The 395,658-nt window shown below is 72.8% G+C and carries 385 protein-coding genes, 2 tRNA genes and 1 pseudogene; 233 read left to right on the forward strand and 155 right to left on the reverse strand.

Annotated elements, in window-relative coordinates; translation table 11 throughout:
• The first annotated feature begins 109 nt into the window (after positions 1-109).
• From HOQ23_RS03160 to HOQ23_RS03170, 3 genes are all read left to right on the forward strand, one after another.
• A complete protein-coding gene (locus HOQ23_RS03160) occupies positions 110-883 on the forward strand; it encodes an isoprenyl transferase (protein ID WP_172211791.1) in 774 nt (257 codons plus the stop codon).
• A 274-nt stretch (positions 884-1,157) separates the two neighbouring features.
• On the forward strand, positions 1,158-2,501 hold the full coding sequence (locus tag HOQ23_RS03165; protein WP_172211793.1) for a PhoH family protein: 1,344 nt from the start codon (positions 1,158-1,160) through the stop codon (positions 2,499-2,501).
• A 264-nt stretch (positions 2,502-2,765) separates the two neighbouring features.
• Positions 2,766-3,503 (forward strand): lytic transglycosylase domain-containing protein, encoded by a 738-nt coding sequence (locus tag HOQ23_RS03170; protein ID WP_172211795.1) that lies wholly within the window; start codon positions 2,766-2,768, stop codon positions 3,501-3,503.
• A gap of 40 nt (positions 3,504-3,543) precedes the next feature.
• Here the strand turns inward: HOQ23_RS03170 and HOQ23_RS03175 are convergent, their stop codons facing one another.
• Positions 3,544-4,959 carry a class II fumarate hydratase gene (locus HOQ23_RS03175; protein WP_172211797.1) on the reverse strand — a complete coding sequence of 472 codons (1,416 nt, stop codon included), beginning with the start codon at positions 4,957-4,959 and terminating at the stop codon, positions 3,544-3,546.
• On the reverse strand, positions 4,956-5,639 hold the full coding sequence (locus tag HOQ23_RS20705) for a hypothetical protein (RefSeq protein ID WP_172211799.1): 684 nt from the start codon (positions 5,637-5,639) through the stop codon (positions 4,956-4,958). Before HOQ23_RS20705 ends, HOQ23_RS03175 begins: the two co-directional genes overlap by 4 nt.
• Before the next feature lie 80 nt (positions 5,640-5,719).
• Between HOQ23_RS20705 and HOQ23_RS20710 the strand changes: the two genes are divergently transcribed.
• Genes HOQ23_RS20710 through HOQ23_RS03200 form a run of 4 tightly spaced genes read left to right on the forward strand, consistent with a single transcriptional unit; the run spans position 5,720 to position 7,701 of the window.
• Positions 5,720-6,433, forward strand: a complete 714-nt coding sequence (locus HOQ23_RS20710) for a hypothetical protein (RefSeq protein ID WP_172211801.1) — start codon at positions 5,720-5,722, stop codon at positions 6,431-6,433.
• On the forward strand, positions 6,430-6,909 hold the full coding sequence (locus tag HOQ23_RS21430; protein ID WP_367650350.1) for a phage holin family protein: 480 nt from the start codon (positions 6,430-6,432) through the stop codon (positions 6,907-6,909). Before HOQ23_RS20710 ends, HOQ23_RS21430 begins: the two co-directional genes overlap by 4 nt.
• Positions 6,885-7,451, forward strand: a complete 567-nt coding sequence (locus tag HOQ23_RS03195; RefSeq protein WP_172211803.1) for a DUF3618 domain-containing protein — start codon at positions 6,885-6,887, stop codon at positions 7,449-7,451. Before HOQ23_RS21430 ends, HOQ23_RS03195 begins: the two co-directional genes overlap by 25 nt.
• A gap of 46 nt (positions 7,452-7,497) precedes the next feature.
• Entirely contained in the window at positions 7,498-7,701 is a 204-nt protein-coding gene (locus HOQ23_RS03200; RefSeq protein ID WP_172211805.1) for a hypothetical protein, read from the forward strand.
• Between the two features lie 88 nt (positions 7,702-7,789).
• On the opposite strand, the gene HOQ23_RS03205 is transcribed toward HOQ23_RS03200, so the two are convergent.
• On the reverse strand, positions 7,790-9,004 hold the full coding sequence (locus HOQ23_RS03205; protein ID WP_172211807.1) for an MFS transporter: 1,215 nt from the start codon (positions 9,002-9,004) through the stop codon (positions 7,790-7,792).
• A 90-nt stretch (positions 9,005-9,094) separates the two neighbouring features.
• Positions 9,095-10,780: a fumarate hydratase gene (locus HOQ23_RS03210; protein WP_172211809.1), complete on the reverse strand. Its 1,686-nt coding sequence runs from the start codon at positions 10,778-10,780 to the stop codon at positions 9,095-9,097.
• A gap of 143 nt (positions 10,781-10,923) precedes the next feature.
• Here HOQ23_RS03210 and HOQ23_RS03215 point away from each other — a divergent pair, with 143 nt between their 5' ends.
• From HOQ23_RS03215 to HOQ23_RS03235, 5 genes are read left to right on the forward strand one after another with little or no spacing between them, the layout of a single operon-like run.
• Positions 10,924-12,048: an extracellular solute-binding protein gene (locus HOQ23_RS03215; RefSeq protein ID WP_216653564.1), complete on the forward strand. Its 1,125-nt coding sequence runs from the start codon at positions 10,924-10,926 to the stop codon at positions 12,046-12,048.
• Between the two features lies 1 nt (position 12,049).
• A complete protein-coding gene (locus HOQ23_RS21130; protein WP_216653565.1) occupies positions 12,050-12,958 on the forward strand; it encodes an ABC transporter permease subunit in 909 nt (302 codons plus the stop codon).
• Positions 12,955-13,755: an ABC transporter permease gene (locus tag HOQ23_RS03225; protein ID WP_172211811.1), complete on the forward strand. Its 801-nt coding sequence runs from the start codon at positions 12,955-12,957 to the stop codon at positions 13,753-13,755. The genes HOQ23_RS21130 and HOQ23_RS03225 overlap by 4 nt, the downstream gene beginning before the upstream one ends.
• 2 nt (positions 13,756-13,757) lie before the next feature.
• Entirely contained in the window at positions 13,758-14,837 is a 1,080-nt protein-coding gene (locus tag HOQ23_RS03230) for an ABC transporter ATP-binding protein (protein WP_172211813.1), read from the forward strand.
• A gap of 26 nt (positions 14,838-14,863) precedes the next feature.
• The gene (locus tag HOQ23_RS03235) at positions 14,864-15,541 is read left to right on the forward strand and encodes a DUF1707 domain-containing protein (RefSeq protein WP_172211815.1); all 678 of its coding nucleotides are present in this window, start codon (positions 14,864-14,866) and stop codon (positions 15,539-15,541) included.
• A gap of 12 nt (positions 15,542-15,553) precedes the next feature.
• Here the strand turns inward: HOQ23_RS03235 and HOQ23_RS03240 are convergent, their stop codons facing one another.
• From HOQ23_RS03240 to HOQ23_RS03260, 5 genes are all read right to left on the reverse strand, one after another.
• Positions 15,554-16,762, reverse strand: a complete 1,209-nt coding sequence (locus tag HOQ23_RS03240; RefSeq protein ID WP_172211817.1) for an ABC transporter ATP-binding protein — start codon at positions 16,760-16,762, stop codon at positions 15,554-15,556.
• Between the two features lie 4 nt (positions 16,763-16,766).
• On the reverse strand, positions 16,767-17,597 hold the full coding sequence (locus HOQ23_RS03245; RefSeq protein WP_172211819.1) for a carbohydrate ABC transporter permease: 831 nt from the start codon (positions 17,595-17,597) through the stop codon (positions 16,767-16,769).
• Between the two features lies 1 nt (position 17,598).
• Positions 17,599-18,540, reverse strand: a complete 942-nt coding sequence (locus HOQ23_RS03250) for a carbohydrate ABC transporter permease (RefSeq protein WP_367650351.1) — start codon at positions 18,538-18,540, stop codon at positions 17,599-17,601.
• Positions 18,537-19,772 (reverse strand): extracellular solute-binding protein, encoded by a 1,236-nt coding sequence (locus tag HOQ23_RS03255; RefSeq protein WP_172211821.1) that lies wholly within the window; start codon positions 19,770-19,772, stop codon positions 18,537-18,539. Before HOQ23_RS03255 ends, HOQ23_RS03250 begins: the two co-directional genes overlap by 4 nt.
• 256 nt (positions 19,773-20,028) lie before the next feature.
• Positions 20,029-20,955: an alpha/beta fold hydrolase gene (locus HOQ23_RS03260; protein WP_172211823.1), complete on the reverse strand. Its 927-nt coding sequence runs from the start codon at positions 20,953-20,955 to the stop codon at positions 20,029-20,031.
• A gap of 92 nt (positions 20,956-21,047) precedes the next feature.
• Here HOQ23_RS03260 and HOQ23_RS21435 point away from each other — a divergent pair, with 92 nt between their 5' ends.
• Positions 21,048-21,908, forward strand: a complete 861-nt coding sequence (locus HOQ23_RS21435) for an alpha/beta fold hydrolase (protein WP_172211825.1) — start codon at positions 21,048-21,050, stop codon at positions 21,906-21,908.
• Here the strand turns inward: HOQ23_RS21435 and glpX are convergent.
• The 5 genes from glpX to HOQ23_RS03290 are packed head-to-tail and all read right to left on the reverse strand — an operon-like array spanning position 21,873 to position 25,945.
• Positions 21,873-22,895 (reverse strand): class II fructose-bisphosphatase, encoded by a 1,023-nt coding sequence (gene glpX / locus HOQ23_RS03270; protein WP_172211827.1) that lies wholly within the window; start codon positions 22,893-22,895, stop codon positions 21,873-21,875. The genes HOQ23_RS21435 and glpX overlap by 36 nt on opposite strands.
• A 16-nt stretch (positions 22,896-22,911) precedes the next feature.
• A complete protein-coding gene (locus HOQ23_RS03275; protein WP_172211829.1) occupies positions 22,912-23,994 on the reverse strand; it encodes a sulfate/molybdate ABC transporter ATP-binding protein in 1,083 nt (360 codons plus the stop codon).
• Positions 23,991-24,779: an ABC transporter permease gene (locus HOQ23_RS03280; protein WP_253945131.1), complete on the reverse strand. Its 789-nt coding sequence runs from the start codon at positions 24,777-24,779 to the stop codon at positions 23,991-23,993. Before HOQ23_RS03280 ends, HOQ23_RS03275 begins: the two co-directional genes overlap by 4 nt.
• A gap of 9 nt (positions 24,780-24,788) precedes the next feature.
• Positions 24,789-25,550: a molybdate ABC transporter substrate-binding protein gene (gene modA / locus HOQ23_RS03285; RefSeq protein WP_172211831.1), complete on the reverse strand. Its 762-nt coding sequence runs from the start codon at positions 25,548-25,550 to the stop codon at positions 24,789-24,791.
• Positions 25,550-25,945 (reverse strand): TOBE domain-containing protein, encoded by a 396-nt coding sequence (locus tag HOQ23_RS03290; RefSeq protein WP_172211833.1) that lies wholly within the window; start codon positions 25,943-25,945, stop codon positions 25,550-25,552. The genes modA and HOQ23_RS03290 overlap by 1 nt, the downstream gene beginning before the upstream one ends.
• A 124-nt stretch (positions 25,946-26,069) precedes the next feature.
• Here HOQ23_RS03290 and HOQ23_RS03295 point away from each other — a divergent pair, with 124 nt between their 5' ends.
• Entirely contained in the window at positions 26,070-26,714 is a 645-nt protein-coding gene (locus tag HOQ23_RS03295) for a DUF4245 domain-containing protein (protein WP_172211835.1), read from the forward strand.
• Positions 26,715-26,760: 46 nt separating this feature from the next.
• On the opposite strand, the gene HOQ23_RS03300 is transcribed toward HOQ23_RS03295, so the two are convergent.
• Positions 26,761-26,988: an exodeoxyribonuclease VII small subunit gene (locus HOQ23_RS03300; protein WP_172211837.1), complete on the reverse strand. Its 228-nt coding sequence runs from the start codon at positions 26,986-26,988 to the stop codon at positions 26,761-26,763.
• Positions 26,972-28,225, reverse strand: a complete 1,254-nt coding sequence (gene xseA, locus HOQ23_RS03305; protein WP_172211839.1) for an exodeoxyribonuclease VII large subunit — start codon at positions 28,223-28,225, stop codon at positions 26,972-26,974. Before xseA ends, HOQ23_RS03300 begins: the two co-directional genes overlap by 17 nt.
• 45 nt (positions 28,226-28,270) lie before the next feature.
• Between xseA and HOQ23_RS03310 the strand changes: the two genes are divergently transcribed.
• On the forward strand, positions 28,271-29,278 hold the full coding sequence (locus tag HOQ23_RS03310) for a 4-hydroxy-3-methylbut-2-enyl diphosphate reductase (RefSeq protein WP_172211841.1): 1,008 nt from the start codon (positions 28,271-28,273) through the stop codon (positions 29,276-29,278).
• Between the two features lie 7 nt (positions 29,279-29,285).
• Entirely contained in the window at positions 29,286-29,912 is a 627-nt protein-coding gene (locus HOQ23_RS03315) for an L-threonylcarbamoyladenylate synthase (RefSeq protein ID WP_172211843.1), read from the forward strand.
• Here HOQ23_RS03315 and HOQ23_RS03320 read toward each other — a convergent pair.
• The 3 genes from HOQ23_RS03320 to HOQ23_RS03330 form a co-directional block, all read right to left on the reverse strand.
• Complete coding sequence (locus HOQ23_RS03320) at positions 29,869-30,321, reverse strand: DUF6542 domain-containing protein (RefSeq protein WP_216653567.1); 453 nt, start codon at positions 30,319-30,321, stop codon at positions 29,869-29,871. The two genes, HOQ23_RS03315 and HOQ23_RS03320, sit on opposite strands and share 44 nt — an antisense overlap.
• 28 nt (positions 30,322-30,349) lie before the next feature.
• Positions 30,350-31,426, reverse strand: a complete 1,077-nt coding sequence (locus HOQ23_RS03325) for a DNA recombination protein RmuC (RefSeq protein ID WP_172211845.1) — start codon at positions 31,424-31,426, stop codon at positions 30,350-30,352.
• A 110-nt stretch (positions 31,427-31,536) separates the two neighbouring features.
• Positions 31,537-32,313: an exodeoxyribonuclease III gene (locus HOQ23_RS03330; protein ID WP_172211847.1), complete on the reverse strand. Its 777-nt coding sequence runs from the start codon at positions 32,311-32,313 to the stop codon at positions 31,537-31,539.
• A gap of 75 nt (positions 32,314-32,388) precedes the next feature.
• Here HOQ23_RS03330 and HOQ23_RS03335 point away from each other — a divergent pair, with 75 nt between their 5' ends.
• From HOQ23_RS03335 to HOQ23_RS03370, 8 genes are all read left to right on the forward strand, one after another.
• Positions 32,389-33,219 (forward strand): SDR family NAD(P)-dependent oxidoreductase, encoded by an 831-nt coding sequence (locus HOQ23_RS03335; RefSeq protein ID WP_172211849.1) that lies wholly within the window; start codon positions 32,389-32,391, stop codon positions 33,217-33,219.
• A 6-nt stretch (positions 33,220-33,225) separates the two neighbouring features.
• The gene (locus HOQ23_RS03340) at positions 33,226-33,984 is read left to right on the forward strand and encodes a phosphatidylcholine/phosphatidylserine synthase (RefSeq protein WP_367650352.1); all 759 of its coding nucleotides are present in this window, start codon (positions 33,226-33,228) and stop codon (positions 33,982-33,984) included.
• A gap of 11 nt (positions 33,985-33,995) precedes the next feature.
• Entirely contained in the window at positions 33,996-35,069 is a 1,074-nt protein-coding gene (gene ychF / locus HOQ23_RS03345; RefSeq protein ID WP_172211851.1) for a redox-regulated ATPase YchF, read from the forward strand.
• A 110-nt stretch (positions 35,070-35,179) separates the two neighbouring features.
• A complete protein-coding gene (locus HOQ23_RS03350) occupies positions 35,180-35,440 on the forward strand; it encodes a hypothetical protein (RefSeq protein ID WP_172211853.1) in 261 nt (86 codons plus the stop codon).
• Positions 35,441-35,676: 236 nt separating this feature from the next.
• Positions 35,677-36,909: a PP2C family protein-serine/threonine phosphatase gene (locus HOQ23_RS21135; RefSeq protein WP_216653568.1), complete on the forward strand. Its 1,233-nt coding sequence runs from the start codon at positions 35,677-35,679 to the stop codon at positions 36,907-36,909.
• A 193-nt stretch (positions 36,910-37,102) separates the two neighbouring features.
• Positions 37,103-37,816: a DUF4259 domain-containing protein gene (locus HOQ23_RS03360; RefSeq protein WP_172211857.1), complete on the forward strand. Its 714-nt coding sequence runs from the start codon at positions 37,103-37,105 to the stop codon at positions 37,814-37,816.
• Between the two features lie 109 nt (positions 37,817-37,925).
• Positions 37,926-39,017: a formylglycine-generating enzyme family protein gene (locus tag HOQ23_RS03365; protein ID WP_172211859.1), complete on the forward strand. Its 1,092-nt coding sequence runs from the start codon at positions 37,926-37,928 to the stop codon at positions 39,015-39,017.
• Positions 39,018-39,075: 58 nt separating this feature from the next.
• Complete coding sequence (locus tag HOQ23_RS03370) at positions 39,076-39,618, forward strand: TOPRIM nucleotidyl transferase/hydrolase domain-containing protein (protein ID WP_172211861.1); 543 nt, start codon at positions 39,076-39,078, stop codon at positions 39,616-39,618.
• Between the two features lie 10 nt (positions 39,619-39,628).
• On the opposite strand, the gene HOQ23_RS03375 is transcribed toward HOQ23_RS03370, so the two are convergent.
• The 18 genes from HOQ23_RS03375 to HOQ23_RS03460 form a co-directional block, all read right to left on the reverse strand.
• On the reverse strand, positions 39,629-40,687 hold the full coding sequence (locus HOQ23_RS03375; protein WP_172211863.1) for an isopenicillin N synthase family oxygenase: 1,059 nt from the start codon (positions 40,685-40,687) through the stop codon (positions 39,629-39,631).
• A gap of 82 nt (positions 40,688-40,769) precedes the next feature.
• Positions 40,770-41,627, reverse strand: coding sequence for an ABC transporter permease subunit (locus HOQ23_RS21440; RefSeq protein ID WP_216653570.1), 858 nt, complete (start codon positions 41,625-41,627; stop codon positions 40,770-40,772).
• Positions 41,624-42,412, reverse strand: a complete 789-nt coding sequence (locus tag HOQ23_RS03385) for an ABC transporter permease (protein ID WP_172211865.1) — start codon at positions 42,410-42,412, stop codon at positions 41,624-41,626. Before HOQ23_RS03385 ends, HOQ23_RS21440 begins: the two co-directional genes overlap by 4 nt.
• Position 42,413: 1 nt before the next feature.
• Positions 42,414-43,232 (reverse strand): ABC transporter ATP-binding protein, encoded by an 819-nt coding sequence (locus HOQ23_RS03390; protein WP_172211867.1) that lies wholly within the window; start codon positions 43,230-43,232, stop codon positions 42,414-42,416.
• An 11-nt stretch (positions 43,233-43,243) separates the two neighbouring features.
• Positions 43,244-44,302 (reverse strand): ABC transporter substrate-binding protein, encoded by a 1,059-nt coding sequence (locus tag HOQ23_RS03395; RefSeq protein WP_172211870.1) that lies wholly within the window; start codon positions 44,300-44,302, stop codon positions 43,244-43,246.
• A 160-nt stretch (positions 44,303-44,462) separates the two neighbouring features.
• Positions 44,463-44,930, reverse strand: a complete 468-nt coding sequence (locus tag HOQ23_RS03400) for a nucleoside deaminase (protein WP_172211872.1) — start codon at positions 44,928-44,930, stop codon at positions 44,463-44,465.
• Positions 44,927-47,656 carry a molybdopterin cofactor-binding domain-containing protein gene (locus HOQ23_RS03405; protein ID WP_172211874.1) on the reverse strand — a complete coding sequence of 910 codons (2,730 nt, stop codon included), beginning with the start codon at positions 47,654-47,656 and terminating at the stop codon, positions 44,927-44,929. Before HOQ23_RS03405 ends, HOQ23_RS03400 begins: the two co-directional genes overlap by 4 nt.
• On the reverse strand, positions 47,653-48,420 hold the full coding sequence (locus tag HOQ23_RS03410; RefSeq protein WP_172211876.1) for a xanthine dehydrogenase family protein subunit M: 768 nt from the start codon (positions 48,418-48,420) through the stop codon (positions 47,653-47,655). Before HOQ23_RS03410 ends, HOQ23_RS03405 begins: the two co-directional genes overlap by 4 nt.
• A gap of 1 nt (position 48,421) precedes the next feature.
• Positions 48,422-49,231: a MurR/RpiR family transcriptional regulator gene (locus HOQ23_RS03415; protein ID WP_172211878.1), complete on the reverse strand. Its 810-nt coding sequence runs from the start codon at positions 49,229-49,231 to the stop codon at positions 48,422-48,424.
• Positions 49,228-50,475 (reverse strand): allantoate amidohydrolase, encoded by a 1,248-nt coding sequence (locus tag HOQ23_RS03420; RefSeq protein ID WP_172211879.1) that lies wholly within the window; start codon positions 50,473-50,475, stop codon positions 49,228-49,230. The genes HOQ23_RS03415 and HOQ23_RS03420 overlap by 4 nt, the downstream gene beginning before the upstream one ends.
• Positions 50,472-51,692 carry an alanine--glyoxylate aminotransferase family protein gene (locus HOQ23_RS03425; RefSeq protein WP_253945132.1) on the reverse strand — a complete coding sequence of 407 codons (1,221 nt, stop codon included), beginning with the start codon at positions 51,690-51,692 and terminating at the stop codon, positions 50,472-50,474. Before HOQ23_RS03425 ends, HOQ23_RS03420 begins: the two co-directional genes overlap by 4 nt.
• Complete coding sequence (gene allB / locus HOQ23_RS03430) at positions 51,689-53,053, reverse strand: allantoinase AllB (protein WP_172211880.1); 1,365 nt, start codon at positions 53,051-53,053, stop codon at positions 51,689-51,691. The genes HOQ23_RS03425 and allB overlap by 4 nt, the downstream gene beginning before the upstream one ends.
• Entirely contained in the window at positions 53,050-53,982 is a 933-nt protein-coding gene (gene pucL, locus HOQ23_RS03435) for a factor-independent urate hydroxylase (RefSeq protein ID WP_172211881.1), read from the reverse strand. The genes allB and pucL overlap by 4 nt, the downstream gene beginning before the upstream one ends.
• Positions 53,982-54,278 (reverse strand): hydroxyisourate hydrolase, encoded by a 297-nt coding sequence (locus HOQ23_RS03440; protein WP_172211882.1) that lies wholly within the window; start codon positions 54,276-54,278, stop codon positions 53,982-53,984. The genes pucL and HOQ23_RS03440 overlap by 1 nt, the downstream gene beginning before the upstream one ends.
• Positions 54,275-54,766: a 2-oxo-4-hydroxy-4-carboxy-5-ureidoimidazoline decarboxylase gene (uraD, locus tag HOQ23_RS03445; RefSeq protein WP_172211883.1), complete on the reverse strand. Its 492-nt coding sequence runs from the start codon at positions 54,764-54,766 to the stop codon at positions 54,275-54,277. The genes HOQ23_RS03440 and uraD overlap by 4 nt, the downstream gene beginning before the upstream one ends.
• 138 nt (positions 54,767-54,904) lie before the next feature.
• Positions 54,905-56,455: an amidase gene (locus tag HOQ23_RS03450; protein WP_172211884.1), complete on the reverse strand. Its 1,551-nt coding sequence runs from the start codon at positions 56,453-56,455 to the stop codon at positions 54,905-54,907.
• A gap of 5 nt (positions 56,456-56,460) precedes the next feature.
• The gene (locus tag HOQ23_RS03455; RefSeq protein ID WP_172211885.1) at positions 56,461-57,519 is read right to left on the reverse strand and encodes an acetamidase/formamidase family protein; all 1,059 of its coding nucleotides are present in this window, start codon (positions 57,517-57,519) and stop codon (positions 56,461-56,463) included.
• Between the two features lie 64 nt (positions 57,520-57,583).
• The gene (locus HOQ23_RS03460) at positions 57,584-57,958 is read right to left on the reverse strand and encodes an HNH endonuclease (protein WP_367650353.1); all 375 of its coding nucleotides are present in this window, start codon (positions 57,956-57,958) and stop codon (positions 57,584-57,586) included.
• A gap of 170 nt (positions 57,959-58,128) precedes the next feature.
• On the opposite strand from HOQ23_RS03460, the gene HOQ23_RS03465 reads away from it, so the two are divergent.
• A complete protein-coding gene (locus tag HOQ23_RS03465) occupies positions 58,129-58,920 on the forward strand; it encodes a GNAT family N-acetyltransferase (RefSeq protein ID WP_172212421.1) in 792 nt (263 codons plus the stop codon).
• A gap of 6 nt (positions 58,921-58,926) precedes the next feature.
• Here HOQ23_RS03465 and HOQ23_RS03470 read toward each other — a convergent pair whose 3' ends face one another.
• The gene (locus tag HOQ23_RS03470) at positions 58,927-59,454 is read right to left on the reverse strand and encodes a GNAT family N-acetyltransferase (RefSeq protein ID WP_172211886.1); all 528 of its coding nucleotides are present in this window, start codon (positions 59,452-59,454) and stop codon (positions 58,927-58,929) included.
• Positions 59,455-59,587: 133 nt separating this feature from the next.
• On the opposite strand from HOQ23_RS03470, the gene HOQ23_RS03475 reads away from it, so the two are divergent.
• The 4 genes from HOQ23_RS03475 to HOQ23_RS03490 all read left to right on the forward strand — a co-directional run bounded on the left by HOQ23_RS03475 (position 59,588) and on the right by HOQ23_RS03490 (position 65,104).
• Positions 59,588-60,757 (forward strand): ATP-binding protein, encoded by a 1,170-nt coding sequence (locus HOQ23_RS03475; RefSeq protein ID WP_172211888.1) that lies wholly within the window; start codon positions 59,588-59,590, stop codon positions 60,755-60,757.
• A 40-nt stretch (positions 60,758-60,797) separates the two neighbouring features.
• Positions 60,798-62,486, forward strand: a complete 1,689-nt coding sequence (locus tag HOQ23_RS03480; protein ID WP_367650354.1) for an FAD-binding dehydrogenase — start codon at positions 60,798-60,800, stop codon at positions 62,484-62,486.
• A 159-nt stretch (positions 62,487-62,645) separates the two neighbouring features.
• The gene (locus tag HOQ23_RS03485) at positions 62,646-64,184 is read left to right on the forward strand and encodes a malate:quinone oxidoreductase (protein WP_172211890.1); all 1,539 of its coding nucleotides are present in this window, start codon (positions 62,646-62,648) and stop codon (positions 64,182-64,184) included.
• 98 nt (positions 64,185-64,282) lie between these two features.
• Positions 64,283-65,104 (forward strand): thioesterase family protein, encoded by an 822-nt coding sequence (locus HOQ23_RS03490; protein WP_172211892.1) that lies wholly within the window; start codon positions 64,283-64,285, stop codon positions 65,102-65,104.
• A gap of 21 nt (positions 65,105-65,125) precedes the next feature.
• Here HOQ23_RS03490 and HOQ23_RS03495 read toward each other — a convergent pair whose 3' ends face one another.
• Positions 65,126-66,619, reverse strand: coding sequence for a hypothetical protein (locus tag HOQ23_RS03495; RefSeq protein ID WP_172211894.1), 1,494 nt, complete (start codon positions 66,617-66,619; stop codon positions 65,126-65,128).
• A 414-nt stretch (positions 66,620-67,033) separates the two neighbouring features.
• On the opposite strand from HOQ23_RS03495, the gene HOQ23_RS03500 reads away from it, so the two are divergent.
• Positions 67,034-70,246: an Ig-like domain-containing protein gene (locus HOQ23_RS03500; RefSeq protein ID WP_172211896.1), complete on the forward strand. Its 3,213-nt coding sequence runs from the start codon at positions 67,034-67,036 to the stop codon at positions 70,244-70,246.
• A gap of 256 nt (positions 70,247-70,502) precedes the next feature.
• Here HOQ23_RS03500 and HOQ23_RS03505 read toward each other — a convergent pair whose 3' ends face one another.
• On the reverse strand, positions 70,503-71,558 hold the full coding sequence (locus HOQ23_RS03505) for a hypothetical protein (RefSeq protein WP_172211898.1): 1,056 nt from the start codon (positions 71,556-71,558) through the stop codon (positions 70,503-70,505).
• A 57-nt stretch (positions 71,559-71,615) separates the two neighbouring features.
• Between HOQ23_RS03505 and HOQ23_RS20740 the strand changes: the two genes are divergently transcribed.
• From HOQ23_RS20740 to HOQ23_RS03525, 4 genes are read left to right on the forward strand one after another with little or no spacing between them, the layout of a single operon-like run.
• Entirely contained in the window at positions 71,616-72,338 is a 723-nt protein-coding gene (locus tag HOQ23_RS20740) for an NUDIX domain-containing protein (RefSeq protein WP_172211900.1), read from the forward strand.
• A gap of 25 nt (positions 72,339-72,363) precedes the next feature.
• The gene (gene mshB / locus HOQ23_RS03515) at positions 72,364-73,290 is read left to right on the forward strand and encodes an N-acetyl-1-D-myo-inositol-2-amino-2-deoxy-alpha-D-glucopyranoside deacetylase (RefSeq protein ID WP_172211902.1); all 927 of its coding nucleotides are present in this window, start codon (positions 72,364-72,366) and stop codon (positions 73,288-73,290) included.
• A 2-nt stretch (positions 73,291-73,292) separates the two neighbouring features.
• Positions 73,293-73,649, forward strand: a complete 357-nt coding sequence (locus HOQ23_RS03520; RefSeq protein WP_172211905.1) for a hypothetical protein — start codon at positions 73,293-73,295, stop codon at positions 73,647-73,649.
• Positions 73,650-73,659: 10 nt separating this feature from the next.
• Positions 73,660-75,381: a VanW family protein gene (locus HOQ23_RS03525; RefSeq protein WP_172211907.1), complete on the forward strand. Its 1,722-nt coding sequence runs from the start codon at positions 73,660-73,662 to the stop codon at positions 75,379-75,381.
• An 81-nt stretch (positions 75,382-75,462) separates the two neighbouring features.
• Here the strand turns inward: HOQ23_RS03525 and HOQ23_RS03530 are convergent, their stop codons facing one another.
• Positions 75,463-75,819 carry a hypothetical protein gene (locus HOQ23_RS03530; protein ID WP_172211909.1) on the reverse strand — a complete coding sequence of 119 codons (357 nt, stop codon included), beginning with the start codon at positions 75,817-75,819 and terminating at the stop codon, positions 75,463-75,465.
• Positions 75,820-75,928: 109 nt separating this feature from the next.
• Complete coding sequence (locus HOQ23_RS03535; protein WP_172211910.1) at positions 75,929-76,876, reverse strand: N-acetyltransferase; 948 nt, start codon at positions 76,874-76,876, stop codon at positions 75,929-75,931.
• A 123-nt stretch (positions 76,877-76,999) separates the two neighbouring features.
• On the opposite strand from HOQ23_RS03535, the gene fdxA (HOQ23_RS03540) reads away from it, so the two are divergent.
• On the forward strand, positions 77,000-77,326 hold the full coding sequence (gene fdxA / locus HOQ23_RS03540; RefSeq protein WP_172211911.1) for a ferredoxin: 327 nt from the start codon (positions 77,000-77,002) through the stop codon (positions 77,324-77,326).
• Between the two features lie 32 nt (positions 77,327-77,358).
• Entirely contained in the window at positions 77,359-78,468 is a 1,110-nt protein-coding gene (dapC, locus tag HOQ23_RS03545; protein ID WP_216653576.1) for a succinyldiaminopimelate transaminase, read from the forward strand.
• Between the two features lie 78 nt (positions 78,469-78,546).
• Here the strand turns inward: dapC and HOQ23_RS03550 are convergent, their stop codons facing one another.
• The 3 genes from HOQ23_RS03550 to dapD form a co-directional block, all read right to left on the reverse strand.
• A complete protein-coding gene (locus HOQ23_RS03550; RefSeq protein ID WP_172211912.1) occupies positions 78,547-79,551 on the reverse strand; it encodes a hypothetical protein in 1,005 nt (334 codons plus the stop codon).
• A 232-nt stretch (positions 79,552-79,783) separates the two neighbouring features.
• A complete protein-coding gene (locus HOQ23_RS03555) occupies positions 79,784-80,782 on the reverse strand; it encodes a hypothetical protein (protein ID WP_172211913.1) in 999 nt (332 codons plus the stop codon).
• A gap of 4 nt (positions 80,783-80,786) precedes the next feature.
• Positions 80,787-81,746 (reverse strand): 2,3,4,5-tetrahydropyridine-2,6-dicarboxylate N-succinyltransferase, encoded by a 960-nt coding sequence (gene dapD / locus HOQ23_RS03560; RefSeq protein ID WP_172211914.1) that lies wholly within the window; start codon positions 81,744-81,746, stop codon positions 80,787-80,789.
• 58 nt (positions 81,747-81,804) lie between these two features.
• On the opposite strand from dapD, the gene HOQ23_RS03565 reads away from it, so the two are divergent.
• Both HOQ23_RS03565 and HOQ23_RS03570 read left to right on the forward strand, forming a co-directional pair.
• Positions 81,805-82,776 (forward strand): patatin-like phospholipase family protein, encoded by a 972-nt coding sequence (locus HOQ23_RS03565; RefSeq protein ID WP_172211915.1) that lies wholly within the window; start codon positions 81,805-81,807, stop codon positions 82,774-82,776.
• A 275-nt stretch (positions 82,777-83,051) separates the two neighbouring features.
• Positions 83,052-83,474, forward strand: a complete 423-nt coding sequence (locus HOQ23_RS03570) for an FAD-dependent oxidoreductase (RefSeq protein ID WP_367650355.1) — start codon at positions 83,052-83,054, stop codon at positions 83,472-83,474.
• A gap of 67 nt (positions 83,475-83,541) precedes the next feature.
• On the opposite strand, the gene HOQ23_RS03575 is transcribed toward HOQ23_RS03570, so the two are convergent.
• Positions 83,542-84,072: a DUF664 domain-containing protein gene (locus tag HOQ23_RS03575; protein ID WP_172212427.1), complete on the reverse strand. Its 531-nt coding sequence runs from the start codon at positions 84,070-84,072 to the stop codon at positions 83,542-83,544.
• A gap of 95 nt (positions 84,073-84,167) precedes the next feature.
• Between HOQ23_RS03575 and HOQ23_RS03580 the strand changes: the two genes are divergently transcribed.
• Together HOQ23_RS03580 and ileS are read left to right on the forward strand one after the other, a co-directional pair.
• Entirely contained in the window at positions 84,168-85,037 is an 870-nt protein-coding gene (locus tag HOQ23_RS03580) for a type IV toxin-antitoxin system AbiEi family antitoxin domain-containing protein (RefSeq protein WP_172211916.1), read from the forward strand.
• Between the two features lie 303 nt (positions 85,038-85,340).
• Positions 85,341-88,643, forward strand: coding sequence for an isoleucine--tRNA ligase (gene ileS / locus HOQ23_RS03585; RefSeq protein WP_172211917.1), 3,303 nt, complete (start codon positions 85,341-85,343; stop codon positions 88,641-88,643).
• Between the two features lie 167 nt (positions 88,644-88,810).
• Here ileS and HOQ23_RS03590 read toward each other — a convergent pair whose 3' ends face one another.
• Positions 88,811-89,653 carry an LLM class F420-dependent oxidoreductase gene (locus HOQ23_RS03590; protein ID WP_172211918.1) on the reverse strand — a complete coding sequence of 281 codons (843 nt, stop codon included), beginning with the start codon at positions 89,651-89,653 and terminating at the stop codon, positions 88,811-88,813.
• A 102-nt stretch (positions 89,654-89,755) separates the two neighbouring features.
• Here HOQ23_RS03590 and dapE point away from each other — a divergent pair, with 102 nt between their 5' ends.
• Genes dapE through HOQ23_RS03610 form a run of 4 tightly spaced genes read left to right on the forward strand, consistent with a single transcriptional unit; the run spans position 89,756 to position 92,423 of the window.
• Entirely contained in the window at positions 89,756-90,868 is a 1,113-nt protein-coding gene (dapE, locus tag HOQ23_RS03595) for a succinyl-diaminopimelate desuccinylase (protein WP_172211920.1), read from the forward strand.
• Positions 90,865-91,593, forward strand: a complete 729-nt coding sequence (locus HOQ23_RS03600) for a TIGR00730 family Rossman fold protein (RefSeq protein WP_172211922.1) — start codon at positions 90,865-90,867, stop codon at positions 91,591-91,593. The genes dapE and HOQ23_RS03600 overlap by 4 nt, the downstream gene beginning before the upstream one ends.
• Positions 91,593-91,988 (forward strand): DivIVA domain-containing protein, encoded by a 396-nt coding sequence (locus HOQ23_RS03605; RefSeq protein ID WP_172211924.1) that lies wholly within the window; start codon positions 91,593-91,595, stop codon positions 91,986-91,988. The genes HOQ23_RS03600 and HOQ23_RS03605 overlap by 1 nt, the downstream gene beginning before the upstream one ends.
• Positions 91,989-92,003: 15 nt before the next feature.
• Entirely contained in the window at positions 92,004-92,423 is a 420-nt protein-coding gene (locus HOQ23_RS03610) for a hypothetical protein (protein WP_172211926.1), read from the forward strand.
• A 45-nt stretch (positions 92,424-92,468) separates the two neighbouring features.
• On the opposite strand, the gene HOQ23_RS03615 is transcribed toward HOQ23_RS03610, so the two are convergent.
• Positions 92,469-93,263, reverse strand: coding sequence for an enoyl-CoA hydratase/isomerase family protein (locus HOQ23_RS03615; RefSeq protein WP_172211928.1), 795 nt, complete (start codon positions 93,261-93,263; stop codon positions 92,469-92,471).
• Positions 93,264-93,450: 187 nt separating this feature from the next.
• Here HOQ23_RS03615 and HOQ23_RS03620 point away from each other — a divergent pair, with 187 nt between their 5' ends.
• From HOQ23_RS03620 to HOQ23_RS03630, 3 genes are read left to right on the forward strand one after another with little or no spacing between them, the layout of a single operon-like run.
• A complete protein-coding gene (locus tag HOQ23_RS03620; protein WP_081795029.1) occupies positions 93,451-93,618 on the forward strand; it encodes a DUF3117 domain-containing protein in 168 nt (55 codons plus the stop codon).
• Positions 93,619-93,623: 5 nt separating this feature from the next.
• Positions 93,624-95,192: a M17 family metallopeptidase gene (locus HOQ23_RS03625; protein ID WP_172211930.1), complete on the forward strand. Its 1,569-nt coding sequence runs from the start codon at positions 93,624-93,626 to the stop codon at positions 95,190-95,192.
• Positions 95,189-95,527: a hypothetical protein gene (locus HOQ23_RS03630; protein WP_172211932.1), complete on the forward strand. Its 339-nt coding sequence runs from the start codon at positions 95,189-95,191 to the stop codon at positions 95,525-95,527. Before HOQ23_RS03625 ends, HOQ23_RS03630 begins: the two co-directional genes overlap by 4 nt.
• Here the strand turns inward: HOQ23_RS03630 and HOQ23_RS03635 are convergent.
• Complete coding sequence (locus HOQ23_RS03635) at positions 95,513-95,971, reverse strand: MarR family winged helix-turn-helix transcriptional regulator (protein ID WP_172211934.1); 459 nt, start codon at positions 95,969-95,971, stop codon at positions 95,513-95,515. The two genes, HOQ23_RS03630 and HOQ23_RS03635, sit on opposite strands and share 15 nt — an antisense overlap.
• 59 nt (positions 95,972-96,030) lie before the next feature.
• Between HOQ23_RS03635 and HOQ23_RS03640 the strand changes: the two genes are divergently transcribed.
• Positions 96,031-98,154: an MMPL family transporter gene (locus HOQ23_RS03640; protein ID WP_172211936.1), complete on the forward strand. Its 2,124-nt coding sequence runs from the start codon at positions 96,031-96,033 to the stop codon at positions 98,152-98,154.
• Between the two features lie 123 nt (positions 98,155-98,277).
• Here the strand turns inward: HOQ23_RS03640 and HOQ23_RS03645 are convergent, their stop codons facing one another.
• Complete coding sequence (locus HOQ23_RS03645; RefSeq protein ID WP_367650356.1) at positions 98,278-98,883, reverse strand: O-methyltransferase; 606 nt, start codon at positions 98,881-98,883, stop codon at positions 98,278-98,280.
• 347 nt (positions 98,884-99,230) lie between these two features.
• On the opposite strand from HOQ23_RS03645, the gene sigE reads away from it, so the two are divergent.
• The 3 genes from sigE (at position 99,231) to HOQ23_RS03660 (ending at position 101,686) form a co-directional block, all read left to right on the forward strand.
• Complete coding sequence (gene sigE / locus HOQ23_RS03650; RefSeq protein WP_172211938.1) at positions 99,231-99,866, forward strand: RNA polymerase sigma factor SigE; 636 nt, start codon at positions 99,231-99,233, stop codon at positions 99,864-99,866.
• Complete coding sequence (locus HOQ23_RS03655) at positions 99,863-100,324, forward strand: anti-sigma factor (RefSeq protein ID WP_172211940.1); 462 nt, start codon at positions 99,863-99,865, stop codon at positions 100,322-100,324. The genes sigE and HOQ23_RS03655 overlap by 4 nt, the downstream gene beginning before the upstream one ends.
• A gap of 69 nt (positions 100,325-100,393) precedes the next feature.
• The gene (locus tag HOQ23_RS03660; protein ID WP_172211942.1) at positions 100,394-101,686 is read left to right on the forward strand and encodes a trypsin-like peptidase domain-containing protein; all 1,293 of its coding nucleotides are present in this window, start codon (positions 100,394-100,396) and stop codon (positions 101,684-101,686) included.
• 42 nt (positions 101,687-101,728) lie between these two features.
• Here HOQ23_RS03660 and HOQ23_RS03665 read toward each other — a convergent pair whose 3' ends face one another.
• Positions 101,729-101,977: a helix-turn-helix domain-containing protein gene (locus HOQ23_RS03665; RefSeq protein WP_172211945.1), complete on the reverse strand. Its 249-nt coding sequence runs from the start codon at positions 101,975-101,977 to the stop codon at positions 101,729-101,731.
• Between the two features lie 99 nt (positions 101,978-102,076).
• Between HOQ23_RS03665 and HOQ23_RS03670 the strand changes: the two genes are divergently transcribed.
• Both HOQ23_RS03670 and HOQ23_RS03675 read left to right on the forward strand, forming a co-directional pair.
• Positions 102,077-102,739 carry a hypothetical protein gene (locus HOQ23_RS03670; protein WP_172211947.1) on the forward strand — a complete coding sequence of 221 codons (663 nt, stop codon included), beginning with the start codon at positions 102,077-102,079 and terminating at the stop codon, positions 102,737-102,739.
• Positions 102,736-104,019, forward strand: a complete 1,284-nt coding sequence (locus HOQ23_RS03675; protein WP_172211949.1) for a hypothetical protein — start codon at positions 102,736-102,738, stop codon at positions 104,017-104,019. Before HOQ23_RS03670 ends, HOQ23_RS03675 begins: the two co-directional genes overlap by 4 nt.
• On the opposite strand, the gene HOQ23_RS03680 is transcribed toward HOQ23_RS03675, so the two are convergent.
• Both HOQ23_RS03680 and HOQ23_RS03685 read right to left on the reverse strand, forming a co-directional pair.
• Positions 103,982-105,355, reverse strand: coding sequence for a hypothetical protein (locus tag HOQ23_RS03680; RefSeq protein ID WP_172211951.1), 1,374 nt, complete (start codon positions 105,353-105,355; stop codon positions 103,982-103,984). The two genes, HOQ23_RS03675 and HOQ23_RS03680, sit on opposite strands and share 38 nt — an antisense overlap.
• Before the next feature lies 1 nt (position 105,356).
• On the reverse strand, positions 105,357-105,722 hold the full coding sequence (locus HOQ23_RS03685; RefSeq protein ID WP_172211953.1) for a hypothetical protein: 366 nt from the start codon (positions 105,720-105,722) through the stop codon (positions 105,357-105,359).
• 158 nt (positions 105,723-105,880) lie between these two features.
• On the opposite strand from HOQ23_RS03685, the gene HOQ23_RS03690 reads away from it, so the two are divergent.
• From HOQ23_RS03690 to pruA, 3 genes are all read left to right on the forward strand, one after another.
• On the forward strand, positions 105,881-107,326 hold the full coding sequence (locus HOQ23_RS03690; protein WP_172211955.1) for a wax ester/triacylglycerol synthase family O-acyltransferase: 1,446 nt from the start codon (positions 105,881-105,883) through the stop codon (positions 107,324-107,326).
• Positions 107,323-107,661 carry a hypothetical protein gene (locus HOQ23_RS03695; RefSeq protein WP_172211957.1) on the forward strand — a complete coding sequence of 113 codons (339 nt, stop codon included), beginning with the start codon at positions 107,323-107,325 and terminating at the stop codon, positions 107,659-107,661. Before HOQ23_RS03690 ends, HOQ23_RS03695 begins: the two co-directional genes overlap by 4 nt.
• A 74-nt stretch (positions 107,662-107,735) precedes the next feature.
• On the forward strand, positions 107,736-109,370 hold the full coding sequence (pruA, locus tag HOQ23_RS03700) for an L-glutamate gamma-semialdehyde dehydrogenase (protein ID WP_172211959.1): 1,635 nt from the start codon (positions 107,736-107,738) through the stop codon (positions 109,368-109,370).
• A gap of 18 nt (positions 109,371-109,388) precedes the next feature.
• On the opposite strand, the gene HOQ23_RS03705 is transcribed toward pruA, so the two are convergent.
• A complete protein-coding gene (locus HOQ23_RS03705) occupies positions 109,389-109,877 on the reverse strand; it encodes a DUF2505 domain-containing protein (RefSeq protein ID WP_172211961.1) in 489 nt (162 codons plus the stop codon).
• A gap of 127 nt (positions 109,878-110,004) precedes the next feature.
• On the opposite strand from HOQ23_RS03705, the gene HOQ23_RS03710 reads away from it, so the two are divergent.
• The 3 genes from HOQ23_RS03710 to HOQ23_RS03720 are packed head-to-tail and all read left to right on the forward strand — an operon-like array spanning position 110,005 to position 116,541.
• On the forward strand, positions 110,005-110,796 hold the full coding sequence (locus tag HOQ23_RS03710; protein WP_172211963.1) for a tryptophan 2,3-dioxygenase: 792 nt from the start codon (positions 110,005-110,007) through the stop codon (positions 110,794-110,796).
• A 60-nt stretch (positions 110,797-110,856) separates the two neighbouring features.
• The gene (locus HOQ23_RS03715) at positions 110,857-115,743 is read left to right on the forward strand and encodes an NAD-glutamate dehydrogenase (RefSeq protein ID WP_172212432.1); all 4,887 of its coding nucleotides are present in this window, start codon (positions 110,857-110,859) and stop codon (positions 115,741-115,743) included.
• A gap of 51 nt (positions 115,744-115,794) precedes the next feature.
• Positions 115,795-116,541, forward strand: coding sequence for a dienelactone hydrolase family protein (locus HOQ23_RS03720; protein WP_172211965.1), 747 nt, complete (start codon positions 115,795-115,797; stop codon positions 116,539-116,541).
• Between the two features lie 34 nt (positions 116,542-116,575).
• On the opposite strand, the gene HOQ23_RS03725 is transcribed toward HOQ23_RS03720, so the two are convergent.
• Positions 116,576-116,851, reverse strand: a complete 276-nt coding sequence (locus HOQ23_RS03725; RefSeq protein WP_172211967.1) for a hypothetical protein — start codon at positions 116,849-116,851, stop codon at positions 116,576-116,578.
• A gap of 169 nt (positions 116,852-117,020) precedes the next feature.
• Here HOQ23_RS03725 and dps point away from each other — a divergent pair, with 169 nt between their 5' ends.
• On the forward strand, positions 117,021-117,581 hold the full coding sequence (gene dps / locus HOQ23_RS03730; RefSeq protein WP_172211969.1) for a DNA starvation/stationary phase protection protein Dps: 561 nt from the start codon (positions 117,021-117,023) through the stop codon (positions 117,579-117,581).
• A 92-nt stretch (positions 117,582-117,673) separates the two neighbouring features.
• Here dps and HOQ23_RS03735 read toward each other — a convergent pair whose 3' ends face one another.
• Positions 117,674-118,702 carry a hypothetical protein gene (locus HOQ23_RS03735; RefSeq protein ID WP_216653579.1) on the reverse strand — a complete coding sequence of 343 codons (1,029 nt, stop codon included), beginning with the start codon at positions 118,700-118,702 and terminating at the stop codon, positions 117,674-117,676.
• 122 nt (positions 118,703-118,824) lie between these two features.
• Between HOQ23_RS03735 and HOQ23_RS03740 the strand changes: the two genes are divergently transcribed.
• Positions 118,825-119,397: a TetR/AcrR family transcriptional regulator gene (locus HOQ23_RS03740; RefSeq protein WP_172211971.1), complete on the forward strand. Its 573-nt coding sequence runs from the start codon at positions 118,825-118,827 to the stop codon at positions 119,395-119,397.
• Positions 119,398-119,441: 44 nt separating this feature from the next.
• Positions 119,442-120,659, forward strand: coding sequence for a cysteine desulfurase family protein (locus HOQ23_RS03745; protein WP_172211973.1), 1,218 nt, complete (start codon positions 119,442-119,444; stop codon positions 120,657-120,659).
• Here HOQ23_RS03745 and HOQ23_RS03750 read toward each other — a convergent pair.
• Entirely contained in the window at positions 120,588-121,865 is a 1,278-nt protein-coding gene (locus HOQ23_RS03750; protein ID WP_172211975.1) for a bifunctional glycosyltransferase family 2/GtrA family protein, read from the reverse strand. The two genes, HOQ23_RS03745 and HOQ23_RS03750, sit on opposite strands and share 72 nt — an antisense overlap.
• Complete coding sequence (locus HOQ23_RS21140; RefSeq protein WP_172211977.1) at positions 121,862-123,952, reverse strand: glycosyltransferase family 39 protein; 2,091 nt, start codon at positions 123,950-123,952, stop codon at positions 121,862-121,864. The genes HOQ23_RS03750 and HOQ23_RS21140 overlap by 4 nt, the downstream gene beginning before the upstream one ends.
• Positions 123,953-124,100: 148 nt before the next feature.
• Here HOQ23_RS21140 and HOQ23_RS03760 point away from each other — a divergent pair, with 148 nt between their 5' ends.
• The 3 genes from HOQ23_RS03760 (at position 124,101) to HOQ23_RS03770 (ending at position 125,807) form a co-directional block, all read left to right on the forward strand.
• Complete coding sequence (locus HOQ23_RS03760; RefSeq protein WP_172211979.1) at positions 124,101-124,427, forward strand: plasmid stabilization protein; 327 nt, start codon at positions 124,101-124,103, stop codon at positions 124,425-124,427.
• Positions 124,428-124,525: 98 nt separating this feature from the next.
• A complete protein-coding gene (locus HOQ23_RS03765) occupies positions 124,526-125,272 on the forward strand; it encodes a pyrimidine reductase family protein (protein ID WP_172211981.1) in 747 nt (248 codons plus the stop codon).
• The gene (locus HOQ23_RS03770; RefSeq protein ID WP_172211983.1) at positions 125,265-125,807 is read left to right on the forward strand and encodes a flavin reductase family protein; all 543 of its coding nucleotides are present in this window, start codon (positions 125,265-125,267) and stop codon (positions 125,805-125,807) included. The genes HOQ23_RS03765 and HOQ23_RS03770 overlap by 8 nt, the downstream gene beginning before the upstream one ends.
• Before the next feature lie 75 nt (positions 125,808-125,882).
• On the opposite strand, the gene HOQ23_RS03775 is transcribed toward HOQ23_RS03770, so the two are convergent.
• Together HOQ23_RS03775 and HOQ23_RS03780 are read right to left on the reverse strand one after the other, a co-directional pair.
• A complete protein-coding gene (locus tag HOQ23_RS03775) occupies positions 125,883-126,776 on the reverse strand; it encodes a crotonase/enoyl-CoA hydratase family protein (protein WP_253945134.1) in 894 nt (297 codons plus the stop codon).
• Positions 126,773-128,023, reverse strand: coding sequence for an LCP family protein (locus tag HOQ23_RS03780; protein WP_172211985.1), 1,251 nt, complete (start codon positions 128,021-128,023; stop codon positions 126,773-126,775). Before HOQ23_RS03780 ends, HOQ23_RS03775 begins: the two co-directional genes overlap by 4 nt.
• Positions 128,024-128,046: 23 nt before the next feature.
• Here HOQ23_RS03780 and HOQ23_RS03785 point away from each other — a divergent pair, with 23 nt between their 5' ends.
• From HOQ23_RS03785 to HOQ23_RS03815, 7 genes are all read left to right on the forward strand, one after another.
• Positions 128,047-128,568, forward strand: a complete 522-nt coding sequence (locus HOQ23_RS03785) for an acyl-CoA thioesterase (RefSeq protein ID WP_172211987.1) — start codon at positions 128,047-128,049, stop codon at positions 128,566-128,568.
• 268 nt (positions 128,569-128,836) lie between these two features.
• Positions 128,837-130,255: an LCP family protein gene (locus HOQ23_RS03790; RefSeq protein WP_367650357.1), complete on the forward strand. Its 1,419-nt coding sequence runs from the start codon at positions 128,837-128,839 to the stop codon at positions 130,253-130,255.
• A 24-nt stretch (positions 130,256-130,279) separates the two neighbouring features.
• Positions 130,280-131,245, forward strand: coding sequence for a glycosyltransferase (locus HOQ23_RS20750; RefSeq protein ID WP_172211991.1), 966 nt, complete (start codon positions 130,280-130,282; stop codon positions 131,243-131,245).
• Entirely contained in the window at positions 131,242-132,147 is a 906-nt protein-coding gene (locus HOQ23_RS03800) for a glycosyltransferase family 2 protein (protein WP_172211993.1), read from the forward strand. Before HOQ23_RS20750 ends, HOQ23_RS03800 begins: the two co-directional genes overlap by 4 nt.
• Before the next feature lie 50 nt (positions 132,148-132,197).
• Positions 132,198-133,376, forward strand: a complete 1,179-nt coding sequence (gene glf, locus HOQ23_RS03805; protein ID WP_172211995.1) for a UDP-galactopyranose mutase — start codon at positions 132,198-132,200, stop codon at positions 133,374-133,376.
• Positions 133,369-134,310: an ABC transporter permease gene (locus tag HOQ23_RS03810; protein WP_172211997.1), complete on the forward strand. Its 942-nt coding sequence runs from the start codon at positions 133,369-133,371 to the stop codon at positions 134,308-134,310. The genes glf and HOQ23_RS03810 overlap by 8 nt, the downstream gene beginning before the upstream one ends.
• Entirely contained in the window at positions 134,310-135,092 is a 783-nt protein-coding gene (locus HOQ23_RS03815; RefSeq protein WP_172212000.1) for an ABC transporter ATP-binding protein, read from the forward strand. Before HOQ23_RS03810 ends, HOQ23_RS03815 begins: the two co-directional genes overlap by 1 nt.
• A 232-nt stretch (positions 135,093-135,324) precedes the next feature.
• Here HOQ23_RS03815 and HOQ23_RS03820 read toward each other — a convergent pair whose 3' ends face one another.
• From HOQ23_RS03820 to HOQ23_RS03845, 6 genes are all read right to left on the reverse strand, one after another.
• Positions 135,325-136,683, reverse strand: a complete 1,359-nt coding sequence (locus HOQ23_RS03820; protein WP_172212001.1) for a phospholipase D-like domain-containing protein — start codon at positions 136,681-136,683, stop codon at positions 135,325-135,327.
• Between the two features lie 177 nt (positions 136,684-136,860).
• Positions 136,861-138,042 carry a hypothetical protein gene (locus HOQ23_RS03825; RefSeq protein ID WP_172212002.1) on the reverse strand — a complete coding sequence of 394 codons (1,182 nt, stop codon included), beginning with the start codon at positions 138,040-138,042 and terminating at the stop codon, positions 136,861-136,863.
• Entirely contained in the window at positions 138,039-139,718 is a 1,680-nt protein-coding gene (locus HOQ23_RS03830) for a class I SAM-dependent methyltransferase (RefSeq protein WP_172212003.1), read from the reverse strand. The genes HOQ23_RS03825 and HOQ23_RS03830 overlap by 4 nt, the downstream gene beginning before the upstream one ends.
• The gene (locus HOQ23_RS03835) at positions 139,715-140,920 is read right to left on the reverse strand and encodes a hypothetical protein (RefSeq protein WP_172212004.1); all 1,206 of its coding nucleotides are present in this window, start codon (positions 140,918-140,920) and stop codon (positions 139,715-139,717) included. Before HOQ23_RS03835 ends, HOQ23_RS03830 begins: the two co-directional genes overlap by 4 nt.
• Positions 140,921-141,018: 98 nt before the next feature.
• The gene (locus tag HOQ23_RS03840; RefSeq protein ID WP_172212005.1) at positions 141,019-142,116 is read right to left on the reverse strand and encodes a hypothetical protein; all 1,098 of its coding nucleotides are present in this window, start codon (positions 142,114-142,116) and stop codon (positions 141,019-141,021) included.
• A gap of 53 nt (positions 142,117-142,169) precedes the next feature.
• Complete coding sequence (locus HOQ23_RS03845; RefSeq protein WP_253945135.1) at positions 142,170-142,436, reverse strand: DUF6752 domain-containing protein; 267 nt, start codon at positions 142,434-142,436, stop codon at positions 142,170-142,172.
• Between the two features lie 140 nt (positions 142,437-142,576).
• Here HOQ23_RS03845 and HOQ23_RS03850 point away from each other — a divergent pair, with 140 nt between their 5' ends.
• Entirely contained in the window at positions 142,577-143,311 is a 735-nt protein-coding gene (locus HOQ23_RS03850; protein ID WP_172212006.1) for a sugar phosphate nucleotidyltransferase, read from the forward strand.
• Complete coding sequence (locus HOQ23_RS03855; protein ID WP_172212007.1) at positions 143,299-144,354, forward strand: iron-containing alcohol dehydrogenase family protein; 1,056 nt, start codon at positions 143,299-143,301, stop codon at positions 144,352-144,354. The genes HOQ23_RS03850 and HOQ23_RS03855 overlap by 13 nt, the downstream gene beginning before the upstream one ends.
• A 4-nt stretch (positions 144,355-144,358) precedes the next feature.
• Here HOQ23_RS03855 and HOQ23_RS03860 read toward each other — a convergent pair whose 3' ends face one another.
• Positions 144,359-145,672 carry a hypothetical protein gene (locus tag HOQ23_RS03860; protein ID WP_172212008.1) on the reverse strand — a complete coding sequence of 438 codons (1,314 nt, stop codon included), beginning with the start codon at positions 145,670-145,672 and terminating at the stop codon, positions 144,359-144,361.
• A gap of 208 nt (positions 145,673-145,880) precedes the next feature.
• On the opposite strand from HOQ23_RS03860, the gene HOQ23_RS03865 reads away from it, so the two are divergent.
• Positions 145,881-147,905 carry a glycosyltransferase gene (locus tag HOQ23_RS03865; protein ID WP_367650358.1) on the forward strand — a complete coding sequence of 675 codons (2,025 nt, stop codon included), beginning with the start codon at positions 145,881-145,883 and terminating at the stop codon, positions 147,903-147,905.
• Between the two features lie 240 nt (positions 147,906-148,145).
• On the forward strand, positions 148,146-150,941 hold the full coding sequence (locus HOQ23_RS03870) for an FG-GAP-like repeat-containing protein (protein ID WP_172212010.1): 2,796 nt from the start codon (positions 148,146-148,148) through the stop codon (positions 150,939-150,941).
• A gap of 17 nt (positions 150,942-150,958) precedes the next feature.
• Here the strand turns inward: HOQ23_RS03870 and HOQ23_RS03875 are convergent, their stop codons facing one another.
• A complete protein-coding gene (locus HOQ23_RS03875) occupies positions 150,959-151,699 on the reverse strand; it encodes a TIGR03089 family protein (protein ID WP_172212012.1) in 741 nt (246 codons plus the stop codon).
• A gap of 50 nt (positions 151,700-151,749) precedes the next feature.
• Between HOQ23_RS03875 and HOQ23_RS03880 the strand changes: the two genes are divergently transcribed.
• A complete protein-coding gene (locus HOQ23_RS03880) occupies positions 151,750-152,841 on the forward strand; it encodes a mannose-1-phosphate guanylyltransferase (RefSeq protein ID WP_172212014.1) in 1,092 nt (363 codons plus the stop codon).
• Positions 152,842-152,946: 105 nt separating this feature from the next.
• Here HOQ23_RS03880 and HOQ23_RS21445 read toward each other — a convergent pair whose 3' ends face one another.
• Genes HOQ23_RS21445 through cofD form a run of 3 tightly spaced genes read right to left on the reverse strand, consistent with a single transcriptional unit; the run spans position 152,947 to position 155,750 of the window.
• Positions 152,947-153,711 (reverse strand): DUF3105 domain-containing protein, encoded by a 765-nt coding sequence (locus HOQ23_RS21445; RefSeq protein WP_172212016.1) that lies wholly within the window; start codon positions 153,709-153,711, stop codon positions 152,947-152,949.
• A gap of 57 nt (positions 153,712-153,768) precedes the next feature.
• Positions 153,769-154,758: a coenzyme F420-0:L-glutamate ligase gene (locus tag HOQ23_RS03890; protein ID WP_367650359.1), complete on the reverse strand. Its 990-nt coding sequence runs from the start codon at positions 154,756-154,758 to the stop codon at positions 153,769-153,771.
• On the reverse strand, positions 154,755-155,750 hold the full coding sequence (gene cofD, locus HOQ23_RS03895) for a 2-phospho-L-lactate transferase (protein WP_172212018.1): 996 nt from the start codon (positions 155,748-155,750) through the stop codon (positions 154,755-154,757). The genes HOQ23_RS03890 and cofD overlap by 4 nt, the downstream gene beginning before the upstream one ends.
• A 150-nt stretch (positions 155,751-155,900) precedes the next feature.
• Here cofD and HOQ23_RS03900 point away from each other — a divergent pair, with 150 nt between their 5' ends.
• The 3 genes from HOQ23_RS03900 to HOQ23_RS03910 all read left to right on the forward strand — a co-directional run bounded on the left by HOQ23_RS03900 (position 155,901) and on the right by HOQ23_RS03910 (position 160,561).
• Positions 155,901-156,155 (forward strand): WhiB family transcriptional regulator, encoded by a 255-nt coding sequence (locus HOQ23_RS03900; protein WP_166133234.1) that lies wholly within the window; start codon positions 155,901-155,903, stop codon positions 156,153-156,155.
• A 102-nt stretch (positions 156,156-156,257) separates the two neighbouring features.
• Positions 156,258-159,152, forward strand: a complete 2,895-nt coding sequence (locus tag HOQ23_RS03905) for a glycosyltransferase family 2 protein (RefSeq protein WP_172212020.1) — start codon at positions 156,258-156,260, stop codon at positions 159,150-159,152.
• On the forward strand, positions 159,149-160,561 hold the full coding sequence (locus HOQ23_RS03910; RefSeq protein ID WP_172212022.1) for a DUF5719 family protein: 1,413 nt from the start codon (positions 159,149-159,151) through the stop codon (positions 160,559-160,561). The genes HOQ23_RS03905 and HOQ23_RS03910 overlap by 4 nt, the downstream gene beginning before the upstream one ends.
• On the opposite strand, the gene HOQ23_RS03915 is transcribed toward HOQ23_RS03910, so the two are convergent.
• On the reverse strand, positions 160,543-160,914 hold the full coding sequence (locus tag HOQ23_RS03915) for a metallopeptidase family protein (RefSeq protein ID WP_367650360.1): 372 nt from the start codon (positions 160,912-160,914) through the stop codon (positions 160,543-160,545). The genes HOQ23_RS03910 and HOQ23_RS03915 overlap by 19 nt on opposite strands.
• Positions 160,915-161,044: 130 nt before the next feature.
• On the opposite strand from HOQ23_RS03915, the gene HOQ23_RS03920 reads away from it, so the two are divergent.
• The 9 genes from HOQ23_RS03920 (at position 161,045) to HOQ23_RS03960 (ending at position 167,565) form a co-directional block, all read left to right on the forward strand.
• Complete coding sequence (locus HOQ23_RS03920) at positions 161,045-161,404, forward strand: DUF3499 domain-containing protein (RefSeq protein WP_172212024.1); 360 nt, start codon at positions 161,045-161,047, stop codon at positions 161,402-161,404.
• An 18-nt stretch (positions 161,405-161,422) separates the two neighbouring features.
• On the forward strand, positions 161,423-162,796 hold the full coding sequence (locus HOQ23_RS03925; protein ID WP_172212026.1) for a phosphomannomutase/phosphoglucomutase: 1,374 nt from the start codon (positions 161,423-161,425) through the stop codon (positions 162,794-162,796).
• Positions 162,796-162,981 (forward strand): Trm112 family protein, encoded by a 186-nt coding sequence (locus HOQ23_RS03930; protein WP_172212028.1) that lies wholly within the window; start codon positions 162,796-162,798, stop codon positions 162,979-162,981. Before HOQ23_RS03925 ends, HOQ23_RS03930 begins: the two co-directional genes overlap by 1 nt.
• 8 nt (positions 162,982-162,989) lie before the next feature.
• The gene (locus tag HOQ23_RS03935; RefSeq protein ID WP_172212030.1) at positions 162,990-164,021 is read left to right on the forward strand and encodes an SIS domain-containing protein; all 1,032 of its coding nucleotides are present in this window, start codon (positions 162,990-162,992) and stop codon (positions 164,019-164,021) included.
• Between the two features lie 39 nt (positions 164,022-164,060).
• Complete coding sequence (locus HOQ23_RS03940; RefSeq protein ID WP_172212032.1) at positions 164,061-165,233, forward strand: acyltransferase family protein; 1,173 nt, start codon at positions 164,061-164,063, stop codon at positions 165,231-165,233.
• A complete protein-coding gene (locus HOQ23_RS03945; RefSeq protein WP_172212034.1) occupies positions 165,230-166,171 on the forward strand; it encodes a DUF808 domain-containing protein in 942 nt (313 codons plus the stop codon). The genes HOQ23_RS03940 and HOQ23_RS03945 overlap by 4 nt, the downstream gene beginning before the upstream one ends.
• A 29-nt stretch (positions 166,172-166,200) precedes the next feature.
• Complete coding sequence (locus HOQ23_RS03950; protein WP_172212036.1) at positions 166,201-166,803, forward strand: hypothetical protein; 603 nt, start codon at positions 166,201-166,203, stop codon at positions 166,801-166,803.
• A gap of 62 nt (positions 166,804-166,865) precedes the next feature.
• Positions 166,866-167,228 carry a hypothetical protein gene (locus HOQ23_RS03955; protein WP_172212038.1) on the forward strand — a complete coding sequence of 121 codons (363 nt, stop codon included), beginning with the start codon at positions 166,866-166,868 and terminating at the stop codon, positions 167,226-167,228.
• A gap of 70 nt (positions 167,229-167,298) precedes the next feature.
• Positions 167,299-167,565 (forward strand): hypothetical protein, encoded by a 267-nt coding sequence (locus HOQ23_RS03960; RefSeq protein ID WP_172212040.1) that lies wholly within the window; start codon positions 167,299-167,301, stop codon positions 167,563-167,565.
• Positions 167,566-168,294: 729 nt separating this feature from the next.
• On the opposite strand, the gene HOQ23_RS03965 is transcribed toward HOQ23_RS03960, so the two are convergent.
• Entirely contained in the window at positions 168,295-169,605 is a 1,311-nt protein-coding gene (locus tag HOQ23_RS03965) for an HNH endonuclease signature motif containing protein (RefSeq protein ID WP_172212042.1), read from the reverse strand.
• A 20-nt stretch (positions 169,606-169,625) separates the two neighbouring features.
• Between HOQ23_RS03965 and HOQ23_RS03970 the strand changes: the two genes are divergently transcribed.
• The 10 genes from HOQ23_RS03970 to secA all read left to right on the forward strand — a co-directional run bounded on the left by HOQ23_RS03970 (position 169,626) and on the right by secA (position 182,816).
• The gene (locus tag HOQ23_RS03970; RefSeq protein WP_172212044.1) at positions 169,626-170,102 is read left to right on the forward strand and encodes a hypothetical protein; all 477 of its coding nucleotides are present in this window, start codon (positions 169,626-169,628) and stop codon (positions 170,100-170,102) included.
• A 183-nt stretch (positions 170,103-170,285) separates the two neighbouring features.
• Positions 170,286-171,737 (forward strand): adenosylhomocysteinase, encoded by a 1,452-nt coding sequence (gene ahcY, locus HOQ23_RS03975; RefSeq protein WP_172212046.1) that lies wholly within the window; start codon positions 170,286-170,288, stop codon positions 171,735-171,737.
• Positions 171,738-171,784: 47 nt separating this feature from the next.
• Positions 171,785-172,510 carry an MtrAB system response regulator MtrA gene (gene mtrA / locus HOQ23_RS03980; protein WP_172212048.1) on the forward strand — a complete coding sequence of 242 codons (726 nt, stop codon included), beginning with the start codon at positions 171,785-171,787 and terminating at the stop codon, positions 172,508-172,510.
• A 10-nt stretch (positions 172,511-172,520) separates the two neighbouring features.
• Complete coding sequence (gene mtrB / locus HOQ23_RS03985) at positions 172,521-174,161, forward strand: MtrAB system histidine kinase MtrB (RefSeq protein WP_172212050.1); 1,641 nt, start codon at positions 172,521-172,523, stop codon at positions 174,159-174,161.
• A complete protein-coding gene (locus HOQ23_RS03990) occupies positions 174,158-175,966 on the forward strand; it encodes an LpqB family beta-propeller domain-containing protein (RefSeq protein ID WP_172212052.1) in 1,809 nt (602 codons plus the stop codon). Before mtrB ends, HOQ23_RS03990 begins: the two co-directional genes overlap by 4 nt.
• A 75-nt stretch (positions 175,967-176,041) precedes the next feature.
• Positions 176,042-176,755: a phosphoribosyltransferase family protein gene (locus tag HOQ23_RS03995; RefSeq protein ID WP_172212054.1), complete on the forward strand. Its 714-nt coding sequence runs from the start codon at positions 176,042-176,044 to the stop codon at positions 176,753-176,755.
• A gap of 442 nt (positions 176,756-177,197) precedes the next feature.
• Positions 177,198-177,821 carry a ribosome-associated translation inhibitor RaiA gene (gene raiA / locus HOQ23_RS04000; protein ID WP_172212056.1) on the forward strand — a complete coding sequence of 208 codons (624 nt, stop codon included), beginning with the start codon at positions 177,198-177,200 and terminating at the stop codon, positions 177,819-177,821.
• Between the two features lie 116 nt (positions 177,822-177,937).
• Positions 177,938-178,627: a response regulator transcription factor gene (locus HOQ23_RS04005; protein WP_172212058.1), complete on the forward strand. Its 690-nt coding sequence runs from the start codon at positions 177,938-177,940 to the stop codon at positions 178,625-178,627.
• 57 nt (positions 178,628-178,684) lie between these two features.
• Complete coding sequence (locus HOQ23_RS04010; protein ID WP_172212060.1) at positions 178,685-179,932, forward strand: winged helix-turn-helix domain-containing protein; 1,248 nt, start codon at positions 178,685-178,687, stop codon at positions 179,930-179,932.
• Between the two features lie 67 nt (positions 179,933-179,999).
• Positions 180,000-182,816: a preprotein translocase subunit SecA gene (secA, locus tag HOQ23_RS04015; protein ID WP_172212061.1), complete on the forward strand. Its 2,817-nt coding sequence runs from the start codon at positions 180,000-180,002 to the stop codon at positions 182,814-182,816.
• Between the two features lie 105 nt (positions 182,817-182,921).
• Here secA and HOQ23_RS04020 read toward each other — a convergent pair whose 3' ends face one another.
• Both HOQ23_RS04020 and HOQ23_RS04025 read right to left on the reverse strand, forming a co-directional pair.
• Complete coding sequence (locus HOQ23_RS04020) at positions 182,922-183,527, reverse strand: Rv3235 family protein (RefSeq protein ID WP_172212062.1); 606 nt, start codon at positions 183,525-183,527, stop codon at positions 182,922-182,924.
• A gap of 41 nt (positions 183,528-183,568) precedes the next feature.
• Complete coding sequence (locus HOQ23_RS04025) at positions 183,569-184,240, reverse strand: LysM peptidoglycan-binding domain-containing protein (RefSeq protein ID WP_172212063.1); 672 nt, start codon at positions 184,238-184,240, stop codon at positions 183,569-183,571.
• A 264-nt stretch (positions 184,241-184,504) separates the two neighbouring features.
• On the opposite strand from HOQ23_RS04025, the gene HOQ23_RS04030 reads away from it, so the two are divergent.
• The 5 genes from HOQ23_RS04030 to HOQ23_RS04050 are packed head-to-tail and all read left to right on the forward strand — an operon-like array spanning position 184,505 to position 190,172.
• Positions 184,505-185,317: an N-acyl homoserine lactonase family protein gene (locus HOQ23_RS04030; RefSeq protein WP_216653583.1), complete on the forward strand. Its 813-nt coding sequence runs from the start codon at positions 184,505-184,507 to the stop codon at positions 185,315-185,317.
• The gene (locus HOQ23_RS04035) at positions 185,314-186,636 is read left to right on the forward strand and encodes a hydroxyacid-oxoacid transhydrogenase (RefSeq protein ID WP_367650361.1); all 1,323 of its coding nucleotides are present in this window, start codon (positions 185,314-185,316) and stop codon (positions 186,634-186,636) included. Before HOQ23_RS04030 ends, HOQ23_RS04035 begins: the two co-directional genes overlap by 4 nt.
• 7 nt (positions 186,637-186,643) lie before the next feature.
• A complete protein-coding gene (locus HOQ23_RS04040; RefSeq protein WP_172212065.1) occupies positions 186,644-187,030 on the forward strand; it encodes a zinc ribbon domain-containing protein in 387 nt (128 codons plus the stop codon).
• A 2-nt stretch (positions 187,031-187,032) separates the two neighbouring features.
• The gene (locus tag HOQ23_RS04045) at positions 187,033-188,511 is read left to right on the forward strand and encodes an aldehyde dehydrogenase family protein (protein WP_216653584.1); all 1,479 of its coding nucleotides are present in this window, start codon (positions 187,033-187,035) and stop codon (positions 188,509-188,511) included.
• The gene (locus HOQ23_RS04050) at positions 188,508-190,172 is read left to right on the forward strand and encodes a class I adenylate-forming enzyme family protein (RefSeq protein WP_172212066.1); all 1,665 of its coding nucleotides are present in this window, start codon (positions 188,508-188,510) and stop codon (positions 190,170-190,172) included. The genes HOQ23_RS04045 and HOQ23_RS04050 overlap by 4 nt, the downstream gene beginning before the upstream one ends.
• 45 nt (positions 190,173-190,217) lie before the next feature.
• Here the strand turns inward: HOQ23_RS04050 and HOQ23_RS21145 are convergent, their stop codons facing one another.
• Positions 190,218-190,346, reverse strand: coding sequence for a hypothetical protein (locus tag HOQ23_RS21145; RefSeq protein ID WP_301539685.1), 129 nt, complete (start codon positions 190,344-190,346; stop codon positions 190,218-190,220).
• A gap of 160 nt (positions 190,347-190,506) precedes the next feature.
• Between HOQ23_RS21145 and HOQ23_RS04055 the strand changes: the two genes are divergently transcribed.
• Complete coding sequence (locus tag HOQ23_RS04055) at positions 190,507-191,049, forward strand: hypothetical protein (RefSeq protein WP_172212067.1); 543 nt, start codon at positions 190,507-190,509, stop codon at positions 191,047-191,049.
• A 19-nt stretch (positions 191,050-191,068) separates the two neighbouring features.
• Here HOQ23_RS04055 and HOQ23_RS04060 read toward each other — a convergent pair whose 3' ends face one another.
• Genes HOQ23_RS04060 through HOQ23_RS04075 form a run of 4 tightly spaced genes read right to left on the reverse strand, consistent with a single transcriptional unit; the run spans position 191,069 to position 194,396 of the window.
• Entirely contained in the window at positions 191,069-191,398 is a 330-nt protein-coding gene (locus HOQ23_RS04060) for a sec-independent translocase (RefSeq protein WP_172212068.1), read from the reverse strand.
• A 4-nt stretch (positions 191,399-191,402) separates the two neighbouring features.
• Positions 191,403-192,566, reverse strand: coding sequence for an Mrp/NBP35 family ATP-binding protein (locus tag HOQ23_RS04065; protein WP_172212070.1), 1,164 nt, complete (start codon positions 192,564-192,566; stop codon positions 191,403-191,405).
• An 11-nt stretch (positions 192,567-192,577) separates the two neighbouring features.
• Positions 192,578-193,156 (reverse strand): DUF1003 domain-containing protein, encoded by a 579-nt coding sequence (locus HOQ23_RS04070; protein ID WP_172212072.1) that lies wholly within the window; start codon positions 193,154-193,156, stop codon positions 192,578-192,580.
• Positions 193,149-194,396, reverse strand: a complete 1,248-nt coding sequence (locus HOQ23_RS04075; protein WP_172212074.1) for a CBS domain-containing protein — start codon at positions 194,394-194,396, stop codon at positions 193,149-193,151. Before HOQ23_RS04075 ends, HOQ23_RS04070 begins: the two co-directional genes overlap by 8 nt.
• Positions 194,397-194,592: 196 nt before the next feature.
• Between HOQ23_RS04075 and HOQ23_RS04080 the strand changes: the two genes are divergently transcribed.
• Positions 194,593-195,645: a hypothetical protein gene (locus tag HOQ23_RS04080; RefSeq protein ID WP_172212076.1), complete on the forward strand. Its 1,053-nt coding sequence runs from the start codon at positions 194,593-194,595 to the stop codon at positions 195,643-195,645.
• 160 nt (positions 195,646-195,805) lie between these two features.
• Here the strand turns inward: HOQ23_RS04080 and HOQ23_RS04085 are convergent, their stop codons facing one another.
• Positions 195,806-197,674 carry an alkaline phosphatase family protein gene (locus HOQ23_RS04085; RefSeq protein WP_172212078.1) on the reverse strand — a complete coding sequence of 623 codons (1,869 nt, stop codon included), beginning with the start codon at positions 197,672-197,674 and terminating at the stop codon, positions 195,806-195,808.
• A 280-nt stretch (positions 197,675-197,954) separates the two neighbouring features.
• On the opposite strand from HOQ23_RS04085, the gene HOQ23_RS04090 reads away from it, so the two are divergent.
• The 3 genes from HOQ23_RS04090 (at position 197,955) to HOQ23_RS04100 (ending at position 200,115) form a co-directional block, all read left to right on the forward strand.
• A complete protein-coding gene (locus HOQ23_RS04090; protein WP_172212080.1) occupies positions 197,955-199,151 on the forward strand; it encodes an acyl-CoA dehydrogenase family protein in 1,197 nt (398 codons plus the stop codon).
• A 128-nt stretch (positions 199,152-199,279) separates the two neighbouring features.
• Positions 199,280-199,456, forward strand: coding sequence for a DUF5302 domain-containing protein (locus tag HOQ23_RS04095; protein WP_172212082.1), 177 nt, complete (start codon positions 199,280-199,282; stop codon positions 199,454-199,456).
• 125 nt (positions 199,457-199,581) lie between these two features.
• Positions 199,582-200,115, forward strand: coding sequence for a MaoC family dehydratase (locus HOQ23_RS04100; RefSeq protein WP_153324602.1), 534 nt, complete (start codon positions 199,582-199,584; stop codon positions 200,113-200,115).
• 56 nt (positions 200,116-200,171) lie between these two features.
• Here HOQ23_RS04100 and HOQ23_RS04105 read toward each other — a convergent pair whose 3' ends face one another.
• Together HOQ23_RS04105 and cobT are read right to left on the reverse strand one after the other, a co-directional pair.
• Positions 200,172-200,915 (reverse strand): adenosylcobinamide-GDP ribazoletransferase, encoded by a 744-nt coding sequence (locus HOQ23_RS04105; protein WP_367650362.1) that lies wholly within the window; start codon positions 200,913-200,915, stop codon positions 200,172-200,174.
• Between the two features lie 44 nt (positions 200,916-200,959).
• Positions 200,960-201,988, reverse strand: coding sequence for a nicotinate-nucleotide--dimethylbenzimidazole phosphoribosyltransferase (gene cobT / locus HOQ23_RS04110; protein WP_172212084.1), 1,029 nt, complete (start codon positions 201,986-201,988; stop codon positions 200,960-200,962).
• 118 nt (positions 201,989-202,106) lie between these two features.
• Here cobT and HOQ23_RS04115 point away from each other — a divergent pair, with 118 nt between their 5' ends.
• The 3 genes from HOQ23_RS04115 to HOQ23_RS04125 all read left to right on the forward strand — a co-directional run bounded on the left by HOQ23_RS04115 (position 202,107) and on the right by HOQ23_RS04125 (position 204,300).
• Entirely contained in the window at positions 202,107-202,739 is a 633-nt protein-coding gene (locus HOQ23_RS04115; protein ID WP_172212086.1) for a DUF6758 family protein, read from the forward strand.
• A gap of 71 nt (positions 202,740-202,810) precedes the next feature.
• Positions 202,811-203,689, forward strand: coding sequence for a PHP domain-containing protein (locus HOQ23_RS04120; protein ID WP_172212088.1), 879 nt, complete (start codon positions 202,811-202,813; stop codon positions 203,687-203,689).
• Positions 203,686-204,300, forward strand: a complete 615-nt coding sequence (locus HOQ23_RS04125) for a MarC family protein (RefSeq protein ID WP_172212090.1) — start codon at positions 203,686-203,688, stop codon at positions 204,298-204,300. The genes HOQ23_RS04120 and HOQ23_RS04125 overlap by 4 nt, the downstream gene beginning before the upstream one ends.
• A gap of 46 nt (positions 204,301-204,346) precedes the next feature.
• On the opposite strand, the gene HOQ23_RS04130 is transcribed toward HOQ23_RS04125, so the two are convergent.
• On the reverse strand, positions 204,347-205,168 hold the full coding sequence (locus HOQ23_RS04130; RefSeq protein ID WP_172212092.1) for an SDR family oxidoreductase: 822 nt from the start codon (positions 205,166-205,168) through the stop codon (positions 204,347-204,349).
• Between the two features lie 60 nt (positions 205,169-205,228).
• On the opposite strand from HOQ23_RS04130, the gene HOQ23_RS04135 reads away from it, so the two are divergent.
• Entirely contained in the window at positions 205,229-206,086 is an 858-nt protein-coding gene (locus HOQ23_RS04135) for a ParA family protein (RefSeq protein WP_172212094.1), read from the forward strand.
• A 1-nt stretch (position 206,087) separates the two neighbouring features.
• Entirely contained in the window at positions 206,088-206,855 is a 768-nt protein-coding gene (locus HOQ23_RS21450) for a L,D-transpeptidase (RefSeq protein WP_172212096.1), read from the forward strand.
• Positions 206,856-206,970: 115 nt separating this feature from the next.
• Here the strand turns inward: HOQ23_RS21450 and HOQ23_RS04145 are convergent, their stop codons facing one another.
• Complete coding sequence (locus tag HOQ23_RS04145; protein ID WP_172212448.1) at positions 206,971-208,515, reverse strand: DEAD/DEAH box helicase; 1,545 nt, start codon at positions 208,513-208,515, stop codon at positions 206,971-206,973.
• Positions 208,516-208,691: 176 nt separating this feature from the next.
• Between HOQ23_RS04145 and HOQ23_RS04150 the strand changes: the two genes are divergently transcribed.
• Positions 208,692-209,396 (forward strand): ferritin-like fold-containing protein, encoded by a 705-nt coding sequence (locus HOQ23_RS04150; protein WP_172212098.1) that lies wholly within the window; start codon positions 208,692-208,694, stop codon positions 209,394-209,396.
• A 46-nt stretch (positions 209,397-209,442) separates the two neighbouring features.
• Here the strand turns inward: HOQ23_RS04150 and HOQ23_RS04155 are convergent, their stop codons facing one another.
• The 3 genes from HOQ23_RS04155 to HOQ23_RS04165 form a co-directional block, all read right to left on the reverse strand.
• Positions 209,443-209,748 (reverse strand): hypothetical protein, encoded by a 306-nt coding sequence (locus HOQ23_RS04155; protein ID WP_172212100.1) that lies wholly within the window; start codon positions 209,746-209,748, stop codon positions 209,443-209,445.
• Positions 209,749-209,767: 19 nt separating this feature from the next.
• Positions 209,768-209,989 carry a DUF3107 domain-containing protein gene (locus tag HOQ23_RS04160; protein WP_172212102.1) on the reverse strand — a complete coding sequence of 74 codons (222 nt, stop codon included), beginning with the start codon at positions 209,987-209,989 and terminating at the stop codon, positions 209,768-209,770.
• Between the two features lie 108 nt (positions 209,990-210,097).
• Entirely contained in the window at positions 210,098-210,679 is a 582-nt protein-coding gene (locus HOQ23_RS04165) for a TetR/AcrR family transcriptional regulator (RefSeq protein ID WP_172212449.1), read from the reverse strand.
• A 257-nt stretch (positions 210,680-210,936) separates the two neighbouring features.
• On the opposite strand from HOQ23_RS04165, the gene moeZ reads away from it, so the two are divergent.
• The 4 genes from moeZ (at position 210,937) to HOQ23_RS04185 (ending at position 214,371) form a co-directional block, all read left to right on the forward strand.
• On the forward strand, positions 210,937-212,154 hold the full coding sequence (gene moeZ, locus HOQ23_RS04170; protein ID WP_172212104.1) for an adenylyltransferase/sulfurtransferase MoeZ: 1,218 nt from the start codon (positions 210,937-210,939) through the stop codon (positions 212,152-212,154).
• A 186-nt stretch (positions 212,155-212,340) separates the two neighbouring features.
• On the forward strand, positions 212,341-213,252 hold the full coding sequence (locus HOQ23_RS04175; RefSeq protein ID WP_172212106.1) for a hypothetical protein: 912 nt from the start codon (positions 212,341-212,343) through the stop codon (positions 213,250-213,252).
• Positions 213,253-213,362: 110 nt separating this feature from the next.
• On the forward strand, positions 213,363-213,680 hold the full coding sequence (locus HOQ23_RS20765) for an MGMT family protein (RefSeq protein ID WP_172212108.1): 318 nt from the start codon (positions 213,363-213,365) through the stop codon (positions 213,678-213,680).
• 103 nt (positions 213,681-213,783) lie between these two features.
• The gene (locus HOQ23_RS04185; RefSeq protein ID WP_172212110.1) at positions 213,784-214,371 is read left to right on the forward strand and encodes a DoxX family protein; all 588 of its coding nucleotides are present in this window, start codon (positions 213,784-213,786) and stop codon (positions 214,369-214,371) included.
• Between the two features lie 109 nt (positions 214,372-214,480).
• Here the strand turns inward: HOQ23_RS04185 and HOQ23_RS21455 are convergent, their stop codons facing one another.
• Entirely contained in the window at positions 214,481-215,551 is a 1,071-nt protein-coding gene (locus HOQ23_RS21455) for an SCO7613 C-terminal domain-containing membrane protein (protein ID WP_367650377.1), read from the reverse strand.
• Between HOQ23_RS21455 and HOQ23_RS04195 the strand changes: the two genes are divergently transcribed.
• Positions 215,432-216,100 carry a lysophospholipid acyltransferase family protein gene (locus HOQ23_RS04195; RefSeq protein WP_172212114.1) on the forward strand — a complete coding sequence of 223 codons (669 nt, stop codon included), beginning with the start codon at positions 215,432-215,434 and terminating at the stop codon, positions 216,098-216,100. The genes HOQ23_RS21455 and HOQ23_RS04195 overlap by 120 nt on opposite strands.
• A 223-nt stretch (positions 216,101-216,323) precedes the next feature.
• Complete coding sequence (locus HOQ23_RS04200) at positions 216,324-217,421, forward strand: HNH endonuclease signature motif containing protein (RefSeq protein WP_301539698.1); 1,098 nt, start codon at positions 216,324-216,326, stop codon at positions 217,419-217,421.
• Between the two features lie 126 nt (positions 217,422-217,547).
• Here HOQ23_RS04200 and HOQ23_RS04205 read toward each other — a convergent pair whose 3' ends face one another.
• From HOQ23_RS04205 to HOQ23_RS21460, 4 genes are all read right to left on the reverse strand, one after another.
• Positions 217,548-217,946 (reverse strand): hypothetical protein, encoded by a 399-nt coding sequence (locus tag HOQ23_RS04205; protein WP_172212118.1) that lies wholly within the window; start codon positions 217,944-217,946, stop codon positions 217,548-217,550.
• Positions 217,947-218,051: 105 nt separating this feature from the next.
• Entirely contained in the window at positions 218,052-219,494 is a 1,443-nt protein-coding gene (locus tag HOQ23_RS04210; RefSeq protein WP_172212120.1) for a DUF1116 domain-containing protein, read from the reverse strand.
• Positions 219,491-220,957, reverse strand: a complete 1,467-nt coding sequence (locus HOQ23_RS04215) for an FdrA family protein (protein ID WP_172212122.1) — start codon at positions 220,955-220,957, stop codon at positions 219,491-219,493. The genes HOQ23_RS04210 and HOQ23_RS04215 overlap by 4 nt, the downstream gene beginning before the upstream one ends.
• Entirely contained in the window at positions 220,954-221,685 is a 732-nt protein-coding gene (locus HOQ23_RS21460; protein ID WP_172212124.1) for a DUF2877 domain-containing protein, read from the reverse strand. The genes HOQ23_RS04215 and HOQ23_RS21460 overlap by 4 nt, the downstream gene beginning before the upstream one ends.
• Positions 221,686-221,753: 68 nt before the next feature.
• On the opposite strand from HOQ23_RS21460, the gene HOQ23_RS04225 reads away from it, so the two are divergent.
• The 12 genes from HOQ23_RS04225 to HOQ23_RS04280 all read left to right on the forward strand — a co-directional run bounded on the left by HOQ23_RS04225 (position 221,754) and on the right by HOQ23_RS04280 (position 237,815).
• A complete protein-coding gene (locus tag HOQ23_RS04225) occupies positions 221,754-223,043 on the forward strand; it encodes a helix-turn-helix domain-containing protein (RefSeq protein WP_172212126.1) in 1,290 nt (429 codons plus the stop codon).
• Positions 223,044-223,250: 207 nt separating this feature from the next.
• Positions 223,251-224,696 (forward strand): uracil-xanthine permease family protein, encoded by a 1,446-nt coding sequence (locus tag HOQ23_RS04230; RefSeq protein WP_172212128.1) that lies wholly within the window; start codon positions 223,251-223,253, stop codon positions 224,694-224,696.
• The gene (locus HOQ23_RS04235; RefSeq protein ID WP_172212129.1) at positions 224,693-225,508 is read left to right on the forward strand and encodes a xanthine dehydrogenase family protein subunit M; all 816 of its coding nucleotides are present in this window, start codon (positions 224,693-224,695) and stop codon (positions 225,506-225,508) included. The genes HOQ23_RS04230 and HOQ23_RS04235 overlap by 4 nt, the downstream gene beginning before the upstream one ends.
• A complete protein-coding gene (locus tag HOQ23_RS04240; protein ID WP_172212130.1) occupies positions 225,505-226,029 on the forward strand; it encodes a (2Fe-2S)-binding protein in 525 nt (174 codons plus the stop codon). The genes HOQ23_RS04235 and HOQ23_RS04240 overlap by 4 nt, the downstream gene beginning before the upstream one ends.
• On the forward strand, positions 226,026-228,416 hold the full coding sequence (gene cutA / locus HOQ23_RS04245) for an aerobic carbon-monoxide dehydrogenase large subunit (RefSeq protein WP_172212131.1): 2,391 nt from the start codon (positions 226,026-226,028) through the stop codon (positions 228,414-228,416). The genes HOQ23_RS04240 and cutA overlap by 4 nt, the downstream gene beginning before the upstream one ends.
• Positions 228,413-229,084, forward strand: coding sequence for a carbon monoxide dehydrogenase subunit G (locus tag HOQ23_RS04250; RefSeq protein WP_172212132.1), 672 nt, complete (start codon positions 228,413-228,415; stop codon positions 229,082-229,084). The genes cutA and HOQ23_RS04250 overlap by 4 nt, the downstream gene beginning before the upstream one ends.
• Positions 229,081-230,472: an amidase gene (locus HOQ23_RS04255; protein WP_172212133.1), complete on the forward strand. Its 1,392-nt coding sequence runs from the start codon at positions 229,081-229,083 to the stop codon at positions 230,470-230,472. Before HOQ23_RS04250 ends, HOQ23_RS04255 begins: the two co-directional genes overlap by 4 nt.
• Before the next feature lie 188 nt (positions 230,473-230,660).
• On the forward strand, positions 230,661-232,769 hold the full coding sequence (locus HOQ23_RS04260; RefSeq protein ID WP_172212134.1) for a hydantoinase/oxoprolinase family protein: 2,109 nt from the start codon (positions 230,661-230,663) through the stop codon (positions 232,767-232,769).
• Positions 232,769-234,760, forward strand: a complete 1,992-nt coding sequence (locus HOQ23_RS04265; protein ID WP_253945137.1) for a hydantoinase B/oxoprolinase family protein — start codon at positions 232,769-232,771, stop codon at positions 234,758-234,760. Before HOQ23_RS04260 ends, HOQ23_RS04265 begins: the two co-directional genes overlap by 1 nt.
• A 14-nt stretch (positions 234,761-234,774) precedes the next feature.
• Positions 234,775-235,515, forward strand: coding sequence for an SDR family oxidoreductase (locus tag HOQ23_RS04270; RefSeq protein WP_172212135.1), 741 nt, complete (start codon positions 234,775-234,777; stop codon positions 235,513-235,515).
• Positions 235,516-235,522: 7 nt separating this feature from the next.
• Positions 235,523-236,272, forward strand: a complete 750-nt coding sequence (locus HOQ23_RS04275) for an SDR family oxidoreductase (RefSeq protein ID WP_172212137.1) — start codon at positions 235,523-235,525, stop codon at positions 236,270-236,272.
• 40 nt (positions 236,273-236,312) lie between these two features.
• Positions 236,313-237,815, forward strand: a complete 1,503-nt coding sequence (locus HOQ23_RS04280; RefSeq protein WP_172212139.1) for a protein adenylyltransferase SelO family protein — start codon at positions 236,313-236,315, stop codon at positions 237,813-237,815.
• Between the two features lie 13 nt (positions 237,816-237,828).
• Here the strand turns inward: HOQ23_RS04280 and HOQ23_RS04285 are convergent, their stop codons facing one another.
• Positions 237,829-238,473, reverse strand: coding sequence for a response regulator transcription factor (locus tag HOQ23_RS04285; RefSeq protein WP_172212141.1), 645 nt, complete (start codon positions 238,471-238,473; stop codon positions 237,829-237,831).
• On the reverse strand, positions 238,470-239,465 hold the full coding sequence (locus HOQ23_RS04290; RefSeq protein ID WP_367650363.1) for a sensor histidine kinase: 996 nt from the start codon (positions 239,463-239,465) through the stop codon (positions 238,470-238,472). Before HOQ23_RS04290 ends, HOQ23_RS04285 begins: the two co-directional genes overlap by 4 nt.
• Before the next feature lie 410 nt (positions 239,466-239,875).
• Here HOQ23_RS04290 and HOQ23_RS04295 point away from each other — a divergent pair, with 410 nt between their 5' ends.
• From HOQ23_RS04295 to HOQ23_RS20485, 6 genes and pseudogenes are all read left to right on the forward strand, one after another.
• Positions 239,876-243,148 (forward strand): M14 family zinc carboxypeptidase, encoded by a 3,273-nt coding sequence (locus tag HOQ23_RS04295; protein ID WP_172212143.1) that lies wholly within the window; start codon positions 239,876-239,878, stop codon positions 243,146-243,148.
• 239 nt (positions 243,149-243,387) lie between these two features.
• A complete protein-coding gene (locus HOQ23_RS04300; protein ID WP_172212145.1) occupies positions 243,388-244,908 on the forward strand; it encodes a potassium/proton antiporter in 1,521 nt (506 codons plus the stop codon).
• A gap of 106 nt (positions 244,909-245,014) precedes the next feature.
• The gene (locus tag HOQ23_RS04305; RefSeq protein WP_172212147.1) at positions 245,015-245,953 is read left to right on the forward strand and encodes a carbamate kinase; all 939 of its coding nucleotides are present in this window, start codon (positions 245,015-245,017) and stop codon (positions 245,951-245,953) included.
• Between the two features lie 50 nt (positions 245,954-246,003).
• Entirely contained in the window at positions 246,004-247,110 is a 1,107-nt protein-coding gene (locus HOQ23_RS04310; protein ID WP_172212149.1) for a ring-opening amidohydrolase, read from the forward strand.
• Between the two features lie 260 nt (positions 247,111-247,370).
• Positions 247,371-247,508 (forward strand): annotated as a pseudogene (locus HOQ23_RS21465) (SAP domain-containing protein); the annotation flags it as partial.
• A gap of 157 nt (positions 247,509-247,665) precedes the next feature.
• The gene (locus HOQ23_RS20485) at positions 247,666-247,893 is read left to right on the forward strand and encodes a hypothetical protein (RefSeq protein WP_216653591.1); all 228 of its coding nucleotides are present in this window, start codon (positions 247,666-247,668) and stop codon (positions 247,891-247,893) included.
• Positions 247,894-247,936: 43 nt separating this feature from the next.
• Here the strand turns inward: HOQ23_RS20485 and HOQ23_RS04320 are convergent, their stop codons facing one another.
• Together HOQ23_RS04320 and HOQ23_RS04325 are read right to left on the reverse strand one after the other, a co-directional pair.
• Positions 247,937-248,530, reverse strand: a complete 594-nt coding sequence (locus HOQ23_RS04320) for a DJ-1/PfpI family protein (RefSeq protein ID WP_367650364.1) — start codon at positions 248,528-248,530, stop codon at positions 247,937-247,939.
• Positions 248,531-248,564: 34 nt separating this feature from the next.
• On the reverse strand, positions 248,565-249,722 hold the full coding sequence (locus HOQ23_RS04325; protein ID WP_172212151.1) for a CaiB/BaiF CoA-transferase family protein: 1,158 nt from the start codon (positions 249,720-249,722) through the stop codon (positions 248,565-248,567).
• Between the two features lie 82 nt (positions 249,723-249,804).
• Here HOQ23_RS04325 and HOQ23_RS04330 point away from each other — a divergent pair, with 82 nt between their 5' ends.
• Entirely contained in the window at positions 249,805-253,209 is a 3,405-nt protein-coding gene (locus HOQ23_RS04330; protein WP_172212153.1) for an ATP-dependent DNA helicase, read from the forward strand.
• On the forward strand, positions 253,206-256,538 hold the full coding sequence (locus HOQ23_RS04335) for a UvrD-helicase domain-containing protein (protein WP_367650365.1): 3,333 nt from the start codon (positions 253,206-253,208) through the stop codon (positions 256,536-256,538). Before HOQ23_RS04330 ends, HOQ23_RS04335 begins: the two co-directional genes overlap by 4 nt.
• Here the strand turns inward: HOQ23_RS04335 and HOQ23_RS04340 are convergent.
• Complete coding sequence (locus HOQ23_RS04340; protein ID WP_172212155.1) at positions 256,528-257,619, reverse strand: NAD(P)-binding domain-containing protein; 1,092 nt, start codon at positions 257,617-257,619, stop codon at positions 256,528-256,530. The two genes, HOQ23_RS04335 and HOQ23_RS04340, sit on opposite strands and share 11 nt — an antisense overlap.
• Before the next feature lie 70 nt (positions 257,620-257,689).
• Here HOQ23_RS04340 and HOQ23_RS04345 point away from each other — a divergent pair, with 70 nt between their 5' ends.
• Positions 257,690-257,878 (forward strand): hypothetical protein, encoded by a 189-nt coding sequence (locus HOQ23_RS04345; protein WP_153324565.1) that lies wholly within the window; start codon positions 257,690-257,692, stop codon positions 257,876-257,878.
• 139 nt (positions 257,879-258,017) lie between these two features.
• Here HOQ23_RS04345 and aztD read toward each other — a convergent pair whose 3' ends face one another.
• Positions 258,018-259,298: a zinc metallochaperone AztD gene (aztD, locus tag HOQ23_RS04350; protein ID WP_367650378.1), complete on the reverse strand. Its 1,281-nt coding sequence runs from the start codon at positions 259,296-259,298 to the stop codon at positions 258,018-258,020.
• A gap of 91 nt (positions 259,299-259,389) precedes the next feature.
• Between aztD and nudC the strand changes: the two genes are divergently transcribed.
• Positions 259,390-260,310, forward strand: a complete 921-nt coding sequence (nudC, locus tag HOQ23_RS04355) for an NAD(+) diphosphatase (RefSeq protein ID WP_172212157.1) — start codon at positions 259,390-259,392, stop codon at positions 260,308-260,310.
• Positions 260,311-260,337: 27 nt separating this feature from the next.
• On the opposite strand, the gene HOQ23_RS04360 is transcribed toward nudC, so the two are convergent.
• Positions 260,338-260,583: a mycoredoxin gene (locus HOQ23_RS04360; RefSeq protein ID WP_172212159.1), complete on the reverse strand. Its 246-nt coding sequence runs from the start codon at positions 260,581-260,583 to the stop codon at positions 260,338-260,340.
• A gap of 79 nt (positions 260,584-260,662) precedes the next feature.
• On the opposite strand from HOQ23_RS04360, the gene HOQ23_RS04365 reads away from it, so the two are divergent.
• The 6 genes from HOQ23_RS04365 (at position 260,663) to HOQ23_RS04390 (ending at position 264,471) form a co-directional block, all read left to right on the forward strand.
• Positions 260,663-262,693 (forward strand): ATP-dependent DNA helicase UvrD2, encoded by a 2,031-nt coding sequence (locus tag HOQ23_RS04365; RefSeq protein WP_216653595.1) that lies wholly within the window; start codon positions 260,663-260,665, stop codon positions 262,691-262,693.
• Between the two features lie 183 nt (positions 262,694-262,876).
• Positions 262,877-263,149 (forward strand): hypothetical protein, encoded by a 273-nt coding sequence (locus HOQ23_RS04370; RefSeq protein ID WP_172212163.1) that lies wholly within the window; start codon positions 262,877-262,879, stop codon positions 263,147-263,149.
• Positions 263,150-263,276: 127 nt separating this feature from the next.
• The gene (locus HOQ23_RS04375; RefSeq protein ID WP_172212165.1) at positions 263,277-263,603 is read left to right on the forward strand and encodes a WhiB family transcriptional regulator; all 327 of its coding nucleotides are present in this window, start codon (positions 263,277-263,279) and stop codon (positions 263,601-263,603) included.
• 84 nt (positions 263,604-263,687) lie between these two features.
• The gene (locus HOQ23_RS04380) at positions 263,688-263,852 is read left to right on the forward strand and encodes a hypothetical protein (protein WP_172212167.1); all 165 of its coding nucleotides are present in this window, start codon (positions 263,688-263,690) and stop codon (positions 263,850-263,852) included.
• A 31-nt stretch (positions 263,853-263,883) separates the two neighbouring features.
• Complete coding sequence (locus tag HOQ23_RS04385) at positions 263,884-264,147, forward strand: hypothetical protein (protein WP_172211618.1); 264 nt, start codon at positions 263,884-263,886, stop codon at positions 264,145-264,147.
• Positions 264,148-264,300: 153 nt separating this feature from the next.
• Positions 264,301-264,471: a hypothetical protein gene (locus HOQ23_RS04390; RefSeq protein ID WP_172212169.1), complete on the forward strand. Its 171-nt coding sequence runs from the start codon at positions 264,301-264,303 to the stop codon at positions 264,469-264,471.
• Positions 264,472-264,478: 7 nt separating this feature from the next.
• Here HOQ23_RS04390 and HOQ23_RS04395 read toward each other — a convergent pair whose 3' ends face one another.
• Together HOQ23_RS04395 and HOQ23_RS04400 are read right to left on the reverse strand one after the other, a co-directional pair.
• The gene (locus HOQ23_RS04395; protein ID WP_172212171.1) at positions 264,479-265,315 is read right to left on the reverse strand and encodes a hypothetical protein; all 837 of its coding nucleotides are present in this window, start codon (positions 265,313-265,315) and stop codon (positions 264,479-264,481) included.
• A gap of 130 nt (positions 265,316-265,445) precedes the next feature.
• Entirely contained in the window at positions 265,446-265,604 is a 159-nt protein-coding gene (locus HOQ23_RS04400; RefSeq protein WP_166133072.1) for a DUF5679 domain-containing protein, read from the reverse strand.
• Between the two features lie 157 nt (positions 265,605-265,761).
• Here HOQ23_RS04400 and HOQ23_RS04405 point away from each other — a divergent pair, with 157 nt between their 5' ends.
• The 3 genes from HOQ23_RS04405 (at position 265,762) to HOQ23_RS04415 (ending at position 268,272) form a co-directional block, all read left to right on the forward strand.
• A complete protein-coding gene (locus tag HOQ23_RS04405; RefSeq protein WP_172212174.1) occupies positions 265,762-266,556 on the forward strand; it encodes an enoyl-CoA hydratase/isomerase family protein in 795 nt (264 codons plus the stop codon).
• A 138-nt stretch (positions 266,557-266,694) separates the two neighbouring features.
• The gene (locus HOQ23_RS04410) at positions 266,695-267,744 is read left to right on the forward strand and encodes a PHP domain-containing protein (protein WP_172212176.1); all 1,050 of its coding nucleotides are present in this window, start codon (positions 266,695-266,697) and stop codon (positions 267,742-267,744) included.
• Between the two features lie 9 nt (positions 267,745-267,753).
• Positions 267,754-268,272, forward strand: a complete 519-nt coding sequence (locus HOQ23_RS04415) for a M48 family metallopeptidase (protein ID WP_172212178.1) — start codon at positions 267,754-267,756, stop codon at positions 268,270-268,272.
• Here the strand turns inward: HOQ23_RS04415 and HOQ23_RS04420 are convergent.
• Both HOQ23_RS04420 and HOQ23_RS04425 read right to left on the reverse strand, forming a co-directional pair.
• A complete protein-coding gene (locus HOQ23_RS04420) occupies positions 268,218-268,826 on the reverse strand; it encodes an NUDIX hydrolase (RefSeq protein ID WP_172212180.1) in 609 nt (202 codons plus the stop codon). The two genes, HOQ23_RS04415 and HOQ23_RS04420, sit on opposite strands and share 55 nt — an antisense overlap.
• Positions 268,823-270,241 carry a zinc-dependent metalloprotease gene (locus HOQ23_RS04425; RefSeq protein ID WP_172212182.1) on the reverse strand — a complete coding sequence of 473 codons (1,419 nt, stop codon included), beginning with the start codon at positions 270,239-270,241 and terminating at the stop codon, positions 268,823-268,825. Before HOQ23_RS04425 ends, HOQ23_RS04420 begins: the two co-directional genes overlap by 4 nt.
• A gap of 44 nt (positions 270,242-270,285) precedes the next feature.
• Here HOQ23_RS04425 and HOQ23_RS04430 point away from each other — a divergent pair, with 44 nt between their 5' ends.
• The 8 genes from HOQ23_RS04430 to HOQ23_RS04465 all read left to right on the forward strand — a co-directional run bounded on the left by HOQ23_RS04430 (position 270,286) and on the right by HOQ23_RS04465 (position 276,828).
• Positions 270,286-270,726, forward strand: a complete 441-nt coding sequence (locus tag HOQ23_RS04430; protein ID WP_172212184.1) for a molybdenum cofactor biosynthesis protein MoaE — start codon at positions 270,286-270,288, stop codon at positions 270,724-270,726.
• Between the two features lie 46 nt (positions 270,727-270,772).
• Positions 270,773-271,030: a hypothetical protein gene (locus tag HOQ23_RS04435; RefSeq protein ID WP_172212187.1), complete on the forward strand. Its 258-nt coding sequence runs from the start codon at positions 270,773-270,775 to the stop codon at positions 271,028-271,030.
• A gap of 72 nt (positions 271,031-271,102) precedes the next feature.
• Entirely contained in the window at positions 271,103-272,146 is a 1,044-nt protein-coding gene (locus tag HOQ23_RS04440) for a PDZ domain-containing protein (RefSeq protein WP_172212189.1), read from the forward strand.
• A 13-nt stretch (positions 272,147-272,159) separates the two neighbouring features.
• On the forward strand, positions 272,160-272,792 hold the full coding sequence (locus HOQ23_RS04445) for a PPA1309 family protein (protein ID WP_253945138.1): 633 nt from the start codon (positions 272,160-272,162) through the stop codon (positions 272,790-272,792).
• A 76-nt stretch (positions 272,793-272,868) separates the two neighbouring features.
• Positions 272,869-275,919: a UPF0182 family protein gene (locus tag HOQ23_RS04450; RefSeq protein WP_172212191.1), complete on the forward strand. Its 3,051-nt coding sequence runs from the start codon at positions 272,869-272,871 to the stop codon at positions 275,917-275,919.
• Positions 275,920-275,967: 48 nt separating this feature from the next.
• A tRNA-Met gene (locus HOQ23_RS04455) sits at positions 275,968-276,041 on the forward strand.
• 263 nt (positions 276,042-276,304) lie between these two features.
• Positions 276,305-276,565 carry a type II toxin-antitoxin system Phd/YefM family antitoxin gene (locus tag HOQ23_RS04460; protein WP_216653596.1) on the forward strand — a complete coding sequence of 87 codons (261 nt, stop codon included), beginning with the start codon at positions 276,305-276,307 and terminating at the stop codon, positions 276,563-276,565.
• Between the two features lie 2 nt (positions 276,566-276,567).
• A complete protein-coding gene (locus HOQ23_RS04465; protein WP_172212193.1) occupies positions 276,568-276,828 on the forward strand; it encodes a Txe/YoeB family addiction module toxin in 261 nt (86 codons plus the stop codon).
• Positions 276,829-277,319: 491 nt separating this feature from the next.
• Here the strand turns inward: HOQ23_RS04465 and HOQ23_RS04470 are convergent, their stop codons facing one another.
• The 5 genes from HOQ23_RS04470 to HOQ23_RS04490 all read right to left on the reverse strand — a co-directional run bounded on the left by HOQ23_RS04470 (position 277,320) and on the right by HOQ23_RS04490 (position 280,608).
• On the reverse strand, positions 277,320-277,823 hold the full coding sequence (locus tag HOQ23_RS04470) for a hypothetical protein (RefSeq protein WP_162794332.1): 504 nt from the start codon (positions 277,821-277,823) through the stop codon (positions 277,320-277,322).
• A gap of 304 nt (positions 277,824-278,127) precedes the next feature.
• A complete protein-coding gene (locus HOQ23_RS04475; protein WP_172212195.1) occupies positions 278,128-278,571 on the reverse strand; it encodes a low molecular weight phosphatase family protein in 444 nt (147 codons plus the stop codon).
• A gap of 20 nt (positions 278,572-278,591) precedes the next feature.
• Positions 278,592-279,074, reverse strand: coding sequence for a low molecular weight phosphatase family protein (locus HOQ23_RS04480; protein WP_172212197.1), 483 nt, complete (start codon positions 279,072-279,074; stop codon positions 278,592-278,594).
• Positions 279,071-280,210, reverse strand: a complete 1,140-nt coding sequence (gene arsB / locus HOQ23_RS04485; protein WP_172212199.1) for an ACR3 family arsenite efflux transporter — start codon at positions 280,208-280,210, stop codon at positions 279,071-279,073. Before arsB ends, HOQ23_RS04480 begins: the two co-directional genes overlap by 4 nt.
• The gene (locus tag HOQ23_RS04490; protein ID WP_172212201.1) at positions 280,207-280,608 is read right to left on the reverse strand and encodes a metalloregulator ArsR/SmtB family transcription factor; all 402 of its coding nucleotides are present in this window, start codon (positions 280,606-280,608) and stop codon (positions 280,207-280,209) included. Before HOQ23_RS04490 ends, arsB begins: the two co-directional genes overlap by 4 nt.
• A gap of 112 nt (positions 280,609-280,720) precedes the next feature.
• Between HOQ23_RS04490 and HOQ23_RS04495 the strand changes: the two genes are divergently transcribed.
• Complete coding sequence (locus HOQ23_RS04495; RefSeq protein ID WP_172212204.1) at positions 280,721-281,368, forward strand: low molecular weight phosphatase family protein; 648 nt, start codon at positions 280,721-280,723, stop codon at positions 281,366-281,368.
• On the opposite strand, the gene HOQ23_RS04500 is transcribed toward HOQ23_RS04495, so the two are convergent.
• Positions 281,354-282,643, reverse strand: coding sequence for an MFS transporter (locus HOQ23_RS04500; protein ID WP_216653597.1), 1,290 nt, complete (start codon positions 282,641-282,643; stop codon positions 281,354-281,356). The two genes, HOQ23_RS04495 and HOQ23_RS04500, sit on opposite strands and share 15 nt — an antisense overlap.
• Positions 282,640-284,046, reverse strand: a complete 1,407-nt coding sequence (locus HOQ23_RS04505; RefSeq protein WP_253945139.1) for an FAD-dependent oxidoreductase — start codon at positions 284,044-284,046, stop codon at positions 282,640-282,642. The genes HOQ23_RS04500 and HOQ23_RS04505 overlap by 4 nt, the downstream gene beginning before the upstream one ends.
• 103 nt (positions 284,047-284,149) lie before the next feature.
• On the opposite strand from HOQ23_RS04505, the gene HOQ23_RS04510 reads away from it, so the two are divergent.
• Together HOQ23_RS04510 and HOQ23_RS04515 are read left to right on the forward strand one after the other, a co-directional pair.
• Entirely contained in the window at positions 284,150-285,091 is a 942-nt protein-coding gene (locus tag HOQ23_RS04510) for a metalloregulator ArsR/SmtB family transcription factor (RefSeq protein WP_172212208.1), read from the forward strand.
• 8 nt (positions 285,092-285,099) lie between these two features.
• Positions 285,100-286,260, forward strand: a complete 1,161-nt coding sequence (locus HOQ23_RS04515; RefSeq protein WP_172212210.1) for an ArsO family NAD(P)H-dependent flavin-containing monooxygenase — start codon at positions 285,100-285,102, stop codon at positions 286,258-286,260.
• A 228-nt stretch (positions 286,261-286,488) separates the two neighbouring features.
• Here the strand turns inward: HOQ23_RS04515 and HOQ23_RS04520 are convergent, their stop codons facing one another.
• A complete protein-coding gene (locus HOQ23_RS04520) occupies positions 286,489-286,860 on the reverse strand; it encodes a MerR family transcriptional regulator (RefSeq protein ID WP_172212212.1) in 372 nt (123 codons plus the stop codon).
• A 252-nt stretch (positions 286,861-287,112) separates the two neighbouring features.
• On the opposite strand from HOQ23_RS04520, the gene HOQ23_RS04525 reads away from it, so the two are divergent.
• Positions 287,113-288,627 carry a SulP family inorganic anion transporter gene (locus HOQ23_RS04525; RefSeq protein WP_172212214.1) on the forward strand — a complete coding sequence of 505 codons (1,515 nt, stop codon included), beginning with the start codon at positions 287,113-287,115 and terminating at the stop codon, positions 288,625-288,627.
• Between the two features lie 427 nt (positions 288,628-289,054).
• Here the strand turns inward: HOQ23_RS04525 and fdxA (HOQ23_RS04530) are convergent, their stop codons facing one another.
• Genes fdxA (HOQ23_RS04530) through HOQ23_RS04540 form a run of 3 tightly spaced genes read right to left on the reverse strand, consistent with a single transcriptional unit; the run spans position 289,055 to position 292,406 of the window.
• On the reverse strand, positions 289,055-289,378 hold the full coding sequence (gene fdxA, locus HOQ23_RS04530; protein WP_172212216.1) for a ferredoxin: 324 nt from the start codon (positions 289,376-289,378) through the stop codon (positions 289,055-289,057).
• Positions 289,375-290,478, reverse strand: a complete 1,104-nt coding sequence (locus HOQ23_RS04535; RefSeq protein ID WP_172212218.1) for a 2-oxoacid:ferredoxin oxidoreductase subunit beta — start codon at positions 290,476-290,478, stop codon at positions 289,375-289,377. The genes fdxA (HOQ23_RS04530) and HOQ23_RS04535 overlap by 4 nt, the downstream gene beginning before the upstream one ends.
• Positions 290,475-292,406, reverse strand: coding sequence for a 2-oxoacid:acceptor oxidoreductase subunit alpha (locus tag HOQ23_RS04540; RefSeq protein ID WP_172212220.1), 1,932 nt, complete (start codon positions 292,404-292,406; stop codon positions 290,475-290,477). Before HOQ23_RS04540 ends, HOQ23_RS04535 begins: the two co-directional genes overlap by 4 nt.
• A gap of 202 nt (positions 292,407-292,608) precedes the next feature.
• Here HOQ23_RS04540 and HOQ23_RS04545 point away from each other — a divergent pair, with 202 nt between their 5' ends.
• The 6 genes from HOQ23_RS04545 (at position 292,609) to HOQ23_RS04570 (ending at position 298,795) form a co-directional block, all read left to right on the forward strand.
• Complete coding sequence (locus tag HOQ23_RS04545) at positions 292,609-294,108, forward strand: aldehyde dehydrogenase family protein (RefSeq protein ID WP_172212222.1); 1,500 nt, start codon at positions 292,609-292,611, stop codon at positions 294,106-294,108.
• Between the two features lie 38 nt (positions 294,109-294,146).
• On the forward strand, positions 294,147-294,974 hold the full coding sequence (locus HOQ23_RS04550; RefSeq protein WP_172212224.1) for an SDR family oxidoreductase: 828 nt from the start codon (positions 294,147-294,149) through the stop codon (positions 294,972-294,974).
• Between the two features lie 129 nt (positions 294,975-295,103).
• On the forward strand, positions 295,104-296,147 hold the full coding sequence (locus HOQ23_RS04555; RefSeq protein WP_172212226.1) for an LLM class flavin-dependent oxidoreductase: 1,044 nt from the start codon (positions 295,104-295,106) through the stop codon (positions 296,145-296,147).
• A 350-nt stretch (positions 296,148-296,497) separates the two neighbouring features.
• A complete protein-coding gene (locus tag HOQ23_RS04560; protein ID WP_172212228.1) occupies positions 296,498-297,619 on the forward strand; it encodes a hypothetical protein in 1,122 nt (373 codons plus the stop codon).
• A 22-nt stretch (positions 297,620-297,641) separates the two neighbouring features.
• Positions 297,642-298,202 (forward strand): UGSC family (seleno)protein, encoded by a 561-nt coding sequence (locus tag HOQ23_RS04565; RefSeq protein ID WP_172212230.1) that lies wholly within the window; start codon positions 297,642-297,644, stop codon positions 298,200-298,202.
• On the forward strand, positions 298,199-298,795 hold the full coding sequence (locus tag HOQ23_RS04570; protein WP_172212231.1) for a TetR/AcrR family transcriptional regulator: 597 nt from the start codon (positions 298,199-298,201) through the stop codon (positions 298,793-298,795). The genes HOQ23_RS04565 and HOQ23_RS04570 overlap by 4 nt, the downstream gene beginning before the upstream one ends.
• Positions 298,796-298,806: 11 nt before the next feature.
• Here HOQ23_RS04570 and HOQ23_RS04575 read toward each other — a convergent pair whose 3' ends face one another.
• The 4 genes from HOQ23_RS04575 to HOQ23_RS04590 are packed head-to-tail and all read right to left on the reverse strand — an operon-like array spanning position 298,807 to position 303,032.
• Positions 298,807-299,268: a MaoC family dehydratase gene (locus HOQ23_RS04575; protein ID WP_172212233.1), complete on the reverse strand. Its 462-nt coding sequence runs from the start codon at positions 299,266-299,268 to the stop codon at positions 298,807-298,809.
• A 49-nt stretch (positions 299,269-299,317) separates the two neighbouring features.
• Positions 299,318-300,583: a CynX/NimT family MFS transporter gene (locus HOQ23_RS04580; protein WP_172212235.1), complete on the reverse strand. Its 1,266-nt coding sequence runs from the start codon at positions 300,581-300,583 to the stop codon at positions 299,318-299,320.
• Positions 300,584-300,591: 8 nt separating this feature from the next.
• Positions 300,592-301,761 (reverse strand): FAD-dependent oxidoreductase, encoded by a 1,170-nt coding sequence (locus HOQ23_RS04585; protein ID WP_172212237.1) that lies wholly within the window; start codon positions 301,759-301,761, stop codon positions 300,592-300,594.
• Complete coding sequence (locus HOQ23_RS04590; RefSeq protein ID WP_172212239.1) at positions 301,758-303,032, reverse strand: cytochrome P450; 1,275 nt, start codon at positions 303,030-303,032, stop codon at positions 301,758-301,760. Before HOQ23_RS04590 ends, HOQ23_RS04585 begins: the two co-directional genes overlap by 4 nt.
• A gap of 164 nt (positions 303,033-303,196) precedes the next feature.
• Here HOQ23_RS04590 and HOQ23_RS04595 point away from each other — a divergent pair, with 164 nt between their 5' ends.
• Together HOQ23_RS04595 and HOQ23_RS04600 are read left to right on the forward strand one after the other, a co-directional pair.
• On the forward strand, positions 303,197-303,394 hold the full coding sequence (locus tag HOQ23_RS04595) for a ferredoxin (RefSeq protein WP_166133032.1): 198 nt from the start codon (positions 303,197-303,199) through the stop codon (positions 303,392-303,394).
• A complete protein-coding gene (locus HOQ23_RS04600; RefSeq protein ID WP_172212241.1) occupies positions 303,391-304,659 on the forward strand; it encodes an MFS transporter in 1,269 nt (422 codons plus the stop codon). The genes HOQ23_RS04595 and HOQ23_RS04600 overlap by 4 nt, the downstream gene beginning before the upstream one ends.
• On the opposite strand, the gene HOQ23_RS04605 is transcribed toward HOQ23_RS04600, so the two are convergent.
• Positions 304,649-305,500, reverse strand: a complete 852-nt coding sequence (locus HOQ23_RS04605) for a mycofactocin-coupled SDR family oxidoreductase (protein WP_367650366.1) — start codon at positions 305,498-305,500, stop codon at positions 304,649-304,651. The two genes, HOQ23_RS04600 and HOQ23_RS04605, sit on opposite strands and share 11 nt — an antisense overlap.
• Positions 305,501-305,655: 155 nt before the next feature.
• On the opposite strand from HOQ23_RS04605, the gene HOQ23_RS04610 reads away from it, so the two are divergent.
• From HOQ23_RS04610 to HOQ23_RS04735, 26 genes are all read left to right on the forward strand, one after another.
• Positions 305,656-306,921 carry a cytochrome P450 gene (locus tag HOQ23_RS04610; protein ID WP_172212245.1) on the forward strand — a complete coding sequence of 422 codons (1,266 nt, stop codon included), beginning with the start codon at positions 305,656-305,658 and terminating at the stop codon, positions 306,919-306,921.
• Positions 306,922-307,027: 106 nt separating this feature from the next.
• On the forward strand, positions 307,028-308,188 hold the full coding sequence (locus tag HOQ23_RS04615) for an acyl-CoA dehydrogenase family protein (RefSeq protein WP_172212247.1): 1,161 nt from the start codon (positions 307,028-307,030) through the stop codon (positions 308,186-308,188).
• Between the two features lie 9 nt (positions 308,189-308,197).
• A complete protein-coding gene (locus tag HOQ23_RS04620) occupies positions 308,198-308,671 on the forward strand; it encodes a nuclear transport factor 2 family protein (protein WP_172212249.1) in 474 nt (157 codons plus the stop codon).
• Positions 308,672-308,715: 44 nt separating this feature from the next.
• Positions 308,716-309,297 (forward strand): nuclear transport factor 2 family protein, encoded by a 582-nt coding sequence (locus HOQ23_RS04625; protein ID WP_216653598.1) that lies wholly within the window; start codon positions 308,716-308,718, stop codon positions 309,295-309,297.
• Positions 309,294-310,928, forward strand: coding sequence for an FAD-dependent oxidoreductase (locus HOQ23_RS04630; protein WP_172212253.1), 1,635 nt, complete (start codon positions 309,294-309,296; stop codon positions 310,926-310,928). The genes HOQ23_RS04625 and HOQ23_RS04630 overlap by 4 nt, the downstream gene beginning before the upstream one ends.
• 153 nt (positions 310,929-311,081) lie before the next feature.
• Entirely contained in the window at positions 311,082-312,842 is a 1,761-nt protein-coding gene (locus HOQ23_RS04635; RefSeq protein WP_216653599.1) for an NAD(P)/FAD-dependent oxidoreductase, read from the forward strand.
• On the forward strand, positions 312,839-313,726 hold the full coding sequence (locus tag HOQ23_RS04640) for a mycofactocin-coupled SDR family oxidoreductase (protein ID WP_172212257.1): 888 nt from the start codon (positions 312,839-312,841) through the stop codon (positions 313,724-313,726). Before HOQ23_RS04635 ends, HOQ23_RS04640 begins: the two co-directional genes overlap by 4 nt.
• Before the next feature lie 157 nt (positions 313,727-313,883).
• Positions 313,884-314,288: a nuclear transport factor 2 family protein gene (locus HOQ23_RS04645; protein ID WP_172212259.1), complete on the forward strand. Its 405-nt coding sequence runs from the start codon at positions 313,884-313,886 to the stop codon at positions 314,286-314,288.
• A gap of 37 nt (positions 314,289-314,325) precedes the next feature.
• On the forward strand, positions 314,326-315,879 hold the full coding sequence (locus HOQ23_RS04650) for an AMP-binding protein (protein WP_172212261.1): 1,554 nt from the start codon (positions 314,326-314,328) through the stop codon (positions 315,877-315,879).
• The gene (locus HOQ23_RS04655) at positions 315,872-316,315 is read left to right on the forward strand and encodes a hypothetical protein (RefSeq protein ID WP_172212263.1); all 444 of its coding nucleotides are present in this window, start codon (positions 315,872-315,874) and stop codon (positions 316,313-316,315) included. The genes HOQ23_RS04650 and HOQ23_RS04655 overlap by 8 nt, the downstream gene beginning before the upstream one ends.
• Complete coding sequence (locus HOQ23_RS04660; protein WP_172212265.1) at positions 316,312-316,737, forward strand: MaoC family dehydratase; 426 nt, start codon at positions 316,312-316,314, stop codon at positions 316,735-316,737. The genes HOQ23_RS04655 and HOQ23_RS04660 overlap by 4 nt, the downstream gene beginning before the upstream one ends.
• Positions 316,734-317,180 (forward strand): thioesterase family protein, encoded by a 447-nt coding sequence (locus tag HOQ23_RS04665; protein ID WP_172212267.1) that lies wholly within the window; start codon positions 316,734-316,736, stop codon positions 317,178-317,180. The genes HOQ23_RS04660 and HOQ23_RS04665 overlap by 4 nt, the downstream gene beginning before the upstream one ends.
• Positions 317,177-317,710 (forward strand): nuclear transport factor 2 family protein, encoded by a 534-nt coding sequence (locus HOQ23_RS04670; RefSeq protein WP_172212269.1) that lies wholly within the window; start codon positions 317,177-317,179, stop codon positions 317,708-317,710. The genes HOQ23_RS04665 and HOQ23_RS04670 overlap by 4 nt, the downstream gene beginning before the upstream one ends.
• A 74-nt stretch (positions 317,711-317,784) precedes the next feature.
• Positions 317,785-319,482 carry an FAD-dependent oxidoreductase gene (locus HOQ23_RS04675; RefSeq protein WP_172212271.1) on the forward strand — a complete coding sequence of 566 codons (1,698 nt, stop codon included), beginning with the start codon at positions 317,785-317,787 and terminating at the stop codon, positions 319,480-319,482.
• A 115-nt stretch (positions 319,483-319,597) separates the two neighbouring features.
• On the forward strand, positions 319,598-320,707 hold the full coding sequence (locus tag HOQ23_RS04680; protein WP_216653601.1) for an ABC transporter substrate-binding protein: 1,110 nt from the start codon (positions 319,598-319,600) through the stop codon (positions 320,705-320,707).
• A 95-nt stretch (positions 320,708-320,802) separates the two neighbouring features.
• Positions 320,803-321,687, forward strand: coding sequence for a branched-chain amino acid ABC transporter permease (locus HOQ23_RS04685; RefSeq protein ID WP_172212275.1), 885 nt, complete (start codon positions 320,803-320,805; stop codon positions 321,685-321,687).
• Positions 321,684-322,571 (forward strand): branched-chain amino acid ABC transporter permease, encoded by an 888-nt coding sequence (locus HOQ23_RS04690; RefSeq protein WP_172212277.1) that lies wholly within the window; start codon positions 321,684-321,686, stop codon positions 322,569-322,571. Before HOQ23_RS04685 ends, HOQ23_RS04690 begins: the two co-directional genes overlap by 4 nt.
• Positions 322,572-322,576: 5 nt before the next feature.
• Positions 322,577-323,338, forward strand: coding sequence for an ABC transporter ATP-binding protein (locus HOQ23_RS04695; RefSeq protein ID WP_172212279.1), 762 nt, complete (start codon positions 322,577-322,579; stop codon positions 323,336-323,338).
• A complete protein-coding gene (locus HOQ23_RS04700; protein WP_172212281.1) occupies positions 323,331-324,050 on the forward strand; it encodes an ABC transporter ATP-binding protein in 720 nt (239 codons plus the stop codon). Before HOQ23_RS04695 ends, HOQ23_RS04700 begins: the two co-directional genes overlap by 8 nt.
• Positions 324,040-324,570 carry a pyridoxamine 5'-phosphate oxidase family protein gene (locus HOQ23_RS04705; RefSeq protein ID WP_172212283.1) on the forward strand — a complete coding sequence of 177 codons (531 nt, stop codon included), beginning with the start codon at positions 324,040-324,042 and terminating at the stop codon, positions 324,568-324,570. The genes HOQ23_RS04700 and HOQ23_RS04705 overlap by 11 nt, the downstream gene beginning before the upstream one ends.
• Positions 324,567-326,165 (forward strand): AMP-binding protein, encoded by a 1,599-nt coding sequence (locus tag HOQ23_RS04710; protein WP_172212285.1) that lies wholly within the window; start codon positions 324,567-324,569, stop codon positions 326,163-326,165. Before HOQ23_RS04705 ends, HOQ23_RS04710 begins: the two co-directional genes overlap by 4 nt.
• On the forward strand, positions 326,162-326,971 hold the full coding sequence (locus HOQ23_RS04715) for an enoyl-CoA hydratase/isomerase family protein (protein WP_172212287.1): 810 nt from the start codon (positions 326,162-326,164) through the stop codon (positions 326,969-326,971). The genes HOQ23_RS04710 and HOQ23_RS04715 overlap by 4 nt, the downstream gene beginning before the upstream one ends.
• Before the next feature lie 100 nt (positions 326,972-327,071).
• Positions 327,072-327,851, forward strand: a complete 780-nt coding sequence (locus tag HOQ23_RS04720) for an enoyl-CoA hydratase/isomerase family protein (RefSeq protein WP_216653603.1) — start codon at positions 327,072-327,074, stop codon at positions 327,849-327,851.
• A gap of 14 nt (positions 327,852-327,865) precedes the next feature.
• Entirely contained in the window at positions 327,866-329,521 is a 1,656-nt protein-coding gene (locus tag HOQ23_RS04725; RefSeq protein WP_172212289.1) for an AMP-binding protein, read from the forward strand.
• Positions 329,522-329,541: 20 nt separating this feature from the next.
• Entirely contained in the window at positions 329,542-330,426 is an 885-nt protein-coding gene (locus tag HOQ23_RS04730; RefSeq protein ID WP_172212291.1) for a CoA ester lyase, read from the forward strand.
• Positions 330,427-330,487: 61 nt separating this feature from the next.
• Entirely contained in the window at positions 330,488-330,940 is a 453-nt protein-coding gene (locus HOQ23_RS04735) for a GNAT family N-acetyltransferase (RefSeq protein WP_216653604.1), read from the forward strand.
• A gap of 3 nt (positions 330,941-330,943) precedes the next feature.
• Here the strand turns inward: HOQ23_RS04735 and HOQ23_RS20490 are convergent, their stop codons facing one another.
• The 7 genes from HOQ23_RS20490 to mftR form a co-directional block, all read right to left on the reverse strand.
• Positions 330,944-331,087, reverse strand: coding sequence for a hypothetical protein (locus tag HOQ23_RS20490; RefSeq protein WP_216653605.1), 144 nt, complete (start codon positions 331,085-331,087; stop codon positions 330,944-330,946).
• Positions 331,088-331,230: 143 nt separating this feature from the next.
• Positions 331,231-332,181 (reverse strand): class II glutamine amidotransferase, encoded by a 951-nt coding sequence (locus HOQ23_RS04745; protein WP_172212295.1) that lies wholly within the window; start codon positions 332,179-332,181, stop codon positions 331,231-331,233.
• A gap of 190 nt (positions 332,182-332,371) precedes the next feature.
• Positions 332,372-333,817 carry an aldehyde dehydrogenase gene (locus HOQ23_RS04750; protein WP_172212297.1) on the reverse strand — a complete coding sequence of 482 codons (1,446 nt, stop codon included), beginning with the start codon at positions 333,815-333,817 and terminating at the stop codon, positions 332,372-332,374.
• Entirely contained in the window at positions 333,814-334,269 is a 456-nt protein-coding gene (locus HOQ23_RS04755; RefSeq protein ID WP_172212299.1) for a nuclear transport factor 2 family protein, read from the reverse strand. The genes HOQ23_RS04750 and HOQ23_RS04755 overlap by 4 nt, the downstream gene beginning before the upstream one ends.
• Entirely contained in the window at positions 334,266-334,688 is a 423-nt protein-coding gene (locus HOQ23_RS04760; RefSeq protein WP_172212301.1) for a nuclear transport factor 2 family protein, read from the reverse strand. Before HOQ23_RS04760 ends, HOQ23_RS04755 begins: the two co-directional genes overlap by 4 nt.
• A 7-nt stretch (positions 334,689-334,695) precedes the next feature.
• Positions 334,696-335,817 (reverse strand): NDMA-dependent alcohol dehydrogenase, encoded by a 1,122-nt coding sequence (locus HOQ23_RS04765; protein ID WP_172212303.1) that lies wholly within the window; start codon positions 335,815-335,817, stop codon positions 334,696-334,698.
• 132 nt (positions 335,818-335,949) lie between these two features.
• Positions 335,950-336,519, reverse strand: coding sequence for a mycofactocin system transcriptional regulator (gene mftR / locus HOQ23_RS04770; RefSeq protein ID WP_172212305.1), 570 nt, complete (start codon positions 336,517-336,519; stop codon positions 335,950-335,952).
• A gap of 103 nt (positions 336,520-336,622) precedes the next feature.
• Between mftR and mftA the strand changes: the two genes are divergently transcribed.
• The 7 genes from mftA to mftF are packed head-to-tail and all read left to right on the forward strand — an operon-like array spanning position 336,623 to position 342,456.
• Positions 336,623-336,751, forward strand: coding sequence for a mycofactocin precursor MftA (mftA, locus tag HOQ23_RS04775; protein WP_172212307.1), 129 nt, complete (start codon positions 336,623-336,625; stop codon positions 336,749-336,751).
• Entirely contained in the window at positions 336,751-337,023 is a 273-nt protein-coding gene (mftB, locus tag HOQ23_RS04780; protein WP_172212309.1) for a mycofactocin biosynthesis chaperone MftB, read from the forward strand. Before mftA ends, mftB begins: the two co-directional genes overlap by 1 nt.
• A complete protein-coding gene (gene mftC / locus HOQ23_RS04785; protein WP_172212311.1) occupies positions 337,020-338,267 on the forward strand; it encodes a mycofactocin radical SAM maturase in 1,248 nt (415 codons plus the stop codon). The genes mftB and mftC overlap by 4 nt, the downstream gene beginning before the upstream one ends.
• Positions 338,268-338,279: 12 nt before the next feature.
• The gene (gene mftD, locus HOQ23_RS04790) at positions 338,280-339,554 is read left to right on the forward strand and encodes a pre-mycofactocin synthase MftD (RefSeq protein ID WP_172212313.1); all 1,275 of its coding nucleotides are present in this window, start codon (positions 338,280-338,282) and stop codon (positions 339,552-339,554) included.
• Positions 339,555-339,566: 12 nt separating this feature from the next.
• Positions 339,567-340,253, forward strand: coding sequence for a mycofactocin biosynthesis peptidyl-dipeptidase MftE (gene mftE / locus HOQ23_RS04795; protein ID WP_367650367.1), 687 nt, complete (start codon positions 339,567-339,569; stop codon positions 340,251-340,253).
• Positions 340,250-341,014 (forward strand): mycofactocin-coupled SDR family oxidoreductase, encoded by a 765-nt coding sequence (locus HOQ23_RS04800; protein WP_172212315.1) that lies wholly within the window; start codon positions 340,250-340,252, stop codon positions 341,012-341,014. The genes mftE and HOQ23_RS04800 overlap by 4 nt, the downstream gene beginning before the upstream one ends.
• Positions 341,011-342,456: a mycofactocin biosynthesis glycosyltransferase MftF gene (mftF, locus tag HOQ23_RS04805; RefSeq protein WP_172212317.1), complete on the forward strand. Its 1,446-nt coding sequence runs from the start codon at positions 341,011-341,013 to the stop codon at positions 342,454-342,456. Before HOQ23_RS04800 ends, mftF begins: the two co-directional genes overlap by 4 nt.
• Positions 342,457-342,459: 3 nt before the next feature.
• On the opposite strand, the gene HOQ23_RS04810 is transcribed toward mftF, so the two are convergent.
• Entirely contained in the window at positions 342,460-343,389 is a 930-nt protein-coding gene (locus HOQ23_RS04810) for an alpha/beta hydrolase (RefSeq protein ID WP_172212319.1), read from the reverse strand.
• Between the two features lie 212 nt (positions 343,390-343,601).
• Here HOQ23_RS04810 and HOQ23_RS04815 point away from each other — a divergent pair, with 212 nt between their 5' ends.
• Both HOQ23_RS04815 and HOQ23_RS04820 read left to right on the forward strand, forming a co-directional pair.
• Complete coding sequence (locus HOQ23_RS04815) at positions 343,602-345,176, forward strand: flavin-containing monooxygenase (RefSeq protein ID WP_367650368.1); 1,575 nt, start codon at positions 343,602-343,604, stop codon at positions 345,174-345,176.
• A 38-nt stretch (positions 345,177-345,214) separates the two neighbouring features.
• Positions 345,215-345,514 (forward strand): EthD family reductase, encoded by a 300-nt coding sequence (locus HOQ23_RS04820; RefSeq protein ID WP_172212323.1) that lies wholly within the window; start codon positions 345,215-345,217, stop codon positions 345,512-345,514.
• A gap of 16 nt (positions 345,515-345,530) precedes the next feature.
• On the opposite strand, the gene HOQ23_RS04825 is transcribed toward HOQ23_RS04820, so the two are convergent.
• From HOQ23_RS04825 to HOQ23_RS04835, 3 genes are read right to left on the reverse strand one after another with little or no spacing between them, the layout of a single operon-like run.
• Positions 345,531-346,322, reverse strand: a complete 792-nt coding sequence (locus HOQ23_RS04825) for a crotonase/enoyl-CoA hydratase family protein (protein ID WP_172212325.1) — start codon at positions 346,320-346,322, stop codon at positions 345,531-345,533.
• The gene (locus tag HOQ23_RS04830) at positions 346,319-347,077 is read right to left on the reverse strand and encodes an SDR family NAD(P)-dependent oxidoreductase (protein ID WP_172212327.1); all 759 of its coding nucleotides are present in this window, start codon (positions 347,075-347,077) and stop codon (positions 346,319-346,321) included. Before HOQ23_RS04830 ends, HOQ23_RS04825 begins: the two co-directional genes overlap by 4 nt.
• A gap of 52 nt (positions 347,078-347,129) precedes the next feature.
• Positions 347,130-348,335 carry a thiolase family protein gene (locus HOQ23_RS04835; RefSeq protein WP_172212329.1) on the reverse strand — a complete coding sequence of 402 codons (1,206 nt, stop codon included), beginning with the start codon at positions 348,333-348,335 and terminating at the stop codon, positions 347,130-347,132.
• 136 nt (positions 348,336-348,471) lie between these two features.
• On the opposite strand from HOQ23_RS04835, the gene HOQ23_RS21160 reads away from it, so the two are divergent.
• Genes HOQ23_RS21160 through HOQ23_RS04855 form a run of 4 tightly spaced genes read left to right on the forward strand, consistent with a single transcriptional unit; the run spans position 348,472 to position 352,386 of the window.
• Positions 348,472-349,623, forward strand: a complete 1,152-nt coding sequence (locus HOQ23_RS21160; protein ID WP_216653606.1) for an acyl-CoA dehydrogenase family protein — start codon at positions 348,472-348,474, stop codon at positions 349,621-349,623.
• 42 nt (positions 349,624-349,665) lie between these two features.
• Positions 349,666-350,808 (forward strand): acyl-CoA dehydrogenase family protein, encoded by a 1,143-nt coding sequence (locus HOQ23_RS04845; RefSeq protein WP_216653607.1) that lies wholly within the window; start codon positions 349,666-349,668, stop codon positions 350,806-350,808.
• The gene (locus tag HOQ23_RS04850) at positions 350,808-351,557 is read left to right on the forward strand and encodes an SDR family NAD(P)-dependent oxidoreductase (RefSeq protein WP_172212331.1); all 750 of its coding nucleotides are present in this window, start codon (positions 350,808-350,810) and stop codon (positions 351,555-351,557) included. Before HOQ23_RS04845 ends, HOQ23_RS04850 begins: the two co-directional genes overlap by 1 nt.
• 31 nt (positions 351,558-351,588) lie before the next feature.
• Positions 351,589-352,386, forward strand: coding sequence for an amidohydrolase family protein (locus HOQ23_RS04855; RefSeq protein ID WP_172212333.1), 798 nt, complete (start codon positions 351,589-351,591; stop codon positions 352,384-352,386).
• Positions 352,387-352,479: 93 nt separating this feature from the next.
• On the opposite strand, the gene HOQ23_RS04860 is transcribed toward HOQ23_RS04855, so the two are convergent.
• Both HOQ23_RS04860 and HOQ23_RS04865 read right to left on the reverse strand, forming a co-directional pair.
• Complete coding sequence (locus HOQ23_RS04860; protein ID WP_216653608.1) at positions 352,480-353,217, reverse strand: FadR/GntR family transcriptional regulator; 738 nt, start codon at positions 353,215-353,217, stop codon at positions 352,480-352,482.
• A 102-nt stretch (positions 353,218-353,319) separates the two neighbouring features.
• Entirely contained in the window at positions 353,320-354,558 is a 1,239-nt protein-coding gene (locus tag HOQ23_RS04865; RefSeq protein WP_172212335.1) for a CaiB/BaiF CoA-transferase family protein, read from the reverse strand.
• A gap of 253 nt (positions 354,559-354,811) precedes the next feature.
• On the opposite strand from HOQ23_RS04865, the gene HOQ23_RS04870 reads away from it, so the two are divergent.
• Both HOQ23_RS04870 and HOQ23_RS04875 read left to right on the forward strand, forming a co-directional pair.
• A tRNA-Met gene (locus HOQ23_RS04870) sits at positions 354,812-354,885 on the forward strand.
• Positions 354,886-355,092: 207 nt separating this feature from the next.
• The gene (locus tag HOQ23_RS04875; protein ID WP_172212337.1) at positions 355,093-355,797 is read left to right on the forward strand and encodes a hemerythrin domain-containing protein; all 705 of its coding nucleotides are present in this window, start codon (positions 355,093-355,095) and stop codon (positions 355,795-355,797) included.
• Positions 355,798-355,813: 16 nt separating this feature from the next.
• On the opposite strand, the gene HOQ23_RS04880 is transcribed toward HOQ23_RS04875, so the two are convergent.
• Together HOQ23_RS04880 and HOQ23_RS04885 are read right to left on the reverse strand one after the other, a co-directional pair.
• Complete coding sequence (locus HOQ23_RS04880) at positions 355,814-356,533, reverse strand: B3/4 domain-containing protein (protein WP_172212339.1); 720 nt, start codon at positions 356,531-356,533, stop codon at positions 355,814-355,816.
• A 59-nt stretch (positions 356,534-356,592) separates the two neighbouring features.
• A complete protein-coding gene (locus HOQ23_RS04885; protein WP_172212341.1) occupies positions 356,593-358,179 on the reverse strand; it encodes a sulfatase in 1,587 nt (528 codons plus the stop codon).
• A 228-nt stretch (positions 358,180-358,407) separates the two neighbouring features.
• Between HOQ23_RS04885 and HOQ23_RS04890 the strand changes: the two genes are divergently transcribed.
• Positions 358,408-361,245 carry a crotonase/enoyl-CoA hydratase family protein gene (locus HOQ23_RS04890; RefSeq protein WP_253945141.1) on the forward strand — a complete coding sequence of 946 codons (2,838 nt, stop codon included), beginning with the start codon at positions 358,408-358,410 and terminating at the stop codon, positions 361,243-361,245.
• Positions 361,246-361,333: 88 nt separating this feature from the next.
• Positions 361,334-361,624: a chorismate mutase gene (locus HOQ23_RS04895; protein WP_172212473.1), complete on the forward strand. Its 291-nt coding sequence runs from the start codon at positions 361,334-361,336 to the stop codon at positions 361,622-361,624.
• 57 nt (positions 361,625-361,681) lie between these two features.
• Here HOQ23_RS04895 and HOQ23_RS04900 read toward each other — a convergent pair whose 3' ends face one another.
• Positions 361,682-363,277, reverse strand: a complete 1,596-nt coding sequence (locus HOQ23_RS04900; RefSeq protein ID WP_172212343.1) for an MXAN_6640 family putative metalloprotease — start codon at positions 363,275-363,277, stop codon at positions 361,682-361,684.
• 116 nt (positions 363,278-363,393) lie between these two features.
• Here HOQ23_RS04900 and HOQ23_RS04905 point away from each other — a divergent pair, with 116 nt between their 5' ends.
• Positions 363,394-364,659, forward strand: a complete 1,266-nt coding sequence (locus HOQ23_RS04905; protein ID WP_367650369.1) for a DUF445 domain-containing protein — start codon at positions 363,394-363,396, stop codon at positions 364,657-364,659.
• Between the two features lie 46 nt (positions 364,660-364,705).
• Entirely contained in the window at positions 364,706-364,954 is a 249-nt protein-coding gene (locus HOQ23_RS04910) for an RNA-binding S4 domain-containing protein (RefSeq protein ID WP_172212345.1), read from the forward strand.
• 49 nt (positions 364,955-365,003) lie between these two features.
• Here the strand turns inward: HOQ23_RS04910 and HOQ23_RS04915 are convergent, their stop codons facing one another.
• Positions 365,004-365,372: an FKBP-type peptidyl-prolyl cis-trans isomerase gene (locus HOQ23_RS04915; protein WP_172212347.1), complete on the reverse strand. Its 369-nt coding sequence runs from the start codon at positions 365,370-365,372 to the stop codon at positions 365,004-365,006.
• 86 nt (positions 365,373-365,458) lie between these two features.
• Here HOQ23_RS04915 and lepB point away from each other — a divergent pair, with 86 nt between their 5' ends.
• Positions 365,459-366,229: a signal peptidase I gene (gene lepB, locus HOQ23_RS04920; protein WP_367650370.1), complete on the forward strand. Its 771-nt coding sequence runs from the start codon at positions 365,459-365,461 to the stop codon at positions 366,227-366,229.
• Between the two features lie 23 nt (positions 366,230-366,252).
• Here lepB and HOQ23_RS04925 read toward each other — a convergent pair whose 3' ends face one another.
• Together HOQ23_RS04925 and HOQ23_RS04930 are read right to left on the reverse strand one after the other, a co-directional pair.
• On the reverse strand, positions 366,253-366,684 hold the full coding sequence (locus HOQ23_RS04925) for a CBS domain-containing protein (RefSeq protein WP_172212349.1): 432 nt from the start codon (positions 366,682-366,684) through the stop codon (positions 366,253-366,255).
• 137 nt (positions 366,685-366,821) lie between these two features.
• Positions 366,822-367,715, reverse strand: a complete 894-nt coding sequence (locus HOQ23_RS04930) for an inositol monophosphatase family protein (RefSeq protein WP_367650371.1) — start codon at positions 367,713-367,715, stop codon at positions 366,822-366,824.
• Between the two features lie 35 nt (positions 367,716-367,750).
• On the opposite strand from HOQ23_RS04930, the gene HOQ23_RS04935 reads away from it, so the two are divergent.
• A complete protein-coding gene (locus tag HOQ23_RS04935; RefSeq protein WP_172212353.1) occupies positions 367,751-368,188 on the forward strand; it encodes a DUF2231 domain-containing protein in 438 nt (145 codons plus the stop codon).
• 4 nt (positions 368,189-368,192) lie between these two features.
• Here HOQ23_RS04935 and rsgA read toward each other — a convergent pair whose 3' ends face one another.
• Genes rsgA through HOQ23_RS04950 form a run of 3 tightly spaced genes read right to left on the reverse strand, consistent with a single transcriptional unit; the run spans position 368,193 to position 371,028 of the window.
• Positions 368,193-369,185 carry a ribosome small subunit-dependent GTPase A gene (rsgA, locus tag HOQ23_RS04940; protein ID WP_172212355.1) on the reverse strand — a complete coding sequence of 331 codons (993 nt, stop codon included), beginning with the start codon at positions 369,183-369,185 and terminating at the stop codon, positions 368,193-368,195.
• Positions 369,186-369,193: 8 nt separating this feature from the next.
• Positions 369,194-370,468, reverse strand: coding sequence for a 3-phosphoshikimate 1-carboxyvinyltransferase (gene aroA / locus HOQ23_RS04945; RefSeq protein ID WP_367650372.1), 1,275 nt, complete (start codon positions 370,466-370,468; stop codon positions 369,194-369,196).
• Between the two features lie 35 nt (positions 370,469-370,503).
• A complete protein-coding gene (locus HOQ23_RS04950) occupies positions 370,504-371,028 on the reverse strand; it encodes a DoxX family protein (RefSeq protein WP_172212357.1) in 525 nt (174 codons plus the stop codon).
• 64 nt (positions 371,029-371,092) lie between these two features.
• On the opposite strand from HOQ23_RS04950, the gene HOQ23_RS04955 reads away from it, so the two are divergent.
• The gene (locus tag HOQ23_RS04955) at positions 371,093-371,857 is read left to right on the forward strand and encodes an SOS response-associated peptidase (protein ID WP_172212359.1); all 765 of its coding nucleotides are present in this window, start codon (positions 371,093-371,095) and stop codon (positions 371,855-371,857) included.
• Positions 371,854-372,525: an alpha/beta family hydrolase gene (locus tag HOQ23_RS04960; protein WP_172212361.1), complete on the forward strand. Its 672-nt coding sequence runs from the start codon at positions 371,854-371,856 to the stop codon at positions 372,523-372,525. The genes HOQ23_RS04955 and HOQ23_RS04960 overlap by 4 nt, the downstream gene beginning before the upstream one ends.
• Positions 372,526-372,785: 260 nt before the next feature.
• Here the strand turns inward: HOQ23_RS04960 and HOQ23_RS04965 are convergent, their stop codons facing one another.
• Entirely contained in the window at positions 372,786-374,084 is a 1,299-nt protein-coding gene (locus HOQ23_RS04965; RefSeq protein WP_172212363.1) for an HNH endonuclease signature motif containing protein, read from the reverse strand.
• Positions 374,085-374,304: 220 nt separating this feature from the next.
• A complete protein-coding gene (locus HOQ23_RS20785; protein ID WP_367650373.1) occupies positions 374,305-374,454 on the reverse strand; it encodes a GrpB family protein in 150 nt (49 codons plus the stop codon).
• Between the two features lie 139 nt (positions 374,455-374,593).
• Here HOQ23_RS20785 and HOQ23_RS04975 point away from each other — a divergent pair, with 139 nt between their 5' ends.
• The gene (locus HOQ23_RS04975) at positions 374,594-375,259 is read left to right on the forward strand and encodes a sigma-70 family RNA polymerase sigma factor (RefSeq protein ID WP_253945142.1); all 666 of its coding nucleotides are present in this window, start codon (positions 374,594-374,596) and stop codon (positions 375,257-375,259) included.
• Positions 375,259-375,537 carry a mycothiol system anti-sigma-R factor gene (gene rsrA / locus HOQ23_RS04980; RefSeq protein ID WP_172212365.1) on the forward strand — a complete coding sequence of 93 codons (279 nt, stop codon included), beginning with the start codon at positions 375,259-375,261 and terminating at the stop codon, positions 375,535-375,537. Before HOQ23_RS04975 ends, rsrA begins: the two co-directional genes overlap by 1 nt.
• Before the next feature lie 388 nt (positions 375,538-375,925).
• Here rsrA and HOQ23_RS04985 read toward each other — a convergent pair whose 3' ends face one another.
• Genes HOQ23_RS04985 through HOQ23_RS04995 form a run of 3 tightly spaced genes read right to left on the reverse strand, consistent with a single transcriptional unit; the run spans position 375,926 to position 377,728 of the window.
• Positions 375,926-376,312, reverse strand: coding sequence for a hotdog domain-containing protein (locus tag HOQ23_RS04985; protein WP_172212367.1), 387 nt, complete (start codon positions 376,310-376,312; stop codon positions 375,926-375,928).
• Positions 376,309-376,836: a GNAT family N-acetyltransferase gene (locus HOQ23_RS04990; RefSeq protein WP_172212369.1), complete on the reverse strand. Its 528-nt coding sequence runs from the start codon at positions 376,834-376,836 to the stop codon at positions 376,309-376,311. The genes HOQ23_RS04985 and HOQ23_RS04990 overlap by 4 nt, the downstream gene beginning before the upstream one ends.
• A 4-nt stretch (positions 376,837-376,840) precedes the next feature.
• Positions 376,841-377,728: a DUF2785 domain-containing protein gene (locus tag HOQ23_RS04995; RefSeq protein WP_172212371.1), complete on the reverse strand. Its 888-nt coding sequence runs from the start codon at positions 377,726-377,728 to the stop codon at positions 376,841-376,843.
• An 80-nt stretch (positions 377,729-377,808) separates the two neighbouring features.
• Between HOQ23_RS04995 and HOQ23_RS05000 the strand changes: the two genes are divergently transcribed.
• Positions 377,809-379,293, forward strand: coding sequence for a PAS domain-containing sensor histidine kinase (locus HOQ23_RS05000; RefSeq protein WP_172212373.1), 1,485 nt, complete (start codon positions 377,809-377,811; stop codon positions 379,291-379,293).
• Between the two features lie 179 nt (positions 379,294-379,472).
• On the opposite strand, the gene HOQ23_RS05005 is transcribed toward HOQ23_RS05000, so the two are convergent.
• Complete coding sequence (locus HOQ23_RS05005; RefSeq protein WP_011755173.1) at positions 379,473-379,724, reverse strand: WhiB family transcriptional regulator; 252 nt, start codon at positions 379,722-379,724, stop codon at positions 379,473-379,475.
• Between the two features lie 248 nt (positions 379,725-379,972).
• Here HOQ23_RS05005 and HOQ23_RS05010 point away from each other — a divergent pair, with 248 nt between their 5' ends.
• Complete coding sequence (locus HOQ23_RS05010) at positions 379,973-380,374, forward strand: hypothetical protein (RefSeq protein ID WP_172212375.1); 402 nt, start codon at positions 379,973-379,975, stop codon at positions 380,372-380,374.
• Between the two features lie 47 nt (positions 380,375-380,421).
• Here the strand turns inward: HOQ23_RS05010 and HOQ23_RS05015 are convergent, their stop codons facing one another.
• From HOQ23_RS05015 to sodN, 3 genes are all read right to left on the reverse strand, one after another.
• Complete coding sequence (locus HOQ23_RS05015) at positions 380,422-381,231, reverse strand: RNA polymerase sigma factor SigF (protein WP_172212377.1); 810 nt, start codon at positions 381,229-381,231, stop codon at positions 380,422-380,424.
• Positions 381,231-381,671: an anti-sigma factor gene (locus tag HOQ23_RS20500; RefSeq protein WP_216653609.1), complete on the reverse strand. Its 441-nt coding sequence runs from the start codon at positions 381,669-381,671 to the stop codon at positions 381,231-381,233. Before HOQ23_RS20500 ends, HOQ23_RS05015 begins: the two co-directional genes overlap by 1 nt.
• Before the next feature lie 190 nt (positions 381,672-381,861).
• Positions 381,862-382,263, reverse strand: coding sequence for a superoxide dismutase, Ni (sodN, locus tag HOQ23_RS05025; RefSeq protein WP_172212379.1), 402 nt, complete (start codon positions 382,261-382,263; stop codon positions 381,862-381,864).
• A gap of 132 nt (positions 382,264-382,395) precedes the next feature.
• On the opposite strand from sodN, the gene HOQ23_RS05030 reads away from it, so the two are divergent.
• The 4 genes from HOQ23_RS05030 to HOQ23_RS05045 all read left to right on the forward strand — a co-directional run bounded on the left by HOQ23_RS05030 (position 382,396) and on the right by HOQ23_RS05045 (position 385,914).
• On the forward strand, positions 382,396-382,704 hold the full coding sequence (locus HOQ23_RS05030; protein ID WP_367650374.1) for a S24/S26 family peptidase: 309 nt from the start codon (positions 382,396-382,398) through the stop codon (positions 382,702-382,704).
• Positions 382,705-382,985: 281 nt separating this feature from the next.
• Positions 382,986-384,176: an NADP-dependent malic enzyme gene (locus HOQ23_RS05035; RefSeq protein ID WP_172212381.1), complete on the forward strand. Its 1,191-nt coding sequence runs from the start codon at positions 382,986-382,988 to the stop codon at positions 384,174-384,176.
• 89 nt (positions 384,177-384,265) lie between these two features.
• On the forward strand, positions 384,266-385,234 hold the full coding sequence (locus HOQ23_RS05040; RefSeq protein WP_172212382.1) for a zinc-binding dehydrogenase: 969 nt from the start codon (positions 384,266-384,268) through the stop codon (positions 385,232-385,234).
• Positions 385,231-385,914: an SDR family oxidoreductase gene (locus HOQ23_RS05045; protein WP_172212383.1), complete on the forward strand. Its 684-nt coding sequence runs from the start codon at positions 385,231-385,233 to the stop codon at positions 385,912-385,914. The genes HOQ23_RS05040 and HOQ23_RS05045 overlap by 4 nt, the downstream gene beginning before the upstream one ends.
• 52 nt (positions 385,915-385,966) lie before the next feature.
• On the opposite strand, the gene HOQ23_RS05050 is transcribed toward HOQ23_RS05045, so the two are convergent.
• Positions 385,967-386,593 carry a TetR family transcriptional regulator gene (locus HOQ23_RS05050; protein WP_172212384.1) on the reverse strand — a complete coding sequence of 209 codons (627 nt, stop codon included), beginning with the start codon at positions 386,591-386,593 and terminating at the stop codon, positions 385,967-385,969.
• A 151-nt stretch (positions 386,594-386,744) separates the two neighbouring features.
• Here HOQ23_RS05050 and HOQ23_RS05055 point away from each other — a divergent pair, with 151 nt between their 5' ends.
• Positions 386,745-387,866: a flavin reductase family protein gene (locus HOQ23_RS05055; RefSeq protein ID WP_172212385.1), complete on the forward strand. Its 1,122-nt coding sequence runs from the start codon at positions 386,745-386,747 to the stop codon at positions 387,864-387,866.
• 13 nt (positions 387,867-387,879) lie between these two features.
• Positions 387,880-388,986, forward strand: a complete 1,107-nt coding sequence (locus HOQ23_RS05060; protein WP_172212386.1) for an acyl-CoA desaturase — start codon at positions 387,880-387,882, stop codon at positions 388,984-388,986.
• A gap of 21 nt (positions 388,987-389,007) precedes the next feature.
• Here HOQ23_RS05060 and HOQ23_RS05065 read toward each other — a convergent pair whose 3' ends face one another.
• The 3 genes from HOQ23_RS05065 to HOQ23_RS05075 form a co-directional block, all read right to left on the reverse strand.
• Positions 389,008-389,616 carry an acetoacetate decarboxylase family protein gene (locus tag HOQ23_RS05065; protein WP_172212387.1) on the reverse strand — a complete coding sequence of 203 codons (609 nt, stop codon included), beginning with the start codon at positions 389,614-389,616 and terminating at the stop codon, positions 389,008-389,010.
• 54 nt (positions 389,617-389,670) lie between these two features.
• Positions 389,671-389,847, reverse strand: a complete 177-nt coding sequence (locus HOQ23_RS05070; protein WP_011755196.1) for a DUF6104 family protein — start codon at positions 389,845-389,847, stop codon at positions 389,671-389,673.
• Positions 389,848-389,935: 88 nt separating this feature from the next.
• Positions 389,936-393,667 carry a multifunctional oxoglutarate decarboxylase/oxoglutarate dehydrogenase thiamine pyrophosphate-binding subunit/dihydrolipoyllysine-residue succinyltransferase subunit gene (locus HOQ23_RS05075; RefSeq protein ID WP_172212388.1) on the reverse strand — a complete coding sequence of 1,244 codons (3,732 nt, stop codon included), beginning with the start codon at positions 393,665-393,667 and terminating at the stop codon, positions 389,936-389,938.
• Positions 393,668-393,939: 272 nt separating this feature from the next.
• Between HOQ23_RS05075 and HOQ23_RS05080 the strand changes: the two genes are divergently transcribed.
• A complete protein-coding gene (locus HOQ23_RS05080) occupies positions 393,940-394,563 on the forward strand; it encodes a hypothetical protein (RefSeq protein ID WP_172212389.1) in 624 nt (207 codons plus the stop codon).
• 8 nt (positions 394,564-394,571) lie between these two features.
• The gene (locus HOQ23_RS05085) at positions 394,572-395,480 is read left to right on the forward strand and encodes an LCP family protein (RefSeq protein WP_367650375.1); all 909 of its coding nucleotides are present in this window, start codon (positions 394,572-394,574) and stop codon (positions 395,478-395,480) included.
• The last annotated feature ends 178 nt before the right edge of the window (positions 395,481-395,658 follow it).

Genomic DNA, 395,658 nt, shown 5'->3' on the forward strand with positions numbered 1-395,658 from the left:
TACCCACCTGAGGGCCGGCGCGGACGAAAGGGCGGCGAACGTCACCTGACCCGAACCGATGGGCACGCCGTCATGGGGGTGACGGGCATCTCCCACTACGCTGAACGGCGTGGCTGACTGGAAACGGGGGCTGCGTCGGGTGCTCTACCCGGCCTACGAGGCCCGGTTGCTGCGGCGCATGCCGGACAACCTCCCCAAGCACGTCGGCGTCATGCTCGACGGCAACCGGCGCTGGGCGCGCTCGCTGGGGCACGACTCCGCCCACGGGCACCGCGTCGGCGCCGCGAACATCGAGCCGCTGCTCGGGTGGTGCGACGAGGTGGGCATCGAGGTGGTGACCTTGTGGCTGCTCTCGACCGACAACCTGAACCGCCCCGAGGACGAGCTCCGCCCGCTGCTGGGCATCATCGAGGACGTCGTGGACTCCCTGGCCGCCCAGCGCCGCTGGCGGGTGAACCCGGTGGGCGCGCTCGACCTGCTCCCGGCGGCGACCGCCGCCCGGCTCAAGGCCGCCGCGGACGCCACCCGCGACGTCGACGGCCTGCTGGTCAACATCGCGGTCGGGTACGGCGGGCGCCGCGAGATCGCCGACGCCGTGCGCTCCCTGCTGCTCGAGCACGCCGAGCGCGGCACCGACATGGCAGAGCTGGCGCAGGGCCTGACCGTGGAGGACATCGCCGCCCACCTCTACACCAAGGGCCAGCCGGACCCGGACCTGGTGATCCGCACCTCCGGGGAGCAGCGGATGAGCGGCTTCCTGCTGTGGCAGAGCGCCCGCTCGGAGTTCTACTTCTGCGAGGCCTACTGGCCCGACTTCCGCCGCGTCGACTTCCTGCGCGCCATCCGGGCCTACGCCCAGCGCGAGCGCCGCTTCGGCTCCTGAGGCCGCGCGCGCAGGTCCTCCTCCCCAGGCTCGGCACCGATTCCGGCGTGTCGCCACATCCGACCGCCCCGGCGGCGTACTTTTCGAGGCATCGGCGCGTGGGGAAGCGCGCCGTACCAGGAGGCCCGATCGTGACCAGTCACGACTGCATCGCACGGCGGTCGCCCCGCCCTGCGGACGGAGGCGGGCACTCCTGTCTTCGGGCACCCCGGTCCATCCGCGTGAGCTAGGACCGGGACGCCGAGTGCGTCGTGCCGGGCCGTGAGGGGGAACCGTGCCGACCCAGGCCCACCACCCGCAGCGCCCCGCTGAGACCGCCGCTGCCCGCACCACCTACGTCCTCGACACCAGCGTCCTGCTGGCCGACCCGGGGGCGATCCGCCGCTTCGCCGAGCACGAGGTGGTGCTCCCCGTCGTCGTGGTCACCGAGCTCGAGGGCAAGCGCCACCATCCCGAGCTGGGCTTCTTCGCCCGCGCCGCGCTGCGGATGCTCGACGAGCTGCGGGTCACCCACCGCCGCCTCGACCAGCCGATCCCGGTCGGGGACAGCGGCGGCACGCTGCGCGTCGAGCTCAACCACACCGACCCCGGGGCGCTCCCGTCCGGGTTCCGGCTCGGCGACAACGACACCCGGATCCTCGCGGTGGCGCGCAACCTCGCCGACGAGGGTCGTGAGGTGACCCTGGTGTCCAAGGACCTCCCGCTGCGGATCAAGGCCGCCGCGGTCGGCCTGGAGGCCCAGGAGTACCGCAGCGAGGCGATCAGCGAGTCCGACACCGGCTACACCGGCATGGCGGAGGTCGAGATCGACCCCGCCGCGCTCGACGAGCTGTACGACGACGGCACGCTCGAGCTCGCCGAGGCCCGCGACATGCCGTGCCACCAGGGCCTGGTGCTGGTCTCCGAGCGCGGTACGGCGCTGGGGCGCGTCGGCCCCGACAAGGCCGTGCACCTGGTGCGCGGGGACCGCGAGGCGTTCGGCGTCCACGGCCGCTCGGCCGAGCAGCGGATCGCGCTGGAGATGCTGCTGGACCCCGAGGTCGGCATCGTGTCCCTCGGGGGCCGGGCCGGCACCGGGAAGTCCGCGATGGCGCTGTGCGCCGGGCTGGAGGCGGTCCTCGAGCGCGGTCAGCACCAGAAGGTCGTCGTCTTCCGCCCGCTGTTCGCGGTCGGTGGGCAGGAGCTCGGCTACCTGCCGGGCTCGGAGAACGAGAAGATGTCGCCGTGGGGCCAGGCGGTCTTCGACACCCTGGGCGCGATCACCTCCAAGGAGGTGATCGAGGAGGTCCTGGCGCGGGGCATGCTCGAGGTGCTGCCGCTGACCCACATCCGCGGCCGCTCGCTGCACGACTCGTTCGTGATCGTCGACGAGGCGCAGTCGCTGGAGCGCAACGTGCTGCTCACCGTGCTCTCGCGGGTCGGCGCCAACTCCAAGGTGGTCCTCACCCACGACGTCGCCCAGCGCGACAACCTGCGGGTCGGGCGCCACGACGGCGTGGTGGCGGTCATCGACAAGCTCAAGGGCCACCCGCTCTTCGCCCACGTCACCCTCACCCGCTCCGAGCGCTCGCCGATCGCGGCGCTCGTCACGGAGATGCTGGAGGACGTCACGCTGTGAGGGCCGCCGTGAGTCGGTTGAGTCCGGCCTGAGATCCGGGCGCCGGGCCGGCAGTGGCCTGGACCGGCGCCCGGATCCACAGGTGTGACCTTTCCGGATCGTGGCACGCGCTGTGGTGCGTGGGACCGGTGTGGCTGAGGTGGCGAGCGGACTGTCTTTCACGCCACTTTGTCCCACCGATTGGGCCCGGCGGTTTGCCTGACGCACGTCAACGAAGCAAGGTGGGCCGCTGGCCACCGCTGTCTACCCGGAGCCGAAAACCCTGTGACTGAGCCCGTCAAGTCCGCCCCCAAGCACCGCGCCGCCCCCGCCCGACCGAGCACCGAGGTCCCCCGTCGGGCCCTGCGCGCGACGCTCCTCTACTCCACCCTCGCGGTCGCCGCCACCGGCGCGACCGTGGTCGGCGGCGTCCTGTCCAGCAATGGCGGCTCGAGCGCCGGGGGCAAGCTCGCCGCCACGTCCTTCAGCCAGGCCCTCGAGCCCGGCGTCGGGACCGATCCCGACACCGACACCCCGGCGGCCGCCGAGGCTCCCGAGACCGAGGCCGGCACCCCGACCGAGGCGGAGAGCGCTCCCGAGGCGCCCACCCGTCGTCCCGAGGTCTCCCGCTCCGACCGCCGCGAGGCGGCCGACCCGGCCAAGGAGGCCGTGCTGTCGGCGTCCGGCGGCGAGGCGATGACCCGCACCGAGGACCTCTCGGCGCAGGACCCGCGCACCATCGGTCGCTCCCTGCTCGGCGAGGCCGGCTTCTCCTCCGACCAGTGGGGCTGCCTGGACTCGCTGTGGACCCGCGAGTCGAACTGGACCGTCAACGCCGACAACCCGACCTCGTCGGCGTACGGCATCCCGCAGGCGCTGCCCGGCTCGAAGATGGCCAGCGCCGGCGCCGACTGGGCCACCAACCCGGTCACCCAGATCCGCTGGGGCCTGGGCTACATCGCGGACCGCTACGGCAGCCCCTGCGGCGCCTGGGCGCACAGCGAGTCCTACGGCTGGTACTGAGCCGCGGCACGCCCCGGCGCCGAGGCGCCGAGGGCCCGCCTCAGGGGTGGGTCATCGACTCCACGTCGAGCGCCTCGTCGAGCTGCGCCTCGGTGAGCTCCTCGCGTTCGAGGTGGCCCAGCGCGATCACGGTCTCGCGGATCGTGGCACCGTCGGCGAGCGCCTTCTTGGCGACCTTGGCGGCCGCCTCGTAGCCGATGTGCTTGTTCAGCGGGGTGACCACCGAGGGTGAGGACTCCGCGTAGGCGCGCATCCGCTCGGCGTTGGCGGTGATCCCCTCGACGGTGCGCTCGGCCAGCATCCGCGAGCAGGCGGCCAGCAGCCGCACGGACTCCAGCAGGTTGCGGGCGATGACCGGCATCGCGACATTGAGCTCGAAGCTCCCGCTCGCGCCGGCCACCGTCACCGTCGTGTCGTTGCCGATCACCTGGGCGCAGACCATCAGCGTGGCCTCGGGGAGCACCGGGTTGACCTTGCCCGGCATGATGCTCGACCCCGGCTGGAGGTCGGGGAGGTGGATCTCCGCGAGCCCGGTGGTGGGGCCGGACGCCATCCAGCGCAGGTCGTTGCAGATCTTGGTCAGCCCGACCGCGTAGGTCTTCAGCGCACCGCTGAGCTCGACCAGGGAGTCGCGCGTGCCCTGGGCCTCGAAGTGGTTGCGCGCCTCGGTGAACGGCTGGCCGGTGCGCTCCGCGAGGACCGCGATCACCCGCTCGGCGAAGCCGGCGGGGGTGTTGATGCCGGTGCCGACCGCCGTGCCGCCGAGTGGCAGCTCGCGGACGCGGGGGAGCACCGACTCCAGGCGCTCCGCGGCGTAGCGCACGGTGGCGGCGTACCCGCCGAACTCCTGGCCGAGCATCACCGGGGTGGCGTCCATGAGGTGCGTGCGCCCGGACTTCACCAGCCCGGCGAACTCCACGGCCTTGCGCTCCAGGGAGGAGCTGAGCGCGTCGAGCGCGGGGAACAGGTCCTCGATGACCGCCAGCGTCGCCGCCACGTGGATCGCGGTGGGGAAGGTGTCGTTGGAGGACTGGCTGGCGTTGACGTGGTCGTTGGGGTGCACCTCGGTGCCGGCGCGCGCGGCGAGGCTGGCGATCACCTCGTTGGCGTTCATGTTCGAGCTGGTGCCCGAGCCGGTCTGGAACACGTCGATGGGGAACGCGTCGTCGTGCTCGCCGGCGGCCACCGCGGTGGCGGCCTCGCCGATCGCGCGGGCGACGTCGGCGTCGAGCACGCCGAGCTCGGCGTTCGTGGTGGCGGCGGCGGCCTTGACCAGCCCGATCGCGCGGATCAGGCGCGGTTCGAGCGGGGTGCCGCTGATCGGGAAGTTCTCCACCGCCCGCTGGGTCTGTGCGCGCCACAGCGCGTCGCGGGGGACGAGGACGTCGCCCATGGAGTCGTGCTCGGTGCGGAACTCCTGCTGGTCCGCCTGGCTGCTGCCCCGTTCGCTGGTCACGCCTGGGACGGTACCCGGGCGACGTAGAGCCAATAGTGCTCCGCGCGGTCCTGCAGGACGACGTCCAGCGGCTGCGGGTCGACCGCGCCGAAGACCGCCCGCATGGCCTCCTCGAGCGCGGGCTCCTCGGAGGCCGACCAGATCGCCGCGGCCCCGCCCGGGCGCAGCAGCGTGCGCAGGCGGGTCAGGAACGGCGTCTCGTAGAGCCCGGCGTTGGCGTCGTGCACCAGGTAGCCCGGGCCGTTGTCGACGTCGAGCAGCACCAGGTCGTACGACGCGGGGCGCGCCTCCGCCAGGGCGACGGCGACGTCGGCGACCACCACCTGGAGGCGCTCGTCGGCGAGCACCGCGGGGCCGTGGGGGACGGTGCCGTCGCGCATCCAGTCGACGAGCGCCTGCTCGATCTCGACGACCACGCAGCGCCGGACCCGGCGGTCGGCCAGCACCCGGTGCGCGGTGAAGCCGAGCCCCAGGCCCCCGACGAGGACCTGCGCGGGCTCCTCCACGAGCGCCAGGCAGGCCGTCGCCAGCGCCTCCTCGGTGCTGGTCTCCTCGGTGTCCATGACGAAGACGCCGTTCGCGCGCAGCTCCCAGACGACCGGGCCGTTCTCCTCGCGCCGCTCGCGCAGCACCAGCTCGCCGCGCTCGGACTCGGCGCGGGCCTTCTCGACGTACTCCACAGGTCCATCCTCGGGGATGAGGATGACGGGCGCGGTCCTGGATACCCCACAGCGTTCCCGAAACCCTTTGTGGAGGTCCGATGAACGACAGTCCCAGCACCAAGGAGCGAGCCCAGGCTGCCGCCGGTACGGCGGTCGACGACGGCAAGCAGGTGGCCGGCACCGCCGCCGAGGAGGCACGTGCGGTGGCCTCGGAGGCCGCCGGTCAGGCGCGCCGGGTCCTCGACGACGCGGTCTCCCAGGCCAGCGAGCAGTCGAAGACCCAGCAGGCCCGCCTCGCCGAGACCCTGCGCGGACTGGCCGACGACCTGGGGAAGATGGCGGACGGCGGCGAGCCGGGTCTGGCCACGAGCGTCGCCAAGGAGGTCGCCGACCGCGCACGCAGCGCCGGCTCCTACCTGGAGGACCACGAGCCGAGCGAGCTGCTCGACGAGGCCCGCCGTTTCGCACGGCGCCGCCCGGGCGTGTTCCTGCTCGGGTCGCTCGCCGCCGGCGTCGTCGCCGGGCGGCTGCTGCGCGGTGCCGCCGACGGCATCGCCGCTGCCGAGGGCACCGGCGCGCCGGTGCCGCTCGAGGGCGGCGCGGCGGGCGAGGTGGGCTCGGCACCGACCGGGCGGCCCTACGTCGCGGGCGACCCGATGCTCGACGACGTCTCCGCGACCGACGACCCGCTGGTGCCCGGAGGTCCGGCGCAGTCGGGCGCGCCGCGGACCACCGCGATGGGCTCCGGCCCGGAGATGGGCTACGGCGAGCGCGGACCCGGTGAGCCGTCCGGCGAGCGGGGCGTGCAGTGAGCGGGCCCGTCCAACCGTCGGTCCCGCCGCCGGAGCACCCGCCCGGGTTCGCAGACCCGCTGGCGTCCGGCTCGGCCCCGGTCGACGCCGCACCACGGGGGGAGCGCAGCCTCGGTGACATCGTCAGCGACGTCACCAGCGACATCTCCACCCTGGTCAAGCAGGAGCTCGAGCTGGCCAAGACCGAGCTCAAGCAGGAGATGGCCCAGGCGGGGAAGGGCGCCGGCCTGCTCGGGGGCGCCGGCGTGGCCGGTCACCTGCTGCTGATCTGGGTGTCGGTCACCCTGACCGTCGTCCTGGACTCCTGGATGCCGCTGTGGGTCGCGGCGCTGATCGTGACCGTCCTGTGGGCGGTGGTCGCCGCCGTGCTCGCCGTGGTCGGTCGCAAGGCCCTGAAGGAGAGCAACCCCCAGCTGCCCACGACGCAGCGCACACTGAAGGAGGACGCCCAATGGGCAACCGCACAGAAGAGCTGAGCACCGACATCGCCGGCACCCGCCAGACGCTGGCCCAGGACCTCGACGAGCTCCAGGACCGGGTCAGCCCGTCGGCCGTCGTCGCGCGCCGCAAGGCAGCGGCACGCAACCGGGTCCTCGGCGTGCGGGACCGCGTCATGGGCACGGCGTCCCAGGCCCGCGAGAGCACCGGCGGCGCCGCCAGCGGCGCGAAGGACACCGTGCGTGACACGGCGTCCTCGGCCGCGGGCGCCGCGCAGGACCGCTACGAGGGCAGCCCGCTGGGCGCCGGGCTGGTCGCGTTCGGCCTCGGCATGGTGATCGCGGGGATGATCCCGGCCAGCCGGGCCGAGGCGAGCGCCGCGTCGTCCGCCCTCGACCAGGGCCGCCCGCTGCTCGATCAGGCCAAGTCGGTCGGTCAGGACGTTGCCTCGGGTGTGCAGGAGACCGCCACGGAGGCCGCACAGCAGGTGAAGGAGTCCGCGATGGGCTCCGCCGGCAGGGTCCAGGAGGAGGGCCGCTCGGCGGTCGGCGACGTCCAGTCGTCGGCCAAGAGCGAATGACGGGTACTGGCTACCGGTCAGCACGCGTACACGAGAAGGAGGCCCGATGACGGGCAAGGACGACACGAACGAGCAGAGCGAGGGACAGGTCTCCGAGGTCGCCTCGATGGACCCGGCGGAGGCGGACACCCCGATCTCCGACGACCAGGGCGTCGCCGGGAACCCGGAGGCCGAAGGGGCCATCGAGGATGGTCAGGACGCCGGTCCCAACGGCAAGCCGGGCGGGAACGTGGAGTCCAACCGCACCTGATCCGCACCGCGGATCACCGTGGGGGCACGCCTCTTCCAGAGGGGAGGCGTGCCCCCCGGCCGTTGTCGTGCAGACGGCGGTGGAGGGCTCAGGTCCGGTCGCTGAGCTGCGGGTCCCCAGCGCTCTGCGGACGGGGCCTGGCGGCGGGCGCCAGGAAGGCCGCCAGGAGCACCACGACCATGGGCGCCAGCAACGCGTTCCGGAGCCCGACGGCGTCTCCCAGCAGTCCGAGCGCGGGAGGGCCGACCAGGAAGGCCAGGTAGCCGACGCTGGACACCAGCGAGACGCGGGCCGCGGCGTTCGGGCCCGAGTCCGCGGCGGCCGAGAGTGCCAGCGGAAAGCCGAGAGAGGCGCCCAGGCCCCAGAAGACCACCGCCAGTCCGGCGACGAGCTGGTGGTCGACCACGGAGACCAGCAGCAGCCCGACAGCGGCACATGCCGCGCTCGCGGCCAGCACGCGGCTGCGGCCGAAGGCCTGGACCACACGGGCACCGCTGAACCGCCCGGCCATCATCGAGGCGGCGAAGACGGCGTAGACGACCGACCCGAGCGCCGCGTCGAAGCCGTGGCCGTCCACCATGATGAGCGGCAGCCAGTCGTTCGCGGTCCCCTCCGCCAAGGCGAGGGCCAGGACGAGGGCACCGATCAGGAGCAGGCGGGAGTCCTTCCACAGCGTGGGCCCGGCGGACGCGCCCGTGACCGCCTGGGCGGGCTGCCCGGCACCGCGTGGCGACTGCCCGGTCCGGGGCTCCAGCTCGCGGATGCTCGCCGCGAAGGCCAGCAGGGTCGCGGCTCCGATGATCAGCAGGTGCGCGACCACGGAGAAGTCCAGGGCGGTGAAGGCGATGCCGGCGACCGCCCCCACCAGCGTGCCGAGGCTGAAGAACCCGTGGAACAGAGGCAGGAACGGCTTCCCGACGATCCGCTCCACCTCGGCGCCCTCCACGTTCAGCGCCACCTCGCTGGACCCCATGCCCAACCCGAAGAACCCGAGCCCGGTCGCGACCAGGAGCGGTGACGCGGACCAGGCGCCCAGGCCGATCAGCGGCATGCTCACCACGACGCTGGCGGTGCCGGCGGCAACGACCCGCCGAGCTCCGAGACGCAGCACCAGCGGGCCGCTGGACAAGATGCCGATCATCGACCCCGCCGACAGGCCGAAGAGCACCCAGCCCATCTCTGCGGTCGAGGCGTCGAGCAGGTCCCGGATCGCCGGGGTGCGGGTCACCCAGGACGCGATCCCCAGTCCGGGGATGAAGAACAGGGCGTAGAGCGCGAACCTGCGCCGACGGACGCTGGACATGTGTCAGCCCTTCACGAGCGTACGAACGTGCGTGGGCACCGCCGTGGGTGTCGGCGACGCGATGGCGATGCCCACGGCTCGGCGCGTGCGCTACTGCGCGGAGCGCACCCGGATCCCCGAGATCGGCACCGTGGTGGTGCCGGCGGGGTCGGTGAAGAAGTCGTTGCCCTTGTCGTCGACGACGATGAAGGCCGGGAAGTCCTCGACCTCGATCTTCCAGACCGCCTCCATGCCGAGCTCGGGGTACTCGATGACCTCCTGGCTCTTGATGCAGTCCTGGGCCAGGCGCGCGGCCGGGCCGCCGATCGAGCCGAGGTAGAAGCCGCCGTGGGTGCCGCAGGCGTCGGTGACCTGCTTGGAACGGTTGCCCTTCGCCAGCATCACCATCGAGCCGCCGGCCGCCTGGAACTGCTCGACGTAGGAGTCCATCCGCCCGGCGGTGGTCGGGCCGAAGGAGCCGGAGGCCATGCCCTCGGGGGTCTTCGCGGGACCGGCGTAGTAGATCGGGTGGTTCTTGAGGTACTCCGGCATCTCCTCGCCGGCGTCCAGGCGCTCCTTGATCTTGGCGTGCGCGATGTCGCGGGCCACGACCAGCGGGCCGGTCAGCGACAGGCGGGTCTTGACCGGGTACTGCGAGAGCTGGGCGAGGATCTCGCTCATCGGGCGGTTCAGGTCGACCTGGACGACCTCGCCGCCGGCGATCTCCTCGGCCATGCCGGCGTCGGGCATGTACTGCGCCGGGTCGGTCTCGAGCTGCTCGAGGAAGACGCCGTCGGGGGTGATCTTGCCCAGCGCCTGGCGGTCCGCGGAGCAGGAGACCGCGATCGCGACCGGCAGCGAGGCGCCGTGGCGCGGCAGGCGGACGACGCGCACGTCGTGGCAGAAGTACTTGCCGCCGAACTGCGCGCCGATCCCGAAGGACTGGGTGAGCTTGAAGACCTGCTCCTCCAGCTCGAGGTCGCGGAAGCCGTGGGCGCTCATCGAGCCCTCGGTCGGCAGGTTGTCCAGGTAGTGCGCGGAGGCGTACTTGGCGGTCTTGAGCGCGAACTCCGCCGAGGTGCCGCCGATGACCACGGCGAGGTGGTACGGCGGGCAGGCCGCGGTCCCGAGCGAGCGGATCTTCTCGTCGAGGAACTTCAGCAGCCGATCCGGGTTGAGGATCGCCTTGGTCTCCTGGAACAGGAAGGACTTGTTGGCCGAGCCGCCGCCCTTGGCCATGAAGAGGAACTTGTACTCCGGCTTCCCCGAGGTCTGCGGGGTGGAGTAGATCTCGACCTGGGCCGGGAGGTTGGACCCGGTGTTCTTCTCCTCGTACGTCGTGAGCGGCGCGAGCTGGGAGTAGCGCAGGTTGAGCTTGGTGTAGGCGTCGTACACGCCGCGGCTGATCGCCTCGCCGTCGTCGGTGCCGGTGAGCACGCCCTCGGACTTCTTGCCCATCACGATCGCGGTGCCGGTGTCCTGGCACATCGGCAGCACGCCGCCGGCGGAGATGTTGACGTTCTTGAGCAGGTCGAGGGCGACGAAGCGGTCGTTGCCCGACGCCTCAGGGTCGTCGATGATCCGGCGCAGCTGCCGCAGGTGCGCGGGGCGCAGGTAGTGGCTGATGTCGTGCATCGCCTCGGTGGTGAGGCGCTGGATCGCCTCGGGGGAGACGCGCAGGAACGTCTCGCCGTCCGCCTCGAAGGTGCTGACCCCCTCGGTGGTGATCAGCCGGTAGGGCGTGTCGTCCTTGCCGGCGGGGAGGAGGTCGGAGTAGAGGAACTCAGGGCTGGCCACGAGCAGGGAGGATACCGCTTCGCGGGCCACGGCCCGGGCCGGGCGACGCACCCGGCCCGAGCGCGAGTAGCCTGCGTGACAGGCATCACTGCGAGGTGAGGCCGGGTCCGCATGCGCGGACCGACTCTCAAGGAGGTCCCACCGTGAAGTTCCGACCGGTCGTCGCGTCGCTCGCGACCTTGGCCACGATGACGGCGCTGGCTGCGTGCGCGCCGCCGTCCGACGACGACGACAACAAGGACGACGGTGGGTCCAGCGCCGCGACCGCCACCTCCGCGGAGGACCTCGGCGGGATGGAGGCGCTCGTCGAGGCCGCCCAGGAGGAGGGCGAGCTCAACGTCATCGCCGTGCCCCCGACGTGGGCCAACTACGGCGAGATCATCTCGACGTTCGAGAAGAAGTACGACATCAAGGTCAACTCCGCGCAGCCGGATGGCGACAGTCAGGACGAGATCAACGCCGCCGTGCAGCTCGCGGGCACCGACCGCGCGCCCGACGTCTTCGACCTCGCGCAGTCGGTGGCGCTGGCCAACACCGAGATGTTCGCCGAGTACCGGGTCGACACCTGGGACACCGTCCCCGAGGAGTTCAAGGCCGGCGACGGTACCTGGGTCAACGACTACGGCGGCTTCATGTCGATCGGGTACGACGCGAGCAAGGTGCCCGCCATCACCTCCTTGGACGACCTCCTCGAGCCGGAGTTCAAGGGCAAGGTCGCACTCAACGGAGACCCGACCGAGGCGGGCGCCGCGTTCAGCGGCGTGCTCATGGCCTCGGTCGCCAACGGCGGCTCCGCCGACGACATCGCGCCCGGCGTGGAGTTCTTCGCCGCGCTCAAGAAGGCCGGTAACTTCCTCCCGGTCGACCCCACACCGGCCACGATCGCCTCGGGCCAGACCCCTGTCGTCATCGACTGGGACTACCTCAACGCCGTCGAGTCGCAGAACCTCGACGACTGGGAGGTGTTCGTGCCCGAGGAGGCGCCGGTCGCCGGCTACTACTTCCAGGCGATCAACGCCGACGCCCCGCACCCCGCGGCGGCGCGCCTGTGGCAGGAGTTCCTCTACAGCGACGAGGGCCAGAACCTCTGGCTGGCCGGCGGCGCCCGGCCGGTGCGCGCCGAGGCGATGGCCGAGGCGGGCACGATCGACGCCGAGCTGTACGACGCACTGCCGCCCGTCACCGGTGACCCCGTGATCGCCACCAACGAGCAGACCGAGGAGATGGCGGCCTACCTCTCCGAGAACTGGGCGAAGGCCATCGGCTGAGGTGAGCGCTCTCGCGCCCACGGCGGCACCCGGGACGGCGAAGTCGTCGCGCCGGCCGGGCCCGCGCCTGCGCGTGGGCCCGGCCATCGGGCTGGTGCCGTTCCTGGCCTTCATCGGCGTCTTCCTGCTGGTGCCCACCGTGACCGTGGCGGTGGGCGCCTTCCAGGACGAGTCCGGTGCCTTCTCGACCGAGAAGGTGTCCGCGCTCTTCGAGGAGACCGCGCTTCGCGCGCTGCGTCAGAGCCTCCTGCTCTCGACGTTCTCGGCCGCGCTGGGCGCGGTGCTCGGCGCAGTGTTGGCCTACCTCATCCTGGCCGCGCCCCCGTCCAGCCTGGTACGCCGCCTGGCGACGGCCGTCTGCGGTGTCCTCGCCCAGTTCGGCGGGGTCACGCTCGCCTTCGCATGGATCGCCACGCTGGGCTTCGGTGGCCTGCTGACCGACCTGCTCGCCGACCTCTTCGGCCTCGACGCCACCGGCTCGGGCTGGCTCTACGAGCTGCCCGGCCTGGTGCTCGTCTACACCTACTTCCAGATCCCGCTGATGGTGATCGTCTTCCTCCCCGCGCTCGAGGGGCTGCGCCCGCAGTGGCGCGAGGCGGCGGTCGGGCTGGGGGCGAACACCTGGCAGTACTGGACCAAGGTCGCCGTACCGCTGCTGCGCCCGGCGTTCCTCGGCTCCGCGCTGCTGCTGTTCGCCAACGCGTTCGCCGCCTACGCCACAGCCGCCGCGCTGGTCAGCCAGGGCGCCCCGATCACTCCGCTGCTGATCCGCTCGGCGCTGAGCAGCGAGATCATCCTCGGGCAGGCCAACTTCGCCTACGCGCTCGCGCTGCAGATGGTCGTGGTCGTGGCGGTCGTGATGGGGCTGTACGCCTGGCTGCTGCGCCGTACCTCGCGGTGGCTGGGATGAGCGGCGCGCTGCCGGGCACCGGCACGGGGCGGCGGGTCTGGAACGTGACGCGGGGCCTGCTGCTGCTCTGCTTCGGTGTCTTCTTCGCCCTGCCGATGCTGGCCCTGCTGGACTTCAGCACGAAGGTCCCGGGCACCGAGGAGCGCACCGGAGAGGCCTGGTCGCAGCTGTTGCGCGACCCCGCGATGACCGACGCGATCACCACCTCGCTGCTGCTCGCCGGGCTGACGGTCGTCGGCATGCTCGTGCTGCTGGTGCCGACGATGGTGTGGGTGCGCCTGCGGGTGCCACGTGCCTCCCGGCTGGTGGAGTTCCTCTGCCTGCTGCCGCTGACCATCCCCGCCCTGGTCATCGTCGTGGGCATCAAGAACGTCTACGCCTGGGTGAACTACCTGATCGGCGACTCCGCGCTCACCTTGACCTTCCTCTACGTCGTGCTGGTGCTTCCCTATGCCTACCGGGCGCTGGACTCGGCGCTGTCCTCCATCGACACCACCACCCTGGCCGAGGCGGCGCGCTCGCTCGGCGCGAGCTGGTTCACGGTGATCGTGCGGGTGGTGCTGCCGAACATCTGGCCGGGCGTGGTCAACGCGGCGTTCATCTCCGTCGCCCTGGTGCTGGGCGAGTTCACCGTCGCCTCACTGCTGAACTACGACACCCTGCCGGTCGTCATCGTGCTCCTCGGCAAGAGCGACGCGCCGCTGTCGATGGCGGCGGCGCTCGGCTCCATCATTTTCGCAGCGCTCCTGCTGCTCGTCATGTCGGTGCTCGACCGCCGACGCTCCACCCGGAGGTGAGCATGACCCAACTGACCAGCCGTGCGCCGCAGCGCAGCCAGGACGGGCTCGCCGTCGAGCTGTCCGGGCTCCAGCGTCACTACGGCGAGGTGCGGGCCCTCGACGGGCTCGACCTGCGCATCGAGCCCGGGGAGCTGGTCGCGTTGCTGGGGCCGTCCGGGTGCGGCAAGACGACCGCGCTGCGGATCCTCGCGGGCCTCGAGGCCCAGGACGCGGGGACGGTGCTCGTCGGTGGCCGTGACATCTCGCGAGTGCCGGCCAGCAAGCGGGACATGGGGATGGTCTTCCAGGCCTACAGCCTCTTCCCGCACCTCACCGTCGCGCAGAACGTCGACTTCGGGCTCAAGCTGCGCGGCCGCTCGCGTCGCGACCGTCGCACTCGCGCCGGCGAGATGCTCGAGCTGGTGGGCCTCAGCGAGCACCACGACCGCTACGCCCACCAGCTCTCGGGCGGGCAGCAACAACGCGTCGCCCTGGCCCGGGCACTCGCCATCGAGCCTGCGGTCCTGCTGCTCGACGAGCCGCTGTCGGCATTGGACGCCAAGGTGCGGGTGCAGCTGCGCGAGGAGATCCGGCGGGTCCAGCTCGACGTCGGCACGACGACGCTCTTCGTGACCCACGACCAGGAGGAGGCGCTGGCGATCGCCGACCGGGTCGGCGTGATGAACGCCGGCCGGCTGGAGCAGATCGCCGCGCCGCCGCAGCTCTACGACGCCCCGGCGACGGCGTTCGTCGGCCAGTTCGTCGGCCTGTCCAATCGGCTGCCGGCCCAGGTCGAGGACGGTGTGGCGCGGGTGCTCGGCGCCGCGCTGCCGCTGCTCCCGGGCTCGACCGCCGGCGCCGGCGACGCGCTGGTCCGCCCCGAGTCGGTGCACGTCGAGGCCGCCGCGGACGGCGCCGACGGCGACGCGCACGTCGTGGCGATCTCGTTCCTCGGTGCCCTGTCCCGGGTCACCGTCACGACGCCCGACGGCACCACGCTCGTCGCGCAGCTGGCCAGCAGCCTGGCGGAGGGGCTCGTGCCCGGCCAGCGGGTCTCGCTGCGCCTGGCGCCGACGCCCGTCCTCGTGGTCAGCGGCTGAGCGCGCGCCTCGATAGGGTGAGCGCCATGGACGGAGACCCCCAGCAGCCGCGCCCGCCCGAGCTGCGGATATCCGACGCCGACCGGCATCGCCTGGCCGAGTTCCTCCGCGAGGCAGCGGGGGAGGGACGCCTGGAGGTCGACGAGCTCGAGGAGCGTCTCGAGGCCACCTACGCCGCGAAGGTCTACGCCGACCTGGTCCCGCTGGTCATCGACCTGCCCGGCGCCTCCTCTGTGGTGCCCACGACGTCGGGGCTCGCGGCGCCGGCCCCGGCCGGCCCCGGGACACCGTCCCCCGCGTCGTACGCCGGCCTGCCGCAGCCCTCGAGCAGCACCGCCGTGCTGGCCTCGCAGGAGCGCAAGGGCGCGTGGGTGCTCGGTCCCACGCACACGGCGTTCTCGGTGATGGGCGCCGTGGTGCTGGACCTGCGCGAGACCGTGTTCACGGTGCGCGAGGTCATCATCAACGCCAACACCGTCATGGGCTCGGTCGACATCTACGTCAACGCCCACACCCAGGTGGTGGTCGAGGGCTCCGGCGTGATGGGCGCCTTCGAGCAGGGCCGCGACAAGGTGGTCCCCGAGTTCGGGCCGTACTCGCCGATCGTGCGGGTGCGCGGCTTCGCGCTGATGGGCGCCGTGACGGTCACCCGCAAGCCGATGCCCGGCCAGAAACGCGGGTTCCTGGGCCGGGCATCGTCCTGACACTTCTCGGGGTCAGCCGTCCGTGGCGGTGTGCTCCAAGGTCGCCTGCTCGTTGTCCTCGACCTTGCGGTCGAGGGTGAGGTTCTCCCCGGTCTCGGGGTCGAACAGGTGCATCTGGTCGGTCTCGATCCAGAGCTCGGCCTCGTCGCCCTCCCGGATCCGGGAGGCGCCGTCGAGGGAGACGACCAGCTGGGTGCGCATCGCCTCGCCGTCCAGGTCCCGCTCGAGCTGGTCGAGCTGGGCCTGCACCTCCGGGGGAGCCTCGAAGGGGATGTAGGCGTAGGACTCGTTGCCGAGCCACTCCACGACGTCGACCTTCGCGCGGAACGTCGAGCCGTCGCCGGGCTTGCCCACCACGTCGGCGTCCTCGAAGTGCTCGGGACGGACACCGGCGATGAGCAGGCCGCGGCCCTGGACCCGCTCGGCCTTGGCCTGCGGGATGCGGACCTTGCCGAAGGGCAGGCTGACCTGGTCGCCCTCCACGGTCGCGGGCAGGAAGTTCATCGGCGGGGAGCCGATGAAGCCGGCGACGAAGAGGTTGTTGGGCTGGGTGTAGAGCTCCCGCGGCGTGGCCAGCTGCTGGAGCACGCCGCGCTTGAGCACCGCCACCCGGTCGCCCAGGGTCATCGCCTCGGTCTGGTCGTGGGTGACGTAGACGGTGGTGATCCCCAGGCGGCGCTGGAGGCGCGCGATCTCGGTGCGCATCTGCCCGCGCAGCTTGGCGTCGAGGTTGGACAGCGGCTCGTCGAAGAGGAACGCGTCGGCGTCCCGGACGATCGCGCGGCCCATCGCGACGCGCTGGCGCTGGCCTCCGGACAGGTTGCCCGGCTTGCGGTCGAGGTGCTCGTCGAGCTCCAGGGTGGCGGACGCGTCACGGACCTTGCGGTCCACCTCGTCGTCCTTCTCGCCGGCCAGGCGCAGCGGGAAGGCGATGTTCTCGTAGACGGTCAGGTGCGGGTAGAGCGCGTAGTTCTGGAAGACCATCGCAAGGTTGCGGTCGCGGGGAGCCAGGTCGTTGACCACGCGGTCGCCGATCCTCATCTCCCCGGAGGTGATGTCCTCCAGGCCGACGATCATCCGCAGCAGCGTCGACTTCCCGCAGCCCGACGGCCCGACGAGGATGATGAACTCGCCGTCCGCGACGTCGATCGAGACGTCGTTCACGGCGGGGAAACCGTCGCCGTACTTCTTGACGATGTTCTTCATGGAGATGGCGGCCATGGTGTTACCCCTTCACTGCGCCGGAGGTGAGGCCGGCCACGATCTTGCGCTGGAACAGCAGGACGATGATCACGATCGGGATGGTCGCGATGACGGCGGCGGCCGCGAGCAGCCCCGCCGGTCGCTGGAACGGGTCCGGCCCGACGAAGAAGGACAGCGCGGCCGGGATCGGTCGCGCGGCCTCGGTCGAGGTCAGCGTGATGCCGAAGACGAAGTCGTTCCAGGCGAAGAAGAAGGTCAGGATCGCCGCGGTGAACACGCCGGGCGCGGCCAGCGGCACGATGACCTTGCGGAACGCCTGCCACGACGTGGCGCCGTCCACCTGGGCCGCCTGCTCCATCTCCCACGGGATCTCGCGGAAGAAGGCCGAGAGCGTCCAGATCGCCAGCGGCAGCGTGAACGACATGTACGGGATGATCAGGCCGGGCCAGGTGTCGTAGAGCCCGAACTGGCGCCACAGGTCGAACAGCGGGCTGACCAGCGAGACCACCGGGAACATCGCGATCGCCAGTGCGGTGGAGAGCACGAAGCGCTTGCCCCGGAACTCCAGGCGGGCGATGGCGTACGCCGCGAGCGTGGCCAGCGCCACCGAGAGGATCGTGGCGATCAGGCTGATGCCGATCGAGTTGATGATCGAGCGCCGGAACTGCTCGTCCTCCCACACGGTCTGGTAGTTCTCCCAGCCGGTGAAGGAGTCGAGCGGGAGGAACCCGGGGTCGGTGCCGTTGGAGACCGCCTCCTGGCTCTTGAAGGACAGCGAGACGATCCAGGCGATCGGCAGCAGGCACCACACCATCACCAGCAGGACGCCGAGAGGCAGAGCGAGCTTGCGCATGTCAGGACTCCCCTCGGGCCTGGGCCAGGTCGACCCGGAACAGCTTGACGATGATGAAGGCGACCAGGAGCACCGAGAGGAACAGCAGCACGGCCAGGGCGGAGCCCATGCCGAGCTGGAACTGCTCGATGCTCTGGCGGTAGGTCAGGAACGAGATCGACTCGGTGCCTTGGGCGCCGGCGGTCATCACGAAGATGTTGTCGAAGATCCGGTAGGCGTCGAGGGCCCGGAAGAGCACCGCGACCATGATCGCGGCTCGCATGTTCGGGAGGATGACCTTGAACAGCCGCTGCCACCAGGTGGCCCCGTCGACCTTGGCGGCCTCGATCATGTCCTCGGAGACCTGCGCCAGTCCGGCGAGGAGCAGCAGCGACATGAACGGCGTGGTCTTCCAGATCTCCGAGACCATGATCGCGATCACCGCTGGGACCGTGTCCCCGAACCAGTTGAAGTCGGCGCTCACGAACGGCAACCAGCCGTTGATGAAGCCGTTCTGGTAGGTGAAGGCGAACTGCCAGGCGAAGCCCGAGACGACCGTGATGATGCCGTAGGGGATCAGGATCGAGGTGCGGATGATGCCGCGGGCGAAGATCACCCGGTGCATGATCATCGCGAACGCGAAGCCGATGACCAGCTCGAAGGCCACGGTCACCAGCATGTAGATGACCGTCATCCCGATGTCGCGCCAGAAGAGGCTGTCGGTCAGGGCGGTGACGTAGTTGTCGATCCCGATGAACTGGCGGTCCTCGGGAGCGGTGAGGGAGTAGTTGTAGAAGGAGAGCCACAGCGCTCGCAGGATCGGGAACGCCGTGACCACGAGCATCACGACCAGGGCGGGGGCGACCAGCTTCATGCCCAGCCGGTTCTCGGCACGGGTGCGGTCGCTCACCTCCTGGGGTTGGCGACCGGCCTGGGTGGCCGGGGTGGCGACGGTGGTGGTCACAACAGCGCCTTCCCTTCAAGGACGTTCTTGAGGAACTCGGCGGACTCCTTGGGCGTGGAGTCGCTGACCGACTCCGGGGAGTGCCACACGCTCTGCAACGCGCTGGAGATCGTGGCGTAGAAGGCGCTCTTGGGACGCGGACCGCCCTGGTCGACGCTCTCGCGGAAGAGCGTGAGCAGGTCCTTGGGATAGGCCTCGGCCAGCTCCGGCGCGTCGTACGCCGAGTTGGTCGCCGGCATCAGCCCGGCCTCGACGGCGAGCGCCACCTGGGCGTCGGTGTTCGTGACGCAGCGCGCGGCCTCGAGGGCGAAGTCGGGGTGCTTGGAGTAGGCGCCGACGGCGACGTCGATGCCGCCGACCGGGGGCTTCGAGGGCTCGTCGGGGAGGGTGCGCGGGTAGCGGGCCCAGCCGAGGTCCTTGTACTGCTCCTCGGTGATGCCGTTCTCGGGGCTCGGGGCGTAGTTCTTGTAGACGAACGTCCAGTTGACCATGAACTCGCCGGGCCCGGAGAACATCGCCGGCAGGCTGGTGCCCTCGTTGGAGACCGACAGGTCCGACTGGGCCGCGGAGGAGCTCGCGAGCTTCTCGATGACCGCGGCCGCCTCGCGCCCCGGCTCGGAGTCGATCTCGACCTTGGCGTCGATGCCGGCCTCGGTGTCGGAGACGATCACCCCGCCGGCACCCTGGATCAGCGCGTTGATCCACACGACGTAGGCCTCGTACTTGTTGCCCTGGACCCCGACCGTCGCGCCCGGGACCGAGGCGGCGGCGTCGATGATCTGGTCCCAGGTGACCGGCTTGCTCATGTCGAGCCCGGTCTCCTCGGCGAGCGACTTGCGGTACCAGAGCAGCTGGGTGTTGGCCCACATCGGCGAGGCGTAGACCTTGTCCTCCCAGCGCGCCGTCTCGGCGATGCCCTGGAGGGTGTCCTCGGTGATGGTGTCGTCGGGCATCTCGGCGAGCCACCCGGCGTTGGCGAACTCCGGGACGAAGACCGGGTCGAGGTTCATCAGGTCGGTCGTGTCGTCCTCCGCCGCGAGCCGGCGGGCCAGCTGCACCCGCTGGTCGGTCGCACCGGTCGGGAGGAGCTCGGTCTCGATGTCGTAGTCCTCGGTGCTGCACTGATCCGCGATGGCGTTCAGCGTGTCGACACCATCGGGGTTGAGGTACCAGGTCAGCACCGGCTTGCCGTCGTCGCTGGAGCACGAGGCGAGCAGCGTCGTGGCCAGCACGGCGGCGGCGGCCGCGGCGATGCCGCGCCGGACCCGCGAGCGAGCAGGGCCCGCCCGCCCTCGCCGTGTGCGGGATCGTGCTGAGGAATGCGTCATTGCCCCTCCCGGTCTGCGTGATCAGTGTCACACGTCTAGTCCCCAATGGCCCGTTTGTCCATAACCCCATCCGGGGTTGCAGGAAACCTGTGAGGGCGGGAGGACTGGGCCGGTCTGCCGTGTCGCGTGGGGCGGGACGGGCCGGTGGGGCCGGGTCGGGTCAGGCCGTGGCGCGGTCCGCGGTGCGCCGGATGGCGTCGGCGAGGGTCCGGTGCAGCTGGTGCGGCATGTCGTGGCCCATGCCGTCGATGAGCAGCAGCTCGGCGCCCGGGATCGCGGCGGCGGTGGCCCGCCCGCCGGAGACGTGGACCATCTTGTCCGCGAGGCCGTGGATCACCGTTGTCGGGACACGCAGGCCTCGCAGCCGGGATCCGCGGTTGGGCTGGGTGAGGACCGCGAGCATCTGGCGCAGCACGCCGGCGGGGTTCAGGCCGCGGTCCCAGGTCTCCTCCGCGCGGGCGCGCAGCGCCTCCTCGGACTCGGGGTACGCCGGGGAGCCGATCAGTCGCGCCATCCGCGCGCTGATCGCGACGTACTGGGCCTTGGTGGTGCCGCGCTTGGCGATCAGGCGGGGCAGTAGGCTGGGGTGCTGCCAGCCGACCGTCCGCTTGCCGGTCGTCGACATGATGCTGGTCATCGAGGCGACCCGCTCGGGTGCCTCCAGGGCGAGCGTCTGCACGATCATCCCGCCCATCGACACCCCGACCACGTGGGCACGCTCGATCCCGAGGTGCTCCAGCAATCCGGCGGCGTCGGCCGCGAGGTCGGACATCGAGTACGGCGCCCGCACCGGCGCGCCGCCGAAGGCGCGCACGATGGCGGCGCGCCCGACCTTGCCCGGCACGCGCGTCGAGCGGCCGGTGTCGCGGTTGTCGTAGCGCACGACGTAGAACCCGCGCTCGGCGAGCATCCGGCACAGCGGGGCCGGCCACCACCCCATCGGTCCGCCGAGGCCCATCACCAGCAGGAGCGGGTCCCCGTCGGGGTCGCCGAAGGTCTGGTAGCACAGCTCGATGCCGCGCCCGACGGGCGCGAAGAGCTCCTCGGACTCCGGGACGGGACGTTCGGTCGGCGTGGCGCTGCTCATGGTCGGTAGTCTCGCGCACCACTGGTGGGGCTGGTCCACACCTCCTGGCCGGACCGCCGGTGCGCCGGGACGCGGCGGGGTACCTTCCGCGTGTGACGACGACCACACTCGGCGCGTTCCTGCTGCCGGAGGGCTTTGCCCGCCTCGCCCCGCACGCGGTGCTGCGCGAGGGGAGCCTGCTGCTCGAGGCCACCCGCTACGCCCACAGCCGGGCAGGGGAGCGGCGCGCCCGCCGCGCCACGCCGTACGTCTCCCGGGTGGTGCCGCGCGACGCCGACCCGGTGGTCCTGGTGCCGGGCTTCCTCTGCGGCGACCTCTCGCTGCGTCCGCTGGGACGGGTGCTGCGCGAGCAGGGGCTGCGGACCTACCGCTCCCAGATCCGCGCCAACGTCGGCTGCACCCTCGACGCGGCGGCCGAGCTCGAGACGCGCCTGGAGTCGATCGCGCTGCGCCGCGGCAGCCGGGTGCAGCTCGTGGGCCACAGTCTCGGCGGCATGCTGGCGCGCGGGATCGCCGTACGCCGCCCGGACCTGGTGTCCAACATCGTCACGATGGGCAGCCCGATGCTCGCGCCGGCCGCCCACCACCCGTCGCTGACCGCGGCGGCCGAGGCCCTGGTGCGGCTCAGCCGGGCCGGGCTGGGCGGGGTGATGGCCGAGGAGTGCCTGGCGGGGGCGTGCGCGCGGCGCAGCTTCGAGGAGAGCCGGGAGCCGGTCCCCGCCGGGACCGGCTTCACCGCGATCTACAGCCGGCGCGACGGCGTCGTGGACTGGCGCGCCTGCGTGGACCCGCTGGCCCAGGCCGTCGAGGTGAGCGCGTCCCACCTGGGGATGGTGCTCGACCCGCGGGTCATCGCGCACGTCGTGGCGGCGGTCCGCCCGCGGGCCGTGCCCGCGGGACGGATCCCCGCCGACGTCTCAGTGCTCGAAGTCGATCGCGGAGAAAGCGCGTAGCTTCTCCAGGCGGTGCTCGGAGGTGATGGTGCGGATCGTGCCGCTGCGCGAGCGCATCACCAGCGACTGGGTGGTCGCCCCGCCGGCGCGGTAGCGCACGCCGCGCAGCAGCTCGCCGTCGGTGATGCCGGTGGCCACGAAGAAGCAGTCGTCGCCGGTCACCAGGTCGTCGGTGCCGAGCACGAAGTCGGGGTCCAGGTTGTGCCCGGCGTCGAGGGCGCGCTGGCGCTCCGCGTCGTCCTGGGGCCACAGGCGGGCCTGGATGACGCCGCCCATGCTCTTCATCGCGCAGGCGGCGATGATGCCCTCGGGGGTGCCGCCGATGCCGAGCAGCAGGTCGATGCCGGTCTCGGGGCGCGCGGCCATGATCGCGCCGGCGACGTCGCCGTCGGAGATGAACTTGATGCGGGCGCCGGCCTGGCGGATCTCCTCGGCCAGCTGGGCGTGGCGGGGGCGGTCGAGCAGGACGACGGTGATGTCCTCGGGCTGCGAGCCCTTCGCCTTGGCGACCCGGCGGATGTTCTCGGCCGCGGGCAGGCGGATGTCGACGACGTCGGCGGCCTCGGGGCCGGCGACGAGCTTCTCCATGTAGAAGACCGCCGAGGGGTCGTACATCGTGCCGCGCGGGGCCACGGCGAGCACGGCGACCGCGTTGCTCATGCCCTTCGCGGTCAGGGTGGTGCCGTCGATCGGGTCGACCGCGACGTCGCACTCGGGGCCGGTGCCGTCGCCGACGACCTCGCCGTTGTAGAGCATCGGGGCGTTGTCCTTCTCGCCCTCGCCGATCACCACGGTGCCGTTCATGCCGATCGTGGAGATCATCACGCGCATCGCGTTGACGGCCACTCCGTCGGCGCCGTTCTTGTCACCCCTTCCGACCCACCGGCCTGCGGCCATCGCGGCCGCCTCGGTGACGCGTACCAGCTCCAGGGCGAGGTTGCGGTCAGGGGACTGGGGGTCGACGCTCAGGCTGTCCGGCTCCGTCATGCCCGAACCCTATCGGTTAGGTCGGGTTCGCCGACGCGAGGTAGACCGACACCTCCGTCGCCTTCACCGTGAAGGTCGCGCGCGAGCCCGGGACCAGGTCGAGATCGGGCACCGCCCGGGTGGTCACGTCGGCAGCGAGCGCCCCGGCGCGCACGCGTACGACGCCGCCCGCGGGCTCCAGCTCGGTGATCGTCACCTCGAACACGTTGCGCGGGCTGCCGCCGGGGGCGTGGTCGAAGACCGAGACGGCCTCGGGGCGGAACACCGCGACCATCTCCTGGCCCGGCTCGGGCTGCGGGCCGACGACGCTGCCGTGGACGAGGCGGCCCTCGGGGGTGCGTACGCCGTCCTCCCAGCGCCCGGCGAGCAGGTTGAGGCCCGCGACCCGAGCCGCGAAGGCGCTGCGCGGGCGGGTGAGGACGTCGCCGGTGGGGCCGTCCTCGACCACCCGCCCCGCCTCGAGCACGACCACCCGGTCGGCGAGCAGCAGCGCGTCGAGGACGTCGTGGGTGACCAGCACGGTGCTGCGCCCGGCGAGCACGCGGCGCAGCACCTGGCGCAGCGCCGGTGCCACTGACACGTCGAGGGCGGCCATCGGCTCGTCGAGCAGCAGCAGGTCGGGGTCGGCGGCGAGCGCGCGCGCCACCGCCACCCGCTGGGCCTGCCCTCCGGACAGCGAGCCCGGCCGCCGGCCGGCCAGGTCCTCGACGCCGACCTCGGTGAGCCAGCGGCGTGCGGTCTCGCGGGCCTCGCGGCGACCGGCGCCCGCGCTGCGCGGGCCGAAGGCGACGTTGTCGAGGACATCGAGGTGGGGGAAGAGCAGCGGCTCCTGCGACAGCAGCGCGACCCGGCGCCGGTGCGGTGCCAGCCAGGCGTGCGGCCCGGAGACCTCGCGCCCGCCGAGGGTGACGGTGCCCCGGTCGGGTCGCAGCAGCCCGGCGATCGTGGCGAGCAGCGTCGACTTGCCGGCGCCGTTGGGCCCGAGCACGGCCAGGGTCTCGCCGGGGGCGAGGCGCAGGGCGAGCTCGACGTCGCGGTCCTCGAGGCGGACGTCGACCTCCAGCCCGTGGCGCGGGACCGGGGCGGGGGAGGTGCTCATCGCGGCGCCCGTCCCTGTCGCGTGGCGCCGATGACGACGACGGCCACCACGACCAGCAGCAGCGACAGCGCCACCGCGCCGTCCGGGTCGCTCTCGCGCAGCAGGTAGACCTCGAGCGGCAGGGTGCGGGTGACGCCCTCAAGGCTGCCGGCGAAGGTGATCGTCGCGCCGAACTCCCCGAGGGCGCGGGCGAACGCGAGTACCGCGCCGGAGACCAGGCCGGGCAGGGTCAGCGGGATCGTGACCCGGCGGAAGACCGTCGAGGGGGACGCGCCCAGCGAGGCGGCCACCACGTCGTACCGCTCACCGGCGGTGCGCAGCGAGCCCTCGAGGCTGAGCACCAGGAACGGCAGGGCCACGAAGGTCTGGGCCAGGACGACGGCGGCGGTGGAGAAGGCGACCCGGATGCCGAGCAGCTCCAGGCTCTCGCCGAGCAGGCCCTGGCGGCCGAAGGTGTAGAGCAGTGCGATGCCGCCGACGACGGGCGGCAGGACCAGAGGCACCAGCACCAGGGAGCGCAGCACCGACTGCCCGCGGAACGAGGTGCGGGCCAGGACCATCGCCATCGGTACGCCGAGCAGCACGCACAGCACGGTGCTGAGCGCGGACGTGCGCAGGCTGAGCCACAGCGCCTCCTGCGCCGACTCGCCGCTCACGAGCGCGGGGAAGTCGGTCCACGGCACCCGCAGCACCATCGCGACCAGCGGCAGCAGCACCAGGGTGACGCCCAGGGCGGCGGGGACGAGGAGCCAGCGGGGGAGGCCGACGGCGCGGACGCGGGTCAACGCCGGGCCTCAGCGCGGCGGGCCGAAGCCGGCCCGCTCCAGGATCCGTCGGCCGGTGTCGCCGAGCAGCAGGGCGACGAAGTCGGCGGCGAGCCGGTCCTGCGGGGCGTCCGCGACGACGGCGACCGGGTAGTCGTTGACGACCCGGTCGGCCTCGGGGACCTCGACCCCCTCGACCCGGTCGCCCGCCGCGAGGACGTCGGTGCGGTAGACCAACCCCGCGTCGGCCTCGCCCGAGGTGACCTTGCCCAGGACGTCGGTGACCGACTGCTCCTCGCTGTCCGGCGCGAGCCGGACGCCCGCGAGGTCGGCGAGCCGCTGGGCGGCCGCCCCGCAGGGCACCTGCGGCGCGCAGACCACGACCGTGAGGTCGTCGCGGGCGAGGTCGGCGAGCCCGGTGACGCCGGCGGGGTTGCCCGGCGGGACGGCGAGGCTCAGTGTGTTGGTCGCGAGGACGGCCGGTACGCCGTCGGTGAGGTCCTCGGCCACCAGTCGGTCCATCGTGACGGTGTCGGCGGTGGCGAGGACGTCGGCGCGTGCCCCCTGGGAGATCTGGGCCACGAGGTCGGAGGACCCGGCGTAGCTCACGGTGACGTGGACGTCGTCGTGGCCGGCCTCGAAGTCGCGGACGAGCTCGTCGAGGGGCGCCTGGAGCGACGCCGCGGCGTACACCGTGAGGGTGCGGGAGTCGTCCGCGCCGCACCCGGGGACGCCGGCGAGGAGCGCGAGGGCGGCGACCAGGCCTGCGATGCGGCGGGCGCGGGCGGGCATCACGGGCGTTCCACGACGACGTTGGTGGACTTCACCGACGCGATCGCGCGGGCGCCGGGGACCAGGCCCAGCTCCTCGGCGGCCTCGGTGCTCATCAGCGACACCAGCCGGTAGCGCCCGCAGATCATCTCCACCTGGGCCATCACGGTGTCCTTGACGACCCGGGTGACGATGCCGTCGAGCCGGTTGCGGGCGCTCACCGAGGAGGCCCGGGTGCGGTCGCGGTCGGGGTGGTCGGCCAGCGACTCGGCGAGGGCGGCGAGGTCGGGGCCGGCGACCACCGTGCGTCCCGACACCACGCTGGTGGGGACGCGGCCGGCCTCCGCCCAGCGGCGCATGGTGTCGTCGCTCACGCCCAGGAGGTCGGCGGCCTCCGCGATCCGGTAGCTGGTCACCGCGCCATGATGCCGCAGGTGCGGCGGTTTGTCGCTCGTTTATGCCGCAGATGCGGAAATGGGCGGTGGTGTCGGCGCTGGGGTGGCGCCGGAGCGCGTCCGGGCACCTGTGAGGATGGGCCCCGTGAGCGAGCAGGGCGGAACAGGGCAGGGCGGGACCGGGCGGGCCGGAGGCACCCGGCGCTACCAGACATCGATGGCCGGCATGGTCGGCGCGATGCTGGTGCTGCTGGTCGCGATCGGCGGCTTCATGCTGCTGCGCGGCGTCACCAGCGACGCCCCCGAGGTCGAGGTCGAGGCGGTCGACTACCTCGGTGCGGTCCGCGACCAGCAGCGCATCGACCGCCGGGTGGTCTACCCCCGGACCCTGCCGGACGGCTGGAAGGCCACCTCCATCGACTACGTGCCGGGTCGACGCCCCGCCTGGGGCATCGGCATGCTCACCGACGAGGGGACCTTCGCCGGCGTGCGCCAGCAGGACGAGGCCGTCGACGTGCTGCTCGACCAGTTCGTCGACGAGGAGACCACCACCCGCGAGTCGCTGACCGCGCCCGGCGCGATCGCCCGCGAGTGGGAGGGGTACGCCGACGAGGGCGGCGACACCGCGTTCGCCGCGGAGGTCGGCGGCGAGACCGTCCTGGTGTTCGGCTCCGCCGACGCGGAGGACCTGGCGACCCTGGTGGACCTGCTCACCTTCGCGCCCGTGGACGTCACCGACCCCGGCGCCGCGACCTGGAGCCCCGACGCGCCAAGCCCCTCGCCGCGCTGAGATCGACCTCGCACTGAGCCCCGCCGCCCGTCCGGGTGTGCGGGGCTCAGGCGTCCTCGGAGGCGAGGGCGGCGTCGAGGCGCTCGCGGGCGCCGTCGAGCCACTCCTGGCACCAGCGGGCCAGCTGCTCGCCGCGCTCCCACAGCGCCAGCGACTCCTCCAGCGTCGAGCCGCCCTGCTCGAGGCGGCGGACCACGTCGATCAGCTCCTCGCGGGCCTGCTCGTAGGAGGGGCGCTGCTCCGCGGCCCCGGTCTTGTCAGTCGTCGCGGCCATCGGGGTCCTCCGGGAGGTCGTCGGGGCGGGTGTCGGTGGTGGTGACGTGGATGCGGCCGTCGGCGACCCGCACGCTGAGGGCGTCGCCGGCGGAGACGCCGGCGACCGAGGTGACGACGTGGCCGTCGGCGTCCTGCAGGACGGCGTAGCCGCGGCGCAGGGTCTCCAGCGGGGACAGGGCCCGGGCCCGGGCCCGCTGGTGGCCGATGTCGTCGCTGGCCCGGTCGAGCAGGTGGGACAGGGTGCGGCGGGCGCGCTCGCGCAGCGCGACCACCTCGTCGCGGCGGGCGTCGAGGAGCGAGCGCGGGTCGGCCAGCGCCGGGCGCGAGCGCAGGGCGTCGAGGCCGGCCTGCTCGCGGGCGACCAGCGCCTGGACGCCGGCCCGCAGTCGGTCGCGGGCCCGCTCGATCGAGCGCAGCTCCTCCACGACGTCGGGGACCACCATCTTGGCCGCGTCGGTGGGGGTGGAGGCGCGGACGTCGGCGACGAGGTCGAGCAGCGGGGTGTCCGGCTCGTGGCCGATCGCGGACACCACCGGGGTGCGGACCTTGGCGACCGCGCGGATCAGCCCTTCGTCGGAGAACGGCAGCAGGTCCTCCACGGAGCCGCCGCCGCGGGCGATCACGATGACGTCGACGGCCGCGTCGCGGTCGAGGCGCTCGAGACCCTCGATCACCTCGGTGGTCGCGCGGGGGCCCTGCATCGCGGCGTACGCGACCTCGAAGCGGACCGCGGGCCAGCGGCGCCGGGCGTTCTCGAGCACGTCGCGCTCGGCGGCGCTGTTGGGCGCGGTCACGAGACCGACGCACCCGGGGAGGAACGGCAGGGGGCGCTTGAGCTCGGCGGCGAAGAGACCCTCGGCGGCCAGCAGCTGGCGGCGCCGCTCGAGGCGGGCCAGCAGCTCGCCGAGCCCGACCATCCGGATCTTGCGCGCCTGCAGCGACAGCGTGCCGCGGTTGGCGTAGTACGACGGCTTGGCGTGGATGACCACGCTGGCGCCCTCGACGAGCGGTGGGTTGAGGCCGTCGACGTAGGTGCGGGAGGCGGTCACGGTGATCGAGATGTCGGCGACCGTGTCGCGCAGGGTGAGGAAGACCGTGGCCATCCCGGGGCGCCGGTTGAGCTGGGCGACCTGGCCCTCGACCCAGACCGCACCGAGCCGGTCGACCCAGCCGGCGATCGCGTTGGCGATCTGCCGCACGGGCGCCGGGGACTCCAGCGAGGTTTCCAGGGCCATGGGCGCGAGATTAGGGGATGGCACCGACGTCCCTAGACTGACCTCATGACTACCCACGTGGGCATGCCGCCGGTCCTGAGCGCCGAGGAGGCCGACAAGGCCGTTCTCCTGGCGGCGCCGCGGGGCTACTGCGCCGGTGTGGACCGCGCGGTGGTCACCGTCGAGGAGGCCCTGGGGCTGTACGGCGCGCCGGTGTACGTGCGCAAGCAGATCGTCCACAACAAGCACGTCGTGTCCGACCTGGAGTCGCGCGGCGCGATCTTCGTGGAGGAGCTCGACGAGGTGCCGGCCGGCGCCACCGTGGTGTTCTCCGCCCACGGCGTCTCGCCGGCGGTGCACGCCCAGGCCTCGGAGCGCGGGCTCAAGACCATCGACGCGACCTGCCCGCTGGTGACGAAGGTCCACCACGAGGCCAAGCGGTTCGCCGCCGACGACTACGACATCCTGCTGATCGGCCACGCCGGTCACGAGGAGGTCGAGGGCACCGCCGGTGAGGCGCCCGAGCACATCCAGCTGGTCGAGGGCCCGCAGGACGTCGCAGGGATCACCGTGCGCGACCCGAAGCGGGTGGCGTGGCTGTCGCAGACGACGCTCTCGGTCGACGAGACCCTCGAGACCGTGGCCGCGATCCGCGAGCGCTTCCCCGACCTGCTCGACCCGCCCAGCGACGACATCTGCTACGCCACCCAGAACCGCCAGCTGGCGGTGAAGGAGATCGCGCCGCAGTCGGACCTGCTGATCGTGGTCGGCTCCGGCAACTCCTCCAACTCGGTGCGCCTGGTCGAGGTCGCCCTCGAGGCGGGTGCGCGGGCGTCGTACCGCGTGGACGACGCCTCGGAGATCGATGAGGCATGGCTCGAGGGCGTGCGCTCGGTCAGCGTGACCAGCGGCGCGAGCGTCCCCGAGGAGCTCGTGCAGGGCGTGCTGTCGTTCCTCGCCGAGCGCGGCTACCCCGAGGCGCGTGCGGTGCACAGCGCGGAGGAGTCGCTGATCTTCTCGCTCCCCAAGGAGCTGCGCCGCGACCTCAAGGCCGCCGCAGCAGCGAAGGGCTGATCCCTCGATGGCGCGCTACGTCGACCTGCACCCGGACAACCCGCAGAGCCGGCTGATCACCAAGATCGCCGACGCGATGCGCGACGACGACGCGCTGGTGGCCTACCCGACCGACTCCGGCTACGCGCTGGGCTGCCGGGTCGGCAACCGCGAGGGTCGTGACCGGATCCTGCGCATCCGCGGGCTCGACGAGCGCCACCACTTCACGCTCATGTGCAGCGACTTCTCCCAGCTCGGTCAGCTGGTGAAGATCGACAACTCGGCGTTCCGGGCGATCCGCGCGGCCACGCCGGGGCCCTACACGTTCATCCTGCCGGGCATGCCCGAGGTGCCGCGGCGCCTGCTGCACCCGAAGAAGAAGACCGTGGGCGTGCGGATCCCCGACCACGTGGTCGTGCAGGCGCTGCTGGCGGAGCTCGGCGAGCCGATCCTGTCCAGCACGCTGATCCTGCCCGGCGAGACCGAGCCGCGCACGATGGGCTGGGAGGTCAAGGAGGACCTCGACCACGACGTCGACATCGTCATCGAGGCGGGGGAGACCCCGGCTGAGCCGACGACCGTCGTGGACTTCTCCGACGGCCCGCCCGAGGTCATCCGCCGTGGGGCGGGCGACCCGTCGCGCTTCGAGGGCTGATCAGCGGCTTGCCCTGCACCTGGACCCGGTGCCGGATCGCGAGTACGCCGAGGGCGAGCGCGTAGCCCACGACCAGGGCGATGCTGTGCCCGGAGAGCCCGGCGACGACCGCCTGCACGAACCCGTCCTCGGGGTGCGCGATGGTCTCGCGGGTGGTGGTCGCCAGCATCGCGAAGACGCCGACCAGCAGCAGCGGCGGCAGCACGCCGACGGTGAAGAAGTCGCTCATCCGCACCAGCAGGGCGGCTGCGATGCAGGCGGAGATGAACACGACGTCGGTGAACCAGGCGATGCTCCCGCCGATGCGCAGGTCGAGGACGACGGCGCTGAGGGTGATCGCGACGGCGAGGGCGGCGACCTGCAGCCCGGGGTCGTTGCCCTGCTCCCACAGGGTTCGGGGTCGGCTCATGCGCACCTCCTCGATGCTGGCCTCGCGGCTACAGCGCCACCGTAGGGTCCTCGGCGTCGGAGTCGCCCGCGGCGCGCCGGGGGACGGCGCGCAGCTCCACGGTGCGCGGGCCCGGCAGCTCGTCGTCGGTGACCGAGAGGTCGGAGAAGCGCCGGGCCGCGACCAGCACCCGTGACTCCATCGAGGCGACGGTGGAGTTGTAGTGCCCGACCGCGGCGTTGAGCGAGCGCCCGACCGCGTCGAGGTGGCCGCTCATGGTGCCGAGGCGGGCGTGCAGCTCGCGGCCGAGCTGGTGGATCTCGCGGGCCTGCTCGGCGATCGCCTCGTGGGTCCAGCCCTGCGCGACCGTGCGCAGCAGCGCGATCAGCGTGGTCGGTGTCGCCAGCACGATCTGGCGGGCCGCGGCGTGCTCGAGCAGGGAGTTGTCGGTCTCGAGCGCGGCGGCGAGGAAGGACTCCGCCGGCACGAACAGCACCACGAACTCCGGGGTCTGGGGCAGCGAGCGCCAGTAGGCCTTGGCCGAGAGCGCGTCGACGTGGGTGCGCAGCTGGCGGGCGTGGCGCTGCAGGTGGGCCGTGCGCTCGTCGTCGTCACTGGCGCCGGTGGCGTCGAGGTAGGCGTCGAGGGGGACCTTGGCGTCGACCACGACTTGGCGCCCGCCGACGAGCTGGACGACGAGGTCGGGGCGCAGCGCGCCGTCCTCGAGGCGCACCTGCTCGGAGAAGTCGCACCGGTCGACCAGGCCGGCCAGCTCGACGGCGCGACGCAGGTGCATCTCGCCCCAGCGGCCCCGGACCTGGGGCTTGCGCAGCGCCGTGGACAGCGAGCGGGTCTCCTGGCGCAGGGTGTCGGTGGTGTGGCGCATGTCGTCGACCTGCTGGGCGAACTGCCCCTGCCACACCGCCCGGGCGTGCTCGAGGGCCTGCATCTGGTCGCTCAGCCGGTCCAGGCCCTGCATCACCTCGGCCTGGTCGACCATGCCCTGGCCCAGCGCCTCCATGTGGGCCGGGCGCGAGCGCGCCCACAGCACCCCGAGGAGCACGCCGAGACCCAGCCCGAGGACCAGCGCCACGGCCAGGGCGAGGGTGAACGTCAGCGTCTGCATGGCCCCAGCATGTCCGCCACCACCGACAATCCCGCGAGTCGGGGCCAATGGTCGCGCGAGTCGGCCCCAATGGTGCGCCGAGTCGGCGCCAATGGCGGCGTACGGCGGGCTCAGACGAGGTCGACGACGACCGGGGCGTGGTCGGAGGCGCCGGTCCCGGCCCGCTCCTCGCGGTCGATGAAGGCGTGGGTCACCCGCTTCGCCAGCGAGGGGGAGCCGAGCACGAAGTCGATGCGCAGGCCGCGGTTGCGCTCGAAGCGCTGGCGGAAGTAGTCCCAGTAGGTGTAGACCTCCGGGCCGGGCGTGTGCGGTCGTACGACGTCGACGTAGCCGTCGTCGATGAAGCGCTGGAACGCCGCGCGCTCGGGCGGGGTGACGTGCGTCGACCGCGCGAACTGCTTGATGTCGAAGACGTCCTCGTCCAGCGGGGCGATGTTCCAGTCGCCGACCAGCGCGGTGTCACCGTCGCGCCACTCCAGGGCCGCCTCGCGCAGCCGCGCCAGCCAGTCCAGCTTGTAGACGTAGTGCGGGTCGTCGGGCTTGCGGCCGTTGGGGACGTACAGGCTCCACACGCGTACGCCGCCGCACGTCGCGCCGATCGCGCGCGCCTCGGGCGCCACCGGGTCGCCGTACCCGGGCATCCCCTCGAAGCCGACCTGGACGTCCTCGAGCCCGACCCGGCTGATGATCGCCACGCCGTTCCACTGGCTGGTGCCGGCGGCGGCGACCTCGTAGCCGCGTGCCTGCAGGCCCATCAGGGGCAGCTGGTCGACCTTGGCCTTGGTCTCCTGCAGCGCCAGGACGTCGACGTCGTGGCGCTCGAGGAAGGCCTCGACGCGGTCGATGCGGGAGCGGAGGGAGTTGACGTTCCAGGTCGCGAGGCGCACTCGAGAAGCCTAAGCCGCTAGCCTTACGCCCCTGTCCTCGGACCACACGCACCACGACTCCAGGAGGTCCCGGGAATGGACGCACCGCTCAACGGCCAGGTCGCCGTCGTCACCGGCGGGAGCCGTGGGCTCGGCCGCGCCATCGCCCAGATGCTCGGGGAGGCCGGGGCGAGTATCGTCGTCGGGGCGCTCCCCGGCGACGGGGTCGAGCAGGCCGTCGCCGAGCTGCGCGCGCTCGGGATCCGGGCGGAGGGCCGCGACACCGACGTCGCCGACCTCGCCCAGGTCGAGGCGCTGCGCGACGCGGCGATCATGCTCGGCGGGCTGGACATCTGGGTCAACAACGCCGGCACCGGCAGCCCCTACGGTCCCACCCACCTCCTGGACCCCACCGACTTCGAGCGCGTCCTCGACGCCAACGTGCGCGGCGTCTTCCACGGCACCCGCACCGCGGTGCGCACGATGCTCGCGCAGGGCAGCGGCCAGGTCGTCAACGTGTGGGGCAAGGGTGCGACCAAGCCGGTGCCGCTGCAGAACGCGTACGCCGCGTCGAAGGCGTGGAACCGGATGTTCACCCGCGCCGTGCGCCAGGAGGTGGCCGGCACCGGCGTGCAGGTGCACGGCTTCGACCCCGGCCTGGTCCGCACCGAGATGCTGGGCCACGTGAGCGTCATGCCGGGCATGGAGAAGCGGGTGCGGGCGCTGCCGGTGGTCGTCGGCCTGTGGGGCCAGTCCCCGGAGGTGGCCGCCCGGCCGGTGCTGGAGCTGGTGACGGGGGAGCGGCGCGGCGACTACGCCGACCTCACCCCCCGCCGCGTCGTCGGGCGCGGAGTGCGCTCGCTGCTGCGCGGCGACGTACGCCGCAGCCGTCGGATGCCGTTGAACATCACCGTGCGTGGGGACTGAGTCACCGTGAACACACTTGCCGCCTGGGCGGTCCACGCCTACACCGCCACCGGGGTCGTCCTGGCCCTGCTGATGGTGCACCTGTCCTACGAGGGCGAGGTCACCGCGGTCCTGTGGCTCTTCCTCGTCGCGATGGTCATCGACGGCACCGACGGTTTCCTGGCCCGCCGCTTCCGGGTCAAGGAGGTGGTGCCCCAGCTCGACGGGGCGCTGCTGGACAACATCGTCGACTACCTCACCTACGCCTTCGCGCCGATGGCGCTGCTGTGGTCGACCGGCCGGCTCCCCGACGGGGTGGGCGGCGCCGTGGTGGCGGTCATCCCGCTCGTGGCGGCGAGCTATCAGTTCTGCCGCAGCGACGCCAAGACCGACGACCACTTCTTCCTCGGCTTCCCGTCGTACTGGAACATCGTGGCCTTCTACGTGCTGGTGCTCGACCTCGACGTCGCCACGACCTCCCTGCTCCTGATGGTGCTGGCGGTCCTGAGCTTCGTGCCGGTGAAGTACGTCTACCCCTCGCGCACCGCGACGCTGTGGGGGCTGAACATGACGCTGGCGACCGCGTGGCTCGTTGTGTTCGCACTGATCACCTGGCAGATGCCCGACCCGCCGGTCTCGCTGGTGCTGGTGTCGCTCATCTACCCGGCGGTCTACCTCGCGGAGAGCCTGTGGCTGACCGCGCGCCACGCCCGAGGCAGTGGCGGCGACGACGTGGCGGGTCTCGAGGACCTGCACGATTCGGACGGGGTCGGCGCACGCCCGTAGACTCGCGGCCCGTGGCTCTCACCATCGGAATCGTCGGTCTCCCCAACGCGGGCAAGTCCACCCTCTTCAACGCGCTCACCAAGAACGACGTCCTCGCGGCGAACTACCCGTTCGCGACGATCGAGCCCAACGTCGGCGTGGTGGGGGTGCCCGACGCGCGGCTGGCCAAGCTCGCCGAGATCTTCGGCTCCGAGAAGATCCTCCCGGCGACGGTGGAGTTCGTCGACATCGCCGGCATCGTGCGCGGCGCCTCGCAGGGCGAGGGCCTGGGCAACAAGTTCCTGGCCCACATCCGCGAGTCCTCGGCGATCTGCCAGGTCACCCGCGTCTTCCGCGACGACGACGTCACCCACGTCGACGGCGAGGTCAACCCGGGCAACGACATCTCCACGATCCAGACCGAGCTGATCCTGGCCGACCTGGAGACGGTCGAGAAGTCGATCACCCGCCTGGAGAAGGAGTCGCGCAAGGTCAAGGACCTGGTCGCGAACCTCGAGGCCGCCAAGGAGGCCAAGGAGGCGCTCGAGGCCGGTACGCCGATCATCGCCACCTCGATCGACCGCGAGCTGCTGCGCGAGCTGTCCCTGCTCACCGCCAAGCCCTTCATCTACGTCTTCAACTGCGACGCCGACGAGCTCGCTGATGAGGACCTCAAGGCGAAGATGCGCGAGCTCGTCGCGCCCGCCGAGGCGATCTTCCTGGACGCGAAGTTCGAGTCCGAGCTGATCGAGCTCGACGACGAGGAGGCCACCGAGTTCCTCGCCGAGGCCGGCGTCACCGAGCCCGGCCTGGAGGTGCTGGCCCGCGTCGGCTTCGACACCCTCGGCCTGCAGACCTACCTGACCGCCGGGCCCAAGGAGACGCGCGCCTGGACGATCAAGAAGGGCGCCACCGCGCCCGAGGCGGCGGGTGTCATCCACACCGACTTCCAGAAGGGCTTCATCAAGGCCGAGATCGTCTCCTTCGACGACCTCATCGCCGCGGGCACCATGGCCAAGGCCAAGGAGGCCGGCAAGGTCCGCATGGAGGGCAAGGACTACGTCATGGCCGACGGCGACGTGGTGGAGTTCCGCTTCAACGTCTAAGACCCAGGGCGGAGGCCTTCATGGCCGTACCCGCCGGAGGCGTAGACGTGCCGCAGGTGGTGCAGGCGGACCCTCGCGCGCCCGGGCCCGTGCAGGGTGCTGCGCCACCGGTGACCCGACAGCGATCGTGGAACCTGCTGGTGCAGGAGAAGGTGCCCGAGGAGATGCTGTCGCGGATCATGGCGATCGGCGGGTTCTTCTCCTTCGCGGCCACGCCCATCGGCCAGGTCGCCGTCGGCCCGCTCGCGGTCGCCTTCGGCGCCGGGAGCGTCCAGTGGGGGCGGTCCCGCGCCGCCGAGCTTGAGGCCGATCCGTCGATCGGTCTGACCTGGGGCCAGCTCAAGGCGCGGTTCGCCGTACGCCGGGCCTGACCCGACGCCCTGTCGTCCTCCACCCTGCGGTGGAGGATGAGGTCGCTTCGGACGCCCAGCGGTCGAGCCCCGCTCGTACGGCGTCGGGCGGGTGCGCCGTCGGCAGCGACCCTGCCGGAGCCGCCGCGGCGCGCCGTCGATACGCTCGCACAATGGTGCGTCGGCGCAGACTCGCAGACGTCAGACGGTTCATCGCGGCGGCGGAGGCAGCCTCGCCGGTCGAGGCTGTGGACCAGGTGGCGCGCGAGCTCGGCCTCGCGTTCGACGCTGCCGCGGTGTCGTTCCTCATCGCCGACCTGTCGGGGCGGGCGCTGGTGCGCCTGGCGCACGTGCCGCTCGCGCCGGGTCAGGGGGCCGGGCACGATCCCGCGCTGCTGCGCGAGCGCCGCGACGACGAGGAGTCCGCGACGGTGCTCCCGTTCGACGGGGGACCCGGGGAGCAGGCGGTGCGCACCCAGACGGTCCAGGTGCTCGAGCCCGGTGATGCGGGGGCAGACGGCGAGCTGGCGCACCTGTGGCGCGTGCTGGCCCCGGTGACCGAGCGCGGCGAGGCGATCGGGCTGCTCGAGATGCTCTTGCCGGATGAGCCGGATCGCGAGGTCGTCGCCGAGCTCGCCGAGCTGGCGCACCTCCTGGCGTTCGTGGTGATCGCCAACCGCCGGCACACGGACCTGTTCGACTGGGCGGAGCGCAGCCAGCAGTTCAGCCTCTCCGCAGAGATCCAGCAGCGGCTGCTTCCGGAGGCTCGCACGTGCGAGGCCGCCGCGTTCACCCTCGCCGGCTGGCTGGAGCCGGCCGCCGACATCGGGGGAGACACCTTCGACTACAGCCTGGCGCGGGACTGGCTGCACCTGTCGTTGACCGATGCCATGGGCCACGGCGTCGACGCTGCGCTGACGGCCAGCATGTGCCTCGGTGGACTGCGGGGTGCGCGCCGCCGGGGCATGTCGCTGATCGAGCAGGTGACGCTCACCAACAGCGCCTTGGCCGACCACGCCGCCAGTCGCGCCGGCGAGGACTTCGTCACCGGCCTGATCGGGCGCGTCGAGCTGCAGACCGGCCGCCTCGACCTCGTCAACGCTGGCCACGTGCCGCCGTACCTCCTGCGCGCGGGGGAGCTGACCCTGCTGGACTGCGACACCGACCTCCCGCTCGGGATGTTCGCGGAGAGCGGCTACGCCAGCACGCGGGTGAGCCTGGAGCCCGGGGACCGGATCGTCTTCGTGACCGACGGGATGCTCGAGCGCAACGCCGCAGACGTCGACCTCCCCGGCGCGATCCTGGGGACCGAGGACCTGCACCCGCGCGAGGTCGTCCGGGCGCTGGCCGACACCGCCCTCGCGGCCGCCGGGCACGCCCTGCAGGACGACGCCACCGTGCTCGTCCTGGACTGGCACGGCAGGCACGAGGGATCCAGGACGGCCGCCTCGGGCGCGGACCCGTCCCAGGCGAGCGACCCGCTTCCGTAGCCCAGCCCGGCGATTGAGGTGCTCCTCGCCGACCGGACCCCCGACCGGACCATTGCACCGTCAGGACCTTGCGCACCGCGGCGATGACCCGGCGTCTGGGACCGGGGCACGCGTGTGGTGTCGAGCCTCATCCGTTCTGGCAGGGTCTCGCGTGGGCCCCCGCCCGTCGCCCAGTGCGTGATGGAATCCCCGTGTGGGTGCTTGGGGGCCGGCCATCTTCTCTGACGACACGGCGTGCGACATCAGGTCCGACTACCGCGAGCTGCTCGAGGACGGTGTGGATGACGCCGAGGCCACACGGCGGGTCATCGCCGAGTACGAGTACCTGGACGTGGACCAGGCGCACGTCCTCTGGCTCGCTCTCGCTGCCGCGCAGTCGGCGCTCGGTCGTCTTGACGACGCGGTGAAGGCCCAGGCCCTCCGGGTCATTGACGACAACGTCGGGCTGGAGCTCTGGGCCGAGGTCGGGGAGCTGGCGGGCAGGAAGGCCGCTCTGGGCAAGCTCCGAGCGACCCTCACCGGCCCGCAGAAGCCTCCGACGAGGGTTCGTCGACCCTGGTCACACGTGACCGACCTCAGCCCGGGCGACGTCCTCGCCTACACCTTGCCGGACGGCAAACGCGCTCTCTTCCGGGTCGCCAGGCTCGACGCCCAACGCATCGGCACCGCGCCGATCCTGCGGCGACTGGACTGGCACAAGACGTCCCTGCCCGGCGGCCGGAAGCTGGCCCGGCTGAAGCCGCTCCCCGATGCGCGAGTGCTGGAAGGAAAGACTCGGACCTCCTTCCGGGTGGCCCGGCACCGCAAGAAGGACGAGGACTGGCCGGACGTGGGGTTCACGCTGGTCGGCCGGGTGGCGTCGCCACCCGAGGATGCGCGGTTCGAGACGCGCACGCACACGACCTGACGGGCGCTGCGGACCAGGCTGGACGGCGGCGCACGAGCGTGACGGGCCGCCGCGCGTGGTGCGCTGGCCACGCCCCGGGAAGTCGATGAGCTCCCTCTACCATCGGCGCATGCCGAGCGACCCCGTCCTGCCCGCTGCCGGGCAGCAGCTGCTGCCCCTGCTGAGCGGCGAGCCCGAGCCGGCGGAGGGTACTTCCTCCTCCTGCTGCGCCCCCACAGGGCGCGGGGGCGCAGCAGGAGGAGGGGCGGCGCACGAGCACCCCGAGGGCAGGCACCCGGCCGACGCGGTGCCGCTCGGCCCGCGCAGCGCACGGGGGCAGGTCCGCGTCCCCGCGGGCACCTTCGCGATGGGCGACGCGCACGGCGACGGCTACCCGGCCGACGGGGAGACGCCGGTGCACCGGGTCGAGCTCTCGGCGTACCTCATCGACGCCAAGGCGGTCACCAACGCGCAGTACGCCGCGTTCGTGAAGGCGACCGGCTACGTCACCGACGCCGAGCGTGACGGGGTGTCGGCGGTCTTCCACCTCGCGGTCGAGGCGGCGCGGGGCGACGTCCTCGGCCCCGCGGCCGGCACGCCGTGGTGGCTGGCGGTCCGCGGCGCCGACTGGCGCCACCCGGGCGGGCCGCGGTCGAGCGCCGCCGACCTGCCGAACCACCCGGTCGTGCACGTGAGCTGGCGCGACGCCCAGGCGTACTGCCGCTGGGCGGGCAAGCGGTTGCCCACCGAGGCGGAGTGGGAGCGCGCCGCCCGCGGCGGGCTCGACGGGGCACGCTACCCGTGGGGCGACGAGCTGCGGCCCAAGGGCCGGTGGCGCTGCAACATCTGGCAGGGCCGCTTCCCCGAGGTCAACACCCTCGAGGACGGCCACCTCACGACCGCGCCGGTCACGGCGTACCTCCCCAACGGCCTCGGCCTGCACAACACCGTCGGCAACGTGTGGGAGTGGTGCCAGGACGTCTTCCGCCCCACCGAGTACGCCGATCGCGTCGCCGCCGGCGGGCCGGTGCGCGACCCGCTGGCCGCCGAGGCGGTCGTCGATCCCGGCCAGGAGGGCGGCGTGCCGCGGGTGATGCGGGGCGGCTCCTACCTGTGCCACGACAGCTACTGCAACCGCTACCGGGTCGCCGCGCGCTCCGCCAACACCGCGGAGTCCTCGTCGGGCAACATCGGGTTCCGCTGCGCCAACGACATCGCCTGACGGGGTGGGTCCGCAGCCCCGGCGGCGTCCGGGGCGGCGCGGAGGAGAGAATGTCGCCGTGCCCCGCCCCATCACGCTGCTGGTCGAAGGTGCCTCCGACCAGGCCGCCGTCCTCGCCCTCGCCCCTCGCTTCGGTGTCGACCTCGACGCCGAGCAGATCACCGTCACCGTGATCGGCGGTGCCGGCAACTTCGGCCGCGCGATCGCCGAGGCGGCCGCGCTCGGCCACCGCGTCGGCGGGCTGTACGACGAGAGGGAGGAGCGGTTCGTCGCCGGGGCCCTCAACCGGCAGGAGGGCGAGGACCTCACCCGGCAGGGCTTCTTCGCCTGCCGTCCCGACCTCGAGCTCGAGCTCGTGCGTGCCGTCGGCGCGGCGGAGATGACCCCGCTGCTCGAGTCCGGTGGCGACCTCAAGACCTTCCGCAACTTCCAGGACCAGCCCGCCTACCGCGACCTCGAGGTCGTCGAGCAGCTGCGCCGCTACATCGCCGCGTCCGGGGCGAGGAAGGCCAAGTACGCCGCCCTCATGGCCGAGACGGTGTCCTTCGAGTCGGTGCCCGAGCCGCTCGAGGGACTGCTGGGCTGGATCTGGAGCGCCTGAGCCGAAGCGCTCAGGCGCCGGCGGCGGCGCGCACCCGGGCTGCCTCGCGCGCGGCCTCGGGGTTCGCCACGCCGGCCCGCGAGCCGGCCAGCTTGGCCCGGATGTGCTCGCCGACGGTGATGGGCGGGTACGCCGGCCCGGAGGATCCGTTCAGGCAGGTCGGCAGGGTCTCGATGACCGCGTCGATGTTGCCGTCGTGGAAGAACGCCGCGCTGCGCCGCCGCTCCACCCGGCCCTCGACGATGGGCGGCTTGACCCGGTGCAGCGTCGACATCCACCGGTCGTTGGTCCAGCGCGCCATCAGGTCGCCGAGGTTGATCAGCAGCGCCCCGTCGGCCGGCATCACGTCGTGCCAGCCGCCGTCGCGCCCGAGCACCTGCAGCCCGGCGACCTGGTCGGCCCACAGCACCGTGACGATGCCGTAGTCGGTGTGCTCGCCCATCCCCGTCAGGTCGCCGTCGAGCTCGACCTCGCCCGGCTCGAGGGCGTAGTTGTTCATCCGCAGCACGTCGAGGCTGTGGTCGGTGTGGCCGGCGAAGAACCCGACCGGCAGGCCGAGGGCGTCGGCGAAGAGCGTGGTGAGGGTGCGGGCGACCCGCCGGGCCTCGGCGAAGTACGCCGTCACCGCGTCGCGGAAGTGCGTCGCCTCGACCGGCCAGACGTTCTCCGGGTAGTCGGCCTCCGGCAGGTCCAGGCCCGGGTGGTCGGAGACCGCCGCCCCGACGTTGAAGGCCTCGAAGAAGTCGTGCATCCGGTTCGCCGGTGCGAGCCCGAGGCTGAGGCTGAGCGACTCGGTCCTGGGCGGCGCGTAGCCGCGGTTGACCTCCGGCGGGGTGCGGTAGCGGGCCTTCACCTCGGCGGGGAGGGCGAAGAACTCGTCCAGCGCGGCGGCGAAGGCGTCGGTCACCGCCGTCGGGACCCCGTGGCCGACGACCTGGACGAAGCCGACGCTGCGCGCCGCGTCGTCGAAGGCCGCCGCGGCCGCCGCGCGGTCCGTGGCGGGGCCGGCATGGACGTAGGGGGAGATGTCGACGGTGGGGACGTGGAACGGGACGCGCTCGGGGCTCATGGGCCGGACTCCTCGGGTGCGGGGCGGGGGGAGGGAGCGGGTGGGTTCGTGGGCCGGTGGGCCGGCGCCGGCCGTCACCGGCTCACCCGGCCGTCGCCGTCCGGCCGAAGCGGCTCAGCACCGCGGCCTCGATGAGCTGGGCCAGCAGGTAGAGCAGCAGTGCGGTGAGGGTGACGACCACGACGAGCGACCAGACCCGGGCGTTCTGCGAGCGCCCGGCCGCCGAGACCACGGCGTACCCGATGCCCTGGCCGGTGGCCAGCCACTCCGCCAGCAGGGCGCCGGTGAGCGACCCCGGCACGGCGATGCGGACCGAGGCGAACAGCGCCGGCAGTGCGGAGGGGAAGCCGACGCGCAGCAGGACGGTGGAGGGGGAGCCGCCGTAGACCAGCACCAGGTCCCGCATCTGCGGGGTGACGGAGCGCAGCCCGACGACGATGTTCACCAGGGCCGGGAAGAGCACGACGATCGCGCTCATGATGGCGACGATGGCGTAGCCGCGACCAACCATCAGGATCAGGATCGGGGCGAGCGCGATCAGCGGCACGGTCTGCAGCACCAGAGCCACGGGCATCACCGCCCCCTCGAGCATCCGGAAGCGCACGATCAGCGCGGCCAGCACGATCGCGGCCAGCATGCCTGCGGTGAAACCGATGCCGGCGTCGAGGAGGGTCTGCTGGAGCAGCGCCCAGATGTCCCCGCGCAGCTCGGCGGAGTCCTCCTCCCCGAAGAGGGTGGACCAGACCTCCGCGGGCGTCTTGCCGACGTACGGCGACACGTCCCAGATCCGCAGCGCGGCGACCCACAGCAGCACCACGATCGCCAGGACCAGGACCATCGTGGCGACCTGGCGCACCACCGAGCGCAACAGCGACCCGGCGCGACCGGACGCGGCCGACCCGGCGGCGGACAGGGCGCCTGGGTGCAGCGGGGCGCTCACGACGCGACTCCCTGGGACCAGGGCGTGAGCACCCGGCCGAGCAGCCCGAACAGCAGGTAGAAGCCCCCGGCGAGCAGGGCGCAGCCGATGCCGACCGCCCAGGCCTGCTCGACGTCGACGTTCTGCTGGGCGATCTTGAGGATCAGGGCGACGCCGTGCTGCACGCCGCCGACGTACTCGCCGAGGATCGCGCCGAGGAACGCCGCGGGGGCGCCGATCCGCAGGGCCGCGAGGACCGACGGCAGGGCGGCGACGAGCTGGACGGTGCGCAGCTGGCGCACCCGGCCGCCGCCGTAGACGCGGACCACGTCCAGGCTGGCGCGGTCCGCGGAGCGCAGGCCGAGGACGGTGCCCACGACGGTCGTGAAGAAGACCGACAGGGCCGCGAGCGCGGTGGCGGTGCCGGAGCGCTGTCCCTCGTCGGGGTTGCCGATGACGATGAAGAGCACCGGGGCGATCGCGACCAGCGGGATGCAGTAGCTGATCACCGCGACCTGCATCAGCACCGGCTCCGCGAACGGCACCAGCAGCACCAGCGAGGCGACGACCAGGCCGGCGAGGGTGCCGTAGGCGAAGCCGACCCCCGCCTCCTGCAGGGTCATCGCGAAGTGCAGGGAGTAGAACCCCCACCCGTCGTCGATCGCGGTGCGGAGCACGCCGTCGGGCGTGGGGACGCGGGCGTCGGCGAGGACGGTGAGCGCGGCCAGCCACCACAGCGCCACCAGCACCGCGATGCCGAGCGTGCCGGTGCCCAGGGAGCGCAGCAGACCGGAGGACGTCGCCATCTCACTCCTCCCCGAAGAGCAGCTCGGAGGCACGGTCGTGCAGTGCGTGGAACTCCGGCGTGCGCATCAGGTCCGGCGTGCGGGGCCGGGGCAGGTCGACGTCGATGACCTCCTTGACCCGGCCGGGCCGCGCGCTCATCACCGCGACCTTGTCGGAGAGGAAGATCGCCTCGGAGATGCCATGGGTGACCATCAGCGTGGTCGCCGGCTTCTCGGTCCAGATCCGCAGCAGCTCGACGTTCAGCCGCTGACGGGTCATGTCGTCGAGCGCCCCGAACGGCTCGTCGAGCAGCAGCACCGACGGCTTGACCACCAGGGCGCGGGCGATCGAGACCCGCTGGCGCATCCCGCCGGACAGCTGCGCCGGCTTCGCCTTCTCGAAGCCCTCCAGGCCGACCAGGCGGATCAGCTCGGCCACGAGCTCCTCGTCCGGTCGCCGGCCGGAGACCTCGAAGGGCAGCCGGATGTTGGAGATCACCGAGCGCCAGGGGAGCAGCGCGGAGTCCTGGAAGGCGATGCCGAGCCGGTGGTCGCGGCGAAGCTCCAAGGGGGTGCGGCCCTCGACGAGCGCCGAGCCGGAGGTCGGCTGCTCCAGGCCGGCGAGGATCCGCAGGATCGTGGACTTGCCGCACCCCGACGGCCCGAGCAACGTCAAGAAGCTGCCCTTGTCGGTCCACAGCGTGGCCTCCGACAGCGCGGCCACCTGGCGGCGACCGACGGTGAAGCTCTTGCTCAGCTGGTCGATCCGCAGCCCGGTGCCGGCGGAGGTCGCTGCCTCGCCGGCACCGGGGTGGGTCGACGTCACGGAGACGTCGGACATGGCGGGTCCTCTCAGGAGGGAAGCTCGGTCAGCTCGGGCTGCTCCTCGAGCAGCTCCTCGAGCAGCGAGAGGTCGAAGAGCTCCTCGGCCTCGATGGAGATGCCGGCGGCGTCGAGGGTCACGAGGACCTGCTCGATGAGCTCGTCGGAGATCGTGAACAGGCCGTTCTCCTCGACGTCGGGGGTGACGATCAGCTCGGTCTGCACCCGGGACTGCTCGAGCTCCTTGTCCATGTCGAGCTTGAGGTCCTTGCCGTACTCCTCGACCGCCAGCCGGGCACCCTCGGCGGGGTCTGCCAGCGCGTCCTGCCAGCCGCGGATCTCCGCCTCGAGGAACGCCTTCACCTTCTCGGGCTCCTCGGCGATCATCTGCTCGGTGGTGATCACCGACTCGGCGACGAACGGCAGGCCGTTGTCGGCGAAGGGGAGGTTGGTGACCTCCAGGCCCTGGGCCTGCACGGTGATCGACTCGTTGGTGATGTAGGCCAGGAAGCCGTCGATCTCACCGTCGACGAGGGGCGCAGGGTCGTACTCGACCGGGACCTTCTCCACGTCCTCGGGATCGATGCCGTTGACCTCCAGCAGGGCGTCGAAGAGGGTCTCGTTGCCGCCGGCCTGGACGCCGATCTTCTTGCCGACCAGGTCCTGCGGCGTCGCGATGTCGCCGCCGTCGGCGAGCGAGAGGATCGTGAAGGGGTTCTTCTGGAACTTCGTGCCGACGATCTTCAGCGGCGCGTCCTCCGCCGCGATGACCTGGGCGGCGGAGACGGCGTTGCTGAGCCCGAAGTCGGCGTCGCCGGTGGCGACCAGCGTCTCGATCGCCCCGGGGCCGGGGTCCATCGTGACCTTCGTGAAGCCGGCGTCCTCGTAGTGCCCCGCGGAGTCGGCGAAGAACTCGCCGGCGAACTCGGCGTTCTTGATCCAGGACAGCTGCAGGGTGATCGCGCCGTGCTCACCGCCGTCGCCGGACGGGGTGTCGGCCTCGCTGTCGTCGGACCCGCAGGCGGAGAGGGTGAGGGCCGCCGCGGCCAGGAGGGCTCCGGCGCGGGTGGCGCGCGATCGTGGGGTCATGAGGTGCTCCGTCTGTGAGGGCTCGAGCGACGCTCGAGCGGGTGCAGGTGGATGCCGTCCCGGCACGGCCGTTTCGTGTTGTCCCGGAACGTAGGAGCGGGGGGTTTCGGGGCCGGGCGGCGCAGGTTTCGGACTGGTTAAAACGCGCGTCGGTGCCGGCTCAGTACGGCGTCCGGGCGTCGTTGCCCAGCCAGGCCTCGAACGGCGCGAATCGCTCGCCGAGCGGCACCGCGGCGACCGTCATCGGCCAGGTGGCCCGGTCGGCGCCCAGCAGGTCGTAGATCGCCCGGTCGTCGAAGCCGCCGCGGGCGGCATCGTCGCGGTCGGCGGCGTACACGACCGCGTCCAGGCGGGACCACAGCGACGCCGAGACGCACATCGGGCAGGGCTCGCAGGAGGAGTAGAGCGTGCAGCCCTCGAGGGAGAAGTCGCCCAGCGCGGCGCACGCGCGGCGGATCGCGACCACCTCGGCGTGCGCCGTCGGGTCCAGGTCGGGGGTGACCCGGTTGATGCCCTCGGAGACGAGCTCGCCGTCGCGGACGACCAGCGCCCCGAACGGGCCGCCGCCGGCTGCGACGTTCGCGACGGCGAGCGCGACGGCCCGTTCGAGCCAGGTGTGGTCGGTCATGAGTCCTCCCGGACGGGTGCGACGGCAGCGGTGTCGTCAACAGTGCTGGAACGGGCGTTGCAGGCCAGGCGCCAGAGCCGGTCCCGGCTCATCGGCAGCTCGTGGGGGCGGACGCCGAGCGCGTCGCGGACCGCGTTGGCGACCGCCGGCGCGACCGGGTTGTACGGCGCCTCGCTCATCGACTTCGCGCCGTGCGGGCCGAGCACGTCGTAGGTGTCGGCGAGCAGCACCTCGGTGGGCGGCAGGTCCCCGATCTGCGGCACGCGGTAGTCGCGCAGCGTGCGGGTGAGGACCTCTCCGTCCTCGCCGAGGCGCACCTCCTCGTAGAGCGCGCTGCCGAGGCCCTGGGCGACGCCGCCCTCGACCTGGCCGCGCAGCTGCTCGGGGTTGATCACCACGCCGGCGTCGACGGCCTGCACCGAGCGCAGCACGCGCAGCTCCCCGGTGACCGGGTCGACGGCGACCCGCACCCCGTGGACGTTGAAGGCGACCGAGCGCGGGGACCCGTGGTGCTCGCCGCAACCGACCACGCGGCCGTCCGCAGCGTCCGTGGCATCCCTGGCGTCCTCCCCGGCGGCGAGGCGCCGCCGCAGGTCCCGCGCGGCGGCCAGCACCGCGCTGCCGGCGACGACCGAGCCGGTGGAGCCGTAGGCCCCGGTGTCGTACGCCGCGGCGTCGGTGTCGCCGGCGCGCAGTCGGACCCGGGTGGGGTCCAGGCCGAGCTCCTCGGCGACCAGCTGGACGTGGACGGTGGCGGTGCCGTTGCCGAACTCCGCCGACCCCACGCCGATCGTCACGGTGCCGTCGGGCTCCCGGGTGACGGTCGCGTCGGTGTGGTGCCCGCGCGGCGGGATGGTGGCGATCATCGCGGCGGCCATCCCCTCGCCGACCAGCCAGCCGGGCGGTGCCGGGTCGCCGTCGCCACGCGCGAGCGCCTCCTCGACCAGGTCGAGGCACTGGTCGAGCCCGTAGCTGCCGAAGACGAGGTCGGTGTCGGCCGGCCCGTTGACCACGAACTCGTCGCCGGGGCGCACGACGTTGCGGCGCCTGATCTCCGCGGGGGACAGCCCGACCTCCCGGGCGAGCTCGTCGAGAGCGGACTCGATCGCGAAGATCACCTGGCCCAGCCCGTAGCCGCGGAACGCGCCGGAGGGGACGTTGTGGGTGTAGACCGCCTCGGCGTCGACCCGCTTGTTGGCGCAGCGGTAGAGAGCGACCGACTCGTGGCAGCCGTGGAAGAGCACGCCGGGGGCGTGGTTGCCGTAGGCACCGGTGTCGCTGAGCACGTCGAGGCGCATCGCGGTGAGCACGCCGTCGGCGTCCGCGCCGAGCTCGGCCTCCACCCGCACCGGGTGCCGCCCCGGCGTGGCGGTGAGCTGCTCCTCGCGGGTGAGGTCGAGCTGGACCGGGCGGCCGGTGCGCAGCACCGCCAGGGCGACGACGTCCTCGACCAGCATCTCCTGCTTGCCGCCGAACCCGCCGCCCACCCGACCGGTCACCACGCGCACCCGCTCGGGGTCGAGACCGAGCACGTGCGCCAGCTCGTCGCGGACCAGGAACGGGACCTGGGTGCTGCTGCGCACCACCAGCCGGCCCTCCTCGTCCAGCCAGCCGCGGGCGCCGTGGGTCTCGAGCGCCGCGTGGTTGACCCGCGCGGTGCGCCAGGTGCCGTGCACCCGGTGCGCGGCCGCGGCCAGCCCGGCCGCGACGTCGCCCACCTCCCCGTGGGACTCGGCCACCACGTTGCGCCCGGGGTCGGCGATCCGCGCCTGCGCCGCCTGCTTCTCGCCGTGCACCAGCGGTGCGCCGGGGCGGCGGGCGGCCTCGGGGTCGTGCACCGAGGCCAGCACGTCGTACTCGACCTCGATCAGGGCGAGCGCGCGCTCGGCCACGGCGACGGAGTCGGCGACGACGGCCGCGACCCGCTGGCCGCGGAAGCGCACCACGTCGTCGAGGAGCCGGGTGTCGTCGGGGTCGTCGAGACGGCTGGCGTGCCGGGCGGTGGAGTAGAGCACGTCGGGGGCGTCGCGGTGGGTGAGCACGAGATGCACGCCGGGCAGCGCCTCGGCGCGGGCGGTGTCGATGCGGGTGATCCGCGCGTGCGGGTGCGGGCTGGGGAGCAGCTTGAGGTGCAGCACCCCGTCGAGCGGGAGGTCGAGGGTGTACTCCTCGCGGCCGGTGACGATCCGCGGGCCCGCCGGAGCCGCGACCGAGCAGCCGAAGCCGCGCGGCTGCGAGGCGTGGTCCTCGGTGCTGGCGTGGACGACGTTGGTGGTGCCGGCGAACGCGTCGCGGATCGAGCGGTAGCCCGTGCAACGGCACAGGTTGCCCTTGAAGGCCGCCTCCAGATCGACGCCGACGCCGCCGTGGCTGCCCCGATCGCAGATCGTGCCGTCGGGCGCGGCGAGCGCCGAGGCGGTGACGACGTACCCCGCGGTGCAGAAGCCGCACTGGAAGCCCTGGGCGTCGAGGAAGCGCTGCTGCACGGGGCTCGGCTCCTCCGGCGTGCCGAGCCCGGCCGCGGTGACCACCTCGTGGCCGACGGCGCGGACGGCGGGGTGCACGCAGGAGTGCACCGGGCGCCCGTCGACGAGCACCGAGCAGGCGCCGCAGTCGCCGGCGTCGCAGCCCTTCTTCACCGCGGTGCTGCCGAGCTCGCGCAGCCAGCTGCGCAGGCACTGGCCGGGGGCGGGGGCGGAGGTGACAGGGGTGCCGTCGAGGATCATGCGGCCAGCTCCCGGACGACCTCGCGGGCGAGGGTGGCGGTGACGTCGGCGCGCCAGTCCGCGGCGCCGTGGGCGTCGTCGTACCAGCAGTCCACCGCCGCGAGCCCCTCCTCGAGCCGGTCGGCGGCCAGCACCACGGGGCGGGTGGTGGCGGCGGTGAGCGTGACCCGGTCACCGACCCCCACCACGACCGCGGAGGAGCGCCCGTGCGGGGTGAGCGCGGCGCGGCGGAACGCGCTACGGGCTGCGCGCGGCCCCGGCGGGACGTCGACCGCGCGCAGCACCTCGCCGGGCGCCAGCGAGGTCCGTCGTACGCCGCGGACCAGGGCGGCCACGGGCTCCCGGCGTACGCCGCCGTCCGGCGTCCAGACCTCGGCGGTGCCGCCGAGCGCGGCGGTCAGCGAGATCATCGCGCCGGCCGGGAGCGCAAGCGCGATGTTGCCGCCGACGGTGGCGGCGTGCTGGATCTTGAACGACATCAGGAAGGCATCGGCCGCCGAGCGGACCAGCGGTGCCAGTGGGCCGAGCAGGGGCGAGGCGACCAGCTCGGCGACCGTGCAGGTCGCGGCGATGCGCAGGGTGCCGTCGTCGAGCTCCTCGATCGCCGGCCAGCCCAGGGCGGTGAGGTCGACCAGCCCGGTGGTCGCGGGCTGCGGCTCGGAGAAGAGCCAGGTCCCGCCGCCCAGCACGGTCTCGCCGGGGGCTAGACCGAGGCCGGCGCGGGTGGTCGGGCAGCGGTACGAGGTCACGTGGGTCAGGTCCATCTCAGGCCTCCAGCTCGCCGAGCAGGTCGTAGGTCCGGCTGATCGCGCTCACCCGGTCCCGGGCGGCGCTGCCGCACGCGGAGAGCACGGCGTCGGCGAGGACGCCGACGAGGCTCATCGCGGCGGCGTAGCTGTCGAAGGCCAGCCCGGTCTGCACCGGGCACTCCATCCACACGTCGACCCGGTCGACCAGCGGCAGGGCGGTCGCGTCGGCCACGAGGACGACCCGCGCGCCGGTGCCGGCGGCGGCGTCGAGGAACTCCGCGAAGCCCCGCGGACGCCGGCGGAACCCGAGAACGACGACGGCGTCGCCCGCGCCGAGGTCGACGAGCTCCTCGCCGATCACCTGGCCGGGCAGGGGCGCGAGCGCGACGCCGGCACGCGCCTGGACCAGCTGCTGGCGCAGGTGCAGGGCGACCGGGTGGCTGTTGCGCCACCCGACGACGAGCACCCGTCCGGCGGTGGCCAGGAGGTGCGCGGCCTCGGTGATGGCGGGCTGGTGCAGCACCCGGGTGATCGCGTCGCCCTCGGCGGCGGCGTGCACCGCAAGGTCGGGGGACCCGTCGACGCGGCGGGGCTCGCCGGCGCTGCGCAGCGCGCGCAGGTGCTCGCGCACCTCGTCGAAGTCGGCGAACCCGAGGCGGCGGAAGAGCCGGCTCATGGTGGCCTTGGAGACCCCGGCGAGGACCGCGAGCTCGGCGGCGCGGTAGGTCGCGAGGTCGTCGAGGTGGTCCAGCAGGGTCGTGGCCGCCTTGCGCTCCTGCGGGGTCAGCGTGGCGTGGCGGCGCGCGATCCGCTCATCGATCCTCATGCCGCGCCCCGCCCCGCGACGGTCCGGGCCACCTCGAGCACCGCCTGCTCGAGCGCGTCGATGCCGCGGGCGACGTCGACCTCGCGCACGGCCTCGTCCGGGTGGTGGCTGATGCCGTCGGCGCAGCGCACGAAGAGCATCGCGATGTCGCTCACCGCGGCCACCGCCATCGCGTCGTGGCCGGCCCGGCTCCACAGCCCCATCGGGTCGGCGTCCCCGGTGGCGGCGATCCCGGCGACCACGGCCTGCTGCAGCCACGGCGCGCACGGCGCGGCGGAGGCGTGGTGGGTCTCGACGGCCTCGAGGGCCAGGCCGCGCGCGGCGCAGGAGGCCTCGGCCTCGGCCAGGATCATCTCCCACATCGCGTCGCGGGCCGCGTCGGTGGCGGCGCGCAGGTCGAGGGTGAGGTCGACCCGGCCGGGCACCACGTTGACGGCGCCGGGGGAGACCTCGACCCGCCCGACGGTCGCGATGCACCCGTGGTCGCCGGTCGCCCGGGCCAGCCGCTCCACGGTGGTGACCACCTCGCTGGCGCCGACGAGCGCGTCGCGCCGTCGGGAGTACGGCGTCCCGCCCGCGTGCCGCGCCTCGCCGAGCACGGTGATCGCGAAGCGGCGCGCGCCGGCGATGGTGGTCACGTAGCCCAGCGAGGCGTCCGCGGCCTCCAGGTGCGGGCCCTGCTCGATGTGGGCCTCCAGGTAGCCGACCAGCTGCTCGGGTCGCCGGGCCGCCTCGCCGACCCGGGCCGGGTCGAGGCCGAAGTCGCGGAACGCCTCGCGCAGGGTGGTGCCGTCGCGGTCGCTCAGGTCCCACCAGGCCTCCTCCCAGGTGCCGGCGAACGCGCGGCTGCCGAGCAGCGCGGTGCCGAACCGGGCGCCCTCCTCGTCGCCGAACCCGACCACCTCGAGGGCGAAGGGCAGCTCGCGCTCACGCAGCCGCTCCACCACCGCGAGTGCCATCACCACGCCGAGCGGGCCGTCGTACCGCCCGGCGTCGGGGACCGTGTCGAGGTGCGAGCCGAGCAGGAGGGCGGGCAGCCCGGGCATCGTGCCCTCGCGGCGCCCGCACTGGTTGCCGGCGGCATCCTGCCAGGGGCGCAGCCCCGCCTGCTCCATCCAGCCGGCGACGAGGGCGTTGGCGCGGGCGTGCTCGGCGGTGAGGTGCATCCGCTCGATCGCGTCCGGGCGGCTGCTCAGCGCGGCCAGCTCGTCGCAGCGGGCCAGGGCAAGGGCGGCGGTGCTCATGCGTAGACCTCCCGCGCCGCGCCGACGCCGCCGCCGGGTGTCACCGCGACCCCTGCGCCGCGCAGCACCTGCTCGAGGGCGGCGAGGGTGGTGAGGACGGCGTCGCGGCGCGCGTTGACGCCCATCGTGCCGATCCGCCAGACCCGCCCGTGGAGCGGGCCGAAGGAGGTGCCGATCTCGATCCCGAAGTCCTCGAGCAGGGCCGCGCGGGTGCGGTCGTCGCCGACGCCGTCGGGGATCTCCACCGCGACCACGTTGTGCATCTTGTGCGCGAGGTCGCCGAAGACCCGCAGGCCCAGGCCCTGCACTCCCGCGAGCATCGCCCGCCCGTGCAGCGCGTGGCGCGCGACGGCGGCCTCCAGCCCCTCCTCGAGGAGCAGCCGGGCGCACTCGCGGGCGCCGTAGAGCATGGTCGTGGCCTCGGTGTGGTGGTTGAGCCGGCGCGGGCCCCAGTAGTCCATGACCTGCGCGAGGTCCAGGTAGTTGCTGGCGATCCGGGTGCCGCGGCCCTGCTCGCCGTCCTCCCGGATGCCGGCCTCGACGTGCCGGCGGCCCTCGATGACCGCGGCGGCGCGCGGCGAGATGGTGGTGGGTGCGCTGCCGGAGGGCCCGCCGAGGCACTTCTGCAGCCCGGCGGTGACCAGGTCGAGTCCCCACGCGTCGGTGGCGAGCTCGTTGCCGCCGAGGCTGGCGGTGGCGTCGCAGTAGAGCAGCACGTCGTGGCGTCGGCAGATCTCGCTGAGGTCGGCGAGCGGCTGGCACATCGTCGTGGAGGTGTCGCCCTGGACGACCGCGAGGACCCGGGGGCGGGTCGCGGCGACGGCCGCCTCGATCTGCTCGGCGGCGAACACCTCGCCCCAGGGCACCTCGAGGGTGTGCACCTCGGCGCCGCACCGCTCGGCGATCTCCACCAGCAGGTGGCCGAACCGGCCGAACACCGGCACCAGCACCCGGTCGCCCGGTTCGATCAGGCTGACCAGCGCCGCCTCGATCCCGGCGCGCGAGGTGCCGTCGACGAGCAGCGTGTGCTCGTTCTCCGTGCGGAAGACGGCGCGGTAGAGCGCCATCGTCTCGTTCATGTACGCCGTCATCGCGGGGTCGAACTGGCCGACCAGCTGCGCCGACATCGCCCGCAGCACGCGCGGGTCGGCGTTGATCGGGCCCGGGCCCATCAGCAGCCGCGGCGGCGGGTCGATCTGGCGGGTCGGGTCGGTCATGTCGGCGTCCTCTCGAGCATCCGGCCCCAGCGGGGGTCCGCGGTCGCGCGGCCCCGCACGAGGGTGGTGGTGACGCGGCCGGCGAGCGTGAGCCCGTCGTACGCCGTGATCGGGTTGCGGTGGGCCAGGTCCTCGGCGCGCACCGGCGTACGCCCGGTCGGGTCGTGGACCAGGAGGTCGGCGTCCGCGCCGGCCTCGATCCGGCCCTTGTGGGCGAGGCCGACGAGGTCGGCGGTGCCGGTCGACATCCAGCGCGCGACCCGGTCGATCCCGATGCCGCGGGCGGCGGCCTCGGCGGCGACGGCGGTGAACCCCACCTGGAGGCCGGACACGCCGCCCCACGCCTGCTGGAGGTCGCCGCCGCCCCGGCCCTTCTCCTCGGCGGTGGCCGGGGAGTGGTCGGAGACGACGACGTCGATGACGCCGTCGAGCAGGCCCTGCCACAGCTGCTCGCGGTTGGCGGCGTCGCGGATCGGCGGGCAGCACTTGAACTGCGGGGCCGCGTCGGGGATCGCGCCGGCCTCGAGGCACAGGTAGTGCGGGCAGGTCTCCACGCTGACCGGTACGCCGTCGGCTCGGGCATCGGCCAGCAGGTCCAGGGCCCGGGCGCTGGACAGGTGCAGCACGTGCACGCGCGCGCCGGTCACGCGCGCGACGTCGAGCACGCGGGTGATCGCCGCGGTCTCGGCCTCGTCGGGCCGGGAGAGCAGGAAGTCGGCGTAGGCCCGGCTCGGGCGCTGCGGCGCGGCCTCCAGCACGGCGGCGTCCTCCGCGTGGACGACCATCAGGCTGTCCAGCCGGGCGACCTCGGACATGGCGGCGGCGAACCCTGCCGGGTCCAGCGGCGGGAACTCCGGGACGCCGGAGGGGGAGAGGAAGCACTTGAAGCCCAGCACCCCCGCCTCGTGCAGCGCCTCGAGCTCGGCCACGGTGCCCGGCACGGCACCGCCCCAGAAGGCGACGTCGACGCAGAGCTGACCGCGGGCGGCGGCCTGCTTGGTGCGCAGCGCGGCCAGCGTCGTCGTGGGCGGCAGCGCGTTGAGCGGCATGTCGACGAGGGTGGTGACGCCCCCGGCGTGCGCGGCCCGGGTCGCGCTGGCGAACCCCTCCCAGTGCGTGCGACCGGGCTCGTTGACGTGGACGTGGGTGTCGACGACACCGGGCAGGACGTACGACGTGGCCGGCACCTCCAGCACCGGGCCGCCGGCGACCGGGTGGTCGAAGCCCTCGACCGCGCCGATCCGGCCCGCCTCGAGCAGGAGCGTGGCCGGCCGCAGCACCCCGTCGAGGAGCACCTGCCGGCCGCGCACGGCGGCGGGGCGCGCGTCGACCTCGCCGCTGCCCGGGTGGTCCGCGCTCATGCGAACCCGGCGATCGTCGCCCAGGCACGCGGCTCGCGCGGCTCGCCCTCGCGCTGCACGGTCGCCTCGATCAGCCCGTAGGGCCGGTCCGCGGCGAGGAAGACCTCGCCGGGGTTGTCCAGCCCGAAGGGGGCGAGGTCGACCAGGAAGTGGTGGTTGTTCGGGCACGAGAGCCGCACCTCGGCGATGCCCGGGAAGGCCTCCAGCACGGCCTTGCCCATCGCGAAGATGGTCTGCTGCAGCGCCAGCGAGTGCAGCCCGGCGAAGGTGGTCAGCATCAGCTCGCGCACGGCGGCGTACGTCGTGTCGAAGTCGTCGGGCAGCTCGGCGTAGCGCCACCAGGCGGTGACGTCGGTGGCCAGGATCCGGTCGTCGGTCTCCGCGAGCGTCGTGAACCGGTCGCGGGGGAAGCCGTGGAACTCCGAGCCGGTCGACTTCAGCACGGTGCAGTCGCGCAGCCCGCTCACCACGAAGACCTCCTCGCCGTCGCGCTGGACGACGCAGGTGCGGGTCTCGCCGCCGGTGCGGACGAAGGCGTGGTCGTGGCCGGCGCCGTCGACCGCGATCCGGTCCCAGGCGTGCTGCGCCGCCTCCCAACGGCCCCCGCTCACCCACGGGAAGCCGGTGGTGAAGTGCTCGGCCAGCCGCAGCAGGAGCTCCTCGGGTGCGCCGACGCCGTCGCGGGCGAAGGCGTAGATGGTGTTCTTCTGGGTGTCGGTCGCGACCACCTGGCTGTTGTCGCCGTCGGTGTGGCAGGCCGCGAAGTCGCCGCGCAGCTGGCTGGTGACGGTGAGGTCGGTGATCCGGTGGCGCGCGGTGTCGCGGTCGACGCGGACCAGGCGGCACTCCGCCTTGCCGTACTGGTTCTCGCCCAGGACCACCCGTCCGGTGGCCGCCGGGGCAACCGGGGCAGTCTCGTCGCCCGCCATCAGCTGCCCTTGTAGGTGGTGTAGGCGAACGGGCTCAGGAGGAGCGCCACGTGGTGGCGCGCCTCGCTGTCGTCGACGGCGATGTCGACGCGGATCACCGGGTGGAACTCGGTGCGCGTGGCGAAGGTGAGCGTGTGGTGGCCGCCGGCGACCTCGGTCGCGAAGCGGATCCGGCCGTCGGCGTCAGTGGTGGCGCGCTCCAGCTCGGTGCCGCCGGCGTCGGTGAGCACGACGTCGACGCCGGCCCGCGGGACGCCGCGCCCGGCGTCGAGCACGTGAGTGGACACGGTGGTCATCGCAGGATCCCCCTGAGCCGCAGTGCGGCGATCTCGGCGAGCTGGCCACGGGTGACCTCGAGCTCGGTGGTCGGGTCGTGGGTGAGCCGCTGGTCGAGCTGGGCGAGGATCTCCTCGCCGCTGCGGCCGGCCGCCCGGATCAGGAAGACGCGGCCGAAGCGCTGCTCGTACGCCGCGTTGCCGGCGGCGATCCGGGCCTGCAGCGCGGCCTCGGGCGACACCCCGGACTGCTCGCTGCGCGACATCGCCGCGCTGGTGCCGTCGCCGGCGTGCCGCTCGCCGATCCGGGGGTGGTCGGCGAGCGCCTGCTCGACCTCCGCCCCGGTCCAGCCCACGGCGAGCGCCTCGGCGCGTGCGAGGAGTGCGTCGGCGTCGGCGTAGGGCCGGCCGGCGACGAGCGCCTCGACCCACCGCGGGATCGCGGCGCAGGGCCGGAGGACGTCCGCGGCGCCGGCCGCGTCCATCGCGTTGAAGTCCTCGATCCGCACGTCTGCTCCTCCACTCGGGAGTGCTGACGCTAGGAAGGCTTCGTGACGCCCGATCGAAACATCGGTTTCATCGCGATGACGTCCGCGGCATGGATGTTTCGGTTCGCACTGCGGTGCCGGCTCGAGGCCGCCGCGCCGTCACGCCGGCTCCCGGGTCGGCTCCTGCGTGAGGTCGTGGGCGCGGCGCAGCAGGTCCCGGTCCCGGCCAGGGGCGGCGAGCAGGCACGCGCCGACCGGTAGCCCGCCGGCCACGGTGGGCAGCGACACCGCCGGGAGCCCGCCGATCCCGGCCAGGCAGGTGAGCCGCATCGTCGCGTCCCGCACCACGGCCAGGTCGTCGTCGAGCCGAGGCGCGACCGACGACGCCGAGGGGAGCAGCAGCACCCGGTCACCGACCAGCGCCCGGATCTCGGTCCGGGCCTGGGTCAGCACCACGCGGGCGCGGTCCGCCTGGGCGTCGGTGACGGAGCGGGCGTGCTCGAAGCGGCCGCGCACGTCCGGGCCGAGCACGGACAACCGGCCCTCCAACCACCCGCCGTGCGAGCGCCAGGCCTCCCACGCCTGCACGGTGCGGAACGCGTCGAGCCAGGTGTCGAGGCCGTCGATGGACCAGCGCTCCTCGGCCGCCTCGGCGGGCGCGACGGCGCGGACCGCCGCGGCGACCTCGGGCGAGGCCAGGTCCAGCAGGTCCGGCACCAGCACCACCTCGGCGTCGCCGCCCGGTTCGGGCGCGAGCGGCAGCAGCGCCTCGCCCACCCGTTCGAGCAGCGCCGCGGACCGGGTCAGCCAGCCGACGGTGTCGAAGGAGGGGGCGAGCGGGACCAGGCCGTCGACCGGCACCACGCCGTGGGTGGTGCGGATGCCGAACAGGCCCTGGTACGCCGCCGGCACCCGGATCGAGCCGCCGGTGTCGGTCCCGAGCCCGATCGTGGCGTGGCCCAGCGAGACGGCCGAGGCGGACCCGGAGCTGGAGCCGCCGGGGATGCGGCCCGGCGCGCGTGGGTTCGGCGGGGTGCCGGTGTGGTGGTTGGTGCCGGCCAGCGACCAGGCGAGCTCGTCGGTGCGCGCGATGCCGCGCACGTCGGCCCCGGCCGCGAGCAGCCGCGCGACCGCGTGGGCGTGGTGCTCGGCCGTCGGTGCCGATGCCAGCCAGGCCGGGTTGCCGGCACCGGTCGGCTGCCCCGCCACGGCGTACAGGTCCTTGACGGCGACGCTCTCGCCGGCGAGCGGACCGGCGTCCTCCTCGGTGCCGCGGGCGGCGACGAGCGGGTCGCCGACGACGCGCCAGATCCGGGTGTCCAGGGCCGGGGGCGGTACGGCGACGTGCGCCGCGGTCACCTGCCAGCCCGCGGCCCCGCGCGCCCACAGCTGGGTCTGCTGGCCTCGCCCGCCGCGCTCGAGCTCGGTCACCGCGACCACCAGGGCGTGGTCGTCGTCGACGGTCTGCACGTGGGTCTGCACGATCCGCCGCCGGGGCGTGCCACCGCGCCGTCCCCGGAAGGCGCTGATCGCGTCGTGCCCGACCAGCAGGCCGGCGGCGTCCCCGCGCAGGGTGGTTGGGCCGGGCGCGAAGAGCCGGTCGAGCGCGTCGAGGTCGTCCTCCATCAGCGCCCGCTCGTAGGCCCAGAACGCCTCGAGCAGTCCCTCCGGCGGGGTGCCGGGGGCGGGGGAGACGGAGGCGGTGTCCATGGCGCTCATGCGAAGTCGCTCTTCCGGATCTTGGCGTGGACGCCCTTCACCACGTCGACGACCTGGGAGATCTCGAAGTCGGTGGCGGCGCTGAGGTAGGCGTAGGCCAGCGAGCGGTCCATGCCGTAGGCGGCGGCGAGGAGGGCGATGGCGGCCCGCACGCAGTTCTGCACCGCGACGTCGAGGTCCTCGTCGAGGCCGGTCGGGACCAGGTGCTCCGCGGTCTCCGCGAGCGGCCCGGCCAGCTCGCCGAAGCGGCGTACGGCCTCCTCGCGGGGCACGACGTCGAGGCGCACGGTGGCCCGCAGCGGGGCCTCCATTGCGGTCAGGGACACCTCGCCGCCGCCCTGGGCGAAGTGCGGGTCCCCGACGTAGGCCAGGGCGCCCGGGACCTGGACCGGCAGGTAGAGCGTGGCCCCGACGGTGAGCAGGTTGATGTCGATGTTGCCGCCGTGCGGGCCCGGCGGCACCGAGTGCGGCCGGTCGGCGCCGGGCAGGGCGACCCCCATGACCCCGAGGAACGGGGCCAGCGGGAACGACACCCGTTCCTCGCCGCCCGGGCGCAGCGGCAGCTGCCCGTGGGTCCCGTCCTCGCTGACCGTGGCGAAGGCGGAGAAGGTGGCCCCGTCGAGGGGGTACTCACCGGGCAGCGCGCCGCGGCCGTGGCGGTTGGAGATGACGCCGTACGGCGCGCGGGGGAGGGTCTGCAGGACGGTCATCGCCAGCAGGTCGCCGGGCTCCGCGCCCGCGACCCGCACGGGCCGGCTGACCACGTGCGGGCCGTCGACGCCGAAGGTGCGGGGCAGGTCGCTGCGCGCGATCGCGACGGCGTCCTCGAGCACCTCGGTGACGCCGTGGTCGCCGAAGAACGCCACGGGGTCGCGCCCCTGGTCCTCCAGGATCCCCTCGTGGCTGACGGTGTCGAAGGTGACCTCGGTCCCCGGATCCACGGTCAGCGCCGGGGCGTCGGCGGCGCAGGGCAGCCGCCCCCAGAGCACGGTGTCGGGAGCCGCGGGCAGGTAGGTCGAGGACCGGATCGGGCCGGCACCGGACTGCAGGATCATCTGGCGGACCGTACGGAACGGTTGTTTCAGCCGCGTCTCGGCGACGTGGCCGGATCGGGTCGGCTCAGGCCGGCGGGTCCGCCGGGGAGGGCAGGTCGGCCAGGTCGGCCAGGGAGCGCGCGATCGCCACCTGCCGGGCGAGGAAGGCCGGCTCGTCGAGGCGCTTGCGGCGCATCCACGTGATCACCTCGGTGTTGCACTTGCTGGCGTTGCAGGAGGCGCAGGCCGGCACGACGTTGAGCAGCGTGTAGCGCCCGCCGCGCGAGATCGGCAGCATGCAGTCCTTCTGCAGCGCGGCGCCGTCGCCGCCGCAGTAGGCGCACCCGCCCCAGGCCTCCATCAGCGCGTGCCACTGCGCGTCGGTCAGGTCGTGCTCGACCTTCGCCATCCGGGTGCGACGCCGCTTGGCGTAGGTCGCGGAGCGGCGGCGTGGAGGCACGGCGGCAGCCTAGCGATCCGCCGGCGCACGTCGTACGGCCGCCATTGGCGCCGACTCGGGCCGCCATTGGCGCCGACTCGCGCAACCACAAGAGCCGACTCGGGCAACCATTGGCGCCGACTCGCGCAACCACAAGAGCCGACTCGCGGGAGGATGGGGGCGTGGTGGAGATGACGGCGGGGCTGCTGGCGGCGTACGACGAACAGCTGCGGACCGACTCGGAGGCCATCGGGGCGAGCGCCCGGGTGCGGCTGGGGCCGTTGCACCTGCTGGAGTTCCCGGAGCGGCGTGGCTTCGTCACCTACCGCGACCTCGGGGAGGGCGACGAGGAGGAGCTCCGCGCCCGACTGGCCGAGTGGGTGCCGCGGGTGCTCACCCACTTCCGCGAGCGAGGGGTGCGTCGCCTGGAGTGGAAGACCCGCGGGCACGACCGCGCGCCCGGCCTGCACGAGCTGCTCCTCGCGCACGGCTTCGAGCCGGGGGAGGAGGAGTCGGTGATGGTCGGCGAGGCCCGCCTGCTGGCCCTGGACCTGCCGCTGCCCGACGGCGTCTCCCTGCGCTCGGTGCATGCGGAGGACGACGTGCGCGCGGCCTGCGCGATGCTCGACGAGGCGTTCGGCGACCCGGTCTCCTCGGCGACCGCCGAGGCGCTGCTGGGTCGGCTCGCCAGCGGCGACGGCACCGAGCTGTGGGTCGCGGAGGCCGGCGGCGAGGTGGTCTGCGCGGGCCGCCTCGAGCCGGTCCCGGACAGCGACGTCGCCGGGCTGTGGGGCGGTGCGACGCTGGAGCATTGGCGCGGGCGCGGCATCTACCGCGCGCTCACCGCCGCGCGGGCCCGCTCCGCGCTGGCGCTCGGGCGCCCCCTGCTGCACAGCGACTCGACCGCCTTCTCGCGCCCGATCCTGGAGCGCTCCGGACTGGTGCGGGTCACCACCACCACGCCGTACGACGTGGTCCTCTGACCCGGGTCACCACGCGTCGCCCGGGCGGTCCTCGCAGGTCACCGGCGCGGTGAGGTCCAACCCGTCCGAGCCGGGCAGGCGCAGTGCCATCAGGGCGTCGTCGTCCTCCGCGCACCGCACGCGCACGCCGTCGCGCACGACGTACGCCGGCCCGCGCCAGCGTTCCCAGCCCAGCTGCTCGTAGAAGCCGTGCTCGCCGGTGGCGAGCATCGCGACCGGGTAGCGGCCCGGCAGCCGGTCCTGCAGCGCGGTCATCACCGCGCTCCCGAGACGCCGGCGCTGGCGCTCGGGTGCGACCGCGACCGCCTCCACGTAGCCCACGGCCCACGCCTCCGTGCCGATGAGCACGGTCCGGGGGACGACGCTGGCGTGCGCCACGACCTCGGAGCCCTCGCGCACCAGCGCGTGCAGGTCGCCGAAGGCGTGGGCGCCGTCGTGGTCGCCGAAGTCGTCGAACGCGCTGCGCCACAGCCGCCACAGGCTCGCGCGGGTGGCCGCGCCCAGGGCGTCGGAGGCGAGGATCTCGGGCGTCACGGCACCAGCATGGCTCCCCGGTCCACAGCCGCGTGCCCATCGCCGGGGCCAGCCACGGGGCCGGCGGCGGGCACGGGCGGTGACCCGTCCAGTGTTGCCCCGCGGGGCCCGCGATGGTGCAAGACTGCCGCTCGTGGGTGGGGAGGAGAGCGACGTCCTGCGCGCCGGGGCCGAGCGGCTGCGGCGCGCCGAGCGCGTCCTCGCCGAGACCAGCGAGCGGTTCCGCTCGCTGTTCGACTACAACCCCCACGCGGTGTTCTCGGTCGACCCCGAGGGCCGCTTCGACTCCGTCAACCCGGCCGCGGCCGCGGTCAGCGGGTACGCCGTGGAGCAGCTGCTCGGGCGCAGCTTCGGCGACCTGCTCGACGAGCCCCATCTCGAGCCGGTGCTCGAGCTGTTCCAGCGGGCGCTGGCGCGGGAGTCGGTGCAGTTCGAGACCGTCCTGCGCCGACCCGACGGCACCCCGGTCGAGCTGAGCGTCTCCGCGCTGCCGATCGTCGTGGACGACGTGGTCGAGGGCGTGTACGGCGTCGCCGAGGACGTCACCGCCCGCAACCGGCTCCAGCGCGAGCTGGCCCGCGCGCGGCGCAGCGCGGAGGAGGCCAACCAGGCCAAGTCGCTGTTCCTGGCCAACGTCAGCCACGAGATACGGACCCCGCTGACCAGCGTCATCGCCAGCGCCGAGCTGCTCGCCGATACCGGTCTGGAGCCCGACCAGCAGATGCTGGTCGGCAACCTGACGCGCAACGGCAAGCGGCTGCGCCGCCTGGTCGACGACCTCCTCGACTTCTCCCGGATCGAGGCCGGTGCGCTGCTGCTGGAGCGCCGCACGATGGACCTGCGGTCCGTCGTGGAGGGCTGCGTGGACCTGGCCCGTCCCGGCGGCGCCCGGCTGGGGTTCACCGTGCGCATCGACGAGGAGCTGCCGGACGCGCTCCTGGGCGACCCCGACCGGATCGCCCAGGTGCTCCACAACCTGCTGGGCAATGCGGTCAAGTTCACCCATCGGGGCGGGGTGGCCGTCGACGTCGAGGTCGCCGAGCGCAGCGCCGAGGGCGTCGTGAAGGTGCTGGTGCGGGTCTCCGACTCCGGGATCGGCATCGCGCGCGAGCACCAGGACCGGCTCTTCGAGACCTTCAGCCAGGCCGACCCCACCATCACCCGGCAGTACGGCGGGACCGGGCTCGGGCTGGCGCTGTGCCGCCAGCTGGTCAGCCTGATGGGCGGCACCATCTGGGTGCAGGCCGAGCCGGGGGAGGGGAGCACCTTCTCCTTCGTCCTCCCGCTCGCCGTGCCGTCCTGATCCGGACGCCGGCGCGCGCCGGCGTGCAAGGATCACCGCCGTGGAGCCACAGTCGAGCACCCCGACCCCGATCCGCACCGACGTCGTCGTCGTGGGCGCCGGCCTGGCCGGCCTCGCGGCCGCCGCCGAGGCCGCCGACGCCGGACGCCAGGTGGTGCTCCTCGACCAGGAGCCGGAGCAGTCGCTCGGCGGACAGGCCTGGTGGAGCTTCGGCGGGCTGTTCCTCGTCGACAGCCCCGAGCAGCGGCGGATGCGGGTGCGGGACTCCCGCGAGCTGGCCTGGCAGGACTGGCTCGGCAGCGCCCAGTTCGACCGCGAGGAGGACCGCTGGCCGCGCGCCTGGGCGGAGGCCTACGTCGACTTCGCGGCGGGGGAGAAGCGGTCCTGGCTGCGCCAGATGGGCCACCGGTTCTTTCCGGTCGTCGGCTGGGCCGAGCGCGGCGACGGCCGCGCCGAGGGCCACGGCAACTCGGTGCCGCGCTTCCACATCACCTGGGGCACCGGCCCGGGCCTGGTCGACCCGTTCGTACGACGGGTGCGCGAGCACGCCGACGCGGGGCGCATCCGGCTGCTGTTCCGCCACCGGGTGGACGGCCTGGTGGTCGAGGGCGGTGCCGCGGCCGGCGTCCACGGCGCGGTGCTGGAGCCCAGCGACGTCGAGCGCGGCCGGCCCAGCAGCCGGGTCGAGGCCGGCGGTTTCGAGGTGCGCGCCCAGGCCGTGGTCGTGACCAGCGGCGGCATCGGCGGCAACCACGACCTGGTCCGCAAGGCCTGGCCGGCCCGCCTCGGCACCCCGCCCGCGCGGATGGTCAGCGGCGTACCCGCCCACGTCGACGGGCGGATGCTGATGATCAGCCAGGACGCCGGCGCCACGGTGATCAACCCGGACCGGATGTGGCACTACGTCGAGGGCATCCGCAACTTCGCCCCGGTCTGGGACAACCACGGCATCCGGATCCTGCCCGGCCCCTCCTCGCTGTGGCTCGACGCCACCGGCAAGCGCCTGCCCGCGCCCTGCTACCCCGGCTTCGACACCCTCGGGACGCTGCGCCACCTGCGCACCACCGGCCACGACCACTCCTGGTTCGTGCTGACCCAGAAGATCATCGAGAAGGAGTTCGCGCTCTCCGGCTCCGAGCAGAACCCCGACCTCACCGGCAAGGACGTGCGGCTGCTGCTCACGCGGGTCCGCCCGGGCGCGCCCGGCCCGGTGGAGGCCTTCAAGCAGCACGGCGAGGACTTCGTGGTCGCCGACAGCCTCACCGAGCTGGTCGCCGGGATGAACAAGCTCGAGTCCGGCCCGGACGGCGCCGGACTGGTCGACGAGGCCGCGCTACGCACCTTGATGGAGCAGCGCGACCGCGAGATCGACAACCCCTACACCAAGGACGCCCAGATCACCGCCGTGCGCGGGTCGCGCAGCTACCTCGGCGACAAGCTGATCCGGGTGGCCACGCCGCACAAGATGCTGGACCCCAAGGCCGGCCCGCTGATCGCCGTACGCCTGCACGTGCTGTCGCGCAAGACCCTCGGCGGGCTCGAGACCGACCTCGGCGGACGCTGCCTGCGCAGCGACGGCACCCCCTTCCCCGGCCTGTACGCCGCGGGCGAGGTCAGCGGCTTCGGCGGCGGTGGGATGATGGGCTACAACGCGCTCGAGGGCACCTTCCTCGGCGGTTGTCTGTTCTCCGGACGGGCGGCCGGGCGCACCGCGGCGCTCGACGTCTGAGGCCCGCGGGGGCCGCACACGGCGGTCCGTGTGGCGCACATCTCAAATGCGACCCCCTCGTCGCCACCCCCTGAAAGCCCCGTGTACCGCGCCTTCTTGAATGGTCACGCGCGTGGCAGAACCCCTCGAACTGCCACGACTCTTCGAGGAGATAACGCTGTGTCCACTCAGGTCGACAAGTCCAATGCCGCTCCCACTGAGCAGGCAGGCGGCCCCGCCGCCTACGACGTGCTGCTCGTCGGTGGCGGCATCATGTCCGCGACGTTCGCGACGCTCATCAACCAGGTCGAGCCGACCTGGACGATCGGCATCGTGGAGCGGCTCGACGAGCTCGCTCAGGAGTCCTCCGGCCCGTGGAACAACGCCGGCACCGGTCACGCCGCGCTCTGCGAGCTGAACTACTCCCCGCAGCTGGCCGACGGCTCCGTGGACGTCAGCAAGGCGATCTCGGTCAACGAGCAGTTCCAGCTGACCCGTCAGCTGTGGGCCTTCCTCGTGGAGTCCGGCCAGATCCCCGACCCCACGTCGTTCGTGCATCCCACGCCGCACCTCAGCTTCGTCTGGGGCGCGGACAACGTCGACTACCTGCGCAAGCGCTACGAGTTGCTTGCCGACCAGCCGCTGTTCGCCGGCATGGAGTACACCGAGGACCCGGCGCTCATCGCCGAGTGGGCCCCGCTGCTCATGGCCGGCCGCACCGGTGACGAGCCGGTCGCCGCGACCCGCTCGCTGGCCGGCACCGACGTCGACTTCGGCTCCCTCACCCGTCAGCTCATCGGCGGGCTGCACGACCGCGGTGCCGCCGACCTGCTGACCGGTGTCGAGGTACGCCGCCTGGACCGCCACGACGGCGGCTGGCGGGTGCGCGGCAAGCGCCGCGACGGCTCGGGCTCCTTCGAGGCCACCGCCCGCTTCGTGTTCGTCGGCGCCGGCGGCCAGGCGCTCAACCTGCTCCAGCGCGCCGGCATCGAGGAGATCCGCGGCTTCGGCGGCTTCCCCGTCAGCGGCGAGTTCTGGCGCACGACCAACCCCGAGATCGTCGCCCGCCACCAGGCCAAGGTCTACGGCAAGGCCGCCGTCGGCGCCCCGCCGATGTCGGTGCCGCACCTCGACACCCGCGTCGTCGACGGCAAGCCCAGTCTGATGTTCGGCCCGTACGCCGGCTTCAGCGTCCGCTTCCTCAAGTTCGGCTCGCTCTTCGACCTGTTCCGCTCGGTGCGCCTGCACAACATCGTGCCCATGCTCCAGGCCGGCCTGCGCAACCTCAGCCTGGTCGTCTACCTGGTCCAGCAGGTGCTGGCCAGCAAGAAGACCCAGCTCACCGAGCTGCGCCACTTCTTCCCCGACGCCGAGGCCGGCGACTGGGAGAAGATCACCGCGGGCCAGCGCGTCCAGGTGATCAAGAAGGTGCCCGGCAAGGGCGGTGTCCTGCAGTTCGGCACCGAGGTCATCACCGCCGCCGACGGCTCCATCGCGGGCCTGCTCGGCGCGTCCCCGGGCGCCTCGACGGCCGTCCCGATCATGCTCGAGGTCATGGAGCGCTGCTTCCCCGACCGCATCGAGGACTGGCGCCCCGCGCTGGAGAAGATGATCCCGACCTACGGCACCGATCTGGGCACGAACCCCGAGGCCGCCCTCGAGGCCGTCGCGCACACCACCGAGGTGCTCGGTCTGGGCGAGGTCCCCGCGCCCCGCTGACCCGTCGCTCCGACACTGCCGGGACCCCCGTCGCGCCTCGCGCGGCGGGGGTCCTCGCATTCCCGGACCGCGGAGGCATCGTTCGATACCTTTTCGCCATGACGCGCACCGCACGCTCCGAGTTCGACCTGCACACCTCGGTCCGCCCCGCCGGGCCGGGGGCCTGGGCCGCGGACCTCGACGCCGGCTGGCAGGTCGGCGGAGGGCTCAACGGCGGCTACCTGCTCGCCACCGTCGGCACCGCGCTGCGCGCGGCGATGCCGGGCAAGCCGGACCCGATCGCGATCAGCGCGCACTACCTCTCCGCATCGGTCGCGGGACCGGCCACCGTCGAGGTCGACGTACGTCGTGACGGCGGCTCGCTCGCGACCGCCGCGGCTCGGCTGGCCCAGGACGGCGCGACCCGCATCGAGGCGCTCGCGACGTACGGGACGCTGGGCGGGAGCGGTGAGGATGGTGACGTCTGGACGACGGCGGTCGAGCCCGAGCTGCCGCCGCGCGAGGAGTGCGTGCCCAACTCGGTCGCGCCGGAGGAGCTGCGCCGCGTGGCCCCGCTGATGGACCGCTTCGACATGCTCTTCCACCCCGAGCAGATCGGCTGGGCCGTGGGCGCCCCGAGCGGCGCGGGCGTGATGAGCGCCTGGTTCCGGCTGCCCGAGCGCGAGCCCGATCCGCTGTCGCTGCTGCTCGCGGTCGACGCGCTGCCCCCAGTCACCTTCGACCTGGGACGCCCCGGCTGGGCGCCGACCATCGAGCTGAGCGCGCACCTGCGCGCCAGCCCGGCGCCGGGCTGGCTGAAGGTGCGGCACGCGACGCGCACCCTCGCCGGCGGCTTCTTCGAGGAGGACTGCGAGGTGTGGGACTCCGCCGGCCGGCTGGTCGCCCAGGCCCGCCAGCTCGCCCGGGCACCTCGCTCCTGAGGCGCGCCGGGCGGACCGGGGTCAGCCGGGCACCGGGTCGTGCAGCGCGGGCCCGGTGCGCAGCCACCACTGGGCGGCGTTCGCGACCTGCGCGTCGGGGTGGGTGGTGAGCGGCAGCACGTGGTCGGCGCCGGACATCCCGAGCGCGAACATCGCGGCGTAGCGCAGCTCGGCGTGCTCGGAGGCCAGGAACCCGGTCACGGTCTCGGCGTCCGCGTCGCTCAGCGGGTGGCGGTCGCGTCCCAGCTGGGTGAGGGCACGGCCCTGCACCCACGGGCGGCGCCGGTCCAGGGCGATGACCCGGACCCGGTCCCGGATCGCGGAGCAGTCCAGGCTCGAGAGCAGCGACCAGGCGCGGCTGGCGAGGAACTCGTCGGCTCCGCCCGCGAGCTCCAGCACGAGCGGGGCCAGCGCCCGCGAGTACGCACTGGCGCCGAGCAGGTTCGCGGCGTGACGCCGGCGCGCCTTGACCAGGTGGAACAGCGCCTCGCGCACGAGCCGGCGCAGCATCAGGTCGGGGTCGTCGCGCAGCGCGTGCGGCCCGGTGGACTGCGCGCGGTCGGCGATCCGGGACGCCAGCTGGCGCGCGGTCGCGGCCGGGACCAGCTCCCGGGTCGCCCGGCTCTGCTGGAGCCAGGCGCGCTTGCCCTCGTTGCGCAGTGAGGAGAGGACGACCTCGAAGGCCGGGTCCGGCAGGTGCGCGGCCAGCTCGAGGGCGTTGACGCCGTGCGGCGTCGCCTCCGCCCGGCGCAGGCCGTGGGTCGCCGCCCGGACCAGGACGTCGCGGTAGTCGTCGCTGAACTGCTGGCGGCGCGACTTGGCGGCGAGCACGCCCCAGGTCGCCGGGCCGAGCGTCGGGTGTCCGGAGGCGTGCAGCCGGATCAGCAGGTCGCTGGCCTGCGAGCCCGGCAGCTGGGCCAGCATCGTGACCGCGCCGCGGCCGACCTGCACGTGCGGGTCGGTGCAGTACTCGCCCAGCGCCCGCAGCATGTGGCGCTGGGAGTCGGCCTGGAGCAGCAGCATGGTCGCCGCCTCGTAGCGCGACACGTACGCCGACCCGACGGCCCGCGCCAGCTCGCCCAGCAGCGAGCGGCACACGGTCTGCCAGGTGCTCGGGTGCAGGTAGACCCGGTCGTACTGGGTGAGCTCGATCGCGAGCCCCAGCCACTGCGCCCCGCTGGCGCGGCCGGCGTCGAGGTCCTCGAAGACCCGGTCGAGGTCGGTGACCTCCTCGGGCCCGCCGACGCGGCGCGCCGGCTGCTCGACCCCGAAGGAGCGGGCCAGGCCGCGCGCGATCGCGAGGAAGGAGCCGGGCACGGCGCCGACCAGGGTCTCGTAGGCCCGCACGGTGCGCTCGGGCACCACGTGGAGGCCGGACTCCCACCGGCTGATCCGGGTGCGGTCGACATGGATCCCGTGCTCGGCCAGCGCGGTCACGAAGACGTCGCGGGAGCAGGTCTGCGGGTCGGCCGCGAGCCGCGAGGTGGCCAGGAGCCAGGCGATGCGTTGCGTCACACCGATCTCGGCCCGGTCGATCGGGTGCGGGTCCTCCGGCAGCCGTTGCGGGCGTCCGCGTCGTCGTCCTGTCGTCGTGCTGGCTGTGCTGTTGGTGGTGCCGGTTGTGCGTTCAGTGGTGCTCAGAGCGCCCACGTACCTTTCGTTCCCCGTTGCGCGCTGCCCACGAGCCGACCCCCCTGACCGGCTCGTAGCCGGACAGCGCCAGATGAACCTAGCCGCGTATTGATGCCACGACGGGTTCTTGCAACACGAATGGTCCCCTGCAACAAAGCCGAGACATGTCCTGGAAATCCCTAGTTTTCGACATAGCCCGGTCTCAGCAATGGGGGGATTGCGACCTAGTCGCAGCGACGGGCAGCGGCGGGTGCGGATGTTCCTGCCGTGACTGACGATCCGGAAGGAACCAAAGCAATGAACAGCAGCGGCATTAAGCGGGGACTGGCGGCAACCGCCGTCTCCGCCCTGGCGGTGGCGGGTCTCCCGCTCCTCGCCTCCTCGGCCTCGGCCAACACCATCGACCAGCAGTCCGCGAGCCTGGAGCTGGTCAGCCAGTTCTCTGGCGCGGCCTCGGTGAAGAACGACGGCACCGACTCCACGATCCGCCTGCAGGCTGTGGCCCCGGCGTCGATCCCCTCGGTGACGTTCCAGTACAAGATCGGCGCGACCTGGCAGGACATCGCCACCGTCTCGCGCAACGACGACGGCTCCTTCTCCCACGAGTGGGACCCGAGTGGCGCGATCGTCGGCGCGACCGTGGAGCTGCGCGTGACTGGCACGCCGACCAGCGGCCCGACCGCCGGTACCGCGCAGGTTGACGGCCCGGGCAGTGCCCCCGCCGACGCTTTCGTCGCGATCACCCCCGCCGGTGGCGCTGTCGCCACGGTCAACCTGACCGCGGGCTCCGCGCTCGGTGTCTTCCAGTCGCCGTACGGCACCGGCCAGAACGTGATCGTCAACGGCACCACGTCGCTGACCGGTGGCACCATCGACATCACCGGTGGAGCGGCGACCGTCGCGGCTCCGGTCACGGCCGCCGCCGGCGCCACCACGGGTTCCTTCCGCGGCGTCGTCGACATCACCGGCTACACCTACGGCGCGACCGACCAGCTCCTGCTGGGCGCGACCCCGACCGCCGCGGGCGGCAGCGACGACGTGGAGGCCTACACCCTCTACAAGCAGACCATCACCACCGTGACCGCCGCGGCCAACAAGACCAAGGTCGAGGACGGCCAGACCGCGACCGTCACGGTCACCGTCGCCGACCAGAACGGTGCCCCCATCGCGGGTGCCCGGGTCGCCAGCAGCGCCGGCGGCGCCGCCCAGATCACCGACGCGGCCGGCAAGGCCACCTTCGCCCAGGGCCCCAGCACGGCGTACTACTACGCCGACGCCACCGCCGCCACCGGCTACTCCGCCGGTGCGGGTGACCAGAAGTCCGGCGACGTCACCGTGTCGGAGTACGTCTCCGCGCCGAAGAGCCTCAAGGCCGTCTCGACCGACGGTGCCGCCTTCGACCGCGACGAGTACGCCGCGAGCGACATCACCGTCCAGGTGCAGGACCAGGAGGGCATCAACCGCGACGTCGCCGGCCAGAGCCTGAACTACTTCTGGACCGTCACGCCGTTCGACGCCACCAAGTCCGCGGTGCGCTTCCCGACCACCGGTGTCACCACCGAGGCGGCCGAGACCAACGGTCTCTACACCGTCGCGCTGCCCACCGGCGCCTCCGCCGTCTCGGGCACCTACACCCTCAACGCCGCGCTCGGCGCCGACGCCCTCGGCAACAACGCGATCGCCAGCACCGAGGTCCTCTCGGTCAAGGTCGGCCAGGCCAAGGTCACCTTCACCCCCGCGCAGGCCCAGAACGTCGCCGCCGGCAGCACCGTGACCGTGACCGGCAAGGTCGCGCTCGAGGACGGCACGGTTCTCCCGCGCCGCGCCGTCTCGGTCAGCTACGCCCAGGGCACCACCGGCTCGGACACGGTCAAGGACGCCGGCATCGTGCCCGCGACCGGCACCGCGCTCCTCGCCTCGCGCACGTTCACCACCGGCGCCGACGGCACCTTCGAGGTCAAGGTCAGCGACCCGGCCGAGACCCCGCAGGGCACCGAGCTGGGCGGCTCGCTCGACGCCGAGGCCACCGCGCTCGGCGTGCTGGCGTCCGACGTCTCCAACCTGGCGATCAACTTCACCAGCGCCGAGCCCGCCGCGGCCGCCGTGGTGAAGGTCGTCGCCGACACCACCACGGCCGTCGCCGACCCCGCCAACCGCGCGGGCACCCTCGTCACGGGCACCGCCTCCGTCGTCATCCCCGGCGTCGGCGGCGCGGCCGACACCCCGGTGGTCGGCCAGCAGGTCACCGTCACCCTCGACAAGGGTCACTTCGTCGCCTCGACCGCGCCGGGCGCGGCCGTTCCGGCCAAGACGACCATCGAGGCCGGCGACCTGGTCGGTGAGTACCTCAACATCGGTACGAGCCGCACGCTCGTGACCGACGCCACCGGCACCGTGTCGTTCAGCTACACCATCGGTCGCGACTCGGGCTTCGACGACGACGGCAAGGTCTCGGCCACCGTCACCGCCGCTGCTGGCACCAAGAGCGCCTCCAACGGTGTCGAGTTCACCTCGGCGAACCCGCTCAACGGCGGCAAGGTCGAGATCGTCATGTCGCCGGAGTCGGTGCAGCGCAACGCCGTTGCGCCCACCCTCGAGGGCGGGCGGGTCTACTTCGACCTGTTCACCACCGACCAGTTCGGCAACCGCGTCGGTGGCGAGACGGTGAACCTCAGCGAGACCGCTGAGAACTTCTCGCTCTCGTCCTCGTCCGCGACGTCCGACTTCGAGGCGGACGGCGACTTCTACGTGACCGGCGCTGCGGAGCTCGCTGCGGTCGTCACGGCGCTCTGGACCACCGAGACCACGACGTACTCCGGTACCGGCTCGGCGCTTGCGCCTGCCGGCACCAAGAACTTCACCGACACGGAGAACGTCGAGTTCTACGCGGTCGACTTCGCCGGCTCGACGTTCGAGATGACCTCCAGCGTGGATGGCCCGGTCGCGATCGGCACCTCGGTGACCGAGACCGTCAAGGTCGTCGACCAGGAGGGTCGCCCGGTCGCGGGTGCCCAGGTCGAGTTCAACCGCAACGGCGCGGGCGGCGACGCCACCGTCAACCGCACGACCAACGCCGCCGGTGTCGCGACGTACACCTTCTCGGTGACGGCTGCAGGCACGGTCAACGTGACCGCGCTGGTCACCTCCGGCATCCAGTCGGAGACCCTGACCGACACCATCGAGGTCGAGGCCGCCCCGGTCATCGTTGACCCGCCGAAGCCGCCGGTGAAGATCACCGCCAGCATCACCGGTGCCAACAACGGCAAGAAGGCCGACAAGCTGACCGTCAAGGCCAGCGACAAGGTCGCCGCCGGCGCGATCGTGAAGCTGTTCAAGATCAACGCCAAGGGCAAGCGGGTCCTCGTCGACACCGACGTGCTCAACGCCAACGGTGCGCGCGTCTTCAAGGTGGCCGACAAGAACAAGGCCAAGAAGACCAAGTACCGCGCGGTCATCGTCGGCTCCAAGGCCCACACCAAGGCCACGTCGAACACCAGGGCCGTTCGCTGACGCGAAGGTCTGACACGGGAGGGCCTCGCGGGATCTGATGATCTCGCGGGGCCCGACCCCGGGCGGGGGAGAGGTTCTCGATCCCCTCGCTGATCACTACCGGCCCTCAGGGCCGGTTCCACGGACGCGGTCCGGGTCATTCTCTGTTGCCGCTGCGCGAGATTGACCCGGACCGCCCCGTCACGCTAGGCCATCAACCCCTCGTTGAGGGGTTTTTGCGTTTTCGGGAGTGTTCGGATCGTGCCGGCGGCGACCCTCACCCCCGGTCGAACCACCCCCGGTCCATCGCGACCAGCCAGCGGCGCCCGGGGTGCTCGGTGAGGGTCCAGAGCTCGTCGCGGGCGGGCCACCAGGTGAGGTCCTCCGGCCCCATCGGTACGGCGAAGCGGTGGGCGCGCCAGGAGCCGGGTGCGCCGACGTACACCGTGCCGGGGGTCCACGGGCCCTGGGAGGCGGTCAGGTGGTGGCGCCCGCGGGCCACGGCGACCCCCTGGGAGCGGACCATGGTCGCGTCGTCGGCGACCAGCGCGCGGGCCACGCCGTCCGCCCCGGCCACCGGGTCCCCGGCGTCGTCGAGCAGGAAGCGGGCCAGGCGACGGGTCTGGCGCGCGGAGCCGTACTCGCCGACGAGCAGGTGCGGCGGCGCCGCCTCGCGGTCCAGGGAGAGGAAGGAGTGGCGCAGCCGCTCGCCGTCCCCGTCCACGCCGCCGCGCTGGGAGGACGCCAGCGGCAGCACGTAGCGGTGCCCGTGGGTCTCGAGGTCCCCGCGCGCTGAGGGCACCCGCAGGATGTCGCGGACGTCGAAGGTGTGAAACCCGCGCCGGGTGGCCGCGACGTGCAGCCGCGGGCCGTCCCAGACGATCCCGCCGGCGTGCACCGGCACCGGCTCCAGCCCGACGGGGGAGCCCGGGTCGCCGCCGGTCGCGCGGACCAGCAGGACGTGGCGGTAGCGCAGCGCGTCCAGGTCCACGAAGCTCACCCGGGCGCCGGCGCCCGCCTTGGAGTACCACGTCGTCACCAGCAGCCGCCGGCCCTCCACGGTGTCGACCGCGGGGTCGGCGGAGGACTCCGCGGACGAGGAGATGCCCTGCGGCCACCACGTGCGGTCGCGGCTGTCGGCCCGCTCCCACGCCAGCGCCCTCCGTACGGCGCGCCCCGGGGCCCACGAGCGGTGCAGGCGCCGGTCGAGGTCGTCCAGCACCCCGGCCAGACCCACCGCGCCGCCGAGCTCAGCGGCCAGCGCAGCGCGGGCCCCGAGGTCCTCCTCGCGACGGGTCAGGTGGACCGCACCGGGTCCTGCGGAGCTGCTCATGCAGCGACGGTAACCATCTGCCGCCCGCGCGCACCCGCCCCACTAGGCTCGGGGTCCGTGAGCACCGCTGAGCAGCCCGGGACCCGCAGGCAGGTCGTCGTCGCGGCGGCCATCGTCCGCGCCGGCCGCGTGCTGGCCACCCGGCGTACGACGCCGCCCGAGCTGGCCGGGCGCTGGGAGCTGCCCGGCGGCAAGGTGGAGCCGGGGGAGCAGCCGACCGCCGCCCTCGAGCGCGAGGTGGCCGAGGAGCTCGGCTGCGGCGTCGAGGTGACCGGCTGGCTGCCGGGCGCGGCGCCGATCGGGGACGCCCTGGAGCTGCGCGTCGCCACCGCCCGCCTGATCCGCGGGGAGCCGGAGCCGGGCGAGCACGACGCGGCCCGCTGGCTCGGCGCCGACGAGCTCGACCCGTCCCACCCCGACGCCGTCGACTGGCTCGAGCCGGACCGGCCCTTCCTTCCCGGCCTCGCCGCGGTGCTGCGCGCGATGCCCGCCCCCACCGGCCTGCGCGCGATCGTGTTCGAGGAGGACGACGCGCGCGCCATCGAGGCCCGCCTGCGCGCCGACGGCTACGACGCGGAGGTGATGCGCGAGCGCCTCGCCGGCGAGGACGACGACGAGGACCACCCCTGGGCCGTGGTCAGCGACGCGCCCGAGGTGGTGCTCGACGTGCTCGTGGACGCCCACGACGGGTGGCTGGACCGCGAGGACGACCCCGCGCCGCGCGCGAGCGCCGCGCCGCTCGACCTGCCGACCGCGCCGCGACGCCTCAAGCGCCCCTGAGGGTGGCGCCCCCTAGGATCGGGACATGACCGCAGACCTCCCGGCGCAGCGCCTGCTGCTCGTGCACGCCCACCCCGACGACGAGTCGATCGGCAACGGCGCGACGATGGCCAAGTACGTCGACGAGGGCCGCCACGTGACCCTGGTGACCTGCACCGCCGGCGAGATGGGCGAGATCCTGGTCCCCGAGCTCGAGCACCTCGGCGCGGACCGTGACGACACCCTCGGTGAGCACCGCCGCGGGGAGCTGGCCGACGCCATGCGCGCGCTCGGGGTCACCGACCACCGCTTCCTCGGCGGCTTCGGCCGCTTCCGCGACTCCGGGATGAAGTGGCACGAGCAGGGCCACGCCGTGCCCGCCGACGACATCCACGACAACGCCTTCTGGCGCGCCGACCTCACCGAGGCCGCCGACCTGCTGGTGGAGATCATCCGCGAGGTCCGCCCGCAGGTGCTCGTCACCTACGACCAGTTCGGCGGCTACGGCCACCCCGACCACATCCAGGCCCACCGCGTCGCGACGTACGCCGCCTCGCTCGCCGCCGTCCCCTCCTACCGCCTCGACCTCGGCGAGCCGTGGGACATCGCGAAGATCTACTGGGGCGCGATGTCGGAGAGCCGGATGCGCGAGGGCCTGCGCGCGCTGCGCGCGGCCGGCGACAACAGCTTCGAGGGGATGGACCCCGACGGCCCGCTGCCGCACTTCGTCACGCCCGACGAGCAGCTCGCGGCCCGCATCGACGCCACCGAGCAGGTGGAGCGCAAGATGGCCGCGCTGGCGGCCCACGCCACCCAGATCACCACCGACGGGCCGTTCTTCGCCCTGAGCAACAACGTCGGCCAGACCGCGTGGGGCGAGGAGTTCTACCGCATCGCCAAGGGCCAGCGCGGCGAGCTCGGGCCCGACGGCCTGGAGAGCGACCTCTTCGCCGGCCTGCCCGTCGACGACTGAGCGTGCGCCGCGTCCTCTCCGGCCTGCTCGCCGCGGCGCTGGTGCTCCTCGGCGCCGCCACCGCGGTCGCGGTCGTGGCCGTCCACGGCCTGTGGTGGGGCCTCGCGCTCGGCCTGGCCGCGACGCTCGCCACCGAGATCGCGCTGCCTCCGGGCTGGACCCGGCGGGTCGCCTGGGCCCTCGGCTGGGTCGCGATGGTCGGCTATCTGGCGACACCACGGGGTGAGGGTGATTACGTCATCGGGGGTGACGGGCCCGGGTATACCGTGCTCCTAGCAGCCGCGGGCGTGATGTTGAGCGCACTGGCGACCCTCCCGCGGCGCTCGACGATGCCCGGAACCCCTCCACCCCCTCCCTAAGATGTGGGCCGTGAGTGCATCGGATACCCCCGGACGTGAGAAGGCAGGCGGTCGCGTCGTCCTGCTCGTCGTCCTCGGACTGGTCCTGTTGGCCGCGCTGGCCTACGGCGCTCTGTACGTCCTGGCGGGTGACAAGGTCCCCCGCGGCACGACCGTCGCCGGCGTCGACATCGGTGGCCGCACCCAGGTCGAGGCGGAGCGGGTGCTCGACGACGAGCTCGCCGACCGCGTCCAGGGCGCGGTGAGCGTCAAGGTCGGCAATCGCGTCGAGAAGATCACCGCGGCGGACGCCGGCCTGTCGGTCGACGTCGAGGGCTCGGTCGCAGCCGCCGGCGGCGGCCGCAGCTGGGACCCCGCGCGACTGTGGGACTACTTCGTCGGCGGCAAGGACCTCGACGCGGTCGTCGAGGTCGACGACGCGCGGATGGACGCGCTGCTCACCGAGCTCGCCGAGAAGGTCGGTACGCCGCCGCGCGACGGCGACATCGTCTTCGAGGGCTCCGAGATCCGCGTCGTGGAGCCCCGCAACGGCCGCGCCATCGACCCCGACACCGCCCGCGAGGAGATCCTCGCCGCCTACCTGCGCGAGGAGCCGGTCGCCGAGCTGTCGGTCCGCGCCGCGCAGCCCGACATCGACGAGGCCGACGTGCAGCGGGCCCTCGACGAGTTCGCCAACCCGGCCGTGTCCGGGCCGGTGACCCTGGAGTTCCAGGGCTCCTCGATCGAGCTCAGCCCCGACGAGTTCGGCCCCGTGCTCGGCGTACGCCCCGAGAAGGGCGCGCTGGTGCCCGAGGTCGACGAGGCCGCCCTCACCGAGCTGGTCGACGAGAGCTTCGGCGACGAGGGTGCCGCCGTCGACGCGACGGTGCGCCTGGTCAACGGGCGCCCGCAGGTCGTCCCGGGCCGCAAGGGCGTGACCTACGACCCCGACGACGTCACCGGGGGCTTCGTGGACCTGGTGACCGCGCCGGAGGGCAAGCGGAGCATGGAGGTCGCCTCCACCGTCGACGAGCCGGACTTCGACGCCGCCGACGCCAAGGCGCTCGGGATCAAGGAGAAGGTCTCCTCGTTCACGACCTACTACCCGCCGGCGACCTACCGCGACGTCAACATCGGCCGCGCCGCCGAGCTCATCGACGGCACCGTGCTCAAGCCGGGGGAGACCTTCTCCCTCAACGACACCGTCGGCGAGCGCACGGTCGAGAACGGCTTCACCACCGGCACCATCATCAGCAACGGCATCTTCAAGGAGGACCTCGGCGGCGGGGTCTCCCAGATGGCGACGACGCTGTTCAACGCGATGTTCTTCGCCGGCCTCGAGGACGTCGAGCACAAGGCGCACTCGGTCTACATCGACCGCTACCCGGTCGGTCGCGAGGCCACGGTGGCCTGGGGCGCGGTGGACCTGCGCTTCCGCAACGACACCGACCACGGCGTCCTGATCGACGCCAAGGTCACGCCGAGCGCCGGGCGCTCGCAGGGGGTGGTCACGGTCTCGATGTGGTCCACCAAGACGTGGGACATCGAGACCACGACCAGCGACCGCTACGCCTTCACCTCGCCCGGCACCCAGACCCTGAGCGGCGACGACTGCCTGCCCAACACCGGGTACGGCGGGTTCGACGTGGACGTCAAGCGGATCTTCAAGCGCCCCGGCTCCGACGAGGTCGTGCGCACCGAGACCTTCACGACGACCTACATCCCGTCGGACACCATCATCTGCAAGCCCTGAGCCGGCCGGGCGGCCCGTCTGGACGGGCCGCGCGGCTCAGCCGGGTGCTGCTGGGGCCGGCCGGGTCCCGTCGGCGTCGCGTCAGCCGGCGAGCTGGCGCGCCGGTGCCACCGTGACCGGGATGCCGGGCTCGGTGGTCGCGACGCTGCCCGCGGAGTCACTGGTGCGCAGCACCACGACGTGGGCGCCGGGCCGGGCGGGGCGCCAGGGGTGCTCCCACTCGACGCCGTCGGAGGGACCGTTGTCGCCGGTGAGCGTGGTCTCCTCCCAGGTCAGGCCGCCGTCGGTGCTGACCTCGACGACGCTGATCGTGGCGCGCGGGGACCAGGCGCGGCCCTGGAGGACCGTGAGCTCCTGACACACCGCGGCGTCCACGTGAGCGAGCGTGCTGGTGGGCAGGGTCGCGCCCGTGACGGGCTGGGTGTGGTCGGAGAACATGCGGTAACCATACAAACAAAGTCTGCATAAGTGTGGTTGGTCCGCACCGTGACCCCGGCGTGTCACCGGCCCGGCGACGGACCGACGCCTGACCTGCATCGGTCGGCGCTCAGTCGGTGCCGAGGTAGCGCGCCACGTGGTGGGTGGCGAACCCGAGGCCGCGGTAGAGCGCCCGGGCCGCCACGTTGTCGGTCTCCACGTGCAGCCACGCCGTGCTCACGCCGCGCTCGGCGGCCACCTCGAGCAGGTCGTCCATCACCAGCCCGGCCAGGCCGCGACGCCGGTGCGGCTCCGCGACGTGCAGGGCGTGGAGGCCGACCCAGTCGCCGTCGATGCCGGCCCGGCCGCTGGCGAGCAGCTCCTCGCCGCGGCGTACCTCTGCCAGGACGCGAGGCCCGTCGACCTCGAGGGTGATTCGGGCGCCCTCCGGCAGGGACCCGCCGATCGCGCGGCGGGCGCGGCGCACCCGGGCCAGCGAGGCGAGCTCGAAGGCCGCCTCCCCGCCCGGGTAGGGCGTCCAGCCGTGGGCGAGGAACCACTCCTCGGTGGCGGAGCCGGCCTCCACCTGGACCAGCGGCCGGCGCTCGCGGGCGCGGTAGAAGGAGCGGACCTCCGCCTCTGCCTCCGACAGCGGCCGGTCCGGTTCGCCCATCGCCAGGCAGGAGTTGGCCCGCTTGAGCGGGCGTCCCACCGGTCGCGGCACCGAGCGCAGCACCCAGTCGCCGAGCGCGACCTGGTCCACGTCGGGCCACAGCGCGAGGGCGTGCCCCTCGGCCTCGCGGACGCCCACCCGGTGGCGCACGGACGGGCGGGGTGGGACCGGCTTGCCCGAGACGATGTCGGCCAGGGCGATCACCACCGGCTCGCCGTCCTCGGGCGCGATCGTGCACGTGCCCGCCTCCCAGGCGGTGCAGACCCCGAGCAGGTCGGTCATCGCCGGCCCGCCGGACGGCCCGGTCTCGCCGCGCAGCAGCCGGCGTACGACGACGCGCTGGCCGACCACGTGCGGCCCGAGCCGGTGCTGCCCGACCGGCTCCGCCGTCGCGGGCGAGGTCAATCGTCCGACATTTATGTTCGCATCGTGGGGTTCCGGCGCTCCGTGCACGACGGGATACTAGGCTCTCTCCATTCGCCCACACCCGTCCGCGCCCGTGGGGCGCAGACCCCTCAGGAGGATCCGGTGACGTACGTCATCTCCCAGCCGTGTGTCGACTTGAAGGACCGCGCGTGCGTCGACGAGTGCCCGGTCGACTGCATCTACGAGGGCAAGCGGATGCTGTACATCCACCCCGACGAGTGCGTCGACTGCGGTGCCTGTGAGCCGGTCTGCCCGGTCGAGGCGATCTTCTACGAGGACGACGTCCCGGAGGACCAGAAGGGCTTCTACGAGGCCAACGTGCAGTTCTTCGACGACCTCGGCTCGCCCGGCGGCGCCGCGAAGATGGGCGAGATCGACAAGGACCACCCGATGGTCGCCGCGCTCCCGCCGCAGGCCCAGGACCACTGATCCTTCCTCCGACTCCAGAACGGCGCTCGAGCTTGTCGCGCACCCGCGTCTCCAGCCTGCTGCCCGACTTCCCCTGGGACCACCTCACGGCCCATGCGGAGCGGGCGGGTCAGCACCCCGGCGGCATCGTCGACCTCTCGGTCGGCACGCCCGTCGACCCGACCCCCGAGGTCGCGCAGCGTGCGCTGTGCGCCGCGGCGGACTCGCCGGGCTACCCGGTGACCATCGGGCGGGCGGAGACGCGTCAGGCCGCGATCGACTGGCTCGAGCGCTGTCACGGCGTCCCGGCGCTGGGCCTGGACCAGGTCCTGCCGCTGATCGGCTCCAAGGAGCTGATCGCCTCCCTGCCCGGCCACCTCGGCCTGGGAGCAGGGGACCTGATCGTCCACCCCGAGCTGGCCTACCCGACCTACGAGGTCGGCACGGCGCTGTGCGGGGCGACGCCGATGGCGAGCGACTCGCTGACGGCGCTCGGCCCGCAGGTCCCGGCGCTGCTGTGGATCAACTCGCCGTCCAACCCCAGCGGCCGGGTCCTCGGCGTCGACCACCTGCGCAAGGTGGTCGAGTGGTGCCGCGAGCGCGGCACCATCCTGGTCTCCGACGAGTGCTACATCGAGTGCTCGTGGGAGGGGGAGAAGCCGGTCTCGGTGCTGCACCCCGACGTCTGCGGGGACTCCCACGAGGGCATCCTCGCGGTGCACTCGCTCTCCAAGCGCTCCAACCTGGCCGGCTACCGCTGCGCGTTCATCGCCGGTGACCGCGAGCTGGTCGGCGAGCTGCTCGCCGTACGCAAGAACCTCGGCCTGCAGATGCCCGAACCCCAGCAGGTCGCGATGAAGGCCGCGCTGGACGACGACGCCCACGCGCTCGAGCAGCACGCCCGGTACGCCGCGCGCCGCGGCGTCCTGCGCGCCGCCCTCGAGGAGGCCGGCTTCCGCGTCGACCACTCGGAGGCCTCGCTGTACCTCTGGTCCACCCGCGACGAGGACTGCTGGGACACCGTGTCCTGGCTCGCCGAGCGCGGCATCCTGGCCGCCCCCGGCGCCTTCTACGGCGCGGCTGGGCGCCAGCACGTGCGGGTGGCCTTCACCGCCACCGACGAGCGCATCGCCGCGGCCGTCGACCGGCTCGCCGCCGGCTGACCCAACGAGGGGAGCCTCCACAGACGACGAGCGGGCCCGGCCGATGGCCGGGCCCGCTCGTGGGGTGATCTGGTCGCGTCACTCGAAGACGTCGACGTGCACGTGGTCGCGGTGCTCGAGGATCTTGCGGTCCCCGATGTCGGACTGCGGCGTGTAGTGCCGCCAACCCTCGTCGGACTTCTCGGCCGTCCAGATCTTGGCGTCGAAGATGACCGTGCTGACGCCGAGGCGCTCGGCGTGGGCGACGAGGTAGTGGGCCATCGCCCAGCCGCGCAGCTTGTTCACCGGGTTGATGGGCCGGAAGAAGATGTCGACGGCGCGGCCCTCGTAGTGGGCGGAGCCCTCCATGTGGCCCGAGTTCACGCCGCGGGGCTCGAAGCCGCCGACCATCTGCGGGCCGAAGTGCCGCTCGAGGTCCCACAGCACCGCGCGGGCGCGCGGGACCAGGCCGATCGCGGTGAGGCGCGGGGACGCCTTGAGGAACTCCTTGTCGACGTTGCAGGTGAAGGAGCCGCGGGACGAGCCCAGCAGGGAGGCCGACAGCGTGCGCGCGTCGGCACGCAGCTTGGCCGGCGAACCCGGGAGGTCCGCGCGCTTCACCTTGCGGGCGGCGCCGGTGACCGGCGTCGCGCCCAGCTTCTTCACGCGGGAGAGCACGTCGTAATAGGCGTTGATGGCGTAGTTGCGGTCGCCGATCCGCTGCGCGGTGCCCCAGCCCTCGGATGCGGACTGGCGGAACAGGCCGCGGCCGTCGCCCTTGCCGACGCGGATGTTGCGCAGGCCCGACTGGTCGTAGGACGCGGCGAGCGCGTCGATGGCGGCACTGGTGGGCAGGCCGCGGCGCCGGGCGGCGGTGGCGATCAGCGAGGCGTTCTCGGCCTGCTCGGCGGTGAGCCGCACGCGTCGGCCGTCGGCGCGGGCGACGCACCGCCAGTGACCGGAGCGGTGCTGGCTCATCTTGGAGACCGCCGGCTTGTCGGTGGCGGACTGTGGCGTCGACTCGGTGGTGCCGACGGTGAGAGTGGTGGTCAGGAGGACCGAGGCCGCTCCTGCGAGGATGGCTGTTCCTGTCCGGGTGCGCATGTCTCCAGGCATGGGGTCGAGGCGGCGGATCGAGCCGCCGGGCACGAGACAGGCCCCACCTGCTGGGTGGAACCCGCCGGTGTGGTCAGGTCACGCGGAGGGATACGAACATCTCCGCGTCGTGGACCTCTCCCACGGTAGCGAGACGAAGGCCCCAGACCCCACAATCGCGGCCAACGTCACACGCATGCCGATCACGCCGACGGGGTTCCCCACGCGGCGTGCCCTCGCCTCAGCCGAACACGTCGACGTGCACGTGGTCGCGGTGCTCCAGGATGTCGCGGTCCCCGGCCCGGGCGGGCGGGTCGTAGTCGCGCCAGCCCTCGTCGGAGCGGCGCGCCTGCCAGATGCGGCCGTCGAAGATCACGGTCTGCACGTCGAGGCGGGCCGCCTGCGCGACGAGGTAGTGGGCGATCGCCCACCCGCGGACCTTGTTCTCCGGGCTGACCGGGCGCACGAAGATGTCGACGGCGCGCCCGTCGTAGTGCGTCGAGCCCTTCATGTGCCCGGTGCCGACGCCGCCGGGCTCGAACCCGCCGAGCGGCGGGTCGTCGAAGACGCTCAGCACCTCGAGGCGTACGGCGTCGGCGCGCGCGACCAGGCCGCTGGGACGCAGCCGGTCGGGCGCCTCGTCCACGTCGGCGTCGACGGTGCAGGTGAACGCCCCGCGGGAGTTGCCGGTGAGCGCCGAGGCGAGCACGCGGGCGTCGTCCTCGTGGTCGGCGTAGGCGTCGGGGAACGCGGAGCGCTGCACGGTCTGCGCGGCCACGGTGACCTCCAGCTCGCGGTAGTCCTCGACCTGCTCGAGCGCGTCGTAGAAGGCGTTGGTCGCGTAGACCGGGTCGAGCACCTGCTCCTCGGTACCCCAGCCCTGGGAGGGCCGCTGCTGGAAGAGCCCGAGGGAGTCGGCGTCGCCGTACTCGACGTTGACCAGGTCGGACTCCTGGTACGCCGTCGCGAGCGCGATCGTCGCCGCCCGCGCAGGCAGGCCGCGGCGGACGGCGAGGGCGGCGATCAGCGAGGCGTTCTCGGCCTGCTCGGTGCTGAGCTCGACGGTGGTGCCGTCCACGGTCGCCTCGCACCCGGGCGTGGAGGTGAACGGGTCGAGGTCGCGCACCGCGTCGACCGCGACCAGCGCCGCGGCCACGCCGACCGCGCCGACGCCGAGCAGGGCGAGGCCGCTCCGCCGGCGCCGGGGGGTGCGCCCCGGCGCCTCCGCCGAGGCGCTCATGTCCCTAGTTCGCGTGCAGCGCGGCGTTCAGCTCGACGCGCTCGCTCTTCCACGGCACGGCCTCGATCGCACCGGTGACCGAGTTGCGGCGGAACAGCACGTTGTTGACCCCCGAGAGCCCGAGCGCCTTGACCACGCGCGGCTTGCCCTCGGTCTCGAAGGCGTCGGAGACGGTCACCTTGGTGCCGGCCGTGACGTAGGTGCCGGCCTCCACGGCGCAGTCGTCGCCGAGCGAGATCCCGAGGCCGGAGTTGGCGCCGAGCAGGCAGCGCTCGCCGACCGAGATGACCTGGCTGCCGCCACCGGACAGGGTGCCCATGATCGAGGCGCCGCCGCCGACGTCGGAGCCGTCGCCGACCAGCACGCCGGCCGAGATGCGGCCCTCGACCATCGAGGCACCGAGGGTGCCGGCGTTGAAGTTGACGAAGCCCTCGTGCATGACGGTGGTGCCCTCGGCCAGGTGGGCGCCGAGGCGGACCCGGTCGGCGTCGGCGATGCGGACGCCGGTCGGCAGGACGTAGTCGACCATGCGGGGGAACTTGTCCACGCCGTACACCGCGACCTGCTGGCCGGCGGCGCGCAGCCGGGCGCGGGTGAGCTCGAAGCCCTGGACCGCGCACGGGCCCGCGGAGGTCCACACCACGTTGGTCAGCAGCCCGAAGATGCCGTCCAGCGAGATGGTGTGCGGGCGCACCAGGCGCGTCGAGAGCAGGTGCAGTCGCAGCCAGACGTCCTCGGTGGAGGCGGGCGCGGCCTGGAGGTCGTCGATCACGACGGTCCGCACCTCGGTGCGCACCCGGCGCACGTCGTCCTCGCCGACCGCCGCGACCAGCTCGGCCGGGGCGTCGCTGTCGTCGGGGGCACCGAGCGCGGGGGCGGGGAACCAGACGTCGAGGACGTTGCCGTCGGCGTCGAGGGTGGCGAGGCCATGGCCCCAGGCGGAGGTGGGAAGCGCGTCAGTCACGTTGCCGGATCCTACCCGCGCGGCCCCCACCGTTCCGGTCGTGTTCTAGCGTCTGGCCATGGCGACTCGCGTAGCACTGGCCCTGGGCTCCGGCGGCGCTCGCGGCTACGCCCACATCGGCGCGGTCCGCGCGATCGAGGAGCGCGACTGCGAGATCGTCTCGGTCGCGGGCACCTCGATGGGCGCGCTGGTCGGCGGACTGGCCAGCGCCGGGCGGGTCGAGGACTTCGCGAGCTGGGCGACCTCGTTGCAGCGCCGCGACGTGCTGCGGCTGCTGGACCCGAAGCTGACGTCCCCCGGCGTGTTCGCCGCGGACCGCCTCCTCGACGCCATCCGGGACATCTTCAGCGACGTGCAGATCGAGGACCTCGCGATCCCGTTCACGGCGGTGGCCACCGACCTCGCCTCACGGCGCGAGGTGTGGTTCCAGCGCGGGCCGCTGCGGGCCGCCGTCCGGGCCTCGATCGCGATCCCCGGGGTGTTCACGCCCGTGGTCATCAACGGTCGCGTGCTGGTCGACGGTGGGCTCACGAACCCGGTCCCGATCGACCCGACGGTGGGCGTGCCCTCCGACCTGACGGTCGCGGTGTCGCTGACCGGCCCGCGCCGACGGACCCGGGACCTCTCCGCGCCGGCCCAGGAGTCCGCGGCGCCCCAGCGCTTCGAGGAGTGGCGCAGCCGGCTGCGGCGCTCGGTGGCCGGGATCACCGGTCGTGAGGAGCCCGAGCAGGACGTGCCGGTCCAGCCGCTGCGCACCAGCTGGGGAACCGACGAGCTGCCCGCGGAGCTCACCATGCGCGACGTGACCGCCCAGTCCTTCGAGGCGATGCAGGGGATCGTGGCCCGATACCGGATGGCTGCGGTGCCCGCCGACGTCGTGGTCACCGTGCCGGTCGACGCCTGCCGCTCGCTGGACTTCCACCGCGCGGAGGAGCTGATCGCGCTGGGGCACCGCCTCACCAGCGACGCACTGGACGCCGCCGGGGTCCTCCCGCGCCGGCCCGACGGAGGCTCGCGACCACCCCGCTGAGGCCGGGCCCCGGCCCCGGGGCGATGTCGGCGTTCTCACTTTGCCGACGGTCCTCACCATGTGGGAAATGCGGCTCACCGTGAGCCGCATGAGCGTCCAGTTCCCCTACCCTGATGCCTGATGGCTTCGGGACGAATTGGTCCCATGGCCCTGCACAACCGCATCGTCCTCCCGGCGATGGACATGAACGTCTCCGAGCACGGCGAGATCGAGCAGGCCGAGATCGACCACTACGTGGCCCGCGCCGCCGGCGGCGCCAGCTGACCAAGGGCTTCTTGCCGATGGGCAAGGACGTCGTGGTGATCGGTGGGTCCCTGGTCGGCCTGGAGCTCGCCGAGTTCCTCGCCGAGCGCGGCCGCCGGGTGACGCTGCTGCACGAGCAGCAGCTCGGCCTGCCGCTGGCGATGCCGCGGCGCTGGACCGCGGTCCGCAACGCCACCGAGCACGGCGTGGAGATCCACCGCAACGTCTCGGTCACCCGCATCACCGAGTCCGGCGTCGAGTGGACCGAGGGGGAGCAGATCCACTTCGCTCCCGCCGACATGGTGGTCCACGCCGACGGCACCACCTCCGCGGCACCGCTCGCCGACGAGCTGCGCGAGGCCGGGTTCAGCGTCGACGTGGTCAGCGACGCCGGCGAGGTCAACTACATCCACGGCGCGATCCACTCCTCGTGGAAGGCGACCGTCGACCTCTGAGCCGACGGCTCCCACGCTCGCCCCCGTCCGGCCGTGCCGGGCGGGGCGAGCGCCGTCTCGCTGCCCGTTACTGCCCGGTGCGCCCGTCGATGCACTCGCGCAGCAGGTCGGCGTGCCCGACGTGACGGGCGTACTCCTCGAGCACGTGCACGATCACGTCGCGGACCTCGTTGAGCCCGGGCTCCGGGGTGCCAGGCGGGCCGAGGAGGCGGTCCCAGTCCTCCGCGACGTACGCCGCGTCCGCCTCGGCGCTCACCCGCCGCCAGGTCGCCCACGCCTCGGCGATCACCTCGGGGTCGGCGCTCCCGCCGTGCAGGTCGGCCTCGCGGTCCTCGGGGGTCTTGTAGAGCTGCGGGGTGTCCACGCCGCCGAGCACCCGCACCGACCAGTGGTGCTCCATCTGGGCGAGGTGGCGCAGCAGCCCGAGCAGCGACAGCGTCGAGGGCGGGACCGAGCGGCGTGCCATCTGCTCGGCGTCCAGGCCCTGGCACTTCAGCTCGAAGGTCAGCCGGTAGTTGCGCAGGTACTGCAGCACCGTCCCCTTCTCGCCGCGGGCGGGGGAGAGGTCGCGGGGGTCGTCGGCGGGGTCGAGCCACATGTCGCTCACCGCCCGATCCGACCAGCAGGACCGGTGCGGGTCAACCCTGTGGAGGGCCGAGCGCGCCTCCGGTCCGCGCGAGACAGGGTGGCGGGGTGTCGGTCCTCGAGTCCCTGGAGCGGCTCGGCGGCGCCGCGACCACCGGGCAGCTGGTGGCGCTCACCTCGCGGTCCGCGGTCGAGCGAGCGGTGGCCTCGGGCGACCTGGTCCGGCTGGCCCGCGGGCGGTGGGCCCTGCCCGGGGTGGACCTGGCGCGTCAGGCCGCGCACCGGCTGGCGGGGACGGTCTCCCACACCAGCGCCGCCCTGGCCCACGGCTGGGCGGTGAAGCGGGTGCCGGAGCGACCGCACGTGACGCTCCCGCGCAGCCGGCGCGCCCCGACCCGACCGGGCGCGGTCCTGCACTGGGCCGACCTGACCGAGCGCGACGGGCTCGTCACCACGCCGGAGCGGACCCTGGTGGACTGCCTGCGGACGCTGCCGTTCGACGAGGCACTGGCGGTGGCCGACTCCGCGCTACGAACCGGGTTCGGGACGGCCAACCTCGCCGAGCTGGCGGACGGGGTCCGTGGCGCGGGAGCCGCTCGGGTCCGAGCGGTGGCCGCCGCGGCCACGCCCCTGGCGGCCAACCCCTTCGAGTCGGTGCTGCGCGCCCTCGCGCTGGACGCGGGGCTCGGGGTGGAGCCCCAGGTCGAGATCCGCGAGCCCGAGCTGCTCGGCTGCGTCGACCTGGCCGATCGCGGGCGCCGGATCATCGCGGAGGCTGACTCCTTCGCCTGGCACGGCGGCCGGGACCAGCTGGCTCACGACTGCCGGCGCTACAACGGTTTCGCCGTCCACGGATGGCTGGTTCTCCGGTTCTCCTGGGAGGACGTGATGCTCGATCCCGCCGCGGTCCGGCAGGTGCTCGAGGCAGCCGCGCACGCGCGGGCAGAAGTGCGGTGCGGGTCCTGCGGGGCCGGCTGACGAGGGCACCCCGGGACGACTTCTGCCCGCCCGTCCACGAGTGACAACCGGTTGGCGCCGTCCGAGGGCCACGCGTACTCTGGGAGGCACAGGCGTTCGAGCCGTCATCAGCGGTGAGCCCCCGGAAGAACAGGTCCGTGGCACCACGTTCCACGCGGACCCCAGTAGAACCGGGCGGGCCGGCCCGTCACAGCCGACCAATGAGTGGTCTCGCCCTCGGGCGGGGCAAACGAGGTGGTACCGCGGCGTCCGTCGTCCTCGTGGCCGAAGCCCGAGCACGACGCAGACCCAGGAGAGCCCCCGATGACCTACCCCAAGGTCTCCACCGCCGGCAACGACGCCGTCCCGTCCAGCCCTCGATTCCCCGAGATCGAGAAGAAGGTGCTGGCCTACTGGGACGCCGACTCCACCTTCGTCGCCAGCGTCGAGGCGCGCGACCCCGGTCCGGACGGCGCCAACGAGTTCGTCTTCTACGACGGCCCGCCGTTCGCCAACGGCCTGCCGCACTACGGCCATCTGCTCACCGGCTACGTCAAGGACATCGTCCCGCGCTACCAGACGATGCGCGGCAAGCGCGTCGAGCGCCGCTTCGGCTGGGACACCCACGGCCTGCCCGCCGAGCTCGAGGCGATGCGCCTCAACGGCATCAAGACCACCGACGAGATCGTCGAGATGGGCATCGACAAGTTCAACGACGCCTGCCGCGCCTCGGTGCTGAAGTACTCCGGCGAGTGGCGCGACTACGTCACCCGCCAGGCCCGCTGGGTCGACTTCGACAACGACTACAAGACGCTCAACCCCTCCTACATGGAGAGCGTCATCTGGGCCTTCAAGACCCTGCACGACAAGGGCCTGGTCTACGAGGGCTTCCGGGTGCTGCCCTACTGCTGGAACGACGAGACGCCGCTGTCCAACCACGAGCTGCGCATGGACGACGACGTCTACCAGGACCGCCAGGACCCGGCCGTCACCGTCGGCTACACCCTCGAGACCACCGGTGCGGACCCGGTCCTCGACGGCGCGCACATCCTGATCTGGACCACGACCCCGTGGACGCTGCCCTCCAACCTCGCGGTGATGGTCGGCTCCGAGATCGACTACGTCGTGGTCGAGGCCCCGGTGCCCGGCACCGAGGAGACCGCGCGCTACGTGCTCGCCGAGGCGCGCCTCTCGGCGTACAAGCGCGAGCTGGCCGACGCCGACGGCGAGTTCAAGGTCCTGGGCCGGTACCGCGGCGCCGACCTGGTCGGGCGGCACTACACCCCGCCGTTCTCCTACTACCTCGGCCACGAGAACGCCTTCCGCGTCGTCGCCGCCGACGACGCCGTCACCACCACCGGCGGCACCGGCGTGGTGCACACCGCCGGCGCGTTCGGTGAGGTCGACAAGGAGGTCACCGACCGCGAGGGCATCGAGGCGGTCATGCCGGTCGGCAAGGACGGCCGCTTCACCCACCCCGTCGAGGAGTACGCCGGGGTCCTGGTCTTCGACGCCAACCTGCAGATCATCGACCACCTCAAGGCCGCCACCCGCGGCGAGGGCGAGCACGGCTCGGTCACCGAGGGCACCGTCCTGCTGCGCCGCGAGACCTACGACCACTCCTACCCGCACTGCTGGCGCTGCCGCGAGCCGCTGATCTACAAGGGCGTCTCGTCGTGGTTCGTCGAGGTGACCGCGTTCAAGGACCGGATGGTCGAGCTCAACCAGCAGATCCGCTGGGTGCCCGAGCACATCAAGGACGGCCAGTTCGGCAAGTGGCTGGAGAACGCCCGCGACTGGTCGATCACCCGCAACCGGTTCTGGGGCAGCCCGGTCCCGGTGTGGAAGAGCGACGACCCGGCGTACCCCCGCATCGACGTCTACGGCTCCTTCGAGGAGATCGAGCGCGACTTCGGGCGGATCCCGCGCGGTGAGGACGGCGAGCCCAACCTGCACCGCCCGTTCGTGGACGACCTGGTGCGCCCGAACCCCGACGACCCGACCGGGCGCTCGATGATGCGCCGCGTCACCGACGTCCTCGACGTGTGGTTCGACTCCGGGTCGATGTCGTTCGCCCAGAACCACTACCCCTTCGAGAACCGCGACTGGTTCGACGGCACCGCGGAGAAGCAGGGGCACTTCCCGGGCGACTTCATCGTGGAGTACATCGGCCAGACCCGCGGCTGGTTCTACACGCTGCACGTGCTGGCGACCGCGCTGTTCGACAAGCCGGCCTTCCGCTCCTGCATCAGCCACGGCATCGTGCTGGGCAGCGACGGCAACAAGATGAGCAAGTCGCTGCGCAACTACCCGGACGTCAGCGAGGTCTTCGACCGCGACGGCGCCGACGCGATGCGCTGGTTCCTGATGGCCAGCCCGATCCTGCGCGGCGGCAACCTGGTGGTCACCGAGCAGGGCATCCGCGACTCGGTGCGGCAGGTGATGATCCCGCTGTGGAACAGCTGGTACTTCTTCCAGCTCTACGCCAACGCGGCCAACGACGGCGCCGGCTACGAGGCGACCCGCTCGACCGGGTCCAGCGACCCGCTGGACCGCTACCTGCTGGCCAAGACGCGCCAGTACGTCGCGACGATGACCGAGCAGCTCGACGTCTACGCGATCGCGGACGCCTGCGAGACCACGCGCGGGTTCATCGACGTGCTCACCAACTGGTACATCCGGCGCTCGCGCGACCGGTTCTGGGAGGGCTCGACCGAGGCGTTCGACACCCTGGCGACGGTGCTCGAGGTCGTGACCCGCACGGTCGCGCCGCTGCTGCCGATGACCACCGAGGAGATCTGGCGCGGGCTCACCGGCGGCCGCTCGGTGCACCTCACCGACTGGCCCACGCCCGACGAGCTGCCGGCCGACGACACCCTCGTGGCCGCGATGGACCAGGTGCGTGAGGTCTGCTCCGCGGCCTCGGCGCTGCGCAAGGCCTCCGGGCTGCGCAACCGGCTCCCGCTGGCCTCGCTGACCGTGGTCGTCGAGGACGCCGCCGCGCTCGAGGGGTTCACCTCGATCGTCGCCGACGAGCTCAACGTCAAGCAGGTCCGCCTGCTCGACGCCGCCTCCGACGAGGCCTCGGCGTACGGCGTGGAGCAGAAGCTCACCGTCAACGCCCGCGCCGCGGGGCCGCGCCTGGGCAAGGACGTGCAGCGCGCGATCAAGGGCTCCAAGAGCGGTGACTGGGCGGTGGCCGAGGACGGCACCGTGACCGCCGGCGGGCTGGAGCTCGAGGAGGGCGAGTACACCCTGGAGACCGTCGCGGGCACCACCGGCGACGACACCGCGCTTGGCATGCTGGCCGGTGGCGGCTTCGTGGTGCTCGACACCGCGGTGACGCCGGACCTGGCCGCCGAGGGCCTGGCGCGCGACCTGGTGCGCGCGGTTCAGCAGGCCCGCCGCGACGCGGGCCTGGAGGTCTCCGACCGGATCGCGCTCACCATCGCCGGCTCGGTGGCCGTCCAGGAGGCCGCCCGCACCCACGAGGCCCTCGTGGCCGGGGAGACCCTCGCGACGTCGTACGACGTGGTGGAGGGGACCGACGGGGCCGCTCTCGAGGGCGGCACCACCGTGACTGTCGGTGACGGCGACCAGGCGACCCTGGTGGTCCGCAAGGCCTGACGCTCACGTCCTCGCCGAGTCGGTGCCAGTGGTGCGCCGAGTCGGGGCCAATGGCGAAGTTCTCCACAGGGAGCCCGCCATTGGCGCCGACTCGCGCAACCACAAGGGCCGACTCGCGCAACCACAAGGGCCGACTCGCGCAACCACAAGGGCCGACTCGCGAGGGGTCAGAGGTCGAGGCGGGTGACCAGCTTGTCCAGGTGGGCGAGTACGGCGTCCGGCGCGGCGTCGGGGACGCCCCAGATCAGCTCGGTGACGCCGGCCTCGGCCCAGGCGGCGAGGTCGGCGGGGTCGGGGCGGAAGGCGATCAGCACCCGGATGTCGGGCTGACCCGTGCGCCCGGCCTCGGCCCAGGCCTTCTTCAGCGCCTCGATGTGGCCGCTGATGTCGGTCTGCTGCGGGGTGGTCATCCACCCGTCGGCGTGCGCGGCGATCCAGCGGAACGTCTTCGGCCCGCCGCCGGCGCCGATCACCAGCGGCACCCGCCCGATCGGCTTGGGGTAGGCCCACGAGGGCCCGAAGGAGACGTGCTCGCCGGCGTAGGAGGCCTCCTCCTGGGTCCACAGCGCCCGCATCGCCTCGACGTACTCCTTCAGGACCGTGCGGCGCCGGGCCGGCGGGACGTGGTGGTCCTCGAGCTCGTCGGTGTTCCAGCCGAACCCCGCGCCGAGGGTGACCCGGCCGCCGGAGAGGTGGTCGAGGGTCGCGATCTGCTTGGCGAGCGTGATCGGGTCCGACTCGACCGGCAGCGCCACCGCGGTGGCCAGCCCGATCCGCTCGGTGACCGCCGCGACGGTGGCCAACGAGACCCACGGGTCCAGGGTGCGCGTGTAGCGGTCGTCGGGCAGCGTCTCGTCGCCCGTCCCGGGGTGGGCGGCGGTGCGGCGCACCGGGATGTGGGTGTGCTCGGGGACGTAGAGCGTGGCGAACCCGCGCTCCTCGGCGGCGCGACCCAGGGCGGCGGGCGTGATGCCGCGGTCGGAGGTGAACAGGACGATTCCGTGGCGCATGCCGCCACACTAGAACCTGTTCTATCCCTTCGGTAGCCTGTTCCGGACACCTGTCCGACGCCGTGCCGGCCGAGCGTCGTGGGCGGCTGGTTGACTTCAGCCATGAGCTCCTCCGTCCCCGACACCGCTTCTGGCACCGTCTCCGGCCCGCCGACCCTCGACCTGAGCGTCGACGCGGTCACCCTCACCGCCGCGCTGGTCGACATCGAGTCCGTGAGCCTCGACGAGCGCGCGATCGCCGACGCCGTCGAGGCCGCGCTCTCGCCGCTGCCCCACCTCCACGTCGTACGACGGGGCAACACGGTGGTCGCGCGCACCGAGCTCGGCCGCGGGGAGCGGGTGGTGATCGCGGGGCACCTCGACACCGTCCCGGTCAACGACAACCTGCCCAGCCGCCTCGTCGACGGCGTGCTGCACGGCCTGGGGACCTGCGACATGAAGGGCGGCGACGCGGTCATCCTCAAGCTCGCCCACGACCTCGCCGAGCCGGTGCGCGACGTGACCTACGTGCTCTACGAGGGCGAGGAGATCGCGTCCGAGCACAACGGGCTGGCCCACCTCGCCGCGAGCGACCCCGAGCTGCTGCGCGCGGACTTCGCGATCCTGATGGAGCCCTCGAACGCCGCGGTCGAGGCCGGCTGCCAGGGCACCCTGCGCGTCGAGGTCACCACCCGCGGCGAGCGGGCCCACTCCGCCCGCAGCTGGCGCGGGGTCAACGCCATCCACGCCGCCGGCGAGGTGCTCGACCGGCTGCGGTCCTACGAGGCGCGGCGCCCGGTGATCGACGGGCTGGAGTACCACGAGGGCCTCAATGCCGTCGGCATCCGCGGCGGCGTCGCCGGCAACGTGGTCCCCGACGAGTGCGTGGTGACCGTCAACTTCCGCTACGCCCCGGACCGCAGCGAGGAGGCGGCGCTCGCGTTCGTGCGCGAGGTCTTCGAGGGCTTCGAGCTGCGGGTCACCGACAGTGCCCCGGGCGCGCTGCCCGGCCTCGACCGCCCCGCCGCCCAGGCGTTCATCGCCGCGGTCGGCGGCGAGGTCGCGCCCAAGTTCGGCTGGACCGACGTCGCCCGGTTCACCGCCCTGGGCGTCCCGGCGGTCAACTACGGCCCGGGCGACCCGCTGTTCGCCCACAAGCAGGACGAGCACGTGCCGGTGGCCGACATCGAACGCTGCGAGACCCGGCTGCGGGCCTGGCTGGGAGGCGAGGCATGACCAAGCACAAGGGCCCGATCATCCAGCGCCGCCGCCAGATCGACGGCACCACCACCGACCAGCGCCTGCTCGACTCCCGCGGGCCCGCCGAGTGGGTGCACGCCGACCCGTGGCGGGTGCTGCGCATCCAGGCCGAGTTCGTGGAGGGCTTCGGTGCCCTGGCCGAGCTCGGGCCCGCGGTCGCCGTCTTCGGCTCCGCGCGGACCGCCCGCGAGGACCCGGCGTACGCCCTGGGCGAGAAGCTCGGGCGCGCCCTGGCCGAGGCCGACTTCGCCGTGGTCACCGGCGGCGGTCCCGGTGCGATGGAGGCGGCCAACAAGGGCTGCTGCGAGGCCGGCGGGCTCAGTGTCGGCCTCGGCATCGAGCTGCCCTTCGAGTCCGGGCTCAACGAGTGGGTCGACTCCGGGGTCAACTTCCGCTACTTCTTCGTGCGCAAGACGATGTTCGTGAAGTACACCCAGGGCTTCGTGGTGCTGCCCGGCGGCGTGGGCACCCTCGACGAGCTGTTCGAGGCGATGACCTTGGTGCAGACCCGCAAGGTCACCAGCTTCCCGATCGTCCTGATGGGCGTCGACTACTGGACCGGCCTGGTCGACTGGCTGCGCTCGACGGTGCTCGCCGAGGGCAAGATCGCCCCGTCCGACCTCGACATGCTCACCATCACCGACGACGTCGACGAGGCGGTCGCGCTGCTGCGGGCCGCGCGGGAGGTGCACCCGCAGTGATGTGGTTCTTCGCGATCCTGGTCGTCCTGGTGATGGGCGCCGTGGCGGTCGTCGCCTCCGGGCGCGGCACCCCGATGGCGGTCGAGCACGACGACCGGCCCGACGTGCTGGTGCCGGCCGAGGGTCCGGTGCGCGCCGAGGACCTGCGGCGGGTGCGCTTCTCGCTGGCCTTCCGTGGCTACCGGATGTCCGAGGTCGACGCCCTGCTGGACCGCCTCGCCGGCCAGCTGGACGAGCACCCCGCGGAGGAGACCGCCGAGCCTCCGGCCGAGGGCCCCGCCGCGCCGTACGACGGGCACTCACGGGCCACCCCGGGAGCGCCTGTGCCACCGTCGCCCGTGCCACGGACGCTGTCCACGGGGACCCCGTCCGATGGCGACGCGCAGACGCCGTAGGGCACACTGCCCCCCGTGTCCCCGATCGTCGTCTACGTCCTGACCGCCCTCGCGGCCGTCGTGGTGGTCCTGACCCGGCTCCGGCTGGGCCGCTCCCGATCGGCGGGCAAGCTCCAGGTGGGGCGCCGGCTGCTCGACGTGCACACCGGTGCGGGCGTGCTCGCCCTGGTGGTGTGGACGGTCTTCCTCGTCGCGGACGACGACACGGCGTTCGGCGGCTCCGTCGCAGGCATCATCGCGATCGGCCTGTGGTGGGTCGTCGCCCTCGCCGGCCTGTCGATCCTGCTGCGCTGGGTGCCGGCCCGCGGTCGGCACGCCGCGGCGGGCGCCGGGGACGGCTGGTCGCAGGGGCCGTGGCTCTCACTCCTGGCCCACCTCGGCATGGTGGTCGGTGTCGGCGTCTTCACCTGGGCCTACCTGACCAAGATCGTCTGAGGCCGGCGCCCGGCCCCGGTCCCGACCGCAGTCCCGACCCCGCGCTCAGCGCCCCTGGTAGACCGGCTTCTCCTTGGCCACGAACGCCGCCACCGCGGCGTGGTGGTCCTCGGTCGCACCGGTGAGGTTCATCAGCCGCCCCTCGAAGGCGAGGGAGTCGGGCAGGTCGTGGCCCGCGGAGTGGTCCACCGCGCGGCGGATCGAGGCGTAGGCCACGGTCGGCCCGGCCGCCAGGCGACGGGCCAGGCCCGCGACCTCGTCGGCGAGCGCCTCGGCGGGCACCACGCGGCTGGCGAGGCCGAGCTCGAGCGCCTCGGCGGCCCCCACGGTGCGCGGGAAGTAGAGCAGGTCCAGGGCGCGCGCCTTGCCGACCAGCTGGGGCAGGAAGTAGCTGGCGCCGGTGTCGCAGGAGAGCGCGACGTTGGCGAACGCCGTGTTGAAGCCGGCCGTCTCGGAGACGACCCGCAGGTCGCAGGCCATGGCGATGCTCGCGCCGGCCCCGGCGGCCACCCCGTTGACCGCGGCGATCACCGGCTTGGGCATCGTGGCGATGGCGGTGACGATCGGGTTGTAGTGCTCCTCGACGGTGCGGAAGAGCTCCTCGCTGCTGCCGCTGTGCAGGATCTCGATGTGCTCCTTGAGGTCCTGGCCGGTGCAGAAGGCGCGCCCCGTGCCGGTCAGCACCACGCACCGCGCCTCCGGGTCGGCGGCGACCTGCTGGAGGGTCTCGCGCAGGGCCACCTTGGTCGCGACGTCGAGGCTGTTCATGGCCTCGGGGCGGTGGAGGGTCACGGTCGCGACGCCGTCGGTGAGGTCGAGGAGGACTGTCGAGTCGGTCATCAGGGCAGTGTGCCCCACCCCCTTCGCCGAGCCGTGCCCCAACCATGCGACGTACCCGACCGGAACTCGGCGTACGCACTGGGCGGGGTGTGGCGCCAGTCACGCCGGGGATGGGGGATAATGGTCCAGCACGCGCGCCGTGGTCGCTCGATCCGGTGCAGGGACAACCGCAAGGAAGAGGTGCCGGATGGCGGCGATGAAGCCGCGGACGGGCGACGGTCCGCTGGAGGTCACCAAGGAGGGGCGAGGCATCGTGATGCGCGTTCCCCTCGAGGGCGGTGGCCGCCTCGTTGTCGAGCTCAACGCCGAGGAAGCCGGTGCGCTCGGCAATGCTCTCAAGGATGTCGTGGGCTGAGGTCGTTGACCACACCTGCACGGTCGTCCTCCGCTCGGACCACCACCGTCCTCCCCGCGCAGCCCTCGCCCCCGCAGTTCGCCCTCAGCGAGCAGCGGCCGAGTGCGGTGCGCGGGGTGGACGTGGTGGCCGTACCGGTCCTTCCGGCCGAGGGTGCCGGCAGCGTCCTGCTGGGCCCCGGGGGTGAGGAGCTCGCCGACCTGCTCGGCATCGACCTCCTCGCCGTCCTCGACGGGGAGCGCGCCACCGGTGCCGCCGGTGAGGTGACTGCGCTGCCGGTCGCCCCCGGTGGTCCAGACAACCCCGAGCTCCGCCTCGTGCTGCTCGTCGGGGTGGGCGCCGCTCGCCCCGCCGACCTGCGACGCGCGGGTGCGGAGCTGGCGCGCGCCGTACGCCGCCGCGAGGCGGTGGCCACGTCGATCCCTGCGGTCGCCGGGCCCGAGGGCCTCGAGGCGTTCGTCGTCGGCGCCATGCTCGGCTCGTTCGTCTTCCACTGGCGCTCGACCCCGCCCGAGGAGCCGCCCGTCGCCCGGGTGGTCCTGGCCGGGATCGCGGGTGCCGACGAGCCCGCCCTGCGCCGCGCGATCGCGATCGGCGGCGCGAGCTGGCGCTCGCGTGCGCTGGCGACGGTCCCCTCCAACCTCAAGAACCCCGCCTGGCTGGCCGAGCAGGCCGTCGCAGTGGCGGCCGAGGCCGGTCTCGACGTCACCGTCTGGGACGAGCAGCGCCTCGCAGCCGAGGGCTTCGGGGGCGTCATCGGGGTCGGTCAGGGCTCGGCCACGCCGCCGCGCCTGATCCGCCTCGACTACGAGCCCCGCAAGGCGGGCCGGCGTACGCCCACCGTCGTGCTGGTCGGCAAGGGGATCACCTTCGACACCGGTGGGCTGTCCATCAAGCCCGCCCAGGCCATGACGAACATGAAGCGCGACATGACCGGCGGCGCCGTGGTGATCTCCACGATGGCCGCCCTGCGCGACCTGGACTGCCCGGTCCGCGTGATCGGGCTGGTCCCCGCGGCCGAGAACGCCGTGTCGGGCACCTCGATGCGCCCCGGCGACGTGGTCCGCCACTACGGCGGGCGCACCAGCGAGGTCACCAACACCGACGCCGAGGGCCGGCTGGTCCTCGCCGACGCGCTGGCCTACGCCGTCGCGGAGCTGGACCCCGCGGTCGTCGTCGACGTCGCCACGCTCACCGGCGCGATGAAGGTCGCGCTGGGCCAGCACCTCGGCGGCTTCTTCGCCAACCACGACGTCCTCGCGGCCTCGATCGAGGCTGCCGGCCTGGCCTCGGGCGAGGAGCTGTGGCGCTTCCCGCTGGCGTCGGTCTACGAGGACAAGCTGTCCTCCAAGGTCGCCGACGCCGACAACGCCGCCGGGGGCCCGGGCGCGATCACCGCCGCCCTGTTCCTCCAGCACTTCGTCGGTGAGGTCCCGTGGGCCCACCTCGACGTGGCCTCCGTGGGCGACGCCCCGGAGGAGCGTCACGAGTGGACGACCGGCCCGACCGGCTTCGGCGCGCGAGCGCTGTTGCAGTGGCTGGGCGGGGAGTCACCGCTGGCGGGCATCGAGTGAAGGGCCTGACCGTGCGCTGGCCGCTGGGGAACGCCCCGGCCGGCGTCGGTCAGGACCTCGCCCACCACGTGGCGAGCAGCGGGCACGCCAGCTCCACCGGCCGGTCCGGGCTCCGCTTCAAGGTGTGGCGCACGGTGCCGGGGGAGTGGTTCGAGGCGGTCTACGTCTTCGTCTCCGTCGAGGCCCGAGCGGCCTTCCAGTCCCATCTCCTCGAGACCGTCGAGGACTCCGAGGTCTCCCGGATCGTCGGCAGCCCGCCGGTCCTGGTCGAGCCCTGCGAGGTCGTGGGGGTCGCCGAGGGCTGGGACGGGTTCGAGCCCTCAGCGCGCGGCTGACGGCGGGTCGTCGAGCAGCGTCTCCAGCGCGCGCTGGGCGCCGCGCAGGTAGCGCTCGACCACGGCCAGCTCCTCGGGGCTGAACTCCGCGTCGAGCTCGCGCATCTTGCCCAGCATCGGCTCGAGCTGGCCGCGCACCTCGACCCGTCCGCTCTGGGTCATGTGCACCTCGGTGCGCCGGCGGTCGCCGACGTGCGCCCGTCGTACGGCGTGCCCGCGGCCCACGAGCCGGTCGACGATGCCGGTGGCGGCCGGGGTGCTGACCTCCAACAGGCGCGCCAGCTCCGCAGGCCCGCGCACGCCGGTGGACAGATGGTCGAGCGCGAGCAGCTCGGTCTCGCTCAGACCGGCTCGCCGGGCGAGGTGATGACGCACCCGGCCGCTGAGCGCCATCAGGTCGCGCAGCGCGGGGATCGGGCCGGTCAGGTACGACTGTTCCCGCATTTGCTCACCTCCTTAGTATCTAAGTTAGCGAATCATCACGAAGGATGCAGGGGGAGCTCATGGAAGACGCCGACGCCCGCACCGGGCAGGCCCCGGGCGGCCGGCTGACCCGGCTGATCGCCGGGCGTCGTACCGCTTGGCTGGTGGCGCTGCTCCCGCTGCTGCTGGGGGTGCTGATGCTCGGCCTCGTCGGCGAGGGCGAGCGGACCCGCACCGACGTGGACGCGTTGCCGGCCGGTCAGGACAGCACCTACGCCACCGAGCTCCAAGAGCAGCTTCCCGACGAGGGCGCGAGCAGCGCCGTCGTCGTCTTCAGCGCCTCCGGCGGGGGAGAGCTGGACGCCGCGACGCTGAAGCAGCTGCGCGGGATCGCCTCGGACGTGAAGGCCGCTCCGGTCGGCCCCGACGGCCCGCTGCAGGTCTCCGAGGACGGCACCGCCGCGATCGCGATCGTGCCGGTCAAGGCCACCACGTCGGACGAGAACTCCGACGTCGTCATCGACCTGCGCGACCGCCTGGCCGAGCAGGTCCCCGACGGCGTGCAGGAGGAGGTCACCGGTCCGGCCGCCGTCCGCGCGGACCTCGCGGAGGTCTTCGCCGGCGCCGACGTACGCCTGCTGCTCGCGACCGTCGCCATCGTCGCGGTGCTGCTGGTGATCACCTACCGCAGCCCGGTGCTCTGGCTGGTGCCGATCATCGTGGTCGGCGTGGCCGACCGGGTCGCGGCGATCCTCGCCACCCAGGTCCTGGCCCGTCTCGACGTGGCGTGGGACGAGTCCACCGTGGGGATCTTGTCGGTGCTCGTCTTCGGCGCCGGCACCAACTACGCGCTGCTGCTGATCTCGCGCTACCGCGACGAGCTGCGGCGTCGCGAGTCCCGGCACGACGCGATGCGCATCGCGCTGGGCCGCACGGCGCCGGCCGTGCTCGCCAGCGCGACGACCGTCGTCCTCGGCGTGCTCACGCTGCTGCTCTCGCTCACCCCGACCACGCGTGGGCTCGGCCTGGCGACCGCGATCGGCATCGTCGTCGCCGTCTTCGCGGCCCTGGTCGTGCTGCCGGCGGCACTGGTGCTGTTCGGTCGGTGGATCTTCTGGCCGAAGGTGCCGCGCGTCGGCGAGCCGGCGCTGGTCGAGAGCACCACGTCCATCTGGGCGCGGATCGGTCGCCAGGTCGCGCGCCGTCCGGCGGCGTTCGTCGTCGGGTCGCTGGTCCTGCTGGCGCTCCTCGCCACCGGCGTGCTGGGCGTGCAGTCCGGGCTGGACACCGAGGACCAGTTCCTCGACGAGCCCGAGGCGATCACCGCGCTGCAGCGGGTCGGCGAGTCCTTCCCCGCGGGGCTGGTGGACCCGGCCCGCGTGGTCACCGCCGACGACGACCCCCAGGCGGTGCTGCGCACGATCTCCCAGACCGAGGGCGTCAGCGGCGCCCGGCTGACGGAGGAGGGCAACGGCGTCGCGCAGATCGAGGCGGTCCTGGCCGGCGACCCCGGATCCGCGGAGGTCCGTGACGGCATCGAGCGGCTGCGCGACCGGCTCGCGGACTTCGACGACACCCACGTCACCGGCACCGAGGCCCAGGCGCTCGACGAGAACACCGGTGCGGTGCGCGACCGCACGGTCATCCTGCCGCTGATCCTCGTGCTCGTCCTGGGAGCCCTGCTGGTGCTGCTGCGGGCCCCGGTGGCGGCGGTACTGCTGGTGCTGACCGTGCTGGCGACGTACGTCGCGGCGCTCGGCGCCTCCTGGTGGTTGTTCACCGGGCCGCTGGGCTTCGACGCACTCGACAACAGCACGCCGCTGCTGTCGTTCCTGTTCCTGGTGGCGCTCGGGGTGGACTACAACATCTTCCTCGTCACCCGCGCCCGGGAGGAGGCGCGCCGCCACGGCCCACGCCGAGGGATGCTGCGCGCGCTGACCGCGACCGGCGGCGTGATCACCAGCGCCGGCATCGTGCTCGCGGCTGTCTTCGCCGTCCTCGGCGTCCTGCCGCTGGTGGTCCTGGCGCAGATCGGCACCGTGATCTGCATCGGCGTCCTGCTGGACACGCTGCTGGTGCGCACCGTGCTGGTGCCCGCGCTCGCGCTGCTGCTGGGCGACCGCTTCTGGTGGCCGCGCCGCTTCCCCGACGAGGCGCCGGCGGGCGACCCGGAGGGGGCGCCGCAGGCCGCGCCGGCACGCTGAGCCCGGCGCGCGCCAGCGCCTGAGCAACGAGAGAGGCCCGCAGGTCCCGTCCGGGACCTGCGGGCCTCTTCGTCTCGTCCGGCGCCGCCACGAGCGCCGACTCGGCGAGGGGAGCGGGTCCCCTCAGTGGGTCTCGGGGTTCCACTCCTTCTTGGCGAGGAGCAGGCCGTCGCCGACGGGGAGGAGGAGGGAGACGAGCTCGTCGTGGGCGGCGATCTCGCGGCCGAGCTCGCGGATGGCGACGGTCTCCTCGTCGCGCTGCGAGGGGTCGGCGACGCGGTCGTGCCACAGGGCGTTGTCGAAGGCCACCACGCCGCCGGGGCGCAGCAGGCGCATCGCCTCGGCGAGGTAGGCGGAGTACTCCGTCTTGTCGCCGTCGCAGAAGACCAGGTCGTAGTGGCCGTCGGTCAGCCGGGGGAGCACGTCGAGCGCGGCACCGGCGATGGTGCGGGCACGGTTCGTGGGGATGCCAGCCTCGGTGAAGGACTGGCGCGCGAGGCGCTGGTGCTCGGTCTCGACGTCGACGGTGGTGAGCACCCCGTCGGCGCGCATGCCGCGCAGCAGCCACAGTCCGGAGACGCCGGTGCCGGTGCCGACCTCGACGACGGCGCGGGCCTCCAGGACGGAGGCGAGGAAGCGGAGCGCGGCACCGGCGCCCGACCCGATCGGGACGACACCGACCTGGGCGGCGCGGGCGCGCGCCGCGGCGAGGACCTCGTCCTCGGGCACGTAGGTCTCGGCGTGAGCCCAGCTCGTCGCCTGGACGGGCTTCGTCGGCGGGGTGGTGGTGATGTCGGCCTCCTGGGTACGGCGCCGGCCCGGACGCGGGCAGGTCGCGGACGTGCACGCTCACCGTACCGGGCCGGGCCGGAGGGGCCCCGGGAACACCGGCGCCGTGTCGTTCGTTGTCCGCCACGAGACCCGGCCCGGGTCTCGTGCCCCTACGGGCTGGTCCCCGATGCGATGCCGGTCAGGTTCCTTTCAGATTCCGTTCAGGCTCCACCACTAGCGTGAGGCAGGTCGGCCACCCAGTGCGGACGAGGTACGCGACCGAGTCGCGCGGCGAAGGAGCAGCGATGGACATCGACCAGGACCGCGACGTCGAGCGAGCCGGCGAGGTGCCCACCTGGGACGAGGTCGTCGAGCGCCACTCCGACCGCGTCTACCGCCTGGCCTACCGCCTCACCGGCGACCGCCACGACGCCGAGGACCTGACCCAGGAGGTCTTCGTCCGGGTCTTCCGGTCCCTCTCGAGCTACACCCCGGGCACCTTCGAGGGCTGGCTGCACCGCATCACCACCAACCTCTTCCTCGACCAGGCCCGCCGCAAGCAGCGGATCCGCTTCGACGCGCTCTCCGACGCCCGCGCCGACCGGCTCACCAGCAGCTCCCCGCCGCCCGAGGCGGCCTACACCGAGCAGCGCTTCGACGACGACGTCGAGGCTGCGCTCGCGACGCTGCCCCCGGGCTTCCGCGCCGCGGTCGTGCTCTGCGACGTCGAGGGCCTGGCCTACGAGGAGATCGCGGACATCCTGGGCGCCAAGCTCGGCACCGTCCGTTCGCGCATCCACCGCGGCCGCGCCATGCTGCGCACCGCGCTCGCGCACCGCGCGCCGACGGCCGGCCGGACCCGCTACTCGGGACCGACCACCGACCTCCCGGCGCCGGCCGAGCTCACCCCGGGATTGCTGGGACGGGGGCGGACGCGGTGATCGGTCACCTCGGGAACCGGGTCAGCGCGCTGCTCGACGGCCAGCTCAGCGAGGCCGAGGCCGAGCGCGCCTGGGCCCACGTGCACCAGTGCCACGGCTGCCGCGACCAGGTGGAGCGGGAGGGCTGGGTCAAGACCCGCCTCGCCGGCCTCGCCCTGGGTGCCTCCGAGGCCCCCGACGGGCTGAAGGGCTCCCTGCGCGGCGCCCCGCTCGGCGTGCCCCCGGGCGACGCGTACCTCGCGCTGGCCACGGCACCGTCCCGGCGCCCCCGTCGTACGACGCTCGTCGCGGTCGGCGGCGGCGCGCTCGGCGTCGCGGTCGTGGGGGTGCTGGCGCTCGGGACCGGCCCCGCCTCGGCTCCCCAGGTCGACAGGTCCCCGGCCCCCGCGTCGGTCACGAACGTCACCCCGTCGCCGGCGTACCCGGCCCCGCCCGGCCCGCTGCGCCGCTATCCCTGAGCACCGCTGAGCCGCTCGCGGTCGCCGACCGCGGTCCCGCGATTTCGCGGTGCGGGTGATGATGGCTGGGTGAACCCGCACGACGAGCCCACGCCTCGGCCCGCAGCCGGCGAGGGCGAGCCCACCCAGCCGATCCTCCCGTCGTCCCCGCCGCCGACGTGGACGCCGCCCGCGGGGCCGCCGCCGTCGGCGCCCCCGGCTCCGTGGACCGGGTACGGCACCCCTCCGTCGGCGCCGCTGCCCGTGGCCCCCGCTCCGCGTCGTCCCCGCCCCAGCGGCTGGCTGTGGCCGGCCGTGACCGTGCTGGCGCTCGCCGTCGGCGTGCTCGGCGGGTACGGCGGCGCCGTGCTCCACGACGAGCTGGCCGAGCGCGACCCGGGCACCGTGAGCGCCGGGCTCGCCGGGGTCGACCTCGTGGAGCTGCCGCCGCTCGACGGCGACGACGGCTCGGTCGCCGCGGTGGCCCAGGAGCTGTTGCCCAGCACCGTGCAGATCCTGGCGGAGCTGGAGGGTGAGGGCGGCGCCACCGGGTCCGGCTTCGTGCTGGACCGGCAGGGCCACATCGTCACCAACAACCACGTCGTCGCGGACGCCACCCGCGACGACGCGATCGAGATCGTCGACCAGGAGGGCAACCGCTACGCCGCCGAGATCGTCGGGCGCAGTCCGGTCTACGACCTCGCGGTGCTCTACTCCAAGGAGGCCGAGGGCCTCACCCCGGCCGCGCTGGGCGCCTCCCAGGCGCTGCGGGTCGGCGAGACGGTGGTCGCGATCGGCTCGCCCCTGGGGCTGAGCTCGACGGTCACCGCCGGCATCGTCAGCGCCCTCCAGCGCCCGGTCACCACGGGCGGGTCGGCCGACGACTCCTCCTACATCAACGCCGTCCAGACCGACGCCGCGATCAACCCCGGCAACTCCGGTGGACCGCTGGTCAACCTGCGCGGCCAGGTGGTCGGGGTCAACTCCGCGATCGCCACCACCGGCGGCACCCTGCTCGGCAGCGAGTCCGGCAACATCGGCGTCGGCTTCGCGATCCCGATCGAGCAGGTGCGGACCACCGCCGACCAGATCCTGCGCACCGGCAAGGCGCGCTACCCGGTGATCGGCGCGAAGGTCCAGACCGGTCGCCGTGAGGGCTCCGGCGCCGAGATCGACTCGGTCATGGCCGGCAGCCCGGCCGAGGACAGCGGTCTCGAGGCCGGTGACCTGGTCGTGGAGATCGACGGCGAGCGCGTCACCGACGGCATCGCCCTGATCGTGGCGATCCGCACCCACCAGCCCGGCGAGACCGTGGAGTTCACGGTCATGCGCGACGGCCGCGAGCGCCAGGTGGAGGTCCGCCTCGAGTCCGAGGTGGGCTGAGCCGGACGTCGCCGCCGCCGGCGGTCGAGGGCCCGGACCCGCTCAGGGACGGGGCTCCGGTCCCGGCTCCGGCTCGAGGAACGGGTGCTCGTCGACGAACGTCCGCGTCTCGGCGTACATCCGCTGGATGAACTCCTCGAGCTGGCTGTCCTCCACCCGCCACTGGCCGCGCCCGCCGATCTTGATGGCGGGCAGCTCGCCCCGACGCACGAGGGCGTAGACCTGCGCGCTCGAGGTGTTGAGCACCTCGGCCACGTCGGCGAGGGTGAGGAACCGGGGGGTGCCTGCCATGAGCACATCGTCGCACCAGGTCCGCCCCGACGGCGGGGTTCCCCCGACCCTGTGGAGGAGCAGGTGTCCGCGGAGCGTGCGCTGGGCATGATGGGCGCCGTGTCCAGAGCGCCACGCCAGGTGTCCCCGTCCGCCGTCCCGGTGGCGACGCGCAGCCGTCGCCCCGGGTGGCGCGACCCGCGCCTGTGGGCCGGGGTCGCGGTGGTCGCGGTGTCCGTGGTCGTGGGCTCGCGGGTGCTGGCCGCCGCGGACGACCGGGTACCGGTCTGGGCGGTGTCCGCCGACCTGGGTGCTGGTGCGGTGCTGACCGCGGACGACCTGGTCGTGCACGAGGTCGGCTTCGCCGACGGGGCCCACCTCGAGGGCTACTTCGGCGCCGACGAGGAGGTCCCCGCCGACCTGAGGCTGCTGCGCCCGGTGGGCGCCGGCGAGCTGCTGCCGCGCTCGGCGGTGGGGGCCGCGGACGAGACGAGCACCGTGCACGTCCCGGTGGCCGTCGACCAGGTGCCGCCGGCCGTCGGGCCCGGCTCGACCGTCGACGTCTACCTGGTCGCCGGTGCCGGGGCGGACCCGGCGACCACGGCCGCGGGGCCCGCCCTCGACGACGTGGCGGTGGTCGAGGCGCCGGCGCCCGACGACGCCTTCGCGGCCGGTGGCCGGCGCCAGCTCGTGCTGGCCGTCGACGAGACCGACGTGGCCGGGTTCTTCGACCGGCTCGGGCGCAGCGGCGACGCGGTCGTCACCGTCACCCTGGGCCGGTGAGCGTGCGCGCGCCGGTCGTCGTCCTCGTGGTCGCGGCCGGCGCGGCGTGGGAGCCGCGCGCGATGACGCTGCTCGGGGAGGCGCCCGGGGTGGTCGTGCTCAAGCGCTGCGTGGACGTCGACGACCTGCTCGCCGCCGCGTCGGCGGGGCAGGCCGACGTCGCCGTCGTCGGGCTGGACGCGCCGGGCCTCGACGGCCCCGCGGTGGAGCACCTGCGCGCCCACGCCGTCCGCACGGTCGCGGTCGTGCCGCGCACCACCACCGCGGACGCCGCGCGCCTGCACGCCGTACGCCTCGGGATCGCCTCCGCGATCGGTGAGGACGGCCTCGAGGAGCTCCCCGGTGCCGTGCTGGCCGCGGGGGAGCCGGGCCCGGCCCGGCCCGGCGAGGCCCAGGACGGCGCCGTGCCGGAGGACGCCGACGCCGGCGACCGTACGCCGCGGGACCCGGCGGCGCCGGGCCGTGTCGTCGCGGTCTGGGGGCCGGCCGGTGCCCCGGGGCGCTCCACGGTCGCGGTCGCCCTGGCCGCCGAGCTCGCCCGCCGCCAGCTGCGCACCGTGCTGGTCGACGCGGACCCGCAGGCCGCGAGCGTCGCCCAGCAGCTGGGCATCCTCGACGAGGTCTCCGGCCTGCTCGCCGCCGCCCGGCTCGCCTCGGCCGGGCAGCTCGCGGAGCGCTTCGACACCGTCCAGCGGGCCCTGGACCCCTATCTCTCCGTCGTCACCGGGCTGCCCCGGCCCGACCGCTGGATCGAGGTGCGGCCCGGGGCGCTCGAGGTCCTGCTCGACGTCGCCCGGGCGGCCGGGCAGGTGGTCGTCGACACCGGCCCGAGCCTGGAGGGCGACCCGCACGGTGACCTCGGGCCGCGGCCGGCCCGCCACCAGCTCACCCTCGGGGCACTGGGGGCCGCCGACGAGGTGGTCGTGGTCGGCACCGCGGACCCGGTCGGGCTGGCCCGGCTGGCCCGCGGCCTGGTGGAGCTGCGCGAGAGCGGCGTCACCGCCCCGCTGCGGGTGGTGGTCAACCGGATGCGCGGCACCCTGGGCTGGTCCGAGCGCGACGTGGGCGCGATGGTCTCGGGCTTCGTGCCGCTGGCCGGGCTGCACTTCCTTCCCGAGGACCGCGCCGCGACCGACCGGGCCCTGGTCACCGGGCGCACCGTCCCCGACGGCGGCGACTCCGCGCTGGCGCGAGGGATCGGCGTCCTCGCCGACGCCCTGCTCGGGGCGCCGGCGAGAGGCGTCAGGACGCGAAGAGCAGGTAGAGCCCGCCTGCGGTGAAGGCCACCATCGCGAACAGCAGCGGCAGCTGGCCGACCAGCTGGTGGCGCGGCGGAAGCAGCCGGATCGCCCGGTCGTGGGCGGCGACGACGCCGAGGAGGTGCCCGATCACCACCGCGACGACCTTGAGGTTGGCGATGAAGGTCGGGTGCTCGGCGAGGCCGTAGTTCACCTTCCAGTCACCGGTGCCGAAGAGGTTGCTGCCGTTGCTGAGCGGGTCGCTGGCCTGGATCAGCGTCAGCTGGCCCATCTCCACCAGGTAGGTGAAGTAGTGCGCGACGATGTAGCCGACCACGATCGGCACGATCGAGTGCGCGAACTGGTCGGGCAGCGCGCGGCGTACCGCCCACCGGGTGCGGGGGCCGCTGTGCGGGTCCACCCGGACCCCGGTGGCCATCGTGGCGAGCACGAAGATCGCCAGGACCAGCAGCACCAGCGCGAGCAGCCCGAAGGTGCCGATCCACTCGCCCAGCCAGGGTGTCGTGCGGATCGTCTCGTTGTTCTGGATGAACTTCAGCCAGTAGGTGCTCTCCCGGAAGGAGTCGTACGCCGTGCTGCCGAACAGCACCGACACGACGGCGACGAGCCCGGGACCGACCTCGACCGAGTCGAGGTTGGACAGCGGGGTGCGCACCAGCAGCCGGCCCTCGCGCACCGCCCAGATCGACAGCTTGCCCACCAGCGTGGAGTAGACCTCGAAGGGGTCGGCGCGCTCGTAGAACCGGTTGCCGAACAGCGCGCCGCCCACGAGCATCACCGCGACGTACACCGCGCACCACAGGCGCACCGGCCCGAGCTCGGTGGAGTAGACGTAGGCCAGCTCCAGCCACACGAACGCGAACAGCCCGACCGCGGCGGGCCAGTAGCCCAGCCGGGCGGGGTACTCCATCAGGCCGCGCTCGGGGTCGGAGCCGGTGAGCCTGGCGAGGAGCAGGTTGATGGTGCGGACCGGGCTGATCGCCTTCCAGACCGGACCGAGGAGGAACGAGGCGGGCACCAGGCCCACCCACCACCAGACGTAGAAGATCCCGAAGATGGGGTTGGTCAGCAGGTTCTGCCCGAACAGCGCCGCGGTGGCGGAGAAGAGGAACAGCGCCATGCCGAGGGTCCGGGCGGCGACGCGGAACGGCGTGGACAGCACGACCCGGCTCAGCAGCTCCGGGGCGGGTCGCCCGCTGGCGGGGCCGTCGAAGCGCGGCGTGCGCCACGCGACGGCGAGCACGGTGAAGGAGAGCACCAGCGCCGCGACCGCGCCGGCGATGGCCAGCTCCGGTGAGATCGGCAGGTCCTTCGCCCCGCCGATCCCATGCGCCAGTGTCAGCCCGTCTGCGGGCACCTCAGCGGATCTCGAGCAGGACGACCACGACGTCGGGGTCGTGGGTCTCCACCTCGATGCGGCCCGGCGACTCGTCGAGGTCGAGCGCGAGCGTGCTGATCCCCTTGTCGTAGGGCAGCGTCTGGCCGTCGCCGTCGGTGTGCACGTGCAGCTCGCCCGGCTTGTCCGCGTCCATCAGGAACTCGACGTCCTGGCCCTGGGCGAGCTGGACCCGCTCGCCGTTCGGGGTGACGGTGCCGTCCTGGATCGTGACCTCGATGACCTTCGGGTCCGCCGGGTCGGCGGGGTCGCTGTCGTCCTCGCCGCCGCAGGCGGCGAGGAACAGGCAGGTCGCGAGGACCGCAGGGATCGCGATCGAACGGCGCATGGGGGACACTTCCTCGTTGTCGTGGTGAGCGTGGTTCTCCGCGGGCGTGTGCACGTGTCGGACGGCTGCTGCGCCGACCCGGTCCCGACGTCTGCCAGAATCCCATGCGGAGCAAGCGGGGGTCCCGGTGGCCCGGTCGGCGAGGGAAGGGCGTGGCGATGGGCGAGCGACTGCGTCCGCGGGACCTGGCGCTGCTGGCCGAGGAGACCCCGTCGACCCCGATGCACAACGCGACCGTCGAGATCTTCGAGCCCGGCGAGAGCGGGTTCGACCACGAGTGCCTCCTGCGGCTGATCTCCGAGCGGATCTCCTTCGTGCCGCGCTACCGCCAGCGGCTCCAGACGGTGCCCGGGCGGCTGGCCAACCCGGTCTGGGTCGACGACCCGCACTTCGACCTGGAGTTCCACGTGCGGCGCTCGGCGCTGCCGCGTCCCGGCACCGGTGACCAGCTGCGCGAGCTGGTGGCGCGGATCGTGTCGCGCCCGCTGGACCGCAACCGCCCCCTGTGGGAGGTCTACTTCATCGAGGGCCTGGACGGCGGCCGGGTCGCGCTGCTCTACAAGTCCCACCAGGTGCTCGTCGACGGGGTGGAGACCGTCGAGCTCGGCCAGGTGCTGCTCGACACCACCCCCGAGCCCAAGGAGCTCGGCACCGACGTGTGGCGCCCGCGCCGGCGCCCCTCGCCGGCGTCGCTGGTGCTGGGCGCGCTGCGCGACAACGTCCGCGACCGCACCACGATCCTCGACACCGCCCGCAGCCGCGCCGGCGAGCTGTTGCGCAGCGCCGACGACTCGGCCCAGCGGGTGGCTCGCGTCGCCACCGGTCTCTCCGGCCGGCCGCCCGAGCGGGTCGGCCCGCTCGGCGGCGTGCTCTCGCAGCAGCGCCGCGTGGTCGGGGTGGTGCGCTCCCTGGAGGACCACCGCCGGGTGCGCGCCGTGCACGGCGGCACGGTGAACGACGTGGTGCTGGCCAGCGTCGCCGGTGGGCTGCGCACCTGGCTGATGAACCGTGCGGAGTCGCTCGCCGGCGTGCGGCGGGTGCGCGCGGTCGTCCCGGTCTCGGTCATCGACGAGGAGCTCGAGGCGACCTCGCTGGGCACGCAGATCGCCGCGCACGAGGTCGACCTCCCCGTGGGCGAGCCCAGCGCGGTGGTCCGCCTGCACCAGGTCTCCTACTCCTTCCGCGTGCACCACGAGACCGGCCGCGGCGTCGCGGCCGACCGGCTCGCGGGCATCGCCGGCTTCGCCCCCGCCACCTTCCACGCCATCGGCGCCCGGGTGGCGGGGGCCGAGCGGCGCCGCGGGTTCCACCTCACCGTGACCAACGTGCCGGGCCCGCAGGCCCCGCTGTACGCCGCGGGCGCGCGCATGGTCGCGACCTACCCCGTCCCGTCGCTGCTGCCCGGCCAGGCGGTGGCCGTCGGCGTCACGTCGTACGACGGGCAGGTGTACTACGGCATCACCGCCGACCGCGACCTGGTCCCCGACGCCGGTGTGCTCGCCCAGTCGATCGGCGAGGCCCTCGACGAGCTCGTCGAGACCACGACCGACGCGCGGCCGCAGGCCTCGCGCGGGCGGCGGCGCACCGAGAAGAGGAAGCCATGAGCACCCGCGTCTACGTCCCCACCACCCTCGAGCGGCTCGCGGCCCACGTGGCCGCGGGGGAGGTGCCGGCCGACGGCGAGCGGTTCGTCGCGCCCGACGAGAGCGAGGAGGGCGAGTACGCCGCCCTCACCGAGGCCGCGCTTGCCTCCGCGGAGCTGGGCGGCGAACGGCGCGTGGTGCTGGTCGCCGAGGTGGGCGACCCCGACGCGCCGGTGCCGCTCGCGGACCTGGTGGCCGTGCACGTGGATGTCGCCGCCGAGCCCGACCCGGACGAGGACCTCGCCTGGTTCGCCACCCAGGAGATCCCGCACCTGCTCGACGGCTCGGCGTTCTGAGCGAACCTGTCACCGGGCGGAGCCGGACCCGCGAAACCCTTGGAGTGCCCGGGGAGCGGTGAGAGAGTCGGCGGATGGACGCCCTCACGACGCCGCCCGCCCCGGTCAACGAGCCGATCCTGACCTACGCACCCGGCAGCTCGGAGCGCGCCGACCTGCTCGGGGAGGTCGAGCGCCTGGAGGCCCGCTGCGTCGACCTCCCGGCGCACATCGGCGGTGAAAGGGTGTCCGGCGGGGGCGCGGAGGTCCCGGTCGTGCAGCCGCACGACCACGCGCACGTGCTCGGCGTGCTGCGCACCAGCACCCACGACGACGCGCGTGCCGCGCTCGCCGCCGCCCGGGAGGCCGCGCCGGGCTGGCGCGCGCTGCCGGCCGACGAGCGGGCCGCGGTCCTGCTGCGCGCAGCCGACCTGCTGGCCGGCCCGTGGCGCCAGCGGCTCAACGCCGCCACGATGCTGGGCCAGTCCAAGACGGTGGCCCAGGCCGAGATCGACAGCGCCTGCGAGCTCATCGACTTCTGGCGCTTCAACGTCCACTACGCCGCGCAGATCCTCGCCGAGCAGCCGATCGCCAATAGCCCGGGGGTCTGGAACCGCACCGACCACCGCCCGCTCGAGGGCGTCGTCTACGCGATCACGCCGTTCAACTTCACCGCCATCGCCGGCAACCTGCCCACCGCCCCGGCCCTGATGGGCAACACCGTCATCTGGAAGCCCTCACCGACCCAGCAGCTCGCCGCGTCGCTGACCATGGAGCTGCTGGAGGAGGCCGGCCTGCCGCCCGGGGTGATCAACATGCTGCCCGGCGACGGGGTCGCGGTCTCCGAGGTGGTGCTCGGCGACCCGGACCTGGCCGGCATCCACTTCACCGGGTCCACGCCGACCTTCCAGCACCTGTGGCGCACCGTGGGGGAGAACATCGCCTCCTACCGCACCTACCCGCGCCTGGTCGGCGAGACCGGCGGCAAGGACTTCGTCGTCGCGCACCCCTCCGCGGACCCCGACGTGCTGCGGACCGCGCTGATCCGCGGCGCCTTCGAGTACCAGGGCCAGAAGTGCTCCGCCGCCTCGCGCGCGTACGTCGCCCGCTCGGTGTGGGAGCGGATGCGCGACGACCTGGTCGCCGAGGTGGAGGCGCTGGCGATGGGCGACGTCACCGACCTGGGCAACTTCATGGGCGCCGTCATCGACGAGCGGGCCTTCGCCAAGCACCGCGCCGCCCTCGAACGGGCCCGGTCCACCGACTCCCTGCGGGTGCTCGCCGGCGGGCAGTGCGACGACTCGGTCGGCTGGTTCGTGCGCCCGACGGTCGTCGAGGGCGGCGACCCGACCGACGAGATGTTCCGCACCGAGTACTTCGGCCCGATCCTGGCCGTGCACGTCTACGAGGACGCCGACTTCGAGCGGGTCGTGGCGCAGATGGAGTCGTTCGCGCCGTACGCCCTCACCGGCGCGGTGATCGCCCGGGACCGGGCCGCGATCGCCTGGGCCAACGAGCGGCTGCGCTTCGCGGCCGGCAACTTCTACGTCAACGACAAGCCCACCGGGGCGGTCGTCGGTCAGCAGCCCTTCGGCGGCGGCCGGGCATCGGGCACCAACGACAAGGCCGGTGCCGCGAGCAACCTGCAGCGCTGGACCTCGCCGCGCTCGATCAAGGAGACCTTCGTTGCCCCGACCGACCACCGCTACCCGCACATGGGCACCGACTGAGCCGGCCGGTCGCCGGGCTCAGGACACCCGGGAGAGGTACTCGCGCCCGACGGCGTTCTCCACGTCGAGCGCCTTGCGGAGCATGTCGGCGACGAGCTTCTCCACCTTGCCGGCGACCAGTGGGATGCGCACCCGGATGTCGAGCTCGACCTGCTCGGTCGTGACGCCGGCGGTCTCGGACAGGGTCGCGGTGCCGGTCATCTCGCCCGGCTTGCCGGGGATCGTGACCTCGACGTCGGCGTGCTCGGTCGTCGTCCAGGTCTCCACCTGCACGATCCGGATCGAGTCGCCGACGATCCGGGTCGCGAAGGACGGCAGGCCGGCGGCGGACTGCACCTGCTCGATGGTGACCCGGTGGCCGGCGTCGAGCTCCTCGACGGCCGCCGAGGAGCTGAGCACCCGGGCGCGGGCGCACACCTCCTCGCGGAAGGCGGGGTCGAGCAGCATCGCGTGCACGTCGGCCAGCGGCGCGTCGTAGCTCAGGGTGTGGCTGACACGGGTGCCCATGGGCTCCATCTCCTTCGGTGGCGCGGCCGCTGTGCACGGGGAGGGAGCCGTGCCCGCCCGCGCCGAGCGGGTCAGCGCGATCGTGCCATGCCTCGCAAGCCCGGTCGGCGCGGGCTACGGTGCCCAGATGAGCGAGCCGTTCGTGTCCTTCGGGGAGCAGGGCGCGCAGCTGACCTACGGCAGCTACCTGCACCTGCCGCAGCTGCTCGACGCCCAGCACCTCGAGTCCGACCCGCCGGCCCACGACGAGCTGCTGTTCATCACCGTCCACCAGGTCTACGAGCTGTGGTTCAAGCAGCTGCTGCACGAGCTCGGCGCGGCCCGCGACGCGATGAGCGAGGGAGGGCTGTGGTGGGCGCGGCACCTGCTGCGCCGCGTGCACGTCATCGAGCGGGTGCTGGTGCAGCAGGTCGACGTGCTGGAGACGATGACCCCGCAGGACTTCCTGGAGTTCCGCCAGCGCCTCGCCCCTGCCAGCGGCTTCCAGTCGGCGCAGTTCCGCGAGCTGGAGTTCCTCTCCGGCGCCCGGGACCCGAGCTACCTCGAACGCTTCCGCGGCCTGACCCCCGACGAGGAGGCCCGCCTCGCCCGGCGGCTCGCCGAGCCGACCCTGTGGGACGCCTTCCTCGACGTGCTGCGCGCCCGGGGCCTCGACGTCGCCACCGAGGACGCCGTCGCCGCCTCGCTGCGCACGGTGTACGGCGACCGCGCGGCGTACGCCGAGGCCTGGTCGCTGGCCGAGGCGCTCCTGGAGCACGACGAGCTGGCGGCCGCGTGGCGAGCACGCCACGTGGTGATGGTCGAGCGGATGATCGGCGCGCGCTCCGGGACCGGCGGCTCCAGCGGGGCCGGCTACCTGCGCGGGCGGGTCGGGCTGCAGTACTACCCGCCGCTGTGGGATCTGCGCTCCGCGCTGTGAGCCTCCCGCGGGTCGAGGTTGGCTGCGTCATACCCGCGGCCTAGGGTCAGGGGCGTGTCAATGTCGACGCAGGTGGTCCAGAAGTCCGAGCTGATCGAGCAGGCTGCGCAGGTCGCGCGCGGAAGCCGCGGGAGCGGAGGTCCGCCGCCCGACGAGATCGACGCGCTGCTGGCGAACTACTACCGCCACGTCACGCCCGAGGACGTGCTCGGCCGCGCGCCCGTGGACGTCTACGGCGCGCTCGCCAGCCACTACGAGCTGGCGCAGGCCCGCCCGCAGGGCACCGCCGCGGTCCGGGTGGTGACGCCGACGCTGGCTGGGGACGGCTGGTCGGCGGCCGGTCACTCGGTGGTCGAGGTGGTCGTCGACGACATGCCGTTCCTCGTGGACTCCCTCACCGTCGAGCTCTCGCGCCAGCAGCGCGAGGTGCACGTGGTGATCCACCCGCAGTTCGACGCGGTCCGCGACATCACCGGCGCCCTGGTCTCGCTCGACCCGGTGCGCGACGGCTCGCGCAGCCCGGCCGGGGAGGCCGTGCGCGAGTCCTGGATGCACATCGAGGTGAGCCGGGTCCCGGGCGGCGAGGACGCCGAGGAGGTCGTCGAGAAGGTCCAGGCGGTGCTGCGCGACGTGCGCGACGCCACCGAGGACTGGCCGCGCACCCGCGGCCGGATGCTGGAGATCGTGGGCGAGCTCGGCGCCGAGCCGCCCCTCGGCCTGGACCCCGAGGAGGTCCGCCAGAGCCGCGAGCTGCTGAGTTGGCTCGCCGACGACCACTTCACCTTCCTCGGCTACCGCGAGTACGAGCTGTGCCGCGAGGGCGGCCAGGACCGGCTGCGTGCCGTGCCCGGCACCGGGCTGGGGATCCTGCGCGCGGACCCGGACATGTCCGCGGAGGCGGGGGCGCTGCCGCCGCGCGTGCGGGCCAAGGCGCGCGAGAAGACGCTGCTGGTGCTGGCCAAGGCCAACTCGAGGGCCACCGTGCACCGCCCGGCGTACCTGGACTACGTCGGCGTGAAGGTCTTCGACGAGTCCGGTGAGGTCGTGGGGGAGCGCCGGTTCCTGGGCCTGCTGTCCAGCTCGGCGTACGCCGAGTCGCTGGTGCGCATCCCGCTGCTGCGCGAGCGCGCGGCGGCGGTCCTGCGGCGCAGCGGGTTCGACCCGCGCAGCTACGCCGGGCGGGCGCTGATGGACACCCTGGAGACCTATCCGCGCGACGAGCTGCTGCACACCAGCGTCGACGAGCTCGCGCCGCTGGCCGAGGCCGCGATGCACGCGCGGGAGCGGCGGGCGGTGCGGGTGCTCACCCGCACCGACACCTACGGCCGCTACGTCTCGGTGCTCGTCTACCTGCCGCGCGACCGCTACAACACCACCGTGCGCGAGCGGTTCGCGCGGATCCTGCTCGAGCGGCTCGGCGGGGTCTCCACCGAGTTCACCGTCGGCATCAACCAGTCCACGACCGCGCGCGTGCACTTCGTGGTGCATCTGCCCGAGGGCAGCGAGCCCCCGGAGGTCGACACCGCCGACCTCGAGCGCCGCATGGCCGAGGCGTCGAGGTCCTGGCGCGACGACTTCCTCGGCGCGGTCATCAGCGAGTACGGCGAGGAGACCGGCGCCCAGCTGGGCCGCCGCTTCGCCGACGCCTGGCCGGAGGGCTACAAGGAGGACTTCTCCCCGCGCAGCGCCGCGGTCGACGCCGCCCGCCTGGAGGCGATCGAGGGCGAGGAGGGCCTCGACCTCGCGCTGCACAAGACCCCCGACGCCGACCGGGGCGAGATGCGGCTCAAGCTCTACCGGGTCGGCCCGCCGCTGTCGCTCTCGCGCGTGCTGCCGATGCTGTCCTCGATGGGCGTCGAGGTCGTCGACGAGCGGCCCTACGAGCTGGAGGGCCACGAGCGGCGCTTCGTGGTCTACGACTTCGGGCTGCGCCACGACGGCGATATGCCCCCGCACGGCCACGAGCTGTTCCAGGACGCCGTCCGGGCCTCGTGGGAGGGCTTCAACGAGACCGACGGCTTCAACGCGCTGGTGCTCGGCGCCGGGCTGACCTGGCGCCAGGCCACCCTGCTGCGCGCCTACGCCCGCTACATGCGCCAGGGCGGCTCGCCGTTCGCGCTCTCCACGATCCAGCACGCGCTGGTCGCCAACACCGACATCACCCGGCTGCTGGTGCGCCTGTTCGAGGCCCGCTTCGACCCCGGCGCGGGCCTCGCCCCGGACTCCGAGGAGCGGGTCGCCGAGGTCGACGACCTCGAGCAGGAGATCACCTCGGCCCTCGACGCGGTCGTCAGCCTGGACCACGACCGGATCCTGCGCTCCTACCTGACCCACGTCCGCGCCACCCTGCGGACCAACTACTTCCGCCCGATCGGGGACGACCCGGCGCGCGGCCCACGTCCCTACATCTCCCTCAAGCTCGAGCCCGCGGCGATCCCGGAGCTGCCCGAGCCGCGCCCGTCGTACGAGATCTTCGTGTACTCCCCTCGGGTCGAGGGTGTGCACCTGCGCTTCGGCGCGGTCGCGCGCGGAGGGCTGCGCTGGTCGGACCGGCGCGACGACTTCCGCACCGAGGTGCTCGGGCTGGTCAAGGCGCAGATGGTGAAGAACACCGTGATCGTCCCGGTCGGGGCGAAGGGCGGGTTCTACGCCAAGCAGCTGCCGCCGCCCGGGGACCGCGAGGCCTGGCTGGCCGAGGGGAAGGCCTGCTACCGCACCTTCATCTGCGGGCTGCTCGACGTCACCGACAACCTCGTCGACGCCGAGACGGTGCCGCCGCCCCACGTCGTACGCCACGACGGGGACGACAGCTACCTGGTGGTGGCCGCCGACAAGGGCACCGCGACCTTCTCCGACCTCGCCAACGAGGTGGCGGCCGACTACGGGTTCTGGCTCGGTGACGCCTTCGCCTCCGGCGGGTCGGTGGGCTACGACCACAAGGCGATGGGCATCACCGCGCGCGGCGCGTGGGTCTCGGTGCAGCGCCACTTCCGCGAGCGCGGGATCGACTGCCAGCGCGAGGACTTCACCGCCGTCGGGATCGGCGACATGAGCGGCGACGTGTTCGGCAACGGCATGCTCTGCTCCGAGCACACCCGCCTGGTAGCGGCCTTCGACCACCGCGACATCTTCCTCGACCCGACGCCCGACGCCGCGACGTCGTACGCCGAGCGCCGGCGGCTCTTCGAGCTGCCGCGCAGCAGCTGGCAGGACTACGACCGCGACCTGATCTCCGAGGGCGGCGGCGTGGTGTCCCGCTCGGCGAAGAAGGTCGAGATCAGCCCGCAGGTCCGGGCCGCGCTCGGTCTCGGCGACGACGTGGAGACACTGACCCCGGCGGAGCTGATGCGCGCGATCCTGTGCGCGCCGGTCGACCTGCTGTGGAACGGCGGGATCGGCACCTACGTCAAGGGCTCCGGGGAGTCGCACGCCGACGCCGGGGACAAGTCCAACGACGCGATCCGCGTCGACGGGCGCGAGGTGCGTGCCGCCTGCGTGGGCGAGGGCGGCAACCTGGGGTTCACCCAGGCCGGGCGGGTGGAGTACGCCCGCGAGGGCGGCGCCGGCCACGGTGGGCGGATCAACACCGACTTCATCGACAACTCCGCGGGCGTGGACACCTCCGACCACGAGGTCAACCTCAAGGTCCTGCTGGACCGGGTCGTACGCCGCGGGGACCTCACCACCAAGCAGCGCAACACGCTGCTGGCCGACATGACCGACGAGGTCGCGGCGCTGGTGCTGCACGACAACGACGAGCAGAACCTGGCGCTGGCCAACGCCCTGCACCACGCGCCGTCGATGCTGCACGTCCACGAGGACTGGATCCGCCAGCTGGAGCGGCGCGGCGTGCTCAACCGGGCCCTCGAGGGGCTGCCGAGCCGACGCGAAGTGGCCGCGCGCCTGGACCGCGAGGAGGGGCTCAGCGCGCCCGAGCTCTCGGTGGTGATGGCCTGGACCAAGATCGTGCTGGCCGACGAGCTGCTGGCCACCGACCTGCCCGAGGACCCCTATCTGGCCCGCGAGCTGTCCAGCTACTTCCCGCGCGCGGTCCGGGAGGGCTTCGCCGAGGAGGTCGACGCCCACCCGCTGCGTCGCCAGATCATCGTGACCCAGGTGGTCAACGACCTGGTCAACGGCGCCGGGATCACCTACTGGCCGCGGCTGGCGGGGGAGACCACCGCCTCGGCGGCGGAGCTGACCCGGGCCAACTTCGTGGCCCGCGAGATGTTCGGCTCCCTGGAGCTGCGCCGCGAGATCGCCACCTACGACAACCGCATCGACGCCGCGGTGCAGACCCGGATGCGCCTGGAGATGCGCACCCTGGTGGAGCGCGCGTCGCGCTGGCTGGTCACCACCCGGCGCGGGCCGCTGGACAGCATCGAGACCGTGGAGCGCTACCGCGGGCCGGTGCAGGAGGTGCTCGCACGGCTGCCCGAGCTGATGGTGGGCCGCGAGCTGGCGGCGTACCGGTCCCGGCTGGAGCGGTTGGTCGACGACGGGGTCCCGGAGGACCTCGCCTCCCGGGTCGCGGTGCTCGCGCCGGCCTCGATGCTGCTCGGCGTGATCGAGGTCGCCGAGCGCGAGGGGCTGGACCCGGACGAGGTGGTGCGCGTGCACGTGACCCTGGGCGAGCGGCTCGGCCTGCCGGGGCTGGCGCACCGGATCGCCTCGCTGCCGCGCGCCGACCGCTGGCAGACGATGGCGCGCGCCGCGCTGCGCGAGGACCTGCACGCGGTGCACACCCAGCTCACCGCGCGGGTGCTGGCGACGTCCTCGCCCGAGGACTCCGCACCCGCCCGGGTCGCGGCCTGGGAGGAGGCGGACCCCGCCGGGATCACCCGGGCCGCGGAGACGCTGGGCGACATCTGCTCCGACGACCAGACCGACCTGGCGCGGGTGTCGGTGGGGCTGCGCGTGGTGCGGGGGCTGCTCGCAAGCGGCTGAGGCGGTCGCCCCCGTCCGCGGACGGGGGCGGCCTCACTAGGCTTCTCGGTCATGGGACGCACCATCGAGATCGCGACGCCGGCGAGTGCCGCCGAGGCCTACCTGACCGGTGAGGACGTGCCCGGACGCCCGGGCGTGCTGCTCTACGTCGACGCGATCGGGCTGCGTCCGCGGATCGCGGAGATGGCCGACCGGATCGCCTCGTGGGGCCACGTCGTGCTGGCGCCGCACGTGTTCCACCGCGAGGGCCGCGCAGCCGACCTCGCCCCGCACGCCGACCTGCGCGTGCCCGGCAACCGCGAGGCCTTCTTCGCCGAGGCGATGCCCCGGGTGCACCGGCTGACCCCCGCGCTGTCCGACGCCGACGCCCCGGCCTGGCTCGCGGCGCTGCGCGAGCACGCCAGCGGCCCGATCGGGGTCACCGGCTACTGCATGGGAGCGCGGCTCGCGGTGCGCACCGCGGGGCTGTTCCCCGACGAGGTGGCCGCGGTGGGCGGGTTCCACGGCGGCAGGCTGGTGACCGAGGACCCCGACAGCCCTCACCTCGCGCTCGCCCGGGCCCGCGCGGAGTTCGTCTTCGGCCACGCGGCGAACGACGCCGCGATGCCGCCCGAGGCCGTCTCCGCCCTGGGCGAGGCGCTCGACGCGGCCGGCCTGCGCTCCGTCAACGAGGTCTACCCCGCCCCGCACGGCTACACGATGTCGGATTCCTCGGCGTACGACGAGGCCGCCACCGAGCGGCACTTCGCCGCCTTGGAGGAGCTGTTCGGGCGGGTGCTGGGGGCGGGCGCCCGCTAGCTGTCACGCGGGGCGCGGGCGCCGGCGCAGCGGCTCAGGGCGCCTCCCACTGCGAGGTGCCGGTGGGCTCCTCGGGCGGCGGGGAGGTGGTGGCGACCTCCTGGGCCGGGTCGGACTCGGGGACCTCGTCGACGACGATCTCCGGGCCGTGGCCCTCGCGGCCCTCCTCGCGGTTCTCCTGCTCCTCGGGCTCGCGGTCCACGCGCTCGACGGCGTCGGCGACGGAGACGTCCTCCTGCGCGGGGACGCCCTCGAGGTCGACGGGCCGGTCGCTGCCGGTGTGGCCGGGTCGGTTGGTCTCGGGGTGCATGCCGTCCGGGTACCCGCACGAGCCATCGGCTCACCCCGCTCGGGCCGCCGCGGAGGTCGCCGGCGGCTGCACGCAACCGCGCGCCCGCACCCGCGGCCCGCGCCCCGAACGACCCGCCACGGTCTGGTCAGGCCGTTTGTGGCGAATGGGCCACGGGTACCGCGTCGCCATGGCCACCACTTCGAAGCTCCACTACACCGTCCCCGGGATGAGCGCGAAAGACGCCAAGCGCACCGTCGCTCTCCTCCAGGACCGCCTCCACGCCTGCAACGACCTGCACCTGACGTTGAAGCACGTGCACTGGAACGTCGTGGGCCCCCACTTCATCGCCGTGCACGAGATGATCGACCCGCAGGTCGAGGCCGTCCGTGGGTTCGCCGACGACCTCGCCGAGCGGATCGCGACCCTCGGCGGCTCGCCGATGGGCACGCCGGGCGCGATCGTCAAGGAGCGCTCGTGGGACGAGTACTCCATCGGGCGGGCGACCACCCAGGAGCACCTCGGCGCGCTCGACCTCGTCTACCAGGGCGTGATCGCCAGCTACCGCGAGGGCATCGGCGAGCTCGGCGAGCTCGACCCGATCACCGAGGACATCTTCATCAGCCAGACCGAGCAGCTGGAGCTGTTCCACTGGTTCATCCGCGCCCACCTCGAGGACAAGGGCGGCAACCTCTCCACCGCCGGCGCCGAGACCGAGGTCGCCGCAGCGAAGGCAGCCGCCGGCTCCTGACCCCGTCGTACGACGCGGCCGCGCACCACCTCCACGGGTGCGCGGCCGTCGCCGTGTCCGGGCCCGGACGGGCCGGTCGGCGCACACCGGGATCAGGCGTCGGCGGCCGCAGATCGAGCCGCCGCGGGCCGGGTGCCGACGGTGTACAGCGCGAGGCCGACCAGGATCCACGCGAGCAGGGTGAGGCCCGGGACCAGCCCGCCGGCGCCGCCGAAGTACGCCGAGGAGCGGACCAGCGCGCCCGCGGCACCCGGGGGCAGGACCTGGCCGAAGGCACCCAGCCCGGAGGGCAGCCAGGCGCCGGTGGTCGCGATCCCGGCGAGCGGGTTGCCCAGGAACATCATCGTCATCGCGCCGATCGTGAAGCCCTTGCCGCCGAGGAGCTGCTTGAGGCCGGCGAGCGGGAACGCGAGGGCGCCGATGCCCAGGGCCATGGAGCCCGCGACCGGCCAGAAGCCGGTCTCGATGCTGCCGAACCAGAAGCGCAGGACGGCGGCGACCAGGAGGCCGCCGAGCAGTGCGAATCCGGCCAGCCCGGCCAGCCGCCAGCGGGTGCTGCGCGGGAAGATCGCGCCGAAGGCGACGACGGGGACGATGCCGCCGAAGACCAGCGGGAAGGCGAGCCCGCCGATGCCGATACCGGTGGGGTCGGCCTCCGGGAGCGGCACGATGTCGGTGAGCGTCACCTCGGTCCCGGCCGTCTCGCCCACCGCGGTGGCGGTGGCGCCCAGCGTCGCGGAGATGGCGGGCGAGCCGGCGCTGGCGACGAGCGCCTCCAGGCCGTCGTCGGTGACCACGAACCCGCCCACGACCTCGCGGTCGCGCACGGCGTCCGCGAGGGCGTCGCGGGAGGCGAGCCGTTCCACGTCGTACGCGTCGGGGGCGGTGGCGGTCACGGCCTCCTCGAGCGCGGCGGTGGCGGAGGCCTCGCCGACGATGCCGATCGGCAGGTCGTGGGCCCCGCTCTTGAGCGAGGGGAGGATGAAGACCGCCAGCAGGAGCACCAGGATCGCGCCCAGCCCGGCGCTCATGCCGACGAGCCGTGCCAGGGGCGGCAGCGGACGGCGGCCGCCCGGCGCTGCGGCGGGGGCCTCGGTCGCGGGGGGAGGGGTCTGGGTCATCACGGTCCTTTTCCTTAAGCGGAGGAAGATCCTCCGCTTATGAGGAGGACTATGCTCCGCTTCGCCGGTGGGATCAACTCGGCGTGATCAGCTCGGCGCGGGACGCCGGCGAGGAGGGGTCGATGCGGGCGGATGCGGCGAGGCGGCGTGCGGCGATCGTGGAGGCCGGGCGCAACCTGTTCGCCGAGCGCGGCAGCGAAGTCGCCCTCGACACCGTGGCGGAGGCGGCCGGCGTCGGGATCGCGACGCTGTACCGCAACTTCGACTCGCGCGGTGCGCTCCTGGACGAGGTCGCGCTGGCGATCCTCGCCGACCTCGAGGCCGCGGCGGAGGAGGCCGTGACGGGTCTCGACACGGCGCCGGGCCCGGCGTGGGAGACCTGCCTGCGGCGCCTCGTCGACCTGGACCTCGGGGCGCTGACCGCCGCCCTGGCCGAGCACGTCGCCGACGCCCTGGCCCCGCCGGTGCGCGAGGCCCAGGACCGCACCCTCGCTCGGCTCGACGAGCTGCTCGCCGCCGTGCGGGAGCACCGCCTGGTGCGTCCCGACCTCACCGCCCTCGAGCTGGTGATCGCGGTGGGCACGATCACCCGGCCGCAGCCGGCGTCGGTGCTGCTGGTCGCGCCCGACCTCCAGGCGCGCCTGGTCTCGATCCTGCTCGCGGGCCTGCGTCCACAGGACCCGCCGCCGCGCTGACGCGACGGACCCGAGTCCGCGGCGCGGGTCCCTAGGCTGGCCCGATGAACCGGACGAACCGGACGAACCGGACGGGTGCCCTGCCGCAGGAGCCCGTCGGCCTGCGCGACGGGCCGGTCTACCTCGACCACAACGCCACCACGCCCGTGGACCCGCGGGTGACCGCGGCGGCGCTGCCGTACCTGATGCAGGACTTCGGCAACCCGTCCAGCTCGCACGCCCTCGGGCGCCGGCCGCACGAGGCCGTGGAGCAGGCCCGCGCCGACGTCGCGCGGCTCCTCGGGGCCGGCCCCGGCGACGTGGTGTTCACCGGGTCCGGCTCCGAGGCGAACCTGCTGGCGCTGCGCGGCAGCGTGCTGAGCCCGTCGGCTCCCCGCTCGCACGTCGTCACCCAGGCCACCGAGCACCCCGCGGTGCTGGCCACCTGCGCCGCACTCGCGCGCCACCACGGCACGCAGGTCACCGTGCTGCCCGTCGGCGCCGACGGCCTGGTGGAGGTGGACCTCCTCGAGGACCTGCTGGCGCGGCCCGCCTCCGCGGCGACGGCGGGGGAGCGGAGCGTGGTCTCGATGATGGCCGCGAACAACGAGACCGGCGCGCTCCAGCCGGTGCGGGAGCTCGCGGCCGTCGCCCGGCGCCACGGGGCCCTGGTCCACTGCGACGCGGCGCAGGCGGCGGGGAAGGTCGAGCTCGACGTCGAGGATCTCGGCGTCGACCTGCTCACCGTGGTCGGTCACAAGATGTACGCCCCGAAGGGGGTCGCGGCGCTCCACGTGCGTGCGGGCCTCGACCTCGAGCCGGTCGTCTACGGAGGCGGCCAGGAGGGCGGGCTGCGGGCGGGGACCGAGAACGTCGCCCTCGTCGTCGCGCTCGCCGCGGCGGCCCGGCTCGCCGCGGCCGACCTGGCCGAGGGCGTCCCGGAGCGGCTGGCGCTCCTCCGCGACCGGCTGCACCGCGGGCTCGAGCAGCTGCACCCCGGTGGCGTCGTGCTGAACGGGCCGGTGCGCGAGCGGCTGCCCAACACGCTCAACGTCAGCCTCGCCGGGGTGGTGGCCCACGACCTGCTCGCCGCGCTGCCCGGGGTCGCGGCCTCGACCGGCTCGGCCTGCCACAGCGGGCAGCACACCCCCTCGCCGGTGCTGACCGCGATGGGTGCCGACCGCGACCGCGCCCTCGGGGCGCTCCGGTTCTCAGTCGGTCGCTGGACCACGCCCGCGGACGTCGACCTCGCGCTGGAGGAGATCGCCCGGGCGGTGCGCTGAGCGGCGGCGCCCGGTGAACACCCAGACCCGCATCGCCACGAACCGCAGGACGGTCACCGCGAGGTTCGTCAGCGTCAGCACCGCGACCTCCACGCCCCCGTCGTCGATTCCGGCGGCGTGCAGCAGCCACAGCGACCCGCTGGTGGCCACGAGTCCGGCGCCGAAGACGGCGAGGCCTCGCAGCTGGTGGCGCACCGCTCCGTCGCGTCCGCGCACGCCGAAGGTGAGGCGCCGGTTCGCGGCGGTGTTCGCGACCGCGGTCAGGAGCAGCGCCACCAGGTTGGCCAGGAACGGCGAGACCGCGCCCCGCAGCAGCAGGAACAGCACCGCGTAGGCCAGCGTCGAGGCGGCCCCGACCAGCCCGAACATCACCAGCTGCATGCCGAGGCGACCGCCGCCGGCGCCCGCCGAGGCGCGGCCCAGCCGGGCCGCGACGTCGGAGACCGGGACCCGGCCCGACACCAGCGCGGTGCCCACGCGCACGATGCCGCGCAGGTCCTCGAGCGCGGTGCGCACGAGGTCGACCCGGCTGTCGGGGTCGTCGACCCAGTCGACCGGCACCTCGTGGATGCGCAGGCCGGCGCGCTCGGCGAGCACCAGCAGCTCGGTGTCGAAGAACCAGGCGTCGTCGTGCACCAGCGGCAGCAGCTCGCGGGCGATGTCGGCGCGGATCGCCTTGAACCCGCACTGGGCGTCGGAGAACCGCGCCCGCAGCGTGCCGCGCAGCAGCACGTTGTAGCAGCGCGAGATCAGCTCCCGCTTGGGTCCGCGCTCCACCCGCGAGGCGCGGTTCAGGCGCGTGCCGATCGCCAGGTCGGAGTGCCCGCTGATGAGCGGCGCCACCAGCGGGAGGAGCGCGTTGAGGTCGGTGGAGAGGTCGACGTCCATGTAGACCAGCACGGCGGCCTCGGAGGTGGACCAGACCTTCTTCAACGCCCGCCCGCGGCCATTCTCGGGTAGGTGCACGACCCGGAGGTCGTCGTACGCACGCGCCAGGCGGTGCGCGATCACGGCGGTGCCGTCGGTGCTGGCGTTGTCGGCGATCGTCACCCGCGCCGGCCAGGGGAGCGTCGCCAGGTGGGCACGCACCCGCTCGACCGAAGCGGCCAGGTCCCGCTCCTCGTTGTGGACCGGGATCACCACGTCGAGGGTCGCCGGGGCGGAGGTCGGCCCGAGGGCCGTGACGGTCGAGGACAGGGCGCTCATGCCGCACCTCCGAGCTCGCCGAGGTCGCTGGTCGGGCTGGTCAGGTCGTACACCGTGACGCCGTCGACGGTGGTCGGGGTGAAGGCCTGCTCCACCCACGCGGAGATCTCGCTGCTCGCCTGCGAGCCGCCCATCGAGGGGCCGAAGCCGTCCCCTCCGATGAAGTAGTGGATCTCGCCGTCCGCGACCAGCTGCTGGAACTCCGTGAGCGTCGGGCTCGGGTCGGAGCCGTTGAAACCGCCGATCGCCATCACCGGCTCCTCGGTGGCGAGCTGGTAGCCCGCCGCGCTGTTGGAGCCCACGGCGGCCGCGACCCAGGTGTGGTCCTCGGCGTCCTGCTCGAGCAGCGCGGTCAGCTCCTCGCCCGGCTCGCTGCCGTGCAGGAGACCTCCGGGGCCGCCGCCCTGCCCGGGCGCCTGGCCCGGCGACTGTCCTTGGCCCGGGGGCTGGCCGGGAAGCTGACCCTGGCCGGGCGGGGCGCCGAAGCCGCCGCCGGGAGCGCCACCCGGACCACCCGGGCCGCCGCCGGGACCTCCGCCCGGGCCACCACCGACGACGCTCGGGCCGGCAGTCGGCATGGACCCGACGTGCGGGGTGCTCGCGGTCTGCACGGCGTACGCCGCGGGGCCGGCCAGGGCGACGACCAGCGCGACCGCCACGGTGGCGAGGAGCGCGCGGCGCGGCAGCCAGGAGAGGGCGAGGAGTGCCGCCGCGGCCAGCAGGCCGACGACGAGGACCACCCAGCGCAGCCACGGCACGAACTCGGGGCTACGCCCGAGCAGCACGAAGGCGGTGAAGGCGGTCGTGGCGACGCTCAGCACGGCCACACCAGTGGCCGTCGCGGTGTGGCGGTGCTGCCAGACCAGGGCGGCGCCGATGCCGACGAGCGCGGCGATCGCCGGCGCGAGCGCGACGGTGTAGTAGGCGTGGAAGATGCCGGCCATCAGGCTGAAGGTCAGACCGGTGACCAGCAGCCAGCCGCCCCACAGGACCAGCGCGGCGCGGGTCAGGTCGGAGCGCGCCCGGCTGCGGGTGAACCACAGGCCGGCGACGAGCAGGATCAGCGCGGCGGGCAGCAGCCAGGCGATCTGGCCGCCGATCTCGCCGGAGAACATCCGGCCCAGGCCGGTCTCGCCCCACGAGGGGCCGCCGCCCCCTCCCGGACCACCCCCGCCCACGGCGCCGGTCTCGTTGCCGTTGAGGCGACCGAAGCCGTTGTAGCCCAGGGTCAGCTCGATGATCGAGTCGTGCTGGGAGCCGCCGATGTAGGGACGGCTGGCGGCCGGCCACAGCTCGACGATCGCGACCCACCAGCCGCCGGCCAGGACCATGGAGCCGAACGCGACCAGCAGGTGGCCGAGCCGCGTGGGCACGGTGGCCCGCCCGGCCATCAGGTAGACCAGCGCGAACGCCGGCAGGACCAGGAACGCCTGGAGCATCTTGGTCAGGAACGCCAGCCCGACCAGTGCCCCGGCCAGTGCGAGCCAGCGCACCGGGTGCCGCGCCGGGACGTCGGGGTTGCCCGGGTTGCCGGGGTCGTCGGCGGCACGGGGCTCCAGCGCGCGCAGCACGGCGTACGCCGAGGCGACGAGCAGCAGCACGAGCAGCGCGTCGGGGTTGTTGAAGCGGAACATCAGCGCGGCCACCGGCGTCAGCGCGAGGGCCGCGCCGGCGAGCAGTCCGGCGCCGCCGGACCCGGTGCAGCGGCGGACCGTCGCGCTCAGCAGCCACACCGACAGCACGCCGGCGATCGCCTGCGGCACCAGGATCGACCACGACGACAGCCCGAAGAGCCGCACCGCCAGGGCCATCGGCCACAGCGAGAGCGGGGTCTTGTCCACGGTGATGCTGTTCGCGGCGTCGGAGGAGCCGAAGAAGAAGGCCGTCCAGGACTCCGACCCGGCCTGCGCGGCGGCGGAGTAGAAGGTGTTGGCCCACCCGGAGGCGTCGAGACCCCACAGGTAGAGCACGGCGGTGGCGGTCAGCAGGGCAGCCAGCCCGAGGCGGTGGGTGCGGCCCGACCAGCGGGCGGGCGATGCCGCGGTGTCCGGCTGGCGGGGCTCGGGGAGCACGGTCGTGGCGGTCATGGCACCACCGTGCGGCGCGGCGTTGGGCCTGCTCCGTGCCCCGGCTGTGGGTCTGCTGTGAGGTGTGGACGCCGGGCTCGGGGTACCGGACGGGCGCCCGCGGGCCCCGCGGGCAGCTGCGAGGACCGATCGAGTCAGGGAGGGTCCGATGCCCCAGCAGGGCTGGAGCGCGAAGCGCGAGCGCCAGTACGAGCACGTCAAGGACGGCCTCACGGACCGCGGCCGCTCCGAGGAGCAGGCCGCCGAGATCGCGGCCCGCACGGTCAACAAGGAGCGGGCCCGCGCAGGGGAGTCCGAGCAGGCCAGCCGCACCTCGACCGAGGACATCTCCTCGGGACGCCGCGGCGGGCTGAGGTCGCACCGCGGCGCGGGCGGGCGCACCAAGGCGCAGCTGTACGCCGAGGCGCGCGCCCAGGGGATCGAGGGCCGCTCCACGATGAGCAAGGCCGAGCTGGAGCGCGCGGTCGGGCGATGAGCCGCGCGCCGCACCGGCGGCCGGGGTCACGGTGTGCCGGCCGGCGGGGCTGGGCACTGGCGCGCGTGTCCACCGCCCCCGAGCGTCCCGAGGTTCCCATGCACCTGCTCCGACCCGGCGAGGAGCTGGGCGACCTGCTCACGCCGTACGCCGACGTCGATCGCCGCCGCCCGGACCGGGCGTGGGTGATGGCCAACATGGTCGGCACCCTGAGCGGCTCGGCGGCCGTGGGCGGCAAGGTCGGGGAGCTGTCGGAGGGCCCGGACGCCCGGCTCTTCGTGGACATGCGCTCGCTGGCCGACGTGGTCCTCGTCGGCGCGGAGACGGTACGCCGGGAGGGCTACGGGCCGGTGCGGCTGCGCGAGCAGCTGGTCGAGGCCCGCCGGGACCAGGGGCGCCCGGACACCCCGGGCGTCGCGGTCGTCAGCCGCTCGCTGGAGCTTGACTGGGAGCGCCCGGTCTTCGCCGACGCCCCCGAGGGGCGCCGCACGATCGTGCTCACCTGCGAGGCCGCCGACCCCGCCCGGGTCGCCCGCGCCCGCGAGGTCGCCGACGTCGTGGTGGCGGGGGAGCAGACGGTCGACCCGGCACTCGCCGTCGCCGCCCTGACCGAGCGCGGCCACCGCGTGGTGCTCTGCGAGGGCGGTCCGCGCTGGCTCGGTGAGCTGGTCGCGCACGACCGCCTCGACGAGCTCTGCCTCACCGTCGCCCCGCTGCTCGGCGGCGACCTGCTGCCGGTGTCGATCGCCCCGCCGGACAGCCCGCTGCGCCGCTTCGCGCTGCGCCACGCGATCGCCGCGGACGACACGTTGTTCCTTCGCTACGAGAGGCCGACCGATGCCTGAGCAGGACCCGTTCTCCGCGATCATGTCCTCGATCGACACCCCGCTGATCGTGGTGACGACCGGCAACGAGACCGATGGCGTGCGCGAGTGGGGCGGCTGCCTGGTCGGGTTCCACGCGCAGTCCAGCATCGAGCCGGAGCGCTACTGCGTGTGGCTGTCCAAGGCCAACCACACCGCCCGGGTCGCGCAGCGCTCCACGCACCTCGCGCTGCACTTCCTCACCGCCGACGACCTCGCGCTGGCCGAGCGGTTCGGCACGCTGACCGGCGACCGCGACGACAAGTTCGCCGGGCTGCGCACCGAGACCGGGCCCGGCGGGCTGCCCGTGCTCCTCGACTGCCCGCACCGCGTCGTCGTACGCCGTACCAGCCTGCTCGACGAGGGCGGCGACCACCTGTGCCTCGCGACCGAGCCGGTCTCGGCGGCCAGCGGGGGCCGGTTCACCCCGCTCCGGCTCTCCGACGCCGACCACCTGACGCCGGGCCACGAGGCCGAGGAGCGGCACTCCCCGCCCACCGAGCGCGCCGCCGGCTGAGCACTGCTCTCCGGGGTCTCGACCGGCTCGAGCAACGGGCGGGGTCGACCGACGGGCGCGACCGGGCGCCCGCGGTCAGCCGAAGACGCGCGGGAGGTCGGTGGCGCGGCCGGTGAAGCGTGGGGTGCGCTTCTCGCGGAAGGCGGCCACGCCCTCCTTGCCGTCGCCGATCGAGGTCCAGAACATCGCCAGCGAGTCCGACAGGTGCGCCTCGAGCGGGTCGGCGGCGGCGCTGTTGCGGTACAGCAGCTGCTTGGCCAGCCCGAGCGCGACCGGGGAGCGGTCGACGACGAACGACCGGGCCAGCGCCTGGGCGGCGGGGAGCAGGTCGTCGGGCTCGTGCACCGAGCGGACCAGCCGGCCCGCGAGCGCCGCGTCGGCGTCCAGGATCTCGGCGGAGTAGACCCACTCCAGGGCCTGCTGGATGCCGACGATGCGCGGCAGGAACCAGCTCGAGCACGCCTCGGGCACGATGCCGAGCCGGCCGAAGACGAAGCCGATCCGCGCCCGGGTCGAGACCAGCCGCAGGTCCATCGCCAGGGTCATCGTGGCGCCGATGCCCACGGCGGCGCCGTTGATCGCGGCGATCACCGGCTTGGGCAGCGCGTGGATCGCCAGCGTGACGCGGCCGCCGGTGTCGCGCACCCCGTCGTGGTACGGCGCCTCGGTGAGGTGGGCGCGCAGGTCCGCCGGGGTGGGCTCGACGGTCTCGTCGAGGCCGAAGACGTTGCCCTCGGCGCCGAGGTCCATCCCGGCGCAGAACGCCCGGCCGGCTCCCGTGACGACGACGGCACGGACCGCGTCGTCGCGGGCGTCGACGAGGAAGAAGCGCTCCAGCTCGCGCGCCATCGTCAGGTCGAAGGCGTTGAGTGCGTCGGGGCGGTGCAGGGTCAAGGTGGCGACGCCGTGCTCGTCGAGCTCGCAGCGCAGCGTCTCGTAGTCGGCGCCCATCGGGCCGCCCGGGCTCATCCGGTCACCTGCTGGGGCAGGCCGGTCGGCGTGCACAGGTCCTTGCCGATGTCGTCGGTGCGGTCCTCGATGATCGCCTCGAACATCCGCTGCGAGCGCTCCTCGTCCCAGTTCACCGCGAGGTCGCGGATCGGGACGGTGCAGGTCATGCCGGCCGACCCCTCCACCCGGGTCATCGCCAGCGCCCAGCGGGCGGCGTCGATCGGGCCGGTGCCGTCGCCGAAGACGAAGAATCCGGGCACCGAGTGGGCCAGGCGCCAGTAGCGCACCGGGTTCAGGAAGGTCCACGGCGAGAGCACCTTGTCGCCGACCGCGGCGACCACCTCGCGCTGGTGGCGGACCCGGGTGATGTCGCCGTACTGAGGGTCGGTCTTGCGGGAGCGGGCGAAGCCGAGCGCGGTCTGGCCGTCGGCCTGCTGGCAGCCCTTGTCGATGTCGAGCTTGGCCTGCGGGTCCTTCATCGGAAAGGTCGGGCAGATCTCGATCCCGCCGACCGCGTCGACCACGCCGGCCAGGCCGCCCATGCCGATCTCGACGTACTCGTCGATGCGGATGCCGGTGGCGTTCTCGATGGTGCGCACCAGTCCGGGGGCGCCGTCGTAGGCGAAGGCGGCGTTGATTTTCGTGGTGCCGTGACCGGGGACCTCGACGATCGAGTCGCGAGGGATCGAGATCAGCACGTTCGGGCCGTCGCCGGTGTGCAGCAGCATGATCGTGTCGGTGCGCTGGCCGGCGCCGCCGCCGGTGCCGAGCTGGCGGCGCTCCTCCTCGGACAGGTCGTCGCGCGAGTCGCTGCCGACCATGAGGTACGTCGTGCCGGGCTGCTGCGGCGGGCGCTCGCCGTCGGGCTCCCACGGCACCGACTCGACCTCGGTCCAGGCGTAGATCGGCACCGCCACGAGGTAGACCACCCAGGCGAGGACCAGCAGGAGCAGGTAGCGCGGCCGGAAGCGCAGCCGCCGCCCGCGCGAGCCGGAGCGGGCCGGCGGTGCGGGGGCGGGCGCCGGTGCGGGCGGCCGCTCCGAGGTGCGTGCGCGGGAGCCGGACCGGGACCCGGTCTGGCCGCCGCCCGCGTCGGGGCGCGGCTGCACGGGCAGCACACGGGTCTCGTCGGGGCGGGGCTGCCGGGGGACCGGCCGGGTCGCGTCAGGGTCGGCGGAGGGGTCGTTGCCGCGCTGCGCGCCGTAGAGCCAGCCATACTCCGGGGTGCCCTCCCCGGAGCCGTCGTTCCGGGGACGGTCTGCCATGGCGCCGACGCTACCGTGCTCCTATGCCACCAGAAGCCGCGGACCGCACCCCGTCCTTCGCCCGCGTGTCGCTCGCCATGATGACCTCGGGTCGCGAGGCGAACCTGCTGGGCAACGTGCACGGCGGCGAGATCGTCAAGCTCGCCGACTCCACCGCGGGTGCGGTGGCGCAGCGGCACAGCGGCGGTCCCGCGGTGACCGCGGCGCTGGACTCCATGGCGTTCCTGCGTCCCGTGCACGTCGGAGACATCGTGCGGACCTTCGCCCAGGTGAACTGGGCGGGCAGCTCCTCGATGGAGATCGGCGTGCGCATCGAGACCCAGCCGTGGGACGACCCGTCGGTGGCGCCGCTGCACGTCGCCTCGGCGTACTTCGTCTTCGTCGCGATCGACGAGAACGGCCGCGCGCGGCGGGTGCCCGGGTTGCGCCCGGAGACGCCGGACGAGGTGCGCCGCCACCGGGAGGCGCAGATCCGCCGGGCGTCCCGCCTGGCGCGCAAGCGCGAGATCGACTCCGGCCGCGCGGGCGGTCCGCTGACCCCCTGAGTCGCGGACCGGCAGCACCCGGGCGTCGACCCGGGTGGGGGCCGACAGGGTGGTCCTTCGGCGCGTCGCGCCGGGCGGTGACTCCTGGGACTGGTGATACTGGACGGACGTCCTCGCCCCGGCGGGGACAGCACCACCGCTGATCCTTCCCCGTCAGTTCTCCACCTAGCTCATGAAAGGCATCTCGATGCCGCCCGTCACTTCCCCCGGGTCGCACGACGCCGCAGACGCAGCCAGCCGTGCCAGCACGCAGGAGCGTGCGTCGCGCGTGCGCTTCCGCCGTGCCGTCGCGCTGATGGTCATGACCCTGCTCGTGCCGGGGTCCGCGCAGCTGCTGCACGGCAACCGTCGCGTCGGCCTGATCGCCATCCGGGTGTGGCTCGGTTCGATCCTCGCCCTGGTGCTGATCGCGCTCGCCTCGCTGGTGCGCCACCAGGTCGCCTTCCAGCTGGCCTCCGACGCCAACTTCCTTCTGCTGCTGCGGCTGTTCCTGATGGCGGGCGCGGTGGGTTGGGCGGTGCTGTTCATGGACGCCTGGCGCATCGGGCAGCCGCTCACGCTCGGGCTGGTCCAGCGCCGCGCGGCGATCGGGGTCAACGGGTTCCTCTCGCTCGCGGTCGCGGGCGTGCTGCTCTTCGGCTCCCACCTGGTCGGCGTCCAGCGCGACCTGATGGTGACGATGTTCAACGCGACCGAGGTCAAGGGCGCCCACGACGGGCGCTTCAACATCGCGCTCTTCGGCGGCGACGCCGGCGCCGGGCGCTGGGGACTGCGCCCGGACTCGATCAACGTCGCCTCGGTCGACGCCAGCACCGGGCGCACCGTGCTGATCAGCCTGCCGCGCAACCTGCAGGACTTCCCGTTCGCGCCCGGGTCGGTGATGGACGAGCAGTTCCCCGAGGGCTTCGACTGCGACGGTTGCTACCTCAACGGCGTCAGCACCTGGGCCCAGGACAACCCCGAGCTCTTCGGCGACTCCGAGAACCCCGGCATCGACGCCACCCTGATGGCGATCGAGGGGGTCACCGGGCTGGAGATGAACTACTGGGCGATGGCCAACCTCGAGGGGTTCAAGGACCTCGTGGACGCGGTCGGCGGCATCACCCTCAACGTGCGCGAGCCGATCCCGGTCGGCGGCCTCGGCGACGACGTCACCGGCTACCTCGAGCCCGGCGTGCGCAAGCTCGACGGCTTCGAGACGCTCTGGTACGCCCGGGCCCGGGAGGGCTCGGACGACTACTCGCGCATGGCGAGGCAGAAGTGTGTGCTCAACGCGATGCTCGGCCAGGTCAGCCCGCAGACGGCGGTCACCAACTTCGGCTCCATCGCCGAGGCCTCCAGCGACATGGTCTCGACCAACCTGCCCGCCTCCCAGGTCGGGCGCTTCGTCGAGCTCGCGCTCAAGGCCAAGGGGCAGAAGATGTCGACGGTCTCCCTGGTGCCGCCGCTGATCAACACCGCCGACCCCGACATCGAGCTGATGCACCGCAAGGTCGCCGAGGCGATCGCCAAGGCCGAGGGCACCTTCAAGGCGCCGGAGAAGGCCGCGGTCAGCGCCGGCGGTACGACGGGGGGCTCCTCCGGTGCCGGGGCCGGCACCAGCTCGCCGGTGACCGGCGGCTCGCTCGGCTCGCTGTCGGAGGGCTACCTGGCCAACCAGGCCGACGACCTGGGCAGTGCCTGCTGATCCGGCGCACCTAGGGTGGGCGCCGTGAGCGCGTCCGAGCAGTCCCGCGTCCCCGCGCCCCCACGGGTGGTGGCGGTGGTCGTCACCTACAACCGGCTCGGCCTGCTCCAGCGGCTGCTCGAGCGTCTCGACACCGTGCCCGGCCTGGCCGAGGTGGTGGTGGTCGACAACGCCTCGAGCGACGGCACGGGGGAGTGGCTGGCCGCGCTGGACGACCGCGAGGCGCCCGACGAGCACCGCACGGTGCCGGTGCTCGCCCGCACCCTCGCACGCAACCGCGGCGGGGCCGGCGGCTTCCACGTCGGCCTGCTCGACGCGGTCGAGCGGGGCGCGGACCTGGTCTGGCTGATGGACGACGACGGCATCCCGGAGCCCGGGTGCCTGGAGGCGCTGCTGGCCCACACCGGCGAGCTCGACTTCTGGGGGCCGGCGGTGCTCGACGAGCAGGACCCCGACCGGCTCTGCTTCCCGATCCGGCTCCCGGGCGGCACCCGGGTGGTGCGCGCGATGTCGGAGGTGGAGGCCGCGGCCCGCGACGGCCTGATCGCCGACGTGGTGATCCCGTTCAACGGCGTGCTCGTCACCCGTGAGCTGGTGGAGCGGATCGGCTCGGTGCGCGAGGACTTCTTCATCTGGGGCGACGACGTGGAGTACCTGTGGCGCGCCCGCGCGGCCGGCGCCCGGATCGCCACGGTCACCGCCGCGCGGTTCCTGCACCCCGCCGCCGACGACCTCGGCACGCCGATGATGGGCGGGCGCACGACGTACAACCACAGCCCGAGCGACCTCAAGCACTACTGCATGGCCCGCAACAACCTGGTCAACCTGCGCGACTACCACGGCTGGCCGCACGCGCTGGCCTTCGTGGCCAAGACGCTGTGGTTCTACACCGTCACCCGGCCGCAGCCGGCGCGGCTGGCGCTGAGCGCCCGCGCCATGCTCGCGGGCCTGCGCGGCGACTTCACCGGCCACGAGAGGTACCTGGCGTGAGCGAGACCGTGGCCGTCGTGGTCGTCACCTACAACCGCGCCGACCTGCTGCGCGGCATGCTCGCCGGGCTGGCCGCGCTCGAGCGCGCCCCCGACGCGGTGGTGGTCGTGGACAACGCCAGCACCGACCACACCGCGCAGGTGCTGGCCGAGGCCGACCTGCCAGGTCTCCAGGTCGTGCGCAGCGAGGAGAACCTCGGCGGCGCCGGCGGCTTCCACCTCGGCGTGCGCACGGCGTACGAGCAGGGCTTCGACCGGGTCTGGCTGATGGACGACGACGTCGTCCCGGCCCCCGACTGCCTGACGGTGCTGATGGAGCTCGACGAGGACTGCCTGATGGCGGTGCGCGAGGACCGCCAGGGCCGGCTGTGCGAGAAGGCCGCGACCCGCTTCGACCTGTCCAACCCGCTGGCGATCAAGCCCAAGACGGGCATGGTGGAGACCGACTTCGGCACCCGCGCCGCGATGCCGCCGCTGGTGGAGCTGGAGAACGTCGCCTTCGAGGGCTTCATGGCCCGGCGCCGGGTGATCGACGCGATCGGCCTGCCCGACCCGTCGTACTTCATCTTCTACGACGACGTGGACTACGCCGTCCGGGCCCGCGCCGCCGGGTTCCGGATCTGGGCGGTGCGCGACGCGGTGCTCGTGCGCCAGCTCGACTTCGACCAGCAGCACGACCTGGCCGGGTGGAAGGGCTACTACATGTACCGCAACCTGTTCGTGGTCCACCTGCGTTACGGCACCAACCCCGCCGTCCGTCTCAAGCCGTGGCTGATCACCGCGATGGTGGTGCTGCTGAGCCCGCTTCGCGGGCGCCGCGCGGAGGCGCGCAACGTGATCCGGGCCATGAGGGCCGCCCGGGGCATGCGTGCCGTCCCGGCCCGAGCCCGGCCCGGTGGCTAGACTCACCCAGTTCGTCCCGCCCTGATCCTTCCCGTTCCAGGAGCAGCACCTTGTCCGTCACCCCCGACCTCGTCGTCGTCGGCTCCGGCTTCTTCGGCCTCACCATCGCCGAGCGCTGTGCCACCGAGCTCGACTTGAAGGTCCTCGTCCTCGAGCGCCGTCACCACATCGGTGGCAACGCCTACAGCGAGTTCGACGAGGAGACCGGGATCGAGGTGCACAAGTACGGCACCCACCTGTTCCACACCTCGAACAAGCGGGTGTGGGAGTACGTGAACCGGTTCACCGACTTCACCAACTACCAGCACCGGGTGTTCGCGAAGTTCCAGGGGCAGGTCTACTCCTTCCCGATGAACCTCGCGCTCATCAACCAGTTCTTCGGCAAGTCCCACACGCCCGACGAGGCGCGTGCGCTGATCGCCGAGCAGGCCAGCGAGATCGCCACCGAGGACGCGAAGAACCTCGAGGAGAAGGCGATCAGCCTGATCGGGCGCCCGCTCTACGAGGCGTTCGTCAAGGGCTACACCGCGAAGCAGTGGCAGACCGACCCCACCGAGCTGAGCGCGGACATCATCACCCGCCTCCCGGTGCGCTACACCTTCGACAACCGCTACTTCAACGACGACTTCGAGGGCCTGCCGGTCGACGGCTACACCGCGTGGCTGGAGCGGATGGCCGACCACCCCAACATCGAGGTCCGCCTCGACACCGACTTCTTCGACGTGGCCGAGGAGTACAAGGGCAAGGTCCCGATCGTCTACACCGGCCCGGTCGACGAGTACTTCGACAACTGCGAGGGCCGCCTCTCCTGGCGCACCATCGACCTCGAGGCCGAGACCGTCGACGTCGACGACTACCAGGGCACCGGCGTGGTCAACGCCAACGACCAGGAGGTCCCGTGGACCCGGGTGCTGGAGTTCAAGCACCTGCACCCCGAGCGCACCTACCTGCCCGGCAAGACGATCGTGGTCCACGAGTACAGCCGCTTCGCCGAGGAGGGCGACGAGCCGTACTACCCGGTGAACACCGCCGCGGACCGCGAGAAGCTGCTGAAGTACCGCGAGCTGGCCAAGAAGGAGCCGATGGTGCTGTTCGGCGGCCGCCTGGGGACCTACAAGTACCTCGACATGCACATGGCGATCGGGTCGGCGCTCTCGATGTTCGACAACCGCCTGCGCCCGCACTTCGTGGAGGGTGCACCCTTGAGCAGTGGCGGAGTTGATGAGTGACACCGAGCGCGCCGAGCGACGCCGGGACCGACGCGAGTCCCGGCGCCAGGAGCGTGTGAAGCAGCGCGAGCCGCGGTTCGTCGACGCGCCACTGGCGCCTCCCTCGGCCAACAGCGGCCTGCTCGAGGTGTTCCGACGCCGCTACCTGCTGAGCCTGCTGGTGCGCCGCGAGATCAGCGCGCGCTACCAGGGCTCGTTCCTCGGCCTGTTCTGGTCCTACATCCAGCCGGCCACCCGGCTGGCGATGTACTACTTCGTCATCAGCGTCATCCTGGACAAGGGGATCGAGAACTTCGCGATCCACCTGTTCGCGGGCTTGGTGATCGTGCACTACTTCACCGAGACCTTCGGCGCGGGCACGCACTCGATCGTGCGCAACAAGGCACTGGTCAGAAAGATGGCCGTGCCACGGGAGATGTTCCCCGTGGCCTCGATGCTGACCTCGGCCTACCACGTCATCCCCGGCATGGTGCTGCTCGTCTGCTTCTGCGTCGGCCTGGGCTGGCGCCCCGACCCCGTGGGCGTCGCCGCCGTGCTGCTGGGCTTCACGCTGGTGGCGATCTGGGGGACCGGGCTGGCGCTGCTGTTCAGCGCGGCCAACGTGTTCTTCCGCGACTTCAGCAACGTCGTGCAGACGCTGACGCAGTTCACGACGTTCAGCGTGCCGATGATCTACCCCTACTCCATGGTCTCGGAGCGCTTCGGCGAGTACGCCCAGTTCTACCTGTTCAACCCGATGGCCGAGGCCGTGCTGCTGTTCCAGCGCGGCTTCTGGGCCGGGACCACGAAGGACGTGGACGCCACGCTGGTCGAGCACTTCCCGAAGGACCTGTTCCTGATCGGCTTCGCCCACGTCGCGGTGGCCCTGGTCTTCCTCGTGTTCGCCCAGCGCGCCTTCACCCGGCTCGAGAACAAGATTCCGGAGCGCCTCTGATGACCGCCTCCATCGTCGCGGAGAACGTCACCAAGAAGTTCACCATCCGCTACCACCGCAGCATCAAGGAGATCACCATCGCGGCGGCTCGCCGCCAGCCGTTGAGCGAGTCGTTCAACGCGCTCGACAACGTCTCCTTCACCGTCGAGCAGGGCGAGTCGATCGGCCTGATGGGGCTCAACGGCTCCGGCAAGTCGACGCTGCTCAAGCTGGTCAACGGCATCATGCGCCCCGACCAGGGCAAGATGCTGACCCGCGGACGGATCTCCGGGCTGATCGCCACCGGTGCCGGTTTCCACCCCCAGCTCACCGGCCGCGAGAACCTCTACCTCAACGCCGCGATCCTGGGCATGAGCAAGGCCGAGACCGAGCGCAAGCTCGACTCGATCGTCGACTTCGCCGACCTCGGCAAGTTCCTCGACTCGCCGGTCGGCAACTACTCCTCGGGCATGTTCGCCCGGCTCGGCTTCGCGATCGCGATCCACGTCGACTCCGACATCTTCCTGGCCGACGAGGTCCTCGCGGTGGGCGACAAGCCCTTCCGCCAGAAGTGCCTGGAGAAGATGCAGGAGATCCGCGACAGCGGCCGCACCCTCTTCTACGTCAGCCACTCCGCCGCCTCGGTGCGCCGGATGTGCGACCGGGTGCTCGTGCTCGAGAACGGCAAGGTCGGCTTCGACGGCGACGTCGCGGCCGGCATCCGCTACCTCAAGTACGACGACGCCTCCGGCGAGGACCCGGCCGACTCCGAGCTCGAGGACGAGATGGGCGCCGACATCTAGGCCCAGCCCCACCCCTCCCTTCGCCGAGTCGGCTCTTGTGGCGCGGCGAGTCGGCCCTCGTGGTGTGCCGAGTCGGCGCTCGTGGCGACGTACGGCGGGGCGGGCCAGGCGCCGTCGGCGTCCTCCGCCTGCTCTGCCTCGCTCATGCCGGCCAGCATCCGGAGCTCGACAGGCCCCGGAAATGACTCCGGGCCCGTGGAAGACCACGGGCCCGGAGCACGACGGGGAACGGTCAGTCGACCTGCTCCTGCTGCTTCTGCTGCTCGGGCACCGCCGGGCGCCCGACCGACATGTCGGGGGAGAGGCGCGGGTAGAGCCGGCTGCCGATCTGCTTGCTGGCCGGGATCCGGGTGCCGACGCGGCGGCTGCCGGCCTTCACGATGTGGTCCCAGTTGTTCATGTACTGGCGCCACACGTTCTTGCCGGAGATGTTGATGGTGTTCTCGTCGCCGGCGTGCAGGGTGCCCTCGGACCAGTTGGCGGTGCCGGTGTGGACCCGGAACGCCGACTTGTCCTTCCCGTAGTGGCCCTGCACCAGGTAGAACTTGTTGTGCACGCGGACCTCGTACTCCTCGTCCTCGTCGAGGTTGAGGCGGCTGTCCCACAGCTTGATGCGCGGGTTGCGCTTCGTGGCGTCGGTGAGGAACTTGCGCAGCTCGGGGCCCGGGGCGCCGTAGACCATCGACAGGTAGCAGCCGCGGTCGGCGAGCTGCACGAGCTTGCGGGCGATGTTGAAGCCGCGCTTGTTGTACCAGGCGAACATCGCCACGTTGATGACGGTGCGGCCGTTGCGGCCGGCGCCGCCGGTCGCGCCGAAGCACTTGATCTTGTTGAGGTCGGCGATGACGGGGTCACCGCTGCTGCGCTTGGGGAAGAACCGCACGAAGTACGGGCCCACCCGCCAGGCGCGCAGGGACTCGCCGGGCACCGGGCGGTCGCGCGACATCTCCACGTGCACCTGCGCGAAGCGGGCGACCAGCTTGGGACGCCCCTTGATCGTGACCAGGTCGTTCCAGCCCTTCTCCGCACCACCGCGGTTGAGGTTGGAGGAGCTGACCATCACGACGTTCTTCGCGGCGCCGGTGTGGGTGAAGACGTAGAACTTGGAGTGGTTGTTCGCGATCTTCCCGCGACAGCTGGACTGGCAGTACTTCACGAAGCTGCGGTCCTTGCCCCAGCGGCGCAGCGTGCCGTCCTTGAAGGTGCCCTTCACCTTGGGCCGGTTGTCCTTGTTGAAGGCGTTGGCCAGGCGGCGCGACTGGGCGTTGTTGGCGTAGAAGCCGTCGAGGACCATCTGCACCTGCACCCCGCGCTTGTGGGCGCGCAGCAGGTGGTCGACGGAGTCGCGGGCATCCATCAGGTAGGTGGAGATGTAGATCCGCGATCCCTTGCGCGCGTTGGCGACCGCCGCGTCCACGTGGTTGACGATGCGCCACTTCTCGGCGTGGCCGGCGAGCGGGTCGTTGAAGACGCCGCCGCCCTTGGGCTGCCAGCCCTCGGCGTTGGCGGCCTGGGTCGAGGTGCCGACCAGCAGTGCCGGGACCATCACGAGAGCGGTGAGGACCGAGACGAGACGAGACGAGAGCTTCATGAAACCGTTATTCCTTGCTCGCCCCCCACGAGAGGGGCCTGAGGGTGTCGTTCCAGCGGTACGGAGCGCCGGGTCGGACCGGGCCTGTGGGGCGTTATCGACACTAACAGCCGAGCCCACTTCAGGGCGCCGCTTCGAGGGCCCACGCAGGGGTGACGGGTACCGCACCGGCAGGGCTCAGGCGCGGCGCAGCACCCGGCGGTAGGCCCGGTGGGCGGCGCCGACCGCGCGGTTGCGCTTCGCCGTCTGCACCACCATGTAGCGGACCGGCTTCTCGCGTGCCGTGCGGGCGACCTCCTCGGCGCGGCGCTGAGCCGCGAGGCGGCGGGCCATCTCGTCGAGGAGGCCGGCAATGGCGGCGACGCCTTCCGCAGCCAGGTCGGCGTCACTGGGCGTGGGGCCCGATGAGGGGGCCTCGGCCGGCGGCGGGACGAGCTCGTCGAGGTCGCCGACCACGTCGTACCCGAGGGTGCGCAGGTCGGCCACGATCTCGACCGAGCGCTGGCGCGCGAAGGCGTCGGCCTCCGCGTCGAGGACCAGGCGGGTGCCCGGGCGCCCGGCCAGGAGGCGGTGCGCCAGCACGTTCTTCGCCAGCTGCGGGTAGGGCCCCGGCAGTGGGACACGGTCGCCGAGCTCGGCGTTGACGCGGCGCAACAGCTCGGCCTGCTCCAGGCCCAGGGAGGAGTTGGAGCGCGACACGGTGGTGTCGAAGGCGGCCGGGTCGAGCCCGAGCAGCGTGGCGAACCGGGTCCACAGGGTGCCGGCGTCGGCACCGGCCGGCGGCACGGTCACGACGTGGACGCGCTCGGCGGGGACCGTGGCGCCCCAGCGGCGCAGCACGTCGGCGAAGTCCTGGACCTGCCAGAACCAGGTGCGGTGCGCGCGGTCGGCGCGCAGGTCGGCGAGGAAGCCCTCCATCGTCACCGTGGCGCGGTGCTTGATGTGCTCCTGCCACTCCGCCGGGACCTGGCGGACCAGGTCGCGCGCGGTGAGCACGATGTGGACCTCGCGGTCCCCGAACGACGCGACGGCGCGCTTGGCCTGCTCGGCGCTCGCAGAGGCGAACAGCTCGTGGGAGATCAGCGTGGTGCCGCCCCAGCCCTCGGCCTCGGCGACCAGCGCGGCCCAGCGGCCCGCGGCCTCGGGGGGCGCGGTCGGCGCGTCCGCGAGGTCCCGGACGTCGAGGGTGGCGAGGTAGTGGTCGTGGAAGCGGCGGCCCGGCAACAGCAGTCCCTGCTCCGCGGCGAGCGCGCGCTGGTCCCACAGGACGTTCTGGAGGAAGGTCGTGCCGGTCTTGGGGCTGCCGACGTGGAGGAAGACGGGCCCACCCTGCGGCGCGGCCGCACTGCTCTGACTCACGGCGTCACCGTAGCGGCGGAGCCTCCGGCCCCGGTGGCCCGGTCCGCGGAGGACGCCTGCGGTGCGGCCTGCGTCTCGGTGTCGGCATCGGCGTCGTGCTCGCTCCAGCGCGCGACGATGCGGCACACGGCCGGGTCCTCCTCGCGCATCTTCGCCATCCCGGGGCGCCCCGAGACCAGGTGGACCACGGTGCCGCCGGCGGCCTCGATCTCGGCCACCACGTCGGCGGGCTCGAGGTAGGTGCGGTGGTGCTCGCCGTACACGTGCGGGCGCTCGCGGTCCTCGGGGGTGCGGAACTCCAGGAACAGCCGGCCGCCGCGGCGCAGCGACATCGAGGCCAGCCGCCACAGGTTCTCGCGGCCGTGCGGCTCGAGGTCGTGGGGGAGGAAGCGCGCGTAGACGTCCGGGGGCACCGGCAGCCGGCTCAGCCGGGCGCCGTAGGCGAGCACGTCGCGGGTGTCGTAGAGGTTGAGCAGGTCCCAGCGGATCGGCAGGTCGCGGTTCTGCGCGATCCGTTGCCCGCTGCGCACCGCGCTGACGACGTAGTCGAGGGCGAAGACCTGGCGGCTGCGCTCGGCGGCGAAGAAGATCGCGTCGCGCCCGGTGCCGGCGCCGACGTCGACGATCGGGCGGGTGCTGCCGTGCTTGTTGGAGACCCAGCGCGCGAACGCGGAGGGGCGCTTGGGCACGGTGTGGCGCTGCTGGGAGTCGAAGGAGTCCCAGTGCTTGCGGTGGCTGACCAGGCCGCCGAACCAGCCGCCGAGGCGACGGGTCAGCGCCCGCGGCGTCTCGTAGCGGAACGACGGGTCGGGCACCCGCCACCCCTCGCCGTACGTCGCGGCGAGCAGCCGCTCGGGGTCGGCCGGCGCGGGCAGCTTGCGGCCCATCAGCTCGACGTTGTCGAGAGGCAGGATCGCCTCGCGCGGCATCGGGAACCCGGTGTCGGAGGGGATGTAGAGGCGGCCCTCGACCCAGTGCGCGGTGAAGACGTCGATGAAGCGGGAGGAGCCGTCGGTGAGGCGCAGCCGCACGTTGAGGCGCACCCCGGACCCGCGGCGCACCAGCCAGCCGGCCGCGCGCAGGGCGCGCTCGACGCGGTAGCCCTCACGGACCACGTCGACCGGGGCGGGGTGCTCGCTGAGGTAGGCGACGTCGATGTCGTTGTCGTGGCCGATCAGCCGGCCGTTGCGCACCGCGCCGAGCAGGGTGCCGTAGCAGATGAACGCCGGGACGCCGGCCTTCTCGCGCAGGTCGTCGAGCAGCCGGGCGGTGTGCTCCATCAGCTCGTCGATCACCGAGCCGGACTCCGCGGAGAGCGGGCGGATCAGCTGGCCCCACTTGTCCAGGATCAGGGCGTGGCCGTCCGCGTCGACGATCCGCACCTCGACGTCGTCGCGCCCGCCGAAGACGTGGCGCGCACGGCCGCGCTCGGCTCCGGTGAGGTGCTCGCGCAGCACGACCTCCGCGCGGCCGACCAGGTGGCGCTGGATGGCGTGGGGCCACGCGATCTCGCGGGTCCCGCGCGCGTCCTGGGCCGGGGTGAGGGACCAGACGTGGTCGCCGTTGACGACCACGTCGTACGTCGTGGCCGGGTCGAGGCCGGCCGGGAGCAGCAGGTGCTCCTCGCCGACGCCCATCGCGTCGGTGGCCTGGGCCTGCGGGGTGTCGGTGCTCATCGGCGCACCACGTCGCGGACCCGGCCGCGCACCAGCGCGGGGAGCCGGCGGGCCCTGTCGGTGCGGCGGCCCACGGCGAAGCGCACCGGGTGCGCCTCGAGCTCGGCGACGCGGGCGCGGGCCGCCTCGAGGTCGGCGCTGAGCCGGTCGTGGCGCGCCTGGAGGCGGCGCAGCTCGGTGCGGGTGGCCAGCCAGCGCTGGGAGACCTCGTTGAGCGCCTCGGCGGCGGTGTCGAGGATCTCCTCGGCCGGGACCTGCGAGGGCTGGCGGCCCGGGGCGAACACCGGCTCGAGGTCGGTGAGGTCGCCGACGAGGTGGACGCCGGAGGAGGCCACGGAGGCGATGTGGCGCGCGGCGACCTCGCGGATCCAGCCCTGCTGGTCCTCGGGGACCGCGACCCGCGACTCCAGGCTGCGTCGGTGCGCGAGCACGTCCTTGCCGAGCGCCTGCTTGAAGCCGGAGCGGTAGGCGGTGTAGCCCAGCCCGTCGCGGCGGGTGAGCGGGTTGACGCGCCGCATCACCTCGGCCGACTCCAGCCCGAGCGACTCGTTGGCGTCGCGCTCGCCCTGCGCGGCGAAGCGTGCGGGGTCGAAGCCGAGCACCTCGGCCATCCGCTGCCACAGGACGTCGGGGTCGGCGCCGGGGTGGGGGAGGGTGACCACGTGGGTGTGCTCGGGCCCGACCACGCCGGACCAGCGGGTGACGAGGTCGGTGAGGTCCTGCTGGGCCCAGAAGTGGCTGCCGGCGGCCGTCTCGCGGGTCTGCTCGGAGCCGAGCTGGGCCAAGAAGTCCTCCCAGGTCCACTCGCGGCGGTTCTGCAGGTACTCCTGCCAGGCCGCGGCGACGGTGCGGCCGAGGTCGCGGGCGGTGATGACCACCTCGACCTGCGCCGGGGCGACGTCGGCGACGATGCGGGCGATGGTCTCCTCGTCGGCCGCGCACAGCCACTCCATGGAGACGACCGAGCTGCCCGACCAGGCCGCCATCTCCTTGCGCAGCCGGTTCCAGGCGCCGCGGCGCTCCCGTCCGCCGCGGATGCCGCGCAGGTCGCGGACCGCGAGCACCTGGTCGCCCCAGGTCTTCCCGGGGAACAGCAGTCCGGCCTCCTGCGCGAGCTGCTCCTTGTTGGCCAGCAGGCGTCGCTGGACGTAGGAGGTGCCGCTCTTCGGCACGCCGATGTGGAGGTAGATCCGGTCACTCACCGGCATACCGTAACGGCCACCGGCCCCGTGATCGGAGACGCGGGGCCGTGACGTCCCACGCCGGTGGTACGCCGGTCGTGGCGGGGGTCACTGCCTCGTCAGCGGGGCAGCCACCTGCGCGCACGGCGTACGACGCGGCGCGCGCGGGCGCGAGGGGTGCGCCGGGCGCGGGCGTCGCGCTCGGTGGTGAGCTCGCGCACGTCGCGGATCATCTGCTCGATGGCAACCACCGCGGCGTCGAGCATCTCGGTGTCGGTGACGTCGTCGGGGTGCGGGCGCACCGGCTGCTCGGCGGGCGGGACGAGGTCGGCGAGGTCGCCGACGACCGGGTAACCGGCCTCCTGGATCGCGCGGACCATCCGCACCGAGCGGCGGCGCAGCCGTTCGGCGTCCTCCTCGCGCAGCCCGAAGCGCTCGCCGCGCTGCGGGCCGAGGACCTCGTGGCCGAAGTACTGGCGCACCCAGCGGTGCTGGACCGGGCGTTCCTGGAGCGGGCCGGTGAGGTGCGGCTTGAGCCGGTGCAGCAGGGCCGCCTGCACGGCGCCGAGGGACTGGTTGTCGAAGACCTGCTCGAGGTCGAAGCCGCGGTCGTCGATGCCGGTGACCTCGCACCAGCGCTGCCACAGCAGACCGCGCGGCGCGCCGGCCGGGGGCACGGTCACCACGTGGACCCGCTCGACGGGCACCGCGCGCGACCAGGCGCGCAGGATGGCGGGGACGTCCTGGCTGTTCCAGCTCCACGCGCCGGGCAGGTCGCGGGCGAAGGCACGGCGCATGAACTCGTCGAGGGAGTCGGTGGAGTCCATCTTCAGCGCCTCCTGCCACACGGCGGGGAACTGGCGCACGTAGTCGCGCGCGGTCAGGACGACGTGCACCTCGGCCGGGGCGAGGGCCTCGACGGCGGCACGCGCCTGCCGGGCGGTCGCCATCGAGAAGAACTCGTGGCTGACGACGCCGTCGCCCTGCCAGTCGGCCAGCTTGCGCACGATGCGGTCCCAGCTCTGGCCGTTCGCGCCGAGCGCGGTCGGCGAGGCCCCACGGACCACCTGCGAGGCGTGGTAGTGGTCCATGCGCCGGCGTCCGGGGTAGAGGAACCCCTGGGAGCGCAGCTGCTCACGGTTGTTCCACATCGTCGTCTGCAAGAACGTCGTCCCCGACTTGGGGACGCCGACGTGGAAGAACACCCGGCGTGCCATGTGCACGTCCTCCTACTGGATCGTCGCGTGGTTCGTCGCGGAGCAGAGAGGAGTCACCAGGACGCGGAGTACTTCTCCAGGGTCTCGCGCAGCTTCGCCTCGTCGCGCTGGGCCACGGGCACCAGCAGCTCCTCGACGATATCGGTGAGCTCGGCGACCCGGCGGTGCAGCCTGCGGGTCTCCTGGACCTCGGCCTCGAGCGCGTCGATGCGCGCGTTCAGCTCGGCGATGGCGCGCCCGCGGGTGAGGGCCTCGCGCACCCGGGCCAACGGGGCCGGGCGATCGGCCTGGTCGGTCGAGGGGTGGTGCGGAGCGTTCATCGGGGTCTCGCCTTCCGGTCTGCCTGGGCCGTCAGGTTACACGGGACCCGCGGGCGTCCCGAGCCACGGCGGCGCCCGCCGCGACGCTAGCCTTGGCCGGTCCGCCCGTCCGGGTGCGACCCGAGCACGAAGGGAACCCCATGATCGGAATGGTGCTGGCGGCCGGTTGGGGCCGTCGCCTGCGACCGCACACGGACGCGCTGCCGAAGGCGCTCGTCCCGGTCGACGGGGACACCACGATCCTCGACATCTCGCTGCGCAACCTCGCCGCGGTCGACCTGCGTGACGTGGTGGTCGTCGTCGGCTACTTCGCCGAGGCCGTCGAGGCCCGGCGCGTGGCGCTGGAGAAGAAGTACGGCGTGCGCCTGACGCTGGTGCACAACGACAAGGCCGAGATCTGGAACAACGCCTACTCCATGTGGGTCGCGCGCGAGCACATGAGCGACGGCGTGCTGATGGTCAACGGCGACACCGTGCACCCGGTCTCGGTCGAGCAGGCGATGCTCGAGGCCCGCGGTCCCGAGGTCCTGCTCGCGCTGGACACCGAGAAGGTGCTCGCCGAGGAGGAGATGAAGGTCCAGGTGGACGCCTCCGGCAACGTCACCCGCATCACCAAGCTGATGGACCCCGCCACGGCGTACGGCGAGTACATCGGCGCCAGCCTGATCGAGGGCTCCGCGGTGCCGCGGCTCGCCGACGCGCTCCAGGCGACCTTCGAGCGCGACCCGGACCTCTACTACGAGGACGGCTACCAGGAGATGGTCGACCGCGGCGACAAGGTGGCCACGGTGGCGATCCCCGCCGGGACCCAGTGGGTCGAGGTCGACAACGCCGCCGACCTCGCCCGGGCGCGGGAGATCGCGTGCCGCTACTAGCCCGGATGCTCGCCAGCCCGCTGTTCGTGGAGGTGCGTCGCGGCGCGGTCGACAACCTCGCGACCCTGCTGGAGGAGCGACGCATCTCCAACGGGGGCAGCGTGCTGGTGGTCGTGGGTGCCTCCCAGGGCGAGGCGATCTGGGCCCGGGTCGCACCGGGACTGCCCGACGCCACCCTGTTCACCGTGCCCGACGCGAGCCTGGCCTCGGCCGGGCTGCTGCAGGAGGCGCTGGGCGCCCGCGGCTACGACGCCGTGGTCGGCATCGGCGGCGGGCGCACCCTGGACGTGGCGAAGTACGCCGCGACCCGCGCCGCGGTGCCGATGGTCGCGGTCGCGACCAACCTGGCCCACGACGGGATCTGCTCCCCGGTGGCCTCCCTGGAGCACCCGCACGGCAAGGGCTCCTACGGCGTCGCGATGCCGCTGGGCGTCGTCGTCGACCTGGACTACGTCCGCGCCGCCCCGCCGCGCCTGGTGCGCGCCGGCATCGGCGACGCGCTCAGCAACCTCTCCGCGATCGCGGACTGGCAGCTGGCCAGCGTCCAGCGCGGCGAGCACATGGACGGCCTCTCGGTCGCCTTCGCCCGCTCCGCCGCCGAGGCGCTCCTGCACCACCCCGACGGCATCGAGAGCGACGAGTTCCTCGAGGTGCTCGCCGAGGCGCTGGTGCTCTCCGGCATGGCGATGTCGGTCGCCGGCACCTCACGCCCGTGCAGCGGAGCGTGCCACGAGATCATCCACGCCGTCGACGAGCTCTACCCCGGCACCGCCGACCACGGCGAGCTCGCCGGCCTCGGCGCCCTGTTCGCCACCCACCTGCGCGGCGACCAGACCCTCTTCGACCGGCTCGCCGCGTGCCTGGCGCGCCACGGGCTGCCGCGCACACCGGCCGACGTCGGACTGAGCACCGAGCAGTTCGCCCGCGCCGTCGAGCACGCGCCGCGCACCCGCCCGGACCGCTACACGATCCTCGAGCACCTCGCACTCGAGCCCGCACCGCTGCGCGCCTCCATCGAGGAGTACGCCGCGCGCCTGGCCTGAGCGCTCAGGCCTGCTCGCCCTGCTCGGCGAGCCCGGCCGGCCCGGCCGACGGGGTACCGGCGACCGCGGGCGCCGTGCCGGCGGCCTCGGCTGCCGCCGCGGCCTCGGCGTGCCGCTTGGCCATGAGCGTCTCGCGCAGTGCGATGCACTCGCGGACCAGGTCGGCGAGCTCGGATACCGCGGCCAGCACCGGCCGCTCCTCCTCCGCCCAACGCTCCGGGCTGGTGACGGGGGCGCCGCAGAAGTGGTCGTCCTCGACGACCTCGGTGCCGGGCGGCGTGGCGATCTCGGCGCTCCAGCGCTCCTGCAGGTCCAGCAGCCCGTCGCGGGCGGTCGCGGCGGCGTCGAGCATCTCGGCGCGCTCGGGGTGGGCGAGCGCGACGGGGGCGTCCGGCCCCGGCGGGTCGACCGGGAGGTCGCCGGGGCGCCCGACGATCCGTGCGCCGCTCTCGCCGATCGCGTCGCGCACCCGCTGGTTCCACCGGGCGGCCAGGGCGAGCCCGCGCTGGTTCAGCACGATCTTGCGCTCCACCGCGGCGCGCGGGCCGAGGGTGCGGCGCCCGAGCTGGGACTTCACCACCCCGTCGTACGTCGCGCGGTCCAGCGGGCCGAGCTCGATGTTGAGCAGCCGCAGCAGCTCCGCGGAGGCGTGCCCCAGCGAGGGGTTCACCGTGTGTGGCGGCAGCTTGGGCACCCGGTGGTCGATGCCGACCACCTTCGCGAAGCGCTTCCACAGCAGCATCGGGTCCGAACCCTTGGGCGGCATGGTGATCACGTGCAGGTTACGGGGGCCGACCAGGTCGCCCCAGACCTCCAGCATCCGCGGGACGCCCTGGGTGCGCTGGAACAGCCGCTGGGCCGGGGTCTCGGCCTCGGCCTCCGGGTCGAGGGCGTTCTCGACGGCCAGCACGAAGTTGCGCCACGGAACCGTGCTGCCGGCCCGCGCGCTGGTCTGCCACTGCGTCGGGATGCCCGAGCGGGCGTCGCGGACCGCGATGACCACGTGCACCTCCGCGTCGCCGAGCGAGGACATGATCGCCTCGGCCTGGGCCGGCTCGGCATAGCTGAGGAACTCCATCGACAGGATCGAGCCGCGGCCGCGGTGCGAGGTCATCTCCTCGGCCATCGCGTACCAGGGGGAGGGGTCGACCTCGACCGGCGCGGCGTCGGGACGCCGCGTGCGGTGCGCCTCCAGGATCGAGGCCACGGCGCGGTCCTGGTCGATCCAGCGCTCGCCGGGGAAGAGCCACCCGGCCTCCGCGAGCTGCTCGCGGTTGGCCTCGAGGATGCTCTGCAGGAACGTCGTCCCCGTCTTCATCGTCCCGACGTGGAGGTAGATGCGGGGCCGCGAGGGCGTCGACCTGTACCAACCCAGCCGGAACCGCATGGCCCGGAGATTATCAGCAGCGCTCGGAGAGGGTCCCCACATCCACGGGACGTGGGACCGCGCGGGATGCCGGTCGCGCCGTCGCCGCTGCTACCGTGGGGCGGTCCATCCAGACCCGTGCAAGGCAAAGGAACACAGCGTGACCAACGCCCCCGCAGACCACGAGGCGCGCACCGGGCAGGACGGCTTCCGCATCGTCCAACGCGTGCTCATGCGACCGGACCAGGAGCTCGACGTCCAGGCCCTCTACCTCGGTGGTGTGTCCGGCTTCGGCGGCGGGGAGTCCGAGACCCGCCAGTCGGGCAAGGACCACGAAGGGGACGACGACGAGTCCGCCGAGTCCTACGAGGCCGACCGCGGCATGACCGGCTTCGGCCGGGTCAACGCGGTGGGCCACGCCGTCGCCGAGCCCGCCAAGCGGCTCACCTTCGGCACCTACTTCAACGCGTTCCCCGCCAGCTACTGGCGCCGCTGGACCGACTTCGAGTCGGTGCGTCTCACGATGCGCGTGCGCGGACGCGGCTCGATCGTGGTCTACCGCTCGACCTCCAAGGGCCACGTGCTGCGCGCCCGCTCCATCAACGTCGACACCGACGTGACGGAGACCGTGGTCGCGGACCTCGAGCTCAAGCCGTTCATCGACGGCGGCTGGTACTGGTTCGACCTCGAGGCCGGTGACGAGGAGCTGGTGCTCGAGAGCGCCGACTGGGGCTTCGAGACCGAGCGGACCACGCCGGGCCGCCTCACCATCGGCATCACGACGTTCAACCGCCCGCAGTTCTGCGTCGACCAGCTGCTCAACCTCTCCACGGACCCGGCGGTCCTGGAGATCCTCGACGAGGTCATCGTCGTCGACCAGGGCACCCAGCAGGTCAAGGACAACAAGGACTTCGAGCGCGCCGCCGCCGCCCTGGGCTCCAAGCTGCGCATCATCGAGCAGGCCAACCTCGGCGGCTCCGGCGGCTTCTCCCGGGCGATGAACGAGGGCGTCGAGCGCGGCACCTCCGACTACGTCCTGCTCCTCGACGACGACGTCGTCTGCGAGCTCGAGGGCATCCTGCGCGCCGTGGCCTTCGCCGACCTGAACAAGACCCCGACCATCGTCGGCGGGCAGATGTTCAGCCTCTACGACCGCTCGGTGATGCACGCCTACGGTGAGACCCTCGCGGCCTGGAAGTGGTTCTGGGGCCCCGCGCCGGCGACGGTGCACGGCCACAACTTCGCCAAGCGCTCGCTGCGCTCCACCTCGTGGCTGCACCGCCGCGTCGACGTGGACTTCAACGGCTGGTGGATGTGCCTGATCCCGACCTCGGTGATCAAGGAGATCGGCCTCTCGATGCCGATGTTCATCAAGTGGGACGACGCCGAGTTCGGCGTGCGCGCCCGCGCGGCCGGCTTCCCGACCGTCACCATGCCCGGTGTCGCGGTCTGGCACGTGCCGTGGACCGAGAAGGACGACACCCTCGACTGGCAGGCCTACTTCCACGAGCGCAACCGCCTCGTGTCCGGCCTGCTGCACTCGCCGTACGAGCGCGGCGGCCGCCTGGTGATGGAGAGCTTCGAGAACCACGCCAAGCGGATGGTCTCGATGCAGTACGGCACCGGCGAGACCATCCTGCTGGCGCTCGAGGACGTCCTGGCCGGCCCGGAGCGGATGCACCGCGACATGACCTACCGGGTCAAGGAGATCCGCGAGATCCGCGCGCGCTACGGCGACGGCGTGGCCAAGCCGGGTCTCGACGAGTTCCCGGCGCCGCGACGCAAGAAGCCCCCGCGGCGCGGTCGCGCGGTCGTCTCGCCGACCACCACGGTCGGCAAGGTGAAGACCGCGGCGGTGGGCCTGCTGCGCCAGGTCCGCCCGGTGCGCGAGCTCGCCCACGAGCACCCGGAGACGATCATCCCGCACGTGGACCAGCGCTGGTGGCGCCTGGCCCAGCTCGACTCCGCGATCGTGTCGTCCGCGGACGGCATGACCGCGGCCTGGTACCGGCGCCAGCCCGCCGAGTTCCGCAGCCAGATGGTGCGCTCGGCCAAGCTGCACGCCCGGCTGCGCCAGGAGTGGCCGGCCCTCGCCGAGCGCTACCGCGAGGCGATGCCCGAGCTGACCTCCCCGGAGACCTGGAAGCAGACCTTCGAGGGCCTCGAGGACACCTTCCGCGACTGATCTCGCGGCCGCGAAGGCCCATCGCTACCCAGCACCACCGCAGACGCCCCGGCTCCGGCCGGGGCGTCTGCGCGTGTCGGAGACGTTCCTCACGCGAATTCCCATAAAGTTTATGCTCGTCGGCGTGGCGAGTGGAAATTACAACGTTGTAGTTACTCACGAACCCTTCCGTTGCTCCTGTGGCGCATGTGAAAGTTGGTGCGCAACGTGTGAACTTCCCCGCGCACTGGAGCAATCTGCATGCCTTCGAACAAGAGCCGTTACGTCACCGCCTGCCAGCAGCTGTTGGCGCTCGGTGCCGTGCTCGCCGTCCTGACCCCCGCCGCCCGCGTCGTGTCCCTCGACGTGGTCCACGACGACCCCACCGCGTCCCTCGGGGCAGGCGGTGCGGCGTACGACCGGGTGTCCGCGGAGGCCTCCCTCGTCCCGGCCGAGCCGGTCGAGGCGACGGTCGAGGAGTTCGCGCTGACCGCGCCGCGCGTGGCCGTCCACGGCCGTGCCGCAGTCCCGCGGCTCGCGGCCGAGGAGGCAGAGACGCCCGAGGGCGCCGCGGTGCTCACCAGCACGCCCCAGGACGTCGAGGGGTACGGCGCCGTCGGCGTCACCTGGTCGGCCGAGGCCGAGCTGGAGGAGTCCGACATCGAGCTCCAGGCCCGCACCCGCACGGACGGGCAGTGGTCGGAGTGGGCCCCGCTGGAGTACCACGACGAGCACGGTCCCGACGCCGGCAGCCCCGAGGCGGCCGGCGTGCGCCCCGGCACCGACGAGCTGCTCGTCGGCGAGGTCGAGCAGGTCCAGGTCCAGGCGGTGGCGCCCTCGGGCCAGCTGCCGCCCGACATGCGCCTCGCGGTCGTCGACCCGGGGGAGGCCACGGCCACCCGGACCGAGCGCGCCGCGATCGACCCGGTCGCCGACGCGGGTACCGAGCCGACTGCGCCCGCCGAGGACGCCGAGCCCGCTGAGACCCCGTCGCAGCCGGCCCCGACCTCGGGCGCCGACGCGCTCACGCTCCAGAAGTCCATCAGCGCGCCGCGGCCCACGATCTACTCGCGTGCCCAGTGGGGCGCCAACGAGAGCCTGCGCGACAAGGGCTCGCTGAGCTACGGCAAGGTCACCGCGGGCTTCGTGCACCACACGGTCAACGCGAACAGCTACACCAAGGAGCAGGTGCCCGGGATCATCCGCAGCATCTACGCCTACCACACCCAGTCGCGGGGCTGGTCCGACGTGGGCTACAACTTCCTCGTCGACCGCTTCGGTCGGATCTGGGAGGGCCGCGCGGGCGGTGTCGCCAAGGCCGTCGTCGGCGCCCACACCCTCGGCTACAACGAGTCCTCCTTCGCGATGTCGGCGATCGGCAACTTCGAGACCGCGCAGCCCAGCGCCGCGGTGGTCCAGGCCTACGGCTCGCTGTTCGGCTGGAAGCTCGGCCTCCACGGCGTCGCCGCCGGCTCGATGCGCCAGCAGGTCAACGGCCGCACCTTCGCGGCGATCAACGGGCACCGTGACGCGGGCTCGACCGCCTGCCCGGGCCGCTACCTCTACGCGAAGCTCGGGGCGATCCGCACCGCCGCCGTCGCCGCCCAGAAGAGCGCGCCGACCCCGACCCCCACGCCCACCCCGACCCCCACGCCGACCACGCCGCCGCTCACCCCGGCGACCGTGGACGCGAACCTCGCCGGCACCGCGGCCGACGACCTGGTCGTGCGCCGCGCCGGCGACGGCCGCCTCTTCGTGGTGCCGACCGGCGGGCTCACCCGCTTCCTGGCCCCGCGCGTGGTCACGCGCAACTTCGCCCGCTACACCGCGGTCGTGGCCTCGCCCGACCTCACCGGCGACGGGCGCCCGGACCTGCTGGTGCGGGCCGCCGACGGCCGCGCCGGCGTGCGTCCCGGCCTCGCCTCGGGCGGCTTCGCCAAGGTGGTCCGCTGGGGGCCGCTGTTCCGCGACCACGACCTGATCACCGCCGTCGGCGACCTCGACAACGACGGCCGCAACGACCTGGTCGGGCGCGTCCCGGGGGAGAAGCGGGTCACGATCGTGCGCGGCAACGGCAAGGGCGGCTTCGGCGCCCGGGTCGCGAAGGGCTGGTACTGGGACGAGTACGACCGCCTCGTCGGCACGGGCGACATCACCGGCGACGGCCGCCCCGACCTGCTCGCCCGCGACCGCGACGCGCGGATGTGGCTGCACCGCGGGACCGCCTCGGGCGGCTTCGCCAAGCGGGTCCCGGTCGCCGGGGCCTGGGGCGCCTACGACACGATCACCGGCTTCGGCGACTACAACCGCGACGGCCACCGCGACCTGTTCGTGCGTACGACGGGCAAGGGGCGCGGCTTCGTGCTCCCGGGCCGTGGCGACGGCACCTTCGGTCCGCGCCTGGGGATGGCCGACGAGGTCCGCGGCATCCGCGGCCTCACCAGCGGCGGCAACGTCCTGGGCAGCGCCGAACCGGACCTCCTCGGCCGCGTCGGCGACGACCTCGTGGTGGTCCAGCACGGCGGGACCGTCGAGCTGGAGCGGCCCATCGACACCGGCCAGGCCGCCGGCGGCGCCAACACGCTGCTCGTGGTGGGGGACTGGGACAAGGACGGCCACGTCGACGTGATCACCCGCACCCGGGGGACCGGCAAGGTCTTCCTGCGCCGCGGCGACGGCACCGGCCGCCTGGTGGCCACCAAGCGGCTGTCCACCTCCTTCGGCGGGGTCACCGAGCTGAGCGCGGTCGGCGACGTCAACCGCGACGGCTTCCCCGACCTCGTCGGCCGGGCCAAGGACGGCACGATGCGGGTCTACCCGGGCCGCGGGCTGGCCGGCTTCGGTCCCAGCGTGCCCGCCCCGGCGAGCCTGCTCGGGCGCCGCAGCAGCCTCGCAGGCTACGACTGGGTGCTCACCGAGCGCCAGGTCGACGGTGTCGGCGCCCCCGACACCGTCGCCCGGCTGAAGAAGAACGGACGCCTCTTCCTGCTCCCGTCCGGCACCGGCAAGCCGCGGTTCCTCGGGGAGGGGATGGGGGTCTACGACCTGGCGGGCTGAGCCCGCCCGGCCCTGGGTCAGTCCTGGTGCTCGATGCGCGGGAAGCGGGCCGTGGCACGCTCGGCGGCGTACGTCGCCTCGAGCTGCTCCGGGTCGGCGTGAGCGACCAGGACCAACGAGCCGTTCTTCGCGAACGGCTCGGTGACGGTGGCGATCCCCGGTGGGGAAGCCGGGTTCGCCTCCGAGAGGAGACGGCCGCCGTCGGTGACGAGTGCACCGGCGGCGGCCGTGCTCCACATCTGGGCCTGGCTGACCTGGCCGACCGAGTACGCCGTCGCCACGTCGCTCGGCTCCGCGGGGTCCAGCGGGATGAAGGAGTCCGGCTGGGACCAGATCTCCACCCCGACGTCGTGGACGTGCGGGGGCAGCGGGTCGCGGAACCGTACGCCGAGGGGCAGCAGCGAGCAGGCCAGCACGGGCAGCGACGCAGCGCGCGGCGCCCACTGCTCCAGGCCGTCGGGGCCGGTGACGACCGCGTCGGGGTCCTCGCTGTCGGTGATCGTGAGGCCGGCGCTCCATGCGGCGCCGAGGAAGACGGTGCCCAGCCAGTGCGTCGGCAGGTCGATGCGCAGCCGGTCGCCGCGCTCCAGGCCGTGCTCGTCGACCAGCAGGGAGGCGGCCTTGGCCACCCAGTTGGCGTAGGTCGTGACGGAGAGCTCCACCCGCTCCCCGGTGGCGTGGTCGTAGAAGGTCACCAGCGGGCGGCCGGCGTCGTGGCGAAGCAGCCCGCCGAGGACACTCGAGAACGTCATCGTCATGCCCCGAGACTAGGGACGGGCAGGGCACTGCGGTCGATAGGGTCGGGCCCATGCCAGCCATCGACCACTTCTGGGCCGTGATCCCGGCCGGCGGCGCCGGCACCCGGCTCTGGCCGCTCTCGCGGCAGTCCTCGCCCAAGTTCCTGCGCGACCTCACCGGGAGCGGGCGCACCCTGCTCCAGGAGACGCACGACCGGCTGGTCCCGCTGGCCGAGGACCGCTTCGTGGTGGTCACCGGCGCCGCGCACCGCGAGGCCGTGGCCGAGCAGCTCGACGACCTGGCCGAGACGGCGATCCTGGCCGAGCCCTCCGCGCGCGACTCGATGGCCGCCATCGGCCTGGCCGCGGCGCTCCTCGAGCGCACCGACCCCGACGCGGTGATGGGCTCCTTCGCCGCCGACCACGTCATCGACGACCCGGCCGTCTTCGCCGACGCGGTGCGCACCGCCGTCGACGTCGCCCGGGCCGGCTGGCTGGTCACCCTGGGGATCGAGCCGACCTTCCCGTCCGCCGCGTTCGGCTACATCCACGTCGGCGACCCGCTGGAGGCGCACCCCGGCGCCGCAGCGGTGCGCGAGTTCGTCGAGAAGCCGTCCGCGGAGGTCGCCCGGGGCTACCTCGACACGGGTTGCTACCGCTGGAATGCCGGCATGTTCGTGGTCCGCCCGACCGTGCTGCTCGACCTGCTCGCCGAGTGGCACCCCGACTTCGCGGCCCGGCTGCGCGAGCTCGCTGCGGACCTGTCGCGGCTGGAGGAGATCTGGCCCACGCTGCCGAAGATCGCCCTCGACCACGCCATCGCCGAGCCCGCGGCCGCGGCCGGCCGGGTCGCCACCGTGCCGGCCGCGTTCGGCTGGGACGACATCGGGGACTTCGACTCCCTCGCCACGCTGCTGGACCAGGCGCGCGAGCACGACGCCGTCGGCACCACGGTGCTGGGCGACGAGGACCTCGTGCACGTGGTGGAGAGCAGCGGGCTGGTGATCCCGCGCGGCGGCCGGATGGTGGCCGTCGTGGGCCTCGACGACATCGTCGTGGTGGACACCCCCGACGCGGTGCTGGTCACCACCCGCGCCCGGGCCCAGCAGGTCAAGCAGGTCGTCAGCGGCCTCAAGGACGCCGGGCGCGCCGACCTCACCTGAGCTCCCCGTCGTACGCCGAAGGGCCGGTCCCCGCACGGGGGACCGGCCCTTCGGTCTTGCTGCTGTCGCGTTGCCGCCTCGTCCCCGGGACGTCCCGGGGACGGCTCACATGGCGTTGGGCTCGGGGGAGTCCAGGTAGGGGTAGTCCTGGACGAAGGTCTCGAAGGCCTCGCCGCTGACGTCGGAGCAGTACTGCCACACGCCGACCTGCTTGGACGGGTCGGTCTCGCCGGCGCCGCCGACCGACCAGTGGGTGAAGGCCACGTGGGTGTCCTCGGGCCACTCGCCGCCGTGCTCCTTGTCGTCCTCCGCGGTCCACGGCACGGCCTTGAACTTGTTGCGCAGGTTGGTGGTGCCGGAGAACTTGTCGGCGATCGCGCGGATCTGGGAGACCGTCTCGTCGTCCTCGGCGGCGGTCTCGTCGTACCAGATGATGTTGTAGCCGTGCTCGGAGTTGTGGATCAGGGACTCGAGCTCGGGACGGTCCTCGGCGGTGTAGAACTTGCGGCCCATCGGGTCCGGCGCGAGGTTGGCCTCGTTCCAGTGCGGCCCGAAGGCCGGCGGGGACTCGGTGTAGGTGACCTGCTCGCCGCTGGGGCGGTGCTCGTTGCTGCCCTGCGCGGGCTTGGTGACGATGTCCTGGCACACCGAGGCGGGCGCGCCGATGTCGGCGAGCGCGGTGTCGGCGTACTGCGACTTCTCGCGGCTGTCGGCCACGATCGAGAACACCGGGTAGGCGAGGACGGCGAGGGCGACGACCACGCAGACCGCGACGATGGCGTAGCCACGGCGACGCTCGGCGCCCTTCTGCTTGCGACGGAGGTCGTCGATGACCGCCTGGCGGTCGGACTTGGCTGACTTCTTGGCCACGGGTGAGGCTTCCTCGCGGTCGGTGCGGACGGATGGGGCGCGAACGCCGTGGGCAGTCTACGGAGTGGAGGGGCGCAGACGGCGCAGACCGCGAGGTTCGTCGCTGCCGGATGTGACCGGCGCGTCCTCGAGGTCCCAGCCGAACGCGAACGCGAGCGCGGCCAGCACCGGGCCGGTGGCGTCGTCGCGCACGAGGACCGCGTCGTCCTCGATCCGGGCGCCGGCGGCCTCGCCGAGCACCTCGCGCAGGGCGGCGAGCATCTCGGGGGGCGCGACGGGGGAGCCGAAGGGCAGCCGGTCGGCCGGGTCGCCGCGCAGGGCGCGCACGACGGCCTCGCGGGCGCCGTACCCGAACAGGTCGCCGCCCTCGCGACGGACCAGCGCGACCGCGCCGGGACCGTCCTGGTCCGCGGGCAGCACCAGGTCCGCACGCCCGCGGACGACGGCGACGGGACGGGCGCCGAGCTTGCCCTGGGCCAGCTCGGCGAGCCCGGCGATCTCGTCGGCGACGGCGGGGGCGGTGACGGCGAGCGGGTTGCCGTGGGGGTCCAGGCGTCCCGCGAAGTCCTCGGCGACCCTCAATCCGGCGGCGCCGACCGCGATGTCGGTCTGCCCCTCGCGCCAGGCGCGACCGGCGGTGTCGGTCACGACCACGCCCACGTTGTGCCCGGAGCGGGCGCGCACCGCGGCCCGCAGCGCGCGGGCCGAGGCGTCCGGGTCGACCGGCAGCAGCACGATCGAGCCGAGCGCGACGTTCGAGGCGTCGATGCCGGCGGCGGCCATGGTCAGGCCGTGGTGGGTGCGCACGATGGTCGTGGGGCCGCGGCGGGCGACGACGCGCGCGGTCTCGCCGGCCAGCGCCTCGTCGCGGTCGCCGGTGCGGACCCGGCCCTCGGCCTTGCTGACCACCTTGCTGGTCACGACCAGGACGTCGCCGTCCGCCAGGTCGACCAGCGGGAGCAGCAGCGCGACCAGGTCGTCGCCCTCCCGCACCTCGGGCAGGCCGTCGGGCGCGAACGCCTCGACCCGGCCGCCGGGCAGCGTCACCGGACGAGCTCCACCGCGGCCGCCGCCATCGCGGCGGTGGCGTCCACGTCGCTCATCATCAGCGGCACGGCGTGGGCCGCGAGCCCCGCGGCACGCAGGGCGGGCACGGCGTCGGCGTCGCGCTCGTCGACCAGCCAGCCGTCGAGCACGCCGCCGGCCGAGCGGGCGCCGTAGTGCAGGCCGACCGCCTCGGCGCTGACCTCGACGCCGATCGCGGCGAGCATCTGGTCGGCCATGCCGCGGACGTGGCCGCCGCCGACGATGGGGGACAGGCCCACGACCGGGGCCGAGGTCGCGCGCAGCGTCTCGCGGACACCGGGGACGCCGAGGATCGTGCCGATGCTGACCACGGGGTTCGAGGGCGGGAGCACGACCAGGTCGGCGTCGCGGATCGCCTCGACCACGCCGGGGGCCGGCGTGCACCGGTCCATGCCGACATAGACCAGGTCGAGGGCCGGGACGCTGGCGCGCAGCCGGATCCAGTACTCCTGGAAGTGCAGCACGCTGCGGCCGCTGGGTGCCTCGGGATCCGCCACGACGACGTGGGTCTCGACCCGGTCGTCGGACATCGGCAGCAGGGTGACGCCGGGCTGCCAGCGCCGGCACAGTGCCTGGGTGACCTGGGAGAGCGGGAACCCGGCGTCCAGCATCTGGGTGCGCACCAGGTGGGTGGCGACGTCGCGGTCGCCGAGCCCGAACCAGGTCGGCTCCACGCCGTACGCCGCGAGGTCGTCCTTGACGCTCCAGGTCTCGTCGCGCCGGCCCCAGCCGCGCTCGAGGTCGATGCCGTCGCCGAGGGTGTACATCACCGTGTCCAGGTCGGGGCAGACCTTCAGTCCGTGGACCCAGATGTCGTCGGCGGTGTTGGCCACGACCGTGACCTCCGCCTCGGGGGAGACCCCGGGCAGGGCGCCGGTCGCGATGCCGTGGAGCAGGCCCTGGAGGAAGCGTGCGCCGCCCATGCCGCCGGACAGCACCGTGATCTTCTGCATGGGGCTACTCTGCCCGTTCCCCGACCCGTGTGGACCGGTGGGGGTCATACCAGATGAGCGCTTGACTTCCCGGGTACGACAGGCATGTAATTCCCTCAGTGTTAGTCACTGAACGGGACAGTGCACAACCGGGTCGAAAGGGCGACAGCCGTGAGAGAACTTTTTCTCCTCGAGAGCGACGCCGAGGATGCGGGATGGCAGGAGCGCGCGCTCTGCGCCCAGACCGATCCTGAGGCGTTCTTCCCTGAGAAGGGCGGCTCGACGAGGGAGGCCAAGAAGGTCTGCCTGACGTGCGAGGTCCGCCAGGACTGCCTGGAGTCGGCGCTCGAGAACGACGAGCGGTTCGGCATCTGGGGCGGGCTCTCCGAGCGGGAGCGCCGCAAGCTGAAGAAGCAGGCCGTCTGAGCGAGGCCTGCGGAATCAACGAGAGGGAGCCCCGGTCGTCCTCGGCCGGGGTCCTCTCGCATTTTCGCCTGCCCCTCCGCCCCGGGGCTAGGGTGGTGCGTCGTGTCTGGTCCCACCTCTGTCGTCGCCTTGCTCGTCAGCCACGACGGCGAACGTTGGCTACCGGCGGTCCTCCAGGGCCTCGCTGAGCAGACCCGACCGGCCGACCACGTGCTCGCCGTGGACACCGGGAGCAAGGACGAGAGCGTCGCGCTGCTCGAGGACGCCCCCGGCGTCGAGCGGGTGCTGCGCGCCCCCGCCACCACCTCCTTCCCGGCCGCCGTGCGCCTCGGCCTGGACGCCGTCGACGAGGCCGGCCCGGACCCCGAGTGGGTCTGGCTGCTGCACGACGACGCGAACCCCGACCCCGGCTGCCTGGCCGCGCTGCTGGAGGCCGCGGAGGCCGACCCCGGCGCCGACCTGCTCGGGCCCAAGCTGCGCGAGTGGCCCTCGCTGCGCCGCCTGCTCGAGCTCGGCGTGACGATCTCGGCCACCGGCCGGCGCGAGACCGGCCTGGAGCGCGGGGAGTACGACCAGGGCCAGCACGACCGGGTCCGCACGGTGCTGGCGGTCAACACCGCCGGGATGCTGGTGCGGCGCCGGGTGCTGGAGTCCCTCGGCGGCCTGGACGAGGCGCTCCCGCTGTTCGGCAACGACATCGACCTCGGCTGGCGGGCCGCGCAGGCCGGGCACCGCACGATCGTGGTGCCGCAGGCGGTGGTCTTCCACGCCGAGGCCGCCCACCGCGGGTTGCGCCGCACGCCGCTGACCGGGCGGCACACGCACTACCAGGAGCGCCGCGCCGCGCTGTTCACGCTGCTGGCCAACGCCCCGGCCCGCTCGCTGCCGTTCCGCACGGTGCGCTTGGCGCTCGGCACGCTGCTGCGGGTGCTCGGGTTCCTGCTGGTGCGCGCGGTCGGCGAGGCGCTCGACGAGCTCGCCGCCCTGATCTCGGTCTACGCCCACCCCGGCGAGGTGCGGGCCGCCCGGCGCCGCCGCCGCGAGCAGCGCGGGGGCCCGCCGGTCGACGTGCGCGAGCTGCTCGCGCCGCGCTGGCTGCCCTACCGCCACGGCCTGGACCTCCTGGGCGACCTGGTCTCGGCGATCACCCTCCAGGCCTCCGACGTCGCCGAGCGACGCCGTCTGGCGGCCGCCGAGGCCGACCCCTCCTCCTTCGCCGCCCGGCGGTCCACACCCGTCGACCCCGGCGACCCCGACACCCTCGAGGACGACTCCGGCCTGGTCGCCCGCTTCGTGACCAACCCGGTGGCCCTCGCGCTCGCGGCGTTCGTGCTGCTCGCGCTGATCGGCAGCCGCGCGGCCTTCGGCACGCTCGTCGGCGGCGGGCTCTCCCCGGCGCCGTCGGGGGCCGGCGAGTGGTGGCGGCTCCACCTGTCGGGCTGGCACGAGATCGGCTCCGGCACCGCGGTGCCCGCCCCGGCCTACGTCCTGCCGATGGCGCTGCTGGCCACCCTGCTGCTCGGCAGCGCCAAGGCGGCCGTGACGGCCGTGATGGTGCTCGCCGTTCCGGTCGCGCTGGCCGGGGCCTGGCGCTTCCTGCGGGTCGTCGGCCGCCTGGTCTCGCCCGCGGGCGCCTCGCGCTGGCTGGTGCTGCTCGGCGCCACGACGTACGCCCTGGTGCCGGTGACGAGCGGGGCCTGGGGCGACGGGCGCCTCGGCGTCGTCGTCTCCGCCGCCGTCCTGCCGTGGCTGGCCCACGCCGCGCTCGGCTTCGCCGACCCGGCCCCGCAGCGCCGCTGGCGTGCCGCCTGGCGCACCGGCGTGCTGCTCGCCCTGGTCTCCGCGTTCACCCCGGTGGCGTGGCTGGTCACCGTGGCCGTCGGGCTGGTCGTGCTGGGCGCGGCCGCGCTGGTGGTGCGCTCGGCGGTGCGAGACCGCTCGGTGTGGGGCCCGCCCGCCACCGCGGTCGGCCTGGTGCCGCTGCTGCTCTCCCCGTGGTGGGTCCCGGCGCTCCTGGAGTCCGCGGGCGAGGGCCTGCTGCTCGACGTCGGGCGCCTCCCGGGCGCGACGGTCGAGGGCATCGGGCTGATCGCCGGCCGCCTCGAGGGCATCGGCGCGCCGCTGTGGATCGGCCTGGTGCCCGCCGTGCTGGCGGTGCTGGCGCTGGTCCCGCGCGCCACCCGCGTGCCGGTCCTGGTGTGCTGGCTGGTCGCGGTCGTCGCGGCCGCCGTCGCCGCCGCGCTCGGCTCGGTGTCGCTCGACCTCGCCGCGGTCTCGGTGGCGCCCGGCGTGGGCTTCCTGCTGGTCCTGATCCAGGGCGCGTTCGTGGTCGCAGCCGTGATCGGCGCCCAGGGGCTGCTGGCCCGGCTGGGCGGCGCGACCGGGGAGCGCCCCGCCGCCCGCGCCGTGGTCGCGGTGCTGGCCGTCGCCGCCGCGGTCGTGCCGGTGACCGGCCTGGCCTGGTTCGTCGCCGGGGGCGAGGCCCACCTCGACGAGGACCCGGCCGGCGGGATCCCGGCGTACATGCTCCAGAGCGCCGAGACCGGTCCCGAGCACGGCATCCTCGTCGTGCGCGGCACGGTCGAGGACGGCCTGACCTACGAGGTGCGCCGCGGTGACGGCGTCACCCTCGGCGAGGACGAGATCCTCGACCTGAGCACCGAGGACGCCGGGCTGACCGACGCGGTGCGCGAGCTCGCCTCGAGCCCGACCCCCGAGCTCGTCACCGAGCTCGCCGACCGCGGGATCGAGTACGTCGTGCTGCCCGCTCCCGCCGACGGCGACGTGGCCGCGTCGCTGGACGCCACCGGCGGGCTGCTGGCCGCCAGCGCCGAGGACCGCACCACCCGGGCCTGGCAGATCGACCGCCCGCTCAGCCCCGACGCCGTGGACGGCCCCACCTCGTGGTGGCGGGTCGTGCTGCTGGTGGTGCAGGGCGTCGCCCTCGTGTGGGTGCTCGTGCTCTGCGCCCCGACGACCAACAGGAGGCGCACATGAGCCACAACCCCGCCGGCCGGCGTACCGCGACGCGACGCGGCCGCCTCGAGGCCACCGCCGTCCTCGCCGTCCTCGCGCCCGTGGTCACCGGGTCGCTGCTGCTCCTCGGCGGCACGGACGCGGCCACCACCGACCTCGGCGCCCCCGAGCAGACCACGCTGCGCAGCGCCACCCTGGGCTGCCCCGAGGGCCGCAAGGACGGCGACCGGGTGCTCGTGGCCACCGACGACGAGGCCTCGGGCGAGGTCCGCGTCGGCCGTGGCGCCGACGCCGTCTCCCTCGAGGTCGGTCCCGAGCAGGTCGCGGCGGCCTCCGCCCGCGGCCCGGTGACCGTGCGCGCCGAGGGCGACCTGGCCCCGGGCCTGGTCGCGGGCCGCATCGGCGGCTCGCCGCTCGGCGCGGCGCAGTGCACGAGCCCCAGCGCCGAGACCTGGTTCACCGGCGTGGGCGCCGGGCCGGAGCACTCCTCGGTCCTCGAGCTGGTGAATCCCGGCGGCGGCCGCGCGGTCGCCGACGTCTCGGTGCTCGGCTCCGACGGACCGGTCGACGCCGACCAGCTGCTCGGCGTCGTCGTGCCCGGCGGCGACCGGGTGCGCCTCGACCTCGCCGCCCTGCTGCCGCGCACCGACGACCTGGCCCTCCAGGTGGTGACCACGCGCGGCCGGGTCTCCGCCTCGGTTCTCGACGTGGTCGACCGGATCGGCTCCGGGCCCGCGATCCGCGACTGGCTGCCCGGTCAGGGCGAGCCGCAGCGTCGCACCACCCTGCTCGGCCTGGCCGACGGGCCGGGCGCCCGCACCCTCGTGATCGCCAACCCGGGGGAGAGCGAGGCCGTGACGCAGGTGCGGGTGGTGACCCCCGGGTCGACCTTCGCCCCGCGCGACCTCGACGACGTCCGGGTGCCGCCGCAGTCGGTGGTGCGGGTCTCGGTCGGGGCGCTGCTGGGATCCGACGCGGCCAAGGACGCCATCGGCCTCGAGCTCGACTCCTCCGCGCCCGTCACCGCCTCGCTGCGCCAGGCCGTCGACGGCGACCTGACCCACGCCGCGCCGCTGGAGCGCATCGAGGACTCCAGCGCGGTCCTGGTGCCGCGCGGGGCCACCCGGCTGGTCCTCGCCGACGCCGACGCGACCGGCAGCGTCCGCGTCGTCGCCCGCGACGACCGCGGCCGCGAGCTGGCCGACCGGACCGTGAAGGTCGAGCGCGGCCGCGGCGCGAGCGTGGGCCTGCCCGACACGGCGGCGTTCGTCAGCGTGACCCCGAGCGGCACCTCGGTGCGCGGCGCGGTGGTCGTCAGCGGCGACGGCACCGCGGTCGCCGGCTTCGCCCCGCTCGTGCGTGCCGGGCTGGTCCCCGACGTACGCCCCGGCCTGCCGGAGCAGGCCGGCGCTCAGTCCTCGGGGTCGTAGCGCGCGTCGACCTCGCCCGGCTCGATGCCGAGCAGGTCGGCGAGGTGCTCGACCACGAGAGTGAGCACCAGCGCCTCCAGGTCGTCGCGGCCCTCGCAGCGGTGCTCGATGGGGCGGCGGAACAGCACCAGCCGGCTCGGCGTGCTGCCGGTGCCGCGCACCAGCGCGGACAGCGGCACGCCGCCGTCGGCCCAGTCGTCCGGGACGGCGGGGGCGTCCTCCACGGCGTACTCGAGCAGGCCGAGGCGGTCCTGCCAACGCCGGTCCACCCCGGCCACCACGCTCAGCGCGATGGCGTCGAAGCGCTCACGCCGGGTGCGCAACGCCGGGCGTCCGGGAGTGGCGGGAAGCACACCGGGACCCCGCATCCCGCGGCCGCGCCGGTCGCGGCGCCGGGGCGGCCCGGACGTGTGTCCAAGAGTCCGCTCATCCACGCCGCGAGCCTAGCCCGATCGGACCGGCGCGACAGGTACGTTGACGCTCGTGAGTTCCAGCCGTCGTTGTTCGCGCACCGCCTGTGGTCGCTCGGCGGTCAACACCCTCACCTACGTCTACGCCGACCAGACAGCCGTGCTCGGGCCCCTCGCGACCTACGCCGAGCCGCACGCCTACGACCTGTGCGACGTGCACAGCGAGCGGCTGTCGGCGCCGCGTGGCTGGGAGGTGCTGCGCCTGGCACCGGACCCCGCAGCGCAGGGTCCCACCGAGGACGACCTGCTCGCCCTGGCCGACGCGGTCCGCGAGGCGGCGCGCCCGCTGCCGCCGCAGCGACCGGCCCCGGCGCAGGAGACCGGACGCGAGGTCGCCCGTCGCGGCCACCTCCGCGTCCTGAGCAACGACTGAGGCACTAGGGTCTGGCGCATGGCCGACACCCTCGACCCGCAGTCCGTGCACGCCATCTTCAAGGCGTACGACGTGCGGGGCACCGTGCCCGACCAGCTCGACGAGCGACTCGCCCGTGCGACGGGACAGGCCTTCGTGGACGTGGTGGGCGCGACCACGGTCGTGGTCGGCCACGACATGCGCCCCAGCTCCCCGGGCATGGCCGCCGCGTTCGCCGACGGCGCGTCCGCGGCCGGCGCGGACGTGGTGATGATCGGGCTGGCCTCCACCGACCAGCTCTACTTCGCCTCCGGCCACCTGGGCCACCCCGCCGTGATGTTCACCGCGAGCCACAACCCCGCGCAGTACAACGGCATCAAGATGTGCCGCGCCCACGCCCAGCCGATCGGCCTGGACACCGGGCTGGCGGAGATCCGCGACCGGGTGCTCGCCGGGGGCGAGCCGGCGCCGGGCACCGAGCCGGGCACCATCACCGAGCAGGACGTGCTCGCGGCGTACGCCGACCACCTCCACGCCCTGGCGCCCGTCGCCGGCCGGCGCCTCAAGGTCGTCGTCGACGCCGGCAACGGCATGGCCGGCCACACGGCCCCCGCGGTCTTCGCGGGCCTCGCCGGCCTCGTCGAGGTCGTGCCGATGTACTTCGAGCTCGACGGCACCTTCCCGAACCACGAGGCCAACCCGATCGAGGCGGAGAACCTGCGCGACCTGCAGGCCCGGGTGCTCGCCGAGGGCGCGGACATCGGGCTCGCCTTCGACGGCGACGCCGACCGCTGCTTCCTGGTCGACGAGTGCGGTGAGGCGGTCTCGCCGTCCACGCTGACCGCGCTGATCGCGGCCCGCGAGCTGGCCAAGGAGCCGGGCGCGACGGTGATCCACAACCTGATCACCAGCCGCTCGGTGCCCGAGATCGTCACCGAGCTCGGCGGCACGCCGGTGCGCACCCGCGTCGGGCACTCCTTCATCAAGGCCCGGATGGCCGAGACCGACGCGATCTTCGGCGGCGAGCACAGCGGCCACTTCTACTTCCGCGACTTCTGGCGCGCCGACTCCGGCATGCTCGCCGCGCTGCACACGCTGGCCGCGCTGGCCGAGACCGACCAGTCGCTGTCGAAGCTGCTCGCCGACTACGAGCGCTACCCGCTGAGCGGGGAGATCAACTCCACGGTCGCCGACCAGGTCGCGGTGATGGCCGCGCTGGAGGCGGAGTACGCCGTCCTCGACCAGGTCACCACCGACCGCCTCGACGGGCTCACCGTCACCCACCCCGACTGGGCGTTCAACGTCCGGCCGTCCAACACCGAGCCGCTGCTGCGCCTGAACGCCGAGGGCAAGGACCTCGCGACCATGGCCGCGGTGCGCGACGAGGTCCTCTCGAAGATCCGGAGCAACTGATGAGCACCTCCCTCGACCCCGCCCTGCTCGCGATCGTGGTCTGCCCCGGCTGCCACGGCGACCTGGAGCAGGTCACCACCGACGGCGAGACCGAGCTGGCCTGCCGTGGCGAGTGCGGCCTGGTCTACCCGGTCCGCGACGGCATCCCGGTGCTGCTCGTCGACGAAGCCCGCAAGCCCGCCTGAGCCCCGCGATGGCGACCTGGTTCGACGAGTCCCGCCTGGACGACGAGACCGCCCTGGGCGCCGCCGACCTGCGCCTGCGCACCCTCGCCGAGAGCGGCGCCCGGGTGCGCCGCGAGGCCGGGGACGCCGCGTCGGCGGTCGCCGAGGCGGTCGCGCGCAGCGCCGGGCAGTCGCGCCCGCGCGCGGTGATCGCCGCCGGGCCGGACTCGCGCCTGCTGCGCGCGGTGCTCGAGCCCTGGTGCCCGGTGCCGTTCGTGGCCTGGCCCGGGCCGGCGCTGCCGGGCTGGGCCGGGAGCCTGGACCTGGTCGTCGTGCTGTGCCCCGAGGGCTCCGACTCCGGCAGCGCCTCGGCGGTCGCCGAGGCGGTGCGACGCGGCTGCCAGGTCGTCGTCGCCACCCGCCCCGGCTCGATGGTCGCCGAGCACGCCGCCGGGCGCTGGAGCACGGTCCTGCCGACCACCACCAGCGACCAGCTGGCCACCGCGGTCGTCATGCTCACCTACCTCGACGGCGTCTCGCTCGGCCCGGCGACCGACGCCGAGCAGGTCGCCCGCGCCCTCGACGAGGTCGCCATCGCCTGCTCGCCGCACCGTGACCTCGCGGTCAACCCCGCCAAGATGCTCGCGATCGCGCTGGCCGACGCCATCCCGCTGGTGTGGGGCGGCTCGGTGCTCGCGGCGCGGGCCGCGCGCCGGGTCGCGGAGTCGGTCCGCCGCACGAGCGGGCGCACCGCGCTGGCCGGCGACGCCGAGCACCTGCTGCCGGTCATCGAGGCGGCGCGCCAGCGCGACGTCTTCGACGACCCGTTCGCCGAGGGCGCCGCCGAGGGCCGTCCGACCCTGCTGGTCCTCGACGACGGGACCGAGGAGCCGGCCGTGCTCGAGCAGCGCACCCGGCTGCTGGAGGCCGCGGAGGCCCGCGGCGTACGCGTGGAGACGCTGACGACCGAGGCGCCGAGCGAGGTCGCGCGCTACGCCTCGCTGTTGCTGAGCGGCACCTACGCCGCGGAGTACCTGCGGCTCGGCCTCGTCGAGGACTGAGCGAGGACTACCCGGGCGCGGCCCGGGTACCGACACGCGGTGCCTCAGCCGGTGATCCAGTCCCCGCCCGAGTCGCGGCGCGCGCCCGCCCGCGACCCGTGGTTCGACAACGCCAAGATGACCCTGGTGACCCTCGTGGTCGTCGGGCACGCCTGGGTGCTGCTGGAGCAGTCGCCGCTGCGCGACCACCTCTACGACTTCCTCTACGCCTGGCACGTGCCGGCGTTCGTGTTCGTGACCGGCTACCTGTCGCGCTCCTTCAACTGGGAGCGCCACCGGCTCTGGCAGCTGGTGCGCACGGTGGCGGTGCCGTACGTCGTGTTCGAGTGCGCGATCGCGCTGTTCCGCATCCACGTCGGCGGCGAGGAGATGGACAACCTCTTCCGCGACCCGCACTGGCCGATGTGGTACCTCGCCGCGCTCTTCTTCTGGCGGCTGCTGACCCCGGTCTTCGTCAACCTGCGCGGTGGGCTGGTGCTGGCCGTGGTGATCAGTCTCGCGGCGGGCAACTGGGCGGGGGACACCTTGGACGTCGCGCGGGTGCTCGGGTTGCTGCCGTTCTTCGTGATGGGCCTGAAGGCGACCCCGGAGCGCCTGGAGCTGCTGCGCCAGCGGTGGGTCCAGGTCGCCGGGGTGGTCGTCCTGGTCGCGATCCTGCTCGCCACCCGCTGGACCGACGAGTGGGCCAGCACCGAGTGGTTCTACTACCGCTCGCTCTACGACGAGGTCGCCGACACGACCCTGGAGGCGACGCTGACCCGGGCGCTGGTGCTGGTGGTCGGGACGCTCGGCGCGTGGGCGTTCTTCGCGCTGGTGCCCCGCAACGCCGGCTGGTTCACCCGGATGGGCGCCTGGACGCTGGTCGTCTACCTCTTCCACGGGTTCGCGGTGAAGGGCGCGCAGTACGCCGGCTGGGAGGTGGTGCCCTTCCCCGGCACCGCGTCCGCGATCGCGATCACCACCGTCGCGGCGGTCGGGGTGGCGCTGGTGCTGGCCTGGGGCCCGGTGGCCCGGCTGCTCCAGCACGCCGTCGACCCGTTCGCCTCGGCCACCCGCCAGCTCGACCGGGCCGTGGACGCGACGGCCGCGCGGCAGGAGGCCGACCAGATCGCCGCGGCGGTGCAGCAGGCGACCGAGCCCGTCGGCGCTACTGTTCGGCGCATGCACGCTGAGGACCCGACCCCGCGACGAACCCCGGACCTGCGACCGTGAGCGGCGGTCTCTTCGCGCTCCTCGACGACGTCGCGGTGCTGGCCCGGATGGCCGCCGCCTCCATCGATGACGTCGGAACGGCCGCGGGCCGCGCGACCATCAAGGCCGCCGGCGTGGTCGTCGACGACACCGCGGTCACGCCGCAGTACGTCCACGGGGTCGCCGCGGATCGGGAGCTGCCGATCATCAAGCGGATCGCGATCGGCTCGATCCGCAACAAGCTGGTCTTCATCCTCCCGGTGGCGCTGGTGCTCAGCCAGTTCCTGCCCTGGCTGCTGACCCCGATCCTGATGCTCGGCGGCACCTACCTGGCCTTCGAGGGCGCCGAGAAGGTCTGGGGCTGGGTACGCGGTCACGACCATCACGCCGCACCCGTCGCGGAGGTCGGCAAGGACGCCGAGGAGACGATGGTCTCCGGCGCGATCCGCACCGACCTGATCCTGTCGGCGGAGATCATGGTGATCTCGCTCAACGAGGTCGCCGACGAGTCCTTCTGGGCGCGTCTCGCGATCCTCGTCGTGGTCGCCGCGGCCATCACCGTCGTCGTGTACGGCGTGGTCGCGCTCATCGTGAAGATGGACGACGTGGGCCTCCACCTCGCGCAACGGCGCTCGGCCGTGGCCCAGTCCGTGGGGCGCGGGCTCGTGCGGGGGATGCCGAAGCTGCTCGCGGTGATCTCGGTCGTCGGCACCATCGCCATGCTCTGGGTCGGCGGGCACATCCTGCTCGTCGGTCTCGACGAGCTCGGCTGGCACCCGCCGTACGACCTGGTGCACCACCTCGAGGAGGCCGTCCACGACGCCGTGTCCGGCTTCGGCGGCGTCCTGGGCTGGCTGGTCAACACCGCGTGCTCCGCCGTCTTCGGCATCGTCGTCGGCGCGGTGGTCGTGGTGGTCGTCCACCTGCTGCCCTCGCGCAAGCCGAAGGCCGCGCACTGACCCGGACGCGCCGGCGTCGCGCCGTCCTGGTGGTCGCTGCGGTCGCCGCGCTGGTCCTCGCCGTCGGCGGCGCGGTCGGCGGGTGGCACCGGGTCGCCGAGGGGCGGGCCGAGGCCGTGAGCGTCGGCTGGGTCTCCGCGCCGCGGTGCGAGGGGGCCCGGGTCGAGCTCCAGCGCGACAGGGGCCTCGACTCCGGAGCGGGACCCGTGATCCTTGCGGAGCGCGGGATGCGCTGCACGTTGCGGGTGCGGGTCCGCAACGACGGGGAGGACACCGTCGCGCTGACCCACGCGGTCCTGCCGTTCATGGGGCGTGGGGGCGGAGCGGTGCTGAAGGTCGACCAGAGCCTCGAGCCGGACGTCTGGGTCACGCCGGGGGACAGCACGATCGACCTCGCGCGAGTGATCGATCGCGACCTCGGCCCGGGGGAGTCGCTCGACCTCGTCCTCCCGCTCGCGTTCCGCGACCGCGGCTGCTCGGGCGGCGCGCGAGGTTCCGGGACCGCCCGCTTCTACGGCTTCCCCCAGGTGGAGGTCCGCGCCCTCGGCCGCGCCTACGAGGTGGCCGCGGCAGAGGACCTCGTCCACACCCAGGTCGGTCCGGCCTCCGGCTGCCGCGAGATGAGGCGCTGACCACACCACCGCTGAGTACGCGTACCGATGCCCGGGCGCGTGGGCTGGTCGAGGATGAGGGCATGAAGAAGCCCCGTGCCCGTGCCCTCCCGATCCTCGGCGGCTTGGCCGTCCTCGCCGTCGGCGGGTTCGCCGCCTACCTCGCGATCAGCGGTACGCCGCTCATCGACGAGTGGCAGTGCGGCGACGGGGAGGCCCCGGTCCTGCGCGACGACGGGCCCGGCTCCTTCTGCGAGGAGGAGGGCAGCGAGCTGCCCGCCGGCACACACTGGGACCCGCTGGGCAACCGGCCGCTGACCTGCGAGGACCGCTGGGGCTGGGTGCAGGTGGTGCCGAGCGGCGCCGCGTCCGACGCGGACCCCGACTGCTTCCCCGACGACCGTGAGCTGCCCACGGGGTGGCAGCTCGCCGACACGGCCGCCTAGGGCCCAAGGGCCGGTGCCGCGGGGGTCGTCGGCCGGTGCGGGGCATTTCCTGAGCCGTTAGCGTCGGTCCATGGTGACCACGCTCAGCACCGAGGTCGACCCGGCCGTGCCCTCCGCCCTCGAGATCACGGTCGTCGTCGTCTCGCTGATCTCCCTGGTGCTCACCGTGGTCGCCGTGGTGGTGGCCGTCGTGCAGATGCGCCAGCGGCGCTGCTCCACCCTGACCGGTGTGCTGGTGATCGTCGCGGCGCTGCTGGTGCCGATCGTCGGCGCCGTGGTGGGCCTGCTGGTGCTCGTCGTCGGGCGCCGGACCAGCCCGCCCGCCGACGCGGGCTGACCGCTCAGCCCGTCGGCGCGGTCCACAGCCAGGCGTCGCCGACCAGCTCGCCGTCCGCGTGGCACAGTCGCTGAGCAGGTACGCCGCCCCGTCGAGCGTCGTCGCCGACTGCGCCCCGCGGATCAGCCCGAACGGCGCCGGAGTGATCGGGCGCCACGAGTCGCTCCGGCGGTCGTAGACGGCGCCGTCGCTGAACCACGGGCCGTCCGGGTCCATGCAGTCGGCGTCGGGCGGACACAGGTACTCCCACCCGCCGACCACCAGCATCTGGTCCGCGACCCCTACGACGACGGCGAAGTTGCGCGGAGCGAGCGGCGGGGCGGGCAGCCGCCGCCATGCCTTGCCGGTCTCCTCGACCTCACTCGCCGGACCCGGCTCGGCCTGGACCCCACAGCCGGAGCCGGCCAGGACCGCCGCTGCGGTCCCCAGCCCCACGAGTGCCCGCATCGCTCCCATGCCGCTCCGACGCGCCGCGCACCGGACGGGTTCCTCGCGGGTGGGGCGGCGGGGTGGACCGACGGTTCAGTCGTCGGGCGGGTGCGCGGTGGCGAGAGGCGTGGTGACGCGGTCCTTCACGAGGTGCAGCCGGTGGGGTGGTTGCCAGAGGTAGGTCGCGGCGTCGGTGGTGGGTACTCCGCACGGTGTGGGTCTTCGTCGGTCGACTCGTCGAGGTCCACGCAGGTGTACGGCCCCGCCGGCTGGGTGCCGACGGGGTCTGGGACGGTCGATCTACTGGTCGGGCGGGTGCGCGGTCACGAGGGCGGTGGTGCCGTGGTCCTTGATCAGGTGCAGCCCGTGGGGTGATCGCCAGAGGTACGCCGCGGCGTCGGTCTTGTCGTAGGTCCACGCGGTGTGGGTCTTGGCCCGATGGTGTCGCCGGCAGAGCGGGGCCAGGTTGCACGAGCACGTCGGGCCGCCGGTCGAGGTGGTGCCGTGGGCGGTGACGTGGTCGGTGTCGCAGCGGCGGGCGGCGCGTTCGCACCACGGGAACGCGCACACCTGCTGGGCGAGCTTGGTCTGCTCGGCGAGCCGGTCGGGGACCGCGTAGGCGTCGGCGTGGTGGTGGGCCTCGAGGTCGATGACCGGCTTGATCACCACCTGGGCCTCGGGGCTGCTGCACCACTGGCGGACCTGCTCGGTCGACACGATCGACCGGATCTCCTCGACCCGGGCGATGCCCGCCTCGTCGCGGCTGATCGCGGCGTGGGAGAGGTGGACGTGGATGACCACCTGGCGAGGCTTGACCACCGCGGCGGCGTCGTCACCGGCCTCTGCCAGGAGGTCAAAGGTGAGCTGGCGCCGGGCGAGCTCGCCGGCGGCCATGGAGCGCCGGACGTCCAGCGACTCCTCCGAGCCGAGTGCCGCGAGCTCGGCGGCTCCCTGCCGGATCGCGGCGTCGAGGTCGAGCGCGTCCGCGAGGTCGAGGGTGGCCTCGACCTGCACGGTCCCGTCGGAGTCGGCGGCCTCGGTGTGCACGTCGAAGCGGCGCCCGTCGGCTGCCTGACGGCGCTGCTTCTCCGCACCCTCGGGGTCGAAGGTGACCCGGGCGTGCTCGACCAGCCGGCCGATGGCCGCGAAGCCGATGCGGCCGATCACCGGCGCGAGCTGGCGGTCCACGAACTCCGCGCCCGCGAGCGGCAACGTGGTGGTCAGCTGCGCGACGCGGCGGGCCTTCCAGGCGGGGACCTCGCCGGCCTGCACGAGCGCCCAGGTCCGCTTCAACCGGTGGGCCAGCTCGAGGGCGTCCCCGATCAGCGCCTTCGCGGAGTCGGTCGAGAGTGCGAGCGCGGCGCTCAGCTCCATCGGCGCGAACTCCGCCACCAGCGGAGTGCCCTCATCCGCGAGCGGGACGGATACCTCGCCGAACACCAGCCCGGTGGTCGGGGTCGGGGACACTGGCTCCTCCGGGTGCATCGCCGCCCACACCAGGGCCGCCTCCAGGACGTCGACCTCCGCCCGCTGGGCCGCAGCCCGCCGGGCCTGCGCGAACGCCAGCACGGCGGCTGGGGTGTCGCAGTCGGGGAGATCTGGGGAGGCCATGCCCCATTCTACTCGAACGCATGTTCGAGGACAAGAGGTTCTCCACCGTCGTCCCAGCCGTCATGTCTCACGACATCGCCGGTTCGTGGCAGGACATCGGTGACACCGCCGGGGTGCGTGGCGATGACACTTCAGGCTCTCTGTCGTGGCGTCCGCGGCCCGCGGGCCTGTCGATCCTCGCGTCCGTCTCGCGATCGTCCAGTGCCCCGGGGATGCGCCATGAGGGCGCGATGACCACGTTCTGCGAAGAGCGCCAGATCCCGCGTAGGACGTTCTACGCGCCCCGTGTCCGGCCCCCGTGGGCAGGCCAGGAGTCGGTCGCCCACCACCTCCAGCCGGTAACCGTGCCCGCCGGCCTGGAGGGCGAGGTCCTCGTCTCACACACTCGACCCGCGCCCGGAGCCATCCACGTCCGCGACGGCCGGCCTCGCGACACCCGCCGAGAACGTCAAGGGCCCACCGATGCCGTAAGCCATCAACTGGCACGCATGTCCTGAGACATCACGTCCCGCCGTCTCGACAAGGCGGGCCGACCCGGGGACGCTGGGCGCCGTACGAGGTCTCGGGGCCTCACCCGGACGGGCCATAGTCGGTCAGGTGTTCGGCGAGGATTCCCCGCGGCGAGCGGGCGCGGCCTAGCCTGTCGAGACCCGCGCACCCCAACCTTTCAGGAGCACGCGATGGACTACAAGGTCGCCGACCTCAGCCTGGCCGACTTCGGCCGCACGGAGATCCAGCTCGCCGAGCACGAGATGCCGGGCCTGATGGCCATGCGCGAGCGCTACGGCGACGCCAAGCCGCTCCAGGGCGCGCGCATCGCGGGATCTCTGCACATGACCATCCAGACCGCGGTCCTCATCGAGACCCTCGTCGCCCTCGGCGCCGAGGTCCGCTGGGCCTCGTGCAACATCTTCTCGACCCAGGACCACGCGGCCGCCGCGATCGCGGTCGGCCCCGAGGGCACCCCCGAGGAGCCGCGCGGCGTCCCGGTCTTCGCCTGGAAGGGCGAGACCCTGGAGGAGTACTGGTGGTGCGCCCAGCAGATCCTGCAGTGGCCCGACAGCGCCGACGGTGAGCCCCGCTTCGCCAACATGATCCTCGACGACGGCGGCGACGCGAGTCTCTTCGTCCACCTCGGCGTCGAGGCGGAGAAGAAGGGCGAGGCGCCGGACCCGGCGACCGCCAGCAGCACCGAGGAGCGGATCATCTTCGAGGCGCTCCAGGCCTCGCTCGCCGAGAGCCCGGACCGGTGGACCCGCATCGCCGCCGAGCTCATGGGCGTCACCGAGGAGACCACCACCGGTGTGCTGCGCCTCTACGACATGATGCGCGCGGGCACGCTGCTCTTCCCGGCCATCAACGTCAACGACTCGGTCACCAAGTCGAAGTTCGACAACAAGTACGGCTGCCGCCACAGCCTCATCGACGGCCTCAACCGCGCCACCGACGTCCTCATCGGCGGCAAGGTCGCCGTGGTCTGCGGCTACGGGGACGTCGGCAAGGGCTGCGCGGAGTCGCTGCGCGGCCAGGGCGCCCGCGTCATCGTCACCGAGATCGACCCGATCTGCGCGCTGCAGGCGGCGATGGACGGCTACCAGGTCACCACCCTCGACGACGTCGTGGAGACCGCGGACATCGTCATCACCGCGACCGGCAACCGCGACGTGGTCTCCATCGACCAGATGCGCCGCATGAAGCAGAACGCGATCCTGGCCAACATCGGTCACTTCGACAACGAGATCGACATGGCCGGCCTGGAGTCCTACCCCGGCGTCGTGCGCAAGAACGTCAAGCCGCAGGTCGACCTGTGGACGTTCCCCGAGGGCGAGGGCAACGCGATCATCGTGCTCTCCGAGGGCCGCCTGATGAACCTCGGCAACGCGACCGGCCACCCGTCGTTCGTCATGTCGAACTCCTTCACCAACCAGGTGCTGGCCCAGATCGAGCTGTTCACCAAGCCCGAGGAGTACCCGGTCGGCGTCTACGTGCTGCCCAAGCACCTCGACGAGGAGGTCGCCCGTCTCCACCTCGGCGCCCTCGGCGTGAAGCTGACGACGCTGTCGGAGAAGCAGGCGGCGTACCTCGGCGTCTCGCAGTCCGGCCCGTTCAAGTCGGAGCAGTACCGCTACTGAGCGGTACGGATCGGGTCGCGTGAGCGGGTAGTGGCAGGATTGAGCGCATGAGCCAGTCCGCCGGGAGTGCTGCCCACGTGCCCAGCGACTACACCACCAAGGGCCGCGTCCTCGTCGTCGACGATGACGCGGCCCTGGCGGAGATGCTCACGATCGTGCTGCGCCAGGAGGGTTTCGACAGCCGCATGTGCACCCGCGGCGACCTCGCGCTGGCGGAGTTCCGCGACTACCGGCCCGACTTGGTGCTGCTCGACCTGATGCTGCCCGGCAAGGACGGCATCGACGTGTGCAAGGAGATCCGCGCCGAGTCCGGCGTGCCGATCGTGATGCTCACCGCGAAGAGCGACACCGTCGACGTGGTCGTCGGGCTGGAGTCCGGCGCCGACGACTACGTCGTCAAGCCGTTCAAGCCCAAGGAGCTGATCGCGCGGATCCGGGCGCGCGTACGCCGCCACGACAGCACCTCCGCCCACGAGTCGCTGACCATCGGCGACCTCGTCATCGACGTCGCCGGGCACGCGGTCACCCGCGACGGCCAGCAGCTCAACCTGACGCCGCTCGAGTTCGACCTCCTGGTCTGCCTGGCGCGCAAGCCGTGGCAGGTCTTCACCCGCGAGGTCCTGCTCGAGCAGGTCTGGGGCTACCGCCACGCCGCCGACACCCGTCTGGTCAACGTGCACGTGCAGCGCCTGCGCTCCAAGGTCGAGCACGATCCCGAGAACCCCGAGGTCGTCCTCACCGTGCGGGGCGTCGGGTACAAGGCCGGTCAGTAGCGGGCCCGGCGTGCTCCGGGTCCGAGCCCCTCGCACCGTCCCGGCCGGGATCCGCCGCGCGCTGACCTTCTGGCGCCGCTCGATCCAGGCCCGGGTGGTCGCCAGTACCCTCGCGCTCACCGCCGTCGCGGTCAGCGTCGTCGGGTGGGTGCTGCTCCAGCAGACCCGTGAGGGCCTGCTGGACAACCGCGTCGACGCGGTCGTCTCGGAGGTCGGCAACGAGATGCAGGAGGCGCGCAACCGCCTCGAGGCGGTGCCCGGCACCAACGCCGACGCGACCGCGCAGCAGGCCGAGCTGGTGGAGCCGATCATCGCCCGCGGGGTCGCGCGGGACTTCGACGTCGTGCTGGCCGGTCCGCTGGGGGAGAACACCGGCCGGATCTCCGACGGCGGCGCCCGTTCCTCACCGGGGCTGGACCGCTCCAGCGTGCCGGCCTCGCTGGAGGACCACTTCTCCGAGCGCGCCGCCACCGCCTGGACCTACACCACGATCCGCACCGTGGACGACGACGAGAACGTCGTCGCCGAGGAGCCCGGCATCGTGGTCGGCTCGCAGGTGACCCTCGTCGCCGACGGCGGCACCTACACGCTGTACTTCATCTTCCCGCTCGACGAGCAGCGCGAGACCCTCGGCCTGGTCACCCGCGCGCTGCTGACCGCCGCGGGGCTGCTGCTGGTCCTGGTCGCCGGGGTCACCTGGCTGGTCACCCGGCAGGTGGTGAGCCCGATCCGGATGGCCCGTGAGGTCGCGGAGCGGCTCGCCGCCGGTCGCCTGCAGGAGCGGCTGCGCGTGTCCGGGCAGGACGACCTGGCGCGACTGGCGACGTCGTTCAACCAGATGGCGAGCAACCTGCAGCGCCAGATCCGCCAGCTCGAGGAGCTCAGCCGGGTCCAGCAGCGCTTCGTCTCCGACGTGTCCCACGAGCTGCGCACGCCGCTGACGACCGTGCGGATGGCCGGCGACGTGCTGTACGACGCCCGCGACGACTTCGACCCGGTCACCCGGCGCGCCGCGGAGCTGCTGCAGAACGAGCTCGACCGCTTCGAGACGCTGCTGGTCGACCTGCTGGAGATCAGCAGGTTCGACGCCGGCGCCGCGGTGCTGGACGCCGACGACGTCAACCTCGTCGACATCGCGCACCGCGTCGTCGACGCGACCCGGCCGCTGGCGACCCAGCGCGACGTCCGCGTCGTGGTCCGCGCGCCGGACCACCCGTGCCTGGCCGAGGCCGACATCCGCCGCATCGAGCGGATCGTGCGCAACCTGGTCACCAACGCCATCGACCATGCCGACACCGCCGGGCGCGGCGACGAGATCGTGGTCGAGGTCGCCGGGGACGACCACGCCGCCGCGATCACGGTGCGTGACCACGGCGTCGGCCTCGCGCCGGGTGAGTCGGCGCTGGTGTTCAACCGCTTCTGGCGCGCCGACCCCGCCCGCGCCCGCAGCAGCGGCGGGACCGGGCTCGGCCTCTCCATCTCCCTCGAGGACGCCCACCTGCACGGCGGCTGGCTCCAGGCGTGGGGACGTCCGGGGGAGGGCGCCCAGTTCCGGCTCACGCTGCCGCGCCACATCGGCCAGACCCTCACCCGCAGCCCGCTCCCGCTGGTCCCCGTGGACGCCCGCCCCAGCACGGCGGTGTCGCGATGAGGGCCTGGGCCCGGCGTACGGCGGCACTGGTCGCGGCGCTCGCCGCCGTCGCCGCGAGCGGCGCGTGCGTGCAGATGCCCACCGACGGCCCGATCGTGCAGAGCGAGGAGGTCGGCACCGGCGCCGAGGGCGAGGGCTACACCTACGACCCGCTGCCCCCGCAGCCCGACGCGACGCCGTCGGAGATCGTGCGCGGGTTCCTCGACGCGATGATGGCCGCCCCGATCCAGGCCAACTCCGCGCGCCAGTTCCTGACCCAGGACGCCCGCGCGTCGTGGACGCCGGAGCGGGCCACCATCACCTACGTCGAGCGCGGCGCCCCGGTCGGCAACGGCTCCCGCCTCTCGGTCGACCTGCCCGCCGGCGGCGACGTGTACGACGCCCGCGGCGCCTGGCAGGGCGCGCTCGGCCCCGCCCGCCGGACCCTGGACTTCGAGGTGGTCAGCGAGAACGGCGAGTGGCGCATCGCCGAGGTCCCCGACGCGATGATCGTGTCCGAGCAGTTCTTCGAGCAGCGCTTCCGGCGCGTCGCGCTCTACTTCTTCGACCCCAGCGCGCGGATCCTGGTCCCCGAGCCGGTCTTCGTGCCCGGCGGGGACGAGCTCGCCACGACCCTCGTGGACGGTCTGCTCGCGGGCCCGGCGCCAGGGCTGAAGCAGGTGATGCGCAGCTTCGTGCCCGCGGGCCTCGACGCCGGGCTCTCCGTGCCGGTCGCCGACGGGGTCGCGGACATCGCGCTGGTCGGCGCCGCCGGCCGGCCCGCGCCCGAGTCGCTGACCCGGCTGGTCACCCAGCTGGCCTGGACGCTGCGCCAGGTCCCGGGGATCGAGGCGTTCCGGGTGCGCGTCGGCGACGTCCCGGTGCAGCTGCCGAACGGCGACACCGTCTTCTCCGTCGAGTCCGGTGCGGAGTTCGACCCGGCCGGCAACCGGCCCAGCGCCGCGGTGTTCGGGCTCCGAGGCGGCCGCCTGGTCTCCGGGCTGCCCGACGCGCTCGGCCCGGTCGCCGGCCCGTTCGGGGTCGCGGACTACGACCTGCGCAACGTCGCGGTGGACCTGGGTGCCAGCACCGTCGCAGGGGTCACCTCCGACGGGACCACGGTGCTCACCGCCCCGGTCAGCGACGCCGACGCCGGCGTCGACGACGGCGACGGCGACGACGACGCGGGTGAGACCCCCGACCCGCGCGCGTCGGTGCGCACGGTGGTCGCCGACGGCCAGGACCTGCTCGACCCGGTCTGGGACTTCGCGGGCCGGCTGTGGCTGGTCGACCGCACCGCCGACGGGGCACGGGTGCGCCAGGTGTCGGGCCAGCGGGTGCGCGAGGTCGTGGTCCCGGGGATCACCGGCGCCGAGGTCTCCTCCTTCCTGGTCTCCCGGGACTCCTCGCGCCTGGTCGCCGTCGTACGACGAGGCAACGCCGACGTGCTGGCGGTCAGCCGGGTGCTCCACGACGAGCAGGGCCTCCCGCTGCGCGGGACCCGCGCGCGGCTGATCCGGATGGACCCCGGCTCCTCGCCGCAGATCCGCGACCTGGCCTGGCAGAGCCCCACCAGCATCGCCGCCCTCACCCGGGTCGCCGGGCAGTTGTGGGAGGTCCGCACGGTCGCGGTGGACGGGGCGACCTCCAGCGTCGACAGCGTGGCGACCCTGGAGGGACGGGTCCTCAGCCTCGCCGGCTCGCCGGGGGTGGGTCCGGGGATGTTCGTGGTCACCGGGGACGGCGAGGCGGTCGACGTCTCCGGCACCCTCGCCCGTCCGCTCACCATCGACCCCGACGTCACCGACCTGGACTACGTGGGCTGAGCCCGGCGCACCCGTGGTCCACAGCGGGCCACGGGCCGGTTGCCCGGGCACCGCGCCCGGTGCTGGGCTGGGCCGGTGCGCGACGCGGTGGGCGACCTGCTGCTCGGCAGCGCCTGCGTCGGGTGCGCGCGTCCTGGGCGGCTGCTGTGCCCCGTGTGCCGTGCCCTGCTGCCGCGCGCCGCGCACCCCGCCTGGCCCTCCCCGGTCCCGGCCGGGCTGGTCACCCCCTGGGCGACCGGGCCCTACGAGCACCTGCTGCGCGCACTGGTGGTGGGCCACAAGGAGCGCCGGATGCTGGCCCTGGGGCGACCGCTCGCCCAGCTGCTCGCCGTCGCGGTGGCCGCGGCCGCGGCGGTCGGCCGGGACGGCCCCGGCCGTGCCGCCCCGCTGGTCCTCGTGCCGGTGCCGTCGCGACCCGCCAGTGTCCGCAGCCGCGGCCACGACCCGACGTACGCCATGACCGCCGGGGCGGCCGCCCTCCTCCGGCGCGAGGGGTACGCCGTGCGCGCGGCGCGGCTGCTGGTCTCGCGCCCCGGCGTGCTCGACCAGTCCGGTCTCGGCGCGGGAGAGCGGGCGGCGAACCTGGCCGGGTCGATGGCCTGCCCGAGCACCCGGCTGCGCCGCCTCGCCGGGCGCACGCCCACCGCCCGGGTCGTGGTCTGCGACGACGTGCTGACCACCGGGTCGAGCGCCCGCGAGGCCCAGCGGGCGCTCGAGGCAGTGGGCCTCGCTGTGTCGGGGGTGGCCGTCGTCGCGGCCACGCGACGCCGTTTTCCGGGCTCGCGGTGACCACGGACTGAGACCATCGCCCGGGAGGGACCCCCCTCCTTTCGTGGGGCCCGGCGACTGACTAACGTCTAGTCATGGAGTCCGCCCGGGTCCGTGGTTGCGTCGGCGGCACATCTGTGTGCCCCCGGCTAGCCGATGCCAGTCGCAGGCGAAACGGTCCACGTAAGTCCGTCCGCGAGGACGGACGATCACGGTGCGGCTTAGAAGTAAGCCCTGCCTCGGTCGCGTTCGTCAGATACGGCGCGTCCCGGGAGAAGGCCAGTAGTGGCAGAGAAGCTGCGAACGTCTCAGCAGGCGGTTGTGGGGACGAAAACCAGGTCGGCCGGGCGGACTCCACCCCTCCCCGACCCGTTCCGGGACCCGGGCCTCGGTCCGGGTGTCGGCCTGCTCGCAGGTGGGTCGGGACTCGAGAAGGCAGCCAACTGTGCAACGGGAGGTTCACATGGAAGTTGTGGTCACTGGACGCAACTGCGAGATCTCGGATCGGTTCCGGGAGCACTGCGAGGACAAGCTGGCCCGGCTGGAGAAGCACGACCACCGGATCATGCGGGTGCATGTGGAGGTGGACTGCGAGTCGAACCCTCGTCAGCAGGAGCAAGGCGTCCGCCTCGAGCTGACGGCGTTCTCCAAGGGCCCGGTCATCCGCGCCGAGGCCGCCGCCGCCGACAAGATGGCTGCGCTCGACCTGGCCGTGGACAAGATGGCCTCCCAGATGCGCAAGGCGGCCGACCGTCGCCGCGTGCACCGCGGAGCCAAGGCCCCCGTCTCCGTGGGCCAGGCGCTCGCGGCGATGCCCACCGTCGAGCCTGACGAGCCCGAGGACACCGACACCGCCACCGAGCGCAAGGTCGGCCCGATCACGGTCACCGGCGACGGGCCGCTCGTGGTCCGGGAGAAGACCCACCAGGCCGCTCCGATGACCCTCGACCAGGCGCTCTACGAGATGGAGCTCGTGGGCCACGACTTCTACCTGTTCGTCGACAAGGACAGCGACCGCCCGTCGGTCGTCTACCGGCGCCGCGGCTACGACTACGGCGTCATCGCCCTCGACGTCGAGGAGGGCTGAGCACTTCCTGCTCATGGCGGGGTGGCCCGATCGGGCCACCCCGCCTTGCGCGTCCATCCCCCGATTGGGCAGTTCTGGGGCAGTCAGGACGACCTCGGCCGTGGCATGATGCCGAAATGACGGGGACTGTGACGAAGACGATCATCGGCCAGGAGCCGGTGCGGGTGCTGGTGGTCGACGACCAAGAGCTGTTCCGCCGCGGGCTCACCATGCTCCTGGCGGTCGAGGCAGGCATCGAGGTCGTCGGCGAGGCGGGTGACGGGCTCGAGGGCACCGACCTCGCGGCCACGACCGCCCCCGACGTCGTGCTTCTCGACGTGCGGATGCCCAAGCGCTCCGGCATCGAGGCCTGCCAGGCGATCAAGGACGCCGTCCCGTCGGCCCGGATCATCATGCTCACCGTCTCCGACGAGGAGACCGACCTCTACGAGGCGGTCAAGAGCGGCGCCTCCGGCTACCTGCTCAAGGACTCCTCGATCGACGAGGTCGCCCAGGCGGTCCGCGTCGTCGCCGACGGGCAGTCGCTGATCAGCCCCTCGATGGCGGTCAAGCTGATCGACGAGTTCAAGCAGATGTCGCGCCCCGAGCGCGAGCAGGTCCCGGGCCCGCGGCTCACCGACCGCGAGCTCGAGGTGCTGCGCCTCGTGGCGAAGGGGATGAACAACCGCGAGATCGCCAAGGAGCTCTACATCTCCGAGAACACCGTGAAGAACCACGTGCGCAACATCTTGGAGAAGCTCCAGCTGCACTCGCGCATGGAGGCGGTCATGTACGCCGTCAAGGAGCGCCTGCTCGACCTGCCGTAGCCCTCGGGCTGCCCCGGTGTCGGACGCCGTGTCCGTGGGCTGTTCTAGCCTCGCGCCATGGAGTCGCTGAGCACCTCCCAGGCTCGTCGGGTCGCGCTCGCCGCCCAGGGCTTCCTCGACCCGGCGCACGCGGTGCCGACGATGCGCACCCTCAGCCGGGCGGTCGCGCGCACCGGCGTGCTCCAGGTGGACTCCGTCAACGTGCTTCAGCGCGCTCACCTGATGCCGGTCTACTCGCGCATCGGGCCCTACGACACGGCCCTGCTGACCCGCGCCGCCGAGCGCCGCCCGCGCCGGCTGGTGGAGTACTGGGCGCACGTGCAGGCGCTGATGCCCGTCGAGCTGTGGCCGCACATGCAGCACCGGATGGCGCACTACCGCGAGCTGCGCGGCAAGTGGGGCTTCAGCGCGGACCACTCCCTGGAGGACGCCGTACGACGTGAGGTCACCGCCCGCGGCCCGTCCACCGCCCGCGAGATCGACGCCGTCCTCGGCAGCGGTGCGGCCCGCACCCGCGAGCACTGGGGCTGGAACTGGTCGGAGACGCGCAAGGTCCTCGACCACCTCTACATGAGCGGCCAGCTGGCCGTGGCGGGGCGCAACGCGGCGTTCGAGGTGCGCTACGACCTGCCCGAGCGCGTCCTCCCGCCGCACGTCCTCGCGGCGCCGGTCCCCGATCCCGCCGAGGCCGCCCGCGAGCTGGTGCGCCGCGCGGCGCGCTCGCACGGCGTGGCGACGCTGGCGTGCCTGCGCGACTACTACCGGATGCCGCTCGCCGAGACGCGCACCGCGGTCGCCGAGCTGGTCGAGGACGGCGAGCTGCTGCCCGTGCAGGTGGAGGGCTGGGGGCGCCCGGCGTACCTCCACCGCGACGCGCGGGTGCCGCGCCGGGTCGGGGCGCGGGCGCTGCTGAGCCCGTTCGACCCGCTCGTGTGGGAGCGCGAGCGCACCGAGCGGCTCTTCGGGTTCCGCTACCGCATCGAGATCTACGTGCCGGCCGAGCAGCGGGTGCACGGCTACTACGTGCTGCCCTTCCTGCTGGGGGAGCGGATCGTGGCCCGTGTCGACCTCAAGGCGGAGCGGCGCATCGGCCGGCTGCTGGTCCAGGCCGCCCACGCCGAGCCCGGCGCGCCGGCCGATGCGGCGCACGAGCTGGCCGCCGAGCTCGCCACGATGGCCGGGTGGCTGGGGCTGGACGCGGAGGACCCGGTGGTGGTCGCTCCGCGTGGCGACCTCGCCCCGCAGCTGGCCGCCGCCGTGCGCGAGATGGGCGGGTCGCCGCCACCAGTCCGCCGGATTGGTTAGGGACGCTCACCTCGGCTGGGTAGAGTGGCGCAGCGCGCCGTCACCACCTCCAAGGAGCTACCCACTCGTGCCTGCCATCCTCGATCGCCTCCTCCGTCTCGGTGAGGGCAAGATCCTCCGTCAGCTCGAGGCGGTCGCCAAGGCGGTCAATGCCATCGAGGACGACTTCGTGGCGATGAGCGACGCCGAGCTCCGCGCGATGACCGACGAGTTCCGCAAGCGGCTCGCCGACGGCGAGGACCTCGACGACCTGATGCCCGAGGCCTTCGCCACCGTGCGCGAGGCCTCCAAGCGGGTCACCGGCATGCGCCCCTTCGACGTGCAGATCATGGGCGGCGCCGCACTCCACCTCGGCAACATCGCCGAGATGAAGACCGGTGAGGGCAAGACCCTCGTCGCGACCCTCCCGTCGTACCTCAACGCGCTCGAGGGCAAGGGCGTCCACGTCGTCACGGTCAACGACTACCTGGCGAAGTACCAGTCCGAGCAGATGGGGCGCATCCACCACTTCCTCGGCCTCACCGTCGGCGTGATCCTGCCGGAGATGCGCCCGGCGCAGCGCCGCGAGGCCTACGCCTGCGACATCACCTACGCCACCAACAACGAGCTCGGCTTCGACTACCTGCGCGACAACATGGCCGGGTCGATCGAGGAGTGCGTCCAGCGCGGGCACAACTTCGCCGTCGTCGACGAGGTCGACTCCATCCTGATCGACGAGGCGCGGACCCCGCTGATCATCAGCGGCCCGACCCAGGACGAGGTCAAGTGGTACGGCGAGTTCGCGCGCATCGCGCGCAAGCTCGACAAGGACGTCGACTACGAGGTCGACGAGAAGAAGCGCACCATCTCGGTGCTCGGCCCCGGCATCACCAAGGTCGAGGACCACCTCGGCATCGAGAACCTCTACGAGTCGGTCAACACCCCGCTCATCTCCTTCCTGAACAACTCCATCAAGGCCAAGGAGCTGTTCCGCAAGGACAAGGAGTACGTCGTCATGAACGGCGAGGTGCTCATCGTCGATGAGCACACCGGCCGCATCCTGTCCGGGCGCCGCTACAACGACGGCCTGCACCAGGCGATCGAGGCCAAGGAGTCGGTGCAGGTCCGCGAGGAGTACCAGACCCTCGCCACCGTGACGCTGCAGAACTACTTCCGCCTCTACGACAAGCTCTCCGGCATGACCGGCACGGCCATGACCGAGGCCAGCGAGTTCGACAAGACCTACAAGCTCGGCGTGGTCCCGATCCCGACCAACAAGCCGATGCAGCGCATCGACCAGCCCGACCTCGTCTACCGCACGGAGAAGGCGAAGTACGAGGCGGTCGCCGACGACATCGCCGAGCGGCACAAGAACGGTCAGCCGGTGCTGATCGGCACCGTGTCGGTGGAGAAGTCCGAGCTGCTCAGCGACCTGCTGCGCACGCGCGGCATCCCGCACAACGTCCTCAACGCCAAGGTGCACGCCGACGAGGCCAAGATCGTCGCGATGGCCGGTCACCGCGGCGCGGTCACCGTCGCCACCAACATGGCCGGTCGAGGCACCGACATCATGCTCGGTGGCGCGGTGGAGTTCCTCGCCGACCAGGAGCTGCGCAAGCAGGGCCTGGAGCCGTCGGGGGAGAGCACCGAGGCCTACGAGGCCGCCTGGCCGGCGATGGTCGAGCAGATCCGCGCCCAGGTCGAGGCCGAGCACGACGAGGTGAAGGCGCTCGGCGGCCTCTACGTCGTGGGCACCGAGCGGCACGAGTCGCGCCGCATCGACAACCAGCTGCGCGGTCGCTCCGGCCGTCAGGGCGACCCGGGCGAGTCCCGCTTCTACCTGTCCCTCGAGGACGAGCTCATGCGGCTCTTCAAGTCCGAGTGGGTCGACCGGGTGCTGCAGATGCTCAAGATCCCCGACGACGTCCCGATCGAGAACAAGCGGGTCACCAACGCGATCGCCAACGCCCAGGGCCAGGTCGAGTCGCAGAACTTCGAGTCCCGCAAGAACGTCCTCAAGTACGACGACGTCATGGACCGCCAGCGCAAGGTCATCTACGCCGAGCGCCGCGAGGTGCTCGAGGGTGCCGACCTGCGCGAGCAGATCCGCGGCTTCCTCGACGACGTGGTCACCGGCGTCGTCACCGGTGCGACCCAGGACTTCGCCGAGGAGTGGGACCTCGAGCAGCTGTGGACCGACCTGGAGCAGATCTGGCCGGTCTCGCTCACCCGCGAGGAGGTGCTGGCCGACGTCGGCGGCGACCAGGGCGCGCTCACCCGCGAGGAGCTCATCGCGGCGCTCAAGGCCGACGCGCACGCGGCGTACGACGCCCGCGAGGCGCAGGTCGGCGAGGACGTCATGCGCGAGCTCGAGCGGCGCGTGCTCCTCTCGGTGCTCGATCGCAAGTGGCGCGAGCACCTCTACGAGATGGACTACCTGCGCGAGGGCATCTACCTGCGCGCCTACTCCCAGCGCGACCCGCTCGTGGAGTACCAGCGCGAGGGCTTCGACATGTTCGCGGCCATGATGGACGGCATCAAGGAGGAGGCCGTCGGCTTCCTGTTCAACCTCGAGGTCACCGTCGAGGAGGAGCCCGACGACGCCGTCGCCGAGGAGCCCGAGGTCGTGGAGCCGATGCGCCAGCCGGTGCCCGTCGAGGCCGCCCCCGGCCAGCAGGCCCCGCAGATCAAGGCCAAGGGCCTCGACCAGCCGCGCCAGCCCAGCCAGCTGACCTACTCGGCTCCCTCGGAGGACGGCGAGGCGGAGGTCCGCGCGGAGGCCGCCGACGACGAGTACGCCGGTGTCGGGCGCAACGCCGCCTGCCCGTGCGGCTCGGGCAAGAAGTTCAAGCAGTGCCACGGCCGCCCCGGCGGCCCCACGGGCCTCACCGCCCGGATCAGCTGAGCACCTAGGGGCTGGGCACGAGACGCACGGCGCGGGACCGACCACCTGGTCGGTCCCGCGCCGTTTCTCGTGACGGGGGCCCGGACGGCGGACGGCGGTCCGGGGTCACGCGAAGTCGAGGGCGGTGCACAGCCAGCGGGCGCCCGCCTCGTGACGGGGCCGGCGCAGCTCGAAGCGGGCGGCGACCGCGCGGGAGCGCTCGCCGTAGCGCACGTGGATGCCGGCCTCCACGACCGTGCGCTCCACGAAGCAGGCGTGCACGCTGAGCACCCGCGGGCGCACCGGCTGCACCCTCGCCGTACCGGGCTCGTGACCACCGGCCCGCGCGACCAGCAGCGCGCGCCGCTCGAGGTCGGCGTACACCGAGCGGGTGGTCCAGCGCAGCAGCTGGGTGGCGGGGCGGTCGCCGCCGACGATCTCCACGGCCGCCTGGGCGAAGCGGTGCGACCACTGCTCGACCTCGCGGCGCCAGCGCAGGTCGATCGGGATCACCTCGGCGCCGGGCGGCGTGTGGTGGGCCGCCGCGACGGCCGGCGGCTCGCTGTGCGGCACCAGGTCCAGGGCCAGGGTGCCCTGCATGCTGCCGACCGGGGCCTCGCGCGGACCGCCGAGCGCCCGGACGGCCAGGACGGTGTCGTGGCGGACCACCTCGCGCGGCGGGCGCTCCTGCGGGGGCTGGGACAGCGACGGGTGGGAGGACGGGTAGGACATGGGCTTCTCCTTCGCAGGTTTCGCGGTGTTCGGGGGTCGGGTCAGCGCGGCATCCGCAGCCGCTGACCGGGATGGATGACGTCGGGGTCGGGGCCGATGCGGTCCCGGTTGAGCTCGTGCAGGCGTCGTACGTGGGCCTCGACGGCGGGGGAGTCGCTCGGGGCGCGCTGGGCCACGAGGTCGGCGCGGGCAAGCGACCAGAGGCTGTCGCCGGGAGCCACGACCACCGTGTGCGCCGTCATGGCGGGCACCGGGGCATCGGGCCCCTGTCGCTCACCGATCCCGGCGATCCCGCCGATCCCGCCGGTCGCCCGGTCCGGCAGCGGCAGGCCGGCGAGCACCCCGGCGCCGGAGGCCGGGACGGGGTCGGGCACGCTCGCGGCCGCCGTGCCCGCCAGCCCGCCGACCACGGCGACGCCGCAGGCAGCCAGGACGGCGCGCCGGGCGAACCCCGGGACCCAGGCGAACCGGACCCCCGCGAGCGCCTCCAGGGCGACCAGGGAGACGAGCAGCCAGCCCCATGCAGCGCACGCCAGCACCACGAGGGAACAGCCGCCGACCAGCACCTCCTCGAAGCCGCCGCCGGTGCCGCGCAGCAGCGCGACCGCGTCGAGGGCGTCCGCGGCGAGGACCCGGTGGGCGAGGCCCGCGAGCGCGGTGGTCGCCGACCAGAGGAGGAGGCACCGAGCGACCGGGGGGTGAGGACGGTGCATCGCGAGCCTCCCGACGTGTGCGTTTGCTTCCGTTTGCGTCACACAACGCCGGTTCGCCTCGCTCGTCAACGGCGCCTCCCCAGGGCTGGGGACGGCCGCGCCGGCTTCGTCGGCGTGTGACGTGGACCACGTCTGGGGGTTGACAGTCACCGGGGCGCGGAGAAGGGTGCGGCGCACCACACATCGGCCGTACCTCACGGCACCCGGGGGAGAGGTCCCGGTGCGTCGCTGACCATGCGGCCCCTTGCAGCAGGGAGTCGGCTCGTGGCCACAGGAACCACCGTCAGCATCCTTCCGTGCGGCGCGATGACCGCCGACCTCACCTGGCTCCTGCTGGCGCCGGGACGGGCGATCCGCACCCGCCAGAACAAGCACCTGCCGGCCGAGTGGACCGACGTCCCCAGCCACTGCGTGCTGGTGGACACCCCGGAGGGCAAGCTGCTGTGGGACACCAGCTGTCCGCGCGACTGGGAGGAGCGCTGGGAGCCGACCGGGCTGCAGGACTTCTTCCCCTACGACAAGGTCTCCGAGGACGAGTACCTCGACTCCCGCCTGGGCCAGCTCGGCCTCACCCCCGGTGACATCGACTTCGTGGTCTTCTCCCACCTGCACTTCGACCACGCCGGCAACGCCCAGCTGTTCAAGGAGACCGACGCCCGGCTGGTGTGCAGCGACGTCGAGAAGGAGTTCGCCTTCGGATTCGAGGGCCCCTTCACCGGCGCGCACCTCAAGGCCGACTACGAGGACCTGGAGTTCGAGACCGTCTCCGGCGACGTGGAGTTCCTGCCCGGGGTGAGCCTCATCCAGACCCCCGGGCACACGCCCGGAAGCATGTCGCTGCGCGTCGACCTCCCGGAGAGCGGCACCATGATCTTCACCGCCGACGCCATCTACATGGGCGACAGCTTCGGCCCGCCCTCGGTGCCGGCGGCCATCGTGAACAACCTCGAGCAGTGGTACGCCTCGGTGGAGAAGCTGCGCGGGATCGCCGCGGAGTCCGATGCGACGATGGTCTTCGGCCACGACCCCGACCAGATCAAGCAGGTGCGGGTGGCGCCGACCGGGAGCTACCGGTGAACGCCCCGGACCCGGTGACCGAGAACGTCGCCGAGCACGCCGGGGAGCTGCGCGAGGAGACGATCTTCACCTGGGGCGCGCCGCCCCTGAAGTTCGGCGCCGGCGCGATCGACGAGATCGGCTTCGAGATGTCGCAGCACGGCGTGCGCCGGGTGCTGATCATCACCGACGCGACCGTCAACGCGACCGGGATCCCGGCGCGCATCGCCGACTCCCTCGCCGCGCACCGGATCTCCTCGGAGATCTTCGACGGGGTCCACGTGGAGCCGACCGACGACAGCATGGACAAGGCGGCCGGCTACGCCCGCGAGCAGGGTCCCTGGGACGGCTTCGTCGCCGTCGGCGGCGGGTCGGCCATCGACACCGCCAAGGCGGTCAACCTGATGACCACCGACGGCGGCGAGCTGATGGACTACCTCAACAAGCCGATCGGGCGGGCGGCCGCGCCGCGCGGGCAGCTCAAGCCGCTCATCGCGGTGCCGACCACCGCGGGCACCGGCTCGGAGAGCACCGCGATGTGCGTGCTCGACGTGCTGTCGATGAAGGTCAAGACCGGCATCAGCCACTGGCGGCTGCGCCCCACCCTCGCGGTGATCGACCCGCTCGTGACCCTCACGCTGCCCCCGGAGGTCACCGCGGCGGCCGGGATGGACATCGTGTGCCACGCGGTGGAGTCCTACACCGCGCGCTGGTATCAGACCTTCGACCGCAAGGCTCCTGAGGAGCGGGTCACCTACTGCGGGGCCAACCCGATCTCCGACCTGTGGTGCGAGCGCTCGATGACGCTCCTCGCGGAGTCCTTCCGCACCGCCGTGCGCGACGGGGACGACCTCCAGGCCCGCTCGAACATGATGATGGCGGCGACCTTCGCGGGCATGGGCTTCGGCAACTCCGGTGTGCACGTGCCCCACGCCAACGCCTACCCGATCGCGGGGATGGTCAAGGACTACCGGCCCGCCGGCTACCCGCACGACGAGCCGATGGTGCCGCACGGGCAGTCGGTCTCGCTCACCGCGCCGGAGGCGTTCCGGTTCAGCTTCGAGAGCGCGCCCGACCGGCACCTGCGGGCGGCCTCGCTGCTCGACCCCGGCCACGACCGTCTCGACGACGCCACCGAGCAGCTCCCGGCGGTGCTCACCAGCCTGATGCGCGACATCGGCATCCCCAACGGCATCGGCGGCGTCGGCTACACCGAGGACGACATCCCCGACCTGGTCCCCGGCACGATGAAGCAGCAGCGGCTGCTGGCGACCTGCCCACGCCCGGTGACCGAGGACGACATCGCCGGGATCTTCGCCCGCTCGATCGAGAACTGGTAGCCCGCCCGTGCCGACCTACGACTACCGCTGCGCCGAGGGGCACCGCTACGAGCGGCTGGTGCCGATCCGCGACCGCGACCTCTCCTCCTGCCCGGCGTGCGGCGCGGCCGGGACCAGGCTGCCCGCCGCGGCGGCGATCGGCGGCGTCGCCAGCGCCGGGCTCTCCCGCGAGCAGATGCCGCAGACCTGGAAGGGCACCGGCGGGGCGAACCCCGAGTACGTCCGCCACCTGCGCCGGCAGTGGGACGGGCGCCAGCGCCTGGAGGAGAAGTACCCCGAGCTGGCCGGCGACCGCCGTCCGGTGGTGGCCCACGAGGGGCGCTACCACGACGCGCCGCTGCGGGCCGGCGACGTACCCGCTCCCGCGGCGCCGGCGTCCCCGGCCGAGGACTGAGCGTGGCGAGCCAGGCCGGCCCGGCGGTGCGGCCCTGCCTGATCGGCGGCGATGCCGTGGCCACGGCGGGGTCGTTCGACGTGCTGGACCCCTCCACCGGCGGGCTGCTCGCCCGGGTCGCCCGCGGCGGGGCGGCCGAGATCGACCAGGCGGTCGCGGCGGCGCGGGCGGCCTCGCGCGGCTGGCGCGAGCGCAGCGCGGAGGCGCGGGCGGCGGTCCTGCGGCGCACCGGGGCGCTGATCCGGCGCGACCTCGACGACCTCGCGGACCTGGAGAGCCACGACACCGGCAAGCCGCTGGCCCAGGCCCGGGCCGACGCGGGCGTGGCGGCGCGCTACTTCGAGTACTACGCCTCGGTGGTGGAGGCGTTCTTCGGCCACACGCTGCCGGACCTGGACGGCTACCTCGCCTGGACCCGCCACGAGCCGTACGGCGTGACCGGCCACATCATCCCGTGGAACTACCCCCTCCAGATCGGCGCCCGCACCATGGCCCCCGCGCTGGCCGTCGGCAACTGCCTGGTCGTCAAGCCGGCCGAGGAGGCGCCGCTGAGCGTGCTGCGGATGGGCGAGCTCGCCCTGGAGGCGGGCCTGCCGCCGGGCGTGCTCAACCTGGTGCCCGGCCTGGGCGCCGAGGCCGGTGCCGCGCTCGCGGCCCACCCCGGGATCGACCACCTGTCCTTCATCGGGTCGGTGCCGGTGGGCGCCGAGGTGGCCGCGGCGGCGGCCCGCAACATCGTGCCGGCCTCCCTTGAGCTCGGCGGCAAGTCGCCGCACGTCGTCCTCCCCGACGCCGACCTCGACCTGGTCGTGCCGACCGTGGTCCGGGCGCTGCTGCAGAACGCCGGGCAGACCTGCTCGGCGGGCTCGCGGCTGCTGGTCCACGCCGAGGTGCACGAGGAGCTGATGGGGCGCCTGGACGCCGCGCTGTCCTCGGTGCGCATCGGCCCCGGCCCGCAGGACCTCGACCTGGGCCCGCTGATCTCCGCGCGTCAGCTCGCCCGGGTCAGCGCCATGGTCGAGACCGAGTCCGGCACCGCTGCGCCCCGGATCGGCGGGCCCGGCCGGGTGCCGACGCCCCCGGAGGGCTTCTACTTCCCGCCGACCGTCTTCGACCGGGTGGACCCGGGCGCCGAGATCGCGCGCGAGGAGGTGTTCGGCCCGGTGCTGGCCACCTCGGTCTTCAAGGACACCGCCGAGGCGATCGCCCTGGCCAACGGGACGGCGTACGGGCTGATCGCGGCGGTGTGGACCCGCGACCTCGACACCGCCCACCACCTGGCCACCGAGCTGCGGGCCGGGCAGGTCTACGTCAACTCCTACGGCGCGGGCGGCGGCGTCGAGCTGCCCTTCGGTGGGTTCGCGAAGTCGGGCTATGGCCGGGAGAAGGGCTTCGAGGCGCTCGCGGAGATGTGCCAGACCAAGACGGTGGTGGTGCGGGTCCCGCCGCGCGGCGAGGTCCCCGGGCAGGTGGCGCGATGAGTGCGGCCGCCGAGCGGCCCTGGCTCGCGCTCTACCACGAGGGCACCCCGGCCGGGATCGTTCCCGAGCACGACACGATGCTGGGCGCGTTCCGGGCCACGGCAGGACGGCGTACCGACGAGGTCGCGATCCGCTACTTCGACGCGGCGCTGAGCTTCCGCGACCTCGACGAGCGCTCGGACGCGCTCGCCGCGGCGCTCGTCGCTCGGGGTTTCGAGCCCGGGGACCGGCTGGCGGTCTACCTGCAGAACGACCCGGCGCTCGCGGTCGCCTACCTGGCGGCCTGGAAGGCGGGCGGCGCCGCGGTGGCGGTCAACCCGATGAACAGGCACGCCGAGCTGGCCTACCTGCTGGAGGACTCCGGTGCGGCGGCGCTGCTGTGCCTGGAGGAGCTCTACGAGGACGTCGCCGCGCAGGTGCTCTCCGAGCACGACCTGGGCGTGCGCACCGTGATCACCTGCTCCCCGCTGGAGGACCAGAGCCGGGACGACCCGCGGGTCCTCGGTGCGCGGGCGACCCGGCGTCCCGAGGGCACCCTCGACCTGCGCAGCCTGCTGGCCGAGCACGCCGGCGGGGCGCCGACGGTGCCCGCCCCGGGACGGGACGACGTCGCGGTCCTGACCTACACCTCCGGCACGACCGGGTGGCCCAAGGGCGCGATGAACACCCAGGCCAACCTCGCCTTCAACGCCCAGACCTACCGCGACTGGGTCGACCTCGGCACCGACGACGTGGTCCTCGGGGTGGCGCCGCTGTTCCACATCACCGGGATGGTCGGGCACCTGTGCGTGGCGCTGCTGACCGGCTGCCCGCTGGTGCTCACCCACCGCTTCGAGCCGCAGGTGGTCCTGGACGCGATCCGCGAGCACCGCCCGACCTTCACCGTCGGCGCGATCACGGTCTTCATCGCGCTCGGCGGCGCCGAGGGATCCACCCGCGAGGACTGGTCCTCGCTGCGGGCGGTCTACTCCGGCGGGGCGCCGATCGCGCCGGCGGTCACGGACCGGTTCGAGGAGCAGACCGGGCTCTACATCCACAACATCTACGGCCTGACCGAGACCACGAGCCCGTCGCACGCCGTCCCGCTCGGACGCCGGGCGCCGGTCGACCCGGCCTCGGGGGCGCTCTCGGTGGGCGTCCCGGTCTTCGACACCGTCGTACGCATCCTGGCCCCGGACGGCAGCGAGGCGCCGGTGGGGGAGACCGGCGAGATCGCGACCTCCGGGCCCGGCGTGGTGCCCGGCTACTGGCGGCGTCCCGACGCCACCGCCGAGTCGTTGCCCGGGGGCGAGCTGCGCACCGGCGACGTGGGGTTCATGGACGCCGAGGGGTGGTTCTACCTCGTCGACCGGCTCAAGGACATGATCAACGCGGCCGGCTACAAGGTCTGGCCGCGCGAGGTCGAGGACGTGCTCTACGGTCACCCCGACGTGCGCGAGGTCGCGGTCGTCGGCGTCCCCGACGAGTACCGCGGCGAGAGCGTCAAGGCCTTCGTCGCCCTGCGCCCGGGCGCGAGGCTGGAGGCCGACGAGCTGGTCGCCTGGGCGCGCGAGCGGATGGCGGCCTATAAGTACCCGCGCTCGGTGGAGTTCCTCGAGGAGCTGCCGAAGACGACGACCGGCAAGATCCTGCGTCGCAGCCTCCGCGACACCACCCGCTGACCCTGCTCACCCTCGCACGCCGACCCGGCGAAGAGGGGTGGGAGGTCAGCCGGCCCCGAGAAGGGCGAGCACGAGCGCGAGGACCGGTACCACCCACAGCAGCATCAGTCCCACCAGCTCACCGGACCCCTCGTGGGGGCCGGAGTCGGAGCGCTCGAGCGCGGGGGACGTCATGTGGATCTCCTGGGTTCTCGGGATCGGCTGGCAGGTCCTGGCCCACGTGCGGCCGACCTGCCGGTGCCCGACCGGCCCCGCCCGCTAACCCCCCGTGGGCCGTGCGGCCGCGCGAGGTCCCACTCGTTTGCCTCCTCCCGCGCCGGGGGAGGAGCGGTCCATGGCCTGGGAGGACGAGCTCTTCGCGGTGCTCGACGACCTCGAGCAGCAGGCCGGGGCGCTCTACGACGCCGAGCGGGCGCCCGAGGTGGCGGACCGGGCGCGCGCGGAGTACCGCTCGGTCACCCTCGCCGGCCGGCTGATGGCCTCCCTCGGCCACGACGTCGTGCTGGAGGTCGCGGGCGCCGGCCCGGTGGCCGGCCGCCTCGCGCGGGTGACGCCGACCTGGTGCCTGCTGACCGCGGCCGGCCAGGACCGGGTGGTGCTGCTCGGAGCGGTCCGGGCGGTCGAGGGGCTCTCGGAGCGAGCGGTGCCGGAGGTGGCCTGGTCGCCGCTGGCCCGGCTCGGGCTCGCCTCGGCGCTGCGTCGGCTCGCCGAGGCGGGGGAGCGCTGCGTGGTGGTGACGCGCGGCGCCACGTCGTACGACGGCAGGCTGGGGCGCGTCGGTGCCGACTTCGTGGAGATCGAGACCGGCGCCGCGCGGCGGGTGCTGCTGCTGGCCTTCGACGCGATCGCGGTGGTGCAGTCGCGCGCGGAGGCCTGAGCCACCGCGCGCGCTCGCCTCAGGTCGCGTCGGCGTCGTACGGCGGGAGCTCGCCGGGGGCGAGCGGGCGCAGGCCCCGGCGCTTCGGGGCAGCCGGCGCCGGGTCCTCCATCGCCTCGATGATGTGCTTGCGCACGATCGTGCGCGGGTCGAGGTCGGTCAGCTCGAGGTCGGCGTACTCCGGCCCGAGCTCCTCGCGCAGCTCGTCGCGCGCAGCGTTGGCGAAGGTCCGGGCCTTGCGCAGCATCCGGCCGGCCTGCTTGGCGAGCATCGGCAGCCGTTCGGGGCCGACCACGATGATCGCGACGAAGGCGATGACCGCCGCCTCGCCCAGGCCGATGCCGAACACGGGCTCAGAACTTGCTGGTCGGGGTGAGCCCCAGCTGGAGTCCCGCGAGACCGCGGCCGCGGCCGGCGAGGCGCTCGGCCACGTTGGTCAGGGCCTGCGCGGCGGGAGCGGTCGGGTTGCTCTCGACGATCGGCTTGCCGCTGTCCCCGCCCTCGCGCAGGGACATGTCGAGCGGGATCCGGCCCAGCAGCGGCACGTCGGCGCCGACGCGCTGCGAGAGCGTCGCAGCCACCCGCTCGCCACCGCCGGAGCCGAAGACCTCCAGACGGTGGTCCTTGCCCTCCTCGGCGCAGTGCGGGCAGGGCAGGTAGCTCATGTTCTCCACGACGCCGACCACGCGCTGGTGCATCATCGAGGCCATCGTCCCGGCGCGCTCGGCGACCTCGGCGGCCGCCTCCTGCGGGGTCGTGACCACGACGACCTCGGTGCTGGGCAGGTGCTGGCCCAGGGAGATCGCGATGTCGCCGGTGCCCGGGGGCAGGTCGAGGAGCAGGACGTCGAGGTCGCCCCAGTAGACGTCGGCGAGCATCTGCACGAGCGCCCGGTCGAGCATCGGGCCGCGCCAGGCGACGACCTGGTCGCGGCGCGGCTTCAGCATGCCGATCGAGATGACGGAGACGCCGCTCGGCGTCGGGACGGGCATGATCAGGTCCTCGACCTGGGTGGGGCGGGCGTCGGCGACGCCGAGCATCGCCGGCACCGAGTGGCCGTAGATGTCGGCGTCGACCAGGCCGACCTTGAGGCCGAGGCCGGCCATCGCGATCGCGAGGTTGACCGTGACAGAGGACTTGCCGACACCGCCCTTGCCGCTGGCGATCGCGAAGACCTTGGTCAGCGAGCCGGGCTGGGCGAAGGGGATCTCGCGCTGGGCCTTGCCGTCGGCGAGCACGGTGCGCAGGTTCGCGCGCTGGTCGTCGCTCATCACGCCGAGCTCGAGGTCGACTCCGGAGATGCCGGGCACCCGGGTGACGGCGGCGGTGACGTCGCGCTCGATGGTGCTCTTCAGCGGACAGCCCGCGACGGTCAGCAGGACCTTGACGTCCACCTTGCCGGTGTCGTCGACCGTGACCGCGTCGACCATGCCGAGGTCGGTGATGGGCCGCTTGATCTCGGGGTCGTTGACCGTGGCGAGCGCGGCGCGGACCTGCTCCAGCAGAGAGGTGCTCATGATGCCCGATTCTAGGTGGTGGGCGGCTGTGCACCGTCATTGGTGCGCCGCGCGGAACCGGGCCCGGCACCGCGGCCGTCGGGGCGGGCCTCGTCGCGGTCCCCGCTGCGGTCGTCGAGCTCGTGGAGCAGGGCACGCAGCTCCGAGCGCAGGTAGTCACGGGTGACGACCTCGCTGACCCCCATCCGCAGCGACGCGACCTCCCGGGCGAGGAACTCCATGTCGGCGTGGGCGCGGGCGTCGGCCTGACGGTCCTGCTCGGCGATCACCCGGTCGCGGGCCTCCTGGCGGTTCTGCGCCAGCAGGATGAGCGGTGCGGCGTACGACGCCTGCAGGCTCAGGATCAGGGTGAGGAAGATGTAGGGGTAGTTGTCCCACTTCCACTCGTCCGGGGCCAGCCAGTTCCACACGATCCAGACCGTGACGAAGACCGTCATCCAGATCAGGAACCGCGCGGTGCCCATGAAGCGGGCGAACTGCTCGGCGAAGACCCCGAACGTGTCGGAGTCGTACGACGGGCGCCGCACCAGGGTGCGCTTGGTGTCGCGCGGCGTGTCGAGACGGGCGCGGGAGCCTCGGGACTCAGCCACGGCGCACCGCCTGGTCGCGCCAGCCCTCGGGGAGCATGTGGTCGAGCAGGTCGTCGACGGTCACCGCGCCGAGCAGGTGGCCGTTCTCGTCGACGACCGGCGCCGCCACGAGGTTGTACGTCGCGAGGTGCGCGGCGACCTCGTCGATGGTGGCTGCGGGGCGCAGGTTCGCCATGGAGTCGTCGAGCACGCCGGCGACCAGGGTGGAGGGCGGCTCGCGCAGCAGCCGCTGGATGTGGGCGACGCCCAGCAGCCGGCCGGTGGGGGTCTCCAGGGGCTGACGGCACACGTAGACCAGCGCGGCAAGGGCCGGGGTCAGGTCGGGGTTGCGCACGTGGGCGAGGGCATCGGCGACGGTCGCGTCCGGGCCGAGGATCACCGGCTCCGGCGTCATCATCGCGCCGGCGGTGTTCTCCAGGTAGGACATCAGCCGGCGCACGTCCTTCGCCTCCTCCGGCTCCATCAGCTCCAGGAGCGCGGAGGCGGTCTCGGGGGGCAGCTCGGCGATCAGGTCGGCGGCGTCGTCGGCCGACATCTCCTCGAGGACGTCGGCGGCCCGCTCGTCCTCGAGGCGGCTGAGGATCTCGACCTGGTCCTCCTCCGGCAGCTCCTCCAGGACGTCGGCGAGCCGCTCGTCGTCGAGCGCGGCCACGACCGCGGCGCGCCGCTCGGCGGGGAGCGCGTGGATGGTGTTGGCGGCGTCGGCTGCGCGCATCTCGTTGAGGGCGTGCAGCAGGTGGGTGGCGCCCTGGGTGTCGTCGCGGCGGGTCAGGCCCTCGAGGTCGCGCCAGTCCACGACGTAGGTCTGCCCGCGCCGGCGCAGCCCCTTGGCGGGGCCCTGCACGGCGACCCGGCTGAGCACCCAGTCGCGGTTGCGGGCCTGCTCCATCGCCACGTCGTACACCGTGCCGACGACGCCGGTGGGGACCACCCGCACCTCGCGGTCCAGCATCTGCCCGATCACGAGGGTCTCGGTGGAGCGCTGCTCGAAGCGGCGCATGTTGAGCAGGCCGGTCGTGTAGACCTGCCCGGCGTCGATGTTGGTGACCCGGGTCATCGGGACGAAGATCCGGCGCCGGCCGAAGACCTCGGCGACCATGCCCAGCACGCGCGGCTGGCTGGCCTCCGAGCGGATCGCCACCACCAGGTCGCGGACCTTGCCGACCTGGTCGCCCCGCGGGTCGAAGATCGGGAGGCCGACCAGACGTGCCGCGTAGACGCGGGAGGGGGCGGTGCTCACGAGGCCTCAGGTTACCGGTCCGCCCCCTCGTCATGCGGCTGCCGGGTCCGGCCCGGTCGCCCTGGGTGGGCCCTGGGTGGGCCCTGAGTGGACCTGGTGTGGACGTGGCGCGGACGTGGCGCGGACGTGGCGCGGACGTGGCGCGGGCCACGTAGAGTGGTGCCCCGCTGCCGGGGGCTCGGGAGGAAGTGCAGGCATGTCAGGACGCAGACGAGGGACCACGCCGGGGCGCGGGGCCCGCTCCGCGAGCACGGCGGTCGTCGTCCTGGTCGTGGCGAGCATCTGCCTGGGGGTGCTGGTGTGGGCCGGCAGCCGCGGCTCCGCCCCGGAGGCGTACGTCGCGCACGTCTCGCCCGCCGTCCAGAGGACCCCCACGCCGACCGTCTCGAGCCCGCCCGAGCGGCAGCGGATCGTGCCGGGGGTGACCTTCGTGCGGGCCCCCGACCCGGCCAAGCGGGCCCGGGCGCGCGAGCTGCGCCGCCTCGCGGAGCTCGCGGCGCTGCAGGACCAGCCGTTCACGTTCCGGGTGAGCTCGTTCAACATCCTCGGGCACGGCCACACCACCGTTCGGGGCAACAAGCCCCACTACGCCGACGGTCCCCAGCGGATGCGCTGGGCGATCGACATCTTGAACGGCGCCGGCGTCACGGTGGCCGGGCTCCAGGAGTACGAGGTCCCGCAGCACCAGGTGCTGACCTCGAGCCCGGGCTGGGAGGTCTTCCCCGGCCTCCAGCTCGGCAACCCGGCGCTGGCCAACTCGATCGTGTGGCGCAGCGAGGTCTGGGAGCTCGTCGAGGGCCACACCATCGACATCCCGTACTTCCACGGCCAGCCGAAGCCGATGCCGTACGCCCTGCTGCGCCACCGGGAGAGCGGGCGCGAGGTCTGGTTCGCCAACTTCCACAACCCCGCCAGCACCCGCGGCCCGGCCGGGCACCTGCGCGCCGAGGCCACCCGCCGCGAGACCGACCTGGCCGCCCGCCTCACCGCGGGCGGTACGCCGCTGGTCCTGACCGGCGACATGAACGACAAGCGGGACTTCTTCTGCACGATGACCCGCGGCGCCCCGATGCGCGCGGCCAACGGCGGCTCCACCGGCCCCGAGTGCGTGCTCCCGCCGGACCCGCGGATCGACTGGATCATGGGCTCGCTGGACATCACCTTCAGCGACTACGCCGCCGACCGGGGTGGTCTGGTCCCGCGCACCACCGACCACCCCTTCGTGCACGCCACCGCCACGGTGGGCTGAGCCCGACCGGTTCGTCGGTGGGTGGCTGGGTGCCTGCGGCCCCCACGCGATAGTCCGCCACACAGGTGTCGGGAATCGACCTCGACACGACACCTGTGTGGCGGACTATCGGCCACCCGCACCACCCCCGTCAGACAGAGGCGGTACGGGTCAACCGGGTCTAGCGGGCTGCGACGAAGACGTTGAAGGCCTGGTTGGCGTTGAACCGGCTGCCCGGGATCGCGGGCAGCCGCAGCAGGGCGTTGGCCAGGTTGGCGACCATGCCGGTGCGGATCGGCTGGGTGCGGGCGCCGTACCCGACCTGCTTGTTGCCGGGGGAGACGTAGCCGGGGTTGATCGAGTACAGCTCGGCGCCGGGGACCACGTTGCTGCCCCAGACCAGCAGCGGCACCTTGTAGTGCACGGGCCGCAGCGGCTTCCCGGGCTTGCGCTGGGCGCCGGAGTCGGAGGTCACGACCACGACCGTGCCGGTGCGCAGGCGCTCGTCGGCGGCGATGGTGTCCAGGATCGTGCCGATGCTGCGGTCGACCCGGGTCAGCGCGGCCTGGTACTGCTTGCCGTGCCAGCCGTGCGCGCGGCCGGCGGTGGCGACCGAGCCGAGGTGGGCGACGGTGTACTCCGGGGCGTCGCCGGCCAGCATCGCAGCCAGGGCACGGCCCAGCGCCGCGTCGTCGGGGTGCCGCTGGACGAGGTCGATCTTCGCGCGGCCGTTGTCGACGCCGTACGGGTCGGCGCCGCCGTTCGCGGCGTCCCAGCTGCGCGCGATCAGCGCGGTGCGGGGATGGGTCGAGAGCAGGGCGGTGCGCAGCCCGAAGTTGTGGACCAGGTCGAAGGTGCTGGAGACGTAGCGCCCGGAGGCGGCCTGGACGGTGGTGCCGGTGTCGCGGTTCCAGATCACGCCGTGGCCCTCCTGCTGCGCCTTCACCCGGCGCCCGGTCACCATGCTGACCAGGTTCGGCAGCCCGGTGATCCGCTCGACGGCGGTGCGGGCGTTGAAGGTGAAGGCGCCCTCGCGCTGCATGCGCTGCAGGTGCGGGGCAGCTGCGCCGGCCTTGCGCAGCCCGCGCGAGGTCAGCCCCTCGACGTCGATGACGACGACCCGCTCGACCGGGTTCTCCTGCACCGCCGGGGCGGGGAGGTTGACCAGCGCGGAGATCAGCGGGTGGTCGCTGGCCTTGCGGACCAGCGCGTCCTGGAGCACCCGGTAGCCGGTGAACGGCGCGTCGGGGGTGCCCAGCACCCAGTCGATGCGCGGCGACGGCGGGAGCGTGCAGACGCCGTCCACGTTGCTGCCGCCGTTGGCGGCGACCATGCCGGTGCCGGCGGTGAAGGGGCAGAAGAAGTTGGGCTTGTCGTTCATGTCGCCGGTGACCACGACGGGGATCTCCGGGGACTGCGCCCGCAGGTCGTTGACGAGCTTGATCATCAGGCGCACGGCGCGGTCGCGCAGGTGCTGGGCGGGCCCGCGGGTGCTGGCCGGGTTGTGGGTGTTGAAGACGTACATCAGCTGCCCGGTCTCGACGTGGCGCAGCAGCACCAGCGGGCGCGGCAGCATCTGCCCGCCGAAGTAGGGCAGGTTCACGTGGGTGCCGGAGACCAGGCTCCAGCGGTCCTTGCGCCACGCGATGGTGTTGTTGATCTGCGCGTTGGTGCCGCTCGCGGCCGGGAACATGCTCCAGGTGGAGCCGCGCAGCGCCGCGAAGCGGTTGTACTGCGGGCGCTCGAACTCCTGGAAGCCGACGACCTCGGCGCCCTCCGCCTCGATCGCCTGGACCGCCCAGGTCATCCGGGGCCCGCTCGGGTCGAAGTGGGGCTTGTTGCCCTTCGGGGTGGTGTGGCCGTGGCCCAGCACGTTGAAGGTGGCGACGCGCGACACGGTGGCGGCCGCGGGCTGCTCGGTGAGCCGGGCCCGCTTGGCACTCGCCTCCCCGGCGCCGGCGAGGGTCAGCCCGGTGGCCACGAGGAGCAGGGCCAGGGCGGCGAGCGCGGGGCGCAGCGCAGGTCGGTACACGGTGTCGAACGGGTTCATCTGGCCTGCCTCTGCCACGGGGTGTCAGGTGGGTGCGCAGGCCGCGGGAGGGCGTCCGGTGGGGCCTGCGGGACCAGTGTGACGAGTGTGAACATCGGCGCGCCAGCCGAACGGATGAACTACAAGGGTGTAGTTTCCGCCGCCACGCTCAGCGGAGCGGTGTGAGGTCGATCATGTCGCCCGAAACTACCCGCCGGTACGCTCCGCGGTGGTACGCCGTACCAGCCAAGCCATCGTCCGGCCCGCCTCGCGGGCGGGGCCACTGCGGAGGAGTGTGACCATGGGTCGCCTGTGCGAGACCGAGGGACTGACCGAGGACCAGAGCGAGATCCTGAAGGCGGTCCGCACCTTCGTGGAGGAGAAGATCCTCCCGGTGGCGACCGAGCTGGAGCACGCCGACGAGTACCCCACCGAGATCGTCGAGGGCCTCAAGGAGCTCGGCATCTTCGGGCTGATGATCCCCGAGGAGTACGACGGGCTCGGCGAGTCGCTGCTGACCTACGCCCTGTGCGTGGAGGAGATCGCGCGCGGCTGGATGAGCGTCTCGGGCGTCATCAACACCCACTTCATCGTGGCCTACCTGCTGATGAAGCACGGCACCGAGGAGCAGAAGCGGAAGTACCTGCCGAAGATGGCGACCGGCGAGATCCGCGGCGCCTTCTCGATGTCGGAGCCCGCGCTCGGCTCGGACGTGGCCGCGATCAAGACCAAGGCCACCCGCACCGACGACGGCTACGAGATCACCGGCCAGAAGATGTGGCTGACCAACGGCGGCTCCTCCACGCTGGTCGCGGTGCTGGTCAAGACCGACGAGGGTGCCGACTCGGTCTACAAGAACATGACCACCTTCCTGGTCGAGAAGACTCCCGGGTTCGGCGAGGTCGCGCAGGGCGTCACGGTGCCCGGCAAGATCGACAAGATGGGCTACAAGGGCATCGACACCACCGAGATGGTGTTCGAGGGCCACCGGATCTCCGCGGAGCAGATCCTCGGCGGCGAGCCGGGCAAGGGCTTCTACCAGATGATGGACGGCGTCGAGGTCGGCCGCGTCAACGTCGCGGCCCGCGCCTGCGGCATCGCCAACCGCGCCTTCGAGCTGGGCGTGGCCTACGCCCAGCAGCGCGAGACCTTCGGCAAGCCGATCGCCGAGCACCAGGCGATCCTGTTCCGCCTCGCGGAGATGGCGACCAAGGTCGAGACCGCCCACGCGATGATGGTCCGCGCGGCCCGCAAGAAGGACTCCGGGCAGCGCAACGACGTCGAGGCCGGGATGGCCAAGATGCTGGCCAGCGAGTACTGCAACGAGGTGGTCGAGGCGTCGTTCCGCATCCACGGCGGCTACGGCTACTCCAAGGAGTACGAGATCGAGCGGCTCTACCGCGAGGCGGCGTTCATGCTGATCGGCGAGGGCACCTCCGACATCCAGAAGATGATCATCGGGCGCAGCGTGCTCAAGGACTACAAGCTCAAGGCCTGACCCCGGCCGGCACCGGCAGCGGCCCCGGCGTCGACGATCAAACCCGTCGACGCCGGGGCCGCTTGCTGCGAGGCTGGAACGGTCCGAGCCGTTCGGCCCGGACCGGACCGCGACACCGGGAGGCCCCCATGACCGGAGCCAACGACGACCTCAAGGCGGCCATGCGCGACGCGCTGGACCGCAAGCACGCCAACGATCGCGGCGTCCCGAAGGGCTCTCCGCCCAAGGAGAAGGCCCACGGCCCCGAGGTGGTGGGCGGAGGCCCGAAGATGCACCGCCGCAAGGCCGGGGGCGGCGGCAGCTGAGCCCTCGCGGCGCGCGCCCGGCCGGGGAGCCCCGGCCGGGCGTGAGCCGCCGCACAACGCGCTGCGCACCCGGGTCACGAGCGGGCAGGATGGGCGGACCCGCCCCCGCGACAGAAGGAGCCCCCGTGCAGTTCGGACGCAGCTACGAGGAGTTCGAGGTCGGTGCGACCTACAAGCACTGGCCCGGCAAGACGGTCACCGAGTACGACGACCACCTCTTCAGCCTGCTCACCATGAACCACCACCCGCTGCACATCGACGAGAACTACGCGGTCGAGACGACCCAGTTCGGCAAGAACGTCGTGGTGGGCAACTACATCTACTCGATCCTGCTCGGCATGAGCGTCGCCGACGTCTCCGGCAAGGCGATCGCCAACCTCGAGGTCGAGTCGCTGCGCCACGTCGCCCCCACCTTCCACGGCGACACGATCTACGGCGAGACGACGGTGCTCGACAAGTTCGAGTCGAAGTCGAAGGACGACCGCGGCGTGGTCTACGTCGAGACCATCGGCTACAAGGCCGACGGCACCGTCGTGTGCATCTTCCGCCGCAAGGTCATGGTCCCCAAGCAGAGCTACCTCGACGCCCGCGGCGGCGAGCAGCCGGGCCGCCCGACGCCGGTGCCGGACAAGAACTGGCCGGGTCCGGCCGCAGGCTGACCCGCAGGTCGAGCCTCGGGCCGACCCGGGACGTGTGATGCGCTGGCCGCGACCGCTCAGGTCGCGGCCAGCAGCATGCCGGCCAGGGCGAGCTCGATCGCGGCGCCGTGGATGTCGCCGGTGACCCCGCCCAGGCGGCGCAGCGCCCGGTGCGCGAGCGCGGCGACGACCAGCAGGCCGACCAGGGCGCACAGCACGCCGCGCCACCAGGACAGCCCGGTGAGCGCCGCGGCCCCGGCCAGCAGCGCGGCGAGCACGGCCCAGACCGCGAGCGGGACGCCCGGGTGCAGGCGGCCGGCGTACGACGCGGTGAGGCTGTCGGGGCGCGCCGGCGGGAGCCCCCGGCTGCACAGCAGCGCCGGCGCGGCCCGCGAGACGCACACCAGCACCCCGGCGAGCAGGGGTCCCCACTGCCACAGCGCCAGGGAGGCGAAGGACGCCGCCTGCACCCCGAGGGTCAGTGCGAGCGCCGCGGCGCCGGCGGGGCCGGTGTTGCCGCGCTTCATGACCGCCAGCGCGCGCTCGCGGTCGTAGGAGCTGGTGAGCGCGTCGGCGGTGTCGGCGAGGCCGTCGAGATGGAAGGCCCGGCTGCCCAGCGCGAGGGCGGCGGTGGCCGCGACCCCGAGCGCCAGCGGGGCGAGCCCCAGCTCGCGGCCGCCGAGCAGCACCGCCGCGACCAGCAGGCCGAGTGGGAGGACAGCGACCGGGGCCAGCAGCAGCCCGGTGAGGGCGACGCGCTGGTCCACGACGCGGGGCGGCGCCACGGGCACCGCGGTCAGGGTGCCGACCGCGAAGCGCACCGCGTCGACGAGCCCGCCCGGCGCCGGACGGGGCGACCCGCCGCTCAGGGCATGACCTCGCTGAGCAGCGCGACGTCGCGCAGCACCAGCGTCGCGGAGCGGAGCACCGGGAGCGCGAGCAGCGCGCCGCTGCCCTCGCCCAGGCGCATGTCGAGGTCGAGCACCGGCACCAGGCCGAGCTTGTCGAGGGCGACCGCCTGCGCGGGCTCGGTGGAGCGGTGCCCGGCCAGGAACCAGGCGGCCGCGCCCGGCGCCAGCCGGTCGGCCATCACCGCGGCGGCGACGGAGATGACGCCGTCGAGCAGCACCGGGACCCCGGCGCGGGCCGCGGCGGCCAGGAAGCCGGCCTGGGCGGCGATGTCGGCGCTCCCGAGGGCGGTGAGGGTCTCGATCGGGTCCTCGGCGCGCGCGCCGGTGCGGTCCAGCGCCCGCTGGATCACGGCGGTCTTGCGGCCCAGCCCGGCGTCGTCGACGCCGGTGCCGCGGCCGGTGACCTCGGCGGCGTCCAGCCCGAACGAGGCGGCGAGCAGCGCGGTGGCCACGGTGGTGTTGCCGATGCCCATGTCACCGGCGACGAGCAGCTGGGCGCCGGCGGCGACCTCCTCGGCGGCGACGGCCGCGCCGACCCCGAGGGCGGCGCGGGTCTCGGAGGAGCTGAGCGCGTCCTCGAGGTGGATCGCGCCGCTGCCGGCGCGGATCTTGCGGGCGGAGACGGCGGCGGGGAGGTCGTCGAGGTCCGTGGCGACGCCGAGGTCCAGCACGCGCAGCGCGACGTCGTGCTGGGCGGCCAGCACCGAGATGACCGCGCGCCCGGAGGCCATGGTGCGCACCATCGAGCCGGTCACCTCGGCCGGGTAGGCCGACACGCCGTGCTGGGCCACGCCGTGGTCGCCGGCGAAGACGACCGCGCGCACCCGGCTCAGCGGCTCCGGCGGGACCTGGCCCTGCGCGGCCGCCAGCCAGGTCGCCAGCTCTCCCAGCCGGCCGAGCGCTCCCGCCGGGGTGGCGAGATCGGCAAGGCGGCGCTCGGCGAGCTCGCGGTGCTCGGCGGAGGGGGGATGAACGGCAGGCACGTGGTGCTCCTCAAGCGGGGGACGTCGGCGGACGACTGGGTCCCTGAGGCTATCGGGGCCCGCGCGCGACGCCGGTCCGGCCCTTGACCGCGGGCGCGCCGGTCAGCACCGTAGTGCCATGTCCGTGCCCGGCTGCCCGCGCTGCACCACCCCGGTGGCGCGTGACGGCGCCGGTGTGTGGAGCTGTCCCGAGCACGGCCCGGTCGCGCCGCTGTGGCGCGCCCCCGAGGCGTCGTACGACGCGTTCGCCGAGCACCTGGTGCGCGCCGGAGAGTTCCCGACGTACCTGCCCTGGCCGCTGAGCCCCGGGTGGTCGGTGACCGACGTCGCGGCCGCGGGGGAGGAGGGCGCGGTGCGCGCGACCATGACCGGTTGCTCGGGCACCAGCGACGCCGACGGCCCGGTCGACGTGCTGGTGGTGACCGAGGAGGCGGGCGTGGGCCTCGGCGCCCGCGTGGCGGGCACCCGCCACGCCGACCCGGGGCCCGGGCTCGGGGACGGCCCGCCGCTCGCCACGGTGCGCGTCGAGGGCCAGGGCGTCCGGCTGTGGACGGTGTCCACCAGCACCGAGCCGGGGGAGTGGGACCGCAGCGTCCTGGCCGGCGAGGCGGGCGGGCGCTGGCTGTGGGTGGTGCTGCGGCCGGCGTCGGCGATCCTGCTCCTGCGCGGCGAGTGGATCCTGCGCGACGTGTCGGGCCTGGGGGCCCCGCTGGTCGATCTTCCCTACGGCGGGCCGCACCCGCTGTGGTGATGCCGCATATCACAGTGTGATCAGGGCTCTCGGAATCGGTCCGGGCCGCGGGACGCGCCTAGAGTCCTGCCGTGCGTATCGACCTCCACACCCACTCGCGGGTGAGCGATGGCACCCAGACCCCGGCCGAGCTGGTCGCCGCGGCCCGCGCCGCCGGCCTCGACGTGCTGGCCCTCACCGACCACGACACCGCCGCCGGCTGGGACGAGGCCGCCGATGCGGCCCGCCGGGTCGGGATCGAGCTGGTCCGCGGCATGGAGATCAGCACCACCCACCACGGCCACGGCGTGCACCTGCTCGCCTACCTGCCCGATCCCACCTACCCGCCGCTCGCCGCGGAGCTGGACGCCGTGCTGGCCGGCCGCCGCGACCGGGTGCCCGAGATGCTGACCCGGCTGCGCGGCCTGGGCATCGAGATCGACGCCGACGACGTGGCCCGTGCCGCCCACGGCACCGCCGCCACCGGCCGCCCGCACGTCGCCGACGCGCTGGTCACGCTGGGCGTCGTGGCCGACCGCACCGAGGCCTTCGACCGGTTCCTGGCCTGGGGCCGTCCCGCCCACGTCGAGCGGTACGCCGCCGGGCTCGTCGACGTCCTGGGCCACGTGCGCGCCGCGGGCGGGGTCAGCGTCATCGCCCACCCGTGGGGGCGCAGCCGGCGCCGCTTCCCCGACCACGGCGACCTCGTCGAGCTGAAGGCCCACGGGCTGGCCGGCATCGAGGTCGACCACCAGGACCACGACGCCCCGACCCGGGCGGAGCTGCGGGCCCTGGCCCACCAGCTCGACCTGGTCGTGACCGGCTCCAGCGACCACCACGGCGCCGGGAAGCTCGACCACGAGCTCGGCGTCAACACGACCTCCCCCGAGCAGTACGCCAGGCTCCTGGACCTGGCGGCCATCGCGTCCGCGCGCAGCGGACGCCCGACTCCTGAAGTGGTACGCCCGTGAGCTCTGTCCTCGACACGGTCCTGGTCGTCGAGGTCTTCGTGACCCTGTTCGTGATCATGGACCCGGTCGGCACGATCCCGATCTTCCTGTCGCTCACCAGCGGCCGCGCGGAGGGGTACGCACGCAAGGCGGCCCTCACCGCGGTCGTGGTGTCGTTCTTCGTGATCGTGGCGTTCGCGCTGTTCGGCCAGCAGATCCTGTCCTACCTGCACATCTCCTTGCCGGCCCTCCAGGCGGCCGGCGGCCTGCTGCTCCTGCTGATCGCCCTGGAGCTGTTGACCGGCAACGAGAAGGAACCGACCTCCACGACCGGCAACGTCGCGATCGTGCCGCTGGCGACCCCGCTGCTGGCCGGCCCCGGCGCGATCGTGGCGGTGATGCTCTTCGTGGAGCGCGTCGACGACGCCGCGAGCTTCACCGCGGTCGCGATCGGCGTCGTGGCCGTCCACCTGATGCTCTGGGCGGCGATGCGCTTCTCGCTGCCGATCCTCCGCCTGATCCGGGAGTCCGGCGTCCTGCTGGTCACCCGGATCGCCGGCCTGCTGCTCTCCGCCATCGCGGTGCAGCTGGTCGCCGACGCGGTCCGCGCGTTCATCGCCGGCGAGGGCTGAGCGGGCCGACCACCCGGCAGCCCGGTAGCCCCGGCAGCGCGGCCCGCTACCGCCGCCCGACCGACTGGAGGCGCTGGAGCACCCGGCTGGGCACGACGCGCGCGACGGCCGTGATCGCCTTGTACTGCAGGCTCGGCACCGAGTAGACGCGGCCGCGGGCGTGGTCGGCGAGCGCGGCGGCCACCAGCTCGTCGGCGTCGAGCCAGAGGAAGCCCGGGGCGGAGTCGCGCCCGACGTCCATCCGGGCGTGGAACTCGGTGCGGGTGAACCCCGGGCACAGGGCGGTGACGGTCACGCCGCGGTCGCGGTACTCCTCCGCGGCCCACTCGCTGAAGCTGTTCACCCAGGCCTTCGCGGCCGAGTAGGTGCCGCGCGGCAGGAACGCGGCGACGCTCGAGACGTTGATGACGCCGCCGTGGCCGCGCTCGACCATCGGCCCGAGCGCGGCGTGGGTCAGGCGCATCACGGCGGTGACGAGCACGCCGAGCATCGCGGTCTCGGTGTCCACGTCGTTGTCGAGGAAGCGGCCCTTGAGCCCGAAGCCGGCGTTGTTGACCAGCAGGTCGACCGGGCGCGCGGGGTCGCGCAGCCGCTCCTCGACCACCCGCAGCCGGTCGCGGTCGGCCAGGTCGGCGACCAGCACCTCCACCTCCACGCCGTACGCCGCGCGCAGGCCGGCGGCCACCTCCTCGAGGCGCGCCTCGTCGCGTGCGACCAGCACCAGGTCGTGGCCGGCACGGGCCAGCTGCGTGGCGAAGGAGCGCCCGATGCCGGCCGTCGGGCCGGTCACGAGGGCGGTGCGGCGCCCCGGCGCGGGGGCGGTCGAGGAGGAGGGGACGGGGCCGGGAGCGGCGTCGTGGCTGGACATGCACAAGTCTTACCCCAGCCTCCCGTGTCGCGACCCGCCGTTCCGGCATGATGACGACCGATGACCACCACACTCGCGATCGCCAACCAGAAGGGCGGCGTCGCCAAGACCACGTCGGTCGCCTCGCTCGGTGCCGCGCTCGCCGAGCTGGGCCACTCCGTGCTGCTCGTGGACCTCGACCCGCAGGCGTGCCTGACGTTCTCGCTGGGCATCGACCCCGAGGACCTGGGGCTCTCGGTCCACCACGTGCTCACCCAGGGCCTGGACCCGCTCGAGGTCATCGTGACCACCGAGGACGGCGTGGACCTGCTGCCGGCCACCATCGAGCTGGCCCGCGCCGAGGCCGAGCTGCTCACCCGCACCGGCCGCGAGCAGGTGCTCGCCGCCGTGCTGAGCGACCTCGACGAGGCGCTCGCCGGCACCGAGGACGGTGGCTACGACTGGGTGCTGCTCGACTGCCCGCCCTCGCTGGGCGTGCTCACCGTCGCCGCGCTGACCGCCGCCGACGGCGTGCTGGTGCCGCTGCAGTGCGAGACGCTGTCGCACCGCGGGGTCGGGCAGCTGCTCGACACCGTCCACGACGTGCGCCGCTTCACCAACCGCGGCCTCGAGGTGTGGGGCGTCCTGCCCACGCTGTACGACGCGCGCACCCAGCACGCCCGCACCGTGCTGGACACGATCTCCCAGACCTACGACCTCGAGGTCGTCGAGCCGCCGATCCCCAAGACCATCAGGTTCGCCGAGGCCCCCGCCGTCGGGCGCTCGATCCTGAGCACCAGCCGCAGCAGCAAGGGCGCGGCGGCGTACCGCGCGGCCGCCGAGAGCCTCCTGCGGCGCGCGGAGCGACCTCGTCCCACCCCGGACCCGCCGCGGAAGGCCGGGCGCACGACGGCCCGCTCCTCCCGGAAGCCGTCCTGACGTGGGCAGCCACCGCGCCCCGGTGCGCCCGCGCTACGGCCGGATCTCCGCGCTGGGCGCCGCGCTCGTCGTGACCCTCGTGGCCGTCCTGGGCGGCACCGGCGTCCTGCCCGGCGGCGACGGCTCGGTGCCGGTCGCCCGCGACGCCGCGGCCGTCACCGCGCAGCAGCTGTCCGCCGATCCCGCCGAGCCGGATGCCGCCACGGACCCCGAGGAGGGGGCCGCCGGCGACGCGGACGACGACACCGCCGACACCGACACCGCCGACACCGGCGCGGCCGCGCAGCGGGGCCGCTCGGGACGCGGGGCGCAGCAGCTCGTCCCCGTGGACGCGGCGGCCTACGCCGCCGGCCTGTCGTTCGACACCTCCCTGCCGCCGGGCTCGGGGCAAGGGCGCCGGGTGGTCTACAGCGAGAGCCGCCAGCGGGTCTGGCTGGTCGACGGCAGGCGGGTCGAGCACACCTACCTGGTCTCGGGCACCGTCCACGACAACCTGGAGCCCGGGACCTACGAGGTCTACTCGCGCTCCGAGGACGCCGTGGGCATCGAGGACTCCGGCACCATGAAGTGGTTCGTGCGCTTCACCCGCGGCCCCTCGGGTGCCGCGATCGGCTTCCACGACATCCCGGTCAAGGACGGCGTGCCGCTCCAGGGCGTCGACGAGCTCGGGACCCCGACCTCGCACGGGTGCATCCGCCAGCGGCGCTCCGACGCCCGCCGGCTGTGGGACTTCGCGCCGCTCGGCACCACCGTCGTCGTCACTCGCTGACACCATCCCTCCGGGGAGGCGGTGGCACCCCGCGTCGTACGCCTGAGCGGGCCCGGAGATGCCAAACGGCCCGGGCCTCGACGTGCGAGGCCCGGGCCGGTGCGGGTGGTGCCGATCAGGCGTCGGCGGGGGCGTCCTGCGACGCGGAGCCGCTGCCGCCCTCGGCGCCCGAGGCACCGGTGGAGCGGCGACGACGACGGCGACGGTTGCGGCTCGCGCCGCCCTCGCCCTCGCCGGACGTGCCCTCGGCGGGCGCGCTGCCGGACGCGGCCGGCGCGTCGGCGGTGTCGGACGCGGTGGCCCCGTCGGCGACGGACTCACCGCTGCGGGTCCGGGTGCGGTTGCGGTTCCGGTTGCGGGGCGGACGCTCGGCGTCGCGCTCCTGGCGCGGCGCGCGCTCCTTGCGCTCGACCGGGGCCGGGGGCACGATGCGGCCCTTGACGCCCGGCGGGACGCCCATGTCGTGCAGGAAGTGCTCGGAGGTGGAGTAGGTCTCCAGCGGCGAGTCGAAGGGCAGGTCCAGCGCCTTGTTGATCATCTTCCAGCGGTGCAGGTCCGCCCAGTCGACGAAGGTGACCGCGATGCCCGAGGCGCCCGCGCGGCCGGTGCGGCCGATGCGGTGGACGTAGGTCTTGTCGTCCTCGGGGCAGGTGTAGTTGATGACGTGGGAGACGCCGCGGACGTCGATGCCGCGCGCGGCGACGTCGGTGGCCACGAGGACCTGGATCTTGTCCTCGCGGAACTTCGTCATCGCCTTCTCCCGGGCGACCTGGGCCATGTCGCCGTGCAGCGGGCTGGCCTTGAAGCCGCGCTCGGTGAGGTCGTCGGCCACCCGCTGCGCCTGGCGCTTGGTGCGGGTGAACACCACGATCTTCTCGACGTCCTCGGCCTGGAGGATCCGGCCGATCATCTCGGTCTTGTCCAGGTCGTGGGCCTGGTAGATGAACTGCGCCGTCGTGGGGACGGTGGCGTTCTCGTAGGAGGACTCCGCGCGGATGTTCATCGGGTGGCGCATGTGGGTGCGCGCCAGCGCGACGATCGCCGAGGGCATGGTCGCGGAGAAGAGCATCGTCTGGCGGGTCTCGGGGGTCATCGACAGCAGGCGCTCGACGTCGGGCAGGAAGCCCAGGTCCAGCATCTCGTCGGCCTCGTCGAGCACCAGCGCGTGCACGTGGGAGAGGTCCAGGGCCTTGCGGTTCGCCAGGTCGATCAGGCGACCGGGGGTGCCGACGACGATGTCGACGCCGGCCTCGAGGGCCTCGAGCTGGGTGTCGTAGCCGACGCCGCCGTAGACGGTCAGCACGCGCAGCCCGATGTCCTTGCTGGCCAGGTGCAGATCGCTGGAGACCTGGAGCGCGAGCTCACGGGTCGGGGCGACGATCAGCGCCTGCGGCTTGCCCTGCGGCAGGTCGGCGTACGCCGGGTCGCTGGGTGCGATGCTGCGCTGCATCACGGGGATGCCGAAGGCCAGCGTCTTGCCGGTGCCGGTGCGGGCCTGGCCGATCAGGTCGGTGCCCATCAGGGCGACCGAGAGGGTCATCTCCTGGATGGCGAAGGGAGTGGTGATGCCGGCGCGCTCGAGGGCGTCGCAGATCCCGGGGAGGACCCCGAGCTCGCGGAAGGTGGTGGTCAGTGTCTCGTCTCTTTCTGAGAGGTTCAGCCGTCAGACCGAAGTGGGATCGGTGCGGCGGACCTCATCGAGAAGAGCGGGTAACCCCTGACGACGGCGTCAGCCGCGCACATGCAGGCGGCGCCCGGATCCTTCGGCACTGCAGGAGCGGTGGGGAAGGGGACGCCACGGGACTTTCGCCGGCAGTCTATCGGTAGGGTCGGAGCATGACTGCATCCTCGCCCGGACCGGACGGCCCGCTCGCGCTGGAGGACCCGGCGTACCGCGAGGCAGTGGTCGACCTGCTGGGTGCGGTGGCGTACGGCGAGATCAGCGCGTTCGAGCGTCTCGCCGAGGACGCACGGCTGGCTCCGAGCCTGGAGGACAAGGTCGCGATCGCGACGATGGCGGCCGGCGAGTTCGGCAAGGTGCGGCTGCTGCACCAGCGCCTCGAGGAGCTCGGCGCGGACCCGTTCGTGGCGATGGCGCCGTTCCGGAGCCCGATCGACTCCTTCCACGAGCACACCGCGCCGTCGGACTGGTACGAGGGCCTGATCAAGGCCTACGTCGGCGACGGGCTGGCCGACGACTTCTACCGCGAGGTCGCGGCGTACCTCGACGTGGAGACCCGCGACCTGATCGTGAGCTCGCTGGAGGAGACCGCCCACTCGGCGTTCGTCGTGGACCGGGTGCGCGCGGCGATCGCCCGCGACCCGCGCCTCGGCGGCCGGCTCGCCCTGTGGGGGCGCCGGCTGGTGGGGGAGGCGCTGATCCAGGCCCAGCGGGTCGCGGCGGAGCGGGACTCGCTCTCCGCGCTGCTGGCCGGTGGCACCGACCGGCCCGGGCTCGACCTGGCCGCGATCGGGCGGATGTTCGCGCGGCTCACCGAGCGGCACGCCGAGCGGATGGACAGCCTCGGCCTCGCGAGCTGAGCCACCGCGCCGACGACCCAGCGCCGACGACCCAGCGCCGACGACCTCAGCGCCGGCGACGGCGCGCGACGGTCAGGGCCGCGGCGGCGCCGACGAGCAGCAGCGCGCCGGCGACCTGCCAGCCGTGGCGCCACCAGTCCAGTCCCGGCGTGGTCGGCGCCCAGATGTGGGTGTAGGCGGCGTTGCCCAGGGCCACGCCGCCCACACCGCACAGGATCGAGAGCCACAGCGGCACCGCGTCCACCTCGACGGGGTCGCGGAGCTCGCCGTGGTCCCGCGAGGTCAGCAGCGTGCCGAGCAGGCCGATGGCGGTGCCACCGACCAGAGCCCAGAGGATGTCGCTGACGAGCATCGCGGGAGGGTGTTCGTGCTCAGCCCCGGAAGCCGACCTGGCCGACGACGCTGGAGCCGACCTCGACGTAGGCCACCTTCGAGGCGGGGATGATGACGGTGCGGCCCTTGACGTCGGTCAGGGTGAAGACGGAGTCCGCCGCCACGGCCTGGGCCAGCAGCTCCTGGACGTGGTCGCCGGTGACGTCGGTGTCCACGACGAGCTCGCGGGGCGCGTGCTGCACGCCGATCTTGACCTCCACGGGTCCTCCTTCTGATGAACTCTTGATGGGTTCTGCTTCGGATGGTGCGGGAGCGGGGGTGGGAGCGGCGCCGAGGGGTTCGCCCAGCGGGACCGCGCCCGGTGCGGGTCAGTCCGTGCGGGGGTAGCCGCGGATGCCGCGCCAGGCCAGCCCGGCCACGAGCGCCGCGGCGTCGGGACGGGAGATGCCACCGGCCTCCGCGAGCCAGAACCGCGCGGAGACCTGCGCCATTCCGACCAGGGAGACCGCGAGCAGGCGGGCGGCCGGCTGGGGCAGGTCGGTGTCCTCGGTGATGACCTCGGCGATCATCGCCGCGCACTCGGTGGTGACGCGCTCGGTGTGCTCGCGCACCGCCGGCTCGCTGGTGAGGTCGGACTCGAAGACCAGCTTGAACGCGCCGGACTCGCTGGCGACGTAGTCGTAGAAGGCGTCGATCGCGGCGGCGACGCGCACCTTGTTGTCCTGGCTCGCGGCCAGGGCCTGGCGGCAGTTGTCGATGATCGTGTCGCACGAGGCGTCGAGCAGCGCGAGGTAGAGGTCCAGCTTGCCCGGGAAGTGCTGGTAGAGCACCGGCTTGGAGACCCCGGCCCGCTCGGCGATGTCGTCCATCGCGGCGGCGTGGTAGCCCTGCGCCACGAAGACCTCGAGGGCCGCCCCGAGGAGCTGGGCGCGTCGCTCGCGGCGCGGCATGCGCGCACCCCGTGGGCGGCTGCCGTCGACGTCGTACTGCCCTGCGCCCACCTGTGCTCCTCAGCGAGTCCGATCTCGTGCGTCGTCGCCAGACCCTACCGGCCCGTAGCCCGGGTCCGGATGACGGGACGCCGTGCGGGGCCGCTCAGGGGGACGGGGGAACATGGTGGTGTCGTGCGGCGTTGTGCCGTGGACGGTCGCGGCCACCGGCCGCCGTCGTCGCCGACTACCGAGACGAACCCTGCAAGGAGCATGTCGTGTCCTTTACTCCCCTGGTGGAGCCGGCGGACGAGCTGAGCATCGATGAGGTGCGTCGCTACAGCCGCCACCTGATCATCCCCGACGTCGGCATGACCGGGCAGAAGCGGCTCAAGAACGCCAAGGTGCTGGTCATCGGCGCCGGCGGCCTGGGCAGCCCCGCGCTGCTCTACCTGGCCGCGGCCGGTGTCGGCACGATCGGCATCGCCGAGTTCGACGAGGTCGACGAGTCCAACCTGCAGCGCCAGATCATCCACGGCCAGAGCGACATCGGTCGCCCCAAGGCGGAGTCGGCGCGCGACTCGATCCGCGAGGCCAACCCCTACGTCAACGTCGTGGTGCACAACGAGCGCCTCGACAACGACAACGTGCTCGGCATCTTCGAGGGCTACGACCTCATCGTCGACGGCACCGACAACTTCGCGACCCGCTACATGGTCAACGACGCGGCGTACTTCTTGAAGATCCCCTACGTCTGGGGCTCGATCTACCGCTTCGACGGCCAGGCGTCGGTCTTCTGGCCGCACGCGGTCGACGAGAAGGGCGAGTCGGTCGACGCGCCGTGCTACCGCTGCCTCTACCCCGAGCCGCCGCCGCCGGGCATGGTCCCCTCGTGCGCCGAGGGCGGTGTCCTCGGTGTCCTGTGCGCCTCCATCGGCTCGATCCAGGTCAACGAGGCGATCAAGCTGCTCACCGGCATCGGTGACCCGATCGTCGGCAAGCTGATGATCTACGACGCCCTCGAGATGGAGTACCGCAAGCTGCGTGTCCGCAAGGACCCCAACTGCGCGCTGTGCGGCGAGAACGCCACCGTCACCGGGCTCATCGACTACGAGAGCTTCTGCGGCGCGATCTCCGACGAGGCCGCCGACGCCGCGGCCGGGTCGACGATCTCGGTGGTCCAGCTCGAGCAGATGCTCAAGGAGCGCGAGGAGGGCACGCGGGACTTCGTCCTCGTCGACGTCCGCGAGCCCAACGAGTACGAGATCAACAAGATCCCCGGCTCGGTGCTGATCCCCAAGGGCGAGTTCCTCAACGGCTCGGCGCTGGAGAAGCTGCCCTCGGACAAGCAGATCGTGATGCACTGCAAGAGCGGTGTGCGCTCGGCCGAGACCCTGGCCATCGTCAAGGGTGCCGGCTTCGCCGACGCCGTGCACGTCGGTGGCGGCGTGGTCGCCTGGGTCAACCAGATCGACCCCAGCCAGCCGGCGTACTGAGTCACGCCTCGCAGGTCCGCCTGCTCCTCGCACTGCCCCGTCCGGTCCGCCGGGCGGGGCAGTGTCGCGTCCGGGGGTCGGCGCGGGGAGGGGGCGGGCCGGACGGTGGTGCGCGCGTAACCCGTCGGCGCCGGGTGCGTTGGACCTCTCGTTGGGCCACGCGACGCCCGACGACGAGGAGCTCCCATGGCGAGCACGCCGATCTGCCCCCGCACCGCACGCCGGGCCCCGTCCGGAGCGTCCGTGGTGGCGGCCCTGGTGCTCGTCGGGGCACTGGTGGTCGCACTGCTCCTCCTGCCCGCCCCCGCCGGTGCGGCCCCGTCGCGGGCCTGGGCGCCGGCCGACACCGCCCGGATCACCCCGGGGGTGCAGATGTACACCGCGGGCGGGCAGTGCACGGGCAACTTCGTCTTCACCGACGCGGCGTCCCGCGTCTACGTCGGGTACGCCGCGCACTGCGCCGGCACCGGCGGTGCGACCGACACCGACGGCTGCGCCGCGGGCTCGCTGCCGCTCGGCACCCGGGTGGGCTTCCACGAGGGCGGCAGCCTGCTCGGCGAGGGCACGCGGGTCGGCGGGGGCCGGCTGGCGTACTCCTCGTGGCTGACCATGGCGCGGCGGGGGACCACCGACGCGGCCACCTGCGCTGCCAACGACTTCGCCCTGGTGCGCGTGGACGTCGCCGACGTGGCGGCAGTGAACCCCTCGGTCCCGTTCTGGGGCGGGCCGACCGGCATCGACACCGACGGGCTGCGCGCCGGCGAGCGGGTCTGGTCCTACGGCAGCTCGAGCCTGCGCGGCGGGCTCACCGTGCTCTCCCCGAAGGCCGGCATCGCCCTCGGCGACGACCCCGCCACCGGCGGGTGGTCGCACCCCGTCTACACCCTGACCCCCGGGATCCCGGGGGACTCCGGCTCGGCGTTCCTCAGCGCCGACGGCCGGGCGGTCGGCAGCCTCTCGACGCTGGGGCTGCTCCCGCTGCCGCTGTCGAACAACCTCGGTGACCTGCGCCGCGAGCTCACCTTCGCCCAGCGCCACTCCGGCATCGAGGGGCTGCGCCTGGTGCCGGGCATCGAGCCGTTCCGCCGGCTCCTCTGACTCGCCGGGGGGCGAGGACGGCGCTCCGGGCCGGCACGGGCCCGGAGCGCCGGTCCAGATCGACGCCCCGGCACCGGCTTGCTCGCGCCGGCGTGGCTACCGTCGGGGACGTGCGCCATCCCGAGGACTACGTCGAGGCCGTGCTCTCCCTGGTCGAGCAGGTGCCACCGGGCCGGGCCACGACGTACGGCGAGATCGCGGCGGTGGTGGGCCGCTTCGGCCCCCGCCGGGTCGGTGCGGTGATGGCCGAGCACGGTGGCGCCGTGCCGTGGTGGCGGGTGGTCCGCGCCGACGGCACGTTGCCCCCGGACCTGGCCGCGCGTGCCCGTGAGCACCACCGGGAGGAGGGCACGCCGTGCCGGGCCTCGGGCGCCGTCGACCTGCGCGCCGCCCGGGCGGACCTTGACCCCGCGAGGCGCGGGAAGTAGGTCCCGCCGGCTGTACACCTCCGCCTCTGTCTGCACCGACGCCGCGAGGCGCACCGTGGAGTCACCAGAGAACGACAGGCCCGAGGGAACAGGAGGAGCAGCCATGACGAACATCCGCACCACGCACCGAGGTGAGCACCACGGCAGCGTCTCGCTGCCGGACCCGGACCTCGTCCACCCGGAGCTGGCGCCGGAGACGCCCCGCGCCCGTGCGGCCCGCTACGTCGGCGCCGTGCTCCGCATCAGCCTCGGCTGGGTCTTCCTCTGGGCCTTCCTCGACAAGCTGTTCGGCCTCGGCTTCGCCACCGAGCGGGGCTCCTCCTGGCTCAACGGTGGCAGCCCGACGGAGGGCTTCCTCTCCTTCGGCACCTCCGGCCCGTTCGCCGACACCTTCCAGAGCCTTGCCGGGCACACGCTCGTCGACGTGGTGTTCATGGTCGGGCTGGCAGGCATCGGGCTGGCCCTGGTGCTGGGCATCGGCGTCCGCATCGCCGCCGTCTCGGGCGCCGTGATGCTGGTGTTCATGTGGGCCGCCGCGCTGTGGCCGGAGAACAACCCGTTCATGGACGACCACCTCGTCTACGCCGGCCTGCTCGTCATGCTGGCCCTGCTCGACAGCGGACGCACCCTCGGCCTCGGAGCCCTCTGGGCCCGGCTTCCCCTGGTGCAGCGCCACCGCTGGCTGATCTGAGCAGCACCGCCAGGCCACGAGGCCCCCGGGAGAGCTCCCGGGGGCCTCTCGCCGCGCCCGGACCGCCAGCTGCTGGGGGTCGGCGCTCCGGCAGGTGGGCCCGGGTGCGTCAGCGGAACCGGCCGGCGTACGCCGCCGCGCGGCGCAGGTCCGCGACCCGGCGCTCCCAGGTGACCCCGACCGCGCTGAGCAGGGCGCCGGCCGCGGCGATGAGGAGCCACTGCGGGGTCGCGGCGGCCCAGGGCGCCAGCTCGCGCAGCACCAGCAGCAGGCCGACGGCGGCGCCCACGGCGACCGGGGCGTGCCAGCGCAGCCGCACCCCGCCGAGGAGCAGCGTGAGGGCCGGGCGAGCGCCAGCAGCCCGAGGGCCAGCAGCACCACGAGGCTCACCACGTGCAGCGGCACGCCGGCGAGGTCGCCGAGCGCCAGCACCAGCAGCCCGCCGGCGAGCGGGAGGACCGCCGGGCCCGGCCGCCGCTCCTCGGCGCTCAGGAGACCGGCCAGGACCACCAGGACCAGGAGCGGCGCGGCGGCCAGCGCCGCGCTCGGCAGGCCCACGACGACCGCGGCCGCCAGCACCGCCAGGCCGGCCGCGGTCCACGTCGTACCGGCGCGGCGGAGGCCGTACGCCGCGGCCGCGATCCCCGGGACGAGCAGGGCTGCGACGAGCGGCCAGCGCGCCTCGACCACGAGGGCCACGGTGGCGGCGCCCGCGAGGGCGAGGACCAGGGCAGCCGGGGCGAGCACCGCGCGACGGCGCCGGCCCGGGTACGCCGCGAGCAGGCCGAGCCCCAGCGCGGCGACGGAGGGAGGTCGAGGGCGCCGCGGACCAGCCCGGCGACCAGGAGGGAGGCCCAGGCCGGGAGCGCCGCCAGCGCCGCGGCGAGCGCCAGCGGGCGCAGCCCGGTGCGCCGGGCACCGGCGCTGATCGCCGAGTCGGCTCGTGTGACGCGTCGAGTCGGCGCTCGTGGCGCGTCGAGTCGGCGCTCGTGGCGCAGGGGGCGCGCCCGAGGTACGGACCGGATCGGCGGACCGGTGAGTAACCACCAGACTGGGCGACGTGCTGTACCGAGCCCTCCACTCGATCGTCCCGCCCCTCGCCCGCGCGGTCTGGCGCCCGACGGTCCGGGGGCTGGAGAACGTCCCGCGGACCGGTCCGGTGATCCTGGCCAGCAACCACCTCAGCTTCGTCGACTCGGTGGTGATCCCGGTGGTCGTGCCGCGCACCGTGGTGTTCCTGGCCAAGTCCGACTACTTCACCGGCACCGGCGTCTCGGGCGCGATCAGCCGTGCCTGGTTCGAGGGGCTCGGCATGCTCCCGGTCGACCGCGACGACTCCCGTGCCGCGATCGCCAGCCTGGACACCGCGCTGGAGGTGCTCGGGCGCGGCGAGGCGTTCGGCATCTACCCCGAGGGCACGCGCTCGCGGGACGGGCGGCTCTACCGGGGACGCACCGGCGTCGCGCACCTCGCGCTCACCGCCGGCTGCCCGATCGTCCCGGTCGGCCTGGTGGGCACCGAGCGGGTCCAGCCGGTCGGGGCGCGCCTGCCCCGGATCGTGCCGATCACCGTGGAGTTCGGGCGCCCGATCGAGGTGGGCGACCGCTTCGAGGGGATGCCCCTGGGCAAGGCTCGGCGCGAGCTCACCGACGAGGTCATGGCCGAGGTGCAGAAGCTGAGCGGTCAGGAGTGCGCCGGGGTCTACAACGAGCGGACGCCCGAGATCTGATCCGTACGCCGCCCGTCGGTCGAGCAGCCGCCCCGGTGGTCGAGCTTGTCGGGACCACAGTGGAGAAGCTCTTCTTCTCGAACGTGCGTTCGAATAGAATGAGGCATGGCCGACTCCGAGCTCTCCGACTGCGACTCCCCAGCCGCCGTGCTGGCGCGTTCGCGCAGGAGCAGCGGGCTGCGGTGCAGCGGGCGGAGTTCGGGGTCCTGGAGGCCGCGCTGGCCTGGGCGGCGATGCACCCGGCCGAGTCGATCTCGGTGCCGCGCTCGGGATGTCCACTGACGCCGCGCGTGCGTTGGTGGGTGCGGCGCTGGAGCTGGCGCACCGGTTGCCGCGGACCTGGCAGCAGATGCGTGCCGGTGAGGTCCCGGTCTGGAAGGGTCGCCGGGGCGCGCAGCTCACCGTGAGCCTGCCGCCGGACGGCGCGGACTTCGTGGACCGCCAGCTCGCCGGGAGCGTCGGAAGAGTCGGTTGGGCCGGCATCGAGCGGCTCGTTGACCACGCCCGGGCGGTCTTCGATCCCGACGGTGCGGAGAAGCAGCGCCGCGCAGGAGCCGACGGACGCCGCTTCGACGTGCACACCCGCGAGGCCACCCACGACGGCACCATCCGGGTGGAGGGCGAGCTCGACCTCGCCGATGCCCTCGACCTGGACACCGCGATCCGCCAGGGCGCAGAAGAGCTCGCCGCGCTCGGGTCGACGGAGTCGATGGACGTGCGCCGCTCGATGGCGGCCGGTGAGCTCGCCCGACGCCAGCTCGCCTTTGACCTGCGTGCTGAAGCGGGCGACGACGGCGGTCAAGATGCCGCCTCGGTGGTGAAGCCGCGGCAGGTCGTCATCCACGTCCACCTCTCGGGTGCCGCGATCAGTCGCGACGAGGCCGGGATCGCCCGCGTCGAGGAGACCCGGTTGATCGTGTCGACCGAGCAGGTCCGCGCGTGGTGCACCGGCGACGCCGAGGTGGTGATCAAGCCGGTCATTGACCTCGAGGACCACCACCCGACCGACGCCTACGCGATACCCGACAAGCTCACCGAGCAGACCCGTCTGACCCAGCAGGTGTGCGCACTCCCGTGGTGTGAACGACCGGCCCGCAGGTGCGACACCGACCACGTCATCACCCACGGCACCGGTGGCCCGACCTGCAGTTGCAACCTTGCGCCGCTCTGTCGGCGACATCACCGAGCGAAGACCCACACCCCGTGGACCTACGACAGGACCGACGCGACGACCTACCTCTGGCGATCCCCGCACGGGCTGCACCTGATCAAGGACCGCGGCGAGACACGCCTCGTCACCGCGCACCCGCCCGACCAGTAGATCGATCGCCCCGGCCCCCGTCGGTAGCCAGGCGTACGGGGTCCCACCCCTGCGTGGGTCTCGACAAGCTCGACCAACGGCGCGCTCGCTCGACCACGATGCCCTCGAATGGTGCGCGCCGGAGGGTCAGCGCCGGAACCAACGACGTCGGGCGCCCCCGCCGCGCGCGGGCGGCGTACGCAGCGCCTCGAGCTGGGGGTCGTAGCAGACGAGTCCGTGCTCGCCGGCCACCCGCGCGGCGTACGCGGACGCCTCCTCGGCGGCGCTCCACACCAGCGAGAAGTGGATCGCGTCGCCGGAGGCGTTGTTGACGAGGGGGCCGTCCGCCCAGGGGGAGTCCTCGCCGGCGTCCTCGGTGATGTCCGGCCAGCGCTGCAACAGGGCGTGGACGTAGGCGCGGATCGCGGCGGTCGGCTCCGCGGCGGTGTCTTCCTCCGCTCGCTCCATCAGCCGGACGAAGACGGCCCTCGCTGCCTCGTCGGACACCGGGGCGTCGCCCTCCCACACGATGAGGTCATAGCTCATGGCCATGACCTTGGCACGGCAGCGGGCGCGAGGGGCGCAGGAACGGGACAGCGGTGCTGCGCAGCCGTCGGATGACTGCGCAGCACCGCTGTCCGGTGCGAGCAGTCAGTGGGCTGCGACCACGGCGGCGCGCTCGCGGGCGAGCTCGGCGAGGCGGGCGAGCGCCTTGGGGAAGATCTCCTCGGGCGGGGTGACCAGGCCGGCGCCGACCTGGCCCACGCCCGCGACCTTGCCGGCCATGCCGGTGTTGATCTGCGGCAGGATGCCGGTGCGGCACACGCGGGTCACGTCGATGCCGGTCGGGGTGCCCTGGAAGTCCAGGACGGGCACCGACCAGCGCGGGTTCTCCGCGAGTGCGATCTCGTGCATGCGGCGGGTGGTGGCCAGCGCGTCGGGCACGGTGCCGCCGACGAGGCGCACGATCGCGGGGGCGGTCGCCATCGCGAAGCCACCGATGCCGGCGGTCTCGGTGATGGCCGAGTCGCCGATGTCGGGGTTGGCGTCGTCCGGGCCGTAGTCGCCGAGGAAGAGCCCGTCGGCGAGCTGGGCGGGCCCGGTGAACCACTCATCGCCCGTGCCGGCGGTCTGGATGCCGAAGTCGGTGCCGTTGCGCGCCATCGCCACGACCATCGTCGAGCCCTCGATGCCGCGGGCCGCGTCGAGCGCCAGCTTGCAGGCGGGCATCGCGAGGTTGAGGAAGAAGTGGTCGTTGCCGCCGATGAACCGCAGGCCCTCGGCGACGTCGTTCGGCGACAGCCCGCCGCGCTCGCTCTCCAGCACCATCGCCGGGGCGAGGTCGCGCAGCATCATCAGGGTGCCGGCGCGGTTGCGGTTGTGGGCCTCGTCGCCCATCTGGAGCATCTGGGTGAGGATGCCGGTCACGTCGACCGGTCCGGCGGAGTCGCGCACCGCGCGCACCGAGCCCTGCAGCAGCGGGCCGAGCACGTCGCGCATCCAGCGCAGCCGCTCCAGGACGTCGGGGGAGTAGGCGCCGTAGCGCAGCACCTTGCCCAGGCCCTCGTTGAGCGAGCAGTGGGTACGCCGCCCGGTCTCGAGGTCCTCCAGCACGAACATCCACATGCTCGGGGTGACCACGCCGGCCATCGGACCGACGGTGTCGCGGTGGTGGCAGGGCTCCAGCGAGACCGAGGAGCCGGACTCGAAGAGCGCGGCGGCGTCCTCGGGGTCCTCGACCAGGCCCTCGAAGGCCGCGCCGCCGAGCAGCGCGCCGCGCAGCGGCCCGGACGCGCGGTCCCAGGTGATCGGCGGGCCGGCGTGGAGGAACTGCCCGGGCTCCAGGCCGAGGGCCTCGGAGGCGGGGACGACGTCGACGAGGCGCGCCGTCACCCCGTGGTACGCCGCGACCGCGCGGGCGTTGGCGTCCCGGCGCAGCGGGTCGGCCGCGACGGCGGCGAGGTCGGCCTCGGTGCCGGACAGCGGCGGGCGCCAGTCGACGCGCGCGACGTCGACGGCCTGGTTGGCGACGGCGTCGGCGAGCAGGTCCGCGCCGACGTTGACGACCGACGAGACGGGGGTGGTGGTGCTCATGCGCGGGCCTCCAGCAGCTCGAGGGCGCGACGGGTCGCGCCGGCGTTGGACAGGTGGACCTCGGCGCCGGCCTCGGCCAGCAGCCGCACCTGCCGCTCCAGGTCCTGGGGGTCGGCCGCGGTGCCGACCACCGTGACCACGACGGGGGCGGCGACGGCGGCGAGGGCGGGCGCCAGCGAGGCGGCCGGGTCGTCCTCGGCCCCGTGGCCGAGCACGACGTCGAGCAGCACCACGCCGGTGCGGGGGTCCGCACCCACCCGGGCCAGCTGCTCCAGGCGCAGGGTCGGGTCGATCATCGGGTGCGCGCGGCCGGTGGTGAGCTCGTCGTCGCCGAAGTCGACGACCGCGTGGGTCTCCTCGCCCAGCGCGGCGGGCGCGCTGGTGACCTCGCCGAGCGCCTCGGCGGCGATCAGCCGGGCCTCGCTGGCCAGCGTGCCGCCGGCGAAGAGGCCGCGCAGCAGCGGGCCGGTGGCGGCGGGGGCGGAGCCCCATACCGGCCACTCCGGGACGGGTACGCCGAGCCGGGTGAGCACCCGCTCCGCGGCGGCGGTGAGGTCGGGCTGCCCGGCGCCGAGGAGCGCCAGCTCCACGGGGGTGCCGAGCGAGGCGGCGTACTCCTCGAGCTCGGCGGCCACGGAGGCGGCCGGGGGCTTGGAGACCACGACGGCCAGCTCGACCTCGGGGTCGGCGTCGAGGCGGCGCAGACCCTCACGGGTGGCGAGGGCGCCGACCTCCGCGGACAGGTCGCGGCCGCCGACGCCGAGCGCCGAGGTCACGCCGACGCCCGCGTGGTCGAGGAGCGAGAGCAGCTGCTGGCACCCGGTGCCCGAGGCGGCGACCAGGCCCACCGGGCCGGGGCCGACCACGTTGGCGAACCCGAGCCCGACGCCGCCGAGGACGGCGGTGCCGCAGTCGGGGCCCATCACCAGCAGGCCCCGCTCGGCGGCGACCCGCTTGAGGGCGACCTCGTGCTCGACGGGGACGTTGTCGCTGAAGACCATCACGTCGCGTCCGGCGTCGAGGGCGTCCATCGCCTCGACCAGCGCGTGCTGACCCGGCACCGAGACCAGCGCGACCGCGCCCTCCTCGGCGTCGCGCAGGGCTGCGGCGGTGGTGCGGTGGGGCGCGACCTCGGCGGTGCCCTCGGAGCGCCGCCCGGCGGCGCGCAGCGCCTCGTCGACCGCGGCGAGCGCGCCGGCCAGGGCGTCCTCGCCGTCGACGCGCACGGCGACCACCATGTCGTTGGGCCCGGCCGCGTCCGGCACGGCGAACCCCATCGAGGTCAGGACCTCGACGTTGAGCGGGGTGGCCATCGCGACCTGCGCGGCCTGGACCCCGGGGGTGCCCTGGACGCTGCGGCTCACCTGGAGCAGGGCGACGGAGTCGGCGTACGCACCCGAGCGCAGCTCGACGTGGGACGTGCCGGTGCCGGGACCGGTCTGGGGACTGACGGCTGTGCTCATGCAGCGACCTCCGCCCGGATGCCGAGGGCGGTCAGCGCGCGCCGGGCGCCGCGCAGCAGACCGAGGCCGGAGGTGTGGCCGATGGAAGCGAGGGTGGCGGCGGCGGCGGGCTCCCCGGGGGTGCCGAGGGCGCGCAGCCAGGCCGCGAACTCCGGGAGCACCTCGCCGCGCACGGCGCAGTCGAGGAGGGTCGCGGAGAGCAGGGTGGTGCGGTGCGCCAGTGCGCGGACCGCGTCGTCGACCTCGGGGGTGGCGACGCCGGCCGCGCGGTGGGCGGCCAGCCAGCCGCACAGCACGTCGTCGCCGTACGGCGTGAGGCCGTCGCCGACGCCGACCATCGCGGCGACCTCCTCGCGCGAGAGCCGCGCGGGACCGGCGGGCGTCGCGGCGAGCGCGGCACGACCCGAGAGCCGGGGGACCCGGACGTCGAGCAGGCGCCCGATGCGCAGCGCCACGTCGTCGAGGTGCAGCACCCCGTCACGCACGGCGGCGCGCCCGGCGGGCGGGACGACGTCGCCGGCCACCCGCAGCGCGCACGGCACGGCCGCCGCGCTCGCGGAGACGACGCCGATGCAGCGGCCGCCGATCTCGACGTAGACCGCCTGGGAGCCGCGGTGCACCACCGGGACCGGGCCGTCGGGGGCGGCCGCGAGGGTGTCGCGGACCCGCGTCGGCGCGCTCGCCGCAATCACGGCGCTGGCCGTGGCGGGCGTGGGGGAGGGGGACACGTCCTCGACGCTAGTGGCGGGCCCGGTGAGGCAGAATGTGAGGATCTGCCAAGGATCGGCCTAGGGGAGTGCACATCTTGATAGACCACCACCGGGAGGACAGCGCGATCGCGGCGCTCGCCCGCGTCGACGCGCTCCACGCCGCGCTGACCCAGATCGTGCTCGAGGGCGGCGACCTCGGGGGCATCGCCGCGGAGGTGGCCCGGGTGCTGGGCGTCGGGGTGCTGGTGACCTCCAGCGACGGCCGCGAGCGGGCGGGCGCGATGGCCGAGGACCAACGGGCGCTGCTCGTCGCCGAGGACCTCGTCGACGGCACCGGTCGGTTGCGGGTGGAGCGGATCGGCACCTCGGGATCGCCGGCCGGCGCCGGTGAGGTGCGGTCGCTGCGGGTCGCCGCGAGCGGCGTCGACCTGGCCCGCCTGGTGTGCCTGCGCCCCGACGCGCCCATCGACTCCGACGACATCCACGCCCTCGAGCGGGCCGCGGCGGTGGCGGCGCTGCTGATCACCCGTGAGCAGGCGGTGACCGCTGTCGAGAACAAGTACCAGGGCGACTTCCTGCGCGACCTGTTCCTGCGCCGCGCGGGCGATGAGGACTACGTGGCGGAGCACGCCGAGACCTTCGGGTGGGAGCTGCGCCGGCCGGTGGTCGTGGTGGTCGCGGAGATCGATCCGCTCGGCCCGGACGAGCCGCCGGTGTCGCGCGCCAGCCAGCGCTCGTGGCAGGAGCGCTTCGCCGCGGCCTGGAGCCAGGTGACCCGCAGCCTCGACCCCGGCATCCCGTGCGTCGACTTCACCTCCGAGGTGGTGGCGCTGCTGCCCGTGGAGCTCGGGCCGGCCACGACGTCGGAGGGCCACCCCGGCGAGGACGTCGTACGCCGCACCATCACCGCGGTGACCGGTGACCGCGGCGGCGGGCGCCGCCCGTTCTCCGTGGGCGTCAGCCGGGTGGCCGCGGGCGTCGACGCGCTGCCGGAGGCCTACGCACAGGCGCGGCGCGCGGTCGAGATCGGCCACCGGGTGCACGGCGGTGCGTCGACCACCTTCTTCGACCAGCTGGGCCTGCACCGCCTGATCGCCCTCGTGCCCGACCCCGCGGAGCTGCACGCCTTCACCCGTGACGTCCTGGGGCCGCTGTCCCACGCGACGCCGGAGGCCGCCGACCTGCGCGAGACCCTCCAGGTGCTCATCGACACCAACTTCAACGTGGCCGAGGCCGCGCGCACGCAGTTCTTCCACTACAACACGATGCGCTACCGGGTCTCCAAGCTCGAGCGGCTGCTCGGTCCGTTGTCGGCCGACCCGCACCTGCGCCTCGACGTCGCGGTCGCCCTCCGGGTGCTGGAGATCACGACCTGATCACGGCCTGATCCCGGGCCGGGCACGGTGCTGCCCGGTCCAGACCACGCCCAGATTCCGCTGCGTGCGTGGGCAGGCGCGCCGCCCAACCTTTGCCAGCGAAAGTGAACTCCGTTGGGCGAGTGTCGCCGTCGATGGTGTGTCCTGCACCTCACTACGTTGGCAGTCCTCGGGGCCCGTGCCGCCACGAAGAGAAGAGGACAGCCGATGTCGATGTTCAAGTGGGATCTCGTCGATCCCGCGCCCGGCGAGGCCGTAGCACCGCACCAGCGCCTCGCCTGGGGCAAGACGGTGGGCCTCGGAGCCCAGCACGTCGTCGCGATGTTCGGGGCGACCTTCGTCTTCCCGATCATCATGGGCCTGAACGCCAACCTGGCGATCATGATGAGCGGCATCGCGACGATCTGCTTCCTGCTCATCGTGAAGGGCAAGGTCCCCAGCTATCTCGGCACGTCCGCGGCGTTCGTCGGCGGCGCGGCCGCGATCTACGCCCAGCAGGGCGGACCCGCTGATGTCACCGGTGCGATCCTGGTCGCCGGCGTCGTGCTGGCCCTGGTCGGCCTGGTGATCCACTACTTCGGCGCCCGGGTGGTCAACGCCGTGCTGCCGCCGGTGGTCACCGGCGCCGTGGTGCTGCTGATCGGCTTCAACCTGGCGCCCGTCGCCACCGGGGTCTACATGCCCGCCGACCCGTGGGTCGCCATCATCACGATGACCGCGGTCATCGTGATGGCCGTCGGCCTGCGCGGCTTCGTCGGCCGCATCGCGATCTTCCTGGGCCTGCTCGTCGGCTACCTGCTCTCGTGGGTCTTCGACCTGCTGAGCGTGCCCGGCGTCGACGGCGACCGCGTGGACTGGAGCGGCGTCAAGGACGCGGCCTGGTTCGGATTCCCCAAGGAGACCGCCGAGGGCCTGGTCGGCAACCAGAACGAGCTGGGCAACCTGAGCGCCGTCGGCTGGCACCTGCCGAACTTCGAGCTCTCCTTCGTCCTGCTGGTGCTGCCCGCCGTCATCGCCCTGGTCGCCGAGAACGTCGGCCACGTCAAGGCCGTCGCCGAGATGACCAAGACCGACCTCGACCCCATGGTCGGGCGTGCCGTGGCCGCGGACGGTGTCGGCACCGTCATCGCCACCAGCGTCGGCGGCTCGCCGACCACGACGTACGCCGAGAACATCGGCGTCATGGCCGCCACCCGGGTCTACTCCACGGCCGCCTACTTCGTGGCCGCGATCGTGGCCATCACCCTCGGCCTGGTGCCCAAGTTCGGCGCGATCATCAACGCGACCCCGCCGGCCGTCCTGGGCGGCATCACCCTGGTCCTGTACGGCATGATCGGCCTGCTCGGCGCGAAGATCTGGCGCGAGAACAACGTCGACTTCGCCAAGCCGCTCAACCTGGTCCCGATCGGCGCCGGCATCATCCTGGGCATCGTCCCGGAGAGCACGCTGCGCTTCAGCGACGACTTCGCGCTGACCGGCATCGCCCTCGGCACGGTCGTCGTGGTCGCCGGGTACCACCTCGCCCGGATGGTCGCCCCGCCGGAGCACCGGGTGCCCGACGTGGCGCCCGCCCACCCCGTCCCCCCGGTCCCGGGCCAGCCCATCGAGGCGCCCCAGGACCAGCACACGCACAAGGGAGCCCACGCCGAGTGAAGCCTGCACCGTTCGCGTACCACCGACCGACGACCCTCGCCGAGGCCCTGGAGACCCTCGCCGGCGAGAGCTACGCGAAGGTACTCGCGGGCGGACAGAGCCTGGTGCCGCTGCTCTCGATGCGCATCGCGGCACCCCAGGCGCTGGTCGACATCAACGCGCTCCCCGGCCTCGACACCATCGAGGTGTCCGAGGCCGGGGTCCGTGTCGGCGCCCTGGTGCGCCACGCCGACCTGCTCGCCGACCCCGACGTACGACGGGTGCAGCCACTGGTCCCCGCGGCCCTGGCGCACGTCGCACACCCGACGATCCGCAACCGCGGCACCACCGTCGGGTCGATCGTGCACGCCGACGCCGCCGCCGAGATGCCCGTCGTGCTGAGCCTGCTCGGCGGCTCGGTGGAGGCCGCCTCCAGCACCGGCACCCGCACGATCCCGGCCGACGAGCTGTTCCTCGGCCCCCTGGAGTCCGCGCTGCGGCCCGACGAGATCGCGACCTCGGCGTTCTTCCCCGCGCTGCCCGCCGGGGCCGGGGTCGCCTTCGAGGAGATCTCGCGGCGCCAGGGCGACTACGCCCTGGCCGGCGTCGCCGTGGTCGTCCACGGCGACAGCGTGCGCGCGGGCTTCGTGTCGGTGAGCGACGTCCCCACGGTCGTCGACCTCACCGGCGTCCCTGACGACGGGCTGGGCGAGGCCGCACTGGCGCACCTCGACCCCGCCGACGACATCCATGCCACCGCCGACTACCGCGCACAGCTGGTGCGCACCCTGGTCCGGCGCGTGGTCACCAAGGCTCGGGAGGCTGCGGCATGAGCGAGGAACTGCACCGGATCAGGTTGAGCGTCAACGGGGTCACCCGGGAGGCGGAGGTGCCGGCGCGCCGGCTGCTCTCCGACGCGCTGCGCCACGACCTGGGCCTCACCGGCACCCACGTGGGCTGCGAGCACGGCGTCTGCGGGGCGTGCACCGTCCTGGTCGACGGGCGCCCGGTGCGGGCCTGCCTGATGTTCGCGGTCTCCGCCGTCGACACCGAGATCACCACCGTCGAGGGGCTGACCCGCGAGGACGGCTCGCTCGGGCCGGTCCAGCAGGCGTTCGCCGAGTGCCACGGCCTGCAGTGCGGCTTCTGCACCCCGGGCTTCCTCACCACCGTCACCGCCTGCCTGCGCGAGAACCCCGACCCCAGCCACGAGGAGGCCCGCGAGATGGTCGCGGGCAACCTGTGCCGCTGCACCGGCTACCAGAACATCGTCAAGGCGGTCGAGCGGGCCGCCGAGATCGCGCGCGCCGAGGAGACCCCGTCCGAGGCCCGCCCGGAGGAGGTGTCCCGGTGACCACCAAGCTGATGGGCCAGAAGGTCCAGCGGACCGAGGACCAGCGCTTCCTGCGCGGCCAGGGCCGCTACGTCGACGACGTGCACGCCGACCCCTCGACGCTGCACGCCGCGGTGCTGCGCAGCCCGCACGCCCACGCCCGGATCGTCGACATCGACATGTCCGACGTCCTCGACGTCGAGGGCGTCCACCTGGTCTGGACCCACGAGGACCTCGGCTCGCTGTCCCCGGAGCTGGCCGAGCCGCTCCCGCTGCTGATCCCGCACCCCGACCTCACCCAGGGCCGCACCCAGTACGCCCTGGCGCGCGAGGAGGTGAACTACGTCGGCGAGGCGGTCGCCTTCGTCGTCGCCGAGGACCGCTACATCGCCGAGGACGCACTGGACCGGATCAAGGTGACCTGGGAGGTGCTGCCGGCGGTCGTCGGCATCGAGGCCTCCCGCGCCGCCGAGCACCTGGTCCACGAGGACGTGCCCGACAACGTCGGCGCGCGCAGCGAGCAGAACACCGGCGACGTCGAGGCGGCGCTCGCCCGGGCCCCGCACCGCCTCCAGCTCGAGCTCGACATCGAGCGCAGCGCCTGCACCCCGCTCGAGGGACGCGGCACCGTCGCGCGCTGGGACGCCGACACCAACCGGCTCCAGGTGTGGACCTCCACCCAGACCTCCACCGGCGTGCGCGCCGCCATCGCGGTCAAGCTCGGCCTCGACCTGGGCCAGGTCGACGTGATCACCCCCGACGTCGGCGGCGGCTTCGGCGTCAAGGTGATGCACCCCTGGCCCGAGGAGCTCCTCGTCCCGGCCGCGGCCCGCCTGCTCGGGCGCACCGTGAAGTTCACCGAGGACCGACGCGAGCACTTCATCTCCTCCGCGCACGAGCGCGGCCAGGTGCAGCACATCGACGTCGGCTTCGACGACGAGGGCCGCATCGTCGGCCTGGACGTGATGTTCTGGCACGACCACGGCGCCTACACGCCGTACGGCCTGATCGTCCCGATCATCACCTCGACCCAGCTGCTCGGGCCCTACAAGCCCGAGGTCTACCGGGTCGTCTTCGAGTCGATCTACACCAACACCGTCATCGTCACGCCGTACCGCGGCGCGGGCCGCCCGCAGGGCTGCTTCGCCATGGAGCGCACGATGGACAAGATCGCGGCGTACCTGGGCAAGGACCGCACCGAGGTGCGCGCCGCCAACTTCATCCAGCCCGACGAGTTCCCCTTCGACCAGGGCCTGATCTTCCAGGACGGCCGGGAGCTGGAGTACGACTCCGGCGACTACCCCGCCTCGCTGGAGAAGCTGAAGAAGCTGATCGGCTGGGAGGAGTTCCCCGCGCTGCGCGAGGAGCTCGCCGCCCAGGGCCGCACCGTCGGGATCGGCCTGGCCTGCTACGTCGAGGGCACCGGCGTCGGCCCCTACGAGGGCGCGCACGTGCACATCGAGACCAGCGGCAAGGTCAAGGTCGCCACCGGCCTGACCACCCAGGGCCAGGGGCACGCCACCGTCTTCGCCCAGCTCGTCGCCGACGAGCTCGGGGTGCGCTTCGAGGACGTCGAGGTGGTCACCGGCGACACCCGTCGGATGCCGTACGCCGTGGGCACCTTCGCCTCGCGCGCCGCGGTGATGAGCGGCTCGGCGATCCACCTGGCCGCGAAGCGGGCCAAGGAGAAGGCGCTGCGGATCGCCTCCGACGCCCTCGAGGTCGACGAGGCCGACCTGGAGATCGTCGAGGGGGTCGTGCGGGTCAAGGGCTCGCCGGAGAGCCGGCTGGACCTGGGCACCATCGCGGTGCTGTCCAACCCGCTGCGCTACGCCTTCGACGAGGCGTCCAAGGCCGCCACCCAGTTCGCGGTCGGGGACCCCGGCAAGCCGCCGGTCGCCGAGGACGACGAGCCCGGCCTGGAGGGCAAGGACTTCTACAGCCCCCAGCGCGCGACGTTCGCCTCCGGCATGCACGCCGCGATCGTGGAGACCGACCCGGACACCGCCGAGGTCACGATCTTGAAGTACGCCGTGGTCCACGACTGCGGCCACCTGATCAACCCGATGATCGTCGAGGGCCAGATCCACGGCGGCGTGGCACAGGGGATCGGGGGAGCGCTCTACGAGCGGATGGCCTACGACCCGTCCGGGCAGCTGCTCAATGCCTCCTTCATGGACTTCCTGATGCCCTACGTCACCGAGATCCCCGACGGCATCGACATCGACCACCTCGAGACGCCGAGCCCGCTCAACCCGCTCGGCATCAAGGGCGCGGGCGAGGCCGGGGTCATCCCGGTCAGCGCGGTCGTGGCGGCCGCGATCGAGGACGCCGAGGGCTTCCCGATCACCGCCATGCCCATCTCGCCCTCCGACCTCCACACCCTGCGTCAGGAGCACACCTCGTGAAGATCGCCGGTTCCAACATCATCGCCGCACCCGTGGAGCGGGTCTGGGACTCCCTGCTCGACCCGGCCGTCCTGGTCGCCACCATCCCGGGCTGCGAGCGGCTCGTCGCCACCGGCGAGAACGCCTACGACATGACCGTGACCGCCGGCGTCGGCGCGATCAAGGGCACCTACACCGGCACCTGCCGGCTCTCCGACCTCGACCAGCACCAGTCGCTGACCATGCACCTGCGCGGAAGCGGCGCCCCCGGCACCGTCGACGCGGCCGTCGCGGTCCGCTTCACCGCGACCGACGGCGGCACCGAGGTCGCCTACGAGGCCGACGCCACCGTCGGCGGCATGGTCGGGGGCGTGGGGCAGCGGATGCTGACCAGCGTCTCGAAGCGGATGGCCGCGGAGTTCTTCGGCAACGTCGAGAAGGCGATCACCTCCGGCCTGCCGACCGCGACTCCGGCCGCCGCGCCTGCCGCCCCGGGTGCGCCGGTCGCCGCCGAGCCGGGCGCCCCCGCGGCGACGGCCCCCGCCGCCCAGCCCGGCGTCTTCACCGCCCCCGCCAAGGCCGGGGCGGCGGCCGGGTCCTCGGAGGAGTTCCTGCGCGGCATCGGCGTCGGCGCCGGCCTGGTGCTCGTCGGCGTGCTCGCCGGGGCGCTGCTCGGGCGTCGCCGGTGACCGACCTGGGCGTGGACTCGCCGGCCCGCGACATGCTCGCCGCGCTGCGTGCGCGCAGCATCTCCGCCCGCGAGCTGCTCGAGCTCCACCTGGCCCGGATCGAGGAGCGCAACCCCGAGATCAACGCGATCGTCTCCCTCGACGCCGAGCGCGCCCGCGCCTCGGCCGCCGAGGCCGACCAGGCGCTGGCTCGCGGCGAGGAGGTCGGCCCGCTGCACGGCCTGCCGTTCGCGGTGAAGGACACCCACGCGGTGGGCGGCTGGCGCACGACGTACGGCTCCCGGCTCTTCGCCGACCACGTCCCGGACGCCGACGAGCTGATCGTCGAGCGGGTACGCCGTGCCGGCGTGGTGCTGCTGGGCAAGACCAACGTGCCGGAGTTCGCCGCCGGCTCGCACACCTTCAACCGGGTCTTCGGCGTCACCCGCAACCCGCACGACCCCGGCCGCTCCGCCGGCGGGTCGAGCGGGGGAGCCGCGGCGGCGCTGGCCTCCGGGATGGTGCCGCTCGCCGACGGCTCCGACATGGGCGGCTCGCTGCGCAACCCCGCGTCGTTCTGCGGGGTCGTGGGGCTGCGGCCCAGCACCGGGCGGGTCCCGGAGTGGCCGCTGTACAACCAGTGGGAGTCCACCTCGACCGGCGGGCCGATGGCGCGCGACGTGCGCGACCTGGCGCTGCTGCTCGGGGTGCTCGCCGGGCCCGACCCGCGCGCGCCGCTGGCGCTGCGCGAGCCCGGATCGGTCTTCGCCGAGCCGCTCGCGGGCAGCCTCCAGGGGCTGCGGGTGGCGCTCTCGGTGGACCTGGGCGGCGCCTTCGAGGTTGACCACGAGGTGGCCCGCGTGGTGCGCGAGTCCGCCGCGGTGTGGACCGCCGGCGGGGCGCACGTCGAGGACGCCCACCCCGACCTGCGCGAGGCCGACGACACCTTCCGCACCCTGCGCGCGTGGCACTTCCAGGCCAAGCTCGGCCCGCTGCACGCCGCGCACCCCGGGGAGCTCAAGGAGTCGCTGGCCGCGAACATCGAGGCCGGCGCGCCCCTGACCGGCGCCGACGTGGCCCGCGCCTACACCCAGCGCACCACGCTCGCCGAGCGGATGCGCGTCTTCTTCGAGCACCACGACGTGCTGGTGCTGCCGGTCTCCCAGGTGCCGCCGTTCCCGGTGGACCAGGAGTACCCGGCCGACATCAACGGTCGGGCCCAGGAGACCTACCTGGACTGGATGCGCTCGGCGTACTTCATCACCGTCACCGGCTGCCCGGCCATCTCCCTGCCCGCCGGCCGCACGGCCGAGGGCCTGCCGGTCGGCATCCAGGTGGTCGCCCCGCACGGTGGGGAGCGCCGCCTGCTCGAGATCGCCGCCGCCTTCGAGGACCGCCAGCGCGGCTGACCTCCCCCCCCCGGCGAGATAGTCCGCCACACCACTGTCGCGTGTCGCTCGATTCGCGACAGTGGTGTGGCGGACTATTCGGCGTTCGGGCACCGCTCCGCCCCGTGGCAACATCTGCCCGAGAAATCCCGATCCGTCGGCAACTTCCGACATGGCTCGAGTGGTACGCCGCGGGATTGAATCGAGCCATGCCCGACGCGACGACCCCAGCGCAGCGCCGGATCCGGATCGGCATCGACACCGGTGGCACGTTCACCGATGTCGTGGCCCTCGACGAGGATTCCGGCGACCTGGTCACCACCAAGACCCCGTCCACCCCCAGCAACCCGGCCGACGGCTTCATGGCCGGCATCGAGAAGGTCCTCGGCCTGCTCGGCCTGCCCCAGGGCCAGGGCGACGCCATCGCCGCGGTCAGCCACGGCACCACCGTCGCCACGAACCAGCTGCTCGAGGGCAAGGTGGACCGGCTCGGGTTCATCACCAACACCGGCTACGAGGCGATGCTCGAGATCGCCCGCCAGTCCGTGCCCGACGGCTACGGCAACTCCTACTTCTGGGTCAAGCCCGACCGGATCGTGCCCCGGGACCTGGTCCAGGGCGTCGAGGGCCGCCTCGACTTCACCGGCGAGGAGGTGCGCCCCTTCGACGAGGAGGGTGCGCGCCGCGTGGCCCGCTGGTTCCGCGACCGCGGCATCAACACCCTCGGCGTGTGCTTCCTGCACGCCTACGCCAACCCCGACCACGAGGAGCGCATGCGCCGCGTGCTCGCCGAGGAGCACCCCGACGCGGTGGTCTCGGTCAGCAGCGAGGTGCTGCGCGAGTACCGCGAGTACGAGCGCGCGATGACCACCCTGGTCGACGCCGCCGTCAAGCCGCGGCTCTCGGCGTACGTCACCAACATCGCCCAGCGGCTGAACTCCTACGCCGGCGAGCGCCCGGTGCCGTTCTACGTGATGAAGTCCAACGGCGGCGTGCTCTCCGCGGCCGAGGTCGTGCACCAGCCGATCACCACCGTGCTCTCCGGTCCCGCGGCCGGCGCGCTCGGCGCCGCGCTGATCGCCCAGGTCGCCGGCTTCGACAAGGTGCTCACCAGCGACGGCGGCGGCACCTCCACCGACGTCTCGGTCGTCATCGACGGCGAGCCGACGCTCACCACCGAGGGCTCGGTCGGCGCGTTCCCCTCCAAGATCCCGATGATCGACGTGGTCACCGTGGGTGCCGGCGGCGGCTCGATCGCCTGGCTCTCCCCGGAGGGCACCCTCAAGGTCGGCCCGCACTCGGCCGGCGCCGACCCGGGCCCGCTGTGCTACGGCAAGGGCGGCACCGAGGTGACCATCACCGACGCCCACGTGTTCCTGGGGCGCATCCCCCCGCACCTGCTCGGCGGGGAGATCCCGCTGGACGTCGAGGCCGCCCGCGCCGGCATCGAGAGCCTCGCGAAGGAGCTCGGGCTCACCCCGGAGGCCTGCGCCAGCGGCATCCTCGAGATCTCCGCGTGGAACCAGGCCAACGCGCTGCGCCAGGTCACCGTCAAGCGCGGCCTCGACGTCCGCGACTTCGCCCTGGTCACCTTCGGCGGCTCCGGCTCGCTGCTGCTGTGCCGGCTGATGGACGTGCTCGGCATCCCGACCGTCCTGGTGCCGCCGAACCCGGGCAACGTCTCGGCGTTCGGCCTGCTCACCGTGGACGTGAAGAACGACTACGTGCAGACCCACGTGCGCCTCGCCGAGGCGCTCGACCCGGCCACCGTCACCGGCGTGTACGACGAGCTCAGCGGCCAGGCCGCCGTGGCGCTCGAGGGCGAGGGCTTCGGCCCGGAGGTGCGCTCCTTCGTGCGCACCGCCGACCTGCGCTACTTCGGCCAGGCCTTCGAGGTGCGCGTCCCGGTCCCCGAGGGCGACCTCGACGACGCTGCGCTCCAGCAGGTCGCCGACGCCTTCCACGCCGAGCACCGTGCGCTCTACGGCTACGACTTCTCCACCGACCCCAGCCAGCAGGTGGAGTGGGTCAACCTGCGGGTCTCGGGCATCGGCCCGATCAAGCGCCCGGAGATCCCGCGCCACGAGCTCGGCGACGGCGCCCCCGGCACCGAGAAGGGCCGCCGCGGGGTCTGCTTCGACGCCGAGGCCGGCCACGTCGACACCCCGGTGCTCTGGCGCCCCGACCTGGTCCCCGGCACCGTCGTGCAGGGTCCGGCGATCATCGAGGAGTTCGGCTCCACCGTGCCGCTGCACCCGGGCTTCTCGGCCCGCGTCGACGAGCACCTCAACATCATCGTCACGAGGGAGAGCAACTGATGTGCACCTGCAACGTCGGCGTGACCGCCACGCCTGACGCGCCCGTGCCGAACGAGGGCGGGAGCCGTCGCGCGCCCACCCAGTTCCCCTTCGGCCCGCTCACCGCCGACGCCGGCGCCAGCGCCGACCCGGTCCTCGTCGAGATCGTCCAGGGCTCCCTGGCCGCGGTCGAGATGGAGGTCGAGACGGCCATCGGGCGCACCTCGCGCAGCCCGATGATCCGCGACGCCCACGACTTCCGCGCCGGCATCCACGACCGCCGACTGCGCAAGCTGACCGGCCGCTCCTACTCCGCGCTCGTGCACCCGGTCGCCCGGGACTTCCCGATCGAGGAGATGCGCGAGGGCGACGTCTTCTTCCACAACGACGTCTACCTCTCCGAGGGCGGCATCGGCCACCTGCCCGACCTCTGCGTCACCGTCCCGGTCTTCGCCGGGCCGGAGGGCGAGCGGCGCGTGGTCGCGTTCGTGCAGGCGTTCGGCCACCACGACGACATCGGCGGCGCGGTCCCCGGCTCGATGCCAAGCGCCGCGACCAGCGTCTTCGAGGAGGGCCTCGCCGTCCCGCCGATCCGGCTGTGGGACGCCGGCGTGCCCAACCGGGCCGCGCTCAGCATCATGACCCGCAACTCCCGGATGCCCGACTCGCTGGCCGCCGACCTGGACGCCGAGTGCTCGGCGTGCCTGATGGGGGCGCGCCGGCTCGGCGAGCTCTTCGACCGCTACGGCATCGAGACCGTCGAGTCCTGCTTCGACGCGATCATCGAGCGGACCACCGCGACGTACCGCCGCGAGATCCTCTCCAAGATCCCGGTCGGGTCGTGGGTGTGGGAGGACTACGCCGAGCACGACGGCGTCGAGGAGCCGCAGCTGCACACCCAGCGGATCACGCTGACGCGCACCGCGGCCGACGACCCCGAGGGCGAGCGGCTGATCATCGACTTCGACGGCACCGGTCCGCAGGCCAAGGGCCCGATCAACCACTGCGGCGACTACAGCGACGGCGTCTTCCTCAAGAAGTGGCTCGCGCCGATCCTGCGCAACCTCGCCGACACCCCCGAGCGGATGGCCGAGCTCGACGTCAACGAGGGCATCGTGCCGCTCATCGAGATGCGCTTCCCGCCGCCGGGCACGCTGCTGACGCCGGTCTTCCCGGCGCCGACCAACGCGCGCACCTTCGTGATCCTGCGGCTGCTGGGCGTGCTGGCCGGCGTGGTCGCCAAGGCGGTCGACGGCAAGATGCCGGCCGACCAGGAGACGATCCGCTACACCGGCGTGTACGGCGACGACCTCGACGGCCGCCCGTACCTGATGCGCGAGGTGCTCGGCGGCGGCTCGGGTGGTCGCTACTACGCCGACGGCGAGGACACCATCCACGTCGTCCCGGACAGCCGCAACCTGCCCAGCGAGTTCACCGAGGCGCGCTTCCCGTTCCGGGTCGAGGCGCTGACGCTGGCCACGGACTCCGGCGGCGCCGGCAAGTTCCGCGGCGGTCTGGGCTATGAGAAGCACATCCGGATGCTCAAGGACGCGCACTTCATGTCCATCGCGGACCGCTCGATCCTGGCCTGCTGGGGCGTGAAGGGCGGCAAGGCGGGGCGGCCCTTCGAGGTCGTCATCGACCCGGGCGGCCCCCACGAGCGCGAGGTCGACGCCCTCGCCGACGCCGAGGAGATCAAGGCCGGCGAGGTGGTCCGGATCCGGACGACCGGCGGTGGCGGCTGGGGCGACCCGCTCGAGCGCGACCCCGAGCTCGTGGTGCGCGACGTGGTGTGGCGCAAGGTCTCCGAGCACGCCGCGCTCGGCGACTACGGCGTGGTGCTCACCGGCTCGGTCGAGGACGACACGTTGTCCTACGACGCCGAGGCCACCGCCGCCGAGCGGGCCTCGCGGGCCGCACAGCAGGGCGCGGAGGAGCCGTTCTTCGACCGGGGCCCGGGCTACGCCCACCTCGCCGAGGGCGCGGCGTTCGCCGCGGTCGACCTGGTCTGAGGACGGGGAGGACGATGACGCGCGTCGCGGTCCTCGGAGGGCACGGCAAGACCGGACGGTCGGTCGTGGCCGCCCTCGAGGGCCGCGGCGCCGTCGGCGTGCCGCTGGGGCGGGCCGACTGGCCCGACCTGGCCGGCGCGCTGCGCGGCTGCGCGGCGGCGTACCTCGTCGCGCCCAACCTGCACCCCGACGAGCCGGCGTACGTCGCGGCCGCGCTCGACGCGGCCCGGGCGGCGGGTGTGCACCGGATCGGCTACCACTCCGTCGCCTCGCCGTACGCGCCGTCGCTGCCGCACCACGTCGGCAAGGCGGTGGCCGAGGACCTGGTGCGCCGCTCCGGGCTGGACTGGACGATCCTCCAGCCGGGCGCCTACCTGCAGAACCTCGACCTCGCCGACCCGGCCCGGCCGGTGCGCCTGGCCTACCGCTCCGACGCGCCGTTCGGCTTCGCCGACCTGCACGAGGTGGGGGAGGCGGTCGCCACCGTGCTGCTGGAGCCAGGCCACGAGGGGGCGACCTACGAGCTGGCCACGCGGCGCACCAGCGTCGCCGAGCTGGCCGCGGAGGCCGGCGTCGGTGTCGAGGTGGTGGACCCGCAGGAGTGGGCCGCCACCGACGGCGCCGCGCTGGGCGAGCGCGAGCGGGAGTGGCTGCTGGCGATGTTCGCCTACTACGACCGCCACGGCCTCCCGGTCGGGACCGTGCCGCTCTCGGCGCTGCTGGGGCGCGACGCGGAGGCCGCGCGGCGCGCATGATGGCGCGATGAGCCCTCGCCCCCTGAGCGTCATCACCGGCGGCACCCGCGGCATCGGCGCGGCCACCGCGCTGCGTCTCGCCGCCGACGGCCACGACCTGGTGCTCGGCTTCCGCGAGGACACCGAGGCCGCCGAGGAGTGCCGCCTGGCGGTGGAGGACGCGGGGGCGCGCTGCCAGCTGGTGCGCGTGGACGTGACCGAGCCCGGCGGGATCGAGCGGCTCTTCGCCCACGCCGCCGAGCACGGCACGGTCACCGGGGTGGTCAACTGCGCCGGCGCGACGTTCCGGCTCGCGACGCTCGCCGAGACGCCCGTCCACGTGATCCACGACAGCGTCGCGCTCAACCTCAGCGCGGCGCTGCTGTGCGCACGGGCCGCGGTCCACGCCATGGGCACGACGTACGGCGGGCGCGGCGGGGTGCTGGTCAACCTGAGCTCGGCGGCCGCGACCCTGGGCGCGCCGGGGGAGTACGTCCACTACGCCGCCGCCAAGGCCGGCGTCGACGCGCTCACCGTCGGGCTCGCCCAGGAGGTGGCCGCCGACGGGGTCCGGGTGGTGGCGGTCGCGCCCGGCATCATCCGCACCGGCATCCACGCTGCCGCCGGCGACGCCGGGCGTGCCGAGCGCGTCGGTGCCCAGGTGCCGCTCGGCCGGGCCGGGGACCCCGCGGAGGTCGCTGACGCGATCGCCTGGCTGATGAGCCCCGAGGCGTCCTACGTCACCGGCACCACGCTGCGCGTGGGCGGCGGGCGCTGAGCGGGTGGTCCGGCTCACCGCCGCTGCGTAGCCTCGTGGTGTGAGCACCGCACCCAGCACCAACCTCCTCGACGACCGCTACGCCCGCGAGCTGCCCGAGCTGGTGCTGGAGTGGTCCGCCCAGGAGGCCACCGAGCCCCGGCTGCTGGTGCTCGACGACGACCTCGCCCGCGACCTCGGGCTGGACCCGGAGTGGCTGCGCACCGAGGAGGGGACCCGCTTCCTGACCGGCGCCGCGCTGCCCGACGGCGTCCGGCCGGTGGCGCAGGCCTACGCCGGGCACCAGTTCGGCGGCTACTCCCCGCGGCTGGGCGACGGCCGCGCGCTGCTGCTCGGCGAGCTGCGCGACTCCGCCGGCCGACGGCGCGACCTGCACCTCAAGGGCTCGGGTCGTACGCCGTTCGCGCGCGGCGGCGACGGCCTCGCCGCCGTCGGCCCGATGCTGCGCGAGCACGTCGTGAGCACCGCCCTGCACGCGCTCGGGGTGCCCACCACGCGAGCGCTCGCCGTGGTGGCGACAGGCGCCGCGGTGCAGCGCGAGACGGTGCTGCCCGGCGCGGTGCTGGCCCGGGTCGCCGCCAGCCACCTGCGGGTCGGGACCTTCCAGTACGCCCGCGCCACCGATGACGTCGAGCTGCTGCGGCGCCTCGCCGACCACGCGATCGAGCGCCACCACCCGGCGGCGCGCGAGGCCGAGCAGCCCTACCTCGCCCTGCTGGAGTCGGTCGCCGTCGCGCAGGCCGAGCTGGTCGCGCACTGGATGATGATCGGCTTCGTCCACGGCGTGCTGAACACCGACAACGTGACGATCTCGGGGGAGAGCATCGACTTCGGCCCGTGCGCGTTCCTCGACGCCTACGACCCGGCGACGGTCTTCAGCTCCATCGACACAGGCGGCCGCTACGCCTTCGGCAACCAGCCGGCCGTGACCCAGTGGAACCTGGCGCGCTTCGCCGAGACGCTGCTGCCGCTGCTCGACGACGACCAGGAGCGCGCCGTCGGGATCGCGACCGAGGCGCTCGGCGTCTTCGGCACCTCCTACGTCGCCGCCTGGGCGCGCGGGATGCGGGGCAAGCTGGGGCTCGCCGGTCCCGACGCTGGCCCCGACGCGGGCCCCGACGCGGGTGGCGCGCTGGACGACGAGGCGGTCATCGACCTCGGCCAGGCGCTGCTGGAGCTGCTGCACAGCGGCCACGTCGACTTCACCGGCGCGTTCCGGGCGCTGGGGCAGGCCGCTCGCGGCGACCGGGAGGCGTTCCGCGAGCTGGTCCTCGACCTGCCCGCCGCGGACGCGTGGCTGGAGCGGTGGCTGGAGCTGGGTCCCGACGCCGACGCGATGGACCGGGTCAACCCCGTCTACATCCCCCGCAACCACCTCGTCGAGGAGGCCCTCGACGCCGCGACCGCCGGCGACCTCGACCCGCTGCACCGCCTCGTGGACGCGGTCTCGCGGCCCTTCGACGTACGCCCCGGCCTGGAGCGGTACGCCGCCCCCGCCCCCGAGGGGTTCGGGGACACCTTCCAGACGTTCTGCGGGACCTGAGGGCGCGCACCACCTACGGCTCGATCAGCCCCGCCCGGATCGCGTAGCGGGTCAGCTGGGTGCGGTCGCGCATGCCGAGCTTGGCGAGGATGTTGGCGCGGTGGCGCTCGACGGTGCGGGGGCTGATCACCAGCGCCTCGGCGATCTCGCGGGAGGAGGAGCCCTCGGCGATCAGCTTCAGCACCTGGTCCTCGCGCTCGGTGAGCACCGTCTCGGGCACCCGCTCGCCGCGGCGCAGCCGCCCGAGGTAGTCGCGCACCAGCGTCCCCATCGCACCGGGATAGACGAACGCCTCGCCGCGCATGGCCGCGCGGACCGCACCGACCAGGTCCTCGTCGGCGACCGACTTCAGCACGTAGCCGCTGGCGCCCAGACGCAGCGACTCGAAGAAGTACTGCTCGTTGTCGTGCATCGACAGCATCAGCACCCGCGGCGGCTCGCGGCGCCGGGCGATCTCGCGCGCCGCCTGGAGCCCGGTGCTGCGCGGCATCGCGATGTCGAGGACCACCAGGTCGACCTCGGTGGTGCGCAGCAGCCGCACCGCCTCCTCGCCGTCCCCGGCCTCCGCCACCACCGTGAGGTCGGGCTCCTGCTCCAGGATCAGGCGTACGCCGCGGCGCACCAGCGCGTGGTCGTCGGCCAGCAGGATCCGGGTCACGGCCGCACCGTCCCCGCCGCGTGCCCCACCGGCACCACCAGCCTGACCAGCGTGCCCGCCCCCGCGCCGCCCTCGACCGAGAGGGTGCCGCCGACCAGCAGCGCGCGCTCCCGCATGCCGCTCACCCCGGCGCCCGCGCGGATCGACCCCGGGCCGTCGCGCCCGTCGTCGCACACCTCCAGCACCACCGACTCGCCCAGCCGGGTCAGCGAGACCTCGACGTGCTGCGCGCCCGAGTGCCGGGCGGCGTTGGTCAGCGCCTCCTGCGCGACCCGGTAGACGACCAGCTCCACGTCGGGCCCCAAGGGCGGCAGCCCGGGCGCGACCGAGCGTCGCACCAGCGCGGTGCCGTGCGCCTCGAACTCGCTGCACAGCGCGGCCAGCGCGCTGGCCAGCCCCAGGTCGTCGAGCACCCCGGGGCGCAGCTGCCGCGCCACCCGTCGTACGTCGTCGAGCGCGGCGCGGGTGCTGTCGCGCACCAGCTGCAGCTCGGGGATCAGATCCGCGGGCGCGTGCTGCTGGACCTGCTTGAGCCCCAGCAGCACCACGGTCAGGCTCTGGCCGACCTGGTCGTGCAGCTCCTGGGCGATGCGGCGCCGCTCCGCCTCCTGGGCGGCCAGCGCCCGGGCGCTGCTGGCGCGCTGCTCGGCCTCGAGCCGGTCCAGCATCGCGTTGGCGCCGTGCACCAGCTGGGCGCCCGCGCCCTCGCCCGGGTCGTCGAGGCGGTCGCCGGGGCGCATCCGCTCGACCCGGGCCATCTGGCGCACCACCCGGTCGACCGGGGCGAGGGAGGCGCGCAGCAGCAGCCCGTCGAGCACCAGCACGACGCCGAGGCCGAGCAGGACGGCCACCGCCTCGGCCCGCGCCACCTCCGGCGACACCCGGGCGGGGGAGAGGAGCAGGACCAGCGTGGCCGCGGCGAGCACCGCGCCGTTGACCAGGCAGACCTGCCAGAGCAGCGGCATCCTCGCGAGCAGTCTCGGGGAGCGCACGCCGACAGCGTGGCCCACGCCCGCGCCGCTGTCACCCCTCATCGCGGCCGGCGCTCGCGGAGGCCACGCGGACCACCCATGCGGACAGCCCTGCGGGTAGCCCGCGAATGGCCCGCGAATGGCCCGCGAATGGGTGGCAGCCACCATTCCGCCGCGGCCCGCCGGGTCCGAGGATCGGGACGTCGGCCGCACTGGCGATCAGCAGCGCACGGCGGGACGGACCGGGCCCCCGGTCCGCCTCCCCCCGGACCGCACTGATCGCCCGGGGGGCCGACGCCAACCGGCCCCGGCAATCCGGGCGAGTCTCCCCGTTCCTGCGGACAGGACGGTGGGCGGTCCGCCAGTCTGACGACCGGCGCGAGTCTCTTTCCGGCGCGCCGTCCCCCCGCCCCCCAGAGAAAGAGCTCCCCGTGACCACTTCACGTGCGCTGGTCGGCCTGACCGGCCTCGCGCTGGCGGCCTCGATGGCCGCCGTCCCCTCACCTGCGACGGCGCTCCCGCCGTCCGGTCCCACCGCCGCGGACCCCCGCGGCTCCAGCGAGGGCCGTGGCCCCGACACCGCCAGGCGGGTCGACCCGGTCGAGCGGGCCGAGGTCGCCCGCGCGGCGGCCGCAGCCCCGGTCGCCGGCGACCCGCTGGAGATGCCGACGTCGTACCCCTTCCAGCCGCGGCTGCGCCTCTACCGCGACAACCCCGACGACGCCGCGCACACCGCGGCGCTGCTGGGCCACCCCGACCTGGCGCCGCGCCTGACGGAGCTGATGAAGGTCAGCGACCGGATCTCGGTGCAGGTGGTCGGCCAGTCCACCGAGGGCCGCGACCTCTACCTGGTCACCCTCACCGCACCCGAGCGGCCCGAGGACACCGCCCAGCAGACGGCCTGGCGCGAGCGGATCAAGAACGACCCGGACGCGGCGGCCACCGACCGGGAGCTGCTCGCCCAGTACAAGACGCCGATCTGGATCAGCAACAACATCCACGGCAACGAGTGGGAGGGCACCGACGGCGCGCTGCGCTACATCGAGCACCTCGCCACCGCGCCGCTCTCCGAGGTGGGCGGGATCCTGCGCAACAACCGGATCTACTTCTCCCCGTCGCTCAACCCGGACGGGCGCACCAACGCGACCCGGGCCACCGCCCTCGGCCTGGACCCCAACCGCGACATGATCACCAACACCACGCCGGAGACCCGCTCCTTCATCCGCACGGCGCAGGCGATCCAGCCGATCTACGCCGCGGACTTCCACGGCTACACCAGCGTGCTCCAGCTCGAGCCGTGCGGCCCGCCGCACGGCTCGAACTACGAGTACGACCTCTACATCCCGCACAACTACGCGCTGTCGCTGGCCGTGGAGGAGAAGGTCGTCGACGCCGCCATCCCCGGCAACACCTACTACAACGTCGAGACCGGGCAGGTGGTCGCGGAGAACACCGGCCCCGAGACCGCACACGTCAAGATCCCCTACCGCGACACCCCGGACGGCTGGGACGACTTCCCGCCGATCTTCACCGCGCAGTACGCCGCGTTCTACGGCGCCGCCAGTGCGACCGTCGAGCTCCCGCTCACCCGCGGTGCCGCGGGCGGGCGGCAGACGCCGGAGCGCGCCGCGGTCAACGTGGCCGTCGCCCAGGAGACCATGGAGGGGATCGTGGAGTACCTCGACGACTCCACCCACGCCCGGGAGATGCTGCTCAACCAGATCGAGACCTTCCGGCGCGGGGTCGCCGGCGAGCCCAAGACCACGCTGACCGAGGCCGGGGTGGACGCCGTGCCCGGGCCCGACCAGTGGAAGGAGCTGTGGGACGTCGTCGACGACCAGGAGCCGGTGACCCTGCCGCGCGCCTACGTGATCCCGAGGGGCGAGGGCCAGCGCTCGGCCAGTGACGCCTCCCGGCTGGTGCGCCAGCTGCTGCTGCACGACATCGAGGTCGCCACGCTCGACGCTGCGGTGAGCGTCGGCGGCACGACGTACCCGGCCGGCTCGTGGGTGGTCGACATGCACCAGCCGCTGCGCGGCCTGGCCAACTCGCTGCTCGACCTCGGGGACGACATCTCCCCGAAGGTGCCCTCGATGTACGACATCTCCGCGTGGAGCTGGTCCTACCTGTGGGGCGCCACGGTCGACAAGGTCGGCCTGACCACCGACGCCCCGCTCGGCGCGACGACGCCGATCGACGCCCCGGCGCCGCAGGCCTCCGTGCCCGACGAGGCGGAGCACCTCAGCCTCGAGCTCGCCGGCGTCGCCGACTTCCAGGCGCTCAACGCGCTCCTGGAGGAGGGTGTGGCGGTGTCCATGCTCGAGGACGGCGCCGCGATCGTCGGTCCCGAGGGGTACGACGAGGCGGCCGCCGCCGCACAGGAGCACGACGTCGCCTTCGAGGCGGCCACCGCGGAGCAGCTCGACGCGCTCGACGACGAGGGCACCCGGGGCCTGCAGGACCTGACGATCGCCTACGTCGGCACCCAGGACGACCGGCTCTCGCTCACCGAGCTCGGGTTCGACGACCTCCTCCAGGTGACCGCGGCCTCGCTGGAGACCGCGCCCGCCCAGCTCGACGACGTCGACGCGCTGTGGATCGGCGCCGGGTTCAACCCGGCGGCCGGCTCGGCGGCCCGCACCCGGGTCCAGGCCTTCGTCGACGGCGGCGGGGCCCTCGTGGGTCGCAGCACCGCTGCGTTCGCCGCCGCGCAGTCCTTCGGGCTGCTCACCGGCACCGCGGTGTCCGGCAACCGTTCGGGCAACGGCATCGTCGCCGTGGACACCCCCGCGGACTCGCTGCTCGCGGCGCACCCGCAGGACACCTCGTTCATCTACCCCGCCGCGTGGTTCACGGGGCTGGGCGAGGGCGTGAAGGTCGAGCAGCGCTATGCCGCGGACCCGCTGCTGGCGGGCCACTGGCGCCAGTCCCCGGACGGCGCGAGCGGTCCGGTGCTCGACGGTCCGGCCAGCGCCGCGGGGCAGGCCTCGGTGGTCTCCGCCGAGGCGGCCTCGGGTGCTCGCACGGTGGTCTTCGGCACCTCGGTGTTCTTCCGCAACCACCCCAAGGGCGGGCTGAGCCAGGCGGCCACCGCGCTGTTCTGGGCGGCTCCGGCCGGCACCGGGGTCTCCGCCCCGGGCGAGGCCGGTGTCACGGTCACGCAGGTCGCGAAGGCGACCTACCCGCGGGCCGCGAGCGTCAAGGTGAGCACCACCGGCGCCGACGGCCCGCTGGACGGCACCGTCGAGCTGCTGGTCGACGGACGGGTCGCCGCCACCGGCACCACCTCCGGCGGCACGGCGTCGCTGCGGCTGCCCGGGCTGCGTCCCGGCGCCACCTCGGTGCTCGCGCGGTTCACCCCGAGCGACACGGCGTACGGCGTGGCCACCAGCGCGCCGGCCACGGTCCGGGTCGCCAAGGCCCCGTCGCGGACCACGCTGCGGGTCAAGCGGGTCGGTGCGCCGGCTCGCGGGCGGGTCGCGGCCACGGTCACCTTCGCGGTGCCGCGGCTGCCGTCCGTGGGCACCATCGTCCTGAGCGACCGGGGCAAGGTCGTCCGCACCCTGCGGCTGACCGCGGCCGACCAGGGCACCCGCACGGTGCGCCTGGCGCTCGGCACCGGTCGCCACGTCCTGCAGGCGCGGTTCGCCGGCACGGCCCTGGTGCGGGCCAGCTCGGCGCGGAGGACGTTCACGCTGCGCTGAGCACCGACGACCGGAGCAGGGGAGGGCCGGCATCCCGCACGGGGTGCCGGCCCTTCCGCGTCCCCCGGGCCGGGCCGGCTCGACCGGTCCCGAGATTGGGTGGTGGCCGCCATTCTCGCCAGACCGGACGGTCGCGAAGACTCGTGGCGTCGGTCGGCGCTCGTCGGTCCGGGAGGCGGAGCTGTCGGGGAGGTGGGACGTGCTGTCGCAGCTCGCGTCCGGCCCCCGGCCGGGGACCGATGGAGCCCGCTGACCTCGACCTGGTGGTGCTCCTCGGCTCGGGTGCCCTTCTCGCAGCGGTCGCAGCGGTCCGGGTCTCCACCCGCGCCGGGCTGCCCAGCCTGCTGGTCTACCTCGCGATCGGGCTGGCGATGGGCGAGGCGGGGCTCGGGCTCGGCTTCGAGGACGCCGAGCTGGTGCAGGTGCTCGGCAACGTCGCGCTGGCGGTGATCCTCGCGGAGGGCGGGCTCACCACGCGGTGGGCGACGGTGCGCCCGGTGGCGCCGCTCGCGGCGGTCCTCTCCACCGCCGGCGTGCTGGTGAGCGTGGCGGTCACCACCGGCCTGGTCCACTGGGCCCTCGACGTCGACCTGCGCACCGCGATCGTGCTGGGGGCGGTGGCCTCCTCCACCGACGCGGCGGCGGTCTTCTCAGTGCTGCGCCAGATGACGGTGCGGGGCCGGCTGCGCGCGGTCGTGGAGGCGGAGTCGGGCTTCAACGACCCCCCGGTGATCGTGCTGGTCACCGTGGTCACCTCCGACGCCTGGGACGAGGCGGGCGTGCTCGGCATCGCCGCCCGGATCGGCTACCAGCTCCTCGCCGGGGTGGTGCTCGGCGCGCTGGTGGCCCGCGCCGGGGTCTGGCTGCTCGCCCGCAGCGCGCTGCCGGCCACCGGGCTCTACCCGCTGGCCACGATCGCGATCGCCTTCGTCGCCTTCGCGGTCTCCGGGCTGCTCGGGGCCAGCCCGATCATGGCGATCTACGTCGCCGCGGTGGTGCTCGGCAACGCGCGGCTGCCGCACCGCGGCGCCACCGAGAGCTTCGCGGAGGGCCTGGCCTGGCTGGCCCAGATCGGGCTGTTCATCATGCTCGGCCTGCTGGCCAGCCCGGGCCGGCTGCTCGAGGCGCTGCCGACCGCGCTGGTGGTCGGGGGCGCCCTCACCCTGGTGGCGCGACCCCTGTCGGTGCTGGTGTGCGCGACGCCCTTCCGGGTGCCTCTCGCCGACCAGGTCTTCATCAGCTGGGCCGGGTTGCGCGGCGCGGTGCCGATCGTGCTCGCCACCATCCCGATGAGCGTCGGGCTGCCCGGCGCCGAGCGGATCTTCGACGTCGTCTTCCTGCTGGTCGTGCTGTTCACCCTGCTCCAGGGCCCGACGCTGCCGTGGGTCGCCCGCCGCACCGGTGCCGCCCTCGACGTCGGCGCCCGCGACGTGGCCATCGACTCCGCGCCGCTCGACGAGCTCGACGCCACGCTGCTGCAGTTCGCGGTGCCGCCGAGCTCGCGGCTGGCCGGCGTGGAGGTCGCCGAGCTGCGCCTGCCACGCGAGGCGGCGGTGGCGCTGGTGCTCCGCGAGGGAGCGCTGTTCGCACCGCACGGCGCGACGGTGCTGCGTGCCGGGGACCAGGTGCTCGTGGCGGCGCCACGGGAGGCGAGCGCCGCGATCGAGCGGCGGCTGCGCCAGGTCAGCCGGGAGGGCCGGCTCGCGGGCTGGTACGCCGCCCTGCCGCGCCGCCCCGGCGTACGACCCGGCGAGGGGTGAGCCCGCGCCGGCGTACCGGCACGTTGGCAACACCTGCCAGCGGACCGGCGATCCCTTGGCCCAAGTTGCCCTGCTCCGGCGTGGGCGGCGTCACTAGGTTCGTCACATGAGGGTCCTGCTTGCACTGGGCGGAAACGCCATGGCCAACGCGGACGGACGCGTACATCCCGACGACCAGATCGGCGCGGCGAAGCTCGCCGCCGGCTCGATCGCCACCTTGGTGGCGTCCGGGGTCGACGTCGTGGTCACCCACGGCAACGGCCCCCAGGTCGGCAACCTGCTGGTCAAGAACGAGCTCGCCGCCCCCGTGGTCCCGCCCGTCCCGCTCGACTGGTGCGGGGCGCAGACCCAGGCGACGCTGGGCTTCGTCCTGCTCAACGCCCTGGACGCCGCGCTCGCCCGCACCGGCGAGGCGCGCCGCGCCGCCGCCCTGGTGACCCGCACGCGGGTCTCCGCGAGCGACCCGGGCTTCTTGAACCCCGCGAAGCCGATCGGTCGCTACCTGCCGGCCGAGGAGGCGCGCGTGCTCGTCGAGCACGGCGAGACCTGGGAGGACCGCGGCCCGAAGGGCTGGCGACGCGTGGTCGCCTCGCCGGAGCCGTTGGAGATCGTCGACGCCCCGGCCATCACCGCGCTCGTCGACGCCGGCTTCGTCGTGGTCGCCGCCGGCGGCGGGGGCATCCCCGTGGTCGCCGACCCCGACGGCACCCTGCGCGGCGTCGAGGCGGTCATCGACAAGGACCTCGCCGCGGCGCTGCTCGCGGGCCATGTCGACGCGGACGTCATGGTCGTGGCCACCGACGTGCCCGCCGCGGTCCTGCACTACGGCACGCCCGAGGAGGAGCCGCTCGGCGAGGTCACCGTGACCCGCATGCGCGAGCTCGCCGCGGAGGGCCACTTCGGCAGCGGCTCGATGGGGCCGAAGGTCGACGCGGCCTGCCGCTTCGTCGAGCGCGGCGGCCAGCGCTCGGTCATCACCCGCCTCGACCTGATCACCGAGGCGGTCACCGGCTCCGGCGTCGGCACCGTCGTCGTGCCCGGCTGAGCCCGCCCCGTACTCCCACCACCGCACCGCCCCTACCGGAAGGAAGTCCATTGCCCGACGCCATCGAAGTACGCAAGGTCCCGATCCACTCCGTCGCCGACGCCTCGGAGCTCGCGAAGCTCATCGACGAGGGCGTGATGAAGGCCGACCGCGTCATCGCGATCATCGGCAAGACCGAGGGCAACGGCGGGGTCAACGACTACACCCGGATCATCGCCGACCGGGCGTTCCGCGAGGTGCTCGTCGACAAGGGCGCGCCGGCCGACCAGGTCAAGCAGGTCCCGATCGTGTGGTCCGGCGGCACCGACGGTGTCATCAGCCCCCACGCGACGATCTTCGCGACCACCGACGTGCCCGCGGACGACCCCTCGCGCGAGGAGCAGCGCCTGACCGTCGGCTTCGCGATGAGCGAGCAGCTGCTGCCCGAGGAGATCGGCCGCACGCCGATGATCAGCAAGGTCGCCGACGCGGTGAAGGTGGCCATGGAGCGCGCCGGCATCACCGACCCCGCCGACGTGCACTACGTGCAGACCAAGACCCCGCTGCTCACCATCCACACCATCCGCGACGCCAAGTCGCGCGGCAAGACGGTGTGGACCGAGCACACCCACGAGTCGATGGACCTCTCCAACGGCGTCACGGCCCTGGGCATCGCGGTGGCGCTCGGCGAGATCGAGATGCCGACCGACGCGGACGTCATGCACAACCGCGAGCTGTACTCCGCGGTCGCCTCGTGCTCCTCGGGCGTCGAGCTCGACCAGGCCCAGGTGGTCGTGGTCGGCAACGCGACGGGCGTCGGCGGGCGCTACCGCATCGGCCACTCGGTGATGAACGACGCCCTGGACGCCGACGGCATCTGGAACGCGATCAAGGACGCCGGCCTCGACCTCCCCGAGCGCCCGCACCACAGCGACCTCGGCGACAAGCTGGTCAACGTGTTCCTCAAGTGCGAGGCCTCCCAGGACGGCACCGTGCGTGGTCGCCGCAACGCGATGCTCGACGACTCCGACGTGCACTGGCACCGCCAGATCAAGTCCTGCGTCGGCGGCGTCACCGCGGCCGTGACCGGCGACCCGGCCGTGTTCGTCTCGGTCTCCGCCGCCCACCAGGGCCCCGAGGGCGGCGGCCCCGTCGCCGCCATCGTCGACCTGGGCTGACCGACCCGCAGCACCGCACCACCGCATCACCGCAGCACCGCCCAGGGCCCGATCGCACTCCCGCGGTCGGGCCCTGGCCATGCTCGCCGAGTCGGCCCGAAGGGTGCGCCGAGTCGGCCCGAATGGTGCGGCGAGTCGGCTTGAATGGCGCGTCGAGTCGGCCCGAATGGTGCGCCGAGTCGGCGCTCGTGGTGCGCCCGTCTGGGAGGATCGGCCGCGTGGCCGAGACCCCCGCCCGCCGTCCGGCCCTCGAGGCATCGATGTCCGCGCGCGAGCTGCGCCGCTGGTACTGGTCGAAGGACGAGCTCGCCGCGTTCGCCCGCGGGCTCGGGGTGAGGGCGACCGGGTCGAAGGCCGCGATCACCGGCCGGCTCGCGGCCGCGCTGGACGGCCTCCCACCGCCGCCGGAGCCGCCGGCCCGCCGTACGACGGGTGCGCAGCTGACCGGCGCCCTCACGGAGGACACGCTCGTCCCGCCCGGCCAGCGCTGCAGCCAGGTCCTGCGCGCGTGGTTCACCGAGCGCCCTCGGCCCGACGTTCCGCTTCGACGCGCCGATGCGCGACCACCTCGCCGCCGCCGACGGCACCACCACCCTCGGCGACGCCGTCGGTGTGTGGCACGCCACCCGCGGACGCGGGGCCGAGGAGATCGGCCCGCAGTTCGAGCTCAACCGGTTCACCCGGCGCTGGCACGAGGAGAACCCGGGCGGCTCGCGCGAGCAGCTGGCGCGGGCCTGGGTGGCCTACCGCGACACGCCGCTCGAGGAGCGCGGCCGGTCCTGAGCCCGCCGGCGCACGCGCACCCCACCGGTCCCGAGGCGGACCGCTAGGAGCGCCACATCCACTCCATCTCCGCGACCGTGGCGTCGTACGCCGCGACGCCCGCGAGGTCGCGCACCACCCGCAGCGACAGGTCGATCCCCGCGGAGACGCCCGCGGAGGTCCACAGCCGCTCGTCGCTGCGCACGAACCGCGGCCCGCGCTCGACGCGCACGGTCGGGTCGATCCCCGCCAGCTCGTCGTACGTCGTGTGGTGCGTCGTCGCGGGACGTCCGCGCAGCAGCCCCGCGGCGGCGAGCACCATCGAACCGGTGCACACCGACATCAGCAGCTCCACCTCGGCCGCGCGCTCGCGCAGCCAGGCCAGCAGCTGCTCGTCGCCGAGCAGCTTCCGCGAGCCGGCCCCGCCGGGCAGCACCAGCAGGTCGGTGGGCGGGCAGTCCTGCAGGGAGTGGCGGGGCACGACGGTGAAGCCGCCCCGGCCGCTCACCGGCCGGCCGTCGACGGAGACCGGCACGACCTCGAAGGCGGCCGGGTCGGTGAGCTCACCGGCGACGTTGAACACCTCGTAGGGCCCCGCGTAGTCCAGGACCTCCATGTCGTCGAAGGCGAGGATCGCCACGGTGCGCGTCTGGGTCACCCGTACATCGTGGCAGTCCGCGGCCGTCCGCGGCTCAGGACTCGAGCCACTCCCGGATCGCGGGACCGTGCTGGTCCAGGGTCGGGGGAGCGGTGTGTGCCGCGCGCCCGCCGGAGAACGGGTTGTCGTCGAAGCGGATCGGGGAGCCGGGGAGCTCGACGGTGCCCTGCGTGGCGTGCTCGACGGAGAGCAGCAGCCCCTGCGAGCGGGTCTGCTCCCAGGCGTAGACGTCGTCGAGGGAGCGGACCTTGCCCGACGGGATGCCGGCGTCGGAGAGCAGCGCCAGCCAGTGCTCGGCGGGCTTGGCGGCGAACAGCCCCTCGAGCACGGCGATGAGCTCGTCGCGGTGCGCGACGCGCTGCGGGTTGGTCGCGAAGCGCTCCTCGGCGGCGTCCAGCCCGAGCGCCGTGCACAGCGCGCGCCACAGGCCCTCGGAGCCGCAGGCGATCTGGATCGGCGCGCTCGCGGTGGCGAACATGCCGTAGGGCGCGATCGAGGGGTGGTGGTCGCCGGCCAGGCCGGGCACCTCCTTGGCCACCGTCCAGCGGGTGCCCTGGAAGGCGTGCACGCCGACCATGCCGGCCAACAGCGAGGTCCGCACGACCCGACCCGCGCCGGTGCGCTCGCGCTCGTGGAGCGCGGCGAGCACGCCGTACGCGCCGTTCATGCCGGCCAGCAGGTCCGCGATCGGCACGCCGACCTTGGTGGGCGCGGCGGTGCCGGTGAGCGACATCAGCCCGCCCTCGCCCTGCGCGATCTGGTCGTAGCCGGCCCGCTTGGCCTCCGGGCCGTCGTGGCCGAATCCGGTGATGGAGAGGACGACGAGGCGCGGGTTGAGCTCGTGCAGCCGCTCGACGGAGAACCCGAGGCGGTCCAGCACACCGACGCGGAAGTTCTCCATCAGCACGTCGGCGCGCTCGACGAGCCGGGCGAGGACGTCGCGGTCGGCCTCGTCCTTGAGGTCCAGGACGATCGACTCCTTGTTGCGGTTCGCCGACATGAAGTACGTCGACTCCTGCTCGCCGGGCTCGCCGACGAAGGGCGGGCCCCACGACCGGGTGTCGTCGCCGGTGGGGGACTCCACCTTGATCACGCGGGCCCCCATGTCGCCGAGCATCATCGCGGCGTGCGGGCCGGCGAGAGCGCGGGTGAGGTCGAGGACGAGCAGGTCGCTGAGGGGTCCGTCGGTCATGCCCGCACCCTGTCATCGCCGCGACAGGCCCGGAACGGCAACACTCGACAGGACTGTCGGTCCCGGATGGTCGAATGGAGGCATGCGAGCGCCGACCACCTACCGCCTGGTGCGGCAGCCGGCGGCGCCCACCGTCCCGACCCTCGACGAGCACCAGCAGCGCGTCGTGGACCACCCGGGCGGGCCGCTGCTGGTCCTCGCCGGCCCGGGCACCGGCAAGACCACCACGCTGGTCGAGGCGATCGTGGACCGCATCGAGGAGCGCGGGGCGCGTCCCGAGGGCGTCCTGGCGCTGACCTTCTCGCGCAAGGCCGCCGAGCAGCTGCGCGACCGGGTCACCGCGCGGCTGGGCCGCACCACCGCCACCACCCTCAGCTCCACCTTCCACTCCTTCGCCTACGGCCTGATCCGCGCCTACGCCCCGGCCGAGCTCTACGAGGCGCCGCTGCGCCTGCTCAGCGCCCCGGAGCAGGACGTCGTGCTCCGCGAGCTGCTCACCGACAGCCCCGAGTCGGTGCGCTGGCCCGACTCGCTCGCGCGCGCCCTCGGCACCCGCGGCTTCGCCCGGGAGGTCCACGCGGTCCTCGCCCGCGCCCGGGAGAAGGGCCTCGACGGCACCGAGCTGAGCGCGCTCGGGCGCGAGCACGACCTGCCCGAGCTGGTCGCCGCCGGCCTCTTCCTGGACCAGTACCTCACCAACCTCGACGCCCAGGGCGCCACCGACTACGCCGACCTGATCCGGCGGGCCACGATCGAGGCGGAGGTGCACCGTGAGGAGTTGCGGGCCCGCTTCTCCCACATCTTCGTCGACGAGTACCAGGACACCGACCCCGGCCAGGTCGCGCTGCTGCGCGCGATCGCCGGCGACGGGCGCAACCTCACCGTCGTCGGTGACCCGCACCAGTCGATCTACGCCTTCCGCGGGGCCGAGGTCCGCGGCATCCTCGACTTCCCGACCGCCTTCCCGCGCCGTGACGGTCGCCCGGCCGACGTGGTCTCGCTGCGCACCACCCGCCGCTTCGGCCCCCGACTGCTGCTCGCGTCCCAACGCGTCGCACGGCGCCTGGCGCTGCCCGGCAGCATCGACGCCGAGGCCCGCGAGGCGTTCCTCAACCCGCGCAGCGAGGGCGCCGCCCACGGCCCCGGCAAGGTGCTGGTGCGCACCTTCGACACCGAGCGCGCCGAGGCCGAGCACCTCGCCGACCTGCTGCGCCGCGCCCACCTCGAGGACGGCATCGGCTGGGACGAGATGGCCGTGCTGGTCCGCTCCGGGCGCACCTCGATCCCGCCGCTGCGCCGCGCGCTCGGCGCCGCGGGCGTCCCGGTCGAGGTCGCCAGCGACGAGGTGCCGCTGGTGCGCGACCCCGCCGTGCTCCCGCTGATCGACGCGATGCGGGTGGTGATCGGCCTGGGCCAGGAGCAGCTGGACCCGACCGAACCGGCTCCCGACCCCAGCCTCGACCCCGGCCTCGACCCCGGTCTCGACACCGCGGACGATCCCGACGGCGACGACCGCCCCGAGCCGCAGCCCGAACCCGGCGAGCCGGCCGGTCGGGGCGCGCGCCCTGACCCCGCCGACCAGCGCGAGGCGGTCGACGCCGGGCGCGCGGAGTCGCTGCTGCTCAGCCCCCTGGGCGGCATGGACGCCGGCGAGCTGCGCCGCCTCGCGCGCCAGCTCCGGGTGCGCGAGAAGGCCCGCGCCGGAGAGGCCGGGGAGTCGCCTCGGTCCTCGCGCGAGCTGGTCCGGCTCAGCGTGGTCGACCCCTCCTTCCTCGACGGGGTCGAGGGCCCCGAGGCGGCCCGGGCCCGCGCGCTGGCGGGGCTGCTCGCCGGGGCTCGCTCCGACCTGGTCGCGGGCGCGTCGGCGGAGGAGGTGCTGTGGACGCTGTGGTCCGGCACCGGCTGGCCCGCACGGCTGCGCCGCGCCGCGGAGGCCGGTGGGCCCGGTGCCCGGCGCGCACACCGCGACCTCGACACGATCTGCGCCCTCTTCGAGCTCGCCGCCCGAGCGGAGGAGCAGCGCGACCACGTCGGGGTCCGCAACTTCCTGGCGATGCTGGTCGCCCAGCAGATCCCGGCCGAGACCCTCGCCGACCGCGGTGCCCGGGGCGCCGCGGTCCGGCTGCTGACCGCCCACCGCTCCAAGGGCCTGGAATGGCGCCTGGTGGTGCTCGCCCACGTGCAGGAGGAGGTCTGGCCCGACCTGCGCCGCCGCGCCACCCTGCTCCAGGCCGACCGGATCGGCACCGACACCATCGTGCCCCCGGTCTCGGTGCGCGAGCTGCTGATGGAGGAGCGCCGGCTCTTCTACGTCGCCTGCACCCGCGCCCGCCAGCGCCTCGTGGTCACCGCCGTGGCCTCGCCCGACGACGAGGGCGAGCAGCCGTCGCGCTTCCTCGAGGAGCTCGGGGTCAACGTCGAGAAGGTCACCGGCCGGCCCGCGCGCCCGCTGTCGATGGACGGGCTGGTGGCCGAGCTGCGCCGCACCCTGGCCGACCCCGAGACCCCGGAGCCGCTGCGCGCGGCGGCGGCGACCCGGCTGGCCAGGCTGGCGCGCGAGACGGTGGGCGACCGGCTCCTGGTGCCCCAGGCCGACCCGTCCTCGTGGTGGGGCACCCGCGCCCCGACCCGCTGCGCCGAGCCGATCCGCGACCCCGAGCGCCCGGTGCCGGTCTCCGCCAGCGTGCTGGAGTCGATGCTGGTCTGCCCGATGCAGTGGTTCCTGGAGCGCGAGGCCGGCGGCATCGCCCGCTCGCACCAGTCCGCCAACCTCGGCCAGATCGTGCACGCCCTGGCCCAGCGGGTCGCCGACGGCGAGATCCCCGCCGGGCCCGACGACGCCGACCTGCTGATGGCCCACGTCGAGGAGGTCTGGGGGCGCCTGGAGTTCCGCACCCCGTGGTCGCGGGACCGCGAGCACGCCCGGGTGCGCGCCGCTCTCGCGCGGTTCCTGCGCTGGCACCACGACAACCCCCGTCGCCTGCTCACCACCGAGCAGCACTTCTCGACCGTCGTGGAGCTCGGCGACGGCGAGCAGGTCCGGCTCACCGGCTACGCCGACCGCCTCGAGCTCGACGCCGCGGGCCGCGTGGTCGTGGTCGACCTCAAGACCGGTCGCACCAAGCCGTCGAACAAGTCGGTGCAGCGCAACGTCCAGCTCGGCCTCTACCAGTACGCCGTGGACGCCGGCGCGGTCGACGGGGTGCTCGAGGAGCACGCGGGGCCGGTCGCGGAGGGCCCGCGGGCCGGCGGCGCCGAGCTGGTCCAGCTCGGCATGCTCGACGACACGGCGTACGCCTCGGTCCAGCCGCAGGACCCCCAGCCCGACGAGAGCGTCGCCCGCGAGGAGCTGCGCGGCCACCTCGGCCGGGTCGCCTCGCTGCTGCGCGAGGAGAGCTTCCCGGCGGTCGCCGGCCAGCACTGCCGCGACTGCGCCTTCGTCCCCCTGTGTCCCATCAAGAGCGCCGGAGCGGTGATCAGCCAGTGACGACCCCCCAGCCGCCCCTCGACGACCTGCTCGACACCGACGTCCCGCTCCTCGGCGTCCCCACCACCGACACCCAGCCGCCGGCCGGTGCGAGCGGTCCCGCGGCGTTGCGGATCGAGACCCCGCAGGACCTCCAGGAGGTCATGAAGACCCCCTACGCACCCAGCGAGCAGCAGTGGCGCGCGATCTCCGCACCCCTGGCACCCGCTGTCGTCATCGCCGGCGCCGGCTCCGGCAAGACCACGCTGATGGCGGCCCGGGTGGTCTACCTCGTCGCCACCGGGCAGGTGCGCCCCGAGGAGGTCCTCGGCCTCACCTTCACCACCAAGGCCGCCAGCGAGCTGCGCCAGCGCATCCGCGCCGCGCTGCGCACCGCCGGCGTGCTCGAGGACCCCGACGACCGTCGCCGGCCCGAGGCCGACGAGGTCGAGGAGGTCCTGGAGCCGACCGTGCTCACCTACAACGCCTACGCCGCCCAGCTGCTCACCGAGCACGGCCTGCGCATCGGTCACGAGCCGGACACCCGGGTGATCACCGACGCCGCGCGCTACCAGCTCGGCGCCCGGGTCGTGGACCGCTACACCGGCTCGGTCACCCAGCTCACCGACCACCCCGAGACCGCCATCCAGAACCTCCTGGCCCTGGACGGCGCGATGAGCGAGCACCTGGTCGGCCCCGACGACGTGCGCCGCGTCGACGCCGAGGCCCGGCGCGGCTTCGAGACCGCGCTCGCAGAGGAGCGCGCGGGCAAGGACCGCACGACCTACCGCGAGCCGGTCGAGAAGGCGATCTCGGCGATCGACCGGCGCGGCGAGCTGCTCGGCCTGGTCGCCGGCTACCGCCGCCTCAAGCGCGAGCTCGGCCTGATGGACTTCTCCGACCAGATCGAGCTCGGTGCCCGCCTGGCCAGCGAGCAGCCCGACGTGGGCGCGGTGGAGCGGGGCAAGTACAAGGTCGTGCTCCTCGACGAGTACCAGGACACCTCGGTCGCCCAGGCCACGATGCTGTCGCGGCTCTTCTCCGGCCCCACCGCCTCCTCCGGGCGCGGGCACGCGGTCACCGCGGTCGGCGACCCCAACCAGGCGATCTACGGCTGGCGCGGTGCCTCGGTCTCGAACATCCTCAACTTCGCCGACACCTTCCCGGCCGACGGCGGCGAGGTCCCCACCTACCCGCTGACGGTCAACCGGCGCTCCGATGCGCGGATCCTCGAGGTCGCCAACCGGCTCGCGGCGCCGCTGTACGAGAAGTACGACCAGGTGGATCCGCTCGAGGCCAAGCCCGGCGCGGAGGCCGGCACCGTCACCGCGCGGGTGCACGCCACGCACGCCGACGAGCTCGACGCCCTGGTGGAGGGGGTGCGCGCGGCCCACACCGGGGCCTGGTCCGACATCGGCGTGCTCACCCGCGACAACGCCCACGCCGAGGACGTCTTCGACGCGCTCACCGGTGCCGGGATCCCGGTGGAGATCGTCGGCCTCTCCGGCCTGCTGCGTCTGCCCGAGGTCGCCGAGGTCGTCGCGGTGCTGCACCTGATGAACGACGTCACGGCCAACGCGGCGCTGCTCACCCTGCTCAGCGGCCCGCGCTGGGCGGTCGGCCCGCGCGACCTGCGCCTGCTCGCCCGACGCGCCGAGGACCTCACCGGCGGCCGGGTGCGCGGCGCGGAGCCCGCGACGCTCGCCGACCACCTGGTGGCGATCACCGACGGCGTCGACCCCGCCGAGATCCCCTGCCTCGACGACGCGCTCGCCGATCCGGGGGAGCCGGGGGAGTACCCCTACAGCCCGGAGGCGCGCGAGCGGTTCGCGTTGCTCGCCTCCGAGCTGCGGATGCTGCGCAGCCACGTCGGGGACCCGCTGCTCGACATCGTGCGCCGCATCATCGACACCACCGGCGCCGACATCGAGCTCGCCTCCGCGGTCAGCGACGCGGCCGCGGCCCGACGCGACAACCTCGACCTGTTCGTCAAGGCGGTGGCCGACTTCGAGGCCGTCGACGGCGACGTCTCGCTGGCGGCGCTGCTGGCCTACCTGACCGCCGAGGACGACCAGGGCAACGGCCTTGACGTGGCCACCCCCACCGAGGCCGACTCGGTCAAGCTGCTGACGGTGCACCGCTCCAAGGGCCTGGAGTGGGACGCCGTCTTCCTGGTCGGCGTCTGCGAGAGCCGGTTCCCCTCAGGTCGCTCGCGGACCCTGTGGACCTCCTCGCCGTCCATTCTTCCGGCGCCGCTGCGCGGCGACGCCGCCGACCTGCCCCAGCTCGAGGGCTTCGACAAGGCCGCTCTCGCGGCCTACCGCGACGCCACCCGCGCCCACGACGCGGAGGAGGAGCTGCGACTGGGCTACGTCGCCTTCACCCGTGCCGCGCACACCCTGGCTGTCTCCTCCTACTGCTGGTCCACGCGCGCCACGCCGTTCGGGCCGTCGGCCTACCAGGAGGTGGTCCGCGAGCAGCTCGAGGCGTGGGGCGAGCCCGTCGAGGACTGGCTGGACAAGCCGGCCAAGGGCGACCCGAACCCCTACGACGAGGTGGACCCCTCGCGCCCCTGGCCGGTGACCGAGGGCGGCATGGAGGCCGCGCTGCGCCTCGAGGCGGCCCGGCGGCTGCGTGCCGCGGACCCCGACGCCCCCGACGTCGACCTCGACATGATCGAGGCCGCGGTGGTGGCGGAGTGGGACGCCGAGCTGGAGCGGCTGCTCACCGAGGCACGGCGCGACCGCGCGACCGAGATCGAGGTCGAGCTGCCCAGCAGTCTCTCGGCGACGGCCGCCGCGCGGCTGCGCGACGAACCCGAGGAGTTCGCCCGCGACCTGGCCCGCCCGATGCCGCGCCGTCCGTCCGCGGCGGCCCGGTTCGGCACCCGCTTCCACGCCTGGGTGGAGGCCCGCTTCGGCCAGCAGGACCTCTTCGACTACGACGACCTGCCCGGCCGCGCCGACGCGGGCATCGACGACGACTCCGACCTCAAGGAGCTCATCACCCGCTTCGAGCACGGCCCGTTCGGCACCCGGGTCCCGCACCAGGTCGAGGCGCCCTTCGCGCTGGTCCTCGACGGGCAGGTGGTGCGCGGGCGCATCGACGCCGTCTACACCGAGACCGCGCCCGACGGCGGCGCCGGCTACCTGCTGGTGGACTGGAAGACCAGCCGCCACCAGGACTCCGAGCCGCTCCAGCTGGCGATCTACCGCCTCGCCTACGCCGAGCTGAACGGCGTACCCCTGGACCGGGTGCGGGCGGCGTTCTTCTACGTCCGCACCGGCGAGCTCGTCGAGCCCGGGCACCTGCCGGGGCGCGAGGAGCTGGAGGAGCTGTTCAGGCCCTGACCGGGGCCGGGTGCTCGGCCAGCCAGCGGGTCACGGCACGCGCGGCGACACGGCCGGCCCGGTTGGCGCCGATCGTGCTGGCCGAGGGGCCGTAGCCGACCAGCTGCACCCGCGGGTCGCGCACGGCCGTGGTCCCGGCCTCGTCGAGCTGGATCCCGCCCTGCTCGCTGCGCAGGCGCAGCGGGGCGAGGTGGGTGAGCACGGGACGGAACCCCGTGGCCCACAAGATCACGTCCACGGCCGCGAACGACCCATCGCTCCAGCGCACGCCGTCCGGCTCGATGCGCTCGAACATCGGGCGGCGCCGGTAGGCGCCCAGCCGCTCCGCCTCGCGCTCCTGGGGGCGCAGCGCGAGCCCGGTCACGCTGACCACGCTGCGCGGCGGCAGGCCGCGGCGCACCCGGTCGGCCACCATCGCCACCGCCTCGCGTCCCCGGTCCGGGCTGAAGTCGTCGGTGCGCCACACCGGCGGCCGGCGCGTCACCCACACGGTCCGGGTCAGCGGCGCCAGCTCGCCGAGCAGCTGCACCGCCGAGGCCCCGCCGCCGACCACCAGCACGGTGCGGCCGCGGAACGCCTCGGCGCCCCGGTAGTCGTGGGTGTGCAGCTGCTCGCCGAGGAAGGTCGCCGCGCCCGGGTAGGTGGGGACGAACGGGCGGGTCCAGGTCCCGGTCGCGCTCACCAAGGTCCGGGTGCGCCAGGCGCCCTCCGGCGCCTCGACCTCGAGGAGGCCGGCGGGGTCCGCGTCGAGCGGGCGCACCTGCCGCACCTGCACCGGACGTACGACGGGGAGGTCGTGGGCAGCCTCGTAGCGGGCGAAGTACGCCGGGACCGCGACGTTCGCCCGCTCGTCGGACTCCGGCAGCGCCTCGGCGTCGGGGAGCGCGGCGACCCCGTGGACGTCGCGCATCGTCAGGGAGTCCCAGCGGTGCTGCCAGGCGCCGCCGGGCGCGGCATCGGCGTCGAGCACGACGTGGGCGACCCCGAGTCGCGTGAGGTGGTACGACGCGGACAGCCCCGCCTGGCCGGCGCCGACCACCACGGCGTCCCACACCTGCCCCGTCGGGTCCGTGTCGCGCATGCCACTCATGTCCACCCAACGCCCCCGACCCGGCTGGGGCTTCCCGGCCCCGGAATGACATCCTCGGGGGGTGAGCTCCCCGCGTCGTGTCAGTGCCTTCCACCTCGTGCTCGCCCTGATCTGCCTCCTCCCCGCCGGCTGGGGTGCGTTGTGGGCGTTCAGCGGTGACGAGGGCGGCCAGGCCCTGGGCTTCGCGCTGCTCGGCTTCTTCGGTGCCGGTGCTTTCGTGCTCGCCAAGCGGGCCTTCGCCGACAGCTGAGCGCCGAGTCGGCGCTCGTGGTGCGCCGAGTCGGTGCTTGTGGTGCGCCGAGTCGGTGCTTGTGGTGCGCCGAGTCGGCGCTCATGGCGCGGATCACGGGGCAGCGCGCAGGCGACTGCGCGCCACCCCCCTCGCGTACTCAGCCGGCGGTGCCGGACAGCTCGTTCGGCGTCTGCGGCAGCGCGTGGGTCGCCACCACCTCGAGGGTCCCCAGGTCGACGACGTGGAGCTCCTGGCCGGCCGGCTCGGTGACGTAGGCCCGGTCGCCGGCGACGAACAGCGTCGGGCGCGGCTCCTGCCAGTCCGTCGGCTCGCGCCACGGCTGGGTCACCGGCACGGACCGGCGCACCTGGGCGCCGCGCACGTCGATCACGTGCAGCGCCCCGTCGGTGCCCAGGACGAGCCCGTCGCCGCCGGGCGTGCGCCCGAGGGAGCGGAAGGAGTAGCTCGCCGGCAGGTCCACCAGGCGCAGGCTCGCGTCGCGGGTGTCGACCACGCTCACCCGAGTGGGGCGCTCGAGCTCCGCCTCGGGGTCGCTCTTGTAGTCGCCGAGCACGTACGCCGAGCGCTCGTGGCCGGCCTGGTTGCCGATCCGGCCGTAGCGGTCCGGGCTGTCCACCTTGCGGATCCGGTCCTGCTCGACCAGCAGGACGCCGTCCTCGCACCCGAGCACGGCCACCTCGCCGGCGAAGGTCTCCCCGTGGATCCCGGGGCAGTCCCGGCTCTCGGTGAGCACCGCGCCCGACGCGTCGACCACCCGGACGCCGTCGCGTGAGCGCTCGTCGCCGACGGTGTGCAGCACGGTGCGCGCGTCCAGCTCGACCGCGAGGCCGTGGTGGGCACGCGGGACCGCCCCGGACCGGAGCCGCGGGCGCCGGTCGTCCAGGTCGCCGCGGTCCTCGAGATCCAGGGTCTGGTAGCGCCCGGTGCCGTCGTCGAAGAGCGTGACGCCGCCCGCGTGCGGCACGACGTGACCGGGCGCCTCCGCCTCCACCGTGTACGTCGTGAGCCGCGGCGTACCGGCGTAGGAGTGGCCGTGGTCGCCGTGCGCCTCGGTCCAGCTGCCGAGGTCGAGCGCGGTGAAGCCGCCGGGGCCGGACACGAAGAGGTGGCGGCCGTCACCGGCCGGGCTGAGGCGGGTGAAGCCGTCGACCGGCTCGTCGGCGAGCACCTCGCCGTCCTCGGCGTCGACGACCAGGATCCCGCCGTCGTAGGTGAGAGCGAGCCGCGGCTGCGGGCCCGCGGCCTCGACGGGCTCCTGCGGGGACCGGGGGTCGGGCCGGGCGTCGGGCCGGGCGGAGGAGCTCAGGGGGCGTGGCCGCGGTGCCGCACGCGGTCGTCGCGAGCATGGCGAGGGCCAGGACGAGGGGGAGACGGCGGGAGGTGGCAGGGCGCGACGAGACGCGCCGAGAAAGGCGATTCATGAGAACGATTCTCAATGAGAATGAGAATCATTGTCAATCGCGCGCGTCCTCGCGGCTGGTCGCGGCTCCCGGGGCTAGCCTCGTCGCGTGCCGCAGTCCCACGAACGTCCCCACGAGAAGCTCAGCGCCCATCCCCACGACCGCGCCGGCGTCCACCGCGCGGACGACGTCTGGCTCGCGGAGCGCTGGAGCGACCCGTCCTCCCGCGCACTCGTGGTCTCCGGCACCCGGATCCGCCCCCGGGGCGGCGACGTGGGCTGGGTGCCCACGGCCGAGGCGCCCGACGGGCTGCGGGTGCTCCTCGGGGAGCAGGACGGCCGAGCCTGGTTCGCGGTCGTCGTCGAGGCCGAGCGCTCCCGCGAGGAGGACGGCTGGGTCCCGCTGCGCGGGCTGCTGCCGCACCTCGCCGACGACGCGATGACCGGTGTCCCGCTGGTCTTCCACGCGCTCGGGCTGGCCGAGTGGCTCTTCGTGACCCGGTTCTGCCCGCGCTGCGGCGGGTCCCTGAGCCCCCGCAAGGCCGGCCACGAGCTGGTGTGCGAGGACTGCGGCCGTTCGCAGTTCCCCCGCACCGACCCCGCGGTGATCATGCTGGTCACCGCCGGCGAGCCGGGGAGCGAGGAGGAGCGCTGCCTGCTCGGGCGCCAGTCGGTGTGGCCGGAGGGGCGGTTCTCGACCCTGGCCGGCTTCTGCGAGCCGGGGGAGACCCTCGAGGACGCCGTACGTCGTGAGGTCGCCGAGGAGGCGGGGATCCGCATCGGCGAGGTGAGCTACTTCGGCAGCCAGCCGTGGCCGTTCCCGGCGAGCCTGATGGTGGGCTTCGTCGCCCGCGCCGAGACCACGGGCATCACCGTGGACCTCGACGAGATCGAGGAGGCGCACTGGTTCACCCGCGAGCAGATGCGCGCCGGCGCCGCCGACGGCACCCTGGTGCTCCCCGGCGGGGTCTCGATCAGCCGCTCCCTGATCGAGCACTGGTACGGCGAGCCGCTGCCCGGCCACTGGTGAGGCCGGGCGCGGGCCCGTCGTCGGTGCTCAGGCCAGGGAGGCGATCTTCTCCTTGACCTGGGCCAGCGAGGGGTTGGTCTGGGCGGTGCCGTCGCTGTACACGAGCGTCGGCACGGTCTGGTTGCCGCCGTTGGCCTGCTCGACGATCAGCGCGGCGTCGGGGACCTGCTCGATGTCGACCACGTCATAGCTGATGCCCTCGCGGTCGAGCTGGCTCTTGAGACGGTGGCAGTAGCCGCACCAGGGAGTGGTGTACATCGTGAAGGAGCTCATCTGGGACTGTCGCCTCCGACGTCTAGGGTTCGAGGTACAGCTCGATCCAACCACCTCGATCCAGGAGATGCTCGCCCCGATGTCCGCAGTGGACCCCGACCAGCTGCTCGCCGCCCTCGACCCGGAGCAGCGACGCGTCGCGGAGGCCCTCCGGGGCCCGGTCCGGGTGCTGGCCGGTGCCGGCACCGGCAAGACCCGGGCGATCACCCACCGCATCGCGTACGGCGTGGCCAGCGGGGTCTACGCCCCCTCGGAGGTCCTCGCGGTGACCTTCACGACCCGTGCGGCCGGCGAGATGCGCCAGCGGCTGCGCGCCCTCGGTGCCGGGCCGGTGCAGGCCCGCACCTTCCACTCCGCGGCGCTGCGCCAGCTGCGCTACTTCTGGCCCCGGGCCTACGGCACCGAGCTGCCCACGCTCATCGAGTCGAAGATGGGGCTGCTGGCCGGGGCCGCCCGCCGCCAGCGCATCCAGACCGACCAGGCGCTGCTGCGCGACCTCGCCTCGGAGATCGAGTGGGCCAAGGTCAGCAACGTCCACCCCGACGACTACGCCAAGGTGGCGGCCCGGCGCGGCCGCTCGGTGACCGGGCAGGACCACGAGACCGTCGGGCGGGTCTTCGGCAGCTACGAGGAGGTCAAGCGCGGCCAGGGGCGCATGGACATGGAGGACGTCCTGCTCCTGACCGCCGGCCTGCTCGCCGAGGACGAGCGGGTCGCCGCCCAGGTGCGCCAGCAGTACAAGTGGTTCGTCGTCGACGAGTTCCAGGACGTCTCGCCGCTCCAGTCGGCGCTGCTCGACCTGTGGCTCGGCGGGCGCAACGAGATCTGCGTGGTCGGCGATCCGGCGCAGACCGTCTACAGCTTCGCCGGCGCCAACGCCGACTACCTGCGCGAGTTCCCGCGCAAGCACACCGGCACCACCTCGATCGAGCTGGTGCGCAACTATCGCTCCAGCCCCGAGATCGTCGCCGCCGCCAACTCCCTGCTCGCCGGTTCCGGCAGCGAGGGCGTCTCGCTGCGCGCGCAGCGGCCTGCCGGTCCTGCGGTCACCTACACCCAGCACCCCGACGAGGTCGCCGAGGCGGAGGCGGTCGCCGCCCAGGTGCTGCGCCTGCGCGACGCCGGGCGCTCGCTGGCCGAGGTCGCGATCCTGTTCCGCATCAACGCCCAGTCCGAGACCTTCGAGGAGGCGCTGGCGGCCCGGGGGATCCCGTACGTCGTGCGCGGCGCCGCCCGCTTCTTCGACCGCCCCGAGATCCGCGAGGCCGTGACCCGCATCCGCGGCGCCGCCCGCTCCGGGGAGGGCAGCGAGCCCGCCGAGACCGTGCGAGCGATCCTCGCCGGCATGGGGTGGACCCCCGAGGCGCCGACGGCGCGCGGGCAGACCCGGGACCGCTGGGAGTCCTGGCAGGCGCTGGTCGACCAGGCCGCCGAGTTCGCCGCCGCGGGCGGCGGGCTCGACGCGTTCGTCGACGACCTCGACCGGCGCGCGGCCGAGCAGCACGCCCCGGTCGCGGCCGGCGTCACGCTCGCCACCTTCCACGCGGCCAAGGGCCTGGAGTGGGACTCGGTGTTCCTGTGCGGCCTGCAGGACGGCACCATGCCGATCACCTACGCCGAGACCCCCGCCGAGATCGAGGAGGAGCGCCGGCTGCTGTACGTCGGCATGACCCGGGCGCGCATCGACCTGGCCGTCTCCTGGGCCCAGGCGCGCAACCCGGGCGGTCGCGGCAGCCGCAAGCCGTCGCGGTTCCTCGACCCGCTGCTCCCCGACAGCGCGCGTGCGCCGGAGCCGCGGCTGCGCCGCAGCAAGGTCGCGAGCTGCCGCGAGTGCGGCAAGCCGCTGATGACCGGCCTGGAGAAGAAGCGCGGGCGCTGCGAGGACTGCCCGGCCTCCTACGACGAGGCGCTGTTCGAGCGGTTGCGCGAGTGGCGCAAGGACCGCGCCGCCGAGGAGAGCGTGCCGGCGTTCGTCATCTTCACCGACGCCACGCTCCAGCTGATCGCGGAGCAGAAGCCGCGCACGCCGCAGGCCCTGCTCAAGATCGGCGGCATCGGCCAGTCCAAGCTCGACCGGTTCGGCGAGGACGTCCTCGCACTCGTCGAGTGAGCCCGCGAAAGCGCCGGTGCGTGGCATTCGAGCCCGCTGAGGCGAACTGGCAGGATCTTTTCGCGAAATAGTCATTAAATCGTTTGCCCATGACACGAGACCCGCGATAACTTCTCAGAACTACTGACGCGCACCACGGCCCTGACACCGCCGGCGCCCGATGCCTTGAAGGAGGTGGCCCAGATGGACAGCACCAAGATCACGATGACGACGGCCCAGTCGGCCCTGCCGTACGCCGGTGACGTCGTCACGTCCCGCTGCGCCCACGCCTTCCGCGCGCCGGTCGCCGTTCCTGCCGTCCGGGGCACCGCTGTGTCCGCTTCCGTGCGCGAGCGCTCCGAGCTCGCCGGTGGCAAGGCCATCGGTCACGCGACGGGCGACGCCTGGGGCAACCCGAACCGTCGCATCGACGGCGCCTTCCCGGGGACACGTGCCTGGAGACCACCGAGCTGCTGAGACATCAGCAACCGGCACCTCCAGGCCGCGGATCCCCACACCGGGATCCGCGGCCTTTTCGTTTGTCGCGAGAGGCCACCCCACGCCACACCCTGCACCCGCGATCACTGAACGAAGGAGGTGAAACATGACCATCAGCGTCCTCGACCGCCCCGCCGGGGCGCCGACCCTCGGCCTGCTCCACGACCAGGCGAGCCGCGTCGACGAGGCGAGCCTCCCGTGCCGGGTCCGGAACCCCGAGCTCTGGTTCGCCGAGTCACCCAGCGACGTGGAGTCCGCCAAGGCGCTCTGCCAGGAGTGCCCGGTACGGATGACCTGCCTCGACGGGGCCCTCGACCGCCGGGAGCCCTGGGGCGTCTGGGGCGGAGAGCTGTTCCTGCACGGAGTGGTGATCCCCCGCAAGCGCCCCCGCGGCCGGCCCCGGAAGGACGGCTCCGTCCCCGGCAGCGCCTGAGCCAGACCCGCCGTACGACCCCGGTGCCAGTGAGCACCAGCCAGCAGCACCGTCCACCCGTCCAGCCCGACAGAAGAGACCGCCATGTTCCTCCTGCACGAGAACATCGCCCGGGTGCAGATGTGCGCCCGGCGAGGAGAGGCCCAGCAGCGTCGCCGCGGCCATGAGCTCGCCCGTGCGCACCGATTCACCCGCCGTGCGGAGGTGGCCGCGCAGCAGGCGCGCACCGCCCTCGCCCGCGCGCTGTGACCGCCCCGAGACCAGGAAGCACCGGACACCGATGAACCCGACCACGAACCCCGCCTCGCACTCCGCGAGCACCCCCGACCCCGCCGGCGTGAACCCTCACGCCGTCACCGACTTCGACCGGAGCACCGAGATGAATCTGATGCACGAGAACCTGGCACGCGTCCAAATGTCCGCGCGCCTGGGAGAGGCGCAAGAACGTCGCCGCGGCTACCAGCTGTCGCGTGCGGTCCGGCTCGGCCGCAAGGCCGAGCAGGCAGCACAGCAGGCGCGCCTCGCCCTCGCGCGGGCCCTGTGAGAACGCGGTCGGCGTCACCCGACGGTGGCGCCGGCCCGGCACCCTGATCGCGGGTGCGATGCAGGACCGGCTGGGCAGGACTCCCGCGTCCTGCCCAGCCGTTCCGCGTCCGGCCGCGCCCGCCCGCCGCGGGGAGGTCGTAGCCTCGGGGAGATGAGGACCTGCGACCTGTGCGGACGTCGCGAGGAGGACGAGCCCGACCCGGTGGTCCGGCTCTCCTGGACCACGGCGGTGGAGAACGGCGAGCCCCGCACCTTCTGCGCCGACTGCTCGCGCGAGCACCTGCGCGCGATGGAGGGCCGGCTGGACAGCGTCTGGTGGTGAGCGGCGCTCAGTCCGCCCCAGCGGAGATGAACGTCCCCCAGGCGCAGCCGCACGCCGGGTGACGCGACCAGCTCTCCCGGGTCACGACGAGGTCCTCGCCGATGCGGACCGTTGCCGACCAGGTCGACGGGGTGCGCCCCTCGGCCCACAGCCGCAGGTCGCCGGCCGCCCAGCTGACCGCGAGCGCGTGGCGCACCGGGTCGCGCGGCGGGGGCTGCTGGCGCGCCGCCTGCTCGACCAGCACCGGCCAGCGCGGGTCACGGGTGCTGGCATGGGCGTCGATGCAGCGCACGCACGCCGAGGCGCCGGGCACCACGAACGGCCCGACCACGGTGCCGGCGTGGTCGTGGGCGACCACCAGGTGGGGGACCCCGGTCCGGGTCGCCTCGTCGAGGTCGCCGCGGGCCAGCACGCCGTCGCGGACCACGAGCACGCAGACCGGCGAGGTGCCGGAGCCCTCCTCCCCGTCCGGGTGGGCCGGGAGGGGCGCCCCGGGGGCCGCCACGCCGAGCCCGGCGCGGCGCAGCACCGCGCCGATCGCGGCGGCCGCCTCCTCGCGGGCATCGACCACGACGGTGCAGGCGCGTCGCCGCTCACGGCGTACGGCGTCGGCCGCGGCGTCCTCGAGCAGGCCGGCGGCGTCGAGGCGCACCAGCGCGGCGCGCGCCGCAGGGGAGTCCGGGGACTCCGCGGACGGGGCCCGGCCCTCGCGGAGCCGCGCGAGGAGGTCGCGCACGTCCGGGGCGTCGGGCAGGACGACGGCGGGGGACAGGCCCACCTGCAGGTGGTGGCGGTCCCGGCGCAGCAGCGGGACGCCGGTGGGCAGACGGGGCGGGGCGGGCATGGGCCGAGCCTCACACGCGCGGGCGCCGTGTCGCCGGTGCTCTCCACAGCGCCCGCAACGACCGCGGCGGCGCCTCCCCGTCGGGAGACGCCGCCGTCACAGCTCCGTGGCTGGGTGCGCTGGGGTCAGCTCACGCCTTGCCGAGGATGCGGTTGAGGTTGGTCGAGCACACGGGGCACGTGGCCTTCGCCATGCGGGTGCCCTTGTCGTTGACCTTGACCTCGCCCTCGGCCTCGCGCTTCTCCTTGCACTTCACGCAGTAGAACTCGCCGCTCCAGGTCTCCGCCATGAGGGCCTCCTTGCCTAGTCTCACTCGGTCGTCACAGCGGGCCTGTGGGACGACCCGCCGGGGTCCGCGGCTCGGCGCGGGACCGAGTCGACCCTACGGCACGCCCATGAGGGTGCGCAGCAGCGCGGCAGGCGACGGCGCGCCGTAGATTGCGGCCATGTCTGTGCCTTCTCACCTGCGGGTGGACCGCCCGTTCCCCGGTGTCGCCCTGCTGACCCTGGACAACCCCGACCAGCGCAACGCGATGTCGGCGCCGATGACCGCGTCGTGGGTGGCGGCGGTCGACGAGCTCGCCGCCGACCGCGAGCTCCGGGCCGTGGTGGTCACCGGTGCCGGTTCGGCGTTCTGCTCCGGCGGCGACACCGCGTGGATCGCGGGGGAGCCGGACGCGACGGTCGATGAGCTGCGCACGCGGATGCTGGCCTTCTACCGCTCCTGGCTCACGATCCGCCGCCTGGAGGTGCCGACGATCGCGGCGCTCAACGGTCCCGCGGTCGGCGCCGGCCTGTGCCTCGCCCTCGCCTGCGACCTGCGCTACGCCGTCGCCGGTGCCCGGCTGGGCGTCCCGTTCGTGAGGCTGGGGATGCACCCGGGGATGGCCGGCACCCACCTGCTGCCCGAGGTGGTCGGCGCCGCCCACGCCCGCGACCTGATGCTGACCGGGCGGATGGTGGACACCGACGAGGCCCTGCGGATGGGGCTGGTCTCCGCCGTCCACGACCCCGAGACGTTCCTGGACGAGGTGCTCGCGACCGCGCGCACGATCGCCGCCACCGCCCCCATCGCGAGCCGGCTCACGAAGCTCGCGCTCGCCGACGGCGGCCACGCCGACCTGGAGGCCGCCTTGCAGTGGGAGGCGATGGCGCAGCCGATCACCTTGGCCACCGAGGACCTCCAGGAGGGGATCCGCGCCAAGGACGAGCGCCGGGCACCGGTGTTCCGGGGACGCTGACCGGTCCGCCCGGACACCCACAACCTGTGGAGAACGCTGTGGACAATTGGGGAGGAATCCGGGCGGGCGCCCGCCGTACCCCTCGCTGACCAGCGACGACGTTCGTGCACCGGATGTGGAGGAAATAGGGTGGGCCCTGTGAATGATCTCGGGAGCGAGACCTACGACGGCGGACCGGTGGCCGCGCTGCGGCGCATCGCGTTCCTGCTCGAGCGGGGCCGCGAGGACACCTACAAGGTCAAGGCGTTCCGCAACGCCGCCGCGACGATCCTGCCGATGAGCGAGGAGGAGGTACGCCGCGCCGTCGACGAGGGCACCCTCGCCTCGCTGCCCGGCATCGGGGCGAGCTCCTCGAAGGTGATCGCGGCGGCGGTCCGCGGCGAGCTGCCCGAGCGGCTCGCCCGCGCCGAGGCCGAGCACGGTGGCGACCTCACCGAGGGCGGGCACGAGCTGCACGGCCAGCTGCGCGGGGACCTGCACTCCCACTCCGACTGGTCCGACGGCGGCTCGCCGATCGAGGAGATGGCGTTCACCGCGATCGAGCTGGGCCGCGAGTACCAGGTGCTCACCGACCACTCGCCGCGGCTGAAGATCGCCCACGGGCTGAGCGCGGAGCGGCTGGCCCGCCAGCTCGACGTGGTCGACGCCGTCAACCAGCACCTCGGCGGCGCCGGGTTCACCCTCCTCAAGGGCATCGAGGTCGACATCCTCGACGACGGCTCGCTGGACCAGAGCGAGGAGATGCTGGCCCGCCTCGACGTGCGGGTGGCGAGCGTGCACTCCAAGCTGGCGATGGAGCGCGACGCGATGACCCGGCGGATGGTGGCCGCGGTGGCCCAGCCGTGGACCAACGTGCTCGGCCACTGCACCGGACGGCTGGTCACCGGCGGCCGGGGGACCCGCGGGCAGTCGCAGTTCGACGCGAAGGCGGTCTTCGAGGCCTGCGCGGAGCACGGCGTCGCGGTCGAGATCAACTCCCGCCCCGAGCGGCGCGACCCGCCGACCGCGCTCCTGGAGCTGGCTCGCGACACCGGCTGCCTGTTCTCCATCGACAGCGACGCCCACGCCCCGGGCCAGCTCGACTTCCTCTGGTACGGCGCGGAGCGCGCCGCGGCGGCCCGCATCGAGCCGGACCGGATCGTCAACACCTGGCCGAAGGAGCGCCTGCTGGAGTGGGCGAACGGCTAAGGTCCCGCCATGGGGAGGCCCGAGGTGGAGGTGCGTCGCTCGTCGCGGCGTCGTCGCACCGTGTCGGCCTACCGCGACGGCGAGCGGATCGTCGTGCTGGTCCCCGCCTCGCTGAGCCGTGCCGAGGAGGCCGACTGGGTCGAGCGGATGGTCGCCCGCCTGGAGCGCTCCGAGCAGCGCCGACGCCCCAACGACGACGAGCTGGTCCAGCGCGCCCGCGGCCTCAACGACCGCTACCTCGGCGGCATCGCCGTGCCGGGATCGGTGCGATGGGTGGACAACCAGCAGTCGCGGTGGGGCTCGTGCACACCCGGCGACCGCTCGATCCGGCTCTCCGTGCGGCTGCAGGGGATGCCGGCGTGGGTGATCGACTACGTGCTGGTCCACGAGCTCGCCCACCTGATCGAGCCCAGCCACAACGAGAAGTTCTGGAGCTGGGTGGACCGCTTCCCGCAGGCGGAGCGGGCGAAGGGCTACCTGCTGGGCTGGTCCGCGGCCACCGACGTCGGTCCGCCCGAGGTCGACTGAGCCACCGGCAGCGGTGTGGCGAGGGCGTGCTCGACGAGGTCGGCCAGCTCGGGGTCCGGCAGCGCGTCGACCGGCCACCAGCGCAGGTCCAACGACTCCTCGCTGATCGTGTGGACCGCGTCCGCAGGCGCGACCGCGACGAAGCGGACGTCGAGGTGGTGCACCGGCCCGCCGGGCGCGTCGGCGCGGCCGCAGAACGGGACCACGTGCTCGTCGAGGTGCACCGGCGCGGCCGTCAGCACCAGCCCGTCCAGTCCGGACTCCTCCGATGCCTCGCGCAGCGCGGCCCCGCCCAGCGTCGCGTCCGTGTCCTCGCAGTGCCCGCCGAGCTGGAACCAGCGCCGGGCCTTGGCATGCAGGGTCAGCAGCACCCGGGACCGGTCCGCGCTCAGCACCAGCGTCGAGGCGGTGAGGTGGTCGGGCCGGCACTCACGGCGTACGCCGTCGGGGTGGGCGCGCAGGTGCTCGACGTAGCGCACGCGCAGCGCCTCCTGCGCGGGACTCGGTGCCGCCCAGGCGTCGAGGACCGCCAGGGCGTCGGCGTGCAGGCTCACGTGGCGGAGGGATCCGACCCGGAGCCGGTGTCCTCGCCGTCGGTCCCCGGGCCGTCCAGCAGCTTGCGCAGCTCGGCGTCGAAGTCGGTCTCGCTGAGCTCGGCCGGGGCGGTGGCGTCCTCACGGAACCCGAGGGGGTCGTCGAGGTCGGCGGCGGTGGGCAGCAGGTCGGGGTGCATCCACACGCCGTCGCGGGCCTCGATGCCCTGCCGGGAGCGCAGCGAGCCCCACAGCGTGGAGGCGTCGCGCAGGCGGCGCGGGCGCATCTCGAGCCCGACGAGCGCGGCGAAGGTGTCCTCCGCCGGACCGCCCGCGGCCCGGCGGCGCCGGAACGCCTCCTGGAGCTTGCCGGCGGTGGGCATCCGGGTGGTGGTGGCCTGGGCGACGACCTCGTCGACCCAGCCCTCGACCAGCGCGAGCACCACCTCGAGGCGGCTCAGCGCCGCCTCCTGGCGCGGCGACTTGGGCATGTCGAACAGGCCGCCCTGGAGCAGCTCCTGCATGGCCTCGGGGTTGCTCGGGTCGACGCCGCGCAACTGCTCCTCGAGGCGGGACTGGATCTGCTCGGCGTCGATCTCGATGCCGCCGGCGTAGTCGCGGACCGCGGCGATGACGTGCTCGCGCAGCCACGGCACGTGAGCGAAGAGGCGCTGGTGGGCGGCCTCGCGCAGCGAGAGGTAGAGCAGGACGTCGTCGGCGCCCACGTCGAGGCCCTCGGCGAAGGCGGCGACGTTGGTCGGCAGCAGCGCGGCCCGGCCGGCCGGGGCCAGCGGGACGCCGATGTCGGAGACGGAGAGCACCTCACCGGCGAGGGCACCCAGCGCGGAGCCGACCTGCTGGGCCAGCATCGCGCCGATGGCCTTGCCCATCATCCCCAGGATCGGGCCGGCCTGCGCCTTGGCCTCCTCCGGGAGGGCGCTGCCCATCGCCTGCACCGAGGAGGCGGCGATCGGCTCGATCAGCACCTTCCACACGTCGGCGGTCGCGAGGATCCACTCCGCGCGGCTCCAGGCCGCGGTGGTCTGGACCCCCGAGGGGAACGACGTGGTCTCGTCGAGCCAGTGGTCGGCCAGGCGCAGGGAGTCGGCCACGGCGTCCTTCTGGCGCTGCGTGATCGAGGGGTCGGAGCCCTGGGCCGCGCTCTTGCGCGCGACGTCGAGGGCCACGTCCCAGTTCAGCGGCCCGTCGTAGGGCTGCATCATCGCCTGGATCTGGCCGAAGAGCTGGTTCAGGTCGGGCATGCCGCCCTGGCCGGGGGTCATCCCGGGGAAGGGGAACCCGCCCGGGCCGCCCAGCCCGCCGGCCCCACCGAGGCCGCCCAGGCCTCCGAAGAGGTGCTCGAAAGGAGTGCCCTTGAAGGGGTTCTGGCCCTCGTCGGGCCCGTCGGAGGACGGGTTGCCGGGGTCGTTGCTCATGGCCCCACGGTACTTCGCCGGGCAACCGTTCTACGCTCGCGGTCATGTCCCGATCTCCTGCGCGCCCCGTCGTACGCCTGGTCGCCCTCCGCGAGGATCCCCTCGACGTCGAGGAGGTGCTGGCCGCGCTCGACGACGACGCGGCCGGTGGCCTGACGCTCTTCGTCGGCCGGGTGCGCGACCACGACGGCGGCAAGGGGGTCACCGGGCTGGAGTACTCCGCCCACCCGAGCGCCCTGGACCGGCTCACGGAGGTGTGCGAGCGGGTCGCGAGCGACTACGACGTGCACGGCGTGGCCGCGGTCCACCGCACCGGCACGCTGGCGATCGGGGACGCCGCCGTGGTCATCGCCACCACCGCCGCGCACCGCGGCGAGGCGTTCGAGGCCTCCCGGGCACTGATCGACACCCTCAAGGCGGAGGTGCCGATCTGGAAGCACCAGCGCTTCGGCGACGGCACCGAGGAGTGGGTCGGGGCTCCCTGAGCGAGCCTCCCGCCGCGCCGGCGCCGCCCGCCGTAGCCTTCACGGCGTGGAGATCCTGCTCTGGCTCGTGCCCGCCGCGGTCGCGACCACCGTCGCCGCCTGCTGGGTGGGCTGGGCCGGTCGGGAGCGCTCCGTCGAGGTCGACCGCGAGGTGCTCGCGCAGCGTCTCGCCAAGGCCATGCAGAAGGACGTCCCGGTGCGCTACGCCGCGCGTACGCCGGAGCGCGACCGCAGCACCGGCATCGCCGTGCGCCCCTCCCGCGATCCGCGCGGAGCGGGCTCCTCGCGACGCCGCGCCTCCTGACCGCGGCGCGCGTCGCACCGCGGGCACGAGGTCCGCGCGCGCGAGTTGGCCCCGGATGAGAGACTTCGGGCCATGAAGCAGCGTCTTGTCGCCGCCGTCGTGGCGGTGCCGTTGCTGCTTGCCCTGTTCGCGGCCGCCGCGTTCGCCCCGTTGCCGTTCGCGACGTACGGCCCCGGCCTGACCGTGAACGTGCTGGCGAAGGAGGACGGCAAGGAGATCGTGCAGGTCTCCGGGCACCGCTCGTTCCACGACGACGGCGAGCTGCGGATGACCACCGTCTACGTCTCGCTGCCCGGCGCGGACAAGGGCCTGCTGGAGCTGATCGGCACCTGGCTGGACCCGGACCGCGCGGTCTACCCCTACGACGCCGTCTACGAGAAGGACGAGACCGTCGAGGAGAGCCGGATCTCCGGCGCCATCGACATGGTCACCTCCCAGGACGTCGCGGTCGCGGTGGCGCTGGAGGAGCTCGACTACGAGGTCGAGCCCGCGGTGATGGCGGCCTACGTCGCCCCCGACTCGCCCGCCGACGGCCGGATCAAGGTCAAGGACCTCTTCGTCTCCGTCAACGGCACCAAGGTCGCCACGCCCGAGGAGCTGGTCGCGGCCGTGCGCGCCACCCCCCGCGGCGAGGACGTCCGCCTGAGGATCCTGCGCAACGGCAAGCCGCAGACCATCGAGCTGACCCCGGAGCTCGTGGACGGCGAGCCCCGCATCGGGGTCTCCGCCGGCACCGGGTTCCGCTTCCCGTTCCAGGTCTCGGTGGACGTGGACCCCGACATCGGCGGGCCGAGCGCGGGGCTGATGTTCGCGCTGGGCATCTACGACACCCTCACTCCCGGGTCAATGACCGGCGGACGCGACGTGGCCGGCAGCGGCACCATCGCGCGCGACGGCACCGTCGGCCCGATCGGCGGCATCCAGCAGAAGATCGCCGCGGCGCGTCGCGACGGCGCCGAGCTCTTCCTGGTGCCGTCCGACAACTGCGCCGAGGCGCTGGGCGCCGAGAACGGCGACATGCGCCTGGCCCGGGCGACCACGATGCACGAGGCACGCCTGGCCGTCGAGGAGTGGGCGGCCGACCCCGACGCCGACCTCCCGAGCTGTGAAGGCTGAGTTGATCCGCACCATGAGCGAACCGCACGACCACGATGCTGCCTCCGAGGAGATGCCGGGGGAGGCGCCCGACCTCACCGGGCTCGGCGACCTCGACGTCGACCCCGCGCTGGCCGCGGCCGTCCTCGAGATCGAGCACCACGTCGCCGAGGGCGGATGGGACCAGCCGGCGCGGCTCTACGCCCTCGTCGACACCGCCGAGCTGGTGCGCCGCGAGCCCGCGCTGGCCTCGCTGATGGGGCTGGACGCCGCCTCGGCAGAGGGCTCCCTCACGCCGGTGGAGCAGGACCAGCTGCGCCCCGACCAGCTGCTCGAGCAGGTCCTCGAGGCGATCACCTGGCCGCCGGAGGTCACCGGCTGCGCCGCGGTGGTCGAGCGCCTCGTGCTCCCGCCCGACGCCGACGGCGAGGTCCCCGAGGACCCCGAGGCCGCCGAGCTGTACGCCCGCGAGCACCCGGACCGCCAGGAGGTCCGCATGGTCGCCGGCGCGACCCGCGCCGGCGCGACGTACTGCGCCCTGCGCCTGCGCGCCCACGACGAGGACACCTCCGTCGTCGGCGGCGCGGACCTGGTGCCTGCCCTGGTGGCCATGCTGGCCGCCACCTTGACCGATGACCCCGACGAGACCGACGAGGCCAGTGAATGACCCGATCGACGCCGTACCCCACGGCAGCAGCACAGAGCGCCCGTGACCGGGCACCCGAAGCACCCGAGGTGAGGCAGTGAGCGACCTCTTCGACTCCGACCCCCGGGCGAGCAAGCAGCCGCCCTCCCGCAGCTCGGGACGGTCCCGAGCACTCGTCATCACCGGCGTCGTGCTGGTCGTGGCCTTCTTCGGCCTGACCACCTTCGCCGGCATCTACACCGACCGGCTCTGGTACCGCGACGGCGGCTACGGCGGGGTCTTCACCACGCTGTTCTGGACCCGCGCGGTGCTGTTCCTCGTCTTCGGCCTCGTGATGGCCCTCGTGGTGGGGCTCAACATCTACCTGGCCTACCGCTATCGCCCGCTGTTCCACCCGCGCTCCTCCGAGCAGGCCGGGCTGGACCGCTACCGCGACGCGATCGCGCCGATCCGGACCTGGCTGCTGATCGGCGTCTCCGTGGTGCTCGGCCTGTTCGCCGGCACCTCGGCACTGGGGGAGTGGCGCAACTACCTGCTGTGGCGCAACGGCAAGGAGTTCGGCAGCGACGACGCGCAGTTCGGCAAGGACATCGGCTTCTACGTCTTCGACCTGCCGTTCTGGCACTTCCTGGTCGACTTCACGATGGCGGTCACGATCATCGCGCTGATCGCCGCGGCGCTGGTGCACTACCTGTACGGCGGCATCCGCCTGCAGAGCGCCGGCGACCGGCTCTCCGGCGCCGCACAGGTGCAGCTCTCGGTGCTGCTGGGCCTGTTCGTGCTCGCGAAGGCCGTCGACTACTGGCTGGACCGCTTCGACCTGGTCCACCAGGGCGGCGGGCTGATCACCGGAATGACCTACACCGACGAGAACGCGGTGCTGCCGGCGAAGAACATCCTGATGGGCATCGCCGTCATCTGCGCGGTGCTGTTCTTCCTCAACGTCTGGCGCCGCACCTGGACGCTGCCCTCGGTGGGCATCGCCCTGCTGGCGCTCTCCGCGGTCCTGCTCGGCGCGATCTGGCCGGGCATCGTCCAGCAGTTCCAGGTCAAGCCCTCCGAGGCCGACAAGGAGAACGAGTACGTCGCGCGCAACATCGCGGCGACGCGCGCGGCCTTCGACCTCGACGAGATCGAGGAGGTCGACTACGCCTCGACCACCACGACCGGCGACGCGGACGTCGACAAGGCGCGCACCCTGCGTGCGCAGGCGTCCTCGGTGCCGCTGGTCGACCCGAAGCTGGTGCGCCAGACCTTCGAGCAGAACCAGCAGGGCCGCGTCTACTACTCGGTGGCCGACGTCCTCGACGTGGACCGCTACCGCATCGGCGGCCGGGACCGGGCGCTCGTGCTCGGCGCCCGCGAGCTCGACCAGAGCGGCCTGAACGCCGGTGACCGCAACTGGTCCAACCTGCACACCGTCTACACCCACGGCAACGGCATCATCGCCGCCTACGCCAACCAGCGCGGCGCCGACGACAACTCCGAGGGCACCGACATCCAGTGGGCGGAGGGCAACCAGACCAACTCCGACGGCAGCCGCCAGGACGCGCTGAGCAAGGCGGTCGGCGGCTACGAGAGCCGGATCTACTTCGGCGAGCAGAGCCCGTCGTACTCGGTGGTCGGCAAGGAGAGCGACGACTCCCCGAGCGTCGAGCTCGGCCTCGCCGGCGCGACCGAGGACGAGGAGCAGACCACGACGTACGACGGCGACGGCGGCGTGCCGATCGGCTCGACGTTCCGTCAGCTGCTCTACGCGATCAAGTTCGGCGAGCCGAACTTCCTGCTGTCCGGTCGTGTCCACGGCGGCAGCGAGATCCTCTACAACCGCACGCCGCGCGAGCGGGTCGAGAAGGTCGCCCCGTGGCTGACCATCGACGACGACTCCTACCCGGCGATCGTGGACGGCAAGATCGTGTGGATCGTGGACGGCTACACCACGACCGACCGTTACCCGTTCTCCGAGCGTGAGTCCTTCGAGGACATGACCGACGACTCGCTGCAGGAGCAGGCCGGCCTGCAGACGCTGCCGACCGACGAGATCAACTACATGCGCAACGCGGTCAAGGCGACCGTCGACGCCTACGACGGCACCGTCACGCTCTACGCGTGGGACGAGGAGGACCCGATCCTCCAGACCTGGCGCAGCGCCTTCCCCGACACGGTGAAGGACCGCTCGGAGATCTCCGATGAGCTGATGGAGCACCTGCGCTACCCCGAGGACCTGTTCAAGGTCCAGCGCTACCACTACGCCCGCTACCACGTCACCGACGCCGGCGACTGGTACCAGGGCAACGACCGCTGGGCGGTCCCGCGCGACCCGAACAGCACCAACGACCTGCAGCCGCCGTACCGCCTGTTCAACGAGGGCGCGGACGCCGGCGAGGGTGCCAACGGCGACCAGGACTGGTCCCTGACCTCGGTCTTCGTGCCCTACGGCAAGGAGAACCTGGCCTCGTTCGTCACCGTGAACTCCGATGCGACGTCGGAGGACTACGGCAAGATGACGGTGCTGCAGCTGCAGGACCAGAACACCAAGGGTCCGGGCCTGATCGCCAACGAGTTCAGCAACGACGACGCCGTGCGTGAGGCGCTGCTGCCCTACAACAACAGCCAGTCGCAGCCGACGTACGGCAACCTGCTGACGGTGCCGGTCGCTGACGGCCTGATGTACATCGAGCCGGTGTACGCCGTCCGCTCGGCGTCCACGGGCGGCTACCCGATCCTGCGCTTCGTGCTGGTGTCCTACGGCGACAGCGTCGGCGTGGGCGAGACCCTCACCGAGGCGATCGCCGACACCCTCGGCGTCGAGATCGGGCCCGGCGGCGGTGGCGCCGGCGGGAACGGCGGTGCCGGTGGCCAGGGTGGCAACAACCAGGGCGGCGGCAACCAGGGCGAGCCCGGCGGTCCCGCGCTGAGCGTCAACGAGCGCATCGCCCGTCTCCTCGGCCAGGCCGACGCGGCGTTCACGGAGGCCGACCGGGCCCTCGCGGACGGCGACCTCGCCGGCTACCAGGAGTCCGTGGACCGGGCCCAGGAGCTCATCGCCAGCGCGGTCCGTCTCGCCGACCAGCGCGACAGCGCCGAGGATCCGGACGCCACGGACGAGCCCACCACCGAGACCGAGGGGGGCGAGGACCAGGGCTGATCCCGATTTGGTCTTTCCCCGCGGACGTCGTAACGTTCTGTTCACCGACGCGGGGTGGAGCAGCTCGGTAGCTCGCTGGGCTCATAACCCAGAGGTCGCAGGTTCAAATCCTGCCCCCGCTACAAGAAGGTGGCCCCCGACCTGCGGAAACGCAGATCGGGGGCCACTGTGCGTTTTGAACCGATTCCACTTATGTCGCGGATTGGGTCCCAGAAACCCCCCGTCGCATCGGTTCGCAATGGGGCTCGGGGTGGTCGCTCAGGCTCGCATCATCGATCGCTACGACCCCTCGACGGGCGCGTTTTCCAACCCGTTGGCGCACGGCGCGCGCCCCGCCCCGCACCCTTGACCCGGGCTGTACAGTTTTCTGTACTGAGGAGGTGGGATGGTGAAGACGCTGAGCTACACCGAGTCCCGAGCACGCTATGCCCAGGTGCTCGATGACGTGGTCAACGACCGAGAGGAAGTTGTGATCACACGAGCGGGTCATCCGTCGGTGGTGATCGTCTCGTTGGAGGACTTCGAGTCCCTGCGAGAAACCGCCTACCTGATGCGATCGCCTGCCAACGCTCGTCGCCTGCTCGACGCCATGGAGCGTCTGGAGGCCGATGCAGGGGAGAGCCACGACCTCCTCGACGCCGACTGAGGATGCGACTGGTCTGGGACGCCAATGCCTGGGAGGACTACCTGTGGTGGCAGACCCAGGACCGCAAGGTGCTGAAGCGCATCAACCTGCTCATCCAGGACGTCGTGCGCAACGGCAACGAAGGCATCGGCAAGCCCGAGCCGCTCAAGCATGACTTCGCCGGCTACTGGTCACGGCGGATCACCGACGAACACCGGCTGGTCTACAAGGTCACCAACACTGAAATCCGCATCGCCGCCTGCCGCTACCACTACGGCCGCTGACCCACCACAACCGCCCGTCAGACTTCCGTGGCTGACGCGTCGGGACCCGACCGCCGTCCCAGGCCCAGCCGGCGGACTTTCCAAGGGTGCGGTGAGGCGCCGGCCCGGTGTCGCGTGCGACCCGTCAACACGACCGCGAACCCGAGCCGCACCAACACCCAAAGCTCTCGAACCCCGCGGGTGATGATTGTTAGACCCAGACGATGCTCGCCCCACGCAGGTGTGTCGTCCGCACCGGCGAACGGCAGCGGGGGAGCGGCGACGCGCCAGCAAACGCCTGATCCGAAGTGCACGCTCATGCTTGTTGAGCGCGCTATGCGCTCCAGAGGTCGGACCCCTCGATTGCGGGCAATCGCCAGCCCGGCCAGCCGTACGGCCTCGCAGGTCCATCCGGTGGCAAGACGAGAACGTCGTGGAACCCACAGCGGGTTCCACGACACTCACCGCGACTCTCTGCGACGTTCGGGAGCGGAGGTCTGGTCGGTATCGAATCAGTTGCCAGCGGGGCCAGTGGAGCGGTTGTTGTCATGCTCGTGATGCTCGATGTCGCCCTCCGGCTCCTTGGCCAGCAGGAACGAGCCGACTGCCCAGACGATGGCTCCGATGAGGCCGACGTAGACGCCCATCTCGGTGTCGTAACCGGACCTCCGCTCGGCGTTCCCGGGGACCTCGAGGAGGTAGGACAGAGCCAAGCCGGTGGCGGCGATTCCAGCCGCCATCGAAGTCAAGGACAGGCCCCGGTGCTGACGCCGGGTCGCCCGCTTTGCGGCGTAGAGCAGCGCAGCGGCCAGGCCGACGCCGAGGTACGCCGTGAACGGGATGACGGTGTCGGTCTCATAGCCGCTGAAGCCCTTGTCGTCGGCCTGGACCCACTCAAGGAAAGTGGCGATCAGAAATACGACCACACCTGCCGTGGCGACGTAGGCGCCCATTGGGTTGGCACGGTGCGTTTCGTCATGACGGTTGTTGCCGGTTCGGCTTTCGTAGTTGCTCATGGAGAAGGAGGTACCCGTCTTGTTGAACAAGATGTCGCAGACACGATGACGTGCGGGCAACGCTTCGGCGACTTGGCGAACTGCTGGTCGTGCCACTCAACCCGTCTGCTGGACCTCGGCGGTGACAGAAAGGTGCCCTCCAGCATCGCCGTTCTACTGAGTGGAGGCCCATGCGGTCGAGCGGTGGCTCGCAGACTTGGCCGCGGGTCCATGACAAGGAGTTGTAGGGCCACCCCTACGCGTCAGGTGAGTGCGATCGGGCAGGTCCGAATCGTGACTGCGGAGGGGGACTACTTCGTGGGTATCACGATGGAAGTGGCCGGTGATTTTTGGATCTTGGCCAGTCCGAGTCCTGCGCGAGTCGGCGGACTCGTGCCGCGATGTCGTCGCGAACCAACCGCATGCGGTCTGCACCGTCGATGCCTCGTTCCGAGGGCTCGTCGGTCTCCCAGACCTCGAACCGGGTGCCGTCGACGGGTTCGACTTTGGCCTCGCGTCCCAGGATGACGACGAGGTCTGCTGCGCCGACCAGGGCGGGGGTGACGGGCTTCGGCTTGCGTCCGGTGATGTCGACGCCGATTTCGTGCAGGGTCGCCACCGATAGCTCGTTGAGGTTCGAGCCCGGGTGGGTGCCGGCGGAGTCGACGTGGACGCGGTCGCCGGCCAGCTGCCGCATGAGACCGGCGGCCATCTGCGACTTCCCTCCGTTCTTCACGCAGACGAACAGGACGCTCGGCTTGTCGGCCACGGTCGCGCTCCTCGTCCTCGTCAGGCCTGGTCGAGGACCGACGCCGGGAGGTCGATGTCGGGGACGAGCTCGACCAGGAGGTCGCGGACCCGTGCGTCAATGTCGGCGATGATGGCCCGCACGGTGGCTTCGTCCTGGCCGCCGGGGTCGGCGACGGGCCAGTCGATGTACTTCACGCCGGGGACGTAGGGGCACTCTTCGCCGCAGCCGAGGGTGATGGCCATGGTGCTGGTCGCGATGGTGTCGCGGGTGAGGAGCTTGGGCTGCTCACCGGAGGTGTCGAGGCCGAGCTTCTCGAGGACCTCGGCGACTTCGGCGTGGATGTGCTCGCCGGGCTGGGTGCCGGCGGAGAGTGCGCGGACGCGGCAGCCGGCGTAGTGCTCGGTCAGGACTCGGCTGATGACGGAGCGGCCGCCGTTGCGGATGCAGGCGAACACGACTTGTGGAACGTCGGGCTGACCGGCCGCAGTTTCGGGGCTGGTGGTGAGGTCGGTCTCGGTCATTGGGGCGCTCCTGAGGGGTCGGTCGAGGAGGGGCGGGTGTCGGGCTGGGTGGTGGCGCGGTCGGGGAAGAACTTGCGAGCCCAGAGGCTGACGTAGACGAGGCCGACGAGGACGGGGACCTCGATGAGCGGGCCGACGACGCCGGCGAGTGCTTGGCCGGAGGCGACGCCGAAGACGCCGATGGCCACGGCGATGGCGAGCTCGAAGTTGTTGCCGGCGGCGGTGAAGGAGACGGCGGTCGCGCGTTGGTAGTCGAACCCCAGCGCCCTGGTCAGCAGCATGGAGCCGCCCCACATGAGGGCGAAGTAGACCAACAGCGGTACGGCGATGCGGACGACGTCGAGAGGCTGGTTGGTGATGGTGTCGCCCTGGAGCGCGAAGAGCAGGACGATGGTGAACAGCAGCCCGTAGAGCGCCCAGGGTCCGATGCGGGGCAGCAGGGTGGTCTCGTACCACTCGCGGCCCTTGGCGCGTTCGCCGAGGGTGCGGGTGAGGAACCCGGCGGCGAGCGGGATGCCGAGGAAGACGAGCACGGACTTGGCGATGCCCCACATGGAGACGTCGAGGTCGGTCTGGTCGAGGCCGAGCCATCCGGGCAGGACCTGGAGGTAGAAGTAGCCGAGGACGGCGAAGGCCAGGATCTGAAAGACCGCGTTGATGGCCACCAGGATGGCGGCGGCCTCTCTGTCGCCGCATGCGAGGTCGTTCCAGATCAGCACCATGGCGATGCACCGGGCGAGGCCGACGATGATGAGGCCGGTGCGGTACTCCGGCAGGTCCGGGAGCAGCAGCCAGGCCAGCGCGAACATCAGTGCTGGGCCGAGGACCCAGTTCAGGACGATCGAGGTCGCCAGGAGGCGGCGGTCGCCGGTGACGTGGCCGAGCTCGTTGTAGCGGACCTTGGCGAGGACCGGGTACATCATCACGAGCAGGCCGATGGCGATGGGCAGGGAGACCGAGCCGATCTCCACCTTCGCGAGGGCGTCGTCGAGGCCGTCGACGAGCCGGCCGAGCAGGAGGCCGGCGACCATGGCCACGCCGATCCAGGCCGGGAGGAACCGGTCCAGGGTCGAGAGCCGCTGGAGTACTGGAGTGTCGGCGCCGGCGGCAGGCGTCTCGCGGACGGCGTCGCTCATGCCGAAGCCCCCGCCATCTCGTTGGCGTTCGCGGTGTTGCCGGTGGCGAACAGGGCTCCAAGCGCGGCCATGACCTCGGGTCGGGCGATGTAGTAGACCCAGGTGCCGCGCTTCTCGCGGTTCAGCAGCCCGGCCTCGTGGAGGACCTTGAGGTGGTGGCTGATGGTCGGCTGGGACAGGTCGAAGTGCGGCAGCAGGTCGCACACGCATGCCTCACCGCCCTCGTGGGACAGGACCAGCGAGAGCAGCCTCAACCGAGCTGGGTCGGCCATGGCCTTGAGCATCGCGACCACGCCGGCGGCCTGCTCGGCGCTGATGGGCTCGCGAGCCAACGGGACGCAGCACGCCAGCCCGTCGGCCGTGAGGGGTGCGCAGTCACTCTGCAAAGACTTCGACATGCGTGAATGTTGACATACGTCGATACTTCCCGCCACATTGACACTCATCAACATCGACACTCGTCCATGCCTCGCACCCAGGGTGGGGTGCTGCTACTCGACTGGAGCTGTCATGCACACGAACACGGGTCCCACGTTGGCCGCGACGCACGCTGAGCTCGTCGGGGAGTTCGCCGGCGTCTTCTCCTCGCAAACGGTCGAGCAGATCTTGGAGGACAGCTATGCGCGGTTGCTCCCGGCGAGCATCGAGGGGTTCCTGCCGTTGCTGGCTGAGCGCTTCGCACGTGAGCGGCTCCGGGCAGCCTCCCGGGCCATGCCCGGGCGCGAGGCGCTGCGCCCGTTGGTGCTGTTCGTGTGCACAGCCAACTCCGGGCGCTCGCAGATGGCCGCAGCGTTGCTCGCGCAGCGCTCAGCTGGTGCGGTGGAGGTCGCTTCGGCCGGGACCCGACCCGGTGACCACGTCCAGGACGAGGTCACCACTGTCCTTGCCGAGGTGGGGGTGTCCACGTCCGAGCTGTTCCCCAAGCCGCTGACCGATGAGGTCGTCTCCGGTGCGGACGTGGTCGTGACCATGGGCTGCGGTGACTCGTGCCCGGTGCTGCCTGGGCGGCGCTACGTCGACTGGGACGTCGCCGACCCCGTCGGCGCCGACCTCGACGTCGTTCGGCGGGTGCGAGACGACATCGACGCGCACATTGCTTCGCTTCTCGACGAGCTTCTGCCTGACCGTGGTGCCAAGGCTGCCTCAGCGCAGCTCTGAGATGGCGCCCGGCTCCGCGTCGACGTCCTGCTGAGCCGGGCGGTTCTTGGGGGTGGCGCCGGCCATCAGGGCGGCGGCGACGCCGGCTACGGCTGCGAGGACCAGGAACGCGTCGGCGTAGGAGCCCAGCGCCTGGGCAAGTGTGGCCCCGACGAAGGGGGCGATGGCAGCGGCGGCGAGCGCTGGTGCGGTGAGGATGCCGTTCACGGTGCCGTACGCGGTCGGGCCCCATCGGTCGGTGACGGCGGTGGCCTGAATGAGTGTGTAGATGCCGCGGGCGAGTCCGAGGACCATCCCGAGCACGATGAGCGCGGCAGTGGACGTCGGCGCCAGGGCCAGCGCGGCGGTCGCTACCGCGAGGGCAGCCAGCACGACGACGCCGCGGACGGTGACCGAGGTAGCGGCCGCGAATCGGGCGTAGCCGAGGCGTCCGGCGACTTGCCCTACGCCGCCGAGGCCGAGGGCGACGGCGGCGAGGTTCCGGCTCAGGCCTTGCTCGACCAGCATGGGCACGAGGTTGATGACGACCGCGAAGACGGCCAGTGCGGTGAGGGCGTTCGCTGCCACCAGCAGCACGAACGGCCGACTGCGGACGGCTGCGGCGGCCTGTGCCGTCGAAGGTCCGACGGGTGGGGTCGGCGTCCCCTCGCCCCCAGCATGGTCGGTCGTGCGCCACGGGTGGTCGAGTCCCCACCAGTGCAAGGGGATCGTGATGAGGGCCAGGCCGGCCAGGAGGATGAGGTAGGCGCCGCGCCAGCCGACGAGGTCCTCGAGGAGTGAGGCGAGTGGGGCGAACACGGTGCTGGCCAGGCCGGCGACGAGCGTCAGGGTGGTGAGGGCACGTACCCGTTGCGTTCCGCCCCAGTGGGTCAGGGCGGCGAACGCGGGCGGGTAGAGCGTGCCCATGGCGACCCCGACGAGCGCCCATCCGAGGTAGAACAGGGCGAGGTTCGGGGCCAGCGCCACGCTGGCAACCCCCGGGATGGCGACGAGTGACGCGGCGGTCATCACTCGGCGTGGGCCGAACGCGTCGATGTGCCGACCGACCCAGATCCCGACGCCGCCGGAGAGGATCTGGGACAGGGAGAACGCGCCGGTGATCGCGACGCTCGACCAGCCGGTGTCGGTGGCGATGGAGGACTGGACAGCAGCGAACGCGTAGTAGAGGACACCCCAGGACACGATCTGCACGGTGCTCAGCACCGCCACCACGTGCCGCAGCCCGGCGGCGTCGAGTGTGTCGCCGCCGCCGGGCTGCGGGCGGGTGTGGGTCACCCGCAGGAGCTGCCCGCGGCGCTGGCAGCGCCGGCACTGGCGCCGAGGGTGATCAGGTGCGGCTCTACAGCGGCGGGCCCGCAGCAGCCGCCGCCACTCGCTGCGCCGAGGTCGGCGAGGTCGTCGGGATCGTCGAATGCGCCGGCGCCGTTGCAGACGCCGGTCTCAGGCAGGACGAGGTCGACCCGGTCGGCGGCTACGAGGTCACCGTCGAGCGCGGCGACAACGGAACGGACCTGCTCGTAGCCGGTCATGGCCAAGAACGACGGCGCGCGGCCGTAGGACTTCATCCCGACCAGGAAGAGACCCTGCTCGGGCTGGGTGAGCTCGCGGTGCCCGTGCGGAGCCACGTCCCCGCAGCTGTGGTGGTCGGGGTGGATCTGGTCGGCAAGCACCCGCGGGGCCTCGAGGGCGGGGTCGAGGTCGAGGCGGACCTCGGAGAGGAAGCCGAAGTCGGGCCGGAACCCGGTGACGACGATGATCTCGTCGACGTCGGACACGCTCTGCCCGTCGAGCGAGGTGATGCTCAGGCGACCGTCCGGCTGGGCGGTCACCGACGCGGTGCGGAACTGGGTGAGGTTGGTGACGATGCCGCTGGTGGCGGCGGCCTTGGCGTCCTGGCCGAGCTTGCCGCGCTGCTCGAGCTGGTCGTTGTCGCCGCCTCCGAACGCGTCGCCTACGGACGGGCGGCGCAGCAGCCACGACACCTGAGTGCCGGCGCCGGCGCCGGCGTCGGTCTTCGCGAGCTTGGCCAGGCCGACGAGGACTCCCTGGGCGGAGGCTCCCTTGCCGGCGACGGCGACGTGCTTGCCGGCGTAGCGTGCGGCGATGGCCGGGTCAGAGAAGTCGGGGATGCCGTAGGTGATGCGGTTGGCGTTCTCGGTCTCGCCGAGGGCGGGGTAGCCGTCGGCGCCGAGCGGATTCGGGCGCGTCCAGGTGCCGGAAGCGTCCACGACTGCGCTGGCAAGGAGCCGCTCGCGACCTCGGGACGTTTCGACGTGGATGGCGAACGGGTCACTCTCGCGCCCGGAGTCGACCAGCAGGTCCCGGCCAGCGCGACCGACACCAACGACCCGCGAGTCATAGCGGACCTGCCCGCCGGTGGTGCCGGCCAGGAGCTCGGCGAGCGGCTGCAGGTAGCCGTCCCGCCATTCACCCCCGGTGGGGTAGGCGGCGTCGTCCGGGGCAGTCCAGGTCCCGGACGCGTCCAGCAGGCGCCGCGCGGCGGAGTCCACAAGCTCGGACCACGAGGAGAACAGGCGCACATGGGCCCACTCGCCAACGGCCGCGCCGGCGTGAGGCCCGGCTTCAAGGACGACGAAGTCCATCCCCCGCTCGGCGGCGTTGGCGGCGGCGGCCAGCCCGATGGGGCCGGTGCCGATGATGACCACGGGGTGCTGCATCACTAACTCCTCAGTTCTTGGGCACTTCATCGACTGCAGTCGATGGACTCGATGTGAGGGACTGTATCGACGGAAGTCGATGGAAGCAAGGTACTCTTCGAGCATGACGTCGTCATCGGTCACCGACACGCAGTCAGCCCCGAAGTCCGCCGCGGCGCAGCCCACCGGGACTTTGCCGGGCAGGCCCGTGCTGCCGCTGCTGGACGCGGGCGAGCGACGCGAGACGCCCGGTTTGGGCAAGGCCGAGGCGGAGAGCTACGCCGAGTGGTTCGCTGTTCTGGCGGACCCCACACGGGTGCGACTCCTCCACACGGTCTCGACGTCACCGGCCGGCGCGATGCGCATCGGCGACCTCGCCGCAGCCCTCGGAGTCAGCCAGTCCACCTGTTCGCACCACGTGGAGCTGCTGAAGAAGGTCGGCTTCGTGGTCGTCGACAAGGTCGGCACCGCGAGCATGGTCTCGGTCAACGCCGCCTGCTGCACCGGACTCCCGCACGCCGCTGACGTCATCATGGGCACGCTCTCCTCGCCCCCGTGCTGCCCGGACGACCTGCCGGCCGACGTCACCACCCGCCTGGTGACCGAGGCCGACATGCCGGCCGTCCTCGCCATCTACGATGAGGGCCTCGCGACCCGCAACGCCACCTTCGAGACGACCCTTCCCACCGCCCAGCAACTACGCGACCGCTGGCTGCCCGACCTGGCCTGGGTCGCTGAGCTGAACGGCGAGGTCGTCGGATGGACCGCCATCACCCCGGTCTCGGCCCGTGACTGCTACGCCGGCGTCGGGGAGAGCTCGGTCTACGTCGCGCCCGCCGCCCGCGGCCGGGGTGTCGGCAAGGCGCTCCTGTACACCCAGGTCATGGAGGCCGACCGGGCCGAGCTCTGGACGCTGCAGACCTCGATCTTCCCCGAGAACCGCGCCAGCATCGCCCTGCACCACTCCGCCGGCTACCGCACCCTCGCCGTGCGCACCCGCATCGCCCAGCTCGACGGCGTCTGGCGCGACACTGTCCTGCTCGAGCGCCGCAGCGAGATCAACTGAGCACGCGGATGTCCGCCGACCGCGCCAGCTCCGGTGACGGGAAGGTCCGAGAAGTCGCGGTTGCCGTCGTCGGCGGTGGGCAGGCCGGACTGGCGGTCGGCTTCTACCTGCGCCGGGCCGGACTGCTACCCGGCGAGGACTTCGTCATCCTCGATGCCGCCGACCGACCGGGTGGGGCCTGGCCGCAGATGTGGGACGGGCTGCGGCTGTTCTCGCCCTCGACGTACTCCTCGTTGCCGGGCTGGATGATGCCGCCGTGGGATGACGCGTCCTGCGGGTTCCCGCCCCGCGACCACGTCGTCGACTACCTCACCCGCTACGAGCAGCGCTACGAGCTCGCCGTCGAGCGCCCGCGGCGAGTGCTGTCCGTCGAGAGGTCGAGCCACGGCCCCCATGAGCGCGAGCCGTTGCTGGTGCGCACCAGCCATGGCGATCTCACCGCCAGGATCGTCGTGTCGGCCACCGGCACCTGGACTCAACCTTTCTGGCCGGCCTACCCCGGCGCGCAGGGCTTCGCGGGCCGGCAGCTGCACGCCTCGCAGTACCGGCGGCCCGAGGACTTCGCCGGGCAGCGGGTCGTGGTGGTCGGTGGTGGCAACTCCGGCGCCCAGATTCTCGCGGAGGTCTCGACGGTCGCCGATACCACCTGGGTGACCACCCGGCCGCCGCGGTTCCTTCCCGACGACGTTGACGGCCGGGTCCTGTTCACCACCGCCACCCGACGCGTCCAAGCGCAGCTCGAGGGCCGCGACCACCCCGGCGTCGGCGGCCTCGGCGACATCGTGGTGGTGCCGAGCGTCCGCGAGGCACGCGAGCGCGGGGCCCTCGAGGCGCTGCCCATGTTCAGCCGGCTCGACGCCACTGGCATCGTGTGGGCCGACGACACGAGGCGCGACTCGGACGCCATCATCTGGTGCACCGGATTCCGGCCGGCTTTGCGACACCTGAGCCCACTCCATCTGAGCACCGTGGACGGGCACCCGCGCACGGGTGGACCAGCTGACACGCGGGCGACCGACGAGCCCCGGCTGCACCTGGTCGGGTACGGCGACTGGACCGGCGCAGCGTCCGCCACCCTCATGGGGGCCGGCCGAACCGCCCGCGACACCACCCGTGTCGTCGTTCAACAACTGGACGACGAGCAGGGGTCTGAGGCCATCAACGACTGATGGCGACGAAGGGGAGCGCGCTGGACGACGACTTCCAGCTGGGCGTGATCGTCGGCTCGCTCACCGCGTCCCTGGCTGGCCTGACACTGCTCTCCGCCCGAGCGCGGGCTGCGGGCGGGTCGTGGCTGACCAGTCTCGAGCCGGCGGTTGACGTCGACGGTGCGTCCTCCGCCCCAGGCCGGCTGTGGCCTGGTTGATCTCAGCTCGAGGGGGCGGTGACCTGCCGGGTCACCTGGTCTCCCGAGCGAGGAGGCCGATGAACTCGTCTGCCATCTCGAGCTGTCGGACCAGCTTGTGGCGTCGGTCAGCGGCTTCTGCCTGGACCGAGGCCAGACGGTCCCGTGCCTCGACCCGGACGGTGTCAGAGGTGGCGGGGTCTCGCAGCGCCTCGATGTCGTCGAGGACGGCCTTCATCTCGTCCAGGGTGAAGCCGAGCGGCTTCATGCGGCGGATGACCAAGATCTTCTCGACGTCGTCCTCGGTATAGAGCCGGAACCCGCCCTCGGTGCGACCCGAGGGTGCGAGCAGGCCCACCTCCTCCCAGTGCCGCAGGCTGCGCAGTGACAGCTCGGTCCGGGCGGCGACCTCGCCGATGTGCATGACGCCCGACGATGGCGGTCCGGCCTCGCGGCCCGCGTCCGACAACTCCACCCTGCTGGTCACCGTGGCCCCTCACGTCGCGTCAACTTCAACTTCAACTTCAACTCTACCCTTCCGTAAGGGTAGAGTTGTGTTTCAATCTTCCGCTGGCGATGGCGCCAGCACCCGGTCGCATTGTCTCGCACTCACAGCAGGTGCGGCGCACCGCGGCCGACGACCGCCACCCTTCACGCTCGATCGGAGCACCTTGCCTTGACCACGTCCGCGCCCGCCGTCGCGCAGCCCGTACCCGACAACAGTGTCAGGACAGCGCTGCGTTCGCCGAAGCTACTGCGCACCGAGGTCCTCGCCGGCCTCGTTGTCGCGCTCGCGCTCATCCCCGAGGCGATCTCGTTCTCGATCATCGCAGGCGTCGACCCGCAGGTCGGGCTGTTCGCGTCCTTCACCATGGCCGTCGCCATCTCGTTCCTCGGCGGGCGGCCAGCGATGATCTCGGCCGCTACCGGCGCCATCGCGTTGGTCATCGCTCCCGTCATGCGGGAGCACGGCCTGGACTACCTGATCGCCACCGTCCTGCTCGGCGGCCTCATCCAGATCGTGCTCGGCCTCGGCGGCTTCGGCAAGCTCATGCGGTTCATCCCGCGCTCGGTCATGGTCGGGTTCGTCAACGCCCTGGCCATCCTCATCTTCATGGCCCAGGTGCCCTACATGGTCGACGTGCCCTGGCTGGTCTACCCGATGATCGCCATCGGCATCGCGGTGATGGTCGGCCTCCCGCGGGTCACCAAGGTGATCCCGGCTCCGCTGGTCGCCATCATCGCGCTGACCGGGTTCACCGTCCTGGCAGCCGTCACCGTCCCCGACGTGGGGGACGAGGGCGAGCTGCCCAGCTCGCTGCCGAGCCTGTTCGTCCCCGATGTGCCGTTCAACCTCGACACGCTCCAGATCATCGCCCCCTACGCGGTGGCGATGGCGCTGGTCGGGCTGCTGGAGTCGCTGATGACCGCCAAGCTCGTCGACGACATCACCGACACCCACTCCGACAAGACCCGGGAGTCGTGGGGCCAGGGCGCCGCGAACGTCATCACCGGGTTCTTCGGCGGCATGGGCGGCTGCGCCATGATCGGTCAGACGATGATCAACGTGAAGGCCTCCGGGGCCCGCACCCGCATCTCGACCTTCCTGGCCGGGGTGTTCCTGCTCATCCTGGTCGTCGGCTTCGGCGACGTCGTCGCCATCATCCCGATGGCCGCGCTGGTCGCGGTCATGATCATGGTCTCGGTCGGAACCTTCGACTGGCACTCCATCCAACCCGCCACCCTGCGCCGGATGCCGAAGTCGGAGACCATCGTCATGGTCGCCACCGTCGCGGTCACCGTCGCCACCCACAACCTCGCCATCGGCGTCGTCGTGGGCGTCCTGGTCGCCATGACTCTGTTCGCCCGCCGCGTTGCCCACCTCACCGAGACCCGCCGCGAGCTCGTCGAGGACCGCGAGGGGAACGCCACGGCCGTGTACCGCGTCACCGGCGAGCTCTTCTTCGCCTCCTCCAACGACCTGTACACCCAGTTCGAGTATGCCGAGGACCCCGACCAGGTCGTCATCGACCTCACCGACTCGCACGTCTGGGACGCCTCCACCGTCGCCTCACTCGACGCCATCACCACCAAGTACGCCCGCAAGGCCAAGACCGTCACCATCATCGGCCTCAACCCCTCCAGCGCCGACCGCCACGAACGACTCACCGGACAGCTCGCCACTCACTGAGACCGTCCGCTGCTGCGCTGTCCGACCGTCCGCGTCTCGGCAGGACCGCGGGGATCGCGGCATGACCGAGCGGGTAGCCCTCGGTTCCCGTCGGGGCGGAGGAGGGCAGGGATCCTGCGGCGGCAAACTCAATAGCTTGATCTCGGGACGGTCTCCCGCGCTGCGAGGTCGGCTCTTCTGGGGGACTCGAGATCGATTTGAGTCGTGCCGCACTTATGTCCCGTAAACGCCAGCACAGGCAGCCCTACCGGAACAAGAGGGAGCAGAAGGATCGGCCGGGCTGAACGCAACTTTCCGGGGCCGGTTCGCCGAGTCGGCCCTTGTGGTGCGCCGAGTCGGCACTTGTGGCGCGTTGGTTCCGTCTGCTGGACCCGTGCCTGACGGAGCCGGGTGCGCCGGGTGCGCCGGGCAGTCGGCCGGGCCCGGCTCAGTCCTGGTTCTGTGGCGGCAGCGCGGCGACCATCGGGTGGTCCTGGCCGCTCACGTCGGTGTTCGAGGCGCCGCCGGGGGAGCCGATCTCGGCGAAGAACCCCACGTTGGCCTCGTAGTAGCCCTTCCACTCCTCCGGGGTGTCGTCCTCGTAGAAGATCGCCTCCGCAGGACAGACCGGCTCGCAGGCGCCACAGTCGACGCACTCGTCGGGCTGGATGTAGAGCATCCGCTTGCCCTCGTAGATGCAGTCGACCGGGCACTCGTCTACGCACGAGCGGTCCTTGAGGTCCACGCAGGGCTGCGCGATCACGTAGGTCATCGGTTCTCCTCCTCCACGGTCCACACGTCCGGGCCGTCGATCAGTGCTTGCAGGTCACCGGGCTCCCCGGCCGTCGAGAGCTGCACGCGGGCCTGGTCGTCGTACGTCGGGCGCTCGACCTGGCGGAAGATGCCGATGGGGGACTGGTGGAGGTAGCCGGAGTCGGTGAGCCGGCTGATCGCGAACGCCCTGGTGGGGTCGGGGTGGTGCGCGTCGTGCACGAGGATGTCCTCGGCTGCCACGCCGGCCACCTCCGCGACCCGCACGCCGCCGCCGGCGTCTCGGACCAGGCACTTGTGCCCGAGCCCGTCCTCCTGTGCGGCTCCGAACCGGATCTGCTCGCCGTGGACCAGCGGGATGATGGCGTCGGCCTTGGTGTCGGGGTTCTTGATCGCGTCGAACGCGCCGTCGTTGAAGATCGGGCAGTTCTGGTAGATCTCGACCAGCGAGGTGCCGCGGTGCGCGGCGGCCGCGGAGAGCACCGAGGTGAGGTGCTTGCGGTCGGAGTCGATGGTGCGGGCCACGAAGGACGCCTCGGCGCCCAGGGCCAGCGAGACCGGGTTGAAGGGGTGGTCGACCGAGCCCATCGGGGTGGACTTGGTGACCTTGCCGGTCTCCGAGGTGGGGGAGTACTGGCCCTTGGTCAGGCCGTAGATTCGGTTGTTGAACAGCAGGATCGTCATGTTCACGTTGCGGCGCAGGGCGTGGATCAGGTGGTTGCCGCCGATGGACAGCGCGTCGCCGTCACCGGTGACGACCCACACCGAGAGGTCCTCGCGGGCGGTGGCGATGCCGGTGGCGATGGAGGGGGCTCGGCCGTGGATCGAGTGCATGCCGTAGGTGTCGAGGTAGTACGGGAACCGGCTGGAGCAGCCGATGCCGGAGACGAACACGATGTTCTCGCGGCGCAGCCCGAGGCCGGGGAGGAACCCCTGGACGGCCTTGAGCACGGCGTAGTCGCCGCAGCCGGGGCACCAGCGGACCTCCTGGTCGGAGGTGAAGTCCTTCCCGGTCTGGCTCTCGCCCTCGCCCAGGGTCGGGACGAGCGCGGTCCCCAGCACCGGGTCGGGCAGGTCGGTGACGGTCGCAGGCGTGGTCATCGCAGGGCCTCCTCGGCCTCGTGGTCAGCGGTGGGAGCGACGCCGAGGGCGGCGAGCGACGCCAGCAGGATGTCCTCCATCTCCTCGGCGCCGAACGGCATCCCGCGCACGTTGGTGCGCGACTCGGCGTCGACGAGGAACTCCGCGCGTAGCAGCATCGCCAGCTGCCCGAGGTTCATCTCGGGCACCACGACCTTGTCGTAGCGCTTGAGGATCTCCCCGAGGTTGCGGGGGAAGGGGTTGATGTGGCGCAGGTGCACCTGCGCGACGTCCAGGCCGCGCCGGCGCACGCGGCGTACACCGGCTCCGATCGGGCCGTAGGTCGAGCCCCACCCGATCACCAGCAGCCGGGCCTCGCCGGCCGGGTCGTCGACCTCCAGGTCAGGGATGGACCGGGCGATCCCGTCCACCTTGGCCTGGCGGGTGCGGACCATGAAGTCGTGGTTGGCCGGGTCGTAGGAGATGTTGCCGTGCCCGTCGCCCTTCTCGATCCCGCCGATGCGGTGCTCGAGGCCGGCAGTGCCGGGCGGCGCCCACGGACGGGCAAGCGTCCCGGGATCGCGCAGGTAGGGCCAGAAGTCGGCCGTCTCCTCCCCGTCCTTGCCCACGCTCGTGTGGTTGGTGCCGGTGGCGAAGCCGGCCTCGATCCTGGGCAGCGACGCCACGTCGGGCAGCGCCCACGGCTCGGAGCCGTTGGCCAGGTAGCCGTCGGAGAGCAGCACCACCGGGGTGCGGTAGGTGACCGCGATCCGCGCGGCCTCGATCGCGGCGTCGAAGCAGTCCGCGGGCGCCTGAGCCGCGATCACCGGGAGCGGGGCCTCGCCGTTGCGGCCGAACATCACCTGGAGCAGGTCGGCCTGCTCGGTCTTGGTCGGCAGGCCCGTGGACGGCCCACCGCGTTGCACGTCCACGACCACCAGCGGCAGCTCCAGCATGACCGCGAGCCCCATGGCCTCGGCCTTGAGCGCGACGCCCGGCCCTGACGTGCTGGTCACGCCGAGGTGGCCGGCGTACGCGGCGCCGATGGCCGCGCCGATGCCGGCGATCTCGTCCTCGGCCTGGAACGTGGTGACGCCGAACGCCTTGTGCTTGCTCAGCTCGTGCAGGATGTCGGACGCCGGCGTGATCGGGTAGGCGCCGAGGAAGACCGGCAGCTCGCTGAGCCTCCCAGCCGCGACCAGGCCGTAGGAGAGCGCCAGGTTGCCGGTGATGTTGCGGTAGCGCCCGGCGGCGGCCTCGGCGGGCTTGACCTCGTAGCGCACGGCGAACGACTCGGTGGTCTCGCCGAAGTGGTAGCCGGCCTTGAAGGCGGCCAGGTTGGCGTCGCGGATCTCGGGCTTCTTGGCGAACTTGGTCGAGACGTAGTCGATCGTCCCCTCGACCGGGCGGCCATACATCCACGACAGCAGCCCGAGGGAGTACATGTTCTTGGAGCGGGCAGCGTCCTTGCGGGAGAGCCCGAACTCCTTGACCGCCTCGACGGTCATCCCCGTGAGGTCGAGCGCGTGCACCTGGAAGTCGGTCAGCGAGCCGTCCTCGACGGGGTCGGTCGTGTAGCCGGCCTTGGTCAGGTTGCGCGCGGTGAAGTCGTGGGTGTCCAGGACGATCACCGCACCCGGCTTGAGGTCGGCGACATTGGCCTTCAAGGCGGCCGGGTTCATCGCGACCAGGACGTCGGGGTGGTCACCCGGGGTGAGGATGTCGCGGCTGGCGAAGTGCAGCTGGAACGACGAGACTCCCGGGATGGTGCCCTGGGGCGCCCGGATCTCCGCGGGGAAGCTGGGCAACGTCGACAGGTCGTTGCCGAACGCCGCCGTCTCCTGGGTGAACCGGTCCCCGGTCAGCTGCATGCCGTCGCCGGAGTCGCCGGCGAACCGGATGATCACGCGTTCGAGCTGCTGGACCGGCTTCTCGGGTGCGTCTGTCATGGTGCTCCGATGGTCGAGGGGAGTGCGACGGAGGGACGCATATTAGTGATAATCAATCCTACGGAATAACCCGCGTTCGTCAAGGGCTCGAGTGTGCGTGACGCGGCCCGCCAATGGTTCCCAATCATGCCTATGATTGCTATGATCCAAGTCGAGTGATGGCCGTCGTCCCCGATGGTCCGCCCGAAGGTGAGGAGACCTGATGACAGTCGAGAAGCGGACCGCGAGCACCTACATCAGCTCGACCTGGATGGACGGCGCCTCGGGGGAGTCCTTCCTGTCCGTGAGCCCGTCGACTGAGGCACCCCTGGGGGAGACCGTGACCAGCTCGGTCGAGCAGGTCGACGAGGCGGTCGCGGCGGCGAAGGCGGCCTTCCACCCCTCCTCGCAGTGGCGCTCCTGGACCCCGCAGATGCGGGCTGATGCGATCAACAGGTTCGCCGACATCCTCGAGCGCGAGACCGAGCCCCTCTCGCGGCTCATCGCCTCCGAGGTCGGCACCCCGGTCGCCGCGTGCCGGGCGATGCAGGTCGGCGGCCCCATCGACGTGCTGCGCTGGTACGCCACCATGGCGCTCAAGGGCCCGCGCGGTGGCTACGAGCAGGCGCTCCCGCACTACGACAAGCCGGTCGCCTCGGGCAGCCTCCTGCACTACGAGCCCGTCGGCGTGGTCGCGGCGCTCCCGGCGTACAACTACCCCCTCAACCTCCTGGTCTGGAAGCTCGGCGGTGCTCTCGCCTCCGGCTGCACGACCGTCGTGCTCCCCTCGCCGCAGGGCCTGTGGAGCACGCTGCGGATCTTCGAGCTCCTCGACGAGGCCGGCTTCCCGCCCGGTGTGGTCAACCTGGTCACCGGGGGCCCCGAGATCGGCATCCACCTGACCGGCCACCGCGACGTCGACCTGGTCTCCTTCACCGGCTCCGACGCGGTCGGCGCCATGGTGATGTCCCAAGGAGCGCTCGGGTCGCTGAGCAAGGCGGTCCTCGAGCTCGGGGGCAAGAGCCCCAACATCGTCCTCCCCAGCGCCGACCTGCCCGCCACCGTCGGCGCCTCGATCCTGCGGTTCGCCCGCAACGCCGGCCAGGGCTGCGCGGCCTGGAGCCGGATCCTGGTCCCCGAGGAGAGGGTGGACGAGTTCTGCCGGCTCGCCGAGGACTTCATCGCCGGGGTCAAGGTCGGTGACCCGATGGAGGAGGACAGCGTCGTGGGCCCGGTGATCTCCGCGGCCCACCGGGACAAGGTCGAGGGGTGGATCGCCGAGCTGATGGATCGCGGCGCCAGCTGGGGTGCCGGCGGCGGCCGTCCCGAGGGCCTGGACCAGGGACACTTCATGCGCCCCGGGCTGCTCCGCGACGTGCACCCCGACGACCCGCTGGCCGACACCGAGTTCTTCGCCCCGGTCGGCATGATCTTCGGTTACCGGGACGTCGACCACGCCATCGAGCTCGCCAACAACACCCGCTACGGCTTGGCCGGCAACGTCTTCGGCCCGCTCGACGAGGCGATCCAGGTCGCCCGCAGGATCCGGGCCGGCACGGTCACCGTCAACGGCGGCTCCGGCATGCGGCCCGACGCGCCCTGGGGCGGTCCCGGTCGCAGCGGCGTCGGTCGCGAGCTGGGCGAGGACGGCTACGCCGAGTTCTTCGAGGTCAAGCACATCCAGTACGCCCTCGCCGGCATCACCCGCCCGCCGGGCACCTGAGCCGACCCGACAGCACCCGAACAGAAGTGGAGAGCACCATGGGACGTTTCGACGGCAAGACCGCCATCGTCACCGGCGGCGCCCGGGGCCAGGGGCGCTCGCACGCGCTGCGTCTGGCCAGCGAGGGGGCGAACGTCGCGATCCTCGACATCGCCGGCCAGATCGACTCGGTCGCCTACCCGATGTCGAGCACCGATGACCTCGCCTCGACCGAGCGCGAGCTCAAGGAGCTCGGGGCGGAGGTCCTCGCGATCCAGTGCGACGTGCGAGACCAGGAGGCCGTGAAGGCCGCGGTGGCCGCGACCGAGGAGCGGTTCGGCGCCATCGACATCGTCCTCGCCAATGCCGGCATCATGGCCAGCTACGGCAGGAACAAGCACGACATCGCCGCGTGGCACGACTCGGTGAGCACGATGCTCAGCGGCGTCTACTACCTGCTGCACGCGGTGACCCCGGGGATGATCGAGCGGGGTCGGGGCGGCGCCATCTGCATCACCGGCTCCACGTCGAGCTACATCGGCGTCGCCTACAAGGAGGAGATGCTGAACCCGGGCCAGATGGGCTACGGCGCGGCCAAGACCGGCGTGCTGTCGCTGATGCGCAACTTCGCGATGGTGCTCGGCAAGCACGGCGTACGCGTCAACACCGTCATCCCGGCCGGCGTCAGCACGAAGATGATCGACAACGAGTTCTTCACCGCGGACCTCGCCGGTGACGCCCCCGGTGGGTGGATGGCCAACGTGATGGAGCGCGGGCCGGTCGAGCCCGAGGAGATCACCAACGCGGTGACCTGGCTGTGCTCGGACGAGGCGCGCTTCGTCACCGGCCAGACGCTCGCCGTCGACATGGGCACCCTCCTGCTCTGACCGGTCGGCCGTACGGCGTCGCCACGTCGTACGGCGTCCGGGTGTGAAGTGTCGGCTGACGGGCCTGTCGCCGAGTGACCCAGGCGGAGCCGCCCGGCAGGGGCGGGCCGACCAGAAAGCGAGACGATCGTGGAGTTCGGAATCCTGATGGGCGACCAGCCCGTCTCAACCCCGCCCGAGGAGCATCTGGACCTGATGCTGCGCAAGGTCGAGGCGGCCCAGAAGGCGGGCTTCACCTACATCACCATCGGCCAGCACTACCTGTACGACGGGTTTCGCTGGCTGCAGCCGGTCCCGATGCTCGCGCGGCTCGCCGCCGAGCTCGACGATCACGTGAAGATCGGCACCACCGTGCTGGTCGGCCCGCTGCACCACCCCGTCCAGCTGGCCGAGGACCTGGCGACCCTGGACATCATCACCCGGGGCAAGCTGGTGGTCGGGATCGGCACCGGCTACCTGCCGCATGAGTACGAGGTCTTCGACAAGCCCTTCAAGCAGCGCTACTCGCTGCTCGAGGAGCTGATCGAGGTGATGACGAAGCTGTGGACCCAGGACCGGGTCACCCACCACGGCAAGTTCTTCGACATCGAGGACCGCCCCACCCACCTGCACCCGATCCAGAAGCCGCGTCCGCCGATCTGGCTCGGTGCGATGAAGGAGATGGGCGTCCGCCGCGCCGCGCGTCACGGCGACGTCTGGACGATCACGCCGCAGCAGACCATCGAGCAGGTCGAGCAGCTGGTCGGCGCCTACCTCGATGAGCGGGCCACCTACGACCTGCCGCTGACGAAGTTCCCGCTGCGCCGCGAGCTGCACCTGGGCGCCGACCCGGAGGACGCGCTGCACAAGTTCGCGGACGTCGCCCGGGTCAAGTACGTCTCGTACGCCGACCAGGGAATGCAGCTGCTCGACAAGGAGCGCGTGGAGCGCGAGTTCCTCGACAACGTCAAGGACCACGTGCTGCTCGGCACTGGAGAGCAGGTGCGGGGCCAGATCCGCGACATCGCCTCCAGGCTCCCGGTCGGCCCGCTCCTGGTCCGACCGCACTGGCCGGGGATGGACGCCGAGCAGACGGCCGCCTACCTCGAGCAGGTCGGTCGCGAGGTCGTCGCGCCGCTCCAGGACCTGGAGAGCATTGGCTTCGAGGAGCTGGCGGCGAAGCAGCCCGCGTGAGGTCCTGCCTTTCAGAGCATTGCTGAGGGCCGTCCCGGTGTGACCGGGCGGCCCTCCTCTCACGCGGCCGCTCAGGTCGGCCGGCACACTGCTGGCGGTTCGGAGAGCATGAGGGCTGGCGCGAGACCCAACCGAGACTGCGTGGCGAAGACCTCTGCCTGCCCCGCGCGTCCCTCTCGGGCCCAGCGTCTCGTCGCGCGCCTCGCAAGGGGCGGAAGGCCCCCGGACTCCGACGGCCGCACGGTTGGGGGTGGGACCGCGGTGAACGACTGACGCCTAAACGGATTGACGCAGTCCGTTTAGCACCCCTAGCGTGGCAGGGGTCACATCGTCGACCGCTGGGAGTGCCCATGGTCCTGCTGGAGCTGCCCGAGTCGGAGGTCGTCGAGACCTTCATGGAGCGTGGTTGGACCGACGGGCTTCCGGTGGTGCCACCGACGCCGCCGCGCGTCGAGGCGATGCTCGCGACCGCGGGGCTCGCGCCGGACGACGTCGTGGGCGGGATCCCGCGCCGCGGCCGGGTGCTCACCGCCGAGCTGGCCGCGGTCAACGCCGTGATGGCCGGCTGCAAGCCGGAGTACTTCCCGATCGCGGTCACCGCGATGGGTGCGGCGCTCGACCCGGTCGTCAACGCCAACGCGACTTTCACCAGCACCGGTGGCGCGGCCACCTGCATCGTCGTCAGCGGCGCGATGGCCACCGAGATCGGGATGAACGCCGGCCACAACGCGCTCGGCCCCGGCAACCGGGCCAACATCACGATCGGGCGTGCCGTGCGGCTCATGGCGCGCAACGTCTTCGGCGCCGCCAGCGGCGACATGGACGCCTCCTCGCTCGGCAACGCCGCGAAGCTCAGCCTTTGCTTCGCCGAGCTCGACCCGCCGGAGCCGTGGCAGCCGCTGCGTACCCGTCTCGGGTTCGACGACGCCGACACCACGGTCACGGTGATGGCCACCGAGGCCTCCCGGCAGATCGCCAACCACCTCTCGGAGGACCCGGAGGACCTGGTGCGGACGTTCGCCTCCGTCATCCGCGTGCCGGGGTCGTTCCCCGTCGGCAAGGGTGGTCAAGGCGTCCTGGTGGTCGGGCCGGAGCACTCGCTGGCGCTGCGCAACGCGGGCCTGACCCAGGCCGAGGTCGCCGAGCGCGTCGTCCGCGCCAGCCGCATCCACCCTGACGAGCTCGTCGCCAACGGCGTACCGCTCGAGGTCGACAGTGCCCACGACATGACGCCGGGGGAGGACGGGCTGCTGCCGTCGATCGTCTCGCCCGACGACCTCGTCCTCGTCACCGCCGGCGGCGGGGGACCGGGCTGGTCGGCCTACATGCCCGGATTCGCGCCCGCCATCCACAGCCGGGCCGTCACCCGGCGCGTCCGCACCGCCGCCGACGAGGTGCCCGACTGCGGGCCGGACGCCTGCGAGGTCGACTTCTCGCGCCTCGGTTCCAGCCTCACGACGCCCGCCCGTTGACCACCCGCCCGAGGAGCCCACGATGAGCGCAGAAGCGACGATCCAGGTCCACGTCCCCACCCTCCCCGAGTCCGAGGTCGAGCAGGTCCCGATGGCGCCGCGTACGGCAGCCGAGGGCGCGCTGCGACTCGGGTTGATCGACAACGGCAAGCCCCGGGCCCGCGAGCTGCTGCAGATGCTCGCCGAGGAACTCGGGACCCGGCTGCCGATCGCCTCCGTCGAGCTGATCAGCAAGCCTTCGGCCGCCAACCCGATCTCCGACGAGGAGGCGGTCGGGCTCGCCTCGCGCGTCGACCTGGCGGTCGCCGGGCTCGGCGACTGCGGCGCCTGCACGGCCTGCTCGGTGCACGACGCCCTGCTGATGGAGCGCCATGGCGTGCCGGCGACGGTGCTGATCACCGACGTCTTCGTGTCCACCGTCGCCCGGTTCTCTGCCGTGCTGGGCACGCCGGGCTACCACAGCCTGGTCGTGCCGCACCCGGTCGCGGTGAAACCGGCCGAGACGCTGCGCCGGCTCGCGGCGGGCGTGGCCGACGCCGCGGTCACCCAGCTGGGCGCACCCTCGCCGGCGTACGCCGGATGACCGCTGCCGACCGAGCACCCGGCCGCCCGGCCGCGCGGCGGCCCCGCGCCGACGGGGTGCGCAACCGGGCACGGGTCGCGGAGGCGGCGTACGTGGTCTTCGCGGAGCGGGGCCTCGACGCCACGGTCGCGCAGGTGGCCGAGCGCGCCGGGGTGGGGAGCGCGACGGTCTTCCGTCACTTCCCCACGAAGGCCGACCTGCTCGACGAGGTCGCGCGGCGGTGGCTGGAGGACTGGGCCGGCTACATGGAGCGCCGGCTCGGGACGGGACCCGACAGCGATGGGCAAGCGGGTTTCGCTGACCTGCTCCCAGCGCTCTTCGACCGGCTGCGTCGGGACCGGTTCACCCTCGACGTGCTGCGCGCTGCGGCGCGGCATCCCGAGGTCGAGCGGGCCCGCCGGCAGACCGAGCGCCTCTTCACCACTGCGCTGCAGCGCGCCGTCGCGGAGGGGCAGGTGCGCCCCGACATCACGTACGCCGACCTGACCGTCCTCGTGCTGGGCGCGGCGGGCCAGCTCGCCGACTTCGAGGACTTCGACCCGGCGCGGTGGCGTCGGCACGCGGACCTCGTCTGGGCCGCGATCCGGGCCTGAGCCGCAGCCCCTCAGCCCTCGACCGGCCGCTTCAGCATGAGCCCGGCCCGGTGGGCGATGTGCACGACCTCGTCACGCTGGTTGTAGCCGCGGTGCTCGAAGGTGACGATCCCGGAGTCGGTGCGGCTCTTGGACTCGCGCTTGCCGAGGATGGTGGTCTCGGCGCGCAGGGTGTCGCCGTGGAAGACCGGGTTCGGGAAGTCGAACTTCGTGTAGCCCAGGTTGCCGAGCGTGGTGCCCATCGTGAGGTCGTAGACGATCATCCCGCCGATGAGGCCTGCGGTGTAGAGGCTGTTCATCAGCCGCTGGCCGTGGGGGTGGTGGTGCTTCATGTACTCCGCGTCCAGGTGGAGCGGGGCGGGGTTCATGGTGATCGAGGTGAACAGCACGTTGTCCATCTCGGTGACGGTGCGCGACCAGGGGTGCGTGAACTCCTGGCCCTCCTCGAACTCTTCGAACCACATGCCGGGCATGGGGTGCTCCTCTCTGCGGTGGTGCCGGCGTCGCCGGACGATGGGACTGTCACTGGGGATCGGGACTGGGAGCGGGATCAGGTCGGGGCAGGTGCGGTGCGGGCCGGGCCGGGTGCATCTCGATGAGCAGCAGCATGCCGAGCGCGCTCACGGCGAAGCAGAGGCCGAAGCCGGGCACGAGGCTCCCGGTGAGGTCGGCGAGCGCCCCCATCAGGAAGGGGCCCGCCGCACCGGCGGTGAAGGAGAAGAGCATCGCCATCGAGCTCAGCCGGGTCGCGTCCTGTGGTGACGTCGCCTCGTCCTGCAACGTCACCAGGGCCAGGCTGCTCGCCCCGCCGATGCCGAATCCGGCCAGCAGCAGGCCGGGCAGGGCCAGGCCCGCGGGCGAGAGCGCCAGCAGGCCGGTGCCCACGGTCGAGGTCACCATTGCTACGGCGAAGACCCCGCGCCGACCGCGGATCCGGTCGGTCAGGGCGGTCAGGCCCAGGATCGAGATCAGCTGCACGCTCTGGAAGAGCACCAGGTAGAGCGCGGCGGTGTGGGCCGAGATCCCGTGGTCGATGAAGAGGCTGGGCAGCCACGCGATCACGCCGAAGCCCAGGAACATCGGTACGACGTAGACCGCGGTGACGAACCATGCGCGGCGTTCCCGCAGCGGCAGCGAGACCCGCTCCACCGGCCCCGTCCGCTCCGGCATCCCCGCGCCCGCGCCTCGTACCGCCGCCAGCGCCACCACCAGGAGCAGCGCCGCCGCGCCCCACAGAGCCAGGGCCACCCGCCACCCACCCAGGTGGTCGGTGATCGGCTGCGCCGTGCCCGCGGCCAGCCCGACGCCCAGCGCCATCGAGGTCGAGTAGACGCCGGTCGCCAGGCCCCGCAGACGCGGAAGGTAGTGGGCGATGAAGGCCGGCACCAGCGTCGAGACCGCGCCCAACGCCCCGCCGATCAGCGCGGCCGAGAGCACCAGCGGCGCCGCGGAGTCGATCCACAGGCGCGAGAGCTCGGCGACCCCCAGGAACGACAGCAGCGCGATCGACGACCGGTCCGCGCCCAGCCGGGTGGTCAGGGCGTGCCCGAGCGGGGCGCACGCCGCCATCGCCAGGATCGGCACCGACGTCAGGAGGCTGGCAGCGGTCTTGGTCAGCGACAGGTCGTCGCTGATCGCCGGCACCAGAGGAGGGGTCACGCCGAAGACGGCGCGCACGTTGACGCCGATCATCACCACCAGCGCCAGGGCCAGCCAGGTCGAGAGCCCACGCCTCGGGGCGCCGTCGGGCGCCAGCGACACCGTGGCCAGCGCGGGCTCAGAGGTCATGGAGCGCCTCAGGCCAACGCGCCGACCGGGCTGCCGACGGCCGTGCGCGCCGCGAGGAGCTCCTTGGCCAGGTCGACCCCGAGCCACGCGGTCAGCAGGCCGTCGCGGCTCCAGGTTGCCCGGAGCAGGGAGCCGTCCTCAGCCCTGTCGAGCGCCAGCACGTCGTCGGGCAGGTGCGCCCCGACGTACTGGAGCTTGCGGCCGAACTGGTCGGACCAGAAGTAGGGGACGGGGTCGTGGACGGGGCCCTGCTCCCAGTCGAGCAGGCTGGTCGCGGCGGCGGTGGCCACCATGCTGGCCTCGTCCCAGTGCTCGGCGAGCCGGTGCGAGCCGGTGTGCTCCGACCAGCGCTGCGCCACGTCGCCCAGGGCGACGACGCCGGGCACGTTGGTGCGGCAGCGGGTGTCGGTGAGGACGCCGCGGTCGAGCGCCACCCCCGAGCCCGCCAGCCAGGCCAGGTCGGGGCGTACGCCGATGCCGGTCACGACCACGTCGGCGGGCAGCACGGTGCCGTCGTCGAGGTGGACGCCGTCGGGCTCCACCGAGGTGACGCCGGTGGAGGTCCGCAGGTCGATGCCCGTCCACCAGCCGCGGGTGGTGGCGCCGACCTCGTCACCCAGCACGCCGGACAGCGGCTCGGCGCCGAACTCCACGCAGGTGACCCGGCAGCCGGCGGCGCGGGCGGCGGTGGCCACCTCGGCGCCGATCCAGCTCGCGCCGACCACCACCACGTGGGCGCCGGGGACCAGCTGCTTGCGCAGCTCCAAGGCGTCGTCGAGGGTGCGGAGCGTCGTCTGCGGGCCCTCGCCGGGCAGCCGCGACGGCGTCGCGCCGGTCGCGACGGCGAGCGCGTCGTACTCGACCTCGCCGGCGGTGGTCTCCAGCCGGCGGCGGTCGGTGTCGAGCGCGACCGCGGTCACACCGAGGCGCAGGTCGACGGCGAGCTTCTCGGTGTCGAAGGGCAGGGGGGACGCGTCGCGCTCCCCGGCCAGCACGGCCTTGGAGAGCGGCGGCCTGTCGTACGGCGGGACGTGCTCGGCGCTGAGCACCGTCAGCGTCCCGGTGAACTTCTTGCGCCGCAGGGTCGCGCACAGCCTGGCGGCCGCCAGCCCGCCGCCCACCACGACCACCCGGCCGTTCTCGAGGTCGAGGGCATGGCTGGCCCGGGCGGCGGTCACGTCGCGGTCTTGGTGTAGTGCTCCGCGAAGAGCGGGGTGTCGCCCAGCATCCGCTCGCCGGGGGTGAAGGTGACCGGGATGGTGTGGAAGCCCGCGTTGGTGCCCTGGTCGGGGTAGGCCACGACGTTGTCCATGTCGACGACGTAGTCGCCCATCCGGCCGAGCACCTGGCGGATCATCTCCCGGGCCATCGCCTTGCCCAGGTGGGAACCGGCGCAGCGGTGGATGCCGAGACCGAACGCGACGTGCCGGTTGGGCCAGCGGGTGATGTCGACGGTGTCGGGGTTCTCGAACTGCTCGGGGTCCCGGTTCGCCGATCCCCACGAGAGCAGCGCCCGGTCGCCCTTGCGGACGGGGCAGCCCTGGAACTCGGTGTCCTCCATGATCGTGCGGGCGAGCGCCTGGGTGGGGGAGAAGACCCGGAGGAACTCCTCCACGGCGATGTCGACCATCGACGGGTCGTCGATCAGCCGCTTGCGCTCCTCGGGGTTCTGGTAGAGCCAGACCAGCGACTGGGTGACCAGCGAGGCGGTGGTGCCGACCCCGCCGGAGATGACCAACTCGAGGATCGAGTAGACCTCGTCGTCGTCCATCCGACGACCGTCCACCTCGGAGTTGATGAAGTGGGTGGTCGCGTCGTCGCTGGGGTTCTCGCGGCGGTGGGCGATGTGTTCGCGGACCGTCTTGCTCACCCACGGCACCGCGACCTCGGCGGCGTGCTGGTACTCCGGGGAGCCGGGCGTCGCAGAGACCAGCGTGTGCATCGCGTCGACGTAGTTCTTGTACTCCGAGGGATCCAGGCCGAGCCAGTCGATGGTCACGGCGGCCGGCACCCCGGCGACGATCGCGAGGTCGGCCTCGCCCTGCTCGATGATGGTGTCGATGAACCCGGTCACGTAGTGGCGGACCACCTCGTCGAGGTTCTCCACCGCGGCGGGGGCGGTGACCTTGTTGACCGCCTTGCGGTAGGGGCGGAACTCCGGCGGGTCGAGCTCGATCGGGATGTGGAAGGCAGTGGGGGCCTTGGGGATGGTCACCGAGAGGCCGGGCCCGCCGAACTCGTCGTGCCGGCCGGAGGAGAAGAGGTCGTCGTTGCGGGACGCCTCGAAGACCGACTTGTAGTCTGCGAGCACCCAGTAGCCGCCGTGGGCCTCGGTCCACGCGACCGGAGCCTCCTCACGCAGCCGACGGTAGACACCCACGTGGTCCTCGGCATGGTCCGCAGAGTGGTGGTCGAAGTGGATGACGGGGCAGCGGGGCTGGTCGGACATCGGGATCCATCCTCCTTGGGGGCCAAGGGGTTCCTTGGGTGAGCAGGATCATGATAATAGTTATACCCAGCACGGAGTCAAGGGAGTCCCACCCGCAGCAGGGTGGGCACCGGGATTCCCCCGCAGGCACCTTGGTGCGACCCCAGTCAGGAGGACCCCATTCCATGAGAGTTGCCGCCGACCTCGAGAAGTGTCAGGGCCACGGCCTTTGCCGGATGTCCGCGCCGGACGTGTACGACGTCACGGTCGACGAGGGGCAGGTGATCGTGAAGTTCGACGGCGAGATTCCTGAGGAGCTGGAGGACGGCGCCGCCCTCGGCGTCGACTCGTGCCCGGAGATCGCCCTGAGCATCGAGGAGTGACCGCGGGACGTCGCAGGGGCGACTCCCGCGACGACCCGACGTGGGCTCGTCCCCGTTCCCCGTCCGTGCGTGCCGCGGCCGGGGAACGGGGGACCGGCCTGCTGGCGTTCCTGCTCCTTGGTACGGCGATCGTCGTACCGACCCTGCTCGGGGTGCTCTCGGTCGAGATCACCACCGATCTCGGCCTCAGTGACTCCGCACTCGGTGCGGTGGTCTCCGCGTTCTGGGCGGTGACCGCCCTCGCCGCCCCGGTGGCCGGCCGATGGGTGGATGGGCGCGGGTGGCCGCTCGGTGCCTGGCTCGGCCCCGTGGTCAGCGCGCTCTGCCTGGCTGCCTGCGTCCTCCTCGTCGACTCCTGGCTGGCGCTCCTCCTGGTCGCTGCGCTCGGCGGCGTGGGGTACGGCATCTGCTCGCCGACCACCAACCTGCTGGTGATGGCCGCGGTCCCGGCCCGTCGTCAGGCGACGGTGCTCGGGCTCAAGCAGACCGCCCCGCCGCTGCTGATGGCCGCGGCGGGCGCGACCCTGCCGGCGGTGGCGCACCTGCACGGCTGGCGTACGGCGATGGCGATCTCGCTGGTGCTGCCGGCCTCGGTGCTCGCGCTGGTCGCCCGCCGGGTCGCCGGTGCTCCGCGGGTCGGGCACCGCGGCGACGCCTCGCGGGTGGAGCTCTCGCCGGCGGAGCGGGCCAGTGTCCGACGGGCCCTGGTGCCGATGGTCGTCGCTGCCGGCCTCGGCACCTTCTCGGTCGCGACGCTCACCGGTTTCGCGGTGCTCACCTTGGTCTCAGCGGGTCTCGGGCCGGTGGCGGCCGCGGGGGTGGTCTCCGGGGGCAGCCTGGCCGCAGTCGTGGCCAGGGTCGCGGCCGGCAGGTTCCTGGACGGCAGGCCGTCCTCCGACGTGACGCCGCTGCTCGCGGTCATGGGCCTCGCGGGGCTGGCGTTGCTGCTCGTGTCCGCGGGCGTCTTCGGTCTCGAGAGGTCGGCCGGGAGCGGCTGGCAGGCACTGGTCGTGGCGGGGGTGGTGCTGGCGCTGGTGGCGGCCTGGACCTGGCCGGCCCTGCTGCTGATCGCCGTCGTACGAAGCAGCAGTGCGGGGCCGGGGGCGGCCAGCGGGCTGCTCCAGCTGGGCAGCGGCCTGGGATCGGCGGTGGGTCCCGCGGCCTTCGGCGTGCTCTCGGACGCCGGAGGCCGCGGGTGGGCCTGGTCGGTGATGGGGTTCCTCACCGTCCTGGCCATGGTGCTGGTGCGGCGACCTACTTCGTGAACGCTCCGGCGTCCACCGTCAGGGTGGTGCCGGTGACGTAGCGGCCGTCGTCGCTGGTCAGGTAGAGGATCGCGTTGGTGATGTCGTCGCACTCCACCCACGGCACGGCCAGGGAGTTCAGGCCCACCATCCCGGGGGCGGCCGCCTCCTCGGTGGCCTCCTCGCCCTCGCCCACGAACATCGAGTACGTGCCCGGGTTCTTCACCATGATGGTGGCCACGTTGGTCGGGTGGATCGTGTTGACCCGGACGTTGTACGGCGCGAGCTCGTTGGACATGGTGCGCATGAGGCCGACGATGCCGTGCTTGGCGCTCACGTAGTGCGCCACGTGCTGGATGCCCTTGAGTCCGCCGATCGAGCTGGTGAAGACCATCGAGCCGCCCTCGCCCTGCTCGATCAGGGTGGGGATGGCGACCTTGGCGGTGTGGAAGACGCCGGTGAGGTTGACGTCGATCATGTCCTTCCACATCTCGGAGGTCAGCTCCCACGACTTCCCGTAGGTGGCGATCCCGGCGTTCGCCAGCACGATGTCGATGCGGCCGAGCTCCTGGACGCCCTCGTCGAACGCCTGCTGGAGCGCGTCGAGATCGCGGACGTCGGCGGTGCGCGCGACGATCCGCTGGCCGGTGGCCTCCACCGCCTTGACCGTCTGCTCCAGCTCGTCGGAGGTCGCGAGCGGGTAGAAGGGGGTCACGGTGTCGATCTCGGCGCAGATGTCGACGGCGATGATGTCCGCCCCCTGCTCCGCCATGCGGATCGCGTGATTGCGTCCCTGTCCCCGAGCGGCGCCCGTGATGAATGCGACCTTGCCTGCGAGGCGACCTGCCATGGTGAGCTCCATTTCCTGCGCATGATTGGACTCAATATGATCGTCGTCACATCCGCCGGCGTCAAGGGCATGTCACGGCGGGAAAATCGATGAGGCGCACTCGTTGTGATCAACGCCATACCTACGTATGGTGCCAATGGTTCACATCATTTATGGGAGGCGCCTCAATGTCGATCACCGAAGCCGTGGCCGGGCCGCCGGACATCCTGTCCTCCGAGTACCTCACCGACCCCTATCCCTTGCAGCGGGTCCTGCGCGACCACCACCCGGTGCTCTTTCACGAGGCGACGCAGAGCTACCTGATCAGCCGGTTCGAGGACGTGGCAGGGGCCTTCCGCAGTCCGCAGTTCTCCAGCCGCAACTACGAGTGGCAGCTCGAGCCCCTGCACGGCCGCACCATCCTGCAGATGGAGGGCACGGAGCACTCGCGGCACCGGGCGCTGCTCAACCCGTTCTTCCGCGGCAAGGGCCTGGAGAGGTTCATGCCGGTGATCCGTGAGAACGCCATGGGCTTGATCCAGGAGGTGGTCGCCTCGGCGGGCTCCGACTTGATGGACCCGCTCGCACGGACCGGCCGGGCCGACATCGTCCAGGACTTCTCCACCTGGTTCCCGATCAACGTCATGGTCGACATGCTGGGCCTGCCGAAGAGCGACCACGACCGGTTCCACCGGTGGTACGAGTCGATCATGGCCAGCCTCAACAACCTCGCGGGCGACCCCGAGGTGACTGCCGCCGCGGAGGCCACCCGGCACGAGCTGCGCGACTACATGTTGCCGATCATCAAGGAGCGCCGCTCCGGCGACGGGGAGGACCTGCTCTCCCGTCTGTGCCGCGCCGAGGTGGACGGGCAGCAGATGAGCGACGAGGAGATCAAGGCGTTCGTCAGCCTCCTCCTGGTCGCCGGGGGCGAGACCACCGACAAGGCCGTGACGAGCATGGTCCGCAATCTGATGGACAACCCCGACCAGCTCGAGGCGGTCCGTCGGGACCGGTCGCTGGTCGACAATGCCATCGCCGAGACGCTGCGGCACTCGGGGCCGGTGCACATGATCATGCGCCAGACCGAGGAGGACGTGGAGCTGCACGGCGTCACGATCCCGGCCGGCTCGACCTGCATCATGATGCTCGCGGCGGCGAACCGTGACGAGCGGCAGTTCGCCGACCCGGACAGGTTCGACATCTTCCGGGAGGACCTGGACGTCGCCAAGGCCTTCAGTGGGGCGGCGAACCACGTCCAGTTCATCCTCGGCCGGCACTTCTGCGTCGGCTCGCAGCTGGCCCAGACCGAGATGCGGATCGCGCTCAACCTGGTGCTCGACCGGATGGAGAACCTTCGTTACGCCGAGGGCTTCGTCCCGCACGAGGCCGGCCTGTACTCGCGTGGCATCCCGGAGCTGCTCGTCGAGTTCGACCCCGTGTCGGAGGCCTAGTCGCAGGCGTCCGAGGCGGGGGACGAGGGGTGACACTCCACGACACTACGTGATAATAGTGATCACGAATCTTGGTGTCGCAGGGCACCCGAGCGCAGGAGGAAGCATGGACTTCGCCGTGGACGAGACCCACGAGGCCATCCGAGACGCCGTGCGAGCCATGTGCTCGAAGTTCGGCGACGACTACTGGATGGAGAAGGACGAGAAGCACGAGTTCCCCTGGGACTTCTACCAGGCGGTGGCGGATGCCGGCTGGCTCGGCCTGAGCATCCCGGAGGAGTACGGCGGCGGCGGGCTCGGGGTCACCGAGGCGGCCATCGTCGAGCGCGAGATCTCGGCCTCGGGGGCCGGGATGGCGGGCTGCTCCGCCGTCCACATCGGCATCTTCGGGTTCGAGCCGCTGATCCGGCATGGCAGCGAGGAACTCAAGCGGCGGTTCCTTCCTCGCGCCGCCGCGGGCGACCTGCACGTCTCCTTCGCCGTCACCGAGCCGGACGCCGGCACCGACACGCTCAACCTCCAGACCTCGGCCCGCAAGGTCGACGGCGGCTGGCTGGTGTCGGGCAAGAAGGTGTGGATCACCAAGGCCCAGGAGGCCGAGCGGATGTTCCTGCTCGTCCGCACCTCCCCGCGCGAGGGCAAGGCGCACCGCGGCCTGACCCTCATGTTCGCCACCCTCGACCCCGAGACGGTGACCATCCGCGAGATCCCCAAGCTGGGACGCAATGCGGTCGACACCAACGAGCTCTTCATCGACGACCTCTTCGTCGCCGACGAGGACGTCATCGGCGAGGTCGGCGAGGGGTTCAAGGTCATCCTCGGTGGGTTGAACGCCGAGCGGGTGATCTCCGCCAACGCCGCGCTCGGCCTGGGGGAGGCCGCCCTGCGTCGGGCGGTCGCCTACGCCAACGAGAGAGTCGTCTTCGGCCGCCCGATCGGCAAGAACCAGCTGATCGCCGGCCAGCTCGCCGACGCGCGGATCCGCCTCGACGCGGCCACCGCCATCTGCGACAAGGCCGCCTGGATGGTCGACAACGACATCCCCTGCGGCCGCGAGGCCAACGAGGCGAAGTTCCTCGCCAGCGAGGCGGGCTTCAACGCCGCCGACGTCGCGATCAACGTGCACGGGGGCTACGGCTACGCCCGGGAGTACCACGTCGAGCGCTACTTCCGAGAGTCCCGGCTCAACAGGATCGCGCCGATCAGCCAGGAGATGGTCCTCAACTACGTCGCCGAGCACGTGCTCGGCCTGCCGCGCAGCTACTGAGGGGTGGACGTGGAGACTGCGCTCCTCCGGCGGCTCGAGGTCGAGTCCGCCGCGGCCAACCTGATGTACCGCTACCAGGCCCTGGTCGACGCCAAGGACGTCGAGGCCCTGGGGGAGTTGGCCACCGACGACATCGAGCTGTCTCGGGCCCAGGGCGACGCCCGCGGACGTGAGGCGTTCAAGGACCTCTACCGGGCCTTCGCCGCCTCCGACGTCGACGTCGCCCAGCACATGGTCACCAACCTCCTGGTCACGCCCCTCGGTGGGGAGCGTTACCAGGTGGACGCGACCTTCTGGGTGATCACCACCCACGAGGCCGGCGGCGCCCGGCAGATCTGGGGCAGGTACCGCAACGACATCGTCGAGGTCGGCGGTGAGTGGCGGCTGGCGGCCAAGAGGATCCGGGTCGCGCGGGTCGCGCTCGTGCCCGAGGAGTCCCTGCTGCCCCGCGACCACAGCTCCTTCGGTCCGCTCCCGGACTGATCCCCGCAGGTTCGTTCGCATGGAGGAGAAGAATGCCGATGGCGATGAGCACCGAGGACCGGCTGCGCCGGATCGAGGACAAGCTGGCCATCCAGGACCTCGCGCACCTCTACGGGTTCGTGATGGACGAGCGCGACCTGGACGGGTTGGACAGCCTGTTCACCCCGGACGCGCACCTGGGATCCGCAGACGGCGTCCTCAGTGCCGACGGCGTGGAGGCGATCGCCAGGACGTACCGGGCCAGGTATGACGCACTGGGCGCCACCCACCACTTCATCCACTCCGCGCTGACCCGCTTCGACGACTCCGACCCGGACGTGGCGCGGGGCCTGGTCAGCGGGCACGCCGAGGTGGTCCGCGAGGGCGAGGTGATGTGGGTGGCGCTGCGCTACCACGACATCTACCGGCGCACCGGGGACGGCTGGCGGATCGCCGAGCGGGTGATGGGCTACATGTACTACCTGCCGGTCAGCGAGTACGTCGAGGCGATGAAGACCGACGACCGCAGCCTCGTCTACGGCGACGCCCGCCCTGCCGACTGGCCGTCGGTGCTGCACGGGCACGACCTGGACTGGCTCCGCGCGTTCTACGCCGGGGGTCGGGGCGCGCAGGAGGGCGCGTCATGACGGCCCGTGTGGCGAGCGCGGGGAGCGAGGACGTCGTCGACGTCGTCGTCCTGGGCAGCGGGTGCGCCGGCATGGTCTCGGCGCTGAGCGCCGCGGACCACGGCGCGTCGGTCGCCCTGCTGGAGAAGGCCGACGTGCTCGGCGGCACGACCGCGCTCTCCAGCGGCGTGGCCTGGCTGCCGGCCAACCGCTACCAGGCCGAGCACGGCGTCGAGGACTCGCCCGACGAGGGTCGGGAGTACTTGGCGGCGCTCTCCCACGGGTTGGTCCGGCCGGAGATGGCCGACGCCTTCGTCGACACCGTCAAGGACATGCTGGACTGGGTCGAGGAGCGCACCCCGCTGCGGATGCGGCTGGTCGAGGGTTATCCCGACTACCACCCCGAGCACCCGGGTGGGAAGCCCGGCGGTGGTCGCTCCGCGGAGCCCGAGCTCTTCTCCTTCCACGAGCTGGGGGAGTGGGCCGACCGGTTCCTCGGGTCTCGCCGCTCCATGTATGTCGGGGAGACCCCGGTCGGCGGCGGCACCGGCTTCCTCGACCCGGAGGAGGAGGCCAGGCGGACCGAGGAGGCCCTCGAGGGCCTGGGCCGGGGCATGCTCGGCGCCCTGCTCAAGGGGTTGCTCGACCACCAAGTGGTGGTCCGCGCCGGATGTGGGGCCGTCCGGCTGCTCACCGAGGACGGCAGGGTCGTCGGCGTCGAGCTCGCTGACGGCCGACAGGTACTGGCCCGCCGGGGCGTCGTGCTGGCCACCGGTGGCTTCGAGCGCGACCCCGATCTCGTCCGCGCCTTCCTGCGTGGACCGGTGCAGAGCCCGCCCGGAGCTCCGTCCAACACCGGCGACGGTCTGCGGATGGCGATGCGGGTGGGTGCCCAGCTGGGCGTGATGCGCGAGGCCTGGTGGGCGCCGGTGGTGACGCTCCCAGGCGTCGAGGGGGAGCAGTACGCCAACCACGGCGTGCAGCTGCTCCAGCGCGAGCGGACCCTGCCGCGGACGATCATGGTCAACGCGGATGGTCGCAGGTTCACCAACGAGGCGGCCAACTACAACGCGCTCGGCGCGGCGTTCCACGTCTTCCACCCGACCCGGTTCGAGTACGAGAACCAGCCCGCGTGGGTGGTCTTCGACCAGGGCTACGTCGAGATGTACGGCGGCTACGGCGTGCCCGCCGGTGCCGAGATGCCCGGTTGGATGACCCGCGCGGACACCGTGGCCGAGCTGGCCGAGGCGATCGGGGTCCCGGTGGGCGAGCTGACCGCCACGGTCCGGCGGTGGAACGAGCTCTGCGCGCAGGGCCGGGACGACGACCATGGCCGCGGGAGCTCGGCGTACGACGGGTGGTGCGGCGACCGCCGCCACTACCCGGGGACCGCCGCCACCCTCGGCCCGCTGGACCGCGCCCCGTTCTACGCGGCGTCCGTGCACGCCAGCTCCCTGGGCACCAAGGGCGGCCCGCTGACCACCCCCGACTGCGAGGTCCTCGACGTGGACGGGGACCCGATCCCCGGCCTCTACGCCGTGGGCAACGCGATGGCCGCCCCCACCGGGATGGTCTACGGCGGCGCCGGCGGGACCCTCGGCCCGGCGATGGTCTTCGGCTACCGCTGCGGCAAGGCGGTCGCCTCGGCCTGACACCTCTCGGCAGGCACGTCCGTGCCCCCATGGGCCGGGCGAACCTGCGGCAGGGCCTTGTCCGGCCGGATGTGACGTGGAACACTCCCCAAATCATGATTACCGATATCAGTGATTGGAGCCGGGCCGATGACGATGGCGGACGAGAGGGTGTTGCCCGACCTGGACGCGCTGGCGGGTGGCTGGCTCGGCCGGCTTCAGGGCGCCCTGCGCGAGGGCGCGGTCGACGCGAGCGGTGAGCTGTTCCACGACGACGCCTGGTGGCGCGACCTGCTGGCCCTCACCTGGGACCTGCGGACCGCGCACGGGCACGCCGCGCTGGCCGAGCGGATCTCCGACGGACCGCGGGTGGGTGAGGTCTCGCTCGCGCTCGCCGGCCCCGCGACCCTGGTCGAGGCCGGCCGGGAGCCGTGGGTGCAGGCGATGTTCGAGCTCTCCACCCCCGTCGCCCGTGGGCGGGGAGTGCTGCGCCTGGTCGAGCGGGACGGGGTATGGAAGGCGTGGACGCTGCTGACCGCGATGGACGCGCTCGTCGACCACGAGGAGCTGACCGGCGTGCGCCGCCCGATGGGTGGCGCGCAGGGCGCCGACAGGACGGCCCGCAGCTGGTCGGAGGCGCGCAGGCGGCAGGAGGAGTTCGAGGACGGCGAGCCCGCCGTGCTGGTCGTCGGGGCCGGCCATGGCGGGCTCGGGCTGGCGGCGAGGCTGGGCTGCCTCGGGGTGCCGACGCTGGTGGTCGACCGCAACCCGCGGATCGGCGATGGCTGGCGCAACCGCTACGACTCGCTGGTGCTGCACGACCCGGTCTGGTACGACCACCTGCCCTACCTTCCGTTCCCGCCGAGCTGGCCGGTCTACACGCCGAAGGACAAGCTGGCCGACTGGCTGGAGTCCTACGCCCGGACCATGGAGCTCAACGTCTGGACCGGCACCGAGCTGGTCGAGAGCGCGCACGAGGGCGAGCGGGGCTGGAGGGTCACGCTGCGCCGCGCGGACGGGAGCACTCGCACCGTCCGCCCTCGGCACCTGGTGCTGGCCACCGGGGTCAGCGGCACCGAGCCGAACATGCCGGCCCTGCCTGGGGCCGAGGAGTTCGCCGGCCTGGCGGTCCACTCCAAGGACTTCCCCCGCGGCGCGGACTTCGCCGGGAAGAGGGCCGTGGTGGTCGGCAGCTGCAACAGCGGCCACGACCTGGCCCAGGAGCTCTTCGAGAAGGGCGCTGCGGTCACCATGGTCCAGCGCTCGCCCACCTACGTGGTGAGCGTCGCCGGTTCCGGGCTGGCCATGGCCGGGATGTACGACGAGTCCGGGCCGCCGACCGACGTCGCGGACCTGCTCGGTGCCTCGTTCCCCTTCAGCTGCGCTCCGGAGATGCACCAGGCGACGACCGCCGCGATGGCCGAGCACGACAAGGAGATGCTGGAGGGCCTGGCGAGGGTCGGCTTCCAGACCTCCTCGGGCATCAACGGCACCGGTGCGCTGCAGCTCTTCCTGCAGCGTGGCGGCGGCTACTACATCAACGTCGGCTGCTCCGAGCTGATCGCGGAGGGCCGGATCGCGGTCCGCTCCGGGACCGGGGTGGGTCGCTTCACTCCCACCGGCCTGGAGCTGGAGGACGGCAGCACGCTCGACGCGGACGTCGTCGTCTTCGCGACCGGCTACCAGGGGATGCTCCAGACCGCCCGCCGGCTCCTCGGCGACGACGTCGCCGACCGGTGCGGTCCCGTGTGGGGGCTGGACGAGGAGGGCGAGCTCCAGGGCGTGTGGCGCCAGTCCGGCCACGACGGCCTGTGGTTCATGGGCGGCAATCTCGCGATGGCGCGCTTCTACGGCAAGTTCCTCGCGCTCCAGCTCAAGGCGATGGAAGAGGGGCTGCTCGAGCCCCGCACACTCTCGGAAGGCGGGACGGCATGAGCGACACGACCACCAGCCCGGAGCCCTCGGTGTCCGCAGGGGGAACCGGTCCGCTTGCGGGGAAGGTCGCGCTGATCACCGGCGCGGCCCGCGGCCAGGGGCGCAGCCACGCGCTGCGACTGGCTCGCGACGGCGCCGCGATCATCGCCGTGGACCTCTGCGAGCACATCGGGAGTCTGGAAGGGTTCTACGACCTGGCCACGCCCGAGGACCTCGAGGAGACCGTGCGCCAGGTCCGGGCGGCGGGAGGCCGGATCCACGCCGCGCGGGTGGACGTCCGCGACATCGACGCGCTGACCGCTGCGGTCGACGCAGGGGTGGAGGAGCTCGGCAACGTCAGCATCGTGGTCGCCAACGCCGGCATCTTCACCTTCGGTGAGGCGACCCATGAGGTGAGCGCCGACGCGTGGCGCGAGCTGATGGACGTCAACGTGACCGGGGTGTGGCACACCTACAAGGCGGCGGCGCCGCACCTGCTGGCGGCGGGCGACGGCGGCTCGGTGATCATCATCGCCTCGCTGGCGGGGTTCAAGGGGTTGGCCAACGTGGCGGCGTACACCACCACCAAGCACGCCATCGTCGGGCTGATGAAGGTCCTGGCCAACGAGCTGGGCCCGCACGGGATCCGGGTGAACACGATCCACCCCAACTCGATCGACACCGACATGGTGAAGAACTCCCGCACCTACCGGTTGTTCCGGCCCGACCTCGACGAGCCGAGGGCGGAGGACGCCGAGGCGGCCTTCGCCGGGCTGAACCCGATGGGCAAGGCCTGGATCGAGCCCGAGCACGTCTCGAACGCGGTGGCGTGGCTCGCCGGACCCGAGTCGTACTACGTGTCCGGCGGGCAGATCCCGGTCGACGGGGGCGCGTCCGTGCAGTGAGCCGAGCCCCGTCAAGGGGCAGGACGGGCGACGGCCCGGCACGGCGCGTCCTGGACGTGGCCGGGCCGGGCCATTGCCCTTGACGTGATGCAAACCATATATATAGTTCTCAGCAATATGGCGCCTGTCGCCATGTCCCCGAGCCGAGGAGAACCCCATGTCCGACCGCACCGCCGTCGAAGACCTCGCCAACCGTTACTCCCTCGCCTACGACACCGCAGACCTCGCGACGCTCGAGTCGGTCTTCACCGAGGACGCGACCTTCTCGATGGTGATCGCGGGCGGCGACAAGATCTCCTTCGGTCCCCGTGACGCGATCATGAAGCTGATGGGCGACTCGCTCTCCTCGCAGAAGGACCAGCGTCGCCACGTCAACAGCAACCTGATCGTCGAGGGCACCGAGGACGGGGTCACCCGGACCAAGCACTACCTCACCCTGATGGGCACCGAGAACGGCGAGATCAAGCTGCTCTCCGCCGGCGTCTACTCCTCCGAGATCGTCGAGGAGGGCGGGTCCTTGCGCTTCCGGGTCCTCCACCTCGACCTCGACAAGGCCTACTGAGTCCGTCCAGCCGACCCCATCCCCGAGGACCACGCACATGAACCAAGGACTCATCCCCGCCAAGTGGGCGCGCCTGACGCCCAACGGACAGGCGATCTTCGACGCGGCCGACGAGCGGCGGGTCACCTGGCGTGACTTCGACGAGCTGGTCCGGCGGATGGCCAACGGGCTGCTTGCTCTCGGCCTGACCAAGGGCGACAAGGTCGCCATGCTGTCGCGCAACTGCGTGGAGTTCCAGGCGCTCTACTTCGCGGCCGGTCGGGTCGGCCTGGTGACCCAGCCGCTCAACTGGCGGCTCGCCACACCGGCGCTGGTCCAGGTGGTCAAGGACGCCGGCCCGAGGATCCTCATCACCCAGGGTGAGTTCTCCGACGTGGCCAAGGAGGTGGAGCGCGAGGTCGACCTGGTCGCCGCTCTTTCCTTCGGCCCCGGGTCGGACGGCAGCCTGGACGAGCTGATCGCCGGGTCGTCCGACCTGGAGCCCGTGCAGAGTGCCCACGTGTCGGAGGACGACCCGTTCTTCCTGCTCTACACCGGCGGCACGACGGGTGACTCGAAGGGCGCGCTGCACACCCATCGAAGCGCTGCGGCCGGCATGCTCAACCAGACGGTGGCCGAGCGGATCGTCTCGACGGACGTCTACATGCTGACCGGGCAGATGTACCACATCCCGATCGTGCTGGCGATGAACTACCTGAAGCACGGCTGCCCGCTCGTGCTGATGAACTTCGCTCCCAAGCTCGCCCTCGACCTGATCGAGAACGAGAAGGTCTCGGCGTTCCTCGGTGTCACCACGATGCTCAACTGGATGATGGCCGAGCCCGGCTTCGCCCAGTATGACCTCTCCAGCCTGCGCAACATCCAGTACGGCGGCGGTCCGATGCCGTCCAACATCGTGCGCCAGGCGCTCGACTCCTTCCCGTGCACGCTGATCCAGGGCTACGGGCAGACCGAGGGCACCACGATGACCTTCCTCTCCCAGGAGGACCACCTCGACGCCGTCAACGGCATCCACCCCGAGCGGCTCAAGTCGTGCGGGCGTGAGGGATTCGTGACCAGCGTCCGGGTGGTCGACCTCGACGGGCGCGACGTCCCCAAGGACGGACGCACCCCCGGCCAGATCGTCGTGAAGAGCCCGGCCAACATGGTCGGCTACCTCAACCGGTCGGACCTGACCGCGCAGACCTTGCGGGACGGGTGGATGTGGACGGGCGACGTGGCCACGTGGGACGAGGACAGCTACGTCTTCATCGTCGACCGGGCCAAGGACATGATCATCTCCGGCGGAGAGAACATCTACTCCGTGCAGGTCGAGGAGGCCATCGCCACCCATCCGGCCGTCCTGGAGTGCGCTGTCATCGGTGTGCCCGACGAGGAGTGGGGCGAGACCGTCAAGGGCTTCGTCGTGCTCAAGCCGGGCATGGAGGCCAGCGAGCAGGAGATCATCGAGCAGGCCAGGAAGCACCTGGCCAGCTACCAGAAGCCGCGATCGGTCGACTTCGTGGTCGAGCTGCCCAAGGCGCCGACCGGGAAGATCCTCAAGCGTGAGCTGCGCAAGCCGTTCTGGGAGGACCAGGAGCGGAATGTCTGACGCTGGCTACGAGGACCGGGTCGGCCGCGAGTTCCCCGGGGGCGAGTACACCCTCGCTCCCTGGCGGGTCTGGCTGACCGCGGACGTCCTGTTCGACGACCCGTGGGACGAGGTGCCGCACCCGGTGCTCGCCTGGATGGCCGGTGTCGCTGGGTCGGGGCTGTCCTGGGACGACCTGTTCGCGTGGTTCGACGCGACCGCGGAGGACGGCCCGATGTTCGGCGAGCACCACACCACCCTGCACCGCCCGCTGGAGGCCGGGGTGACCTACCAGGTCTCCGGCCGGGTGGTGTCGGTCGTACGCAAGGTCGGGAAGCGGGCTGGGACGATGGACGTCGTCGGCTACGAGCTCGACCTGCACCTGGCCGGCGCGGACGGCAGGGAGCACGTCGCCCGTTGCTACAACTCGATCGTCTTCCCGCGGAGGCCCGCATGAGCACGGCAGCAGACGTTGGTCCGGGCACCACGATCCCGTCCCTCGAGCTGGACGTCGATCCGGAGAAGATGAAGGTGATGACGGCGCTGCTCGCCGACCCCAATCCGATCCACTTCGACACCCGTGCGCTGGCCGCGCTCGGCATGGACGAGCGGCCGGTCAACCAGGGCCCGCTCAACATGGGCTACCTGCAGACGATGCTCGCCCGTTGGGCCGGCGGCCGGGACCGGCTGCTCGAGTTCCGGGTCCGCTTCCAGGGCAACGTCCTGGCCGGTGACCGGGTGCGTGCGCAGGGCCAGGTCATCGAGGTGCGGGAGACCGAGCGCGGCCGGGTGGCCACCTGCGAGATCAGCCTGGAGGTCGTCGGCGGTGCCGTCGCGCTCTCCGGGACCGCCGACGTGCTCCTGGAGGAGACCGCATGACGCTCACGCACGAACCGTCCGAGGGGCGCCTCGGGTTCCAGCTCGCCTACGGCGACACCGACACCGTCGGCATCGCCTACTTCGACATCTACTACCGGTGGATGGAGCGCTGCTACTCGACCTGGCTCTACTCCCTGGGGATCCGCAGCGGCCAGATGGGCGACGACCTCGGGGTGGTCACGGTCGGGATGAGCTCGGGCTGCCGGTACGTCGACACCGTCGAGGTGTTCGACGAGATCGTCTGCCAGGCGGTGGCCGACAGGATCGGCACGACCTCCTACGCCGTGGGCTTCGAGTTCACCCGGGGCGATCACCTGGTCACCAAGGGCCAGATGACCTTCGCGGTCCGGCAGGCCGACGACTTCAGCAAGGCGCCGATCCCCGACCGGTTGCTCAAGGCGCTGGGCGAGCTGCCGAAGCCGCGGTTCGAGGTCCAGGTGTGAGCAAGGCGCAGGCGCCGGACCTCGGTGCCTCGGTGCAGAACCTGCTCGACCGCGAGCAGCTGCGCGACCTGGTGGTGCGCTACGCGCTCGCCGTGGACGACCACGACCTCGACCTGCTGCGCACGATGTTCCACCCCGACGCGGTCTTCGACCGCGACGGGCACCTGGCGCACGGGTGGGCGGAGATCGGGGAGACGCTGGGCGCCTCGATGGCCGGGTTCCGGCGGATGCTGCACACCCCGCACGCGGCGGTCGTGCAGCTCACCGGGCCGGACGCTGCGTCCGGCGCCTCGAGCGGGCATGCCGAGCTGGTGACGCGTCGCGGCGTGCTGGTCGCGGCGTACCGCTACGCGGACGAGTTCGCTCGCCTCGACGGGCGTTGGGTGTTCACCCGGCGCGCCGTTCGCTTCCTCTATGCCACCTCAGCGCTCGAGTACGCCGCCACCCTGCCGGAGCCGGACCGGGTGCGGTTCCCGGGGGAGGAGCCGAGGGAGTCCCAGGTCCGACCAAATGATGCGCACGGATATTGACACAATCCTGATAATGATATTCACTCCTCCCAACCGTGTGACGCAGACCACGAATCGAGGTCAGGAGTGAAGACGTGTCGGACATCGAAGAGCAGACCCCCGTGCTCGTGGTCGGAGCCGGCCTGTCGGGCCTCTCCACCGCGCTGACCTGCGCCCTCAACGGGCGTCCGGCGATCGTGCTGGAGGCGGCCGAGCTGGTCGGCGGCGCCGCCGCCTACTCCGGCGGCCAGGTCTGGTGCGGCGACAACCACGTGGCCCGCCGCGAGGGCATCGACGGTGACTCCAAGGAGCTGACCGAGACCTACATCCGCGACGTCGCCTCCCACCTGGCGCCCGAGGTCCTCGACGAGCAGGCCCTGCTGCGCTGGATCGACGTGTCGCCGCAGGCCATGCAGTACTTCGAGGACCACGCCGCGATCCGGTGGACGGTGATCCCCGGCCTCGCCGACTACCACAACGAGGCCAAGGGCGCGCTGCCCCAGGGGCGCTACCTCACCAACGAGGTGGTCGACGGGAGCGTGCTCGGCGAGTGGCGCGACAAGCTCCGCTACAGCCCCTACTTCCCGGTGGGTCGCACCTACCGCGAGCTGCTGGAGAAGGGGCGCCGGGCGACGTACGTCGACGAGTCCGGCGAGGAGCGGTCGGCCACCAAGCAGTCCCACGCGGGCCTCCCCGCCTTCGGCCTCTCCGACGGCACCGAGTTCGAGAAGGTCGCCGGGTCCGACCCGCTCACCTACGGCACCGGCGTGGTCGCGGGCTTCCTGGCCCGGGCGGCCGCCCACGAGCTGGTCGACATCCGCACCGAGCACCGGGTCGTCGAGCTGCTCACCGAGGACGGCGCCGTCGTCGGCGTGCGGGCGGACACCCCCGACGGCACGGCCGAGCTTCGCGGCCCCGTGGTGCTGGCCACCAGCACCTACGACTGGGACCCCGAGCTGGTCCACGAGATCCTCGGGCTCACCGAGGAGGACTGGGGCTCGGTCGCCCCGGAGTCCCTGCGTGGCGACGGGATCAGGCTGGCCCGCCAGGTCGGCGCACAGATCGCCAGGATCCCGGCCAACGCCACGCCGATCCTGCCCGGGTGGCGCTCGCAGGTCGGCACCGGCTTCGGCTACGGACCGGAGTACGCGATGCCGCACTCGATGATCGTCGACCGGCACGGCAACCGCTACTGCAACGACTCCTACTGGGTCGACATCTGCCGGCGCACGCTCGACCCGGACGACAAGCACCTGCCGTTCTTCCTGGTCTGGGACGACCAGCACCGGGTCAAGTACGGCCTGGCCGCCACGCCGCCCGGCGGGGAGTACCCCGAGGGCTGGGTGCAGTCGGCCGACACCCTCGAGGAGCTGGGCGACCTGCTGGGCATCGACGGCGAGCAGCTCGCCCGGACCGCAGAGCGGTTCAGCGAGTTCGCCGAGCGGGGCGAGGACCCCGACTGGGGTCGCGGAACGGTCGACTACGTCAACAAGTTCGCCGGGGACCCCGACAACGCGCCCAGTCCTGTCCTCGGACCGATCATCCGGGCGCCGTTCCACGGCATCCGGCTCCGCTTCGTCGGCACGGGGATCGGCACCTCGGGTGTCCGGATCGACGGGGACGGACACGTCCTGGACGAGGGCGGGAAGCCGGTGCCCGGCCTCCATGCCGCGGGCTCGGTGGCGGCACTCACCACCACCGGGACCGCCTACAACTCGGGGATCGCGCTCGGGCGCGGACTGACGCTGGCCTACCTGGTCGGTCACGAGCTGTCCGGCGATCCGGTCGCCTGACACGCCTGACACACCGGTCCGTCGCGTGGCGACGGGACCGGCACCCAACAACAGCTGGAGGTACGAGATGGGGAGTGGAGCGCTGAGGCGCAAGACCCTGGTGGCCGGAGTGGCCATGGCAACGGTGCTCGGCACCGCTGCCTGCGGCAGCGGCGGCGACAGCGCCGGTGACGGCGGTGACAACACCATCAAGATCGCGCAGGTGCAGGACCAGACGGGGCCGGTCGCCTACGCGGGCCTGGGCGCCTCGGAGGGTGCCGAGCTGGCGATCGAGGAGATCGAGGAGCAGGGATTCCTCGGCGACGACGTGAAGATCGAGCTGGAGAAGTACGACACCGCCGGCGAGATCGAGCGCGCCTCGAGCGAGATGAACAAGGCGATGGCCGACCGGGACGTCGACGCCGTCCTCGGCCCGGTCTCCACCCAGCAGGCCGCCACCGTGGCCCCGCTGGTGGGTCGCAGCAAGGTGCCGACGGTCTTCACCCAGGCCGGCGGCGAGGGAGTGGTGGTCAACGACTACACCTTCCGCGTCACCCCGCCGATGGAGTCCTACTACGCCTCGGTGATGGACTTCTTGGAGGAGGAGGGCGTCAAGACCGCCTCCGTCCTCTACAACGCCACGTTCCCGACCTTCGCGCTGCTCGGCGAGGACGACGTGCCGGCGATGGCCGAGGAGCGCGGCATCGAGATCGTGCAGTCGCTCGCGGTCCAGATGACCACGCAGGACTTCTCCGGTCAGGCACAGCAGATCGCCAAGGAGGGCGCCGACGCAGTGGTCATGCTGCTCATCGCCCCGCAGTCGGTGACCGCGCTGGGTCAGCTCAAGGACGCCGGCTACGACGGCCAGATCGTGGCCACGTCGGTGCAGGCGGCCGGCAACATCGAGGCCGCCGGGGACAACGCCAACGGACTGGTCTACCCGGTGCCGTTCTCCGTGGCGATGGAGGACAAGGAGTCCGACGCGTTCACCAAGGCGTTCCAGAAGAAGTTCGGCAAGGAGCCCGACCCGTACGCCGCAGACGGCTACGACGCCGTGTGGTGGATCGCCCGTGCGATCGAGGCCTCCGGCGACTCCTCGCGTGAAGGCATCCGCAAGGGTCTCGAGCAGATTGCGGGCGACGGCTTCACGGGCGCCATGGGTGACCTGGCCTTCGACGGCAACGATGCCCGGATCGACGGCGTCCTGGTGCGCTGGCAGAACGGCAAGGAGACGCTCGTCGAGTGACTGCGGCCGTCCCGGGGTGCGGCCGCAGTCACGACCGGCGCGCCGCACCCCGCGAGGCTCGCTCCGCTCGCCCGCACAAACCGAGAGGAACCCACGTGCAAGACCTGCTGAACGCGGCGACGCTGGGCTCGATCTACCTGCTGTTCGCCCTCGGGATGGCCCTGGTCTGGGGGACCATCGGCATCCTCAACTTCGCCCACGGTGCCACCTTCATGTTCTCGGCCTTCATCGGCCACATGGTCTCCAAGGAGACCGAGCTGCCCTTTCTGGGAGTCATCGGCATCTCCGTGCTCGTCGGGGCGGTGATCTCCTCGCTCACCCAGCTGCTGGCCTTCCAGCCGATCCTCAAGCGGTCCAAGAGCCAGCACGCGGCCGAGATGCGGATCCTGATCGGCGGCATCGGGGTCGCCGCGATCCCGCTCGCCCTCGCGCAGCGGGAGACCCGCTCGAGCCCGTTCGGGTTCAACAGCAGCTACAAGTCCGAGGTCTTCGAGGTCCTCGGTCTCCGGCTCACCACCACGTCCGCGATCATCATCGTCGCCGGACTGGCGATCGGGGTCGGCCTCACCGTCTGGCTCCGCAGGTCGCGCCAGGGCCTGGCCCTGCGCGCCATCGGCGTCGACGCCGAGACCAGCGCCGGGATGGGCGTCAACCGCCCGCTCCTGGCCTTCACCACGATGGCGGTCGCCGGCGGTCTCGCCGGTCTCGCCGGCGCGCTGCTCACCTTCCACCTCGGGGCCATCGCCCCGGAGACCGGTGACCAGCTGGTCATCAAGGCGTTCGCGATCATCGTGCTCGGTGGCCTCGGCTCGATGCTCGGCACGGTCATCGGCGCCTACGTGCTGGCCGGCGCCGAGACCTTCGTCCTGGTGATGAACTGGGGCACCTGGGTCGACGCGGTCTCCTTCGGGCTCATCTTCCTGATCCTGCTCGCACGCCCGCAGGGGCTCCTCGGCCGCAAGGAGGTGCGACGTACATGAGCGACTGGTACTACATGAACGTCGTCCTGATCCAGACGACACTGACCACGCTGCTGCTCGCGCTCAGCATCCAGGTGCCGCTGCGCTTCGGGGTCTTCTCCTTCGCCGGTGTCGGCGCCTTCGGCGTCGGCGGCTACGGCGCCGCGATGGCGATGGTCCACCTCGAGTGGTCCACCTGGCCGGCCGTCCTGGCCGGGACCCTGGCCGCCGGCGCGGCGGTCTTCGTGCTCGGCCTGGTCGTCCAGCAGCTCAGTGGCCTCTACATGGGCATGGCGACGATCGCGTTCACGCTGATCGTCTCCGTGGTCGCGGTCAACGGTGGTGACGCCACCGGCGGCGCCGGCGGGCTCTACGGGGCGCTCGGCGAGATCACCATGACCCACATCGTGCTCGTCGTGCTCGCGGTCGTCGCGCTCCTGCAGTGGACCGAGATGAAGGGCCTGGGCCGGCGGATCGACACGGTGCGCGAGGACCCGGAGCTGGCCAACGCGCTCGGCATCAACATCGCCGGCTACCGCCAGATGTCGTTCCTCGTCTCTGGGCTGATCGGTGGACTGGCGGGCGCGCTGACCACCCTGCTCCGTTCGACCATCACCCCGGCCGAGGTCAACTTCCACCTCGTCATCGTGGCCCTGACCGCGATCGTCGTCGGCGGCTCCCGCTCCTGGATCGGGGCCCTGATCGGCGCCGTCATCTTCGTCTGGCTGCCCACGGTCCTCTCGTTCGTCGAGGAGTGGGAGAAGGTCGCCTACGGCTTCATCGTCGCCGCGGCCGCGATCTACCTGCCCACCGGCGTGCTCGGGGTCGCGAAGGACTCCTGGCACCGGTTCCGCACCCGAGAAGAGCGGGCCCGCGTCGCGGCCGCCCTGCAAGAGACGAGCTGAGGCAGATGACCGACACCACCACGGTGCGCCGGAGGACGGCGCTGCTCGAGGTCCAAGACGTCGCGGTGCACTTCGGCGGCGTCAAGGCCGTCGACGGGATCACCCTGGAGATGCGTCCGGGCCAGATCTACGGGGTCCTCGGCCCCAACGGCTCCGGCAAGTCCACCCTGCTCGGGGCGATGACCCGGCTGACCCCGCTCACCCGGGGCCGGTTCGTCCTCGACGGCAAGGACTACACCAGGCGTCCGGCGCGGACGGTCCACCACATGGGGATCGCCCGCACGTTCCAGACCGTGCGGCTGCTCGAGGACCGTTCGGTCCGCGACAACATCCTGCTCGGCCAGGACACCCTCCCCAAGCAGCAGCGCAAGGAGGCCGGGGCCCGGGTCGAGGAGGTGATGGAGCGCGTGGGCGTCCGTGAGGTCGCCCAGCTGCGTCCCGACGAGCTCTCCTACGGCATGCAGCGCCGGGTCGAGTTCGCCCGCGCGATCATCGGCCGGCCACGGCTGCTCCTGCTCGACGAGCCGACCGCCGGCATGAACAGCGCCGAGCGGGCCGAGATCGGGGTGCTGATGAAGCAGCTGCTCGAGGAGGGCATCACCCAGTTCATCGTGGAGCACGACGTGCAGATGATGGTCGACACCTGCGACTACCTGTTCGCGATGAACTTCGGAAAGCTGATCGCCCAGGGAACGCCGCAGGAGGTCGTGCGTCACCCGGACGTCCAGGAGGCCTACTTGGGGAAGGGGGCCGGCCGCGATGCTTGAGGTGACCGACCTGCACGTCAACTACGGCCCGGTGCGGGCCGTCCACGGGGTCTCCTTCGCGGCGCAGCCGGGGAGGATCACCCTCGTCCTCGGGGCCAACGGGGCCGGCAAGACCACGAGCCTGCGGGCCGTGGCCGGCTTCCACAGGCCCGCGTCCGGGACCGTGACCCTCGACGGGCAGTCCCTGGTGGGCACCCCGGCGCACAAGGTCGTCCGCAAGGGGATGACGCTGGTCCCGGAGGGGCGCAAGATCTTCTTCCCGCTCACCGTCGAGGAGAACCTCCGGATCGGTGCGTACGTCGCGCCACGCGGCGGCATCGAGAAGAGCATCGAGGAGGTCTACGCCCAGTTCCCGATCCTCGGTGAGCGGCGCAGCTCCCAGGCGGGTCTGCTCAGCGGTGGTGAGCAGCAGATGCTCGCCTTCGGCCGGGCGCTGATGTCCAAGCCCCGGATGATGCTGATGGACGAGCCCTCGATGGGGCTCGCGCCCACGATGGTGGAGCAGGTCCTCAGCAGCGTGCGGCGGATGGCGGATGACGGGATCGGCATCCTCATGGTCGAGCAGAACGCCGACGCCGGGCTGCGGATCGCCGACGACGTCGTGGTGGTCAACCGCGGCGAGACGGTGTGGACCGGCCCGGCCTCGGAGGCCAGGGGCAACAAGGCGATCGTGCACGCGATGCTCGGCGAGGCGGCCCTGGATGACGCCTGACCCGCGATCGGCACCGGGTGGGCGGCCGGGGGAGAGAGACATCGAGGACCTCGCCGCCGCCCGGCTCGGGGTCGCCGAACAGCGGCAGCTGTGGGAGGCGCAGACCGAGTGCGTCCTCACCTTCCTCCAGGACGGGCTTCCGACCGGGGTCGTGATGAGCTTCCAGGTCGACGAGGCGGGCCACTTCTGGTTCGCCACCGTCGAGGGGCGGCGCCAGGTGCGCGGGGTCGACTCCGACCCCAGGGTCGCGGTCGTGGTGTCGAGCACCGGCACCGACCTGCCCGGACGCCGGATGGTCGCGCTGCGCGGCGAGGCGGTGGTGCACCGCGACCGCGAGGTGGTGATGGGCCGGGTGCGCAGGCTGGCCCCCAGGCTGGCGCCGGCCGACCCCGACGCCTTCGTCAGGCTGCTGGACAGCCCGAACCGAGTGGTGATCGAGGTGGTGCCGACCCGGGTCACCGCCTCGCACGACTCCACCCGCCTCGCGGGCGACGGCCGGGGCGGAGCGGCGGCGTCATGACCGCGGCGAGCCTGGACCGCGCAACCGCGACGGTGCCCAGCATCGGGGACTGGCTGGCCGAGGTGGCCGCCGACCCCGCGAGGCAGGGCGCCGAGATCCTCGTCGAGTCCGAGCGGCTCGACGCGCGACGCCTCGACCGGGACGCATCCTGCGTCGCCGCCGGGCTCCTGGCCCTCGGGCTCGCGCCCGGGGACCGGGTCGCCGTGCTGACTCCCGCGAGCGGCGCGTCGCTGCAGGCGTGGTTCGGGATCGCCCGGGCCGGCCTGGTCGAGGTGCCGCTCAACCCCGCGTCAGGGTCGGTGGTCGTCGCCCACTGCCTGGCCCAGTCGCGGGCTCGTGTGGTCATCTGCGCGCCCGACCTGGTGCCGTTGCTCGCCGAGGCGCTTCCCGGGTCCTCGGTGGAGCACCTCGTGCTGCTGGCCGGTGAGCAGGGGGAGCACCTCGATGGGTTGCCCGAGGGGCTGCGCACCACCCCGTTCGCCGAGGTGCTCGCCGCCGATGCCGTGGCCCTGCCGCCCGTCGAGCCCGACCAGACCGCGGTCATCCTCTACACCTCCGGCACCACGGGGCCGCCGAAGGGCGTGCGGCTCTCGCACCGCGCCAACGTCAACCTCGCCCGGCACACGGTGGAGCTGATGGGCTACACCGCGGAGGACCGCCTCTACAGCGTCTTCCCGCTCTACCACTCCAACGCCCGCTACTGCTCGGTGATGGCCGGTCTCGAGGCCGGCGCCCGGGTGCTGCTGCACCGCCGGTTCACCGCCTCGCGGTTCTGGGACATCTGCCGCGAGCACGGGATCACCGCATTCAACTACCAGGGGGCCATGGTCAGCATCCTGCACAAGCAGCCGGCCCGTCCCGACGACCGGGACAACCCCGTCCGGGTCGCGTTCGGTGCGCCCTGCCCGGCGGAGATCTTTGCCGCCTTCGAGGAGCGCTTCGACCTACGCCTGACCGAGATCTACGGCAGCACCGAGGTCTCCCTCGTCTGCGAGATGCCGCCCGAGCGGCGGCGGATCGGCACCGCTGGGCAGGAGTCCCCGCTCTACCAGGTCGCCGTGGTCGACGAGCTGGACCGACCGGTGCCGCCCGGCACTCCCGGGGAGGTCGTGGCCCGGCCGAAGAACCCCGGCTGGATGTTCGACGGCTACGACCACAACGCCGAAGCGAGTGTCGAGGCGTGGCGCAACCTGTGGTTCCACACCGGCGACCGCGGCGTCCTGGATGCCGACGGCTACCTGACGTTCCTGGACCGGATGAAGGACACCGTCCGGCGTCGTGGCGAGAACATCTCGACCTGGGAGGTCGAACGGGTCCTTGCCGACCATCCCGACGTGGCCCAGGTCGCGGCGTACGGGGTCGACTCCGACCTCTCCGAGGAGGAGGTGATGGTCGCGGTGGTCCCGGCTCCGGGTACCACTCCCTCCCCGGCCTCCCTGGTCGAGCACTGTCGGGGGCGGCTCACCGCCTTCGCGGTGCCGAGGTTCATCCGCACCGTCGACGCGCTGCCGCTCACCCCGAGCCAGCGCGTGGAGAAGTACAAGCTGCGTGCCGAGGGCGTCACCCCGGACACCTACGACCGGGAGATCCCATGACCCTGTCCCGCCCCAGCGAGCCGTCCAGCACCCTGCCGAGCCACCTCCAGGGCTATGAGCGGTTCCGACTGGACTCGCTGGACTCCGGCGTGCTCCTGGTGACCATGTCCCGGCCGGAGAAGCTGAACGCGATGGACCAGCAGTGGTTCGCCGAGCTCACCACGCTGATGCAGAGCGTGGGCAAGGACCAGGACACCCACCGCGCCGTCGTGCTGACGGGGGAGGGGCGGGCGTTCTCCGCGGGCGGGGACATCGACATGTTCCACGCGCTCGACGGCGACGTGCAGCTGGTCCGGCCGCACCTGATGCGGGTCTACCAGGCGTTCCACGCGGTCGAGAAGTGCTCGGTCCCGGTGATCGGGGCGGTCAACGGGATCGCGTTCGGCGGAGGCGCCGAGCTCACCTTGGCCTGCGACGTCGCGTTCGCCGCGGAGTCCGCGCAGTTCTCCTTCAAGGAGGCGACGGTGGGGCTGCAGCCGGGCTACGGCATCGTCCGCGGCCCGGACGTGATCGGCCGCTCGTGGACCCGCTACCTCGCCCTGAGCGGCCGGACCGTGGACGCGGCCAAGGCGCTGGAGATCGGGATCGTGCAGGAGGTGCACGCCGACGACCGGCTCCTCGCCGCCGCGCTCGAGCTCGCCCAGGAGATGGCGGGGCACTCCGCCCTCGCCGTCCAGGTCGGCAAGGCGTTCCTCAACCGGGGGACCGAGGTCGGTTACCCCGAGTCGGTGGAGGCGATCGCGCTGCTCTTCGGCACGTCCGAGCACCGGCAGGCGGTCGACGCGTTCCGCGCCCGCCGCGGCTGACGCCCGCGTCCGTGGGGCACCATGCGTTGCGGGCGGCCGGGATCCGAGGCTATATTGCTGATCATCAACACCATCATTAGGTGGTGAGAAGGAGGTTCCGGTGGGCAGCATCGAGGTGGCCGAGCGCCGCGACGTCGTGTGGATCACGATCAATGCGCCGGAGAGGCGCAACGCCTACGACCTGGACATGGCGCGCGCCATGATCACCGCGGTCGAGGACGCGGCCGAGGCGAACGCGGTGGTGATCACCGGCGCCGGGGGCAGCTTCTGCGCGGGCGGGGCCCTCACCCAGCTGGGCGAGCCGGACCCGGCGCAGCTGCGGCGCCTCTTCACGACCTCGCTCAGGCTGCTCGACGCGATCCGCGCCTGTCCCCGCCCGGTGATCGCGGCGGTCGACGGTGCCGCGGCCGGCGGCGGCAACGAGCTGGTCGTGGCGTGCGACTTCGCGATCGCCACCGAGCGCTCGACCTTCGGTCAGACCGGTCCCAAGGTCGGCTCCGCCCCGGTCCTGGGCGCCACCAACCTGATGGCCGTGCAGATCGGTGAGCGGCGAGCGAAGGAGATGGCGCTGATGTGCCGGCGTTACTCCGCCGCACAGGCCCACGACTGGGGCCTGGTCAACGAGGTCGTCCCGGACGACGGGCTGGACGCCGCGGTCGAGCGGTGGCTCGACGAGATCGACGCCCTCAGCCCGCGCTACCTCGAGATCGCCAAGACCAGCTCCAACCAGTGGTGGAACCAGTCCAAGGACAACATGGCGGCCAACCTCGGTGCGTTGGTCCAGGCGATCGGCAGCGAGGACATGCTCGAGGGAGCCCGCGCCTTCCTCGCCAAGCGCAAGCCCGACTTCCGCGGCGCCCGGCGCGCCGACAACTCCTGACGAGGGATGGATCCGTGACCTTCCGCCACTACCGCGACCTGAAGCCGACCTTCACCGACCGGAGCCAGTGGGCCCTGCCCACGGTGCTGCGTCACCACGCCGCCGAGCGCCCCGACGCAGTCTGGCTCGACGCCCCGGAGGAGGACGCCACCTGGACCTACGCCGAGATGCTGGCCTCTGCCGAGCGCGTCGGCCGCAACCTCCTCACCCAGGGCGCCGGAGTGGGCGACCGGGTCGTCCTGGTCGCGGCGAACTCCTCCCGGTTCGTGCGGACCTGGATCGGCACCGCGGTTGCGGGGCTGGTCGAGGTGCCGATCAACACGGCGTACGAGCACGACTTCCTGGCCCACCAGGTGCGCACCGTCGAGGCGCGGCTCGCGGTGATCGATGACGTCTTCGCAGAGCGGTTCGTCGCGATCAAGGAGGCCGCCCAGGACATCACCAAGTTCTGGGTGATCGACACCGGCCAGCAGGACAAGGCGATCCAGGTGCTCCGCGAGGCCGGCTGGGAGGCCGCCCCCTGGGACGAGCTCGAGGCAGGACTGCCCGACGGCACCAGCGTCGAGCTGCCCGACGTCCAGCCCCAGGACCTCGCCTCCGTGCTCTTCACCTCCGGCACCACCGGCCCGTCCAAGGGTGTGGCGATGCCGCACGCGCAGATGTACTTCTTCGCCGACGAGTGCGTCTCCCTGGTCCGGCTCACCGCCGACGACGCCTGGATGACGGTGACCCCGCTGTTCCACGGGAACGCCCAGTTCATGGCGGCCTACCCGACCCTGGTGGCGGGGGCCCGGTGCGTGATCCGCAGCCGGTTCTCCGCCAGCCGGTGGATCGACCAGGTCCGCGAGTCGCGGGTGACGGTCACCAACTTCATCGGCGTGATGATGGACTTCATCTGGAAGCAGGACCGCCGCGAGGACGACGCCGACAACCCGCTCCGGGTCGTCTTCGCCGCGCCCACGGCCGCCACCCTGGTGCAGCCGATGAGGGAGCGCTACGGGATCGAGGCATTCGTCGAGGTCTTCGGCCTCACCGAGACCTCGGCGCCGATCATCTCGCCGTACGGCGAGGACCGCCCCGCGGGCGCCGCCGGCCTGGCGGCCGACGAGTGGTTCGACGTCGCGCTCGTCGACCCGGCGACCGACGAGGAGGTCGGCGTCGGCGAGATCGGCGAGCTGGTGATCCGGCCGAAGGTGCCGTTCATCTGCTCGATGGGCTACTACAACGCCCCGGAGAAGACGGTCGAGGCGTGGCGCAACCTGTGGTACCACACGGGGGACGCGCTGCGCCGCGACGAGGAAGGCTGGTTCTACTTCGTCGACCGCTTCAAGGACGCGCTGCGCCGACGAGGGGAGAACATCTCCTCCTACGAGATCGAGACCTCGATCCTCTCCCATCCGGCAGTCGTCGAGACCGCGGTGATCGCCGTCCCCGCCTCCACCGAGGCCGGCGAGGACGAGGTGATGGCCTACGTGATCACCCAGGACGAGGTCACCCCCGAGCAGCTGTGGGAGCACTGCGACGGCCGGATCCCGTCGTTCGCCGTGCCCCGCTACCTGAGGTTCGTCGACGACCTCCCCAAGACGCCCTCGCAGCGGGTGCAGAAGGCCAAGCTGCGCGAGCTGGGTGTCACCCCCGACACTCACGACCGCACCCCCGACAACCGCTGAGCCACCCCAGGAGTCTTCGCGTGCACCCCTACCGCTCGATCCTCTTCGTCCCGGCGCACAAGCCGGACTGGGCTCGTAAGGCGCTGTCCTCCGGCGCCGACTGCCTCGTCATCGACCTCGAGGACTCGGTCCCGGCCGACCTCAAGGAGAGTGCCCGCAAGACCGCGCGGGACACCCTCGCCGAGCTGCGCGCGCAGTCTCCCGACGTGGGGCTCTTCGTGCGGCCCAACGCGCTCGACACCCGCATGGCGGGCGCCGACCTGGAGGCCGTGGTCTGCCCCGAGCTGACCGGGCTCTTCACCCCGAAGATCCGCAACGCCACCGACGTGGTCCGGTGGGAGACGCTGATCGACTGGTTCGAGGCGCGCAACGACGCCGAGGGGCTGGAGATGATGGTGCCGGTGGAGATGGTCGACGCGATCACCAACGCCGTCGAGATCGCCGGCGCCTCGCCTCGTGTGGGCGCGATGATCGGCCCGACGTCGGCGCACGCCGACATCGCCCGGGCCGTCGGATACCGGCAGTCGCGTGAGGGGAGCGAGACGCTCTACCTGCGCAGCCGGATCCTGCTGGCCTGCCGGCAGTACGGGCTGCACGCGCTCACCGGCCTGTGGGAGGACCTCGGCGACCTCGAGGGGCTGCGCGAGTTCGCCGACTACGGCCTGCAGTTGGGCTTCCGCGGGCAGATCCTGATTCACCCCTCGCACGTCCCGGTCGTCCACGAGGTCTACACCCCCTCCGACGAGGAGATGGGCTACCACGAGGAGCTCGTCGCCACCGTGGAGAAGGCCGTCGCCGAGGGACACGGGGCGGTCCGTTTCCGCGGCACCCATGTCGACATCGCCCACATGGAGAAGGCGAAGGACTGGCTGGCGCACGCCCGCAAGGTGCGCGGCGAGGGCTGACGCCGGTCCGCTGCCCGGCGCAGCGCGGCGGGGCGGGGCCCGCTCCGCGACGATGGGCGCCATGGACGCGTTCACGGTCAGGGCAGGCACCGTCGACGAGGCGTTGCGGGTGGAGGCGGGCATCCCCGAGTTCGGTGGCGCACGGTCGCCCGAGCAGTACGCCCAGCGCCTGGCCGGCACGCCGCACCTCGTCCTGGTGGCGGAGTCGGGCGGGGAGCTCGTGGGCTACAAAGTGGGGTACGAGGAGCGCCCGGAGATCTTCTACTCGTGGCTCGGCGGTGTCGTGCCTGCGTGGCGACGTCGCGGGGTGGCGGCCGCGCTCCGGGTCGCCCAGGAGCAGTGGGCCCGGGACCGGGGCTACCGGTCGGTGGAGGTCAAGACGATGAACCGCTTCCCGGCCATGCTCCATCTCCTCGTCGCGGCGGGCTACCGGGTCGTTGGCGTCGAGGGCAGGGACGAGGCGGCCAAGATCCGGTTCGCGCGACCGCTGGCGGACAGGATCGGCGAGGGCTGAGCCCTACCAGCCGGAGGTGCCCGGTGCCCCCTTGAACGGGCCGGTCACCCGGCTGGTGATCCAGCCGCCGTAGAAGTCGCCCTCCTGGGCGACGACCACCTCGCCGTCGACGGTGCAGCGGTCCATCCGCCCGGGGTAGAAGGCCACGTGGTCGGCGAGCGCCTCGAAGCCCGATCACCACGTGCTCGTCCGACGGCGCCACGCGGGGCGGCCGGGGGTAGTCCCACACCGACTCGGTGGCGGGTCGCTCGTCGTCCACCCGTCCATCCTCGCTCGGGGCCGGTGGACGGCTACACCTTCAGCTGGTCGACGGTCCGGGTGATGCTCTCGCCGTCATTCTCGAGGAACACGATCTGCCCGAACTCCAGCTCGGACCAGTCACCGGTCTCCTCGGTCAGCGGCTCGGAGGCGACGATGGCGGACGTCGCCTGGTCATCACCGCACTCCTCGAAGCCGTAGGCACCCTTATCGGTTTGCAGGTGGCGGCCCGTCAGCATGTACATCGGCTCCAGCAGCATGCCGAGGGCGAAGTCGTCCGTGCCGGGCTCGGCCTTCCGCAGCTCGCGCCAGTCACCGGCGGGATCGGTCTCGCCCCGATGCCCGGTCCCGGTGTTGATCCCGATGATCCGGTGGGGGGAGACCAGGGCCATCTTCAGCTTGGTCAGCTCGGGGATGTCGAGCTTCTGCCGCGCCTGCGCGATCAGCCGCACCACTTCCTCGACGGCGCGCTTCACGTCCTCGTCGCTGTCGCTCTCCATCAGGGAGAGCAGGAGCACGGAGAGGAACTCGGTGTCCGTGGTGCCGGTCATCTGCTCCAGGTACTCGTCCTTGCAGTGCTGCAGCAGCTCGCGCTGAAGGATCTGCCAGCTCGGGACGTCACCGTTCTGCGCGATGGCCCACGGGGCCCCGCGGAAGATGAAGGGGTGGCAGTTCTCGTCGGCCAGCACGACGTGCGCGTCGTAGTCCGCCGCGCGCACGTGGGCCAGCATGGTGCTGGTGCGCAGGCCCGGGACGACGCCGTGGACGTTGTCGTCGTAGAAGGCGGCCATGGGGCGGCGGTAGACGAAGGGCTGGTCGGGCTCGCACAGGTGCTCGCTCCACGCCGCGAACCCCCACCCGGCCAGCTGCAGCTGGGGGTGGCGCTCGGGGTCGAGGGTCTGGTTGAGGAGGCTGTTCTCCGGGGTGAGCAGCAGGCTCTTCAACGGGACCTCCGGCCCGATGTAGGCGAGGACTCGGCACATGGGGTTCCTTCCCTGGCGGGTCGTGGGGAGCGGTGGACGGCGCAGGGTGAGTGCCCGTCGGGGCCCGGTGCCATGCGGCGGTGCGTGCTCACGCGGCGCTACGACGCGACGCTGGCACGTACGCGACGCGACCCGGGGGCCGCCCGATCTTTCGGACGACCCCCGGGTCGCGTGGAAGAGCCTCGTCGGCTCAGGCGTACTGGATCAGCTTGGTCTCCAGGAAGGCGCTGAGGCCCTCGACGTTGCCCTCGCGGCCGAGGCCGGACTGCTTGTAGCCGCCGAAGGGCTGCACGACGCACATGCCCCAGGTGTTGACCGAGATCTGGCCGGTGCGCACCTGACGGGCGATCTTCTCGGCGAGCTCGACGTCGGAGGCGTAGACGGCGCCCGAGAGGCCGTAGTCGGAGTCGTTGGCGATCTGGATGGCCTCCTCGATCGTGTCGAAGGGGATCACGCAGACCACCGGACCGAAGATCTCCTCCTGGGCGATCCGCATGTCGTTGCGGACGTCGGCGAAGATCGTCGGCGGGACGTACCAGCCCTTCTCCAGGTCCTTCGGCCGCTCACCGCCGGTGACCAGACGGGCGCCCTCCTCGAGGCCCAGCTGGATGTAGCCCTCGACCCGCTCACGCTGGCGCTCGGCGGCCAGCGGGCCGATCACGGTGTCGGGCTCGCGCGGGTCGCCGACCTTGACGCCCTCGAAGATCCCCTTGAGCGCCTCGACGACCTCGTCCTGGCGGTGCCGGGGCACCACGATCCGGGTGATCGCGGCGCAGACCTGGCCGGAGCTGCCGATGCCGGCGAAGGCCAGCGTGGGCAGCACCTGGTCGAGCGGGATGTCGTCGGCGATGATGCCGGCCGACTTGCCGCCCAGCTCCAAGGTGACCCGAGCGATCCGCTCGCCGGCGAGACTCATGATCCGGCGACCGGCGGCGGTGCTGCCGGTGAACGAGATCTTGTCCACGTCCCGGTGCTTGACCAGGTGCTCGCCGACCTCGCGGCCACCGGGCAGCAGGCTGATCACGCCCTCGGGAAGACCGGCTGCCTCGAGCGCCTCGGCCAGGATCATCGTGCTGACCGGCCCCTCCGGGGCCGGCTTGAGCACCACGGTGCAGCCGGCGGCCAGCGCCGGACCGATCTTCAGCGACGCGGTGGCGACCGGGCCGTTCCACGGGATGATCACCGCAGCCACGCCGATCGGCTCCCGGACGAGCTTGCCGTGGCCGTCGGCCCAGGTGCGCTCCTCCTCGAACTCGAAGCGCTCGTGCAGCGTGGAGGCGTCGCCCCACATCTTGATCGCGTTGCCGTGGAAGGCCTCGCTGACCGCGGCAGGGGCACCGATCTCGGCGGTGAACGCCTCGATCATCTCGGGCAGGCGGTTCTCGACCTCCTTGCCGACCCGGGCCAGGACCTCGGCCCGCTCGGCGGCGCTCATCCGCGGCCACGGGCCCTCGTCGAACGCCCTGCGCGCAGCCGCGACGGCCCTGTCGATGTCGGCCTCGCTCGCCTCCGGGACGGTGGCGATGACCTCCTCGGTGATCGGGGAGATGACGTCGATCTTGTGATCGGTGGCGGGCTCGACCCACTTCCCGCCGATGAAGAGCTTGTCGAAGCTCCTGATGGTGCCAGTGCTCATGGGACTTCCTCGATCTCTGTCTCGGGCGGCACGACCGCGCCGCCCATGGCCTCGACCAGCCGGACGGGATCGAAGAACTCGGTGAGCTCGATGATCTTCCCGTTCGTCACGGTCACCTTGGTGATGTAGGTGTTGCGGTACGCCGCCCCCGTGGCGCGCATGGTGGCGTCCGAGGTGTACTCGGCGACGTAGTCACCGGGCGCCTCGGTCGCCCGGATCACGTAGCCCGAGAAGTTGAGCGCGCCGACCATCTCCGGCAGCGCGGCGTAGTAGTCCCCGATCGCCTCGCGTCCCGCGACCTCGCGCGGGATCCCCAGGGGTGCGTAGGGGAGCAGCAGCCGTCCCTCGTCGTGGAAGAGCGGGGCCACTCGGTCGACGGCCAGCGAGCCCACGGCGTCCAGGTAGGCGGTGATCACCCGCTTGTCGGCCTCTCCGGTGCTGGAGGCGGTCATACCGCGAACCCCTCCATCTCGGGCGTGGTCAGGGGGCTGATCACCCGGCTGGCGATCCGCCAGCCCTGGTCGGTGCGCACGTAGGTGTCCTCGTTGAGGGCGATCGCCTTGAACGTCGCCCCGGCCACGGTCTCGCCCTCGGAGAAGACGTAGTTGGTGCCCTGCGCGTGGTCGGCGTCGACGAGGTCCACGACATGGTTGGTGAGGATGTGGAACTGCCGTGCGATCGACCGGGCGTCGTTCTCGAAGAACTCGCGGATCTCCTCGAGTCCCTCGTACCGGGCCAGACCCACCGCCGTGGCGTCCCACACCGCGTCCTCGGCGAACGCCGAGAGCGCCACCGCCGGCTCGAACGTGTCGAGGCCGAGGGCGTAGGTGTGGGTCGCCCGGACGATGTCGAGCACGTCCTGAGAGCTCATCCGCGCCTCAGTCGTCATAGACGATGACGCCGCGGACGTTCTTGCCGTCGCGCAGGTCCTGGAACGCCTGGTTGATCTCCTCGAGCCTGTACTCCTTGGTGATCAGCTCGTCGAGCTTGTGCTCCCCGCGGCGGTAGAGGTCCGCGATCAGGGGGATGTCGTTCTGCGCGTTGGTGGTGCCGTAGAGGGTGCCCTGGATCCGCTTGCCGGACATCGCGAACGTGTAGAGGTCGAGCTGGATGTCGCGCTGGCTGACCGGTGCCGCGGAGGTGACCACGATGGTGCCGCCGCGGTGGGTCATCTCCTGGGCGGGCTGCAGGAACTCCGGGGTGAGCACGCCGACGGTGATGATCACGACGTCCGCGCCCTGGCCGTTGGTCAGGTGCGCGACGATCTCCTTCGCCTCGTCCAGGCCGGCCGCGGTGTGGGTGGCGCCCAGCTGCTTGGCCAGGTCCCGCTTGTGCTCGGTCGGCTCGACGGCGACGAGGTTCTTCGCGCCCTTCTGACGGGCGCCCTGGACGGCGTTCATGCCGACGCCGCCGGTGCCGATGACCACGACGGTGTCGCCGAGCTCCACCTCGCCGGCGCGGACTGCGGAACCCCAGCCGGTGGGCACGCCGCAGCCGATCAGCGCCGCGCTCTTCAGCGGGATGTCCTTGTCGATCTTGACCAGGGCGTTGGTCGGCACCGTGACGTACGGCGCGAACGTGCCGAGGTAGGACATCGCGCCGACACCCTGGCCGTTGACGTGGATCCGGTGGGTGCCGTCGGGCGAGGTGCCGGCCAGGACGCCTGCGCCCAGGTCGCACATGTTGGCGCGGCCGCTCACGCACATCGAGCAGCGGCCACAGCTGGGCAGGAAGGAGAGCACCACGTGGTCGCCGACCTCGAGGTGGTCGACTCCCTCGCCGATCTCGGTGACCACGCCGGCGCCCTCGTGGCCGCCGAGGATGGGCGCCCAGTCCAGCGGGATGTCGCCCGTGTCCAGGTGGTCGTCGCTGTGACAGATGCCCGAGGCGGCCAGCTTGACGGTCGCCTCACCGTGCTTGGGCGGGTCCAGCTCGATCTCCTCCACCGACCACCCCGAGTTGGTGCCGGGCTCCCACAGCAGTGCGCCTTGGATCTTCATGAATGACATCCCCTGTCCCGAATATGACAACCGATCCAGTCGATTGATGTTTATGATCTTGACCACGGTCGGGGGAAAATGCAAGGGGCGTCCCCCACGTGGGGGAGCGGGGGTCGGTGGCAGTCGTGGGCGTCAGGAGGCCGCGAGCGCTGCGAGTGCCGACGTGCCCTCCCGGAGCAGGTCGGTGACGTCACGGGAGGGGTCGTCGAGCCACGTCTCGTACGCCGTGAGCGCCAGGGCGAGGCCCACGTGGCCGAGCAGTCGGGGCTCCAGTGCGTCGTTCTCGACGTCGAGCTGCGCCGCGGCGTACTCGGCGATCACCCGGCGCCACTCGGCGTAGCGAAGTGCGGAGTGCGCTTGGAGTGCGGGGGTGCGGAGGATGAGTCGCATCCGCTCCGCGTGCGGGGGTGAGGCGTCCACGGGGAACCGGTTGAACTCGACGATGGCTCGAGCCGTGGCCGCGTAGACCCCGAGGCCCTCGGGGGTGGCGCGGAGCAGCTCGCGGAATCCCTCGAGGGTGAGGTCGAACCGACCCCAGGGGATGTCGTTCTTGGACTGGTAGTAGCGAAAGAGAGTGCGCCGGCCGACCCCGACCGCCTCCGCGATCGCGTCCAGGGTGGTCGCCTCGAAGCCGCGCTCCTTGAAGAGCGCGAACGCCGCCTGCTCGATCGCGGCGTGGCTCGTGGCCTCGGGTCGTGCCATGACTGCCTCCTGGTGGCGCGGCGCAATCTATGGGTTCCATTATGACCATGAGTGCACTTATGGTGGGACGCACGTCACACCTACGGGAAGAGAGGAACACACCATGACCCCCCAGGCCAGCACCGACACCGCCGACACCACCACCGCCGCCCCGGCCCGGACCGAGGAGCCGCTGACTGCCGAGAGCCTGATCGAAGAGGTCTCGATCGACGGCATGTGCGGCGTCTACTGATGCTCGACGAGCCCTGGACCCTGTCACCCGCCGTGGCGCTGCGACCGGAGCCGTTCGGCGCGCTCGCCTACCACTTCGGCAACCGCAAGCTCACGTTCCTCAAGCGCCCCGAGCTGGTGGCAGTGGTCCGGGCGCTCGCCGACCAGCCCGACGTCCGCTCGGCGCTGGTCGCTGCCGGCGTCCCCGAGGCCCAGCACCCGGCGTACGCCGCGGCGCTCGAGGGGCTCGCCCGCACCGACATGATCCGCCCCCGCGAAGGAGTGGCCGCGTGACCATCGCCCCCGAACGACCCCTGAACGGCACGCTCGTCGAGCAGTTCGAGCTCGGCCTCGACGCTCCGATCTGCCTGACCTGGGAGCTCACCTACGCCTGCAACCTGGAGTGCGCCCACTGCCTGTCCAGCAGCGGCCGCCGCGACCCCCGCGAGCTCACCACCGAGCAGTGCGAGGCGGTCATCGATGAGCTGCAGCGGATGCAGGTCTTCTACGTCAACATCGGCGGCGGCGAGCCGACGATCCGCCCGGACTTCTGGCACCTGCTCCAGTACGCCGTGGACCACCAGGTGGGCGTCAAGTTCTCCACCAACGGGGTCCGGCTCACCCCCGAGCGGGCCGCGTTCCTCGCCTCGCCGGCCTGCAACGGCTATGTCGACGTGCAGATCTCCCTGGACGGGGCGACCGCCGAGGTCAACGACTACGTCCGCGGCCCCGGCTCCTACGACACTGCGCTCACTGCGCTGCAGAACCTCCAGGACGCGGGCTTCTCCGACGCCAAGATCAGTGTCGTCTGCACCCGGCAGAACATCGGCCAGCTCGATGAGTTCAAGGCGCTGGCCGACCGCTTCGGCGCCACCCTGCGCCTCACCCGGCTGCGCCCCTCCGGCCGCGGTGCCGACGTCTGGGACGAGCTCCACCCGCTGCCCGAGCAGCAGCGCGAGCTCTACGACTGGCTGATGGCCCACGGCGAGGGCGTCCTGACCGGCGACTCGTTCTTCCACCTCGCCGCCTTCGGCGAGGCGCTCCCCGGCCTGAACCTGTGCGGCGCCGGCCGGGTGGTCTGCCTGATCGACCCGATCGGCGACGTGTACGCCTGCCCGTTCGCCATCCACGACAACTTCCTGGCCGGCAACCTGCTCGGCGAGGGTGGCTTCAAGAAGGTCTGGCAGGAGTCGGCCCTCTTCACCGAGCTGCGCTCGCCGCAGACCGGTGGCGCCTGCTCCTCCTGCACGTTCTTCGACGCCTGCCGCGGGGGCTGCATGGCGGCGAAGTTCTTCACAGGCCTGCCGCTCGACGGTCCCGACCCCGAGTGCGTGCAGGGGTACGGCGAGGCGGCGCTCGCGGGGGAGCGCACGGTCCCGGCCGCGAGCCAGGACCACTCGAAGGCCGCACCCACCCGCAACCAGCCGGTGATGCTCACCCTCTCCCGCCGCCCGGACGTGCTCCAGGCGCCGACCGCGCCCCCGACCTCGGCCTGTGCCGAGAGTCCACTCGCGGGCTTCGTCCCTCCTCCGAACTAAAAGGACATCCTCATGAGCGCGATCGAGAAGCCGGAATGGCTGAAGAACCCCTGGAAGCAGAACCCCTGGTTCGAGTCCGTCGCGGTCGCCCAGGAGCGGGCCCGCAAGCGGCTGCCCGCCCCGGTGTACGGCGCCCTGGTCGCGGGCTCCGAGCGCGGCCAGACCGTCGGTGACAACCAGGCGGCCTTCGCCGAGATCGGCCTGGCGCCGCACGTCGCCGGACAGCAGGCGGAGCGGTCGATGGCGACCGAGGTGCTCGGCCACCAGATCTCACTGCCCGTGCTGCTCAGCCCCACCGGCGTCCAGGCGGTCCACCCCGACGGCGAGGTCGCGGTGGCCCGCGCGGCCGCCTCGCGGGGCACGCTGATGGGACTGTCCAACTTCGCCTCCAAGTCGGTCGAGGAGGTCACCGCCACCGGCGCGACCACGTTCTTCCAGATGTACTGGACCGGGAACCGTGACGTCGTCGTCCAGCGGATGCGGCGCGCCCACGACGCCGGCGCGGTCGGCCTGATCGCCACCCTGGACTGGTCCTTCTCCATGGGCCGCGACTGGGGCAGCCCCGAGATCCCGGAGAAGGTCGACCTCGCCACCATGGTGCGGATGGCCCCGAAGGTGGTCACCAAGCCACGCTGGCTCTGGCAGTTCGGCCGCACCGGCCAGATCCCCGACCTGACCGCCCCCAACCTCACCCCGCCCGGCGGGGAGGCGCCCACCTTCTTCGGTGCCTACTACGAGTGGATGACCACTCCTCCGCCGTCCTGGGACGACGTCGCCTGGATGCGCGAGCAGTGGAGCCAGATCAGCGGTGGCAAGCCGTTCGTGCTCAAGGGTGTCTGCCGGATCGACGACGCCCTGCGGGCCCGCGACGCCGGTGCCGCCGCCATCTCGGTCTCGAACCACGGTGGCAACAACCTCGACGGCACCCCGGCCACCATCCGCCTGGTCAAGCCGATCGCCGACGCGGTCGGCTCGGACCTCGAGGTGGTGATGGACGGCGGTATCCGTCGTGGTTCGGACGTGGTCAAGGCGGTCGCCCTCGGCGCTCGCGCCGTGATGATCGGTCGCGCCTACCTGTGGGGCCTCGCGGCCAACGGTGAGCAGGGCGTGGGCAACGTGCTCGACGTCCTCCGCTCCGGTATCGACTCGGCGCTGATGGGCCTCGGAGTCTCCTCCATCCAAGAGGTCACCCCCGAGCACCTGCTCGTGCCCGAGGGCTTCCACCGGTCCGCGGGCGGGACCCGCCCCGCCGGCGTGGCGGGCGCGCGGCACGCCTCCGAGGCCTGAGGCGTGGGGGCCGTGACGGACGGGTTGGCCGCGGCCACCTCGCGCGAGACCATCGGTGCGCGCGTGGTGCTGGTGCCGGTGGGCTCCACGGAGCAGCACGGCCCCCACCTGCCGTTGGAGACCGACACCCTGATCGCCACCGCCGTCGCCGAGGCCGTCGCCCGCCGGCTCGGCGGGCCCAGGGAGGGGGTCTGGGTCGCCCCGGCGCTGTCCTACGGCTCCAGCGGGGAGCACCAGTCCTTCCCGGGCACGGCCTCGATCGGCACCGAGGCGCTGCGGTTCGTCCTCGTCGAGCTGGTCCGGTCGCTGCGCACCTGGGTGGACCGGGTGGTCCTGGTCAACGCCCACGGCGGCAACCTGGTCGCCGTGCGTGGAGCGGTCGAGCAGCTGGTCGGCGAGGGTCACGACGTGCAGTGGGTGGCCTGCGCCACCGAGGAGGTCGACCTGCACGCGGGTCGCACGGAGACCTCCCTGCTGCTGCACCTCGCCCCCCACCTGGTCCGGCTGGAGATGGCCGAGGCAGGCGACTGCCGGGCGCTGTCGGAGATCTTGCCGACCCTCGTGCGCGGCGGGGTCGCCGCCGTCTCGGCCAACGGGGTGCTGGGCGACCCGGCCGGCGCCAGCGGCGACGAGGGACGGGCCGTCCTGGAGTCGATGGTCTCCGCCATCACCGGCCGACTGGCCGCGGTCGTCGCGTGACCCGGACGGCGCTGGTCACCGGGGCCGCCCGCGGCATCGGGGCGGCCACCGTCGACCGGCTGGTCGCCGACGGCTACCGGGTGATGGCGCTGGACTCCTGCGAGGGACCACCGAAGGCCACGTCCGACGACCTCGATGCGGTCATGGCCCGGCACGGCGACCGGGTGCTCGGCCGGGTGGTCGACGTCCGTGACCGGGTCGGGCTGGCGGGCGCCGTCGCCGACGCGGTGCGGGAGTGGGGCCACCTCGACGTGGCCGTCGCTGCGGCCGGGGTCGTGCACGGGGGAGAGGCGCTCTGGGAGACCCCTGACCCGGTGCTCCAGGACCTGTGGGACGTCGTCGCCCGGGGGGTCTGGAACACCGCCGCGGCGGCCGTCCCGGCGATGCTGGCCGGGCCGGACCCGAGCCGCTGCCGGTTCGTGGCCGTGGCCTCGGCCGCGGGCACGCACGGCCTGTTCCACCTCGCCGCCTACGGCGCCGCCAAGCACGCGGTGGTCGGGATGGTGAAGGGGCTGGCCGCCGACCTGGTCGGCACCGGCGTCACCGCCTCCGCGGTGTCGCCCGGATCGACCGACACCGAGATGCTGCGCAGGACCGCGAACCTCTACGACGTCCCCGTCGAGGAGCTGGCGCGCCGCCAGCTGATCCGTCGCGTCATCGACCCGTCCGAGGTCGCCGCGGCGATCGCGTTCTGCGCCTCCCCGGCAGGTGGCGTGGTCAACGGCACGGTGCTGCACGCCGACGGCGGGTTCGAGGGATGACGGTCACGGAGCAGGCGCGGGCGGGCCGATCGGGGCTGCCGACCGGGTTCACCGTCGAGCTCGACGCCGGCGTGTTCCGGCTCGACTCCGGCAGGCTTCTGGTGGGCGGCTCCCCGCTGACCGCGATGCGGTTCTCCGCGGCCGCGCACGCGCTGCTCTCCGGGAGCCGTCTGGTGGTCGCGGACCCGACGTCCGCTGAGCTCGCGGAGCGCCTGGTGGCCAGCAACCTGGCGCAACCGGTGCTGCCCGACGCGGGCCCCTCCCGCGGGGACCTGGCTCCCGAGGACCTCACCGTCGTCGTGCCGGTCCGCGACCGGCCTGCCCAGCTGGACCGCTGTCTGTCCGCGCTGCACCCGCTGCGGGTGCTCGTGGTCGACGACGCCTCGCGCGACCCGATCGCGGTCGCCGCCGTCGCCGAGCGGCACGGCGCCCGGGTGGTCGCGTTGTCGACCAACCTCGGACCGGCGGGTGCCCGCAACGCCGGCCTCGCCCAGGTCACCACCCAGGCGGTCGCCTTCGTCGACTCCGACGTCGAGGCGGACGCCGCGGCGCTGCTCGAGCTGGGACGGCACCTCGCCGACCCGGCGGTCGCGCTGGTCGGGCCGAGGGTCGCGGGCCACGTGCGACGCGACCGACCGCGCTGGTTCGAGCGGTACGACGCGGCGGCCTCGTCGTTGAGCCTCGGTCGCAAGCCCTACGCCGTACGTCCGGGTGCCGGCGTGGCCTGGCTCCCCAGCGCGTGCCTGGTCGGACGGACCGCGCTCCTGGGCACCGGCTTCGAGACCGAGCTGCGGGTGGGGGAGGACGTCGACCTCGTCTGGCGACTGGTCGCGGCCGGTCACCGGGTCCGCTACGAGCCGGCGGTCACCGTGCGCCACGACGTCCGGCCGACCGTCAAGGACTGGTTGGGCCGCAAGGTGCTCTACGGCTCCGGCGGAGCACTGCTGGCCCGCAGGCACGGCGGGCACGTGGCGCCCGCGGTGCTGTCGCCGGCCCTCGCGGCGGCGGGCGCGACCCTCCTGCTGCGCCGCCGGTGGTCGCTCCTGGTGGCGGGCGCGGCGCTGGTGCACGCCGGCGCCGCGGTGGCGAGGGTGCTGCCCGGCGACGTGCCCGCGGTCGACCGGGCGAAGGTGGCGGCGGTCCTGGCCGCCCGCGGACTCGGGTGGGCCGTCCGGCAGGAGTCGTCGCTGCTGCTGCGGCACTGGTGGCCCGCGACGGTCCTCGCGCTGCCCGTGCCGGCGGTACGACGGGCAGTGGCGACCGCGCTCGTGGTGGACACCGTGGTGGCGCTGACCGACACCCTCGACGACGACCTCGACCTGCCCGCCCTCGTGCTGGGGCGGCGCCTCGACGACGGCGCCTACGGGCTCGGCTTGTGGCTCGGGGCGTTCAGGGCGCGGTCGCTCGCGGCGTTGCGGCCGCGACGCCCGGTCGGACGCTGACGCTCAGCCCCCGGCGGATGCCGCGCGCCGCGCGAGGGAGTCGACGACGAGATCCATCCCGGCGGCCGCCCCCGGCAGGACGTGGGGGAAGGTGAAGAACCCGTGCATCTGACCGGGGACCACGTGCTCCTCGACCGGGACCCCGGCGTCGCGGAGCTTCTCGGCGTACGCCGCACCCTCCGAGCGGAGGACGTCGTGCTCGGCGAGCACGACCAGGGCAGGGGCCACGTGGGCGACGTCGCCGAGCAGGGGCGCGGCGGCGGGATCCTTGCGGTCCTGCTCGTCGGGGACGTAGTGGTCCCAGAACCCCACCATGGCGTCCCGACCGAGCATCAGCTCGTTGGCGGGGTCGCGGTAGGAGTCGGTCTCGAAGTCGGCGGCGGTGACGGGGTAGATCAGCACCTGGAAGTCGACGGCCGGCGTCCCGTCCCGACCGCTCTGCTGGGCGAGCACCGCGGCCAGGTTGCCGCCGGCGGAGTCCCCGGCGACGACCAGCTCGCCGGGCGCAGCGAGCTCCTCGCGCCGGGAGTCCACCCAGGCGAGCGCGGCCCGGGCGTCCTCGAGCGCGGTCGGGAAGCGGTGCTCGGGAGCCTTGCGGTACTCCACCAGGACGACGGTCCGTCCGGTGCGGCTGGCCAGCTGGCGGCAGAGCGTGTCGAAGCCGCTGAGGGTGCCGACCACCCACCCTCCGCCGTGGAGGTAGACGATGACGCCGGTGGCAGCCTCGGGCCGGAAGACTCGGGCGGGGACGGTGCCGCCCTCGACCTCGATCGCGACGTCCTCGACCGACGGCAGTGCCGGTCCCGGGCCGTAGAGCGCCGAGAGCCCGGCGCTCATCTCCCGCGCCTCCTGCGGTGTCATCTCGTGGAGCGCGGGGCCGCCCGCCTTCGCGGACTCGGTCAGGAACGCCGTGGTGGCTTCGTCCAGTGCCATGGCATGGCCTCGCATCCTCGATGGCGCCGAAAGTGATCCAGGTCACGGGCAGGCTAATCATCGACAGGGATTGATGTCTAGACGCCGAGGGTCTGGTAGATCCCTATGCACCATGCCTATGGTCCAGGTCACTTGTCCGCGTTCATCCCGCACGAGGAGGAACCATGACCTCTCGGTCAGTTGACTCGGCAGCTGAGCTCGACGTGCTTGTGGTGGGCGCCGGATTCTCCGGCCTCCACCTGCTCCACCGGCTGCGCGGGGACGGATACTCCGTCCGCGTCCTCGAGAGCGCCCCCGAGGTCGGCGGCACCTGGTACTGGAACCGCTACCCCGGTGCGCGGTGCGACGTCGAGAGCGTCGACTACTCCTACAGCTGGGACGGCGATCTCCAGCAGGAGTGGGAGTGGACGGAGAAGTACCCAGCCCAGCGCGACATCCTCGCCTACCTCTCGCACGTGGCCGACCGGTTCGACCTGCGCAAGGACGTCGAGCTCGAGACCACGGTCACCGGCGCGACCTGGGACGAGAGCACCTCCCGCTGGTCGGTCCGGACCGAGGACGGGCGAGCGTACGCCGCCCAGTTCCTGGTGATGGCCGTCGGCTGCCTCTCGGTGCCGAAGGAGGTCGATCTGCCCGGCCTCGAGCACTTCGGCGGTCAGGTCCTGCGCACCTGGAACTGGCCCGAGGACGCCGAGCTGGCCGGGCATGACGTGTGCGTGATCGGCACCGGCTCCACCGGCGCCCAGGTCGTCCCCGCGCTCGCCGAGGTGGTGGCGCGGCTGACCGTCGTCCAGCGCACCCCCAACTTCGTCATACCCACCCGGAACCGGCCGCTGGCCGAGGGTGAGCTCGAGGCGGTCAAGGCCGAGTACCCGGAGCGGCGCCGGCGCAACGCCGGCCATTCGGCCGGCGTCTTCCGCTCCGACAACCCCAAGAACGCGATGGAGGTCGACGCCGCCGAGCGGCAGGCGACCTTCCAGGAGCGCTGGGAAGGTGGCGGCATCAACTTCCTGGGCTCCTTCGCCGACCTGATGTTCGACCAGGCGGCCAACGACGCGATCTGCTCCTTCGTCCGGGAGAAGATCGGGGAGATCGTCGAGGACCAGAAGGTCGCCGAGCTGCTCAAGCCGGACTCCTACCCCCTGGGGGCGAAGCGACCGGTCGTTGCCACCGACTACTACGAGACGTTCAACCGACCGAACGTCAGCCTGGTCGACGTGCGCGAGAACCCGCTGGAGGCGTTCACCGAGTCCGGTCTCGCCCTGGCCAACGGTGAGCAGCACGACTTCGACACCCTGGTCCTGGCGACCGGCTTCGACGCGTTCACCGGCGCCTTCACCAAGATGGAGATCCGTGGACGGGACGGGGTGCTGCTCCGCGACGTCTGGCAGGAGGAGGGTCCGAAGACCTTCCTCGGCCTCTCCTCGGCCGGGTTCCCGAACATGCTGATGCCGGCCAACGCGGGCAGCCCGTCGGTCCTCTCCAACATGGTCACCTCGATCGAGCAGCACGTCTCCTGGATCGCCGACCTGCTCGCCGAGATGCGCGCGCGGGGGCTGCGGACCGTCGAGGCGGAGCCGCAGGCCCAGGAGAAGTGGGTCGAGCACGTCGAGGAGGTCGCCCACATGACGCTGTGGCCCAACGGTGACTCGGGCTCGTGGTACCGCGGCGCCAACATCGCCGGCAAGCCCCAGCTCTTCATGCCGTACGCCGCGGGGGTCGTCGAGTACGGCAAAGCCCTGGAGAAGTCCGCGAAGAGCGGCTACGAGGGCTTCGTCCTGGCCTGACTCCCCCCAGCCGTCCCCGACCCATCAGGAGGATCACCATGTTCCACATGCTCGTCACCTACCAGCAGCCTGCGGACCGCGACGCGTTCCTGGAGCACTACCGCACCTCGCACGCCGTGAAGGCGCGGCAGATGCCCGGGCTGCGCAGCTACACCTGGGGGGTCGTGGACCCCCTCGACGGCAGCGCGTCCGACACCTACCTCGTCGCCCAACTCTCCTTCGACGACAAGGACGCGCTGCTGGCGGCCATGGGGTCGCCCGAGGGGCAGGCCGCGAGCGCCGACATGGCCGAGCTGCCGCACAACGGCTTCGCCATGCACACCTACGCGGACGCCTGAGCCCGCGCGGCCGGCGTCAGGCGCCGGTCCAGCGCGGCTCGCGCTTCTCCACGAAGGCGGCCGCGCCTTCCTTGGCGTCGGCAGAGTGGCGGATCGGGTCGACGTACTCGTGCTGCCGGTCGAACATCTCCTCCAGCTCCCAATCCTGGGAGCGGACCAGCACCTGCTTGGAGGCGGACAGGGCCAGCGGGGCGTTCGCAGCGACCTCGTCGGCGAGCGCGAGCGCCACGTCGAGGGCGGTGCCGGGCTCGGCGAGCCGGTTGACCAGGTGCACCTCGGCGGCGTCGGTGGCCGGCCACATGGCGCCGGTCAGGACCAGCTCCATCGCCAGGTGGTAGGGGATCCGCCGCTGCAGACGAAGCAGACCGCCGGCGGCGGCAGTCAGGCCGCGCTTCACCTCGGGCAGGCCGAACCTGGCCGCGGTCGAGGCCACGACCAGGTCGCAGGCGAGGACGATCTCGAACCCGCCGGCCAGGGCGTAGCCCTCGACCGCGGCGATGAGCGGCTTGGCCGGGGGCCTCTGCACCAGGCCGGCGAAGCCGCGACCCTCGACCACCGGACGCTCGCCCCGGGCGAATCCCTTGAGGTCCATCCCGGCGCAGAACGTCTGGTTGGCGCCGGTGATGACGCCGACGCTCAGGTCCGGGCGGCTGTCGAGCAGGTCCAGCGCGTCCGCGATCTCCTGGGCCATCTGCAGCGACATCGCGTTGCGGGCCTGGGGCCGGTCCATGGTCATCACCAGCACGCGACCGCGCTCGGTGACCTTGAGTTCGGGCAGCTCGGGGCCACCCGCGGCTCCCGCGCTCATCGGGGCGACATCCTGATCGCGCCGTCGAGACGGATGGTCTCGCCGTTGAGGTAGGGGTTCTCGACGATCTGCTGGGCGAGCATCGCGAACTCGTCCGGAGCGCCGAGGCGTGCGGGGTTCGGCACCTGGGCGCCGAGGCCGTCGCGGATCTCCTGGGAGAACCGGGCCAGGATCGGGGTGTCGAAGACGCCGGGGGCGATGGTGTTGACCCGGATGCTCTTGGTGGCCAGGTCGCGGGCGGCGACCAGCGTCATCCCGACCACACCGGCCTTGGCGGAGGCGTAGGGGATCTGGCCGATCTGGCCCTCCCAGGCGGCGACCGATGCGGTGAGCACGCAGACGCCTCGCTCTCCGTCGACCACCTCGTTCCTGGCCATCCGGGTGGCGGCCAGGCGCAGGACGTTGAACGTGCCGACCAGGTTGATGTTGATCAGCTGCTGGTAGAGGTCCAGGTCGCCGGGGGTGCCGTCCCGGTTGACCAGGCGGACCGTGCCGCCCTTGCCGGCGCAGTGCACCAGGGCCCGCAACGGGCCCTGCTGCTCGGCGGTGTCCAGGGCGGCTTCGACGGCCTCGGGGTCCGTCACGTCGCCGTGGCTGAAGGTGCCGCCGATCTCCGCGGCGAACTCCTTGCCCAGTTCCTCGTTGAGGTCCAGGACCACCACGTGCGCGCCGGCCCGGGCGAGCCGTCGAGAGGTGGCGGCCCCGAGACCGGAGGCGCCTCCGGTCACCAGGGCCGATGCTGCGGTCAGGTCCATGTCGTGCTCCTTGCTGGGGAGTGGGTGCCGCGGTGCGGCCGGGCGAGGCGGGTCAGAGACGTTCGATGACGGTCGCGTTGGCCATGCCGCCGGCCTCGCACATCAGTTGCAGGCCGTAGCGCTGCCCGTTGTCCTCGAGGGCGTGCAGCATGGTGGTCATCAGGCGGGCGCCGGAGGCGCCCAGCGGGTGGCCCAGGGCGATCGCGCCGCCGCGGGGGTTGAGCTTCGCGGGGTCGGCGTCGAAGTCCTCGAGCCAGGCCAGCGGCACGGGGGCGAACGCCTCGTTGACCTCGACGTGGTCGATCTCGTCCAGGGTGAGTCCCGAGCGGGCGAGGATCTTGTGGGTGGCGGGGATCGGTCCGGTCAGCATCAGCAGCGGGTCGCTGCCGACCACCGACATGGAGTGCACCCGGGCGCGGGGACGGAGGCCGAGCTCGTCCGCCTTCTCTCGCGACATCAGCAGCAGCGCGCTGGCGCCGTCGGTGATCTGCGAGGAGTTGCCGGCCGTGGTCGCCCACGTCACCTGCGGGAAGCGCTCGGCGACCTCGGGGGTCTCGAAGACCGCCTTGAGGCCGCCCAGCTTCTCCGGGGTGGTGCCGCGGCGGATGGTCTCGTCGGCCTTGACGATGCCGTGGGGGGTGGTGATGGGCACGATCTCGCGGTCGAACGCGCCTGCGTCCTGCGCGGCCGCCGCGCGCTCGTGGGAGAGGGCGGCGTACTCGTCGAGCTGCTGGCGGGTGAACCCCCACTCGGCGGTGACCAGCTCGGATGCGACTCCCTGCGAGACCAGCCCGGGGGCGTAGGCGGCGCGGACGCCGTCGCCGTACGGGTCGGCGTCCATCCGGGCCGATCCCATGACCACCCGGCTCATCGACTCGATGCCGCCGGCGATGACGATGTCGGCCTCGCCCGAGAGGATTCCCTGCGCGGCGAAGTGGACGGACTGCTGGCTCGAACCGCACTTGCGATCGATGGTCGTCGCCGGCACGTGCGCGGGTAGTCCGGCGGCCAGCCAGGCCATCCGGCCCGGCGTCGCCGACTGCTCGCCGACCTGGGAGACGCAGCCGATGATCACGTCGTCCACGGTGCCGGGGTCGACCTCGGGGGAGCGGGCCAGGAGGGCCTGCAACGTCTGCGCGAGCAGGTCCACCGGATGCACGTCGGCGAGCGCGCCGCCCGCCTTGCCTCGCCCCACGGGTGTCCGTACGGCGTCGACGATCACGACGTCGCGGGGGTTGTCCTCTTGCGTCTTGACCATGGCGATTGCTTATCATGATTGTCATCCGTATGTCCACGGAGGTCGCGCACCGAGGGGTCTGAGACTCGAGGTCAATTCCTTGACAGGGTTTCTTGGATGAATCTAGGATAATGATTACAACCAAGGAGGTGATTCCGTGACGGACAAGTACGCGGAGATCCGGCAGCTCGCGGCACAGGTGGCGCGTGAGGTCTACGAGCCCATGGCGGAGTCGCTCGACGTCGACCGCACCCCGCTGCCCAAGGAGGAGAGGCGCCGGCTCGGCGACCTCGGATTCCTCGGCATCGCGCACCCCGAGAAGTACGGCGGCTCCGGCGCGCCCCTCGAGGAGGCGCTGGTGGTCATCGAGGAGCTGGGCAAGGTGTGCCGGCCGGCCGCCTTCCAGGTCTTCGAGGCCAACACCGGTCCGGCTCAGGTGATCACCCACCTCGGCTCCGAGGAGCAGCGCGAGCGCTGGCTCCCGGCCATCGTCAGCGGCGAGAAGACCATGGCGGTCGGCATCTCGGAGCCGGACGCCGGTTCCGCCGCCACCGACATGCGGACCACCGCCAAGGAGGTCGACGGCAAGCTGGTGATCAACGGCTCCAAGCGCTGGATCTCCAACGGCGGTGAGGCCGACCAGTACCTCCTCTACTGCCGCCTCTCCGACGCACCCGGGGCCAAGGGTGTCGGTGCGGTCGTCGTGGAGAAGGGCACGCCCGGGTTCTCCTTCGGTGCCAGCGAGCGACTCATGGGTTTCCGCGGCATCCCGTCGGCCGACCTCTACTTCGACAACGTCGAGGTGCCGCTCGAGGACGTGGTCGTCCCTGCCGGCTCCTTCGGCAAGCTCTTCGGCATCTTCTCGATCGAGCGGATGGGCAACACGACGATGAGCCTCGCCATCGGCCAGGCAGCGCTGGACAAGACCCTGAAGTACGTCGAGGAGCGCGAGCAGTTCGGCAAGCCGCTGGTCGAGTTCCAGTCGATCCAGGTCATGCTCGCTGACATGGTGCTCCAGGTCGAGGCAGCACGTCTGCTCCGCGACCGAGCCGCCGCCTCCGCCACGGCCACGGGCATCCCGGACCCGCTCCAGGTGTCGCTCGCCAAGTGCACCGCCAACGAGATGGCCAAGAAGGTCACCGACCTGGCGATGCAGATCCACGGTGGGAACGGCTACACCGAGGAGTACGGTCTCGAGCGGCTGCACCGAGACTCCCACGGCTGGGCGATCGCCGGTGGCACCCCGACGATGCAGCGGATCCGCATCGTCTCCGAGGTGCTCGGCCGCAAGTTCGACCAGCGCCGCTGACCTGGCCGCCGGCCATCACCAGACTTCGAGAAGGGACTCATCGTGGAAGACGGCCAGTTGTTCGACCTCGGACCGCAGCACCGCAAGGTCCAGGAGATCGCTCGGGAGGTGGCCGCAAAGGTGGAGCCCTTCGCGGCCGAGGCGGACGAGGCGGTCGACGTCCACCAGGGCTGCCTCGACGCCCTGCGCGCCAGCGGACTCGCCCGCTACGTCGTCCAGGCGGCGTACGGCGGACACGACGAGGTGCTGGACCCGCTCACCATCGCGGTGGTCCGCGAGCAGCTCATGTACTCCTCGGGCCACCTGGACTCCATGTTCGGCATGCAGGGCGTCGGCAGCTACTCGCTGTCGGTGGGGGGCTCGGAGGAGCTGAAGCAGGAGTGGCTGCCGAAGGTCGCGACCCTGGACGCGATCGCCGCGCTGGCCCTGACCGAGCCTGACGTGGGCTCGGACCTGCGGGCGATCACCACCACGATGGTGGCCGACGGCGACGAGCTGGTCGTGAACGGGCGCAAGTCGTTCATCACCAACGGCGGTGCGGCTGACTTCTACTGCACCCTGGTCCGCGAGGGCGAGGGCTGGTCGATGGTGCTGGTCCCGGCGGGGACGCCGGGGCTGAGCATCGAGCGCGGCGACGACCTGCTCGCCCCGCACATCCTGGGCGAGCTCGCGTTCACCGACGTCCGGGTGCCCGCGGGCAACCGGCTCGGGGTGCCCGGCAAGGCGTTCTCGCTGATGCTGCAGACCCTGGCCGTCTTCCGGGTCACCGTCGCCGGCTCCGCCGTCGGCCTGGCCCAAGCGGCGCTCGACGAGGCCAAGGGCCACGCCCTGACCCGGGAGCAGTTCGGCGCTCCGCTGATCGAGCTGGGCGCGGTCTCGCAGAAGCTGGCCCAGTCGTGGACCGACGTGGAGGCCGCCCGCGCGTTCGTCTACCGCGCGGCCGCCCTGGCCAAGAGCGACCCGCTCGGCCACCTCGACTACTCCTCGATGGCCAAGGTGCACGCCACCGAGGCCGCCGCGCAGGTGGTGGACCGGTCGGTGCAGACGATGGGCCGGTTCGGCCTGGTCCGCGGCTCGAAGATCGAGCGGCTCTACCGCAACGCCCGCCCGCTGCGGGTCTACGAGGGCGCCACCGAGGTGCTGCTCGACTCCCTGGCCCGCCGCCTCGCCAAGGGCGTCCGCTGATGGATCTCCAGCTCGAGGGCAGCGTCGTCCTGGTCACCGGCGCCAGCCGCGGCCTCGGCGCAGCGATGGCGCTGGGCCTGGCGAAGGAGGGTGCCACCGTCGTGGCGGCCGCCCGCTCCAAGGACAGCCTCGCCGAGGTCGCCGCGCAGGGCGGGGGCCGGATCTCGGCCGTCACCGTCGACATGCGCGACGAGGAGTCGGTGCAGGCCCTCGTCCCCGAGGTGATCGCTCGGCACGGCCGCATCGACGGGCTGGTCAACAACGCCGGCATCGCCCCTGCGGGCAAGTTCGCCACCCAGGATCCGGCGATCTGGAAGGACGCGATGGCGGTCAACGTCATCGCGCCGATGCTGCTGGCCCAGGCGGCCGGCGTCCAGATGATCGAGCAGGGCGCGGGTCGCATCGTCAACATCGCCTCCACCACCGGCGTGCGCGGCAAGCCGTTCCTGGTGCCCTACTCGACCTCCAAGGGAGCGGTCGTCCGGTTCACCGAGGCGCTCGCGGCCGAGTGGGCCGCGAAGAACGTGCAGGTCAACTGCATCGCGCCCGGAGCCTTCGTCACCGAGGCGCAGAAGGCGGTGACGGAGTCACCCGAGCTGCACGCCAAGCGGATCGCCAAGATCCCGGCCGGCCGGATGGCCGACCCGTCGGAGATCGTGCCGCTGACCTGCCTGCTCGTCTCCCCACTGGCCTCGTTCACCACCGGAGCGGTCTTCGTCGTCGACGGCGGCGAGTCCGGCAAGCTCTGATCCGCCCACCCTGTCCTGAGAGGACGCGCCCGTGATCATCGACGCCCACACCCACGTCTGGCCCGACAAGATCGCCCAGATCGCTCTCGGCGGCAACCGCGTCGAGGGGCTCGAGGCCCGCGGCGACGGCACGGTCGGTGGCCTGACCCAGGACATGGCTGCGAGCGGCGTCCAGGTCAGCTGCTGCCTGGCCATCGCCAACGAGGCCCGGCACGTCGACTCGGTCAACCGCTTCGTCGCCGGCCTGGCGGACGAGACCCACGTGCCGTTCGGCACGGTCCATGTCGGGCTCTCCGTCGAGGAGAACCTGGCGAGCCTCCAGCGCCACGGCGTCCGCGCGGTCAAGATCCATCCGCTGTTCCAGAAGTACGCCCTCGACGACCCACGCTTGTGGGAGATCTTCGAGGCGTTCGGCAGCGACTACGCCGTGATCACGCACGTGGGGGAGGGAGGTGACCCGTTCACCAACAGCCTCTCCAACCCCAAGATGATCCGGGACATCACCCGGCAGTTCCCCGACCTGCGGTTGATGGCCTGCCACTTCGGCGGCTACAAGATCCTCGACGACGCCGAGGAGATGCTCGCCGGCACCGACGTGGTGCTGGAGACCTCCTGGCCGCCGTCACTGGCGACGCTGCGCCCCGAGCGGGTGCGCGACCTGATCCGCAAGCACGGCGCCGAGCGGATCGTCTTCGGGTCCGACTGGCCGATGACCAGCCCCGCCGAGGAGATCCGCGCGATCGAGGCCCTCGGGCTCACCGACGACGAGACCAAGATGGTGCTCGGCGGCACGCTGGCGAGCGTGCTGGGGGACCAGCTGCCTTCCTGAGGTCCGCGACGCGAGGTGGTCGCTCGGAGGGGCCCAGAAGATCCTGGGCCCCTCCGAGCGACACTTCCGAGGCCCGGTCGGCGGGGGAGAGGGCTAGACCCGACCCCAGACGATGGGCGCGTCCAGCACCTCGGGGAACTTCTTCTCCGCGTAGCGGACGTATTCCCTGATGTGGTCGCGCATGGCCTCGGCTGCGGCCGAGGGGTCGCGCGCCTCGATCGTCTTGTAGATGTGCAGGTGCGCCTTGTGCACGGCGGCACGGCGCGGCTCGGGGTAGTCGATGCCGATCGCGGACCCGTCCAGGATGCCGAGCAGCGCGTCGACCAGGAGGCCGAACATCGCGTTGCCGGAGCCGTGGGAGATCACGTCGTGGAACCGCTTGTTCTCCTCGAGGAAGATCGCCTGGTTCCCGAGGTTCTCGTGCATGTTCTCGACGCTCTCCTTGAGGGAGGCGAGCGACTCCTCGCTCATCCGCTCGGCGGCGAGCTGGGACATCATCGGCTCGAGACCCAGCCGGGCCTCCGCGATGGTGCGGAACGGCGCCTGGGAGAACTGCAGGAGAAGGGTGAGCGAGGTGGCCAGGCTGCTGGCGTCCGGCTGCACCACCACGGGACCGCCGCCGGGGCCCGGCTTGAGGGTGATGACCCCTTGGAGCTCCAGGAAGCGGAGCGACTCGCGCAGCGTCCCTCGCCCGACGTCGTACTTCTCCAGCATCGCCCGCTCGGGCGGGAGGCGGTCGCCGATCACGTTGCCGCGCTCGTTGATGTCCGCGACGATGCGCTGCGCGACCAGCATGGCGGTCTTCATGGGCCGCAGGGTGGTGGCGGTCATCAGTGGGTTCCTTCCGAGACGACGCTCGCAGGCTGGCGCGGACGGGGAATCATAATCATCTTTCTGTCCATGATGGGTCCGACGCGCGAGGCGACGCGGGTGTCAGTTGCTGAGTACACCGGCGGCGGCAAGACGGCCGACCTCGTCGGCGTCCATCCCCAGCTGGTCGACGAGGACCTCACGAGTGTGCTCGCCGATGGCGGCGACACCGTCGTACGTCGGTCCAGTGTAGTCGTCCATGTGCAGGATCGGGCCGGGCATCAGGGCCGGACCGAGCACCGTGTTCGCCAGCTCGACCAGCGTGCGCTCGCGGAAGTGCGGGTCCTGGGTGACGTCCTTGGCGTCGTTGACCGCGGCAGCGACCACCTCGTGCTCGTCCAGGATCGCGAGCGCCTCGTCCCGCGGGTAGGACCTGACCCAGTCGATGACGATCTGCTGCATCGCCTCGTTGTTGGCCATCCGCGCCGTGTTCGTCGCGAACCGCCCGTCGTCCTTCAGCTCCGGGCGGCCCATCGCCTCGAAGAGACGGAGCGCGATCGACTGGTTGGAGGCGGCGATCGAGAGCCAGCGGCCGTCGGCCGCCTCGTAGATGCCGCGCGGGGACGCGGCGCCGGAGGCGTTGCCGTGGCGCTGCATGATCGTGCCGGAGGACGTGTAGTTGAGCACGGCGTCGCCGAGGATGAACATCAAGGGCTCGTAGAGTGCGACGTCGACCTGGGAGCCCTGCCCGGTCATCTCGCGCTTGAACAGTGCCATCGAGGTGCCGAACGCGGCGGAGATGCCGGCGATCGAGTCGGCGAAGCCGAACGGCGGGGCGGTCGGCGGGGTGTCCGGCCATCCGTTGAGGAAGGCGTAGCCCGAAGCGGTCTCGGCGACCGTGCCGAACCCGGGGCGCGCCGAGTACGGGCCGGTCTGGCCGAAGCCGCTGACCCGGGTCATCACCAGGCGCGGGTGCTCCGCGGAGAGTTCCTTGAACCCCAGGCCCCAGGCCTCCATCCGACCGGGACGGAAGTTCTCGATCACCACGTCCGCGTCGGCGATCAGCGCCTTGGCCACCTCGCGGCCCTCGGGGCTGCGCATGTCGATGCCGACCGAGCGCTTGCCGGAGTTGAGCCGCGAGTAGCCGATCGCCAAGCCGTTGTGGGCGGGCTGCCACTGCCGCGCGAAGTCGCCGGAGGCCGGGTCCTCGATCTTCACCACGTCGGCGCCGAAGTCGCGCAGCATGCGCCCGGCCGTCGGGGCGGCGTACATGGAGCCGAGCTCGACCACCTTGATCCCCGCGAGCGGGCCGGAGGCCACGGAGGCGTCCGTGCGACGTTCTTGTCCGGCCTGACCAGCCATCGCTGAGTCCTCTCCTAGGGCGATAAATCAATGCATATGAATAGTACCGTTGCTCGGAACTGCCCACAACTGGGGACTGCCACATGCGCCAGGCCCGGGCGGTGTCCCATGGGCGCCGCGAAGACTCGCTCCGGAGATCGTGGCGTCCTCGAGGCGGGCGGGTGTCTGCTGCGCCTCGGTGAGGCGTGTGTCCTGGACCGCCCCCCCCCGATGTGAGTTCTGGGACGGGGGCAGGTACTGTTGGGCTCACCGACGCGGGGTGGAGCAGCTCGGTAGCTCGCTGGGCTCATAACCCAGAGGTCGCAGGTTCAAATCCTGCCCCCGCTACAAGGAACAAGGCCCGACCTGCGGACACCGCGGTCGGGCCTTGTTGCGTCTCCGGCGACATCGGCGGTGCGGCTGCTGCAGAGCTCGAGGGAGAGCGGCGCGGCCTGCAGGACCTTGTGATCCGGGTCGCGGACCTCTTGGCCCGCGCGCGTTGCTCCACCCTTTCGGGTGCGCCTACGCAGGCATCGGCGGGTTACCGCAGCCGGCATGACGAGCATTGCCGACCAGGACGCCAGCCAGCTCGGCGGGCCGCTCAGCATCCTCGTGCGGCAGCGCCGGGACCACGAGCGCCTCGACGTGCTGCTGCACCAGCTCGACGGCGCGCGCCCCGGCGCGGACGAGGACCGGGTCCTGGGGCGGATCGCCCGGCTCGTGTTCCCCCATGCCTTCGCCGAGGAGTCGGTGCTGTGGCCCGAGCTGCGGCGCCGGCTGCCTGACGGTGAGGCGCTGACGCTGCAGGTCGAGCGCGAGCACCAGGAGGTGAACGAGCTGTGGGCGGCGCTCGAGCAGCTGCCGCCCGTCGGCGCCGGCCGGAGTGACGTGCTCAAGCGCCTCGCCGACGTGCTGCGCGAGGACGTGCGCGACGAGGAGGACGTGCTCCTGCCGCGCCTCCAGGCGACGACGAGTGTGCCGCGCCTGCGGGCGCTCGGCGTCGCCTGGGAGGCGGTCCGTCGTACGGCGCCGACACGGCCGCATCCCGTCGTCTCGCGCCGGCCCCCGGGCAACGCGCTGGCCGCGGCCCCGCTGACCGTGCTGGACCGCAGCAGGGACGGCCTGGACGCCGTGGCTCGGCGCGTACCCCGACTCCAGGCGGCCACGCGCGCGAGCGGCGCCCTGGCGCGGGTCGCCGGACGAGTGGAGCGCGCCGGGGTGCTCCGTCTGGGCGAGGACCCGTCCACCCGGGTGGAGTGAGGCGACAGGGCGGCGCTCAGGTGGCGTCGGCGCGCAGCAGTCGCCGGGCGACGTGGAGGGTCGGCGTCCACTGCGAGAGCGTGGCGACCAGGTCGTCGGCGGCGGCGCCGAGCGCCGCGTCGGTCATCGGGTCGAGCGCGTCGAGGATGAACAGCGCCGCGGTCGTCTCCTCGCCCAGCTGGGTGCGGCGGGTCTGGCGCCAGTTCCAGCGCCGGCAGGTGACGCCCGCGTCGTCGCACCAGACGACCTCGCCCTCATCCGGGTGCTCGATCACGACCTCGCCGCCGGCCGCGGTCTCGAAGGCCTCGCTGCCGGTGGCCCGCAGCAGGCGCGGCGGGCCCACGTAGCGGGTGAGGTCCTCGCCGCCGACCGGGAGCAGGTGGGAGACGCTGACCGCGTTGTAGACGTCGGTGAGCCGGTTGACCCGCGGCAGCCCGGTCGGGACGCGGCGCAGCAGCGCCTCCAGGCTGTTGCGGGTGCGCTGCGGCTTGGCGCCGAACGCGCGGTAGGCCTCGCGCCAGGCCGCGACGTGCGGGATCTCCTCGGGGGAGCGCTCACCGAGCGCGTCCAGGGCGGCCTGCTCGGCGCCGCGCAACAGCGCGTCGCTGGCCTCGTCGCTGGGACCGGGACGCACTCCGTCGACGGCGAGCAGCACCGCGCGGTAGTCCGGCCGCAGGGCGAGCACCTCGGGGTCGATGCGCGCCCCGGCCAACAGCTCGTCGGGGGTGTGGGGCATGCCTCAGTGCAGCACATCGGGCCGCGCGGCGCACCCGTCGGCGGGAGACGGCCGCAGGATCAGCGCGACCCCGCGTAGTAGCCGTGCATGCAGCTCTCCCCGGCACAGTCGCGCAGCTCGCGGTGGAGCTCCCGCAGCTCCCGCAGGGCCGCGGCGCCGCGCCGGGAGCGGGCCAGCGAGCGCAGCTCGTAGGGGTCACGACGCCGGTCGAAGAGCTCCTCGCCGCCGCGGACGTAGCGCACGTAGGTCCAGCGCCCCGTCTTCACCCCGCTGTAGACCAGGCGACCGCGCGGGTCCCCGCGCTTGGAGATCGGGACCGCGCGCTGGGGGTTGCCGCCGGTCCGCACCCAGCCCAGCACGTCCACGCCGTCGAGCTCCCGCCCCGGCTCGGCCCTGGCCAGCGCGGCGATGGTGGCGGCGATGTCGGGGTTGGTGACCAGCAGCCGGGAGCGCTTCCCGCGCGGGATGCCCGGCCCGGACATCACCAGCGGGATCCCCGCGTGCTCGGCGTACGGCTGGTGCTTGCCGACGATGTTGTGCTCGCCGCTGCCCCAGCCGTTGTCAGAGGCGTAGATCAGCACGGTGCGGCGCAGCTGGCCGGTGGCGCGCAGCTTCCTGACGATCTTGGCCACGCCCTCGTCGACGGCCTGGAGGGCCTCGAGGCGCTGCTGGTACTGCTCGCGCAGGATCGCCTTGTCCAGCGGCGACCAGCCGCCGCGGCGCCGGGTGGAGGGGTTCCGCTTGTCGCTGACGTCGGCCTCGAACATGTTCGGCTTGCGCGGCAGCCGGGTGCCCTCGAACAGGTCGCGGTGGCGTGGCGCGGGCGCGGGCGTGGTCCGCCGGTCCCGGTGCCGCGGGTGGCGTGCCAGCGGGTCGTCGGCCTCGACCGGGCCCCCGGCGTGCGGCGCCACGTAGTTGAGCCACAGGTAGAACGGCGTACCGCGCGAGCGGCGCTGGCGCGAGGCGTCGGCGAGCAGGTCGGTGGCGAACCCGGTGAGCGCGTCGCTGCTGTAGCGGCGCACCTTCTGCAGGCGGTGGTCGTGGTTGACCGTGAAGCGCCGGTAGCTGTACGTCGAGGGGTCGACGGTGGCGATCCAGTCCGACCACCCCGGAGGGACGTAGGTGCGGGAGCGTCGCGGGCTGGCGCCGTAACCGTTGAGGTACTTGCCGACGAACATGGTGCGGTAGCCCGCGTCGTCCAGCCAGGTCGGCAGGGTGTCGCCGTCGTCGAAGGAGCGGAACCCGCCGTGGCGCCCGTGGATCGTCTCCGCGCCGTGGTTGTGGGCGAACTGGCCGGTCATCAGTGAGGCGCGGGCGGGGACGCAGATCGGGCTCGGGGCGATGGCGTTGTCGAAGCGGGTGCCGCGGGCCTCGATCAGGCGACGCACGTGCGGCATGTGGCGCAGGTCGTCGACGCTGGCGTCGTCGGCGGTGACCATCACGACGTTCGGGCGCCCGGCGGAGCGGGGCATCGCCGGGGTCAGCGCCCGGGTCCCCACCGTCACCGGGAACCGACCGGCCTCGGCGGCCGCGCCCACTGACCCGGAGGCCTGCTCCGGTGGGCTCATGGCCGGGGTCGACAGCGCGGTGCAGGCGGCGATCGCCACGGAGAACGAGGCCACGAGGGCGGCGCGGCGGCGGGACATCGGTGCTCCTGGCGGTTCGGGTCGGGCGCTCCCGGCTCGGGGGCATGGCACACCCTGCCGCACTTCGGGCGGGCGTCAGTCGGGAAGCCGACATCTGGCGCAGATGCGTGGGCCACACCGGCCGGCGCTCGTCGTCGGTGTCCGTGCCGCTCGGAGGGGTGCGCGGCGGCCGGTCAGCCGCTACGATCCGAGAACAAACAGTCACGCCTGACTTTTTTTGGAGATGCGATGGCCCCCGCCGACCTGCCCGCCCAGCTCACCGGCTTCCCGCGCCTGGTGGAGGCGCGCGCCGACCTCGCGGCTCCGCTCGCCGTCGCGAGCGCCCTGGTCGCCAACCCCGCCCGGCACGCCGATTGGCTGAGCATGCACGCGGCGTTCCGCGAGGCGCCGCCGGAGGTGGCCAGCACCGGGGACAGCTTCGAGGAGCAGGTGACCCTGATGGGGATCCCCGCCGACATCTCGTGGGTGGTGAGCGAGGCGGCCGAGGGGCTGACCGCGCTCGACGGCGCCGGGCCGATGAACCTCACCCTCGCGCTGCGCCTCGAGGTCGGGCAGGACGACGACGGGCAGGTCGCCTTCAGGATCCGCGCCGGCATCGGCGGGGACCCGGTCGAGGGCCCGCTCGGCGCCACCGTCGCCGCCAGCGTCGAGGAGGCGCTGGTCGAGTCCGCCGAGCGGTTCGCGGCCCTGGCCGCGGAGCTCGCCGCCGACCCGGCCGAGAGCACCGGCGCCCGGTTCCCCCAGCGCAGCGTCGTGCACGAGCGCACCGGCATCCGCCTCGACCCCCGCACCCCAGTCCTGGTCGGGGCCGGCCAGGTCGTGCAGCGCCGCCCCGACCTCGAGGACCCGCAGGGCACGGCCGACCCGGCGACGCTGGCGACCCGGGCCCTGCGCCGGGCGGCCGAGGACAGCGGGGCCGGCGAGCAGCTGCTCCAGGCCGCCGACGCGGTCTACTACGTCGCCAGCGCCTCGTGGACCTACCGCGACGCGGGTCGCCTGATCGCCGAGCAGCTTGGCGCGACCCCGCGCGAGACCGCGATGTCCGCGCCGTACGGCGGGGACGCGGGGCAGGTGCTCATCAACACCGCGGGCCAGGCGGTGGCCGATGGCCGCGCCGAGGTGGTGCTGGTCAGCGGTGCCGAGGCGGGCGCGACCCTCGCCGCCGCGCAGAAGCAGGGCCTCGACCTCGGCTGGCCGGTGCAGGAGCGCGACGTCGTGCCGACGACCGTCCTCGGCAGCGACCGCGAGGCCAACAACGGGCCGGAGACCGCCGCTGGCCTGAGCGTGCCGGTGTACACCTACGCGCTGATGGAGTCCGCGCTGCGCGCCAAGGCGGGGGAGTCCCCGGCCGAGCACCGCCGCACGATCGCCGGGCTCTGGTCGCGGCTCTCCGAGGTCGCGGCCGGCAACGAGTACGCCTGGCTGCCCCGGGCGCACACCCCCGAGCAGCTGGCCACGCCGGACGCCGGCAACCGGATGATCAGCGAGCCCTACCCGAAGCTGCTGTGCGCGAACCTGCAGGTGGACCTCGCCGCCGGCGTGGTCGTGACGAGCGTGGCGGCCGCCACCGCGCTGGGCATCGCGCAGGACAAGTGGGTCTTCCTGCACGCCGGCGCCGCGGCGTACGACGAGTGGTTCGTCTCCGAGCGGCGCGACCTGGCCGCGTCGCCCGCGATCCGCGCGATCGGCGAGGCGGCGTTCGCCCACGCGGGCATCGGCCCCGACGACGTGCGCCACGTGGACCTGTACTCCTGCTTCCCCGCGGCCGTGCAGATCGCCGCAGGCGAGCTCGGCTTCCCGCTCGAGGACCCCGAGCGCCCGCTGTCGGTGACCGGCGGCCTGACCTTCGCGGGGGGACCGGGCAACAACTACGGCACCCACGCCGTGGCCACCCTGGTGGACCGGCTGCGCCGCGACCCGGAGTCCTACGGACTGTCGACCTCGCTGGGCTGGTTCGTCACCAAGCACGCGCTGGGCATCTACTCCGCCACCCCGCCGCGCACGCCGTACCGCGCGCTCGCGCCGGTGCTGCTGCCCGAGCGCGCCCGCCCGGCGCTGGACTCCTACGCCGGACCCGGCGTGGTGGAGGCCGCGACGGCCCAGTACGGGCGCGACGGCGCCCCCGAGGCCGGCATCCTCAGCGTGCTCACGCCCGACGGCGCGCGGGTGCTGGTGCGCAGCACCCAGCCGGAGGTGCTCGACTGCATCGTCGGCGCCGACCCGCTGGGGCTGCCCGTGCAGGTCGAGGACGTCCGCACCCTGGCGTTCGTCGGCGAGGAGCGCGCCACCCTGCCCGAGCCGCCCGAGCCGCCGGTGCTGGTCGAGCGCCGCGGCCCGGTGCTGGTGGTCACGCTCAACCGCCCCGAGCGCCGCAACGCCATCGACCTGCGCACCGCGCGCCTGCTGGAGCGCGTCATCGACGCCTTCGAGGCGGACCCGGAGGCCCGGGTCGCGGTGCTCACCGGGGCGGGCGGGACCTTCTCCGCGGGCATGGACCTCAAGGCCGCCGCTGCGGGGCAGTTCGCGCTCACCGAGAAGCGCGGACCGTTGGGGATCTCGGCGCTGCCGATCGCCAAGCCGGTGATCGCCGCGGTCGAGGGCCACGCCCTCGCCGGCGGGTGCGAGCTCGCCCTGATCGCTGACCTGGTGGTCGCCTCGACCGAGTCGCAGTTCGGCATCCCCGAGCCGAAGCGCGGGCTGGTGGCCGCCGCCGGCGGCGTGATGCGGCTGACCGAGCGGCTGCCACGCAACGTGGCGATGGAGCTCGCGCTCACCGGCAACCCGATGCCGGCGACCCGCCTCGCCGAGCTCGGCCTGGTCAACCGGCTGGCCGAGCCGGGCGCCGTGCTGGACGCCGCGCTGGCGCTTGCCGAGGAGATCGTGGCCAACGCACCGCTGTCGGTGCAGGTGAGTCGGCGCATCGTCGAGGAGTCGCCGTACTGGGCGCCGGGAGAGGCGTTCGCCCGGCAGAGCGACCTCGCCTCGGTGGCGGTCACCTCGCAGGACGCCAAGGAGGGGATCGCCGCCTTCGCGGAGCACCGCAGCCCGGTGTGGCAGGGCCGTTGAGCAGGCGCTCGGGCGGGCCGTCGTCGACCCGCCCGGGCGCGGCGTGGGACCGGGATGCTTGCATTCTCCCGTGAGCGATGAGAAGGCGATGGCCGAGCTGACCCGACTCCGGTCGAGCATCGACAACCTCGATGCCGCGCTGGTGCACCTGCTGGCGGAGCGCTTCAAGTGCACCCAGCAGGTCGGCGAGCTCAAGGCGCGCGCGGAGATGCCCGCGGCGGACCCGGCACGCGAGGCGGTGCAGATCGCCCGGCTGCGTCAGCTGGCGGAGAGCTCGGGGCTCGACCCGCACTTCGCGGAGAAGTTCCTGGCCCTGGTCATCGACGAGGTCATCCGCAACCACCGCCGGCTCCAGGAGCCCGGGGACCCGCAGTCCTGAGACGCAACGGCGCCGGCGTCGCGGTCCTCACCGCGGCGCCGGCGCCTCGCTCCGTGCTCAGCCCTTGAGGGTCTTGAGCGTCAGGCGGAAGGCCTGGCTCTGGTCACGGGGCTTGCCCCGGCAGCTGTAGATCGTCGTCGCGGTCGCGGGCTGCTTGTGGCAGCGGTAGCGCGTGGAGCCGTTGCTGAGGGTGATGGTCACGCTGCGGACCGCGCGCTTGTTGAAGGCGATCGTGGTGCCGCCCTTGCCCTTGCGGTTGAGGCTGATCGCCTTGCCGGCGCCACCCTTCTTGCGGTTCACGTGGAGGTAGGCGCCCGGCGCGGAGGCGCGGTTGGGGCCGTTCACGGTGACCCGCAGCTTCCACTTCTTGCCCTTCAGCGACTTCGCGGGCTTCACCACGTAGTGCTGGGCGCTGAGGTGGTTCAGGCGCAGCGAGACCTTCCGGGTGTCCTTGCGACCGAGCTTGTAGCGCTCGGCGATGGTCGGGGAGGGCCACGCCTTGCCCTCGGGGTACGACGCCGCGGGGCGGGCGTTCGCGGCCGAGTACGCGCGGAACACGTTGGCGAACCCGCCGCGCTTCTTCAGGACGGCGGCCGTGGCCTTGATCGAGTACAGCTTGCCGCGCTGCGGGACGGCGCGCTCCCAGATCTGGCGCACGATCTTGTTGCCGAAGCGGTTGCCGAGGTACTCCCAAAAGATCCAGGAGGCGTACTGGGTGAAGCCGGTGGTCGACAGCGAGTCGAGCGCCCGGCCGGGCAGCACGACCTGGCTCTGGCTGAGGTACTGGCGGTTGTCGTTGACGGCGTCCGCGAAGCGCTCCTCGATCCAGGTCGCGGTGGACTCCATGAACCAGCGGTCCTCGTTGACGTCGTAGGCGAACTGCACGGCGTGGAAGAGCTCGTGGGCGGCGGTCACCTTGAGGTTGGCCTTGGGCGAGCCGCGGAACTCGGAGAAGTCGTTGTCGAGGACGCAGAAGCTGATCGCCCGTCCCCGGCCCTTCTTGCCCCCGAGGACCGCCTCCGGGGCGCAGTAGCCGTAGAGGCCACGGCTGCCGAGGTCGGCGAGGTAGACGTCGAACTTGCCGTTGCCGCCGTTGTCGCGGTACCAGCGGCGGTCGCTCGGCGGGCTGCGGTAGCCCATCGTCTTGGTGTGGTGGCGCCAGACCTTGTTGAGCACCGTGAGGTTGGTGTTCACCCAGGCCTGGCTCGGCGGGGCGTCGGAGGTGCTGGGGACCCAGTGGACGCACACGTTGCCCTTGCACTTGCGCTTGGAGGGCACGGTGTACCCGTCGCCGTAGGGGTCGCCGGCACCCTGGGTGGGCCGGGCGAGGATCGCCTTCGCACGGGCCCGGTCGTCGCCGCGCAGCAGCGGCATGGAGAGGGCGAGGTCGCGCAGGGTCAGCGTCGCCTCGGCCCGCTCGGCCTCGCCGGCGGTGCCCTCGATGAGCTCGGTCGCGCCCTCGAGCGCGGCCTGTGCGGACTCGGCGGTCGGGGCGACCGCGCCGCCGTCCTCGAGCGGCTCCTCGAGCTCGTCGACCGGCAGGGGCGCCTCCTCGTGCGCGCTCGCGGTGGGCATCGCGGTCGGGAGGGTGGCGGGCAGGACCGTGAAGGCCGTGCTCAGTGCCACCAGGACGGCGGCGGCGGTGCGGCGCATGAAGTTCCTTCGTGTCTCGGGGGCGGCGCCCCCGGGCGCCGTGCTCTGGTCAAGACTGCCCGTCCGGAGCGGAATGGCAAACCCCCCGCGCTTCGGGCGTCGGCCACAATCGCGACGTGAGCGCCACTATCGAGATGATCACCGGGGACCCGGCCGCCGACGAGGTACGGCGCCAGGGGCTGCGTCGGATGCGTACCGTCGCGGTGTCCCTGCTCCTGCTCGCCGCGCTCGTCTACGCCCTGACGCTGGGCGAGGACGGGTTCTGGGGGTTCGTGAACGCGGGCGCGGAGGCCTCGATGGTCGGCGCGATCGCCGACTGGTTCGCCGTGACGGCGCTGTTCCGCCACCCGCTGGGGATCCCGGTGCCGCACACGGCGCTGATCCCCAAGCGCAAGGACCAGCTGGGCCAGGGCCTGCAGGAGTTCGTGGGGGAGAACTTCCTGCACGAGGACATCATCCGCGAGCGGATCACCAGCGCCGAGGTCTCGCTGCGTGTGGGGCGGTGGCTCGGGGAGCCCAGCCACGCCCGCCGGGTGGTCGACGAGGTCGCCGACGTGGCCGCGATCGCGCTGACCAAGGTCCGCGACGAGCACGTCGAGTCCCTCGTGCGCGACGCGCTGGTCCCGCGCTTCCACGAGGAGCCCATCGCGCCGCTGCTCGGCGGCCTGCTCGCCGAGACGCTGAACGACGACCTGCACCGCGGCCTGGTCGACCTCGCGGTCTCCGAGCTGCACGACTGGCTGGTGGCCAACCCCGACACGGTGACCGAGGTCCTGGGGGAGCGGGCGCCCTGGTGGACGCCGCCGGTGCTCAACGACAAGGTGACCGCCCGCATCCACGTGGAGCTGGTGCGCTGGGTGGCCGACATTCGCGACGACCCGCGCCACCACGTCCGCGAGGCGCTGGACTCGGTGCTCGGCCAGCTCGCCCACGACCTGCTCGAGGACCCCGCCACCCAGGAGCGCACCGAGCGGCTCAAGGACCGGCTGCTGGACCACCCGCAGGTGATCGCCTCCTCGGTCTCGCTGTGGAACGCCCTGCGCCGGGCGCTGACCACCTCCCTGCAGGACCCCGAGGGAGCGGTGCGCAGCCGGCTGCTGGTCGAGCTCGCGGCGTTCGCCCAGCGCCTCCAGGACGACCGCGCGCTGCGCGAGCGCCTCGACGGCATGGCCGCGGACGCCGCCGTCTTCGGCGTGGAGCGGTACGGCGAGGAGATCACCGCGGTGATCACCCACACGATCGAGCGCTGGGACGGCAAGGAGGCGGCGCGGCGCATCGAGCTGCACGTCGGCCGTGACCTGCAGTTCATCCGGATCAATGGCACGATCGTCGGCGGCCTCGTGGGGGTGCTGATCCACACCGTCAGCGTGCTCGCCGCCTGACCCGGCCCGCCGCGGCGCGTGCGGGCCGGTGGGGTTGACTTGTCCCATGCCCACCCCCGAGCCCTTCGACGTCCCGGTCCGCGACACCATCCGGCTGGGCCAGTTCCTCAAGCTGGCCAACCTGGTCGAGAGCGGGGCGGAGGCGAAGATCCCGCTCTCCGAGGGCCGCGTGCTGGTCAACGGCGAGGTGGAGACGCGTCGGGGCCGCCAGCTCGTCCGGGGCGACGTGGTGGTCCTGGGGGAGCAGGCCGCGCGCGTGGCCGACGAGTCGGCGTACGACGACCTGCCCTGGTGAGGACGGCACGTGCCCCGGTGGCTGACGGCCCCGGGGTGCGGTCAGCGGATCAGCGCACCGCGACCAGGTCGCACACGAAGATCAGCGTCTCGCCGGGCTTGATCACGCCGCCCGCGCCGCGGTCGCCGTACCCCAGGTGCGGCGGGATGACGAGCTGGCGGCGGCCGCCGACCTTCATGCCCTGCACGCCGGTGTCCCACCCGGAGATGACCTGGCCGACGCCGAGGCGGAACGTCAGCGGCTCGCCACGGTCGTAGGAGGCGTCGAACTGCTCGCCGGTCGAGTGCGCGACCCCGACGTAGTGCACGGTGACGGTCTGCCCGGCCTTGGCCTCCTCGCCCTCACCGACGGTGAGGTCGGTGATGACCAGGTCGGACGGCGCGTCGAAGTCGGGGAAGTCGATCTCAGGCTTGTTCATGGTGCCCTCTCAGTTGCGTCAGGGATGACGTGCCACGATAGCCACCGCCCCGGTGAGGCTCCGGGGCGGGAGGAACAGAGGTAGACGTGCACAACGACGATGAGCGCCCGGACGCGCCCGACGTGGAGGCGGCCCCGGTGCACCATCGCCGTCTCTCGGTCTGGCAGGAGTCGCTGATCCTGCTGGCGGCGGCCCTGGTGCTGTCCTTCATCGTGAAGACCTTCTTCGTGCAGGCCTTCTACATCCCGTCCGGCTCGATGGAGCCGGGGATGGAGGTCGACGACCGGATCCTGGTGCAGAAGGTGTCCTACTGGGGCGACGGCACCCCCGAGCGCGGCGACGCGGTGGTCTTCGAGGACCCGGGCGGCTGGCTGGCCGGCAGCGCCAGCGAGCCGGGCGGCGCGATGGCCCAGGCGCTGAGCAAGATCGGGCTCTACCCGACCGGCGGGCACCTGGTGAAGCGCGTCATCGGGGTCGAGGGCGACGTCATCCGCTGCTGCGACGACCAGGGCCGGCTGCTGATCAACGGGGTCCCGCTGGACAGCAGCGAGTTCACCCGCAACGACGAGGACTGCGACGGGCCGATGCCCACCCAGGACTGCTCGTGGAGCGCCGGACCGGTCCCGCCCGGGCACGTGTTCGTGATGGGCGACCACCGCGACGCCTCGGCCGACTCCAGCGTCCACCTGTGCCGCGGCGCGAGCGTCGAGACCGACTGCGTGTCGGGCGAGGAGTTCGTGCCGGTCGAGCTGGTCGTCGGCAAGGCGTTCTCGCGGGTCTGGCCCGCGGACCGGATCGGCCTCCTGCACCGTCCCAACGCCTTCGACGAGCTCGCCCGGGCGCTCGGCGAGAGCTGAGACCCGGCGCGGCTGCCCGCGCCTCAGGACTGGTGCACGTAGCGGTCGAGCTCGTCGCGCTCGAACTGCAGCTGGCCGATCTTGTGCTTCACCACGTCGCCGATGCTGATGACGCCCACGACGGCGTCCTCGTGGACCACCGGCAGGTGCCGGACCCGGCGGTCGGTCATCGTCTTCATGACGGCGTCCAGGTCGGTGTCCGGGGCGCAGGTCTCGACGGTCGGGGTCATGATCGCCCCGACGGTGTTGTTGACCACCGTGCCGTCGGCGTGCAGGTGCCGGACCACGTCGCGCTCGCTGACGATGCCCTCCAGCGTCGTCGCGTCCCGGCTCACGACGACGGCGCCGATGTTGTGCTCGGCGAGCAGCGCGAGGAGCTCGCGCACGCCGGCGTCGGGGGAGATGGTGACCACCTCGGGGTGCTCCTTGGCCCGCAGGACGTCGTCGATGTTCATGGCGGACCTCCGTCGCTGGCGCCGTGCCGGTGACGGCGTGCGACGACGCTACTGCGGATCGCGGGCGCCGAACAGGCTCCCGGACCCGACGATCGCCCCGGTCAAGACCAGTCGGTCAGGGCAGGTCGGCGGGACGCCTACTCGGACAGCTCGTCCGCCGCACGCAGCCGATGGGCGCGCAGGTCGGAGACCGAGGCGTGGCCGTGCGAGCGGGAGTCGGGGTCGGACTCGTCGTGAGGCATCGAGGCGAGGAAGGCCAGCGCCGCGTCGTGCAGGTGGGCGTTGGTGGCCAGCGCGTTGCCGCCCCAGGGGCCGGCGTTGCCGTCCAGGGAGGTGAACCGGCCACCGGCCTCGCGCACGATCACGTCGAGGGCGGCCATGTCGTAGACCTCCAGCTCGGGCTCGGCCGCGATGTCGACCGCGCCCTCCGCGAGCAGCATGTAGGACCAGAAGTCGCCGTACGCCCGGGTGCGCCAGCAGCGGCGCATCAGCGAGAGGAAGTCGTCGAGGCGGCCGCGTTCCTCCCACCCGGACAGGCTGGAGTAGGACAGTGAGGCGTCCTCGAGACGGCGCACGTCGGAGACGTGGCACTGGGTGGCCTTGAGCAGGGAGCGCCCGGTCCAGGCGCCGCCGCCCTTGTGGGCCCACCAGCGGCGCTGCAGCTGCGGAGCGGAGACCACGCCCACGACGACCTCGTCGTCGACCACGAGCGAGATGAGCGTCGCCCAGACCGGGACGCCGCGCACGAAGTTCTTGGTGCCATCGATCGGGTCGACGATCCAGCGGCGCGCGCTGGTGCCGGTGGAGCCCTGCTCCTCGCCGGTGATCGCGTCGCGGGAGCGGACTCGGGACAGGGTGCGCCGGATGCCCTCCTCGACCGCCTGGTCGGCGTCGGTCACCGGGGTCAGGTCCGGCTTGCTCATGACGTGCAGGTCCAGCGCCTTGAAGCGCGCCGTCGTCAGCGAGTCTGCGTCGTCGGCGAGGACGTGCGCGAGGCGCAGGTCGTCGGTGAAGTCGGTGGCCACAGGCACAGGCTACTTTCAGCCTGCCGGTGCATCATCTGCGCATGCAGATCAACGGCGTCCCGCTGCACGCGCTGGTCATCCACGGCGCGGTCGTGCTCGGTCCGCTCGCCTCCCTCCTCTCGCTGCTGTACGTCGTCCCGCGCACCCGGGAGTGGGCCCGCTGGCCGATGGTGGCGGCGGCCGTGACGGCGGCGGGGTTCGTGGTGGCGGCGTTCCTCTCGGGCCGCGACCTGCTCGACGCCAACCCCGCGCTGCGCCAGCTGCCGGCGGTCTCCACCCACGAGGACCGGGCGGCGTACGCGCTGGCCACGACGCTGGTGCTGGCGGTCCTGGCCGTGCTCGCCGGACTGCTGCACGCGCGCTCGGGGGCCGTGCGCCTCGTCGTACGCGTGCTGCTGGTGCTCGCGGCGCTGGCCTGCCTGGTCGCGGTGGTCGCGACCGGTGACGCGGGCGCGCAGGCGGTGTGGGGCGGGCGCTGACGCCTCAGTAGCCGGGCTCGCTGCGCGCGGCGAGCAGCCGGCGGAACGACTCCACCCGCTCGGGGTCCACGGTGCCGGCGGCCAGCGCGTCATCGAGCCCGCACTCGGGCTCGTCGCTGCCGTGGGTGCAGCCGCGCGGGCAGTCCTCGGTCATCTCGTCGAGGTCGGGGAAGGCTTCGATGAGGTGCTCGGGCTCGACGTGGGCCAGGCCGAAGGAGCGGATGCCGGGGGTGTCGATGATCCAGCCGTCGCCGCCGGGCAGTGAGAGCATGTAGGCCGAGGTCGAGGTGTGCCGCCCGCGCCCGGTCACCGCGTTCACGTGGCCGACGTCGCGGTGGGCGTCGGGGACCAGTGCGTTGACCAGCGTGGACTTGCCGACGCCGCTGGAGCCCAGCATCACGCTGGTGCGGCCCGCGAGCCGCTCGCGCAGCTCGTCGAGGTCGCCGCCGCGCTGGGTCACCACCCACGGCACGCCCAGCGAGCTGTAGGTCGACAGCAGGGGCGCCGGGTCGGCCAGGTCGGCCTTGGTCAGGCACAGCAGCGGCTGCATGCCCGCGTCGAAGGCGGCCACCAGCGCGCGGTCGAGCAGGCGTGGCTGGGGCTCGGGGTCGGCCAGGGCGGTGACGATCACCATCTGCTCGGCGTTCGCCACGATGATCCGCTCGACGGGGTCGTCGTCGTCGGCGGTACGCCGCAGCGTGGTCAGCCGCTCCTCGACCTCGACGATGCGCGCCAGCGCCCCGTCGGCCCCGGAGACGTCGCCGACGACGCGGACCCGGTCGCCGACCACGACGCCCTTGCGGCCCAGCGGGCGGGCCTTCATGGCGGTCACGGTGCGGTCGCCGACCAGGAGCGTGAAGCGGCCGCGGTCGACGGTGACGACCACGCCGCGCACCGCGTCGTCGTAGGTGGGGCGGTCCTTCGTGCGGGGGCGGGTACGCCGCCGCGGCCGGTCGTAGTGCTCGACGTCGTGGGTGGAGTAGCGACCGGTGGCCATCAGCCCGCTCAGCCGAACAGGCCGGCCCAGAAGCCGGCGAAGTCGGGGAAGGTCTTGGCGGTGGTCGCGACGTCCTCGACGAGCACGCCGTCCACGGCGGCGCCGACGATGACGCCCGCGTGGGCCATCCGGTGGTCGGCGTAGGTGTGGAACACCCCGCCGTGCAGCGGCGCCGGGCGGAAGGAGAGCCCGTCGTCGTGCTCCTCCACATCGGCGCCCAGGTGGCCGAGCTCGGTGGCCAGCGCGGCCAGCCGGTCGGTCTCGTGGTGGCGGATGTGGGCGATCCCGCGCAGGTGCGAGGGGGTGGTGGCCAGCGCGCAGAGGGCGGCGACCGCGGGGGCGAGCTCGCCGACGTCGTGCAGGTCGAGGTCGACGCCGCGCAGCTCGGCCGGGCCGGTGACGCGCAGCCCGGTCTCGTCGTGGGTGACCTCGCAGCCCATGGCGCTCAGGATCTCACGCAGCGCGTCGCCCGCCTGGGTCGTGGAGCGGGGCCAGTCGCGCACGGTCATGGTGCCGCCGGAGACGGCCGCGAGAGCGAGGAACGGCGCGGCGTTGGACAGGTCGGGCTCGATCAGGTGGTCCACGGCGCGGACCGGGCCGGGGGAGACCCGCCAGGTGTTCGGCTGGGAGTCGTCGACCTCCACCCCGTGGCGGCGCAGCACCGCGACGGTCATGTCGATGTGCGGCAGGGACGGGACGGGCTTGCCGTCGTGGACGACCTCCACGCCGTGCTCGAAGCGCGCGCCGGCAAGCAGCAGCGCGGAGACGAACTGCGAGGACGACGACGCGTCGACGACGACGCGGCCGCCGCGCACGGAGCCGGCGCCGCGGACCGTGAACGGAAGAGCGTCGCCCTCGACGTCCACCCCCAGCGCGCGCAGGGCGGTGAGCACCTCGCCGACCGGCCGGTTGCGCATGTGGGTGTCGCCGTCGAAGGCGACGGTGCCCGTGGAGAGCGCCGCGACGGGCGGCACGAACCGCATCACGGTGCCGGCCAGCCCGCAGTCGACGTCGGCGTCGCGGGTCAGCGGAGCCGGGGTGACCTGCCAGTCCTGGCCGTCCTCGCCGGCCGTCTCGAGGCCCACCCCGAGCGCGCGCAGCGCGGCGACCATCAGCGCGGAGTCGCGCGAGTGCAGCGGACGGCGCACGGTCGAGGGGCCCTCGGAGAGCGCGGCCAGCACGAGCGCCCGGTTGGTCAGCGACTTGCTTCCCGGCAGTGAGACCACGGCGTCGATGGGTGCGTGCGCGCGGGGCGCGGGCCAGGGGTCGGGCAGGCTCGTCACCCGCGACAGACTAGGGCACCTGCGGCGGGCCGCACTCAGGACACCTTGGCCTTGACGAGCGCGGCCTCGCGGCGGGCGGTGACGGCCAGGTGGCGGGCCTCGCGGCGCGCGTCCTTGGCGGCGCGACCGGCACGCCAGGCCAGTCCGGGCTTGCCCTCGGTGTCGCCGGAGGCGATCAGCAGGCCGCCGAGGATCGAGGTGTTCTCGAAGAAGGCGATCATCTCCCGCTTGCGCTCCTTCGGGTCGGACTCCTTCCAGAACGCGTGCCCGGCGAGGGTGGTCGGGATCAGGGACCCGGCCAGCACCAGCGAGGACAGCCGCGGCGCCCGGCCGGTGGCCAGCATCAGGCCGGCGGCGATCTGGGTGCCGGCGTTGATCCGCACGAGCACGGCGGGGTCGGCGGGCACCGGGACTCCCGCGTTGCGGAGCGTGGGCGCGATCTTGTCGGTCACCGTGGCGGCCTTGGTGCCCAGCGCCTCGGCGTTGCGCAGTGCGTTGACCGAGCCGACGACGAACGGCGAGGAGAGCAGCGGGCGGGCGATCAGTCTGCTGAGGGTCATGCGCGCCCCGTACCCGCTGCTGGGACCAGTCACGCGCGTCAGTCGCGCCGTTAGGCTGGCCACCATGTGTGGCCGATACGCCTCGAGCCGGAGCCCCGAGGAGCTCGTCGAGGAGTTCGACGTTGCCGAGACGATGATCGAGGCGGCCCTCGAGCCCGACTACAACGTCGCCCCCACCAAGGAGGTGTACGCCGTCGTCGAGCGCCCGCCGTCGCGCGAGAGCGAGGAGCCGCCGCGCCGCCAGCTGCGGGTGCTGACCTGGGGACTGGTGCCGTCCTGGGCCAAGGACCCCTCGATCGGCAACCGGATGATCAACGCCCGGATGGAGACGGTCGCGGAGAAGCCGGCGTACCGCAAGGCGTTCGCGGCCCGCCGCTGCCTGCTGCCCGCCGACGGCTACTTCGAGTGGTACGCCACCTCCGAGACCGGCCGCAACGGCAAGCCCGTGAAGCAGCCGTTCTTCATCCGTCCCCGCGACGGTGGCTCCCTGGCGATGGCCGGGCTGTATGAGATCTGGCGCCACCCGGACAAGGCCGAGGACGACCCGGCCCGGTTCCGCTGGACCTGCACCGTGATCACCACCGACGCCGAGGACTCCCTCGGGCGCATCCACGACCGGATGCCGCTGATGGTCGAGCGCGAGCGCTGGCACGCCTGGCTCGACCCCCGCGCCGCGCAGGACTCGCTGCTGGACCTGCTCACCCCGGCCGAGCCCGGCCGCTTGGAGGCGTACGCCGTGTCGCGCGCGGTCAGCAACGTCCGCAACAACGGCCCGTCCCTGGTCGAGCCGCTGCCGCTCGAGGACGTCCCCGAGGAGCTCCTGACATGAGTGCCGAGCAGATGCTGGACACCGCCCACGGCCCCGCGCGGCTGGTGACCACACCGGCCGCCGGGACCCCGACCGCGGTCCTGCTGATGAGCCACGGCGCCGGCAACGGCATCGAGAGCCGGGACCTGGCGGCGCTTGCCGAGGCGCTGCCCGCGCAGGGGGTGAGCGTCGCGCTCCTCGAGCAGCCCTGGCGCGTTGCCGGCCGCAAGATCGCGACCGCGCCGCCGACCCTCGACGTGGCGCTGCTGGCCGCGGTCGAGGCGCTCCCGCCGCGCGGCGGCGTGCCGCTGGTGCTCGGCGGGCGCTCCGCAGGTGCGCGCTCCGCCGCCCGCTGCGCCTCGCTGGCCGACGCAGCCGGGTGCCTGGCGCTGTCGTTCCCGCTGCACCCGCCCGGTCGCCCGGAGCGCTCGCGCCTGGCCGAGCTCCAGGGCGCCGGCGTGCCGACGCTGGTGGTGCAGGGCGAGCGCGACGCCATGGGCCGCCCCGAGGAGTTCCCCGAGGGCCTCCGCGGCGTCGACCTCGCGGTCGTCCCCGGCGCGGACCACGGCCTCAAGGTCGGCGCGCGCGGCCCGCTCTCGCAGGAGGAGGCGCTCGACGTCGTCGTCGAGTCGGTGCTCGAGTGGGTGGTCCGCGACATCTGCGGGTCCCGAGACAGCCCGGGGGCCTGACCGTCCGGGGAGATATCCCCGGCAGGCCGAGCTCGTCGAAGTCACGGAGTTCATGGCGTGGCCCGCCGGCGGGAGCTCCCCCGACCTCGGGGGATCGACCTGGCGGCCGACCCCGGCGCTGACGACGCGTTGAGGTGGCGACCGCGGACCGCTGTCGGAGGTGATCCCGGCGGTCGAGCTCGCCCGAGGCCAAGGAAATGCCGGCAGGACAGGGGTATGGCCCCGCCGGCTGGGTGCTGACGGGGTCCGGGGCGGTGGATCTACTCGTCCGGCGGGTGGGCGGTGACGAGGCGGGTGGTGGCGTGGTCCTTCACGAGGTGAAGACCGTGGGGCGAGCGCCAGAGATAGGTGGCGGCTTCGGTCTTGTCGTAGGTCCACGCGGTGTGGGTCTTGGCCCGGTGATGTCGCCGGCACAACGGCGCGAGATTGCAACTGCACGTCGGGCCACCGTCGCCATGCGCGACGACGTGGTCGGTGTCGCAGCGGCGTGCGGGGCGTTCACACCATGGGAACGCGCACACCGGTTGGGCAAGCGTGGTCTGCTCGGTCAGCCGGTCGGGGATCGCGTAGGCGTTGGTGTGGTGGTGGGCCTCGAGGTCGATGACCGGCTTGATGGTCACGTGGGCGTCGGGGTTGGCGCACCAGTCGCGGACCTGGTCGGTGGAGACGATGGACCGGGTCTCCTCGATCTGCGCGAAGCCGGCTTCGTCACGGCTGATCGCGGCGTGGGAGAGGTGGACGTGGATGACGACCTGGCGCGGCTTGAGGACCGACGCGGTGCCGTCGCCGGCTTCGGCACGGAGGTCGAAGGCGAGCTGTCGTCGGGCGAGCTCGCCGGCGGCCATCGAGCGGCGCACGTCAAGGGACTCGGTGCTGCCGAGGGCGGCGAGCTCGTCGGCGCCGTGGCGGATCGCGGTGTCGAGATCCATCGCGTCGGCGAGGTCGAGAATCCCTTCGACGTGGATGGTGCCGTCGTGCGCGGCCTCGCGGGTGTGGACGTCGAACCGTCGGCCGTCCGCGGCCTCTCGGCGCTCTGTCTCCGCACCCTCGGGGTCGAACATCACTTTGGCTCGGTCGAGGAGACGCCCGATCGCCGCCCACCCGACCTTGTCCACGACCGCGGCGAGCTGGCGGTCCACGAACTCGGCGCCGGCCAGCGGCAGCGTGGTGGTGAGCTGCGCGATGCGGCGGGCCTTCCAAGCGGGGACCTCGCCGGCGCGGACGCGCTTCCAGATCCGCGGCAGCCGGTGGGCCAACTCGAGGGCGTCACCGACGAGGCCTCGGGCGCCGTCGGTGGACATGCCGAGAGCTGCGCCGAGCTCCATCGGGGCGAACTCCGCCACCAGCGGCGTCCCCTCACCGGCAAGAGGGACGGCCAGCTCTCCGAACACCAGCCCGGCGGCCGGCGCAGCGACCGTCTCCTCCGGGTGCATCGCCGCCCACACCAGGGCGGCCTCCAGGATCAGCACCTCGCCCCGCTGCACCGCAGCCCGCTGCTCCTGCGCGAACGCCAGCACGGCGGCTGGGGTGTCGCAGTCGGGGAGTTCGGGCGAGGCCATGCCTCATCTTACTCGAACATGCGTTCGAGGGGAAGGGGTCGGATGGATTCGAAGGTAAAGACCTGTCCCGGCGCGAGGCTCCCCGGAGGGCCCGCGCGGACGGTCCTCTCGGAGCGGACGGCGTTCGCTGTCGCTGGCGCTCAGTCAAGGCTGGTCGAATAGTCCTCCGCGCTCGTGATGTCCTCGACCACGACGAGGATGTCAATGATGGGCTCCGCAGCTAGCTGTGATGCCCCGGCACCGAGGTCGACCCGATGTGCTCGACCTGGGTGGTCGGTCCGAGCGCCTCGCGGATGCGTCGTTCGTGGCTGGCGAACGCCTCCGGCCAGCCGGCTTGATGGTCCTCCAGGACGAGGTCGCGCTTCTCCACGCCTCCGACGAGCTCGACCGGCGGAGTCTCGATGAGCTCGACCGGCGGGAGCGGCGGGAATGACAGCGCGGCGTGCGACGTTCTCGACTGCGTGACGGTACTGATGGAAGCGCCCGTGGGCGGCGTACTCTGGGACGTGATGACTGATATCACCGAGCCCGGCCTCGAGGAGTCCCTGCAGGCCGCCCCTGCTGACGCCCCCGTCGACCCGGCCACCGAGAGCGAGGCGGAGCGCGCCGCCCGGTTCGAGCGCGATGCGCTCCCGTTCCTCGACCCGCTGTACTCCGCGGCCATGCGCATGACGCGCAACCCGGCCGACGCCGAGGACCTGGTCCAGGAGACGTTCGCGAAGGCGTACTCCTCCTTCCATCAGTTCCGGCCCGGGACCAACCTGAAGGCCTGGCTGTACCGGATCCTGACCAACACCTTCATCAACACCTACCGCAAGAAGCAGCGCCAGCCGCAGCAGTCGATGTCCGAGGACGTCGAGGACTGGCAGCTCGCCCGCGCGGAGTCGCACAGCTCCACGGGGCTGAAGTCGGCGGAGATGGAGGCGCTGGAGCACCTCCCCGACTCCCAGGTGAAGGACGCACTGCAGCGGCTGCCCGAGGAGTTCCGCCTCGCGGTCTACCTCGCCGACGTCGAGGGCTTCGCCTACAAGGAGATCGCCGAGATCATGGAGACCCCCATCGGCACCGTGATGTCGCGGCTGCACCGCGGCCGGCGCCAGCTGCGCGACATGCTCTCCGACTACGTGCGCGCCAACGACCTGTTGACCGCCAGCTCGCGGGCGGGGGGCAAGTGATGTCCCAGCCCGAGCACCCCGACGAGGTCTCGGCCACCGACTGCGCCGACTACCTCGAACAGATCGTCTACTTCATCGACAACGAGCTGGCCGAGGCCGACTGCGACGCCGTGCGCGTGCACCTCGACACCTGCAACCCCTGCCTGGAGAAGTACGACCTCCAGCGCACGGTGAAGTCTGTCGTCGCCCGCTCCTGCTCCGAGGCGGCCCCCCAGGAGCTGCGCGACCGCGTGGTCTTCCGCCTCCGCGAGGTGCAGATCCGCATCACCGAGGGCTGACCCGCCCCACTCGTACGCCGAGTCGGCGCTTGTGGTGCGGCGAGTCGGCGCTTGTGGTGCGGTGAGTCGGCTCTTGTGGTCTGCCGAGCCGGCGCTCGAGGCGCGGGTGCTCGGTGCACGCAACCGCGCAGTTGCTGGGTTGTGCGCACCCCCGGGGCCGGAGCCGCCCCGCTAAATGCCCCCGAAACGCAGCGAACCCCCGGCCGTGAACGGCTCGGGGGTTCAGTGCTTGTGTCAGCGCTCAGGCGTTGGGGCGCTTGCCGTGGTTCGCGCCCTTCTTCTTGCGAGCGCGGCGCTTGCGGCCGGTCTTGCCCATGGTGTCCTCCTGCGGAATCGACGTCGACCCTGCAACGGATGTCCGGCGGGCCACGGAGAAGTCTCCCAAATGTCAGGGGCGAGGCGAAATCCGGGTCAGGAACCGGTCGCCGTCGACCACCACGCGGGTCACCTCACCGTGCGCGACGACGGCGCCGAGACGGTCTCCCGCGACGTGCCGGGCCGCGACGGTGAAGCGGTGCAGCCGCCCGTCGGCGTACGTCGTGGAGGCGCTCACCTCGAGCTCCTGGCCGACCGGGCTGGGGGAGAGGTGCTCGAGCGTCACGCGGGTGCCCACGGACGCGGAGCCGGGCGGCAGGGTGGGGTCCAGGGCCGCGCAGGTCGCGGCCTCGAGCCAGGCCAGCAGCCGCGGCGTCGCGAGCTCCGGGAGCGTGCCGGAGCCCACCGACACGGCCGTGTCGGCGGAGGCGACGGTGAAGCGCAGCGTCGCCTCGCTCACAGCGCCAACCGGTAGGCCCGCAGGAAGACGTCCGGGCTCGGGCGCCAGTCGCGCTCGGGGACGGCCACGAAGCCGAACCGCTCGTAGACCCGGTGGGCGGCGCGCATCTGCGCGAGGCTGGACAGCACGACCGCGCGACGTCCCTCCGCCCTGGAACGCTCGACGACGAGGTCGACCAGGCGGGCGCCCACGCCGCGCCCCTGCGCCGAGGGCGCCACGGCGAGCATCCGGAACTCGCCCTCGTCGGGCCGGGCGATCTCGCGCCACGGGGAGCCGTCCGGGCAGATCGTGACGCTGCCCAGCACCTCGCCCGAGGGGTCTGCGGCGACCCAGACCTCGGCCCGGGCCGCGCGGGCGGCGGTGTCGCGCAGCCGGGCGGCGTACGGGTCGTCCGGGCCGCTCAGGAAGCCGGCGTAGGCGGCCAGCACCAGCGCACCGACCGCCTCGTGGTCGGCCGCCGTCGCGAGGCGCACGCGCAGCCCCTGACCCGTCTCGCGGGCGTCGGTCGGGCGCGCGGCGGTCATCGGCTCAGCCTCGGGCGGGGCCGCGTCGGGTGCCGGCGTAGTCCTCGCCCGGAGCCCGCAGGTGGTCGGGGTTGGTGCTGCGCAGCGCCTCCACGACGACCAGCAGCAGGTCGGAGCGCACGGCGGGCGGCCGGGTGCCGAGCGCGAGCTGGAGGTAGAGCGCGCGCAGGAACGCCTCGGCGTTGCCGCGCACGAGGTAGGGGTCGCGCCCGTCGTACGTCGCGCGTACGCCGGCCTGCGCGGCGATCCGCGCGACCCAGGGCTCCAGCACCGACAGCGGGACCAGGTCGCGGTGCAGGACGAGCATCGTGGCGGCCGCCAGCCGGTCGGGCTCGCCGTGGCTGAACAGCTCCTCGGCCGGTAGCAGCACCCGGTCGGCGAGCACGTCGAGGACGACGGTCAGCTCCGGGGTCCCGAGGTGGGTGGAGCCGGCGAGGGCGCCGAGCGCGTCGGCCCCGTGGGAGACCGCCTCGGCGCGACCCTTGCCCGGCACGAAGCCGCGCAGGTCCTTCTCGCGCAGGAACCAGGTCGCGAGCCGGTCGCCCCAGTCCAGGACCCGGTCGGGGGAGACCAAGGCACGCTCGGTGCCGCGCTGCAGGCAGGCGCCGAGGAGCCGCGCGGACAGGCTGCGCCGGAAGACGCTGTCGGTGCCGGACTCGCCGAGCCCGGCGGACAACCCGATCGCCATGCCGTCGCCGAGGCCGCCGAGCAGGTCGTCGTAGACACCGCGGTCCAGCCAGGTGAGCAGCGCCGGCACCGCGAGGCCCTCGCGCACGGCCGGGTCCGGGTCGCCGAGCATCGCGGTCAGCTCGACCGTGAGCTCGTGGAGGGAGCGGTCGGAGGGGACCGCGAGGCCTTGTGCGTGCAGCTCTCGCCAGTACGTCCCGGACATGGCGCCCATCCTGCCAAACCCCACCGACGGTGCACGATCCCGGTGGTCGGGACGGGTGAGCGCGGGCCTACGCTGAGCCGGTGCCGTCCCTGACCGAGCTCGTGCGCGACCACACCGACCTCGACGACGCGGATGTGGCCTGGCTGCAGCTGCTCCAGGCGGACTGGCAGATCATCGCGGACCTCTCCTTCGCCGACCTGGTGCTGTGGGTGCCCGACCGGTCCGGCAACGGGTTCTGGGCCGCCGGCCAGATGCGCCCCACCACGGGCCCCACGGCGTACGTCGACGACGTGATCGGCACCTTCGTGCCGGCCGGGCGTCGCCCGCTGCTCGACATCGCCGCCCGCGAGGGCCGACTGGTGCGCGAGGGCGACCCGGAGTGGCGCGACGACGTCCCCGTGCGGGTGGAGTCGATCCCGGTGCGCCGGGAGGGCCGCGTGATCGCGGTTGTGGCGCGCAACACCAACCTGCTCGGCGTGCGGACCCCCAGCCAGCTCGAGCTGTCCTACCTGCAGACCGCCGCCGACCTGACCCAGATGATCGCCCGCGGCCACTTCCCCTCCCCGGGGCAGCGCAGCGACCACGCGGACTCCCCGCGCGTCGGCGACGGGTTCCTGCGCGTGGACGCCGCCGGGCGCGTCGAGTACGCCAGCCCCAACGCGCTGTCGGTCTATCGCCGCCTGGGCCTCTCTGGCGACCTGGCCGGCCTGACCCTCGCCGACGTCACCCGCGAGCTGGTGCCGCCGCGCCGGCGCCCCGACGAGGAGACCCTCAGCGCCGTCCTCGGCGGCCGGGCGCAGCGCGACCTCGAGATCACCAGCGAGCGCGGCGACGGGTTGTCGCTGATCGTGCGTGCGGTGCCGCTGCGTCCCGCAGGGGAGCGGATCGGGGCGCTCATCCTGGTCCGCGACGTCACCGACCTGCGCCGGCGCGACCGCGAGCTGGTGACCAAGGACGCCACCATCCGCGAGATCCACCACCGGGTGAAGAACAACCTGCAGACCGTGGCCGCGCTGCTGCGGCTCCAGGCGCGCCGGATGGACTCCGAGGCGGGCCGGTCGGCGCTGGAGGAGGCGGTACGCCGCGTCGGCACGATCGCGATCGTGCACGAGACCCTCAGCCAGGCCGTCGAGGAGACGGTCGACTTCGACGACGTGGCCGACCGGCTCGGCGCGATGATGACCGACGTCAGCTCGGTCGGCGGCCGGGTGCGGGTGCGCCGCGACGGCGCCTTCGGCGTGCTGTCCTCGGAGTCGGCCACCGCCCTGGCGATGGTGCTCACCGAGATCATGCAGAACGCCGTCGAGCACGGCTACGACGCCGGCAACGCGGAGCTTGCCGGCACCATCGGCGTCCGGGTGCGTCGCCTCGTGGGACGCCTGCACCTCACCGTCGACGACGACGGGGTCGGTCTCCCGGAGGGCTTCGACCTGGACGGGTCGACGAACCTGGGGCTCTCGATCGTGCGCACCCTGGTCGAGTCCGAGCTCGGCGGTCAGCTCGAGATCGGGCCGGTGCCGGAGGGGAGCGGTACCCGGGTCGTGGTCGACATCCCGCTGGAGTGAGCGGTAGGAGCGGGGGCGGGCAGCCGGGCCGAGGGAGAAGCGGGCCGAGGAATCAGCCCGGCCACGAGCGCCGACTCGGCGAAGGCACCCGCGGGCTTCAGAAGCCGGCCGGGAAAGAAGAAGGTCCGGTCACCCGGCACGAGTCGTGCCGGGGCCGGACATGTCCGAGCGGTCCGTGCTCAGGCGGTCCGGACGCGGGCGCGGGCGTTGCGGCGCTTCAGAGCACGCCGCTCGTCCTCGCTGAGGCCGCCCCAGACGCCGTGGTCCTGACCGGCCTCGAGAGCCCATGCGAGACACTGCTCGCGAACCTCGCAGCGTCGGCAGACCTGCTTGGCCTCCTCGATCTGGAGGATGGCAGGACCGGTGTTGCCGATCGGGAAGAACAGCTCCGGGTCCTCGTCGAGGCATGCGGAACGGTGGCGCCAATCCATGGCTGGAGAATCCCTCATCTCTACTGCGAACGTGCAGACCAGGGGCAACTCAGGCCTGCGTTGAAAGCGCTGGGTGCCGAGGGCACCGCGTTGTGAACGCATTCACGAGCGCACGACCAGACTCGCAACTATCGGCGGTCGAGACAAGACCCTCGGATGGTCTCTTTCGTCACAGGGCGCTGCGTGAGACGACCCTCGACGACGGTACCCCCGACCGGCTCGGGTGCCGGATCTCCTACGCTGGGAGCGTGACCGACCGCCGTGCCGACCTGCCCGTACCGCTCGTGGTCGCCGCCGCCGGTGCGGCGCTCGAAGCCCTCGCGCTGCTGGCCCTCGCGGTGCTGGAGCTGGTCAACATCTCCGCGCTGCGCATCACCATGGGCGCCTCGACGGCCGTCTTCTTCCTGATGTACGGCGTGGGGCTGATGGCCTGCGCGGCGTTCCTGCTCCGGCGGGCCCCGTGGGCGCGCGCGCCGATCATCTTGACCCAGCTGATCCAGCTCGGCACCGCCTGGAGCTTCACCGGCGGCTCGACCACCCTCGTCGCGGTGGTGCTCGCCGTCCTCGCGGTGGTCGTCCTGGTCGGTGTCCTGCACCCCGCGAGCACCGCGGCGCTGATCGACGACCCGACCGGCGAGGGACGCGACTGAGCCGGCGCGCGCTCGCGCGACGTACCTGATCGGCCCGCCGCGGGGGATCAGTCCTGCTGCTCCAGCGAGGTGCGCAGCTGCACCAGGGTGCGGGTGAGCAGCCGGGAGACGTGCATCTGGGAGACGCCGATCTCGGCGGCGATCTGCGACTGGGTCATGTTCTTGAAGAATCGCAGCAGCAGGATCTTCTTCTCCCGCGGCTCGAGGCGGTCCAGCAGCGGCTTGATCGACTCGCGGACCTCGACGTGGGCCAGACCGGCGTCCTCGATGCCGATCGCGTCGAGCATGCTGGCGGCACCGTTCTCGGAGTCGTCGGCGGCGTCGAGGGAGAGGGTGCTGTAGGCGTTGCTGGAGTCGATGCCCTCGACGATCTCCTCGACCGTGCAGCCGATCGCCTCGGCGAGCTCGCGGGCGGTGGGGGAGCGCCCCAGCGTCTGGGTGAGCTCGGCGGTCGCGGTGCCGATCTGCATGCGCAGCTCCTGCAGTCGGCGGGGCACGCGGATCGCCCAGCCCTTGTCGCGGAAGTAGCGCTTGATCTCGCCGATGATCGTCGGCGTCGCGTAGGTGGAGAACTCCACGCCGCGGTCGAGGTCGAAGCGGTCGACGGACTTGATCAGCCCGATCGTGCCGACCTGGACGAGGTCCTCGAAGGGCTCGCCGCGGTTGCGGAAGCGGCGCGCGCAGTGCTCCACGAGCGGCAGGTGGAGGTGGACCAGCGCGTTGCGGGCCTGCTCGCGGGCGGCCTCGGACGTGGCGTCGTCGCGCAGGACGACGAAGAGCTCCGCGCTGCGGCGGCGGGTCACCTCCGCCGCAGTCGGGGGCAGCTGAGGGTCGGGAGCTCCAAGGTCCTCGCTCATCAGACGTCCAGGCCGGCGCCTCGTGCTGCACCGGGCGAGCCGAGCGCCGAGGAGGTCATCGACATGGTGATCGCGAGGTGGCCGTCGACGTACTCGACCTCGGTCAGGTCGGTCAGCGTGGTGAGCACCTGCCAGGCGAAGCTCTCACGGTCCGGGGTCGAGGGGTGCCGCGAGTCCACGCCGACGGTGACGGTGATCCGGCCCGGGCGCAGCCGGAAGCTGCACAGCATCTCGGCGGCCTCGTCGGCCTCGGGGAGCAGCAGCGCGCTGGCCTCGCCGACCGCGACCCGGAGGTCCTCGATGTCGTCGATGGTCAGGTCGAGGCGGGCGGCGATCGCGGCCGTGGTGGTGCGCAGGACGGAGACGTAGGCGCCGTCGGCCGGCAACCGGATCTCCACGTCGGCGCGCTTGCCCCGGGAGCCGGCGGTGGACGGTGCCATGGGTGTGTTCCTTCGGCGAGCTTCGGTCGGGGGAGGTGCCCCGACCCTAGACGACCCCCTCGCGCGGTGCCGCCCGGGACCCACCGATCGGCACGGCGGCGTCGAAAAGCGCCTGTCGGCGCGCGGAAATGCGTCCGGGGCCGATCCGCGGGTCTCCCCGCCGATCGGCCCCGGTGTACGCCGTGGGTGATCAGGCCTTCTTGGTCTCCCAGAAGATCTCGGCGATCTGGTCGATCTTCGCGAGCAGCTGGTCGGCGGCGTCGGCGTCGAGCGTGCCCTTGGTGCCGCCGGCACCCGCGAGCTTGGTGGCCTCGTTGAAGAGGGTGTGCAGCTGCGGGTACTTCTCGAAGTGCGGGGGCTTGAAGTAGTCGGTCCACAGCACCCAGAGGTGGTGCTTGACCAGGTCGGAGCGCTGCTCCTTGATGAGCACGGCGCGGGTGCGGAAGTCGGGGTCGTCGTTGTCCGCGACCTTGGCGATGATCGCCTTGATCGACTCGGCCTCGATGCGGGCCTGAGCCGGGTCGTAGATGCCGCACGGCAGGTCGCAGTGGGCGGAAACCTCGAGGGTGGGTGCGAACAGTCGCGCGAACATGCGGGTCCTCTCGTCTTCGTCTATGGGGTTCTCGACCGTACGACGGTCACGGAGCCGAGGCTCGACTGGGACACTACTCGGGTGACAGTGCGAGCACGAGGCATCCGCCGTCTGGCGGAACGAGTACCCCGCGTGGGGATCGCACATGTCCGTGGCGCCTCGATGCTGCCGACGCTCGCGCCCGGCGACGTCCTGCTCGTCGACCACCGCGGGCGTCCGCGTCCCGGCCGGGTGGTGGTGGCGCGGTTCGCCGACGGGACGCTGGCGGTCAAGCGCGCCACCGAGCGCCGGCAGACCCGCACCGCTGGTCCCGGGTGGTGGCTGCTCAGCGACAACCCCGCCGAGGGGGTCGACTCCCGCCACCGCGGCCCGGTGCCCGACCAGGACGTCGTCGCGGTGGTCCTCGGGCGGCTCTGGCCACGGCCGACCTCGCTGCGCTGAGGTCGCGTCGAGGACCGGGCTGAGGCCGCGCTGAGCCCGGGGCGGGGCCGGGTGCGCGCCGCCCGCGGCGTACTCGCGAGTCACCTACGGGTGTGAGAGATCGCACGTCCCACTGCGTCGCTCTGCTCACTGAGTGAGAGGAGCGCGTTGTGCCAGACTGGCCGTACCCCGATCCCCTCCGACCGGATCCGTGGTCCGGCGCACACCCGCAGCGCCGACCGCGTTCCTCCGTCCTCCGACGCGGCGCCCCCCCTCGGCGCCTGGAAAGTTGTCCTTCCCAGATGAGCGCAGCACCTGTTCACCCGAGCCACCCCCACGAAGGCGACCCGGTCTTCGACCTGCACGTCGGCGGCAAGATGGAGGTCGCCTGCACCGTGCCACTGGCCGGTCGCGACGACCTGTCCCTCGCCTACACGCCGGGTGTCGCACGCGTCTGCGAGGCGATCGCCGAGAACCCCGAGCTGACGCAGATCTACACCTGGGTCCCCAATACCGTCGCCGTCGTCACCGACGGCACCGCCGTGCTCGGCCTGGGCGACATCGGCCCGGCCGCCGCGATGCCGGTGATGGAGGGCAAGGCCGTCCTGTTCAAGCAGTTCGGCGGCGTCGACGGCGTCCCGATCTGCCTGGACACCACCGACACCGACGAGATCGTCGAGACCGTGGTCCGCCTCGCACCGAGCTTCGGCGGCATCAACCTCGAGGACATCTCCGCGCCGCGCTGCTTCGAGATCGAGGACCGGCTCAAGGAGCGCCTCGACATCCCGGTCTTCCACGACGACCAGCACGGCACCGCCGTGGTGGCCCTCGCGGCCCTGGAGAACGCGCTGCGCCTGACCGGTCGCACCCACGCGAACACCCGCGTCGTGGTCGGCGGGGCCGGCGCCGCCGGCGTCGCGGTCACGAAGATCCTGCGCGAGGCGGGGATCGACGACATCGCCGTGGTCGACCGCCAGGGCGTCCTGCACTCCTCGCGCACCGACCTGACCCCGGTCAAGCGGGCGCTGGCCGAGCTCACCGCCGACCGCACCGGGCGCACCGGCAAGCTCGCCGACGTGCTCGACGGCGCCGACGTCTACATCGGCGTCTCCGGCGGCACCGTGCCCGAGGAGCACGTCGCCACGATGGCCCCCGACGCGATCATCTTCGGTCTGGCCAACCCCACGCCCGAGGTGCACCCCGACATCGCGCACAAGTACGCCCGCGTGGTCGCCACCGGCCGCTCGGACTACCCGAACCAGATCAACAACGTGCTCGCGTTCCCCGGCATCTTCCGGGGCGCCTTCGACGTGCACGCCAGCGCGATCACCGAGGGCATGAAGCTCGCCGCCGCCCAGGCGATCGCCGGGCTCGTGGGCGACGACCTGAGCGAGGACCTGATCATCCCCTCGCCGTTCGACCCCCGCGTCGGCCCGGCCGTGGCCGCCGCCGTCTCCGCGGCCGCTCGTCGCGACGGGGTCGCGCGCCGCTGATCGCCCCCGCGCGGCGACGCGCACCCCGGGCCGACGGCCCGCGCTGAACCCCCGCACATGGTGCCGACCCGGTCGCTAGGGTCGGCACCATGTTTGCCGTCTACGCCGATGAGTTCTCCAGCGACGACCCGGTCTCGGTCCTGAAGGTGGGGGAGCGCCCCGACCCGGAGGTCCCTGACGGATGGGCCCGTGTCACCGTCAAGGCCGCCTCGCTGAACCACCACGACCTGTGGTCGCTGCGCGGGGTCGGGCTGCGCCAGGAGGCACTGCCGATGATCCTGGGCTGCGACGCCGCGGGGTACGACGAGGACGGCAACGAGGTCGTCGTGCACGCCGTGGTCAACGACCCGGGCTGGACCGGCGACGACACCCTCGACCCGCGCCGCTCGATCCTGTCCGAGCGGCACCAGGGCACCTTCGCCGACACCGTGGTGGTGCCGCGCCGCAACATCGTGCGCAAGCCGGCCACCATGTCCTTCGAGGAGGCCGCGTGCCTGCCGACCGCGTGGCTCACCGCCTACCGGATGCTGTTCACCCAGGGCGGGCTCAAGGCCGGTGACACGGTGCTGGTCCAAGGTGCCGGCGGCGGCGTCGCCACCGCGCTGATCTCGCTGGCTCGCGCCGCCGGCCTGCGGGTGTTCGCCACCAGCCGTGGCGAGGAGAAGCGTGCGCGTGCGCTCGAGCTCGGCGCCCACGAGGTGTTCGAGTCCGGTGCGCGCCTGCCGGTGAAGGTGGACGCGGTGATGGAGACCGTCGGGCGGGCCACCTGGTCGCACTCGGTGCGCTCGCTGCGCCCCGGCGGCGCGATCGTCATCTCCGGCACCACCTCGGGCGCCCAGCTCGACGACGCGGAGCTGACCCGGATCTTCTTCCTCCAGCTGCGGGTGGTCGGCTCGACCATGGGCACCCGTGAGGAGCTTGCCGCGCTGGTCAACCTCTGCGACGCCACCGGCGTGCGTCCCCTGATCGACCGGACGCTGCCGATGACCGAGGCGCGCGAGGGGTTCGCCGCGATGGCGGCAGGCGAGCTGTTCGGCAAGGTCGTGCTCACCCGATGACCGCGCGCCACCTGGTGACCGGGGCCGGCTCCGGGATCGGCCGGCTCCTGGCCGAGCGGCTCGCGGAGCGCGGCGACGAGCTGGTGCTCGTGGCGCGCTCCGCCGAGCGGGCCGAGGACCTGCGCGCACTGGTGCCCCGCGCCGAGGTGCTGGTGGCGGACCTGGCCGACCCGGAGTCGGTCGAGGGGCTCGCCGCCGCGCTGCCGGAGCTGCTGGACTCGGTGGTCCACGCAGCGGGCGTGGTCGAGCTCGGCGAGGTCGGCGAGCTGACGGCCGGTGCCTGGCAGGAGACGCTCGCGGTCAACCTGGTCGCGCCGGCCGTCCTCACCCGGGTGGCGCTCCCGGCGCTGCGCAATGCCGCCGGCACGGTCGTCCTGGTCAACTCGGGCTCGGGACTGCGGGCCAACCCGCAGTGGGCGGCGTACTCGGCCTCGAAGCACGGGCTGCGTGCCCTCGCCGACGCACTGCGCGCCGAGGAGCAGGACCGCGGGGTCCGGGTCTCCTCGATCTACCCGGGGCGGGTGGCGACCGCGATGCAGGCGGAGGTGCATCGCCAGGAGGGCCGCGACTACGACCCGGGCGCTTGGATCGACCCCGCCACGGTCGTGGACGCGATCGTGCACGTGCTCGACCTGCCCCCGGACGCCACCCTCACCGACCTCACGCTGCGCCCCCGCTGAGGTCCGCCCCGCCACGAGCGCCGACTCGGCACGCCACAAGGGCCGACTCGGGTCAGGTGGGGCGCCAGTGGAGGGCGCCGACGAGGACCATGCGGAGCTGGGCGCGGGCGGTCTCGACGACCCGGCGCTCGTCCTGGGGCGTGGCGGCGAGGAGGACCGCCTCGGCGGTGGCGACCATGGCGGAGACGATCAGCGAGGAGAGGATGCGCAGGTCCTCCGCGGACCAGCCGGCGGTGCCGGGGAGCCGGGCGACGTCGGCCGCCAGCTCCTGCTCGCACAGCGCGATCTCGCGGCGCACCGCCTCGCGCACGGCGGGCGGTCCGGCCGCCCGCTCGCGCGCGATGAACCGGAAGTGCGCGCGCTGCTGGTGGACGTGGTCCACCAGGATCCGCACCGAGTCGTCCACGACCCCGACGTAGTCGCCGGCGCGGGCAGGCTCGGCATGGCGCACGTCGCGCAGCATCGCGCGCAGCGACACGAACGACTCGTCGACCAGCGCCAGTCCGAGCGTCTCGAGGGAGTCGAAGTGGCGGTAGAACGCCGTCGGCACCACGCCGACCTCTCTGGCGACCTGGCGCAGCGACAGCGCCACCAGGCTGCTGTCCTCGCTGAGCGCCAGGGCGGCGTCCAGGATGGCGCGCCGGGTGCGCTCCTTGCGCTCGACGCGGGTCTCGCTCACCCGGCGATGCTAGTCGGCGCCCGGTCTCGGCCGGAGGCGCACCCGCGCCCGCGACGTGGCCCGGGTCACACCGAGGAGGCCTTGACCGCAGTGCCCGACGTTTCGCAGGGTATTGGGAGAACACTTGTTCACTCACTCGGGGGGAGTCGGCATGAGCCTGACCCAGGACCTCGGCGGACGGATCCTCCGCTCCCGCGCCCTGGCGGCGCTGGCCTCGCCGCACGGCGTGGACCGCTACCTCGAACAGGTCAACCCGATGTGGGCGGCCCACGAGGTGCGCGCCCGCGTCGTCGCCGTACGGCGTGAGGTCGACGTCGCGGGGGAGCCTCCGGTCACGACCCTGACCCTGCAGCCCACGGCGACCTGGCGCGGGCACCGTGCTGGGCAGCACGTGCAGGTCGGCGTCGACCTGGGCGGCGCGCGGCGTACCACCCGGGTCTTCTCGATCTCCAGCGCGGAGTCCGGCCCGGGGGAGCGCTTCACCCTCACCCTGCGCGCCAACCCCGACGCGCCTGCCGGGCGCGGGGTGTCGCGCCACCTGGCGCAGGACGCGCGCCCCGGCACGCTGGTGCACCTGTCCCAGGCGGAGGGCGGCTTCGTCCTGCCGGACCGGGTGCCCGAGCACGTGCTGCTGGTCTCCGGCGGCTCCGGCATCACCCCGGTGATGTCGATGCTGCGCAGCCTCCAGCGCCGCACGCACCGCGGGCGGGTCACCTTCGTGCACTTCGCGCGCAGCCCCGGCCACGTCATCTTCGCCGACGAGCTCGCCGCCGCCCGCGCGTCGGGGCACGGCCTCGACGTCCACGTCCTGCACCGACGCCTCGGCGACCCGGCGCTCTCCCCGGTGCTGCTCGAGCGCCTGGTGCCCGGGTACCGCGACGTCCCCGCGTGGGCCTGCGGTCCCGCTCCGCTGCTGGACGCGGTGCAGGCGGCGTACGCCGAGGACCGCACGGGCGCGCCGAGCGCGCCGCTGCACCTGGAGCGCTTCCGGCCCCCGGTCACCGCCTCGCCCGCGGACGCCGCCGGCGAGGTCGCCTTCACCCGCTCCGGGGCCCGTGCGGCCAACACCGGGGCACCGCTGCTCGAGCAGGCCGAGGCGCTCGGCCTGGCCCCCGAGCACGGCTGCCGGATGGGCATCTGCTTCTCCTGCACCGCGCGCAAGACCGAGGGGACGGTGCGCCACGTGATCAGCGGCGCGACGTCCTCCCTGCCCGACGAGGACATCCAGATCTGTGTCTCCGCCCCGGTCGGCGACTGCGTCGTCGACCTGTGAAGGAAGGACCGCCATGACCACGACCCGTCCCGCCAGCCAGCGCCTCGACCCCGAGGACCTCGAGCGCTTCGGCGCCGAGCTCGACGCCATCCGCCAGCGCATCCTCGCCGACCTCGGCGAGGACGACGCCCGCTACATCCGCAACGTGGTGCGCGCCCAGCGCGGCCTCGAGGTCGCCGGACGGGCGCTGTTCTACCTCCCGCCCGCGTGGCCGCTCGCGGTCGGGGCGCTGAGCCTGGCCAAGATCCTGGACAACATGGAGATCGGCCACAACGTCATGCACGGCCAGTACGACTGGATGGGCGACCCGGCGCTGAGCTCGCGGCGCTACGAGTGGGACAACGTGTGCCCCTCCGAGCAGTGGAAGTACTCCCACAACTACATCCACCACACCTGGACCAACGTGCTCGGCAAGGACCGCGACATCGGCTACGGGGTGCTGCGGATGGACGAGGACCAGCCCTGGCACCCCTACTACCTGGGCAACCCGGCGTACGCCTTCTTGCTGATGGTGTTCTTCGAGTGGGGCGTCGCGATGCACGACCTGGAGGTCGAGAACATCGTCGCCGGGCGCCGCAAGGTCTCCGACAACGCCCACCTGCACGCCGCGATCATGCGCAAGGTGCGCCGCCAGGCGCTCAAGGACTACGTGCTGTTCCCGGCGCTGAGCGGTCCGCTGTTCCCGCTGACCCTCGCCGGCAACGTGAGCGCCAACCTGGTCCGCAACGTCTGGGCGTTCACGATCATCTTCTGCGGGCACTTCCCGGCCGGGGTGGCGACCTTCTCCCAGGAGGAGTGCGAGGACGAGAGCCGTGGCCAGTGGTACCTGCGCCAGCTGCTCGGCTCGGCCAACATCACCGGTGACCGGCTCTTCCACGTGCTCAGCGGCAACCTCAGCCACCAGATCGAGCACCACCTCTTCCCCGACCTCCCGGCCCGGCGCTACCCCGAGATCTCCGCGGAGGTCCGCGAGATCTGCGAGCGCTACGGGCTGGCCTACAACACCGGGCCGCTGCGCCGCCAGATCGGCAGCGTCGCGCGCAAGATCGTGCGCCTCGCGCTGCCGCCGCGACGCCGGGCCGACGAGCCGGACCCGGTGGCGGTGCCCGTCGCGGCCTGAGCCGCCGATCCGCTGATCGGTCTAGGTGAACGACATCCGGAAGTCGCTCATCCGGAACGACGCCAGCTTCCGCGCGCCCGCGAGCCAGCCCAGCGGCCCGTCGGGGGCGAAGTCCCACTGGGCGCGGCACGGGAGGGCCTTCGCGGACCCGGTGAGCTGCGCGGTGCGCTCCTCCCCGCCGGTGTCGGCGATCCCGGGCTGCCAGGCGCCGCCGCGGAACGGCGTACGCAGCGCGAGGCGTGAGGCGTCGCCGAAGCGGGCCTGCACGACCGGGCGCCCGTCGGCCTCGACGCTCCACTCGGTGTGGGAGAACGGCCCGCGCCGCGCAGAATCGACGGAGAACGCCGCGAGCTCCTTCGGGATCGCCCACAGCTCCCGGCCGCCGGCCACGGAGGCGGGGGAGTCCACCCAGATGTCGGAGATCGACACCCGCCGGCCGCGGCCAGCCCCGGAGACCGGGCGGGCGACGAGCAGCTCGGAGTAGGTCAGCGGGCTGCCCTCCTCATAGCGCACCAACGCCACGCCGTGCACCCCGGCCGGGCGCAGCTCGTCGACGGGCACGGGCACGCGGAACAGCGAGAGCCACAGCTGCCCGACCATGTCCCACGGGGGATCGGGGTAGGTCGTCATGCGCGCACCCTAGGCGCCGCGCGCCGCTCGGGGGAACGGCGCGCGGCGGTCGTCTCAGTCCTCGGGGTCGTCCAGGCGCGCCAGCCAGGTGGCGAAGCGCTCCACCGCGGTCTCGAACTCCGGGTGGGTGTCGGTGAACTCCTGGAGACGGTCGGCGAGCCAGGCCAGCGTGACCTCCTCGTCACCCCGGCGCTTCTCGAGCTCCTCGATGCCACGGTCAGTGAAGTACATCCCTCGATCCTCCTCGAACAAAGACGTCTGGCACATGCGTGTGGCCCACCGTGCGCGAGCACGGTGGGCCACACGAGAGACCGGAAGGTCAGGCGAAGGCCCGGCCCAGGAGGTCCTTCTGCTCGGCCTGGTGGCGCTTGACCGTGCCGACGGCCGGCGAGGAGGACTCCTCGCGGGTCACGGCGACGACCTTGGCGTCCAGCTCCGGCACCACGTTGAGCGCGTAGTGCGGCCACGGGCCCATGTTGAGCGGCTCGTCCTGGACCCAGCGCACCTCCTTGAGGTGCGGGTAGCGGGCGATCTCGGCCTGGATGTCGTCCAGCGGGCGCGGGTAGAGCTGCTCGACGCGACCGATGGCGAACCGCTCGCCGTCCTCACGCTTGGCGCGCTCCACCATCAGGTCCCACGTCACCCGGCCCGAGCACAGCAGCAGGGTGTCGACCTTGCTGGCGTCGGCGTCGGCGTCGGCGATGAACGGGCGGAAGGTGCCGTTGGTGAAGTCCTCGGGCTTCGAGGCGGCCTCCTTGCGCTTGAGCATCGACTTCGGGGTGAAGACGATCAGCGGGCGGTGCTCCTCGCCGAGGGAGTGCTGGCGCAGCAGGTGGAAGTGCGACGCCGGCGTGCTCGGCTGGGCGACGACGAAGGCCTCGTCGGCCGCCATCGTGAGGAACCGCTCGATGCGCGCGGAGGAGTGGTCCGCGCCCTGGCCCTCGTAGCCGTGGGGCAGCAGCAGGACGACGCCCGACTGCTGGTTCCACTTGCTCTCACCGGAGCTGATGAACTCGTCGATGACCGTCTGGGCGCCGTTGACGAAGTCGCCGAACTGCGCCTCCCACAGCACCAGGGCGTCGGGACGGGCCACGGAGTAGCCGTACTCGAAGCCGAGGGCGGCGTACTCGCTGAGCAGCGAGTCGTAGACGTGGAACTTCGCCTGGTCCTCGGTGAGCGCCGAGAGCGGGGTCCACTCGTCGGCGTTCTTGCGGTCGATGATCGTCGCGAAGCGCTGCACGAAGGTGCCGCGACGCGAGTCCTGGCCGGCCAGACGCACCGGGCGGCCGTCCATCAGCAGCGAGCCGAAGGCGAGGATCTCGCCGGTGCCCCAGTCGATGTTGCCGTCGGTGATCGCCGTGGCGCGACGCTGCAGCTGCGGCATCACCTTCGGGTGGACGGTGAAGCCCTCCGGCGGGGTGACGTAGGCGTCGGCGATCCGCTTGAGGTACTCCGCGGGGACCGCGGTGGCGGCCTTGCCGACCGACTTCTCAGGGTAGTCCGGGACGGTCGTCCACTCGGCCGGCGGCTCGGTGCTGGCCTGGCGGACCTCGGTGAAGACGCGCTCCAGCTGCTGCTGGTAGTCGCGCAGGACCTGCTCGGCCTCCTCGATCGTGATGTCGCCACGACCGATGAGGGACTCGGTGTAGAGCTTGCGCACCGAGCGCTTCTGCTCGATCAGGTCGTACATCAGCGGCTGGGTGTACGACGGGTCGTCGCCCTCGTTGTGACCGCGACGGCGGTAGCAGACCAGGTCGATGACGACGTCCTTGTTGAACGCCTGGCGGTACTCGAAGGCGAGCCGCGCGACGCGGATGCAGGCCTCCGGGTCGTCGCCGTTCACGTGGAAGATCGGTGCCTGGACCATGCGGGCCACGTCGGTGCTGTACAGCGTCGAGCGCGAGGAGCCCGGCGAGGTGGTGAAGCCGACCTGGTTGTTGATGACGACGTGGATGGTGCCGCCGGTGCGGTAGCCGCGCAGCTGGGAGAGGTTCAGCGTCTCCGCGACCACGCCCTGGCCGGCGAACGCCGCGTCGCCGTGCACGAGCAGCGGCAGGACGGGGTACTCCGCACCGCGGTCGAGCACGTCCTGCTTGGCGCGGGCGATGCCCTCCAGGACCGGGTCCACGGCCTCGAGGTGCGAGGGGTTGGCCGCCACGGAGACCTTCACGGTCTCGCCGGAGTCGGCCTCGAACTCGCCCTCGGCGCCGAGGTGGTACTTCACGTCGCCCGAGCCCTGGACGGTGCGCGGGTCGATGTTGCCCTCGAACTCCCGGAAGATCTGGGAGTACTTCTTGCCCACGATGTTGGCGAGCACGTTGAGGCGGCCACGGTGGGCCATGCCCATCGCGACCTCGTCGAGGGAGGCCTCGGCCGCGGCCTCGCAGATCTCGTCGATCAGCGGGATCGTGGTCTCGCCGCCCTCGAGGCTGAAGCGCTTCTGGCCGACGAACTTGGTCTGCAGGAAGGTCTCGAAGGCCTCGGCCTGGTTGAGCTTCAGCAGGATGCGGAGCTGCTCCTCGCGGGGCGGCTTCACGTGGGGGACCTCGATGCGCTCCTGGATCCACTGGCGCTGCTCGGGGTCCATGATGTGCATGTACTCGATGCCGGTGGTGCGGCAGTAGGAGTCGCGCAGGATGCCGAGGATGTCGCGCAGCTTCATGAAGCGCCGGCCCTCGGGGCCGAACGCGCCGGTCGCGAACTCGCGGTCGAGGTCCCACAGCGTGAGGCCGTGCGACTCGATCTCGAGGTCGGGGTGGCTGCGCTGGCGGTACTCCAGCGGGTCGGTGTCGGCCATCAGGTGGCCGCGCACGCGGTAGGCGTGGATCAGCTCCAGGATGCGGGCCTGCTTGGAGATCTCGTCGTCGTGCGACGCCGAGATGTCGTTGCTCCAGCGGATCGGCTCGTAGGGGATGCGCAGCGAGCGGAAGATCTCGTCGTAGAAGCCGTTCTGGCCGAGCAGCAGGCCGTGCAGGATCTTGAGGAACTCACCCGACTGCGCGCCCTGGATGACCCGGTGGTCGTACGTCGAGGTCAGGGTCATGACCTTGCTGATCGCGTTGCGCGCGATCGCCTCGGCGGAGGCGCCCTGCCACTCCGGCGGGTACTCCATCGCGCCGACGCCGATGATGGCGCCCTGGCCCTTCATCAGGCGCGGGACCGAGTGGCTGGTGCCGATGCCGCCGGGGTTGGTCAGCGAGATCGAGATGCCCTGGAAGTCGGCGACCGTGAGCTTGTTGTCGCGCGCCTTGCGTACGACGTCCTCGTAGGCGGTCCAGAAGCCGGCGAAGTCCATCGTCTCGGCGGCCTTGATGGCCGGCACGAGCAGCTGACGGCTGCCGTCGGGCTTGGGCACGTCGATGGCGAGGCCGAGGTTGACGTGCGGCGGCGTGATCAGGTTGGGCTTGCCGTCGACGACGTCGAAGCCGACGTTCATCTCGGGCATCTGCTTCACGGCCTGCACCAGCGCGTAGCCGATGAGGTGGGTGAAGGAGACCTTGCCACCACGAGCGCGCGCGAGGTGGTTGTTGATGACGGTCCGGTTGTCCCACAGCAGCTTGACCGGCACCGAGCGCACCGACGTCGCGGTCGGGACGCTCAGCGACTCGTCCATGTTCTTCACGACGCGCGAGGGCGCGCCGCGCAGGACCGTGTAGGTCGGCTCGGCGCTGACGGCGGCAGGCTCGGTCGGACGCGAGTCCTTCGGGACCGGCTGGCTGGTGCCCTTGGCGGGCTCGGCCGCCTTCGCGGCGGGCCGCGGCTTGGCGACCGGGGCCGGCTTGGACTCGCTCTTCGGCTCGCTCTTCGCCTCAGCCTTCGCCGGGGCCTTGGCGGGGGTCTCGGCCTTGGCCGGAGCGGCCGGGGCGGCCGGCGCCGAGGCGCCGTTCTTGCCGTTCGACTTGAAGTAGCTCACCCACGTCGCGTCGACGCTGCTCGGGTCCTTCTGGTATCGGTCGTACATCTCCTCGACGAGCCACTCGTTGGCGCCGAAGTCGTCCGCCGGGGGTTCATGGGAGCTGGTGGGAGTCTGGTTGCCTGAGGACTGCGGCACGACTTGCTTCGCCTCTTCCGAATGAGCGCGCGGTGGGTGGGTTTCCGGGAGTCAAGGCTAGACCCCCGGCCCTGGCAGCGCAGCGTTGAGGACCATCTTTCGGTCGGGGTGTTGCCAGGGGCACACTCTTGGAGCCTGACAGGCTCCTGGCTAACGATCACTGGATGCGACGAGGCGGTCCATCGCTCGGTAGAGTCCACGCGGTGATTCGACGACCACGAGCGACCAGGCGCCCCTCGCGGCCCCGCGCAGCACGACTCGCCGCCGCCTCCGTGAGCGCCGTGCTGGTGCTCGGCGCGAGCGCGTGCACCGGCGACGACGACGACGCGCCCTCGGGCGAGGAGGCCTCGCCCGAGGCGAGCGCCGCACCCCTGGCCACCCGGGTGTCGGTGGGCCAGGTCGCCGGCGAGCTGTCCCCGCAGCGGCGCGCGCAGGCGAAGCAGGCCGTCGCCGACGTCGTGGACGGCTGGATCGACGCGGCGTACGTCGGGGGCGAGTGGCCGCGCGAGGGCTTCGCGGCGTACACCGACGCGCTGCGCGACTTCACCCCGGACGCCCGGCGGCGCGCCGCCCGGGACCGGGGGCTGCTGACCAACGTCGCGATCGGCGACCGGGTGGAGTCGGTGCGCGCGAGCCGCCGGGTCCTCCAGATCGACGTGCTGGGCGCCGGTGGCAAGCCGGTGGGCGCGACGGCGCGGATCGGCCTGCGGTTCCGCACCGACGGCGAGGTGCGCCGCGTGGACGTGGTCAGCGGACGGCTGATGCTCACCCCGACGAAGAAGGGCTGGAAGGTGTTCGGGTACGACGTGTCGCGGTCGACGATCGCGCCGGGCAAGGCCGGCAAGGGCAAGGCCGGCAAGCAGGGCGAGCAGGGCCGGACGGGGGAGAGGCGATGAGGGCCGGCGTGCGCGCACACCTCTCCCGCGGCCTGCGCGTGCTCACGCTGGGTGCGGTGCTCGCGGTCTCGCTGGTGCTCGTGCCGGACTCGGCGGTGCACACCCGCGAGGTCGAGCTGGTCAAGGTCGAGCGGGCCGGCGCGGTCGACGTCGACCCCAAGGTGGTGTGGATCCTGGCCATCGGGTCCGACATGCGCCCGGGCGAGGACATGCTGCGCACCCGCGCCGACGCGATCCAGCTCGTCGGCATGAATACGCGCACCGGCGCGGCCACCTCGATCGGCATTCCGCGCGACTCCTGGGTCCCGATCCCCGGCTTCGGCTCCAACCGGGTCAACGCCGCGCTCACCTTCGGCGGCCCGCAGCTGATGGGGGAGACCGTCGCCGACCTGGTGGGGGTGCAGCCGGACTACGTGTTCGTGACCCGCTTCCCCTTCTTCGAGAACATGGTCGACGACATCGGCGGCATCACCGTCGACAACCCCTTCTACTTCTACGACGAGAACCTCAAGCCTCGCGGGTTCAAGGCGGGCCGGGTCAAGCTCAACGGCTACGACGCCATGGCGTTCGCCCGGATCCGCAAGACGCTGCCGAGCGGCGACTTCGGCCGCTCGGCCAACCAGCAGCGGGTGCTGCGCGGCATCCACAGCACGGTGCGCGCCCGCGCGGCCGAGCCGGGCTTCATCGAGCGCGGCGTGCACAGCGTGCTGCAGCACATGCACACCGACCTCGCGCCGGCCGAGCTGTTCCGCCTCGGGCAGGCCGTCGCGGCCGTCGACCCCGCCAAGGTGAGCACCTGCGTGGTCCAGGGCTCGATCGGCAACGTCGGCAGCGCCTCCGTCGTGCTTCCCGACGTGGCCACCGCCCGCCGCTACGGCAACGACGCCCGCCAGGACGCCACCATCGACCGCTGCTGACCCCTCGCCCCGCCCGGCCGACAGGTCGAATCGAGACTTCTGCCGGTCGAATCGAGGGCGGAGTCAGGCGGTCGAAGCAACGCTGAGTGATTGGCGGTGTGGTGATGCCGAAGTTCGTGCCGTACGACGATGTGAACGAGGTCTTCGACCTGGTCTGTTCAGGGATGTCGTTCCAGGC

This window comes from Nocardioides sp. zg-DK7169 (assembly GCF_013155365.1).
Classification (GTDB): Bacteria; Actinomycetota; Actinomycetes; order Propionibacteriales; family Nocardioidaceae; genus Nocardioides.

Excerpts from the sequence above, each read along its gene's own strand:
- HOQ23_RS04460 (WP_216653596.1), top strand. The coding sequence starts at position 276,305 with ATGGTGAAGACGCTGAGCTACACCGAGTCCCGAGCACGCTATGCCCAG.
- HOQ23_RS03300 (WP_172211837.1), bottom strand. The coding sequence starts at position 26,988 with ATGGCCGCGACGACTGACAAGACCGGGGCCGCGGAGCAGCGCCCCTCC.
- HOQ23_RS04975 (WP_253945142.1), top strand. The coding sequence starts at position 374,594 with ATGACTGATATCACCGAGCCCGGCCTCGAGGAGTCCCTGCAGGCCGCC.
- HOQ23_RS04880 (WP_172212339.1), bottom strand. The coding sequence starts at position 356,533 with ATGCCCCACACCCCCGACGAGCTGTTGGCCGGGGCGCGCATCGACCCC.
- HOQ23_RS03260 (WP_172211823.1), bottom strand. The coding sequence starts at position 20,955 with ATGAGCAGCGCCACGCCGACCGAACGTCCCGTCCCGGAGTCCGAGGAG.
- HOQ23_RS04505 (WP_253945139.1), bottom strand. The coding sequence starts at position 284,046 with ATGCAGCACCCCGTGGTCATCATCGGCACCGGCCCCATCGGGCTGGCC.
- HOQ23_RS03200 (WP_172211805.1), top strand. The coding sequence starts at position 7,498 with ATGACGGGCAAGGACGACACGAACGAGCAGAGCGAGGGACAGGTCTCC.
- HOQ23_RS21140 (WP_172211977.1), bottom strand. The coding sequence starts at position 123,952 with ATGACCGCCACGACCGTGCTCCCCGAGCCCCGCCAGCCGGACACCGCG.
- HOQ23_RS04270 (WP_172212135.1), top strand. The coding sequence starts at position 234,775 with ATGACGCGCGTCGCGGTCCTCGGAGGGCACGGCAAGACCGGACGGTCG.
- mftB (WP_172212309.1), top strand. The coding sequence starts at position 336,751 with ATGCTCGACGAGCCCTGGACCCTGTCACCCGCCGTGGCGCTGCGACCG.
- HOQ23_RS04185 (WP_172212110.1), top strand. The coding sequence starts at position 213,784 with ATGACGAACATCCGCACCACGCACCGAGGTGAGCACCACGGCAGCGTC.
- HOQ23_RS03310 (WP_172211841.1), top strand. The coding sequence starts at position 28,271 with ATGACTACCCACGTGGGCATGCCGCCGGTCCTGAGCGCCGAGGAGGCC.
- HOQ23_RS04850 (WP_172212331.1), top strand. The coding sequence starts at position 350,808 with ATGGATCTCCAGCTCGAGGGCAGCGTCGTCCTGGTCACCGGCGCCAGC.
- HOQ23_RS04375 (WP_172212165.1), top strand. The coding sequence starts at position 263,277 with ATGACCATCAGCGTCCTCGACCGCCCCGCCGGGGCGCCGACCCTCGGC.
- mtrA (WP_172212048.1), top strand. The coding sequence starts at position 171,785 with ATGAGCCAGTCCGCCGGGAGTGCTGCCCACGTGCCCAGCGACTACACC.
- HOQ23_RS04570 (WP_172212231.1), top strand. The coding sequence starts at position 298,199 with ATGACCGCTGCCGACCGAGCACCCGGCCGCCCGGCCGCGCGGCGGCCC.
- HOQ23_RS05035 (WP_172212381.1), top strand. The coding sequence starts at position 382,986 with ATGAGCGCAGCACCTGTTCACCCGAGCCACCCCCACGAAGGCGACCCG.
- HOQ23_RS03440 (WP_172211882.1), bottom strand. The coding sequence starts at position 54,278 with ATGACCACCGTGTCCACTCACGTGCTCGACGCCGGGCGCGGCGTCCCG.
- HOQ23_RS04925 (WP_172212349.1), bottom strand. The coding sequence starts at position 366,684 with ATGAACATCGACGACGTCCTGCGGGCCAAGGAGCACCCCGAGGTGGTC.
- HOQ23_RS04695 (WP_172212279.1), top strand. The coding sequence starts at position 322,577 with ATGACCGACACCACCACGGTGCGCCGGAGGACGGCGCTGCTCGAGGTC.
- mshB (WP_172211902.1), top strand. The coding sequence starts at position 72,364 with ATGACCGCAGACCTCCCGGCGCAGCGCCTGCTGCTCGTGCACGCCCAC.
- HOQ23_RS03910 (WP_172212022.1), top strand. The coding sequence starts at position 159,149 with ATGAGCCACAACCCCGCCGGCCGGCGTACCGCGACGCGACGCGGCCGC.
- cofD (WP_172212018.1), bottom strand. The coding sequence starts at position 155,750 with ATGCAGAAGATCACGGTGCTGTCCGGCGGCATGGGCGGCGCACGCTTC.
- HOQ23_RS04660 (WP_172212265.1), top strand. The coding sequence starts at position 316,312 with ATGAGCACGGCAGCAGACGTTGGTCCGGGCACCACGATCCCGTCCCTC.
- HOQ23_RS04550 (WP_172212224.1), top strand. The coding sequence starts at position 294,147 with ATGGGACGTTTCGACGGCAAGACCGCCATCGTCACCGGCGGCGCCCGG.
- HOQ23_RS20500 (WP_216653609.1), bottom strand. The coding sequence starts at position 381,671 with ATGGCACCGTCCACCGCCGGCTCCCGGGGCAAGCGCGCCGACGTGGAG.
- HOQ23_RS04210 (WP_172212120.1), bottom strand. The coding sequence starts at position 219,494 with ATGAGCACCACCACCCCCGTCTCGTCGGTCGTCAACGTCGGCGCGGAC.
- sigE (WP_172211938.1), top strand. The coding sequence starts at position 99,231 with ATGGACATCGACCAGGACCGCGACGTCGAGCGAGCCGGCGAGGTGCCC.
- HOQ23_RS04395 (WP_172212171.1), bottom strand. The coding sequence starts at position 265,315 with ATGCCCGCCCCGCCCCGTCTGCCCACCGGCGTCCCGCTGCTGCGCCGG.
- HOQ23_RS03930 (WP_172212028.1), top strand. The coding sequence starts at position 162,796 with ATGAGCACCTCCCTCGACCCCGCCCTGCTCGCGATCGTGGTCTGCCCC.
- HOQ23_RS03575 (WP_172212427.1), bottom strand. The coding sequence starts at position 84,072 with ATGTGGCTCGACCCCGCCGACGACCCCCGCGACCTCTCCCCCGCCCGC.
- HOQ23_RS03640 (WP_172211936.1), top strand. The coding sequence starts at position 96,031 with ATGGAAGACGCCGACGCCCGCACCGGGCAGGCCCCGGGCGGCCGGCTG.
- HOQ23_RS05045 (WP_172212383.1), top strand. The coding sequence starts at position 385,231 with ATGACCGCGCGCCACCTGGTGACCGGGGCCGGCTCCGGGATCGGCCGG.
- HOQ23_RS03590 (WP_172211918.1), bottom strand. The coding sequence starts at position 89,653 with ATGCGCCACGGAATCGTCCTGTTCACCTCCGACCGCGGCATCACGCCC.
- HOQ23_RS04445 (WP_253945138.1), top strand. The coding sequence starts at position 272,160 with ATGAGCGAACCGCACGACCACGATGCTGCCTCCGAGGAGATGCCGGGG.
- arsB (WP_172212199.1), bottom strand. The coding sequence starts at position 280,210 with ATGAGCGACGCCGTCCGCGAGACGCCTGCCGCCGGCGCCGACACTCCA.
- HOQ23_RS04745 (WP_172212295.1), bottom strand. The coding sequence starts at position 332,181 with ATGTGCCGAGTCCTCGCCTACATCGGGCCGGAGGTCCCGTTGAAGAGC.
- HOQ23_RS03205 (WP_172211807.1), bottom strand. The coding sequence starts at position 9,004 with ATGTCCAGCGTCCGTCGGCGCAGGTTCGCGCTCTACGCCCTGTTCTTC.
- HOQ23_RS04400 (WP_166133072.1), bottom strand. The coding sequence starts at position 265,604 with ATGGCGGAGACCTGGAGCGGCGAGTTCTACTGCGTGAAGTGCAAGGAG.
- HOQ23_RS03375 (WP_172211863.1), bottom strand. The coding sequence starts at position 40,687 with ATGAGCCCCGAGCGCGTCCCGTTCCACGTCCCCACCGTCGACATCTCC.
- HOQ23_RS03465 (WP_172212421.1), top strand. The coding sequence starts at position 58,129 with ATGACGGCGGGGCTGCTGGCGGCGTACGACGAACAGCTGCGGACCGAC.
- HOQ23_RS03765 (WP_172211981.1), top strand. The coding sequence starts at position 124,526 with ATGCACCTGCTCCGACCCGGCGAGGAGCTGGGCGACCTGCTCACGCCG.
- HOQ23_RS05015 (WP_172212377.1), bottom strand. The coding sequence starts at position 381,231 with ATGAGCGAGGACCTTGGAGCTCCCGACCCTCAGCTGCCCCCGACTGCG.
- HOQ23_RS04545 (WP_172212222.1), top strand. The coding sequence starts at position 292,609 with ATGACAGTCGAGAAGCGGACCGCGAGCACCTACATCAGCTCGACCTGG.
- HOQ23_RS04640 (WP_172212257.1), top strand. The coding sequence starts at position 312,839 with ATGAGCGACACGACCACCAGCCCGGAGCCCTCGGTGTCCGCAGGGGGA.
- HOQ23_RS04085 (WP_172212078.1), bottom strand. The coding sequence starts at position 197,674 with ATGAACCCGTTCGACACCGTGTACCGACCTGCGCTGCGCCCCGCGCTC.
- HOQ23_RS04425 (WP_172212182.1), bottom strand. The coding sequence starts at position 270,241 with ATGAGCAACGACCCCGGCAACCCGTCCTCCGACGGGCCCGACGAGGGC.
- HOQ23_RS04700 (WP_172212281.1), top strand. The coding sequence starts at position 323,331 with ATGCTTGAGGTGACCGACCTGCACGTCAACTACGGCCCGGTGCGGGCC.
- HOQ23_RS03685 (WP_172211953.1), bottom strand. The coding sequence starts at position 105,722 with ATGCGCCGTTCGATCGCGATCCCTGCGGTCCTCGCGACCTGCCTGTTC.
- HOQ23_RS04480 (WP_172212197.1), bottom strand. The coding sequence starts at position 279,074 with ATGACCGAGACCGACCTCACCACCAGCCCCGAAACTGCGGCCGGTCAG.
- HOQ23_RS03635 (WP_172211934.1), bottom strand. The coding sequence starts at position 95,971 with ATGCGGGAACAGTCGTACCTGACCGGCCCGATCCCCGCGCTGCGCGAC.
- HOQ23_RS05060 (WP_172212386.1), top strand. The coding sequence starts at position 387,880 with ATGACCACGACCCGTCCCGCCAGCCAGCGCCTCGACCCCGAGGACCTC.
- HOQ23_RS04760 (WP_172212301.1), bottom strand. The coding sequence starts at position 334,688 with ATGAGCTCTCAGGACGTGCTCGACATCGTCCGGGCGACCCACACCTAC.
- HOQ23_RS04465 (WP_172212193.1), top strand. The coding sequence starts at position 276,568 with ATGCGACTGGTCTGGGACGCCAATGCCTGGGAGGACTACCTGTGGTGG.
- HOQ23_RS04090 (WP_172212080.1), top strand. The coding sequence starts at position 197,955 with ATGGGTCGCCTGTGCGAGACCGAGGGACTGACCGAGGACCAGAGCGAG.
- HOQ23_RS03665 (WP_172211945.1), bottom strand. The coding sequence starts at position 101,977 with ATGGCAGGCACCCCCCGGTTCCTCACCCTCGCCGACGTGGCCGAGGTG.
- HOQ23_RS04885 (WP_172212341.1), bottom strand. The coding sequence starts at position 358,179 with ATGTCCCGCCGCCGCGCCGCCCTCGTGGCCTCGTTCTCCGTGGCGATC.
- HOQ23_RS04875 (WP_172212337.1), top strand. The coding sequence starts at position 355,093 with ATGACGAGCATTGCCGACCAGGACGCCAGCCAGCTCGGCGGGCCGCTC.
- HOQ23_RS04150 (WP_172212098.1), top strand. The coding sequence starts at position 208,692 with ATGACTGCATCCTCGCCCGGACCGGACGGCCCGCTCGCGCTGGAGGAC.
- HOQ23_RS04230 (WP_172212128.1), top strand. The coding sequence starts at position 223,251 with ATGTCGATGTTCAAGTGGGATCTCGTCGATCCCGCGCCCGGCGAGGCC.
- HOQ23_RS03705 (WP_172211961.1), bottom strand. The coding sequence starts at position 109,877 with ATGGGCACCCGTGTCAGCCACACCCTGAGCTACGACGCGCCGCTGGCC.
- HOQ23_RS03405 (WP_172211874.1), bottom strand. The coding sequence starts at position 47,656 with ATGATCCTCGACGGCACCCCTGTCACCTCCGCCCCCGCCCCCGGCCAG.
- HOQ23_RS03490 (WP_172211892.1), top strand. The coding sequence starts at position 64,283 with ATGACGCGCACCGCACGCTCCGAGTTCGACCTGCACACCTCGGTCCGC.
- HOQ23_RS04650 (WP_172212261.1), top strand. The coding sequence starts at position 314,326 with ATGAACCAAGGACTCATCCCCGCCAAGTGGGCGCGCCTGACGCCCAAC.
- HOQ23_RS03860 (WP_172212008.1), bottom strand. The coding sequence starts at position 145,672 with ATGAAGACGGGGACGACGTTCCTGCAGAGCATCCTCGAGGCCAACCGC.
- HOQ23_RS04175 (WP_172212106.1), top strand. The coding sequence starts at position 212,341 with ATGGCGAGCACGCCGATCTGCCCCCGCACCGCACGCCGGGCCCCGTCC.
- HOQ23_RS20710 (WP_172211801.1), top strand. The coding sequence starts at position 5,720 with ATGAACGACAGTCCCAGCACCAAGGAGCGAGCCCAGGCTGCCGCCGGT.
- HOQ23_RS03395 (WP_172211870.1), bottom strand. The coding sequence starts at position 44,302 with ATGACCCCACGATCGCGCGCCACCCGCGCCGGAGCCCTCCTGGCCGCG.
- pucL (WP_172211881.1), bottom strand. The coding sequence starts at position 53,982 with ATGGCGGGCGACGAGACTGCCCCGGTTGCCCCGGCGGCCACCGGACGG.
- HOQ23_RS04165 (WP_172212449.1), bottom strand. The coding sequence starts at position 210,679 with ATGCCGCGCCGCGAGCGACGCGCCCAGCTCCTCGGGGCGGCCCTCGAG.
- HOQ23_RS04205 (WP_172212118.1), bottom strand. The coding sequence starts at position 217,946 with ATGAGCTATGACCTCATCGTGTGGGAGGGCGACGCCCCGGTGTCCGAC.
- HOQ23_RS04575 (WP_172212233.1), bottom strand. The coding sequence starts at position 299,268 with ATGCCCGGCATGTGGTTCGAAGAGTTCGAGGAGGGCCAGGAGTTCACG.
- xseA (WP_172211839.1), bottom strand. The coding sequence starts at position 28,225 with ATGGCCCTGGAAACCTCGCTGGAGTCCCCGGCGCCCGTGCGGCAGATC.
- mftF (WP_172212317.1), top strand. The coding sequence starts at position 341,011 with ATGACGGTCACGGAGCAGGCGCGGGCGGGCCGATCGGGGCTGCCGACC.
- HOQ23_RS03550 (WP_172211912.1), bottom strand. The coding sequence starts at position 79,551 with ATGCGCACCCGGACAGGAACAGCCATCCTCGCAGGAGCGGCCTCGGTC.
- HOQ23_RS03770 (WP_172211983.1), top strand. The coding sequence starts at position 125,265 with ATGCCTGAGCAGGACCCGTTCTCCGCGATCATGTCCTCGATCGACACC.
- HOQ23_RS03955 (WP_172212038.1), top strand. The coding sequence starts at position 166,866 with ATGAAGAAGCCCCGTGCCCGTGCCCTCCCGATCCTCGGCGGCTTGGCC.
- HOQ23_RS03365 (WP_172211859.1), top strand. The coding sequence starts at position 37,926 with ATGCCGAGCGACCCCGTCCTGCCCGCTGCCGGGCAGCAGCTGCTGCCC.
- HOQ23_RS04385 (WP_172211618.1), top strand. The coding sequence starts at position 263,884 with ATGAACCCGACCACGAACCCCGCCTCGCACTCCGCGAGCACCCCCGAC.
- HOQ23_RS03850 (WP_172212006.1), top strand. The coding sequence starts at position 142,577 with ATGATCGGAATGGTGCTGGCGGCCGGTTGGGGCCGTCGCCTGCGACCG.
- HOQ23_RS03780 (WP_172211985.1), bottom strand. The coding sequence starts at position 128,023 with ATGGCAGACCGTCCCCGGAACGACGGCTCCGGGGAGGGCACCCCGGAG.
- HOQ23_RS03925 (WP_172212026.1), top strand. The coding sequence starts at position 161,423 with ATGGCCGACACCCTCGACCCGCAGTCCGTGCACGCCATCTTCAAGGCG.
- HOQ23_RS03325 (WP_172211845.1), bottom strand. The coding sequence starts at position 31,426 with ATGCAGACGCTGACGTTCACCCTCGCCCTGGCCGTGGCGCTGGTCCTC.
- mftR (WP_172212305.1), bottom strand. The coding sequence starts at position 336,519 with ATGGCACGACCCGAGGCCACGAGCCACGCCGCGATCGAGCAGGCGGCG.
- HOQ23_RS03970 (WP_172212044.1), top strand. The coding sequence starts at position 169,626 with ATGTTCGAGGACAAGAGGTTCTCCACCGTCGTCCCAGCCGTCATGTCT.
- HOQ23_RS04830 (WP_172212327.1), bottom strand. The coding sequence starts at position 347,077 with ATGGACCTGACCGCAGCATCGGCCCTGGTGACCGGAGGCGCCTCCGGT.
- modA (WP_172211831.1), bottom strand. The coding sequence starts at position 25,550 with ATGCCCGCCCGCGCCCGCCGCATCGCAGGCCTGGTCGCCGCCCTCGCG.
- HOQ23_RS03605 (WP_172211924.1), top strand. The coding sequence starts at position 91,593 with ATGTGGTTCTTCGCGATCCTGGTCGTCCTGGTGATGGGCGCCGTGGCG.
- HOQ23_RS04625 (WP_216653598.1), top strand. The coding sequence starts at position 308,716 with ATGAGCACCGAGGACCGGCTGCGCCGGATCGAGGACAAGCTGGCCATC.
- HOQ23_RS04690 (WP_172212277.1), top strand. The coding sequence starts at position 321,684 with ATGAGCGACTGGTACTACATGAACGTCGTCCTGATCCAGACGACACTG.
- HOQ23_RS04520 (WP_172212212.1), bottom strand. The coding sequence starts at position 286,860 with ATGCACATCGGCGAGGTCGCCGCCCGGACCGAGCTGTCACTGCGCAGC.
- HOQ23_RS03935 (WP_172212030.1), top strand. The coding sequence starts at position 162,990 with ATGGCGACCTGGTTCGACGAGTCCCGCCTGGACGACGAGACCGCCCTG.
- HOQ23_RS04405 (WP_172212174.1), top strand. The coding sequence starts at position 265,762 with ATGTCTGTGCCTTCTCACCTGCGGGTGGACCGCCCGTTCCCCGGTGTC.
- HOQ23_RS03810 (WP_172211997.1), top strand. The coding sequence starts at position 133,369 with ATGAGTGACACCGAGCGCGCCGAGCGACGCCGGGACCGACGCGAGTCC.
- HOQ23_RS03710 (WP_172211963.1), top strand. The coding sequence starts at position 110,005 with ATGAGCGAGCCGTTCGTGTCCTTCGGGGAGCAGGGCGCGCAGCTGACC.
- HOQ23_RS04490 (WP_172212201.1), bottom strand. The coding sequence starts at position 280,608 with ATGTCGAAGTCTTTGCAGAGTGACTGCGCACCCCTCACGGCCGACGGG.
- HOQ23_RS03400 (WP_172211872.1), bottom strand. The coding sequence starts at position 44,930 with ATGACCGACCACACCTGGCTCGAACGGGCCGTCGCGCTCGCCGTCGCG.
- HOQ23_RS04825 (WP_172212325.1), bottom strand. The coding sequence starts at position 346,322 with ATGAGCGCGGGAGCCGCGGGTGGCCCCGAGCTGCCCGAACTCAAGGTC.
- HOQ23_RS03715 (WP_172212432.1), top strand. The coding sequence starts at position 110,857 with ATGTCGACGCAGGTGGTCCAGAAGTCCGAGCTGATCGAGCAGGCTGCG.
- HOQ23_RS04950 (WP_172212357.1), bottom strand. The coding sequence starts at position 371,028 with ATGACCCTCAGCAGACTGATCGCCCGCCCGCTGCTCTCCTCGCCGTTC.
- HOQ23_RS04050 (WP_172212066.1), top strand. The coding sequence starts at position 188,508 with ATGAGTGCGGCCGCCGAGCGGCCCTGGCTCGCGCTCTACCACGAGGGC.
- HOQ23_RS04215 (WP_172212122.1), bottom strand. The coding sequence starts at position 220,957 with ATGAGCACAGCCGTCAGTCCCCAGACCGGTCCCGGCACCGGCACGTCC.
- HOQ23_RS04330 (WP_172212153.1), top strand. The coding sequence starts at position 249,805 with ATGCGAGCGCCGACCACCTACCGCCTGGTGCGGCAGCCGGCGGCGCCC.
- HOQ23_RS04470 (WP_162794332.1), bottom strand. The coding sequence starts at position 277,823 with ATGAGCAACTACGAAAGCCGAACCGGCAACAACCGTCATGACGAAACG.
- pruA (WP_172211959.1), top strand. The coding sequence starts at position 107,736 with ATGGACGCCCTCACGACGCCGCCCGCCCCGGTCAACGAGCCGATCCTG.
- HOQ23_RS04910 (WP_172212345.1), top strand. The coding sequence starts at position 364,706 with ATGCCCACCCCCGAGCCCTTCGACGTCCCGGTCCGCGACACCATCCGG.
- HOQ23_RS03335 (WP_172211849.1), top strand. The coding sequence starts at position 32,389 with ATGGACGCACCGCTCAACGGCCAGGTCGCCGTCGTCACCGGCGGGAGC.
- HOQ23_RS04680 (WP_216653601.1), top strand. The coding sequence starts at position 319,598 with ATGGCAACGGTGCTCGGCACCGCTGCCTGCGGCAGCGGCGGCGACAGC.
- HOQ23_RS04430 (WP_172212184.1), top strand. The coding sequence starts at position 270,286 with ATGTCCCGATCTCCTGCGCGCCCCGTCGTACGCCTGGTCGCCCTCCGC.
- HOQ23_RS04300 (WP_172212145.1), top strand. The coding sequence starts at position 243,388 with ATGGAGCCCGCTGACCTCGACCTGGTGGTGCTCCTCGGCTCGGGTGCC.
- HOQ23_RS05040 (WP_172212382.1), top strand. The coding sequence starts at position 384,266 with ATGTTTGCCGTCTACGCCGATGAGTTCTCCAGCGACGACCCGGTCTCG.
- HOQ23_RS04665 (WP_172212267.1), top strand. The coding sequence starts at position 316,734 with ATGACGCTCACGCACGAACCGTCCGAGGGGCGCCTCGGGTTCCAGCTC.
- HOQ23_RS04135 (WP_172212094.1), top strand. The coding sequence starts at position 205,229 with ATGACCACCACACTCGCGATCGCCAACCAGAAGGGCGGCGTCGCCAAG.
- HOQ23_RS03820 (WP_172212001.1), bottom strand. The coding sequence starts at position 136,683 with ATGAAGCTCTCGTCTCGTCTCGTCTCGGTCCTCACCGCTCTCGTGATG.
- HOQ23_RS05065 (WP_172212387.1), bottom strand. The coding sequence starts at position 389,616 with ATGACGACCTACCCCGATCCCCCGTGGGACATGGTCGGGCAGCTGTGG.
- HOQ23_RS03505 (WP_172211898.1), bottom strand. The coding sequence starts at position 71,558 with ATGAGCAGCTCCGCAGGACCCGGTGCGGTCCACCTGACCCGTCGCGAG.
- HOQ23_RS03760 (WP_172211979.1), top strand. The coding sequence starts at position 124,101 with ATGCCCCAGCAGGGCTGGAGCGCGAAGCGCGAGCGCCAGTACGAGCAC.
- HOQ23_RS03530 (WP_172211909.1), bottom strand. The coding sequence starts at position 75,819 with ATGTTCTCCGACCACACCCAGCCCGTCACGGGCGCGACCCTGCCCACC.
- HOQ23_RS03785 (WP_172211987.1), top strand. The coding sequence starts at position 128,047 with ATGCCACCAGAAGCCGCGGACCGCACCCCGTCCTTCGCCCGCGTGTCG.
- HOQ23_RS03990 (WP_172212052.1), top strand. The coding sequence starts at position 174,158 with ATGAGGGCCTGGGCCCGGCGTACGGCGGCACTGGTCGCGGCGCTCGCC.
- HOQ23_RS04580 (WP_172212235.1), bottom strand. The coding sequence starts at position 300,583 with ATGACCTCTGAGCCCGCGCTGGCCACGGTGTCGCTGGCGCCCGACGGC.
- HOQ23_RS04275 (WP_172212137.1), top strand. The coding sequence starts at position 235,523 with ATGAGCCCTCGCCCCCTGAGCGTCATCACCGGCGGCACCCGCGGCATC.
- HOQ23_RS03615 (WP_172211928.1), bottom strand. The coding sequence starts at position 93,263 with ATGACCGACTCGACAGTCCTCCTCGACCTCACCGACGGCGTCGCGACC.
- HOQ23_RS04810 (WP_172212319.1), bottom strand. The coding sequence starts at position 343,389 with ATGGCACTGGACGAAGCCACCACGGCGTTCCTGACCGAGTCCGCGAAG.
- HOQ23_RS03315 (WP_172211843.1), top strand. The coding sequence starts at position 29,286 with ATGGCGCGCTACGTCGACCTGCACCCGGACAACCCGCAGAGCCGGCTG.
- mftA (WP_172212307.1), top strand. The coding sequence starts at position 336,623 with ATGACCCCCCAGGCCAGCACCGACACCGCCGACACCACCACCGCCGCC.
- HOQ23_RS03725 (WP_172211967.1), bottom strand. The coding sequence starts at position 116,851 with ATGCACCCCGAGACCAACCGACCCGGCCACACCGGCAGCGACCGGCCC.
- HOQ23_RS03455 (WP_172211885.1), bottom strand. The coding sequence starts at position 57,519 with ATGATCCTGCAGTCCGGTGCCGGCCCGATCCGGTCCTCGACCTACCTG.
- HOQ23_RS04130 (WP_172212092.1), bottom strand. The coding sequence starts at position 205,168 with ATGTCCAGCCACGACGCCGCTCCCGGCCCCGTCCCCTCCTCCTCGACC.
- HOQ23_RS03275 (WP_172211829.1), bottom strand. The coding sequence starts at position 23,994 with ATGAGCACCTCCCCCGCCCCGGTCCCGCGCCACGGGCTGGAGGTCGAC.
- HOQ23_RS04415 (WP_172212178.1), top strand. The coding sequence starts at position 267,754 with ATGGGGAGGCCCGAGGTGGAGGTGCGTCGCTCGTCGCGGCGTCGTCGC.
- HOQ23_RS04890 (WP_253945141.1), top strand. The coding sequence starts at position 358,408 with ATGGCCCCCGCCGACCTGCCCGCCCAGCTCACCGGCTTCCCGCGCCTG.
- HOQ23_RS03745 (WP_172211973.1), top strand. The coding sequence starts at position 119,442 with ATGAACCGGACGAACCGGACGAACCGGACGGGTGCCCTGCCGCAGGAG.
- HOQ23_RS04750 (WP_172212297.1), bottom strand. The coding sequence starts at position 333,817 with ATGAGCACTGGCACCATCAGGAGCTTCGACAAGCTCTTCATCGGCGGG.
- HOQ23_RS04370 (WP_172212163.1), top strand. The coding sequence starts at position 262,877 with ATGGACAGCACCAAGATCACGATGACGACGGCCCAGTCGGCCCTGCCG.
- HOQ23_RS04025 (WP_172212063.1), bottom strand. The coding sequence starts at position 184,240 with ATGCACCGTCCTCACCCCCCGGTCGCTCGGTGCCTCCTCCTCTGGTCG.
- HOQ23_RS04715 (WP_172212287.1), top strand. The coding sequence starts at position 326,162 with ATGACCCTGTCCCGCCCCAGCGAGCCGTCCAGCACCCTGCCGAGCCAC.
- HOQ23_RS03235 (WP_172211815.1), top strand. The coding sequence starts at position 14,864 with ATGGACGGAGACCCCCAGCAGCCGCGCCCGCCCGAGCTGCGGATATCC.
- HOQ23_RS04055 (WP_172212067.1), top strand. The coding sequence starts at position 190,507 with ATGGCCTGGGAGGACGAGCTCTTCGCGGTGCTCGACGACCTCGAGCAG.
- HOQ23_RS04390 (WP_172212169.1), top strand. The coding sequence starts at position 264,301 with ATGAGGACCTGCGACCTGTGCGGACGTCGCGAGGAGGACGAGCCCGAC.
- HOQ23_RS03740 (WP_172211971.1), top strand. The coding sequence starts at position 118,825 with ATGCGGGCGGATGCGGCGAGGCGGCGTGCGGCGATCGTGGAGGCCGGG.
- allB (WP_172211880.1), bottom strand. The coding sequence starts at position 53,053 with ATGAGCGCGGACCACCCGGGCAGCGGCGAGGTCGACGCGCGCCCCGCC.
- HOQ23_RS03195 (WP_172211803.1), top strand. The coding sequence starts at position 6,885 with ATGGGCAACCGCACAGAAGAGCTGAGCACCGACATCGCCGGCACCCGC.
- mftD (WP_172212313.1), top strand. The coding sequence starts at position 338,280 with ATGAGCGCGATCGAGAAGCCGGAATGGCTGAAGAACCCCTGGAAGCAG.
- rsgA (WP_172212355.1), bottom strand. The coding sequence starts at position 369,185 with ATGGCCACCGGTCGCTACTCCACCCACGACGTCGAGCACTACGACCGG.
- HOQ23_RS03815 (WP_172212000.1), top strand. The coding sequence starts at position 134,310 with ATGACCGCCTCCATCGTCGCGGAGAACGTCACCAAGAAGTTCACCATC.
- HOQ23_RS04360 (WP_172212159.1), bottom strand. The coding sequence starts at position 260,583 with ATGAGCTCCTTCACGATGTACACCACTCCCTGGTGCGGCTACTGCCAC.
- HOQ23_RS04755 (WP_172212299.1), bottom strand. The coding sequence starts at position 334,269 with ATGACCGCCTCCAGCACCGGAGAGGCCGACAAGCGGGTGATCACCGCC.
- HOQ23_RS04935 (WP_172212353.1), top strand. The coding sequence starts at position 367,751 with ATGCAGATCAACGGCGTCCCGCTGCACGCGCTGGTCATCCACGGCGCG.
- HOQ23_RS03420 (WP_172211879.1), bottom strand. The coding sequence starts at position 50,475 with ATGAGCACCGCCGCCCTTGCCCTGGCCCGCTGCGACGAGCTGGCCGCG.
- HOQ23_RS03845 (WP_253945135.1), bottom strand. The coding sequence starts at position 142,436 with ATGAACGCTCCGCACCACCCCTCGACCGACCAGGCCGATCGCCCGGCC.
- HOQ23_RS04440 (WP_172212189.1), top strand. The coding sequence starts at position 271,103 with ATGAAGCAGCGTCTTGTCGCCGCCGTCGTGGCGGTGCCGTTGCTGCTT.
- HOQ23_RS03960 (WP_172212040.1), top strand. The coding sequence starts at position 167,299 with ATGGTGACCACGCTCAGCACCGAGGTCGACCCGGCCGTGCCCTCCGCC.
- HOQ23_RS03240 (WP_172211817.1), bottom strand. The coding sequence starts at position 16,762 with ATGGCCGCCATCTCCATGAAGAACATCGTCAAGAAGTACGGCGACGGT.
- HOQ23_RS03320 (WP_216653567.1), bottom strand. The coding sequence starts at position 30,321 with ATGAGCCGACCCCGAACCCTGTGGGAGCAGGGCAACGACCCCGGGCTG.
- HOQ23_RS03225 (WP_172211811.1), top strand. The coding sequence starts at position 12,955 with ATGAGCGGCGCGCTGCCGGGCACCGGCACGGGGCGGCGGGTCTGGAAC.
- HOQ23_RS04915 (WP_172212347.1), bottom strand. The coding sequence starts at position 365,372 with ATGAACAAGCCTGAGATCGACTTCCCCGACTTCGACGCGCCGTCCGAC.
- HOQ23_RS04860 (WP_216653608.1), bottom strand. The coding sequence starts at position 353,217 with ATGACCGCCACCACCCTGCGGCCCATGAAGACCGCCATGCTGGTCGCG.
- HOQ23_RS03720 (WP_172211965.1), top strand. The coding sequence starts at position 115,795 with ATGGGACGCACCATCGAGATCGCGACGCCGGCGAGTGCCGCCGAGGCC.
- sodN (WP_172212379.1), bottom strand. The coding sequence starts at position 382,263 with ATGTTCGCGCGACTGTTCGCACCCACCCTCGAGGTTTCCGCCCACTGC.
- HOQ23_RS20485 (WP_216653591.1), top strand. The coding sequence starts at position 247,666 with ATGCGCGACCACCTCGCCGCCGCCGACGGCACCACCACCCTCGGCGAC.
- HOQ23_RS04630 (WP_172212253.1), top strand. The coding sequence starts at position 309,294 with ATGACGGCCCGTGTGGCGAGCGCGGGGAGCGAGGACGTCGTCGACGTC.
- HOQ23_RS04080 (WP_172212076.1), top strand. The coding sequence starts at position 194,593 with ATGTCAGGACGCAGACGAGGGACCACGCCGGGGCGCGGGGCCCGCTCC.
- fdxA (WP_172212216.1), bottom strand. The coding sequence starts at position 289,378 with ATGACCTACGTGATCGCGCAGCCCTGCGTGGACCTCAAGGACCGCTCG.
- HOQ23_RS04610 (WP_172212245.1), top strand. The coding sequence starts at position 305,656 with ATGTCGATCACCGAAGCCGTGGCCGGGCCGCCGGACATCCTGTCCTCC.
- HOQ23_RS03230 (WP_172211813.1), top strand. The coding sequence starts at position 13,758 with ATGACCCAACTGACCAGCCGTGCGCCGCAGCGCAGCCAGGACGGGCTC.
- HOQ23_RS04955 (WP_172212359.1), top strand. The coding sequence starts at position 371,093 with ATGTGTGGCCGATACGCCTCGAGCCGGAGCCCCGAGGAGCTCGTCGAG.
- HOQ23_RS03750 (WP_172211975.1), bottom strand. The coding sequence starts at position 121,865 with ATGAGCGCCCTGTCCTCGACCGTCACGGCCCTCGGGCCGACCTCCGCC.
- HOQ23_RS04710 (WP_172212285.1), top strand. The coding sequence starts at position 324,567 with ATGACCGCGGCGAGCCTGGACCGCGCAACCGCGACGGTGCCCAGCATC.
- HOQ23_RS04560 (WP_172212228.1), top strand. The coding sequence starts at position 296,498 with ATGGTCCTGCTGGAGCTGCCCGAGTCGGAGGTCGTCGAGACCTTCATG.
- HOQ23_RS04010 (WP_172212060.1), top strand. The coding sequence starts at position 178,685 with ATGGAGTCGCTGAGCACCTCCCAGGCTCGTCGGGTCGCGCTCGCCGCC.
- HOQ23_RS04380 (WP_172212167.1), top strand. The coding sequence starts at position 263,688 with ATGTTCCTCCTGCACGAGAACATCGCCCGGGTGCAGATGTGCGCCCGG.
- HOQ23_RS03690 (WP_172211955.1), top strand. The coding sequence starts at position 105,881 with ATGGGCGAGCGACTGCGTCCGCGGGACCTGGCGCTGCTGGCCGAGGAG.
- HOQ23_RS03830 (WP_172212003.1), bottom strand. The coding sequence starts at position 139,718 with ATGAGCACCGACACCCCGCAGGCCCAGGCCACCGACGCGATGGGCGTC.
- HOQ23_RS04655 (WP_172212263.1), top strand. The coding sequence starts at position 315,872 with ATGTCTGACGCTGGCTACGAGGACCGGGTCGGCCGCGAGTTCCCCGGG.
- HOQ23_RS04540 (WP_172212220.1), bottom strand. The coding sequence starts at position 292,406 with ATGACAGACGCACCCGAGAAGCCGGTCCAGCAGCTCGAACGCGTGATC.
- HOQ23_RS03415 (WP_172211878.1), bottom strand. The coding sequence starts at position 49,231 with ATGAGGATCGATGAGCGGATCGCGCGCCGCCACGCCACGCTGACCCCG.
- HOQ23_RS03965 (WP_172212042.1), bottom strand. The coding sequence starts at position 169,605 with ATGGCCTCCCCAGATCTCCCCGACTGCGACACCCCAGCCGCCGTGCTG.
- HOQ23_RS04260 (WP_172212134.1), top strand. The coding sequence starts at position 230,661 with ATGCCCGACGCGACGACCCCAGCGCAGCGCCGGATCCGGATCGGCATC.
- HOQ23_RS03870 (WP_172212010.1), top strand. The coding sequence starts at position 148,146 with ATGCCTTCGAACAAGAGCCGTTACGTCACCGCCTGCCAGCAGCTGTTG.
- HOQ23_RS04325 (WP_172212151.1), bottom strand. The coding sequence starts at position 249,722 with ATGACCGACGGACCCCTCAGCGACCTGCTCGTCCTCGACCTCACCCGC.
- HOQ23_RS04735 (WP_216653604.1), top strand. The coding sequence starts at position 330,488 with ATGGACGCGTTCACGGTCAGGGCAGGCACCGTCGACGAGGCGTTGCGG.
- HOQ23_RS04240 (WP_172212130.1), top strand. The coding sequence starts at position 225,505 with ATGAGCGAGGAACTGCACCGGATCAGGTTGAGCGTCAACGGGGTCACC.
- HOQ23_RS03875 (WP_172212012.1), bottom strand. The coding sequence starts at position 151,699 with ATGACGATGACGTTCTCGAGTGTCCTCGGCGGGCTGCTTCGCCACGAC.
- HOQ23_RS03555 (WP_172211913.1), bottom strand. The coding sequence starts at position 80,782 with ATGAGCGCCTCGGCGGAGGCGCCGGGGCGCACCCCCCGGCGCCGGCGG.
- HOQ23_RS04990 (WP_172212369.1), bottom strand. The coding sequence starts at position 376,836 with ATGACCGCCGCGCGCCCGACCGACGCCCGCGAGACGGGTCAGGGGCTG.
- HOQ23_RS03425 (WP_253945132.1), bottom strand. The coding sequence starts at position 51,692 with ATGACCGACCCGACCCGCCAGATCGACCCGCCGCCGCGGCTGCTGATG.
- HOQ23_RS04340 (WP_172212155.1), bottom strand. The coding sequence starts at position 257,619 with ATGCGCGACACGGACCCGACGGGGCAGGTGTGGGACGCCGTGGTGGTC.
- HOQ23_RS03410 (WP_172211876.1), bottom strand. The coding sequence starts at position 48,420 with ATGGACCTGACCCACGTGACCTCGTACCGCTGCCCGACCACCCGCGCC.
- HOQ23_RS04645 (WP_172212259.1), top strand. The coding sequence starts at position 313,884 with ATGTCCGACCGCACCGCCGTCGAAGACCTCGCCAACCGTTACTCCCTC.
- HOQ23_RS03565 (WP_172211915.1), top strand. The coding sequence starts at position 81,805 with ATGGCGACTCGCGTAGCACTGGCCCTGGGCTCCGGCGGCGCTCGCGGC.
- HOQ23_RS04065 (WP_172212070.1), bottom strand. The coding sequence starts at position 192,566 with ATGAGCACCTCTCTGCTGGAGCAGGTCCGCGCCGCGCTCGCCACGGTC.
- dps (WP_172211969.1), top strand. The coding sequence starts at position 117,021 with ATGGCCACCACTTCGAAGCTCCACTACACCGTCCCCGGGATGAGCGCG.
- glpX (WP_172211827.1), bottom strand. The coding sequence starts at position 22,895 with ATGACGGAGCCGGACAGCCTGAGCGTCGACCCCCAGTCCCCTGACCGC.
- HOQ23_RS04095 (WP_172212082.1), top strand. The coding sequence starts at position 199,280 with ATGACCGGAGCCAACGACGACCTCAAGGCGGCCATGCGCGACGCGCTG.
- HOQ23_RS04305 (WP_172212147.1), top strand. The coding sequence starts at position 245,015 with ATGAGGGTCCTGCTTGCACTGGGCGGAAACGCCATGGCCAACGCGGAC.
- HOQ23_RS04590 (WP_172212239.1), bottom strand. The coding sequence starts at position 303,032 with ATGTCCGACCAGCCCCGCTGCCCCGTCATCCACTTCGACCACCACTCT.
- HOQ23_RS03245 (WP_172211819.1), bottom strand. The coding sequence starts at position 17,597 with ATGCGCAAGCTCGCTCTGCCTCTCGGCGTCCTGCTGGTGATGGTGTGG.
- HOQ23_RS03500 (WP_172211896.1), top strand. The coding sequence starts at position 67,034 with ATGAACAGCAGCGGCATTAAGCGGGGACTGGCGGCAACCGCCGTCTCC.
- HOQ23_RS03600 (WP_172211922.1), top strand. The coding sequence starts at position 90,865 with ATGACCAAGCACAAGGGCCCGATCATCCAGCGCCGCCGCCAGATCGAC.
- HOQ23_RS05070 (WP_011755196.1), bottom strand. The coding sequence starts at position 389,847 with ATGTACTTCACTGACCGTGGCATCGAGGAGCTCGAGAAGCGCCGGGGT.
- HOQ23_RS03880 (WP_172212014.1), top strand. The coding sequence starts at position 151,750 with ATGCCAGCCATCGACCACTTCTGGGCCGTGATCCCGGCCGGCGGCGCC.
- rsrA (WP_172212365.1), top strand. The coding sequence starts at position 375,259 with ATGTCCCAGCCCGAGCACCCCGACGAGGTCTCGGCCACCGACTGCGCC.
- HOQ23_RS04765 (WP_172212303.1), bottom strand. The coding sequence starts at position 335,817 with ATGAAGATCCAAGGCGCACTGCTGTGGGAGCCCGGCACCAACTCGGGG.
- HOQ23_RS03450 (WP_172211884.1), bottom strand. The coding sequence starts at position 56,455 with ATGGACACCGCCTCCGTCTCCCCCGCCCCCGGCACCCCGCCGGAGGGA.
- HOQ23_RS04960 (WP_172212361.1), top strand. The coding sequence starts at position 371,854 with ATGAGTGCCGAGCAGATGCTGGACACCGCCCACGGCCCCGCGCGGCTG.
- HOQ23_RS04265 (WP_253945137.1), top strand. The coding sequence starts at position 232,769 with ATGTGCACCTGCAACGTCGGCGTGACCGCCACGCCTGACGCGCCCGTG.
- HOQ23_RS04020 (WP_172212062.1), bottom strand. The coding sequence starts at position 183,527 with ATGTCCTACCCGTCCTCCCACCCGTCGCTGTCCCAGCCCCCGCAGGAG.
- HOQ23_RS04535 (WP_172212218.1), bottom strand. The coding sequence starts at position 290,478 with ATGACCACGCCTGCGACCGTCACCGACCTGCCCGACCCGGTGCTGGGG.
- HOQ23_RS03775 (WP_253945134.1), bottom strand. The coding sequence starts at position 126,776 with ATGAGCCCGGGCGGCCCGATGGGCGCCGACTACGAGACGCTGCGCTGC.
- HOQ23_RS03735 (WP_216653579.1), bottom strand. The coding sequence starts at position 118,702 with ATGACCCAGACCCCTCCCCCCGCGACCGAGGCCCCCGCCGCAGCGCCG.
- dapE (WP_172211920.1), top strand. The coding sequence starts at position 89,756 with ATGAGCTCCTCCGTCCCCGACACCGCTTCTGGCACCGTCTCCGGCCCG.
- HOQ23_RS04565 (WP_172212230.1), top strand. The coding sequence starts at position 297,642 with ATGAGCGCAGAAGCGACGATCCAGGTCCACGTCCCCACCCTCCCCGAG.
- HOQ23_RS03620 (WP_081795029.1), top strand. The coding sequence starts at position 93,451 with ATGGCGGCGATGAAGCCGCGGACGGGCGACGGTCCGCTGGAGGTCACC.
- HOQ23_RS04615 (WP_172212247.1), top strand. The coding sequence starts at position 307,028 with ATGGACTTCGCCGTGGACGAGACCCACGAGGCCATCCGAGACGCCGTG.
- HOQ23_RS04155 (WP_172212100.1), bottom strand. The coding sequence starts at position 209,748 with ATGCTCGTCAGCGACATCCTCTGGGCTCTGGTCGGTGGCACCGCCATC.
- HOQ23_RS04900 (WP_172212343.1), bottom strand. The coding sequence starts at position 363,277 with ATGCGCCGCACCGCCGCCGCCGTCCTGGTGGCACTGAGCACGGCCTTC.
- HOQ23_RS03840 (WP_172212005.1), bottom strand. The coding sequence starts at position 142,116 with ATGGCACGCCGGGTGTTCTTCCACGTCGGCGTCCCCAAGTCGGGGACG.
- HOQ23_RS04865 (WP_172212335.1), bottom strand. The coding sequence starts at position 354,558 with ATGGCTGGTCAGGCCGGACAAGAACGTCGCACGGACGCCTCCGTGGCC.
- HOQ23_RS04510 (WP_172212208.1), top strand. The coding sequence starts at position 284,150 with ATGACGTCGTCATCGGTCACCGACACGCAGTCAGCCCCGAAGTCCGCC.
- HOQ23_RS04365 (WP_216653595.1), top strand. The coding sequence starts at position 260,663 with ATGTCCGCAGTGGACCCCGACCAGCTGCTCGCCGCCCTCGACCCGGAG.
- HOQ23_RS04705 (WP_172212283.1), top strand. The coding sequence starts at position 324,040 with ATGACGCCTGACCCGCGATCGGCACCGGGTGGGCGGCCGGGGGAGAGA.
- HOQ23_RS21145 (WP_301539685.1), bottom strand. The coding sequence starts at position 190,346 with ATGACGTCCCCCGCGCTCGAGCGCTCCGACTCCGGCCCCCACGAGGGG.
- HOQ23_RS04895 (WP_172212473.1), top strand. The coding sequence starts at position 361,334 with ATGGCCGAGCTGACCCGACTCCGGTCGAGCATCGACAACCTCGATGCC.
- ahcY (WP_172212046.1), top strand. The coding sequence starts at position 170,286 with ATGGACTACAAGGTCGCCGACCTCAGCCTGGCCGACTTCGGCCGCACG.
- HOQ23_RS04835 (WP_172212329.1), bottom strand. The coding sequence starts at position 348,335 with ATGGTCAAGACGCAAGAGGACAACCCCCGCGACGTCGTGATCGTCGAC.
- HOQ23_RS03390 (WP_172211867.1), bottom strand. The coding sequence starts at position 43,232 with ATGTCCGACGTCTCCGTGACGTCGACCCACCCCGGTGCCGGCGAGGCA.
- HOQ23_RS04605 (WP_367650366.1), bottom strand. The coding sequence starts at position 305,500 with ATGGAGCTCACCATGGCAGGTCGCCTCGCAGGCAAGGTCGCATTCATC.
- HOQ23_RS05005 (WP_011755173.1), bottom strand. The coding sequence starts at position 379,724 with ATGGATTGGCGCCACCGTTCCGCATGCCTCGACGAGGACCCGGAGCTG.
- HOQ23_RS03385 (WP_172211865.1), bottom strand. The coding sequence starts at position 42,412 with ATGGCGACGTCCTCCGGTCTGCTGCGCTCCCTGGGCACCGGCACGCTC.
- HOQ23_RS04965 (WP_172212363.1), bottom strand. The coding sequence starts at position 374,084 with ATGGCCTCGCCCGAACTCCCCGACTGCGACACCCCAGCCGCCGTGCTG.
- ileS (WP_172211917.1), top strand. The coding sequence starts at position 85,341 with ATGACCTACCCCAAGGTCTCCACCGCCGGCAACGACGCCGTCCCGTCC.
- HOQ23_RS04820 (WP_172212323.1), top strand. The coding sequence starts at position 345,215 with ATGTTCCACATGCTCGTCACCTACCAGCAGCCTGCGGACCGCGACGCG.
- HOQ23_RS04115 (WP_172212086.1), top strand. The coding sequence starts at position 202,107 with ATGTCCGTGCCCGGCTGCCCGCGCTGCACCACCCCGGTGGCGCGTGAC.
- HOQ23_RS04595 (WP_166133032.1), top strand. The coding sequence starts at position 303,197 with ATGAGAGTTGCCGCCGACCTCGAGAAGTGTCAGGGCCACGGCCTTTGC.
- raiA (WP_172212056.1), top strand. The coding sequence starts at position 177,198 with ATGGAAGTTGTGGTCACTGGACGCAACTGCGAGATCTCGGATCGGTTC.
- HOQ23_RS04995 (WP_172212371.1), bottom strand. The coding sequence starts at position 377,728 with ATGTCCGGGACGTACTGGCGAGAGCTGCACGCACAAGGCCTCGCGGTC.
- HOQ23_RS05055 (WP_172212385.1), top strand. The coding sequence starts at position 386,745 with ATGAGCCTGACCCAGGACCTCGGCGGACGGATCCTCCGCTCCCGCGCC.
- HOQ23_RS04005 (WP_172212058.1), top strand. The coding sequence starts at position 177,938 with ATGACGGGGACTGTGACGAAGACGATCATCGGCCAGGAGCCGGTGCGG.
- HOQ23_RS03695 (WP_172211957.1), top strand. The coding sequence starts at position 107,323 with ATGAGCACCCGCGTCTACGTCCCCACCACCCTCGAGCGGCTCGCGGCC.
- HOQ23_RS04515 (WP_172212210.1), top strand. The coding sequence starts at position 285,100 with ATGTCCGCCGACCGCGCCAGCTCCGGTGACGGGAAGGTCCGAGAAGTC.
- HOQ23_RS04495 (WP_172212204.1), top strand. The coding sequence starts at position 280,721 with ATGCACACGAACACGGGTCCCACGTTGGCCGCGACGCACGCTGAGCTC.